The following is a 461,373-nucleotide window of genomic DNA, read 5'->3' as shown; positions in this document are numbered from 1 at the left end:
CTATCGCAAGCAATAAAGCCCTGATGCTGCTGAACGAAGGTTTGTGCCAAAGTCAGACCCAGGCCGCTACCCCCTTCTCTCCCAGAGACCAAGGGAAAGAAAATGCGCTCAATAATTTCTTCTGGAATACCGGGACCGTTATCAATCACATGTAAATCCATCGCCAACTTATAGCGTTGCTTTGCAATCGTGACAGAACGTGCCACCCGGGTTTTTAATTCAATTTGAGCAATACCAGCACTGATCTCTTCAGATAAGGCCTGTGCCGCGTTGTGCACAATATTGAGTGTTGCCTGAATAAGCTGCTCACGATCACCCATCACATCAGGCAGACTAGTATCGTAGTTACGGATAATCTTTAAGCCCTGAGGGAACTCTGCCAACACGAGACTGCGCACCCGTTCAAGCGCTTCATGCACATTGAATGCTTCAATCACATGAGCCTTACGATGCGGTGCCAGCAGTCGATCTACCAGAGTCTGCAAACGATCAGACTCTTTAATAATGACTTGCGTGTACTCCCGCAAACCTTTTTCAGCTAACTCAAACTCTAATAATTGAGCTGCCCCACGTATTCCGCCCAATGGATTTTTTATCTCATGCGCCAAATTACGCATTAATTGCTTATTCGCTTCGACTTGTTGCGTGACGCGCTCATCACGCTCACTGCGTAACTGCTGATCGATGGGAAACCACTCCATCATCAAAAGATCTGGATCCTCTAGAGCGGCAACAACAATGTGCGCCTGAATGAATTCCTGATGAATACTACCTGGCATCGAATGCAAAACCACCTCTTGGCGCTGGGCCACAAAATGACCTAGCTTCACCTCAGAAATCATCTTGTTCAATGCTTCATTGCCGCCAAATAAATCATGCACAGACTGACCCTCAAGTGATTTACGGGAGAGGTCCAGTGCTGACTCTGCAGCTGGATTCACATAAATCAATTGTTGGTTCTCGGCCTCAAATACCACGATGGCATTGGGCATCTGATCAAGCAATGTCGGAAAAAAAGGAGCAGCCGTAGCTGCTCCCTTGAACGAATTGCGCAACAGACCTGCGCTCAAGTTCTCTCCTTCGCTTACAGGGAGTAATACATATCAAATTCGATTGGATGAGTTGTCATACGGAAACGTGTGACATCTTCCATCTTCAAATTGATATAGGCATCAAGCATAGACTCAGTAAATACACCACCACGAGTCAAGAACTCATGATCTTTCTTCAGTGCATCCAATGCCTCTTCCAAGCTTGCGCAAACGGTTGGAATCTTTGCATCTTCTTCTGGCGGCAAGTCATACAAGTTCTTATCAGCAGCTTCGCCCGGATGAATCTTGTTCTGAACGCCATCCAAACCAGCCATCAACAAGGCGGAGAATGCCAAGTATGGGTTAGCCAATGGATCAGGGAAGCGCGTTTCGATACGACGGCCCTTAGGACTTGAAACGTGTGGAATACGGATAGAAGCAGAACGGTTACGTGCTGAGTAAGCCAATTTCACTGGAGCTTCAAAGCCTGGAACCAAACGCTTGTATGAGTTTGTACCTGGGTTTGTAATCGCGTTCAATGCTTTAGCATGCTTGATGATGCCGCCGATGTAGTAGAGAGCAAACTCTGACAAACCAGCATAACCATTGCCAGCAAACAAGTTCTCGCCATTCTTCCAAACAGATTGGTGAACGTGCATACCAGAACCGTTATCACCAACTACTGGCTTAGGCATGAAAGTTGCTGTTTTGCCATAAGCATGGGCAACGTTTTGAACAACATATTTTTGCCAGATAGTCCAGTCAGCGCGTTGTACCAATGTGCTGAACTTGGTACCCAATTCATTTTGACCTTGGCCAGCAACCTCATGGTGATGAACTTCCACTGGAATACCCAAAGATTCAAGAATCAAACACATCTCAGAGCGCATGTCTTGGAATGTATCTACAGGAGCAACTGGGAAGTAACCGCCTTTTTTACCTGGACGGTGACCTGTATTACCACCTTCAACTTCAAGAGCAGAAGACCATGGAGCCTCTTCGGAATCAATCTTCACGAAGCAACCCTGCATGTCGGCACCCCAACGAACGCCATCAAAAATAAAGAACTCTGGCTCCGGACCAAAGTAAGCAGCATCCCCTAAACCGGTGCTCTTCAAGTACGCCTCAGCGCGTTTTGCAATAGAGCGTGGGTCACGGTCGTAACCTTTACCGTCAGCTGGCTCGATCACGTCGCAAGTCAACACCAATGTTGGCTCTTCATAGAATGGGTCGATGTAAGCAGCGGTTGGATCTGGTTTGAGCAACATGTCAGAAGCTTCAATACCCTTCCAGCCAGCAATAGAAGAACCGTCAAATGCATGACCGCTCTCAAATTTATCTTCGTCAAAAGCAGAAATAGGTACAGTCGTGTGTTGTTCTTTACCCTTTGTATCCACAAAGCGGAAATCAACGAAAGTACATTCTTTCTCTTTAACTAACTTCATCACATCAGCGACGGTCTTCGTCATGCAAATCTCCTCTATTAACTAAATTCGGAATTCAAAATCAAGGCATACACCCTTGTTTATTCCAGGCATCAAACATGCCTAATGGATGTATGTAATTTACTGAAGCAAACAAATGGGAACACTTATTATTGCACTAATTAAGTGCTCAATTTCCTATTCAAGAGTGTAAAAACCCCCTAAATGCACTTATTTGGTGCAATTATAAATGGTTGATACTCAACTGATATCGTGGATGTCGTAACCGAGCGCTTGGGTGCCCGTCCTGAGAGCGATCCAGGCGCTTTCTAGCAGATTGGCATTACCTTTAATGCCTAACTCAATGTGGCGCTGGGCATAAACACCGCCCTTGCTAGGGTCTCCAACCGAAGGAAGGCTAAAGACCTTTACCCCCGGGAAATTGGCCTCTATACGCTCCATTAAGGGTGTTAAGGTTGATTCAATGCCCTTAGGAACAATGAAACTCTGCTCTGCCCAGTTCTCTTGATGAAAAAGATCTTTGTAGTGTGAATCCAAACACCACGCCATCATCGGTGCAGCCATCACCGGAAAGCCAGGAACAAAGTGATGCTCTTTAATTCGGAAACCTGGAATCTGGTTATAAGGATTAGGAATGATGTCGCTACCAATCGGAAACTCACCCATTTTGAAACGATGTTGGTTCTCAGGTGTATTTAAATCTGCTTTGATGGGATCGCCTTCTGCCATAGACTGAATACGGCCTGCTATCAACTCTTGTGCAGTGGGATGCAATTGCGTTGTAGTGCCGAGCGCTAATGCAGCGCATTGACGTGTGTGATCATCCGGTGTTGCACCAATACCGCCGGTACTAAACACCACATCGCCACTGGCAAAACTTTCTTTGAGTGTTGCAGTAATTTGCTCAGGATCATCGGCGACATATTTTGCCCATGCCAAGCTTAAGCCGCGCTCATTGAGAAGCTCAATCAAGGTCGCCATATGTTTATCTTGACGACGGCCAGAGAGAATCTCATCACCAATCACAATTAAGCCAAAGCGACGTTGTGCCCCAGTTGGCGCATCTTTTGCTAGATCTATTTCCACTTTTTTCATTTCATCAACCATCTCATTGGCCATGATAGGGAAGTTCCATATCCACTACATGCGCTTGCACTGTTAAGGCTTGATCCAATTCTTCTTGTCGTAACTCTTTTAAGGCATCTAATAAGAAATGGCTGAACCAAAGGCCGGCAAACACAAAGATCAAAGAATAAATCCAAAGAGCAATAAAGCTCACAATTGGGAATAGAACTAAGGCTAATGCAGATGTAGCCCAGAAAAAGGTAGGAACAGCACCAAGCATCCCAGAAACAATACCCATCGTGAGTAATGGCCAACGATATTTTTCCAATAGCTGATCACGTTCTTCAATGCTCGCGTGTTTGGCCAAGACGTCATACGACATGAGACGCATGGTTAACCACCCCCAAAGAAGTGGCGGTAACACTGCTACTAATGGAGGCACCCACCACACCGGCAATGTCAGCATGATTAAAGCAAGGCAAATGAGCGCTGACCACAAGGTGTAAACCATGCCACCAAATAAACCGCCGCCCCGCTTGCACACTAAATCTTGGTAGTGCGCTTGCCTGACTACCATCTTTACGATGGTGGGTACAGTTGAAAATGCAATCAGTACCAATAAGCTAATCGTGATTAGCGGAATAATGAGCATCACAAAAAATAACGGGGCAATCCATGCTCTAGCGTTTTCAAAACCAGCCCAGATCAAACCTTCTTGAATCCAATTCGTAAACAGGGAGTGAGTCAGAAACTCGCTAAGTATGGCTAGCGCTGGAGTCCACGTCAGCCAAATAAGGCAACCCCAGAGAATCGATACGATGAAGAATGGTCGCAAGCTAAGCCACAACGTCCTTGGATGCATCGTCCCCACTAGAGCCAATCCAAATGATTTAAATACTTGCGGCAGTCCAACCATAAAACTCCTATTGCATGCTTCTTCGCATGCCTGACTTCATTGATTTACTTTGGCATGAGCTCTTTAACTGAGCGCGTAAGACCTTGCCATTGCTGGGTCAGAATATTTTGCGATACCTCCAAGTATCTGACCCCTGTAGGATAGACCTCTTTCGGGAAGATAGCAGTTTTAAACAACATATCCCACCAAGGAAACAAAATACCAAAATTACAACCTCCAAGCACACCAGGTTTACCGATCGCTTCATGGCCATAGCCCACTGCATGGTGCATACGATGAAACATCGGCGATATCAAAAGATATTGCGCCTTACCCAAGTGGACTTTGATATTGGCATGCTGCCAACTCTGAATAAATTGACTCAATGCAATCAAGATGATGAATTGTCCTGGGGAAACTCCAAATAGAAGAGCAAATAGTGCCATTACTACAGCACGCATGCTGTCATCTAGTATGTGATTACGATTATCAGACCAAGCAGTCATGACCGTTTGACTGTGGTGCAGCGCATGCAACTGCCACCACCAATTAAACGCATGGGATGCGCGGTGATAGAGATACTCTACGAAGTCGAGCAGCACCAAATAAACCAAGAAACTGACCACGGGTATTGAGGTCACCCCGGGCCACCAAGACTCCACATTAAAACGATCAAAGCGGAAATCGTGCAAGACAGAGTCAATCTCAAAGAAGAATCCTGACAGCGCAATAAAGATCAGGCCATGAAAAATACCAAGACGATGGAACAAGGTATAGACCACATCCGCCCTACTAGCCTTAGCAAAACGCTCTTGCTTCTCGGCGGGCGCAATACGCTCCCAAGTTCTGAGCACAACAATAATCAAGAAAATCTGTATGCAGCCAAATAAAAACCAATCGATACCATCAAATACATCTTCCGCCCAAGACATCAAATCGAATTGGTACAAAAGTGGTCCAACAATATTGGCAAACAAAAACTCCTGGACGCTGCCGTAAGCGCTAGAGATTGCTGAAGTGATTGAACTTAAATCCATGTCTTATTTTGACTGATCTGCCAAATTTTTGTGCGCCTTGGGCAAAGTAGCAAAGCAGAATCCACGAGCTTTGAGGTTGACGATCAATTGCTCCAATACAGCAGGCGCCCAAGGATCCTTTCTGGACCAGATACCCAGGTGAGCCATCGCAATATCGCCGTCTTTAATATCGCGACTAGCCTTTTCTAGAAGTTGGTCATTAGGATGCTTATCGGAGTTGAGTTCATCCCCCAGAAAACCTGCCGGCGCCCAGCCAATGTGTTCATAGCCACACATATCCCCCATCCGAATTAATGTCGGTGAAGTTTTTCCACCCGGGGCACGCCAGATCTTTTGCAAAGGCTGGCTGGTTAATTCCTGGAAGCGCTGATCTACCTTACGAATCTCTTTACACATTGCCGCTTCGTTATACAGAATAGTCTCTCCTGCTTTTGGTCCAAATTGAGGCCTCTCAAAGACCTGCCCTTTGGGTCCATCTTTGACAAAATAAGTATGGTCATAAGTGTGGCTACCGAAGTGATGGCCCTCTTTAAGCCGCTCCTGCCAATAGGCTCTCCATGAATCGTCTAAAGCAAAGTCACCTCGGAAAGTTTTTTCATTAGAAAGGAAAAAGGTAGCTTTGACATTGTGTCGCTTCAGAGTTTCAGCAACTTTTTCAGCGACCGACATATTGCCAGTATCAAACGTGAGGTAAACCGTTTTATTACAACTTGCAGTTTGAGCGTGTGCGCCAAATGCAAAACAGCCGAGTATGAAGGCGGCTGTTAAATAAATCATTTGTTTGCACTTCATGATGAAAACTTATTCCCAGGATGCTCTAGGATAGAAAAATACGCCGTGTGGTGATTTGCCCACCGGAATCACGGTCAATAATTTCATAGAGGGAATATCAATCACACCAACCTTTTTAGAAAAACGAAAGGTGACCCATAAAGTTTTACCATCAGGGGTGATTTCCATATCATCTGGACCAGATGGCAGGCCAGTAATATCACCCACCTTCTCCAAAGTTTGCATATTGATGAGGCTGATAGTGGATGCAATACGGTTGCTCACAAATACCTGCTTTTTATCGCCTAAGGGACGGAAGTTATGGGCGCCCTTACCCGTCAGGATGCGCTTGACCTCCTTGCGATTCTTCCAATCAATTACTTGCACATTATCTTCACCAGTAATACCAACCAATAAATACTGATCTCCAGGGGTCATCCACAGGCCAGCAGGCACCTTACCTGTAGGCATCACCCAAAGAATTTTTTGGGTTTCCAAATCGATTGCTGCAAGCTCGCTGGAATCTTGCAAGGTGATAAATGCAATTTTGCTATCCGAGGTGAATGCAATGTGACTTGGTGTCTTTGCTAACTTCACCGTTCCAGCCAATTTCAGATCAGCGCCATTAGCAGCATAAATATCCACACGGTCTAAGCGATTGCCATTTGCCACAAACCATTTGTGATTTGGTGAATAGCCAATTTGGTAAGGATCAATGATGTTCGGTATTCTGCCTGTTAACTCACCAGTGCTTGGGTTCATTAATACAACATCATTACCGGCTGCATTGGCAACCAATAATGTTTTTTGATCGGGGGTCATCATCAAGTGATGAGGTTCCTTACCAACCGTCATCGTTTTCATCACTTGGCGACTTTGCATATCAATCAAACTGACTGAGGCAGCGCCAGAATTTAAGATGATGGCGACTTTTGGTTCGGTTGATGCTATAGCCTCGGCAAATACAGGATAAGCATGTGAGAGAAGTGCCAATATTGCAGATCCCGCAATATTGCGAAAACCTCTAATCGTGATAAATGTGTACATCCCTCCATTGTAAGCAATCGAGGGCTCACAAATCCCCCTCTCAAGCACATTGGATTTGACCTAGCGCAAACTAGCCAAAACCTTTTCCAGTCTCTTTAGGGACATTGGGGTTGGAGTTTTGAGCTCTTGAGCATACAAAGCGACCCTCAACTCCTCGAGTTGCCACCGAAAATCCTGCAAAGCCTGGTCCTCGGTCATGGCATAAGAAGCTGAACCCCTGCCTCCTTGTAGCAACTTTTGCCAGGGTCTGGCAACCGACTCCCAGTCTTTTTGACATTGGGCATCACGGCTAGGGTTGGTGCGTAACTTATCAATCCTCATGGCAATCGCTTTTAAGTAGCGCGGTAAATGTACCAGTTGCCCATAAGGAATTTCAGCAACAAACCGAGGAAAGATCAATCCTTGCATTTGCGTTTGTATATCTGCATAAGCAGTAGGTGAAGCCGCTTTTGCACTAGCTACCTTCTTCTGCAAATCAGCGTGGGCTTGAAGGGCATTTAAGGCGTGCCGGGAAATTTCTTGGGCGATGAGAGCCAATCGCGGTTTACCGGCTTGTAATTGCATGGCAAATTGCTCAGCATTGACTGGCAGCGTTTCGGAGACAAATGCGCGCTCAAGCGCTACATTCAGAATTTGCTCAATCAATTCTTCTACAAAACCCACATTAATAAATAGCAATCCTAGCTCGCGAATACCTGGCAATTGTTTTTGCAAGGACTTCAGCGTGTCTTTATTGTTAAGCGCGAAGAGACGACGCAATCCTAAGTGATGTTGCTTTCTGGCTTCCAGCAAATCATCAAAGACTTCTAAATCGCAGTAGTCGCCACGATCCACCAAAGCTGGGTAGCCGAATAAAGTTTTATTTCCCTTCTGAATCTCTAGGGTTTCTGGTAGCTCACCAAACTCCCAAGAACGATAGCCCCCCTGCTCTACTGTACGTGCCTTCTCATCAAGTTTGGAGCCAGCCTTAGGCGCCTCTACCCCCAACTCTGCTTGTGCAGCCTCTTGCGCAATCGCCTGAAAAGCGCTGCGGGCAGTTTCTCCATACTCGGAACGTAAGCGAGCAAGATTTCTTTCTACTTCAAGCTGACGACCATGTTCGTCAATCAACCTAAAATTCATCGATGAGTGCAAAGGTAACGCTTCAGGTCTAAAGTCGGTCCGCTTAATTTCAAGGCCGCGTTCTTGACGTATATCGTTAATTAGACTGTCTAAAAAGTCGCCCACCCCAAATTGCTTACCTTCCAAAGTACGCTCTAAGAATGACTTTGCATAGTCGGGAAGTGGCACACAGTGACGCCGCAACTTCTGTGGCAAGGATTTGAGTAGCAGCAGCACCTTCTCTTCACACATACCAGGAACCAACCATTCACATCGACGTCCATCTACTTGATTAAGTTGCGTTAATGGCACAACCAAGGTGACACCGTCTTTTGGACTTCCGGGCTCAAAGTGATATGTGAGATTGAGCTCCGCTCCACCAACCATCATTATCTTAGGATAGCGATCGACCGTAATACCTGCAGCCTCGTGGCGCATCAGGTCGGCCTTCTCGAGTCTCAACTGGCTGTCAAGCCCAGGTTCTTTCTTGAACCATGCTTTGAGACCTTCGCGATTGCAGACTTCTTTCGGAATGCGCGAGTCATAAAAAGCAAAGAGTAGATCATCATCAACTAAAACATCAGGGCGGCGTGAACGATGCTCAAGTGCTTCAATTTCTCTGATCAGGCGACAGTTATGCCAGAAGAAACTAAAAAGACCGGGGTATTTTTTCTTGGCATCAGATTCAGTTTCACGGTAGAGGGCTGGTGTATCCATGCGACCAAACATTTCTTCCTGAACTAAGGCTTGGCGGATAAATAACGCTCTTGCCGCTTCTGGATCATGCGGCTCATAACGAACTCGTCGACCATGATAGATAGGCAAACCATATAAAGTGCCGCGCTCAAACGCCAAGACTTCACCCTGACGGTGATCCCAAAATGGGTCACTCAGAGTCTGAATGAGGCGATGGGCTGCAACCTTCTCCACCCACTGCGGCTCAATCTTGGCAATCGTTCGTGCATACATGCGATTGGTTTCTACTAACTCCCCAGCCAGGATCCAGGCCCCCGCTTTTTTACCAATGGTTGAGCCTGGCCAAATGAATGGTCGAATACCTCGAGCACCAACATAGCCACCCGACTTACTATTACGATCTTGAGACTTTTCGTCTTCTTCTTTTTTGGCAACATAACCGAGTAGGCCTGTGAGAAGCGATAAATGGACTTGCTCATATGTTGCAGCAAGAACATTTTCTTTCCAACCCTTTTCACCCAGCATAGTATGCAATTGACCATGCACATCTCGCCACTCCCGTAAGCGGCGTGGCGATAAGAATTTACTTCTGCATACATTTTCTAATTGGCGATTGCTGTGTTTGTGTTGCAAGGCATCCTGATACCAATTCCAGAGTTTTACGAAACTGAGAAACTCAGAGCGCTCATCAGCAAACTGGAGATGCGCTTGATCAGCAGCAGCACCCTGATCCATGGGTCGCTCACGGGGGTCTTGGGTTGCTAAAGCCGAAGCGATGATAGTGACTTCTTTTAAAGCATTGTGCTCTTTTGCAGCTAGCAGCATTCTGCCAATACGAGGATCCAGCGGCAAGTCTGCTAACTGCTTACCAATCGCCGTGAGCTTAAAGCTATTGTTGATATCTTTTCCATCGGTAGCATCTGATTCATCAAATTCAATTGCACCCAATTCATCAAGAAGCTGCACGCCATCAGCAATCGCTCTGCCTAGTGGTTTATCAATAAAGGGGAAGTGCTGAATCTTTGGCAGGCGCAATGCACTCATGCGCAGTAGCACTGCTGCCAATGAGCTTCGGAGAATTTCTGGGTCGGTAAATTTAGGGCGGTTTTGATAATCAAGCTCGCTATACAAACGAATACAGATGCCGTCTGAGACACGGCCGCAACGCCCGGCCCGTTGATTGGCAGCCGCTTGCGAAATAGGCTCAATCTGTAGTTGCTCTACCTTATTACGATAAGAGTAGCGCTTTACTCTCGCCAAGCCACTATCAATCACATAACGAATATTGGGTACGGTTAAAGAAGTCTCGGCCACATTCGTTGTCAGAATAATGCGACGACCATTACCTGGACCAAAGACTCTTTCTTGTTCGGCTACCGATTGACGAGCGAACAAACTCAGAATTTCTGGATGAAAGCGTTGTTGCAGTACATGATCCTTGCGCAGCGTCTCTGCACAATCCCGAATCTCGCGCTCACCTGGTAAAAAGACCAACACATCTCCAGCACCTGATGTACCCTCGCGCCAAACGTTAGCAATTTCTTCTGCGACAGCATCTGGAATTTCTTTTGCAGCCTTGGATTCCTTTTTTCCATCAGGCTTGGAATCTGGCTCCAGCGGTGAATACCGCTGCTCCACTGGAAAGAGTCGGCCGCTAACTTCAATCACTGGGGCTGCTTTACCGTTGATTGCAAAGTGTTCTGCAAACCTTTGGGCATCTATTGTTGCCGAAGTGATGATAAGTTTGAGATCGGGCCTCTTTGGAAGTAGCTGTCTTAGGTAACCCAAGAGGAAGTCAATATTCAGGCTACGCTCATGTGCTTCGTCGATGATGAGCGTGTCATAAGCTTTGAGCTGAGGGTCGCGCTGAGTCTCTGCCAAGAGGATGCCGTCGGTCATGAGCTTGACCGAGGCCGTTTGACTACTCTTGTCAGCGAAGCGCACTTGATAGCCAACATCTTGACCAATGGGAGAGCCAAGCTCTTGAGCAATTCGCTTGGCAGTCGCTGTAGCTGCTATTCGGCGGGGTTGGGTATGGCCAATCAATTTACCGCCGTTGATGGTGCCTCTACCAAGGTCTAAACAGATCTTGGGTAGCTGAGTAGTCTTACCCGAGCCGGTCTCACCACAGACAATTACCACCTGGTGGCTCTGCAAGGCATCCTTGATGATTTGCCTCTGACCAGAGACCGGCAATTCTTCCGGGAAGCGGATTTCGAGCCTGCGAGTGGTGTTGGAAGCAGGCACAGGCTTTGGCATTGCTTTGGGTTTTTGTTGGTTTATGGGCTCTTGCACCCTATAATTTTCTCACTATGCCAACAAATGTACCGAATCAGGCCTCAAGTGCCGAAGAATCTACCTCCAACTTCCCCTTTGTAGGGTGGTTGCGCGATGTTGCGCCCTACATTCACAGCTTCCGTGAAAAAACCTTTGTAATTGCTTTTGCTGGTGAGCTCGTCCAAGAAATTGGTCTTGAGAATCTCATTGAGGACATTGCCATGTTGCATGCCATGGGGATGCGCATTGTTTTAGTTCACGGCATTCGTCCACAAATTGAAGAGCAACTCATGTTGCGCAAAATCAAGAGTAAGTTTGGCAAAAGCTCTATTCATAGCTACCGTATTACTGATGCTGCCGCACTCGAGTGCGTCAAAGAAGCCGCTGGTGAATTGCGTCTCGATATTGAAGCAGCCTTTAGTCGTGGTTTACCTAACACCCCAATGGCGGGATCACGTATCTCCGTGATCTCTGGTAACTTTATTACTGCGATGCCTGTAGGTGTTGTGGAGGGTATTGATTACATCCATACAGGCTTAGTGCGTAAGGTCGACTCTACTTCTATCAAACTCTCTTTAGATAGCAATAAGATTGTCTTGCTCTCACCTTTGGGCTTCTCGCCAACCGGACAGGCATTCAATCTGGCTTATGAGGATGTGGCCGCCTCTACTGCTGCCTCTCTTAAGGCTGACAAGTTGATTTTCTTAAGCCCTTATGAAGGCTTGCATGATGCAGAAGGCGATCTGATTACAGAGTTATCCCTGCCACAGCTCCAAGACTATATGGCAGGCAACAAGGATTTAGATGTTGGCATGAAGAGTCTACTCAACATTTCCGGCAGAGCGATCAGAGCAGGCGTAAGTCGCGTTCATTTCTTACCTTGCAATCAAGATGGTGCTTTGCTTGAAGAGCTCTTTACCCATGATGGCATCGGCATGATGCTTGCTTCATCTGATATTGAGAACTTGCGTGAAGCCAATCAGGATGATGTGGGCGGTATTTTGCAGTTGACCATGCCTCTAGAAGAAGAAGGTATCCTGGCTGCTCGTGGTCAAGATGTGATTGAGCGTGATATTCAGCGCTTCTCAGTCATTGAGCATGATCGCGTTCTATTCGGCTGTGCTGCCCTCTTTCCATTTCCCAACGGCGTTGGTGAACTCGCATGCCTGGCAGTTGATCCAGACGTTCAAGGTTCAGGTGATGGCGAGCGTCTTCTAAAGCGTGTAGAGATGCGTGCCAAACAAGAAGGTATTAAAAAATTATTTGTGCTCACCACTAGAACAGAGCATTGGTTCTTAAAGCGCGGCTTTAAAAGGGCAAGTGTTGAAGACCTGCCTGAAGAAAGAAAACAAATTTATAACTGGGACCGTAAGTCCATGGTTTTAACTAAAGATCTATAAGAAAGGCATTACAGATGGCACGGATGGTTCAATGTATCAAGCTCAACAAAGAGGCTGAAGGAATGGATTTTGCTCCGCTACCCGGTGAGCTTGGTAAAAAGATTTGGAATCAAGTATCCAAAGAGGCTTGGGCTGCTTGGTTAAAGCAGCAAACTATGTTGATTAACGAAAACCGCCTCAATATGGCTGATCCCCGCGCGCGCCAGTACCTTTTAAAGCAAGTTGAGAAATACTTCTTTGAAGGTGGTGCGGATATGGCGCAAGGCTACGTTCCACCAGCGGAATAAAGCGCTACATCTGCAGTATTGCGGCACAGCATTAGTAAATTAATAAAACTTGTTCCCAGCTGTTGACACTCTATCTATGCAGGCATAGGATGTAATCGTAGTGAGGCAGTGATTGTGCTCCACTACATTGGCGAAAGCCATTCAGAATGAGCGTATCTATATGCTCATAGGCTAAGGAACTAAATCTCTTCCGAGTGCCTGCGCCATGCAAACCATGGCAAACAACCCGATGGGCATACCCCGTCGGGTTTTTTATTATCTAGAGCAGGATTCTTTCTACACCAGAGGCATTACTCACCAGCAGAATGTTTGCTTTTTCTTTAGCAAACAATCCAACCGTAATCACGCCAGCGATCTGATTTAGTTGTGCTTCCATTTGAATAGGGTCAGCAATCTGTAGACCCGCCACATCCAATATCCACCCACCATTATCAGTAACAAAAGGTTCGCTTAGGGTTTGATTTAAATCTGCACGGGTATTTTTTGCCAGACGCAGCGTGACCTTGCCACCGAATTTTTCTAATTCCCTGCTTACGACACCTTTGGCAAGTGGAATGATTTCTACTGGTAACGCAAAGTTACCCAGCACTGGAACTTGTTTAGATGAATCACAGATGCAGATAAATTGCTTGGCCATGGAAGCAATAATTTTTTCTCGGGTTAGCGCACCACCACCACCTTTGATCATGTGGCCCGTTGGATCGATTTCATCAGCACCATCGACATAGGCGGGTAAGCCAGTGACATCATTGGGATCTAAAACCTGGAAGCCATGTTTGAGTAAACGCTCTGTTGTTGCATTTGAACTCGATACCGCCCCTACGAAATGATTTTTGTGTGGAGCTAAGGCATCAATAAAGCAGTTAACAGTTGAGCCTGTACCAACCCCTAAAATTTGCCCTGCTGGCAACTTTAAGACTTCATCACGAGCCGCCTCGCCTACCATTTGTTTGAGTTGATCTTGGTTCATAAGCCTGCTAAATGCCTTTATTGAAACTGAGTCATTAATACATCTATCATATGATATTCATCAAAAACCGACTACTGTAGACCCCTTATTTAGACCAATCTAGCCATGAATAACACTTCTTCAGCCCCAAACCAACTAGAGCAACTTAAAAAGCTCACTACGGTCGTTGCCGATACTGGTGATTTTGAGCGCATGCAAGTATTTCAACCACAGGATGCCACGACTAACCCGTCGCTCATCCTCAAAGCAGCTCAACAAAGCAATTATCAAAGCTTAGTGCAGTCAGTAAAAGATGCCCATCGCGGAATGAGTCCCACTGACTTGGTTGACTATATCTTGGTAGCGTTTGGTTTGGAGATTCTGAAAATTGTTCCAGGGCGCGTTTCTACTGAAGTCGATGCCCGACTCTCTTTTGATACCAAGGCAACGGTTGCTAAGGCCAAGCATATTATTGCTTTATATGAGTCGCATGGGATTGAGCGCAAACGTATTTTGATCAAGCTTGCTGGCACCTGGGAAGGTATTGCTGCTGCAAAAGAATTAGAAGCTGAAGGCATTCATTGCAATATCACTTTACTCTTCTCACTCATTCAGGCGGCTGCTTGTGGCGCCGCAAACGCAAAGCTGATCTCCCCATTTGTGGGCCGCATTACCGATTGGAATAAGTCCAAGTTGGGTAGCAATTGGAGTGATGAAATGAATGGGGGCGCCAATGATCCTGGCGTGACTTCAGTCAAGAAAATATTTACCTATTACAAACACTTTGGCATCTCTACCGAGATCATGGGTGCCAGTTTTCGGAATACTACTCAGATCCTCGAGTTAGCGGGCTGTGATTTGCTAACAATTAGCCCGGAGCTTTTAGCTGAACTGCAAAGTAGCACCTCACCTGTTATTAAAAAGTTGGATGCAGATAGCGCTCATGCGGAAAAAATTACTCCGCTAAAGCTAGATGAGTCTAGCTTCCGTCTGCAACTCAATAATGACCCAATGGCGACCGAGAAATTGGCCGAAGGTATTCGTAATTTCTGTATTGATACAGAAAAACTTGAAGCACTGCTAGCGAAGTAAGTCGCTAGCAGTTTCTACCTATTAATTCTTGGCAGCTTTCGCTAGGCGCTGTCTTAATGCCTCATACAGGCATACGCCACTTGCAACAGAAACATTCAAACTTTCTACTACACCTTGCATGGGTATGCGTACGAGCTCATCACAGGTTTCTTTTGTAAGGCGACGCATGCCCTCGCCTTCAGCTCCCATCACTATTGCAATGGGGCCAGTGAGATCGAGGTCATAGATTGATTTTTCAGCCTCATCGTCTGTGCCAATTAACCAGACGCCTGCTTCCTGCATCTCCTTCATGCTACGCACAAGATTGGTCACAGTAATTACGGGCATGACTTCAGATGCCCCACTCGACACCTTGCTGACGGTCGCATTAATAGAGGCGGAACGATCTTTTGGAATCACTACCGCATCAACACCTGCCCCGTCAGCCACACGCAGGCAAGCACCAAAGTTATGTGGATCAGTAACACCATCTAAAACCAAGAACAATGGTTGCTTCTGAGCGCTCTCTGCATCTTCTACTACTTCAGTAATGGTCCGTGCGATGGTCATTTTTTCAGCCAAAGCAACGACGCCTTGGTGACGATCATGCCCAGTAAGCTTATGTAAACGCTCGGCATCAGCAGCATGCAAACGCTCACCCAATACCTCTTCAGCTTGCTTTAAAAAATCCCCCATGCGCCTATCGCGACGACTGGGATCAAAGTAAACCGCTTTCAAACTATCTGGGTCAACGCGTAAGCGTGCCTGAACCGCATGAAAACCAACTAATATTTGTTTCATCTATTTTGTGCGCTTTTTATTTACGGCGGGTAGCTCTAGTGTTTCGTACTGGTGGTTTTGTGCCAGCAGGTTTACCAGGAGTTCTTCCAGGATTTGATTTACCATTCTTGCGGCTGGCTTTGCTCTTAGATTGGTTGGCACTGAGTGTTCCAGCAGACTTTGCAGCATTCACATTTATGCCGCTAGGCTTTTGTGGGGTTTTGCTTTCTGGCCTACTCTTTTTAGATGCAGCTTTCTTATTTGGCCTACCAGTATCAGCAGCCAATAGCAATTGACGGCGACTAGATGCGCCACTTATCTCTGCACCTATCGATTTGACGAGACTAAATTCAATCTTACGTGCATCTAAATCAACACGACTAACTAAAACATGCAAGCGATCACCTAAACGATAACGAATGCCCGTTCTTTCTCCGCGCAACTCTTGACGAGCCTCGTCATACTGAAAGTAATCACCACCCAATTCAGTAACGTGAACCATACCTTCGACAAACAGGTTCTCGAGCTGAATAAATAATCCAAAGTTAGCAACACTCGTTACGGTGCCGGCATATTCTTGGCCTAAATGATCACGCATGTAGTAACACTTGAGCCATGCCTCAACATCGCGTGAGGCTTCATCGGCGCGACGCTCATTGGATGAGCAATGCACGCCCAATTGACCCCAAATTGGCAAAGCGGCATTAGCACCTTTGGGTGGTCTAGCGCCTTTGGCGGCGACTGCTTTAGCGTCACTATGAGACTTCTTAGCATTTACTGCATTCTCGCGACCTTTGCCTTTGCGTGGTAGCGTCAGATTTAGAGGCACAGTTGCTGGGAGCACGGGAGCGTAAGGCTTCTTCTGCAGTATCGACTTAATCACACGATGTGTAAGTAAGTCTGGATAGCGACGAATCGGACTGGTGAAATGAGAGTACGCTGGATATGCCAAGCCAAAGTGACCTTCATTATCTGGCTGATACATAGCCTGCTGCATAGAGCGCAACACCACTGACTGCAACATATTGGCATCAGGGCGATCTTTGATCTCACGCATCAATTTTGCAAAATCACGAGGTTTTGGTTTCTCACCGCCATCCAAAGAAAGGCCCGAGGTTCTTAACACCTGGCGCAAGGTCACCAACTTCTCTTCAGAAGGCTCGCCATGTACGCGATACAGACTCAAGTGCTTATTCTTGTCGATGAAATCAGCAGCACAAACGTTTGCTGTCAACATGCATTCTTCAATTAAGCGGTGGGCATCATTGCGCAGGCGCGGCTCAATCCGCAAAATCTTACCAAGCTCATTACTAATGATCTGAGTCTCGGTAGTCTCGAACTCGATGGCACCCCGCTTCTCACGCGCAGATAACAAGATCTTGAATAAAGAGTATAGGTTACCAAGCAGTGGGCGGAACTGGGCAAATCGAGCAGCCTCAGGCCCCTTACTATTCGATAGAATCTCCCAAACCGTGTCATAAGTGAAACGTTGCGCAGAATGCATTACCGCAGGGTAGAACTGATAGGCCAAGACAATGCCGTTGTTATCCACCACAGAGTCACAGACCATACACAAACGATCTACTCCAGGATTGAGGGAGCACAGACCATTGGAGATCTTCTCGGGCAACATTGGAATAACGCGCCTTGGAAAATAGACTGAAGTAGCGCGCAACAAACCTTCGTCATCTAATGGATGGCCTGGTTTAACGTAATGCGAGACGTCGGCAATACCTACAATCAAGCGCCAAGCTTTGGTCTTGCCGTACATGATGGGTTCGCAATACACCGCATCGTCGAAGTCTCTAGCATCTGCGCCATCAATGGTAACCAAAGGGATATCGCGCAAATCTACGCGCCCCTCTAAGTCCTCTTGCTGAACTGAGTCTGGGAGTGCTGCAGCCTCTTTCATCGCTGCAGCCGAGAACTCGTGAGGCACACCATACTTACGGACAGCGATTTCGATCTCCATGCCGGGATCATCAATCTCGCCCAAAACCTCAACCACTCGACCAACAGCTTGGCGATAACTATCGGGGTAGTCAATAATCTCGACACTGACCACCTGACCTAATTTAGCCTGTCCTTGCCCCTTCGGCGGAATCAAAATGTCATGACCAATTCGATTATCTTCAGGCGCAACAATGAGAACGCCGTTTTCATTTAACAGGCGACCAATGACAACTTTGTTGGCATGCAGAACCACCTCAACAATCTGCCCTTCTGGCCGACCACGTCGGTCTGTTCCTAACACCCTGACATTGACTCTATCGCCATGCATGACACGAGACATCTCTCGCTCAGAGAGAAAAATATCTTCACCACCATCATCGGGAATGACAAATCCAAATCCATCTCGGTGACCCTGGACTGTTCCTAAACGATCAGCCTCACGCGGCACCAAGTCTTTTGCTTTACGCATTTAATTCCTTCGGCAATACATGCCCTTGCTATATATCTATTGATATCTATTTTTGTTATGAATAAGGCTACTGTATCAAACCATCGAGTCTGTAGGAAAAAAGACAAATTAGCCCAGAAAAGCCCCTGGAATAGCCATCCCTCTATAATAGAGGCATGCCCAGGTGGCGAAATTGGTAGACGCACCAGCTTCAGGTGCTGGCGATCGTAAGGTTGTGGGGGTTCGAGTCCCTTCCTGGGCACCAAACACTCCTACTTGACCTTATATGGGGTCAAATTGGCATATTGCAAGCCACCATCTCACCTACTTACGCGAACCAAAACCGAACAGCTGTATAAACTGCCATTCCTATCACGAGGGTTGGAATCATTTTCTTGCTGAAATAAAAGGCAATCATTGCCGCAATTCCTCCCCAAATATTGGGAAGTCTTAGGTTAAATTCAGCAATGCTGGAGGCGCTGACTGGTAAAAAGATTTCAGGTGCCAAAATTGCAATCAATGCAGCCAAAGGTGCATAACGAATGGTCTCTAGACCCCATTCTGAAATCTTGATCCGATCACCCAGCAGGATAAAGAAACTGCGCGCCAGAAAAGTGACCACAATCATCCCAAAGATAAGATAAGCGACTCTCATACTAGCGTCATCGCTCATGAGATCACCCCTTCTTTTGGAGATTTATCTAAAACCATCCCCACAAATACAGCAGCACCAATGGCTAAAATAATATTGAGTCGAAACGGAATGCCGTAGGTCATGACCGCAACAACCCCGGCAGTGACTGCAGCCCATCTTGCCGAAGCGCGATCCAACATTGGTCCAATAATGACAACCAAAGCAACGGCACCAGCAAACTCCAAGCCCCAGTCCTTTGGAATTTGACTGGCAAGCAAAATTCCAGTGATAGAGCTGACCTGCCAAGCAAGCCAGTTGGCAGCTTGAAAGCCCATCATGGAATACAGGCGCAGGTGCTCTTTATCGGCAGCCAATTCTTCTTTTGTCTCCGGTTTTGGGAAGCGCTTAATGTGCGATAGATATGAAAAGTCCGTAGTGAAATAGCCCAACACAATTCTGCGCCAAGTAGATAGATAGGCAAAATGGGCTTGCAATCCGAGACTGAAAATAACAAAGCGTAAGTTCACCATAAAAGAAGTGAGCAATATCACCCAAATAGGTGCGCCCACCGCAATTAGAGGCAGTGCAGCGAGTTGAGCTGAGCCTGCGTATACCAGCAGACTCATTGCAATGGCTTGCTGAACAGTTAAGGTGGACTTTGCCATAGCAATGCCAGTCACCAAACTCCACGTCAAGATCGTCACAGCAGAATGCGACATCTCCTTAAAGCCATGAATAAATTCCCGCTGTTGTGCCGGCGTCATTTGAGAGGACTAGATGCCCATGGATCGATGCAAAATCTTGGGTTTCATTTCTTCCCAAAGACTTTCAAAATCTTCTAGCTTTGCCTCCGATAGCTTGACCGACTCAAAGAGTTTTCCAAAAACAATTGATGTTTTCTTGACTAGCGCTTTATCAAACTCGGTAAGAGCAATTGGCTTATCGTCCATATCTCGCGTTAACTCTGCAGAGCAAACGATTGCCTCTTCATCATCACGATCCACAATTGCAAACTCGATATATTGCTGGTTCTTTTCAACGATCACTAAGGTGCCACGCGCATAAGAGACAGCATCATGTTCTTTAACGATATATGCCAAAAACTGATCCTCCTCTTCCTTCTCCATGCCCAAATCATCGATGAAGAATAAAAATTGATCCCCCTCACCGTTAACTAAGGTAAATACTTTTGGCGCAACCCCATGTGCTAAGGCGAGATTGCGATAGTAAGCAGCAATTTCTACAGCAAGGTTTTCGGTGAATAAATGCATGATGCAGGCCTTGATAGGTAATTAAGCTAAATTCTTTTTCAAGAATTCTAGGGCTCTATCCCAAGCCAATGTCGCTGCCTCGGCGTTGTATTCTAAAGGTGGCAAGCCACGGACAGCCGACTTTGGATTAGCAAAAGCATGCTTAGTATCGTAGCGATAAAATTCATAGCTAGCGCCAGCTTGTTTTAACTTCTCCTCTAGCTGATCAACGCCTGTAATGGAAAAGAACTCATCATGCAAAGCCCAGTGTGCCAACATCGGCTTCTGAATAGCTGCAGCATCTACATATTCCAAAGGAGGATAGCCGTACCAAACAATCGTGCCATCAAGCTCAGGAACATTACAGGCGGAAAGTACCGTCAGGGCACCGCCCATACAAAATCCAGTAACAGCAACCTTCTGACTACCAGTCGCTTTTAAATATTGAACTGCGCCACGAATATCTTGAGTAGCAGCATCGCCAAAGTTCAAGCCATTCATTAAATGCTCGGCCTCGTTTGCTTCAAGGGCTAACTTACCGCGATAGAGATCGGGGACTAGAGCACGATAGCCGGCTTTTGCCAAACGATCTGCCACTGACTTCACCTCATCATCCAAGCCCCACCACTCCTGAATGACCACAACGCCCGGAGCATTGGCTTTATCTGCAGGCTCTACCAAGTAGCCTTCAACAGAGTTACCGTCGGGTCTTTTAAACTGAATCATGTGGTCTCCTTGTGTGCCATGTGTTTCATCAAGTCTTTTCTAAATGTTTTTTTGCATCTGAGTGAATATATCCTACCAGCCAAAAAGTAAGTAGGCCACATACTGCAGCCCCATAACCAACCAGTTTGTAGTGTTGCATCATGCCATCCGCATTAATCGTCACCACCATACCAGCAACTACCGAAGCAATTCCGGATGCCAACATCTGCACTGAACCAATCAGACTCATAAAGGTTCCACGAATTTTGCTTTCAACCACTTGGCTTACCATTGCCATTGCCGGAATCATTCGTCCAGAAATTAAGATAAAGAATGTGGTGGAATTCAACAGCACAATCCACAATGGCGTCACCGGAAGATTAGTGGTGACAAGCAAAGGAACTAAGCTAATGATGGCAAGCACTCTAAAGACCTTTACCTTCCCATATCGATCAGCTAAATGACCAATCAACCGCGAGCTCATAAGCGTTGCCACCCCACCGCACAAATAGATTAGAGAAATATACGAATTATTAATTCCTACATTTGTAGTGAGATAAACGGCGATATATGGAATGACGGAAAATCCCGTCATCATAATGAGTCCCATAAATATAAAGGCCTTGATATGTTGAGGCGCAATCATAATCTTCAGAATTTGACTCAGTCGACTACCCTCATGCACATGATCTAAGTGCCCCGCAATCTTGGGGATATGCAAGTAGCCTACATAAAAAACCAAGGTTGAGATTGCGCCAATAAAGATAAATGGTGCGCGCCACCCTAAATAAGAGATGTGATGCGCTAGAAACAAGCTGAGGGGCACGCCTGCTACAGTGGACACTGAGAATGCAGCCATGACTGTTCCCAAGGCTTTACCTCGGCGCTCAAATGGAATTGAATCTGCCACAATGGTTTGCACCAGAGAACCAAGAATGCCCCCAAAGGCACCTGCGAATGCTCGTGCAATGAATAAGGTTTCATAATTTTGCGCCAAGCCGCAAGCTACAGTAGCAATGATAAAAAATACGTAAAGACTTAAGAGCAACTGCCTACGCTCAAAGCGGTCCACATAATAGGTAGCAAAAATTCCTGCCGCGGCAGCAGCAAAGGTATAGGAAGAAAGTAAAAGCCCAAACTGATGGGTATTAATATTCAAGACCCGAATGAACTCTGGCCCAAGCGGCATCATGATCATGAAGTCCAAAATGTGGGTGAACTGTATGCCCGCTAAAGAAAACAAGAACAAACATTCTCGTTTTTGGGTTTCTGGACTATGGGTAATATTGTTCAATGCGCGCTTTACTTGAATGGTGCCGTATGACATTATCAACGCTGATGAGAAATTTGATATTTACACAAGCGCCGATAAGATGCCCCCAGTGACCTACCAATTTACCTACTTAGCACTCTTACAAGACATCCTGTTGGGTGTGGCTGGGATAGTTCTGATTTTGATATTCCACGGAATCTCGATTAATACCGTCTTGATGCGCTTCGAAAGAATGACCACAGCCAATCTTGCCAAAAAAGAGTATCACTGGGTCTTTCTCCACTTCTATCTCTCGTTCTGTTTTATTGCCCTCATACATATTGCAGAAGTGCTGATTTGGGCAACCTTCGTTTATCAGGCTCAGTTATTAAATAGCGGCATTGATGCAATCCTCTTTGCAGGTAGCTGCTATACGACCCTTGGATTTATTCAGGACATCTTGCCTGACGGCTGGAAGAGTTTGGCTTTTTTCATCTCCTTTAGCGGGCTTTTTTCACTTGCCTGGACCACTTCCATCATGATTGGTATGACAAGTACCTACCGAGAGACTTGGAAGCTAAAAAACCATCACCATAAGGTCTAAAAAGATTTATTTGCTGCCTCGCACCATTTCTCTGTAGTTTAGGGTATTATTAGGGTATACCCTTAAAGGAGCTCTAAAATGGCACATTCAAACTCAGTACAGTTTCACCAAGCACCACTCTTTAGTTTCAAGCCTTTGTTTGCGATTCGCGACTTTTTTGCCCTCATCGCAGCTGCATGGGCAGAGGCTAAAGTAATGGAGCAAAAAAGCCATAAAAATAGCGCAAATTGGTAATTTTTTACTGGTTTAACGCCAAATTTGACTATTTTCAGTCAATTTTGATAAAGCCCTTGAGCACTGCTCTGGGGCTTTTTTATTGGCTGTTGATGGGTCTATTTTTGAATGTAATAGCCATAAACACAGCGAGTTCCGCCGCGTGATGGATCGTGCGTATCTTGTATAACCCCATCAACTATGGCGGTTAAGTGCTTGGAAACCTTCACAATTAATATGCCATTCGGTAGTTCATCAGACCTCAGGTGAACCTGGCAGCCTGCACCGATCTTCATCGTTGGAACCCACTCAAAATCAAGCCCAAGGATGTAGTCATGAAACACATTTCGATGGTTTCCGTTACGAGGTGATGATCCCTTGCTATTAAGCCGCCTTGCCAAACGATCGCTCCGCAGTTCAGCATAACTCGCGTTAGCTTTTCTGAGATCCTCATAGACCTGAATATAGGGCAGCTTGGCAGCAATCGCGATCGACCTGACTACACAATCTCCAGCGCCGCCCTTAAAGCCCGCTTTTTCCCTGCCACCATCATTTAGCTGGAAAGGAAAAGTCTGCCTAGACTTGGAAAATAGATTTAGAAAGCTGAACATTTGGATGCCCCCAATAAAAAATGGATTTGCTTTGTGGGCAAATCCATCCTTACTGAGGCTTAGCCTAAATTACTTAGCGCCAGCTTTCTTCACTTCCAAACGCCAAGCGTGCAGCAGTGGCTCGGTGTAGCCGTTCGGCTGCTCAAGGCCTTTAAAGATCAAATCACTAGCGGCTTTATAAGCATAGGAATCTTTATAGTTCGGCATCATTGGCTTGTACAAAGCATCGCCAGCATTCTGGCCATCAACTACCTTGGCCATACGTTGCAATGTTTCATTCACTTGATCGGCTGTAACGATACCGTTTAGCAACCAGTTCGCAATATGTTGACTGGAGATACGTAAAGTAGCGCGGTCTTCCATCAGGCCTACATTATGAATATCAGGAACCTTGGAGCAACCAACACCTTGATCAATCCAACGAACTACATAACCCAAGATACCTTGGCAGTTATTTTCTAACTCCTGCTGAATCTCTTCTTTAGACCAATTCGCCTTCTCAACTACCGGAATCGTTAATAAGTCATTGATCAGCGCTTCTGCTTCAGCGGCAGTATCGAGCTTTTCCATTTCTTTTTGGAGATCAGCTACGTTCACCTGGTGATAGTGCAATGCGTGCAAGGTAGCAGCCGTTGGAGAAGGTACCCATGCAGTATTTGCACCCGCTTTAGGATGTACGATCTTCTGCTCAACCATTGCCTTCATCAAGTCTGGCATTGCCCACATACCCTTGCCGATTTGAGCGCGACCACGCAAGCCGCAATCTAAACCCGCAAATACGTTACGACGCTCATAAGCAGACAACCATTTACTGGCTTTCATATCACCTTTGCGCATCATAGGACCTGCATACATTGCTGTGTGCATTTCATCGCCAGTGCGGTCCAGGAAGCCAGTATTAATAAACGCAACACGTGCACCAGCAGCAGCAATTGCTGCTTTGATATTGGCACTCATACGACGCTCTTCGTCCATGATACCGAGCTTGACTGTATCTGCTGGCAAGCCGAGTAATTTTTCAACGCGGCCAAAGAGCTCACCTGCAAAAGCAACTTCTTCAGGACTGTGCATTTTTGGCTTGACGATGTAAACAGAGCCTTTGCGTGTATTACCGATAGCCTGAGTCGCTGGACGATTGATGTCATATAAGGCAATCAATACGGTGACTACTGCATCCAAGATACCCTCGTAGATCTCTTTGCCTTCACCAGTAATAATGGCTGGGTTAGTCATCAAATGACCAACGTTACGAAGGAACAGGAGTGAGCGACCGTGCAAAGTCACTACGCCATCCTTAGCATTCACCGCACCGATACCCGCTGTGTACTTGCGATCTGGATTAAGTGCGCGCGTAATTGTCTTGTCACCTTTTTTTACTTCCTCAACTAAAGTGCCCTTCAAGATACCCAGCCAGTTTTCATAGGCAAGCACCTTATCATCGCCATCCACTGCAGCAATAGAGTCTTCCAAGTCCAAAATGGTAGAAAGTGCAGCCTCTAATACGACATCATTGATGCCAGCAGGATCGCTAGCGCCAATAGTCTTGCTCTTGTTAATTTCGATATCGATATGGATGCCGTTGTTACGTAACAAGATAGCGCTTGGTGCAGTAGCATCGCCTTGGTAGCCCACAAACTGCTTCTCATCAGCTAAGCCAGTCATACTGCCATCTTTGAGCTTAACGGCCAATTGGTTGCCATCAACTGTATAAGCCACTGAATCTTTATGTGAGCCTTTAGCCAATGGAGCAGATTGATCCAAGAAGTTACGTGCATAAGCTACTACCTTTGCACCACGAATCGGGTTATAAGCTCCCGCTTTGGTAGCGCCATCTTCTTCAGAGAGAACGTCTGTACCGTAGAGAGCATCATACAAAGATCCCCAACGCGCATTGGCTGCATTTAATGCATAGCGTGCATTGAGAACTGGAACTACCAACTGTGGGCCAGCTTGCAGCGCCAACTCATCATCGACATTCTGCGTTGTGCCAACTACTTTTCCTGGGACATCATCCAAGTAGCCAATTTCTTTTAAGAATTTGCGATAAGCAGGCATATCTTTAATTGGGCCTGGATTAGCTTGGTGCCATTTATCCAAATCCAATTGAAGACGATCACGCTTGGCAAGTAAGGCTTCATTTTTTGGACTTAAGTCCTTGACGATTTCATCAAAGCCCTTCCAAAAGTCAGCGCTCTTAATACCGGTACCTGGAAGAACCTTGTCTTCGATAAAGCGGTAAAGAGGAGTTGCTACTTGAAGGCTATTGCAAGTGGTACGTGCAGTCATTTTGTAAACCTTTGTCTCTAATGCGTTAGTTAATAAATATAGTTAGTCAATTATTTTCCATCAATCCTGGAAAGGATGCTGCAGCAAGATGGTCTCATCGCGTTCTGGGCCTGTAGAAACCATCGCAATGGGTTTTCCAGCTACTTCCTCGATGCGACGTAGGAAGTTTTGGGCCTCGCTTGGAAGCTTGCCCCACTCCCGAATACCGAAGGTTGTACCCCTCCAGCCCGGAAAATCTTCGTAAATTGGTTCGCAACGAGCAACAGATTCAGCGCCACGTGGTAACACATCGAGTTTTTTACTATCTAAGTTGTAGCCAACACACAAGCGAATCGTCTCTAAACCATCAAGAACATCTAATTTAGTGATACACAATCCAGAAAGTCCATTAATCTGAATAGAGCGCTTCAATGCAGCGGCATCCAACCAACCAGTGCGGCGTGGACGACCCGTTACAGAACCAAACTCTTTGCCGACTTCAGCCAAGCGAATACCAATTGGATCTTGCTTCGCTGGATTGTCATGATCATAGAGTTCACTTGGGAATGGGCCGGCACCAACACGCGTGCAATAGGCTTTGGTGATACCCAGGATGTACTGCAAAGAATCTGGACCAACGCCAGAACCAGCAGCGGCATTACCTGCCACACAGTTGCTGGAAGTGACATAGGGATAGGTGCCATGATCGATATCTAATAGAGTGCCCTGTGCACCTTCAAACAAGAGGTTTTGTCCCGCTTGCTCAGCGGCATAGAGTGCGCTAGAAACATCCACCACCATTGGTTTGATGCGCTCTGCATAAGACATTGCTTCGGCAAGAGTCTTTTCATAATTTACAGGCTCTGCACCGTAGTAATTAGTGAGCATGAAGTTGTGATACTCCAAGTTCTCACGCAATTGCTCGGCAAACTTCTCTGGGTAGAATAAATCTTGTACGCGCAGTGCACGACGCGCCACTTTATCTTCGTATGCTGGTCCAATACCGCGACCAGTTGTACCAATCTTCGCTTCACCACGCTTCTTCTCACGGGCATGATCAATTGCAACGTGATAAGGCAGGATCAATGTAGTAGCTTCAGAAATCTTCAAGCGGGATTGAACATCCAAGCCAGCAGCTTCGAGTTCGCCAATTTCTTTAAAGAGTGCTTCTGGTGATAGAACTACACCGTTGCCGATATAGCAGATCACTTCCTTATGCATGATTCCAGATGGGATCAAGCGCAGAATAGTCTTCTTATCACCAATGATGAGTGTGTGGCCCGCATTGTGACCACCCTGAAAGCGAACTACCGCTTTTGCATGGTCAGTTAACCAGTCGACCACTTTACCCTTGCCCTCATCACCCCACTGGGTGCCAATGACAACTACGTTACGACCTTTAGCTTGCTGCTTTGAAGACATATTGAAATCCAAAAAGATAATTACAAATGGGGTTAATTGCTTACTTTATTTTTTCTTTACTTCCCAGGAACTGCCCTGCTTTACCAGCTCTCGATCACATTCATATTCGGTAGCTTCAACTTTTTCTCCAGCCATCACCTGAATGACCACTTCACCAGAATCTCGTAAAGCTGCAATTGTTTTATTCAAGGCCATATCTTCAAGCCAAGGCGCTACGATTGCCAACTTGCGTACCTTCAATGATGAGAGATTAGCCAGAGTTAACAGATCTAGTGAGAATCCGGTAGCAGGACGTGAACGGCCAAAGGCCTGACCTACATGGTCATAACGTCCACCTCTAGCAATTGGTTGCGGTAACTTTTCTACATAGGCAGCAAACATTACGCCGCTGTGATATTGATAGCCACGCAAGTCTGCTAAATCAATACTCAGTTCTAGGCCACTGGATGCAGTAACTGCGGCAACTAAACGCTCGAGATCTGCTAATGCCAGATCGATGGCAGCATGTTTAGGCAGTACTTTCTTTGCTTTTGCAAGTACTTGCGCACAAGGCCCATTGAGCTCAGTGAGTGCCATCAGCGCTTCGGCTGTTGTGACTGGTAAGCATGCAGCCCACTGACTAAGGCGCGGACGATCTTTAGTCTGCAGCAAGCTATATAAAGTCTCAGTCGTCTCTTTATCCAAGACCTGGTCAGCTAAGATGCCAGTCAAGATCCCGGCGTGCGATAAATCGAGATAGACCTTGTCAAGGCCGGCAATCGAGAGTGTTTTGAGGAGCAGGGTAATTGCCTCAAAATCTGCTTCCCAAGTAGCGCAACCATACATCTCTGCGCCCAGCTGCAAATCTTCACGGGCAGAACTGCCGACGGGCGTGCGGGCGTGCGCAACAGATCCGGCATAACAAAGACGGGTAACGCCGGCACGATTCAGTAAGTGCGCATCGATGCGCGCCACTTGCGGAGTAATGTCGGCACGCAAACCTAGCGTGCGTCCTGACATCTGATCTACCAACTTAAAGGTTTGAAGATTGAGATCTGAACCAGTACCAGTCAATAGGGAGTCTAAGAACTCCAAAATAGGAGGGGCAACTAGCTCATAACCATAAGACTGATAGAGATCCAAGATGGCGCGACGCAAAGTCTCCACCTTACGAGCCTCGGCTGGCAAAACATCTGCAATATCTTCAGGAAGTAACCAACGATTCATGATCTGAATTATTCACCTTCTTATTTTTTATGCAGAAACTTAAAGAACTCACCATTGGGCTCAACAACCATAATGTCCTTCTTATCCTTGAAAGAACTGCGGTAGGCTTCCAAGCTTTGATAGAACTGAGCAAATTGAGGATCGCGTCCAAATGCTTCTGCATAGAGAGCAGTTGCCTTGGCATCTCCCGCACCTTTAATCTTTTGAGCATCTCGATAAGCTTCAGCCAAAATCGTATCGCGCTGACGTTCAGCATTGGCACGAATCTTGTCGGATTCAGCTGCCCCCATTGAGCGCAATTCATTTGCGACACGCTTACGCTCTGCCTCCATACGGCGATAAACTGAGTCGCTGATTTCAGCTAAGAGATCTACGCGCTTTAAGCGTACGTCAACAATTTCAACACCAATATCCGCCGCATCATCAGCCACTTTTTTGCGAATGCCCTGCATGACTTCTTCGCGCTGATCCGAAATCAACTCGCGGACAGTACGCTTTGTAAACTCTTCATTAAGGGCAGAGCGAACTAATTGCGTGAGGCGGTCTTGAGCTAAGCGCTCGTCACCCTTAAAGCTAATAAAAAACTTTCGGGGATCAACAATGCGCCATTTCACATAAGAATCCACCAGGAGATTCTTCTTCTCTGCAGTGATAAAGCGCTCTGCCTCTGGATTGTCAATTGTCAGAATGCGGCGATCAAAGAAACGCACACTTTCAAATGGGGCCGGCAGTTTCACACGCAAGCCAGGCTCTTCAATCACGCGCACGATCTGACCAAAAGAGAAAACAACTGCAAATTTACGTTGATCAACAATAAAAATACTAGATGACAGTACATAGATCACAGCAATGAACGCAATGCCAGCAGCAATCAAACGATTTGCATTCATTATCTAGCCTCCCGATCACGACTTCGAAAGCTATCGCGCTTATCAAGAGTACGATCGTTCGCATTATTCACAGCTGGTGCTGGGTTTGTTGCACCGCTACCTGAAGCTAGACTTGGATTATTTGTTCCGGTTGCGCCACCCACTGTCACACTTCCTGTTGGGGTGGAAGCGCTCGTTTGATTTACTTGAGTGCTAGCGGCCTGAGCACTCTCAGCGCTCACTTGAGCAACAATCTTATCAAGCGGTAAATACAAGAGACTATTACTCTTGGTTGTATCTACTAAGATCTTGGTCACATTGTTATACATCTCGCGCATGCTATCGATGTACATACGATCACGAGTGACCTGCGGCGCCTTGGAATATTCAACCAAAATTTGCTTGAAGCGAGTGGCATCACCTTCTGCGGTAGCCACCACTCTAGCCTTATAACCTTCAGCCTCCTGAATCAAGCGAGCTGCGGTACCCTTAGCGCGCGGAATAATGTCATTGGCATAGGCTTGGCCCTCACTCTTTAAGCGCTCTTGGTCTTGGCCAGCCTTCACTGCATCGTCAAATGCAGCTTGCACTTGCTCGGGCGGCTGTACGTTTTGCACAGTCACACTGGTAACGAAAATGCCACTCTTGTAGCTATCTAAGATCTTCTGAATCGAGTTTGCCAAATCAATACCAATCTTTTCACGTCCCTCGTAGAGAACGGTATCCATCTTGCTACGCGCTACGATTTCGCGAACAGCAGTTTCAGCAGCCTGAACTACTGTAGCGTCTGGATCACGATTATTAAATAAATAATCGGTTGGATCCTTTAAGCGATATTGCACAGCAAAGCGCACGTCGATGATGTTTTCATCCTCGGTAAGCATGGAGGAATCTTTTTGATTGGTTGCCTTAATCAGCACCGGGCGACCCACTTCTACAGAGCGAACACCAGAAAGATTCACTGTTTCATCCGACTGAATTGGCCAAGGCATGCGCCAGTTAATGCCTGGCTTAGCGGTGTAATCGTACTTACCAAAGGTCAGAATGACACCAGCCTGGCCTTCTTGAATGATGAAAAAGCCACTACAAATCCAAATGAAGAATACGGCTCCAGCAGCAATCAGCACGCTGGCCCTAGATCCAAATGGATTGGTGAAATTGAAGTTTGGTGCACCATTGCCGCTTCCGCCTCCACTGCCACCACGCTGTGAAGGCGGAGGGATATCGGTACTGCTAGGTTTATTAGCTGGCTTACTGCTTGCTGCTCCTGGCTTTTTCTTACCGCCAAAGATGCCGGCAATTCTGTCATTAAAGTCGCGCCAGAGTTCATCCAAATCTGGGGGCCCATCCTGCTTCGCAGGCGAATTGACTGGCTGAGTGTCTGTTGGCTTATTAGTATCCGGCTCCACTTTTGGAGCTTGGTCACCTCCCTGCCCATCTTTGACATCTTTAGATCCACCACTGTGGCTGTTGCCCCAACCTGGATCATTGACCGAAAAGAGGTCGAGAAATTTACGCATCATTAGAAAAATAGCTTCGGGTAGGAATCGGATTAAATTCAGAAGTTTCTGGTCGTTCGGGTAAGGGTTCTAAAAACTCGTCCGGGGCCAATTGCTTCTTGGCACGGTTGTGCTCGACCCTTATTCTATCAGTCATTTGAGAGCATTCGGCCAAGGCTAGGCGGAGCAAATCAAGGCCCAAGCCTGTCTTGGCGGAGAGGAAAACCTGGCTCGGCAAACCCTGGCTATCCCGCTCTAAAACCGCCCCACGGTTAAAGGTTTGGGGCATCTGGTCAATTTTGTTCATCACCTCAATTCGAGGGATCTCATTTGCCCCAATTTCCTCCAAAACCGCTTCTACTTCGGCTTTTTGCTCTCTGGCAACGGGGCTGCAGGCATCTATTACATGCAAAATCAGGTCTGCATGAATGGTTTCATCCAAAGTGGCCCTAAAGGCCTCAACTAACTGGTGGGGCAAATCTCGGATAAATCCTACGGTATCAGAGACCACAATAGAGCCCACACCCTCTAAATGCACCTTTCTGGAAGTGGTATCCAAAGTGGCGAAAAGTTGGTCGGCGGCGTAAGTCCCTGCCTTGGTTAGGGCATTAAATAAAGTCGACTTGCCAGCATTGGTATACCCAACCAAAGAAACTGAAAACACACTCTTACGATTGCGTGCCCTTCTCTGGGTTCGTTGTTGGCGCTGAAGCTTCTCAAGCTCGTTTTCTAAACGCTTCGCTTGCGTTGCTAGCATCCGACGGTCCAACTCCATCTGCGTTTCACCAGGACCACCCCTGACACCAATACCGCCGCGCTGACGTTCCAAGTGACTCCAAGCTCGCACCAAGCGAGACATGCGATAGCGTACTTGCGCCAACTCCACTTGCGTCTTACCAATGTGGCTTTGGGCTCTTTGACTAAAGATATCCAGAATCAAGCCAGTGCGATCCATCACATGACGCTCAAGATGACGCTCTAAATTGCGCTGCTGCGTTGGAGAAAGTGGATGATTAAAGATAGCCAGCTCTGCGCCCTGCTCTTCCATCACACGCTTAAGCTCATTCGCTTTACCAGACCCAATAAACAAAGCAGGATCTGTTCTACCCTTGCGGGCAATCACACTAGCTGTGGGTATAGAGCCAGCACTATCAGCCAAGAGACTGAGCTCGGCCATGCTGTCTGCAAAATCTTCGCGCCCCGTATCAACACCAACGAGGACGGCGCGGGCCGCATCTACTCCAGTTTTATACAGGGCTAGCTTCTTCTATGCGGAAATCAATCGCACGAGCTGGAACGATCGTAGAGATTGCGTGTTTGTAAACCATCTGCGTCACCGTGTTGCGCAGCAACACAACGTATTGATCGAAAGATTCAATATTGCCTTGCAACTTAATGCCATTGACGAGATAGATCGAAACAGGAATATGCTCTTTGCGCAAAGCATTCAGAAAAGGATCCTGAAGTAATTGGATTTTGTTGTTATTCATACTGCTCCTTATTGGTTTTGTAATTAGGGAGTCTTGCTTTTTTAATAAAAGCTTTTATAAATTACTGCTACTGAACCTTCTATATTGAGCCCAATTATAAAAAAATCAAGCCCAAAATTACCGCTTTTTACCTTTTTTACCCTTATCTTCGTCCACATAAGGATTTTTAGCAGTATTCATCTGGATTCTTAAAGGTGTTCCACGTAATTTGAATACATCCCTAAAGCGCCCTTCCAAGTATCGCTTATAGCTATCCGTTACACCGCTCAATGATGTTCCATGAATCACCACGATTGGGGGATTCATGCCCCCTTGGTGTGCATAGCGTAATTTTGGACGACCCATACCCACGCGTTTTGGCTGTTGATGCTCAATGGCTTCTTGCAAAATACGAGTCAGGCGTGGCGTTGGCAACTTCGCCATCGCAGCTGCATAGGCGGCGTCTACATCCTTAAACAACTCTTTTAAGCCTGTACCTTTTTTCGCAGAGATCGGATGTACGTTTGCAAAATCCAAGAAGCGCAATTTTTGGGCAATCTCTAAACGAGCACGTTCTTTAACGTAAGAATCAAGTCCGTCCCACTTATTCACCGCAACCACTAATGCACGTCCAGCTTCAACAATAAATCCCGCAATATGTGCATCTTGCTCAGAGATGTCTTGTTGCGCATCAAGCATCAAGATCACCACATTGCAGTCCGCAATTGCTTGCAATGTTTTAACAACTGAGAACTTCTCAATTGCCTCAAATACTTTGCCACGACGACGCAATCCGGCCGTATCAACCAAGATATACGGTTTGCCATTACGCTCAAAAGGAACCTCAATCGCATCACGGGTAGTACCAGGCATGTCAAACGCAATGACCCGCTCCTCACCAATGAGCTTATTGATTAAGGTCGACTTCCCAACATTTGGACGACCCACTACCGCAATCTTCATTGGGCGATTTGGATCACCTGCCAATTCATCTTCGTCGGGCTCTGCAATACCGAGGGAATCCAAGGCGTCATCAATCAGTCCACGAACGCCGTCGCCATGTGCTGAAGAGATGGGGAACGGTTCACCTAAGCCGAGTTCATGAAAGTCGGCAGTAACAACGCCTGCTTGCATGCCTTCTGTTTTATTCACCGCCAAAATAATTGGCCGACCCGTCTTACGCAAGAAATCAGCAATGACCCGATCTTGTGGCGCCATACCCAGGCGACCATCCACCAAGAAAATCACAATGTCAGACTCAGCTACAGCTTGCTTGGTCTGTTTAGCCATCTCAGCAACGATGCCGGTTTTAGCAACGGGCTCAAAGCCACCAGTATCTACGCAAATAAACGCGCGCTCACCAATACGACCTTTGCCGTAGTGACGATCTCTTGTTAAACCAGAAAAATCTGCTACCAAGGCATCGCGTGAACGGGTCAAACGATTAAAGAGTGTCGACTTCCCAACATTGGGGCGGCCGACGATAGTGATGACTGGGTTCATTTGGGACTGTACGCCGCAATTTTTCCACCCTGAGATTGAATCAGGATGAGCCCGCCTACTGCAATTGGAGCAGCGGTGATTGGATTACTATCGTGACGAATACGCGCGATCATCTCGCCATTCGCCTGTGAGAGTGCATGAACATAGCCTTGAGCATCACCCATGAGCAACACTCTGCCAACGGCTAGGGACTCACCTAAATCTCGGTATGTGAGTTGGGTGTTTTCCCAAACCTGCGTACCGTCTTTGGTGGCAAATGCGGTTACATAGGATTTTTCATTGGCTGAGAAAACCAATTCTGCGCTTTGCGCAGTACCCGTATAGCTTGAGTAATCCTTAAACCATAAGAGATTTCCAGTACGAGCTTGTCCGCAGCCAATGCGGCCTTGGTATGAAACTGCGCAAATGATCTCGCCTTCCATGCTAGGTTTAGCAGTCACATCATTTAAGCGCTCAATTTCTGAAAAGCCTTTAGGGAATGACACTGGGGTTTCCCAAACCAAACCACCATTGGCAATGGCAATCATCCCAAAACGTCCACCTGCAAAGCCAGTCACAATGACTTCATTGCCGATAGCCAGCATGCCGTAACCAACGCGCAATGACAAGGCAGACTGTTGGCGCTGATAAGTCCACTTGCGGGCACCTGTTTGTGCATCCAAACCAATAAAACGATTGTCAAGCGCTCGCACAACCACAATGCCACCAGCAACAATTGGCTCACTCAAAACCTCGCTACTAACACTGACTTTCCAGATCTGCTTACCAGTGTCGTCATAGGCATAGACAGTACCGCGAGTACTCACAGCAACCGTAGTGCGGCCGTCAGATCCAGGCCCAATAGATAAGCGCTCCGGAACGGATGCCTCCCAAACTTTATTGCCAGTGGCCAAATCAATCTTTGCCAAATTACCGCGTTGTGAAGCTGCATATACGGCGTCACCTGCGACTACCGGATGAAAGTTAAAGCCTTCAGAAGAGCCAACACTGGTAGACCACACCTGTTGCATATCAAACTGATTGGTGACTGTTGCCAACTCGGAAGGTTTGCGAACACGAGAACTACCAGAACATCCAAGCAGTGCTGTAGTCACCACACTCAATAAAATAGTAGTACTAGCAACCCTTGCTAAGCGTTGTATTGCATCGATTTTTACTGTCATCACTGTGCCACTCCTCCAACTGCATCCAGCTTCACCTTCAAGAGGCGACGCGCCTCTTCAGGGAATTCTTTAACTTCGTCTATTTTTTTCCAGGCATCTTCATAGCTTTTTTTAGCTTCAGCATTTTTCTTTTGCGCTAAATACCAGTCGCCACGACGTTCTAACCACAAAGCTTCAAAGCCAGCAATTGGTCTTTCTTTAAGAACTTGATCAGCCTCAGCAAAATCTTTTTCACCACCCTGCTCAATTAACTGAGTCACCAAGCGTAATTTTGCTAAAGCCAAATAACCATCATTGGAAGCATTTTTAGCAGTCCAACGCAAATAGTCCAGTGCCTTGGCACTATCACCAGCATCCGACGCAATACGCGCAGCAATTAAACTAGACATCGCTGCATAAGGTGTACGAGCAAAATCTTTTTCTAAATCATCCGCAGCACGCAAGGTCAGCTCTTTGTCACCTTTAGCAACAGCGCTGACCATCGTTTCATAGAGTTTAGAGGCTTCCAAAGCTTGAGTATTACGCCACCACCCATAACCACTATATGCAGCATAGGCAAACAAGACAGCCGTCAACACTCCCGTAATTAAATTACGATACTTTTGCCAAAACGCTTTAAGTTGGTCTAACTGTTCTTGTTCTTCTAGATCTAAAGGCATGTGAATCCAAGCTAATTAATAAGGGTTTTATTGCTATTAAATGTAATGAATAGACTCATTCTATTCGGAGCTGCCCACCAAGACATCAATTACAGCCTCAAGCACCCCTTCCAAAGGAACGGCCTTTTGCTCGCCGCTAGAACGTAAGTCTTTGATCTGAGCCTCATTCTTGGCCAATTCATCTGGGCCAATAATGACTGCAAAAGCAGCTCCACTGCTGTCAGCCTTCTTCATTTGGGACTTAAAGCTGGCGGATTGACCATCAGGAGGGCAGAAAAGAATCGTATCGATGCCGGCGCTACGTAAACGCTCAGCAATAATCATGGCAGCAGTCAAAGTCTCACCGCCTTGATGCAATACAAAGATATCGCATTGGGACTGCGCCTCTGGAAGCGAGCCAGAAACTTTCATAAGCTCTAGAACACGCTCCATCCCCATAGCCCAACCACAAGCTGGTGCAGCCTTGCCGCCCATACGTTCAATTAACGGATCATAGCGGCCACCGCCAGCAATGGTGCCCTGCGCGCCCAACTCATCAGTCACCCACTCGAAAACGGTGAGGTTGTAATAATCTAAACCGCGCACCAGGCGAGGATTAATTTTGCAAGGGATGTTATTGGCTTTGATCAAAGCCTGCACTGCATTAAAGTGCGCAAGAGATTCTTCACCCAAGAAATCCAATAACTTTGGAGCATCTTCAATCAATGCCTGCATCTCTGGATTTTTAGAATCCAAAATACGCAAAGGATTGCTGATGAGGCGTCGTTGTGAGTCTTCATCAAGTTGCGATATATTTTTCTCAAAGTACATTACCAAGGCAGCACGATGCTCAGCACGCTCATTGGCCTGCCCTAAAGAATTGATCTCCAGGCGCACGCCTTTTAATCCCAACTCGTCCCAAAGGCGTTGACCCATGAGAATAATCTCTGCATCAATATCAGGGCCAGCGAAGCCTAATGCCTCGATACCAAACTGGTGGAACTGGCGATAACGGCCGCGCTGTGGACGCTCATGACGGAACATAGGTCCGGTGTACCAAAGACGCTTAGGTCCCTCGTACAGTAAATTGTTTTCAATAACAGAACGCACTAATGCAGCAGTACCTTCAGGACGCAAAGTAAGTTGCTCGCCATTTAAACGATCCTCAAAGGAATACATTTCTTTTTCAACAATATCGGTCACCTCGCCAATACCGCGCTGAAACACTGCAGTTGCTTCCACAATTGGTGTGCGCAGAAACTCATAACCATAAGCACGGGTTAAATCACGCAGAACATGCTCAAGGTGGGCCCATTGAGCAGCATCAGCTGGCAGCAAATCATTCATACCGCGTACGCCGTTGATCTTTTGAGTCTTCTGGACTTTAGCTTCTGCTTTTTGGTCTTTGTTCTGATCAGTCATTTTTATTCTTGTTCTACGAATTTGGCTCTGTTACGCTTTTGTTGCGTAATTCTGTTTAACGTACTCATCTACGATGACCTGAAACTCTTCAGCGATTTTCTCACCTCGCAGAGTTTTCACCTTAACGCCATCCACAAACACTGGTGCAGCTGGAGTTTCGCCTGTTCCTGGTAGTGAAATACCAATATTAGCGTGCTTACTCTCGCCTGGGCCATTCACAATACAACCCATCACCGCTACATTCATATTCTCTACACCGGGATGGGTTTTCTTCCACACCGGCATTTGTTGACGCAAATAGGATTGAATATTGGCCGCTAATTCTTGGAAGGTGGTACTAGTTGTTCTGCCGCATCCAGGGCATGCAATCACCATGGGCGTAAAGTTACGCAGACCCATCGTTTGCAAAATTTCTTGGGCAACAATGACCTCGTTCTCACGCGGTGCACCTGGATCAGGAGTTAAAGAAACTCGAATCGTGTCGCCAATACCCTCTTGCAACAAAATACCCATTGCCGCAGTTGAAGACACAATGCCTTTGCTACCCATACCCGCCTCAGTTAATCCTAAGTGCAGCGGATAGTCAGAGCGGCGCGAGAGATCGCGATAGACAGCTACTAAGTCCTGCACATTGCTGACTTTACAAGAAAGTAAAATTTGATCGGGATTCATACCCAGCTCAACTGCTTTTTCTGCAGATTGCAGTGCAGATTGAATCAGAGCCTCGATCATCACTTCTTGAGCAGTTTTTGGAGCCTCTAAAGCAGCATTGCTATCCATAATAGATGCCAAGAGATCTTGATCTAAGCTTCCCCAATTCACACCAATGCGTATTGGCTTATCGTATTTACAGGCTGCTTCAATCATTTGCGCAAACTGTGGATCACGCTTAGCGCCTTTACCCACATTGCCTGGATTAATACGGTACTTGGAGAGTGCTTTGGCGCAATCAGGAAAATCATTTAATAAAGTATGGCCGTTGTAATGGAAGTCGCCAATCAATGGCACCAACACATCCATCTTATCCAACTGCTCTCGAATATAGGGAACGGCTGCCGCAGCTTCAGGCGTATTCACAGTAATGCGCACCATCTCTGAACCAGCACGCGCTAACTCTTTTACTTGAATCGCTGTCCCTACTGCATCTGCAGTATCAGTATTCGTCATTGACTGTACCCGCACTGGTGCATCACCACCCACAGTAATGATGTTGGTTTTCCAAGCAACAGTTGCTTGACGCGTTACACGCTTAGGAGATGGACCTAGCGGTAATGGTGGCAATGAATGATGAGAGCGCATTGTGATCTATTGATTGGGATCTAATGGTTAATTTAATTTTTTCAGCCACTCGATTGGCTGCTCTTGTATCTCTGTGATAATTTCTGCATCGTGTACCGCACGTTCACGCACTCGGGTGCGATCTACAACATCACCGGCAAGCTGACCACAGGCAGCGGCAATATCATCGCCACGGGTCTTGCGCACTGTTGCCACCATGCCCGCATCTAATAGGATGCTAGCAAAGGCATGTACTCTTTGGGCTGGTGAGCGCTTAAGGCCTGACTCCGGGAACGGGTTAAAAGGAATAAGGTTGATCTTGCACTTAATATTCTTGAGTAAGCGCACCAATTCTTTTGCCTGAATGTCGGAATCATTCACGCCATCGAGCATGCAGTATTCAAAGGTCAAAAAATCTCTTGGTGCAAATGGCAAGTAGCGCTCACAAGCATCGAGTAATTCATGTAAGGGGTATTTTTGATTGAGTGGCACCAGTTGATCGCGCAATGCATCATTTGGTGCGTGCAATGAAACCGCTAATGCCACTGGGCAATCTTGCGCCAAACGATCAATCATCGGTACTACGCCCGAAGTGGATACCGTAACCCGACGACGTGACAAGCCATATGCCCTGTCATCCAGCATTAAACGCAAGGCAGTTACAACGTTGTCATAGTTAAGCAGTGGCTCACCCATACCCATCATTACTACATTGGAGATCACACGGCCTGTGTGCTCCCAACCTGGTGTTGGATATTTTTCGATTCTACGTACAGCTTCCGGATCATTACGCAAGAGATGCTCAGCAAACCACAATTGACCAATGATTTCACCGGAAGTGAGATTGCGTGAAAAGCCTTGATGTCCCGTAGAGCAAAAACGGCAATTAACTGCACATCCTGCCTGTGAAGAGATGCACAATGTGCCTCGATCATCTTCTGGAATAAAAACAGACTCCACCGCATTACCAGCGCCCACGTCTAGCAACCACTTGCGGGTACCATCATGCGCGTGCTCATCTTTGATAATGGGAAGAGAAAGTACTTCAGCCTTGTCCAACAAGGTCGCTCTGAAGCTTTTTGCCAAATCACTCATGTCGTTAATGTCGGATACGCCACGTTGGTGTATCCATTGCATGAGCTGCTTTGCCCTAAAGGGCTTTTCATTCAACCCCGCGACATACGCCGCCATTTGGTCAGCGTCAAAATCTAAGAGATTTACGCGCGGGGAGGTCAATGCGTTTACTTATAAATAAATAGCTAATCGATTAATAAGTGATTAACGATTGAAAACATTCATACCAGGGAAGAAGAAAGCAACTTCCACAGCAGCTGTTTCAGGGGCATCCGAACCGTGAACAGCATTTGCATCAATGCTGTCAGCAAAATCAGCACGGATTGTGCCTTTGTCTGCTTTCTTAGGATCGGTAGCACCCATCAAATCACGATTCTTAGCAATAGCGCCTTCGCCTTGCAATACCTGAATCATCACAGGGCCAGAAATCATGAAGTTCACCAAATCTTTGAAGAAAGGACGATCTTTATGAACGCCATAGAATTGCTCAGCCTCAACTTGTGACAGGTGCGCCATTCTGGAAGCAACGATCTTCAAACCAGCGGATTCAAAACGGTCATAGATTTTGCCGATGACGTTTTTAGCGACAGCATCAGGTTTGATAATAGAAAGGGTGCGTTCAATTGCCATGCAATACTCCAATAGTGATTTCAAAGATATTTGTTAGCTAAGGTCAAAAACGGACTAAATAACCCTCCCCAGCTCAACGACCCCCGAATTATACATTGCTTGACAGTATTTACCCCTATAGAAGTAGGGCTAAGCCTTTGAATTTACAGGGCATAAGCCCTTAATTTGTAGGTCTTTTCTTGTGGGGCTTGAAATTGAGGTGTTTTGTCTATACTTACTGGTAACAGCCCTTCGTGGGCTCATGTAACAACTATGAAAAAGGAGTCCCTATGAGTGATCTTAACTCTTACGGCTTTGGCCAAACTGGCTCAGTAAGCACTGTTCAGGTACGCAACCGCGTACTACGCAATACCTATGCCCTCTTAGCACTATCCATGGTTCCGACAGTGATTGGTGCCTGGCTTGGTGTGGCAACGGGGCTTGACCTATTCTCTGGAAGTCCATTTATTGGTTTCATTGTTTTCATGGCGGTTGCCTTTGGCTTCTTTTGGGCAATTGAAAAGAATAAGGAAACTGGCGTAGGTGTTCTGCTCTTGCTAGGCTTCACCTTCTTCATGGGCATCATGATGTCCCGCTTGATCGGTTATACCCTCAATAGCTATAGCAACGGCGCATCCCTGATCATGCTGTCCTTCGGCGGCACAGCGGCCATCTTTGCCGTCATGGCAACGATTGCCACGGTAAGCAAGAGTGATTTTGCTGGCATGGGTAAATGGTTAATGGTTGGTGTACTGCTCTTGATCGTTGCCTCATTGGCAAACATTTGGTTACAGTTGCCAGCTTTGATGTTGACTGTGATGGTTCTTGCAATCGCCATCTTCTCCGCCTTCATCTTGGTTGACGTGCAGCGTGTGATCAATGGTGGTGAGACAAACTACATCATGGCTACTCTGGCTATTTACCTAGATGTGTACAACGTTTTCACCAACCTACTTGCCCTCTTGGGTATTGTTGGCGGCAATCGAGACTAAGAGAGATGAATCCTCACTAATATCCTTAGTGTGTTGTTCCCTAAAGGCGCCTGCGGGCGCTTTTTTTGTCTTAGCTCTTTTGTAGGTGAACTATTAATTCGCTACAAACATGCTGACCGCATAAGACAGCGCAATCAAAATCAAAATGATTGCAAAACTATCTGAGGCTTTCATGACACACTCCCAGTGGTTGATGAAATTGTTAGCAGCCAGACATCGCTGCACAACTTCAATCTACTCTTCTATAAGACTAACCCCTTGGAATATTGCACCGCAATATAGCCTGATGCACTAATTTGAAGCTGAAATTGCTGAAAATGACTCTGAAGCAGGGATTTATAGTGGTTTAGGGCGATCAAAGACCGCCATGGATTCCACGTGGGAAGTATGCGGGAACATATTGACGATCCCCGCGCTACTGAGTGTATAGCCTGCGTGATGACACAAAATCTCTACATCTCTAGCCAATGTTTTGGGATTACAGGAAACATACACAATCCTCTGTGGCAGTAACTCGCTATGCTGAGTATGGAGTTCAGCAAGCGCTTTACAGATTTCCATTGCGCCTTCGCGTGGTGGATCCATCAGCCAACGCTCAGCTTTAGCCCACGATGCAATCGTTTCTGGAGTGACTTCAAATAAGTCGCTTTTCATGAAATTGACTTTATCTGCAAGGCCATTATGTAGCGCATTCTCCTTGGCGCGCGTTGTTAAAGTCTCCAAGCCCTCGATACCTAAGACCTGTTTTGCTTTCCTAGCAAGTGGTAATGTGAAGTTCCCAAGACCGCAAAATAGATCAAGCACACGATCAGTTACTTTAACTTCTAGAAGACGAATTGCTCTACTCACCAGCGCACGGTTCATCATGTGATTCACTTGCGTGAAATCAGTCGGCTTAAAAGGCATCTCGATTTCAAACTCGGGTAGGCGATAGCAAAGCTTGCCAGTCTCAGGGTAAAACGGGGCTACAGTCTCAATTCCTTTGGGCTGCAGCCAGATCCATACTTGATGTTGATCTGCAAATGCACGCAGCAATTGCTCATCAGCATTGGTTAATGGCAGGAGATTACGAAGTACCAATGCGGTCACAGGAATATTTTTCTTCAGATCATTTGAGCTTGGATCCTCGGGCTCCCCTACCGCGATTTCAATCTGTGGCATGCGATCCACGATGGATAAACCCATTACCAACTTGCGCATCTCAGGCAGTAAATTAGAAACGTGTTTGGGTAAAATCTCGCAGGCAAGCATATCAGCTACATAGCCACTCTTACCCTCATGAAAGCCAATGAGCACTGTGCCTTTTTTAATCGAGCGATTCACAGCACTCAAGCGTGCACGGTGACGGTATTCCCAGGTTGGGCCACCCATTGGTCGCAAAATTTCTTGTGGCTTGGTCTTGGCAATATGTTGCAAATCATCTTCAAGCACGCGCTGCTTCATCGCAACCTGTGCCCGAATATCTAAGTGCTGCATCGTACAGCCCCCGCAGACACCAAAGGCTGCACACTTGGGCTCCGCTCTAAATACTGCAGGCCTTAAGATCTCGCGCACTTTGGCTTTGCTAAAACGCGCTTTATCGCTGGTGATGGTGTAAGTTACGAGCTCTGTAGGCAGTGCGCCTTTGATAAATATGACTTTGCCGCTTTGACCTTGGAGAACTTCTTCTTCATTTGGCCTTAAGCGGGCGATACCTTGGGCATCTAGATCGAGGGCTTCAACTCTTATCGGCTCAGTCACTTCGATATTGACTGGCTTATCCCCTCTACGCATCCGCTGCGAAACCTTGGAGATATTCTTTCCACTGGCTACCGTTAGGCTCTTTTGCTTCTTTTGCTAGATAGGCTTTGACAAAATCAATTTCTTCTTTGTATTCATCTAAAGAGAAGCCGCCACGCAGCAACTGAAAGCGGCAGTACATTAAATAGGTGTTGACTACATCAGTCTCGCAATAGCGACGAATGTCATCGATCTTGCCATCCTGATAAGCAGGCCAAACTTGGCTACCATCCATTCCCATCTTGCCCGGGAAGCCACAGAGTTTTGCTAAACCATCCAAGGGCGCATTGGCTCTGCCATTGAACTTTGCCAAAAGGTCCATCATGTCGAGATGACGCATGTGATAGCGACTAATATAGTTATTCCACTTAAAGTCACGGCTATCTGTCTCTTGACTCTCACCCATCTCCCAATAACGTGGTGCCTGAACGTGATTGGCAAGTGCTCGGTAATGCAACACTGGTAAATCAAAACCACTTCCGTTCCAGGAAACCAATTGTGGAGTGTATTTTTCAATTAAATCGAAGAAGGCTTGAATTAATACCTTCTCATCATCTTGTGGCGTACCTAGCGTGCCTACTTTAATTTGAGGAGCGCCTTCTTTAGTACTTCTCCGAATCACACAAGAGATGGCAATAATCTTTTGCAGATACAGCGGCAGAAATTCGCTACCAGTTTTAGTGGCCCTATCGGACATAGCCTTAGCTGCTACTTCAGCATCGCTCATAGGGGCTGGATACTCTTCCAGACGACGCAATCCAGATACATCGGGAATAGTTTCAATATCAAATACGAGTACGGTGGCCATACGCTCTTGCCGAAAACTTACTGGAGGTACGGCGTTGGATTTACAGGCTTACCGTTTACTCGTAATTCGAAATGGAGCTTGGCAGCGGTGGTATCTGTGTCGCCCATTTCAGCAATCTTCTGCCCCTTGCGAACAGCATCACCCTCTTTCACCAAAAGCTTGCTGTTATGTGCATAAGCAGTGAGATAAGTATTGTCATGTTTAACAATTATCAAGTTACCGTAACCACGCAAGCTATTCCCGGCGTAAACAACTTTGCCATCCGAGGCAGCCAATATCGGCTCGCCAACTTTACCGGCGATATCGATCCCTTTATTAGTTTCGTTAAATTCACCAGTAAGCTTACCTTTAGCCGGCCAAGACAAACGAATGCCGGGCTCAGCCACCACTTCTGGCTTGGTAGCTTCTGTGGGCAATGCATCTAATTTATCGCCCTCTGGTTTTTTATCAACTGCTTTAGCAGACTTTAAGCCTGCAGGCGCTTTAATTAACACCAAGTCGCCAACTTCAATTACATTTGGATTAAAGCTTGGATTGACTGAAGCATTCCACTGCGCCACATCACGTGGTGCCTGCCCATGATCCAAGGCAATGCGCGCTAAGGTGTCACCCCTCTTCACGCGATAGTAACCAGCAGGCGCTGGCTCATACGACCCCCCGCTACGATCAGTCACACTGGCAGGCTTGGTCCGCGGCGTAGAGCACCCGACAGTCAACAGCAATGATGCAGAGAGGGCTGCAATCAAGAAGCTTTTGGATAAGCTATTAGGCATATTCGATATTGAATTCTGATTCGATTTCATACTATCCCTGATTGTAAGGGGACAAAAAAGACCTCGTCCAGAACAGTTCTTTCATAACGCTGAGAGCTCATTCTTTCAACCATAATCAGCTGCTGCTCTTTTTCATTTTTAGCTACAGGGGCAACTAAACGCCCTCCGATAGCCAATTGGTCCAATAAGGCATCCGGAATGCCCAAACCTGCGGCCGCCAAAATGATTCCATCAAAAGGGGCGGCTTGCGGCAAACCCAAGATACCGTCACCGTAGATCAGGCGCAAATTATTAATACGAAATGGGCGTAACTTTGCTCTAGCCAGATCATGCAGCGGACGTATGCGCTCTATTGAATACACCTCATCTGCTAATAAGCTTAGAACTGCGGCTTGGTAACCACAACCTGTGCCGATCTCGAGTACTTTTCCAAGTTTATGCCTGGGCTTATGCAATAGCTCGATCATGCGAGCTACTACCGATGGCTTAGAAATAGTTTGCTCTTGACCAATTGGCAGCGCCGTATCTTCATACGCTTGCGCATGTAAACCAGCATCAATGAATGCGTGACGCGGAACTGTAGCAATAGCCTCTAGGGTTTTTCCGTGCTTCACGCCAGCATCATGTACTTTGGCTGCCAGTGCTTGACGATAGGCGGCAAATCTTTCAGTTGGAGCCTTCAACCGCGATCCCAACCGTTAGAACGCATCGCCGCCAAGCGTGCGTGATGACTCAAATCCAATTGCATTGGGGTAATTGAAATACAACCCTCATCAATTGCATGGAAATCAGTGCCTTCAGAATTATCTTTTACATGCCCAGCCGCACCAATCCAATAAATCTTATCGCCACGGGGGCTATCTTGCACAACCACTGGCTGAGAGTGGTGGCGGTTACCCAAACGGGTCACGCGCCAGCGGTATAAATCAGCATAGGGGCGATTGGGAATATTGACGTTGAGCAGTGTCGCCGTGCCCTCAGCTCTAGCAAGAGTCGAAACTAGCATTTGCGCCACAACATCATGCGCAGCTTGAGCGGCATCATCAATACGATTCCAGCCACGATCAATTTGCGAGAAAGCAATGCCAGGAACACCAAACATCACCCCTTCAATTGCTGCTGCAACCGTACCAGAATAAAGCACATCTTCGCCCATATTCTCGCCCTGGTTAATGCCTGAAATTACTAAGTCAGGCTTTTCATCTAAGAAACCAGTCATGGCCACATGCACGCAATCCGTTGGCGTGCCATTGATAAAGAAGTAGCCATCTCGGTCGCCACCCGCTACTCGGTGAATCGATAGCGGTCGAGATAAGGTTAATGAATTTGAGGCTCCACTGTGATTTTGCTCAGGCGCAATCACGGTAATGCGGCCTAGTGGACGTACGGCGTTTACCAAAGCCAATAAGCCAGGAGCGAGGTAGCCATCATCGTTAGAAACCAGAATGTGCGGTAGTCTTGACATCACACCAGCCCAGGAGAATGCTTACCGCGTGATTTCATAGCTGCGTAAATCACCGGCAATACCAAGAGCGTCAAGATGGTGGTGGTGACCATGCCGCCGACAATTACCAAGGCTAATGGGCGCTGCGCTTCAGATCCAATAGCATGAGAGAGAGCTGCAGGTAATAGACCTAGGCCAGCCAACATCGCAGTCATCATGACAGGGCGAACACGTAAGGCAGCGCCATCTACCATGGCATCTTTCATGGCACCATGTTCTTCAGCTACCGTCTTATTGATATAAGAGACTAGAATTACGCCATCCTGAATCGCGATACCGAATAATGAGAGAAAGCCAAATAGTGCGGAGATACTCAAGGTCTCACCACCCAAGTGAAGTGCAATGATTCCCCCAATGGCGGCAAAAGGAACATTAATCAAAACAATGACAGCATCTCGGAAGTTGCCCAGAGCAGCAACTAAGAGCAAGAAAATTGCCACTAAAGTTAATGGAATGATGACCATCAACTTTTGTTGAGCGGCTTTCATTTGATTGAACTGGCCATCCCAAGAAATCATATAGTTGGCTGGCAAACTGACATTCTTTTCAACCAAATACTTAGCGTCTTCGACAGCACTACCCAAATCTCGGCCGCGTACGCTGAAAATCACTGCAATGTAGCGCTTTCCTGATTCACGATAGATAAAGAAAGGTCCATCTGTCAGCCTGACGTTGGCCACCATTCCCAAAGGTACTTTTTGCCCATTTGGTGCATCAACTAACAAGTTGGTGACATCGGGAATATCATTTCGACTAGCCTCGTTCAAGCGCACGGCAATCCCAAATGTTTTTTCATCTTCAAGGAAGTTGGTTACTGGCGCACCACCAATAGCATTGGCAACAACAGTTTGAATGTCTGCGACATTCACACCATAGCGCGCAGACTTCTCACGATCAATTTGAATGTTTAAGGTAGGTTGCCCTAATTCTTTAAGAACGTTCTCATCCTCGATACCGCGCACCTTCTTTAATTGTGCAACTACATCGTGCGCCTTATCTGCCAAGACATCTAGATCTGCCCCATAGATTTTGACTGAATTCTCGCCCTTAACGCCAGATAAAGCCTCATTGACGTTATCTTGAATGTATTGAGAAAAACTAAAGTTAATTCCAGGAATCTTTCCAAGCTCGGCCTGAAGATGCTGAACTAGCAAATGCTTACTTGTTCCCTTTGGCATTTCTTCGGGAGATTTCAAATACAAGCCATATTCTTGATTAAAGACACCCGTAGAGTCAGTGCCATCATCGGGGCGCCCAATCTGGACTGCAACCTTCTCTAACTCAGGCTGCTTTAAGAAAATTTCACGCAACTGATTAGCCACCTTAATAGAGTAATTAAGATCTACTGTATTTGGTAGTGTTACGCGTAACCAGATATTGTTTTCTTCTAAGGTTGGCAAGAACGCTGTTCCCAGTCTGGTAGCGCTCAATAGCGTCACGCCCAAAATGAAAATAGAAACCGTAATGACATGGCGTGGATGATCCATCCATTTCCTTAATAAAGGACGGTAGTGAGCTAACATCCAACCTATAAATTTTGGTGGCGTATGACTAAAATTGTTACCGAAGACGTATGACATCGATGCAGGTAGGAATGTCAGACTGAGAATAATCGAGGCTACCAGAGCAAAACCCATAGTGAAAGCCATTGGCTTAAAGATAATGCCTTCAACGCCGCCCATTAAGAACAATGGTGAATACGCAACAATAATGATGCTTGTGGAATAGACCATCGCGCGCTGGACTTCGCTAGTAGCCAAAATAATACTTTGATTTACACGCTTACCGCCTTCTTCTAGATGGCGCATGACGTTCTCTGTAATGATTACGGCCGCATCCACAATCACACCAAAATCAATTGCACCCAAAGAGATAAGGTTAGCTGGCACATTAAAGAGATACATCATGATGAAGGAGAAACATAGAGCGAGCGGAATCACCGCAGCAACAATTGCAGCAGCGCGCAAATTTCCCAAGAAAACGTAGAGTAAGGCAAGTACCATCGTGATACCAAAGAACATGGTGTGCTTTACAGTACCCACTGTGATGTCTAGGAGTACTTGACGATCATAGAAAGGTTTAATCTGAATGCCAGGGGGCAATATATGACTGTTAATGTTATCGATTCGTTCGCGCACTCTAGCCAATACTTCAGAAGCATTTTCACCGCGACGCAAAAAAACAATTCCTTCTACTGAATCAGGATTGTTGTCAAACTGGAATAGCCCCAAGCGGGGCGCATTACCAATTTCTACCGTAGCTACATCACCAATACGAACAGGAATACCCTTGTTCACAGCAATGACAACCTGTTTGATGTCATCAATATTGCGCAATAGACCAACGCCACGTACTACAAACTGTTGTTCACCGCTTGGCAGAACACCACCGCCAGTATTGTCATTCGCCCTAGAGAGCGCTTCAATTAATTGCGCAACAGTAACCCCTTTGGACTGCAGGCTCTCGGGGCTTACGATGACTTGATACTGTCGGATCTTGCCGCCAAATGAGGAAACGTCTGCAATACCCGGAGTTTGCTTTAACTCTTTATAGATTTCATAGTTTTGCAATGTCTTTAAACGTGTAGGTGAAGCGTAATCAGAAATCACCTGATAGCGCAAGATCTCGCCAGTAGCATCTGAGTCAGGGCTAACGCTGGAGCTAACGCCTGGTGGAAAAGCTACATTACCTAAATTGGTTGAAAAAATTTGGCGGACTTTAAATGGATCCACATTGTCGTTGAACTTTAAGGTTACAACTGACAAGCCAAACAAAGATACGGAGCGAAAAGTTTTTACCCCCGGAATACCGGCCAAGGCATTTTCCACAGGGATCGTAACTTGCTGCTCTACCTCAGTGGTACTCCTGCCAGGCCACTGTGAAATCGCTTGAATTGTCAGCGGAGCAACGCCAGGATATGGCTGAATTGGTAACTGCTTTAAACTAAATGCGCCAAAAATCAATAGCACTACTGCAGCCGCAAGAATAATGACGCGCTTTTCTAAAACTCCCCGAATGAAGGAGGTAACGAAACTCACTTATTCCTCCTGCTTGGCAAAGCGGTCGTTTAATAAGACCGCGCCATCAGTTAAAACTTTCATGCCAGGCTCCAAGCCCTCGGTTACAGCAAACTTTTTACCATCCAGGTCATAACCCTTTACTAGGAATCTCCGATAAGTATCGGGTCCTGTTTTGATAATGGCGTAACGCATTTCACGTACACGCACAATGGCAGATTGAGGCACAACTACTGCCTCAGTTTCGGCGGTCTTTAAGCGTGCACTAACGTACATATCAGGACGCAGAAGTCCGTCGGTATTCTCAACATCACAGCGAATCAGCAAAGCATGCGTTTCTGGATCAATCGCTGGCGCAATGTAATTGGCTGTAGCGATAAACTCTTTGTCTGGATAAGACTCTGATCGAAGAATCATCGTCTGCCCTTTTTGGATCTTGCGAATATCTTGCTCGTATATATTGCCCAAGAACCAAAGTTCTTTTGGATTAGCGAGAGAGACTAATACGTCGCCAGCACTCACAATCGAACCAGGCTCAACAGCACGCTTCACCACAACACCCTGCAGCGGTGAACGCATGATGAGATTAGTCTGGGTCTTGCCAGTTTTTTCAAGCGATTTAATGTCGCCTTCACTTGCACCCAAGTTGCGCATGCGATTCCCTGCAGCTTGTTGCGTGATTTGCGCATCACCCAAAAGATCGCTCATTGTTTTATTAACCTCCAAGATCTTTGCGGTCTTGGATGACAAAAGGTATTCCTGCTGAGCAGACAAAAATTCAGGGCTATAAAGTTCTATCACTGGCGTGCCAACCTCTACAGGAGCCCCATCAAAGGCATAGATCCTCTCAACTCTACCCGGCGCTCTTGCAGAAAGCACTTTTGCTTTTTCAGCATTAAATGCTAAGCGCCCAGGAACCTTAAGCTCTACAGGAACCTTAACCACAGTAGTATCTTGAAAAACATAAATACTGGGATTAAGCTGAATCCCTGGAAGCTTTAATTCCATAGCGCCCGTACCCTCAACGCTCACAGACTTTACTGTTTTATCTAACTTGACGGGGCGATTCACGTTTACAAATAATCCGATGACAATACCAAGCATCAGAATGGATGCGCAAATAATGGCCAAACGAAGTCGAGCACGGGTTTCCAGTGGGAGAGCCCAATAAGAACGATGTATTTCATTCGTATTGGCCTCAATTCGAGCAATAAACTTAGCCTTTAACTTCTTCAACTCCTCAGAAGTTCGGCTCAGAATTTTAATTAACTTGTCCTTCAAAACAACTCCTTAAAAAGGTTCTTTACCTGCAGAGACGAGCAATACCGCCTGAGCCTGCAGTAAATTTGCCTCAGCCAAAGCTAACTGAACTTCCAAGCTACGCAATTGGGTTTGCGCTGTCAACAAATCATTAAAACCTTGGCCATTATTGGAATACTGTATTAATCCTACTTTATAAGCAGCATCCGCTTGGGGCACTTGACGCTCCCTCAAAAATTGGGTTTGGGTCTTAGCCTGCTCGTAAGCAGCATAAGCAGTGTTTACCGCCAGCACAATTTGCTGTCGATTGGAAATGTTACCTGCTTCAGCAGCCGCTTGATTACGCTGCGCCTGCTCTACACCATACTTTTCTTTAGTAAAGAAATATAAGGGAATTATTAGATCTAATTCGAACTGATAGAACATCGCGCCATTGTTAGCAGCAAATGGTCCGCGTGGCGTGTAAGAAGACCCGATTACCTGAAAGTCTGGCAAATATGCCTTCTTTGCAAGTGCAACGCCCTTGCGTGCAGCATCTAATTGCAATGCTGAGCTCTTTAAGGAGGGATGGCTTGATTCTGCGTAGTCCTCTAACTCAACTAGTGTGGGCACACTATTCATAGCGCGGCGCACATCACCGCGCAGCACCAATTTCTCACGTGAGTGGCGACCTACCAAAGTATTGATGTTATTCAGTCCAACTTGTAATTGGCGCTCAACATTGAACTGATCTGCTTGTGCTGCACTTTGTGCGACCTGAGCATTGAGATATTCAACATAAGCCGCAGCATTATTAGCGTAGCGTGCTTTAGCAACATTCTTCACCATCTCCAGGCGCATGACAGACTCTTTCAAAACCTGCAACTGCTTCTGAGCCGCCAGTGCGTTGTAATACAAAGTAGAAAGCTGTGCCCCCAATTGCAAGTAAGTCGACTCAGAGCTGGCTAAGAGTGCCTCTGCATTGGTATCAGCAATGTCTGCCGCAAGACTTTTCTTGCCTGGAAACTGAAAAGGTTGTGCTACAGAAATTGCATTATTACTGCTGATTCCATTGGGATTTGCTGCTGAAGGCGTATTCGCACCACCCAATGCAAATGGTGAATTGACTGGCATACCAGACCACACCAAGCCGACCTGTGGATTTGCTGGTGCTGCAATCTGAGGTACCGTTGCCTTAGCAGAGAGATAAGATTCACGCAATGAAGACAATTGTGGGTTATTGAGTTTGAGCTCACTCCACAGTTGGCGTAAGTCCATCTCCATTGGGCCATTTGAAACAGGCTTCGTATAAATCTTAGGCGTATTGGCTTTGGTTACCGGCGCAAATAATTCTGCCGCCTTTGAACTCTGGTCTTGGGCACTCAGTTGCGCGCCGATCGATGGTGGCGATGCTAAAGAAGAATCGCCTGATTGCACAGTGACGCTAGCAGGGGCGTTATCAGCGGATGTTTGCGCAAATACCGAGAAAGCAAAAGCAGTTATTGCAAAGAGTGCAATACTTTTGAGTAGATTTACTACGCTCGTTTTACGTGTACTGAGAATCAACAAATGCAGCTGCCTCTAAATCAATAAAAATGCTGTTTTTATAGCCCCTGGTACACATTTATGGCTTGCAATGCCTACTAAAGGGGGTTTAAAGGATTATAGGGTACAAAAGGCAAAAGTCGAATTATTGAAAATTGCTATCTTATTGATTCTAAAGATAATAATTAAGCTCATGATCTACAAAACCTTTAAAACTCGGCATGGATCCTGAAAGACACAATATTTACAGGGCCGCGGGCTGAGTTGTAGGCTGGATTACTAATGTGCTGAAAGTTCAATCCCGCCAATACATTTTTGACCACTAGGGCGTTGTAGTACACCTCACCAATTCTTTCTGGGCGATACGAGATCGTTTGTGAAGGACCTGCATAGTCACCAATAAAGTAAGACACGCCACCAGCTTGCAAATAGCCTCTTCTAAAACTCGAGAGGCCGTTTTGCATCATCGAGATTCCGATACTGTCACTCGGCCGTTTCCAACTTGTTCCATTCAGACCCATACCAACTGAAAGCGAGTTATCTGCCTCAGTAAATGACATGGTTTCTGTATGCCCATCGGAGGTAAATGCGCGACCATAGATACCGAGATCTTTGGTCAAGGCTTGTTCACCATTGATACCAATACCTGTTTTGTATTGGTAGTTAGTGCGAACATTATTAATTGCCTGTGTACCTTGCGCATTGTTTGCGTTGACATAGTTGGTCGCATCCTGAAAGCGTGCCAAGATCATTCTGTTGCGATACGCCAGTACGCTGAGCTTTCCAGGCAAGTCAGCAATATTGTGTTGACGCTCAACCTCAACTTGATCGCCATAAGTATTGAAGATTTGCCAGTTCAAATCACGACCATTGGGGTTCTTAGGTGCGAGCATGCGAGAGGCGCGCAAGACCCAATTCTCAAGATACCACTCACCTGCTAAGCCAGTGCTGTAGCCACGTGCATCAGCAGAGTAGTCATACGCAAGGTAGGTCATATTGCCCCAGTTCATAAATTGAACTCGAGGATCTTTAGCATAACGACTATCATCAAAAATATCTAAAGTGGAAAACTGTCCAGCAGTTACTACGATGCGATTGCTGCTTACGGTTTGCGTAATTTGGTTTGCATCATTCTCCAGCAAAACCTTATCACCCTCTTGATTAATAGTGTGACGCAGAAATGCGCGTGCAGAATAAAACTTGGCCTGAGCGCCGCCTGCCTTTGTTGCTTCGCCGTTCGTAAAACCACCTAGACCAACTAAGCCAGAAAAAGGTACGCCAGAAACGACTTCTGGATTGAAATACACATCTGTGTTTGGCGCTAAGCGAGAACCCAAAAACAAAGTACCAGACCAGGTATAGCTCATGGATTTCAGCTCACTCATACTATTTTGGCCAGAGTATGAAGATGTGAAATTGTTGTAACGCTGATTAATATAGGTTGTTTGACCGTGTACGTTTACAGGCAGGCCAAAAATCTCACCTTCTGTTGGCAGCCATGAAATGTCATCCGCAAAACTCGCGATTTGGTCAGCGCCTGACCCTGCTCTTTGCGCAAATGCAGAAGTACACAAAATGCTCAACAGGAGGAGTAAGTAAAACTTGCGGGTCATTCACAACTTCTAATTAGGATGCCGGCTCAATCAAAGCCAAAGTAAATACACCGACAGGGGAAAGCCGGGCAAGCTTGAAATTGAAGACCAAGGATGCTGCAGGCAAATTATCCCCAAAAATAAGCAATTTACCTAGTCTTTATGGCAATGGAATGACAGATTGGTAATTAGAGCTTGGTGCACAGGGGATGGCACCATGCTCTGAAAACAACTTACTGGGTACTCAAGGGATATTTAGCTAGGCTGCCCAAAACGAAATTGACTTAACTTATTGAGATTCATCTCTGCTCTACTTGCCAAAATATCCTGGAGCATATTGACTTGTAGATCAGGATTGCCTTCACATAGATGGTTCTTTTTGCAATACCCGAGGCAGAATTCGCATCATCAATGAATGACTATGACAACTCAATAGAAACCAGCAAATTAGCGGCGATCCATTAAAGCCCTAGCCAGAGTTCCCGCATCAACATACTCGAGTTCGCCGCCTACGGGAATGCCTCTTGCAATACGGGTGACTTTGATACCTTTAGCTTTAAGCACTTCCCCAATGTAATGAGCAGTAGCCTCACCTTCACTCGTGAAATTAGTCGCTAATACTACTTCCCGTATGGGTACGCCAGTATCTGGATTTTCAATACGAGTGAGTAAACGATCAAAATGAATTTCATTAGGCCCCATACCATCGAGTGGCGAGAGACGACCCATGAGAACGAAGTAGTTGCCTTTAAAACTTAAGGTCTGCTCCACCATCACTTGATCAGCAGGCGTCTCCACTATGCAAAGTAAGGATGGATCACGACGCTCATCTGCGCAAGTGCTACAAATCTGCGTTTCAGAAAAAGTATTGCAACGCGCGCAGTGGCCGACAGTCTCTACCGCTTCACCCAATGATTGGGCCAGTACTGCAGCGCCATTGCGATCATGTTGCAAAAGATAAAAGGCCATGCGCTGAGCAGACTTAGGGCCAACACCTGGCAGCACACGCAATGCCTCGATCAAACGACCGAGTGCATCAACAGGTGCCTCTATGCGTGCCATAAGTGAATTAAATCAATGAAATTAGAAAGGTAACTTAAAGCCAGGGGGCATTGGCATACCAGCAGTCGCACCAGACATCATTTGCGCACTAGCCGCCTCTACTTGCTTAAATGCTTCTGTATAAGCAGTAACGATCAAATCTTCTAACATCTCACGATCATCCATCGCACCTGGATCAATTTGCACACGCTTCAGTTCGTATTTGCCAGAGATAGTGACTTTAACTAAGCCGCCCGCAGCTTGGCCAGTCACCTCTAGCGCAGCCAACTCGGCTTGCGCAGTTTTCATTTTCTCTTGCATCTGCTGAGCCTGTTTCATGAGGCCGGCAAGTCCACCTTTCATCATCGCTTTATTCCTTAGTGCTTATGTTGAGTACTTATGAGTTACTGAATTTAAATTACAGGGGCTTCACTGAGCCGCCAACTACCTTAGCCCCAAACTCTTTTTCTAATTGTTGAATAAATGGGTCGGCAGCAATCATTTGCTCAGCATTCATTCTTTTTTCTTGATGAATCTGGGCATCAACCTTAGCAACTGTCTTGCCCTCCACCTCACCTTTTTCAATCACGATCTTCACTGACTTACCAAAATATGCAGTCAGTGCATCAGCCAATCTTGCAACAGAAGCCTCGGAAGCTAGCTGTGGCATTGGTGTAACGATAGTTGCACGCACACCCGCTGCTGAATCATTCCAATCTTGTAACTCTGTCTGAAATGCCAACTGTTGCACCAAGCCTTTAACTGGTAATTGACGCATCAAGCCATGCCAATCAGGGCGCTCTGCTGAATTGCCAACCGGAGCAGCTGCGGCAGCAGGCGCTGGAGTAGGAGCAACAGGCTTGCTAGCAGGGGGTGCCGCTGTTTTAGCTGCAGGGGCTCTAGCCGCTGGAGCTGTTGCAGCAGCCGGACGTACTGTATTTACTGGCGGAGCTGATGGAGTTGGGGCGGAGCTACCTCCACCATTGCCTGGACGAAAAGCCAACATACGCAAGAGCGTCATGGCGAAGCCAGTCTGCTCGTCTGGCGCGAGTGACAAGTCAGGACGGCTAGTAATGGTGATTTGGTAGAAGAGTTGTGCTTCTTCTTTAGTGAGTTGCGTAGCTAAGCGACGAATCTCGCCTGCTTCTGGCCAATCATCCAATACGGATTCTGGGACAACTTGCGCTGCTGCAATTTTTTGCAAGAGGCTTGATAAGTCTTGCAGCGCTAATGAGAAAGACATGCTGCGCTCACCCATCTCGTTAGCAACAGCAAGGAGGCTTGCACCGTCTTTAGCAATTAAGCAATCCAGAATACGAATAAGATAAGCATCATCTAATGTGCCGAGCATGCCACGCACAGACTCTTCGCTTACTTTTCCAGCAGCATAAGCAATTGCCTGGTCAGCAAGTGATAAGGCATCACGCATGGAACCTTGGGCCGCTTTAGCGAGGACTCTTAATGCATTAACTTCATATTCAACTTTTTCTGCGGCGAGTACTTTTTCCAAATGCTCAACGATGAGCGGTACTGGCATTTGCTTGAGATTGAACTGCAAGCAACGAGACAAAATGGTGACTGGGATCTTTTGTGGATCCGTGGTTGCCAGAATAAATTTGACGTGCTCTGGTGGCTCTTCCAGAGTTTTCAGCATGGCATTGAAGGCATGATTGGTGAGCATATGCACCTCGTCAATCATGTATACCTTATAGCGAGCGTTGCTTGGTGCATATGCTGCTTTTTCAAGGAGAGCGGCAATATCGTCAACACCACGATTGCTTGCAGCATCCATCTCGATATAGTCAACAAAACGACCAGCATCAATCTCTAGGCAAGCTGGGCATTTTCCACAAGGCTCTGAAGTCATCTTGCCTGAGCCATCGGCTCCAGTGCAATTGAGTGCTTTAGCCATAATGCGAGCGATTGTGGTCTTACCTACCCCACGAGTGCCCGTAAAGAGCCACGCATGATGTAAGCGCCCTTGATCTAAGGCATGGGTTAAGGCCTTAACCACATGGTCTTGTCCTACCAACTCAGAGAATGTTTTGGGGCGCCACGAACGGGCTAATGCCAATGCTGTCATGTCTTACATTCTAACAAGCTAAAATGGAATTGGATGGGCCTCCCCGCATGGTGGGTTGGATAACCTGGTCAGGTCGGGAACGAAGCAGCCAAACCCATTTTCTGCCAGTGCCGGGGGTTTGGCTCATCCACCCTCCCCCATATTAAAAGCAGATCTTCAGAATCCTGAAAATTCCCCAAATCATCCAAATAATTGCCAAAACTAGGACAGTTCTTGCGTCTAATGAAACTCTGAATAGTTGCAACTGCTTATGAGAACACTCAATAGAAACTCGCAAAACAAGCCCTCCTCCATATTGAAGAGCTCAGCGTAGAAGTTTGAGTAAATAAGTGAAAGAGGTAGGAGATGATTTCGCTACAAGAAAACTCTGATACCGAAGATATTCAGTTGTCGGGAACGAACAATAACAAGGGAATAAGGAATCCGTGATTTCCTTATTCCCCCTCTACCTACCGCCTCTTTTCTGGCTACTACTTTACCGATAAGTACCGTTCAATACTTGCTTCGTTTCACCTGCATGCCGCTTGGTGTTTTTCAATACCGCCCAATATGACAGAACCATGATCACGGCGAGAGAGATTCCATTAAAGTTATTTAGTAAGTCCATTTGCTTCTCCTTTGTGTATTGTTTTTTATTACATTTATCTAGCTACTGGTAACTCATCCCACTTGGTGGTGTAGTTCGGCGATTTATTGCTCGATCTCATTTGCCACTCTTGTTTACTGCTATTTGTTCCTGCAGCCGCAGATCGGATTGCTGCATTACCAAAGCGATTGTTGATCTCATCCATGGCTTTCATGAGATGTGCTGACTTTCCTTTACTTTCGATATCCTCAAATAAGGATTGCTGTACGCTTGGCTTATCGCCAATCAGATTCAGAATGACGCCCGCTTTCTTGTAACGAAAGTGAGGTTGATATATTTTCTTAAGACCTGCCAGCGCTGCGTTGGTTAATGCTAGCGTGTTGTCTGTTGCATCTGCGAGCGGAATAGTGACGCTTTGGTAGTACTGTGGCTCGTTTTGTTTAAACGGGTTAGTCTGAATAAATACTGTGAGCGCGCCCGTAATGCTATTTTGAGTTCTCAATTTTTCGGCTGCTCGTGCTACGTGGGTGGCAACCGCTTCAGCAAGCTCCGCTTGACTGGTAACTGGTTTTCCAAAGCTACGTGAGGCAATAATTTGTTGCTTGGCTGGCGCTACCTCTTCGAGTTGCAGACAAGATGTGCCGCGTAGCTCATAGCAAAGGCGCTCCATCACGATGCCAAATTGCTGACGCATCGCTTGGGGCGAGGCCTGCAAGAGATCGAATACGCTCTGAATATGTTGAGCTTTGAGTTTTTTAGCGATTTGTCTGCCAACACCCCATACTTCACCTACTTCAGTCTCGCTCATCCATTGATAGAGTTCTGGTTTAGCCATGGCATTGACATCGCAGACTCCAGCAAACTGTTTGTGTTTCTTAGCTAAGTGATTAGCCAGCTTCGCTAAGGTCTTGCTCGCACCAATGCCCACGCAGACCGGCAAGCCCGTTGTGTCTTTTACTTGCTGCTTAATCCTTTGACCCAATTCAACTGTGTCCTGGTATTGCTTTAGGACAGTTTCAATTTGCAGAAAACTCTCATCGATACTGTAAACCTCTAAATTTGGCGTAAAGGCTCTGAGCGCTTGCACTACACGGCTACTCATATCGCCGTATAAGGTGTAGTTGGATGAGTAAGCCTTGATACCATGCTTTTTAGCCAGCTCTTGCATCTGAAACCAAGGTGCCCCCATCTTCACGCCCAGTGCTTTGACTTCAGCACTACGTGCTACTGCACAACCATCATTATTCGAGAGCACCACCATTGGCACCTCTTCTAACTTCGGCTGGAACACACGCTCGCAAGAAACATAGAAGTTATTCACATCAACGAGTGCAAAAAGTGGGCTTAGCGAATCTTCAGAACGTGCGCTCATCACTGTGTACCTTTGCTATATCTCGTACTCGCGTTACTGTACTTGCGTACTACCCCAACTACCACTCCCCAAATTTGTAACTCACTACCCTCATTAAAGGTGATGGCTTGATAGTTGGGGTTTTCCGCTTGAAGCTCAATGCGACCACGCAATTGATACAAACGCTTAATGGTGTATTCGCTATCAACCACCGCCACCACGATATCTTTGTGTTTTGGTTTTAGGGCTTTGTCAACCACTACCTTGTCACCATCACAAATCCCAGCACCCAGCATCGAGTCACCCTTCACGGTGAACATAAAGGTGGCTGGCTTGTTTTGGACCAGATAATGGTTCAGATCTAGGCCGTCTTCGGCGTAATCTGCTGCCGGACTAGGGAATCCAGCTGAAATCCGGTGACTCAAGAGCTTGAGCTCATAGACGGCAAAATGCCCCGCCAAGGCTTGTGGTTCTTGGCTAAGACTTACTTTGGCAGGATTCATTTGATGTGTCATAGTCATTAATATACTGTATGTTTATACAGTACATGTAAAAACCGTAAAAATGAGGCTGTTTTTGTTGTTTTGATGCCTTTAGGGGGCAAGGGATTGCATAATGGCTCTAGAGGCTATTACTGAAATAGCCCATATAAAAACAGTAGGAGACACATGAAGACGTACAAGATAGCGTCCATTCCGGGCGACGGAATTGGCAAAGAAGTAATTCCTGAGTGCGAAAAGGTTTTAACCGCCTTAAGCAAAAAACATCCTGAAGTCGCTTTTGAGTTTGAGCACTTTGATTGGGGTGGTGATTACTACCGCAAGCACGGCATTATGATGCCCGACGATGGCCTTGAGCCTTTGCGCTCTAAAGATGCCATCTTGTTTGGCTCGGCTGGTGATCCCAACATTGCGGACCACATTACTTTGTGGGGCTTGCGCCTCAAAATCTGCCAAGGCTTTGATCAGTATGCAAACGTGCGCCCTACTCGCATTCTTCCTGGTATTGAAACACCGCTACGCAACTGCAAGCCCGGCCAACTGGATTGGGTGATCGTGCGCGAGAACTCCGAAGGCGAATACTCTGGCGTAGGTGGTAGAGCACATCAAGGTCATCCGATTGAAGTGGCTTCTGATATGAGCATCATGACCCGCGTTGGCGTGGAACGTGTACAGCGCTTTGCCTTTAAGTTAGCGCAATCACGCCCCCGTAAACATCTCACCGTTATTACTAAATCGAATGCGCAGCGCCATGGCATGGTGATGTGGGATGAAATCGCCAATATCGTTGCTAAAGATTTTCCAGATGTTACTTGGGACAAAGAATTGGTTGATGCGGCAACGGCGCGCATGGTGAATCGCCCAGAATCTTTAGACACCATTGTGGCGACCAACTTGCATGCAGATGTGTTGAGTGATTTGGCTGCAGCACTAGCAGGTAGTTTAGGTATTGCGCCAACTGCCAACCTTGATCCAGAACGCCGCTATCCATCGATGTTTGAACCGATTCACGGTTCTGCATTTGACATCATGGGTAAAGGCCTCGCTAATCCAATTGGCACTTTCTGGTCTGCAGTGATGATGCTCGACTTCTTGGGCGAGAAAGCTCTCGGAGCAAAACTCATGGCCGCGATTGAAAAAGTCACGGCCAATCCGAAGTTGCATACCCGTGATTTAGGCGGCACAGCCATGATGAGTGATGTCACCAACGCAGTGATTGAGGAGATTTCTAAATGAAACTATTTCCATTGCTTCGCGTTTTACTGGGCACCTGTTTGATTTCTTGCGGCTTACTATCGGGAGCAAGTGCCCAGCCCTTCCCTGATAGAACCATTCAGTACATCATTCCTTTTCCTGCTGCCGGTGAATCTGATTTAGTAGCACGCTACCAAGCCGACATCTCTGCCAAGAAATTTAAGCAGCCCATGGTGGTCATGAATCGCGCTGGTGCTGGTGGCGCCTTGGTATGGAGTGCCCTCAATACCTACCCCGCTGATGGCACAACAGTGGTGGGCGTCAATATTCCCCATACGATTTTGCAGCCTCTTCAGGAGGGTATTCAGTACAAAACTGAGGACATTAATGCGATCTACTATTACCACTTCACTCCAGATGCTTTGATGGTTTCTGCGGATAGCCCTTACAAAACCTATCAAGAATTTATTGCTGCAGCGAAGAAAGAGCCGGGTAAGCTATCTTTAGCGGGCTCGGCCCAGTTCTCGGCCAATCATATGGCTGTTGAGCGTCTCAATAAGTTGGCTGGTGTCAAAATCAATTACGTTCCTTTTAAAGGTACGGGTGATTTGATTACTGCTTTGATTGGAATGCACGTGGATGGCGCCATGGGATATCTACCATTAGCCATTCAGCAAAAAGGCAAGGTGCGTACGCTGGCGATTGCGACTGAGAAGCGTAACCCCGCTCTACCGGATGTACCAACGTTCAAAGAGCTGGGTCTGAACTGGGTGGACGGTGCGTATCGTGGTGTAGCGGTTCCTAAAGCCACTCCACTGGTGCTACAACAAAAGATGTCTGACTACTTTGCAAAGCTCAATGCCGATCCTGAAACCAAGAAGAAATTAGAGGATGCTGGCTTTGTAATTGTGGATGTTCCTTTGGCAAAGATGCCAGCATTCATGAAAGAGAAAACAGCTCAAGCGATGGACGATGCCAAGAATGCAGGGATGATTAAGTAAGGTAATTCTTTAGCCCCAAATAAAAAACCACCGATGCGGTGGTTTTTTATTTGGGCGCCTGCTTTCTGTTTTAGCAAAAAGCAAATGCCAGAATTGCCGGATCATCTAGAAAGGCATTGGAGAGATAAACGCTGGCCCGGAAGATCCAAGGCTGCACAGTTTCTACTAGTTCGATAATGATGGGGAAGCGTTCCATGATTCAATAATAGCGCTTTATGCCTTACTTCACCTCAACCATCTCGCCCTTAGATGAAATCAAGTAAGCCTTGTTTGTTTTGTCTTTTCTGATGCGCGTGAGTTCAGCCTGGTAGCCCTGTAACTGCTTGCGATACTTTTCATACTTCTCACCACCTACTTCTGGGATGGTGAGCTTGTAATCGATGATGGCCAAGTGATCATCAAACTCAACCAATCTATCCATGCGGTAGCTCTTGCCTTGTTCACTAGCGATATCCAACTCATTCCAAGCCTGCACCCACTCGCCTGAGGTCAGATAGTATTTTAACTTTGGGGTTGTGAGTACTTTTTGGACGTGTGCAATAAGTTTGTTTGCGCCCCCCTGATCAACACCAAGCCAGTTCATGAGCTCTTGCTCACTTGGCATAGCTGGCTTGTTTTGATTGGCGGAGTCTGGGGTAATGAACTCGAGCAGCTTGTGGAAGTTTGTACCCTCTTCTAAGGTTTCTGGATCCGGCTCTTCTTTTGCTTGCTCCAAAGCTTTCGCCCTCAACTCTTGAGCTAATGCACCACTCTCAATCTTGGCAAGATGCTCTTGATGGGTAGTGATTGCACTACCCCACTCAACTTGAAAGTGATCAATCTTAAATGGCATGCTGCCACGCTCAACTTCAATCTCTTTTGTATCTATTGCAACACTTGGAAGGTTGAGTGCATCAATATCTAATGTAGGTATACCTGCTGCCAAGGCCCTGCCATACCAAGAGCGCTCTTTAATTCCAGATTTTGACTTCGCTGCGACACCGCTAATCCATAAGCCTTGTTTAGATCTGGTCATTGCCACATAGAGCAAATTCCAGTTTTCATTCTGACTGACTTCACCCTCTTTTTTAAATACCACGCTACGTTCGCCTGTTAGAGTTTTAGCGGTATACATAGAAAGATGGGTTGGACTATTCTGCTCTGGTGGCCAATCTAACAACACCCCTCGGTGCGGCGCTTTCCACTCCGTATTATTGGCATCAAGGATGAAAACAAACGGCGCCTCCAATCCCTTTGCACCATGAATTGTCATTAAGCGCACACGTCGATGCCGCTCCTCATCTGACATCTCACTATCTAGATCTACCTCGCCAATATCATCATCAGTATCAGTCTCAGTTTCCGCTTCTACATCTCCCTCATCCGGCGTTTCATCATCATCACCACGCCGCATCGCATTCATTTCATCAATAAAGCGACTCAAACTAGGATAGCGTCCACCATCCTGATTTAAAGCGAGCTCTAAAAAGGCGTCTAAATTAGCTAACACCTGTGCACGAGCTAGATCATGCGCAGAAATGGCGTAACTCACTCGTAAATTACTCTCGTGATAAATCAAATCTAACAAGTCATGCACAGGCAATACCTCGCCCAGACCACGCCAATGTTCTAAATACCGCGCAGCCTTTTGTATTGGTGGATTCTGGCTAGCCTGCAAAGCATCCCACCATGATGAAAATCCGTCAGCCATGCTCTTACGGAGCTCTTGCATTTGCTCTTCAGTAAAACTAAAAATAGGACTACGCAATACTTGCGCTAAAGGCAAATCATGTCTTGGCGAAACTAATACCGTTAACAACGCAATCAGATCATCGATCTCAAGAGTATTTAACAAACCACCTAAGCGCGAACTGTCATAAGCAAGGCCTGCATCACGCAAAGCCTTTTCATATTGGGGTAAAAATTGGCGTCGCTTCACCAATAAAATGAAATCGCTCCCCCTAGCCTCACGCCAGAAGTTTTTTCCATCTTTTTTATCCATCACTTTGCGAGTAGCTATGATGTGATGAATCAAACGAGCAACGACTTCCCCTTCTTCATAGCGTTGCTGAACACTTGTAGTGCTCTCGGCATCCTCAATAGGGCCATCAAACGCCGTACCATTTCGCTCTACTATCGACGGATCTTTGCGCTCTATCAAAGGCAATAGGTAAGCTTCACCAGTTGCAGCGTAGTCGTGCTCTGAAATGCCTTCTAACAAAGGTTTCCAGGCAGTTTCCTGTTTTGTATACCGATAGGTATCAGGCAAAGGCCCTGCCAAGAAAATCTTATTCACTGCTTCATTTATAGCAAGCGCATTACGGCGTGTCGTATTTTTATTTTGGGCTTTAGCCTTAAGCTTAGTCTCTAAAAATATGCGGGCACTCTCAAATAATCTTGGGTCCGCACGGCGGAAGCGATAAATCGATTGCTTTGGATCGCCCACGATAAAAATGCTTGGCATTGAGCCATCATCGCCATATCCCGCTAACCAAGCGCGCAAAATCTGCCACTGTAGTGGATTGGTATCCTGAAACTCATCAATCAGAATATGTTTATATCTAGCATCTAATCTGGCCTGTAGATAGGCAGCATTATCGGGGCTCGCCATTAATTGGCTTACGCCAATTTCTAAATCATCAAAGTCCCGAACGCGCATGGCTTCTTTAGTTTTTTCCATATGAGCAAGCATTGCTTCACTCATAGCAAACCATGCATCATTTAAGATATGCATCAAATGCTCGCCCTGCCACGCAAATAGGGCTTCATAGGCATCTACCCACCCCTGACAAATCGCAGTAAATTCATCAGGATCCCCACCGATACTCTTGATGTACTTAGTCATAGGAACGGAGGGCTTTGCAATAGTAGTTAATGGAGTACGTTTTTGGGTAAAAAAGTATGTCTCCCATTGATCAGCAATATCCATCACGGATCCACCTGCCATATGGTCCTTGATGACCTCCTCAATATAGGGGGTGCTTCCTATTTGGGTTGGAGTTCCGTTGCAAAAACATTTATAGAGAAACTCTAAATTCGTTTTTGTCTGGGGTTGCCTCCAAAGTGCCTCAAGGGGGTTTAAGGTTCCCAAATGCGGCAGTATTCTTTCTAAGCACTCAATCGGTTTAATGTGCTGTTTCTTGCAAGACTCTTGGAAAAATGTCCATGCGCCTCTTTGCTTGAAAAGACTATAGTTACCCATCAAGAATTTTTGAGTCTCTACCGCACCAAACTCTTCCAACAAAACGTCGTAGTGCTTTTGTAGATCATCAGGTAAATCGCCCCACCAATCCGCCATACATTCTTCTTGCAAGCGCTTGGCATCCTCACGCAAGCTAAAGCCTGGCTGAACCTCCGCAGATACAGGCGCAGCCCCCAATAGGCGGCCAAACCAGCGATGGAAAGTGTCTATAACAACTGCCTGCGGGCTTGCTAATACATTTAAGTACAGCGCTCTTGCCTGTGGGAGTAATGCAATGGCATCTTTTCCATCTAAACCTCGCTCTACCAACTCACTGATCAAGGTAGCATCATCGCAGGTAGAAAACTCCTCTAGCAATTTATAAAGGCGATCGCGCATCTCCTGCGCAGCTTTGCGAGTAAATGTCAGTGCCAAGATTTGCTGTGGTTTTGCGCCGGCTAGTAGCAAACGAATCATGCGTGATACCAATAGCCATGTTTTGCCACTTCCAGCGCAAGCGGAAACAATTACCGATTCAGCGGGATTGCAGGCTATGGCGGTTTCTAACTTATCGCTCACCACATTCCCTTTCTGCAAACGCCTCTTGCTTCACAGTATTGACATACGCTATCGGGGGCGAATGCCTTCATGGGTTTGCGCGCCCATAAATCATTCAAGTCATTAACTACCTGTTCGGAAAATTCCGCCATTACTGCAGGCATATCCTCAACTGGATGAACTCGAACAATCTTTTCTGCGTCCTTCACGTCAGCTCTCAGAGTGACCCATTCGGCCTGCTCTACCTCTCGCCCAGGAATGCGAGCTTCAACAGGGTTCTCGGTTGCGCCCCTGGCATAAATCAATAACTGTGGATCATCCAGAATATTCTCTGCACGTTGAGTAATTTTCTTTATCTTCTGGTTTTTATAGTCGATCACCGCAGCTGCACTGGCATCGGACTCATGAATATCAAATCGATCAGCACGCCCGGCAATCCGGATATCTTGCTTGATTCCGTTGGGATCGGTAATCGACAAAGTAAAACCAACAGACAACTCAGCATCATGGTAGCGCCAACCTTCATTCTCACGCTTTAGTTGCCAATCGACAAAACTGGGTATCTGTTTTTGCCAATCCCGTAAAGTTCCCAATATTCTGGCATCACCAGCAATTAGCTTCTCGAATTCTTTGTCAGAAAACTTCATGAGATGCTCAATCATCCATTGACGTCTTGCATCCGAACCGCCATGAATAGTTGAGTGCGATTTTTTTTCTTCCGTTTTAAGTGCCTGAAAAAAGTTTCTCAATAGGGCATGCAAAGTCTGGCCAGCCAAAGAGGCATCAAAGCCCTCTTCGAATTCTTTTACCTTACGCAAACCCAATAAATTACTTACGTAGTAACGATAAGGACAATCTCTCAAAGCCTTATAGGCACTTGGCGAAACCGTAGTTGGGATTCTCAAATCTAGATCTGGAATACTTACCGATTTTTGAATAGGCTGTGATTGTCCTTCAAATGGCTTGAGTTTTACTTCCACCACTTCCCATGGAATTTTCTTTTTGAGCACGACTTGTAAGCGTTGAATCCAAGCAGATGGCCTTAAGGGTTCACCACTTTTACTCTTGCTTTGCCAAATTAAATCTACGCTCTTACAGGTTACTAATAGCTGAGAAAGATCTCGAGCTTGTTGAATGTATTGCGCAGTAATAGTCGATGACTTTAGATAACGATTGAGCGCATCCGAAAAAAACAATGGTGGCTCAGAAAATGCTGGCAATTGTTGCTCATCGCAACCTATGACAACTACAGCATCAAATCCACGTAGGCGTGTTGAACTGAGAGGCAAAATACTCAAAGTAGCCTCTGCTTCTTTGCCGGCCTCCTCATAAGCAGCTTCTTCGATCACCGTTTTGAGAAGACTCAACCACTCTGGTAATCGCATCTTCAGATCTTTGTATGGCCCACCACTCAGATCGAAGCGTTTAAGAACCTCTAAAAGCTGCTTACCGGCAGCATCTTTCTCAAGTCGCTGAGCCATGCCAGCCTCCTCAAGGCTATTTTGAAGCTGGGCATAGGCACTTGAGCATTCAAGAAGCGGTGACTGCCAAGCTAAATGCAGCTTTTTAGCAAACTGGATTAATTTTATGAACTGCTCATTTGGTGAACCGCCATGCGTACTGGCATATCCATTAGCTTTATCAATTGCAGCAATAAATGTTTCCCAGCCAGACTTTGCTTGACTAGCAAGCAAGATATCTTCGAGCTGCGTAATGAGGTCAACACAAACCTGGGGGCTATTTTGCAGGCTGCGCGCTAAATCAAAATAAGGGTTTTGCAAAAACTCGAGTAAGACGTTCGCACTAGGACCTTCCTTAGGCGCACGGATCAACTCCAGCAAACTATCAAATGCTGCTGCCGCTCTTGTAGTTGATAACTTCCAACCCGTTTCATCACGGATACGAAGAGAATTCCCAAGGCGGCTTAGAAGTGCACGTGCACGGCGTGCTGCCAAACGATCTTGCGCTACTAGCGCAATATTTTTCTTCTTATCGACTAAATGCGACTCGATTGATTTTGCCGCTACCCATGCCAACTCCTCAAAACGTCTTGCTGCTAGCAAGCGCCAGCCTTCATGACGACTTGAGTTGATATTGCGCTCAACCTGCTGTTCTTCTGATGTATCTGCAATAACGATTTCGCCCTCGGCGTCTTGCCCGCAAAGCGCCTCTGGCCATAAAGCAACGGTTTGCCAATCAAGACTGACGCGTACTACTGTCGCATATTGAGCGTACTCACGTAGGTAGCTATCGATTAACTCCTGATCTACAGGCTTTGGGTCTGCAGTTTGCACCCAGATAAATGGGCGTGCTGTGCCTGGACTATTTTTTGCATTTTCTTTTGCTGCTTGCAGGTGAGTAGCCATGGCCAAATGCTTACGAATAATAGGATCGCCAATGCTGGTGAGGTAGCGCCAGAATGTTAAGAGGACCGCAGACTCTTCATCTACGATATTACGCGAGAGACCTACGTAAGCTTTTGCAACTGCCTGATCTAGTACAAGCTCCACTTTTTTAAGCCAAGCTTGAGCATCTAGCGAGTGCGCCTCTAATAAGGTATTGAGCTCGTCTTGCAACTGGGGCACCACTAATTCAGACAAGGCATCACATGCATCAATAACTGCTTGAGCCAATCCCCACGCACCCGAATTGCTCTCTGCTTTAAACCAAGCTTTGAGCTTGGGATGTTTGCGCAGATTGATATAGACCGATAACCATCTTTCTAGATCGCTTTGTTTTTTCGGAAACTTCCATGCACCTGGCGCTGCTTCTAACCAATCAGCAAAACTAATGACTTGCGGCAAGAAGGCAATCTTGCTAGGCAGATCTTTTGGTCGGTGTTGTTCTAAGGCTGCTCTTACCCCAATGAGTGGACCAGCAGTACTCAGCAGCACCAAAGGGCGTTGATTGGTTTGCACTGCACAATCCCAAATACCTTTAGCCAGCTCGGTCAGCGCTTGGCTATTGGGCGTAATGCTCCAATCAAGCGGATGCTTTTGCTTTGCAATAGTGGGGAAAGGCTGAGGCATTAATGGAGTAATTTATCTATTTTGAGCAGAACGTTCTGCTTATTGCTAATATAAGCGTTGTAACGCCATAATTAAATAACTCGCTAAATAAGTCTAAATAAGGAATTTTCATGAGTGCCGGCATTAAACATGTAACTGACGCTTCTTTCGAACAAGACGTCCTCAAGTCCGATAAACCTGTTCTGCTCGACTTCTGGGCTGAATGGTGTGGTCCTTGCAAAATGATCGGGCCAATCCTAGAAGAACTCGCTGGCGAATATGGCGAAAAATTACAGATCGCAAAAATGAATGTGGATGAGAACCAAGGTGTTCCAGCCCAATTCAACATTCGCGGTATTCCGACCTTGATCCTATTTAAAAATGGCACTGTAGCTGCTCAAAAAGTAGGCGCTTTGGCCAAATCTCAGCTGTCTGCCTTTATTGATAGTCATCTGTAAATAGTCTCAAACCACAGGTTCACACCCTGAGCCTGTGGTTTTTACATGCATCAAGTACTTGTAAGGCCCGTTTTTTAGTGTAGTATTACATCTAAGAGTAGTTCAGCGCTTTCACAACAGCGTTCATTTCCAGCAATTTATCCCCTCCCCTTTCTTAAGCAAATTCCCAAAATTCTGTTTTTCCACATCTGCGTGATCTAAATCAGCGCGGCTATATCCCAAAACAAATTTCCCTTATTCATTTTTATCTTTATCAACACCTGAGAACCACATGCAATTAACTGAACTTAAAGTCCTCCACGTATCCGCCCTGCTTGAAATGGCAGCCAGCCTGGAGATTGAAAACACCCAACGGATGCGCAAACAAGAATTGATGTTCGCCATTCTCAAAAAACGTGCGAAGGCTGGTGAAACAGTATTTGGTGACGGTACTTTGGAAGTTTTACCCGACGGCTTTGGGTTCTTGCGTTCCCCTGAAGCCTCTTATATGGCTTCTCCTGACGACATTTATATCTCCCCCGCGCAGATTCGCCGCTTTAACTTACATACTGGCGACAGCGTTGAAGGCGAAGTGCGCACCCCTAAAGATGGTGAGCGTTACTTTGCGTTAGTAAAAGTAGACAAGATCAACGGTTTGGCTCCAGAAGCCCTCAAAAACCGCATCATGTTTGAAAACTTAACGCCATTGCATCCAAACCGTGTGATTAGCCTAGAGCGAGATATCAAGGCCGAAGAAAATTTGACTGGCCGCATTATCGATATGATCTCCCCGATTGGTTACGGCCAACGTGGTCTGATCGTGGCATCACCGAAGTCTGGTAAGACTGTAATGATGCAGCACATTGCACACGCAATTGCAGCCAATAATCCTGAAGCCATTTTGATCGTCTTGCTCGTTGATGAGCGCCCTGAAGAAGTTACTGAAATGCAACGCTCCGTTCGCGGTGAAGTTGTGGCCTCCACTTTTGATGAGCCAGCAGTGCGTCACGTTCAAGTTGCTGAGATGGTGATTGAAAAAGCGAAACGTTTAGTAGAAATGGGTAAAGATGTAATCATCTTGCTTGACTCGATTACCCGTCTTGCTCGCGCCTACAACACGGTTGTTCCCTCATCAGGCAAAGTACTCTCTGGCGGTGTGGATGCAAACGCTTTGCAACGTCCAAAACGTTTCTTTGGTGCTGCTCGTAATATTGAAGAAGGCGGCTCATTAACCATCATTGCTACTGCCTTGATTGAAACGGGTAGTCGTATGGATGACCTTATTTACGAGGAATTCAAGGGAACTGGCAATATGGAGGTTCACCTGGAGCGTCGCTTGGCTGAGCGTCGCGTTTACCCATCAATCAACCTTAATAAGTCTGGCACTCGTCGTGAGGAGCTTCTGGTTAAAGCTGAGAACCTCCAGAAGATCTGGGTATTGCGCAAATTGCTGGCTGATATGGACGATATTGAAGCAATGAACTTCATCGTAGATAAGCTCAAATCGACTAAAAACAACGGTGAATTCTTCGATCTAATGCGTCGCGGAGGCTAATTTAGGCGTCCCGGGGGCCATTTAGCCCCTTTTAGACCCCAAAAGTGAGCTTTGTTGTTGATTTCATGGCATAATTTCGCCTTTACTGCTTTTAACTTGGGAAAGTATTTAGGTTGTTTTAACTTAAACGGCTACCCGCTCATAGGACTCAAAATGAAACCTGGCATTCACCCCGAATATCGTGAAATCGTCTTTGTAGACGTTTCAAACAACTTCAGCTTTAAGACTCGCTCCACCATGTCCACTAAAGAGAAAATCAAGTGGGAAGATGGCAATGAATATCCATTGGCAAAGATTGAGACTTCATCTGAGTCACACCCTTTCTACACTGGCACCCAAAAAATCATGGATACGGCCGGTCGTGTTGAGAAATTCCGTCAGAAATTCGGTACTAAGGCTGTTGCTAAAGCTACCGGTGATGGCGCTGCTAAAACAGCTGAGAAAAAAGCTGCTGCTGCAGAAGCTAAAGCTGCTGAAAAGCCAGCTAAGAAGAAGGCTTAAATCACTTCAATTCGCAGGGTATTTGAAATACCTGCTCTGCGAGATAATCAAGGCAGCGTTTGCTGCCTTTTTTATTGCTTGTTTTTACTTAAATAGAGCTCATGGTCAAACTTACTGCCGCCGCTACTAAATCGATTCCGCGCATTATTATTTTTGCGCTGACTTTGGTTTATGGTTTTGTGGGCCTGTTCTTTCGTGATCCCTGGAAGAATGAAGATGCCATCGGCTTTGGCGGTATGTGGACCTTATTTCGTGGCAATTCAATCGACTGGATAGTTCCGCACTTAGCTGGTCGCGATGTTTCGCTGGGCGCACCGCTGCCCTACTGGATTGGCGCCACCTTTATTGATTTGTTTGGCTGGCTCATTGGCGCCGCTAATGCAGCTCGCCTTTACTCTGCCGTTTGCTTTTTCTCTGCTGCCTTAGCGATTTGGTATGCCACCTATCTCTTAGGTCGCCGTCGTGAAGTCCAGCCAATGGCACTTGCTGTTGGTGGGCAGCCTGATTTAAAGAGTTACGGCATGACCTTGGCAGACGGTGCACTCCTCATCTTCCTGGCTTGCGTTGGTTTAGCTCAACGCGCCCACGAAACCACGCCGATGATGGCGCAACTCATGGGCATCAGCATCGTACTCTACGGCACAGTACGCGGTCTCGATAAACCATGGCAAGGCGGTCTCTGGACTGGTCTTGGGATTGCCATTGTTGCGCTCTCTAGCAATCTCACCCTAAGCTTAATCATTGTTAGTTCAACTATCATCGCCGTTTTAGCGAGCAATGCGAAGCTACGTTTTCGTTGGACGTTTACTAGTACTGTGCTGGGTCTTATTGGATTTGCGATTTGGCCCATGATTTGGTACCTGGCAGATCTTCCGGTTTATTGGCGTCACATTGCCGAAGAAGGCTGGCGGAATCTTCCGGAAATGAAAGCTACTCCCTCAATTGAATCATTGGGCTTCTTAAGCATCAACTTCTGGGCCTATGCGTGGCCTGTTTGGCCACTAGCAATCATCTCACTTGCTCACTGGGGCAGAGCGAAGAAGGCTGGCGCATGGCGCGCTCCACATCTTTGTATTCCCCTTAGTTTATTTATTGGTAGCTTCATTTATGTCTTGTTTCGCTCAGAGGCGAATGAGCATGACTTGATGATTTTGATTCCAAGTCTTGCAATCATTGCCGCCTTTAGTCTGCCTGTTTTAAAACGCAGCCTGATTAGCTTTATTGATTGGTTCGCAATGTTCAGCTTCACCATCATTGCTATCGCCATTTGGATTATTTGGCTGGCAAAAGTGACCGGCTACCCAGAATCGACTGCCGCAAACCTGGCTAGACTTTTACCTGGCTTTACATTTCAATTTAATTGGTTTGCTTTTGTGATAGCGCTCATCATTACTGGTTTATGGCTTGCAGTTGTGCGCTGGAGAACCTCTCGGGCCCCTAAAGAAATCTGGCGCTGCCTTATCATCTCGGCATCTGGCACAACTTTGATGTGGGTTTTATTGATGACCCTATGGTTGCCAACCATTAACTATGCCAAAACCTATCGCCAGGTATCGGCTCGTTTAGCTCAGGTAGTTCCAGCTGGGGCTGGCTGCATTAACACCAGCAATATTGGTGATTCCCAGCTTGCCTCTTTTAGCTACTTCACTACACTTTCTCTACGCGATGACTCTGACTGCCCCTGGATGTTGACTCACAACCAATCCGAAGCTAAAGCTTATGCCAAATTGAATAATAAAAAACTGCATTTACTTTGGGAAGATCGTCGCGCTGCTGACCGCGATGAGCGCCTGCGTCTTTACGAAGTTATTCCGGAATAAATAGTGCTGCACTTCAAACTATCGCGCCTGCGCGAGGATATTCCCGCCTTACTCAAGCTTGCCGGCCCCTTACTCATTGGTCAATTGGCAGTCATTACCTTTGGCGTATTAGATACCGCCATGACAGCACGCTACTCTGCCGAGGACCTTGCCGCCCTGGCGATGGCCTCAGCAATATTCATCAGTATTTATGTTGGTCTCACCGGCGTGGTGTCTGCTCTTGCACCAATTGCTGGACAACTCTTTGGCGCTAAACGCTATTCCGAAATCGGCGAAGAGGTCAGACAAGCTACTTGGCTTGCACTTGGCCTGACTATTCTTGGCTGTTTGATTTTGACCAATGCAGATCATGTGCTCGAGATTTCTCACCTGAGCCCGGATATCGAAGACAAGGCAAAGTTGTATCTCAATATCCTGGCAATTGGATTACCTGCCAGCATGGTGATGCGCGTATTAATGGCCTTACACAATGCCGTCTCTCGCCCCGCCATCATTACTATCGCTCAACTCATTGGCCTAGGCCTCAAGCTACCTTTGAACCTACTCTTTATTTATGGCGGGTTTGGGATTGAAGGCATGGGCGGCCCAGGATGCGCAGTAGCTACTGTGATCATTAACTGGACTTGGATGCTCTTAACTCTAGGCTTTGTAATGTTTGATCGCTTCTATAAACCTTTTGCGATCTTTGCACGTTTCAGTCTGCCTGATTGGCATCGAATTTGGATATTGTTAAAACTTGGTGCGCCAATTGGCTTTAGCTACTTAATTGAGGTCACTTCATTTACCTTTATGTCACTCTTCATTGCGCGCTTAGGAACTACTGCGCTTGCAGGGCATCAAATTGTGGCCAACATGGGTACCGTAATTTATATGGTGCCACTCTCCCTTTCGATTGCAACCATGACATTGGTATCGCAATCAATTGGGGCTAACAAGCCAGAGCGCGCCGAAGAAATTGGTTGGTCCTCAGTGGTCTTTACAACCGCTACGTGTATCACGATTGGTATCGCAGTCTGGGTTTTCAGAATGCAGTTATTGGATTTATATGATCCGCCAGCAGAAGTGAGGGCCTTTTCGATTCCACTCTTTTTGTTTATTGCGTTCTACCAAGTCTTTGATGCCCTACAAATCACTGCGGCATTTATTTTGCGTGCCTATCGTATTGCCTTTTGGCCAATGCTCATCTACGCAGGATCATTGTGGGGCGTTGGCCTTGGTGGCGGCTACCTCATGGGCTTCAATGTTTTTGGCAATGTGCCCACCTTCTTACAAGGTGCTAATGGTTTCTGGGCTGGGAACAGCATCAGCCTTGGCTTGGCGGCGTGTCTTTTACTCTACCTCTTTAGAAAAACAGCGGAGCGCTATGAAAAAACGCATCCGCCGCTTGAGGTATAGCAGTCCGCCTACTTGCTGCTTAATTGCTGCTTAATTGCTCCTTACTTATAAACCTTAAGAGTAGAAGCATCGTCGTCTAGACGGCGCTTGAGATTGCGCTCGTAACCAGCAGATCCTGGATTATTGGTAATAAAGTTTTGTGCCGCTAAGTTTTTGCGAACATCTTCCGCCAAATCCAAAGAAGCCAACTTCATCAGTTTTGCCATGCTAGGCTTAAAGCTATTGTCTTTGCCATCAATGCGCACTTCTTTGCCATCACCGGAGGCAATAAATGAAGCAACGATCTGATTGGTTTGGGTGTCAACCACATTAAAGTCGACCACCACTTCTAAGATCACTTGTTGGGCGCTAGATTTAGTGCCCGGGATATCGTCTACGTTATCGGTTATTGATACTTCTGCCAACACACCATAGAGCACATAGTTGGCATCTGTAAAATCACCAGCCTTAATGCGTTTAACGATATCAAAGTACTCATCACCTTGATTGGGCATCGCTACTGTCGGCTTTGCCTGGACTACCTTGTAGCCAGATTGAATTAACAAGCCCCGTATGGGGTTTGCTAAGTAGCGCAACTCGCCATATTCCATCTTGCTCTCATAACCAGACTTCTTAGAAGTTTGGGTTTCAGAATCAGAGCTATTGCTCGATGTTTGAGGATCTGTAGGGGTCACTACTGCAGGAGGAGTAGCCCCTGAGGCAGTTAACTTTGGATCCGCCAAGTTAGTGAACTTCACTGGAAATTGTGCAGAATTGGCTCCACCAGTTAAAGCAGAAGCATCAGCCTTATCTGCATCGACCTCAATTGTCTTAGGGGTGATGGTTGAAGTGACATTGTTATTAGTCTTATGACGAGTCTCTTCAATGAAGACTAAGTTCTTACCTTCTTTTTTAAAGTAAATATCCGTTACTGCAATTGACTTGGATTCCGCCTTTAGAACCTCAGCATCAATCACTGGATTTTTAGGCGGATCAGCCGGAACCCTTCCAACAATCGCCTGCTCTGGAACTGCTACAGGTGGCTTAGAGGCGCAGCCAGTCAATAAGACCAGCCCAAAGCCCGCACAAACTAGAAACGATTTTTTAAGCAATTGCATTAATTGACATCCTTAGTTAGCGAGTTGCAGTCTTACGAATCTCTTTTTCATCAGCCCACTCAAGCAGACCTGATTCATTATTGATGAGATTTAAGTTAAAGACATAGTAAACATCCTTTACGTCTTTAGTATTTTTCACGATAGAAGCAATTGAGCCTTCAATACGGTACTGGGCGCCCTGCATATTGCCAGTTTTAGCAATGGCACTGTTCTTGTACAGGCCCGATTGATTCTGACGTTTTAACTCATCGGTTTGGTTTTGCATTTCGGTAATGCTCACTGCAAAACGTACCTGGCCACTCTTCATCAATTGCGTCCGGATCTTGTCGGTAATCACACGCGTATCTATGTATTCAGAGGTCTTGTTTTTCACGTCGGCCAAAGTCACGATCGGTGCATCCTTACTTCCAGAGATGGCTTTTGATTGAAGGAGCGATCTCGTCATGGCTTCAGCAATCATTTGCAGATCAGTTGAACCGTAATTGGCATTGATAGTCTCAACAGCCTTGGCATCGCCATAGCGCACTTGCGGTCCTGAGCAAGCTGTCAATAAAAGTACAGACATTGCAAATGCGGATAAGTAGATAGTTTTAGTGTGAATTTTCATAATCATTTTTTAATTAATAAGGTTTACTCTGAGGTTTACTTATATTGATTTAACTCGAATCGAAAGTCAGTGGCATCTGGTGTTGGCGCAATACCCATGATAACGGTCGACTGACCTTTAGCAATAGTTACCGGCTTCCAAGCCTCTTCATCGGTCACCGCCATGCCATTTTTTCCAATCCACTTGAAGCGGTAGGAAACTAAGTTGGATGTACTGTCATTCTGAATCGTGACCTGCGCTGTCAGTACACCATTGCGCATCAAACTGCGCATATCAGTAATCTGAATACTGTCTGTGTCACCCATACGTACCGTCATCTCCTTCATGGAAGGCGTTGAGCTGCAGGCAACCAATGCAATTGCTGCCAATAAGATCAATAGGTATTTTTTCATTCTGGGTCTTTCTTAATTAAAAAGCTGCTGAAGGCTGTTGAGAAGGCTGGGTGGCTCATAAGGCTTCAACCCTTCCATATTAACGCTTGCGGGACTAGGCGTGGGGCTTGTAGCTGGGGGTGCGGCTTGGGATACAGCCTCTACCGGCGCAGTTAACTCTTCTGGCTTTGTACCCTCAAACCCAAGTATTTTCTTTAATCCAGTAAAGCTACTCTCTTTAGGCTTGGCCTCTTCAATAGCAGGTGATGCAATTACCTGTGACTTAGGAGGAAGCGCTGCCGGATCATTGGAAATCAAGACCGTTGCTTTATTTCTGAACATACGAATGTAGACTACGTTGTAGCCACCCACTAGATTTACTGTTTGGCTTTGGATAACTCCGTTTGGTAGGGTAAATTTGAGAACGGTGGGCCCAATCGGCAAGCCCATTCTGGCCATATAGGTTTGAGCCGGCAAGGTTGACCAATGACGCACGTCCGTCACATTGATCGCTTGCAGGCCATAGCCAGTGATCATTCCTGCGATAGCACCAATAATGGCGGCGGTATTGTTTTGGTTGTTCTGGTTGTTTTGGTTATTTTGGTTATTTCTTCTGGCCGCTTGTTGCGCAGCTTGATCAGCTGCATATTGTGCTGCTAGTGACACAAGGGCTCTCGAGCTTGCCCTGAGAACATAGCCTGGCATCTCGTCCTTCAAATTCTTCCTTGCCATAGCATCAATATTGCTCACCAATTCTGGGTTAGCGATGCGATCACCAAGTTGCACGAAATAAGGCGTGAAACGATCGCTTGATTTTTCTATAACAGGGAAAGTGAGGGTTACTAATTTTGAATTCCCCCCAAAGGTAATCGACTGACTAATTTGATGGGGGCTAATTTTTGGGATATAGCCTGTATCAATCATGATGAGAGTATCTGCAAGACTTTTTTTGCCTTGGTTGGCAATATTGGAATCTAGCTTTGCAATACTAGTCTTGAAAAAATTCACTGATGGGCGCAGTTCAATTGCAAGGCGGTATCCTGGGGCCGCCAAGCTGGCCTCCCCTTGCGATTCATGAATAAAGCCAGATAAATAATACGCCGCAGGATTTTGATAGGAATTTTTTAGATTACGCGTTTCATCATCGTCCAGTAAATCAACGGGATAGCCATTGATATCTTGGATACGACTAGTGGCGCCTCTGGTGCTTTGATTATTTTGTTGCTCTTGCTCTACTTTAGAGACCGCAGCCACCTTACTTTGTATGAGCTCCTCAATCACCTTTTCTCGTTGAGCCATTTTTTTTGCTTCGACCATAGCATCATTCCAGCGACCTTGCGCCAGATGATTTAATGCAATGGTCTGACTTAAGAGGCTTACCTCATAGGGCTTCGGATCATAATTACCGCTAAATCCCTCTGACAGGATATAAGAACTCATGTCGGTAAATGAGCGCTTGAGCTTATCCCTTGTCGTGACTTCCCATTGCTCCACCAATTGATCTGCTATTAATAAGTTTTGCGTACTATTTGGAATTTGACTAGCGCCCTGCAGTCGCTGAACCTCACCCAACTCCAGGTAATAGAGTGTATTTTTATCTTTAAAAACACTCTGAATGGTTGCTGCAGTGCTCTGCATATCACCATTCTTGAATAGATCCTTAGACTGGTTCATCTTGATTTGTTGATTCTGAGTTGCGCATCCCGCCAAAAGAAGAATGCCAAGAACAGAAATGATCAAGCCGAATTTAGAGAAGTCTAATGCTGAAAATTTAAGCAATTTGGTCGATGAATAGGGTGTAATTTCTTAGGCTTCAATCAAATCTACTGGGGTCGCAACGACTAAGCTGTTTCTTACCCTTATAACGCGCTAAATAGACATAGGCTGACAGGAAAAGAGAATTTAGGGCTCTACTTTGGCGCCAGACTGCTGAATGACTTTACTCCACTTGCGAGACTCTGCTGCAATCAATTTAGAAAGCTCCTGTGGGCTGCCAGGGGATGGATCTAAACCGCCCGCCAAGAGCCTACTTTTCACATCTGGGTTGTAGAGCGCCCTCTTAGTCAATTGATTGAGCCGTCTTTGAATAGCGGTTGGCAAATTTGCTGGGGCCATTAAAGAAAACCAAGAAACAGCTTCAAAACCAGGCAACCCTTGCTCGGCTAATGTGGGAATTTCTGGGGCGGCATGAGAGCGCTTTAAGCTTGTCACTCCTAAGGCTTGCACTTCCCCTGCTTTAATCAAGGGCAATGAAGAGGATAAATTATCAAAGAGCATCGAAATCCGTCCGCTCACTAAATCTGGCAAGGACTGAGCACGGCCCTTGTAGGGAATATGTCGAATCTGAATCCCCGCCATTTCTTTAAAAAGCTCGCCAGACATATGCAAAGAAGTGCCAACCCCCGATGATCCAAAAGTAAGTTGATTTGGCTTGGCTTTTGCAAGCTCAATTAACTCATGAACATTGCTAACACCCAACTGCTTGCTCACAACCAATACATTAGGAGTGCTCGCCAAGAAACTAATGGACGTGAAGTCCTTCACCGGATCAAAAGGCATTTTTTCATAAAGCGCACTATTGATCGCATGAATGCCCACAGTTCCAATCAATAAGGTATAGCCATCAGGATCACTTTTAGCTACGAGATCGGCGCCAATGTTGCCGCCGTAACCGGGACGATTTTCTACAAGTACTGGCACACCAAGATTTTGTTGCCAGTGTTCAGCCAAGACTCGCGCCAAGATATCAGGCGCACCGCCTGGGGGAAAGCTGACAATGATGCGGATAGCTTGCTTGGGCCAAGAGGTATCCGCTTTATTATTGAATTGTGCGTGAGCAGTAGCAAACCACAATAAGCCGAGAACTAAAATGCTCTTGGTTAGCCTTAAAAATAAGGTCATTACCGCCTATTAAAAACCAAATCGATTGCGCAACCAGAGCCAACCCTCATATCGCACTGGATCATCGGCGCAGGGGCCAACACCACACTCGAATAAGGTAGAGATCAAATTTCCTGCCACTAACAAGATAAAGATGATCACTAAGGCATTGGCAAACATCGAGCGAGAGCGAACATCGCGATTCGGCAACATCAATAAAATTGCAAAGCCCATTAAAAGGCCCATGTAACCTACAAAGGCCCAAGTATAAAAATGTAGCTCCAGAAAAGTAGCGCCAAAGCCTTTATCACCGGGCAAAACATGCAACAGCACTTGGCGTAATGAAACCATCATCCCCACTAGGCCGCCAATAATGCCCCAACCATAATGGGCAGCATGTGAACCACAGCGAATATTGAGAACCAAAGCAAAGCCAATGATCACAAATCCGATACGCTGCATTAAACAGAGTGGGCAAGGCAATTCACCGAAGTAGAGCTGATCAATAAAGGCGTACGACAGGACACCAACCACAGCGAGCAATGCTAGTTGATTACCAAGCGCAGCTAGGGAGGGAAAGGAAGTCTTACTCACAGACTGATATTGAGATGAGTAGTTGCATGGGAATGGAACCAGACAACTAATATGCCAACGGTGATGGCCAAGACAAATAAACCTGCAAGACGCTTCTCAAACCAGACCAAAAACAGTCCGATCAGCGCTGTCAGAAAAGGCAGGAACATATACATAGGAGAATTCTAGCGCAGGAGGCTCAAGATTGAACGAAATTAGCCTATTTTGAGCAAGGATTAAGGCGAATCTCAGTCCTTAGAGTTTAGAAACTCCACCACCGTCTTTACGAATAAATCTGGTACTTCGACGTGAGGTACATGACCCACACCATCTATGGGCACCAGTTTTGCGTTGGGTATTGCAGCTTGTGCTTTTTTGCCAAGCTCAGGGAAATTACCCAAAGACTTCACAGCCTCTGGTGGAGCAAAGCGACGACCAAAAACGGTCCTATCTTTTTGGCCAATTACCAACAACACTGGCATCTTTAATAGCGGCAAATCATTGACGACGGGTTTTTCTGCAATCATTTGATAAGTTAGGACAGAGGTCTTAGCGTACGCAGGATAGTCAGACCCTTTTTGCACGCGTACATATACCTCTACAAACTTTTCATAACCCGGCTGCCAATTAGGAAAGTAGCTTTGCAAGAAACGACGATAGCTCGCTTCTGTTTGCGCCATTTCTAGCTTGAGCAGATCGTCATTTTTCTGCGGCGGGATATCTTTGCTGTAATCCTCAAGTCCCAAAGGGTTTTCAAGGACAAGTTTTTGCACAGCATTAGGATACAGGCGGGCAAAACGAACGCCAACCATACCGCCCATCGAATTTGCAATGACTGAAACCTGTTTAATATTTAAAGACTGCAATAAAGCTTTGGTATTGGCAGCTAAATCATCGAAGTGATATGCCACATCTGGCTTAGAAGACTTACCAAAGCCAATTTGATCTGGGGCAATCACGCGATATCCTGCTTGAGTTAAGCCACCTATCGTAAGAGCCCAATAATCGCTAGAGAAGTTCTTGCCATGAAAGAGAAGTACTACGCCCTTTTGCTTACCAATGGCCGACACATCCATGTAAACCATACTGGCAGCTTGGCCTTGCAAACTAGTCTTGAATTCCTTAGTGGGATATGGATAAGGCCAATTGCTTAAGCGCAAATCTAATGGATCTGCGTTGCTATACAAGCTCACGGGAGCTGGAGTACTAACTATTGACTGCTCTGGGCTTGCACAACTAGCCAACAATAGTGCGGCAGTACAAACTACAGCAATGGTTCTAAGTAGCAGCTTCGTTGCAGACATATCAATTACAGAATTTTGGTTTTGAGATTAACTAAGCCCTCAACACTTCCCTCAAGTACATCACCCTTCTTCACTGGGCCAACGCCCGCAGGTGTACCAGAGAAGATGAGATCGCCTGACTCTAATGTAAACAAAGTTGAAAGATAGGCAATAGTGTCAGGCACATTCCAGATCAACTGGTTTAAGTCGCCTTCTTGACGTACTTCACCATTCACTAGAAGTTTGACAAGGCCTTTTGCTGGGTGGCCGCACTGAGTTACCGGAGTTATTTCACCACAGGGAGCTGCTTGATCAAAAGCCTTGCCTGTATCCCAGGGACGCCCCATCTTCTTCGCTTCACCTTGTAAATCACGTCTGGTCATATCCAAACCGATGCCATAGCCATAAACATGATCAAGGGCTTTATCAGCGGGAATATTTGCTCCACCCTTACCGATAGCGACAACCATCTCAATTTCATGATGCACATCTTTTGATAAGTTTGGATAAGGCATATCTTTTCCATCGCTAACGATAGAGTTGGCCGGCTTCATGAAAAAGAATGGTGGTTCACGATCTGGATCATGACCCATCTCACGCGCATGATCTGCATAGTTACGGCCAACGCAGTAAATACGATTGACTGCAAAACGGCGAGTGTCGCCAGTCACTGGTAGAGAAATCACTGCTGGTGGATCAATCACAAATGCTGAACTCATAAAACCCTTTCAATGAAATGCGGAGGATGGGTGTCTATTTCTGATGTTTAGAAGTATGACGCAATTTGAGTAACAAGATACTTAAAGCCAAGGCAAAGGTCAAAGCATTCGCTAGTATCAGGGGCCACTTCTCAATAATGAGGCCGTAAATCAACCAGAGCCCTACTCCAGCAGTAAACAGGGAGTACATGCCCAAGGACACCCCCGATAAATCCCGGGTGCGCCAAGACTGCATTGCCTGGGGCAAAAAGGCGATCGTGGTTAAGAATGCAGCGCAATAACCAATGATCTCGATCTGGTGGGACTCAAGGTTCATTGGTCCATTGTAATTAGTGCAATCAACAATTCCTTGATCTAGCACAGGAATCTTAATTCTGGTGATAATACAAACTCGCATTTTCAATCCATACTAAAAAAACATGAGACAACTAATCCAAAAATCCCTCTTTATTGCACTATGCGCAACTACTGCTTTGAGTAATGCCCATGCCCAAACCAATGCAACAATTAAGAACTATCCAGACAAACAAGTTCGCCTAGTGATTCCCTTTCCTCCTGGTGGCGCAACGGATGTCATTGGTCGCATCATGGCGCAAGAGCTATCCAAATCCTTAGGTCAGCAAGTGGTGCCTGATAACCGATCTGGGGACAGCGGCAATATTGGCGCAGACTTGGTTGCTAAATCACCGGCTGATGGCTACACACTTCTGATGGGCGCACTGACATCGCATGCCATCAATACTGACTTAAACAAAGATGGCATTAAATACAACTTAGAAAAAGATTTCACACCCGTAGGAGTGGTGGGTGTCGTACCTTTAGTGTTCGTGGTGAACCCTTCTGTACCTGTAAAGAATATGAAGGAATTTATTGCTTATGCCAAAGCCAATCCTGGCAAACTCACTTTTGCCTCATCGGGTGCTGGAGCACCACAACGTTTGGCCATGGAAATGTTTCGTGCGCAACTGGGCTTAGATCTTTTGCATGTGCCATACAAAGGTAGCGGCCCCGCAATGACAGACCTGGTTGGCGGCCAAGTGCTCAGTATGTCTGAAACAGTCCCAGCGGCGTTGCAGTTTATTCAGGCGGGTCAATTAAGAGCATTAGCAGTGACTACTGCGAAACGCGTTAGCCAATTACCTGATGTACCCACTGTGACTGAGGCCACAGGCTTACCGAACTTTGATGTTGTGAGTATGTTCGGAATTTTGGCCCCAGCAGGAACGCCAAAGCCGATCATCGACAAACTCAATGCGGACATCAAAGTGATTTTGCAGCGCCCAGATGTACAAGAACGCATGCTGGCTGCTGGTGTCTACGTCAACTACCTTACGCCTGCTGAATCAGCGAAGCGCATCCAAAGAGAATTAAGCATGTGGGGCAAAGTGATTAAGGATGCCAACATCAAAGCAGATTGATTCTTAATTTAGCGGAATAGAAAAAATCGCCTTTAGGGTTAGGGAATCTGTACTATTTGAGAAACCCTTACCCACTCCAGCCTGAAAGGAAACTGGCTTCCCATCGTAGTACATCATCAAGAATCCCAACTGCTGGGTATTTTGATAATTAATCGGCTGACCTAGTTGATTTAAATTAGAGTAGTATTCAACCCCCAAAGCTAAGTCAGGGATAACCTCACGAGATAGACGTGTAGCCGATGAGTAATAAGGCGACTGATGGACATAGGGTTGCGAGAGTGGCATATCAATGATTGGGTTAAATGAAAATAACCACTCATCAAAGTGCTTGCCAACAATAAAACGTATCTCGCCGTTGTATCTTGACTCATCAAATTGCGGCTGTACATTAGACAATTCTAAATTGGCGCCAGCAAAAAAATCATCTCCTTTATCTTCTCGAATGGGCAGCCACTTCATGCGCAATTTTGTCGCAGCATACTGAAACTTATTGTCATAGTTCACGTAAGAGATATACAAGCCAGCCTCTAAATCGTGGCCGAGGCCATAGGCCAATTCTGGCGTGACACGCACACCATTGTTATTCATCACTTCACCCGGATAGCTTGGCGTTTGGACTCCACGAGGGGTGCTGTTGACGTGCAATTCAAGACTAGATTCGCCTTTAGCATTGATCTCATCGTCGTACACCTGAATCTCATCTTGCAAGACAGCCATAGACACGGTCGGCACGACGACGATAAAAATGAATAAAAGCGCACGGCAAATGAATTGCATATTAGTTCTCAAAAAGGGGTCAGCCAAGACCAAGCGAAACTGCAATACTGTACGTAATGAACGAAGCCAAATAGGCTAAGCCAAATAAGTAACTTAGCATGATGATGGGAATCTTCCAGCCCCCCGTTTCCCGCTTCACTGCAGCAATGGTCGATAAACACTGTGGTGCAAATACAAACCAAGCCAATAATGAAAGTGCAGTAGCTAAAGACCACCCTGAGGAGATTAGTGGAATGAGCGCTTCTGCTGCATCGGCACTAGAGCTTGATAAGGCATAGACAGTAGCCAGGGAACTCACCACTACTTCACGCGCCGCCATACCTGGAACTAAAGCAATACTGATCTGCCAATTAAATCCAATGGGCGAGAATACATGCGCTAATGCCTGCCCTATCATGCCGGCAAAGCTATATTGAATGGGCGATCCTGTCGCACCTTCAGGCGAAAGTGGAAAGCTGGATAGAGCCCATAGCGCAACCGTCATGATCAGAATAATGCCGCCCACGCGACGCATGAAAATCTCTGCGCGCTGCCATAAGCTAATAGCTAAATTACCCAGGCGTGGTAAGTGATAGCTAGGTAACTCCATCATCAGGGTATTCATCCGAAACTGCTCGCTGGTGAAGCGCTTCAGAATCCAAGCAACCCCCATTGCGCCCAAAATGCCTGCTAGATACAGTAGGAATAAAACTAAGCCCTGCAAATCAATGCTCGCCCAAAGCTTTCTCTCTGGAATAAAAGCAGAGATCAATAAGGCATACACAGGCAAACGGGCTGAGCAAGTCATCATTGGTGCAATTAAGATCGTTACCAAGCGATCACGAGAATTTGAAATACTTCTGGTCGCCATAATGCCGGGTATGGCACATGCAAAGCTCGATAGCAGAGGAATAAATGAGCGACCAGAGAGTCCGACTGATCCCATCACCCGATCCAGCAAATAGGCAGCTCTGGGCAGATAGCCAGACTCCTCTAGCAAGAGGATAAAAAAGAAGAGGATCAAGATTTGGGGTAAGAAGATGACAACGCCACCCAGTCCAGCCAAAATACCGTTGATCAATAAACTGCGTACCCAATTGTCAGGCAATAGCTCAGTAATTTGAGCACCTAAGAACTCAATCACAGTCTTAATGATCTCCATCGGGAAAGTTGCCCAACTAAATACCGCCTGGAAAATGAAAAACAATAGGCCAAGCAAAATGAGCAGGCCAAAAAAGGGATGGAGCAAGATGCCATCCAAGCGATCGCTTAAGTGATCAGGCATGATTTGATCTAGCTTGAGGTTCTGTAGAATTTTCTGGACCTGAACATTGTCAGATTCTGTATGGGCAATGTGAGAGGCGACATTTTCCAGGGTTGCATCACTCGTGCCCGTTTGTAACGCGCCCAAGTTACGCCAATCCAAATCCGATAAGAAATGTTTAAGATCATCAGCACCATTCGCCTGAATACCAATAGTAGTGACTACTGGCAACCCCAACTCACGCGAGAGTGCAGTGGTATTAATATGCAAGCCTTGACGTTTTGCGAGATCCAACATGTTCAGGACAACTACGCAGGGTAAACCCAAGCGCTTGGCAGCCAAGACTAAGCGCAGATTACGGCGCAAGTTTATGGCACTCAATACACAGACAACTAAATCGGGGCGCTTCTCGCCCTCTGCCCTACCTAATAAAACATTGCAGGTAACACGCTCATCCAATGATCTTGGATAAAGACTATATGCGCCAGGCAAATCCAGAATACGAATATTCTTACCGGACTCCAGTGCAAGACGCCCTTCTTTACGCTCTACCGTGACACCAGAATAATTGGCCACTTTCTGACGGCTACCAGTCAGCAAATTGAATAGAGCAGTTTTACCGCAGTTGGGATTACCGAGCAATGCAACGACGGGTTCGTTGGAGAAAAAATGAACTTTAGATTCAGACATGCGCTACCGATTCAACTTCAATCATGCTTGCCTCAGATTGACGTAAAGCAAAAGTAGAGGCGCCCACGCGAACCATGTATGGCCCCTTACCAAGCAAGCCCTTGCGCAGGACGGTAACCTGCTCACCCGGCAAAAAGCCAATATCTTCCAGCTGCCCTTTTATTTGCGGGGCACCTTTGGGGACGTTTACCTCGCTAACTCGGTAAAGATTGCCCAGTTCGACTTGGTCCAAATTCATTCAATATGATTTTCTAGGTGAATTGTAAGGGAATTATATCCCCAAATGAGAATGAATATCATTCGTGGGGAACCCTCCTCCACCTGGCAATAATGAGCCAATGAGAGCCTTAGCAGCTTGATCCAACGCAAAAAGGATAAGGGTAAAAAGGGGGATTAAGGTGTGCTGTAACCGTACTTCTGGAGAATCGATTTAGCCTGAGCACTTTGCATGAAGCGATAAAAACTCAGGGCCTCTTGGGGGGCGCCTTTCATTAAAACCATTCTCTGCTTAATTGGCTCATAGAGTTTGCTATCAACGAGCATGAAATTGGTCTCCTTAGAGACCTCCGCAGACTTGGCCAAAGAGATGGCGGTGAAACCTAAATCCGCGGCGCCTGTTACCACATACATCGTTGCAATACCAACATTGTCCGCATAGATCAATTTGTCTTTTGCAATATTCCAAAGCCCTTCTGCCTTCAGATACTCAATAGCGGCTTTTCCATAGGGGGCTAAGTCAGGCTTAGCAATGGCGATCTTATTGGCTTTGTTAATTGCCTTAATAAGCTCAGTCTTGCTGTCTGATAGCCGTATGCCAGCAGAATTTTTAGAGATGATTACCAATTGGCCAATAGCGTACACAACACCTTCATCAATCGACTTCCCTTGTCTATACAATTCAATCGGAAAATGTCCATCTGCAGAAATCAATAAGTTAAATGGTGCGCCATTCATAATCTGTGCCGTGAAGTTTCCAGAGGAGCCATATACGACGCGTACATCACGGTTGCCTTCAGACTTAAATGCTGTATTAATCTCGCCAAAAGCATCTTTCATATTGGCAGCAACTGCAACGATAGCCTGTTGAGCAAAAACACTCTGTGATACAAGCAAAAAGAGGGAGAAGATAAATAGGCGCAATGTGATTTCAGGCAAATAACTTAGCTTCAGTTTATATCAAGCCAAGTAGGCTTAAACTAAGCAATAAGTACCCAGAACAGACCTATTTAATATTAAAACAGCCTGAAAGTATTTAATGAGATTGATTTCCATTCGTTTGATTGTGATTGCTCTAGTTAATCTGAGCTTCTTCGCTTTCCCAGCCGCCTCCCAAGAGAAAAGCATTGTGGTTTCATCTACCACTTCCACCGAACAATCCGGGCTATTTGAATTCATTCTCCCAATCTTTCAGATGAAAACGGGGATTACAGTCAAAGTTGTTGCGGTAGGTACTGGTCAGGCTCTCGATATTGGGCGCCGCGGCGATGCCGATGTTGTGTTCGTGCACGATAAGCCGGCTGAAGAAAAGTTTATTGAGGAGGGCTACTCCACTAAAAGATATGAGGTGATGTACAACGACTTTGTGCTGATTGGACCTAAGTCAGACCCCGCAAAAGTCGGTGGTGGCAAAGATATCCAAGCAGCCTTACAGAAAATCTCTATTGCGCAAGCTCCTTTTATCTCTCGTGGCGACAAGAGTGGCACACATGCTGCAGAACTGCGCTACTGGAAAGGTGCTGGCATTACTGTGGCGCCTGGCACCTCTTGGTATAAAGAAACTGGCTCTGGTATGGGCCCCGCTCTGAACACCGCTTCTGCTATGAATGGCTACATCCTGGCAGACAGAGCTACTTGGCTGAGCTTCAAGAATCGCGGTGATTTAACAATCCTCGTGCAAGGTGACCCCAAACTTTTCAACCAATATGGCGTAATGCTTGTGAATCCAACGAAGTTTCCTCACGTGAAAAAAGCTGAGGGGCAAGCATTTATTGATTGGCTCATCTCCAAGAACGGTCAAGATGTGATTGCAAGTTACCAAATTGGTGGTGAGCAACTCTTCTTCCCGAACGCCAAGAAGTAGCGATCAAAGAAAAAGCCCGCAGATGCGGGCTTTCTACTAGCTTCTGGCGCCTAGCCAGAGATGCTTGATTACTTCTTAGGTGTTACGAAGCCAATGGCTGTATCGTCAACAAATTCAACCATGACGTCGTCACCAGCTTTGAATTTCTCAAGACCCAAAACAGCTGGGTCAACCTTAACCTTTTGCTTTTCACCACTTGGAAGTGTAAAAGTAACGATACGGGTTTTTGCATCGATTGTTGAAATCTTTACAGTTGCATAAATGGTATCGGTAGTTTCTTCAAATGGCTTAGCAGAGCCCTTGCCTGCTACTGTTACAGAGCGAACACCAGAAACACCTGGCTTAGCATCTTTAGTAACAGCTGTTAAGCCAACAGCAATCGCTTGTGCATGCTCAACTACAAAAACATCACCTTTTTTAACTTTATCCAAATCATTGATTGATTTAGCAACGTTCATTTGCGCTAAATTACCATTTGCATCTTTGAGCACAACAATGCGCTTCTTTACATCAACAGAATCAACGGTAGCAGTAAGAACAATGACTTCAGCCGCTAATGGCAGCATTTTTGCAGGCGCCTGAGCGAAAGAAGAGCCTGCAAAAGCAAGTCCAACTGCGGCGAATAAACCAGCAAGTAAAGATTTTTTCAAAATAACTCCTAGGCAAGTAAGTAGGTGGGATTGAGTCCGAATTAGAGCTCCAAATCATTGTAACCACGACATATGTAGTTTCCTGAGCTTATTTGGTAAATTAAGCCAATAACCCTACTAAAACTTACTATTAATTAGCAAACCCGTTGAATACCTTAGAAATTTTTATCAAACCTTGGCAGGAGGCATCCCAAGATGCTTACCTCATACGCAGGCAAGTATTCATCGAGGAACAAGGGGTTCCATTGGATATGGAGCTTGATCAATTTGACCCTCTTGCTAAACATGCTCTAGCCTATCAAGGCCCTTTGTGTGTAGGCACTGGGCGTTTAGTCATGGTGGATAGCAATCACGCACAAATTGGGCGTATGGCCGTCTTAAGCGCTTTCCGCAATCAGGGTATTGGCAAAGCAATATTGATCAATTTCATTGGCCAAGCCAAAGCAGAAGAAATTTCTGTTTTGACACTACATGCTCAGGTATCTGCAATTCCTTTTTATGCAAAGCTCGGATTTCTCCCAGAAGGAGCCATCTATGACGAAGCAGGGATTGCCCATCGTAATATGATGCTCTCATTAGTAAATACTATTTAATAACCATTCACTGTTTATGACCACTGCTCACTCCCAATTTCCATACATCCATCGTGTGTGCTACTCCGATACCGATGCTGCTGGCTTTGTTTACCACGGCCGCTACCTTGAAATCTTTGAGCGCAGTCGTGCAGAATGGTTGGCGCAGCGTGACCTGACCCCAACAAAACTCATCAATGAATTTGGGATCCTGCTTCCCGTCCGAGAACTCTCCATGCATTTCTACAAGCCAGGTCGCTTAGATGATCTTTTATATATTGATCAAGTGATTGAACATCGTGGCCGTACACAGGTTGTCGTAAAACAAAATGCACAAAGAAAAATTCAGGGTAATGATACTCAAGAGATGCAAGTCATCGCGAGCGCTACTTTGCATATTGTTTGCGTAGACACTAGCACTCTGAAGCCTAAAGCCTTACCTGATTGGCTCTTTTTGGCTAATGAGGCCTGATGCTTTAAAATAGAGGCTCTTACTGCAAACGCTTTAGCGTGGCAGCTCACCCCATTGACCGGGATAGTCTTTTAATTGAATACGGGTCAATACTTTATTGGCCCTTATGTTATTTACAGACCTCGGTTTATCCGAACCCATTCTTCGCGCTATCGCAGAAGAAGGCTACACCAGCCCCACACCGATTCAAGCGAAGTCGATTCCGGCAGTACTGAAAGGCGGGGATCTTTTAGCCGCCGCACAAACAGGTACCGGTAAAACCGCTGGTTTCACACTCCCGATTTTGCAGCGCCTTAGCAGTTCAAAGGCCAATTCTGGCAAACGCCTCTTACGTGTACTCATTCTGACTCCCACTCGCGAGTTAGCAGCCCAAGTTCAAGAGTCGGTTGTCACGTATGGCAAATACACTGGCTTGAAGTCCACCGTCATCTTTGGTGGTGTCGGTGCCAACCCGCAAATTAAAGCGATTGCTAGCGGCTTAGATATTTTGGTTGCCACACCGGGCCGCTTACTCGATTTGATGTCACAAAAATGCGTCTCACTCAATGATATTGAAATTCTGGTTCTAGATGAAGCTGATCGCATGCTCGATATGGGCTTCTTGCGAGATATCAAAAAGATCCTAGCTGCTCTGCCTAAGCAACGCCAGAATCTTCTATTCTCGGCCACTTTCTCCGCTGAAATTAAAGCACTCGCAGATGGCTTATTAAACTCACCCGCCCTGATTGAAGTTGCGCGTAGCAATAGCACGAATGAAGCCATTGCACAGTTGATTCATCCGGTTGATAGAACCAAGAAGCACCCCCTGTTAGCACACTTGATTAAAACGAATGACTGGAAACAGGTCCTCGTTTTTACTCGCACTAAGCATGGCGCTAACAAACTTGTCACTCAACTAGAAAAAGATGGTATTACTAGCATGGCTATTCATGGCAACAAGAGTCAATCCGCCAGAACAAAAGCATTGGCAGATTTCAAGGCTGGTAAGTTAACCGCTTTAGTTGCCACGGATATTGCTGCTCGCGGCATTGATATCGACCAACTACCTCACGTAGTGAACTATGACTTGCCTAACGTTTCTGAAGATTATGTACATCGCATTGGACGAACCGGACGTGCAGGATCAAATGGTGTTGCAGTTTCTTTGGTTTGCGTTGATGAACACCAAATGCTCAGAGATATCGAAAAACTCATCAAACAAAAACTGCCGCAAGAAGTCATTGCCGGTTTTGAGCCAGATCCCAACGCCGTTGCTCAACCCATTCAGTTGCGCAGCCAACAACATCAGCAATCTAGAAAGCCCAAGGCTGCAGGCTCAAGCAATACCGGTGGGGCTAGCAAAGCTCCAGCTAAGCGCTCAAGCCCGCCCAAAAGAAGCTTTAATAGATAAATCCGCCTCAGATATAAAATATTTTCATGACTCAAGATACGACAGCCACCGAACCCCGCCTCACCTCCCTATCTCATGGTGGTGGTTGCGGTTGCAAAATTGCGCCTGGCGTTCTTTCTGAAATTCTCAAGCAAGTTCCACAACTGCCCTTCCCAAAAGAGTTGCTGATTGGCATTGAGACCTCAGATGATGCTGCTGTTTATCAAATTAGTGAGTCGCAAGCAATTGTTGCAACGACTGATTTCTTCATGCCGATTGTGGATGATCCATTTGACTTCGGAAAAATTGCCGCCACCAATGCCATCAGCGATATCTACGCAATGGGTGCTACACCCCTATTTGCACTTGCCTTGGTAGGCATGCCAATTGAAGTTTTATCCAATAAGACGATCGCCCGAATTTTGGAAGGCGGGGCTGAAGCCTGCCGTAGCGCTGGCATTCCTATTGCCGGCGGTCATACGATAGATTCAGTTGAACCAATTTATGGTTTGGTTGCGATTGGTATCGTTGATCCAAAACACGTGAAAAGTAATGCGAGCGCAAAACCTGGGGACATCTTAATATTGGGTAAGCCACTGGGCGTAGGCATTTTGTCGGCAGCCTTGAAAAAAGATTTACTAGGGCCTGATGGCTATCGCGAAATGATTTCTAACACCACCAAGCTCAATATCGCAGGCCCTGATTTGGCAAAGCTTGCAGGTGTTCATGCACTAACGGATGTCACTGGCTTTGGATTGGCTGGTCATATGCTCGAACTAGCCCGGGGCTCCAATTGCACGGCTCATATTGACTGGAGTCAAGTACCCCTGCTTTCTAATGTGCAAGCCCTAGCTGATGATGGAATTATTACTGGGGCTTCCAATCGAAATTGGCAAAGCTATGGATCTGATGTAAGGCTTCCTAAAGACTTCACTCCAGCGCAACTTGCTTTATTAACTGACCCCCAAACGAGTGGTGGTCTGCTGGTTTCTTGTAGCCCAGATTGCGTTAAGGAAGTTTTAGATATCTTTAATCAACACCATTTTTTAGGTGCTCGGGTTATTGGTCAAATGAGTAAGCGGCAAGACAAACTTTTAGCAGTGTCCTGAAGAAAAATAGATTAATCCAGTAGGTCCATACCTTTCAGCATGAAGCTGTTTGAATTGCTAATCTACAAAAAAAGAAGCCTAGTTTTTTAGACTAGGCTTGCAGATGAATTTGCTTGCGACTTACTTCTTAGCTTCCATCGCCTCTTTTGTAGCAGTAATTTCCTTACGACGCTCTTTGCATGCACCAGCAATTTCTTGCAAAGCTTTACGAGCGCGTGCTGCAGATGCCTTAATACCTTTTTCAATGAATTTTTCGTTTTCAGCTTTATATGCTTCAAAAGCAGCCAACAATGTATCGTGTTGTGACATCTTGTCTCCCATTAATCAAATAAATATTCATACCAACAACGAAGTCAGTATATCCCCATAAAAACAGCAGGAAATGGCCACTTTCATCAGGGATAACGCTTAGAAACAGCACTTCAGCCAAAATGTTTTAATTACAGAAATTAGGCGAGAAATGATCAAAATGCTCAAAAATATCCTGCTTTTGCTTGTAGCTGCTGGGCTCTCCCTGTCTGCTGGTGCCCAATCTAACCCTTGGCCGTCCTCTACTAAGCCAATCACGTTCATTAACCCCTTTCCGCCTGGCGGGGCCGTCGATGCTTTTGGACGCCCATTAGCCAAGCAGCTCTCTGGTCAGCTCAATGACTCTATCCTGGTCGACAACCGCGGGGGTGCAGGCGGCACCGTAGGTGCTGCAGCTGCAGCAAAAATGGCCCCGGACGGCTATACCTGGCTTCTTGGTGCAGTACATCACTCTATTGCACCAAGTATGTATATCAACCTACCTTACGACATCACAAAGGACTTTGAACCAATCGCTATTATTGGCAGCGTTCCCCATGTCATCGTTGTTAATCCAACAAAATTTCCTAAAAATGATTTGAAATCGATCATTGAAGAAATCCGCAAAAACCCAGGAAAATATAACTATGCATCTACCGGTAATGGCACTTCACAGCACTTAACTGGTGAGTTATTCAAGATGCAAAACAAATTATTTATTACCCATATTCCTTATCGTGGAACTGGCCCTGCCCTTCAAGACCTAGTTGCCGGACAAGTGGATATGATGTTTGATACCCTGGCAGGTGCAGCCCCTTTTATCCGGAGTGGTCAGCTCATTGCTGTTGCAGTAGCCAGCAATAAACGTAGCGAAGCATTTCCAAATGTACCCACTGCACAAGAGCTAGGGATCAACAATTTCGTAGTATTTAGCTGGTATGCCTTGTGGGGAATTAAGGGAACATCCAAAGATATTCTCGACAAGATGAGTGCGGAAGTACAAATCGCTCTGGCCTCGCCAGAGATCAAAGAACGTTGGGCTACATTAGGCGCAAGCGTTCCCAAAATGACGCGCCCTGAATTAGTAAACTACATTAACCAAGAGATTGTGCGTTGGAGTGAAGTGGTCAAAAAATCCGGCGCCAAGTTAGACTAAATTTATACCAACGAAACTGAATCAGAAAATATATGGGTATTCCAACTAAAAACTACGCGTTTGTTCGCAATAAACTGTTGAATAAAGAAGAAATTGCTTTTTTAGATGTGCGCGAGGAAGATCCACACGCACAAGAACATCCTTTATTTGCCGCCAATCTACCACTCTCTCGTATTGAGATAGATGCATACGGCAAGCTACCCAGAAAAAATGTTCCTATCGTGACACTTGATGATGGTGAAGGTGATGCTAAGTTAGCGGCGCAGCGATTAATCACTCTTGGCTATGTCGATGTCTCTATCTTCGAGGGTGGGATTCAGGCTTGGAAATCAGCCGGTGGTGAATTATTTCGGGATGTGAACGTACCTAGTAAATCTTTTGGAGAGCTCGTTGAATCTAAACGCCACACCCCCTCTCTGTCTGCCCAAGAAGTGAAAAAACTTCTAGATGATCAAGAAGATATAGTGGTGGTTGATGTGCGTCGCTTTGATGAGTACAACACGATGAGCATTCCCAGCGGCATCAGCGTACCAGGAGCTGAGCTAGTACTACGTGTCCCCGAGCTAGCACCAAACCCAAAAACCAAAATTATTGTGAACTGTGCCGGTAGAACACGCAGCATTATTGGCACCCAATCCTTGATTAATGCAGGCATTCCAAATGAAGTCAATGCGCTGCGTAATGGCACCATTGGCTGGACTCTTGCCGGGCAAGAGTTAGATAAAGGTCAGAGTCGTAGATTTAAAGAAGTGAGTGAGAGCACGGCAAGCGAAGCATCGGGTCGCGCTCGCAGCGTTGCCGATAGAGCAAAAGTTAAACGCACTAGCCTTGCTGAAATTGAGCGATGGAAATCTCAGTCTGAGCGCACGACTTATTTTTTTGATACCCGAACTCCTGAAGAATATGAAGTGGGCCATCTTCCAGGCTTTCGTTCTGCACCAGGCGGCCAACTAGTCCAAGAAACTGAAATGCTTGCACCAGTCCGTGGGGCCCGCATTGTCTTGGTCGACCCCAGCAGCAGCGTCAGAGCCAATATGCCAGCATCTTGGTTAGCGCAGATGGCCTGGGATGTTTATGTAGTGGATGACATTCAGGCATCCGACCTCACTGAACAGGGAATCTGGAAGGCGCCCTTACCTACGCTTCCTCAAGTTCAATTTGTAGATGCTGATACGCTCTCTCGGTGGCTTAAGACTGATAGCAATACGATTGCCGTAGATTTCAGTACCCACGCCAATTATGTGAAGGGACATATTCCTGGTAGCTGGTATGCATTACGCTCACAACTAGAGAACGCGCTCAAGAAAATTCCGCAAGTGGATCGCTATGTACTGACTAGCACACCAACTGAATTAAGTATATTTGTTGCACAAGAGCTGCAATCCCTCAAGAAGGCAGAAGTATTAGTGCTGCAGGGGGGCAATGCGGCTTGGGCTGCCGCCGGTCTTGAGCTTGAAAAAGGGCCTAGTCGCCTTGCCTCGCCACCCTTAGATCGTTACAAGCGCCCCTATGAGGGTACCAGCGCAGATCCTGCGGCCATGCAGGCTTACTTAGACTGGGAATTTGGCTTAGTAGAGCAACTAGGCAAGGATGGAACCCATCACTTCTGGGTTCTCTAATCCCTGCTTTGTAAGGTCAATTGCTTACGCAATCTTGTTGCGGATGATGCCAACACCAGTAATGTCTGTTTCCATGACATCTCCTGGCTTCAGGAACTCTTGAGGAGTTCTTCCGGCACCAACTCCAGAAGGAGTTCCCGTCGCAATAATGTCGCCTGGTAACAATGTAAGGCTGCGAGAGAGCTCGGAAATGATTACTGGGATCTTGAAATACATTTGCTTGTAACTTGCGTTTTGCTTTTCAACGCCGTTTACACGACAAATAATGCGGGTATCTTCTAAATTGACGCCACCAGCAGTCACAATCCATGGCCCCATTGGTCCGTGCCCATCCAAGCTCTTACCTTTAAACCACTGACCTGAGTGACGCTTTTGCTGAACATCGCGTGCAGTCGTATCGTTATAGGCTGAGTAGCCGAAAACATAATCCATAGCATTTTCTTCGGTTATGTTTTTGCCCTTCTTGCCGATCACAACCGCCAACTCCGCCTCCCAGTCGATCATAGTGGAGTAGCTGCCATCATAAGGAATGGGATCAAAAGGACCATTCATCGTTTGCGTACCTTTAGTAAAGAGTACAGGCACTTTTGGGTACTCTTTTACAGAAGTATCAGCGCGGTGCTTTAAACCTTCTTCAAAATGGTCTAAATAGTTCCAGCCCACGCAATAAATATTGCTTTGCGGCTTAGGAATTGGTGATAGAAAAACTACATTGTTCACGCTAACTAAATTCGAGCCACGGTTTTTGAAAATAGTTGCCAACTCTACCAAGCCACGATTACCAGAGGCTGCTAAAGAAATCATGGAGGTTGGATCAAAAGAGAGCTCAATCTTCTGGCGCTTTGCTTCCGTAGCGATATCCACCACGAGACCATCATTTGTCACTAGACCCAATCGCGAGCTTGCGCCCATCTTCGGTAAATAATTAGCAATACGTAGGCCGGCTTTGCCAGTCATTGGCTGAACCACAATAGTTTGATGGTCGCCAGGGGCAGCCATGGCACTTGAAATGAACATACCACTAACAGCTGCGGTAGCGCCCAACTTAAGAGCGTCTCTCCGATTTGTATCCACAAGGTCTCCTTTAAAGATTTTTAATATCTATTTTTATTGGTTGTTTAATTAGTTATTTAATTAAGCAATCTGACGTAAATAGTAATACCAAATCAAAAATCTTGGGGAATTTTGGGGTGCTTTTTACAGTTACATCAGCGGGCCTTTGAAATATTAGCTATCCTAGACCCATGCACCTTCCCCTCAATCGGCTGATCCTCCTGACCATCACCCTCCTCTGCTTATCGGCCTGCGAGCGAGAAACTTATACCAGCTGGACTTGCAACTCAATGACAGAGATGAAAGTTCCCATGGTGCTTAGAAAAGCCCAAATGGAATTTAAGGATCTGAAGCTAAACTATTGCGGTAGTCTTGGCAACCAAAGCTACTTTGATCAACAATGTCCCGGACTCACCCAAGCATCAACTTACACATTCACCCCCTCTACAGGCGTGCTCATCGGCCAAGAGCAAGATTATCAATGCAGTGCACTTTGAAGTCATGAACCAAGTAAGCCCTAAGAAACTTTTGCTGAGCAAATGGACAGCCGTTAAACCAATTGCCAAACAAAAGCATTTTTTAGTGAGTAAGGTAATTCTGCCAGAGCCTCCAAATGAAAAAATTGAATTCGTTGAAATTGAAGCGGTCTATACGAAAAAAGTTTCGCTGATTTCTTGGCGAGATCTGACGAATAGTGAGCTCTAGATACAGGGCTGGCAATAAAAAACCGCCTCAGGATGTGAGGCGGCTCTGGATAGTGCTCAATATTCAAACGCAATACTAATCAGACTTCTTATCCGCTGGTTTTTTGGATCCCGAGGATTTCTTCACCAACTCATCGATATTTTTTTCTGCAGTATCCGCAACCTCATTCACAATACGGCGCCCTTCTTTAAACATGTTCTGACCAGTGGTGGACATTTCATGAACTACCTTGGATAACTTCTCTGCATGCGCTGGCAATTTATTCTCAGCATCTTCAAGCCAAGTAACTAAGGAGGCGCGCACTTTTTCAAGATGCTTCTCGGTTTCATCGGCAGCACTGTCGCCAAGATCTTTCAGCACCGATTTGACCTTCTTCTGATAGGCCGTAGCGCGTTTAGCAGCCTCTTTAGCAGCCTCTTCCTGCAAGTCCTTTAGTTTTGCTAAGTCGTTCTTTGCGGCAGACTTTGCACTATCTAAAGCATTTTTCATGCCCCACTCAACCTCAGCAAGATGGTGCTCGCTCAGTTTCTTGGCGGCTTCTAATAGGGTATGTGAGTAATCAAACAGCTCTTTAGCTTTCTCTCGTTGCCAATTTTGCAATTCTTTTGCATCCATTTTTAAGCTCCTATAAAGAAGGTGTTTATGAAATCTTTATATTAACTCTATACCGAAATTAGCAAACTGCCAATTTCCCCTAATTTAAAGCATTAAAATGCCAATATGACTGATAGGCAGAGCATTTATGAGCTAATAGGCGGCATTGATAAGGTCGATGAGCTCGTAGACCGCTTTTACGATTTAATGGCCCTAGAGCCAGAGTTTTCCGACTTGCGTGCCATGCACCCCCAAGATCTCTCCGGCTCCCGTGAAAAGCTTAAATTCTTTCTGACCGGCTGGATGGGTGGCCCCGATATCTACTCACCAAAATATGGCCACCCTATGCTGAGAGCTAAACATTTACCATTCAAAATTGGACTCAAAGAGCGCAATCAATGGCTTGCCTGCATGTATCAAGCGCTTGAAGACTGCAATATAGAAGGTAATGCCGCTAAGCAACTTGAGGAATCTTTTTTTAATACCGCCGATTGGATGAGAAATCAAGCCAATTAAGGCACAGATGACCTCATCGCTTTTGTGGGCTTAAGCGTCATTATTACCATTTGATTTGACTTAGATAAACTAAGCCCAAGTTCACTCTGAAAATAAAAAATAATGGAAAGTCTCTTGCAACTGATTAGCGACCCTAATGCATGGGTGGCATTTTTAACACTTTCAGCGCTAGAAATTATTCTAGGCATAGACAATATTATTTTTATCAGCGTCATTGCGAATAGGTTGCCCCTAGAGATCCGGGAAAAGGTACGGCGTTTTGGTTTAATTTTTGCTTTAATCACCCGCATTCTGTTATTGCTCAGCTTGTCATGGGTAATGGGCCTTACCAACCCACTCCTTAGCTTTAATGATCATGCAATCAGCGGCAGGGATCTGATTTTATTGCTAGGTGGCTTCTTCTTAATTTGGAAGGCATCCAAGGAGATCTATGTTGAAGTAGAAGTTGGCGAACATGGTGATGATCCTAGTAATCCAAATAGTCAAAACGCCAATAAATCAATGTTTGCTTTATTTGTTGGTTCAGTCCTGCAAATTGGCCTGCTGGATATCATCTTCTCGCTTGATAGCGTGATTACTGCTGTTGGTATGGTTGATGAAATCAGCGTCATGATTGCCGCAGTACTTGCTTCAGTCTTAATAATGCTGATTGCCGCAAAACCAATTGGTGATTTTGTCCATCGCCACCCCTCAATTAAAGTACTTGCCCTATCATTTTTAACCGTCGTTGGTGTAGTGCTGATTGCTGAGGGTATGGGCGTTCATATTCCCAAAGGCTACGTATATGTTGCAATGGGCTTCTCACTCTCCGTTGAGCTGCTCAATATTCGCTCTCGAGAAAAGAAGAAAAAGAACAAAGATTGAGGTGTATTAAAGCGCTTGGGCGCAAGCAAAGCCGCTAGCCCAAGCCCATTGGAAGTTATGGCCACCCAAATGGCCAGTAACATCAACGCACTCACCGATAAAAAATAATCCTGCATGATTGCGTGACATCATGGTCTGCCCATCTAGATCTTTGGTATCAACACCGCCGAGCATTACCTCGGCCTTCTTCCAGCCCAAGGTTCCAGCAGGCTTCACAGCCCAATTGGTAAGCAACTCTTTAAGCGCTTGACGATCTTTTTTAGACACTTCAGTCCATTTACGACCGCCCATGTTTTTCTGTTCAGTAAATGCTTTAGCCAAACGCTGGGGCAAAACAGAAGACAAAATTGTCTCTGTGAGTTTCAAGCGATTATCCTCATCGTTAAAAAGCTCATCACAATTAAATGCTCCAGGTACCTCAACCGCACCGAGCCAGTCAATGTGAATTGGCTCGCCTTCTACCCAATAGCTACTTGCCTGCAAAACTGCTGGGCCTGATAAACCTTTATGCGTCAAGAGTAAATCCTCGTTGAATCGACATGCGCCATAACGCCGACCTTTTGAGCCGGATGCAATTCTGACGGGAACGCTTAAACCAGCGAGATCATTCAGATTGCCGAAGGTGTCAGCAGTAAATGATAGAGGGACCAATGCAGGCCTTGGGTCAATTACATTCAACCCACATTGTTTTGCAATATCCAAAGAATAAGCAGTGGCACCAATTGCAGGCACCGGCAGGCCACCCGTCGCCATGACGACTGCTTTGGTTTTTTCAATACCTGTGTTTGTATGGACTACCCAAGCTGATTCTTGCTGAACGATCGATTCGACCGAAACGGGATTGCGAATAGTGGCCTTACCCTTAGCGCACTCTGACATCAGCATGTCAATAATTTGCTTGGCTGAGTCATCACAAAAAAGCTGCCCTTGATGTTTCTCATGATAGGCAATCTCATAGGAACCCACTAACTTAATAAATTCTTTTGATGGGTATTTAGCAAGCGCACTTTTTACAAAATGGGGATTGAGCGAGAGAAAATTAGCCGGACTGCTGTGTAAGTTAGTGAAGTTACAACGCCCGCCCCCACTAATGCGAATCTTTTCGCCCAATACCGCAGCGTGATCGAGGACTAAAACTTTTTTGCCTAACTGACCAGCAACACCGGCACAAAATAAGCCGGCTGCACCACCGCCAATAATGACGGCATCCCATGTCTTAGTCATGCTCTATTTAAATCGATCAATAATTTCGGAGGCAATATTCAGTTTTTCCATGTGGCGCTTGGTATAGGCCTGGCGAAAATTTTTCGTCATGGAGATCATCACTGAAGCAGTCCAAGCAAAAGCAAACATTCCGGAGAAGGCGATAATTACTGCCAACATTTTCCAGCCGTCAGGCAAGATGTCTTCCATAAACCCCATGGCTGTGTAGGTGCTACCACTAAATAAAATACTTTGACCTAAGTTGGGGAGCAGCTTTAAGGCATAAAGCGCAATACCCCAAAGAATAATTTCAGCGATATGCGTTAGAAATAAACAGAAAACACTAATATAAAAGCATAGCGTAACCTCAGAGTATTTCTTTTCCGCTAAATATAAAAAAGATTTAACTTCATACCGCTTAGCAATTTGCAGCACGATTAGGCCATGGAAGATCATCACCAGCAAAAGCATGATGGTACCCAGAAAGTAGCTGGGGAGATCTAGAGAGGTGGCGATGCTGGCGTCTTGTGGTGTCATGATAGGGCTTTATTTATTTTACAGGCGAAGTAACCAGGCGATGAAAGCTTTCCTTAAGCTAATTGATAGTGATTTTTGATTACTCCCCAGGCTTCTTCTGCCGTCTCTACAAAATGAATGACCTTCATATCCTCTTCATCAATCACACCAAACTCGATCATCTCCTGGAACTTCACCATGCCAGTCCAAAACTCTTTGCCGACTAGAATCACCGGAAAGCGTGTCACCTTTTTGGTCTGCATCAAGGTAAGCACTTCGAAGAGCTCATCAAACGAACCAAAGCCCCCGGGAAACGCAACGATTGCTCTTGCTCGCAACATGAAATGCATCTTGCGTAAGGCAAAGTAGTGAAACCGAAAACTTAAACCAGGGCTAATGTATGGGTTGGGATGCTGCTCTCTTGGCAGGCTAATATTAAACCCGATGGTTAGATCCCCCGCCTCAAAGGCGCCACGATTGGCTGCCTCCATAATGCCAGGACCGCCACCAGTACAAATGTGCAGCTTGTTAGAAGCTTCATCTTGAGTACTGTTGTAGTGAGCAACCACATTGCCAAACTGACGTGCAGATTCATAATAGTGACTATGGAGCAAGGCCCGATTAGCTTTGACCTGCTCATCAACAGTCTGCGCATTCTTTTCCATTTCGAGCGCCTGATCACGGCTAACAAAACGTGTTGATCCGAAGACTGTGATGGTGTGATCTATGCCATGCTCATTCAGTAGAATTTCTGGCTTTAAAAGCTCAAGCTCGAAGCGAATTCCGATGGTCTCTCGGCGAGCCAAAAAGGCTTCGTCATCAAACGCAAGCTTATATGACTCCTCTGAGCTTTCTTCAGAAATTTGATGTGGCTCAAGACTCAAAAAATTCGTAATGGTCTGGGCATCATTAACGGGGAGCTTTGGGCTCATATTCTTCCCTTTGATATCAGTATCAGATGCATATTACCCCTCACGTTTTGCAAACATATGACCGCAACACCTTGCGAAAAACTTAGTGTTAATACCTAAATGAACGCTGCTAAGTCACCCCTAGGGCTAGTTGGGATTTACCCCGGCTTCAACAAGGGTTAATATTGGCTCAATTTCAACCAAACCGAAGGAAAAGCAATGAGTAACCGTTCAATCATCATCATGGTACTGGTATTAGTTGGTGCCACCGCCTATTTACTCCTCAAAGGCGACGGCAATATTGATATGGGCGGCGAAAAGCATGGCGCTGAAGCTACTCATGCTGAAGAAGCAAAGAAAGATGCTCCTGCAGCAGCTCCAGAGGCACCGGCCGCAGCTCCAGCAGCAGATGCGAAGAAATAAGTTTTTCTGCAATTAAATGAAACCGCGGTCCGCCGCGGTTTTTTTATCCCGGCTCTCATATGAAATACTTCCTCTGCTGTGTCTTACTCTCCATTACACAGGTGACATTTAGTCAACCCTATCAAGCCATGAAAACGATTGACCCTAGCACCCTCAAATCATTTACACCAACCGGGACCTTACGCGTTGGAATTAACTTAGGTAATCCTGTTTTAGCCTATGAAGATGTTGCCACTAAAAAACTCAGTGGCATCACTATTGATATCGCTCACGAAATTGGCCAACGCATTAATCTGCCAGTGCAACTAATACCCTTTAAAACCGCTAGCGCAACCGTAGATGGTATCAAAGGTGGTGACATTGATCTTGTGTTTGTGGCGATCGATCCAGTTCGTGGTGCTGATATCAGCTATACCCCGGCCTATATCCAAATTGAAGGCGCCTATATGGTTAAAACCTCCTCCCCTTTCAAGAGCAATGAGGAGGTAGATATGGCTGGTAGTGAAATCGTCGTTGGCAAAGGTAGTGCTTATGACCTCTACCTTACGCGAGAAATACAGCGTGCCACTCTACTACGAGCCGCTAGCTCACAAACCGTAGTAGATGACTTTATGTCTGGCAAGGGTAATGTTGCCGCTGGCGTAAAGCAACAGCTAGAAAGTGATGCGAGACGTTATGAAGGATTGCGTATGTTGCCAGGACGTTTCATGGTCATTGACCAAGCGATTGGTATTCCAAAAGCAAGGCCCAATTTTGAAATCACCATTACCTACTTAAGCGAAGTGATTACCCAGCTAAAGCAATCTGGATTTGTAGCTAATGTCATGCAGCGTCACAATATTCAAGGCGCAAAAGTAGCGGATTAAAAAATCGATCCTCATCAATCCGCCTCTAAGTTCAGGAAATAGGAGCGATACTATTGGGATGATCTCACCACTGGCAACATTCGAGCTAGCCAAGCGTTTAAGGCGCGGGGCTAATGAACATAAAGGCAATGCTGGAAAAACCCTGTTAATCGGTGGCGCACCTGGAATGGCAGGCGCCCTATTACTTGCCGGAAATGCCTGCCTTCATCTCGGTGCAGGCTGGACGATTTTGGAAATACTCGATCCCGCATCTGCGCATGCCTGCATTGATACTCCAGAGCTAATGATTCGATTAGCGCATCAAAAGGCTGATACGGCCTTAATGGATGCTCAGCCCGATGTGATTGCGATTGGTCCAGGACTTGGTAAATCTGAACTTGCGTCTACGTGGCTCAACGCCGTGCTTCACTACCCTAATGCACCCCTCATCATTGATGCAGATGCGCTCAATCTCATTGCAGAATCCAAAGACCTTTTAGCACTATTACAACAGCGGAATCAACAATTTCCTGGGCAAACTGTACTCACACCACATCCAGGTGAAGCAGCCAAAATACTAGGCATCAGCGCAGAGGATGTTCAAGCTGATCGCTTTTCCGCCCTAGAGCAATTGATCGCACTCACACAATCCATTGCTATCTTAAAGGGTCAACATACTTTGATCAGCTCGCCCCAACACTCCACCCTACAGTGCGAGGAGGGCAATCCTGGCATGGGTACTGGAGGCATGGGAGATATTCTGACGGGAAGTATTGCTGCAATTACAGCCCAAGGCATTCGCCACCAACTGAACTTATGGCAATCTACTGGTCTTGCTGTGCAACTCCATGCAGCTGCAGCTGATAGCTTAGTCAGCAAGGGTATTGGTCCCATTGGCTTAACCCCCTCCGAAACCATCCTAGAGATGAGAAGCTTGCTCAATAAGCTGTTATAAAGTCTTATGCAATCAGTAAGCGCAGCGCACCATCAACGTCACTACCTCTATGGCATCTTGATGGCCGGAGTAGGCTCGATGCTCTTTTCCGGAAAAGCCGTCCTCGTTAAACTTGCCTTTGGCTATGGCGCCAATGCAGAAACGCTTTTAGCTTTACGCATGTTGATGGCGCTGCCGATGTTTTGGGCAATCTACTGGTGGGAATCGCGAAGGAAAGCAATGAGCCCACTCACTTGGTCCGATCGGTTCAAATTATTTTTCTTAGGATTTCTAGGATACTTTCTATCGAGCTATTTAGATTTTCTAGGGTTGCAATATATATCCGTTGGCCTTGAGCGAATCGTGCTGTATCTCACCCCAACCATCGTGCTCGTTATCTCATACTTTGTATTGCAGAAGATCATTTCCCGTTTGCAATGGTATGCACTAGTAGTGGGCTACCTTGGTGTATTCATTGTTTTTATTCAAGATGCTAGCTCCACTGGTATTAGCGCATGGCTTGGGATGGCTTTAGTATTTGCTAGCGCCTGCTCCTATGCGACCTATATGATTGGCTCAGGAGAAATGGTTCAGCGCATTGGTAGCGTTCGGCTAGTGGTCTATGCAAGCACCGCCTCTGCGGTCCTTAGCTTCATACAGTCATCCCTCTACAACCCAAGCGCTATCTTCGAGCAAGCCCAAGGGATTTACTGGTTGAGCCTCTTAAACGCAAGCTTGTGCACGGTAATTCCGATGCTACTCATTATGATTGCTATTAATCGCATTGGCTCGCCCTTGGTAGCACAGGCCGGAATATTGGGTCCGGTATCAACGATCTTTTTGGGCTATTTTATTTTGTCAGAACCCGTTACCTGGATTCAAATTTGCGGCATGAGTTTGGTGATCATTGCGATGTGGCTATTAGTGCGTAATGATGGCCCAAGAAAAAAGCCACCGAGCTCAAGTGAACTCAATGACTTTGATGGTGCCGAACCCCTTCATTAAGGGGTGGGTGTGGTGTTACTGAGTGACTACCTTAGCTTTCTTCTTCGATTTCTTTTTCACTTTTTTCTCAGCTTTCTTTTCCTTCTTCACTTTCTTCTCGACCACCTTCTCTTCTGAGCTTGCTGCTGGAGAAGCGGCTGGGGCTGTTGCAGGAACCGGATCAGCAGCCATCACTGAAATAGGAGAAATGCCAATGGCTAAGGAAATAAAGGTGGCCACGCTAAGGTGGGCAAGACGAGAAATCATCAGATTCTCCAAAATGGTTTGTGGATGCTTCAATAATACTTAAATATTGGTCATGAATACTTTATTTTCTCTAGAACAAGGGATTACGCAGGCTGAGCTTCTGCCTCAGTAATTTTTTCTAACGCTGCTTCGAGATGACCTACTGTCCGATCTACGTTGGCCAACTTCTCCAAGCCAAATAAGCCAATACGGAACGTACGGAAGTCCGGCCTTTCATCGCACTGCAAAGGCACGCCCGCAGCAGTTTGCAAGCCAAGAGCAATGAACTTCTTGCCAGATTGGATGTCAGGATCTTTGGTGTAACTAACTACTACACCCGGAGCCTGAAAGCCTTTAGCAGATACAGAGTGATAGCCCTTCGAAACTAATAAGTCACGCACTTTGGCACCCAACTCTACTTGCCTTGCCTTAAGTGCCGCAAAGCCAAGAGATTGGGTTTCTTTCATGACGTTGCGCAAGATCTTCAATGCATCAGTAGGCATAGTCGTGTGGTACACGTGACCACCTTTTTCATAAGCCTCCATAATTTGCAACCATTTTTTGAGATCCATAGAAAAGCTACTGCTTTGTGTTGCATCAATACGTTCACGAGCTCTCTCACCAAGGGCGATCAATGCACAGCATGGTGAACTGCTCCAACCTTTTTGAGGTGCAGTAATCAATACATCCACATTGCAGGCTTTCATATCCACCCACATGGCACCTGAAGCAATGCAATCGAGAACAAACAAGCCGTTCACTGAGCGCACAGCTTCACCAACTGCCTTGAGATAGTCATCCGGCAGGATGATGCCTGCAGAAGTTTCAACATGCGGCGCAAAAACAACTGCTGGCTTTTCTTTTTTGATAAAAGCAACTACCTCTTCAATCGGTGCAGGTGCAAAAACGCCCTGGGTAGAAGCTTCCAACTGACGGCCTTTGATCACTGTAACGTCACTCGTAATATTGGCCAGATCAAAAATTTGTGTCCAGCGATAACTAAACCAGCCATTCCGCAAAACCAAGCATTTTTGATTATTGGCAAATTGACGTGCTACAGCCTCCATACCAAAAGTGCCACTACCAGGAACAATTACTGCAGAACTGGCGTTATAAGCGTCTTTCAGCACCCCTGAAATATCAACCATCACACGCTTGAATTCTTCAGACATGTGATTTAGGGACCGATCGGTATAAACGACCGAGAACTCTAATAAACCATCTGGATCAACGTTGGGGAGTAAGCCTGGCATAGCGATTTCCTAGGGATTCTGTGATTAGCCCTAAATGATACTGATTTAGGCGCTTTTTTGGGCGATCTTGTTAAAACCCCCATGAAGATGCCTTTTTGAGGCTTTTGCTGGGCTTTACAGCTTATTTCTTCTCGAGGAAACCACAATTCCAGTCACGATCAAAGCAAATGCCAAACCATGGAATAACTGGGGCGGCTCACCAAGCATCGCAGCAGAAAGGATTGCAGTGAATAAAGGAATGAAATTGGCAAAAAAGGCTGCAACAGTAGGCCCTGCCCCGTTGACACCAAGACCCCAGCAACGATAAGCAATCAATGAAGGGCCGATGGCAACAAATAAAATCAAGGATGCAGTCCAAAGATTAATCTCTAAATAAGCATGTCCCGCAGCAATCTCAAATCCATCAAAGAATCCTGTCCACAATAGACCAACAAAAACCTGCGCCATTAAAAATTGAGCCCAAGGCCATTGTCGTTCAGTGCTAGAGCCTGGACGACTTAACATCCAACTGTAGAAAGCCCATGTAATCGTAGCTAACATAATTAATAAGTCGCCAAGCACCATTTGCATGGAAAGCAAAGTGGATAAATCACCTCTCGTCAAAACAATCGCAACACCCAGCAGCGAGACAACTGCGCCAACTAACTGCAATAGATCCGGTTTGGTTTGGTAAAAAACTGCGCCAATAAATAGCATCCAAATGGGCATGCTTGCCCCAATCAAGGTGACATTAATCGCCGTTGAAGTCTCTAGTGCAAGATACAAAAGTACGTTATAGCTTCCGACACCAAACAAACCCAACAAGACAAAACGCTTCTTGTTCTGCCATAAGGCGCTATTAGAAGCAAAGACACGCCAACCCAAAGGCAGCAATAACAGTGCTGCTAAACCCCAACGCACCGCACTTAATGTAATGGGTGAAACCGCCCCACTGCCCACTAATACACGCCCTGCAATCGCATTACCAGCCCATAAGGCGGTCGCAATCAGTAAATAAGAGATGGTTGCAAGATTGAGTTGAGGCATTCAGAAGGGATGTCGACAGTAAGCTATTGTGGGGGTCTCAAGGGCGGGATACCCTAGCATTGTAGAAACAAATCCTTGGTATTGCTAAGATAGAGTTTAATTAGATAAATGCCTCACATATAAGGCATTCAATAGAAGGATAGATTGTGGCAATCATTACCAATATCGAAGACCTACGGGTACTCCATAAAAAACGTACCCCCAAGATGTTTTATGACTATGCAGATTCTGGTTCTTGGACTGAATCTACCTATCGCGCCAATGAATCCGACTTTCAGAAAATAAAGTTACGTCAACGCGTGGCTGTTGATATGACGAATCGCACAAGTAAAACCACGATGATTGGTCAAGAAGTGACGATGCCTGTAGCGCTCGCGCCTACTGGACTGACAGGCATGCAACACGCCGATGGTGAGATCTTGGCTGCTAAAGCAGCGGAAAAATTTGGCGTGCCTTTTTGCTTATCTACGATGAGCATCTGCTCCATCGAAGATGTTGCTGAAAGAACTACCAAACCATTTTGGTTTCAGCTCTACGTGATGAAAGATCGCGGCTTTATTGAGCGCTTAATTGAACGCGCCAAAGCTGCGAAGTGCTCAGCCTTAGTGCTGACGCTTGACCTGCAAATTTTGGGACAGCGTCATAAAGACCTAAAGAATGGTCTGAGCGCCCCACCCAAACTCACCATAGCCAATATGATCAACATGGCAACTAAGCCACGCTGGTGCCTTGGAATGGCAATGACACCACGCAGAACCTTCCGCAATATTGTTGGGCACGCCACTGGAGTGGGCAATATGTCCTCCCTCTCCTCCTGGACTGCGGAGCAATTTGATCCAGGACTCAGTTGGGATGATGTGGAATGGATTAAAAAACTCTGGGGCGGAAAGCTCATCATCAAGGGCATTTTGGATGCAGAGGATGCACGCTTCGCTGCAAACTCTGGAGCAGATGCTTTGATAGTTTCAAATCATGGTGGCCGTCAATTAGATGGCGCTATTTCTAGTATTCAAGCTTTACCAGGAATAGTGGAGGCTGTTGGTAAAGATATTGAAGTCTGGATGGATGGCGGCATTCGATCTGGTCAGGATGTTTTAAAAGCATGGGCCCTCGGCGCTCGCGGCACCATGATTGGCCGACCATTTTTATATGGCTTGGGCGCCATGGGTGAAGCTGGGGTTACAAAGTGCCTAGAAATTATTCAGAATGAATTGGACATCACCATGGCGTTTACTGGACATCGTGATATCCAAAATGTCACTAAAGATATTTTGTATCCAGGAACTTTTTAAATTAAATCCATCATCAATAATCCCCTGCTTGTTTTTGGAATTTCATTCCTAGTATTTGCATTTACTGTTTGGTTTGGTAGCGTCATCCTGAGTCGCTACCGCACTAAAGATACTGAAACCTCCGAAGATCTAGGAATTATTCAAACAGCCACGCTCACTCTGCTAGCCCTCATCATTGGATTTACCTTTTCGATGGCAATTGATCGTCATGACCAACGGGAAGCCCTTGAGGAAGCGGAGGCCAATGCGATCGGCACAGAATATCTTCGCGCAGACTTGCTACCTCCTAAAGCAAGCTTGGCCACCAAAGACTTACTCATGCAATACCTAGATCAACGCATTCTGTTTTATTCAAAACAAGATCAAGAAAAGATTCACGATATCCATCTAAAAACGGATCGCCTACAAAACGCTTTATGGCAGGAAATTTTGCCAATTGCACGCAGCAATCAAACGGCAACCATTGCGCTTACTGTCTCTGGCATGAATGATGTTCTCAATTCTCAGGGTTATGTACAGGCATCCTGGTGGAACCGTATTCCTAGCACTGCATGGACTCTCATGACGGCTATTGCGATTTGTGCGAACTTGTTAGTCGGGTTTGGAGCGCGAAACTTTAAAAAGAATATTGCCCTCTTTATGATTTTTCCTTTTGTGATCGCCGTCTCATTTTTCTTGATCGCAGATATCGATAGTCCTAGAGGTGGCATCATCCGCATTGAGCCGCGAAACTTGATTACACTGAAGAAGATCTTAAATACACAGATGAATACCCAAAGCCCATCCTCAGGCAGTCATTCAGCATCACCATAAAGGCGGTACATATGAAACGTGTAGTTGATGTTTATAAGAACCGTGGCCGAGAGCTTGTTTGGACCTATGTGATTGACCTTCAAAATGATGATGAATTTCATCCTGGTCAACTCGACTTTGAGAGTGAAGCACTACGACTTTCGCAGATTGATAAGAGGGGTCCTGCTAACGAGCTAAGCGCTAAAGTCAGGCTAAATTAAGGGAAATTACCCATAAGGTTGTTATTGTTAATGAGATTCATTATCATTTATGATGAATCTTTCTTCATTTCAATAGCACCCTATGTCAACAAACCGTTATCACCCTGCCTCTGTCTTTCTACACTGGCTAGTCTTCTTACTCGTAATAGCAGCATTTATTAGCATCGAATTAAAGGGGCAATTCCCCAAAGGGAGTGAGCCACGTGAGCTTTGCAAAACCATTCACGGCGTCTTTGGTCAGCTCATTTTTATAGCTATGGCCCTTCGCTTGATGGTCCGCTTCGCTTATGGTGTTCCCAGGCCCACAAACCCCAAACCCTTATTCATCTCTTTAGCCAAGGCCATGCATTGGCTCATGTATGCCTTACTACTGATATCCCCCATCTTTGGAATTCTGTATTTTCAATATGGCGGCAAAGAAATCCATTTCTTTGGCTTGGTGTGGCCTCAGCTGCTTACCCCCAATCCAGAGATGAAAAAACTGGTCGAAGGAATTCATGAGTTTTTAGGAAATTCGCTGTACTTCCTAATTGGCATTCACGCTTTGGCTGGCTTGTGGCAACATTACATCCTGAAGGACGATACACTTCGTCGCATGTTAAATAAAGTGAAGGCGCAAGCTTAGAGGCTCAAGATAATGAAACCACTCACCAAAAAAGCCAAGATGGCTATTGCTTGGACAGTATTAATGACGGTGGTAGGTACGGCAATGCTGCATCAGTGGCAATTCTTTGCCATGGGCTGCGCTTCAATTGCCTTGCTGCTAGTAGCCAATCAATATGATCTTCTAAAAGATCCTGAAGACAAAAAATAAACCCCGCTTCTAAGGGCGAGGTTTATTGAGTCAGACTTAAATCAGCCTAGAGTGTTGGATAGTCGGTGTAGCCAGCCTCTTGACCGCCGTAGAAAGTAGCGCGGTTATAAGCATTTAACGGGGCGCTCTGCTGGAAGCGTTCTGCTAAATCGGGATTGGCAATATAGATCCGGCCATAAGCCACCGCATCAGCCAAACCTGCTTCCAGCACTTTTTCGCCTAGAGCCTGATCGTAACCACCCGCAGTAATAAATTTACCCTGATAGGCTGCACGGAAAAGTTCTGAGGTAACGGGCGCCTCTTCATTTACCTGATCACCACCACCTGCGCTAGTTGCGCGTGGCTCAATCATATGGACATAAGCTAATTTGTAGCCATTCAATTTTTTGATTGCCGCAGTGAATAATGCAATTGGATCACTATCAGCAATATCGTTAAAGGTGCCATAAGGAGAAAGGCGAACGCCTACGCGATCGCTTGAGAACACCTTGCTAACAGCCTCAATCACTTCGCCTAAAAGGCGTAAGCGATTTTCTACTGAACCACCATACTGATCGTTACGTTGGTTAGTCTTATCTTGCAAGAATTGGTCTAACAAGTAACCGTTGGCCGAGTGAATCTCAATGCCATCAAAACCTGCCGCTTTAGCGTTTTGTGCTGCAGCCTCAAACTCTTTTAACAAACGCGCGATATCATCAAGACTCATTGCTTTGGGAGTCTCATAATCGTGTAACTTCCAGTCTGCCCCGTAAGTTTGCCCTGCAGCAGCAATAGCAGACGGTGCCTCTGGTACACCCTGGTCTGGATGTAAAGAAGAATGGGAAATGCGGCCCACATGCCACAGTTGGGCAACAATCGATCCACCTTTGGCATGAACTGCCTCAACAATTTCTTTCCAAGCAGCAGTTTGTTCTGGCGAGTAAATACCAGGAGTGGCTGGGTATCCCATGCCTAAGGGGGAAATTTGGGTTGCCTCAGTAATAATCAAACCAGCACTTGCACGTTGTGCGTAATAGGTCTTTGCCAAAGGACTTGGTACATCGCCAGCGATTGCGCGCATCCTCGTTAATGGCGCCATTACCAGACGGTTCTTTAATTGGATTGAACCAAGACTAACTGGGGTGAACATAATTTCTTTACCTGACATCTGAAGCCTTTTGTGAGCGATTATTAAGATCGACCACTGTAACAAGAATTGATGACTTTTGCAGAATTAAGCCAAATGAGCCGCCTTAAGAAAAAAAATCAGATTAAATTTAAAATTGAGGTCTGATATTGAAGGAATCAACATGAAAACTTGGCAATGTATCGTGTGTGGCTTTATTTATGACGAGGCTCAAGGCTTGCCGACAGAGGGTATCGCACCTGGAACCGCATGGGCTGACGTCCCGGATAGTTGGGAATGCCCAGATTGCGGCGTGTCTAAGTCTGATTTTGAAATGGTTCAGGTAAGCTAAGCCTTTTAGCTAGTGCACTTCTGATTGACCCCTACCTACCTGGAGCCCAGCTTTGACTCAAAACACACCCCAATCTTCCAGCATTGTCATTATTGGCAGTGGTCTGGCTGGGTTCACACTAGTTCGCGAAATTCGCAAGCTTGATAAGGCGATATCGATTACCCTGATCACACGCGAGCCTGGTTATTTTTATTCCAAACCCATGCTCTCAACTGCACTTGCTAGCAAGAAGGAATCTGCTCAACTGATTTCTACTACTGCTGAAGGCATGGCAACGCAATTAGCAATCAACATTCTCTCTGAGACTGAAGTCAGCGCCATTGATACCACTGCACAATCACTACAAACAAGCAAGGGCGCAATCTCTTATGCAAAGCTAGTTCTGACCTTAGGTGCCGATCAAATTCGGATACCGCTAGAAGGCAACGCTGCAGACGAAGTACTGACCGTCAATGATTTAGAGGACTACGCCAAGTTTCGAAATGCCATTGCAAGCAAAAAGAAAGTGGCAATTCTGGGAGCAGGTCTCATTGGCTGCGAGTTTGCGAATGATCTTGTCTTGGGCGACTATGAAGTAGATGTAATTGATTTAGCCCCACAAGTCTTAGGTCGCCTATTACCTGAGGCTGCAGCAAAAGAATTGCAAGACAAGCTGAGTGATGCCGGGGTGCGCTGGCACTTCTCCACTACCGCTAAAGCCATTAACCGCAATGGTGATGCTATCCAAATTAGTCTTGCCAATGGTGAAGCGATTTCTTGCGATGTTGTTCTATCTGCTGTTGGCCTAAAACCGAGATTGGATTTGGCAAAGGCAGCTGGCATTAAGACGGGTGTAGGCATTCAGGTGAATCGTGAGCTAGAGACTAGTGAAAAAAATATTTATTCGCTTGGTGATTGCGCAGAAGTTGAGGGCTTGGTCCTACCTTATGTCATGCCCATCATGCAAGCTGCAAGAGCATTAGCCCCAACATTGCTTGGACAAGTAACGGCCTTAAGTTACCCAGCAATGCCTGTGATGATTAAAACCCCCGCACTTCCAACTGTAGTGTCTCCACCGGCCAAGGATTCCGAAGGTCAATGGAAAACCACTGGCATTGACGGTGGCATTGAGGCGCGCTTTGAATCTCCCGATGGCAAGCTGCTGGGATTTGCTTTACTGGGAACCGCTACCGCACAGCGGGCAGCCCTAAGCAAAGAGTTGCCACCATTACTTCAGTAAGGTGGCCTGCTGTGCTGATCAAACAAAAAGGCCCGCATTGCGGGCCTTTTCTTTAATGCTATGGGAGTGATTAAGAAACGATCACAAACCAAGTAGTGTTGTGTGACTGAGCAACCATCAAGAACAACATTGGGATAGATAGCAATGTATTCAAACGGGAAGTCAACATTGCAACGCGTGCAGATTTTGCTTTTACATCAGCTTCTACAGCAACAATACCAAGAGCGCGCTTTTGATTTGGCCAAATGATGAACCAAACGTTGAATGCCATTACCAAAGCGATCCACATGCCTAAACCGATTGCACGGAATGGGGCTTGTAATGTGAATGCTTGATGCAAGTAACCATTTAGGGCAGCAACAATCAAACCCGTGAGAACCGTGAAGAGTGCTGCGTAACGGAACCAGAACAATGCAGCTGGAGCAATTACCTTGCCAATCGCTGGCTTTTGCTCATCAGGGATTTTTGGCATAGAAGGAATTTGCACAAAGTTAAAGTACCAGAGCAAACCAATCCACATCACACCAAACATTACATGCAACCAACGGAATACGAAAGGCAATTCGGCTGAACTAAAGTTACCGCCCAAAGCGAGGATGATGAGAATGAGAAGTACGAAGCCAGCCAAAACAGTACGTCCCAAAGAGGTCAAGATTGATGCCATGAAAGGATCTCCTATGAGTAATAATGGGTCTAACTATAAACGATTCTAGCGATTTTGTTTGATCCTGCAAAAATACAGAAATCTTATTTAAAATAGAGGCTTAGCCCATTTTGGCGCCCAAAATCTGCATATTAATATGACAAGCACCCCATCATCCCCCTACCTAAAAAGAATCTATATCCAAGAAGTGGTCACGCGGGATGGATTTCAGGCGGAAAGTGCATTTGTGCCTACCGAAGAAAAGATTGCCCTGATTAACCGCTTGAGTCGCGCTGGGTATGCCAAGATTGAAGTTACTTCGTTTACCAGCCCTAAAGCCATTCCAATGCTGGCAGATGCTGAAGCTGTCATGAGGGGAATTGATCGAGTGCCCGGTGTTGAATACACTGTTCTTATTCCAAACCTCAAAGGCGCTGAACGAGCATTGAGTGTTGGTGTAGATGAATTCAATCTCGTCATGTCAGTTAGTGAGGCACACAATCTAGCCAATCTAAAAATGAGTTGCGAAGACTCTTTTAAAGGACTGGTATCAGTAATTGATTTGGCGCATGCAAATAGTACCGCCGTGAATATCTCTTTATCTACCAGCTTTGGCTGTCCAATGTCAGGAATCACCTCCTTGGCGGATCTTATGCACTGGATAGATCGCTTTGCTGCTGCTGGTGTTCGCGGCATCACAATTTGCGACACCACAGGTATGGCTAATCCAGCTCAAGTTCAAGCTGTTTGCGAAACAGCACAAGCCAAATACCCTAAGCTGCAATGGACATTACATTTTCACAATACGCGCGGCATGGGTCTCGCTAACGCTCTTGCCGCGGTCAATAGCGGCATCGATCGCTTTGACTCTTCACTAGGCGGCTTGGGTGGTTGCCCTTATGCCCCAGGTGCCACTGGTAATATCTGCACGGAAGAACTTGTTCATATGTTTGACCTAATGGGCTTTGATACCCATATGGAGATCGATGCACTGCTAGCATGCTCAAAAGATTTGCAATCTTTAATGGGACGCACACTACCGAGCCAACTCTTAATGGCCGGCAAAGTAGACCGTGTCTATGAGGCGCCCTGCCAAAGCTAAAACCGCAAAGAAAAAAGGAGATCGAGCTCCTTAAATCTATTTACTGCGCAGCCCAGCCACCATCCATATTCCAAGCAACACCGCGAACTTCAGATGCATCTGGACCACAGAGAAATACCGCTAAAGCAGCCAACTGCTCTGGAGAAACAAATTCTCCAGATGGTTGTTTTTCAGAAACCAAGGCAATCTTAGCGGCATCATTTGTGATGCCCTCACGCTCTGCGCGCGCATCCACCTGCTTTTGAACCAAGGGGGTCAATACCCAGCCTGGGCAAATTGCGTTACAGGTAATGCCAGTATGCGCATTCTCAAGCGCAGTGACTTTAGTCAAACCAATAATGCCATGCTTAGCCGCAACATAAGCTGATTTTTGTGTAGAGGCTACCAAGCCATGAACAGAGGCGATATTAATAATGCGGCCCCAGTTCCGTTTTTTCATGCCTGGCAATGCATGGTGCGTTGTATGAAATGCAGCAGTAAGATTGATAGCAATAATGGCATCCCACTTGTCTGTTGGAAAGTCTTCAATATTTGCCGTGTACTGAATACCTGCGTTATTAATCAAAATATCTAAAGAGCCAAAGCGTTTTTCGGTTTGCTTAATCAGATCTTCAATCTCAGCAGACTTGCTCATATCAGCGCCGTGGTAATCCACCTCTACACCGCACGCTTTGATTTTTGCAATAGCTTCGTCTTTCTCGCCAAAGCCATTAGCCATAATGTTGACGCCTTGCTTAGCTAAAGCAATTGCCATTCCTAAACCAATGCCACTAGTAGAGCCAGTAACTAACGCTGTTTTACCTTTTAAAGAAGACATATCAATATTCTCAACAAGTGAAGGGATAAATAGGGATTAAAAACATAGGATACAACGAATGAACTTAGATCAAATGCAGCCAATGACCCAATTGATGCCAAAAACTATCGGGCACCAAGGTGAGCAACCAAGTCATCGTGAGATAACGTAATAATTTACCAATAAACATATAGATAAGGCATGGGAACCAGGCTAAACGGAGCCAGCCTGCGGCAATGCAAAGTGGATCACCAAAACCAGGCAACCAAGAAAAGAGTAGCATTTTAGGGCCCCACTCTTTGAGCCATTCTCGCAAGCGACCCTGGGTCGTTACCTCGACAGACTTAATTCTTTTACTCGCTATAAGCCCAAGCCACCAATCAAACATACCGCCCATGGTATTACCGATTGTTGCAACGAAGATTGCAAGCCAGTACATATTTGGATTTAATGAAGTGTATCCAAAAAGAATTGGTTCTGAGCCAATAGGGAGCAATGTTGCAGAAACGAAGGCACTGATAAATACAGCCGGCAATCCAACGGATGGCATACCAAACCATCCAAAAAAATGCTGGAGCGCATGGTCCATTAAGCGAGGATCCCAGATTTTTTGAGAATAGTAATTTGTTCTTCAGTAAGGCCAGCGGATTTAAGCACTTCGTCAGTATGCTCTCCTAAGGTGGGAGCGCGATAACGAATGGATCCAGGGTTTTGAGAAAGTTTAGGAATAATTCCGGGAACCTGGACTTTTAGGCCACTCGCAGCCTGAACAGTCTCAATCACGCCACGAGCCTGATAGTGAGGATCCTCTGCAATATCCTTGGCCGTATAAATCTTGCCAGAAGGCACTTCTGCTTCCAACAGACCCTTTAGCACCTGATCCAGAGTTAAGGATTCAGTCCAAGCATTAATTGCTGCATCAATCTCACTGACTCGCTTAGCACGGCCATCGTTATGAGCCAATGCAGGATCTTCACCTAAGTCCACTCTACCAATCAAGGTCATTAAACGCTTGTAGATGGAGTCGCCATTTCCAGCGATCAAAACATACTGCCCGTCGCCACAACGATAGGCGTTGGAGGGGGCGATTCCGGGCAAAGCACCGCCTGCCGGCTGACGAATAGCGCCAAATGCTGAGTACTCCGGCAATAAGCTTTCGGTCAAATTAAATACCGCTTCATACAAAGCCACATCAATCATTTGACCTTGTCCTCCGCGAGCATCTCGCTCGTATAAGGCCAGTAATACACCCAGCGCACCATGCAAACCTGCAATCGTGTCGCCAAGAGATACACCTGCTCTCACTGGAACCTCATTTGGATGGCCTGTGATGTAACGCAAACCGGCCATTGCCTCACCAATTGCTGCAAAACCAGGCTCATCACGTCTGGGTCCATCCTGACCATAGCCAGAGATGCGCAACATGATCAACTTTGGGTTGACTTTATGCAGCTGCTCCCAACCTAAGCCCCACTTCTCTAATGTACCTGGTCGAAAATTTTCAATCACAACATCAGCCTCGAGTGCCAACTTTCGGGCGATCTCCTGACCTTCTTTTACACGCAGATCCAAACAGACCGATTGCTTATTGCGAGATTGGGCTTGCCACCAAACTGATGTGCCCTCGTGAAGCATTCGCCATTTGCGCAAAGGGTCACCCAGACCTGGGGACTCAACCTTAATCACTTCTGCACCAAAATCCGCGAGAGTTTTGGCTGCAAATGGGCCTGCAAGCAGCTGGCCCAACTCAAGAACTTTGACTCCAGAAAGGATTTGTCGGTGATTCTTTTGCATTGGCAGGTCCTTGTCCCTTATTTATCCATTTAGATAGATTTTTTAAATGCTATATCGGCTATTTTCGCCTGATTTTCATCATTTTCCAGGATTTTCAAATCTTGCTTAAACTAACGTTTGAAACACATAAAACCTATAAAACGAGACTTTCATGAATCAAGTCATACCCAAGCCAGACCAATACCAGGAAATGCGCGAGGCCTTACGAGACCTCTGTGGAAATTTCGACTCAGCCTACTGGCAAAAAGTAGATCATGAACGGAGCTACCCTGAGGCTTTTGTGAAAGCCATGACTGAGGCCGGCTGGTTAGCAGCATTAATACCGGAAGAATATGGTGGCTCTGGATTAGGTTTAGCGGAAGCTTCCGTCATTATGGAGGAGATTAACTTTTCGGGCGGCAATGCTGGCTCTTGCCATGGGCAGATGTACAACATGGGCACTTTATTACGCCATGGATCTGAAGCACAGAAAAAAATGTATTTGCCAAAAATTGCTAGTGGTGAACTTCGTCTACAAAGCATGGCTGTGACAGAGCCCACTACCGGCACTGACACCACGAAGTTAAAAACTACTGCCGTGAAAAAAGGGGATCAGTATGTTGTGAATGGTCAGAAGGTTTGGATCTCTCGTATTCAACATTCTGATCTGATGATTTTGCTAGCTCGCACCACCCCAATTAATGAGGTGCAGCGCAAATCTGAAGGCATGTCCATCTTCATCGTCAATCTTGCTGATGCGATTGGGAAAGGAATGGAAGTCAGGCCCATTGCCAATATGGTGAACCATGAAACCAATGAAGTGTTCTTTGATAATTTAGAAATCCCCTTAGAAAATCTCATCGGCACAGAAGGTCAAGGGTTTAAATACATCTTGGATGGCCTAAATGCAGAACGCGTTCTGATTGCAGCCGAATGTATTGGTGATGCTTATTGGTTTATTGATCGCGCAAGACGTTATGCCAATGATCGTGTAGTGTTTGATCGCCCGATTGGCAAAAATCAAGGTATTCAATTTCCGATTGCCGATAGCTATATTGAAACTGAAGCTGCTAACTTGATGCGCTTCAAGGCATGCGATCTTTTTGATAGTCACTCGCCCTGTGGGCCTGAGGCTAATATGGCTAAATATTTGGCAGCGAAGGCGTCCTGGGAAGCGGCCAATGTCTGCTTGCAAACTCATGGCGGCTTTGGCTTTGCCAACGAATATGATGTTGAACGTAAATTTAGGGAAACACGTCTCTATCAAGTGGCGCCAATCTCCACAAACTTGATCTACTCTTACATCGCCGAGCATGTTCTCGGTTTACCTAGATCCTTTTGATAGAAATTTGATATGAGCATTCGTCCGCTAGATGGAATTACGGTTGTCTCACTTGAGCATGCCATCGCCGCACCCTTCTGTACTAGGCAATTAGCTGACTTAGGTGCTCGCGTCATTAAAGTGGAACGTCCTGGTGGTGGTGACTTTGCAAGAATCTATGACACCCAAGTTGATGGTCTTTGCTCGCACTTTGTTTGGGTCAATCGATCTAAGGAAAGTCTCACGCTGGATCTCAAACAGCCATCTGCAAGAGCGGCACTCAAGCAGCTACTGAAAACTGCTGATGTCTTAGTGCAAAACTTAGCACCAGGAGCTGCCGTACGCATGGGCCTGACTGCGGATGTGCTACAGAAAGACAATCCCAGATTAATTTTGTGTGACATTTCTGGATACGGCAATGATGGGCCTTATCGCGATAAAAAAGCCTATGACCTTTTAATCCAAAGTGAGGCCGGCTTCTTATCCGTCACAGGCACCCCAGAGACACCGAGCAAGTCCGGTAACTCCATTGCCGATATCGCTGCAGGTATGTACGCCTACACCAATATCCTCGCCGCACTCTTGCAAAGAGGAAAAACTGGCAAGGGCACTGTCATTGATATCTCGATGCTGGAGTCGCTGAGTGAGTGGATGAGCTTTCCGATGTACTACGCTTATAAAGGCGCAGAACCACCGCCCAGAAATGGCGCATCGCATGCCACCATTTATCCTTATGGTCCATTTAAGGCTGGCGATGGCAAGACTGTCATGCTTGGCCTGCAGAATGAACGTGAATGGGTTCAATTTTGCGAGACCGTATTGGAAAATCCTGCACTTGCTAAAGATGAGCGCTTCGATCGCAACTTCAAGCGCAATGAAAAACGCTCCGAGTTGCTCGAAATTATTAATACCTGCTTTAGCAAGCTGAGCTCAGACCAACTTATTGCGAGATTAGATAAAGCTCAAATTGCCAATGCCCACCTCAACGATATGGGGGGCCTCTGGAAACATGAACAATTGAAAGCCCGCAATCGATTTGCAGAAGTAGGCACGCCCAATGGGCCAATCGCTGCACTACTCCCTCCTGGACTAAATGATAGTTATGACTATCGTATGGACCCCATTCCGGCTGTGGGCGAACATACAGATACCATTCTGAAAGAGCTAGGATTGCCAGAATCCGATATTGCCAGCATGCGCGCTAGCGGAGCAATTTAGAGTAGCGGCGAAGCTAAGTGCGCAGCATTTTCTAAATAATGATTCCAGCGTGGCCGCTTCGCCCATACGAGGGGGTCAATAAAGTCAGATTGACTCAAATAGGATTCAATTAATTGCTCTAGCTTAGCGCAGAATGCTTCGTTGTAAACAATTAAACTAATCTCAAAATTCAAACGCAAGCTGCGCTGATCAAAGTTGACTGATCCAAAGATTGCCATTCTCTTGTCAACCAACAGACTCTTGGTGTGCAACAGACCCCCATCAAATTCAGCAATTTTCACTCCTGAACCCATGAGATCCGTATAGAAGCTTTTGCTACTCCAAGCCACTAAAGTGGAATCGTTGAGCTTAGGCACGATGAGGGTTACCTTTACTCCACGCCTCGCTGATGCCATCAGAGCCTGTAACAATCCATCATCTGGGCCAAAATAAGGCGTAGTAATAGTGAGCTCTTCACGAGCATCGATAATGGCCGATAACATCACTTGATACAAAATATCATCCCGATAGACTGGTCCTGATGCAAGCTCTTGGGCAAGCGCCGCACCCTCATAAGGTGCTGCCGGTGGATTACGATCATTAAAGTGAGTAACGCTCGGGTTATCAACACTCCAATCAAACGAAAAGGTGAGCTCAAACTGAGAGGCAACTGGACCTTGCACCCTCACCATCGCATCAACCCACTCACCCACACCTGAATCTTGTTTGAAGGTACGCGGATCAACCATATTCATACTACCCGTCCAGACAATGGAACCATCTACTACAAATATTTTTCTGTGCAAACGCAAATCGGCTCTTCGAAACTGAAAGCGCCCGACTTGTATTGGCAACGCCTCAGTTACCTGAATGCCAGCATTGCGAAAACGTGCTGGCCACTTAGACTTAAACCAGTCTTTACTGCCCAACGAATCCAGCAAGACGCGACAAGCTACACCGCGCTTAGCTGCTGCAATTAAAGCCTCCCCCACCCGATCGGCATCACCACCAAGTGCCCAGATATAAAACTCTAGGTGAAGACTTTTCTTTGCTTGATTTATTTCATCAATAAAATGCTGCAAAATTTCTAGGGAGTTGGTGAACAACTCAAGCTTATTTCCAGCTATGACCGGTGAGCCGTTATTGGCTTCTGCCAAGAGGCTTAATGCCCTACCCTCAGCAGGCATTCCCTGCCTATCGCCCGCATAGTCTTGACGCATCTTTTCGGTAATCCGCATGTACTCTCGGTTCATACGAGTAATTTTTCGCGTCAATCTTCGACCGACTGGACGCTCACCAATCAATACATACAAACTAATACCAAAAACAGGAAAGGTCATCACAATAAAAATCCAGGCAAATGCAACTCCTACTGGTCTTCTAACGGAAATAATGACGCCAATAAAGTAGGTGACTAAGGCAAAGTGCACAAATAACAGCCAATTAATATTGAGTTCAAAAAAATGTCTTAAAAAAACACTCAGTAGATCGTTCATATCAATTCCAGTTCTGCTGTAATACCCAAATGATCTGACAGCCTCATCCACTCATGCAAAATTTCTGCAGAATGAATTTTTAGACCGCGCACATAAATACGATCCATTGCCAGTAAAGGCTTGATGCTGGGGAAAGTCTTAGCGGGGCTGCCCGTCAAGAACTCAAACACCTCCTCAAAGCCAGCCTTCTTCATCGGCGCTCCCACTCGATTACGCCAGTCATTAAAGTCTCCAGCCACGATAGTGGGGCAATCTTGCGCTAAATCTTCAATATATCCAATAATTTGCTCTAGCTGGCGCTCTCTACCCCGCTCAAATAGAGCCAAGTGCACGCAGAAGCAATGAATAGGTTGATCCACTCCATCCAGTTGGGTCACGCTATGCAATAAGCCCCGTCTTTCAAAGCGATAGGCAGAGATATCGTAATTAAGACCTTTGTGCAATGGCTGCTTAGACAGAATTGCATTGCCGTGATGACCATCGGGATACTCCATATTTTTTCCGTAATGCCAGTCATGCCAAAAGTCTTCCGATAGAAAGTGGGTTAACTCCGTTAGAGGCCACTGCCCATATCGTCTAATACGACCGCGATGCTCCTGCTGCAATTCTTGGAGAAAAAGTAAATCCGGATGATGATTGCGCATTTTTTGCCGCAACTGATAGATAGTCGAATGCCTGTGCAAGGTAGAAACCCCTTTATGCACATTCATACTCATGACGGTAAAGCGAGCGCTTCTATTTTGAGTCATCAAAACTGTCCTGCTGCTCGCTGGCGTTTTATTCGCGCCAAATAAATCTCTCCCTCAACCAACTCCTGACATTGCATGCACTTATTGCAAATGGATGCCTGCTCCCGCAACTCATCAATAGAGTCGATAGGATGGGAGCCGAGATACTCTCGCAAGTCCACATCAAGAACCTCGTTGCAGAGGCAAATTATTTCGGCCATCAGTCAGAAAACAGGGTTTTAGATCTCATTAAGCTCATTTTGCCATTGCCTTGATAGAATCAAGTGCATGTTGATCGCCTTTCAAGACGCCCTCGCTCTCCTTGCCCATCTCAACGGCGGGGTTTTAGGAATCGTCCTAGTCTCACTCCAAGTAAGCCTAACTGCTCTACTCTTTGGCACGCTGTTTGGCCTGCCAATTGGGGCGCTACTAGCAACCGAGGAATTTAGTGGCAAGAAGTGGATCATCGTGGTCTTAAATACCTTAATGGGGGTTCCAACGGTAATTGTTGGGGTCATTATTTACCTCCTGCTATCCCGCACAGGGCCTTTAGGGGCATGGGGATGGCTATTTACAGTCAAGGGTATGATCTTGGCTCAAATCCTCCTTACAACCCCTTTAATTGCTGCCCTAAGCCGTCAAATTTTGGAAGATTCCTGGAGAATTCATCGCGATACCTTTTTGAGCCTCAGATTGCCACCGCTAGCGCGCTTTAAGTGGCTCATTTGGGATTGTCGCTTCTCCCTCACGATTGCCATCCTTGCCGGACTTGCAAGGGCAATTTCTGAGGTTGGCGCCGTCATGATCGTCGGTGGCAATATTGATCACTCCACTAGAACTATGACTACTGCAATCGCACTAGAAACTAGCAAAGGAGACCTCCCGCTTGCGCTTGCACTTGGAATTGTCTTGTTGGGAATCGTACTGTTAGCAAACCTTTTTACATTTGTCATCCGTCAAGTGGCGGAGCGTCGCTATGGTTAATACAACTGAGCAATTTGCGAGATTTATCGAGCTGCGCGATATCAGAGTTAAAAGTCATGGTCGCACCATTCTCAGCATTCCGCATGCCATCATTCCGGCTGACCGCATTAGCGCTTGCATTGGCCCCAATGGTGCAGGCAAAACCACCCTATTAAAACTCTTAGATGGGCTAATCAAACCAGATACTGGAACAGTGAGCTATTCATTTGCCAATAAGACTGCATTGGTTTTACATCACACCCCAATGATTAAGGCTTCAACTAGAGCCAATTTAGCGATGATCCAGGATGCAGACTCTACAGTGACCGATACAGAGGTACAGCAAGTGATCGAACGGGTTGGCTTGGAGAATCTGGCCTCCACTCCTGCTCATAAGTTATCTGCTGGCGAGAGACAAAAGCTTTGTCTTGGGCGGGCAATCTTAAAAAAGCCAAACTTAGTCTTACTGGATGAGCCTACCGCGAACCTTGACCCCAATACCACGGAGCAGGTTGAAGAAATGATTCGTGATTTTGATACGCAAAACACTGATGTCATTTTTTCATCACACCAACTTGCTCAGGTGCAAAGACTTGCGCAATACATCATCTTTATCGATCATGGCGAGATAAAAGAAAAGGGACCCGTAGGCCCCTTCTTTTCCAATCCGCAAACACAGGCCGCCAAACGCTACCTACATCAAGAATTGCTAACGGATTAATTATTTAGTAGCAGGAGCTACCGGAACAGCTGGTGCAGCTGCAGCGGCAACAACAGGTGGAACAAATGGTGGTGGAGCAGTGCAAGCAGCTGGTGCCGGTGCACCAGACACCTTAAATCGATCAGCCACGCGGTTTTGAGCTTGGCAAAGTTGATAAGCACCCACCTTATCTCCATAAGCCGTTTTTGCTTTAGCCAAGTTAGCCGCCTCTTGCGCTTCCGGTGTCAACGGAGGCAATGCAGCGATAACTGATGTGGCTGTAAATACACAGAATGCAAAAGCAATGATTTTTTTCATGGCTTATCCTTATTTGTTAACTTTGTTGTACCAGATCTCATGGTGCTCTTTAGCCCATGTAGCATCAACGTAACCAGTCTTCATGCCATCAATAGAACCTTGCATGCCAATAGAACCTATATAAATATGCCCCATTGCCATCGCAGTCATTAAGATTGCAGCGCTACTATGAATAATATTGGCAATTTGCATCGTTCCACGTATGTACTCAACTTGCATAAACGGCACAATCATGTCCAGCACAAGGCCAGAACCTGAAATCACCAAGCCCAAGAAAGTCATACCAAACCAGAACCAAATCTTTTCTCCAAAATTGAAAAAACCAGCAGGAGGATGTTTGCCACCAAACATTCCGCCAAATGACTTTATCCAAGTGAGATCACCTTCGCCAGGAATATTTCGAGTTGCAAAGAGTAGGAAGAAAATCACTACGCTCAGAGTAAACAAAGGGCCAGAGTAGTTGTGAATATTCTTACAGATATTCAGAAATGCCCCATAGGCAACACCGCCCATTAAGGGCATTGCAAAATACTTGCCGTACAGTATCAGCAAGCCAGTGAAAGCAAGGCCAATAAAGCTAGCTGCCATCACCCAGTGAGTAAAACGCTCAAAGCCATTGAACCGTTTAATTTTTTGTCCCGACAGCGGTGCATGCAATTTGATTGGGCCTTTGACGATAAAAAGCGCCGCAATGCCAAAGAAAGCAACCGCCAGTATCCAGCCTCCGAACACCGTAATCACACCGTTACGAATCAAGCGCCACTCTTGACCAGAGCGCTGAATCAAAACGCTAGCCTCTTTATCAGGAATGCTAACAAAGTTGTATGGATCGCTATTCGCAGAAGTAAAGATAGAAGGGTTTGCTGGTTGTGCCTGAGCCTGAGTTCCGTTAGCTAAGCTGTTGGGGTTAGCTGGTACCGATAAAGGTGGAATATCTACCCCACTCGGGGAAGGCAAAGGCGCCATTGGTGCGCGCTCTGCATAACTCATCCCGCCTGCTAGAGTCAGCGACAAACCAGCAGCCACTACCAAAGTGCGTAGAACTTTAGAGAATGATCGTTTCATACACATGTCCTTAAACGTTTTCGTTTTATTTATAGTTGTTTAGATGATCACTTAACGCGACTGTATTCGTTTTGACCCTGAGTCCGCTTATCAGTAGATTCAGTCCAGCTGGCCTGATTTCCAGGAGTCCAGTTCTTTGTCATGAATCCATTATTAGCGCCCATATATGGCGCAACATCGGGACGCTTGGCAGCTTTTGCTGCAATTTCTGGTGGCTCAGAACATGCGGCCAGCAGAGCTGCTGCTGCAAAACCTAAACCGAGAGTTTTGAAATTGAATTTCATTATTTAGCTCCTGGAATTTTTGCAGCAGGCGTTGGTGTTGGTGCTGGAGTGTCCGGCCCACCATAAGCAGTAGTCCAACCAAAAGCTTTAGAGCCAGGATACTTCCCATTTTTTTCACGAGTAGCAACGCGGTTATTGAAGATCCCAGAAATAATGTCACTGTCGCCACCAATCAATGCTTTGGTAGAACACATTTCAGCACACAAAGGTAACTTACCTTCTGCTAAACGATTGCGGCCATACTTTTCAAACTCGGCAACGCTACCGTTTTCTTCTGGGCCGCCGCTACAGAATGTGCACTTATCCATCTTGCTGCGAGAGCCAAAGGCGCCCTTACTCAGAAATTGTGGTGCGCCAAATGGGCAGGCAAAGGAGCAATAGCCGCAACCAATACAAATGTCTTTGTCATGCAGTACTACACCTTCATCAGTGCGGTAGAAGCAATCTACTGGGCATACGGCCATACAAGGCGCATCAGTACAGTGCATACAAGCGACTGAGATTGATTTTTCCTGACCAATAATGCCATCATTCACCGTTACAACACGACGACGATTAATACCCCAAGGCACTTCGTTATCGTTTTTACAGGCAGTGACACAACCGTTGCATTCGATGCATCGCTCTGTGTCGCAAATAAATTTCATTCTTGCCATTGTGTTCTCCTGACTTTATTTTTTAACTTAGGCAAATTTTTCGATTTGACACATAGTGGTTTTAGTCTCTTGCATCATAGTCACCTGGTCATAACCATAGGTAGTCGCAGTATTGACCGCCTCACCTTGAACTACTGGTGCCGCGCCTTCTGGGTAGTACTTGCGAATGTCTTCGCCTTGCCACCAGCCAGCAAAGTGGAATGGCACGAAAGCAGTTCCCTGGTCAACACGCTCAGTAACCATTGCGCGTACTTTGATCTTGGCACCTGTTGGTGACTTCACCCAAACATAATCCCAGTTCTTAATGCCACGGTCTGCTGCAGCTTTAGGGTTAATTTCTACAAAGTTTTCTTGTTGGAGCTCCGCCAACCATGGATTAGAACGAGTCTCATCACCACCACCCTCGTACTCCACCAAACGACCTGAGGTCAGAATGATTGGGAACTTCTCATAAAGCTTATTGTTCAAGTTTTGATCTTGAACAGTCTTATAGAGGGTTGGCAAGCGCCAGAAATTCTTCTTGTCAGCAGAAGTTGGATATTTACGCATCATCGGCGCATTGGTACTGTAAAGCGCCTCACGGTGGATAGGTACCGGGTCTGGGAAGTTCCAAACAACTGCACGCGCCTTAGCATTACCAAATGGATGACAACCATTCTTCATCACCACACGTTGGATACCGCCCGACAAGTCGGTCTTCCAGTTCTTACCTTCAGCGAGTTTTTTCTCATCATCGGTCAACTGATCCCACCAACCGAGCTTCTTCACAAATACGTGATCGAATTCAGGGTAACCAGTCGTAATTGCAGCGCCCTTGGAATGTGAGCCATCTGCAGCCAACAAACTGACGCCCTCACGCTCAACGCCAAAGTTTGCACGGAAGTTACCACCACCCTCCATCACACTCTTACTAGTGTCATAGAGGTTTGGTGAACCTGGGTGCTTGATGGCTGCTGTGCCATAACATGGCCAAGGCAAACCATAGTAATCACCAGTAGTGTCATAACCAGTTACTGGATCAACACCACCACGGGACTTGAGAGTCTTCGGATCGAAAGTGCCGACCATTCTCATATGTGCTTTGAGGCGCTCTGGAGTTTGACCTGTGTAACCAATAGTCCACACAGAGCGATTAATCTCACGAAGGATAGATTCAATCTCTGGCTCTTTCCACTGCTTACCCGCAAATTTAGAACTTAGCATCTTGTAGTTCTTTGACAATTCTTCGCCAAAGCCTAAGCGATCTGCAAATGCTTGCATGATGACGTGATCAGGCACAGACTCAAAAAGAGGATCGATTACTTTCTCGCGCCATTGCAATGAACGATTAGATGCAGTTGCAGTTCCGCATGTCTCAAACTGGGTCGCGGCTGGAAGCAAATAGACATTACGATTCTTATTAATTGCTTGTCCTTCTGCTGGAGGCATCGCAGCCATCGCAGCAGTTGCACTTGGATATGGATCAACTACTACCAAGAGATCCAACTTATCCATTGCGCGCTTCATATCCAAGCCACGAGTTTGTGAGTTAGGCGCATGACCCCAGAAGAACAAACCTTTGACGTTGGTTTGCTGATCAATCATGTCGTTCTTTTCAAGAACAGCATCCACCCAGCGAGAAACTGTAGTACCAGACTTTTCCATCATGTCTGGTGCGTAGCGACCTTTAATCCATTCGTAGTCAACACCCCAAACGGTTGCAAAGTGTTTCCATGAGCCCGCAGCCAAGCCGTAGTAACCAGGCAAGGAGTCTGGGTTTGGACCTACGTCAGTAGCGCCTTGAACGTTATCGTGACCGCGGAAAATATTGGTGCCGCCGCCTGATTTACCAACGTTACCTAAAGCCAACTGCAAGATGCATGAGGCACGAACCATCGCATTACCAATGGTGTGCTGGGTTTGACCCATACACCAAACCACAGTACTAGGACGATTCTTAGCCATGGTTTCAGCAACTTTATACATTTGCGCCTCTGGCACACCGCAAGCCTCTTCGACTGCAGCAGGAGTCCACTTCTCCATCACTTCTTTGCGGATTTCTTCCATGCCATAAACGCGGTCGTTAATGTACTTTTTATCTTCCCAACCATTTTTGAAGATGTGATACAGCACACCAAACAAGAAAGGAATATCAGTGCCTGAACGAATGCGCACAAACTGATCCGACTTAGCAGCAGTACGGGTATAACGCGGGTCTACCACAATGACTTTGCAACCATTTTCTTTAGCATGCAACAACATCAACATTGAAACTGGATGAGCCTCAGCAGCATTTGAACCAATGTACAAAGCAGCCTTAGCATTCATCATGTCGTTATAGCTATTGGTCATTGCACCATAGCCCCAGGTGTTTGCTACACCAGCAACAGTGGTTGAGTGACAAATACGAGCCTGATGGTCTGTATTGTTTGTGCCAAAGAAAGAAACCCACTTACGGAGTAAGTAGGCTTGTTCATTATTGTGTTTGGATGAACCAATGAAGAACATCGCATCTGGAGAGTACTTCTCTCGAATGCTCTTCATCTGTGCAGTAATTTCAGTTAAGGCCTGATCCCAAGAAATACGCTGATACTTTCCATCAACCAACTTCATTGGGTAGCGTAAACGATAGTCACCGTGGCCGTGCTCACGTAAGGCAGCACCTTTGGCACAGTGGGCACCCATATTAATTGGGGAATCGAATACTGCATCTTGACGCACCCAGACACCATTCTCAACGGTAGCATCCACCGCGCAACCTACTGAACAGTGCGTACAAATAGATCTCTTGACTTCAATCTTTCCCTTACCATCGAGCATTGCTTTGCTTGGTTCTGCAGAAGCTTTTTGCACCAAACTCAGTTGGCTAGCAGCGATACCGGCACCAACGCCTACCCCCGAACGCTTTAAGAATGTTCGGCGATCCATTGTAGGAACCGCTGCTTTTAAGCCGCGGGATAAGCTACCAATCAAACGTGATGTTGGGCGACTGCTTTGTGGGGTATTTGATTTACGAGTCAGACTCATATGTTGTCCCTGTGAAGTTTTTTTATTGATTTAATAACAGTTGATTCAAAGTCTAATAATTGAGCACTTAAAGCATGGTGCTTTCGTAGTACTTACGCATGTGTGCGGTAATTGTTTGGCTTTCGCCTTTACCTTTTACGGTGCTGCCAATTTCTTGAATAACAGCTTTGCCAACGGAGGTTTGGGAAACTACAGCGACAGCACCAACAGCAGCGCCAGCCCCAATAAAGAATTTGCGACGTGTAGTCTTCATTTCTTCGCCAGTGGCAATCTTGGATTTTGTGCTCATCGTAGGTTCCTATCTAACTATTCTTGATATGCATCAAGTGTAATTCGTATTTGCATTTTTGACATATTTCATTCACAAGGGAATGTTAGGACTTTCCCTTTGATGCGGCGCAACATTAAATCATGTCAAAGCCTTGTCCTTCGATCGCTAGGAATTCTCGGGCTAGAGCGGCGATTGGACGATAAAGATGCATCTCAGGAGCGCCCTCTATGACGTCGCAAAACTGGTCATACCAAGGTCGAATATGCTCATTAAAAAAGACCCTTTGATTTGTAAGGTTTGATATCTCAACATCATCCCCAGCAATTAAGTAGCGCATCACTTCGCATAGGGCTGAAATATGGTCCTCGGTCTCAGTGACCTCCTCTGCAGCCTCGAGACCAAATTCTTCCAGCGCCTTACGAATATTGACTAGCGGCTTCTCATTCAGATGCCCTGCCATATAAAAGGAGCCATTAAGAACAACATTCGGCTTACCAACGCTAATGAAATTGAGATCGAACTCATCATGCCAAACTTTGGCTGGATTGTTTTTAGCTACCTCAACCACATCCATCCAAGCTTTCGCCAAAGGGGCTTCATCAGCAGCATCCTGTTGATCAGCGGTGGCCGCTATTTGATCGAGAAGCTCTTGATCTGGTGGTAAGTGAAAAAAGCGAGCAATCAATCCATAAAGATCCGCTCTAGCCAAATCCTCTGGCAAACCGACATCCCCGACTTCGGTCGATTGAGTATCTTTCACTACTTCTCTTTCTATTTCACTCATGTTTCTTTCTTCACCATATCAACCACTCGACAATCACCGCACATCTTGAGTCTATCCATTGCAGCGCCTGCAAAAGCACCATGAGCACCCAGCTTTGTCAGCATTAGATCAACCATCTTTAAAGTTCCAAATGGCTTCCCGCAGCTAATGCAATGAAAAGCCTGAGTCTCATTGAGGACCGCTCTTTGTTTGCGTCGCTCAACCGTCTGTAAACGGGGATTTAAGGTCAGAGCTTGCTCGGGACAAGTCTGCGCACAAATACCGCATTGAACGCACTGCTTTTCAATAAAAGAAAGTATTGGCTCGTCCGGATTGTCCAAAAGCGCGCCCTCAGGACAGCTACTCACGCAAGACATGCATAAAGTGCAAGCATCTTTATTGATATCCAGACCACCCAATAGAGAAGACTTTGGAAGTGCAACGCCCGCTTCTGGCAATGGAGTCTTTGCCTGTTTTTGTAAATGCTCCAGAACAGCCTCGATAGTCTCACGCTTTTGATTGGATAAACCAAAGCTAGCAGGCGTGCAAATTGTATTCAGAGCACCGCGCTGACGCAATGCACCCATTGCTTTAGAAACGGTTTGAAAATCATTAGCTGATTGGGCCATGATTAAACGAATACGCTCATCAAATCCGTACGCTTTCAAGATGGCATTGGCAAGCTCGGCCTGCTCCTCAAGCGTTGCGCGATAAACCGGATCCTCGTCACCACTAAAAAGCAAGACTACTTCTGCAAATCCATAAGTGAGTGCACCAAGCCATAAATCCAAACCTGTAGATGCGATATGTTCAATACCATAGGGAATAACAAATGATGGCAAACCTTCAAATTGTTTAGGTATTACATGAGCAGAGCGGCCTAAACCATCTATCATTTGCGTGCCGGCACTCAAAGTATGCAAAAGCAGACTTGGCGCTGTGGATTGATTTAATTTCTTGGCTTCAGCACTAAAAACGGTAGCAATCGTTTTTAACTCTTTGCCTTGATGGGGCACGCTAGGGTAGTTGTAGCGCATTGCACCCGATGGGCAGGCCGTGGAACATGCTCCACAACCCATGCAAAGATTGGGATTTACCTCAACGCTACCCTGACCACTCTTGAATAAAGAACTAATCGCACCTGTTGAGCATGTGTCAATACAGGAACTGCAACCTACTTTTCCATTACGGCCATGTGCGCAGATTTTTTCGTTATAGACAAAATATTTTGGCTTCTCAAACTCGCCCACCATCTCGAGCAATTGATTGACTGCCAATGCTTGATCCAGTGGATCTTTACCAGGAGCGAAATATCCCTGTGGCGTTTGACTCATGCGCATTTTTGGATCAGCACGTAGATCTAAAATCAAATCAAATTCTGCATTACGCTCGCGCTCTTTGCGATCAAACGAGATTGCGCCAATGCTTGCGCACGCAGTGACGCATGAGCGATGTGATTTACATTTATCTAAATCAATCTGAAAAGAAAGATCAATAGCGTTTTCTGGGCAAGCCTCAACGCAAGCGCCACAGCGCGTGCACATTTCTGGGTCGATAGGATTCTGCAGATCCCAGTTGACGGAGAAATTACCAAGATAGCCATCTAACTTAGTAACTGAACCGGTATATATAGGATAGTTACGCACCAAGGGCAAATCACCGGGCTCAGTACATAAAACCGAAACATCTAACGAAGTGCTTAGCTTCTCCGCCCAAGGCAAAACCACAGAACCTACACCAACAATTAAGAGCCTACCTTCGCTTTCATAATTTACGACCGGGACAGGTTCAGCTTCCGGCATATCTGCCAGTGCAAGCAAAGCGGCAATCTTCGGTCCAGAAGTTTTAGCTTCTTGAGTCCAACCTGCGACTTCACGGATATTGACAAAACGTAGGGGTGCAACCAAAGCCTTCTCTGACTGCTCCGCTAGTTCACCAAATAGAGCGCCCTCTTGAGTACAGGCAATCACCAATGAATCCGATCCATCGAGAGCTTTTAAAAAAGATCCGACCTCTTGCCTGCACAGAGAGTGATGCACTGGGACGCCAAGCGCCTTTGCATCCAAAGGCATGGTGCCATTACAGTTACATACTAGTTTTTGACTCATGCACTATCTTCTTAGGTTTTTTTCTGGGAGGGCTCTATTGGCAATTCATCCAAATGAGGGGATTTTGTCTTCCCCACGGAATCTGTGGATGTTAAATCAGTTTGGCCTTGAGCATCCAAAAGCTTTTCATTCGATTGGGCTGATGCTGCTTGTTCTGCTGGAGAAGCATCAGCAGTCTTGCGGAAAAGATTGAGCATATCGCTCTGCACCATTCGCTCGAGCATGCCGGGCGGCAAAGGATCAGGTTTAGAGTAATCATCTATATAAATGTCCAAGCCATCCATCACATTGAAATGTGGATCAGTAAACATCTTTTTAAGCGCAGCCTGCTGAACGGCCGGATCAACATCGGGCTTCATAAATGCAGAAAAGTCTGGATCAAAACGGTCGATCTTCTCCACATCCTCCAGAGATGCTGGCGGCGGAGCTTGAACTTCTGAAATAACAGGTGAAGGATTCGGTGCAGCCTCTGTTATCTGCTGCACTGGCTCATCCTGATTGCCAGCTTTGCGCTTAGACCAACGACTTAAGAAACCATCCGCCATCATTCCTCCGCTGAGCGCTGAGCGCCTTTGAATGAGGCTGGCTTATGCCGTTTTTTTGGTTCAGGCCGATAGTTTTCATTCACATACTCTTGCAGCCAAGAGGCGTGCTCGTCACTCATAGGAACTGTATCAACTGACTCTCCACCATCAAGCAAGCGAGCGGCCTCGTTATAGCTCACGCAAATTCGGTGCGGCACTGCCATCATAGTTTCTGATTTAGCCAAGGGAAGGGATTGCTCATCGATGTAACGCTCAATATCCTCCTCCAACCTCCACATTACAAACCATGCAGGTGTTGTTGCAGAGACATTGAGATAGTAGCCTTCAGCTTCATCTGGAAAAAGGTTTAATTCAAAGCCAGTAAATAACCAAGACTCTCCATCGGTATCGCGCCCTAAGAATTGGCCCGAGATGGAATTGCTTTCAAGGCTCTGGGGATTGAATTGTCCAAAATCAGGCAGCACTTCCTGGGGAACCCATCGATATGAAACCCATGGGTTGTCTAGATTTTGCTTACGCATTAACACAGCAAAGCGCATAAATCCTCAGAGCCTCAGGTATTTTGCACAACAATAGTTGGAAATTTGCTACTCATGTCTTTTGACAAAGTTGCAACACGAATCGCAACCTGTCTAGCGATGTTTTTATAGATCGCACTAATAGCGCCGTCTGGGTCAGCCGCTACCGTTGGTCGCCCTGCATCCGCCTGCTCACGAATTGATAAATTCAGAGGTAATGAGCCCAAGAAATCTACGCCGTACTCTTTACACATTTTTTCACCGCCACCACTACCAAAGACATGCTCTTCATGGCCACAATTAGTGCAAATATAGGTACTCATGTTTTCAATAATGCCAATGATAGGGACGCCTACCTTCTCAAACATCTTCAAACCTTTGCGGGCATCTAATAATGCAATGTCCTGTGGAGTGGTCACAATTACGGAGCCAGTAACGGGTACCTTCTGCGATAAAGTCAACTGAATATCGCCAGTACCTGGTGGCATATCCACAATTAAGTAATCCAGATCACGCCAACGAGTTTGACGTAAAAGTTGTTCTAAAGCAGAAGTGACCATTGGACCTCGCCATACCATTGGCGCATCCTCTTCAATCAAGAAACCAATAGAGCTAGCTTGCAAGCCATGACCTTCCATTGGTTCGATCGTATTTTCCTCAATGGATTCTGGTCTACCGGTAATACCCAACATCATTGGCTGACTTGGCCCATAGATATCAGCATCCAATATTCCTACTTGCGCACCTTCTGCCGCAAGAGCCAATGCCAAATTCACAGCAGTGGTTGATTTACCAACACCACCTTTTCCACTAGCAACGGCAATAATATTTTTTACACCAGGAAGTAACTTCACGCCACGTTGCACAGCATGCGCAACTATTTGGCTACTGACATTAACACTCACATTCTTAACGCCAGACAATTCGCGCACAGCATTAATAACTGATTTACGTATCGCATCAAATTGGCTTTTAGCGGGATAACCTAAAACGATATCCAGTGCAACATCGCCATTTTCAACACGTAAATTTTTGATATTTTTAGCTGTTACAAAGTCAATCTTTGTATTGGGATCAAGCAAACTCTTGAGAGCCCCTTGTACAGCTTCTACAGTAACTGACACTACTTTCTCCTATAGCTAGTAATTCCAAATGGGCCTTCAGAATTACTTTTGTTAATTTTTAATGAATAGCGGGTAGATTAACCGCACAAGCAAATCTTTGCTGAACGAGTCCCGATGGATTGTCTGACGCTCATTGAACAACAGGAAAGCCCGCGTCCGTAATAATTTGGCTCGCTTGAACAATCGATAAGGAAGTCTCAAGATTAACCATCTGGGAAGCTAAATCAGCTTGTACCTTAGCCTGCGGATCCCGAGCTTGAATTGCCCGAGTTACGGCATTGATACAGCCCCCACAAGTCATACCAGATACTTTTAAACTCAACATATCAGCCCTTTTGCAGTAAATATGGTTGTATGCAGTAGATTATCTTCTATATGAGCGCCCCAAAAGAGATGAGTTCTGAGCTATTTACCCTGGATATTGGTGGCATGACCTGCGCCTCTTGTGTTGGCCGTGTTGAAAAAGCGCTTTATAAGATACCCGGCGTCGAAGCAGCCAGCGTCAATTTAGCAACAGAGCAAGCCAGAATTCGCCTCAATGCATCCTCCATTACCAAAATTGATGAAGTAATTGCAGCGGTCAAAAAGACGGGTTACGAAGCTCGAATAAGCAACCCTCACTCAATTACTGAAGCAAAGTCCTCACAATCATTTTGGGGTAGAGATGGTTTGGGAAGAGTTTTACTAGGCTTTACTCTTTCAGCTACATTATTTTTACCCATGTTTCTCATGCCATTTGGTATCGACTGGGCACTCTCGCCAAAATGGCAACTTCTATTAGCAAGTCCGGTCCAATTTCTGCTTGGGTGGCGATTCTACAGGTCTGGCTTTAAAGCGCTTTTGTCCGGCGTTGGCAACATGGATTTACTCATCGCCATTGGAACAAGTGCTGCTTATGGTTTAAGCGTATATCAAATGTTGACCTCATTTCATGCGGTTCATGAACTCTATTTCGAAGGATCTGCCGTCATTATTTGTATGGTCCTCTTGGGTAAATGGTTGGAGGCTCGTGCAAAGCAACAAACTAGTGAAGCCATTCGCGCATTACAAAAACTGTGGCCTGAGCATGCCAAAGTCATTGACCCCGGCATTGCTATCGCAGAAGGTTCCCCATTAGATCAATTTCGCGATCTGCCACTAGAGCAGGTGTTCCCTAAAGACCGTGTATTGGTTCTACCTGGGGAGCGCATTCCTGTGGATGGCTTAATCCTGCTTGGGGCTAGCCATATAGATGAATCGCTTCTGACTGGAGAAAGCGCTCCAGTTAAAAAATCCATTGGCCTAAAAGTGATTGGGGGATCACTGAATGGCGATGGTGTTTTGGTGATTGAGGCGCAAGCTGTTGGCGTTGAAAGTGTTCTTTCTCAAATCATTTCTTTAGTAGAAGATGCACAGACTCAGAAGGCTCCCATTCAAAAATTGGTAGACCAGGTGAGCGCAATCTTTGTACCAAGCGTCATTGTGATTGCCATAATCACTGGACTAGCTAATTGGTTTTATTTGGACTCTGCTTCAATCGCAATATTGCGTGCAGTGTCCGTATTAGTGATCGCCTGCCCTTGCGCGCTTGGCTTAGCAACCCCAGCGGCAATTATGGCGGGAACTGGAATTGCAGCACGTTTTGGTATTTTGATTAAAGATCCTCAAGTACTTGAGTTGGCACATCGCTTAAATATTGTTGCCTTTGATAAAACTGGGACGCTTACTATTGGCAAACCCAGACTTCTCAATATCATTTCATTTGCCAGTTCACCTGATGAGCATGGCATCTTAGCCAGTGCAGCAGGCTTGCAATTGGGTAGCGAGCACCCTTTAGCTAAGGCTTTACTGGATGCGGCCAAGCAAGAAGGCATTAGCCCAATTTCACCTTTAGAGAGTAGGGCATTGCCAGGAATCGGCATTAGAGGCAAACCCAGTACTGGGGCTTGGATGGGTCTTGATCTCTGTCTGCAAAGTATTGCTTCGCTCGAATCAAACCCACATCAAGAAGACATTATTCGCAAAGCGCAAGTTTGTTTTGACGCAGGGCAGACTGTTTCAGTACTCGTAAATGAATCCACGTCGTCACCAATTGCGATCATTGCCTTTGGCGATGAACTCAAAAGCAATGCAATAGCGGCTATTGCCTCCCTACATCAATTGCAGATACGCACTGTCATGCTCTCTGGTGATAACAGTGCAGCAGCAAATCGCGTGGGTCACACCATTGGTATCGACGAAGTCTTTTCGCAGGTCATGCCAAACAATAAAGCAGATATTATTCGCAAATTGCAATCATCCAATCAGGATGGTGGTCGACATTGGGTTGCGATGGTAGGTGACGGTATCAATGATGCCCCCGCTCTCGCTACAGCAGATGTTGGTATGGCCATGTCTACAGGCACAGATGTTGCCATGCAGGCCGCAGGCATTACTTTGATGCGCGGAGACCCTACCTTAGTTGCAGATGCCATTGATATCTCCAAGAGAACCTGGAGAAAGATTCAACAGAACTTATTTTGGGCCTTCATCTTCAATTCAACTGGGATTCCCCTAGCGGCCCTAGGCTATCTATCACCCATGCTGGCGGGTAGTGCGATGGCACTATCAAGCTTTTGTGTACTCAGCAATGCTCTACTTCTAAAGCGGTGGCGCCCTTCCCATTCCTGAGCATTATTTACTTAGGATTCTTACGAATCAGTTCAATATCACCATAGATGGCGCGTGTTTCTGATTTAGTGTTGTCCGTATCAGTTAACAAGGCGATCCCAATCACCTCACCTGGAACCTCACCATAAGCGCGCTGATAATCAGCAGCAAGATTCCGTTGATGTTTGTGCCAAGCATCTAAATTATCCCAGCCAGAATCAACCACAATCATTTTGACACGCGAGGTGTGCGCATTAGTGATAATCGTATCAACAGGAGACTTGCCTGACCAGATATACATCAGGGTTGCATAAGGCATCTCTTGGCCGCTAATGAGATTGGCCATCTCAAAGTTCATCTTTTCTTTCAATGATAGTTTTGATTTATTGCCATCAAACGCCACCAGTATTCTCAGTGGTGCATCATCGTGATAACGCTCTGCATTATCAGCATCAGGAATAGCGCTCAATGCCTTCCATTCCCACTGTAACCATAAATTGTTTGCTTGTCTTGGGCGTAACTTCACCGCCAAGCCTGAAGCAGATATTTTAGAATTCGCACTAAGGACGGTTCTACCTTGGTAGTTCTCAAGGCGGTAAACCGTATTTTTCTTATAGGGCGCAATGCGATAAAAATTCCAGCCATTAGGCATGCCATCGCGTGCAGTCTCAGCAGAAAATTTCGGCAACTCATCCTGCGCTGGGAGCTTACTAGGATCAAAAGCCTGCCCAGACTCATCTTGGACTGACCCGCCAAAACCAGCGCAGCCAGCTAGTCCAATCAGCGTAATGAGAATCCAGGAGCGTAAAACACATTTCAACATAAGCATGATTGTCCCAAAGAATGACCCGAGTAAGTCTAAAATTGATACATGCGCCATCAATCACCCTCAAGCTGGGCCGCAATCTGCATTTGTATAGCAGCCTTAGTGCATTTTGCCTTGGGTTTTTCAATTGAATTTTCAGTTGATGAAGCGCACTATGCGCTATATGCCCAACACCTGGCTTGGAGCTATTTTGATCATCCACCATTAGTTGGTTGGATTCAGTGGCCCCTCGTTGCACTCACCTCTTCAGAAGGTTTGATTCGTCTAATACCTGAACTACTTTGGGTTATCTCTTGCCTTTTGGTTTACCAAGTGACACTGGAGATTCACCGTTTCATCCAAGGCCGTAACTCGGGATACCTCACCAGCGCATTGCCCTCAACCAATACTTGTGGGCTGATGGCTGTTCTTACCATGATTGCAGCACCAATGCCGCATGTGCTCGCAATTGGATTATTACCAGACACTCTGTTGGCGCCCTTAAGTCTTGGCTTAATGCTCATGGCACTTCGTTGGCTAATCCAAGACCACTTCACGATGGGTGATTGGCTTTTGACTGGACTCCTACTTGGATTGGCGGGCTTGAGTAAATACACTGCAATCTTTACCGCCCTAGCTCTACTGCTTGTCTTTGTAAGTGCTCGTAGAAAACCTTGGATTGGAAAAATGGGTTTCTGGAGCGCAACCCTACTCGCCCTAGTTCTGATTGGACCGGTGCTCTATTGGAATTGGGTGAATGATTGGATTTCCCTTAAATACCAAATTGCCCATGGAGGCGGCGCTGAATGGGTATGGCGTAGGTTAGGCGCATTCCTTGGAATCCAGATTATCGTCTTTGGTCCCCTTCTTGTCATGGGAAGCTATATCTTCCTCAAGGATTGCATGCATGCGACAAAACTTTCTTTATTGTCCTTGCTTGGATTCTTTTTTATTCCGTTCATCATTTTTGCAAGCCTTTCTGGTGGCGGCGGCTTACCTCATTGGACAACACCAGCGTGGTTTTGCTTAGCTCCGTTTGCTGGCATTGGATTAGCAAAGGCTTGGTCTGTTCAAAATCGATCCGTTATACGCGCTTTATTTATCTTTCAAATTGCGCTGTGCATTATTGGCTTTGGATATGTTTTATCTGGTGGCATTTCTTCTGCAACCATTAAATCAAATCCGATTGCTGATCTTTATGGCTGGAAAATTGCAGGGCAAAAAGCTGCTGAGTTAACTCAAGCCACCAAAGCGAATGGGATCGCCGTACAAAACTGGACGCTAGGTAGTCGTGCCGCTTGGTATGCAAAACCAATTCCAGTCTTTGTTCTTGATCAAAGAAAAGATCAATTTGATCTCTGGTTTGGCCAAATTCCTCCAGGGGCAAACATTCTCCTAATGAATTGGTCTGGTATGGCCTTCCCACCCCCTGTTGGTGGCAAGTCAGCCTTTGAGCGCTGCGAGCCCTTGGATACTCTAGAAATCCAGCGTTTTGGCCAAGTATTGTCAAAATTTGACTTTAGCCTTTGCAGTAACTGGCAGGGGCCCACCCAAGCCAAGTAATTGACCTAAATTCAGGACCTTAGGTGCCCAAGGCATTATCCTTACGCCTATGAGTTCAACGCCCCAAGCCACCCCCAAAAACCCTTCCGGGTGGAAATCAATTCTGAAACGCGCATGGCCCACTATTCGTATTTTGCTGTCGATTGCACTGCTATGGAAAGCAACCAGCGGAATCGATTGGCATACGCTCCTAGATTCTGAAATCAAAATGGAGCCAATGTGGTTAATCGCAGCAGCTATCGCAATATGTTGTGCATTTATTTGTGGCGGTTTACGCTGGGGCTTCTTAATGCGAAGTGTTGGCTTTGAAGGTAGCCTCAAAAGCTATATTGCCCTTTATTTTGCAGGCGGCCTCATTAACCAAGGCTTGCCAAGTACATTGGGTGGCGATAGCTATCGCGCCATCACTGCAACCCACTTTACCAATGGGGATAAGCTCAGCGAGACAAAGCAATTAGATGAAGAGCTTCATCACTCAGTAGACCTAGGGCACTCAACCCCAAAACTGCGCTTGAGCTTTGCAATCACTCTAGTAGATCGCCTTCTTGGCCTGGCTGGCAACAATTTATTGGGTGGCATTGGCTTGATCCTGGGCGGAGCAACTCTGGCTGTTTGGGGCCAAGATTTGGGCTACACCGTAATGGCTGTCATGCTACTTGCAGGACTCACTATTGCCTTTGTCTTGGCGTGGGGCCCTAGTCGCCAACTACTTCAAAAACTGTTAGATCGTTTGCATATGAATCATGCGATGCCTGGCGTCAAACTTGCTTTTGCTTGGCCTACCAATATCGCCCAAGCATTATTTGGAATTGGCATACATAGCTGCATCATCTTGGCATTTAGCTTTTGCCTGAGAGCATATGGCGCCGAAGCACCTATCGCAAGTTTAATGATTGGCCTGCCGGCACTTAGCCTACTTCTTATGTTGCCGATTAGTATTTCAGGATGGGGATTACGTGAGGCCACCTTATCTTCTGTATTGGCGCTATGGGGTGTTAATCCTTCTTTAACTGTGTTGGCATCTATCAGCTACGGCGCAATCACTGTGCTATCAGTTTTACCTGGCGCATATTTTTTACTAAAACGAAAATAATTTCTTCAGAGCAAAACTATGACTATTAGCGTCAATTCCATGCGTGCCATTGATCATTGGGTCGGTGTGCCGCTCTGCGCAATCGCCAGCCCATTGGTAGCCCTACTCGATGCAGTAAAGAATATATTTAATCGTGGTCCAGGCAGTCCAAAAAAATTACTCTTTATTGAGCTCTCCGAAATGGGGAGTGCGATTTTGGTTGACCCTGCAATGCGCAATGCGCAGGCTCGTGGCGCCGAACTGTTCTTTCTTATCTTTAAAAGTAATCGCGCCAGTTTGACACTATTAAATACTGTCAAACCAGAAAATGTTTTTACAATTGATTCCTCTAGCTTAAGTGGCTTAATTAAAGATACCTTACGTTTCCTGATCATTGCTCGCCGTCATCGCATTGATACCGTTATTGATCTAGAGCTTTTCTCACGCTTTACAGCCTTACTCACAGGTTTATGCGGTGCTCGACGTCGCGTGGGCTATCACATCTTTCACGGTGAAGGCTTGTGGCGTGGCTTCATGCTGACCCGTAAGGTGCATTACAACCCACACATCCACATTACCAAGAACTTTCTCTCTCTGATTCATGCAGCTTTTGCTCAGAAGATTGAAGTACCATTTAGCAAAATTCAGATTCCAGACTCTGAGGTACGCCTAGAGCAAGCCGTCATTAATCCTGCGGCCCTTGAGAAAGTACGTACTCGTATTGAAAAACTGGCAAAAGAAGCTGGTATTGAATACGTTCATGGCAAAAATCGCCTCATTTTGATTAACCCCAATGCCAGCGATTTATTGCCGCAACGTCGTTGGGCGCAGCAGCGCTTTTCTGAATTAATCCAGGGCGTTCATCAACAATATCCAAGCGATCTCATTCTGATTACTGGCTCCCCTGCTGAAATTGCTTATGTAGAAAAAGTTCGTGCTGTAGCTAATATAAAAAATGCCTTGAACTTTGCTGGTCAAGTCAGTTTTGCAGAACTACCGCCCCTTTACACACTCTCAGACGTCATGGTGACAAATGACTCTGGGCCAGGCCACTTCTCCGCTGTGACCCCATTAAGAACTGTTGTTCTCTTTGGACCAGAGACGCCGGCACTCTATGGCTCCGTAGGAAACTCGATTGCAATCACTGCAAACTTGGCCTGCTCTCCTTGTGTGAGTGCAGCCAATCATCGCAAAACACCGTGTCACGATAATGTTTGTATGCAAGCGATCACCGTTGCTCAGGTCTTAGAAAAAGTCAGCATCCAGCTACAAGATGCAGATAAGACCAAAGGTCGCTAGGCGTAATGAACAAAAAAGTCATTCCGACATTCGCTTGGTTTGTTCCACTGGCCCCGCTAGGGCTCGCACTTGCAATTTATTTTGGAGAACTACAAACGAGTAGTTTTTTATTTATTAATGAACTTACCCATTTATTGCCCAATACACTTTGGGCATGGCTAACGTTTCTAGGTAATGGTTGGGGCACTTTCGCCATAGCATTTCCACTCATCCTACTAGCGCCCCGTGTATTAACAGCCGGAATCATTGCTGGTGCCCTGTCTGCGATTACTAGTCCCATATTAAAAAATTACTTTGACCTACCGAGACCAGCCGGTGTTCTGGCAGAAGGTAGTTTTTATCGTCTTGGTGAGCCCTTACTTCATAAAGCATTTCCATCTGGCCACACCCTAACGGCTTTTGCAATCGCCACTGCCTTGTACTTTTCCTGCGATAAAAAGAAACGTACACCCATGTTGCTTCTCTTTTTTGTTGCAGCCCTGGTAGGTCTCTCACGCAGCGCAGTTGGGGCCCATTGGTTAACTGATGTATTAGGCGGAGCTGGATTTGGCATCTGGTGCGGAATATTGGGGGCTGTATTTGCCAATCGCATTCCAGAGCAATACCTTTTAATTAAGGGTATCTGGCTGCGTCTTGTAGCCATTGGCGGTATAGCTGCAATTTATGCCCATATCACGCAAATCATGGACCATGAATTCAATTTGCCACTACAGTACGCATCAATAGCGATTCTGTTGGTTACCTTAGCTTTATTTATTAAAGCCCAATTGAATATATCACTCTCAAAGTCAGAGTGATTCACCATGTTTAGTTATCGACACGCGTTTCACGCCGGCAGTCATGCCGATATTCTGAAACACCTTACCCTAATTCATCTAGTGGAATATCTACAGGAAAAACCTGGCGCATTAACGATTGTTGATACTCATGCTGGAGCAGGTATTTACAGCCTCAAAGATGGCTTTGCTGCAGTGAGCAAGGAAGCTGAAGGCGGAATAGTTCGTCTCTTGGAGTTTATTAAACAAGGTAAGCCCATCTCAGAGGGCATCCAAAGGTATTTGGAAATCGTTCAGACGGAAAATACTGGTGATCAGCTTGACGCCTATCCTGGCTCCCCTTTTATCTTAGCTCGCCTACTCAGACCACAAGACCGCCTCAAACTCTTTGAGCTCCACCCTAAAGAGATCGATATTCTGCGACACAATATTGGCGAACTAAAACAGGCCAAGCAAATTGATATTTATGCTGAAGACAGCTTTACCAGACTGAAGGGCTTGCTTCCTCCACCCAGCAGACGCGGTCTAGTGTTGATCGATCCCTCTTATGAGGATAAACAAGATTACCGATATCTTGAGGAGGCAATGGAAGAGGCTCTCCAACGCTTTGCTACTGGATGCTATGCGATTTGGTACCCAACACTCTCCAGAAGAGAATCAGCAGCACTTCCAGATCGCATGAAGAAAATCGCCGTAAACCATAAACGCTCATGGTTACACGCAGAGTTACGCGTTGAAAATGCTCCTGGGGAGCGACGCTTACAATCTAGCGGAATGTTTATCATCAATCCGCCATGGACTCTTGAGAAGCATTTAGCAGAAGCCTTACCTATTCTTTCCAAGGCACTAGGTATAGATGGTGGTGCTCAGTTTTTACTGAAAAGTTTTGAGGCTTAAATAATTAAGCTCGAGGGACTTCTAGTCACGAACGTCAATCATGATCTCATTACGGCGCATAAAGGGTAATGTCCAGGGTGGGTTGTAGCGAGCGAATTTTGGTGAGCCAACCGCCTGAAGATTTTTAGTCCTCATCCAATCTTCTAGCTCTAGAGTTCTTTCAGCAACCTTGCTCTCGTTGTAAAAGCCGGAAAAAGTGATGGCTGCTCGTTTCACTGCCGGAATCTGGCGAAGTTGCACTTTCGAATTCAGAGGCTTTGGCAAGCTTTCCATGGCGTACTCAGAAGGCATCACAAATGAAACAGTCCATTTACCAGAATTCGATTCAATATTGACCGGGGCAGTCATTGCAATCTTCGCGCTTTTAGGTAATTGCTCCTCAACAGCTACAGGTGCGGTCATAGCAATCTTTTCGCTCACCTGGTTCTGCCCAAAAATATAAGCAGCAATCAGTCGAAAACCCTGACTTGAGGCCTCGTCTAAGTCGCCCTCAACCTGCACCTCAGCCAAAATCATCGGCGCATAAGATCTCAGCTCAAATGGGGGCGTTTTTTCTAAGATGGAAAATTTAGGTTCTTCGGTTGCCATTAACGTCCCCGCAAAAGTAAGTGCAACAACCCCTATGCTGATTCTTGCAAGAAGTGGTCTTATGCACATCTACCAATTCGCTTTGAGGGTAAAGCCGGAGGCACTGTAATCTAAAGTAGCTTGAGCGCCCACGGGTAAAGTTAGCTTATTGGCTTGATGACCAAAAGGCAGGTCCGTCAAAATGGGAATGCTCTCGGGCAAACGCTTACGAATAGCTTCGATAGCTCGATCCAACGAGTAACCTTTGTCGTGATCATAGAGGCGATAGGCAGAAAATCCGCCTAAGACAATCGCAGCTTGATTCTCGAGCACTCCAGCATCTAGCAATTGCATCAACATACGCTCTATACGATACGGATGCTCATTTACATCCTCTAAAAAGAAGATGCCATTTTTAGTTTGGTGCACAGATGGCAAATAGGGGGTTCCGACTAAGCCCGCTAGGACGGTCAAGTTACCACCCCATAAAATCCCTGTAATTTTATTGCAACTCGCTTTAGCTAAATACGACTGTGGTGCAGATACGCTGCAATCAAGTGTTTGCTCTTGAATGGCGGTCTGAAAATGCCTCCACATAAATTCATCGGGAGGGATTGTTCTACCGCTCTCATCTGCTCTGCCAAAATCATAATTTAGCATTGGCCCAGATAAAGTGATGGCGCCAGTCTTGGCCAATAAACCCAGTTGAAAGGCCGTGAAATCACTGTGACCACAAACTTGCAAACCATTGCTAATGGATTGAGCAATACCAGCCCAATCAATATCGGGAAGCAAACGATGAATGCCATAACCACCCCGCATTGCCATCACAATAGTTTTAGATTTGAGTCTACCCAGGTAATTTAATTCACTTAAGCGTGCCTCATCACTTCCAGCAAAACGCTCATGAACCCGCTGCACACACTCTGCATTCTGAATTGCAATTCCTTGGCTCTTGAGCCAATCGATACCAGCTAAAGGACTTTTATCATCTAAGCTTGCTCCAGAAGGAGCAATCAAGTGAATGGATTTCAACGTCGCTCCTTAAAGAAATCACGCAGCAATTGACCGCACGCTTCGCCCATCATGCCGCCTTCAATAGTGGTTTGATGATTGATTTGTTTTGATGAGAATACATCCAAAACGCTGCCAGCGGCACCTGTTTTTGGATCTGAGGCCCCGAAAACAATACGATCAACTCTGGCATGGAGCATTGCACCCGCACACATTGTGCAAGGCTCTAAAGTGACATACAAAGTAGTCCCGGGCAGTCGGTAATTCTCTTCAGAGAGAGCAGCCTGTCTTAATACCAGCATTTCTGCATGTGCACTAGGATCATGATTGGTAATTGGCTTATTAAACGCTCTAGCAATTACCTCACCATCACGCACGATTACAGCACCAACTGGAACTTCACCAGCAAGAGCAGCTAGTTGAGCTTGCTCTAGAGCCTGCTGCATAAACTGGCGGTCAAGCTCTGCTTGCTTCATTTAGAGGTGATGCACGTCAGCCCAGCAATTGGGTGTCTCGTATAAGCGCAGAGCAGAGAGTTCAAGGCGTCCGCCAAAGACCTTACTGAACACCGGCTGCAAAATAGCAAAGGCAGTGTTAGCTAAGTTTTCCACAGTAGGGACTTGCTCCAAAACAACCGTTTTGTGATTAGGTAGCGTTGCCAAGAAAGCAACGAGACCTTCATCCTCTTTAGCAACTAAAAATGCATGATCCCAAAGATCAACAATATATTCGTTGGTTAAGCGCTTGATATCTCCAAAGTCGAGAACCATGCCATCATCAGCCTTACCTGGATGGTCGGCGACCTCACCAGTCAAAGTAACCTCAATAGCATAGCGATGCCCATGCAAGTGCTTGCATTGCCCATCATGATTGGGAATGCGATGTCCTGAATCAAATTCAAGACGACGGGTAATAGAGATTGCGGGTTGTTTACTTGTCATTCAGATCTAATGAATAGTATTGCTGGGATTAGCCAGATTATCGAATACTTTATCGAATACCTATCAATTTATGGGATTGGAGGCTTAATCGCCAAAGCGGGCGCCTCTGGCAGAGGCTTACAGCTAGTTCAGTATTCATTTTAAGGTTTGCCCCATCCATGGGCTGCAAGAAGCGATTACGGTAATCCATCTTTTCAAAACGCGCCAATAACTTCTCTAATGGATCATGCCCCTCTTGGGGTATTACTAGCTTAAGCTCATTTGCTTGAAGGACAATCAAATCAGAGCCTGCTTTTGGGCTAACGCAAACCCAATCAACACCCTTGGGAACTTTGATGGTGCCATTTGTTTCAATGGCGACCTCGAAACCTTTTTGATGCAATTCGGCAATCAACTCTTCATCCAACTGTAAAAGTGGTTCACCGCCAGTAAAAACAACATAGCGCTGTTGAGGGCCCGCTGAAGTACTTTTCCAGGAGGATTCGATAGCGTTTGCTAAATCTTGAGCAGAGGCAAACTTTCCACCCCCATCGCCATCGCTACCTACAAAGTCGGTATCGCAAAATTTACAAACCGCAGTTGCTCGATCTTCTTCGCGACCACTCCATAAGTTGCAGCCAGCAAAACGGCAGAATACCGCAGCACGTCCAGCATGAGTGCCTTCGCCTTGCAGCGTAGGAAAGAGTTCTTTAACGGTATACATATCAATGCGCCTATTTTAAGCGCTTTGCTTATTTCCAGGAGATAAGCTCCCACTCAAGATTGTCTTCCCAGTAAGCATCACCCCAAAAGACCCCAGGGGTTATGTACCGACCATATCCCCTGCGGATGACCCAACGACCAATTTCCGGGGACAGCCATAATTCTTCTTTCCGGTAATTGGCTACCCTAAAAAGATCGTTGCTCTCAAAATAGGGCGCCTCATATTGATATTTAAAAGTTAAAAACTGCCCTGCCGGAACAGACATCCGCTCCCACTGGACTGCAGTGATATTCAAGCCCCAGTAGTAAGTAGAACTTGGATAGCCTGGCACTTGGTAACGGGTTCGATAAAAGCCAGTCCAATTTGGAATCAATTGCTCGGGCCATAAAGGCATTACCTGTTGAAATAACTGCGGAGGACTCCAACGAGGGTCCTGCAGCACATAGCCCCAGGGGGACTGAATTTCATCAGGCAAACGTCCCGCCTTGATACCAGTGCGCTCTATTAGTATTTCTTTATCAACTGCTACAACCCTTTCAGTAACCGTGTCGACCACAGCCTGATTAAAAACATTGCGAACGATATATACCCACTCCTGCCCTACTTTGGGCGCTCTAACTTTAGGGGTAGTCTCGGGCGAAGGTAAAACAACCCCCATAGGATAGGGTTGGGAAGAAATGCATCCCGTTAGAGCAATCACCAAAAATGCTGGCAATGCAAATAGAAATGACCTACGCATGAGACCTACTTATAAGAAGTAAGTTGCCATTGATAACTTCCTTCTAGAAGAGTAGCCCCGCCCTGACCTTGAATTTGATAGGAGCCCGAGGCTTCGCGAGCGACCCAACGACCGATTTGTGGAGCAAACCAAACTGTTTCTTTGCGAATGCAGTCGACTTTATTTGGATCTGAGTTCTCGTAGTTAATGAGACTTTGAAAGCGCAATGCGATAAAAGTACCTGCAGGAACGGTAATTTTTTCCCAACCCTGAACACTCATATATTCCTGCCAATTCAATCTTGAATCAGGGTAGCCAGCAACACTGTACTTAGTATTAAATTGCCTACTCCAATCTGTGGAGAGTTCTAGAGGCCATAGGGGTAATGAGGGGCTAAAGTTCAGCAAACGAGGCCATTGGGTATCGGTTGCGACCATACCCCAAGAGGTTTGAATTTCACTGGGTAACATTCCACCGTCATCAGCACTGCGTTCAATGACGATATTTGATCCAATCTTGGAAATACGCTCCGTAATTAAGCCAAGTGTTTTTCCATTAAAGATATCTTTTTTAATGTAGGACCACTCTTGACCAAGTTGCGGAGGTCGCACTGTAGGGGTTGGCCTAGGAGCTGCAATCGGAACCCCACGCTCATAAGAAAGTGGTACACCGCAAGCAACAGGAGATAAAGCTGCAGCTGTAATCAATGTTCGACGTGTTAGGTTCATAAATTTCCCAGTTTTATAGTTATGTTCCAAGTAAGCTTAACTCTTCTACGGTAAATCCGGCCTGTCTGCGGGCTTCTAAATTGAATGGCCCTCTTAATACTGGAGCGCGATAAGCTCGAGCTAACTCTTTATACACTTTAGTAGGAGATAAGCCCTCCTTAGTACACAAGAAATTAAACCATTGATTACCAATCAGTACGTGCCCTACTTCGTCTCTCAGAATAACTTCTAATATCTCAACCACCTTAGCATCCTTAATTTGCTTAAAGCGATCCCGAATAGCAGGAACCGCATCTAAGCCCCTGGCTTCCATTGTTCTCGGCACCAGCGCCATTCTGGCAATGACGGCGTCTGAAGTTCTTTCAACCATCTCCCACAAACTATTGTGCGCAGGAAAATCGCCGTAAGCAACTCCAACAGATTGAAGGTGGGTCTCTATTAAACTGAAATGATAAGCCTCCTCTTTAGCAACCTTTAACCAATCTTCATAGTATTGCGCAGGCATATCAGAAAATCGCCAGATTGCATCAAGTGCAAGATTCATGGCATTGAATTCAATATGCGCGAGTGAGTGCAACAAGGAAAGCCTGCCATCAACGGTATCCATTCTTCTTTTGGGAACAGTCAATGGCGGTACCAACTCTGGCTTTTGTGGACGCCCTGGAAGCGCAAGGTCTTTCGAATTTAGAGCGCTTGATACATCTAGAGCAATACTCTGTTGATGATAATCAGAAAATAACTGCTTAACCCGATCAACCTTTGTTTTCGGATCAGTGATTGCCAGTATTTCAAGAGCGGTTTGACGTAGTTCCAGCATCTAATATGCAAACCAAAATGTTATTCCCACTCAATCGTAGCCGGTGGTTTTCCACTGATGTCATAAACCACGCGATTAATCCCGCGTACTTCATTAATAATTCGGTTTGAGACTTTGCCCAATAACTCATGAGGCAAATGTGCCCAATGTGCAGTCATAAAATCTTGTGTTTGCACCGCTCTTAAGGCAACAACATACTCATAGGTTCTGCCATCACCCATCACACCAACGGATTTGACAGGCAAAAAGACTGCGAAGGCCTGACTGGTTAAGTCATACCATGATTTTTGACTTGCCTCATCAATAGTATTGCGCAATTCTTCAATAAAAATAGCATCGGCGCGTTGCAAGAGTTCTGCAAACTCTGCTTTTACCTCTCCCAGAATGCGCACACCTAGACCTGGGCCTGGGAATGGATGGCGATAGACCATCTCTCGTGGCAAACCTAATGCCACGCCAAGCTCACGCACTTCGTCTTTGAACAACTCACGCAAGGGCTCAAGCAACTTCAGGTGCATATCCTCTGGTAAGCCACCAACGTTGTGATGACTCTTAATCGTATGCGCGCCCTTTTTTCCCTTACCAGCAGACTCAATCACATCCGGATAGATGGTTCCTTGTGCAAGCCACTTAGCATTTTGAATCTTGCCAGACTCAGTTTGGAAAATTTCTACAAATTCTTTGCCGATGATCTTGCGCTTTGCCTCTGGATCAGCAACACCAGCCAGCTCACCCATGAACTTCTCTTTAGCATCAACACGAATAACCTTAACACCTAGATTACGCGCAAACATTTCCATGACCATAGCGCCTTCATTCAGGCGAAGCAGACCATGGTCAACAAACACGCAAGTGAGTTGATCGCCAATCGCACGATGAATCAAGGCTGCGGCAACACTAGAGTCAACCCCGCCAGATAAGCCAAGAATGACCTCTTCATCCCCAACTTGCTTACGGATATTTTCAACTGCCTCACTGATGTAATCGCCCATCACCCAATCTGGCTTACATTGGCAAATCTCATGTACAAAGCGCTCAATGATTGCGGTGCCCTGGATGGTATGAGTCACTTCTGGATGAAATTGGAAAGCGTAAAAACGACGCTCTTCATCAGCCATACCAGCAATCGGGCAAGATTCGGTAGAGGCCATTAACTTAAATGACGGGGGCAAGGTCGTTACAGAATCGCCATGACTCATCCATACCTTCAAAATGCCGTAGCCTTCATTAGTAGAAAAATCCTGAATGCCTTTGAGTAAGTTGGTATGGCCATGAGCGCGCACTTCTGAATAGCCAAACTCTCGCGCTTTACCCAATGACTCTGCAGAAGCTACCGCACCACCCAACTGGGTTGCCATAGTTTGCATGCCATAGCAAATGCCAAGAACTGGGACGCCCAATTCAAAAACAATTTGAGGTGCACGAGGACTACCATCTTCAGTAACAGAGCTTGGACCACCAGAGAGAATAATTCCCTTGCCGCCCTGCTCTTGAATAAATTTGCGAATAAATTCTGGATCGCAATCAAAAGGGTGAATCTCTGAATACACCCGTGCATCACGCACACGCCTAGCAATTAATTGAGTAACTTGTGAACCAAAGTCGAGAATCAGTATTTTGTCGTGCACGAAAGAAACAGCCTTAATCAATGTGGTAATTCGGCGCTTCCTTGGTGATCTTCACATCATGAACGTGTGACTCGCGTACACCCGCTGAAGTGATTTCCACAAAATTGGCTTTTTCATGTAACTCGTCAATTGTTTTGCAGCCGAGGTAACCCATCGAGGAACGGATACCTCCGGTGAGTTGATGCAAGATTGCTAGTACGCTGCCCTTGTAAGGTACCTGACCTTCAATACCCTCTGGAACGAGCTTCTCTGCATTTGCAACGATATCGTTCTGGAAATAGCGGTCTGCAGAGCCATCAGCCATCGCGCCCAATGAGCCCATGCCACGGTAACTCTTGTATGAGCGACCTTGATACAAGAACACCTCTCCAGGAGCTTCTTCAGTACCAGCAAAAAGGCCCCCCATCATTACAGCACTGGCACCAGCCGCTAATGCTTTAGCAACGTCGCCAGAATAGCGAACACCGCCATCGGCGATGAGAGGAATACCTGTTCCCTTCAGCGCAGCAGCTACGTTAACAATCGCAGAGATTTGAGGAACACCAACACCCGCAACAATACGGGTTGTACAAATTGATCCAGGACCGATACCAACTTTGACACCATCAGCACCGTGATCAGCCAAAGCTTTAGCAGCATCGCCAGTAGCAATATTGCCGCCAATCACTTGAACATGAGGGAAAGTTTTCTTAACCCATTTAACGCGATCTAAAACACCTTGACTATGACCATGAGCGGTATCCACCACAATCACATCAACGCCTGCGCGAACTAGAAGCTCAATTCGTTCATCATTATCAGGACCCACACCAACCGCTGCGCCCACGCGGAGTTTACCTTCGCCGTCTTTACAGGCGTTGGGGTGTTCAGTAGCTTTCAGAATATCTTTGACAGTAATCAGACCGCGTAATTCAAATTTGTCGTTGACAACCAATACGCGTTCCAAACGATGCTGACTCATTAAGCGTTTTGCTTCCTCTAATGAGCAACCCTCTTTAACGGTAATCAAACGCTCGCGTGGAGTCATCTTGGTTTTTACCGGAGCATCTAAATCCTCTTCAAAACGCAAATCGCGATTGGTGATGATCCCCACAACCTCTTTACCAACCAACACCGGGAATCCAGAGAAGCCATGTTCACGAGAAAGCTGAATGACTTGGCGTAGCGTGACTTCTGGAGCAATGGTGATTGGATCACGCAGAACGCCAGATTCATAACGCTTCACTTTGGCCACTTCGCGGGCTTGCTCGGCTGGCGTTAAGTTTTTATGAATGATTCCAATACCACCCTCGCTGGCCATGGCAATTGCCAAACGACCTTCGGTCACGGTATCCATAGCCGCAGACACCAGTGGTGTGTTGAGAGAAATTTCTCGAGTTAACTTACTTGCCAGATTGGCATCTCGAGGAAGTACCGAAGAATAAGCCGGTACAAGGAGCACATCGTCAAAAGTGAGTGCTTTTTGAATGAGTCGCATGCAAAACCCCTAGTCGCAAAAACAGATTATAGCCTCCTAGCCTTTCTTTTAGCTGCGGCAGCCTGAAATTTGGCATCCTGATTCTGATTGGCCTTCTTACGCCGAATGCTCTTAGGATCAATTAAGAGGGGGGAATAGAGCTCTAAACGATCCCCTGGGTAAATAGGGCTATCCCAGTCTTTGCGCTTCCCAAAGACTCCAAAACAGCCTTTTTGGGCTATGAGCGGATCATCTTGACCGGTGGCAATTCCAGCCCTCACCAAAGCCAAACCCACGGTCGCAAGCTCACCTTCTTTTAACTCTAATGTAAACATACTTAAAACAGGTTCACCCTCTCTGGCATCGCATAGCAATAGATTAAGGCTAGGACTAGACATCAAGCTCCTCCGCCCTTTTCACAAAGCAATCCACAAAGGTACCGGCTATATGACTAAAAACAGGGCCGATGATCTTATCTAGAATGGCACTCTTAAATTCCCAATGGAGCTTAAATTCGACCTTGCAAGCATCCTCACGTAAGGGAATAAAATTCCACTGCCCTGAAAAATGCTTAAAGGGGCCATCCACAAAGACCATATCAATCGTTTCTGGGCGGTGATTGATATTGCGCGTATGAAAGAACTGATTAATACCCTTGAAATGGATATTGATTTTGGCATCCAGAACTGTCTCATTCTGCTCAAAAATTTCAACTCCGCCGCACCAAGGCAAAAACTCGGGATAACGCGCTACGTCAGTTACCAAGCCATACATTCGGTCGGCTGATTGGCCAATTAAAACGGTCTTGTAGACGTCTGCCATAATCGATCTTGGAAGCTAAATAACTATGAGTATCGTCGATAACAAAAAAGCCTTCTTTGATTATTTTATCGAGGAACGCTTTGAAGCAGGGCTTGTTCTGGAGGGCTGGGAGGTCAAAGCCATCCGCGCAGGTCGCGTGCACGTCAAAGAAGCGTATGTTGTCATTCGCCAAGCGGAGCTGTTTCTGATCGGCTGTCATATCACCCCTTTGCTTTCAGCTTCGACGCATATTGTTCCCGACAGCACCCGTACCAGAAAACTCCTACTCAATGCCATTGAGATACGCAAATTGATTGGTAAGGTAGAGCAAAAAGGCTATACCTTGGTTCCACTCAATCTCCATTTCTCCAAAGGGAATGTGAAATGCGAAATTGGGCTTGCCAGGGGTAAAAAGCAACATGACAAACGTGCCGCCACCAAAGAGCGTGAGTGGGAGGTACAAAAAGGACGGATTGCTAGGGGTGACTTAAACGCTTAGTAGCCCAAAAACTGAGCTAAACTGCCCCAATAGGTCAGAACTCAGCTTTTTGCACTTATATGGTGCAATACAGCACCAAGCTGCTTCAAATCACCATAACCAGTTTTCTTAAAGGCATTAGTTTTATAACTATGAAACTGCCTTTTGATGAAATGCTCGACGACGCTGGCAAAGCACGCCCCCACTACCAAATTTTTCATCATTGGTTAAAGCAGCAGAGCGACACCCTCATGGGTCTGAAGCGCGCCGAAGCCGACCTCATCTTTAGACGGGTAGGCATCACTTTCGCCGTCTATGGAGATGACCTCGGATCAGAGAGAACGATTCCATTTGATCAAGTACCCCGCATCTTTACTGCTAAAGAATGGGAGCAGCTTGAGGCAGGGTTGCGTCAACGGGTTAAGGCATTGAATCGCTTTATTTACGACGTGTATCACGACGAAGAAATTATCAAAGCAGGCATCGTTCCTGCAGAGCAAATTTATAACAACGCACAATATCGCCCAGAAATGCGGAATGTGAGTGTGCCACGCGATATTTACGCACAAATTGCTGGTATTGATATTGTGCGTGCAGGTGAAGGTGAGTTCTATGTGCTGGAGGACAACTTGCGTGTTCCATCTGGCGTCTCTTACATGGTTGAAGATCGCAAGATGATGATGCGCCTCTTTCCCGATCTCTTCCAAAAATATCGCATTGCGCCTGTTGAGCACTACCCAGATCTTTTATTGGAATGTCTGAAGTCTGTTAAGCCCGACGATGTCAAGAAGCCAAACGTAGTGGTGTTGACGCCGGGCATGTACAACTCAGCATACTTTGAACACAGCTATCTTGCCCAACAGATGGGTGTTGAGCTCGTAGAAGGTAAAGATTTGTTTGTGAAAAACGAGCAAGTCTTCATGCGAACGACTCAAGGGCCTGAGCGGGTAGATGTAATTTATCGCCGCGTAGATGATGACTTCTTGGATCCATTAGCATTTCGCTCTGACTCCACCTTGGGTGTTGCGGGACTCCTATCGGCGCATCGCGCTGGTAACGTGACTTTAGCCAATGCGATTGGCACTGGCATTGCTGATGACAAATCTATCTATCCCTACGTTCCAGAAATGATTGAGTTTTACCTTGGTGAAAAGCCGATTCTTAATAACGTGCCCACATTCCAATGTCGCAAGACTGATGATTTGGCCTATACCTTAGCGAATTTAGATAAGTTGGTTGTTAAGCTAACTCATGGTGCAGGTGGTTACGGCATGCTGGTTGGACCAGCCTCCACCAAAGCTGAAATCGAAGAATTCAGAAAACATCTCATTGCTAATCCCGATAAATATATTGCCCAACCAACCTTGGCACTATCAACCTGCCCAACATTTGTTGAGTCAGGTGTTGCTCCAAGACATATTGATTTACGACCTTTTGTGCTCTCCGGCAAAACCATCAAGATGGTGCCAGGCGGCCTAACCAGGGTGGCCCTCAAAGAGGGCTCTTTAGTAGTGAACTCCTCCCAAGGCGGTGGAACTAAAGACACCTGGGTCTTAGAAGAGTAAAAGGGATAAAAAATGTTAAGTCGTACCGCTGATTGTCTCTATTGGATGGCCCGCTACACCGAACGCGCAGAGAACACTGCCCGCATGCTCGACGTCAATCATCAAACCTCTCTACTCCCACAGCCTAAAGAGTTTCTTGAGCAAAGCTGGAAGAAGTTGCTTACTATTTCAAAGCTTGAAGATGCCTTTTTGAGCCAATATGATGAAGTGAATCGTGAAAATGTCTTGGATTTCATGATCTATGAGACTAGCAACCCATCGAGTATCGTTTCTTGCTTATACGCTGCGCGTGAAAATGCCCGTGTGATTCGCGGGAAGATCACTTCTGAGGTGTGGGAAACCCAAAATACCACTTGGTTAGAGTTGCAACGCATTCTAGAGGCAAGACATCAAGCTGATCCCAGCAGACTACTCGAGTGGGTGAAACACCGTTGCCATCTCTTTAGGGGGGTATTGCACGGCACGATGTTAAAGAATGAAGCTTTCTACTTTATCAACGTTGGAACTCTTTTAGAGCGAGCAGATAACACCGCTCGTATTCTTGAAACTAAGTATGAAGATCAGGCAGCACTGAAAAGCTTCAGATACAAAGGTTCTGATGAAGGCGCCGATGGCAAGTTCTTTGACTTTTATCACTGGGCTGCACTGCTGCGCTCAGTTTCTGCTTTTGAAATTTATCGTCAAATCTATTCTGATCAAGTCACACCAAAGCAGGTCGCTCAACTGCTGATCTTTAATAAACAAATGCCGCGCTCATTGATCTGCTGCGTGAATGAGCTCATACCTTTGATCTCTGAAGTCAAGAATCAACAATCGAAAGAAATTGAGCGTTTACTCGGTAAACTCAAGGCCAGCTTGGATTACTCCGATATTGATGAAGTTTTTCAGCAAGGTCTGGAAGAGTTTATCGAAGTCTTCCTGGAGCGCATCAATCATATCGCCGATGAGTTTAGTAACGCTTATCTCATACCTTTAGCCACTAACTAAGAGTTAGTAAACAATATGCGCTTAAAAATTCGTCATCGTACCGAATACCGCTATGAAACTCCCGTGCGTTACTCCATCCAGGAGTTGCGCCTCACGCCGCCCTCCCTTATAGGCCAAGAAATTCATAAATGGAAGGTTAGCACTCCTATTAAAGCAACGAGTTCAATCGATACCTTCGGTAACGTTTGCAACGTTTTTGTTCAAGAGAGCCCATACACCTCTATGATGATTGAGGCAGAGGGCGAGGTGTATACACAAGATGCTTTTGAGTTTGAGGATGATGCAAAAGCCATTTCACCCTATTACCTACTTCAGCAAACTCATCTAACCGAACCCAACGAAGAAATGCTGGAGTATTTCGCATATAGCCTTCCAAAGAAAAATTCAGTTGATCAAGTACTGAAATTAACTGAAGCAATTCAAGGCTTGATTGCATACTCACCAGGACAAACTAACTTTGCCACCACTGCAGCCCAATCATTTGCCATGAAATCTGGCGTATGCCAAGATCACGCCCATATCATGCTCGGGCTATGTCGTGCATCCAATATCCCGGCCCGCTATGTGAGCGGTTATTTCTTTGCCGAAGAATCCCCAAATCTTGCAAGTCATGCTTGGATAGACTTTTGTAGTGACATCGACAAGGGGGTCTGGACCAGCGTTGACATTACACATGCCTGCCTCATTGATGCGCGTCATATTCGTTTAGCTATTGGTCGTGACTACTACTCTGCGGCACCTGTTAAAGGGGTGCGCTCAGGGGGTGGTGGCGAGGAGCTAAGTGCAAGCATTTCCATCCAACAACTGCCCTAGCAGCCCATTCTGGATAATTAAGAGATAATTCCAGGAAATGATGAATAGGGGTTAGGGTATGACGTACTGTGTTGGACTTTGTCTCAAAGACGGCCTGGTTTTTCTCTCAGATACCCGCACAAATGCCGGCGTAGATCAAATCGGCACCTTCAGAAAAATGAGTATTTTCCAAAAAGATCATAACCGTTTTTTTGCAGTCATGAGCTCTGGCAATCTTGCTATTACTCAGTCTGTTAAAGAGATCCTGCTTCAAGGGCAACTTTTTAAGGGCAAGAATCTTTGGACGGCCAACAACTCATATGAAGCCTCAGTTGTTGTGGGTGATGCCATCAAACAAGTTTATGAGCGTGATCATTTGGCGCTTGAAAAAGCTGGTCTTGAGTTTAATTGCAATATGATTTTTGGTGGACAGGTCAAGGGTGAGAGCCCACGCCTCTTCAACATTTACTCGGCCGGAAACTTTATTGAAGCCACCCCCGAGACTTGCTACTTCCAGATTGGAGAATCTAAATATGGCAAACCGATTTTGGATCGAGTGCTCAATTTCACGACACCCCTCAATCTAGCCACCAAGTGTGCCTTGATCTCAATGGACTCGACCTTAAAAAGTAATATTTCAGTTGGGCTGCCATTAGACATGCTGGTTTATGAAAAGAACTCTCTCAAGGCTAGCAAGTTAGTGACCTTAGATGATGCAAATCCTTATTTCGCCATGATTCATCAATCATGGGGAGAAAAGCTACGCGAGGCCTTTAACTCGATTGCCGAGCCAAGTTGGAGCGGGGCTCATAAATCTAGCGATATCTCAGTCCCAGCAAAAAAAATGGGGGCCGTACCAATCAACCATCCCCCCTCAAGAGCACAGATGGCTAAATTCAAAACCGCCAGCAAGACAAGTAAGCCGGTGAAGAAGTTAGCAAGCAAAAAAGTGGTCGCCAAGAAAAAATAAAGTGATAGATACAAAAAAGCCTAGAATCAATCTAGGCTTTTTATGTACCGCTTTGTTTACTTAGGCTTTTAAGCTCTTACCCAACATTTCCCAAGTTTCCACTACGCTGTCTGGATTCAATGAGATCGAGGTAATGCCCTTCTCTACCAACCAACGTGCAAAGTCTGGGTGATCTGATGGACCCTGGCCGCAGATGCCAACATACTTGTTCTGCTTGCGGCAGGCATCAATCGAACGTGCAATCATGAACTCAACCGCAGGATCGCGCTCATCAAAGTCAATAGCCAGCAATTCCATGCCGGAGTCACGATCTAAGCCCAGGGTTAGCTGAGTCATATCGTTAGAGCCGATGGAGAAGCCATCAAAATACTCCAGGAATTGATCAGCCAGAATCGCATTGGATGGAATCTCGCACATCATGATGAGACGCAAGCCGTTCACACCACGCTTCAGGCCAAACTTCTCCATCATATCGATCACGCGCTTCGCTTGATTAATGGTGCGCACAAATGGCACCATGATCTCTACGTTATCAAGACCCATATCTTCGCGCACACGCTTCATCGCAGCGCACTCAAGAGCAAAGGCTTCACCAAAGTCCTCAGATACATAACGTGATGCCCCGCGGAAGCCCAACATTGGGTTTTCTTCATCGGGCTCATAGCGTGAGCCGCCAATCAACTTCTTGTACTCATTCGACTTGAAGTCAGATAACCGCACGATCACTGGTTTTGGATAAAAAGCAGCTGCAATCGTTGCTACACCCTCAACCAATTTATCTTCATAGAACTGACGTGGGCTAGCGTAACCACGAGCCACACTCTCTACTGCACGCTTCAGATCAGGATCAACGTTTGGATACTCCAATACTGCACGTGGATGTACGCCGATATAGTTATTGATAATGAACTCGAGACGCGCTAAACCGACGCCAGCATTCGGAATCTGACAGAAGTCAAACGCTAACTGGGGATTGCCGATGTTCATAGTGATCTTCACTGGAATTTCTGGCAATACACCACGAGATACTTCAGTTACTTCTGTCTCGATCAAGCCATCATAGATGTGACCTTCATCGCCCTCTGCACATGAAACCGTTACCATCATGCCATCTTGTAAATGCTCAGTAGCATCACCGCAACCCACTACCGCAGGCACACCTAACTCACGCGCAATAATGGCTGCGTGGCAAGTGCGTCCACCACGGTTAGTGACAATCGCAGAAGCACGCTTCATCACGGGCTCCCAGTTAGGATCAGTCATATCAGCAACCAAGACGTCGCCCGGCTGAACGCGATCCATTTCGCTAGGGTCACGAATAATTCTGACAGGGCCAGCACCAATCTTTTGGCCAATCGCACGACCTTTGGCCAGCACCTTAGAGCTACCCTTCAGCTTGTAGCGCATCTCGACTTGACCGGCAGCTTGGCTCTTTACTGTCTCAGGACGAGCCTGCAGGATGTAGATACGGCCATCTTGACCATCCTTACCCCATTCAATATCCATTGGACGACCGTAGTGCTTTTCAATGATCACTGCGTACTTAGCCAGCTCAGTAATATCAGAGTCCTCTAAAGAAAAACGATTGCGCTTTTCTGGCGTGACATCCACTGTTTGCACCTTGTCAGCAGAACCTTTTGGCGCAAATTGCATCTGAATTAATTTAGAGCCTAAAGAGCGACGAATAATGGCTTTTTTATCTTGAGCCAAGGTTGTTTTAAAAACATAGAACTCATCCGGGTTAACGGCACCCTGCACCACTGTCTCACCCAAACCGTAGCTTGAGGTGATGAAAACGACATCCTCAAAACCTGATTCCGTATCTAAAGTAAACATTACGCCAGCAGCACCTAGGTCAGAGCGCACCATCCGCTGAATACCCGCAGATAAAGCCACTTCGGCATGGGCAAAGCCCTTGTGAACGCGGTAGGAAATAGCACGATCGTTATAGAGGGAGGCGAATACTTCACGGATCTTCTTGAGAACATCGTCAATACCCTCAACATTCAAGAATGTTTCTTGCTGTCCAGCAAAAGAAGCATCCGGCAAGTCTTCTGCAGTGGCGGATGAACGAACAGCAAAAGAACCTTTACCAGAATCGTCTAATACAGCGAATGCTCTACGAATCTCTTCATCAAGCTTTGCTTGAAACGGCGCCGTTTCAATCCAGTGACGAATCTCAGCACCAGCTTCTGCCAATGCGCGCACGTCATCAATATTCAATCCCTCTAATCGCTTTTGAATACGGTCAGTCAGATTATTGTGCGTCAGAAAATCACGAAAAGCTAAGGCAGTAGTCGCAAAACCCGTTGGTACACGAACTCCCGTGGAAGCCAGTTGAGAAATCATTTCTCCCAGTGATGCGTTCTTACCGCCGACTGACTCAACATCAGTCATGCGAAGCTGCTCGAAAGGCAAAACATAGGCATCTGCCATACTGCTATTTTGTTGCTGTTGGTTGGACATAAAATACTCTCTAAGGGTAGGAAAACTGGTCAAGCGGCCCCTCAAAATGGGGCATACTTCAATAAAGCATATTGTAGTGCTGACCCTGACTTTTAGGCCAAATCCATGTCTACCGAAACCCGTATAGTTTTTATTGTTTCTGATGGAACCGGCATCACCGCCGAGAACTTCAGCCAATCAATTTTGGCCCAATTTGAGGCTACTTTTAAGCACATCCGCATCCCTTTCGTGGATAGCGTCGATAAAGCCCATGAGGCCGTTAGCAGCATTAACCAGGCATTCAGTAAATATGGGGTCCAGCCTATTGTGTTCACTACTTTGGTGAATACCGAGCTCAATAACATTGTCGCCAAGGCTAATGGCTTAATTTTGGATATGTTCCAGACCTTTGTGGCACCCCTTGAGGCTGCCTTGGGCATGAAATCCACCCATGCCATGAATCGCCTGCACCACAATGCGGATACCGAGGCCTACAAGAACCGTATTGAGGCTATCAACTACTCCTTGGCTCATGATGACGGGCAATCCAACCAAAATCTTGCCGAAGCCGATGTTATTCTGATTGGCATCTCCCGCGTTGGTAAAACGCCGACCAGCCTTTACTTGGCAATGCAATATGGATTGAAGGCAGCAAACTACCCACTCATTCCCGAAGACTTTGAACGGGGACAGCTACCCAAAGACTTAATGCCTTATCGGCAAAAGATTTTTGGCCTCATGATTGATGCCGAGCGACTTTCAGAGATTCGGAATGAACGGCGCCCAGGCAGCAATTACGCCAAACTGGAAAACTGTCGCTACGAAATTAACGAAGCCACCGCAATGATGAAAAAGCAATCTATTCCCTGGATTTTGACTACGAGTAAATCGATTGAAGAGATTGCGACGACTGTTTTACAAGGAATCAAATCCGATAAAACAATCCTAGGCTAGTGCTCCTTAACTACGTCTGACGCGCATCGTCTCAAATAGGCAAATAGCAGCAGCCGTAGAAACATTCAGGGACTCTACTCTTGGGTCAATCGGAATCGATACTCCTTTAGCCTGAGCTAGAAGATCTTCTGAAACCCCCTGTCCTTCGCTACCCATAATCCAAGCTACGGGATGCAATAACTCCTTACCCAAAGAGAACAGTTCTTGGTCTGCGTCTGCGGTGGCGGCCAGCATTGAGCCTGTCACTGCGCTTAGCACCTGCTGATTAGACCAACCTTCATATAAATCCAATAAGCGGTGTGCCCCCATACCAGCACGCAGTACTTTGCTAGACCACAAATGCGCGCAACCTATTGTCGCAATAACTTGGGTAAAACCTGCGGCAGCCGCAGAGCGTAATATCGAACCCACATTACCCGCATCCTGAATGCAATCCAAGATCACAACATCTCCGTTCAGAGTAGCAATCGATTGTGGCAAAGTTAAACAAGATTTTGGAAGATCGAGTAGTCCTGAGATATGGGGTGCATTCACCAAATCGCTCAGCAAATTCCAGAGCGCACTATCAAGCTGATAAACCTTAGTATCGGGACATATTTCTATGTGCTCGTAGACCGCCCGTGAGATTTCCACATTCTTGAGGCCAAGCTCAGAAGTAAGTAGAATTTTTAGTGCAGGATCGCCAACCCAGGTCTGCACCAGATGAATGCCCTCCAGCAAAGCCCGACCACTCGCTAGCCTCGACTTCTGCCCCTTAGAGCCAGCAGCTTGTAGCAAACGAATTTCTTTAAAAAGTGAATTCTCTTTGGATGTAATGAGGTCAAAGTTCATCGCTAGCCTGCAATGCCTTCTAGCACTTTTCGTACAGGGGAAAAACTTCTACGATGCTCATCACACGCACCAAATTTTTTTAACGCTGCAAAATGCGCTTCGGTTGGATAACCCATGTGCTGCGCAAATCCATACTGTGGATGTCTCTTGTCTAATTCTTGCATCTGGCGATCACGAGTTACCTTGGCGATGATGGATGCCGCTGAAATCGCTGGCTCTGTAGCATCTCCCTTAATGATTGCTTGAGCAGGAATAGGTAGCTCAGGGCAACGATTGCCATCTACAAGCACTTTATCTGGCCATGCACCCAATCTGCCAGTTAAATCTTCAACGGCACGACGCATCGCTAACATAGTAGCTTGCAGAATATTCATATCATCAATTTCTGCAGGGCTGGCTTCACCAACACCCCAGGCCTTGGCTTTTTCTATGATTTGCTCGAACAGAAACTCGCGGCGCGCTGCAGTAAGCTTTTTAGAATCCTTTAAGCCCGCAATAGGATTATTGGGATCAAGCACCACTGCGCCAGCCACTACCGAACCAACCAGTGGGCCACGCCCTGCCTCATCAATGCCGCATACCAAAATCACGCTCACAAATTGACTCTTTTCTGACGACTACTTGCAATCGTTTGTGCAACTGCCTGTGCAACCAAAAGACCAGTTGGACGGCGGAGTGTCTCATGCATTTGAGCAAAGCGCGTCTTTAGTTGAGCGACTTTACCAGGGTTATTGAGCCACTCTTGCAATGCCTTGGCCAACTTATCAGGGGTAGCCTCGTCTTGCAGTAACTCTGGAACCACAAATTCACCACACAGGATATTGGGCAAACCTACATAAGGCAGATAACCTTGACGCTTCATGATTTGCGCAGTCAACCAAGGCACCTTATACGAAATTACCATTGGCTTTTTCCAGAGGGCAGCCTGTAAAGTTGCGGTGCCACTGGCAATCAAGACTACATCAGAAGCTTCCAACACTTCATCGGCCATGCCATCGAGTAAATGAATCTCAACATCGGGATTACCATTGCTAGTTTTAAGTAAAAGTGCCTCAAGCGGTGCGCGCAACTTTGGCGTGGCTACTGGAATCAAAAAACTAAGCTTTTGGCCCTGAAGCTGCTTGGAGAGAAGTTCCATCGTCTCAAAGAACACTGGCGCTATGAGTTCAATTTCTGAACTACGGCTACCTGGCAAAACTGCAATCACAATTCCATCAAGCGAATTCTTGGAAAGCTTTAAAGCTTGAATGATTTTTTCTCGAGCTTGGTTTACATTTGGTTCGAGCGGAATTTCACTTGCCAAAGGGTGGCCCACATAAGTTGAGGCTACACCTGCTCGATCATAGATTTCCGTTTCAAACGGAAAGATGCAGAGCATACGCTCAACTGCTTGGGAAATTTTCTGAATACGCCCTGCCCTCCACGCCCAAATGGATGGAGAAACCAAATGCAAAGTTGGAATGCCTGCTTTGCGTAAATGGAGCTCAACACCTAAATTAAAATCTGGTGCATCTACCCCCAAATAAACATCAGGGCGACCTTCGCCAGTAAGATTTTGGATGAGCTCCTTGCGCACCTTCAGAATGGCGGGAAGCTGTTTAATTGCTTCAACGTAACCCCGAACACTCAAAGTCTCCATAGGCCATTCAGAGCGCATACCTTCAGCCTGCATACGAGGGCCACCGATACCGTAAACCTCTAAGTTAGCCATGTCTGGAATTTGATTTAATGCACTCAACACCGGTGCAGCAAGTAAATCACCAGAAGGTTCACCAGCTACACAAGCTAACTTAGGCAAAGCAAGGCCTTACCGAATAATGCCGCGCGTAGAGGCGGCAATGAAATCATGAAACTGCGTCAGTTTTTCTGCGGTAGCAGCATCAGCTGCATTTGCGCTGATCATATTTTTGAGCTCCACTTTAGCATCCTCAAAGCTCAGGCCATCCTTATAAAGAACCTTATATGCCTGACGTAAAGCAGAAATTGTTTCGCTGGAAAATCCACGGCGCTTCAGACCCTCAACGTTCATTCCGTGAGGAGCAGCTTTGTCACCAGCAGCAATAACAAATGGTGGGACATCCTGCACCAGGATCGAACCACCACCCAACATCGCGTGCTGCCCTACTCGCACAAACTGATGAACACCAGACATGCCACCCATAATGGCCCAGTCATCTACTTGTACATGACCAGCAATTTGGGCATTACTAGAAAAGATAATGTGGTTACCAACCTTGCAATCGTGCGCAATATGCACATAAGACATGATCCAGTTATCACTACCAATTCGGGTAATACCTTCATCCTGCGACGTGCCTGTGTGAATGGTTGTGAACTCACGCACAGTATTGCGATCACCAATAATCAACTGAGTAGGCTCGCCACGGTATTTCATATCCTGTGGGGCTCCACCAACTGAGGCGAAATGCGCAAAACTATTTTCTTTGCCGATGGTCGTGTAGCCTTCAATGACAGTATGTGAGCCCACCTTTGTGCCTGCACCAATCTTCACATTAGGGCCGATAACAGAAAAAGGACCAATCTCAACATCACTCGCAAGCTCAGCCTTGCTATCTACCACGGCGGATGCATGAATCCGAGTCATTACGCGCCTTTCGAACGAACTGCGCAGGTAATATTTGCCTCTGCAGCAATTTCACCATCGACAGTTGCTTGCACTGAAAACTTATAAATACCAGCACGACCACGCTCTAGCTTTGCAGTCATGATTAATTGATCGCCCGGCAGGACTGGCTTTTTAAAGCGTGCCCCATCAATGCCCGCGAAATAGTAGACAGCATCTTCTGGACGCTCTTCAGAGAAGGTCAGCAACGCTGCTGTTTGAGCGAGTGCTTCAATAATCAGAACACCCGGCATCACCGGGAAATCAGGAAAATGCCCTTGAAAGAATGGCTCATTCATCGTCACATTCTTGAGCGCGGTAATACTTTCTTGAGGCGTAATTTCAAGCACTCGATCAACCAACAAAAATGGATAGCGATGCGGCAATAACTTCAGAATCTTATTGATATCGATCGCGTTAGCTTTACTCATAAATTACCTACTGAAAAGTGAATATTAAATTGCCAAAGAGTTTTAAGACTCTGAGCGCTTGCCTTTATCCAGCAAACGCAAGCGTTGGCGTATTTTATCTAGACCACGCAAGATGGCAGCATTTTTCTCCCAAGCACTATGCAGCATCGAGGGATAAACCCCCGTAAAATGCTGTCCTGGCTCAGTAATAGAGCGAATAATAGAAGTGTTGCCAGAAACAGTAGTTCGATCGGCAATGCTGAGGTGGCCGGCAAAATTGGCGGCCCCGCCGATGATGCATAAATTACCAATTTTTGTACTACCTGAGATAGCGGCACATCCCGCAACTACACAGCAGTTACCAATAGTGACGTTATGCGCGATTTGTACTTGATTATCAATTTTAGTACCCGCGCCAATCACTGTATCACTCATAGCACCACGATCGATCGTGGTAGAGGCACCAATTTCAACATCACTAGCAATCACCACACGACCAGTTTGTGGAATCTTGACCCACTCCCCTCCGGTTGCAGAAAAATCTGGTGCAAATCCAAAGCCATCCGCACCTATCACCGCACCACTATGAATAATGCAGCGCTCACCAATGTGGGTGTCATGATAAATAGAAACGGAGGGGTAAAGCAGGGTATCGCTTCCAATCTGACTATTCATCGCAACACTAGTATTGCCTAAAATCGTCACACGCTCGCCCAGCTTTACTCCAGCACCAATTTGCACAAAAGGGCCAATATGGCATGAAGACGGAATATTGGCTGATGAGTCTATTGCGGCACTTGGGTGTATACCTGGGGCATATTTTGGTGCACTTGCTTTTGCAAAGTGCTGAGCCATTTTGGCAAAAGTGGCATAAGGATTTTTGGAGACAAAGTAAACTCGCTTTGATATGCCAACCCCTGGGTTCGCCTGCAAAAACGCTAAGTCAGACTCGCCAACAATCAGTGCCCCTGCAAGACTATCGCTAGCCTGTTGACGATACAGTGGATTCGATAAAAAGGATATTTGGTTGACTTGCGCCCGCTCTAAAGGGGCGAGACCAATTAATACGGAGGAGGCCTCCCCCACCAAGCTTGCTTGAAACTGTTCGGCCAGCTCGATGGCGGTGGGCATAAAACTTACTTAAGACTATTCAAAGCCTTGATGACATCATCAGTCACATCAGCCTTAGGACTAACATAAGCCGCCTCTTGAACAATGACGTCAATTTTTCTTTGCTCAGCAATTTGGCGTAACACTGAATTTGCTTTTTCAGCAATCTTAGCGCGCTCTTCAAATGTACGCTGATTGAGATCTTCCGTGAACTCGCGTTGCTTGCGTTGTAATTCACGATCCTGGTCAGCTAACTCGCGTTGACGACGAATGCGTTCTGCCTCATTCATGACAGCAGCATCACGATCTAATTTTTCAGCGGCAGTCTTAATCTTTTGCGCACTATCGCGCAAATCATTTTGACGTTTAGTAAATTCATTTTGCAGGCGGGTTTGCATTGCTTTAGCCAGGTTGGACTCATTAAATACTTTTTCTGAGTTCACCACTGCTACGCGAGTGCCAGCATCTTGTGCGAATGCCTGAGTTGCAGACATAGTTGTGATTACAGCAACTAAGCCCATCTGAATCCATTTTGAAGATTGATATAACTTCATAAAACTTTCCTTAAACAATTAAAACGCCGTACCCACCTGGAACTGCAAACGTTGGATATTATCGGTCGGCTGCGCCTTATACGGTAGGCCGTAACTGAACTTTAACGGTCCTAACGGTGAGATCCATGATAAACCCAAACCATAGGAGTATTTTAAGACTAGATTAATGTTGGTTCCGTAAGCATTACCGCCGTCCACGAAGGTAAATAGCCGCAGAGTCTTATCAACACCAGATCCTGGTACGGGGAAGGTATATTCCACATTCGTCACAATCTTGGACTGACCACCCGTAGGCTGATAGGTGCCATAAGTACTGTTATAGTACTGGGGGCCCAGGGAGCCTGGTGCATAGCCGCGAACCGAGCCAATGCCGCCCACATAGTAATTTTTAGTGATTGGGAAGGAGTGGGAGCCATACGCCTCGCCATAACCAACCTCGCCGTTAAACGAAAGGATATTTCCTTTTGAGAATGAGTGATATTTTTGATACTGGCCGTAGAGGCGATAAAAAGTCATATTACCCACCGGCGTGCCAACCTCGCCAGATAACTGCTGCAAAGATCCATCCGAAGGAATCAAGGTACTATCGCGACCATCGCGCGCCCAACCAACAGTCAAGGGGACATTATAGGTGCTTAAAGTGGCAGGATAACCTGGGGCGGCAATGTTGTAACTCTGGGCATAAGTTAAATAAGGTTGTGGAGTGTTAATGGTGGTATTAAGCCGGAAAGCCTCGATACCCGAACCAAAGAAGACTCGATCCACCTCGGTGTAAGGCACGCCAAACTTGATGCTTGAACCAACTGATTTTATTTGGTAATCGGGGTCACCAACATAATAGAGCGGTTTAGAAGAGCGGTAATAGACGTCAGTATAGCGACTGATACCATCTTCAGTGAAGTAAGGATCATAGTTAGATAAAGTTAAGTTCTGATTAATCTTGCCCAATGAAAAATTCAGGCCAACTGCTGTACCCGTACCAAATGCATTATCTTGATTAATACCAGCAGACAAAATTAACTTTTCCGTGGAGGAAAAGCCTGCACCAATTGTTACTGCACCCGTTGGCTTTTCGGTGACCTTCACTTTTACATCCACCTGGTCAGGTGAGCCTGGAACATCCTCGGATGTGATGTCAGTCTCGGTAAAGTAACCAAGGCGACCTAAACGCTTTTTAGATAAATCAATTTTGTCACTATCAAACCATGAGCTCTCAAATTGACGCATCTCACGGCGAATCACTATGTCACGGGTTTTTGCATTGCCAGAAATTGCTACCTGACGGACATAAATACGACGCCCTGGATCGATCACAAGGGTTAGGTCTACCTCAGCAAGATCACGGCGCACATCCGGCTGCGGATTAATGATGGCAAAAGCATAGCCATATGAACCCAGTACCTCAGCGATAGCCTTAGTACTTTCAGTCAACTTGGCCGAAGAAAAGGTGTCGCCTGGCTTTAGGGTGATCAACTGCATAAACTCAGACTCTTTACCCAAGGTATCGCCCGCTACACGGACAGCCTTAACGGTGAACTTTTTTCCCTCACTAACACTAATGGTGAGGTAAACACCTTTTTTATCAGGAGTAATCGATACCTGAGTGGACTCAATGACAAACTCAAGATATCCACGATTTAAATAATAAGAGCGAATGGTTTCCAGGTCAGCAGTCAACTTTTGCTTGGAATATAGATTATCTTTGCTATACCAAGATAACCAACCGCCCGTCTTTAGCTGCATCTCACTTTTAAGGGTGCTTTCACTAAAGACTTCATTGCCGATAAAGTTAATTTCTTGAATTTTGGCAACTGGGCCTTCATCAATATTGAAATAGACCGCTACCTGATTGCGCTCCACTGGAGTAACGGTAGCAATCACTTCAGCTGCATACATGCCCTTGCCAACGTACTGACGCTTTAACTCTTGCTCCGCCTTATCAATGAGAGCTCTATCATAAAATCGAGCTTCTGCCACACCCACAGCTTTCAAAGACTTACGCACAATCTCTTGATCAAACTCTTTCATGCCCGTAAATTCGATGCGAGAGATTGTTGGGCGCTCTTCGATGATCACAATGAGAACATCGCCCTGAGCCTGAATTTGCACGTCCCTAAAAAAACCGGTGCTATACAAAGCTTTAATCGCTTCTGCACCCTTTTCTTCTGTAAAGATATCCCCAACTTGCACGGGTAGATAGCTAAATACCGTACCGGGCTCGACGCGCTGCAATCCTTCAACGCGAATGTCCTTGACAACAAAAGATTCGGCCGCATGCGCGTTGAGGCTCAGCGCAACTGCAATCACCAACAAGAGATGAACACTGAGACGGGCAGAAATGCGGAAAGGTGAGATCAGAAAATTCAAGGCGATAAATAGCGTTGTAAATCGTTAAACAAGGCCAGAAGAGACAAGGAAATCAATAAAAGAAAGCCCACTTTCTGGAACTGTTCCTGTATCGAAACCGATATCCGCTTACCGGCGACTAACTCCCATGCATCATACAGTAGCTGACCCCCATCAAGCATGGGAAAAGGCAGCAAATTCAACAGGCCAATGCTAATACTTATAAGTGCTAAAAACGCAAAAAACGGCTGCCAACCTACCTGAGCAGACTTGCCCGCCATATCCGCAATACTCAATGGCCCTCCAAGCTGCTTCAAGGAGGTGTTTCCAGTAAATATTCCAGCCATTAACCGTACGGAGATCTTGGTGATTACCCATACCCTATCTGAGGCAAACCCGATCGCGTCAAGTGGGCCCAATTTCAGCTCAGTCCACTCCGCAAGCGGCACTGGCTTTGGCAGAATGCCGAGGGCTAACATGGGGTCACTTTCGGGGCTTAATTGGGGTAAATCTTTAGACAAAAAGGTCTTAATGTAGCGACTTCCTGAGGGAGTCTGCATTTCCAGGGCGAAGCCAGTCTCAGCAGTAAGCGCATTCAAAAGAGTCCAGCGCAAAGCATTCCAACTTGAAATAGGCTCAAATTCACTAGAAAGGGGCACAGAATTTGAATTCGATAGAGCCTGCCAGCCAATAACCCTATCCCCTTCGAGTACACCTAATTTGGCAGCAACTGAATTTTCAGGCGGCATCTTTAACACAGCAGGCAATTGCGGCGCACCAGAAACATAAATCACAGCGAACAGGAGAACCGCCAGGAAAAAATTAGCAAACGGGCCGGCTGCAACAATCAAAGAGTGTTGCCAGAGCGGTTTGTGATCAAAAGCCTCTGATTCATCCGCCAGGGCAATCGCTTGCTGACGGTCTCGACCGTCTAAGAGCTTTACGTAGCCGCCCAAGGGAATAGAGGCAATAACCCACTCTGTTTTATTGCTCGCTACATGAGTAAATAAGGGCTTGCCAAATCCAATTGCAAATCGGAGTACGCGTACGCCACACAAGCGCGCAGCTAAAAAATGTCCAAACTCATGAAAGCTCACGAGAATACCCAGGGTAGCTAAAAATGAAGCAAGAGTAATAAGTGCCTGCAAATAAATTCCTAATGACTTTTACAAATTAAAGGTTGAGAGTCTGAATATATTGACGCGCCGCTTTTCTAGCTTGAGCATCAACCTCTAAAATATATTCTATTGAGTCCGCTGCGGCAGTTGACATCGCATTTAACACTTTCTCTACCACCAAAGGAATGTGCAAATAAGACATGCCCTCATCCAAGAACGCCGCTACCGCTATTTCATTAGCCGCATTCAGGACTGTAGGTGCAGTGCCCCCAGCTTTTGCGGCAGCGAAAGCCAAAGATAAACAAGGGAAGCGATCCGAATCTGGCTCGCTAAAGCCGAGTGAAGTTAATTGAGTCAAGCTTAAGGGTGCAACACCTGCCTCAATTCGCTCTGGCCAAGCCAAGCCATAAGCAATAGGTGTACGCATATCAGGCTGACCCAATTGCGCAATGACAGAACCATCGCGGTAGCGCACCATCGAATGCACCACGCTTTGCGGATGAATCAATACTCTAATTTTTTCCAGCGGCAAGCCAAATAACCAAAAAGCCTCAATCACTTCAAGTCCCTTGTTCATCATGGTTGCCGAATCAACCGAAATCTTTCTGCCCATCACCCAATTTGGATGGGCGCAAGCTTGCTCAGGCGTAATGCTTTTCAATTGGTCCAAGGGAGTATCTCGGAATGGGCCGCCAGAAGCGGTTAGCCACAGCTCCTCAACGCCCAGACTAGGCATTGGTGCTTTAGTAAATTGACTGGGTAGGCATTGAAAAATTGCATTGTGCTCACTATCAATTGGTAGTAGCTCGCCACCGCCCTGCTTCATAGCTTGCATAAACAAATTGCCAGACATCACTAAAGCCTCTTTATTCGCCAGCAATACTCTCTTACCCGCCTTGGCTGCAGCCAAAGTAGGGACTAAGCCAGCTGCACCTACGATGGCAGCCATGACAGTGTCACAGTCCGAGTCAGTAACAGCAGTTACCAGGGCTTGCGGACCATAGAGCACTTGGGTATAGACTTTTTGGTCTCGTAATAACTGCTCTAGGCGCGCCGCGCCATCAGCATCAGAAACAACTGCGATGGCAGGCTTGAATTCTGCACACTGCTGCGCTAAGCGATCTACTTGTTTTCCGGCTGTCAGCGCAACAACCTTAAATCGCTCTGGATGCGAACGAATAACATCGAGTGTGTTAACTCCGATAGAGCCTGTAGAACCCAGAATGGCAACTTGCTTAATAGCCATTAAACAAATCCAGCCAACAATGCTGCAATTGGCATTGTTGGAATCAATGCATCAACGCGATCAAGCACGCCACCATGACCAGGCAATAAATGACTACTGTCTTTCACTCCAGCCAAACGTTTTAACTGAGACTCGAATAGATCGCCAAAGATACTAAAAGAAGTCAGCACAGTAACCATCAAAAACATTGGCACCCAACCAAAACGAATCGCCCAAGCACCAAAAAGGGTGGACTCAAAAGGCAAATAAATTACGCAGAGCAAGGCGTAGCCGTAGCAAAGCAGAAGGCCACCAATAGCACCCTCAACCGATTTACCGGGACTAATTTGTACTGCCAATTTGCGTTTGCCAAATGCCTTACCAACAAAGTAAGCACCAATATCTGCAACCCAAACCAAAGCCATACTTGTTAACAAAAATACTAAACCGAGTTCGCGCAAGAATACCAAGGAAAACCAAGCTGCCGGCAAGAGAATTAAGCCAAGTACCACATAAAAGGGGCGCAATTTTTGCAAAGAAAGATTCATGCCCTTTGCCAAAATGAATGGCGCCACAAAGAACCAAAAAATAACTGCCAAGAGTAATAATGCAAATTGCCAGGATGTATTTTGCATGCCAAGCAAAAATAGAATGATTGCCAAGCAAAACAATGCATACAGATAAGCCGCGCGCGAAGCATATGGAGCAAGTAAACTACTCCACTCCCATGCAGCTGCCAACAGGGCCACCAAGAAGAATGCGCCTATGTAAACTGGTGGCAATAAAAATAGGATGGGTAAAAGCACTGCCAAAAGAACAAGGGCAGTAATTATTCGGGTTTTGAGCATGTAGTGATGTGTTTAAAGAATCAGACTGCGTCACTCATAGCTTGCGAAGCAAGCTGAGCACTGGTGCGCCCAAAACGGCGCTCGCGCTGACTAAACCAATCAAACGCTTTGTGAAGTTCAGCCTCATCAAAGTCGGGCCATAAAACATCAGTGAAATAGAGCTCCGTATATGCGAGCTGCCACAACAAGAAGTTGCTCACACGCTGCTCACCACCAGTTCGGATAAACAAATCTGGCTCTGGAGCATAAGCCATCGAAAGATGGGGTTGAAGTAACTCCTCGGTAACCTGCTCTGGCTTCAAATTAGGATTTGCCTCTACACAACGGCGCATCGCCTGCAAGATATCCCAACGTCCGCCGTAATTAGCGGCAATCGTAAAAGTAAGCGCCTTACAAGCTGCAGTTTTTTCTTCCGAGAATTGCACCATCTCTTGAATGGCAGAGTCAAAACGACTCAGGTCGCCAATCAAGCGTAATGAAATATCGTTTTCAGCAAGGCGTGAGACCTCACCCTTCAGAGACTTTAGAAACAGCTTCATTAAGAAGCCCACCTCTTCTGGTGGGCGGCGCCAATTCTCAGAACTAAAAGCGAATACCGTTAAGTACTCAACGCCAATGCGACGACACTCTTGAACAATTTTACGTACAGCGCCCAAACCTTCAGAGTGACCAGCTACTCGAGGCATTAAGCGCTTACTAGCCCAACGACCATTGCCATCCATAATGATTGCCACGTGGCGAGGAATAGCGCTTACCTCTGGAATATCCTGGGTTGAGCTAGGGTGTTGGGTCATAAGAAGCAAAAATTCAATCGGGTGTTTAAACCGTCATGATCTCTTTTTCTTTTTCAGAAATAATTTTGTCGATATCTACAACTGCTTTATCAGTCATCTTCTGAATGTCATCTGTCGCACGACGCTCGTCATCTTCAGAAATTTCTTTGTCTTTTGTTAGGCGCTTAAGATGCTCATTCGCATCGCGGCGTAAATTACGAACGGCAATCTTGGCATCTTCACCTTCACTCTTGACAACTTTGCTAAGCTCGCGACGACGCTCTTCAGTCAGAGCAGGCATTGGCACACGAATCACCGTACCTTGAGATGCAGGATTTAAACCCAAATCAGAATCCCGAATCGCTTTTTCAATGACTGCAACCATCGTCTTCTCAAATGGTTGAACATTAATAGTGCGCGCATCCGCCAAACCCAAGCTAGCGACCTGACTCAAGGGGGTTGGATTGCCGTAGTAGTCCACCTGAATATGTTCCAAAATTCCGGGGTTAGCACGTCCAGAACGAATTTTTGCCAAACTGCTCTTCAAAGACTCGAGAGACTTTTGCATCTTTTGATCGGTTGTAGATTTAATTTCTGCTGCAGACATCGGGCCTCCTATTAAACGTGTACCAAAGTACCTTCAGACTCACCCTGTACTACACGCATCAAAGCGCCCGGCTTGAGTATTGAAAATACTTTGATCGGTAATTTACGATCACGGCACAACGCAAAGGCAGTTGCATCCATGACCTGTAAGTTCTTAATAATTGCTTCATCAAAAGTAATGGTCTTGTATAGAGTGGCTGTTGGATCTTTTACTGGATCCGCACTGTAAATACCATCGACCTTGGTTGCCTTGAGCATGACATCAACACCCATCTCAGCCCCGCGGAGAGCGGCTGCTGTATCAGTCGTAAAGAAAGGGTTGCCTGTTCCAGCTGCAAAGATCACCACCTTACCCTCACTCATCGCACGAATCGCACGCGGACGAATATACGGCTCAACTACTTGATCCATTCTCAGTGCGGATTGCACTCGCGCCTCAACACCCTTTTGGCGCAAAGCATCTTGCAATGCGAGTGAGTTCATCATTGTTGCCAACATACCCATGTAGTCTGCGGTAGCTCGATCCATACCGGCAGCGCCACCAGCAACACCGCGGAAAATATTCCCGCCACCAATAACAATAGCAAGCTCAATACCGCTACTGACCACCTGGGCGATTTCCGAAACCATGGAATCAATGGTGACTGGATTAATGCCAAAAGCATCGTCACCCATCAGGGCTTCACCAGAAAGTTTGAGGAGGACGCGTTTGTAGGCTGGCATATTTATATTTTTCCGTAATTGCCAAGTAATTTACTTACTTAGCTTATTGATCTTTAAGCACTTTTTAATATCTTCGCCAAATTATAAAGGGCTTGGGAAAGATCAAACAAAAGGGCATAGAAACTCAGGTTTCTATGCCCTTTTGGGTATTACCAACTATCTGGGGCAAACCCCAAAATCGCTAATTAGGCAGTGGCTTTAGAGGCAGCCGCAACCTGAGCAGCAACTTCAGCTGCAAAGTCGTCTTGACGCTTCTCAATGCCCTCACCTACAACAAACATAGTGAAACCCTTGATTGTTGTATTGGCAGCCTTGAGCATTTGCTCAACAGTTTGCTTGTCGTTCTTCACGAAAGTTTGGTTCAACAAAGAAACCTCTTTAAGGTACTTCTGGATTGAACCCTCGACCATCTTTTCAACGATCTCTGGTGGCTTGCCAGATTCAGCAGCCTTTTGAACAGCAACGCTACGCTCAATCGCAATAGATTCAGCAGGAACATCGGCTGTAGATAAAGCCACAGGCTTCATCGCAGCAATGTGCATTGCAACATCTTTAGCAGCAGTCTCATCACCCTCGAACTCAACCATCACACCAATACGCGTGCCATGGAGGTAAGAAACCAACTTACTGCCATCTGCGAAGCGTTTGAAGCGACGCGGCATGATGTTCTCGCCGATCTTACCGATTAATGCGCTACGAACTTCATCAACAGTTTGACCGTTCATTGGCAATGCCAACAAAGCAGCAACGTCAGCCGGGTTCTTTTCAGCAACCAACTTCACGCATTCGTTTGTGAATGCCAAGAAGTCATCGTTCTTAGAAACGAAATCGGTTTCGCAGTTCACTTCAAGCAAGGCGCCATTAGCCCCATTGATAAAGGAGGCAACAATACCTTCAGCTGTTACACGAGAAGCGGCTTTACCAGCTTTACTACCAAGCTTTACACGCAGAATTTCTTCTGCACGAGCCATATCACCATCAGCCTCAGTCAAGGCTTTTTTGCACTCCATCATCGGAGCATCAGTTTTGGCGCGTAATTCGCCAACCATTGCAGCGGTAATAGCGGCCATTATTCAGCTTTCCCTTCTTCAACGAACTCTTCTTCACCCTCTTTAACCGCTGTCAAGATTTCTTGAACAGAATTTGCTTTGCCTTCGAGGATTGCATCAGCAATACCACGTGCATAGAGGGTTACAGCCTTACTAGAGTCATCGTTACCAGGGATGATGTAATCAACACCCTCTGGTGAGTGGTTGGTATCCACAACAGCGATTACTGGAATGCCCAGCTTGTTCGCTTCAGTAATAGCAATCTTGTGATAGCCAACGTCCACCACAAAAATCGCATCAGGAACGCCATTCAAATCTTGAATACCGCCAAGTGCTTTTTGCAATTTATCGAGATCACGGTCATTAGTCAAAGCTTCCTTCTTAGAAAGCTTTTCCCAGTCGCCAGCTTCTTTAGCAACTGCCATATCTTTCAAACGCTTGAGTGAACCTTTAACCGTTTTGAAATTGGTGAGCGTACCGCCCAACCAACGACTGTCGATGTAAGGCATACCAGCGCGAGCAGCTTCTTCGGCAATAATCTCGCGTGATTGACGCTTAGTACCAACAAACAAAATCGTGCCACGATTAGCAGCAACCTGTTTTGCAAATTTCAGGGCGTCCTGAAACATTGGCAATGTTTTTTCCAAGTTGATGATGTGGATCTTATTGCGATGACCGAAAATAAATGGGGCCATCTTTGGGGACCAGAAGCGTGTTTGGTGCCCAAAATGGCAACCGGCTTCCAGCATTTGACGCATGGTTACTGACATAACTTCTCCTAAGGGTTGGTTCTAAAGTTGAATCCTAGCTGCGCTAAAAAGCGCCACCCTGGAAGGCTCAACTCGCGATTTCAGATCCAAAACAGACCTGAGACCAAAATTATAGCTTAAATATCAATGATCTAACTAGCCCTACCCCCGCTTCAGAAAGGAGGCGCATCTAGAAAAGCGCCCTTGGGGACCCCCTAAACAAGAAGGTTGCCTAATTTTTAGGCAACCAGACCAAGCTAAAACTGTCCAAGTCGTTGATAATCAAGGCATGAATAGTGTATTTACTGCAGAAAAAGACATCCTTGGGATGCGAGAAGCCGGTCGTTTGGCCAGCGAGGTTTTGGATCATGTGGCGCCCCATGTCAAAGTTGGTGTAACCACCGGCGAGCTAGACCGCATTTGTCATGAATACATGCGTGATGTCCAAAAAACCATTCCTGCGCCACTCAACTATCAACCTCCGGGCTACCCACCATTTCCAGCATCAATTTGCACCTCAGTGAATGATGTGATTTGTCATGGTATTCCCGGTGACAAAGTGCTAAAGGCTGGTGATGTTGTTAATTTAGATATCACCGTCATCACTCCTGATGGCTACTATGGCGACACCAGTCGCATGTTTATGGTTGGCGAGGTTTCAGTCATGGCAAAACGTCTTACCCAAATTACTTTCGAATGCATGTGGCTTGGCATTGCCCAAGTTAAACCTGGTGCCTCGCTTGGTGATATTGGTCACGTCATTCAAACCCATGCTGAAAATGCAGGCTACTCTGTTGTGCGTGAGTATTGTGGCCATGGCATTGGTAAAGTGTTTCATCAGGATCCACAAATTCTTCACTATGGTAGACCTGGTACCGGTGAAAAACTGGTAGCAGGCATGACATTCACTATTGAGCCAATGATCAATGCTGGCCGACGTGACATTCGTACGATGCCCGATCAGTGGACCGTAAAAACCAAGGATCGCAGCTTATCCGCGCAGTGGGAACATACACTCCTAGTTACGCAAACGGGAGTTGAAGTCTTAACCTGGTCGGAAGGCAGCAATCCCCCACCTGATTGCGTAAAAGATCTTTCTTATAGACCAGAGCTAGCTCGCATCTAAATCCATGAGTGACTTGCATCAAGCGCCAAATAAGATTACTGATTCAGCAAGCCTGCGTGCTGCACGAGAAATCGCTTACGCTGAGTTTAAAAAAACTCAAGCCGTTAGAAAGTTAACGAAACAACTATGTAAATTAAGCGATCAACTACTCACGCATCTTTGGAATAGCTGCGGCTTAAATAATGAGGCAACTCTAGTTGCGGTAGGCGGATTTGGTAGGGGCGCTTTATTTCCCCATTCAGACATTGATATCTTGATATTGCTGCCAGCAGATGAACAAATAGCGACATCACTTTCCAAAAAAGTAGAGCAGTTTGTAGCCAGTTGTTGGGATACAGGACTGGAGATCGGCTCATCCGTGAGAACGGTTGCTGAGTGTATCTCAGAGTCAGAGCAAGATATTACAGTCCGCACCTCTTTGCTTGAGTCACGTCTCCTATGCGGCAAAAAACAACTTTTTACAGAATTTGCAAAGGCTTTCGAAGCTGCGATGGATCCGAAAGCATTCTTCCAGGCAAAGCAAGCCGAACAAATTCAGCGGCATTACAAATATCAAAATACGCCCTACTCTCTGGAGCCTAACTGCAAGGAAAGTCCCGGTGGATTGCGGGATCTACAAGTCATCTCTTGGGTCAGTAAAGCGGCATTGCTTGGTAACACCTTTAAAGACTTAAATGAAGCGGGCTTGGTCACGCAACGTGAACTCACTGAGCTCAACCGTAATCAACGTTTTTTAGAAACATTAAGGGCTAATTTACATTTGCTGGCTGGGCGCAGGCAAGATGTTTTAGCTTTTGATTTGCAAACTGCTTTAGCAAAAACGATGGGTATTGAAGAAGAATCCTCGCGGCAAGCCAGTGAAGCGATCATGCGTCGCTACTACTGGGCAGCAAAGGCCGTGAACCAACTAAACGATGTCCTTTTGCAGAATATTGAAGCCCTTCTCTTTCCACAGGAGTCAAAAACTACACGCCCAATTTCTGGAGTAGGTAACGAGCATTTTATTGAGCGGCAAGGTGTTTTGGATATTACTGATCCACAGCTCTACCAAAAACATCCTGAGCAGATTTTGCGAACCTTCTTGGTGTTTTCTCAAACAGCGAACGTCAAGAGTCTCTCGGCAACTATTTTTAGAGCCCTGTATAACGCCCGCCAAAAGATGGATAGCAAATGGCGCGCAGATCCTGTTAATAAAGCACTCTTCATGGAGCTTCTAAAGCAACCTGAAGGTGTGAGCCGTGCATTCCACCTAATGAATCGCAGTAGCGTCTTAGGCCGATACCTGCCTGCCTTTAGAAGAATTGTTGGCCAGATGCAGCATGACTTGTTTCATGTTTACACAGTGGATCAACATATCTTAATGGTGTTGCGAAATGTCCGCCGGTTCATGGTGGTCGAGCACACACATGAGTTTCCATTCTGCAGCAGTCTCATTGCCCACTTTGAAAAGCCTTGGCTGCTAGTAATAGCCGCTTTATTTCATGACATTGCCAAAGGGCGCGGTGGCGATCACTCGCAACTTGGCAAAGCAGACATGCGTAAGTTTGCTAAAGACCATGGTTTAGATAAAAAAGATACTGAGTTATTGATTTGGTTAGTTGCTGAGCATCTCAATATGAGCCAGACAGCACAGAAACAAGATATCACTGACCCAGATGTTGTGAGGGCATTTGCCAAAAAAGTAGGTGATGAGCGCCATCTCACTGCGCTCTACTTGTTGACTGTAGCTGATGTACGTGGCACCAGTCCCAAAGTTTGGAATGCCTGGAAAGGCAAATTACTCGAAGACCTTTATCGTGCAACGCTGAGAGTCCTAGGTGGCGCTAAACCCGATGCCTCTTCAGAGTTAGCTCAGCATCAAGAGGAGTCCAAAACTAAATTGCGCCTTTACGGCATTGATGATGAGTCCTATGAAGATCTCTGGAGACAGTTAGATGTTGCATTCTTTTTAAGGCAAGACTCATCTGATATTGCTTGGCTCACACGCCACCTCTATAACAAGGTGAATAGCGATCAACCTATAGTGCGTGCAAGGCTGTCGCCAATTGGTGAGGGCTTACAAGTCGCCGTATACGTTAAAGACCAAGAAGATCTTTTTGCCAGAATTTGTGCCTACTTTGAAAGGCATGGTTTCTCAATATGGGATGCACGCATTCACACTACTCGTCATGGTTACGCTTTAGATACCTTCCAAATCTCTGGAAGTAATTTAGTAGATGAGGGCGGTAGCTATCGCGACATCATTCAACTGGTGGAGTTTGAATTAAGCGCTGCTTTAACAAATGCTGACCCATTGCCCAATCCAAGCATGGGTCGCCTATCGAGACAGTCGCGCACCTTTCCGATTCAGCCACGCGTACATATGGTTCCTGATGAACGCGGTAGATATTACACACTCGCACTATCTGCTAGCGATCGTACCGGACTTCTCTACACCATCTCTAGAGTGCTCGCGAAACATCAAGTATCGATTCATACCGCACGAATTAATACGCTTGGTGAGCGAGTAGAGGATGTGTTGCTGCTGGACGCAGCGAACCTAGGTAAGAATCCAAAACTACAGATCCAGCTAGAAACGGAGTTGCTTGAAGCCTTAGGAGCCTAGCTTAACCAAGGCCCTTCGAATGCGGGCGCTTTTCACTTGTTCAAAAGAAAACCAATCGAAAGCAATATCCTCTGGAGATTTCTCCTCTCCAATGAGCTTTAGGGGATAAAGGAGGTCTATATGTAAATGAGCATCTTCGCCCTTCTGGGGATTGGCAGGGATTTCGTGAATATCGATATCTAACGGATCAAGGCCGCTCCAGTCCAAAAGGCACCTAAAACCAGTTTCCTCATATACCTCGCGAATAGCCGCCTCAAAAGGTGACTCACCTTCATCAATGTGGCCACCAGGTTGAAACCAGGATTTGATATGGGGATGGAAGATGAGTAAAACTTTGTTATCTTTGATAACCAAGCCGCTTGCAGTAATGTGGCCCAACTTATTTGATCTCCTAGCGGGATTTTCATAATTGAGTATCGAAAAAACTCTTTGGCCAAAAAATTTATCTAGATTACTAATGTCTAAGTTTAAGTTGATCATCACATTAATATCTTTGGTAGTTTAAGAAAATAACTGCTATTCCAGTTATTAAAGAAGCAAATAGAATACAGATAAAGTCAATTAGACTAAGTCTCTCCCTAAGAAAAAGATATGCGAATATCGCACCTAAAATACCTGTTGTATTGAGTATTGGCCAAACAATCCATAAATTATTGCTGGTAATAGCGAATACAAACGAAACTTGTGTCACAGCAGCAAGAAATCCTCGTAAATAAAACCCCATAAAAGACAAATACTGCCTAGGAAAAATATAAACATTTGAGATGCGCTGCTCACCAAGTAAAAATAAAATAGAAAAAATCAATCGCCATACCAAAACTGAGAAAGCAATCGACAGCAGACTCCAAAACTCCCTATCAAACGCGGCATTAAACACTGCAAAGTATGCGTAAACCCCTTGCGCAGTTAGCATCGATACTAAGAATATTGAGGATTGGTAAGATTTTTTAAGATTCTCAATTCCAGATGAAAGAATAAATATCAGCAATATCAAGGGCAAAAACAAAAAGAGGCTGAAAGAAACTGAATATGCGCCCGCAATTACCAACATCAGCGGAACTGTAATATCAGCAGATTTTGTGAGAATCGCTATATCAATTACTCTAAGATTTTTAAATGCAAATGAAAATCCATAAGCTACAAATTGGATGAGTAATGACAATAAAAATATTTCGAATGAAAGTAAGTCGCTAAACCAACCTCCTAATGCAGGACTAAAAACAATGAGGGGGCACACTAATAAAACAGGTAGCAAGTTATTCCAGTAAGCAATCGCCAATGGACAAACTCTTTCTTGTCGAAATTGCTTACGATCTACTACATTAAGACCTGCGCGACTAAATGAAGAAATTACAGAAGCCATTATTGGCATGGACTCAAATATCAATTGCCACCCCCACTCATAGGTACTGATGATGAGATATCCATTTTTCAGCAATGAATTTTTTATCCGCATCTGGTAAATATGAGATTGTGTTTCTAGGGGCATCATAAAGACTCCCCATTGAATAAATGATTTCTCCCTGAACTAATTCAATAAATCTATCAACGACTGCGCCATGAACAAAATTAACTGAATTACCTCCATTATGAAAATAAATACCTTTACCGCCCAAAGAGATTTTGCAAGTATGATTTTTTACAGGCGTTGAACTTAAAGCAATCTTATTGCGCAGACAAGCTGATAACTCATCATCGGATGAGGTAGCACAAAATATATGGAGTCCATTTTTAAAATTAACTACGTCGACATATGAGAGGGATTTATTTCCTGTAGCACAAAATAAGATATCTACTGATTTCAAAAATTCAGCCCTTAAAGAAGTATGGAATCCAAGTGATAGAGCTAAAGTAAGAAGAATTGGGTTTGAGTCAAATACATCAACCCTAGCACCCCTTGATAAAAGAGAAAAAGCAATAGATCGTCCAATTTTCCCAAAGCCAATGACCCCAATACGCTTTCCAAGCAGTATTAACCCGTGGGAACGCAAAATTGCCTCAGCAGAGAAGACTATGGCTTGCCCAACTAATGAATCCTCTGGCTCTTTTAACGAACTTCGCGCAACGGAAATAACTGGGAACAAATTTTTAAATGAATGGTTATGACCGATCAAAGTCTCATATTTTTGATGACCATTCTCCGTATCTTCGACGACACCAATTAATCGATCGTTAAATTTTTTTGCTAGATCAAGGGCAACATGTGAAAAATATCCGCCCATATCTATGATTGCAAATCGCTCATTTTGTGTCAGGCCATCTACAGCATCAATAAATTTACCTGGATTTAATAAAATTTTTTCTCGATCAATATCAAGAACAGGGCAGTAGCGTTTTAAGATATTTAGATCTGCGAATTTTTTGGAGCTTGCCTTAGGTATGACTCCGGCTATCCTAATAACACTTCCCAGGGCACCTAAAAAATTATTAAATTCGACATTTGCGTGCATTACTACAAGAACGCTATCAATATTTTCATATCTGACTGGATCAATTATGGAGGGAAAAAACCCAGCAAATTTCTGCATATAAGATCCTTAAACGACAAATCTTAATGAGAGGCCCAAACAATTGCTACCTGATTTCTTAGTAAGAAATTGCTGACAACAGGGAGGTTGCTTAATTGATTTTAGAGTGCAAAATGTTGCAAACCTTACTAAGTTATAAGGTCGTCACAGAAAGGATTTTTTATTAAATCCTGGAGCCTAAAAGGTTAGCTGGAAATGTAGCTGATCAAGCCCTAGGGGCTTGATCTACTTTCTGAGTTTTAAAACTGGCAGTAGCGCTTAAATGAACGCCATCTCTTGATGAGACTGCTCATACTTGCCCATCCAAGCTAGACCTGCAGCAGTGTTTTTGAGAGGCTTGTATTCACAACCAATCCAGCCCTTGTAACCAATCTTATCTAAGAATCCAAATAGGAAGTCATAGTTAATTTCACCAGTACCAGGCTCGTTACGCCCCGGATTGTCTGCTAATTGAATATGTCCAATTCTGGACAAGTATTTTTGCATGGTGTTTGCTAACTCACCCTCCATGCGCTGTGCATGGTAGATGTCGTATTGCAAGTAGAGGTTGTCTGCGCCCACCTCATCCATAATTTCAATTGCTTGCTGAGTTCTTGATAAATAAAACCCAGGGATATCGTAGGTATTAATAGGCTCAATTAAGAGATTCAGGTTGGCTTTTTTTAACTTCTCTGCTGCATACCTTAAATTACCGACAAAAGTATCGCGTAGTATTTGAGCATCAACTCCAGCAGGCGCCTTACCAGCCAAACAATTCAACTGACCAACATTTAAAAAAGTGGCGTATTCAATAGCCTTATCTACCCCAGCACGAAACTCTGCTACGCGATCAGGATGACATGCAATGCCCCTCTCGCCCGCATCCCAATCGCCAGCTGGCAAATTATGCAAAACCAACTTTAGTGCATAAGTATCTAAGCAAGACTTAATTTCTTCTTTAGAAAATGCGTAAGGGAATAAAAACTCGACAGCCTTAAAGCCACCAACCCGAGCAAGCGCAAAGCGGTTTAAAAATGCATCCTCCGTAAAGAGCATGCTGAGGTTAGCTGAGAAACGAGGCATTCAATATTCCCTATTAAGAATCAATTACGACTGCAGTACTGCTACTGGTGCATCTTCGATAGATTTAGCTACAGGCTCAAATTCATTGACGCTATCGATCTCTGTACCCATCGCAATATTAGTAACTCGCTCAAGGATGACCTCAACAACAACTGGCACTCTAAATTCAGCGATCCATGCCTCTGCTTGAGCAATTGCTGGAGCCAATTGGTCTTCGCGCTCTACTCGAATTGCTTTGCAACCAAGGCCTTCAACCACTTTCACGTGATCTACGCCGTAGCCCTTCACAATGCCAGCACTTTCCGGAATATTGACGTTATCAAAGGCTAATTGCACACAGTAATCCATATCAAATCCACGCTGGGCTTGGCGGATCAATCCAAGGTAACTGTTGTTTACCAAGATTTGGATGAAAGGTAATTTAAATTGCGCACCAACGGCGAGCTCTTCAATCATGAACTGGAAGTCATAGTCACCTGAGAGCGCAACAATCTTACGAGTCGGATCAGCAGCGCGCACACCTAATGCAGCTGGCACTGTCCAGCCTAACGGGCCAGCTTGTCCACAGTTAATCCAATGACGTGGCTTAAATACCTTCAAGAACTGAGCGCCAGCAATTTGTGACAAGCCAATCGTGCTCACATAGGTAACATCTTCACCAAATGTTTGAACCATCTCTTGATAGACGCGCTGTGGCTTCATTGGAGATTCATTGAAGTTTGTCTTGCGCTGATAGTCGATTGAATTTTTTCTACCCAAGCACTCAGCTGCCCACTCTGATCTATCTTTAAGCTTGCCAGCTTTTTTCATCTCGGTCGCAACTTCAATGAATAAATCTAATGCTGCTTTCGCATCGGACACAATACCAAAGTCAGGAGTAAAGATTCTGCCAATCTGGGTAGGCTCAATATCAACGTGTATAAATTTGCGACCCTTACAGTAGACCTCAGTTGAACCTGTATGACGATTTGCCCAACGGTTACCAATACCAAGAACAAAATCACTCGCCAACATTGTGGCATTGCCATAGCGATGTGATGTTTGCAAACCAACCATACCAGCCATCAAAGGATGACTATCAGGGATTGAGCCCCAGCCCATCAAGGTTGGGATAACTGGAATACCAGTAATTTCTGCAAACTTAACCAACTGATCTGAAGCGTCAGAGTTAATCACGCCGCCGCCAGAAACAATTAAAGGACGCTCAGATTCATTGAGCATTTCTAAAGCTTTCTCAATCTGCTTACGAGTTGCCTGTGGTTTATAGGCAGGCAATGGCTCATAGGTATCGATATCAAATTCAATCTCTGCCATCTGTACATCAATTGGCAGATCGATCAATACCGGTCCAGGACGGCCTGAACGCATTAAATGAAATGCTTGCTGAAAAACTCTAGGAACCAATGCTGGCTCAAGAACAGTGACAGCCATCTTGGTTAAAGGTTTTGCGATCGAAGCAATATCCACCGCCTGGAAATCTTCCTTATGCAACTTAGCGCGTGGTGCTTGACCAGTAATACATAAAATTGGAATGCTGTCAGCCTGTGCAGAATACAAGCCAGTAATCATGTCTGTGCCGCCTGGGCCTGATGTACCAATACATACGCCGATATTTCCTGGGGCAGCTCTGGTATAGCCCTCTGCCATATGAGAGGCACCCTCAACGTGCCTTGCCAATACGTGCGCAATCGACTGACGCTCACGCATTTGAGCATATAAAGGATTAATTGCAGCTCCTGGTACGCCAAAGGCTTGAGTAACGCCTTCTTTTTCCATCACCAACACTGCTGCCATTGCTGCCTTCATCTTTGCCATGAATCTTCTCCTCGTATAGGTATGAACGAATCATCCTCAAATTCGCCAGAATTGAGAACCTCACCAAATCTATATCTAGTATTCCGCCATGGAATAGTGTAAAAATCATGTATCGCCACCGGAAAACACCCTAATGGATCGCGTACAAGGCATATCCCTCTTTATACGAGTAGTGGAAACGGGCTCTTTTAGCAAAGCTGCTGAAGACCTTGGCATTACTCAACCAACCGCCACGAAGTTTGTTGCATCGATGGAGAAGCGTCTGGGGACATTATTGCTGCATCGCAGCACACGTGGAGTCACCCCTACAGAAATTGGGAAAATTTACTACGAGAAATGCAAGTTGATTGCTCGTGAGATAGAGGAGGCTGATGACCTTGCCTCATTGATGCAATCAAAAGTGCGTGGGAAATTAACGATCAGCTCGTCTGTTGCTTTTGGGCGTCGCGTTCTAACGCCTTCGATTCTCGAATTTATGTCGCAACATCCGGAGCTAGAAGTCAATCTCAATATGGATGATCGATATATCAACCTTGTCGAACAAGGCGTTGATTTGGCAATTCGTATGAGGCGGCTTCCAGACTCTTCCCTGGGCTCTAGATTTTTAGGGACGAATCCTTGGGTGCTGGTAGCCACGCCACAATACTTAAATGAACATTCTGTACCTGCAGTACCAGAAGATGTTCAACAGCACCGAGCACTCATCTACTCCACTGTGCAGGCTGACCATCGCTGGAATTTCACAGATAAATCTGGCAATTCTGAATCTATTGAAGTTAAAGGGCCCTTTACGTCCAATAACCTCTCTTCGATCCTATCTGCAGCAAGAGCGGGAATGGGCTTAGCTGCCCTACCCTCTTATGTAGCTCATCAGTCCATCAAAGATGGAGTGCTGCAACCTATTCTTGAAGATTGGTCATTGCCAAGCCAAGAGATCCATGCGGTGTTTTCCTCCCCCAAGCATGTACCAACCAAAGTGAGTCGGTGTATTGATTGGCTACAAGGTCAATTTAAAGGAGAGTGGTGGAAAGGATTGCCCGCAGGCAAGTCTGAATAAAAAAAATCCCGCCATGAAGACGGGAAAACACAACATAGAACTGCAGGACTTCTTTGGAACTAGTGCTCGAGGGCAAGTTCAGGCAGAGCTAATCTACCTTGTGAAGTTTGAACTTTAGTATTTAACAGCTTGGTCAAAGCAAACACTGTACTCAAACAAGGCATTGAGGTATTAGTGATGTGCCCAAGCTCAATCACAGAGCCAAGCAATGCATCAATCTCCAAGCTATTGCCAGCCTCAAGATCCTGAAGCATCGATGTTTTATGCTTGCCAACCTTTTCTGCCCCCGAAATACGTCTCTCAATATCCACACGAAATACAACACCCAACTTTTCAGCAATGGTCTGAGCCTCTTGCATCATGCAACGCGCCAAATCCTTGGCCAGAGGATTTTTGCAGATACCTTCAAGATGCTCATGGGTGAGTGCACTAATCGGATTAAAAGTCATATTGCCCCAGAGCTTGAGCCAAATTTCTGAGCGAATATCATCCAAGATAGGAGACTTAAAGCCAGCATCGGCCATCATCTGGGAAATTCTTTGAATGCGTTCAGACTGAGACCCATCAAGCTCACCCAATGGAAAACGATTGCCTTCAACGTGACGAATAACCCCTGGAGATTCAGCGTAAGTAGCTGGATACACAACGCAACCGATCACATTGCGTGGATTAATTTTTTTCATAATCTGCCCACCAGTATCTACAGTCTCCACTGGTAAGTCTTCAAATGGGCCTGGTAGATTTTGGAAATACCACCAAGGAATACCATTCTGCATCGGGATGACAATAGTCTCAGGGCCAACGATGCTCGCTAAGTCATCTACGATCGGTTCGATTTGATGGGCTTTAACTGCCAAGATAACGACATCTGGTGTACCAGCATCACGAATTTTTTCTATTGCGGTAACACGAGCAACAATCGGACGTGGCTCATCCTCCATAAAGAGGGTTAGGCCATTTTTTTGGATAGCTTCCAAAGTTTTGCCTCTGGCTACAACCGTTACCTGATTTCCTGCTCTAGCCAACCGAGCGGCTAAATAGCCGCCGATTGCACCACCACCCCCAATGACGCAGATTTTCATACAGCCCCCTCAGAAATAAAAAATTAGATTAGGGGCATCTTCCGCAAAGTCTTCAGTGTTGTGAATACCAGGGATGCAATATGACATATTCCAATCAGGAATATCTGCGCTTTTAATAGCTAGGAATCACTCCATAATTTTCCTGCTGTTGCCCAGTCAGACTTTTTGACATCTTGATAGATGACATCCACTGATGCTGCAGTGCAACCCATAATCTTTACCGCAGCCTCTGTGATGGCCTTGGCATATTCCCGCTTAACGTCATCGCTGCGACCCTCAAATAATTGCACCTGAATTAATGGCATTCTTTTCTCCTCTTAACTAGCTAACAAAATTCTTTGATATGCAGGCCACTCAAGCTGACCCTCATCATCACCATCACTACAAAGCTGTTTATAAGTTAATTCACAAATCTTTTGAGATGGATGGACCAAATTTGCACTCAATCCAGCTAAAACTTGAATCTTGCAAGCTTTATCTAAAACATCCATCAGATAAAACGCTTGCTGTACAGAAGACCCACACACAATGCTGCCGTGATTATGCAAAAGAATTGCTTTTTTATTACCCAAACTATTCACTAAGTGCACTTGCTCATCTGAAGATAGTGCCAGACCTTGATAGTGGTGATAGGCAATATCTTCATAAAAACGTAATGCATGCTGTGAAATTGGCAAAAGGCCTTGTATTTGGGCTGATACAGCTATCACTGAATCTACGTGCAGATGGAATACACAATTCGCATCAGGTCGTGCAGCATGAACTGCACCGTGGATTACAAAGCCTGTCTGATTCACAGGGCCCTCTCCAGTCAATATCTGACAATGAAGATTTACCTTTACTAAATTTTGCGGAGTCACTTCATTAAATCGCAAACCAAATCGATTCAGCAGATAAGCGCCATCTTCGCCTGGGACTGCAGCTGAAATATGCGTATAAATTCCATCATCCCAATTTTTTAAATACGCCAATTGATAAGCAGTTGCTAAATCAATTCGCACTTGCTTCTCTTGATCAGAAATCGGGCTTAAGTCCGCCCATTGTTCTGAATTGAAATGAAATGCTTGCTTAAATGAACTCATATCAAAATACGATCTATTTCAATAAATCAAGCATTGCCGCTTCATCAATGACCGGTACACCCAACTCTTCAGCTTTAGTAAGCTTGCTTCCAGCATCTGCACCCGCTACAACATAGTCAGTTTTCTTGGAAACAGATCCGGCTACCTTGGCTCCCGCCTTCTCTAGGAGATCTTTAGCCTCATCCCTTGTCATCGTTGGAAATGTGCCAGTTAATACAAAGGTCTTGCCTGCTACTGCTGCACTAATCACTTTCTCCTCTACTGCGAGCTGCATTCCTGATGCCAGGAGCTGCTCAATCACTTCGCGGTTATGTGCTTCTTGCATAAAGCTAGTAATGGAATCTGCCACGACTGGGCCAACATCCTTGACTGTAAGCAAATCCTCCATGCTGGCATCCATCAATGCGTGCATAGATTGGTAATGATTGGCTAGATCCTTTGCGGTAGTTTCGCCAACATGACGAATACCCAAGGCAAAGATAAATCTAGCTAGAGTGGTGTTTCTGGATTGGTTGATTGCCTGAATCAGATTATCGGCAGACTTATCGCCCATACGCTCAAGATTAGCTAGAGCCGTAAATCCTAATTTATACAGGTCTGCAGGCGTTCTCACCAGATTTTGGTCGACCAATTGATCAACTATCTTTTCTCCTAGACCTTCGATATCGAGCGCTCTTCTGTGGGCAAAGTGAATTAATGCCTGCTTGCGCTGTGCCCCGCAGAATAATCCACCACTACAACGTGCAACTGCTTCATCTGCTAAACGCTCTATATGAGAATCACAAACTGGACAGTTTGTTGGCATTACAAATTCTGTTGCATTGGCAGGTCTGCGATCTTTGATTACCGAAACCACCTCTGGGATCACGTCACCAGCTCTTCGAACAGAAACGGTATCGCCAATACGTACATCTTTGCGCTTGACTTCGTCTTCATTATGAAGGGTGGCATTAGTAACGGTAACCCCACCTACCTCGACTGGTGAGAGTCTGGCAACTGGAGTAATTGCCCCTGTGCGACCTACTTGCACATCAATACCTAAAACAGTGGTGAGCGCTTCTTGTGCCGGATACTTGTGAGCCAATGCAAATCGGGGTGCTCTTGATACAAAACCGAGCTTAGCCTGCTCTGCAAATGAATTCACCTTGTAGACAACACCATCAATGTCATACGGGAGAGAATCCCGTTTTTCACCAATCTCGTTATAGAAATTGAGAATTTCTTGTACTGAATTCAGCACTCTTCGCTCTGAGCAAACAGGCAAACCCAACTCTACATAGGTATTAAGTAATTCTTCATGGGTTTTGGGTAGCCAGGATTGTGGCTCGAGAGCACCTAAGCCATAAGCAAAGAAAGAAAGGGGTCTTTTTGCTGTGATCTTGGAATCTAATTGACGCAAGCTACCGGCCGCAGCATTTCTTGGGTTGGCAAATTCTTTCTCGCCATTCACTGCAGCTTGTTGATTCATTTTTTGAAAGTCTTTTAGATACATAAAGACTTCACCACGTACTTCTAATACTTTAGGGATATTCTTTCCGGTCAACTTGAGCGGAATAGTACGAATGGTTTTGATATTAGCTGTGACATCCTCACCACTGGCACCATCACCACGAGTTGCTGCCGTGATTAAAGAGCCGTTTTCATAACGCAGTGAGATCGCCAGGCCATCAAACTTCAGCTCGCCGGCATAATTAACATGATCTAAGTGCAAGCCTTCGCGACAACGACGATCAAAGGCGACAAGCTCAGCCTCTTCGAATGCGTTATTCAGGGAAAGCATCGGCACCTCATGAGTAACTGAATCAAACTCTTTTAAAGCGGAGCCCCCCACCCTTTGGGATAAAGACTCTGGAGTAATCCATTCAGGATGGGCCGCCTCAATCTCCAAGAGCTCGCGATAGAGTCGGTCATACTCGATATCAGGAAGAAGTGGGTTGTCAAGAACATAGTAAGCGTGCTCTAGGCGAGCAAGCTCAGATTGCAAGAATGCGTAACGCTCCGCTAAATTTGTCGGACTATTGGACGACAAGATGATTTCCTAGCTAAAGAGTCTATTAGCTGTTGAAGATCCGGCAGGAATACCAGACTTCTCAAGATTGGCATAAAGGACATCGAGATGCTGACGAATACTAACGACAGCGGCTTCACTCAAATTAATACCATTGTCATCAACCAAGCGACCGTGTGAAGCCTGAGCAAGCTCAACACCCTCACCCAGCATCCTTTCAAAAGCGCGCTCTCCTTGAGCAACCAATGGAACCTCAAGTAACAATGTCAATTGCGATACCGGTTTATTGGGATCTAAATCAGCGCTATTAAAAATGAGCGTTCCATTGCTATAGAATTCATATTGCCTGCCGTTGCGAGCCAGTTTGAAACCACGCTGACGCATCAGAGCATCAAAGTTACCCCATGGGCATGACTCATCGAATAAGACATTAATACTCAACTGAATATCGCTATCAGCGGCCATCACATCTAAGTCCTTTGCGCTTTCTAGCATAGTGTTCACGCTAGGCATATCAATTTGAGACCCAAGAGTATCGGCAAGCGCTTGTGCGCGTGAACAGAAATCAGATAACTCCAGTACGCCAATCGCCCCACGGCGACTCGCCAACTGAATCGCTAGCTGTAACTCTGAATAAGTAGACCCCGGCTGAAGTTCTTCCCAATCCTCTGCAGCATCCTGATCTGCATTTAAGCCTTCGCATATCCATCTTGCGGTAGCTTGCACTTGCGAATCCGTCCACTCGCTGATCTCTTCTAAAATCTCTGCTCCAGCAATCGCTTCGTCAAAGCGGAGTGTGATTACACAATCAATGCGGGGATCAATGGAAAATTTTCCTGGGGCAGTGGAGTTTGCGACCGAGGTGACTCTAAAGGTTGGCTCTATACGGCCCGAATCAGAATCGGCAAAACCAGGATCACGACCCAAGCGATCATCTGAAAATTCAAATTGCTCTTTAGCTTTACGACGTGCACGTGCGTATTTAAAATTGAGGATGGCAACTAGCACCAAAATCATTAGCCCAATTACAGCCAATGCGAATTGCAAATCAGACAGGCCCAACATCGTCATGATTTGTTCTACGTACACTTAAGCGGCCTCCACCATCGATACGGCAGATGAGATATCTACAGCCACAATTCTGGATACGCCCTGCTCTTGCATGGTCACACCAATCAATTGATGGGCAATTTCCATAGTGATCTTGTTATGTGAGATAAACAAAAACTGTGTCTTATCCGACATTTTCGCGACTAGCTGAGCATAGCGCAAGGTATTTGCATCATCCAATGGCGCATCCACCTCGTCGAGTAAGCAGAATGGGGCCGGATTCAAAAGGAATAGTGAGAATACAAGGGCAATCGCAGTCAAAGCTTTTTCGCCGCCTGACAAAAGGTAAATAGAGCTATTTTTCTTACCAGGAGGTTGAGCCATCACTTGAACGCCGGCATCTAAAATCTCTTCACCTGTCATTACTAACTCAGCGTGACCACCACCAAACAATTCTGGGAAGAGTTTGCCAAAGTGACCGTTAACTTGATCAAAAGTACCCTGTAATAAATCACGGGTTTCAGCATCAATCTTCGTAATCGCATCAGTCAGAGTCTGCATGGCCTCATTCAAGTCGGCAGATTGCGCATCCAAGAACTGCTTACGCTCTCTTGAGCTGGATAGCTCATCAAGAGCCGCCATGTTCACCGGGCCCAAGGATTGGATTTCAGCATTCAAACGGTTCACTTCGGTTTGAAGCGCGCCCACTTTTAAGTCTGGACTGAAATTTGCCTCGAGTGCAGTCAGGTCTGCCTCTGCATCTGATAACAAAGTTGCAAATTGTTCGAAGTTCAAGCGTGCGGCCTGTTCCCGCAACTGCAAATCAACCACCTTATCGCGCATTGGTTGCAAGCCACGCTCAACCTGCATGCGGGCCTCATCAGCCTCGCGCAGTTGATGCAATAAAGCATCCTGTTCTGTGCGAGCATTTGCTAAAGCAGCTTCACGTGCGCTACGCGCTAGCAGCAAACCTTGCAATTTATCTTGCGCCTCTTCATCGCTTAAGGTTGCTAATTCTTGGGAAGCCAAGTCATGTTTATCCTGAATCTCCATGATCTGAGTACGCGCTGTGCTTTGATCGCGTTGCAAATCAGCAATGCGCTGCTGTAATGAGCGAGTTGCAAATGCCGCTTCCTGCGCAGCCATCTCGGCAGCACGTAGAGATTCACGCAAGCGATCACGCTCTTGAGTAGAAAGCTCTAATTTCTCTTGAGCTGACTGAAGAGACTCTTGAAGCCCCTGTTTTGATTGCTCTGATTGCGCAAACTCTGCAGCAGACTGCTCTTGGTTTGTGCTGAGTTGCTCCATTTGCTGACGCAACTCTGACAGCTCACTCTGAATTTGTGCGGCACGCTGGCTATATTGTTCTTCAGCTTGAGTCAGCTGCATTCTTTCAACTTCAAAACCATGCGCCTCTTGAACAGCATGCTCAGCATGAATACGAGCCTGTTCTGCTGCTTGATGCGCTGCCTGATAATTCGCTACACATTGGTCTAGATCGCCCTGCAACTCGCTTTGCATTAGTTTTTGAGCGCGCAATTGCTTCTCGAGACTTTCCATTTCTTGCGCACGAGCCAACATGCCAGCTTGCTCAGAATCTGCGGCATAAAGCTGAACACTTACACGACTAACCAGATGGCCTTGCTGGGTGACGAAAGCGCCTCCAGCTGGTAATTTCTCACGACGATGCAAAGCATCCTCAAGACTGCTCGCAATGTAAATATTATCTAACCACTCTTGCAGTACTGAAGTCAGGCGTGCTGCACCAGAACTTTGAACACGAGTGAGTAATGGTGTGAAATCTGCAGGAACTACCGTATGAGCAGGCGTAATTTCTTCGGTTAGCAAAATTGCCAAACGACTTGGGGGTGCGTCATTAGCCAAGGCCAATGTTTCTTGAACACTCTTTGCGGTAACTGCAGCTAAACGCTCACGCAATACCGATTCCAAAGCAGCTTCCCAGCCACTTTCAACTTTCAACTCTTGCCAAAGGCGCTTACTCTCTTTTAGACCCTTGCTTTCTAACCAAGGGCCAATCTTGCCTTGGGCTTGTACGCTTGCTTGCAGCGCCGTGAGCGCCGTTAATTTCGCCTCAGTTTGTGCGAGATCCTGATTTGCAGACTGAATCTTTTGTTGAGCGGCATTCCGCGCCTCGTCAGCAGCTGGTACGCGTTGTTGAGTATCGGCTGCACGCTGCTTAGCCTCATCAACCTTGCGCTGAGCCATAGCTTGGCGATCAATTGCCATTTGCAAAGCCTCAGCATCAGGTCTACGCATACCATCTAACTCACTAGTGAGACGAGTCTCGCGCCCTTTTAATTCATCGGATTGTGCAGACATCGCACGAATACGCTCACCCAAACTTGCTAAGCGCTGCTCAATCGACGCCAAACTCTCACGCACATTGTTTAGCTCACGCGCAGATGTTTGATAAACCTCTTCACGGCTTGGCATTTGCTCTTGCAAACCATTTAGATTGGTCAATAAGGATTGTTCTTTTTCTTCTGCCTCACTTAATTCATGCTCGGTAGTACGTTGCGCTTGGGCAGCATCCGTCTCTTGAACGGTCCAACGCTGTAGCTGCGCTTGTAAATCTTGGGTTTGCTGTTGCAAACGCTGGCGCGCTTCTTGCACATAATGAATCTGTGATTCAACTTGACTAACATCAGAGTTAGTTTGATACAAATCACCTTGCGCCTCAGAAACCTTATCTTGCAAGGCGTACTGCTGGGTACGCATAGTCTCTAGTTCGGCTTCAGCATGACGCAGCTTGGCAGTCTGCTCCTCCAAGTTCACTTGGGTATCACGAATACCATTAGCATGACGCTCTTGCTCTTTACCAGCCTCGGTCTGACGAACAAACCAAAGTAACTGCTGTTGCGATTTCATTTGAGTGGAAAGCTCAGCATGACGTTCGGCAACAGTGGCCTGCTTCTCCAAGCGAGTTAATTGCTGATCGAGCTCACGCAAGATGTCTTCAACACGTGTTAAGTTTTCTACAGTGTCTTCTAAACGGGATGCAGTTTCTTTGCGACGCTCTTTATATTTAGAAACACCAGCAGCCTCTTCCAAGAAAACGCGCAATTCTTCTGGTTTTGCTTCCAAGATACGATTGATCGTACCCTGTCCAATAATGGCGTAACCTCTAGGGCCCATGCCAGTACCCAAGAAAATGTCTTGAATATCCTTACGACGCACCACCTGATTGTTGACGTAGTAACTAGAGTTACCATCACGCGTCAGAACCCGTTTCACACCCAACTCAGTAAATGCGCTCCATTGACCCTGAGCTCTTCCGTCTGAATTGTCAAAAAGGAGTTCCACGCTGGCACGACCAGAGGGCTTGCGCAAACCAGAACCATTAAAAATAACGTCCTGCATAGACTCGCCACGCAGTTCACTCGCGCGGGATTCACCCAAAACCCAACGGACGGCGTCAATAATGTTCGACTTTCCGCAACCGTTAGGACCTACAACGCCAATCAATTGGCCAGGCATTTCAAAATGGGTTGGGTCAACAAAAGACTTGAAGCCGGAAAGTTTGATCGATTTCAGTTGCACGGCGTACTTTGCAGGGAAAAAAGGGGTTTAAATAGGGGGTATTAATTAAAGCTGAAGTGGGAAGATGATAGCAAGCTTGGAGCCTCTTAGACGTGTTTTCTCCCCACCGATATAATGATCAATCTACCTCCAGGGGCAAAATCCCTTAACAATCTGATAGTTAACTAAAAAGCATGAGCCAATCACCACAAAGCATCATCGAACAAGCCTGGGAAAACCGCGCAAACCTCTCACCAGATAGAGTGCCGGGCGATGTCCGCGGCGCCGTCAATGCCGTCCTAGAGGGCCTGAATAACGGCACTATTCGCGTAGCTGAACGTCGTAGCGTTGGAAAATGGGAGGTAAATCAGTGGGTTAAGAAGGCTGTTTTGCTCTCCTTCCGACTTGAGGACAACGTCCCTATGGGCGCAGGTGGCTACACCCAGTTTTACGACAAGGTACCCAGCAAGTTCCAGAACTACACCGCGGCTGACTTTGCTGCCGGCGGCTTTCGGGTGGTACCCCCTGCTGTAGCCCGTCGTGGCTCATTTATTGGTAAAAATGCAGTTTTAATGCCTTCTTACGTCAATATTGGCGCTTATGTAGGGGAAGGCACCATGGTTGACACCTGGGCAACCGTAGGCTCTTGCGCACAAATCGGCAAAAACGTTCACCTTTCTGGTGGAGTAGGTATCGGCGGTGTTTTGGAGCCCATCCAGGCTGGTCCAGTAATTATTGAAGATAACTGCTTCATTGGAGCTCGCTCCGAAGTGGTTGAAGGCGTGGTCATAGAAGAGAATGCTGTTCTCTCTATGGGCGTCTATATTGGCCAAAGCACAAAAATTTATGACCGTGAAACTGGTGAAGTGCATTACGGCCGCGTTCCAGCAGGTTCTGTAGTAGTTCCAGGCTCCCTGCCCTCTGCTTGCGGTAAATACAGTTTGTATGCTGCAATCATCGTGAAAAAGGTTGATGCTCAAACAAGAGCGAAGACTGCCATCAACGAACTACTTCGCGACTAAACATTGATGAGCGCCACCCTTGAGCTCACAGAAGCTCTGATTGCCTGTCATTCGGTTACCCCGGCAGACGGCGGCTGCCAAGAATTAATCGCAAAACGCTTACAAGCCCTCGGCTTTCATACTGAGAGCGTTGTGAGTGGTCCCGATCACTTTCAGGTGACCAATCTGTGGGCTATTAAAAAAGGTAAAGCTGGTGACCAGGGCAAAGTACTCATGTTTGCAGGTCACACTGACGTTGTGCCAACTGGGCCATTAGAAAAGTGGACCAGCAACCCATTCTCACCAACAATCCGTGATGGCATGCTTTATGGCCGTGGCGCGGCAGACATGAAAACTTCTCTTGCTGGCTTTGTGGTTGCCGCTGAAGAGTTTGTCACGGCTCACCCAGATCATCAAGGCTCTATTGCCTTCTTAATCACAAGTGATGAAGAAGGCCCTGCGAATGATGGCACGGTCATTATGTGCGAGCGTTTACAAAAACACGGGCAACGTCTGGACTATTGTGTGATTGGCGAACCCACTTCTGTAGATCAAATCGGCGACATGATTAAGAACGGTCGTCGTGGCTCCTTATCTGGAAAGCTAAAAGTGAAAGGTATTCAGGCGCACATCGCCTATCCCCACTTGGGCAAGAACCCTATTCATCTCTCCGCCCCCGCAATTTCCGCGTTAGTAGAAACCGAATGGGATAAGGGCAATGAGTATTTTCAACCCACCAGCTTTCAAATCTCCAATATTCACGCTGGCACTGGTGCCAATAATGTGATTCCTGGTGAGCTGACGATTGACTTCAACTTCCGATTCTCTACCGAGAGTAAGCCAGAGCAATTGCGTGAGCGCCTTGAGAGAATTTTAAGTAACGCCGGTCTTGATTTTGAAATCGATTGGGTATTGGGTGGTAGTCCATTCATTACGAGTGATGGTGACCTAGCAGGCGCTTTACGCAAAGCGATTAAAGCGGAGACCAGTATTGATACAGAGCTATCAACCACTGGCGGCACCAGCGATGGTCGTTTTATTACAAAGATTTGCAAAGAAGTTGTCGAGTTTGGCCCCCTTAATGCTACTAGCCACAAAATCGACGAGTGCGTCATTGTTGATGATGTGGAGCCGCTCAAAAATATTTATCGCAAAACACTTGAGCAACTTATTGCTTAATTGCGAATAGATTCTTTTTAACCAACCCAATTCATTATGGACCCTGAGCCTCAGCAATCTCTTACAGTCAATCAGTGCATTGATCAAATTGCACAAAAACTTGAAGCAGCAAACTTGCATTATGGGCATGGCGCTATTGATGCACAAAGTGAAGCCTTGTGGCTTGTTAGCAAGCAACTGGGGTTAAGTCCAACTGAAACACTGGATCACTTAGAAGACTCCATCACAAACGAGCAACAGCAAAAAGCGATTGCTGTTGCTGACGAAAGAATCTCCACACGCAAACCACTTGCCTACATCTTGGGTGAAGCTTGGCTAATGGGTGTGCCTTTTTTTTGCAGCGAGCAAAGCATTGTTCCCCGATCATGGATTGCAGAACTGATTGTGGATGGCTCTTTGGAGCCTTGGTTACCTGCAGACGGCAAAGCGCTTGATTTATGTACGGGCAATGGCTCACTAGCGGTTCTATTGGCACTCTCTTGCCCCGATATTCATGTGAGTGCATGCGACATCAGCATGCCAGCCTTATCTGTTGCTGCGCGTAATGTAGATCGCCATGGCCTCAGCTCTCAAGTGGAATTAATGGATGGCGATTTATGGAACGCATTGCCTGAGCCCAATGAAGACAATTTGTTCGATCTGATCATTTGCAACCCACCGTATGTAAATGCCAACTCAATGAGTACGCTTCCTACTGAATATCATGCTGAGCCAGTCCTGGCGCTGGCAGGTGGAGATGATGGCATGGATTTAATCAGAAGAATAATTGCGCATGCGCCTGATTATCTATCTGAGCGTGGCGCTATTCTGATTGAGATTGGTAACGAATATGAGAACTTCAAAAAAGCTTTTCCCCAAATTCCAGCGATCTGGATGGAAGTTTCTGCTGGTGAAGAACAAGTCCTATTGATTCAGGCAGAAGACCTGCGTTAGAAAATAATCAGTTCAATTCTGCTGCGGCAGCAATAGCCTGATCAATACGCTCCACCGGAATGAGCTTTAATCCTGGAATCTTAGCCTTAGGCATATTCGCTTTTGGAATAATGGCCACTGTAAAACCCAGCTTGGCTGCTTCTTTTAAACGTTCTTGACCACGCGGACATGGACGAATCTCCCCTGCTAAGCCAACCTCACCAAACACAATCAACTCTTTAGGTAGAGCGCGATTTCGGATCGATGACTGAATAGCTAGCAATACCGCTAAGTCAGCTGCAGGCTCAGAGATTTTGACGCCGCCCACCGCATTCAGGAATACATCTTGATCAAAGCAAGCTATACCCGCATGACGATGCAAGACAGCTAAGAGCATTGCTAAGCGAGCTTGTTCTAAACCAACGGCCAAGCGCCTTGGATTAGGAACGTGAGCGGTATCTACTAGCGCCTGAATTTCTACAAGCAATGGTCTGCTACCTTCTTGCGTCACTAAAACGCATGCTCCTGGAACCATCTGCTCGTGCTGAGAGAGAAAAATTGCAGAAGGGTTGGTGACGCCGCGCAAACCTTTTTCGGTCATTGCAAATACACCCAACTCATTAACGGCACCAAAACGATTCTTAATCGAGCGCACCAGTCGAAACGAAGAATGGGTATCACCCTCAAAGTACAAAACAGTATCCACAATATGTTCTAGGACCCTTGGACCAGCTAGATGACCATCTTTGGTAACGTGACCCACCATCAGCACACAGATACCGCTGGATTTAGCGGCTCTGGTCAATTGCGCAGCACACTCACGCACTTGCGCTACAGATCCAGGGGCAGAGCTGAGCACTTCGGAGTACAAAGTTTGTATAGAATCCACCACCAATACTTGTGGCTTAACGGTATCCATAATCGAAATGAGTTTTTCTAACTGAATTTCTGCTAAGACTTCCAATTGCGGAGCATCTAATGCAATTCGTTTTGCACGCAAGGCAATCTGGGCAGCCGATTCTTCACCACTACTGTAGAGCACATTCATACCGGCAGAACTCATCTCTGCTAAGGCTTGCAATAACAAGGTTGATTTTCCAATACCAGGATCGCCGCCCAAAAGAACCACGCCGCCAGGAACTAAGCCGCCGCCCAAGACGCGATCAAACTCTTCAACGCCGGTACTGAATCTTGGCAAGTCCTCAGCAGTAATAGCAGAAAGTTTTTGCCTAGGCAAAGATTGCGCCAACCCCTGAAAACGAGAATTAGATGTTGTTTCAGGCAAGCCCTCTTCCATCGTGTTCCACGCCTGGCAAGATGGGCATTGTCCTTGCCACTTTGCAGAAGTGCCGCCACAAGACTGGCAGATATAAACCGTTTTGACTTTAGCCAAGAGTTGCCTAGTAATTAAATTGAAAGGTAATGAATCAGAAATTAATCGAGCTGTGTACCAGCTTTATTTTCTTGTGCACGCTTAGGTGCATCTTTACGACGTTGCTCTAAATCCGCCGCCCTTTGAGCTGCATCTTGTTGCTTCTCGGTAAACTCACGCTGATTATCTGCTCGCTCAGCCGCCTTCTCAGGAGAGGCACGCTCAGCAGCACGCTTAATGTCTTCTTGATCTTTTAAGTTCTTACGTAATTTTCTTTGCACTTCATGCAATGCAACTTCTTGCTGGGTAATGGGATCGATCTCTTTGCGATATTGAGTTCTAGCACTACCTAAGCAATAGTTGACCCAGTAGTTTTGATAGCACTCAGCGGATGCCTTACCCCAGCGGTACTTAGCCCACTCACGCTGCAATTCCAGTTCTTGCTCAATTTTGTCCAGCTGCTCAAGCTCTGCCTCTTCAGCCGGGGTCGCCAAGACTAAGCCACTGAAAGAGCAGACTATTAGAAAAATTCCGAGGAATATTTTTGAGCGCAGAACAAGACTTCTCAAATTTCCACCTTCGCGCCCAATTCAACCAAGCGATTCGCAGGAATCTTAAAGAAGTCTGATTGACGACCCGCATTTTGATACATCCAACAAAACAAACGCTCACGCCACATCGCCATACCTGGAATTTCTGTTGAAACAATAGTGTCACGAGACAAGAAGAATGAGGTACTCATTAAGTCAAACTTCAGACTGGAAGATTTTTCAATCAACCCGATAATCTGACCCATGTCTGGCGTTTCATTAAAACCATAAACTGCGCGCACTACATAGATGCCATTTCCAAGATCGCGCAAGGTAATGCGCTCCTCATCTTTTACGTATGGCACATCCCAAATGCTTACCTTCAAGAAGAAGACTCTTTCATGAAGTACATGGTTGTGCTTCAGGTTATGCATGAAGGAAACTGGGACGTAATCAACGTGCGCCGTTAGAAAAATTGCTGTACCCTCCACACGATGCGGTGGATGCATCATCAGGGCGTCAATAAAGCCTTTGAGTTCAATGCCATTGCTCATTGCATTCTGACGCAATATTTTGCGACCCTGATACCAAGTCATCAAGAACATAAAGCAAACGGCGCCTAAGAGTAATGGGAACCATCCACCCTCCATAATCTTCAGCAGATTTGCAGTCAAGAAAGCAAAGTCAACCACCAAGAAAGCGCTGATGACGAAAGTAACCAGGAAAGTATTCCAACGCCACACTACACGCATCACAATCGCAGCTAAGAAGGTAGTAATGATCATTGTGGTGGTCACAGCAATGCCATAAGCGGCCGCCAAGTTCTCGGATTTCTTGAATGCCAAAACGACAACAATCACCAAGACCAACAAGGCCCAGTTAACCAAGGGCATGTAAATCTGACCGATTTCTCGATCCGAAGTGTGACGCACTTTCATTCGCGGCACAAAGCCAAGCAAAATAGCTTGACTAGTCATTGAAAAAGCGCCTGAGATAACGGCTTGAGAGGCAATGACTGTTGCCAAGGTAGCCAAAATAACCAGTGGGAAAACAAATGCCTCTGGAACCATCAAGAAGAAGGGGTTGCCAATCGTTTCTGGATTACTCAAAAACATAGCGCCTTGGCCAAAGTAATTTAAGAGCAAACTCGGCATGACAATAAAGAACCAACCCATGCGAATGGGCTTCAGCCCAAAGTGACCCATGTCGGCATATAAGGCCTCAGCACCTGTCAATACTAGAAATACAGCACCCAAAACAATGAAGCCTTGCAATGAATGCTCAATCAAAAATCGAATAGCATAAATTGGGTTAACCGCAGCAAAAATAGCGGGATTCTCAATAATTTGATACGCACCCATTAGCCCGATAGTCAGAAACCAGACCATCATGATCGGGCCAAACAGTTTACCCACAACATCGGTGCCTGTTTTCTGAATCACAAAGAGTGCTACCAGAATAAAAATGGTGATTGGCATGACATAGCGGGCCAGATCGGGGGATATCACTTCCAAACCTTCAACTGCAGAAAGCACTGAGATGGCTGGGGTAATGATGGCGTCACCATAAAACATGCAGGCACCAAAGACACCCGCCATAACAATTAGATAAGAGCGCTTTGATCCAGAGGGCGCTGTTCGCAATGCAAGCGCCATCAGCGCCAAGATTCCGCCCTCACCATGATTATTTGCACGCATCACAAACAAAACATATTTTAAGGAAACCACAACGGCAAAAGCCCAGAAGACCATTGAAATAACGCCGTAAACAGCATCAGTGGAAAATGGAATGCCATGCTCCGCACTAAAGCATTCTTTAAGCGCATACAAAGGGCTGGTGCCGATATCGCCAAAGACCACACCAATCGCAGCAAACATCAAGGCTACTGAAGCGCCTTTTTTATGAGGGTGATCACCGCGAGAGATCTCAACGGGCCTTAGCAGGGATGATTCGGAAAACTCAGGATTACTAACCGACATTAATAGACCTTATTGCAATGTTGTGTCGCAATATGTTACTCCTTATGAACCCCTCTTAAATGACGAACTACATCCTCAAAAACCGCTTTTTTATATTCCTTTTGCAGGAATACCTCGACAGAGACCCCCAAAAAATGCTAGAATCTAAGACTCAGACGCGGGGTGGAGCAGTCTGGCAGCTCGTCGGGCTCATAACCCGAAGGTCGTAGGTTCAAATCCTGCCCCCGCAACCAGTAATTCAGTACTAAGCCCTTAATTTTTAAGGGCTTTTTGCTTTTTAGCAGTGCTTATTAGTTCTTAGGGCCGTCAACAGCCTGCAAATAACCCTTGATGTACTGGGCTGGTACAAATAAATCACTACTCACACCAGTTTTTGAAGAGATCGTGACCTGGAATCCCTTATCCAGGTGCTCGCGTAAGAAAATATCGGTCACTTGAATGGCCATCAACTCCTTATAAACACATCCCTGCTGCTCACAAACACCAGCCTCTCGGGACACCACTTTAAAAGTGCTCGCAGGTTTATTGAGCAAATTCGCCGATTCGTAATAACGCCATGGGGAGAAGTAAGTCAATAAAACCAATAGTTCGTATGTTTTTGCGCCCTGCTTAGTTTGCTCAGCTCTGAGACTAAACATTTCATAGGTATTAGCGGCATCCATTGTATTAATCGGAGGGCCTTGATAGATCTTTCCACCATCACTCGGATTAGTGCTAATGATGGTTGAGCGGTAAACATCATTCACTTCCCAAGCACCAACAACTTTGTCGTTGCCCCTACATGCTTGTAAACCAAAACTCACAACGAGTAAAAAAATGATTCTGTACATATCTAAATCCCCTTAAGTCTGGAAATCATACTATCGACCGACTAAAGAGGGATCTAATGTCGCTAGAAAGCCTGCGATAAGCATCTCCATTTTTAGCTTTACTCTATATTAAAGGTTTAATTTAAAACCTTATAACCCCTGCCTCCTAAACAGCGCTTAACAACCGCTTCTTGCGCTTGGTTACCAGTAAATGCCCCACCTGCACCACCAATCACTGCGCCAGCACCAGCAGCCTGAACGATGCCAGTCTTATTGCCGCCTGTAACCAGCCCTAATAAGCCACCAATAACCGCTCCCGCACCTGCGCCTTTTGCAGCAGTCTCACCCATTCCTGACTGCTCTTTGGCATACGTCTGACACTCTTGCAAATCCTTTTCATAAGCAGCTTCATTGACGCCCTTCATATCCACGATTGGACGAACATCAGCGCCCGCACAGCCGACTGCTGCAATAGCAACTAAAGAACATAATGCCAATAGCTTATTCATATTCATCACCTTTCTACTGAATTAACCAGGGGTTTAAGGATCACTCTCTAAACCCCTATGCCATAAACGATTTATATCATGTCGCCAAAATTGAGTTGAAAAATTAGACTTATTTTTAAACGTCCAAATTTGCGCCCCCGTTATAGGGGTTTGATAAAAAGGGATTCTTAAATCGCGATATCTTGCGCTAACCGTGGGATGTGGATGGCCATAGCGATTACGATATCCATTCTGTGCAAACGCTTGATCAGGCTCTAAATTGCTGAGTAAGTCGAGTGACGAAGAGGTTTTGCTTCCATGGTGTGGTGCCATCAAAATTAATTGCTTATCACCAAGCTCTCTCAGTCTTGTCTGATTTAGACGCTCCACTATCTCAGCCTCACCCTGCTTTTCTACATCGCCAGTTAACCAGAAAGAGGAGTTCTGGTTACGCACCTCAAGGACACAACTCATTTCATTTGGTTTTCTAGAATATTGCTTCTCAAAAAGCGTTTCTTCATGTGGATGCCACACCATGAACTCAACGCCATCCCAAATCCAATGCTGCCTAAACCGACAAGGAATGCTGGGAACTTTTCTATCTTGGAGATTTTGTAGTAAAGGATTGTTACGGGGTAATGAGCCCATCATTGAATCAAACTGAATATGCTTTATGAGCGAAGCAGCCCCACCAATATGGTCGCTATCGCTATGACTAATCACCATTCGATCAATTTGATCAATGCCCCTGCCCCGTAAATAAGGCAAGATCACGCGCTGGCCTGCATCATCCTTTTTTCCCTGTATAGGCCCAGTGTCATAGAGTAATTTTCTATTTGCTGTCTCAAGCAACACTGCGGTACCTTGACCAATATCTAAAACAGTTGCCCTGAATTCACCAAAAGCTAAAGAGTGCTTGTGAGCAAAACCAAATTGCGGTACAAATAAAAGAGTCGACAAGGACAACGCTAAAGTGCGTAAGCCCCAGTCGTGAACCACACTTCCGGGACGAATGGCGTAAATAATGCCAACACTAGATAACAGCACGATCCACCACTCGGGTTGCCGCGCCCAAACTACTGACCAGTTCCAGCTAGCCATCCAGCCCAAGGCAATCGCCAAATATTCCATTGCCAAATGAGCGGGCAATAACAGCCACCTACCAATAAATTCTGGTAACAATGCCCCCGCAATTGCTAGAGGAGTAACAACATAACTAACCAAGGGAATAGCAAAAGCATTGGCCAATGGCGAAACTACCGATACTTGATAAAACCAATATAAAGTAAATGGTAGCAAGGCAATAGTAACAACCGCCTGAACTCGGCAAGCTTCACGAAGGGCTTGTATTAAACGATGAGTCCAATGAACCTCGAACTCTTTGCCAGTGGGGATGCCTAACAAACCAGCTGAATCCCCCATGGCGTACAAGATTGCGGCGACTGCGCCAAACGATAACCAAAATCCTGGGGTGTATGGCGCCATTGGATCAACCAGCAAAATAAATGCTAAAGCCCACCACCATATATCGAATGATCTGGGATTTCTGCCAGACCACAGTGCAAATGCAACAACACCAACCATATACATCGTTCTTTGTGCTGGAATCTGAAAACCCGCCAACCAAGCGTAGATAAATGCAGTCACAAATCCAATGCTAGCAGCAACCTTACCAACTGGAATCAATAATGGCAAAGAACGACGCCTCCAAATGAATGCAGCTAAGGATGCCCCAACCCCGGCCAACATGGTGACGTGCAGTCCTGAGATTGAAATCAAATGACCAATACCCGTTGCATTAAATATTCGCCAGTCATCTTGATCAATCGCATTTTGATCACCCATTACCAAGGCAACAATTACCCCAGCATAGCGAGCATCTGTTGGCAACATTACTTGAATCTTGTTGCGTAGATGCCAGCGGGCAAGCTCCATGCGTAACTCAAATTCTGCTAATCCAATATCTTGAGACAGCAAAAGTTCGCCTGACCGCACTGAGCCGCTAGCACCAAAGTCTTGATGAAAGGACCATCGCTCAAAGTCAAATGTATAAGGATTAAGGGATCCGTAAGGTCGTTTGAGCTTTACCTTTAGCCTCCAACGTTGTCCTGGAAAGATCTCAGGGATTTCCTGTGGATCTCTCCAGGCAGGTTGCCAACTTAAATAAATTCGGCGAGGAAGCTGTGCTGCAGAATCATCCACTTCAAATGCAAACTTAGCGCCAAGAAAATTCCCTTGGGGTAATGCTGCTATACGGCCCTCTATGGTTAAGTCTTTACCTTCCATTTCTGACGGAAGGATATTTCCCAATCGATTCTCGGCATAACGTGCATTCCAGGCAAATCCAAGCGTGAGCATCAAAATGATGATTGCTAATTGACGAATTCGGCTCGATGGCAGACTGATATAAATAATGCAAGAGCAGATTGTGCCAAGAAAAAAACTTCCCAACATCCAGTGAGGCGGAATGTTTGGTAAAAAGAAAAGAAGTGACCCCCCGGCGATGAACGCCGTAATTGCAAAGCGCAAGGGTTTAAGAGGCTAGCTTAGAGTGAGGGAAGCCAGCGCAGAGTGCTGACCAACGCGGCAATGCTTGCATGGCATTGCGCCAAACTGCTGAAGCAAACTCAAGCTCATTTATCCCCCGAATAGATGCCAGCTCCCTCGCAATACGAGGCAAAAAAGCAGGTTCATTGAAGGCAATATGCTCTTCTCTCAACCATGCTGGAGGTATATCGGGCGCATCAGTTTCTGTAATGATGCTATCAAGCGGTAATTCAGCCAAGAGCCTTCGTATTTGCAAAGCCCGCCCATAAGTAGCGGCGCCACCAAATCCCAACTTAAAACCTAGCTCAATAAATTGCTCGGCCTGCTGAAAGCTGCCATTAAATGCATGCGCAATCCCACCCGGTATTTTACGACGACGCAGTGCTTTCAAAATAGCATCTTGCGAACGGCGCACATGCAGAATCACTGGTAGTTGAAACTGTTGCGCTAAATCCAATTGCGCATTCAAAAAATATTCTTGCTTATGGGGATCCAAGCCCTCTACAAAATAATCAAGGCCAATCTCACCAACACCAACAAAGCGAGGATCAGAAAGAGATCGGGTAATTGCTTGTTCAAGAATGGCGATATCGCTCTCTTGAGCCTGATTGGTATACAGGGGATGAATACCAAGCGTATAGGCCAACCCCGGAATTTGCTGGCCATATTGATTTGCAAGCTCACGCACTTGCTGGCAATCACCCGCTTTGACTGCAGGCAATAGGATTGCCTGCACATTTTTATCGACAGCAGCCTGAATGACTTCAGTCAAAGTCTTGGCAAACTCAGGCGCATCTAGATGGCAATGGGTGTCAATCCACATGGGATGCGTTACTCCCATGATCATTGCGAAAAAGTCTTTAGTACTCCGCGCTCTAAATGCAAAATACGATCGCAACGTTTAGCGCGCACCGGGTCATGCGTCACGATAACAAAGGCGGTACCCTGATCGCGCGCGATATCTAACATCAAGTCAAATACACCATCAGCAGTTTCAGTATCAAGATTACCCGTTGGCTCATCTGCTAAAACACATGCGGGGTTACCGACCAAAGCTCTGGCTACTGCCACGCGTTGGCGTTCGCCGCCAGACAATTCACCTGGTGTGTGCAACTCACGCGCAGTCAAACCAACCGCCTTCAATATTTTGCTGGCACGATCCATGGATTCATCATTACCCAAACCACGAATACGTAGGGGCAAGGCTACATTCTCAACAGCACTAAATTCATCCAAGAGATGATGGAACTGATAAATAAAACCAAGACTTTGATTACGCAGTTGATCTAACTTTTTGACAGATAACTGCTTTAAATTCGATCCGGCAAGGACTACTGAGCCAGCACTTGGGGTGTCTAAACCACCCAGCAAATGTAGCAAGGTGCTTTTGCCTGAGCCAGATGAGCCCACAATAGCTACCTTCTCTGAAGGTGCGACATCCAAGTCAATTGCCTTAAGAACTTCTACTGCGGTAAGGCCTTGACCATAGGTCTTAGCCAAATCTCTAGCCATGAGAACTACATTACTTTGATTCTTCATAAGCTCATTCATAGCGTAAGGCCTCCGCAGGTTGCACTTTGGCAGCACGACGACTTGGGTAGAGGGTGGCTAGTACGGATAAACCAAAAGCCATGAAGCCCACAGTTAACACGTCATTCAATCTGACATCCGAAGGCAGTTCACTAATAAAGTACACCTCACGCGGCAGAAAGCGCACGCGAAAGACTGCCTCAATGGCAGGGACGATGACATCAATATTCAGCGCGATCAATAAACCCAAGACAACACCAGCTAAAGAACCGAGTATGCCGATTGCCAGACCTTGAATTAAGAATATTCTCTGAATTAATCCGGGGCTCGCGCCCATTGTTCTCAAAATTGCAATATCCGCTTGCTTCTCATTCACAGTCATCACTAATGTAGAGACTAGATTGAATGCCGCCACTGCAATAATCAGAGTCAGAATGATGAACATCATCTTCTTTTCAGTTTGAACCGCAGCAAACCAATTGCGATTAGAGCGTGACCAGTCAGTGACCCATAAGGCTTGAGGTACTACAGCGGCTAGTTGGTTAGCGATCTCAGGTGCGCGCTGCATATCATCTACCTTAACGCGCAAGCCAGATGGATCGCGTAAGCGTAGTAAGGCAGCAGCATCTTTCCAATGCATAATCGCTAGGGAGCTGTCATATTCATAATGCCCGCTATCAACGATACCGACCACCTGTAGCGTGCGCATCCGCGGCATTGCACCAGCCGGCGTTAAGTCACTCTCGGGAACAATTAAATTAATACGGTCACCTACGTGAGCACCAACCAGCGCTGCAAGTTGAGCGCCTAAGGCAACACCAAATCCGCCTGGCTGGAGATCGTTAATACTGCCAGCAACAAATTGTTTTGGTAGATCAGAAACTTTTCCTTCTTCGCTAGGCAGGATGCCTCGAATAGCCACGCCACGCATCACGTTCTCGCGACTGAGTAAACCTTGAGAGCTCACCATTGGCGCAACACCAACGACATGCGACTGCGTAGCAACTTTAAGAGCAAGCGGCTCCCAATTGGCCAACCCTTCTGGCGCAGTAATTTCCACATGAGAGAGGACAGACAGCATACGGTCACGAACCTCCTTCTGGAAACCATTCATGACGGAGAGCACCACGATCAGAGAAGCAACCCCTAGAGCAATGCCGGCGGTTGAGATTCCGGAGATAAAGGATAGAAAACCATCGCGCTTACCCACCGTCTTGCGACGCTTGGATCGGGTGTAGCGCAGGCCAATTTCTAGCTCTATAGGAAGTCTCAACATAGCCACAGTTTAGTGAATTACCAAGGCAAACTGATGGAATACTGAAATGCCACCTAAAATCAGGGGAATGTCTGCAAATCCCACCTCCCCTCAAGGCGCCCAGAGAACCTTACGGCGCTTTACCCTGATGCTATCAGGCGAGGATGCCCTTGACTCCGAGGAAGAGCAGGCAATGGGTGATTGTCCAGTTAAGGGACTCCCGCATGAACGCTATTTATTAGGAAATCTAGTGCCACTGGCACCAGTCTTGCTGTTAGGCCAAACATCCCAAGTGGTAAATCCCTCTGAAGTCATCGCCTGCTTACAGCCCATTCATCTCCATGCTACGCGCGATCACCTTATTTTGATGGGGCAAAACCAGATCGATCTGACGCAAACTGAATCTGCCGAACTTCTAAAAACTGCTCTGCCATATATCGAAGAGGATTTTCAAAATCCGATCCTGTTTCAAGGACAGCACTACTGGTTCATTTCAGCAGGCCCATTTGCAAGTCTGGCAAGCTATAGCGTTGATCAAGCACATGGTCGTAATATTGATTGGTGGATGCCGCGTGATAGCAGCGAGGAGGGTATCGCAAAACGTTGGCGTAAATTACAGAATGAAATTCAGATGCTCTGGCATATCGGCTCTGTTAATGAAGAGCGCCAACAACGCGGCATGCCAAGCATTAACTCCTTGTGGATCAGTGGCATTGGTAAATTGAGTGATGCGCAAGTACCACTGGCAGTTCAACAGTCGCAGCACCTCTATGGATCACACCACCTGCTGGTTGGGTTGGCAAAACTACTCCATACCCCCCATTCAAAAGAATTCAACACCCCCGTAGCAGGATCTTTTGCTTGGTTAGACAACCCTGAGGTGGTATGGCCCACATTGAGTGCCGCACTGATGAAGAAAGAGTTAGATGAAGTCATGATCATTGACTTTCCCAAAGGGAAAACTCGTGAGCGCATCTTCAGAGCCAAACATTTACATAAAAAATCCTGGATGCTCTGGAAAAAAGCAGAGCCCCTCACCTGGAAAGAAATCATTTCCACATGAGTCTATTTTCTCAGCGCCCTTTTTCCGAACGCACTGCCACCTGGTTACAGCAAAGTGGCCTCCATCCGTTGCTTGCAAGACTATATGCAGCACGTGGTCTTCAGACACCCGATGAACTCTCACTCGATTTAAAGCAATTACTCTCGCCAACAGAGCTAAAAAATTGCATCAGCACGGCATCTTTATTAGCAGACATTCTTGAGCGTAAAGAGCCTATGCTCATCGTTGCAGACTATGACTGCGACGGCGCTACCGCTTGTGCTGTTGGATTGCGGGGCTTACGTATGCTGGGTGGCCCTGAGACACCCATTCAGTTTCTGGTTCCCAATCGATTCACTATGGGGTACGGCCTTACCCCTGAAGTGGTGGAGCTTGCTGCTCAACAAAACCCTAAACCCAAATATCTCATTACGGTTGATAACGGCATTGCGAGTGAGGCTGGTGTAGATCGCGCCCGTGAGCTTGGCATGGAAGTGATTGTTACAGATCACCATCTCCCTGGCGACCGAGTTCCCAAGGCAACTGCTATAGTCAATCCCAATCAAGCTGGCTGCAGCTTTCCTAGCAAAGCGCTTGCTGGTGTTGGTGTGATGTTCTACCTACTCGTTGCACTTCGGGCAGAGTTGCGCCAGCGTGGCAAGTTTACAAATGAGACCCAACCTAAAGTAGAAAACTTATTAGACCTCGTTGCTTTAGGAACTGTTGCAGACGTGGCGCAGTTGGATCGCAATAATCGCGTGCTTGTTTCGAATGGCTTAAAACGTATTCGAGCTGGAATTTCTCAGTCCGGTATACAGGCCTTATTTCAAGCGGCAGCACGAGATCCTCGTAAAGCAAACACTTTTGATTTAGGCTTTGCTATTGGCCCGCGCCTCAATGCTGCTGGGCGCCTGGCTGATATGACGCTCGGCATTCGTTTGCTATTAACTGATAGTACAGATGAGGCGATGACGCTTGCTCAAGAGCTCGACCGCATTAATCGTGAACGTCGCGTGATTGAAACAGGTATGCAAGAAGCAGCCCTTGCTCACCTGGCTGAAGATCAGCTGGCAGGAACAATGGCGCAGCGTACGAGCATCTGCCTCTGGAATCCAGAATGGCATCAAGGTGTCGTCGGAATTGTGGCATCTCGCCTGAAAGAACGTTTTAATCGCCCCGCCATTGTTTTTGCTCCTGACGGCAACACTGGCGAAGAGTTGCGCGGCTCCGGCAGATCATTGACGGGCTTTCATTTAAGAGATGCCTTAGATTTAGTTTCTAAGCGTGAGCCAGGACTCATCCTCAAATTTGGCGGCCACGCTATGGCAGCTGGCCTAACGATTCGTAAAAGTGATTTTGAAAAGTTTGATGCCTGCTTTCAGGAGGTCGCTAATAGTCTATTGACGGATGAATTATTGGAGCGTCGTCATACTCACGATGGCACTCTTGAAGTCTCTGAGCTCACCCCTGAAATTGGCGACCTACTTGCAGAAGAAATCTGGGGTCAAGGCTTTCCACAGCCAGTCTTTTATGGGGAATTTGAGATTGCCCAGCAAAGCCTTATGAAAGAAAAGCACTTGCGACTGATGCTCCTTCCGGTTGGGGCAGCCGCTGGTAATAAGCCTATCACTGGCGTTTGGTTCAATCGCACCCAAAGCCTGCCCGCCAAAGCCAAATTGGCTTATCGCCTAGTGACAGATCGCTATCAAGGGCAAGCTCGCGTCCAACTGATGATTGAGGCCCATGACGAGAGTGCCGAGACCTCAAGGTAAAGAGCAATAACCCCCTTATAATCAGGGGATGGAAGCTGAACAACTAAACACTATTTCTAATACCTTGTCCGATCTGCTCACCCGCGAGCAAGCTCTTCGGGGGTATCTTTGACTTCGAAGTAAAGTCGCGTCGCCTTACTGAAGTTAACTCAATCCTTGAGGATCCCACCATTTGGGATGATCAAAAGAAAGCGCAAGCGCTGGGCAAAGAGAAAAAATTGCTCGACGGCGTAGTTGCCACTCTCACAGATTTAAATACCAATATCACCAGTGCTCTTGAGCTATTCGATATGGCTAAAGAAGAAAGTGATTTTGAAACCATTTCTGCCATCGAACAAGACGTGGAAAGTTATAGCAAGGTCATCGGCGATCTAGAGTTCCGTCGCATGTTCCACAATGAGATGGATTCTTGCAATTGCTTTATCGATATTCAAGCAGGTGCCGGTGGTACCGAGGCTTGCGATTGGGCAAGCATGCTTTATCGTCAGTATCTCAAATACTGTGAACGAAAAGGCTATAAAACAGAAATCCTCGAAGAATCTGACGGTGATGTTGCTGGCATTAAGAGTGCAACTATCAAGGTCGACGGTGAGTATGCCTACGGACACCTTCGCTCTGAGACTGGTGTACATCGCTTAGTGCGCAAGTCACCTTTTGACTCCTCCAATGGTCGCCACACTTCGTTTGCATCTATTTATGTATACCCAGAGATTGATGACTCCATTGAGATTGATGTCAATCCTGCTGATATTCGGACAGACACCTACCGCGCCTCTGGTGCCGGCGGTCAGCATATTAATAAGACTGACTCTGCGGTTCGTTTAACCCACCTACCCACAGGTATTGTGGTCCAGTGCCAAAATGACCGTAGTCAACACCGCAACCGTGCGGAAGCCATGACCATGCTCAAGTCACGCCTCTACGAACATGAGATGCAAAAGCGTCGCGCAGAACAAGATAAATTAGAGGCGAGCAAAACGGATGTGGGCTGGGGTCATCAAATCCGTTCTTATGTTTTAGATCAAAGCCGCATTAAAGATTTACGTACTAACGTTGAGATCTCTAATACTCAAAAAGTATTAGACGGAGATCTTGATGCCTTTATTGAAGCCAGCCTGAAGCAAGGCGTTTAATTACTCACGAATATGAACGATAAAACCAACTCAGGCAATACGCCAGTGCCAGCCACCGAAGCGGTTGATGAAAACCACATTATTGCGGAGCGCCGCGAAAAACTCGCTAAGCTGCGCGAAGGCGGCATTGCTTTTCCAAATGACTTTGTTCCAACCCATTTAGCTGCTGATCTTCACGCCCACTTCGATAGCCTCACCAAAGAAGAGCTCGCCGCCAAGAAGGTACATGTCAAGGTTGCGGGCCGAATGGTTCTGAAACGCGTGATGGGTAAAGCGAGCTTTGCAACCATTCAGGATCGTAGCGGTCAGATTCAGTTCTACATTAGCGATGAACTCAGTGGTACTGATACCCATGGCGCCTTTAAGCACTGGGACATGGGCGACTTTATCTCTGCCGAGGGCAATCTGTTCAAGACCAACAAAGGTGAGCTCTCAGTAGAGAGTAGCAACTTACGTCTATTGAGCAAGTCTTTACGTCCTTTACCAGATAAGTTCCATGGCCTCTCAGATCTTGAGACTAAATATCGTCAGCGCTATGTAGACCTCATTGTTAACCCAGAAAGTCGCAATACTTTCAAAGCACGTAGCAATGCAATCGCCTCCTTGCGTCGTCACATGCTCGATGCTGACTTCATGGAGGTTGAAACACCAATGCTCCACCCGATTCCTGGTGGCGCAGCAGCTAAACCCTTTATTACCCATCACAACGCACTCGATATGCAGATGTTCTTGCGTATTGCGCCTGAGCTCTATCTCAAGCGCCTAGTAGTTGGTGGCTTTGAACGCGTCTTCGAAATTAACCGTAACTTCCGTAACGAAGGTGTCAGTCCACGCCACAATCCAGAATTTACGATGATGGAGTTTTATGCGGCCTATACGGATTACCGTTGGCTAATGGACTTCACTGAAGGCTTGATTCGTGCAGCAGCAATGGATGCGCAAGGCACGGCAGTATTGACTCATCAAGGTCGTGAATTGGATTTGAGCAAACCATTCCAACGCCTCACGATTACTGAAGCCATTCTGAAGTATTGTGGCCAATCCGGGAAAAACTATGAAGCAACACAATTAGACGATATCAATTTCATCCGCGCCGAATTGAAAAAAGGTGGCGAAAATCCAGATGCCCCAACACTCAAGAATGCTGGTATCGGTGCTTTGCAATTAGCTTTATTTGAATTGGTTGCTGAAGAACACCTCTGGGAGCCAACTTACATCATTGATTACCCAATCGAAGTAAGTCCACTCGCTAGAGAGTCTGATTCCCGCCCAGGCATTACTGAGCGCTTTGAACTTTTTATTACTGGTCGAGAGATCGCCAACGGTTTCTCAGAGCTCAATGATGCTGAAGACCAAGCTAATCGTTTCCGCAAACAAGTAGAGCAAAAAGAAGCTGGCGACGAAGAAGCAATGTACTTCGATCATGACTTTATCCGCGCACTCGAGTATGGTATGCCTCCAACCGGTGGTTGCGGTATTGGCATCGACCGTTTAGTGATGCTGCTCACAGATGCGCCAAACATTCGTGATGTGATCCTCTTTCCTCATTTGCGTCGAGAAGAAGAGCAATCATTTCCGAAATAAACAAAAGGCACCCTAGGGTGCCTTTTTTATTCGCCAAGATCAAGTGGGATCACTGTTGTTTTTTAAAGAAGGTAACAGTCAGAAGAAGAAATAAAACAGTAAACCAGAATAAAGACCACTCAGGTACTTGTAGCCCCAAAATTGCAGGTAACTTTGCTGAGCAAAGACCGTCTGCTTTAAATAACCAAGGCAATCCTTGCGCTAATTGAAATTGATTAATCCAAGTCTCTAGTGGGTCGATGCCGCAGGATGTTTCCGGGTGAGATAAAAGCCAAACCTGATGGGCAGCCACAGATACGCCATATGCCGCAGACAATGCTGCTAGACCATGAAACAACTTTCTTGAAGGGGCAATGCCAACCGCTAAAAAGCAGGAGATGGCAACTCCAAGATAGCCGACTCTTTGTAAAATACATAAAGGGCATGGCAAGAAACTGACTTCCTGGTACCCCACCTGCTGGAGGATCACTGCGAAAATAACCAGTCCAAGACTGAATAGGGAAATAAATAAGTAGCGTACTGAGCTCATAGGACATCATAGCCTTTTCAATAAACCTGAATTTAGAACGGTACTTATTACCAAAAATTTGATGCATATCACTACTTAGTCCTATTTATGAGGGATTTGCCCAGAAATTGGCCTCCAGGAATGGGATAATCAACGATTCCTTAAAACTGAGTTTTTTCATTACAAGCATTTATGGCCGCATACAACACCGAAACCGTTCTCACCGTTCACCACTGGAACGACACTCTCTTTAGCTTTACCACCACTCGCAATAAGGGTCTGCGCTTTCGTAGCGGTCACTTCTTGATGATTGGTCTTGAGGTTGAAGGCAAGCCTTTAGTCAGAGCGTACAGCGTTGCCAGCCCAAATTATGAAGAACATTTGGAATTCTTGAGTATTAAGGTTCAAGACGGTCCATTGACATCGCGCTTACAAAAAATTCAGGTTGGCGATCCCATTCTTGTCAGCGAGAAGTCTGTTGGCACCCTGGTCATCGACGACTTAAATCCTGGCAAACATCTTTACTTATTTAGCACTGGCACAGGCTTAGCGCCATTCATGAGCATCATTCGTGACCCAGATACTTATGAGAAGTTTGAGAAAGTGGTCTTGATTCATGGCGTACGTTTGGTGAGCGAACTCGCTTATGGTGATTACATTAAAGATGAACTCACTCAAGATGAATATATCGGCGAAATCATTCGTGAAAAACTCATCTACTACCCAACCGTAACGCGTGAGGCATTCAAACATACTGGCCGCCTTACGACTGCTATTGAATCTGGACAACTCTTCAAAGATATAGGCTTACCTCCATTAGATCCAGCTGTAGATAGAGCAATGATCTGCGGGAGCCCCTCTATGCTGAAAGAGACCGCTGAGATGCTGGATGCCAAGGGCTTCAAAGTATCTCCAAGTCTTGGCCAATTAGGCGACTACGTCTTCGAACGTGCTTTTGTTGAGAAATAAGTAGACAATCTCTTTATACCTAAAAGTAATTTAGATATCGCTATATATTCCTTGTAGATATATAGACCCCTTGGTACATTCTCTTTTAACGAGATATTTACCAAGGAAATTCGATGTCCCCCGTCCGCGAGCATTTCAACCCTGTTATCACTCAGCTATTGCGGGAACATGATCGCCTGCCACATGACAAGGTCGCAGAGCGCAAAAGTTTCCAACGTCAAATTCTTTTCCTCATGAACGCCATCAAGCTTGAAGAGTTTGAGCAATCCTTTGCTTAAACCAACCGGAGATAAGTAATGCTGCAATTTTTTCTAGATTCATCTCAATTCATTATTTCTGGAGCACTTGTTGGTCTCTTAGTTGGTATGACTGGTGTTGGTGGCGGCTCTCTGATGACGCCATTGCTCACCATTATTTTTGGTGTGGCTCCAACTACTGCAGTGGGTACTGATTTAGCATTTGCTGCCATTACCAAAGGCTTTGGTACTGTCGCTCATAGGCTCCATGGCAATGTTCGCTGGGATATTGTTCGTCTACTTTGCATTGGAAGTCTAACAACTGCAATTCTCTCCATCCTCACCTTGAAATATGTTGGCCCAGTTTCCAAAAATTTCAATCATTTAATTAGCGTTTCAATCGGGATCTCCGTGTTATTAACTGCCGCATCTTTACTCTTTAGAGTGAAGATTTTGAAGTGGGTACAAGAAAATCCAAACTTCTTACCCAGTGGGACAAATTTGAAGGCCGCAACCATTATTGTTGGAGCCATTATTGGCGTCTTAGTCACCGTATCCTCAATTGGTGCCGGCGCAATTGGTGCAACCTTGATATTAGTGCTCTACCCTCATCTCAAACCCGCGCAAGTTGCTGGCACTGATATTGCTTATGCAGTCCCACTTACAGCACTGGCTGGATTAGGTCATTGGTGGCTAGGCAATGTCCACTTTGACTTACTCTTTGGCTTATTGCTTGGCTCAGTACCAGCAATATGGTTGGGGGCAAAACTCTCAAGCACCCTTTCAGAAAAAGCTACTCGAACCACACTTGCTGGCACTCTATTTCTAGTTGGCATCAAATTAGTTTCATCATGATTGCTCAAGAATTGTGGTCCATCCCACCAAGCTCGCTCACACCAGTAGAGCTTGCTGCAAAGTCCAGCATTCTGAGGCAGCGTTTAGTCGACATCTCTAATCGTTTCTCTGATGTGCGCTTTGCAACTAGCTTGGCTGCAGAAGATATGGTGATCACTGATGCCATTTCTAAAGCCAAGGCGAATATCAAATTATTTACTTTAGCTACTGGCCGTCTTCACCAAGAAACTATTGATATGGTCAGGATTACGGAAGATCATTACGGTGTAGCGATTGAAAAGATCCATCCACAGGATTCCGATGTACAGGCTTTTGTAAGTCAATATGGCATGAATGGATTTTACGACGGCGAAGAGTCTAAGAAGGCTTGTTGTGGCGCCCGCAAGATCAAACCGCTCAATGCAGCATTAGTTGGCGCTGATGCCTGGATTACTGGTCAACGGCGTGAGCAATCAACTACGCGCACTGAACTTAATTTAGAAGAATTAGATGATGCGAGAGGTATTGCCAAGTTCAATCCTTTGTTTGATTGGAGTGAAGCAGATATCTGGGCTTACATTAAACAAGAAAACCTTCCGATTCATCCACTTCATCTCAAGGGCTACCCTAGTATTGGCTGCGAACCGTGTACCCGTCAGGTAAAGAAGGGTGAAGACATCCGCGCAGGTCGCTGGTGGTGGTTACAAAGCGATAGCAAAGAATGTGGCTTACACGTTAATCAATAATCAAATTCATCATTAAAACTTGGTAGAAATAACTTACAGAATGTCAGAACAAAAATTGCTTGATGATCACTTGGATTGGCTTGAGGCTGAATCGATCTACATCATTCGTGAAGTGGTAGCTCAGTGCGCCAACCCAGCCATGCTGTTCTCCGGTGGTAAAGACTCGATTGTGATGTTTCACTTAGCTCGCAAGGCTTTTCAATTTGGCAATCGCCCCGTGAAGCTGCCCTTCCCCATTTTGCATATCGATACTGGTCATAACTATCCTGAAGTCATTAGCTACCGTGACTCTGTAGTTGAAAAAACGGGTGTGAAATTGATTGTTGGGCATGTGGAAGACTCGATCAAAAAGGGTACCGTGCGTTTGCGTAAAGAAACCGACTCACGCAATGCCGCCCAAGCCGTGACTCTGCTAGAAACCATTGCCGAATATGAATTCGATGCCTTGATGGGTGGAGCACGCCGTGATGAAGAGAAGGCTCGCGCTAAAGAGCGCATCTTCTCTTTCAGAGACGAATTTGGCCAATGGGACCCAAAGGCTCAACGCCCAGAACTATGGAATCTATATAACGCCCGCATCGCTAAAGGCGAAAATATGCGCGTATTCCCAATCTCAAATTGGACAGAGCTTGATATCTGGCAATACATTGCTCGTGAAAACCTGGCTTTACCAAGTATTTACTACACACATCAACGCGAAGTAGTGAAGAAAAATAATTTACTAGTGCCTGTCACTAATGTGACACCTAAGGCAGCTAGTGATATTAGCGAGATTCTCAGCGTGCGTTTTCGTACCGTTGGCGATATTAGTTGTACCTGCCCCGTTCTGAGTACTGCCGCCACTCCTCTCGAAATCATTGCAGAAACTGCGATTACTGAAATCACTGAGCGTGGGGCTACCCGTATGGATGATCAAACCAATGAGGCCTCGATGGAGCGCCGCAAGAAAGAAGGTTACTTTTAATGTCATCTACTCATCAAAATGTTGTTCGCTTCATCACCGCAGGTAGCGTTGATGATGGCAAGAGCACCTTGATTGGTCGCCTGCTATATGACACCAAATCGATTTTGGTGGATCAACTCGAATCTTTATCTAAAACTAAGCATGCCCGCGTCACTTCTTCTGATGCTGGTGTTGATTTAGCCCTGCTAACTGATGGCTTAGAGGCTGAGCGTGAGCAAGGTATCACGATTGATGTGGCCTATCGTTATTTCTCGACCCCTCAGCGTAAGTTCATCGTAGCTGACGCGCCAGGCCACGAGCAATACACCCGTAACTTGGTTACTGGCGCATCCCAATCAGATGTAGCAGTGATCTTAGTGGATGCCACCCGCGTTGATCTCGATACAAGCCCGGCTACCTTGCTGGCACAAACCAAACGTCATGCAGCCATCGTACATTTATTGGGTTTACGTCATGTGGTGTTTGCGATTAACAAGCTGGACTTATTTGAGTTTGATGAAAAGATTTTCAACACCATCAAAGAATCTATTGAAGACTTAACCCAAAAGATCGGCTTACCTAAACCAACATCGATTCCAATCTCCGCCTTGCTTGGTGCTAACGTGGTTACCGCCAGTAAACATACGCCTTGGTACAAAGGCCCAACCCTACTGGAGTGGTTGGAGAGTTTGGACACCAGCCCCGAGTCTGAAAAACTCGCCCTACGCTTCCCCGTGCAATACGTAGCACGTCAGGATGGTAGCGTCTCTGATGACTTCCGTGGCTATCTCGGCCAAATTGAGTCTGGCAGTATTCGAAAGGGTCAAAAGATTCGAGTCTTACCAGGTAATGTTGAGGCGACAGTTGCTGAGATCTATTTAAGTAATCGATCTAAGGCAGGTAGCAATAATGCTGTTGAGTCTGCACAGACCGGGGAAGCTGTTGCTATTCAGTTAGCAGAAGACATTGATGTATCTCGTGGATCATTATTCGTTGGCGCCGATAATCTTGCTGTACCAACACTTAGCAAGCAAATTTCTGCTGATCTTTGCTGGTTAGATAGCGAGCCTCTCTCCCTAAGTCGTAAATATGCATTGCGTCATACTAGCAATACTGTTGGGGCTAAAGTAAAAGTGATTCAAACAGTGCTAGATGTTGAAACCCTCTCGCATGCCAGCCATGCTCATGCACTGACCGCCAATGAAATCGGTCGCGTGGATTTTGTGTTGCAAAAACCAATTGCAGCCGATCTGTTTAATCAATCCCAGCCTACTGGTGCATTCATCCTCATTGATGAAGCCACGAATCACACTGTTGCTGCTGGAATGATTCGCGAGGCAACAGCCCAATAAAGAAAAAGCCATCCCGAAGGATGGCTTAAAAGAGATTTTTGGAGGTACTGCTTAAAGAACAAACTACAGCTTCATATTAGCCCTCTCAAAATCTCACTTTTGTGGGGATTGCCTCTTTAAGAGCCATAATGCTCAACTTTGGTGCATTAATGATTCTCTTTGGCGTGGTTAATAGAATATTTGGGTATTTCAATCACCAAATCTTGTTTGGCAACAATGGCTTGGCAAGATAACCGGGATTGAGGATTGAGTCCCCAAGCGCGATCCAGCATATCTTCTTCATTCTCATCGGGGGGGTTTAGGCTCTGAAAACCCTCTTTCACGATCACGTGACAAGTAGTGCAAGCGCAAACCATATCGCAGGCATGTTCAATCGGAATGTCATTTTCTAGCAGCGCTTCGCAAATCGATGTGCCTGGCGTCACTTCAACCACTGCGCCTTCGGGGCAATACTCACTATGCGGTAGGACAACGATTTGAGTCATGATTCTTTTCTATTGGTTTGATATTGATTATTTTAGATCTCTGCAACATTTTTACCAGACAATGCTTTCTGAATACTGGCATTCATGCGCATTTGTGCAAAGTCATCGGTAGCCTTCGCAGCATGATCAACTGCTTTGCGAACTATGTCGCTATCGACTTCTTCATTCAAAATCTTTTGTAGATCTGCCATCTCTTGGTCAATTGCAGCTTGCTCTTTCGCATCCAGGAGATTGCGATCACTTGCTAGAGCAGTTTGCACAGCATCTAATAAACGCCGTGCATTGACTTGTTCTTCGCGCAATGATCTCGAGAGCAAATCCTCTTTGGCAGAAGCAAAACCATCTTGCAACATGCGAGTAATTTCAGCATCCGTTAAACCATAAGAAGGCTTGATATCAATTGAGGCTTGGACACCAGAGCCCTGCTCCATAGCGCTTACAGACAATAGGCCATCTGCATCTACCTGGAAAGTGACCCGAATTCGTGCAGCACCTGCAGCCATTGCTGGGATACCGCGTAACTCAAACTTCCCTAAAGAGCGACAGTCTTGGGCAAGTTCACGCTCACCTTGCACCACTTGAATTGCCAATGCAGTTTGACCATCTTTAAAGGTGGTGAAGTCTTGCGCTCTTGCTACCGGAATCGGCGTATTGCGCGGAATAATCTTTTCAACCAGGCCGCCCATGGTTTCAATACCAAGCGAAAGTGGAATGACGTCTAACAAGAGCCACTCATCATCTTTACTTTGATTGCCAGCCAGCAAATCGGCTTGCATAGCAGCACCCAGAGCAACCACTTGGTCTGGATTTAAATTATTGAGTGGTTGTGTTCCAAATAGCTCACCGACGGCACGCTGAACATTTGGCATACGGGTAGAGCCGCCCACCATCACTACGCCTTTAATATCTTCGGCTTTTAAACCTGCATCGCGCAAAGCTTTTTTGCAGGCGGCGAGAGTCTTGGCAACCAAGTTCTGAGTAATCTCAAAGAATTGCGCCTGACTAACCCCAACATTGACTACGGTACCGTCTGCCAGAGTCTCGTGAACTCTAGCTAAAGGGTTATGGCTAAGCAATTCTTTTGCATGTTTGCAAGCTTGTAAAAGCGTGCGATGGTCATGAATAGAGAGTGGAGGTAATTTAGCCTGTTCAATGACCCAGCAATATAAACGGTGGTCAAAGTCATCGCCACCCAAAGCAGAATCACCGCCAGTAGAGAGCACTTCAAATACACCTCTACTCATTCGGAGAATAGAGATATCGAAAGTGCCGCCGCCTAGGTCATAAACTGCATAAACACCTTCGGAAGCATTATCCAAACCATAAGCAATCGCTGCAGCAGTAGGCTCATTGAGCAATCTCAGCACTTCAATGCCCGCTAACTTAGCCGCATCTTTAGTCGCTTGACGTTGAGCATCATCAAAATAAGCGGGTACTGTAATGACGGCACCTACAATCTCATCAGATACAGAGTCTTCTGCTAGCTGACGCAAACGCGCCAAGATTTCAGCAGAAACCTCAATCGGACTCTTGTCGCCAGCAACTGTTCTGAGTTTGAGCATCCCAGGCTGATCAACAAAATCATAAGGAGCGCTCTCAATATGCTCCACATCCTGAATTCCGCGGCCCATGAAACGCTTCACAGAAACAATCGTGTTCTTTGGGTCAATGACTATGCTCTCAAGTGCTTCAAAACCAGCTTGCGTTCTACCATTTGCTAAGTAGCGCACTACCGAAGGAAGCAGCTCTCTACCTTGAGCATCAGGCAACACTTTTGGCAAAGCATCGCGCACGATAGCAACGAGTGAGTTTGTGGTTCCCAAATCAATGCCAACAGCAATCCTGCGCTGATGGGGCGCTAGTGATTTACCGGGTTCGGAGATTTGTAATAAAGCCATAAGAGTTAGAGTTTAATTCGACGCAGACTAGACCAAGGCCGCGATAGCATCATCAAGCTCAATAGCGAACTTATCAATAAAAAGGAGGCCCCTGAGAAGTTCAGCGGCACGTTGATAATTATTGGCGCCATCGATTGCTTGAACAATTTCAGAAAGGGTATCTTGCTTAGAGGATTGCACCTCATCCATCAGCTCTTCCAAGGCCAGCAGATCTTCAGCCTGCTCATCGAGATTTTCACGCCATTCCATTTGCTTCATCAAAAAAGCAGCTGGCATTGCAGTATTAGTTTCTAGCTTGGCATCTACACCGTGAAGTTGACAAATATATAAACCTCGTTGCACGGGGTTCTTCAGTGTCTGAAAAGCAGTATTAGCCAATGTAGCCATCTGCATCGCAAGGCGCCGCTCAGAATCGCTACCACGCGCATGTCGGTCGGGATGCACTTCTTTTTGAATTGCAAGGTAAGCCTGATCTAAGGCAGGCAAATCGATCTTGAATTGCTGATTTAAACCAAAAAAGCGAAAGTAATCGTCAGACGCGGAAGGATTCGCCACAACCACACTCATCTTTTACGTTTGGATTTTGAAACTTAAACCCTTCGTTCAAACCCTCACGTACAAAGTCTAGCTCTGTTCCATCCAAATACGCCAAGCTCTTCGGATCAATAAATACTTTTACGCCATTAGATTCAAATACCTGATCTTCAGCGGCAGGCTCATCAACATATTCAAGCTGATACGCCAAGCCAGAACAACCTGTGGTACGAACGCCCAAACGCAAACCACACCCCTTGCCGCGCTTTTCTAAATTGCGGTTAACGTGTGCAGCTGCTTTGTCGGTTAAGGTAATGGCCATAGTTTTACTTTGTTTATTTGGCTAGATGCTTTTCTTTGTAATCAGCAACTGCTGCCTTAATAGCGTCTTCAGCCAAGATAGAGCAGTGAATCTTTACTGGCGGCAAAGCCAACTCTTCAGCGATCAGAGAGTTCTTGATCTCCAAAGCTTGATCTAAAGTCTTGCCTTTAACCCACTCAGTTACTAATGAGGAAGACGCAATTGCTGAGCCACAGCCATATGTCTTGAACTTAGCATCTTCAATCACACCTTGATCGTTTACACGAATCTGTAACTTCATTACGTCGCCGCAAGCTGGCGCACCAACCATGCCGGTACCTACGCTTTCGTCGCCCTTCTCAAAAGAACCTACGTTACGCGGGTTCTCATAATGGTCGATTACTTTTTCACTATATGCCATGATATTTCCTCTTTAATCCTTCAGATTCTTAATGTGCAGCCCACTGAATCGTACTTAAGTCGATTCCGTCTTTAAACATTTCCCACAATGGTGAAAGCTCACGCAATTTTGCGATCTTTTCTTTCACTAACTTAATTGTGAAATCCACTTCTTCTTCTGTCGTAAAGCGACCCAGAGTAAAACGAATCGAGCTATGAGCCAATTCATCATTGCGACCCAAGGCACGCAACACATAAGAAGGTTCTAGTGATGCTGATGTACAAGCAGAACCTGATGAGATAGCCAAATCCTTAAGGGCCATCAACATCGATTCGCCTTCAACGTAGTTAAAGCTGATGTTCAGGTTATGCGGCACACGATGCTCCATGTCGCCGTTGACATAAACCTCTTCAATGTCTTTTAAGCCATTGAGTAAGCGGTCACGCAATCCACGAATACGCTTATTTCCCTCGACCATCTCAATACGAGCGATGCGAAATGCCTCGCCCATTCCCACAATTTGGTGAACTGCTAAGGTACCTGAGCGCATACCGCGCTCATGGCCGCCACCATGAATTTGGGCTTCAATACGAATACGAGGCTTACGACGCACAAACAATGCGCCAATCCCTTTTGGACCATAAGTCTTGTGAGCAGAAAAACTCATCAAGTCGACCTTGATCTTTTCCAAATCAATCTCTACCTTGCCAGTAGCTTGCGCAGCATCGACATGAAAAATGACGCCACGGGAACGACACAGCTCGCCAATCGCGGGGATATCTTGTACAACACCGATTTCATTGTTGACATACATCACCGACGCCAAAATCGTGCCTGGCTTCATGGCAGCCTCTAACTGCTTAAAGTCAATCAAGCCACTGGGCAAAACATCCAAGTAAGTCACTTCAAAACCTTCACGCTCTAGCTCACGACAAGTGTCTAAAGTTGCTTTGTGCTCAGTTTTGACGGTAATGATGTGATTACCGCGATCTTTATAAAAATGCGCGGCACCCTTTAGTGCCAAATTAATACTTTCAGTAGCGCCGCTAGTAAACACAATCTCTCGTGGATCTGCATGTACCAGTTGCGCAACTTCTGAACGCGCCCACTCAACCGCCTCTTCGGCAGCCCAGCCATAGGCATGACTCCGCGATGCGGCATTACCAAATTGCTCGCGCAGGTAAGGCAGCATTTTGTCGACCACACGCGGATCAATTGGCGTGGTGGCCGAGTAGTCCATATATACCGGAAAGTGCTTAGGACTAAACATCGGAACCGGCTGCGTTGGAAGGTCTTGTGGTGCGTTCATGATTTACTTATTTTTGGATTACTTCAATTAACTTTGCCGCGCCAAATTAAAAACAGAATTTACTAATGGGGCTTTAGGGGCAACTTCTTTTTTCGCCGCAAGCGCTAGGGCTGGTTTTTCAACCTTAGTGCTTTCAACTTTAATTTTCTTTTGACGCATGTCTTGAATCACAACACCACGTCCTTCTTGCTGCTGCACCAAGTTACGCAAGCTTACTGAGCTGAGGTACTCAACCATTTTGAGATTAAGATTGCTCCACAGATCATGCGTCATACAATGACCATGCTCATCTTCGTCGCTATGACAGTTACCTTTACCGCCACATTGAGTTGCATCCAATGGCTCATCCACTGCGACGATGATGTCAGCAACACTAATTTCATCAGCCTTGCGTGCGAGGGTATATCCGCCTCCGGGTCCACGAGTGCTCTCAACAATATTGAAGCGGCGTAATTTGCCGAACAATTGCTCTAAATAAGAAAGGGAGATCTTTTGTCTTTGGCTAATTCCAGCCAAAGTTACAGGGCCATGCGCTTCGCGCAGGGCTAAATCAATCATTGCGGTTACTGCAAAACGGCCTTTAGTGGTAAGTCTCATATGTCACCTTGGTAATGGATTGTTATGGACAGCTAATGATCAGGCGGGTAATACCCGACCATTCCACTCAACTTTACCATATGACCCAGCAATCTGCTCGGGAATTATCCCAAAAAACCCTTTGGCAAGCCTGCCTATCTAGCCAATAGAGTCTCTAGAGCTGGCTCCAAAAGCCATTTCTTTGACCTTGGTAAGACGGTCCCGAGTGCCAGCAGCCTTCTCAAACTCCAAATTCTTGGCTTCGGCATTCATTTGCTTCTCTAGGAGTTTGATTTCGCTTGCCAGGTCTTTCTCGCTCATATCTTCATAGCGAGCCCGCTCCTGCTCCACCTGCATCTCCTGGCGCTTCTCCTTGACATCATAGACACCATCAATGATGTCCTTGATCCGCTTTTGAACACCCTTAGGCTCAATGCCATGGAGCTTATTAAAGGCAACTTGCTTGGTGCGACGTCTTTCGGTCTCCCCCATGGCGCGCTTCATTGAATCGGTCACCCTATCGGCGTACAGAATCGCCTTGCCTCGGACGTTGCGGGCTGCCCGGCCGATAGTCTGAATCAAACTTCTCTCAGAACGTAAGAAGCCTTCTTTATCCGCATCCAAAATTGCCACTAATGACACTTCAGGAATGTCCAAACCTTCGCGTAGCAAATTGATACCCACCAAGACGTCGAAGACGCCTAAGCGAAGATCACGCAAAATTTCGACACGCTCTACCGTATCAATATCAGAGTGCACATAACGCACCTTCACACCATTATCGGAAAGGTAATCAGTGAGTTGCTCCGCCATGCGTTTAGTTAGCACCGTTACTAAAACACGTTCACCCACTTTGACGCGTTCATGAATCTGATCAAGCAAGTTATCAACTTGAGTACTGGCTGGCAATACTTCGATTTCTGGGTCAACCAATCCAGTAGGTCTAGCTACCTGCTCAACCACTTTCCCCTGATGCGTGTTTTCATAATCGGCCGGGGTTGCAGAAACAAAAATGGTTTGACGCATCTTGGTTTCAAACTCAGTAAATTTGAGCGGGCGATTATCCATTGCAGAGGGTAAGCGAAAGCCAAACTCAACTAAGGTATGTTTGCGCGATTTATCGCCGTTATACATCGCATTGAGCTGCCCAATTAGGACGTGGCTTTCGTCTAAGAACATGAGTGCATCATTCGGCAGGTAGTCCACCAGGGTAGGAGGCGCCTCCCCTGGGGCCGCGCCCGATAGGTGGCGGGAGTAGTTCTCAATACCCTTACAAAATCCTAGCTCGTTCAGCATCTCTAGATCGAAACGGGTACGCTGCTCTAGGCGTTGTGCCTCAACGAGTTTTCCATCTTTTACAAATTCATCTAAACGAGTGCGTAACTCGATTTTGATGGTTTCAATTGCTTTAAGAACAGTTTCGCGCGGGGTCACATAGTGTGAACTTGGGTATACCGTAAAACGCGGAATCTTTTGACGAATCTTGCCTGTCAGTGGATCAAAGAATTGCAAACTCTCTACCACATCATCAAACAATTCAACGCGTACTGCCAACTCATTATGTTCAGCTGGGAAAATATCAATCGTGTCGCCGCGCACTCGAAATACACCGCGCTTAAAATCCGTTTCGTTGCGATCGTATTGCATGGCAATCAGTCGCATTAAGATATCGCGCTGACTCATCTTATCGCCAGGACGTAGCGTCATCACCATGCTGTGATAATCGCCAGGATTACCAATTCCATAAATTGCAGAAACAGTCGCTACGATGATGACATCGCGGCGCTCTAACAAGCTCTTCGTTGCAGATAAGCGCATCTGCTCGATGTGCTCATTAATCGAGGAGTCTTTTTCAATAAAGAGGTCACGCTGAGGAACATAAGCCTCAGGCTGGTAATAGTCGTAGTAACTGACAAAATACTCAACAGCATTTTTTGGGAAAAACTCCCTAAATTCACTATAGAGCTGAGCAGCCAAGGTCTTATTAGGGGCAAAAATGATTGCTGGACGCCCTGTTCTAGCAATCACATTAGCCATGGTGAAGGTTTTTCCAGATCCCGTAACCCCCAACAAGGTCTGAAAGCTCAATCCGTCCTCAATACCCTCAACCAAGGCCTCAATAGCCTGTGGCTGGTCCCCAGCCGGGGCAAATGGCTGATATAGCTCATATGGGGAGTCTGGAAAGCGAACAAATTTAGCTGGATCTAGATCGTGGCCAGCCTCACCTAATGGATCGGCAACAGGCTTTTTGATATCTTCTTTAGCTGCAGAATTGGAACCAGTTTTGGGGGGCTTAGGGGGCATCTCGGCTATCATTTCATCTGTGAGTTTTCTTCACAGCGAATTTTGTACAAACAATGATTTTGCCGTTTTTATTTAGAAATAGTTGGTTCTGGCTTCAAAAACCGACAATTAAACTCAATTTAACGTCAATGCAAAGTAAAACCATCCTTAAACCACCATTCTCGACCTCAAATGACCCTGTTTGCCTCAGTCCAGCTAGCCCCTAAAGATCCTATTTTTGGCCTCACAGAAGCCTATGTTGCAGATCAACGTTCTGACAAAGTAAACCTTGGTGTTGGCGTGTATTACACAGACGAAGGCAAGGTACCCCTCTTAAAAGCAGTGATCAAAGCAGAAGAGGCCATTGTTGCAAAGCACTCTCCACGCAGCTACATTCCAATCGAAGGCCCAAACCCATACAACAGCGCTGTGCAAAATTTATTATTCGGGGCTGACTCTGCACTCATTAAAGATGGCCGTGTTGTCACTGCCGAGTGCTTAGGTGGCACTGGTGCATTGCGTGTGGGCGCTGACTTTATTAAGCGTCTGAATTTAGATGCGCCTTGCGCTATTAGCAACCCAACCTGGGAAAACCATCGCGGTATTTTTGAATCTGCAGGTTTCGAAGTGGTTGAATACACCTACTTCGATGGCATGACACGTGGTGTTGATTTTGATGGCATGGTGAAGTCCTTGGAGTCTTTTCCAAAGAACACAACCGTTCTCTTGCACGCTTGCTGCCATAACCCAACAGGTGCAGACATCACCGAAGCCCAGTGGCATCAGGTGATTGAGATCTGCAAGAACAAGAGTTTGATTCCTTTCTTGGACATGGCCTATCAAGGCTTTGCGGCTGGCATTGAGCAGGATGGTATTGCAGTTCGCCTCTTCGCACAATCCGGTATGTCATTCTTTGTATCCAGCTCATTTTCTAAATCATTCTCGCTGTATGGTGAGCGTGTTGGCGCATTGTCGATCGTGACACAGAGCAAAGATGAGTCTACTCGTGTGCTCTCACAGCTCAAACGTGTAATTCGTACTAATTACTCAAATCCTCCTACTCACGGCGCTGCAATTGCTGCTGCTGTTTTGAACTCTCCAGAATTGCGTCAGCTCTGGGAGGATGAGTTGGCTGAAATGCGTGATCGCATTAAAGCAATGCGTCATAGTCTTGTTGAAAAACTCGCTGCTGCTGGCGTGAAGCAAGACTTTGCTTTTATCGAACAGCAACGTGGAATGTTTTCTTACTCAGGTTTAACAGCTGAGCAAGTTGAGCGCTTACAGAAAAAAGACGGCATTTATGCCCTTTCTACTGGACGCATTTGTGTGGCGGCTCTCAATACCAAAAATATTGATAAAGTAGCCAAAGCAATTGCCCGCGTATTGGCCTAAAAAGCACAATCAGCGGATTAACTGAATTACAGGGGGTAGCATGCTATATCAGTTACACGAATTTCAAAAAGCCTTACTTCAACCAATGAGCTCTTGGGCACGTGCAGCTTCGGAGGCATTTATTAATGCGTCTAACCCTGCATCAATGGTTCCAGGCTCTGAGCGTTTAGCTGCCAGCTACGAACTCCTTCACCGTTTAGGTAAAAACTATAAAAAACCAGAGTTTGGTATTCGCTCTGTTGTAGCGCATGGTCATGAGGTTGCTATTCATGAGATCACTAAAGTTTCTAAGCCATTTTGCAATTTAGTTCGCTTTAAGCGCTTTTCGGATGATGTAGAAACCATCAAGAAGCTTAAAGAAGATCCTGTTGTTTTGGTGGTGGCTCCTATGTCTGGGCACCATGCTACTTTGCTGCGTGACACTGTTCGCACCTTATTGCAAGATCACAAGGTTTACATTACCGACTGGATCGATGCGCGCAATGTCCCGTTGGAAGATGGTAACTTTGGTCTTGATGACTACGTTCACTACATTCAAGAATTCATCCGCGCAATTGGGGCAGAAGATTTGCATGTCATCTCTGTTTGCCAGCCTACCGTTCCGACTTTAGGTGCAATCTCACTCATGGCCTCGGCCGGTGAAGCGACTCCATCTTCCATGATCATGATGGGTGGCCCAATTGATGCGCGTAAGTCACCTACCGCTGTTAATAATTTGGCTGAGCAAAAGTCATTTGATTGGTTTGAAAGTCATGTGATTTATAAAGTGCCACCAACCTATCCCGGCGCTGGTCGTAAGGTTTATCCAGGCTTTTTGCAACACGCTGGATTTATGGCCATGAACCCACAAAATCATTTGCAATCTCATTGGGATTATTTCCAGAACCTGGTACGTGGTGATGAACAAGATACCGATGCACACATTCGCTTCTATGATGAGTACAACGCTGTTCTAGATTTAGACGCAAAGTTCTATCTAGATACTATTAAGACAGTTTTCCAAGACTACGCCCTACCGAATGGCACTTGGACAGTAGCCGGCGATCTGGTGAAACCACAAGATATTAAAGAAACTGCACTTCTTACGGTTGAAGGTGAGTTAGATGATATTTCTGGAAGCGGTCAAACCCGCTCAGCGCATGGTTTATGTGCAGGAATCCCTAAGGAAAATAAAGATCACTACGAAGTGACTGGTGCAGGTCACTATGGTATTTTTTCTGGTCGCCGTTGGCGCGACAAGGTCTATCCAAAGATCAAAAACTTCATTCGTGAACATCAAGGTGTACATAAAAGAAGTAAAGCAAGGCCCCCTAAATTAGAAGGCTCTAACTAGACATCAACGAGTGAGGGCTGAGGCCCTCACCTTTTTATGTAAGTACTTAGCAATGAACATTACACAAGCGAACGAACTGACTGATCGCTTGGAGGATTTACTTCCTCAAACCCAATGTACAAAATGTGGCTACCCTGATTGCCGAGGGTATGCAGAGTCGATGGCGAGTGGTGAGGCATTACCTAATCGTTGCCCGCCAGGCGGCATTGAAGGCATTGAACGGCTCAGCAAAATTCTCGCGCCGATTTACCCCCAAGATGCTTTCGAACTTCATAGCACCATTGATCCTGAATGTGGCATAGAGCGCCCTAGACCAGTGGCCTTCATCGATCCACAAAAATGTATTGGCTGTACGCTCTGCATTCAGGCATGCCCTGTAGATGCTATTGTGGGGGCATCAAAGCAAATGCACGTGGTTTTACCTGAGTGGTGTACCGGTTGCGATCTTTGCATTCCTCCCTGCCCTGTCGATTGCATCAGCATGATTGATGTGACTGAAGCCGAAACAGGCTGGAATGCCTGGTCGCCAGAACTGGCCAATATCTCACGTCAGCGCTATCACAATCGAGGACAACGCCTTGATAGAGAACAAAAAGATAATGATGAACGCTTGGCTCAAAAAGCCGCAGCCAAGTTAATAGCGGTTAATGCGGATAACCCGACATCAGATGAGCAGAAGAAAGAGCAAGAACGCAAACGCGCTATTATTGCTGCTGCGATTGCGCGCGCTCAGCAAAAGCAATGATGAACCCTGAAAAGCGGCGCGCTTTCTTTGAGCAACTCAAAGCTAATAACCCAAAACCGACAACTGAACTAGAGTACAACTCACCATTTGAGTTGCTCATTGCGGTACTATTATCGGCACAAGCAACTGATGTGTCAGTCAACAAAGGCACCCGTAATCTTTTTAAGATAGCCAATACCCCTCAAGCCTTATTAGATCTTGGTGAAGAAGGGGTTAGGCCATTCATTCAGCATATTGGTTTATTTAACTCTAAAGGTAGGCACGTACAGGAAACCTGTCGTTTGTTACTAGACAAACATGGTGGCATAGTTCCCCAAACACGCGAGGAATTAGAGGCCTTACCAGGCGTTGGCAGAAAAACCGCTAACGTGATTCTCAATACTGCTTTTGGGCAACCCACTATTGCTGTTGACACACATATCTTTAGAGTATCGAATCGCACTGGCTTAGCGCCTGGCAAGGATGTACTTAAGGTTGAAGAGCAACTACTCAAGCGCGTTCCCAAAGAGTATTTACTAGACGCGCATCATTGGCTTATATTGCACGGTAGATATACTTGTAAGGCGCGTAACCCAGAGTGCGCCCAATGCATTGTTGAGCCTTTGTGCGGCTTTAAACAGAAAACTGGCAAAGGAAAAGTTCGTGGCGATATTTAATCCAACCCGTGAAGAAGTGCGTCGCTTTTTCTGTGACGCCTGGAAGAAGAAAACTGAAGGTCATATCTTAGATTCCATGGAAATCCTTGCAGGTGATTGGATGGCAGAACATCCCGAGTACCACACGCTATTGGCAGACCCCGAAGGAGCGCTAGCCCAAGATTACACACCAGAGCGCGGAGAAACCAACCCCTTTCTTCATCTCTCAATGCATCTATCAATTAGCGAGCAGATCTCAATCAATCAGCCACCCGGCATTAAAGAAGTCGCTGAAAAACTAAGTCAGAAAATGGGTTCAGAGCACGAAGCTCAACACCTGATGATGGAATGCTTAGGACAAGTGATGTGGGAGGCGCAACGTGAAGGCGGCCAACTTAGCCCCGAAAAATATCTCGAGGCATTAAAAAAACTAGTTTAGTTTTGCAACGCGCATTACCTTGCGGTCAATGGTGAGTTTTTCAGCTTCTGGACAAATCAGTCCATCTTTATAGGGCAATGGGACATACTCAAATTGAGTACCGGCCAGAACCTTCCAGCGTGAACCATCGTATAAAGTGATTACATCTCCTGGATTGCCATAAAACGTCAATGGTTCTTTAATGACAATCTGGTAGCAGGCAACAGATTTTTCTTTGTTTGCTTGAGCATCAACTACCGGGCAATAGGTAAGCACCAATGAGATAGCAAATGTAGTCCTGAGGAGAGTAGAGAGATTCATTTCTTAGCGGCTGAACACAGTAAATCAGCAGAGTCTTGCAGCCATTCAAGGGCTAACTTTGTTGGAACGACATACTTTCGTCTGCGGTCCTCTTTTGATACTTCAGACTTAATCAACTTTTTTGTAATGAGGTGATTCATGACCGAATGCAAAGTAGCCTGAGATGCAATCTCATTAAGTAGGATTAAGTCCAGTACTGAGAAGTCCACCTTTTCAGAATGGGCCGCCAGGACGGCCTCTAAGACCATTACCTCTTTCTGGTCGGCAAGTTTGTAGCGCTTATTAATGCGCCGTCTAGAGGTGGAAAACTGTAGAAATTTGAAGCAAGATGGAGACATCTCGCGACTGTATTCGCCTCAGGGCTAATAAGCGAATACTTTCAAAAATAACTTTTATATCGAAAAAATATATTTATTTCAAAAAATAAACATTTATTTAAATGTGATTATTTGCCTTGGCTACGCCAGCCCTGCGATTGCAGCTTTAATGGCACTCGATAACTCAGTCATTTTTTGCTTGCGGAACACTAATACGGCTTCAGGGGTTTCTTGAGTTCTCTTAGACCAAGCAGTTCCTGGGAAAAAAGCATCATCCTTATACCTCGGAATAATATGCCAGTGAATGTGGGAAACCATGTTGCCTAAAGAAGCTACATTGATTTTGTCGGGATGCATAACGTGACGCATGGTTTCTTCGACAGCAAATACGAGAGTCATCAGGTGCTCACGCTCACTGTAAGTCAAATCAGTCATTTCGACGACATGCTGATTCCAAATGACTCTGCAAAAACCAGGTAGGTCAGAATCATTTACAAGCATGATTCTGCAGTCGTCTCCACGCCAAATTAACTGGCCCTCTTCGGGCTTAATATCGTCTTTACAAAGTGTGCAATTTGCCATGGGAACAATGTATACGAAAACGGCATCTAAGTCACCCTTGTGAGGTAATTTAGATGCCGTGGCAGCAATGAAAGCTACTGCTACTACGCACTACTTAGGGATCTACCAAAAATTAGTGGAACTGCTCTTCTTCAGTTGAACCAGTCAATGCGGTTACAGAAGACTTTCCACCTTGAATTACCGTAGTAACGTCATCGAAGTAACCAGTACCAACTTCTTGCTGATGTGAAACAAAAGTGTAGCCACGATCACGCGCAGCAAACTCTGGCTCTTGAACTTTCTCAACATATGCAGTCATGCCACGCTGAGAGTAGTCTTGCGCCAAGTCGAACATGTTGTACCACATAGAGTGAATACCAGCGAGGGTAATAAATTGATATTTGTAACCCATCGCACCCAATTCACGCTGGAACTTCGCAATCGTTGCATCATCCAAGTTTTTCTTCCAGTTGAAAGATGGTGAGCAGTTGTAAGCCAACATCTTGCCAGGGAATTTCGCACGAATTGCTTCAGCAAATTTACGAGCAAAGTCGAGATCAGGCGTACCTGTTTCGCACCAAACCATATCAGCGTAAGCTGCGTATGCCAAGCCACGCGAAATTGCCTGATCCAAGCCCTTACGGGTTTTGTAAAAGCCTTCTGGAGTTCGCTCGCCTGTCAAGAATGGCTTGTCATTTTCATCGTAGTCAGAAGTCAATAAGTCAGCAGCTTCAGCATCGGTACGAGCCAAGATGATGGTTGGAACGCCCATGACGTCAGCAGCTAAACGTGCAGAGATTAATTTTTGCACAGACTCAGTAGTCGGCAACAATACCTTGCCACCCAAGTGACCACACTTCTTCACTGAAGACAGCTGGTCTTCGAAGTGAACGCCTGCAGCACCCTGCTTAATCAATGCTTTACTTAATTCGAATGCGTTCAATACGCCACCGAAACCAGCTTCAGCATCAGCAACGATTGGAGCGAAGTATTCGATGTAACCCGCGTCACCCTTGTTAATACCCTTAGCAGTCTGAATTTCATCAGCGCGCTGGAAGGAGTTGTTGATACGCTCAACCATTTTTGGAACTGAATCCACAGGGTACAAAGATTGATCTGGATACATAGCTGCGTAAGAGTTGCCGTCTGCCGCCACTTGCCATCCAGACAAGTAGATTGCCTGAATGCCAGCCTTCACTTGCTGCATTGCCTGACCGCCGGTCAAGGCACCCAAGCAATTAACGTAAGCTTCATTGTTTACCAATTCCCAGAGACGCTCCGCACCATGCTTCGCTAGAGTGTGCTCAATCTTTAATGAGCCGCGCAAACGGACAACATCTTCTGCCGTGTATCCACGCGCAATACCTTTCCAACGTGGATTGCTATCCCAATCTTTTTGTAGTGCTGCGATTTCTGCTTTGCGGTCTGCCATGTTTTTCTCCCTAAGTTAAACAAGTACTTCAAATTTTTAGACTCTTAAGACTCGTAAAGTCTTATGTCTTATATAAGAGTGTAGACAATTAGGGAATGCAAGCAAGGCCAATTACAGGAATTTATAAAAATAATTATTCATTCAAAAACAATGACTTAAGTAATAATTTTTATAATGTGAAATATTGAATCATTAAATGGAATGAGGTCGAGCGAAGGGTACTGCACTGCATTTTACGCAGTGTAATGACTTTTCATATTATGAAAAGAATGTAGTTAATCTAACTTAATATTTGCGGTCTTAATCACTTCGCGCCAACGGACCACTTCCTGATTAACAAATTTTGCAAACTCAGCCCTAGACATACGAGGAGCTGTCGCAGCAAGAGAGTACCACTTCTCCTTTAATTCATCAGAAGTTAATGCCTTATCGACTTCAGCAGCCATTTTATTCAGCACCTCATTCGGCGTCCCCTTAACGCCCCAGAGGCCATACCAGCTTGACACCACATAGTTAGGCAAACCTGCTTCAGCAGCAGTGGGAACATCTGGAAAACTATCGACACGTTTATTAGAAGCAACCGCGATGGCGACTAACTGTCCACTCTTCACAAAGGGGCCTGAAGCTGCAAATGTATCAAACATAATATCAATTTGACCTGCAACCAAATCCTGCAAAGCAGGTCCAACACCTCGATAAGGCACGTGGGTGATTTGTGTTTTGGTTAGTTGCTTAAATAACTCCCCAGATAGATGCTGCGAAGTCCCACTACCAGCAGAACCATAGTTATAAGCACCAGGATTCTTTTTAATAATCGCAATAATCGTTTTAAGATCCGTGCTGCCAAACTTATTTGGATTCACTACGATAACCTGTGGAGTACTCCCCAAAATTGCAATTGGCTCAAAATCTTTTGTAATGTCATAACTTAAATTTGGGTAGAGTGATTGTGCAATCGTGTGATGAACTGCACCAGCAAACCAACCATAACCATCTGCAGGCATTTTCGCTGCATATGCAGCGCCAAGCGTGCCACCCGCACCGCTTTTGTTATCAACGATCACGGGAACACCCAATTGGGTGGTTAAGTTCTTGGCAACTGGTCTGCTAAAAGCATCAGAGGCACCACCAGGAGCAAATGGATTAATGAATACAATACTCCTGTTACTTGCAGGCCAAGGCTCAGCAGCAATTGATGGCAAAGACAAACTAACTATTGGGCAGATACAAGCGAATAATTTTGCGATAAAACGCATAGATACTCCTGCTAAATTTTTACAGCAAAAAATGGGGAATTTAGACGTACTCGGCTACTTCAACTAAGTTTCCGTCTGGGTCACGCAAATACACTGAACGTATTGGACCAAGCGCACCACGACGTGGCACCGGACCAACGTCAATTGGAATTTTATTTTTCTTAAGATGCTCAATAAATTCATCCAAAGGAACTGAAGCAATTAAACAAAAATCGCCAGATCCAATCGTTGGAACCCTTGCTTTGGTTGGGGTCTCTGTATCGCGATCTTGTAAATTAATCTTCAGTTGGCCAAAACGTAAGGCATAGCGTGGCTGCCCCTCGGGGCCTTTGAAAAATTCTCTTTCAAACCCAAATGCTTTCTCGTAGTACTGAGTTGTTACCTCAATATCAGTCACCGTTAAAACAATATGATCAATTCGATCGATTAACTGCCTCATGTACTATCTCCATTATTTTTTTATATATAAAACTAGAGACAGCCTAAAGGATTTTGAATCAATTATCCCTAGTGCAAACCCTAGGTTAATTTAAATTAAATGTCGATCTTTTCTGAGTCAGAGGAGACCTTAAATGCAGTCACAATAATCATGAGCTGCAGCATAGCAACGCCCACAAATAAAAGTTTTGGCAAGCCGATATCTAAGAAGATACCAAACACTAAAGGGCTCAGGGCGGCACCTAAATCAATACCTGAATACACAATGCCGTAGACCCTTCCTGATGAGCCTGAAGGAGTTGCAGTGCGAATCATCAAATCGCGTGATGGTGCGGCAATCCCCAAGCCCAATCCAATCACAATAAAGGCCAGCACAATAATCTCGACTGGCACTAAGCCCGTTGCCAAGAGAAGCCCCATCACAATATTGACGGTAAAGCAGATGGTAATGATGCGCTCCGGCACCTTCAGGCGCGTAGCAAGATAACCCCCGAGCAACATCCCGCCTGCTCCACCCATAGACATTAAAGTTAAATAGTAGTTACCTGAACTCACAGCAAGGTCATAAATTTTGAAGAGTGCAGTCGGTGCAAATGACTGCAACCCAGTAGTTGCCGCCATGCTGAAGAAAAAGAAAATCCAGCAAAGCCAAACTGCTGGTAATTTCATAAACCCAAAAGTACTCATCGGTGTGCCGCTTGGATTGTTGGCAGCATGATGGGTTTCTGTCTCTTCTCGTCTTGCTTGAACGTCATCCACCAAGCGTGCTCGACCAATCCAAAGCGTCAAGAGAATGAGGGCTTCGAGTATTGCTGCAGCCAAGAAAGCAATTCGCCAATTAAATAAGGTGGTGATGGCAACCATAAAGGCTGGCGCTGCTGCCCAACCTAAATAGCCTGTTACCCCATGAATGGAATAGGCATAAGGCAAATTAGCTGGAGAAATTTTGTGATTAATGAGCGTGTAATCTACTGGATGAAAAACTCCGTTGCCGCAACCGGCAATCATGGCACCCAAAACTAGCATGGCATACCCATTACTTTGAGAATAGGTCAGAGCTGCCAAGGCAAGCAAACCAACTCCAGCAAACAAAACAGGGCGAGCACCAATCCGATCAACCAAAAATCCAGAGCCTGCCTGCACAAGGCAAGAGACCACAAAGAAGATGGTCATGAGTAAACCGAGCTCAGCGTAATTAAAGCCAAACTCCGCCTTTAACCATGGAAACATGGGTGGCAGAATTAAGTGAAAGAAGTGGGAGCTACCGTGAGCTAGGCTAATGAGACCAATAACCCGGACATCACTGGCACGCCTACTAGTGAGCGCAACAGTCATGTTCCGAGTTTACTGGTGCAGGAATATTCCTGCTGAACTACCTTTTATTACTACTTAGTTGCTAACTAGTGAACCTGACGTGTGAAACTAAAGTCACCTTTTTTATCCACGTCAACAGGCACTACATCCTTAGGTCCGAACTTACCCTCCAAAATCATCTTGGAGACTGGGTTCTCGATGTGCTGCTGGATAGCGCGCTTGAGCGGCCTTGCCCCAAAAACAGGATCAAAGCCAACTTCAGCAATCTTACTCAAGGCTGCATCGCTTACCTCAAGCTGCATATCCACTTTTGCCAAACGATCGGAGAGGTTTTTCAGCAAGATCTTCGCAATATTGGCGATATTGCCTTTATCTAAGCCATGAAATACCACAATCTCATCGATACGATTTAAGAACTCTGGACGGAAGTGATTCTTCAACTCTTCAAATACAGCGTCTTTGATTTCAGACTGCTTCTTATCGGTCATCGACTGAATCAAATGCGAGCCAATATTACTAGTCATCACAATCACGGTGTTTTTAAAGTCCACAGTTCGACCTTGACCATCGGTTAAGCGACCATCATCCAACACTTGCAAGAGGACGTTAAAGACATCAGGGTGCGCCTTTTCGATTTCGTCAAAGAGAATCACGCTGTAAGGGTGGCGACGAACTTGCTCGGTTAAGTAACCGCCCTCTTCATAACCCACATAACCCGGAGGCGCACCAATCAAACGCGCAACGCTATGCTTTTCCATGAACTCACTCATATCAATGCGAATCAGATGGTCTTCACTATCAAACAAGAAACCAGCCAATGCTTTGCACAGCTCAGTTTTACCGACACCTGTAGGCCCCAGGAATAAGAAGGATCCATAAGGACGATTCTCTTCAGCCAAACCAGCACGGGAGCGACGGATGGCATCTGATACTGCACGAATAGCCTCTTCCTGACCAACCACACGCTTATGCAACAACTCTTCCATCTTGAGAAGTTTGTCGCGTTCGCCCTGCATCATCTTCGATACCGGAATACCAGTAGCGCGAGATACCACTTCAGCGATTTCCTCTGCGCCAACTTGGGTACGTAAAAGCTTATTCTTTACAACGCCATCTTTATTGCCTTTAGCTTCAGCTGCAGCAGCAGATTTGAGCTTAGCTTCAAGTTCTGGCAATTTTCCATACTGCAATTCAGCAACTTTCTCCAACTTACCCTCGCGTTGCAGCTTAGCGATATCAGCACGAACTTTTTCAATCTCTTCTTTCAGATTGGCAGCACCCAATACGGCACCCTTCTCAGCCTTCCAGATTTCCTCTAAGTCAGCATATTCGGCACCTAGACGCTTGATCTCATCTTCAATGAGGCCAAGCCGTTTTTGAGAAGCCTCGTCTTTTTCTTTCTTCACTGCTTCACGCTCAATCTTGAGCTGGATGAGGCGACGCTCTAATTTATCCATTACCTCTGGCTTGGAATCAATCTCCATCCGGATACGTGAACCAGCCTCGTCAATTAAGTCGATTGCCTTGTCTGGCAAGAAGCGGTCAGTAATGTAACGGTGTGATAGCTCCGCCGCAGCCACAATCGCTGGATCGGTAATCTCAATACCATGGTGAAGCTCATAGCGCTCTTGCAAACCGCGCAAGATAGCAATTGTTGCTTCAACGCTTGGCTCTTCGACCATCACTTTTTGGAAGCGGCGCTCTAGTGCAGCATCTTTTTCAATGTACTTGCGATATTCATCTAGAGTGGTTGCGCCGATACAATGCAATTCTCCGCGAGCCAAGGCTGGCTTTAGCATATTGCCAGCATCCATCGCGCCATCACCTTTGCCAGCACCCACCATAGTATGAATTTCATCGATAAAGATGATGGTTTGACCTTCATCTTTAGCAACATCACTCAGAACAGCTTTCAAGCGCTCTTCAAACTCGCCGCGATACTTGGCGCCAGCCAATAGCAATGCCATATCCAAGACCAGGACACGCTTGTTCTTGAGAGTCTCAGGGACTTCACCATTCACAATGCGCTGAGCTAAACCTTCAACAATAGCGGTCTTGCCGACGCCTGGCTCACCAATCAAGACAGGGTTATTCTTGCCGCGACGCTGCAAGATCTGAATGGTGCGACGAATCTCATCGTCACGACCAATCACCGGATCTAGCTTACCCATACGAGCGCGCTCAGTTAAATCGATGGTGTATTTCTTAAGGGCTTCACGTTGACCCTCGGCATCTGCAGTATTCACTGATTCCCCTCCGCGCACTAAATCAATAGCCGCTTCTAACGATTTACGATTTAAACCATTTTCACGAGCTAGCTTCCCAAGCTCGCCTTTGTCATCAGCCACCACCAGCAGAAATAACTCGCCAGCGATAAATTGATCGTTACGTTTGTTGGCTTCTTTTTCACATAGGTTAAGCCAGTTACTGAGATCACGGCCAACCTGAACCTCACCACTCGTGCCCTGCACTTCAGGAAAATTACCAATGATCTTCTCAAGACCTTTTTCGAGGCCCAAGACATTCACGCCGGCGCGGGTTAATAAACTCTTAGCAGCGCCGTCAGAATCACGCAACATCGCCAGCAATACATGGGCCGGCTCAATATACTGATTGTCTTTGGCTAAAGCGATACTTTGGGCCTCACTTAAGGCCTCTTGAAATTTAGTTGTTAACTTATCTATTCTCATTTTTGCACTCCATATATCTATCTATAGAATATAAGGGCAATATGACAGATTTCAAGGCTTTTACACCCTCTTTTTAAGCGAATTTACCCCCACTTTGTCCTGGCTTGTTTACCTCCTCGAATGCGCTGATGGCACTTACTATGCCGGCATTACTAACCGACTAGAACATCGCCTAGAAGCCCATAATTCAGGGCAAGGTGCTCGCTATACGAGATCTCGAAGACCAGTTGTCCTTTTAGCAAGCCAAGAGCACCCAGATCGATCAGAGGCATCCAAAGCAGAAGCAAAATTAAAGCAGCTACCCAGATCTGCGAAGTTGGGATTTTTTAAAAGTAGTTAAATTTACTTCTTTGCCCAACGCGCCATTGCAGCATCGTCAGTCACGCGGGCATCAACCCAGCGAGCGCCATCAGAGGTGTTTTCTTTTTTCCAGAATGGGGCTGCAGTTTTGAGATAGTCCATGATGAACTCACACGCTGCGAATGCTTCGCCTCTATGAGCGCTGGTTACCACCACTAAAACAATTTGATCTTCAGGCAGCAATGGGCCAACTCTATGAATCACCAAAGTCTGGTAGATATCCCAACGAGCCTTTGCTTGATCTAGGATTTCTTGCAAAGCTTTCTCAGTCATGCCGGGATAATGCTCGAGAGTCATCTCCTTTACATGACTACCGTCATTCATATCACGCACGGCGCCCAAAAAAGTTACCACTGCACCAACTCTTGGATCGCCTTTACGTAGCGCTGCTATTTCAGCGCTAACATCAAAATCTGCCTCTTGAATTCGGATTGGCATATTAGCCCCCAGTCACTGGCGGAAAGAACGCAACTTCTGCATTGTCTATGAGAGGCGTGCTTGCATCAACCATAACCTGATTCAGAGCACAGCGTAATACTTTGCTCTGTGCTAATACTTCAGCCCAAGGATTGCCACGCTCTATTAAGTGAACCCTGAGATCGGCAATCGTTTTGACGCTATCAGGCGTGACAATACTCTCTTGAGAAACTCCAAGAGCTTCACGCAAAGAGGCAAAGAATCGTAATTCGAGTTTCATGAGGCAATCGTAAACCGATTATTTAAGCAAAGCATCAAAAGGAATATATTTCACCTGATCGCCAGCTTTGATTGAATGGTTTGGCGGACAATCTACAAGACCATCACCCCAAGATGCACTTGTAAGCACCCCGGAACTTTGATTGGGGAATAAATCCAAGCCGCCATTACTATTGAGTTTGACGCGCAAGAATTCATTGCGTCGATCAGCTTTTAACCAATCAAAATCAGCGCGCATCGAATAAGACTGTGGTGGGCTACTACTTCTTCCCTGAAGCTTGAGAATGAATGGTCTTACAAATAACAGGAAAGTTACAAAGCTGGATACTGGATTGCCCGGCAAACCAATAAACCAGGCCTCACCATCTTCAGGCTTATCTGATTTGCGAACCGCACCAAATGCCAGTGGCTTTCCAGGCTTAATAGCAATCTGCCATAAATCCAATCGTCCTTCAGCGGTTACTGCTGGCTTGATGTGATCCTCTTCGCCAACCGATACACCACCGGACGTAATAATCAGATCATGATCTTTGCTGGCCTTACGTAATGCTGCTTTAGTTGCCTCAAGTCGATCCGGCACAATACCTAAATCAGTGGCATCACAACCCAGTGATTTAAGACAGGCTAATAGGGTGTCACGGTTGGAGTTATAAATTCCACCCGGCTTAAGTGGCTCGCCAGGAAGAGATAGCTCATCACCAGTAAAGAATGCTGCCACCTTAACGCGACGCTTAACACTTAAGTGAGTCAAGCCAGCAGATGCTGCAACGCCTAACTCTTGAGGGCGCAAGAAGGTTCCTGCAGTTAACGCCGTTTTACCTGCCGTTAAATCTTCACCTCTACGGCGAATCCATTGGCCTAACACTGGCGCAATATTGACTTGTACATGATCTGCCGAGCCTTCGGGAATAGCGCAATCCTCTTGCATCACCACTGCATCTGCCCCCAAGGGAACTGGTGCACCTGTAAAAATTCTGGCTGCGGTACCGGGTTCGAGTGTGGTTCCAACAGAGCCCGCTGGAATGCGTTGTGCAATTTTTAGAATGCTTCCAGGATTCTGGATGTCTGCTGCGCGGACTGCATAACCATCCATTGAGGTGTTATCCAGTGGGGGCACGTCGACTAGGCTGTTTACGTTCTCAGCAAGAACGCGACCTAAGGTGGCCTGCATTGGAATGCTCTCAGTCTCGGCAACTGGCTTGGCATGAGAAAGCAAGTGATCCAAGGCCTGCTGTGCAGTCAACATTGGAGGCTTATTCATGGTGATTAGCTTATGTTTTAACTAAGATGCGTTGTAATGAATGCTTTGACCTGATGGACATCAGCATCAATATTCTCTACACGCTGGGGCTTAGATTTAATGTCTTTGAATGCAGACGGGCACTCAGCAGGTCGCCCCAAAGCTTCTTGAATCGTTTCTTCAAACTTAATGGGAAGCGCAGTCTCGAGCACGAGCATTGGAATGCCAGCCTGCAAATGCTCACGCGCTACTTTGATGCCATCAGCAGTATGGGTATCGACCATGACACCATAACGTTTGTCGATATCGCGAATTGTTTCTAGGCGATTTTCATGAGTGCTGCGGCCAGACTGGAAGCCATACTGACCAAGCTCTTTGAAGACAGTGTCCTTAGAAATATCAAAGCCACCAGTCGTATCCACTTGCTTAAACATGGCGGCAGTAGCGTTGCCATCTTGACCCATGAAGTCAAATACAAAACGCTCAAAGTTACTTGCCTTGGAAATATCCATCGATGGGCTTGAGGTATGCAATGTCTCAGCAGATTTGCGCGCACGATATACACCAGTGCGGAAAAACTCATCGAGTACATCGTTTTCATTGGTTGCCACAACCAAGTGTGCAATTGGCAGGCCCATCATGCGGGCGATATGACCAGCACAGACGTTACCGAAATTACCAGATGGCACAGTAAATGACACCCTCTCATTGCTTGACTTGGTGGCCAAGAGATAGCCCTGAAAGTAATACACTACTTGTGCAACTACCCGACCCCAGTTAATGGAGTTCACAGTACCAATTTGGCTCTTAGCCTTAAAGGCATGATCATTGCTGACTGCTTTAACAATATCTTGACAATCATCAAACACACCAGCTACTGCTAAGTTGAAAATGTTGGGGTCTTGCAAGGAATACATCTGCGCAGACTGAAAGGAGCTCATCTTGCCACGCGGCGAAAGCATAAATACTTTTACGCCCTCTTTGCCACGCATCGCATATTCAGCAGCACTGCCCGTATCACCTGATGTGGCGCCCAAAATATTAAGCTGCTGACCTTTCTTCTTAAGAGCATACTCAAAAAGATTGCCCAGCAACTGCATTGCCATATCCTTGAAAGCCAAGGTTGGACCATTTGATAAGCTCAAGAGCCCAATGCGAGTACCCTGCTCTTCGCCTAACCAGTGTAAAGGTGTAATGTCTTTGGCATTGTCTTGAGGGCGGCCGTTGCAGTAAACCTGCTCGGTATATGTCTTGCGCAACAGCGCACGTAAATCAGCCTCAGGAACGTCATCGCAATACAGACTTAGAACCTCATAAGCCAGATCAGCATAAGACAAGCCACGCCATGAATCCAATTGTGCTGAGGTGACCAGTGGATACTGAGTCGGCAAATATAAACCGCCATCCGGCGCTAAACCGCCCAAGAGAATTTCTAAGAAGGATTGTTGCGGGCTATTGCCGCGAGTGGATTGGTAACGCATTGTTTTGCTTAAGACAGATTTTCTAAACGAATCTTCACCACTTCACCAGCGACGGTTTTGAGATTCTGGATCTCTGTGATTGCCGCAAGCATGTTCTTCTCTTTAGTTTCGTGCGTTAAGGCAACCAAATCAGTTTGACTTTCACCTTCGTCTGCCTCTTTTTGCAAGAGTGCATCAATCGAAACGCCGTGCGCGGCCAAGATCTTAGTAATGTCAGCCAACACACCAGCTTGGTCAGCTACACGCAAACGCAAGTAGTAACTAGTCGTAATCTCGCCAATCGGCAATACAGGGGTATTTTGCACAGCATCTGGCTGAAAGGCCAAGTAAGGAACGCGATGCTCAGGATCAGCGCTCAGCAAACGAGTGATATCTACCAAATCAGCAATCACAGCTGAGGCAGTTGGTTCAGATCCCGCACCTTTTCCGTAATACAAGGTAGTACCTACTGCATCACCAAATACCTGCACAGCATTCATAGCGCCCTCAACGTTTGCAATTAAACGTTTAGCAGGAATTAGGGTTGGATGTACGCGCAACTCAACACCCGTTGGCGTTTTCTTGGCAATACCTAGCAACTTGATGCGATAGCCCAATTGCTCTGCATATTTAATATCAATAGCATCCAATTTGGTGATGCCTTCGATGTGCGCTTTATCAAACTGCATTGGAATACCAAATGCAATCGCGCTCATGATGGTCGCCTTATGCGCAGCATCAACACCTTCAATATCAAACGTTGGATCTGCTTCTGCGTAACCTAAGCGTTGCGCCTCTTTGAGAACCGTTGCAAAGTCTAGGCCTTTATCACGCATCTCAGAGAGAATGAAATTGGTGGTCCCATTGATGATGCCGGCGATCCACTCAATGCGGTTAGCAGTTAAGCCCTCACGCAGAGCTTTAATAATAGGGATGCCGCCAGCAACTGCCGCTTCAAATACGACCATCACGCCCTTAGCGTGAGCTGCTTTAAAAATCTCGTTCCCATGTACGGCGATCAAGGCCTTATTTGCAGTCACCACATGCTTGCCGGCAGCAATTGCCTCTAAAACCAAGTCTTTAGCAATGCCATATCCACCAATGAGCTCAACCACGATGTCGATTTCGGGATTATTGATCACAGCACGAGCATCATTCACAATCTGTGCACGATCTTGAACAACTTCTTTAGCACGCTCTACATTAAGATCGGCAACGGTATTAATACGAATGCCGCGACCAGCACGACGGGTAATTTCATCTTGGTTGCGCTCGAGAACTGTGAATACGCCACCACCAACAGTGCCAATACCTAATAGACCTACTTGAATCGGTTTCATGATGCCTTTGCTGCGGTTGTAGAAGCCTTGCGGCTATGCTTATTACGATATCGCTCCAGAAAACGTGCAAGGCGGCCAATTGCTTCCTTGAGCACATCTTCATGAGGTAAGAACACGACACGGAAATGATCAGGCTTACCCCAGTTAAAACCAGAACCTTGGACCAACAATACTTTTTCCTCTTTTAAGAGATCAGCAACAAACTGTTGATCATCTTCAATTGGATAAACCTCGGGATCTAACTTTGGAAATAAATACAAGGCAGATTTTGGTTTAACGCAAGTGACACCAGGAATATCGGTAATCAGTTTCCAGGCGAGATCACGTTGCTTTGCTAAGCGGCCACCCTCAGCCACTAAGTCGTTAATACTTTGGTAACCACCAAGTGCAGTTTGAATTGCATATTGACCTGGCACGTTTGCGCACAAGCGCATCGAGGCCAACATATTCAGGCCCTCGATATAGTCACGCACCATCTCTTTATCCCCTGAAACCACCATCCAGCCAGCGCGGTAGCCGCATGAGCGGTAGTTCTTGGATAAGCCATTAAAAGTGATTGTGACTACATCAGTAGATAAAGATGCAAGAGAAATATGCTTCTCAGCGTCGTATAACATCTTGTCGTAAATCTCATCAGCAAACAAAATCAAACCATGCTCACGAGCAATTTTCACCATCTCGAGCAATACTTCTTGGGAATAAATTGCACCAGTTGGATTGTTAGGATTAATCACCACAATTGCTTTAGTACGTGGTGTGATTTTTTTGCGCAGATCATTTAAGTCTGGTGCCCAATCTTTAGACTCATCACATAAATAATGAACTGGGGTACCGCTCGACAAACTCACCGCAGCAGTCCACAGTGGATAGTCAGGCGCTGGAACCAATACTTCATCGCCATCATTGAGCAATGCATTCATTGAAAGTACGATCAGTTCAGAAACGCCGTTGCCGGTATAAACATCATCCAGCGTGACCCCTTGTATACCTTTTTCTTGGCAATACTGCATGATGGCTTTGCGAGCAGCAAAGATGCCCTTGGAATCAGAATAGGCAGAAGCATTACTCAAATTGCGGATCATGTCCAACTGAATCTCTTCAGGAGGATCAAAACCGAAAACCCCTACGTTTCCGATGTTTAATTTGATGATTTTGTGACCCTCTTCCTCCATGCGCTGAGCGAGCTCAAGCACTGGCCCACGAATGTCATAACAGACGTGATTGAGTTTTTGGGACTTTAGGATGGGTTTCACAATAAATTAAAGGGTAAGTTCTTGAAATCTTGGAAAAAACAGCTAGCTATAATCCACATAATTATGACAGAGAGTCCACTTGAAGCTTCAATCTGACCCCCATTCCGGAGCCAACACGATCACCGGCTATGGAGATGGCTACGTCGAGATCAACCAGACCCCATATGCCTATGCTGTCTTATTGAGCTCTGATGGGGCAATCTCTGAATGGCCAGTTAAATCATTCGACGGCCTAGATTCATCCCATTTTCTCCAAATGGTCGATCTCAAGCCTGAATTAATTCTGATTGGCACAGGCGCTAAACAGCGCTTTCCCAAGCCAGAGCTCCTCAAATCCCTCATTTTGGCAAAAATTGGCTTTGAAATCATGGATTCTCAAGCCGCCTGTCGCACCTACAACATTTTGGTAGGAGAGGGACGTCAAGTTCTTCTAGCGTTAATTGTGGAGCCAAGCTAATGCAATTTGGAAAAATTCGGCAATCCTCTGCGCTTCATCCCGGCAAAATTTTATTGCTTGCCATTATTTATAGCTTGATCTGGTTTGGCACGCTGAACTATCGCCATCTCATCCCATCTGATGAGGGACGTTATGCAGAAATAGCAAGGGAGATGTTGGTCACAGGCGATTGGGTTACGCCACGTTACAACGGCTACAAGTATTTTGAGAAACCACCATTACAAGCTTGGGCAACTGCTGCTGCATTTCAAGTTTTCGGTATCGGTGATTGGCAAGCACGTCTGTGGACTGGGCTTACTGGCTTTCTCACTATTTTACTCATTGGCTTTACTGGTGCTCGCATTTTCAGCGCTAGAGCGGGATGGTTAGCTGCTGTCGTACTCGCATCAAGTCCGATGTGGGTCATTAGCGGCCATTTCAATTCTTTAGACATGGGGCTGTCATCTTTTTTAGTGGCGGCGTTGTGTAGCCTATTGCTAGCCCAAACTTCGCGCAACAAAATCCCCTGCCGAAATTGGATGTGGGCTTGCTGGATCTTCATGGCGCTTGCAACACTTTCCAAAGGAGTGATTGGCGCTGCCATTCCAGCAATGGTCTTTGTTGCTTACTCCATCACTTCTTGGGATTGGAAAATCTGGACACGTTTACGCTTATTCAGCGGCACGATTTTATTTCTAGCAATTACAGCGCCATGGTTTTTCTTGGTTGCACAGCGTAATCCTGAGTTCTTGGAATTCTTCTTTATTCATGAGCATTTGCAACGCTTTACTCAAGATGCCCACAGCAGAACAGGTCCAATCTATTACTTCGTACCCTTGCTATTCATTGGCTTATTGCCCTGGGTGCTACAAATTCCTGGTTCGATTGTGCAAGCATGGGGCGAGCGTCGTCGGGATTTCTCAAGCGGCTGGTTATTAGTGTGCTGGTTCGCAGTAATCTTTATTTTCTTTAGCGTTTCGCGCTCCAAACTTCCGGGCTACATCATCCCTATTTTTCCTGCGCTCGCATTATTAATCGGTAATCGCCTGGACCAACTGTTAGCGCACACTAATTCGATGGAGCTTTCTTGGAAACTACAAACTATTGGATTTGCAGTCTTGGGATGCATTGGATTTTTCTTCTTATCCGACATTGGCAAACAAGCAAGGCCAGATGAGATCGCAGCCTACGCTCAATACACTTATTGGATTGTTGCCGCATTAATTGCACTTATCACCTTTAGCCTATTTGCAGCATGGCAAAGTAAACGAAACGGTATTCAAAGTATTGTGAGCTTTGCTGGCGGATTTTTTCTCTGCGCCATCATTGCCGGTACAGGCCATGAGACATTGGGTCGGGCCGTTTCTGGTATTGATCTTGTCAACCGAGTCAAAGTATCCATCCCAGAAAAAGTGAACTTCTACTCCATTCGACTCTTAGATCACACTGTGCCGTTTTATCTTGGCAGAACCATGATCATGGTTGAGTCTCCCGATGAACTAGAGTTTGGCGTTCATCAAGAACCTGAGCTCTGGATGCCCACTCTTGATGCCTTCATTGCTCGCTGGCAAGAGGATCAAGCCGCTTATGCCCTAATGGTTCCAGAGCAGTTCAGTGCGCTCCGAGAGCAAAAGCTACCAATGCAGGAAGTAGATCGCGACTCCCGTAGAGTGATTGTGAAGCATCCTGATACACCAAACGCGGCACGGTAAGGCAGTAAAGTAATATAAGACATCATGTCAAATAATCCTTCATTTATACCCTTCACGCGCCCAAGCTTTAATCAAGAAACCATTGATGCTGTTGCAGATGTCTTGCGTTCTGGTTGGGTGACCTCAGGACCGAAGTTGGCAGAGTTTGAAGCAACTCTCAGCGAATACTTTGGTGGTCGTCCTGTCCGTTGTTTTGCCAATGGCACAGCAACGATGAAGATTGCATTACAAGTTGCTGGTATTGGCCCAGGTGATGAAGTCATCACCACGCCGATTTCTTGGGTGGCAACATCCAATGTGATTTTGGGAGTTGGCGCTAAACCTGTCTTTGTGGATATTGATCCCGTTACACGCAATATAGATCTTCATAAAGTCACTGCTGCAATCACATCCAAGACTCGCGCCATCATGCCGGTCTATTTGGCTGGCTTACCCGTAGATATGGATCGACTCTATGCAATCGCGAAGCAACATCATCTGCGAGTGATTGAAGATGCAGCTCAAGCCTTCGGCTCTCAGTGGAAGGGTCAGAAGATTGGAAGCTTCGGCGACCTCGTAAGCTTTAGCTTTCAAGCCAATAAGAATCTCACGACTGTAGAGGGTGGCTGCCTAGTTTTAAATGATGACTCCGAAGCCAAACTTGCTGAAAAATTTCGCCTTCAAGGATTAACTCGCCAAGGCATGGATGGAATGGATGTTGATGTACTCGGTGGCAAAGATAATTTGACCGATGTGAATGCGGTCATTGGCTTGCAACAGCTAAAACAATTGCCTGCATATCAAACACGTCGCGCAGTACTCGCTCGTCAATATTTTGATGCCATTCGTGCGGAACTCAAATCTGCCGAATTGGAGGCGCTCAAATTAGAACTGCCGGTTGAAAACTTCACTGATAGCAATTGGCATATGTTTCAGGTAGTGCTGCCACTGGAGCAATTGGCTTGTGATCGCGCTCTAGTGATGACCGAATTAAAAGATCTTGGCATTGGTACAGGAGTGCACTACCCTGCTATTACCGGCTTTAGTCTTTACAAAAATCAAGGCTACAAAATAAGTGATACCCCAATTGCTGCGCGTATTGGTCGCTCTATTTTGACCCTCCCACTCTTCCCCAGCATGGCAGACGAAGATATTGGCCGCATAGCCAGTGGATTGGTCGGAATCCTCAAGAAACACTCCAAAAACTAGCCTTCTTGGGCTAAACCCCAAGAATCAGGCAAAATTGCAGCATGACTGCAAATTTAGTTGCCAACCCAAAGCTCAGCATTGTTATTCCCGTCTATAACGAGGAAGACGGTCTTCAAGCCCTCTTTGATCGCCTCTATCCATCCTTAGATGGGCTGGCGGCTAAACGCAATATTTCCTATGAAGTCGTTTTTGTAAATGACGGCAGCAAAGATCGTTCTGCTGGTATTTTGGCTAAACAAGTTGAGCAACGTCCTGACGTGACGCGCGCCGTTTTATTTCACAGCAACTTTGGTCAACATATGGCCATCATGGCTGGATTTGAATACGCCAAGGGTGAATTTGTTATTACTTTGGATGCAGATTTACAAAATCCCCCCGAAGAGATTGATGCCCTGACGGAGCAGTTATTAAAGGGCCATGATTACGTTGGCACCATTCGTGCGGATCGTCGTGACAGCTTCTTCAGAAAATTTGCTTCACGCGCTATGAACGGTTTACGCGAAAACATTACTCGAATCACGATGACTGATCAAGGTTGCATGTTACGGGGCTATAACCGCCGCATCGTTGACTTAGTACGCCAATGCGATGAGAACAACACCTTTATTCCCGCGCTGGCTTATACCTTTGCTGCCAACCCCATTGAAATCACCGTCAAACACGAAGAGCGTTTTGCTGGCGAGTCTAAATATAGCCTCTATCAACTGATTCGCTTGAACTTTGATTTAGTGACTGGATTCTCCATCATGCCTTTACAGATCTTCTCGATTCTAGGTATGTTGCTATCGCTCGCTGCAGGCAGTCTATTCATCTACTTACTGGTACGCCGCTTTGTACTGGGCGCCGAGGTTGAGGGAGTATTCACCCTCTTTGCGCTGACTTTCTTCCTGATTGGCGTTATGCTCTTTGGCCTTGGTCTCCTCGGTGAATACATCGGCCGCATCTATCAACAAATCCGCAATCGCCCACGTTACGTTGTGCAAACTGTTTTAGAGAAAAAATAATTGCACGCAGTCGTCTTCGCTTATCACGATGTTGGTGTCAATTGCCTTAAAGCCTTATTAGCTGCAGGCATCCAAGTTGATCTAGTTGTTACCCATCAAGATGATCCTCATGAGAATGTTTGGTTTGCTAGTGTTGCCAAACTGTGTGCTGATCAACATATTCCATACATTACGCCTAGTGCGAATGATTTAGACGCCCTGATTCCAAAATTACAAGCACTGGCCCCGGATTACATTTTTTCTTTTTACTATCGCCATATGATCCCCGCGCAAATTTTGGCTTGCGCGAAGATTACTGCGCTAAATATGCACGGCTCACTTCTACCAAAGTACCGTGGCCGCGCGCCAGTAAACTGGGCAATCTTGCATGGAGAAACTGAAACAGGCGCCACCTTGCACATCATGGAAACCAAACCAGATGCCGGCGATATTGTTGGGCAAGCTTCAGTTAGCATTGGCCCGGATGAGACGGCTACTGATGTATTTGGCAAGGTAAGTCAAGCAGCAGTAAAAGTCATCACCGAAGCGCTGCCGAAGCTCATTCAGGGCAAAGTACCCCGCAAGCCCAATGAGCTCCAAAAAGGCAGTTATTTTGGTGGCAGGAAGCCCTCTGACGGGCAAATTCATTGGCATCAGAAGGCAATTCAGGTCCACAATCTAGTGAGAGCCGTTGCACCCCCTTATCCAGGCGCCTTTACGTATCACCAGGGGCAGACAATGATTGTGGCCCGCACAAGCCTGAAGGGGCTATTCCCAAGCAATCTGGATCTTGGCGTTCAGGGCATCCAAGTGGTTGATAATCGGGTATTCGGCATTTGCGGTGACGGCCAGGCAGTTGAAATCCTGGAATGGTTCCCAGCCAACAAATAAGCACTGTATTTAGTATTCCCAAATTAGATTAAAACGAGGCAGTAAAGATGAAAAAAGTACTCATTCTTGGTGTTAACGGTTTTATTGGCCACCACCTTTCCAAGCGCATTCTTGAGACAACCGATTGGGATGTCTATGGCATGGATATGCAAAATGATCGCTTAGGTGATCTCATCAACCATCCACGTATGCACTTTTTTGAAGGTGATATCACCATCAATAAAGAATGGGTTGAATATCACATTCGTAAATGCGACGTTATCTTGCCTTTGGTTGCGATTGCCACTCCAGCAACTTATGTTCAGCAGCCATTAAAAGTATTTGAACTCGACTTTGAGGCTAATCTTCCCATCGTTCGCTCTGCCGTTAAATACAAAAAACATTTAGTATTCCCATCCACCTCTGAAGTCTATGGCATGTGTGAGGATGCTGAATTCGATCCTGCTAAATCAAATATGGTTTACGGTCCGATCAATAAGCCGCGTTGGATCTATGCCTGCTCTAAACAGCTTATGGATCGTGTGATCTGGGGTTATGGCATGGAAGGCTTGCGCTTCACCCTCTTCCGCCCGTTTAACTGGATCGGCCCTGGTCTTGACAGTATCTACACACCCAAAGAGGGCTCATCCCGCGTGGTAACCCAGTTCTTAGGCCACATTGTTCGTGGCGAACCAATCAATTTAGTCGATGGTGGCGCGCAGAAACGCGCCTTCACTTACGTAGATGATGGTATTGATGCATTGATGTGCATCATCGATAACAAAGATGGTGTTGCTAACGGCAAGATTTATAACATTGGTAACCCGAAAAACAATCACTCCGTTCGTGAACTAGCGAATCAAATGCTCGAGATTGCCCGTAGCATTCCTGAATATGCCAAGACTGCAAACGAAGTCAAGATTGTTGAAACTACTTCTGGCGCGTACTACGGAGAAGGCTACCAAGACGTACAAAACCGCGTGCCTGCAATCGATAACACTATGAGTGAATTAGATTGGAAACCAACGACTACGATGACTGATGCTCTCAAGAATATTTTCGAAGCCTATCGCCAGGATGTAGAAAAAGCACGCTCTTTAGTTGATAAAGAATAAGTTAACGGGCGCAGGGGTTCATGGCTAAGATCGCTCTCAAGGTAGATGTTGACACCCTACGCGGCACTAAAGAAGGCGTACCCAATCTCGCTCGCACCCTTGGGCGCTTTGGACTTCAGGCAACCTTCTTATTTAGCCTAGGCCCTGACCATACCGGCTGGGCTTTAAAGCGAGTTTTTCGTCCAGGCTTTCTAAAAAAAGTTAGTCGTACTTCTGTCGTAGAACACTACGGTATCAAAACTTTGCTCTATGGTGTACTCATCCCCGGACCAGACATTGGCAAAAAAGCTGCTGCAGAAATGCGTGCGATTGAGAAAGCCGGTCATGAAACCGGCATCCACACTTGGGACCATGTTGCGTGGCAAGACGCAGTTCGCACTCAAGACTCTAAATGGACTAAAGCGATGATGCAAAAAAGCTGGGATCGCTTTGTAGAAATCTTTGGTCATGCACCCGTGACTTATGGCGCAGCTGGTTGGCAAATGAATGAAGCTGCTTTTGAGCAACTCGATCAATGGGGCATTACCCATTCTTCCGATGGCAGAGCCAAACCTAATCTGATGCCTTATCGATTGGCCTTACCCAATGGCAAAGCAAAGCATGTGCAATACCCAACCACGCTGCCAACCTTTGATGAGCTCATTGGCATTGATGGCGCAGATGAGTTTGGCGCAGTCAAAAAACTCTTAGAAATCACCCAGAGCAATCCCAATGATCAAGTCTTCACTTTGCATGCCGAGCTTGAGGGTCAAAAGCTACTGCCTGCATTTGAACAACTATTGGCTGGATGGCTAAATCAAGGGCACGACCTTGTCACTATGGGTGAGTTACACCAATCCTGGAAAGCCACCAATCAACTCGATAAAATAGCTGTGTTGCCGCTGACCTGGGGCGAAATACCCAATCGTAGTGGCGAACTGATTATTCAGAATAATTAACACTAAGAGACATTAATAACAAAGGATCATCATGACAGTAGCAATCGGTCAAACTATGCCAGAGTGCGCCATCCCAGCAACATCGGGACTGACTTTTTCTCCAGCTTCGGCCAAAGGTAAAAAACTGGTTCTTTACTTTTATCCAAAAGATATGACTCCTGGCTGCACAGCAGAGTCTGGTGAATTTCGCGACAACATTGACGCCTTCACCAAAACCAACACGCTAGTAGTTGGAGTTTCCCGAGACAGCCTCAAGTCTCACGATAACTTTCGCAGTAAATTGGGCCTACCCTTTGAGCTTGTTGCTGATACCGAAGAAAAACTCTGCCAAATCTTTGGTGTCATGAAAATGAAGAATATGTACGGCAAGCAGGTCCGCGGCGTTGAGCGGAGCACCTTCCTCTTTGACTCCTCTGGCAAGCTGGTAAAAGAGTGGCGCGGCCTTAAGGTTCCAGGCCATGTGACAGAGGTATTACAAGCAGCCCAAGCTACTGAATAATTTTTACAATAATTTTCTCTGGGGCGCTTGCAAACCCCAAAATTTGGGGTAAAGTAAAGTCATATGCACCGTACACGGCGGGAAAGTCTGACAATCCGTTTGAATCAGAAACCTGAATATTTCAAAACAGGTTCGGGGAGCAACCCCCTCCGTTTTCTAGATCTTAATGCAACTAGTTTCGTAATAAACCGTCAACGCACATTGCTTGGCGGTTTTTTCTTTTAGGAGAGTCCATGCCACTGCCACCCATCCCAACTCAAATTGCTGATCAAGTGAGACTTAGTCGTAAAGACACTCCAGACTTAAAGAAACGTCCTGCGCCAGCAAAACCAGTAGTGATGGAAACCTCAGACTGGATCAATGATGCAGAGGAAGATTTATCTGCAGCAGAAGTCGCTCTCGAGAAAATTAAAGCAGACCGCACACCTACTCGCAATGAGAATAAGGTAACGACGCCTGCCAAACCGAAACGCGTTGTTCGTACAGGGCCTCCAAGCCTATTCGTTTTAGACACTAACGTCTTAATGCATGACCCTAGCTCATTGTTCCGCTTCTCAGAGCACGACCTATTCTTGCCTATGACCACTCTCGAAGAGTTGGATAACCATAAAAAAGGCATGACCGAAGTAGCCCGAAACGCTCGTACCGTCAGCCGCTCCCTAGATCAACTGGTTGCCGGCACCAGCGGCACATTGGACGAAGGGATTCCACTGAATAAGCTTGGCAACCAAGATGTTTCAGGTCGTCTCTTCTTCCAAACAAAACTATCTACTCAAGCATTGCCTGAAGGACTTCCTGAAGGCAAAGGCGACAACATGATCTTGGCGGTAGTGAGTGAGTTGCAAAAGACTCGTAATGGCCAAGAAGTGGTGCTGGTGTCCAAAGACATCAACATGCGCATTAAAGCGCGTGCACTTGGTCTACCTGCCGAAGATTATTTCAATGACCAGGTATTAGAAGATCGTGACTTGATGTACTCCGGAGTCATGGCTCTATCAGCAGACTTCTGGCCAAAGCATGGCAAAGATATGGAAAGTTGGTCAGACTCCAAGTCTGGCACGATGTTCTATAGGGTGACTGGTCCTGCTGTACCAAGTATGCTGGTAAATCAATTTGTGTACCAAGAGAATCCCGATGGCTCCACACCTTTCTATGCACACGTCAGGGAAATCAATGGCAAAACTGCCCTCTTGCAAACTCTCAGAGACTTCTCGCACCAGAAAAACAATGTCTGGGGGGTGACCGCTCGAAACCGCGAGCAAAACTTTGCAATGAACTTGCTCATGAATCCAGACGTAGATTTTGTGACCTTATTAGGTCAAGCGGGTACAGGAAAAACCTTGCTGGCATTGGCTGCAGGCCTTGAGCAGGTATTGGATAGTAAGCGCTATAACGAGATCATCATTACTCGCGCTACCGTTCCCGTTGGCGAAGACATTGGCTTCCTACCGGGAACCGAAGAAGAAAAAATGCAGCCATGGATGGGTGCATTTGACGACAATTTAGAAGTTCTCCAACGCAACGATGATGCCGGCGAATGGGGTCGGGCTGCAACTCAAGAATTGATCCGCTCACGCATCAAGGTAAAGAGCATGAACTTCATGCGCGGCAGAACCTTCGTTAGCAAGTTTGTCATCATTGATGAAGCGCAGAACTTAACGCCCAAGCAAATGAAAACCCTAGTCACCCGCGCGGGCCCAGGAACCAAGATTATTTGTCTAGGCAATATTGCGCAGATTGATACGCCCTACTTAACTGAAGGCTCATCCGGCCTAACCTATGTAGTCGATCGCTTTAAGGGTTGGCGTCATGGTGGCCATGTCACCCTTGCGCGCGGTGAGCGCTCACGTTTAGCGGATCATGCTGCAGACGCACTCTAAGCAAACTCTCTCGTGCCGCACTCTGATAGGGTGCGGCATTTTTATTTGCGTCCTCGCAATCAGTGGGTGCAGCACCTTTGGCCCCAAAGTAAGCTCCTCTAAGGTTTCGCAATTCAAGGAAGATACGAGCGTTGGCACAGAAGATATTTCAATTGCGGCAGTTGGCTTGGTAGACGTGCCCTATCGCTATGGTGGCAATACCCCCAAAGGTGGCTTTGATTGCAGCGGACTGATTGTCTACGTTTATAACAAAGCTGCTGGTATTAAGTTGCCTCGCACCATTCAGTTAATGAGCACTAAAGGTCAAAGCATTGAGGGTCAGCCACCCGCTCCAGGTGACCTAGTTTTCTTTAATACCACTGGCGAAAAGTATTCACACGCAGGAATCTATGTGGGGCAAGGTCGATTTGTACATGCGCCCAGCGCAGGTGGGACCGTACGCTTGGATAACATTACCTCCCCTTATTGGGCCGCTAAATTTACTGAAGCGCGTCGCGTCGCGCCCTGATGCCACTTGCCCCTTGGGCGCATAGCATTTGCCCTATATTCACAAATAAACTATTTTTTATTACAGTGTTTTATAAGCAGCCAATTTAATTCCGTGTTTTATGAAAAAAGGGGCAATATGAACAAAATCATCATCGCTTTAAGTGTTGTATTAAGTTTTGCACTTCCTAGTTTTGCATTCGCTGATCAAGCAGCCTGTGAAGCAAAAGCCATTAGCAAAGATGGTAAGCCGCTATATGGTGCAGCAAAGGATGCTTCAATCAAAAAGTGTATGGGTGATGCAAAACCGAACGATTGCGAAGCTAAAGCGGTTAGCAAGGACGGCAAACCTTTGTATGGTGCAGCTAAAGCTGCCTCTATCAAAAAGTGTGAGGGTGGAAAATAAATTTTTGAAGACATTGTTTGAGTAAAAAAGCCTCGCAATGCGAGGCTTTTTATTTATGCATCATCAATGATGTTATTTGAGCTGCCTTTAAAATGGCTCATAACCACCAGAAGAATATCCAACTGATCCCATCGCTAAGTTATCAAACTTAGTATACGGGCCCTGCCAGCTCAATCTGACTGTACCAATTGGCCCGTTACGCTGCTTGCCAATAATGATCTCGGCCATACCTTTATCGGTCGTAGTATCAGGGTGATACACCTCATCACGATAAATAAACATAATCAAGTCAGCATCTTGCTCGATCGCACCTGACTCACGCAGGTCAGACATGATTGGGCGCTTGTTAGGACGTTGCTCCAAACCACGATTTAACTGTGAGAGCGCCACTACTGGGCACTGCAATTCTTTTGCAAGCGATTTAAGGGAGCGTGAGATTTCTGAGATCTCAGTTGCGCGGTTCTCTGAACCTGAGCCACTCATCAACTGCAAGTAGTCAATCACCACTAAACCAAGAGTGCCACCAAAGTTTCTGGCAATTCGGCGCGCGCGCGTGCGCAACTCTAGACTTGATAAGGAGCCTGTCTCATCAATCAAAATTTGGGTATTACTTAACCGGGCAATCGCATCGGTAACACGTGGCCACTCATCATCTTGCAGCTTACCGGTACGCATACGACCTTGATCAACACGCCCTACTGAACCAAGGAGGCGTGATGCCAATTGTTCGCCTGACATCTCCATCGAGAACACGACAACAGGTAAACCTTCTGCGAGAGCAACGTTCTCAGCAATATTCAATGCAAAAGCCGTCTTGCCCATCGAAGGCCTTCCGGCAACAATGACTAAGTCCCCTTTTTGTAAACCACTAGTTTGCTTATCCAAATCAATAAAGCCTGTGGCAATACCAGTGATATCGCTACCACCTTGGCGGTTGTATAACTCGTCAATACGTGCCACAACCGAGCGTAAGAGTGGTTCGATCTCGAGGTAGTCTGCCTTGCGACTACCTTCTTCACCGATTTGCAAAATACGAGCCTCTGCCTCATCCAACAGCGTCCTCACTGGACGGCCCTCTGTAACAAAAGCAGAGTTCACAATACTGTCCGAAACTTCAATTAAGCGACGCAGAATGCTGCGGTCACGAACGATGTCGCCGTAACCTTTGATATTTGCAGCACTAGGGGTGTTTTGTGCCAGAGAGTTGAGGTAATCAACACTGACTAAATCGCCACCTTGCTCAGATTTAATTGCATCATGAACGGTAATCACGTCAGCGGGATGATTGTCACCTACCAAACGCGCAATGACTTTGTAGATCAAGGCATGTTCAGGACGGTAGAAATCTTTATCAGTTAACACTCCACCTAGGCGATCCCAGGCAGTGTTATCGATCAGTAGACCGCCGAGCAATGATTGCTCGGCTTCTACAGAATGCGGCGGAACTTTTAAGGCCTGCACGACTGCATCCCCAGAACCCATCATGCTGGGATTCAGCGTCACGGAACGTGAACGGGATTCAGCCATGAGGCTAGCGAAGCTCCTAGAACCTAAGGTTTAAAACTTAAGCTTGCTCACCAACTACACGAATAGTGATGTCAGCCACCACATCGGTATGAACGGCAACCGCTACAGGGTGATCACCAACCATTTTCAATGGGCCAGTAGGCATACGAATCGAAGCCTTCTCGATCGTAAATCCTTTAGCTTTCAAAGCATCAGCGATATCGTGGTTGGTTACAGAACCAAACAAACGACCGTCAACACCCGCTTTTTGACCGATTTCGAGAACCAAGTCTTTCAGCTTTGTGCCCACCGCTTCAGCTGCAGCCAATTTCTCAGCAGCCAATTTTTCCAACTCAGCACGACGAACTGCAAAGTCAGCAATTGCTGCTTCAGTCGCACGACGCGCTTTACGTTGTGGAATTAAGAAATTACGAGCGAAACCGTCTTTAACGCGAACTACGTCGCCGAGATTGCCCAAGTTTGTTACTTTTTCTAAAAGAATAATTTGCATTGAGGGCTCCCAATTATTTCTTATGTTGATCGGAGAATGGCAATAAAGCCAAGAAACGAGCACGCTTAATAGCAGTGTCTAACTGACGCTGATATTTAGCTTTTGTGCCTGTCAAACGAGCAGGAGTGATCTTGGCGTTCTCGCCAATGAAGTCCTTCAATGTATCTACATCTTTGTAGTCGATTTGCTCAACGCCACCAACTGTAAAACGGCAATAACGTTTACGCTTGAACAATGGGTTCTGAGCTGGTTTCTTTTTGAAATCGGGTTTCTTTCCAAACGCCATGATGATTTCCTCTTTAATTTTTCAATTGAATATGGTTAATATGGAAAACAAGTCTTTGATTACGTAGAGTCTTGGGTGCTAAGAATCCCTCAAACACTGCCTCAGTTCCTAAATCCATTTGCTCTAGATCCTGTTGTATCGGACCAATTGCTATAGCTTCAACACTCATCTGAATTTTCCTAGCCACTCCTACCTCGTTTGCTTGGCCACTATGTTCTAGCTGGCAATGCATCACCGGTATTCCTGCTGGTGTAAATCGAATCGCGTCTTTAGATACCAAGATTGCAGTGAGGGTGAAATGATTCAACGCCACTCCGCTTCTCTCATACGTTTTCTAGTCTGTGTATTCCTCTTCAAATTTCAAACTTAGGCTAGCGCTACAGGAGCGTCAGCTTGGGCTGATTTGCGGGCTTCTTCACGTTGCACTTCTTTCATCATGATGGAAGGCTCTGTTTCAGCTTTCTTGGTCTTGATGATGAGGTGACGCAAAACAGCATCGTTAAATTTGAACGCATGCTCAAGCTCTTCCAGGGTTTTCTGGTCGCACTCAATGTTCATGCAAACGTAATGGGCTTTAGCAAGCTTGTCGATCATGTAAGCCATCTGACGACGACCCCAGTCTTCCATGCGATGGATTTTGCCGCCCGCAGCTGCTAATGTAGCTTTGTAGCGATCGATCATCGCAGGCACTTGCTCGCTTTGGTCCGGATGGACGATAAAAACGATTTCATAATGACGCATCTAACACTCCTTAAGGATAAAGTCACCTGGGCGTCTTGCTAACTTCCGATGGTTTTTGAAGTTAGCGCCAGTGTGACAAGGTAGTAACAAATTGTAAGTACTGCTACAACACTTTTAAATCACCTACCCAATTAAGGGCAAGACCGCTATTCTAGCAAAAAAATCCTGCCAAGTCAGGGATTTACCAACTAAGTTTGCCTGTTTTGCGGCATTTATTGCCAGCTGAAGCGCAATCCTAGCCCTAGGAGCAGAAAGCGAGCCAGAAGCCATGCATCCAGCAAGATCCTTTTCGGGAATATCAGGATAAGTTAGGCCGCCACCCGTCCTACTGGTCCTTACTAAGGCAATACCTTGTTTAGCTGCCTCACCCAAAGGGGTTAACCAGGCGTCATGAAAACCCCCAATACCAGAACCCGCTAATACTAGGCCCTCTACCCCACCCCCAAACCACCGAGCAATTGTTTCTGGGCGACTTCCCGCATGACTAGTCAAAATCTCAACCCAAGGCCACTCTTCCCCTTTCGGAATAGGTAAATCTTCGCTCCAAGCACCCTGAACCGCTTTCACGCCGAATAGCCAGGATGGATTAATTAAGCCGGCTGAACTACTGGGTGAGGCTTGCAATGGGGCATTGAGCGCAGTGGCATGACGCTTGGATAAATCCATTGCCAGGCAAGCTCTTCCTGCCATCACTCCATAGACACCTCCCGGGCAATTATCTAAGGGGGTAGAGGCCCATCGAATGGCATCCAATAAATTCGATGGACCATCAGCTTCTGGGGCATTGGCTGGCAGCATGGCGCCAGTGATGATGATTCTTTTGCCTAAATTTTGAGCATATTTTCCACAGGTCAACTGTAAAAACACACCTGTTTCTTCCATCGTATCGGTTCCGTGAGTAATCACTATCCCCCTCACCATGGTATTAGCTAGGGACTCCATGACAGTCTGACCCAATAAGCTCAATAAGGGCTCGGTTAAATTGCGGCTATTAATATTGGCAACTTGACGGGAGACGAGCTTTAATTCGCCTGGAATATCCTCTTGGATCTTCTCCAAAAGGGCCTCAATACCCAATTCGCCGGCCTTGTAAGAAAGTGGATCTTTCCCAGGATTTGAGGCTAAACCGGCAATAGTGCCACCCATTCCCAGAACCAAGATATGGGATGTTTTTTCAGGGGGCATTGGATTTGGGCTCATCTCCCCATTATCCCCCTTGCAAAAGTGCTTGAAATATCAAATAGTGCTGTATACAATCCCAGTATGGACATAAATACAGTCGATTTTCCAGAGGAGCTGACTGCCCTCCCCAAACTCACTTCCCGCCAGAATGAGATTTTGGAATTAATTACTAAGGCCATCGATGAGAGTGGCTCCCCGCCCACTCGCGCGGAAATCGCTACCCAACTAGGATTTGCATCTGCCAATGCTGCTGAAGAACATCTTCGCGCACTAGCAAAAAAAGGGTATATCGAATTAACGCCTGGCACTTCGCGCGGCATTCGCATTCCACAACGTTTCAATCAAATGCAGCACACCAATCAATATCGCCAGATGTCATTGCCATCCGGCGCATTACAACAACTCACTCTGCCATTAATCGGACGTGTTGCCGCTGGCTCACCAATCATGGCTGTAGAGCATATTGAAAAACACGTTCCAATTGATCCAAGCTTATTTAGCAAAGGTGCAGACTACCTTCTAAAAGTGGTTGGCATGAGTATGCGTGATGCTGGAATTTTGGATGGCGACTATTTAGCCGTGAGAAAAACTACCGAAGTTCGCAATGGAGATATTGTGGTTGCACGTCTTGATGATGAGGTGACTGTAAAACGCTGGCAACAAAAGAAAACAGCCAACGGCATGGTGATTGAATTACAAGCAGAAAACCCTGACTTCAAAAATATATTAGTAGATGGTCGTCAACCCAACTTTGCAATTGAGGGCCAAGCTGTTGGCCTGATTAGGGCTGAAGGTCTATAAGCCAATCACTCCAAAGCAAAAGGCCTCCAACGGAGGCCTTTTTTATTCATTAATCCGAATTACTTACGGCTTGGCGCGATTACGTTTGCATTCTTTGGTGACGAGGTAATAGTGATCATCGTTTTAGGTCCAGCTAAAGAACCCTCATTGAGCTCAACCGTAGCAGTGCGATCACCTTTAGTGAAAACCAAAATGCTTGTTTTTGATTTCACCGCACTAATGGTTGTCCAACCCGCTCTCGGATACTCAGACTGGAAGAACGCATAAATATCTGTTGGTGTTTGCACACCAGACAACACAACACGACCAACCCAACTATCGCCACGGCCAATAATCAAGGAATCTGAGCCAATAATTTTTGAGGCGGCTGGCAACGGCATATCGCCAAGAAGTTGAGTTTGCACCTCCTGGACCTCACTAGGAGTGCCAGTAGCTGAGTCTCCAGAAGAGGCGCAGCCACCCACTAAGGCAGACATAAACAATGCAAGCGCACTGATTTTAAGAGTATGGGTTTTGATCATTTTTCGCTCTAGGTAATGAAGGCTTCTTTACTTACATTGCACAAAAGTATTTTAGGGGATACCCCCATTTCGTCAAGCGAAATTACTGGAGGCGCGTGAGGGAATCGAACCCCCGTACGAAGCTTTGCAGGCTCCTGCCTAACCACTCGGCCAACGCGCCAAATACCGAAATCAAAAATGGGAAGCTTTTGAGGGCTTCCCATCGAACTTGGAGCGGGAAAGGAGGTTCGAACTCCCGACCTATACCTTGGCAAGGTATCGCTCTACCAGCTGAGCTATTCCCGCATAACAGGGCGATAGTTTAACAAACAATCAAAGAGAAAGCATTATTCCCATAGAAAGCTAAAAATTACCCGAATAAAAAAAGCCTTTGAACCCTATCTAGCTGGGGTTTATAAGATTTAATCGATTTTGCCAACCAACTGTGGCAACGCCTTTTTCATGTAATAGAACATGGACCAGAGCGTTAAAAATGAAGCTGCCCAAATTAACCAGGTGCCCACTCTGGCGCAATCTAACCATCCAAATAAAGTGTCATTCAGCAACAAAAACGGAATTGCCACCAATTGCACCGTTGTCTTTAGTTTTCCGACCATATGCACGGCCACACTTTTACCAGCCCCTAGCAAAGCCATCCACTCTCGTAAAGCAGAGATAGTAATTTCGCGACCAATAATGATGAGAGCGACCCACACTTGAACGCGATCCATATTCAGTAAAACCAATAATGCTGCAGCCACAATTAATTTATCTGCAACAGGATCTAAAAACTGTCCAAAGGCGGACTCTTGCTTCATCCGTCTCGCCAAAAATCCATCCAACCAATCTGTGAGCGCAGCAAATACAAAGATGATAGTTGCGATGACATTCTTTTCAAAAGGACTCAACCAAGCGCCAGGGAGATAAAAGATTGCTACCAGCAACGGAATTGCTGCGACACGCAACCAGGTTAGAGCAATGGGGAGATTAAATGGCATGCATTAAGCATAAACCAATTGAATGAATAATCTACTAGTGGAGCTGGCGATAAATTTGCTCGGCAAGAGTGAGTGAGACCCCCTCTACGCTGGCAATCTCTTCAATACTGGCATTGGCAACCCCTTTTAAACCACCAAAACGGGCCAATAGCTTTTGGCGTCTTTTAGCGCCAATACCCTCGATTTCTTCCAAACGGGAGACCGTTCTCGCCTTAGCTCGCTTGGCACGCATGCCAGTGATTGCAAAGCGGTGGGCCTCATCACGGATCTGAGCTACCAATAACAAAGCCGCACTATCAATACCAAGCTCTAAGGCCGGGCGTCCATCAGCAAAAATTAATGTTTCTAAGCCGACCTTACGCCCCTCCCCTTTGGCCACCCCAACAATCAAACCAACATCCATACCAAATTCAGAAAAGACTTGCCTTGCCATCTCAACCTGACCTTTACCGCCATCAATCAAAATGACTTGCGGGATTTTGTCTACTGGAAGTTCTTGAAAATTTGCGTAGCGCCTTTGGAGCACCTGACGCATAGCAGCGTAGTCGTCACCCGGGGTAATGTCAGCGATATTAAAACGGCGATATTCACTTGATTGCATCGCGTTCTTTGCATAAACCACACAAGAGGCTTGAGTTGCCTCACCAGAGGTGTGGCTAACATCAAAACACTCAATACGTAATTGCTCAAGACTCTCTAAATCCAGCGCCAGAATATCCGCCAACGCACGCGCCCTAGCTAATTGGCCGCCAGTCTCAACCAAGCGCTTAGTCAAAGCAATTTTGGCATTCCCTTCAGCCATTGCAAGCCAGTGACGTCTTTGTCCTTGTGGTTGATGCAAGAAGGTAATCTTTCTGCCAGCCTGTGCATTTAATAGCTCATGCAAATCTTCGGGAGGTATATCGCTGAGCTTGGATACATCATCACTAATAGATTGCAAAGCGTGATTCAAAACCAATACCGGCGGAATTAAATTGGTCGTTGCTCCCGAAGCCACCCCATCAATATTCTCCTCCAAATAATGTTGCGCAATGAAAGCTTCCAGAATTTCTGAGGGAGATGGCAACTCGCCAGAAGTCGTTCGCAAACCTTTGGGGAAATAAGCCCTATCACCGAGGTGACGACCGCCACGGACCATTGCCAAGTTCACACAAACCATTCCTTCCATTTGCGCAACAGCAATCACGTCCACATCACCCTCGCCTTCGGCGACAGTATCCATCGACTGTTGCTGCAGCACACTTGAAAGGTCGGCAATGCGATCACGCAATACTGCAGCCATTTCAAATTCCATAGCTTCGCTATGCGCATGCATTTCTTTTTCAAGCTCTGACAACACTCGACTGTGATCACCCTCCAGAAAGCGAGTTGCTTGGGCCACATCCTGACCATACTGTTCAACGCTCAATCTACCAACACAAGGAGCACTACAACGATGAATTTGATGAAGTAAACAAGGGCGGCTACGGTTCTTAAATACAGAGTCTTCACAGGTTCTCAGGCGAAATACTTTTTGCAATATCTGCACGCTATTACGTACCGCCCAAGAATTTGGGAATGGTCCAAAGTAGTGGTTACGCTTGTCGATCTTGCCACGATACGATGCCAATCTTGGAAACTGGTGACCCGTCAACATCACATAGGGATAAGACTTATCATCTCTAAATAGAATATTGAATGGTGGCGCCAACTCTTTGATGAGGTTGTTCTCTAGAATGAGGGCTTCAGTTTCGGTCCGTGTTACTGTTGTTTCGTAGCGGGAAATTTTGCCCACCATCAGCGCTATGCGCGGTGACAGTTGTTTACTTTGAAAATAACTAGAAACGCGTTTTTTAAGGTTGCGAGCTTTGCCCACATATAAAATCTGCCCCGCTTCATCAAAGAAGCGGTATACCCCCGGCAATCCGGGTAGCCGTTTAACGTCCTGCTGAAGGTTTTCAAAAGAAGAATTGCTCATGCGTTGGGATATTTTCTGCCAAATCGTAGATAACTATGGTGATGCCGGTATTTGCTGGCGTCTAGCCCGCAGCTTATCAAGTATTCATGGTCAGGAAGTACGCATATTCTGCGATGACCTGCCAACCCTTAATTTACTCGCTTCTGGAAGTGATGAAGCTTTGACCCATCAAATTGATATCCAACCATGGGAAGCCAGCCATAGCAACGCACGCCATACCGTACAAACCCCAGATGTGGTGATTGAAGCCTTTGGCTGTCATTTGCCAGAACGCTATCTTGCGGGACTCTTCATCGCTCCCGCAAAGCCAATCATCATCAATTTAGAGTATCTCAGTGCTGAACCATGGATTGCTGAATTTCATAGGAAGGCATCGCCACAATCTCACGGTATTCCGAAGTATTTTTTCTTCCCAGGGTTTCAAGATGATGTTGGCGGCCTACTTCTCGACCCTATCCCCACAGAAGGGGAGCAAGTTAGCCATCTCACTCCTATCAGGTTGAAATCCATTTGGTTAAAACTTCGACCTGGAGCAAAACGCATCAGTATTTTTTGCTACCCCGGAGCGCCCTTGCGCAAATGGCTTGAAGACTTGGCCACCCATGGAGAGAACATCGATGTACTGCTAACCTCTGGTCATGCCGAGCTGTTAAATCACTATGGTGGCAAAGCAATTGCTTTGCCTGAAAATATACAGCTACTATCAATGCCATTCGTATCGCAAGATGAATATGACTGGGTGCTTTCACAATGTGACTTCAACATTGTTCGGGGCGAGGATTCATTCATCCGTGCTCAATTGGCTGGCAAGCCATTTATTTGGCACATCTACCCTCAAGAAGATCGCGCTCATGAGGTGAAATTAGCCGCCTTCTTAGACTTGTACCTAGAAAATGCCAGTCAAGAACTAAGATTAGCCGCCATTGCTGCGATGACCTGGGCCATGCCCAGTGAGTGGCTTAAATCCTTAGACGCCTGGAGCGCCCACTCTAAAGCCTGGCGCACCCACTTACTCGAAAAGCAAGGGGATGGCGGTCTAGCAGCACGCCTAGTGCGCTTTATAGCCTAGGCCTGCAATAAAGACTTGCGGGCGGTTACAATCTTGTTTTTGATAAAAACCGCAGAAAATTAGCTCTGCACCCAGGAATAGCAAGATGAAAACAGCACAAGAACTCCGCGTTGGTAACGTAGTTATGATTGGCACTGATGCCCAGGTCGTTTTAAAGGCCGAATATAGCCGCTCCGGTCGCAACTCCTCAGTTGTGAAAATGAAATTTAAGAATTTATTAACTGGTGCACCAAATGAAGGTGTTTACAAAGCCGATGATAAGTTTGATGTTGTAATCCTCGACAAGAAAGAGTGCACTTACTCTTATTTCGCAGATCCAATGTATGTCTTTATGGACAGTGATTACAACCAATATGAAGTTGAAGCCGAATTCATGGGTGATGCATTGAACTACCTCGAAGAAAGCATGCCATGTGAAGTAGTGTTCTACGAAGGTAAGGCACTCTCCGTAGCAATGCCTAACTCACTTGTTCGCGAAATCATCTACACCGAGCCAGCTGTTAAAGGCGACACTAGTTCAGGCAAAGTATTGAAGAATGCAAAATTGGCTACTGGCTATGAATTGCAAGTACCTTTGTTCTGCAATACTGGTGACAAGATTGAGATCGATACTCGTACTGGTGAATACCGTAGCCGCGCTAACTAAGTAAAAAAAGTAGCAAACTACCGTTGTTCAAAAGCCCGGCTTGCCGGGCTTTTTCTTACCTCCAAAGTCAGTGAAGCCTTAAACAATCAACTTCATTTGCTTTAGCAAACCTTTAGCATGCTGATACTCCGCTTCTTTTTGCAACTCATCCCAGGATAAGGTAGTAGTTTTTGGCATAAGGCGATTAAGGCGAGTAGCAGATTCAGACTGCTTGGCTTTCTTGACTTTCAACTTTGCAAGCAATTGGTCAGCTAGGTCTGGTCGATTGCAGATTAAGACTGCATCACAACCTGCATCTAGCGCCATTTCAGCACCGTGCACCACCGAACCCGCAACACTCGCACCCTCCATTGATAGATCATCACTGAAGATCACTCCTTCAAAGCCTAATTCTTGACGCAAGATAGAGTGCAACCAAATCTTAGAAAATCCTGCTGGATGTTTATCAACTTTAGGATAAATCACATGCGCTGGCATTACTGCTGCCAAGCTTAGATCTAACCATTCGTAGGGCTTTGCATCGTCATTCAAAATCTCTGGCAAGGAACGCTCATCCACTGGAATAGCTACATGCGAATCCGCCTCTGCCCAACCATGCCCCGGAAAATGTTTGCCGCAGTTCGCCATGCCGCCTAAACGCAACCCTTCATTGAGGCTCTTTGCCAAGGCAAACACAATTTGTGGATCACGACTAAAGGAACGGTCCCCGATCACACCACTTCGACCAAAATCTAAATCCAGAACAGGTGTAAAGCTGAAGTCCACACCGCAAGCGCGTAACTCAGCAGCTAAAACATAGCCGCAAGCAGTAGCTGCTGCCATAGCAAGCACCGCTGACTCGGCAGTGTGGCTTGATTTACTTTGCGCGCCCCAAAGCTCACCAAGTTTCCGCATTGCTGGAAGATGGGTAAAACCATCCGTTTTGCAGCGCTGCACTCTGCCACCTTCGTGATCAATTGAAATTAATGCATCGGGGCGCAACTTTTTAATTTCGGAGGTGAGTTTAGTGAGCTGCTGACGGTTGGCAAAATTTCTACCAAATAAAATCACTCCACCGGTCAAGGGATGCAAGATACGGCGGCGGTCTTCGGCATTTAATTCCTGACCAACTACGTCTAAGGTCACTGGACCTGGGTTCATAGTGAATACACTCATCTCTTCCTCTTCCTATTTTTACTTCTGCGTAACAATGACATGGGCAATCGCCATATCTTGCTCATCACTCACAGTCACATGAGCTTCCCAATTCTTTTCTTCCATAAATTTAGCTAGCGCACCTAGATACGAAGTGACCGGCTTTCCGCTAGGCTCATTTAAGGTTTGTAATGAGCGCCATGTCATGGGCATTCGCATACCTAAACCAATGGCTTTAGAGAATGCTTCTTTAGCAGCAAAGCGAGTCGCCAAGAAGGCAATCCCTCGCTTGTGATTTCTAGCAAGGCGGTGCTTGAAGACCAACATCTCATCAGGACCCAAAATTCTCTCTGCCAAACGACCATTGGTGCGATCGTAAGCTGCTTGTAAGCGCTCGATCTGAAGGATGTCAGTGCCGATGCCGATGACCATTTGAATTACTTTTTTCTACCTTGAAGCATCAAGACCTTCATATCTTTGATCGCTTTTTGCCAACCTTTAAATAATGCTTCAGCCACAATCGCATGGCCAATATTGAGCTCGGAAAGCTCTGCAATGGCGGCTATCGATACGACATTGCCTTCATGGAGACCATGGCCAGCATTAACTCTCAAACCAATGCTTTTACCAAACTGTGCTGCTTTGCGAATACGCTCCAATTCCGTCGCTTGCCCTACACCTGATAAATCTGCGTAACGACCAGTATGCAATTCCACTACGGTGGCACCAAGATCTTTAGCGGCCTGGATTTGCCTTTCTTCTGGATCAATAAACAATGACACCCGAATACCTGCATCTTGTAATTGCTTGGTCGCTGCTTTCACTGATTCGAAATGGCCGAGAACATCTAAACCGCCTTCAGTCGTCACCTCTTCACGCTTCTCAGGCACTAAGCACACATCGTGTGGCTTTACTTTACAAGCAATGCTCAGCATTTCAGGGGTCACCGCACATTCAAGGTTCATACGCGTCTTGATGAGTGGGCGCAATGCCAGCAAATCAGCATCCTTAATGTGACGTCGATCTTCCCGTAAATGCAGGGTAATTAAATCTGCGCCAGCCTCTTCAGCCAGTTGCGCAGCCTGAATAGGGTCCGGATAAACTGTCCCTCGAGCATTACGTAGCGTAGCTACGTGATCGATATTGATGCCGAGTTCTAAGGCTTGAGTTGTCATGACTGTAGATTACTAGATTTTCTTTAAATCAATCAAAATCTGGCGAGTAGTCAATACCTGATCCTGTAGGTGCAAGCCAAGCAAGAAACGCATCAGCTGCTTACTTTCAGACAGAGTTTCTGGATCAGAGAAATCCCCAACTGCAATTGCCAGCAAGGACTTGCCAGTCAATACCGGCCAATGTCCAGGATCATCACCTTGAACTGGACGAACACCGCGCTCCGGCTGATAGACATACTGGGTCTTGGCATCTGGTAAGTCATTGGTTTCTACGCAGCGATCTAAGGCTGCTGCATAACCAGTCTCTTGCAAGAGTGACAACTCAAATGGGCGCAGAATTTCTTCTAGACCCTTAGACTCAAACTCGAGATTAGATAAAGCGTTAATGGTTTCTGTATAGCGATCGTAGAGTTTTTCATAGTCGTCTTCACGGGCCAAGAACTTGACGAGCAGCTCATTGAGATAGAAGCCGCAAAGCAGAGCATCACCGACCAATGAGGGCGTACCGCCCACCCACTCAGACTTGGTTAGGGTTCGAAGCTCCGACTTACCGCTCCAAGATACGAGTAGCGGTTGAAAGCGTTGCAATACAGGACGCAGCGTGGAGTGAGGACGCTTTGCCCCTTTGGCAATCAAAGCCATTCGGCCATACTGTCTTGTAAAGACATCAAGAATTAAGCTGGTTTCTTTATAGGGAATGCTATGCAATACAAAAGCAGGCTCGTCAGCAACGCGAATCGAGGCCATGTGGACTTATTCCAGGCCCTGTGCCCGTAATTCAGCGCGATCATCAGCCCAACCACGTTTCACTTTGACCCAAGTCTCCAAAAAAACCTTGCCATCAAAAAGTTTTTCCATATCGATGCGTGCGTCAGTTGAGATCTTTTTCAAACGTTCGCCCTTTTGCCCAATGATCATGGCTTTATGGCTATCGCGATCGACCAAAATGGTAGCAGCAATGCGACGCATCTTGCCATCCATCTTGAATTGATCGATCACTACTGTAGAGGTGTACGGCAACTCTTCGCCCGTAAAACGGAAGACTTTCTCACGCAGAATTTCAGCAGCTAGGAAGCGTTCGCTACGATCAGTAATGGTGTCGCCATCGTATACAGCTTCAGCCTCTGGAAGGTATCCCTCCAACACGTCTAAGAGTCTCTCAATATCACCGGGACTTTTAGCACTCATCGGCACAATTTCTGAAAACTCACACTTTTGATCTTCGTGACCACCCAATTCAGACCAAGGCTTAGACATCTCTTTCATAAAGTTCAACAAAGCTTGATCGCGTTCAGAAGGCGTCTGAAAACGACTATTGAAAAGATCAAGCTTATTCAGAACTAACACTACCGGCAAATCCTCCGGCAGAAGCTTTAAAACTTTCTTGTCATCTTCGCCAAAGTAACCCGCCTCAACTACAAAACAAGCAACGTTCACATCTTGCAGAGCAGTTGTTACGGTGCGGTTCAATGCCTTGTTGAGGGTATTCATCAGACGCGTCTGAAAGCCTGGTGTATCAATAAAGATAAACTGCGCCTCTTCTCTATTTTGAATGCCCAAAATACGATGACGCGTCGTTTGAGCCTTGCGCGAGGTAATACTGATCTTTTGACCAACCAATGCATTTAGGAGTGTTGATTTGCCCATATTGGGACGCCCAACAATGGCGATAGTGCCGCATCTAAACACGATTAGCCCTTCAGCTTAAGATTTAACTGCTCTTCGGCCACTTCTTTTTTGGCTGCTTTTTTCTTAGCCGACCGAGTTTTCTTGGGTTTTCGAGATTCCTGTGGCAATGCTTTGAGAACTGCTAACAACGCAGTCTTAGCGGCTGACTGTTCAGCGGCTCGGCGTGAAGCTCCATCACCTTTTACTGCTACCTTCAGGCTCGGAATTAAACATTCCACTTCAAATTGTTGGTTATGAGCAGCGCCAGTAGTGCCAGTCACGTTGTAGGCTGGTAACGGTAATTGATAGCTTTGTAAGCATTCTTGCAAAAGAGTTTTGTCATCCTTACCCAAGGTCTTAGGGTCCACCTGAGCCAGGATCACAGAATACAGTTTACGCAAGCACCCTTTAGCAGCATCAAAGCCGCCATCCAAGAAGATTGCGCCAGTAACCGCCTCTAAAGTATCGGCCAAAATTGAGGGACGACGAAATCCACCGCTCTTCAGCTCACCCTCACCCAAACGAAGATAGTCGGATAGGGATAAAGTTTGTGCAATCTCATACAAAGCCTGTTGCTTCACTAAATTCGCGCGTACACGTGAGAGATCGCCCTCATCCAAGTCTGAATAACGCTCATAAAGCAAATCGGCGACCACACAATTGAGAATAGAGTCACCTAAGAACTCTAAGCGCTCATTATTTTTCTTGCTATGACTGCGGTGAGTTAAAGCTTGATTTAAGAGCTCAGGCTTCTTAAAGACATAGCCAAGACGCTCTTGTAAGGGTCCAGTTTCGATAACAGCGCGCGCGTTCATGATCTATTACTCAAAGCCGCCAATGCGACCTAAATTACCCAGGTTTAGCCATACAAAGAAGGCTTTACCTACAATATTTTTATCGGGCACAAAGCCCCAATAACGAGAATCGGCACTGTTATCCCGGTTATCACCCATCGCAAAATAATGACCGGGTGGGACTTTACAGGTCAAGCCAGATTGCTGATATTGGCAAAATTCTGCCCCTGGGAAGCGCTCCGTTGGGAACATCGTTGCAGGACGATCCGGGTCGTTCAAGATCTCGTGGCGATTACCACCTAGGTCTGCAGGAAAGGTTTCAGCGTAGCGCTTGGCATAGCGCATATTTTCAGGATCAAGATAAGACTCGCCACCACTGTATTGCAACGGTTGGCCATTAATCGTCAGACGCTTATCTTGATAAGAAATAACATCACCAGGCAAGGCGACTATGCGCTTGATGTAATCAACCGACTCATCACGCGGATAACGAAACACCACTACATCCCCACGCTTTGGAGAGTTAAGATCAATTACTTTTTGATTGATCACTGGCAAACGAATTCCGTAGGTAAATTTATTTACCAAAATGAAATCACCGATTTGTAAGGTTGGGATCATGGAGCCAGAAGGAATCTTGAAGGGCTCAACAATGAAAGAACGCAAAACAAATACTGCGCAAATCACCGGGAAAAAGCCGGCAGTGTATTCCAGCCACAAAGGCATACGATCGCTACCAGCTAAACGCCTTTGGGGTGCAAAGTAAATCTTGTCAGCAACCCAGGCAATGCCTGTAAGAACCACCAAGATCAAAAGAATGAAAGCGAAGTTCATTAATCCTCCACCTGCAAAATGGCCAAGAAAGCTTCCTGTGGAATTTCCACATTCCCCACTTGTTTCATGCGTTTCTTACCTTCTTTTTGCTTTTCTAAAAGTTTACGCTTACGAGAGATATCACCGCCGTAACATTTAGCCAATACGTTTTTACGTAAAGCTTTGACGTTTTCACGCGCAACGATATTGCTACCGATTGCAGCCTGAATAGCTACATCAAACATTTGACGCGGAATAATCCCACGCATCTTAGAGACCACCTCACGGCCACGATGCTGACTATTACTTCTGTGGACAATAACCGACAGGGCATCAACCCGATCACCGTTGATCAAGATGTCTACTTTAACGACGTCTGCTGGGCGATATTCCTTAAATTCATAATCCATGGAGGCGTATCCACGAGAGATGGATTTCAGTCTGTCAAAGAAATCCAACACAATTTCAGCCATCGGCAATTCATAGGTGAGCTGTACTTGGCGACCCAAATAGTTCATCCCCGTCTGAATACCTCTCTTACCAACACATAATGTAATCACTGAGCCCACATACTCTTGCGGCATATAGAGATTGACCGTCACAATTGGCTCCATGATGGTATCGACCTTACTGGTCTCCGGCATCTTGGATGGGTTATCTACCATTAAGATCGTGCCATCTGATTGTTGCACTTGATACACTACTGTTGGAGCGGTGGTAATAAGATTCATGCCGTACTGGCGCTCTAAACGTTCCTGCACGATCTCCATATGGAGCAAGCCTAGGAAGCCACAGCGAAATCCAAAACCTAAAGCTTGAGATACCTCTGGCTCATATAATAGAGATGCGTCATTGAGCTTTAACTTCTCAAGTGACTCACGCAATTGATCGTACTCACTCGCTTCAACTGGATATAAACCAGCAAACACTTGAGGTTTCACCTCTTTAAAACCAGGCAAAGGTTCAGCAGCGGGAACTCGACCTTGCTGCCCTGGAGAATGCGTAACGGTATCTCCAACCTTGGCAGCTTTTAATTCTTTAATGCCGGCAATCACAAAACCCACCTGACCGGCAGATAACTCTGGGCGGTCTACTGACTTTGGACTAAAAACACCTACGTGCTCGACCAAATGGCTTGATCCATTGGCCATTAAGGTAATTTTTTCTTTTGGTTTTAAGGTGCCGTTCACAACACGCACCAACATGACAACACCTACGTAGTTATCAAACCAGGAATCAATAATCAAGGCCTGCAATGGATCTGCTGCGCTTCCTTTTGGCGAAGGTACCCTGGCAATCATTTCCTCGATGACATCCGCAACACCTAAGCCCGTTTTAGCTGAGCATGTGACAGCGTCGGAGGCATCAATGCCAATGACGTCTTCAATTTCTTTTTTGGCACGCTCAGGATCGGCTTGGGGTAAATCAATCTTATTGAGTACTGGTACAACTTCAACGCCCAACTCAAGAGCCATGTAACAGTTAGCAACCGTTTGAGCCTCAACCCCTTGGCTTGCATCCACCACCAACAATGCACCCTCACAAGCGGATAAAGAGCGACTGACCTCATAAGAGAAATCCACATGCCCCGGGGTATCGATCAGGTTAAGGTTATAAATCTTCCCATCTTTGGCTTTGTAATTGAGTGCAGCAGTTTGGGCTTTAATAGTGATGCCGCGCTCACGTTCGATATCCATCGAATCGAGAACTTGGGCTTCCATTTCGCGATCAGAAAGACCACCACACAGCTGAATAATGCGATCCGCGAGCGTGGATTTGCCGTGATCAATGTGGGCGATGATAGAAAAATTGCGGATTAAATCCATAGCGTCTTAATAGGTCATTCAAAAAACGCCTTGTCAGAACGCACCACAATGATGCGCTGCAAAAAGTCGTCTTAAGGGGATTGTAATGGGTGGCGCCTAAAAGGCAGCAAACCCCATTTTCTAGCCTAAAAAGGGCTTATTTTGGCCTTACGGGGATAACCAAAGTGCTATCAGAACGGCGAATAAAGACCGGAACAGCCTTATTGACATCAAGGCTTTTAAGCAAGACTTCAAACTGTTTCACTCCGCTAACATCAGCATCAGCAATCCGAATAATCACATCGCCAGGGCGTACCCCCGCCCTTGCCAAGGGGCCATCACCTAGGCCGGTAACTTCAACCCCACCCTTGATATTCAAATCCTTCTTTTTGGCATCTGACAGATCTGTCACCGCCACTCCGAATGCATTCACGCTATTGCCATTGCTAGCGGGAGTATCCGGCTTTTTAGTAGCCGTTTGCGCAGAATCAGTATCCGCAACGGTGACACTTAAATCACGAGCGCTACCCTTACGCCAAACTTGCACAGTAGCTGAAGTTCCCGGCTTAGCTTCGCCAACGACGCGCGGCAAATCTGTCGACTTATTAATCTCACGTCCATTAAAAGTCAGGATCACATCCCCCGCTTCAATGCCACCCGCTGCTGCAGGGCCGTTAGGCTCTACATTACGAACATAAGCACCCCGAGGTTTACCCAAACCTAAACTCTCAGCCACTTCTTTTGTCATCTCACCCAAGGCAACACCAATGCGACCACGAGTCATCTTGCCATTAGTGCGCAATTGATCTGCTACACGCATCGCTTCATCAATTGGAATCGCAAATGAAATGCCCATGTAGCCGCCAGAGCGACTAAAGATTTGGGAGTTAATGCCGATGACCTGGCCAGCAGTGTTTAACAGTGGGCCGCCAGAGTTACCGGGGTTGACTGCAACATCAGTCTGAATAAAAGGTAAGTAGTCCCCAGTATCGCGGCTCTTTGCTGAAACGATACCCGCCGTGACCGTATTCTCAAGCCCAAAGGGTGAGCCAATCGCCAGAACCCACTCGCCCACTCTCACCTTTGAGGAATCCCCTAGTGGCAATCTCGGTAAGTCACGTGCTTCGATTTTCACAACCGCGACATCAGTACGTTTATCCATCCCTAATAACTTGGCTTTGAACTCACGTTTGTCAGTTAAGGTCACATAAATCGTTGTTGCGCCCTCAACAACATGCGCATTAGTCAAAATCAAACCATTAGATTCAATAATGAAACCTGAGCCAACTCCACGATCCGCTTCTTGAGGTTTGCTTGGATTTGGTTGCGCTTGTTTTGATCCATTCGGAATACCAGGAATAGGGACACCAAAGAAACGACGAAAGAACTCTGCCTGATCTTCTGGCATACCAGGAATGCCACCTGGAGTTTGCTGAGCTAGCACTTTTTCTGTGGTCCGAATATTCACAACTGCTGGACTTGCGCGCTCAACTAAATCTGCAAAATCCGGGATCGCTACTCGAGGGTTTTCTGCAGAGGCAATCGGAATGAATGCAGTTTGCCCAAGACTCAAAAAAGCCAAGAACGCAATTAAATACTTTTTCATAATGCTATGGACCTACTTGGTAAAAACCAAAAATGGAGATAAAAGGAATATTAGGTCAGCTTACCAAAAATCAAGGTGCCGTTAGTACCACCAAAGCCAAAGTTGTTTTTAACTGCGTGCTCAATCTTCACATCCCTGGCGGTATTAGCGCAGTAGTCCAAGTCGCACTCAGGGTCTTGATTAAAGATATTGATGGTGGGAGGGGATTTCTGGTGATGCAGCGCCAGAATGGTGAAAACAGACTCCAAACCACCTGCGCCGCCCAAAAGGTGGCCAGTCATCGATTTGGTTGAATTAATTAAAGTCTTTTTAGCGTGGTCGCCCAACGCGGCTTTGATTGCCTCAGTTTCATTCTTATCACCCAGCGGCGTAGAAGTACCGTGCGCATTAAGATACTGAATTTGATCCGGATTGAGTTTTGCATCACGCATGGCGTTCACCATACAACGACGTGGACCATCCATATTTGGCGCAGTCATGTGATATGCATCGCCACTCATACCAAAGCCAAGTAGTTCACAATAGATTTTGGCGCCGCGTGCTTTTGCATGCTCATATTCTTCCAGCACTATCACGCCAGCCCCTTCGCCAAGAACAAAACCATCACGGTCTTTATCCCAAGGACGTGAAGCAGTTGCTGGATCATCGTTGCGTGTTGAAAGCGCCCTTGCTGAAGCAAAGCCACCTACACCTAATGCAGAAATAGTGGACTCAGCACCACCGGCTACCATCACATCGGCATCACCATACTGAATTAAACGTGTAGCCAAACCGATACTGTGCAAACCAGTAGTACATGCAGTCACCGCAGCAACGTTTGGACCTTTGAGGCCAAACAAAATACTGAGGTGGCCAGAAATCATATTAATGATTGAGCCAGGAACAAAGAATGGTGAGATGCGACGAGGGCCGCGGGCTAACAACTCAGCCCCAGTTTCCTCAATCATTGGCAAACCACCAATACCCGAGCCCACCATGACGCCTACGCGCTCGGCGTTTTGCTCATTAATCTCTAGGCCGCTGTCGCGAATCGCTTGCGTACCCGCAGCAATGCCGTAATGGATAAAGGTATCCATGTGGCGCGCTTCTTTAGCGGAAACATATTCTTCGACATTAAAATCTTTTACCTCTCCAGCGAAATGAACACTAAGTGGAGCGTGGTCAAATTTGGTGATGGTAGCGATGCCTGATTTGCCCGCAAGCAAATTAGGCCAAGCTACATCAACTGAATTACCAACAGGTGAGATGAGGCCAAGGCCGGTAACTACTACCCGGCGTCGGCCATTTGATGCTGACACAGTAATACCTAGGCTCGGGAATTAACCCTGAGCTTTTGATTTAGCGAAGTCGATCGCGAGCTGAACTGTGGTGATTTTTTCGGCTTCCTCATCAGGAATTTCGATACCAAATTCATCTTCCAAAGCCATTACCAGCTCAACAGTGTCAAGAGAGTCAGCGCCCAGGTCATTCACAAAAGAAGATTCATTTTTGATGTCTCCTTCAGCGACGCCCAATTGCTCAGCGACGATTTTCTTAACGCGTTGTTCGATGTTGTCCATTAATTTCCCCAGGGGTTGTAAAAAACGATGAAAAGGATTTTATCAGTTTGGCGGACCGAATTAGCAAATTCGCCCAAAAATGACTAAATCCTTGATTTGCCCTTAGGCTAGATATAGGCCGCCATTGACGTGTAGGGTATTACCCGTAATGTACCCAGCCGCTGGAGAGGCTAAAAATGCCACTGCCTGAGCCACATCCTCGGGGCTACCTAAACGGGCCAAAGGAATGTTCACTTTTAGGGCATTTTGTTGTTCTTCGCTCAGGGCCCGGGTCATATCGGTATCGATAAATCCAGGGGCGACGCAATTGACAGTGATATTTCGACTGCCAATTTCACGGGCCAGGGCACGAGTCATACCAGAAACCCCTGCTTTTGCAGCGGCGTAATTTGCCTGGCCTGCATTACCCATGTGACCAACGATAGAGGTTATGTTAATAATGCGACCACCGCGCGCTTTCATCATCGGACGCAAAACGGCCTGAGATAAACGAAATACCGAACTTAAATTGGTATCGATCACATCAGTCCATTCCTCAGATTTCATACGCATTGCTAGGTTATCGCGTGTGATCCCAGCGTTATTCACCAAAATATTGATGCCCCCATGATCCTTGACAATTTGATCAATCATTTCTTCGCAGGCATTGGGTGCGGTGACATTCAATACCAAACCGCAACCGCCTGAGGGCTTTAAGCGCGCATCAATTGCTTTGGCGCCATCGCTCGATGTAGCGGTACCAATGACTTTAGCGCCACACCTAGCTAGCTCTTCTGCAATCGCTTGACCAATGCCACGCGATGCACCAGTTACTAAGGCAATTTGTCCACTGAGATCGAGATTCATATATGTCTTCCGCTATATTTTTTAATTTATCTATTGGCGTTTATTTTAGAGTGGCTAGCACTTCATTCAAGCTAGCTTCATCAAATACTGGCACACCAGTAAGCTGATCGTTAATTCGCTTGCTTAAACCTGCCAATACCTTGCCAGGACCACACTCCACTACTTGAGTAATTCCTTGTCCAGCCATTGCTTGGATAGTTTCCGCCCAACGAACTGGCTTAGCAGCTTGGCGCACTAGGGCATCTTTGATTGCTGCTGGATCACTCAGGATTTCAACATCGACGTTATTAATTACAGCAATTGTTGGCGCCTTGAATTCAATATTCGCAAGATAAGCTTTGAGCTTTTCAGAAGCAGGTTGTAATAAAGAAGAATGAAAGGGGGCAGAGACAGGCAAAGGTAATGCCCGTTTAGCGCCAGCGGCTTTTAATAACTCGCAAGCTTTAGTGACAGCATCACTTGCACCCGCGATGACTACTTGACCAGGCGCATTGAAATTGACGGCCTCAACTACACCCCCAGCTGCAGCACTTGCTTCAGCGCACACTTTAATTACGCTAGCATCGTCGAGACCAAGAATGGCAGCCATCCCACCCGTGCCAACTGGCACTGCAGTTTGCATAGCTTCTGCACGAAAGCGCACTAAGGGCACTGCATCCTTAAAGGAAATTACACCGGCAGCTACTAAAGCTGAATATTCGCCCAGACTATGACCAGCCATCACTCTAGGCACAGCCCCGCCAGCAGCTTGCCATGCGCTATAAAAAGCCACACCAGCAGTCAACATCACCGGTTGAGTATTGGTGGTTAAGGACAGGGCCTCCGCAGGGCCTTCAGCAATTAACTTTGCAATGTCTTCGCCCAAAGCTTCTGAAGCTTCTTGCAATATTGCCCGCACTTCAGGACGCTCAGAAATTGAATTTAGCATCCCAACTGATTGGGAGCCTTGGCCAGGGAATACAAATGCAAATGTCATTAGCTTAATTTATAAAATAATGAAAAGAGAGTGAATACGGATTAACGCGCATGAACATTGAATCACAGTGAATTAATACTTCAGGGCGACAGCGCCCCAAGCAAAACCACCCCCAACACCCTCTAACAAAAGATATTGGCCTCGTTGAATTTGACCAGAGCGCACACCACTATCTAATGCCAAAGGAATTGATGCAGCAGAAGTATTGCCGTGCTCATGCACGGTCACAATCACTTTATCCATGGACATACCCATCTTCTTAGCGGTACCCTCCATGATGCGGATATTGGCTTGGTGCGGCACTAGCCAGTCGATTTGTTCTGGTTTAAGGTTGGCTTTCTCAAGAGCCTCATGAGCAACTTGCTCCAAAACCTTCACTGCCAATTTAAATACTGCTGGACCATCCATCGTCATAAATGGAGAGCCCTGCACCTCGCCATTACCAGATCGGCCCGGCACACACAAAATATCGCGTTGGCTACCGTCAGCATGCAAAGCTGTTGAGAGAATGCCAGGCTCTTTGGAAGCCTCTAGCACAACTGCACCAGCGCCATCCCCAAACAAGACGCAAGTACCACGATCTTGGAAATTCAGAATACGAGAAAAAGTTTCAGCACCAATCACCAATACTTTCTTGTATGAACCAGAACGAATAAAGGCATCTGCAATTGCTAGGGCGTAAGTAAAGCCAGCACAGACAGCTTGTACATCAAAAGCAGCACAGGCTGTATGAGCGCCTAATTTATCTTGCACTACGCAAGCTGTACTTGGGAAACCTCCCAGATGATCCGGCGTTGAGGTAGCCAAGATGATGAGGTCCAAATCTTCTGAAGTCATGCCAGCACTTATTAATGCAGCTTGAGCAGCCTTTACTGCTAGGTCACTCGTTAACTCATTTTCAGCAGCAAAGTGGCGTGCAGAAATTCCGCTACGAGTCCTAATCCACTCATCACTAGTCTCTAGGCCCGTCTTTGCCAAGCGCTCCACCAAATCCTGATTGGTTAAACGTTGCTCAGGAAGGTAGCTTCCAGTTCCAGCCACTCTTGCAAAAATACTCATTCTTTTGTCTCCACTACAAAGGCAGCGGCAATGCGCTCAACCATGCGATTCTTGGCAGCTTCATAAGCGCGATCTAATGCAAAACCAAATGCAAAACGATCTGCCGAGCCATGACTCTTAATCACACAACCGCGCAAACCCAACAATACCGCACCGTTATAACGACGATGATCAACACGCTTACGTACACGAAGTAATGGCACCATGGCACAAAACGCCATTAACCTAGTCATGAGTGAGCGCTTAAATTCTTCACGAATCATGCCGCTCATCATTTTTGCTAAACCTTCGCTAGCCTTCAAAACCACATTACCCACAAATCCATCGCACACCACGATATCGGTAGTGCCTTTAAAAATGTCATTGCCTTCAACGTTCCCGTAAAAATTCAAATTGGTCTGACGTAGTAACTCACTGGTTTGCTTAACCACATCATTCCCTTTAATAACTTCCTCGCCAATATTTAGCAGGCCAACCGATGGGTTTTGCTTACCATCTACAACCTGAACCATGACGTTTGCCATTTGCGCGAACTGGACAAGATGCATAGGCTCACAGTCAGCATTTGCACCCAGATCAAGCATGGTTGTGCCGCCTCCTAGCTCATTAGGAATGGCAGTTGCAATAGCTGGGCGGTCAACGCCCTCAAGGGTTTTTAAAATATAGCGAGAAATCGCCATGAGTGCGCCAGTATTACCGGAAGAAATCACAGCATCCGCAGCACCTTCTTTTACCTGCTCGATGGCTACACGCATGGAGGAATCTTTTTTACGACGCAAAGCAACTTCGATAGGGTCATCCATCAATACCACTTCGCTTGCAGCAATAATTTGAATACGCTCCATCGGAACGTTTGGCGACCTACTCAGGACTTGTTTGATTAAATCAGGATCACCCACGAGGGTAATCTTCACATCAGCGTGTTTTTCTAGGAAATCGCAGGCGGCAGGAACCGTAACGACGACCCCATGATCTCCGCCCATGGCATCAATAGCTAGAGTAACGCTCATAAACTCATTGATTGCTGCAAGTGATTTATCTAAGAAAAAAGCGGCTTTTTAGGGAGCCGCTTCGATCTATTTAGACTAAAAAAAATTAGTCGTTTTTAGTTTTAACAACTTTACGGCCACGATAGTAGCCATTTGGTGAAATGTGGTGGCGCAAATGAGCCTCACCAGTTGTGGCTTCAACAGCCGTAGCAGGTGCGGTCAAAAAGTCGTGCGCACGGTGCATGCCACGTTTGGAAGGTGATTTTTTGTTTTGTTGAACGGCCATATTGAACTCCTAAGCAAGGCGACATTCTAGCATGGAAAAGCGTCTAAATGCTTGATTTATCAATAGAGACTACTGAAAACAACAGGGGGGCGTAAAAGCCCATTTATCAGTTTTTCTTGATATTTTTCAATATGTTAAAGGGATTTTCAAGCTCATCAACCCCCTCATCGCCCTCCTCCAGCCCAAAAACTGAGCTGTGGGGCTCACAAAAACCCTCTGGATGCTTTGGAATCAAGGGCAAAGATAGTAAAACCTCATCCTCAATTGTCTCCAAGAGGTTGAAATGCTGACTTGCCACTAAAGGGTCCTGCTCCTCGTCTTCCATGGGGTACTCATCAGCCTCAGCCTCCGATGCCAGGAGAACGAAGCGCCTTTTTTCATCCAAATCCAAGGCGCAGTCTTGCAAACAACGCTGGCAAATCAGGTGTAGACGGCCTTTTAAGGCTAATTCCAGGATTTGGCGGGGCTCACTACCCGGCGAATCTTCGAAGTGGGTCTTCATTTGCCATTCAAAGCCATCGCCGGGATTAATGCTTGAAGCCTCCTCAGCAAGCCTGGGCATATCAGAAATAGCCAAAAAACCAGCGCCCTGATAGGACTGAGGTGCACAAAAATCGACCCTTTTTAAGGCATGAGGTTCGGCCGATAACTGGACTTGAGGTAAAACTTGATTACGATTCATGGCATCAGTCTAAATCAAGGCATCCTCGAAAGTCAGCAGCAATGAGCAACTTAAGCAATCCACCCCTCATCTTGGCATCCACCTCGACCTATCGCCGCGAGCTTTTAGAACGCTTGCGCATTCCTTTTAAAGTTGTTTCTCCTGAAGTCGATGAAACACCGCTCACTGGCGAGAGCACTCTCGAATTGGCATTACGTCTTGCAGCTGCAAAAGCAGCGGCGGTTGCTAAAGAGCATCCCAATGCATGGGTGATTGGCTCTGATCAAGTGGCCGATTTATGTGGCGCCGCAATTGGCAAGCCTGGTAATTTTGAAAGGGCCTTAGCCCAACTCCAAGTCATGCGCGGCCAGACAGTGACTTTTCATACAGCACTTTGTTTAATGAATGGCAATAACCAAACGACATTAAACGTGCCGACTGAAGTTACTTTTCGTAAACTCTCTGATGATGTTTTAGAAAGCTATCTACTTGCAGAAGAGCCTTATGACTGCGCTGGTAGCGCCAAGTCTGAAGGCCTTGGCATTAGCCTTCTCGATTCCATTAGGAGCGACGACCCGACCGCCCTCATTGGTTTGCCACTGATTGCTCTAACGGGTTTATTGCGTGATGCTGGATTTAGCATTCCAACGAAAAATGAATCATGGCAAAGCTAGGCACACTCTTTTTAACCCCTAATACATTAGGCGATGATGCACGCACTGAGCAATTGCCATGGGTGCTCCCCAGTGAAACACTTTTGCAAACTGCCAAACTAAAGCATTGGATTGTTGAGGATGCCAAAACAGCACGCGCCTTATTAAAAGCAGTCGATAGCATTTCTCCATTGGCTTGCACTATTCAAGAAATGCACATGAGCGAATGGCGAGGCGCAGCTCGTAACGCCAAGTATGGTGATGCTGTGAAGCCTGCAGATTTACTCAAACCACTAGTTGCCGGCAATGATATGGGCTTAATGTCTGAAGCCGGCGTGCCAGGTGTTGCCGATCCTGGTGCCGAGCTGGTCTTAGCGGCACACCAACTCGGAGCACAAGTGAAGCCATTAGTCGGTCCTAGCTCAATCTTGCTAGGATTAATGGCCAGCGGTCTCAATGGCCAGCGTTTTGCCTTTCAGGGATACCTGCCTCACGATACGCATGAGCGTAGTGCCAAACTCAAGCTGTTGGAGGCGGAGTCTCGCAAATTACAGCAAACTCAGATTTGGATTGAGACACCCTATCGCAATACAGCGATGCTCATGGCTTGCTTAAGTTCTTTAGCCCCACAATCTTTACTTTGCTTGGGCGTAGATCTCAGCCTCACAACAGAAATGATTGCAACACTATCGATTGCAGATTGGCGCAAACGCTACCCAAATGAAGCTGCATGCGCTTCACTACAAAATAGGCCAACAGTATTTCTACTATTGGCCTGATCTTGAGAGCTTTGTTTTGCTGATTTGTTTTTATTTCAAGTCTGGCGTCTTCACCAAAACCTTGCCAGCAGCTGCGCCAGCCTCTGCACCAAAACGTTTCGCCACACGCTCCGCAAAATTTTCTTTCATGGTGTAGTCCAAAATATCCGGGGCTTTAAAGATGTCGCGTGCCACCGACTCTACTGTGCCGTAACCATCTACTAAACCAATCTTGACGGCCTGCTCACCATTCCAGATGCGTCCAGAAAATAAATCTGGTGCGTCTTTTAAACGCGTGCCACGACCTTCTTTCACCACTGCAATAAATTGCTGATGAATCTCATCGATCATGGTTTTCACCATTTCCACTTGCTTAGGGTTTTCTTTGCTGAATGGATCAAGCATGCCTTTATTGGATCCAGAGGTAATCATGCGACGAGTAACGCCTAACTTATCCATCAAACCGGTAAAGCCAAAACCTTCCATGATCACGCCGATTGAACCAACCAAGCTGGCCTTATCCACCAAGATCTGATCACCAGCAACTGCAACATAGTAACCACCGGAGGCGCAGATATCTTCGACTACAACGTAAAAGGGTTTGTTGGGATAAAGCTTACGCAAACGATGAATCTCATCATTAATCATCCCCGCTTGCACCGGTGAACCGCCAGGACTATTGATGCGCAGAACAACGCCAGCACTGTGCTCATTCTCAAAAGCAGAAACCAATGAAGAGTTAATGTCCAGAGCATTTGCCATGGAGCTTGATGAGATTTCACCTTCTAATGTAACCATAGCGGTGTGCTTTTCTACACCCATGCCGCGCCCTGGTAGATGAAAATCAAACACCGAAAGAATCACTCCAATCATTGCCACTAAAGTCAGTACGCGCAGTACAGCTTTCCAGCGACGGGCTTTACGACTCTCTTTCAAGTTCTCCAGGAGCAAATGCTCAAGAGCTTGACGTTCCCAGTTTGGGCTTGGATTATTTTCCATCTTAATTCCTTAGTATTGCGTATTTACAGATTATCTTTGAGCCATTGTGACAGTTGTGCCACATCATCTACATGCGCCAATGATGGGGATGTTTTTAGGGTATCGAGAGGATGCGCGCCATACGTCACTGCCACCGCATCTACTCCAGCATTCGCTGCCATATCCAAATCATGTGTAGTGTCACCGATCATCAACATCCGACGGGTGGGCACTTGGGTTACATCGGATAACTCAAGCAACATCCCTGGGTGCGGCTTTGAAAAAGATTCGTCGGCAGTCCGTGTTTCATGAAAGAGATGAGCAATTTGGTGGTGTTTTAAAGAGCGATCCAAGCCTACCCTGGATTTACCGGTGGCCACACCCAATAGATATTGATCGGCTCGAAGTTTTTCCAAGAGCTGACGAATGCCCACGAATAAATCGAGCTCATGATCTTTTGCTAAATAGTGATACCGAAAACGATCCGTCAATTTTGGAAAGTGCACCGGCTCAATCCAAGGAACTGCTCTGCGTAATGAATCCTGAATTCCCAAACCAATGACTGAGCTCGCTAATGCATCATCGGGCTCTTTAAAACCCAAGTCACGACAGGCCTGCTGAATGCAATGCACGATGGTTGGCGTTGAATCCATAATGGTTCCATCCCAATCCCACACAATCAGGTCATAGCGGCGATTGGATTTATCCACTTGTTATGACTCTTCTGTTTGTTGAAAATTCTTCATCATCGCCGCAAACTCTGCTGGCAACGGGGATTCAATCCGCATCTTCTCGCCAGTACGCGGATGTGTAAACCCAGCTAGGTGAGCATGCAAATAAAGACGCTTCGATTTAATGAATTTATCTTGATCTTCAAAGCCGTACTTGTCATCACCCAAGATCGCATGACCGAGCTTCAATAAATGCACACGGATCTGATGGGTTCGGCCTGTTTTCAATTGAGCTTCGGCCAGGGTAATAGCAGCATCTTCACGTTTCATTACCTTAGTAACGCGCAAAGCTGTATGACTTGGTAGTCCCTCGGGGTCTACTCGAACTCTGCGCTCACCATTGGCTAAAAGATATTTATGGAGCGGGTATTTGAGTTGCATCACTTGAGCACCCTGCTCAATTGCTCCATGGGCAAGCAAGTAGTAACGCTTATCCGTCTGACCTTCACGAATTTGGCGATGCAACTCCACTAAAGCACTGCGCTTTTTGGCAAGCAGCAATACGCCGGAGGTATCTCGGTCTAAACGGTGAACTAACTCCAGAAATTTCAATTCAGGGCGGGTGATGCGCAAAGTCTCAATCACCCCCAAAGCAATTCCAGATCCGCCATGCACTGCCAAACCGGGAGGCTTATCTACTATTAAGAGAGCCTCATCTTCAAACAGGATTGGCATTTTGTCTGAGTAACCGTGGGCCCGAGATTTAGTTTGAGCGCTATTGACTGCAGCCATTTGGGCGGGCTCAGCAATTCTGACGGGTGGCACTCGTACGATATCCCCTTCGACCAGGCGTGTAGTTGGTTCGGCCCGCTTCTTATTTACCCGCACTTCCCCCGAGCGAATAATCCGGTAGACATGGCTTTTGGGGACCCCTTTGGCCCAGCGGAGCAAATAGTTATCCAAGCGCTGTCCAGCCTCCTCCGGACCGATAGTCTGTAGATGCACTGTCGCTGGGGCTGAAGCTACTTTTGGCTTAAATATAGGGTCGAATTTCATGATTTATCTCTCTTGCGACCTCGGTAGAGGATGACAAGGGACTCAACAATACCCCATTGTCATTCAACTTGTGCCGTATAATCAACGCTCTAGCCAATTTATTGGCTTGATCCCAACCTGAAGTCAGGTTTGAATCGTGGAGCTTGGAGTCGCCCTTTAAATGACTCCCGGGGTTGCCCCTCCCCCGTTGTAATGAGGCGCAGGGTTGGTGTGCCGTATGCCGCGACCCGCGATTAGAAGACAGTTTTTAGGCGCGCGCCTGCATTGATGACCTAAAGGAGGTCTCTGCGGCGATCGTCAAGTGTGGCACCGAATTGACCAACAGTTAACTTGGTGAACTAGGCAAAAAGCGCCTAGATTTGCATGATCCACACTTAAATACCGCCATCGGCTTAGTCCTTTGCGGCATCAAACTTGTCCCCCTAACGCAGCGCGCAACGACATCCTCCCCCATAGGAGAGTGTTATGAAACGCATGTTATTTAATGCAACTCAACAAGAAGAGTTGCGAGTTGCCATCGTTGATGGTCAAAAACTCATTGATATTGATATTGAAGCTGCCGGTCGCGAACAACGCAAAGGCAATATTTATAAAGGTGTGATTACCCGCATTGAGCCTTCGCTAGAGGCTTGTTTTGTCAACTATGGTGAAGAGCGTCATGGCTTTTTACCCTTCAAGGAAGTTGCCAGAACTTATTTCAAAGAGGGTATAGACGTTCGCAATGCCTCCATTAAGGATGCCTTGCGCGAAGGTCAAGAAATCATTGTTCAAGTAGAAAAAGAGGAGCGTGGCCAAAAAGGCGCCGCTTTAACTTCCTTTATCTCCTTGGCTGGCCGTTATTTGGTATTAATGCCAAATAACCCACGCGGAGGTGGCGTTTCTCGTCGCATTGAGGGTGAAGACCGTCAAGAACTGCGTGAAGCAATGGCTCAACTAGAAGTACCTGATGGCATGAGCATCATTGCTCGTACCGCTGGCATTGGTCGTGACGCTACAGAACTGCAATGGGACTTAAGTTACCTCATGCAGTTATGGAAAGCGATTGATGAGGCCGCTAAAGGCAATTCAGCACCCCTACTGATTTATCTCGAATCCAGCTTAGTGATCCGCGCAATCCGCGATTACTTCCAGCCCGATATCGGCGAGATCCTCATTGATACCGATGACATCTATGAACAAGCTGCTGCATTTATGTCAGTAGTGATGCCAGACAATTTGCCACGAGTAAAGCGCTATCAAGATGATGTGCCTTTGTTCTCTCGTTTCCAAATTGAACACCAGATTGAAACTGCCTACTCACGAACCGTGCCATTACCATCTGGTGGCGCCATTGTGATCGACCACACGGAAGCTCTGGTTTCTGTGGACGTCAACTCTGCACGTGCAACCCGTGGTTCGGATATTGAAGAAACCGCTACTCGCACCAACCTGGAAGCTGCCGATGAAATCGCTCGTCAAGCACGTTTACGTGACTTGGGTGGTTTGATCGTGATTGACTTCATTGATATGGAATCGAGCAAGGCTCAAAAAGATGTTGAGAATCGCCTCCGCGATGCCCTGCGTCATGATCGCGCCCGCGTACAAATGGGCAAAATCTCTAAGTTTGGCTTGATGGAAATGTCACGCCAACGCTTGCGCCCTGCCCTTTCTGAAGGTAGCCATGTAACCTGCCCGCGTTGTAACGGCACAGGTCACATCCGCGATACCGAATCTTCTGCATTGCAAGTTCTGCGCATCATCCAAGAAGAAGCAATGAAAGAGAACACGGCAGCGATTCATACTCAGGTGCCAGTCGAAGTGGCTGCATTCCTCTTGAATGAAAAGCGTGCTGAAGTGATCAAGATTGAGACTCGCTTCAAAGTAAACGTCTTAATGGTTCCGAACAAGCATTTAGAAACCCCACATTACAAGCTAGAGCGTTTACGTCATGATGATCCACGTCTGGATGATCAAAAAGCTAGCTATGTGATGGCTGAAGAAGCTGCTCGCGAACTCGAAACTGACACTACAGTAAGTCGCAAAGACGCTGATGTGAAAGCTCGTCCTGAAGCAGCCGTTAAGGGCATCACCCCAACACAACCTGCGCCGATCAGCCAACCACGTCCTGCACGTACCGAGCAAGTACAAGCTGAAAGCTCTGGTGGTTTATTTGGATTTATCAAGAAGCTATTCTCCTCCTCGCCTGCAGTAGAAGAAAAACCAGCCCCAAGCAATGCCCGTGGTCGCAATCAAGGGCGCAATGGCAACAGTAATGGTGGCGATCGCAATCGTGGTCGCAACCGTCGTGGCGAACGCAATGGTGAGCGCGCAGAGCGTCCTACAGCGACTGCAGCCGAAGGCGCTTCTGAAAGCAATAACAACCGCAACGGCAACCGCAATAACCGTAACGGCAACCGTAACCAGAATGGTCCAAAGCCAGAGCGTCAAGCAAACCCAGCTGCAGTAACTCCTGCCACAGAAGCTACACCAGGTTCAGAAGCAGCACCGAGCACTGATGGTGAAGAGCGTCGTGGCCGTGGTCGTAATCGTCGTGGCCGTGGTCGTAACAGAAATGATCGTGGCGAGCGCGCAGAAAATGGTGATGCAAGTACTTTAGAAGTGGCAACTTCATCAGTGATTCCGTTTTCTGGTCCTCCAGTCGGCATGGCTGGTGCATCCGCATCTATGCCGATGCAGAATCTTTCTAATAGCTTTGGTAATGCAAAACCTGCTGCCGAAAAACAAGAAAGGGCCGAAAGAGCACCACGCCCTCCTCGTCAATCAAATCGTTCGGCGCAAGCTACTCTGAGCACCCCTCCTGTAACCCCAGTTGCAGTAGCAGCAGTTTCTACTGTTGAAGTTATTGCCAAGCCTGCGCCGGAGCTTCCTAAGGTTGCCTTTCAGGCGCTTGAAGAAACTCCATTGCACAGCGTGGTGGAATCTGCTGGCATGATCTGGGTCGCTACTGATGCCTCGAAACATGCAGAAGCACAAAGCCAGATTCAGCCTGAGGCAAGTAGCTTAGGTAGGGCGCCAAAACCTGCAGCAAGTCTGCCAGAAGGTCCAATGGTTCTAGTTGAAACCGGCGGACAAGAAAAAACGGTTTAACGCGTACTCCAGTTTTTCTCCAGACCGTCATTTATCCCATAAGGATATTTGGCGGTTTGGCAGAAACACCGTTTCACGGCCATAATTGTGCATATGGTTGAAAAAGTCATCCCCAAAGTGATCCCCATCCGTATCGATGAAGGCAAAGGTCTCGACCCGTCTATTGGGGCGCAACTCATTACGCCTCACGGCAACACCCAAGATACTCGTGGACGCATTTTGCGTGACTTACGTATTTCAGTCACCGATCGTTGTAACTTCCGCTGCACCTATTGCATGCCCAAGGAAGTCTTTGATCAGAGCTACCCCTACCTATCTCACAAAGAACTATTGAGCTTTGAGGAGATTGCTCGCTTAACTTCAATCTTTTCCACCTTGGGTGTCGAGAAGATTCGCTTAACTGGTGGCGAACCATTACTGCGCAAGAACTTAGAACTACTGATAGAAATGTTGGCGGAGGTGCGCACGCCAGAAGGAAGGCCACTCGATCTCACTCTAACTACAAATGGCAGCATCCTTCGCAAAAAAGCTGCTGCATTAAAAGCTGCCGGTTTACAAAGACTGACGATTAGCTTAGATGGTCTTGATGATGCCACCTTTAGAAAAATGAATGATGTGGACTTCCCGGTATCAGATGTTTTAGATGGCATTGCTGCCGCTAAGGAAGTTGGCTTTGGGAATATCAAAGTGAATATGGTAGTTAAAAAAGGTACGAATGATCACGAGATCGTATCTATGGCAAAACACTTTAAAGGCAGTGGCGTCATTCTGCGCTTTATCGAATTTATGGATGTAGGCAGTTCCAATGGTTGGAATATGGCAGAGGTACTGCCGTCTAAAGAAGTTATTGCCAGCATCAATGAAGTCTATCCCTTAGAGGCAATTGAAGCTAATTACACCGGTGAGGTTGCCCAGCGCTGGCGCTATGTCGATGGCTCGGGTGAAGTCGGTGTGATCTCCAGCGTTACCCAAACCTTCTGCCATGAATGCACTCGTGCTCGCATCTCCACAGATGGCCAGATGTATCTCTGCCTCTTTGCAAATGAAGGGTTTGATTTCAAGACTCTATTGCGCTCAGGAAAAAGCGATCTAGAGATTGCAAATGCGATTATGAATACTTGGGCAACACGCGATGATCATTACTCTGAGATTCGTGGTTCGAATACCATCAATCAATCGACCAGCAATCGCAAGGTCGAAATGTCTTATATCGGCGGCTAATGATTTCCCCTGAGCAAATTACTGGTCTCATCTTGGCTGGTGGTCGTGCCCAACGCATGGGGGGCGTTGATAAGGGGTTAATTTCTTTTCACAATAAACCACTGATTGAATCGACCATTGCACAACTCAAGAACCAGGTTGGTCCAATCCTCATTAATGCCAATCGCAACATTACAAAATACGCTGGCTATGGTCACCCCGTCATCATGGATGAAACTCCAGATTTTTCAGGGCCATTGGCAGGGTTCTCTGCAGGCCTCAAAGTCTGCAAAACTACCTACCTACTGACCACCCCTTGTGATTCACCTTTATTGCCAATAGATCTAGGTACAAAACTAGCTGCCGAAATGAACCGCGGTGACTTTCAGCTGGTATATGCCTCTAGTAGTGAGTCGGATGGCAAGGTTTGGGCGCAACCCGTTTTTTGTTTAATGCGTAGCAATCTTCAAGAGTCACTGAAAACTTTTCTACAAAAGGGTGATCTCAAAATCGATCGATGGTTTAAAGAAATTCGCAGTAGTACTGTGGTGTTTAATGATGCGCAAGCGTTTGCCAACGTCAATACTCCTGAAGAATTAAAAGCATTAGAAGAGGCCTCTGTATGAAGCACTCACCCAATAGTCCAATTCTGCTCACTTCATCGCTGCACGTGGATGAGGCTCGTAAAGCCATTTCTCAGTTAGTCAACGAACTCATTGAAGAGTCTAGGGCGCTTCATGATCCGAAAGATATCGAAACAGTTTCTCTAGATCAAGCCATCAACCGCATTCTTACTCAAGACTTACTTTCGCCAATTGATGTTCCTGCGGCCGATAACTCTGCAATGGATGGTTATGCCTTCAATGGCAAATGCCTAGGTACAGGCGATAACAATATCTCTCTGGAAATAGTAGGTACTGCTTTTGCAGGTAAGCCTTATAAAGGTAAGATCAATCAGGGTGAGTGTTTAAAGATCATGACTGGTGCTGTGATGCCGGCTGACTGCGACACAGTCATTCCGCAGGAATTAACCATTACACAAACTGAAACACAGATTGAGTTTAAGCAGAATCAATTAAAGCCTGGCGAGAATCGTCGCTTGCGTGGTGAGGATTTAAAACAAAGCAAACCTGCGATTCAGGCCGGTCGTTTATTGCGCCCCTCTGATTTAGGTTTAGCTGCATCATTGGGAATCTCCACGCTTCAAGTAAAGCGCAAACTGAAGGTAGCAATTCTGTCCTCCGGCGACGAGCTGCGATCACTAGAACAAACATTAGATGCTGGCAGCATCTATGACAGCAATCGCTATAGCCTCACTGGTTTACTCAATCGCCTCAATCTCGAAATCATTGACTGCGGTATCGTGCGTGATGATCCCGCAGCACTTAAGCAAGCATTTATTGATGCAGCCACAAAGTCGGATGTCTTAATTTCCTCTGGGGGAGTTTCTGTTGGAGAAGCTGACTTCACCAAGCAGATCATGCAAGAGTTAGGTGATGTTGGCTTTTGGAAAATTGCGATGCGTCCTGGACGCCCGATGGCCTTTGGCATCCTCAAAGCTACTGCAGGAGCCTCTGAACGCAAAACATTGTTCTTTGGCTTACCCGGCAACCCAGTAGCCGTAATGGTGACTTTCTACCAATTTGTTCGAGCTGCACTCCTGCAACTGAACGGCTCTAACCAGACTGAGCCCCCAATGACTCAAGCGATTTCTGAGGCCCCCATTCGAAAGAAACCTGGTCGTACAGAGTTTCAACGCGCCATCTTGGGGCGTAATGCCGAAGGACGTCCGACCGTGAGACTCACCGGCAGCCAGGGTGCTGGGATTTTGCGCTCAATGAGCGAAGCAAATTGCTTTGTCATCCTCGCTCACGACCAAGGAAATATTGCTGCTGGTGACTGGGTAGATGTGGCGCTTTTTGAAGGACTGCTTTAAGATTGCATCATTATGAAACTTAGCAAAAAAGAACTCGTCTTCCTAGACCCAATGCACACCGCCAAAACACTCGTTTTGGTTTATTTATGTTTTTCTGTTCCGATCGTCTTGTTGGCCTTATTTGTTGCCTTTGTTCGTGACGGTGCCATTCCAGGATTTACCGTGCTGTCTGCCCTCATTCTGAATGCCCTCCTTGGCTTTGGTTTACTGTGGATTGCTTGCAAGGTGTATAACTGGGTCGCTGGCAAATTTGGTGGAATTGAATTAGCCTTACGCGAGCTACCTGAAGAGATTGAAGCTGAGTAATTCGCAAGACATCAATAAAACCTAAGAAGATATAAAACAATAAAGCCGAGCATTGCTCGGCTTTATTGTTTCTTGCAATCAGCTTTAGCCTTTAAATACTTCTGTATTAATCAAGCTTTGCGGCTTCTTACCGGCAATTGCAGCACGTAAATTTTCTACCGCTAAATCAATCATTGCTCTACGAGTCTTTTCGGTTGCGCTAGCAATATGCGGAGCCAACACCACATTACTGAGTTTCAGTAATTCAGGATTGACTTTGGGCTCACCCTCAAATACATCTAAGCCTGCAGCAAAAATCTTTTTCTCTTTAAGTGCTTGCGCCAAAGCAGCATCATCCACAATGCCACCACGGGCAATATTTACCAGGGTCGCAGTAGGCTTCATGAGCGCAATTTCTTTGGCGCCAATAGTGTGATGATTTTCTGCTGTGTATGGCAATACCAAGACTACGTGATCAGCGGTGCGAAGTAATTCTTCTTTAGAGACATACTTTGCGCCGCAAGCTTTTTCATCAGCCTCAGGCAGACGACTGCGATTGTGATAAATCACATTCATTCCAAAGCCCAGGGCACGCTTTGCAATGCCTTGCCCAATACGGCCCATACCAATAATGCCCAAAGTACTGTGATGTAAATCCATGCCCAATGGGTTTGTCACAATGGACCATTTATCCCAGTGACCTTCTCTAATCCAGCGCTCAGACTCGGTAATGCGCCTTGCCGTGGCCATTAATAATGCGAAGCCAAAATCAGCTGTGGTATCTGTCAATACATCTGGCGTATTGCTCGCCATAACACCGGCTGCAGTGATTGAAGGCACATCGAAATTGTTGTAGCCCACTGAAATATTCGCTACGATTTTTAAGTTCTTGGCATTAGCCAAAGCAGTTGCGTCAATACGTTCGCTACCAGTGACCAATGCACCTGCCACGCCTGACAACTCCTTTTGTAATTCCTCGGGGGTAAAGACTTGATCAGCCTGATTAGAGCGGACCTCAAACGACTCCTCTAATTTGGCAAGCAGATCAGGGAATATTGCTCTAGCCACTAAAACTTTCGGTTTATTACTCATATCTGTCCTTGTGTTTATCTAATCACCTGCTCTTTGGCAATCCCGTATATTAAATTGATCTTGAAAATAATGAGGGCAATATATTGATGCAATGCACAATAAAAATACGCCCTGATCGAGGGGAAACCCTCAATCCCATTTGCCCCATTTTGGAATAACCTCTAGAAAGGATTTATTTCATCCAGTAGTGAACTTATAAAAAAACGATCATAGGAGATTTAGATGTCTGAGACCAAGAACACCAGCCCACGCCGTAAGTTTCTAAAGAATGCTGCTGCTGGCACTGCCGGCGCCGCTGCAATGGGCTTCCCAATGATTTCAAATGCGCAAACGATTAATTTGCGCTTCCAATCAACATGGCCAGCTAAAGATATTTTCCATGAGTACGCCAATGACTACGCAACAAAAGTAAATGCGATGTCTGGTGGTCGACTCAAGATTGAAGTGCTACCAGCTGGATCAGTTGTAAAAGCCTTTGATATGTTAGACGCTGTATCTAGCGGAACATTGGATGGCGGCCATGGCGTTTTAGCTTATTGGTACGGCAAGAGCCCTGCACTAGCGCTCTGGGGATCAGGTCCTGCTTTTGGTATGGATGCGAATACCCTCCTATCTTGGAACCAATATGGCGGTGGTCAACAGCTATTGAATGAGATATACAGCGATCTTAAGCTTGACGTGGTTTCATTCCCTTATGGCCCAATGCCAACCCAGCCACTGGGCTGGTTTAAAAAACCAATCGCTAAAGTCGATGACTTGAAGGGCTTAAAGTACCGTACGGTTGGTCTCTCTATTGAGATCTTCACAGATATGGGCGCATCAGTTCAAGCATTGCCTGGTGGCGAAATCATCCCAGCAATGGACCGTGGCGTTCTAGATGCTGCTGAGTTTAATAATGCAACTTCAGACCGCATCTTGGGCTTCCCAGACGTATCTAAAGTCAACATGCTCCAAAGCTTCCATCAACCTTCAGAGCAATTTGAAATTATCTTCAACAAGAAGAAATTCAACTCCTTGCCAGCAGACCTCCAAGCCATTCTTTCATACGGAACCCAGGCAGCATCTGCAGATATGTCATGGAAAGCAATTGATCGCTACTCTAAGGACTTTGCTGAGCTCCAAACAAAAGACAAGGTTAAGTTCTACGCCACTCCAAAATCTATCTTGGTAGCCCAATTAAATGCTTGGGACAAGATTATTGCGAAGAAGGCTTCCGAGCTCCCAATGTTTAAGAAAGTGCTTGATTCACAAAAGGCCTTTGCCCAACGTGCAGTTCGCTGGGACTTGCTAGTCAATGTTGACATGAAGATCGCTTACGACCATTACTTTAAAGGCTAAGCAGCTTCTTTAGTGATGGCTTGCATCATGACCGGACGGTAACCCCGTCCGGTTTTTCATAGTTAGATTGAGAAATACATAGTTGTTTTAGGAGAGTAGTTCATGGATAAATTCATGCTGAGAGTAGATGAAATCAGCACCTTCGTTGGCAAGGCTGCTGCTTGGCTTGTTGTTCTATTGATGCTGATGGTCTTTACAGATGTCGTGAGACGCTATGCATTTAATTCCCCATCGGCCTGGATTGGTGAGTTATCTGTGATGGCATATGGCACCCTGTTTATGATGTGTGGTGCATATACTTTGGCGCAAAACGGTCACGTTCGCGGTGACTTCCTTTATGGATCAATGAAGCCGCGCACACAGGCAACCCTGGATTTAATTTTGTACATCACCTTTTTCTTACCAGGAATCGCTGCTTTGGTTTATGCCGGCTATACCTATGCCGGAGAATCTTGGCGTATTGGTGAACACACCACCCAGATTGCTAATGGACCGCCGCTATATCCCTTCAAAACCATTATTCCAATTGCAGGAGCATTTGTGCTGTTGCAGGGTTTTGTAGAAATCTTGCGTTGCATTGTTTGCCTCAAAACAGGTGAATGGCCTGAACGCTTAAAAGATGCCGAAGAAATCGATGTAATTGAACAGCAATTAGCTTCCTCAGTTCACGTCGATGATGAAGCTCGTCAACTCGCCATCAAAAATGCCAAAACAATCGATGAAGCAGCGCATCATCGTATTGGCCAAACTAAAGAGATAAATCATGAGTGATCCAATTCTTGGCTTAGCCATGCTCGGCTTGATTATTGTTGTAATCATGCTGGGCTTCCCAACAGCCTTTACCCTCATGGGTTTAGGCATGATGTTTGGTTTTGCAGCCTTCTACGATCCATCGCAAAGCTGGGCTGCAAATAAAGTCTTTACCCTCATGGTGCAAAGAACTTTTGGCGGCATGACGAACGATGTCCTACTATCAATCCCCCTATTCGTATTAATGGGATATGTGATGGAACGAGGGGCGCTAGTAGATAAGATGTTCTACAGCATCCAACTGGCTTTCCGTCGTGTACCAGCTTCCTTAGCGGTAGCTACTCTGATTGTTTGTACCTTCTGGGGTATTGCAAGCGGCCTCGTTGGCGCTGTGGTTGTACTCATGGGCGTGATTGCCATGAAGCCGATGCTTAACGCAGGCTATGACACACGCCTTGCTGCTGGCGTCATTACCGCTGGTGGCACCCTGGGTATTTTGATTCCACCTTCAGTCATGATCATTGTGTACGCAGCTGTTGCAGGCCAATCAGTAGTGAAGCTTTATGCCGCTGCGATGGTGCCAGGATTCTTTCTCGCATTCTTGTATTTGGTCTACATCATTGGCTGGGCTTTAATTAATCCTAAGGTTGCGCCAAAGCTTCCAGCCGACCAATTGATCGTGCCAGTTCCTGCATCGATTCGCTTTTTAGGAGAGCACTATTCAAAGAATATGTTGCTAGCCTCATTCAAGGCTTTGTTCGCTCCAGCCAAATTACTGAAGGCGCCAACTGAAGCAAAACTCTCTTTCAAGAATATTGTTAAGAATGTATTGGCAGCATTAACCCCATTTATTTTGGTTGCAGTCACTATGTGGGGTGCGTGGTGGTATGTCATGATTCATCAGCAATCTGAAAAAGACGCACAGAATATTCCAGTAGCCGCCCAAGTTGCTAAACCAACGGCAACTAGCACTGCTGCGCCAGCAGATGATGCACTCGTAGCGATTGACGCCACATCGAACAATAACAAGTCTAAAGAAGTTGAAGAAGATGCGCCTCTGGTTGCCCTCGATGCTGCGTCTGGAGATGACCCAATTGAAGCTGGGGCTGTTGCAGAAGCTGATAATGGGCCGCCAGAAAACTTCGAGTTGTATTTTGGCTTGACTTGCGTACTCTTCGGCCTGCTATTGGTTTACTACTACCTCAAACTAGATGAGGAGCAGTTTGAAATTCTCAAACTATTAATTGAGTCGGTGATGCCTTTGGGTGTTCTCACCATCTTAGTGCTAGCTGTGATCCTCCTGGGCATCACTACTGCTACTGAGTCTGCAGCAGTGGGCGCACTGGGCGCTTTTATTCTGGCACTTCAAGCTGGAACCTTAGACTTTGAACGCACCAAGCAGGCGGTGTTCTTGACTGCAAAAACAACCTCAATGGTGTGCTGGTTGTTTGTGGGCTCAGCGCTCTTCTCGGCTGTGTTTACTATTTTGGGCGGTCAATCGATCATCGAAAAATGGGTGCTTATGCTAGACCTAACACCAATTCAGTTCATGCTGCTCTCTCAAGCGATCATCTTCTTCCTAGGATGGCCTTTAGAGTGGACTGAAATTATTGTTATTTTCGTCCCAATCTTCCTGCCTATTTTGGCTCACTTCAATATCGACCCACTCTTGTGGGGCACCTTGGTGTTTGTCAATCTGCAAGCGGCATTCTTGTCACCACCAGTTGCAATGTCTGCCTTCTATCTTAAGGGCGTATCACCACCAGGCGTCACGCTCAACCAGATTTTTGCAGGCATGATGCCTTACATGTTCATCGTGATCGCTTGTATGGTTTTCATGTATATTTGGCCAGGTATGACATTGTGGCTACCAAGATTCCTCTACGGAGGTTAATTTAGGTAACTCTAGTAAAAGAAAAAGCGCTCTCAACGGAGCGCTTTTTTTATACCTACTAATGAGATGAACTAAGCAGCCTGCTGAAGTAGCTCGCTATTTGTTTTCCCCAAGGCAACGGTAAATAAACCTTGCCAGTAGTTGAATGCCGCCAACTCATCTTCATCTAACTCCATCTCAATAAAGGCTGGATGACGAATCAAGGAAAGCCAGATACGGCAAAACATCTTGTCCTCAAGGCCAGAGGGCTTACTCACAAAAGGAATTTCTTCAAGATTAGGAATCATCTCGTAAACACCCTCTTTGTCATCCATTTCCTGCTTATCACGGCTCAAGCGCATCATTTCGAGCATGACCCTGCCCAGTTGATCGTAATGTCCCTGCCAGCAAATAGGGGTGGCTGCGATCTCCTTGGTGACCTCTAAATACTTACGCGCAAATTCACTCCATGCATGCGCTAAATCAAATTCTGTCTTGACCTTCGCGTTTTGTAAACTGGTAGGCAAGTTGGTGGATTTCATTAACTCAAGATTTCGATCGCCCCCAAAGGTGTAATCAATAATCAATAATGGTTTCGCTGTTTTATCGATCTGCAGCCGATACTCTTCCATGGTCCACTCTTTCGTAGTTGGGTTTATTGCTTTCAATTCTTAAAGTGTAATCAATTGGGATTTGACTTTAGAAAAGGAGTGCCCTAGGGAAAGCCCTTGTTAAGCGCTATTTTTACTCTCTACCGCCATATGGGTATAGGCGATTTGTAGCAACGGGCAATCGATCGACCCAGGGCTTGCAAAGCCAATCAAATCGCCCAAGATATGCTGATGCTCATTCCTTTTGCCTGCGAGCAAGTCCCTCAGCATTGAGGCGGTAAAGGGCGACCCTTCCTTGGTAAGAATTTCTTGAGAACTTACTTGGGTGCTCTGCGCTATTGCATACCCACAGCTTGCAGCGATAGCGCAGCATTCAGCAAACATGCGCTTACTGAGGTCTTTTCCATAAGGTGTAGCTGCAATCTCTCCAATCGAGCCGCGGCAGATTGTGGTCATACCTGCCAAGGTTGCCAAGAATACCCATTTATCCCACAGTGCTTGCTCGATATTGTCTTTATAAAAGGCATCGAAATCCGTCTTTTTACACAAGGTAAAAAGTTCCTGGCTCAACGCCTCCTGCCCTGGAGTGCGTGGACCCACCGTCAATGTACCCAATTCGGTTAGCTGCTTTACAGAGCCTGACTCGGAGATGGTTGCCGCAATATGCGCCACGCCACCCATCACACGCTCTTTGCCAAATTGACGATCTAAGGTATTGAGGTGGGTGAGCCCATTTAAAAATGGAAGAATGATGCCTTTTGAGCTTGCTTTGGCAATAGATTTTAGTGAGCCATCTAAATCAAAGGCTTTGCACGTCAGAATGATCAGGTCATACACGGGCTCCAGCTGATCAGCCAAGAGTGTCTTTGGGTGGATTGTGAAGTTACCTTTAGGGGTCTCCACTGTCAGACCTTGGTCTTGAATAAGCTGTTGGCGCTTCTCACGCAACAGATAGGTAATATCAGCCCCAGCCTGATGAAGTTTGGCCCCAAAGAAGCCCCCAATGCCACCCGCCCCAACAATCAGTATTTTCATAGTAGATGCTCTTTTTCCTTCATTTATAACCATGAGAATAGCTCTCATTTTACAAAGTCACCAAAAGGGTCTTTAAGCTTGGAAATCAGGCGCTTACCTGAAAAATTGGCTATTTCGGCTAAAATTGAGCTTTTATAACTTAGCAGACCCAGTTTTGGGGCTCTTTAGATTAAACACCATGACTTACGTTGTTACCGAATCCTGCATCCGCTGCAAATACACAGACTGCGTTGATGTTTGCCCAGTTGACTGCTTTCGTGAAGGTCCTAATTTTTTAGTGATCGATCCAGATGAGTGCATCGACTGCGCTGTCTGCGTTCCTGAGTGCCCTGTTAATGCGATTTATGCAGAAGATGATGTCCCCGGTGATCAACAGGCATTCATCAAACTGAATGCTGATCTATCTCCCTCTTGGACTTCTATTACGAAATCTAAAGCCGCCCTTCCTGATGCGGATGAGTGGAAAGACGTTAAAAATAAACTCGAGCAGTTGGTAAAGTAATTTCCTAACTCCCTTTTCGAGAATTTGTGTTGCACTCCCCCATACAAACCGACGCTGTCATTATTGGCGCCGGCCCTGTGGGTCTCTTTCAAGTCTTTGAACTTGGTCTTCTAGAAATTAAAGCACATGTGATTGACTCTCTGCCAGAGGCTGGAGGTCAATGCATTGAGCTTTATCCAGATAAACCGATTTACGATATCCCCGCGATCCCTGTTTGTACTGGACGTGAGTTAACCAACAATTTACTGAAACAAATCGAGCCATTTGATGCCCAGTTTCATTTGGAGCAAGAGGTTACTCAGCTTGAGAAACAAGCCGATGGGCGCTTTCTGATTGGCACCTCCCAGGGTAAACATTTTTTAAGTAAAACTGTTTTTATTGCTGCCGGCGTGGGCGCCTTTCAGCCCCGCACCCTTAAGCTTGATGGCATAGAGGCTTTTGAAGGTCAGCAGGTTTTCTATAGCGTTAAAAATCCGGAACAATTTACTGGCAAAAAGATTGTGATTTGCGGTGGCGGTGATGCCGCATTGGATTGGACATTACATTTCGTAGATAAAGCTGCGAGCGTAACCCTAATTCATCGACGCGATGACTTTAAAGCAGCACCAGCATCGGTTGCCAAAATACGCGAGCTTTGTAAAAACAAACAAATGCAATTCTTGATTGGGCAAATTAGCAGCTACGAAGTGGAGCGTGATCAGATCTCCAAAATAGTAGTGACTGAGATTGATGGTAAGGATCAAGAGATCGCAGTCGATGATCTCCTCATCTTTTTTGGTCTCTCACCTAAATTAGGCCCAATTGCTGATTGGGGTTTAGATATTGATCGTAAGCAAGTGAGTGTTGATACCGAAAAATTTCAGACTAGCATCCCCGGGATTTATGCCGTGGGAGATATCAATATTTATCCGGGCAAGAAAAAGCTTATTCTGTCGGGCTTTCATGAAGCCGCTCTGGCCGCATTTGCAGCGGCAGCCTATTTAAACCCTGAGAAACAAGTTCAACTCCAGTACACCACCACCTCACCCAAGCTCCATAGAGTTCTTGGGGTGAGTCCTCCCGTATTCGAGTAAGCTAACCCCACATAACCCATTTTTACCAAAATTTATATGCGCCAATATCACGATCTCATGAAAGAAGTGCTTGCTAAGGGAGTCCAAAAGTCCGATAGGACTGGTACAGGCACTATCTCGGTATTTGGGCACCAAATGCGCTTCAACTTGGCCGATGGCTTTCCGATGGTGACCACCAAGAAGCTTCACCTCAAATCCATCATCTATGAACTACTCTGGTTCCTCAAGGGCAGTACCAATAACAACTGGTTGAAAGAGCGCGGTGTATCCATTTGGAATGAGTGGGCAGCTCCAGATGGTGAGCTCGGCCCCATCTATGGTTACCAGTGGCGCTCTTGGCCGGCGCCGAATGGCAAGCACATTGATCAGATCTCTGAAGTAGTCGAAACCATCAAAAAGAATCCAGATTCGCGCCGCATTATTGTTTCCGCATGGAACGTAGCAGACATCCCGCGCATGGCTTTAGCACCCTGCCATGCCTTCTTTCAATTCTATGTTGCTGATGGCAAGTTATCCTGCCAGCTCTATCAACGGAGCGCTGATATTTTCTTAGGTGTACCATTCAACATTGCTAGCTATGCCCTACTCACGCACATGATGGCGCAACAATGCAATTTAGAAGTTGGTGACTTTATCTGGACTGGTGGTGATTGCCATTTATATAGCAATCACTTAGAGCAAGTTGAGCTTCAGTTATCGAGGGATTTCTTCCCATTGCCAAAACTCAATATTCTGCGTAAACCTGATTCTATTTTTGATTACGAGTTCGAAGACTTTGAAATTCTGGGTTACGAATCGCATCCCCATATAAAAGCTCCAGTAGCAATCTAAGAACAAGAAGGTAATTGATGACACAGCCTGCTATTTCCATGATTGTTGCGCGCTCGCGCAATCATGTCATCGGTCGCGATAACCAGATGCCCTGGAAGATCTCGGCTGATTTGCAATTCTTTAAGCGCGTTACCATGGGTCACCCAGTCATCATGGGGCGCAAGACTTGGGAATCGATTGGTCGCCCACTACCTGGCCGTCGCAATATCGTAGTGAGCCGCAATCCACAATTCCAAATTGAGGGGGCGGAGCTTGCAGGCTCATTAGACGAAGCTCTCGAACGCCTAAGCGATACGCCACGTGTATTTGTGATTGGTGGAGAGCAACTTTTTAAACAGGCCTTTGCTAAAGCGGATCGTCTGTTCATCACTGAAATTGATATCGATATCAATGATGGCGATACCTTCTTTGAGGTTCCAGATCTAGACTCTTGGCGGGAAGTGGAGCGTACTGCAGGAGCGGAAGGCGATATTACATTTAATTTTGTGACGCTTGAGCGCAAATAGGAATCAATTGGATGAATCAAAAAGAGCTCCGTGGAGCTCTTTTTTTATAGCTACAAAATCATTTACTGAATCACAATCTTCGATTCTTTGGCGATCTGAGATAAAAACTCAAATTGCTTTCTTTGTGCTATGCCGTTCCGAATCGAGGCTTTAGCTTGCTCAAATGTGGGCGGCTTACTAGTTCTTTTATCCTCGAGTTTTACCAAATACCAGCCTTGTTGCATTTGAATCGGGGCTTGAAATACCTGACCCTTGCCGAGATTTACCAATACCGCTGAGATCTGCGGTGCAACCTGCCCAGCTTGCACCCAGCCAACTGCACCGCCCTGCACTCTATTGGGCGCAAGAGAAACACTCTTAGCCACTTTATCAAATGACTCCCCTTTTTTAATGCGCCCAAGTGCCGCTTGCGCATCTGCTTCAGTAGCAATCGCAATATCACTCACCTTGTACTCAACCAGCATGCCTTGTGGGCCAAGTGAGGCAATTTCTCTGCTGTACTCAGCCTGAACATCGGCGTCAGTAATTGGGTTTTGCGCCATAAAGGTAGACAACTCAAGATCTGCCAAATAATTTTGACGGATCAATGTAAGTTGAGTATTTGCTTTTTCAGAGTTTGCTAACCCATCTTTTTCAGCACGTTGCGAAAGAAGTAATACCTCAATGTATTTCTGCACAACTGCTTGACGTAACTCAGGACTATCTTTCTGACCTTGTGAGGTCGCCATCCGAATGCCCTGCTCCACCATATCATTAGTAATGATGGCTCCATTCACAGAAGCGGCAGCATTGATCGGCAGGCCACTTTGTTGAGAATGTACGCTACCAATAAATGCGAGCGATAAAAATGCGGCTGCCAATAGAGGGCTTCGCACTGATATAAACAAACGGGTGAATGAATTCATTGGGCTTGATCTTTCTAAAAATTAGCCTTAATGGTAACAGCTGCTTATGGCTAGAACCGATAAACGGGGGTGCTTGGCGTATAGGGATCGGACGATTGGGTTTCAATAGCCTCAGCCTCTTCCTCACCCTCTGGCTGACTAAAATACTTCGAGTTTCCAGGCGGCTTTTTGGTCAGACTCTTTGTGGGGGGTGGTGTAGCCACAGGCCCAAAAGGCCCTTCACTGAGAGCGACGGGTTGATTATTAAATTCTCTTAATTGCTCTGGTGTATAGACAGGAGAAGTCTGCGACCCCTTGGGTGGCGGAGTTTGAGGTGTTACTGAGCAACTCACCAATATAAGACAGAGAGCAATGCTTAGGTAGGTATTCATCGAGCCATTGTATGGGAGAGACGGCTCCTTAGCCAAGGTAGGCGGCATAGCAGCAATAGCAAGACTACAGATCCGTAGATAGAAACAGTCTGCAAGTCATTCTTACCCGCTTTATGCCACCAATAATGAATGATTGCTGTGCAGGCAATGACATAAACCAACTTGTGAATTAAGCTCCAGCGCCTCCCTAAGGTACGCACAGCCCAGTTATTGGATGACACAGCTAAAGGGATTAGCAATGCAAAGCTTGTAAAGCCCATTGTGATGAAGGGGCGCTTCAGTACATCAGCCCACATTGCCTGAAAATCTAAATTTTGATCCAGCCAAAACCAAATCGAGAAATGAATGCAGGCATAGAAGAAGCAAAAGAGGCCAAACATTCGACGCCACCTAATCCATGTGACCCAACCAGTGAGAATGCGCAGTGGTGACATTGCTAAAGTGATGCATAAAAATACGAGCGCCCAGGTACCAGTAGAGCGAGTTGCAAACTCAATTGGGTTAGCGCCTAAATCATCAGAAAAGCCAAGCCATATCAAGCGCCCTAATGGCAATAGAGAAATAAAAAATAGCACGCTCTTGAGATAGCTCATAAGCGCATATTAAACGACCCACCATTTAAAGGATGGATCGTTTCATCATAAACTACACTAGCACCACTACTCTAGGCCAAGCTCAAGCCTTCTTTACTAAGGGGGAAGTTTCGAACTGGCCTGCCAATTGCTGCAGAAATAGCATTTGCAACTGCCGGACCAACGACGCAGATGGTTGGCTCACCTACACCACCCCAAAAGTCATAGCTGGGTACAAGAACACTTTCGATTCTGGGGGTTGAGGCTAGCTTCAGTAATGGATAAGTATCGAGGTTTTGTTGTTTGATGCGGCCATTCTCAACAGTGATCTCTGGATTAAAAATAGCGCCCAATGCCATAGCTACAGAGCCTTCAATCTGTTCACGTGTCAAATAAGGATTGACAACATGACCGCAATTTAATGCAAAGACGAGACGGCTAATGTTGACAATATTATTTTTTACCGAGACCTCGGCGACGCAAGCAGAATAACTAGCGTAGCCCATGAACTGCGCAACGCCACGATAGGTGCCTGCAGGCAGAGGCTTATCCCAATTGGCTTTTTTGGCAGCTGCATTTAAAACGCCTAAATGTTTTGGATGGCTTTGCATCAGCGCTTGCCTAAATTGCACCGGATCTTTACCGGCAGCCTTAGCGCACTCATCCATAAAGCATTCCATGAAGATACCGTTTTGATTGGTATTCACGCCACGCCATGGGCCCACAGGAACATGTGTGTTCTTCATCACATACTCTGTTAGCAAAGTTGGGAAGGTATAACCCAACTGTGCATCGGGACCCTTCTCATAAAATCCCTGCAACTGACGTTCATCTTTACCGTTCTTAATGGCAGCTGGCGCAAGAGTGGCGTTAATTGACTGACCGGATACTTTGATATGCATGCCCGTCAGATTGCCAGTATTATCCAAACCAGCGGTCATCTTCGCCATCGCAATCGGATGGTAATAATCGTGAGTCAAGTCCTCTTCACGACTCCAAACCGCTTTCACTGGGATGCCTGGATATTGTTGCGCTACCTTAGCAGCAAAGGTAGTGAAATCTTGCGTAGAGCCACGACGGCCCAAGCCGCATCCAGAATCTAGTTTATAGACTTCACAATTAGCCAGCGGTATACCTGTTGCTTCCGATAGGGCGGCATGCGATCCTTCACCATTTTGCGTTGGAACCCAAGCCTCTGCACGATTGCCCGTAATTTTTACAGTGGCATTCATGGGCTCCATCGTGACATGCGCCCTAAAGGGAGTGTAATAAATTGCCTCTACCTTTTTACTGGCGCTACTGATGGCCGCAGGTGCATCACCCTCCTTGCGCTGCCAAAAGTCTCCTTGTTCATCTAAGCCATCACGCAGCATCTTTTCAATGCCAGCCTGCGAAGTATTGGCGCCCTTACCCTCATCCCAAACAATTGGCAAAGCATTGAGCGCTGTATTGGCACGCCACCAGGTGTCTGCAACTACGGCAAGTGTACTGTCGTCAATTTTAACGACCCCCTTCACGCCACGCATGCCTTTGATTTTGGCTTCGTCATAACTTACTAACTTGCCACCAAAGACGGGGCAAGCTTTAATCGAGGCACACAGCATATTGGGTAACTGTAAATCAATACCGTATACCTTTGTGCCATTGACTTTGTTGACAGTATCGATACGGGCATAGGGCTGTCCAGCCACTTTCCACTCCCTAGGATCACGCAAAGTAATCGATTTAGGATCCGGCGGAGTCAAAGTAGATGCTAATTGGGCAACCTTGCCATAAGTTGTTTTGCGCCCTGTTGGAATATGGGTAATGACACCCTTATCCACTTTGAGCTGACCTACTGGAACATTCCATTGCTTCGCTGCAGCCTCGAGCAGCATAATGCGAGCCGCTGCCGCACCACGACGCACATAGTCTTCTGAAATTCGGATGCCACGACTACCACCGGTACCATGCTCTCCCCAGACGCGCTTGCGAGCTAGGCTCTGGCCAGGTGTGGCGGATTGCGTTTTTACTTTTTTCCAGTTGCACTCCAGCTCTTCGGTCACGAGTTGGGCCAAACCAGTACGAGTACCCTGCCCCATTTCTGAACGGGCAACTCTGATGTAAACAGTTTCATCAGGAGTAATGCTGACCCACGCATTCACTTCAGCATCACCATACATGGTTGGCGTGTTTGGATCATATTGAACGCCGGCAGCATAAGCCAAATCCGGGATAGCGCCGACTCCCAGCATCAAGCCGCCGCCAAGAAGCGTACCTTTGATAATGAAATCCCGCCGCGCAAGGTTTTCTAATGCAATATTTTTATTGTTAGATGTCATCTTGATCTCCTTAACCACGCGTTGCAGGGGTAGCATCATATTGCGCCAAAACATCTACTAATTTCTTCTGGCCAGAAGCAACATGAATACCATCGCGGATCTTTTGATAAGTACCACAACGACAAACATTAGCCATGGCACTATCAATATCTGCATCGCTCGGTTTCGGAATTCTTTTTAATAAAGCAGCGGCAGCCATCACCTGTCCAGATTGGCAATAGCCGCACTGTGGAACGTCTAGCGCAATCCAGGCTTTTTGAACTGGGTGTGAATTGTCTTTAGAAAGGGCTTCAATCGTCGTGATCTTGGCAGCGTCAACTGCAGAAACCGGTATTGAACAGGAGCGCACTGGCTCACCATTGAGGTAGACAGTGCAGGCACCACACTGGGCAACACCACATCCGTACTTGGTGCCAGTCAGGCCAACGGCTTCACGAATCGCCCATAACAAGGGCATATTGGGTTCGACATCAATATTATGAATTTGACCATTCACATTAAGCTGCATGCTGCCTCCTATTTTTTCATTCTGAAATCACTATAAATGATTATTTACTTGCTGCAGTCGCACAAGAATTTCACTAAATGAAAAGCTATAACACCTTAAGAGCCATGCTCAGCAGGGGGCCATCACCGGATCCACCAAAAACCACCGAATTTAACCTGAATTTGCTATCCTTAAAGCTCAATTAAGGATAACTATGACTGACAACGCTCAAACTGAAAATGATGAAGATTTTGACTATGGCTGCGAATGCGCAATGACTTTGCTCAATGAGCCAACGGAAGATTGTTTGAATGACTTAATTGACGAACTCGATGAAGATGGCATGATTTCCACCGAAGTAGTTTACGGCCTGCTCGCCACAATCTTAATGAGTATTAACGAAGAAGACCACGAAGGTGACGAACATTAATTAGCAGCGCTTGACTTAGACTTGTAGTGCAAATTGATCCATAGCTTGAGCCATCTGAATATCCAAGTCGGTCAGCCCTTTGCTCGAATGGGTAGTCAAGGCTACCGCTACCGTATTCCAGGAGTTTGACCAGTCTGGGTGATGATCGATCTGATCGGCATACTGTGCGCACAAGGTCATAAACGCAAATGCTTGCTTGAAGTCGATGAATCTAAATTCGCGATAGATAGTATTTTTAGATTCATCGAGTACCCACAATGGGATGCTTTTCTGATAGTCAAAGTCACTAGGCAATAAAGTCTGTTTCATAATGTGTGCTTCATTTAAGAATGAACGCTTTGCGAAAGTTTTTTTAAGTCATCCGGATACAACCAGAGCCATTCGCCCTCTGCAAGATCTACAGGCATTGTATAGGCACCGATTTCGACTCGATGTAGTTTAGTAACATGATTACCCACTGCAGCCATCATGCGTTTAACCTGGTGATAACGCCCCTCAACGATAGTCATGGCAAGTACATTTTCTGAAAGCTGCTTACATGCGGTTGCAAAACAAGGCTTTGGATCATCATCCAAGACAACGCCCTTTAAGAGGCGCTCTATTTGAGCCGATGTAATGGGATCAGGTGTAGTAATTTCATAGACCTTACCAATATTCTTTTTAGGCGTAGTCATTTTATGAATGAACTGACCATCATCCGAGATCAATAAGAGGCCGGTAGTATCAAAGTCTAGGCGACCGACACATTGCAAGCCACGCTCCACAAATGGGGAGGGTAGCAAACTATATATACTAGGATGATGCGTTGTTTTATGGGAGCACTCGTAATTGGGTGGCTTATTAAATGCAATATAAGCCTTTTCGTGATACTCCCAGTCTTGACCCTCGACATTTAGAACTAGTCCTTCGGTAGTAATGCGCTCTTCGGGATCCTCAGCCAAAACACCATTGATTTTCACTAGCTCGGCGTACACCAGATCACTACAGTAGCGACGCGTTCCGAAGCCTTGGCTAAAGAGGATTTTTTCTAAAGAGATGGGTTTTGCCATATGCCGTACAGAATACTATAGAGGGCCTTTATTTTAGTAGTCTCACCGCCTTCAGCCTCAATTGATTATGATTGAGCATCCCCACCGATCACACACTACTCCCATGCTTTCAGACCCAAAACCACGCTCACCACTCCATCAACGCGAAGTCACATTCTATGGCTATGCGAGAGAGGATGGTCTATGGGACATCGAGGGTCACTTGAAAGACACAAAGTCCCATCCCTTTGTGACGGGCTCAAGAACTTGGTCGCCCGGAGAAGCAATTCACGATATGTGGGTACGAGTTACATTAGACAACCATCTCACCATCAAAGCGATTGAAGTGGTAATGGACGGTCATCCTCACCCAGAATGTACTTTGGTCATCCCGCCTATGGATGCATTAATTGGAGAGCGCATTGGCAAAGGTTGGCGTAAAACGATTGAGATGCACCTAGGCGGAATTAAAGGCTGCACGCACTTACGCGAGCTACTAAACAATATTGCTACTGCAGCCTATCAATCCATTCCTGGTGCACTGTTTGACCCCGATGAAAACAAGCCGCCTTTATATTTGGGGGCTTGCAAGTCTTGGGATTTCGACGGCCCAGTGGTAATGCGCGTCTATCCCAAGTTTTATCAGTGGAAAAAGTAAGTTTAGAACTCTCCACGATGTACGTTGAAAGCATTAAAGCATTGCTGTACAGGCATCACCTCTAGAACATTGATGTTCATGTGACTAGGCAAATTTGCTGACCAGTAAATGGCTTCAGCAACATCATCTGCACTTAATGCCTTGACACCGGTGTAAACCTGTTCAGCTTTATTGTCATCGCCCTTAAAGCGCACATTTGAAAACTCTGTGCCAGCACACATACCCGGCTCAATACAAGAAACACGCACTGGAGTGCCAAATAAATCAGCCCTGAGATTTAAGCTAAATTGTTTTACAAATGCTTTAGTACCGCCATACACATTGCCACCTGGGTAAGGATAGTTGGCAGCAACAGACCCCAGATTAATGACATGCCCCACTTTGCGCTCTACCATACCAGGTAAAAAAGCACGACTCATATGCACCAAGCCTTTGATGTTGGTATCAATCATACGATCCCAGTCTTCGAGGAAGGCTTTATGCGCCGGTTCAAGACCTAATGCAAGCCCTGCGTTATTCACGAGAACGGTGACCTTGGCAAACTCTGCAGGCAAAGATGCTGCCAGAGAATCCACTTTGGCGCTATCACATACATCTACTGCCATCGTATGAAGCTTCTTCTGTTGATCTGCAGGTAGCGATGCCTTGAGGGCATCTAAGCGCTCCACTCGTCTACCCACAGCAATAACCTTGTGACCATGCGCTAAAAAGCGCCTCGCAGTTGCTTCACCAAATCCGGCAGTAGCGCCAGTTACTAAAACGGTATGTTCCATACTTCCTCTACGAATTTCAAATAAATGGGATTAGTCATTTAATATTAATGCTTATATGGCATTCTTGCGCACACTCACTTTTTTTCTATTGCTCATCCAGGGATACTGGGTCTGTGCCAATGAAACGTCCAGCGCCCTACCCTTTGGTCTTGTAAATATCTCACAAGAACGCTCCAAAGACCGTGTCCTAGAATTCTGGGGATATCACGACTACCAGGGCTCGCAAAACTATAGCGACACCCTCAAGCTGCGCTACTACAGCCCACTCAATATTGGTGACTGGCATGGAACAGCCAGGCTAGACACATCGTATCTTGCTAACTACGGTCCACAGCAGACCAATCAATCGACTGGAGCCTACACTCCTAACACCGCCATGCTCACCGTTTGGGGAGGCCTGCCGACTTGGTTTGGCAATGCAGGTGCGCGTGTAATTGCGCCGCTACAAAATCAAGGTCAATGGGCTGCTGGTCCGCAATTAAGCACTTCGTTTAGACCCAGCTATACGGAGACAAATATATTTTCTGATTTCTCACCTTTGACGCGTTACCTCTATGGCTTTAGTCCTAGAACCGCTCCCGGCTCAACAACGCCGGCTTTAATACGGCGCTTAGAGCTTTACCCCACACTGGGATTCAATCTTAGCGCCAATACTCAAATTCGGTTTTGGGATGAGAACAGCATTAATTACAACACAGCGGGCGGAGGTTGGTTTGTACCAATCGATGCTATGGTGACACATCGCGTCAATCCACATTTCTTATTTGCCATAGGCGCAGCTAAACAAGTAGTGCAAACCTATCAACAATATGATTGGTCGGTTTACAGCAAACTCTCTTTTACCTTCTAGAGCTTAGAGCCCTATTAAGCAACATCGACTAAAGAGTTCGCCTCTAACTTAGCAGCACCAGATTTGACTAAAGCATTCGGCAACCACTGCAGAAACTCTGGCATATCCATATTAAGCTGTTTCGCAGCGCTTCTTAGTGCTGGCGTATTCTCAATCCAATCAGCCACCAAATCAATATCTTTTGCTCGCCACTCGATGAGCTTGTATTTCAATAGAACTTTTGCGCCATGGCGGGCATTTCGCTCTGGACCAGAGGCTAAGTAATCTAATCTAGATCGCGCTATCGCAATAGATCCAGCCACATCGGTAAATGGCTTGCCATGCCCTGGTATCACCAGACTCACTGGTAGACTCTCAATCAAATCTAAGGTCTGTGCGACCTCTTCAAAACCAGGCTCACCCCAAAGCTCTGGAAAAATCACACCAAATCCCTCTTTCCAAAGTGCATCGGCTGAAATCAGAAGACGATGCTCTGCTTGGTAAAGCATCACGGAATGAGGATCATGACCAGGAGCTGCCAAGACCTGCCACAGAAAGCGTCCCAACAGAATTTCCTGCCCAGGAACTAGCAAACCGTGATGCGCAAAACGCGGGCACTCTTGCCCCAGATTTTGATAGCTCAATAAATCTTCATCCCAATCTATCACTGCTTGATCTTCAGAAGCTGGAATGAGGATTTCACAATCAAATGCTTTGACTAGAGCAGCATTGCCGCCACAGTGATCTGAATGCAGATGCGTGTTAACGACTGTATTTAAACCGGGCAGTGAATGCTTCACCAGGGCGTTGCGCACCAGCTCGAGAGTAAGCCCTTCATGCGCGCAATAGCCACTATCAACCAGGGAAACATTCTCATCGCCAAAATGAAAAATATTATTTGCAGATAGCCAGCCCCTTTCAAAGACTTCAATTCCTGGAGGCAATAAACGGATGGGCACTTTAATTCTTGGGGCTGGATTGCGCAGTCACTTCTAACTTCCGAATATCAAACTGCTGCATTTGCAATTTCTGCAAGAGATCTTCATAAACTTTTTTATCTAACTGCGGCGCTCTAGAAAGAATCCAGAGATACTCCCGCCGAGGATCACTGACTATGGCTAGCTGGTACTGGGGGTCTAGATCAATCACCCAATAATCTCCCCATACCATTGGCAAAAAGGAAAGCCATGCTGGAGCAAAGCGTACCTCTAGCCTCGGTGAATCTTTTCCGCCCACTTGTCGCGCTTCACCCTCGGCCTCAGAAATATCGCCATCAGCAGTTTTGCAGCTATTGAGAACTTTTAAATTACCGTCGGACCTCAGTGAATAGACCGCCTTAGTATTGCCAATGCATTTTTTCTGAAACCAGTTTGGGAATTTCGCAATCTCATACCAAGTACCTAAATACTTTGGAACATCTAAAGAGGCAATCGTTCTTACTGGGGTATCACTTTGACCATCAGCAGGCAAGCAAACCGCGAGTAGCAGGCTCACTAAAGCAACTTGTATTTTCATCATGACTAATAGTACTTCTTCAAATCCATACCAGCATACATACTGGCAACTTGCTCGCCATAGCCATTAAACATCTGGGTCTTTATTTTGGGTGCAAACACACCTTTTGCATCACCAATGCGACGCTCAGTTGACTGACTCCAGCGTGGATGATCTACCAGGGGATTCACATTGGAATAGAAGCCGTACTCGCGGGCATCAAACTGACTCCAGCTCGTCTTGGGCATTTCTTCTGTAAACCGAATCTTCACAATCGACTTGGCACTTTTAAATCCATACTTCCAAGGAACCACGATGCGCACCGGCGCCCCATTCTGCTTGGGTAACACTTCGCCATATAAACCAAAAGTCAGTAGCGTTAATGGATTCATGGCCTCATCCATTCTCAGGCCTTCGCGATAGGGCCAATCGATAATATTGCTTTTCACTCCTGGCATCTGTTTACGATCAGCCAGAGAGATAAATTCCACATACTTTGCAGAACCTAATGGCTCTACTTTATTAATGAGCTTGGATAAGGAGTAGCCATCCCATGGAATCACCATCGACCAACCCTCAACACAACGCATACGATAAATACGCTCTTCCATTGGTGCAAGCTTTAACAAAGCATCAATATCCAAACTCATTGGCCTTTTAACCAAGCCTTCAATGGCAATGGTCCATGGGCGAGTTTGCAAAGTATTCGCATACTCAGCTGGATCAGCCTTATCGGTGCCAAACTCATAAAAGTTGTTATAGCTGGTGACGTACTTATAGGGCGTGAGGTCATCCTTGGATGCATAAGCCTGATTGAGCAATGCACTCAGCTTTTCTGGGTTAGCCGCCAATGCCTCTCTTGAAAACCAAGGGGCCAATGCCATTCCGAAACTACCTGCGGCTGCAGCCTTTATCAGATTGCGCCGATTTTCAAAAACGGCTTGAGGGGTAATATCGCTAGGAAGGATAGTCTGATCGATAAACCGCATGGCGTACCCCAATCAATGTAATTATCTTATTTTGCTACTGATGAGAATTTATTGCTTGCCGCTCTTTATTGGCACCCACAAGCAAAAGGCAAACCCAAAGGTTTGCCTTTTTATTATCTAACCTCATCAATGCTGATTTAGCCATTAAGCATGAGCCGCTTTCAGGGTTGCATTGAAAGTAGCGCTAGGGCGCATCACTGCCTCACACTTCTCCTGGTCAGCCATAAAGTAACCACCAATATCGGCTGGCTTGCCTTGAACTGCTTTGAGCTCATTCACAATCTTCTGCTCATTTTCCTGCAAGGATTTAGCCAAAGGTGCGAAATACGCTTGCAGCTCTTTATCTTCAGTCTGAGCTGCTAAAGCTTCCGCCCAATACATCGCCAAATAAAACTGGCTGCCGCGATTATCCAACTCGCCGGTACGCGGAGATGGTGACTTATTGTTATCCAACAATTTACCCGTTGCCTCATCCAGAGTGCGAGCCAAAATCTTCACCTTAGAATTCTTTGTCTTATCGCTAATGTCTTCTAGTGAGACTGCTAAAGCCAAGAACTCACCCAGTGAATCCCAGCGCAAGTGATTCTCTTCAACTAACTGTTGTACGTGCTTAGGAGCAGAACCACCAGCGCCCGTTTCAAAGAGGCCGCCACCTGCCATCAAGGGCACAATAGACAACATCTTCGCGCTGGTACCCAATTCCATAATAGGGAACAAGTCGGTGAGGTAATCACGCAAAATATTGCCCGTTACAGAGATGGTATCTTTGCCACGAATCACACGCTCTAAGGTGTAACGCATTGCACGAGTCTGGGACATGATCTGAATATCTACACCTTTGAGATCATAGTCTTTGAGGTAGGTATTGACCTTCTTAATCAACTCGGCTTCGTGTGGGCGGTACTCATCTAGCCAAAATACTGCTGGCGTATTAGAGAGGCGGGCACGGTTTACCGCCAATTTCACCCAATCCCGAATTGGGGCATCTTTCGCTTGGCACATACGCCAAATGTCACCCTCTTCCACATTCTGCTCGAGCAATACAGTGCCGTCGTCAGCAACAATCCGGGCTACGCCAGCTTCTGGAATCTCAAAAGTCTTGTCATGTGAGCCATACTCTTCGGCCTGTTGCGCCATCAAGCCGACGTTAGGTACTGTACCCATTGTGGTTGGATCAAAGTTACCGTGCGTCTTACAGAAATTAATGATTTCTTGATAGATCCGGGCAAAGGTACTTTCTGGAATCACTGCTTTAGTGTCATGCAAACGGCCATCAGCACCCCACATCTTGCCGCCAACGCGAATCATGGCAGGCATAGAAGCATCCACGATCACATCACTTGGGGAATGTAAGTTAGTGATACCTTTGGCAGAGTCCACCATTGCCAATGCAGGGCGGTGCTCATGGCAGGCATGTAAATCCTGAATGATTTCTTCGCGCTTAGATTCAGGCAAAGTCTTGATCTTATCGTAGAGACTACTCATCCCGTTATTGGCATTCACACCCAACTCTTCAAACAACTTGGCATGCTTAGCAAAAGCATCTTTATAGAAAATCTTCACAGCATGCCCAAAGACGATCGGATGAGAGATCTTCATCATGGTTGCCTTCACATGCAAGGACAACATCATGCCAGTCTTGTAAGCATCTTCAATTTCTTTTTCGTAGAATTCGCAAAGCGCTTTTTTGCTCATGTACATGCTGTCGATAATCTCGCCAGCCAACAAAGAGACTTTTGGCTTAAGAACAATTGTCTTGCCACTTTGGGTCACTAAATCCATCTTCACATCACAGGCTTTAGTCATCGTCATTGACTTTTCACCGGCATAGAAGTCGCCACCATGCATATGCGATACGTGGGTCCGGGAAGCCTGACTCCATTCACCCATAGAGTGAGGATGTTTACGAGCAAACTGTTTCACCGCATTGGGTGCGCGACGATCTGAGTTACCTTCGCGCAAGACCGGGTTTACTGCACTACCCAAACATTTGGAGTAGCGTGCACGAATCGCTTTTTCTTCATCATTCTTAGGATCATCTGGAAAATGAGGGATTTTGTAACCCTTAGCCTGCAATTCTTTAATTGCTGCCAGCAACTGAGGTACAGAAGCGCTGATATTAGGCAACTTAATAATATTGGTATCAGGCATCAAAGTCATCTTGCCAAGTTCGGCTAAGTTATCAGGTACTTTTTGCTCAGCTGTTAGGCAATCAGAAAACTCAGCCAAAATACGGGCAGCAACAGAAATGTCACTAGTCACGATCTCTACACCAGCAGGCGCTGTAAAAGTACGAATGATCGGCAGAAATGCACAAGTCGCCAAGAATGGCGCTTCATCTGTCAGCGTGTAAATAATCTTTGATTTCTCTGAAGCCATTAACGTTTCCTCAATATTGAAAAATTTACAGGGTCAGGTTTTAACCCGCCGGTCTCACAGCTGCATTTTGCAAGCCGCTTTTAGCGCACCCATTGCCAATGCAGAGAGTCTTTCATTTTAAATCATTGGGCTTGGCAAAATTGGCACATTTGTGATCTAAAGGCCTTGAGGATGCCCAATTTAAGGGAATCCACCAAGTACCCTCAGCCGATTATTTGTTAGATCCCACTGCCGATGAATCAGCACATCTATATATAAAGCTTAAGAGGCTTTTGCGAGTGGCAAATTAAACAAGAGATTTTGGGGTTTTAGCTTTAGCTCTTGCTGTGCATTCATGGCAATTGCCATGTAGACCGGCTTACCAGTCTGAGCTTTAGCTACTGCTGCCTCATCCATAAAGTCTAGACGGAACAGGCAAATCACCTTTTCTAACTCATCAGCCTCAACGGATTCCTTGTTATAAAGCTTATTCAACACCTCTGTCGCTGCTGCATCCAAGCCAACATGCCAAGACCACTTGGGATCACTAATTTGTTGCATGGGGGTAATACGCACCCTTGCGCCCAAGAAATGCTCTATCCACTTCTCTAAGACACGGCAAAAGTGGTTGATAGGCTCATGCCCAAAGTTCAGCTGTACCGCGAAATCAAAGTCCTCATTTCGCGCCCAGTACTCGGCAGCATTTTCTTCATACAAGACATCTAAATCAGCTGACCTCATCGTCATCGATTTACCCTTGAGCAAATCCATGATGTTTCCGGTATCGCCGGCTTGGGCATTGCGAACAACGACTTCTTCATCCGCCCCCATCACAACCGCATCTTCAAGCACGGTAATCTTCTGAGTTCTAAAGAACAACTCACCCATTCGCGCCTCTAAGGGATGAGGCTGATCTCCCAATAGGTGTCTCACAAAGATCTGCGCTAGTTGGGCAACAAATAAGGGTGGCACATCAACGCCCTCACCATTAAACAGGCTCATATAAAAACTTTCTAAAGAGCTTGCAGCCAATAGGCGCTTTCGGTAGCGCAGCCAAACTCGGTAGTTTTCCTGAATATCCTCATCCGTCATGGCAGCAATTTCAGGTTCAGCGATTTCGGCACGGGGGTTTTCAAGCAAACGCTGATGCAAGGATTGTTCAATCGCACAGGACTCTGGCACCAAGCTGAGCTCAGGCCTTTGCAAATATGTACGCAAAAAGTCGTCTGTGACCAATAGCTGTCGGTCTGGGCTAACTAAAAGGGTGTTGTATGCGGAATTGGGCCAGTAATTTATCATGTCATCGAGCCAAATTAGGCTCACCATTTGAATCTGTAAGGCTCAGAATATACTAGCCAATCAATTTTCGTGAAATAGGAAAACATCATGAGTGAACTCAAAAAAATCGATACCGTCGTAGGCGACGGCAAAGAAGCGGTGGCTGGTAATCACGTTGACGTGCATTACACCGGCTGGCTATATGACGAAAAAGCGGCTGACCATAAAGGTCAGAAGTTTGATAGCTCATTAGATCGCGGCCAATTGTTCAGCTTCCCTTTGGGTGCTGGCCACGTGATTAAGGGCTGGGATGAAGGCGTTGCGGGCATGAAAATCGGTGGCAAACGCACTCTTATTATTCCCTCTGATATGGGCTACGGTCCTCGTGGTGCAGGCGGCGTTATTCCACCCAATGCAACCCTGGTATTCGAGGTAGAACTGCACGGGGTCAATTAATCCCCAGCAGTCCTATTCACTAGGCAGGATGCAAAAGGCCACCCTAGGGTGGCCTTTATTTCTTCTATGATCCAGGCGCTACTCAATTAAGAACGCAAATCCTTGCCATTTAGCGTCAAGCGATTAGTAGAGCGGGTTTGACAAAGGCTGATGAGGCGATTTCTTTCAGCCATCACCTTATCCGTATAACCACCATCATCTTCTGCATTAGCAGCACCCACGTAAAACTTCAAGCCGTTGCGCAATGAACCAGCGGTGGCGATGAGATACTTCAATATATAAGCACCGACGCGAATATTTACTTCAGGCTTAACAGCCTGCGTGGTACCGCCATACAACGCGTATTTATCTTTATGCACTGAAGTCATTACCTGCATCAAGCCTTCAGCACCAGCCTCACTCCGGGTGGTTGGATTGAAGTTTGATTCAACTGAAATCACGGCCAATAAAAGCACTGGATCAATCTTGACTTCTTTTGCAACCAAAATTGTGTTTGAGACGTATTCTTCGATCTTAGCGCGATCTAGCTTGTATTTCTTCTCGAAGAAATCAGCAACGGCACGTTGATTTTGAATCGAGCCCATTAAATTGCTATCAAGCGCTTGCGGGTCAATCTTCGATGTTGGGATGCGATCAGCCAAATGAGAAATCGACTTCACTTGCACCTGCGCTACAGAAGGCATCAGCAATGCAACTGTCTGCTGCTTAGGACCACCCAAGCCCGTTGAGATCGGGTTGGATTTGTTGTAGATCACCGCAGCAATTTCTGAATCGGCTGTCTGGGCGGCACTGTCATTTGAAGCCTTATATTGCTCCAGCATGCCAAAGCCATTACTCCAAACCATATTGCGAGCCTCGTCCGGCACTAAGATGCGGGCCAAGTCAAAGGCACCAGCATTCGTACCGTTACCCGAAAGCCAAAGGCTGACAACCACAAATACAGCCATCACGAGCACGCCATTGATGACTCGGTAGACTGGAGCCATGGCCTGTGACAGCAGATCTTTTGCAGCCAGAATCGCTGGTTGCCGATCTTGCGTATCATCTAAATTGTAGGTAATCCATTTATTCATCTAATTTTTTGCGCACCCCGAAAATCTGCATCACAGATTTTTGTTGCACTGCAATATTTATAAAACATGGGTCATCCTAAGAAGGTTCTTATATCAAGTCAAGCATAAAGAAAGTCATTTCCATAACTTTCCAGTCTCGAAATACCGGATCTCTCACATGCGTCTTCTGTTATTGATAATTTATTCATTTAAATCAATCAGTTATACAAGTTAGGAAATACTAATTTCATACTGTAAAAAAATGGTCAAAATCAGACTTTTTTACGATTTCATCAAAAAAAATTACCCCAAAAACCATACATCTAGTGTTTTGTGTAACCCAAATTTCTACCGGTAGTAGCACTTCCATAATTGCTGCAAGGCATTATTTTTAAAGTATTTTCGGATGAAATGAAGCGTTGACTTTCAAGCAAGCCACTTGGTGGGCTGAATTTCTGATTCGCTCTGCAGCTAGTTTGGATTAAAAAATGGGCAATGGCTTACGCCTCCCCCTACACTGAGATCCTATGAACATTCTTCGTCAGATTCTTGTCCTGGCATTAAGCCTATGCCTACTCAACCCCATTAGCGCCTTCGCCATATTCGAGGAATGCCAAGACCTTTTCCCGCAGCAGAAAGCCCCCAGCACCCAACAAACAGGACGAGATTTGTGCTTCGATAGCTATGCCATCTACTACTCGCCTATAGAGAAGAAGCCTATCTATACAGTCGAGAAGCTCAGTCGAGAACGCCTATCGACCCCTCACCCCAAAAGAAGCAATCGGTTTTATGAGGAAGCGAGGTTGCCATTTGCAGAGCGGGCCCTACTCTCAGACTACCGCGGAAGTGGGTATGACCGAGGCCACAACGCCCCAGCCGGGGATATGAGTAATGAAAGGTCAATGGCCCAGTCCTTTTCATTGGCAAACATGATGCCCCAGGCGAGACAAAATAATCAGGGTATTTGGGCTAAGAATGTAGAGGAGCCGACAAGACTCTATGTCAAAAGAGCTGCTGGTGAGGTTTATGTGTTTACTGGATCCACTGGTAATAGCGGCAGTATTGGCAGCAGCCGAGTCACTATTCCTACCCATCTATTTAAATTGGTTTATGACCCCAGTAAAAATTTGGCATGGGCCTATTGGATTGAAAATACCAATGAAGCCAATATGACTCCGCCAATCTCTTACCAAGACTTGGTTAAAAAAACTGGCATTGATTTTCATTTGCCGCTGAATGCTATGGCCACCACCCCTAAAGCAGCATCCTCAGAGCCCAAGGACGGCAGGATCATCGGTGGCTGGTATCCCATATTTTTTGATCATTACTCTCAGACTAAGCTTGATCAACTTATTCAAAACATCAAAGAAGGTCGGGTAGCCAGCATTCAGATTCAGTATGACCAAAATGGTGATCTAGCCAAGAAAATTGGAGGTCAGCTTGAAACTCAGACCTCATTCATTCCCACTCTTATTCAAAGTAGCCCTCCGAATACTGCAATAGTGACTTATGAGCGCAGTCGGGTTATTGCAATCGTTCGCACAAAATAAAGTTAGCGCTCTTCTTGACCATGCGCTCTTTGGATGGGCGCCAAAAGTCCACGTAATCCATTGTGGTCAAGCGTGTGCATCAACTCTAGCAACTGGCCCAGCTCTCCCTTAGGAAATCCCTCGCGCGCAAACCAAGCCAAGTAATTTCCTGGCAGGTCTGCCAATGCACGCCCAGCATGTTTACCAAAGGGCATTTTCATTAAGACCAGTTTTTCGAGGGCTTCTGCATTCATGTGAGAGAAATCTTACAAGCAAAAACGATAAGCCTCATAAATTCCACCATTTATTAGAAAGTGGTCATTTTTCTATTTGAGAATGATTCTCATTTGATGCTATATTGAGAACCATTCTTATTTAGATTTTTTAACCACCAACCTAATATGACTATGAAATTGACCATCAAAAGACTGATCGCCTTTAGTTTTATTCTTGCAACCGCCCTTCATTTCTCTTTTGCCCATGCAGGCGAAGGAGTGTTTGGTTGGATCTATACGCTTGATCTTCAACCTAAAGGCAAGTTGGAATTTGAACAACGCCTGCAGTTAAATCAACAGCAGGCAGCGGGCACATATGAAGCATGGACTGCTAGATCCGAATTGGAATATGGCCTTACGAATGATTTGCAAATTGCGGGCTATATCAATTCGTATTACACCAATGCCAATCAGAACTACACCAACCCTGAGGCATGCGGAGAAGAGCCCACTTGTACCGGTGGCTATGCGGTACCCTCCTCGCATGATCCTGCCACCCCATACCGAAAGAGTGGCATTGAAGGTGGCTCACTCGAAGCCATTTATCGACTCACCAATCCAGTGACATCTCCTGTTGGAGTTGGTTTCTATCTCGAACCTACCTGGGGCAGAAATAAAGATGAGCTTGAAGCAAGACTTTTATTGCAATCCAATTTCATTGACGATCGCTTAGTGCTTGCTGGCAACGTCGTAGTGGCAAATGAACGCTTGAAATTTATTGAGAATGGCAATGTCCCTGAGTCTATGCTCGATTTTTTAGTGGGCGCTAGTTATCGCTTTGCTCCAAAATGGTCTGCAGGAGTAGAGGCTCGCTTTCACAACGATTATTCAGAATTAAATCTACACAACCAAGTACAACGCGCCACCTTTGTTGGTCCCAATATGCACTATGCCGCTAAGGACTGGTGGGTAACTGGGGCCTGGCGCTATCAATTAGCAGGTGGCAACTGCATGGGTGGCGGTGAAGCTGAATGTTCGAACGCTCGTGTTTGGGATAGTCATACCATCAATGAATTCATTGTCAAAGTTGGCTTTCCACTGAACTAAGGAGCAAGAAATTAAATGAACTGGAAACCTAATCCCTTTGCGATTGTTGGGCTGGCAATGGTGAGTTCACCCATCATTGCTCACGCAAAAATATATGCTACTGCCGAGCAATCACAGAAAATTCTCTTTCCTAATAAGCAGCTCACAAGAGCACCCATCATCATTACTGACGATTTACAAGAAAAAATGCGGGCGGCATCTAGCATTCGTCACCCTTTTCAAGGAGACCGCATCTGGAAGACTACCGATGGTGGCTGGCTTGTCATCGATGAGGTAGTCGGCAAACACGAAATGATTACCTATGCTGTCGGGATTGCACCCAATGGCAGCATTTTAGGTATTGAGATTTTGGAATATGTCGAGTCTTATGGCTATGAAGTAGAAGACGCGCAGTGGCGTAAACAGTTTGTTGGCAAGACTGCAAAGGACCCCATCAAACTGAATCAAGATATTCAGAACATTGGTGGCGCCACGCTTTCTTGCAAGCACATTACTGATGGCGTGAAAAGAGTGGCAGTCTTATATGATTTAGCACTTAAAACAAAATGACGACGCGCTGCAAAGCTCTTCTGGGAACATTTATTGAAATCTCAATTGATCAAGATGATGACCGGGCGATAGATAGTGCATTTAGTACAGTAAAACAGGTTCAGAATCTGATGAGCTTTCACAACCCTTTAAGTGAGCTCACTCAAATGAATCGATGGGCGCATCTAGTGGCTATGGAAGTTCATCCCTGGACTGCGCAAATCCTCCAAATTGCCATCAATGTTTATGAGCAATCGAATGGTTTATTTAATTGCGGCATTGGCAATCGACTAGTGGCTGCTGGATTATTGCCCATTCATATTGACCTATCTCAATATGAGTTTGGTGGCATTCAAGACATCCAATTTCTGGAGCCACAGGTCATCACCTCCACTAAACCCATCTGCTTAGACCTTGGCGGAATTGCTAAAGGCTTCGCGGTGGATAAAGCGGTGGAAAGCTTAATGGTCAGCGGAGTCCAATCTGGCTGCGTAAATGCGGGAGGCGATCTTCGAGTATTTGGCGATAACCCCCGATCAGTCCAAATTCGGAATCCAAATAAACCCAGACAATTAATTGATATCGGCTCATTACAAAACGGGGCTATCGCGACAAGTGGCTTGTACTTTGCCAATAGAGATCAGCATCTCAGTCACATCATTAATCCTTTGGCGCAAGATGCCTCTGAAGCGCATGTGAATGTCCCGGACTCTTATTCCATTCTGGCCCATGAATGCGTCTACGCAGATGCTCTTACTAAGGTACTTGCGCTCTCAGGCAGGCATGATCACCCATGCTTTCGCCACTTCTCAGCACAAGCCATTCGGATTGCTGCATGAGTCGTTTGGGAAAGATGCCTAGCTGGCAAAAATTATTCGTACTTAGCGGCATGCTTGCTTGCTCCATTAGCGGGAGCTTGTATCTGCTTGGCCATGAGTTTCATATTCAACGAACAACCTTGGGAACTCATTCTATTTTGGCTGCTCACGGAGTTGCAGCAATCTTGGCCACTTTAGCCCTAGGGTCAATACTACCCTTTCATTTAAAAGCAGGTATTAAATCCAAAAAGAAATGGATTAGCGGGTTTAGCCAACTGAGCTTTCTAGCGATCTTATTAATTTCAGGAGCCCTACTGTATTACGGTCCAGAAGAAATGCGAGATCGTGTTGTGAGCACTCATTGGATGGTTGGACTGATATTCTTTGCAATCTTTTTATTACACGGACTAAGAAAAATAGAATATTCGAGCCCATGAGTTAGCCGAGGGGTACACTGACTGAATTCGGTACTTGCCCCATAAAATGGCTCCATGGACTACTCAATATTAATCAGCCCCTCCTTGGGGATTCTTGTTGGAATCCTCATGGGCTTAACTGGTGCCGGTGGCGGAATTCTATCTGTCCCCCTGTTAATTTTTGTGATGCACTTTAGTGTGGCCGAGGCAGCACCTATTTCACTCTTGGCGATTGCAATCGCCTCTTCAGTCGGAGCTATCTTAGGCTTAAAGAATAAAATTCTGCGCTACAAAGCATCTGGCTTTATGGCAATTTTTGGTTTGTTACTTTCACCCGTTGGACTCTGGCTAGCTCAACGAATCCCCAATGCACCGTTATTAATTCTCTTTAGCTGCACTCTGTTTTATGTCTCAATCACTCTGTTTATTCGAGCCAGAAGAGAAATCCTTGGAATGCCGTCAGTCGAAAGAAAGCCGCCGCCTTGCCTCATCAATCCAGATAAAGGCAAGTTAGACTGGAATATCCCCTGCGCAAGAGCATTGATGTTTTCAGGGGGCTTAGCAGGCTTTTTATCTGGGCTTCTAGGGGTTGGTGGTGGCTTTGTGATTGTGCCCTTTCTAAAGCGCTATACCGATCTATCCGCACAGTCGATCGTGGCAACCTCTCTAGGAGTACTTGCAATAATTGCTAGTGGGGGCGCCCTATTCTCAATTGCCTCAGGCAATATGAATGTATTGGTTGCTGCACCTTACTCTCTGGGAGCCTTAGTTGGCCTGCTTATTGGTAGGGAGTTTGGCAAGAAGCTCAGTGGGCCCAGATTGCAGCAGATTTTCTCTGTACTCGTATTTGTCGTCGCTATTGGCCTGATTATCAAAGGTCTGAGTACCATATGAAAAAAGCCCTTACTGCTAAGGGCTTTTTCTTTTTGCAGCAAGCTTGATAGTTAGTGCCCACCAGCACCGCCCAAGTAAGCAGCCTTCACGGCTGGATCATCTTTAAGCTTTGCAGCTGGTCCATGAGTAGCAATCTTGCCGTTCTCAAGCACGTAGCCATAGTCAGCGACATTCAAAGCTGCGGCTGCGAACTGCTCCACCAATAACATCGTGACGCCCTGTGACTTGAGATTGGAAATAATCTTAAAGACTTCTTCAACCAAGATCGGGGCCAAGCCCATTGATGGCTCATCTAAAAGAATGATTTCTGGATTTAACATCACTGCACGAGCCATTGCCAACATTTGCTGTTCGCCACCAGATAAAGTACCCGCCAATTGATTGCGGCGCTCTTTAAGGCGCGGGAACATTTCTAAAGACTTTTCAAGATCGCTCTTGATATCGCCCTTAGGGCGGCTACCTGTAAAACGAGGGAATGCGCCAAGCAATAAATTGTCAGTCACAGACATAGTCGTAAAAACGCGACGACCCTCGGGGCTGTGGGCCAAGCCAAGGCGGGCGATCTTATGAGAATCGTAGCCATCAATTTTTTCACCACCAAGCGTCACTTCACCAGCAGTTGGCTTAATCATGCCAGTGATAGCGCGCATCGTGGTCGTTTTACCTGCACCGTTAGAGCCAATCAAGGTGATCACTTGCCCTTTAGGAACATCAATATTGATGCCATGAAGGACTTTAACTTTGCCGTAACCGGCTTCAAGATTTTTAATAGATAACATGGTATTTACCGATTCAATATGTTCTAGTGATTAAGTACCCAAGTAGGCATGAATCACCTTCTCGTCTGCCTGAACTTCAGCCGGCTTACCTTCTGCAATCTTCTGACCAAAGTCCAATACAGAGACGGTATCGCAAACTGACATCACCACATCCATGTGATGCTCAATGAGAATGAAGGTAATGCCACTATCGCGGATCTTACGAATAATGCGCAAGAGTTCTTTAATATCAGGAGCTGTTAAACCCGCTGCCGGCTCATCCAACAAGAGCAACTCAGGGTCCAGCGCCAAGGCACGGGCGATTTCCAGGAGACGCTGCTTACCGTATGGCAAGTTACGCGCCTCTTCATTTGCTAAGTCATCCAAGCCAACAAATTTGAGAAGCGCCAAGGCACGAGCATGCGCTTCAGCCTCTTCCTTTTTGTAGCGCGGCAGATGCAAGGCAATCTCAACCATATTGGATTTAAAGGTGTGATGCAAACCAACCAAAATATTCTGGATGGCAGTCATCTCACCAAAAAGTTGCACGTTTTGGAATGTTCGCGCAATGCCTGACAAAGCAATGTCGGATGAAGTCTTGCCAACTACGCTCTCACCAGCATATAAAACATTACCAGCGGTAGGCACATAAATACCGGTTAACACGTTCATCATGGTGCTCTTACCGGAACCATTAGGACCAATCAAGCCATGAATGGTGCCGCGCTTGATGCTCAGATCAACATTGTTCAACGCTTTTAAGCCACCAAACTGCATCAATACAGAGTCAACTTTCAAAAGCTCAGTACCAGCATTTTGGTTGGCAACAGTGCTAATAAAGCTAATCGAGTCATCCACTACTTCAGCTTCTTCACCGCGAGTGGTTTTTGCTTTGCCAGCTATCGATTGATAAAAGCTCTTAGCAAATCCAACGATACCGTTTTGTAAGTAGTACACCACTAGCAAAATCATGAAGCCAAAAATACTCAAGCGCCAGTCAGAAATACTATCAAGCCAGAATGAGAACGCCGCTAAGCCCACTACACCAGCAACAGGAATAGCTACACGTTTTGGAGTAGTTACTTGCTTGGACAAAGCCAAGCCTGCACCCACCACCACTACGATGGCAATCAATGAAGCTACGATACGGAATAAATGAATATCGTCCAATAGTTTAGGCAACAACACAATAATTGCTGCACCAATCACAGCACCCAAGCGCGACTTGCGTCCACCCATAATGATGCCGAGCAAAAATAGAACCGCTAATTCGTTGTTATACGTGTTTGGTGAAATGTATTGCTCTGAATAAGCGTATAGGGCACCAGCTAAACCAGCAAAGCCTGCACTAATGACAAATGCGATCACCTTAAAGCGATACACAGAAACACCCATACAGTCACAAGCCACCGGGCTATCACGCAAAGCCTCAAAAGCACGACCCATTTGGGATTTAACAAAGCGGTCTACAACAATCAGGGCAAGGATAGTTATTGCAGAAACTAACCAGAAATACTCAGCCTTAGTCATTGGCACACCCATGAGTTCTGGGCGAGTTAACTTAATTCCCAATGGGCCTTCAGTTAACCAAGTCATTTCATTAATCAGAATCTGTGCAATGGTTCCAAACGCCAAGGTCACCATCGCCAAATATGGTCCGATCACTTTTAAAGCCGGCAAGGCCAAAATGCCGCCGAAAATTGCTGTCACCACAATAGCAGCTGGAATCGTTACCCAAATTGGCAAGCCGAGGTGGAAAAATAAAATACCTGCGGTGTAAGAGCCAATACCAAATAAAGCAGCATGACCCAAAGATACCTGTCCTACATAGCCAACTACGATATCCAAACCAAACAACAAGATGGTGTAGATCAGAATTGTTTCAGCTAAGTGAATGTAATAAGGGTTATGGATAAATAGGGGTAAACAAAATAACCCTAGGATTGCAATTAATAGAGGTAATAGAGACTTCAATTTCATCATTAAACTTTCTTAATTGCAGATTTGCCGAAGAGACCAGATGGCTTGTATGCCAATACCAGCAATAACAAGATCAGACCGGGGACATCTTTATATCCTGTAGAGATATAGAAACCCGTTGCTGTTTCTACGATGCCAAGGATCAAGCCGCCAACAATAATTCCGAGACCGCTCGATAAGCCGCCAATAATGGCCACCGCGAAAGCCTTCAAGCCTAAAGCGCCGCCCATCGTTGCGCCAGTTAATGTGAGAGGCGCAATCAATACACCAGCAAATGCAGCAGTCAATGATGACAAAGCATAAGAGAAGGTAATGACTACGCTGGTATTGATGCCCATTAAGCCAGCCGCGTCGCGATCGTTTGCAGTCGCTACAACTGCTTTACCGTAAATAGTTTTACGGTTAAAGAACTCCACTAACAACATCATGACAAGTGCGCCAACGACCACCAAGATTTCCATTGGCAGAATATTGGCACCTAAGAAGCTCATTGGCTCCATCGGCAAAGGGGATGGGAATGGTAATGCATCACGACCCCAGATATTTTCGGCAACGTTCTTAAAAATAATTCCAAGAGCGATAGTGGACATAATCCAACCAAACTCAGATTTGATTTTGATTGCTGGGCGCACACCGATGAGCTCAACGAAGCTACCTTGGATCATGCCAAAAATACAGACCACTGGAATCATCATCCAGTAGTTCATACCAAAGGTATCTACGCAGGTCAATCCGACGAGAGCGCCCAACATGAGGGCCTCGCCCTGACCAAAGTTTAGAGTGCCAGAAGTGGCAAAAGTAAGCTGAAATCCAAAGGCGATAACAGCATAGATCATCCCCACTGCTATACCGCTCGAGAGGATTTGTGCAAGCATTTCCATTGTGTTGACCTAAATATACTTAAAACTGTTTAATTGACGAATCCGCCATTGTAAGCAAAACGCCGCTTTGGGGGCGGCGTTTTGGGGATACCAATGTTGCAGTGCGGGATAATTCTAGAGCCCGCCCACCATTGAGGTAAATTACTTCTTCTTCGGAGTTGCATCCTCAGCGTTCAAGAACTGAACACGGCCACCCTCAACCACACCCATGACAACGTCTTTTGCTTTAACTGCCTCATGGTCAGTTGCTGTGTATGGCTTGTTATAAGTCATTACAACGCCATCTACTGGAGTTTTGAGGTCTTGCAATGCAGCCAAAATCTTTGGGCCATCAGTGCTATTTGCTTGCTTGAGCGCCGCAGCCAATAGGTACACAGAATCGTAGCCTTGAGCAGCAGAAACCGGGGAAGCGATGTTGTTATTTTTTGGCTTGAACTCTTTTAGGTAAGCTTCTTGGAAAGCCTTGCGCTTAGCAGTTGTAGATGGAGATTGAATATAAGTTTCAGGCATTGTTGCGCCATCACCGTTCTTGCCGGCGGTATCAATAAAGCTAGCCATAGACAATGTCCAGCTACCAATCATTGGCTTCTTCCAACCCAATTTACCCATGCCGTTAGCAATCTGCGCCAACTCTGGTCCGATGGCATAAGTCAAAATTACTTCAGCACCAGCATTCTTTGCTTTAAGCAATTGTGAAGTCATATCAACGTCGCCGAGATTGAACTTCTCAACCGCTACAGGGGTTACGCCATAAGACTTCAGAGCCTTTTCCAAGTCTTCGCGACCCAATTGACCGTAGTTTGTTGAGTCAGCCAAAATAGCCACTTTTTTCAAACCACGTTTTTCAACTGCCTCTTTAGCAATCATCGGGGCTTGAATATTGTCAGCAGCAGCAGTACGGAAAACATAGTTTTCTGCTGCATTTGGGAATTGATGAGTAATCAATGAACCGGTAGCAACGTTATTAATGACTGGAATCTTAGCTTCTTGATAGAAACGCTGTGAAGCCAATGCAACACCAGTGTTGATGTAACCGAGAGTAGCAACGACTTTCTCATTATTAATAAATTCTTGCGCAATTTGTACGCCGCGCTCGTTTTTAGCTTCATCATCACGCTCAATCAATACGAGCTTATTGCCATTAACACCGCCAGCAGCATTAATTTCTTTTGCAGCAAGACGCACGCCATCACGCATGCTGACACCCATTGAGGATGAGCCACCTGTGAATGGGCCAATAACGCCCACTTTAATATCGGCAGCGTAAGCACCGGTTGTAAGCATTGCAGCGGCAGCTACTGCAAAAATATGACGACGAATATTCATAAAGTCTCCATGACTAAAAATTACTAATGAAATAAATACTTTTTATAGGCACTACAGATAACGAAGCGTAATCTTACTATGATTGCAGTAGCAAAAAACACGCTCTCCTTAGGGTTTACATTAGCCCCTAGGCTAGCTTGTGAGACTAAAAAATGCTTATCCGCTTCCCCTTCTGAGCCACTTTTCTAGACTTGGCCAGAATAGGTTGACGATTAGACCGGCAATCACGAGGCCTGCTGCCAGAACTTTCCACAAAGGTAAAGACTCACTCAAGAAATAAGCCGAGGCCCCCATGCCAAAGATTGGGACTAATAATGGTGCAGGCGCTACAGCCGCAGCGGGATGCTTAGATAGCAACCAGGCCCAGGCGGCATAACCAAATAGTGTATTGCCCCAAGATTGCCAAAGCACTCCTGCCCACGCACCGAGAGGGGCGGAACTAAGAGAAGCACTGATATGCTCCCAGCCGCCTTCAAAAATCCAAGAAATTAGAAAGAGGGGTGGAAGTGAAAATACACTTGCCCAAACAACGTATGACAACATATTGATTGAGCCAGCGCGCCGGCTAACAGTGTTCGCCACACCCCATGACAGACCTGCAAAGACTACTAAAGCCAACCCCAAAAATGAGGTGTTTGCATCGGTATGGAGCGCAATGATTGCTAGACCAGTCATCGCTACTGAAACCGCAACCGCTTGGTAAAGTCTTAAGCGCTCTTTAGCAAAGAACATTGCAAAGCCGATTGTGAAGAAAACTTGCGTCTGAATGACTAAGGAAGCCAAACCCGGAGAGATGCGGCCATCAATAGCGAAATACAAGATGCCGAATTGCCCAACTCCAATTGCTACACCATAGGTGCAAAGATTGCTCCAGGGGACTTTAGGTCTTGGGATGAAAAATACCAAAGGTAAAAATGCAAAGGTGTAACGAAGTGCTGCAAATAAAAATGGTGGAAACGAAGCCAAACAAAGCTTGATCACCACAAAGTTGGTGCCCCACACCGCCACAATCGCTAAGGCCAGCAGAAGATGACTTGCAGGCAGTTGATTGCTTTTGTGGGGACTATGCACTAGTGATTAACTCCGCAACGCGCTCTGCAATCATCATCGTAGGCGCGGCAGTATTGCCTGAGGTGATCGCGGGCATAGCTGAAGCATCCACTACGCGCAAATAATGAATACCTCTCACCCGTAATTGTGAATCTAGCACTGCCATTGGATCATCAGCACGCCCCATCTTGCAGGTACCCACCGGATGAAAGATGGTTGTACCAATATCGCCTGCAGCTTTCACTAAGTCTTCCTCAGTTTGATACTGCGCGCCCGGTTTATATTCCTCGGGGGAATACGGCGCAAGCGCTGGGCTTTGCACAATCTGGCGCGTTAGTTTTAATGACTCGATGGCAATCTTGCGATCTTGCGCGGTCGATAAATAATTTGGGTGAATAACTGGTGGCGCTTCAGGATCGATAGAATGGATATGGATGCTGCCACGCGATGTTGGGCGGAGATTACAAACACTTGCAGTGAAGGCATTAAAAGAATGCAAGTCTTCGCCAAACTTTTCTAATGAAAGCGGTTGCACGTGATATTCCACATTCGCACTTTTCTGCTCTGGTGAGCTATAAGCAAATGCCCCCAACTGAGAAGGCGCCATGGACATAGGGCCGGAGCGCTTAAAGAGATACTCGAGGCCAATCATCATCTTGCCAAACCAAGAATTCGCTTTGGTATTTAGAGTCTTAATACCATTGACTTTATAGACCATCCGTAACTGTAGGTGGTCTTGGAGATTCTCACCAACGCCAGGTAAGTCAGCCATCACGGGAATACCTAATCGATTGAGATGGGCGGCAGCACCAATACCAGATCGCTCCAAAATTTGTACGCTACCAATAGCGCCGGCACAAAGTAAAACTTCGCCGCCTTGATCATGTGCACATAAAGCTTCATTAGCAAGGCCGTCTTTTAAATACTCCACCCCGTAGCAATTTTTGGTCGCAGGATCAATATTGAGTTTTGTCACTACTGCCTCAGTAATCACCGTGAGATTACTGCGCTTGACTGCATCTCTTAAAAATGCCTTAGAAGTATTTAATCTCCAACCGGCACGCTGACTGACATCAAAGTAGCCTACGCCAAAGTTATCGCCACGATTAAAGTCATCTGATGCCGGAATCCCTGCCTGCACAGCAGCCTCTCTAAACTTATCCATGATGGGCCAGCGTAAGCGTTGCCGAGAGACAGTCCACTCACCGCCTTTGCCATGCCATTCATTGGCGGGCCCGTGATAATCCTCAAACTTTTTGTAGCGAGCTAGGGCATTTTCCCAAGACCATGCATCGTCACCAGTTGCCTGCACCCAGGACTCATAATCTCCCGCTTGACCACGCATATAGATCATGCCGTTAATCGAAGAACAGCCACCCAAAACACGGCCGCGCGGATAAAGCAAAGAACGGCCATTCAGGCCTTTTTCTGCAACAGTCTTAAAACGCCAATCCGCCCTAGGGTTATCAATGCAGTACAGGTAACCCACCGGAATGTGAATCCAGATGTAGTGATCACTCTTACCAGCCTCGATTAGCAACACCTTTTTTGCAGGATTTTCTGTCAAACGCTTGGCCAACATACAACCGGCGCTGCCTGCCCCAATAATGATGTAGTCGTAGGTGTTTGCTTGTGTCATGTTTTTTGCTTCAGATAAGGCGGTATTCACCTGATTGTCTATTATTTACTAAAGCTAGAAAATCGGCATCTACTCAGAATAGCCTAATACCCGTCTAAAATGAGGACATGCACATTAATGAGAAGAATCGCACTCCTAAGCTAGTCGAGGTTGATGAAGGCCCCAGCAAGTCTGAGCTTAAGCGCCAAATGACAGAACGCCAGAAATTGGCAGAAGTCTTAGCAGCGTTGAGCAGCGATGCCCTCAAAACCATCCCTCTAGATGAAGCCATCAAAGTAGCGATTGCAGAAACCAACAAGATCAAAAGTTTTGAAGCAATTCGGCGCCATAAACAATATCTTGGCAAACTCATGCGCTTTTTAGATGAAGAAGAACTTGATGCCATTCAAAAGCGTTTAGATGCCATTCAGGGGGTAAGCAAAGCTGAAACAGCTAAGCTGCATTTTTTAGAAAGTTATCGCGATAGGCTAGTGAACAATGATGAGGCCTTCACCAAGATGATTGAACAATATCCTGATATGGATATTCAGAATATGCGCACCCTCATTCGCAATGCGCGTAGAGAGAAAGAGCAAAATAAACCACCGAAGGCTTATCGCGAGATCTTCCGTGTGTTAAAGGATATGGGGCTTTAAAGCTTTATTCTTCTAGAGGGCACTTCAACCCAGCGATACAGGTAGTTGGCAGCGCCCCAACTCGCAACAAAGGCCATCAACATAAGTGCTAGCGCCAGAGCGCCATCATGCAAGTGACTCATACCCCAGCCAACATAAAGACTGTTAGCCAACAAGATGCAAGAAAAATGCAATAAGAAGGCGCAATAAGATCTTCTACTGCTCCACAAAATAGCATTGACAAGTTTATGTGGCTGGATATGTTTGTGCACCCGTACCTGATCTTTATATGCCAAATCGCCAAAAAAGATGAGTGTGACAGCAACTACATAAGCCAAGAGATTGCGTGGCCAGAATTGATGAAAACTAGCAACAGCGATGGCTAGGCCAGCTAGTACGATACATATCACGGCAATACGATTTACCGATTGCTCTGGGTAATTTTTACAAAGCTGGGCAAGTGCGCCCAGGCCATATGCGCCAATAAAATAAATAAAATAATTTTCGTAAGCAGTCAGTCGATTGAAATACAGCAAAGATGCCACAGACAATATCGTCAATATCCAGACTAAGGATCTAAAGCCTGGAAACATGCCGAGTAATAAAGCCAAGATAGCGTACAACTGCCAATCAATAGCAACGTACCAAACTCCTGCAGAAATCGCATCCAAGCCCAAAAAGCCCTGGAAGAAAAACAGATGCGCCAAGAACTGACTCAGTGTTTCTGATTCACCCACAAATTCATCTTGGATCCAAAAGCGTGCTACCCAAGCGCATGCAATGGTTACTAGTAGCGCAACGACATAGGGAGCAAAAAGTCTTAAGTAGCGGTTAATAATTGTCTTTAGGACATCTCTGGAATTTTTTAGCTTTTCAGAGCGAGTCAAAGATTGGGCAGCTAAATATCCACCCATCACCAAAAAGATTTGCACAGCGTAGCGGCCATACTCAAACAAGAAATCCATGATGCCTGGTAGAAGTTGCCGAGCATCCTCAGCAATCTGACCATAATTTGATAGATGATGCAGAATGATCGCTACAGCAGCAAAGGTTTTTAAGAAATCGACAAGAAGAAAATGGTTTTTTGACTGCAAAGAGGCAACTTAATTAAAAATCAATTGAGGGATGCGGCATAAGCAGCTAAAGCTTCAATATCTTGATCGCTCAATCCACGTGCCGCACTCCCCATTGTGCCATCCATATCAATACGGGCGCCGGACCGGATATTTTTTAATTGAGTAATGATGTATTCAGGTGACTGTCCAGACAACCGAGCGATATGCTTTTGGCCCTGTAACTGCGATCCATGACAAGAATTGCAATATTGAGTGCTGGCAATTTGCTGCCCTTTGGCGATCTTATCTACATCACCTGGTTTAGCTGGTGGTGCAGGGAGCGCAGAGTAATAAGCAGCTATGTCACGCATGTCTTGATCGCTCAGAGAAGCTGCTAGAGCCTCCATCGCCCCACCCTTACGTTGTTGCCCTCTAAATTGAATTAATTGATAGGTGATGGATAGCGGTGGCTGAGCAGCTAAATTCGGAATATCCGATGAAATGGAAATACCATTTTCTCCATGACAAGCAAAGCAGGTTTGTGCTTTTAGTTTGCCAGCGGTAGCGTCAGGAGGTGCGGCGCTTACCAAGATCGGTGAAGTAAGGGCGGTAAAAAAGGCCACCCAAAGGATGGCCTTCGTATTGATGACTAATTTCATTTAATGTATGAAACGCGGAAGATGGCACCAGCCTCATCATCTGAGACTAGCATTGAGCCATCTTTTAACATTTGTACATCAACAGGGCGGCCCCAGAACTTATCGCCTTCTAACCAACCAGTTACAAATGGTTCAGCCTTCACTACTTTGTTATTGGAACCCACTACTACGCGCACTACTTGATAGCCAACGCGTTGTGTTTTATTCCAGGAGCCATGTTCAGCAATGAAGATATTGCCTTTGTATTCAGCTGGAAATTGTTTGCCATTATAAAAACGCATACCCAAGGCCGCCACGTGAGCGCCTAAGTTATATACGGGCTTATCAAACTCATCACATGAGCGACCTTTACCAAACTCAGGATCTAAGAAGTCGCCCTGGTGGCAATGAGGATAGCCAAAGTTCATCCCTTTGGGACGCACTAAGCGGTTCAGGGTATCCCCTGGTTTGTCTTCAGCCACCCAGTCACGTCCATTGTTGGTGAACCATAGCTCTTTGCTACCCGGCTGAAAGTCCATGCCAACGCTGTTACGTACACCTGTAGCAACAGTCTCCAAGATATTGGTCTTGAGATTGAGGCGGACGATAGTTGCATGTGTAGATGGTGGCACTACGATATTCGCTGGAGTACCAATCTGGAAATATAAATACTGTCCATCAGGACTGAGTTTCATAAATTTCCAACCATGCGGCTCATCTTTTGGAAGCGCATCAAATACAACTACTGGTGCTGGCGGGTTATCTAGGTTTTGCTCAATATTGTCGTAACGAATAATGCGTGAGAGTTCTGCAACGTACAGTGAGCCATTAGTAAATGCCACACCGTTGGGACGATGCAAGCCTTTAGCAATCGTTTTGACTTCACGTTTGCCATCTTTAGTTACAACCGCATAAACATTGCCAGTAAAACGTGTACCAACGTATATGGTCCCACTAGGAGATTCAGTCATTGAACGGCCATTAGGCATACCAGATGCCCACAACTCGATTTTAAATCCCGCTGGAACTTTTAACTTACTCACTGGAATCTCATCTGCAGGCAGCGCAGAAATTCCTGGGGGATTTGGAGACAAGGAAGGATTCATACCATCCGGTGTTCTACCCTGAGCCCAGGTAGGAGGAATGCCAGTTGCCGGTACGGGGGCTGCAGCAGGCGCTTGCGCACTTGCTAGTGTCACCATAGTCATTCCGGCGGTCAGTAGCAGAGCATGAATCGTTTTGGTCTTCATTGTTATTCTCCTATGTTTTTCTAATTTTCTATTAACTACTTCAGTCATTGCTGAGCTAATGCAATTGCATTTTTCGCATTCCATTTTATATGGATGAAAGTACTGCAGTGCACCAAATTAAATACTTAAAAGATAATGCGGGTTCCCACGGAAATAGCCTGTGGCATACCCGCCTGATAGGAGGATGCCTGAGATGCGATATTGAAGGTGACATACTGTCGATTCAATAAGTTCACAACAGAGGCAAATACTGAAGCCTGGGGTGTAACCTGATAATTCGCCTTAAGTCCCACCACTGCATAAGCTGGTACAGGTAATGTGCCCGTTGCCATCCAGGAGTTACCCACATAACGCACTGTGGTTGTCAGGCTTGCCTCAGGAACTGGGTAATAGGTGATGCCAGCATTCGCCATATTCATTGGAACCCCACCAACCTGTGAATTAATAGAATCAGTAGTTGCAGTCCATGTCAGCACTGTACGAGTGTATGAGTAGCCGCCATCTAAAGCCCAATGCGCATTCACATCATGGTGGTATTGCAATTCAATACCGCGACTGAGCAGATTTTGTTGATTGGTGTAATAACTTACATTAGTGTAACCAGAGCTTGAGCTAGTCGCAGAGCAACCCGAGAGTCCAGAAGAGCTGCAAAGGCTATTTGCATAAGCCCAATTTGCAGTCGTAATTTTATAACTGGCGATTGCATTCTGAATGTAATTATTAAAAGCGGTCAATTGTGCAAAACCACTTTTCCAGCGGTAATCCGTTCCCACTTCATAGCCCGTCATTGTCTCTGGGGTTAAATTCGGATTTGCCAAAGAATAGCCACTCACCGAGTTACCGTAACTTCGTAATGTGTTATTCATGCTGGGCGCATGAAAAGCTTGATACGCAGCACTACGTAAATCCCAATTTTGACTTGCTTTATATAACAAACCTAGGGTTGGGCTCAGCTGAGTCTTGCTCTGATTTGGAATGGCTTGATACACAGGATTTGAGCCGTTATTCCCAGCGTTATACGAAGTCGGCGTTTGGCTATTCCATGCATCAACTCGAGCACCCAAAGTAGCCTCCAACGGAATGGTGCTTGCACTAGATTTAAGTTGACCCAGCAGACCATAAAAATTTTGCTGACCCTGCGCATAACTAACCGAGCTAACAGCGCCAGCACTACTCAGATTATTAGTTTGATTTGACGCAGTGATGTTTCTAGCATCAACCCCAATGATGTACTGATCAATGCCTGCGACATTCAAATCGTGGGTGTATTGGGCTGATGCCCCGAGAGTTGAATAAGGGTCGGTGTAATTAGCATTGATATAGGGACTATACGGCGAAGATGAAAGGTTATTAGCGGTTTGCTTATAAAAGTTTGTGTTTTGATAGTAGACGTTCACCTGCATTTTTTTGTTTAGATCTAGACTTGTGGTTGAGCCACCCGCCAAATCAGCCGTCTGAATCAGATTAGGCGCTAAAGCGTAATTATTGCTGAGATCTGTCATCGTGCTATAGCCCAGCCTAAGAAATGCATTGGTGTCTGGAGTGGGCTTGAAATAATTTTGCAAACGAACATTGGAATTTTTCACCCCATCAGTACCCATGCCGTTTTTGATATTGCCGGGAGACCCGGGAGAAATGGTGGCGTAGTTCTGAAAACCATCACTAGAAAAATAATCCGCAGAAAAGCGCATTTGCATGGCATCAGACACAATCAGGTCTTTTGAGGCGGCGACATTGCCAGTGGCATAAGAGCCGTAGCTTGCAGAGACTTCTTGAGAACTATTTTTTGGTGTTTTGGTATTGATATTAATTACACCGCCCATGCCATAGTTTCCATACAAACTGGAAACACCGCCGCGCACAAACTCAACGGATTCGATTGAAGACATGGGAACCAGATTCCACTGCACCGTTCCATAGAAGGCGTCATTTGCAGGTAATCCGTCAATTAGCACTAAGGTGCGGCCATAACCCAGTCCGCGAACATTGATACTTTGACCGGTAGGATCCTTTTGGTAATACGGCACATCATTTAAAAATACGCCCGGTACATTCTTTAGCACTTGATCAATCGTTTGATCAGGGGAGGCCTCTAGCACCTCTTTGGTCAGAATAGTTGTATTCAGCGACATTTGATCTAAAGGGGTGCCTGAGCGAGTGGCATTAATTACTACGTCACCCAGTTTTTGATCGTAATCAGGAGGAGGCGCAATTTGAGCAATGACCATTGACCCCTGAAACAGCAGGCTCACTGATAGCACACAGGATGCAGGTAGACCCAATCTAAAATGCATCCCCATATCTATTAAGACAACTACTTCGCTTTTTTCTTACCCATTAAAGAAGCCAATAAAGGGTTTGCCTCTGCCAACTCTTTTTTAGATTTAGCCTTATCAGCTGCCGTTAACTTTGGGGTTTTGGTAGCATTTTTCATCCGTTGCGCAGTAGCCAAGGCTAAGTTTTTGTAGAGGTCGGTTTTTTTCATTGTCATCAGAAGAGCTTTCCGCGCTGAGTGCCTATGCGGCTGTTTACTTAGTTAGCGAACGTGCTGCTAAACCCAAGAAGAGCAAAGACCAACCCTGTAAGAGCAGTTCAATCGCAATCAATAAACCTGGTAACCACAAACTAGACTCTGGATAGCCATTCAGTATGAGGGCGCCCATTAAAATGGAGAGCGCAGAAGAAAGTACCATCCAAATCCACTCACTGAAATGACGATGCTGGAATGCAGAAATTAAACGCAATACACCAGTGACAAAAAAGATTGCTGCGAGCCATAAAGTAATTGCCTCAAGCGCTGGAATAGGGAATGCCCAAACATAAAGTGCTGCTGCTATGTACAAAATAGCAAAAACAATCTGAACGGCAAGGCTTTTCCAGCCGCTCGATTGAAATGCATGAACTCCTTGGAGTACACCACCAGCAAATAGAAAAATACCGAGTACATTTACTGAGACAAAAGAAAATAGTGTCTGGCCTGCAATGCCAATCATCCCCAATATGATCAATAAAATACCCAAACCAATGAGGGCGCCAGGAACTTTAGCTGCAGCCCCCAATACCTTGCTACGAATTTCATTGATTTGTGCGGCATCGAGTTCAGTCATATTGGGGCTCTCTAGAGGGTGAATTTGCTTAGAAGCCTCTACTGTATCAATAAACCCCCTATCAATGGCCGAATCCGGGTTTTAACAGACAAATCAGCCTTCATAGAAACTGCCAATGGGGATTACTAGAAAAAAGGGTATTCTTTATCCTTCACAAATGTGCAAATACACCAATAGCATTGGGTATTGAATTTAGAAAGCCATCCCTCATGGATAACACGCTTACCGTCATTCTTGGCATTGTTGCCATACTCCTACCCGTTGTTGTGGGTCGACTTGTCTGGAAACGCTTTGACCAATACTTTGGCAGGGGAGATGAAGCCTATATGGATACCCTTGAATACTTTCTCAAGAAAATTGGCATGACCATCCTAGTTGCTTTTGTGCTCCTGTGGATTGGGATGAGCTTAGTGTTTAATGGCAGCACTTCTTAATTAAGCCAAATGAGTAATATGAACGATCAACTCAAAGAAATCTTTGTTCAGGCAAAGTTCAACTTTGCCATTCTGACTGCCATTTTGCTCATTGCCATCTTAGGTAAGTTCACTAATCCAGAATTTACCAATACCGTTTTCGTTACAGCCGATCAACTCGTCTCAGATCTTTATATCGTCTTTATTGCAATTACCTTAGGTGCTTTCATTCCAAACTTTAAGCTAGTCGTATTTGGCTCTATTGCTACATTTATAGGGGCAGCAATCCTCATTCAATTGGGGGTCTTTACTTATCTGACGATCGATTACGTCTTTGCTATTCTAATTGTTGCCCTGGGCTTTGCCTCAATTGCCAATCTGTATAGGCACTATCGGGAATTTAGGCTTTAATCCACCCGTCACAAGCAGCTAAATGCAGAGCAATAGCAAGATGAAATTCTTTCTAAAGCAATTTATCCCTTATTTCATTATTGCTGGAGTACTAGCAACACTGTTTTACAGCACAGGATATCAGCGCAACTGGTCTTTCTGGGCCGATCAAGAATTAACCTTGGGCTATAACGGCCTGTTAGTTAATTCTGGGCTCAATCAAGAATATATCGATCATCCTGGCTTTTTCTCGATTCAACTGAGCGCCCTCCTGCTGAAGGTAGGAGGTTATCTAGGTTTGGGCGACATTCACAATATTACCCAATTCAATCAAGCGCCATCGATGTTTGATGCGATGCGTTACCTAGTCATTACTGCAAGACAAGTAGCGCTAGTGACCACTATTGCACTCATTTCTGGGATCTACTATGTCAGCAAAAAAATATTTAAGAGCTCCAGCGTTGCATTGCTAGTTGCATTTTTAGCTTTTGCAAGTAATGGTCTTTTTTATCACTTCACTGCCACACGCACTGAAGCAATAGCATTCTTATTTTTACTCTTATCGATTTATTACTTTATTGCCAGCTATCAAAATAGCTCATATAAGGCCTATTTATTCATTCAGTTGTGCCTGATAGCGTTTTTCTGCGGAGCGCTGAACAAGGCTCAAATCATTGCACTTGCCCCCTTCTATTTTTGCTGGGCCGCATTCTTTGTTTCCAATAAACCCATCAACTCCGATAAAAGAGCTCATCAACCCATCCTGCTCTTGGCTGGCATCTTGAGCTATATCGTCTTGCTCTATTTTTACTCAACTCAGTCAGCTGGAATTGGCCTTCTCTTTAATGTACTTTTAGTGAGCTTTTTCAATATCCTCATCGTAGGATTAGCCATTAAGACTAGATGCAATAGTTATAAATCATTGCTCATCTTTAACGCCTCTTATTTGCTAGCTTACCTTTTGGTGGACTATTCCAGCACTCTCATCAATCAAGGGGTGTCCATTTTCGGCAATATTGCCGATCCTACAAGCATGTCCAGATTTTTAAAGGCAGATCCTGCTCAAATCCTGCACCCTGAAAATGAGTTTGCAGTCAGCACATCATTTTCAGAAAAAGCACGCAGTGTGCTCACTTTTGCTGCCAGCCCACTAGTAGAGACCTTTGGGAAAGTGTCCTCTTCTACTGTACTAATCTTATTTAGCCTCATCTGGGTGGTGAAGCGCAAGAGTATGGCCAAGAGAGAATGGTGGCTTGGTGGCTTTAGTCTCATGAGTTTTTACATTGTCAATCTGGTTAACAAAGTGCGTTATCTAGATGCGCCACAATACCGACTCTTCTCAGAATTTTTCCTCTTCACATTTGCGCTCTTATTAATCTACAAAATGCCGCCGCGTGCCCAAAAAAGAACCTTGGGTATTTTGATCTTCTTGGTTGCGCTCGCTAATCTTGTTCCTTACACTCATTACTACAATTGGTTGATCCGTAAAGGCTCGCACCCCTTCTGTAAGTCGGGGCTGATTCCCGTTCACCCTCAAATGGATATCAAACGAATTGAGCTGGAATGCACATTGCCTTCTGCTGAACGCTAAAAGTTTGCTTTAGCAGCGGTAAAAGCTTAGATAAATTTAATACGGCGGGCAGCAAATGCCACCATCTTAAGCAATAGCCAGCCATGACTCCAGCGAGAGATATTGGTCTCACCATAACGTCTTGCGCGATACCGAATCGGCACTTCGACAATCTTGAGATTTAAGCGAGCAGCGCCAAAGAGCAAGTCAAAGTCGCCAAAGGGATCGAAGTCACCAAAGTATTTACGATTATGCGCAATCCGCTCGTAATCTTTTTTCCAAAGAACCTTGGTGCCACATAAAGTATCCCGAATCGGCTGACCAATCAGCCAGCTAAAGGCCCAGGAAAAAAACTTATTCCCTAGTAAATTTAAGAAGCGCATTGCCTCATCTTGCATGGGATAAACCAAACGCACGCCATTAACAAATTCTCCAAGACCGCCAGCAATAATGTTGTAGCAGCGGGTTAAATCTTCAGGCGGAACGGTGATATCAGCATCCAGAATCATCAAGATATCGCCAGTAGCCGCATCAAAACCATTGCGTACTGCATTACCCTTGCCTTTGCCGGTTTGCTTGAGCAGTTTGCAATTGCAATCAGGGCGCTTGGCGATTTCGCTAGCGATCATGTCATAGGTATCATCGGTAGAGTTCCCCTCTACAAAAATAATCTCGGTACCATAGCCCATTTGAGGAACCCGCTCAAAGAGTTCGGTAATATGACCAGACTCATTGCGCGCAGCAATAATGACCGAGACGCTAGGATTTTTCTTTTCTTGTAATCCTACTGGTCTTGCAATCATGAAATTGGTAATTGCTAATAATTCAAACGGCCAAATCTTGGCTAGGTAGCGATTGCAAAAATTTGAGATGAACGGAATATTGATCGGTGCAATAATTTCGCGCCACTGGCGTAAATTCTCATACTGAGAAATTTCCAATAGATTATTCATGTCATGGCGAGTAAGCCAGTTCTGCGGCAAATTTGGTGTTGCTAAACCAAAGGCGCGGGCAGCGCGCAAAGGCAAATGCCAGGTATGACTAAAAAAATTGAATACGATGCGGGTCTCAGCATGGCAATAAGGGCGGATGCTATCTAGCATTGTTTGTACATCCCATAAGTCATTCACTAAATCAGAGATCACGATGTAGTCAAAAACGTGATCACCGAGATTGAGCTCATGAGCATCGGCATGAATAAACTGTAAATGAGGGTAATGCTTGCGCGCTTTTACTAAGGCCTGCTCACTAAAATCAACACCCACTCCTAAGGAAGGCGTGAGTGCGTGCAATAATGCACCGCCACGACATCCTAGCTCCAAGACCTTACAGTCGCTCGGTACGATGTTTTGGTAAATGTGCGATAACTTCTTTTGGTAGTAAGCGCCCCAAGAGTGGGTTGAGGAGCCATTAATTTGGTCCCAAAATTGGCCTCGCACCTTCTGATAATCGGAAAACTCTAATTCGTAGGGGTTGGTATTGGGGCTCATATTCATAGTCAGAATATAACCTAGCTATGCAAAGCTCATAGGAACCTATATATCTAAATCAATATATAGAATCGACTTTTAAGTATTTGTAGCAATATCGATATCCCCTGATAATCAGTTGCTATGTACAAATATGATCACATTGACCAAACCCTAGTGGATGAACGGGTTGCCCAATTTAGGGACCAAGTTGCTAGGCGCCTCAATGGCACCCTGGCAGAAGAGGAGTTCCGCCCCCTCCGTCTTCAAAATGGTCTATACCACCAGCGCCATGCTTATATGCTGCGAGTTGCCATTCCTTATGGCCTATTAAGCGCAAACCAACTCAGAACGCTAGCAAATATCTCTGACAAATATGACCGTGGCTACGGGCACTTTACAACCCGTCAAAATATTCAATTTAACTGGATCACATTAGAAGACACTCCCAATATTTTGGCTGAGCTTGCCAAAGTAGAAATGCATGCTATTCAAACATCAGGCAACTGTATTCGCAATATTACGAGCGATGCTTTTGCTGGTGTAGCAGCAGATGAATATGTGGACTCTCGCCCAATTTGTGAACTCTTACGTCAGTGGTCAACACTTCATCCTGAATTTGCCCATTTGCCGCGTAAGTTTAAATTTGCAGTCAATGGTGCAAAAGAAGATCGCACTGTATTACTTTGTCATGATGTGGGTATTGAGCTTAAGAAAAATGCCGCAGGAGAATTAACTGCTGACATCTATGCAGGTGGTGGCATGGGACGTACACCTATTTTAGGCTCACTCATCAAACAAGACCTTCCTTGGAATGTATTGCCAAGCTATCTAACTGCCTTATTGCGTGTATACAACCGCTTTGGAAGAAGAGACAATCTTTATAAGGCTCGTATCAAGATTTTGGTAAAAGCTTTGGGTCCAGAAGAATTTGCTCGCCAGGTTGAAGGTGAATGGGTTCATATTAAACATGGTGATGACAACTTCACTCAAGCAGAGTGGGATCGCGTTGCTCAGCATTTCACGAAGCCGGCATATAAAACATTAGCAGCTTTAACAAATGAGCAGTTAATCAATACGGCTACTGAAGTAGAAAAGACTGCATTTGCACGTTGGTTAGAGCGTAACGTCAAACCACACCAGGTTCCTGGTTATGCGAGTGTGATTTTGTCACTCAAGCCCCACGGCACCGTTGCCCCTGGTGATGCCACTACAGCTCAAATGCTGGCCATTGCGGATTTAGCTGATCAATATAGTTTTGGCGAGCTGCGTGCCACCCACGAACAAAACTTGGTTCTGGCGGATGTTGAGCAAGCTAAGCTATATGCACTCTGGCAAGAAGCGAAAAAGCAAAAAGTAGCATTACCAAACATTGGATTGCTCACTGACATCATTGCTTGTCCTGGTGGTGATTTCTGCTCACTTGCCAATGCTAAATCTCTACCGATTGCTAAGGCAATTCAGGAGCGGTTTGATGATTTAGATTATTTATTTGATTTAGGTAACATTAGTCTTAATATCTCTGGCTGCATTAACTCTTGCGGCCACCACCACGTAGGCAATATCGGTGTACTTGGCGTGGATAAAGACGGTGAAGAGTGGTATCAGATTACTTTAGGTGGCGAGCAAGGAAACCATGCTGCCATTGGTAAAGTGATTGGCCCCTCCTTCTATGCTGATGAGATTCCGAATGTCATTACGAATGTGATCAATACGTATGTAGAGCAGCGCAACGACGATGAACTATTCATCGAAACTTATCGCCGCCTAGGCGTTAGCCTATTTAAAGAAGCGGCTTACAAAGATAAAAATGGAAATGACAAGAAAAGAGAGAAAATAGCTGAAGGAGACGTAGCATGAGTCAAATCAATCTCGCCTCCCATCAAGAAATTTTGCATTTTCCTAAAGGCGGAGAACCTGTACTAACTCCAAATGAATGGCAAGTTTGGAGTGATAGCCAAGATGAAGGTGCGAATTTTGAGTCCCCAGATCTTGATCATGACGCCCATAAGGTATTGGTTCCATTTGCATGGTGGATTACCCATCATCATGAAGCAGATATTCAGAGTAAAGCCAAGGCCGGTCAAATTGGGGTCTGGTTTGCAGCTGATGACGATATTCTCAAGCACGCTGATGTTATTGAGGCTGGTAAAAAAGTATGGCCATTAGTAGCTGCTCACTTTCCCATCTTTAGAGATGGTCGTAGCTTTAGCACGGCAGCGCTATTAAGAGATCGCTTCCAATGGCAGGGAGAAATTCGCGCTATTGGTGATGTGTTAATTGACCAACTTCTGCAAGGTGCTCGTGTAGGTTTTGATAGCTTTGCTCTGCGTCCTGATCAAAAACTCGATGTTGCCCTCAAACAGTTCGATTTATACAGCGTGACTACACAAAATAGCTGGCGCGATCAGCGCGCAACTCTTTGCATTTAAACGACTGCCCTCAACGTTGCCAGAAAACATCATGATCCAGTTAACTAAAGAACAACCAAATACACCAGGTAAGGTGTATTTGGTTGGCGCTGGTCCTGGTGCAGTTGACCTCATTACTGTTCGAGGTGCCAAGCTTTTAGAAAAAGCCGATATTGTTTTCTTTGACGCCTTGGTTGATCCAGCCATGTTAGAGCTCTGCCCACAAGCGATTCAGGTGGCTGTTGGTAAACGTTGCGGCAAAATTTCTTCTGCACAGCAATTTATTAATAAGCGTTTAGTCGATGCGGCTCAAAAATATCAAGTGATTGTGCGCCTTAAAGGCGGGGATCCAATGCTCTTTGGTCGCGCTGATGAAGAAATTCAGGCGCTTAAGGCAGCAGGTATTGAAGTTGCAGTAGTTCCCGGCATAACCGCTGCACTGGCGGGTGCGGCTAGCATTCAGCAATCCCTAACCCTCAGAGGTGTATCGAGAAGTGTTGCTTTTGTAACGCTGGCGCAAGGCACTGAAAATGTACCGGATGCAAACCCAATATCTCTAATGACTAATCCCAGTGCAGATACTTTGGTGTACTACATGGGCCGTAAGGATGCTGCACGAATTGCCAAGCAATTGATTGAGCAAAGTACTCAGGGCTTAAGCAAACATCATGCAGCAACACCAGTACAAATATTAGAAGCGGTCAGCACGCTCCGTGAGCGTCAATGGACCAGCACTTTAGCGGGATTGGCAGAAGGTAAGGCAGATGATTGGTTTGATAGTAGCTCACCTGCACTCATCATGATTGGTGAGGCCTTAAGAAATGCAAGTCTGCGAAACGAAAGCTTGCGAAGCGAAAACTTAGAGGGCTCTAGCCCCGAAATCGATAATGGCTTGCAAGACCGCCAAATCCTCACCAACAGCAGGCGTCGCGCTTAAAGTAATTTTAGGAAACTTGCCACGACATTCTTCCAGTAAAACGGGAAAGTCGTTTCTGAGGTGTCCGCCCTGACCAAAGAAGACTGGCACTATGGTCAAATCAGAGACTCCTCTAGCGCTAAGGGCCGCAACTGCGTCCTCTAGAGAAGGCTGCATCATTTCCAAAAAGGCGAGCTCCACAGGAGTTTGGGGATATTGTTCATGCCACAAACTTGCTAAACGATCAAATGGCTCACGCCAACGACTGTCTCGTGCTCCGTGCCCAAATAAGATAATGGCTTTCATGGATGGCTATAAACTCTCAGTAATGAATTGTTTTAGAGTGCATTAACTCACTAGCTTAACCTTATTTTCTAGATTGCATCCATGAGTGCCTTATTAAGCCAAACTTGGTTCATCGCTCTAATGAGCATCACCCTCATCGGTGCGGTTCTTTCTGCTGTCCACCACGCAGAGGTGATTGCCCATAAAACAGGCGAGCCCTATGGCACCTTGGTGCTATCTATTAGCGTAACTATCATCGAAGTGTCACTGATTATTTCCATGATGCTCACTGGCCATGAAGGCTCAGAATTTATCGCTAGAGATGCAGTATTTGCCACCGTCATGATTGTGATTAACGGTGTTATTGGCTTATGTATTTTTACAGGTGGCCTGACTCATCATGAAATGACCTTTCGTAATGAGGGAACTAATTCAGCGTTGGCAGTATTGACAGCGCTCGCTACCTTCATTTTGGTGATGCCAACCGTGACGATTAGCACACCTGGTCCAGACTTCACTAAGAGTCAACTCGCATTTGCGGGAATTGCCTCCTTTGCGCTTTACATTACTTTCTTATTCTTCCAAACAGTCAGTCATCGGGACTATTACCTCCCTAAGACAGAGGATAAAAAAACAGATATTAACTTTCATGCGCTTAAACCCACTAATGCCAAAACAGCAACTAGTGCAGTGCTATTAATACTCTCACTCATCACTGTGGTGGGTCTTGCTGAGTTATTAAGCCCAGCAATCGAAAGAGGCGTTGCTGCAGCTGGAGCTCCTAAAACGATTGTGGGTATTGCCATTGCCCTTTTGGTACTCCTTCCAGAGGGTTTTGCAGCCGTTAGAGCCGCGAGGGCCAATCGCTTGCAAAGTAGTTTGAACCTAGCGCTAGGCTCAGCCTTAGCCAGTATTGGCTTAACTATTCCGACGGTGGCAGCTATTGCCATCTTCTTTAACTTGCCTTTAAGTTTAGGAATTAGCGATCTCAATATGACACTGATGTATTTATCATTCTTTATTGGGGCGCTCACACTAGCAATTGGAAGAACCACCCTCCTACAAGGCATGGTTCATATCATCATCTTTTTGGAATACCTATTTTTAAGCCTGGTGCCTTAAAAAGTAATCAAGCAGAGGAGCGCTAATTACTTAGGGCTTGCCTAGCGCTACGCCATCCCTGACCACATAGCGCAAGTGGGAGCGGTAGATTTACATTCCGATCCTGCCTTGGCGATGGTTTAGGTTTTCCTCATAAAATTGCCCCACTTTACAAAGGACGGAAGCTAGGCATTAAGCCCAATAAAACCAAAGACAGTAGCAACAGTAAAAAGCGGCAAGGCCAATACTGATAATAAACAAAGTTAATTAAGATGAGCGGCACACGTTCATTTACTAAAATTGATGGGACCGGGCATACTATTCGCACACAAATAGATACTTCATTACAGCACTTTTTATACTCTCCATCTTGTATGGCCAAGCCAATGGAAGCGAATTAAATGATTTATTACAACTCATAGACCTCAAAGCCAAAAGCGAACTATAGATAAACCCAAGCATGGTGTCTTATCATTTTCAGCAGGATAAGAATTTCAATAACAGCAATTAGGATGACGATTTAGCGCATTGAATTAACGCTACTGCATATTTAATAATTAGTCATATTTATACCAGTGATCGCAATTATTTAAACTATAAAGGGGTTTATTACCCGTCTAAAGCAATTTGGTAAATGAAAGTCATCGCGGTCATTTTTAACCTTAATGGCAACCCCTCTACCAACAATAGCGGATGGTTTGTGGCAACACTACCGTCCATACCCAGGGAAGGTGATTGGGTTAGGGTCAATACCCTTTTGACTCCAATAATTTGGAATCGGGTTCGCGGGGCAATATCGCCCCAACTGAGACTAAAAGTTTTAGAGTAGAGCGAACAAAAATAAAACCCCAAGCTAGCAACTGAGCGCTTTATTTAAGCTGTTACTTTATATTGCTAGACACAAATTTATAATCGCTACTTAAATTTTGTTATTGATTTTTGTGCAGTTCAAGTCAAATAGCTGGCCGCATCGATAGCACCACAAACATTAACTTAGTTAGGTGCATCAGCAATCGATTGGTTGGGTTAAAAAGACTGGGGTTAATTTGCCAATTTATTCAATCCCGAGGCAAGCTTTTCAGCCTCACACTTCCACGATGTATTCTTGCAAAAATTTAGGCCATTAGACTTAATCCGGTCTGACAACTTTTTATCATTTAGAACAGATAACACCGCCCCAGCAAGAGCCTCAACGTTTGGCTCGGCCAACACTGAATTATCCTCATTTAATAACCATTCAGTATATGGAGCTTTGTTACTAACCACGGGAACCCCGCATGCCATCAACTCAAGAGGCAATAAAGAAAGATTTGAAAAGGATAACACTAACGCAACATCGCAGCTCCTATACAAGTTGCCAAGTTTATCCAACTCAACTAGCCCAGAATTCTCATATCTAAAAGGTATTTTATAGCCTCGCAAATCCCATCCAGCAAGAACAATAGTAATATTTGGTTTTTGCCTCTGTACTTCACGAAGAACAAGCACACCCAATTCAAATGCACGTCGAGCTGTCGGAGGACGGGCATAAAAAAATACACGCTGCGCTAGCCTCTCCCCCTCGGAATCTGGCTCGTTTACGGCTAAAGAGTACAGGTCACGATCATAAGAAAATCCAAGGGAGGCGGCATTCATTCCATAATCCCGAGTCAACTTATCCGCCAACCATGAGCCAGCAGTAAAACCATAAAATCCAAAGCGATAGGTATTTTCAGCAAGGATATAATTTGTTCCTGTCGGATAAAAATATGGTTCAAAATCCTGAACAAAATAGCATTTACAAACACAACTTAAATATCGCTTAACAAAGTATGCGGTACGCCATTCCGTTGCTATTGCAAAAAAAGCAGCAGGAATTTGAGACTCATTTCCAATATACACTTTTGCCTCAAGCGGGAAAAACCAATCATGAATATTTTTTCTGGCAATATCAACTGACTTAGGCTGCGGATTTCCAACAATCACGATATGATTCTCATACCCCAACTCTTCAAGATTACGTATAAAGCGAAAAATGTTTAGGTGTCCACCGGAACCCCTGGAAATTGGCGGAATAAACCAGTTTATTGTTTTTTTATCAACATTAATTGCGCTGACGCGTTCACCAAAATCAGGCCGAAGCAGGTCCTCATAATGATCAATTTGAGAAAGATTTGCATGCGGTGAAGCCAAAAGATGAAGCATTGAAACCCGAAGCATGGGTAAAAACCCATTTTCTTTATAGTATCGAAATGCTTTAGATAGTTTATTTAGCAAGGTGACCTTAGTTTCTTCTTAATCAGTTTTAGGCATTCATCAATTTTTTATCTCTCGATAAATAAATTCTTATTTTTATTGGAATTTTATTACCATGAGTCCCTAGGTATGCACCTAGCATTCTCATTAAATTATCTATTGGCATATGCATTAGACTTATCCAATCGGTCCTAGATCGCCTATTTGCTTTAATAAATAGCAATAAATCTCTGCGCGTAATTGCAACAAAACCTCTTAAAGCACCAATGAAGCTCGACACGCCACCGTAACCAAAAAGTCTTTGCAATGCATATGTTTCATCAAAACTACGCTGAAGTCGCTCAATATATCCATAATTATGGGAGTGGGCTACAACAGCCTTATGCGCGTAGGCCTTATGAAATCCTGCCTCTACAATTAAACGAGCCCAAGCTTGATCTTCCGCAAAATCAACCTCTGGATAGGGGATCTTATTCCATACAGACCGACGAATTAACGCATTATTATCAGAAAAAAAGTAAAGGTACTGCCTGTAGCCCTCATCAGCTAGATAACGCTTTGAGTCGTCCAATTTAACTATGGGCATTTTCAAAAAACTTAAAAAATGTTGATCCAGCTCATTTGCACAAAAAATTGAAGCGTCTGAATGCGCAATATGTCTGCCGAATACACCAGCTATATTGAGGTCCTGATCAGCAGCAGAAACCATCTCTGCAAGCCAGTCCCTATTAATTGGCAGCGCATCTTGCGTAATCATGACTATAAATTCACCAGTTGAGTTTTCTATAGCAAAATTTCGAGTCTTACCATGTCCAAATTCAGATGGTGCTATTTCAATTAAACGAACGGAAGGATTCTCCCTAACAACTGAGATCGTACTGTCAGACGAACCAGAATCAACCACTAAAACCTCAAAAGGCCATTTAGTTTTTTGCAGCAGAACTTGCTTCAATACAGCCTCAAAAAGGAGGCCTGCATTTTTGGTTGGTATTACTACCGATACTTTGCAATTACTCATTCATCATTTTGTTAGGTTACTAGACATCCAGGCAGCAGTTTTTTTTATTCCGTCATAAAAATTAGTTTTTGGAGTCCAGCCTAACTCCTTTAAAGCAAGTGAATTATTCAAAACGCTAACAGCAACATCAAACACTCTAGCTGGCTTATGGTTAACGGCAATATGAATGCCAAGAACACTTTCAAGAGCGCTAATTACCTCATTTAAACTTTTACCTATACCTGAACCGATATTAAACACAGAGTAAGGGCCAGAATAATCAATCGCCTTAGAAAAGGCATCGGCAACATCTTCAACATACACATAGTCCCTAATGACGCCTCCATCACCCCAAATCTCAATAGGCTCACCACAGAGCACTTTTCCCATAAAAACACCAATAGCGCCCTGAGCCGTCTCTATTCTTTGGCGCTCTCCATATGGATTTGCAACTCTTAAAATGGTAGCCTTTATACCGTACAACCCCTGAAACAAGTGAAGGTATTTTTCAATTGCTAACTTAGTGATTCCATAAGAAACAGTTGGATTGGTAGGATGGTTTTCATCCAAAGGAATATAGATAGGGTTGCCATAAACAGTTCCACCAGAGGAGATAAAAATAATTCTTTTAACCCCCTCTCTTACCATTGCATTCAATAGCTGCAAAGTTGATATGACATTTGTCTGAACATCAAAAATTACATCGTCATTGGACCCTCTTGGCAGTGTGCTGGAAACCAAATGAATGACAACATCCACCCCCTCGATGAATGCTTTAATATCGTGAGCGCTAGAGAAATCCCCAGTCACCCAGTCAACTGTCTCATCACCATTAAAAAATCTATACGGACTTATTCTTGGACGCTCAAAAACTTTGATTTGATGACCATCATTTAGCAGTCGATCGCAAATTGAAGACCCCAGAAATCCGCCTCCACCAAAAATTCCAATAATCATTCGATCTTAACCTCACCGGCATCTATAAACATAAAATTAAAAAATAGTTGTTAAATCTTTAATATTCATTTTGTAAAATTTTTATTTCTTTAGACATTTTTTCCCAAGTAGAAAAATTACGTCTTTCATAATAAAGATTACCTTCATGAGGTCTCTGATGAATTCGTACATCAGATATTTTTTGCAACTTCTGCTTTCCTGAAAATACGTAATTAAATAGCATGAAAGGGAAAAGCCCAATCCAAGTTTTTAACTGGGATGGGTACCAAAAGATATATCGCAAGAATCTCAGTCGATTTACGAAACTAATGCTTTGATTAACAACCTCTCCATTTAACTGAAGAGGTGAAAGAACACGAAAAAATGGGTTGGGACACTTATATGCGTTATACAGGGGATACTGCCAAATGAAATGCATAATTCCCAGTTTTTTTGCTACAACCACACCAATCGCATGAAGTGAATCATGATCATGATGCCCTCCCTCCCATGCTGGCAAATATATATTCACATCCTCATAAGTTTCAAGCCAAGAGAAAAGCCAATCCCTTCCTTTAATTAAATTGTCAATTAATCGACCATCAGGTATTGTCAGCATCTCGCCGACAAAAATAATATTTTCAAGACGCACCCCAAGGTCAGAGAGAACTCTTACAGATTCAAGGTTTCTTCTCTCGGCCACATCGCCCTCATATGCACCAGTAGTAAAGTAAGCACAATATACATTTCGCCCCTTTGCAATTTCATCAATAATTTTCTGAAATACGCCGAACTCGTCGTCCTGATGTGCAAATAAAAATAATGTGTATTGATTAATTATCTTTTGCATATTAAATTCAAATTAATATTAAACGAAGTCGTGATCAAACCAATTAATAAACCAATCACTAAATCTATCTTTAGACAAATTTATAGTGCCTTTTGGAGTATGCGTTACGAGCGTAAATTTCTCTGGACTCTTAATGAAACCAAGGCGCATAAATAATTTAGCAAAGGGGTGATGTGGGGGCATTGCAGTTGCAACAACATCAACTTTTATTTTTTTAGAAAAATTAAGGCACTCATTTATTAAAGCAGAAGCAGTTTCCTTGTCGCCATTCAACGCAAGTAAGTCAACTAAAGCAACGGCATAAAATTGCTTCATTTGCATAACTCTTAGAACCATATATCCAGTTATTTCACCATTTTTTTTGGCAGAGAATATTTGATATTGGCGGCTTTTGAAGGCGCAATATCTCCAATTCAATATTTCTACAGTTCTAAGCGATGAAATCTTTTGACTGCCATTCCATGTATCTAAAAATCGTGAAAAAGAATCGTCAAATGTAACAATTTTTTGTACCAAAACACTTCCACTATCGACTCTTGTGAGCAGATTAAATAATTTACCTGCCAATAAGGCAGGAATTTTGGCAAGAATTTGCAGTGCTTTATTTTTTATAAATTTATTAAACAACTGCACAAACTTTATTGGACGAACATAGATGGAGATATCACCAACCCTCTTCCAACCCATTCGCATATGTGGCTCTAAAACACCTTGACGAGTAATAACTCCATACGCAAATGAGTATCCATTAGCTTGATACTCCTTTGTAAATCGACTTTGCAAGGGAATGAAAGGGGATTTTTTCCGTGCATGCTTACTAATTACTAAGTTGGATGCTAAAACACCTAAAAATATTGAATTATCCATCTTTAGTTGGATGGGAACACCGCCATAATGAGCAACTAATTCCCCTTGATCCTCGCAAACAATTTGCAAGCGCTTACCAATAGGAGGCATTACATAAAGCCAACTCATCATTTTTTGGAATTCTACTGCACCGAGACCCTCCAAAAGAAGTTCATTATCTTTGGCGAGACAAGCAATACCATCAAAATCCTCGTCAATAGCTGACCTAAAGTTCACGCGAGAAACCTTCTAGATGAATGCTATTGATCACAACTACTTATCCAGGCCAATACGAATTTTTTTAAATCGATCGCTACGCTGATCTTCATTATTAACTATAGAAAATTTTACAGGAATCTTATATTTAGCCAGCTTTGAAGAGCAGTGTAGACGCATGCGCTCCGTAAATTCTGCAACGGGCTCATCTGTATAAAGAGAGATATTTGCTTGAACCACATGACCCATCAACTGATGCTTAACCCCAAATACCGTTGCCTCTTTTACATTTACATCCTCCAGCAAAACAGTCTCAACCTCTGCTGGGAATACCTTCTGCCCCCCAACATTAATCATTTCTGATTTTCTACCTAAAATACGCATGTACTCCCCATTAACTTCTACCTCATCGCCGGTACACATCCACCCGTCTCCATCAAAAGGCGATGGTGCATTTAGATATCCCACCATGTTAGCCTCGGAACGAACCCAAAGCAGGCCATCGGCAACCTTCACTTCAAAACCATTGCCTCCAATCTTGACCCATAATGAGGCGTCATTTTCAGATTTTGATCTCAAAACGCCCACCTCAGACAATCCATAGGTCTGCTTCAATACTGCATTCGGAAATATACTAGCGACTTTTTTTAGTGTTTCTTCAGGCATAACTTCTGTACCATAAGTTATTAGCCTAATGGAACTCAGATTAAACGAGTGATAGACACGTGAAGCTATCAATAAATTAATGAAAGTGGGTGTTGTAGGAAGTAGTGTTGCCCCGGATGACTCTATTGCTTTACAAATCTCTGCTGGCTGACGATTATTAACGCATACCGCCATTCCGCCATAAGCAAACGCACCCAAAAAGGTATTAAATCCACCGAAGTGATCCATTAATAAAAATAATACTGAACGCCAACCTTCTCTCTCGGCCGTAAATTTCCTCATCACCCTTTCGCAGTCATGAAGAATACCTTTTGGCCTTCCAGTAGATCCCGATGAAAATACCACTAGTCCAGGGGTGTGCTTCTCTCGAAAATCTCTGATAAGGGGATTGATTTCCTTTGGAATCTCTTTAAGTACTGTAAAAGTATCATCCTCATTAAACTCTATATAGATCTCAACACCAGCAATTTCTTTAAATACCTCTATTTCATGCTTTATTGATTTTGTGAAGGGCACTATGATTGCGCCTCGTTTCATCAACGCAAAAAATAACGCGCACGTTTGAGGTGAAAACTCCCCCATAACTGCGCACACGGTTCCAGAATGAATCTCTAGGTCGGTAAGCTTTTCCGACCAGCCATCAAGCAAGCCAACAAATTCATCATATGAAAACTCCTTGCCATTCCAATAAATCGCCGACCTATCTCCATAAGAATAAATTCTCTGAAGTACAACCTCGATAGCATTCAAAATTTATTTACCTCAATGTAATTCATATATCAAAACTAACACCATGCTCAGCTAAAACTAGCTTAATTAGCGGATAGCTAATAATCTCCATAGTCTGCTCTTCGGTAAAAGTAATGGAGAAAGCATCTTCAAGGGCAAGCACAAGATTTAGATGCTTTACAGAGTCCCATGTACTAATTGTATCCATTGAGGAATCATCATCCAATGCGTCCGACCCTACCCCAAGAACATTAGAAAGAGTCTTTTTAAGTAAAATTTCATTTTGATTCATATTATTTTTCCTCTACGATTCGAATCCACTTAGGAGCTTCTATTTCATTCTTACTTAGATCAATAAACCAATAACTCTCTTGATCTGATTTGTCAATTATAGAAAATTGGTTTTTTTCATAAAAATCCATTACTTGGGAATTTTTTTCTGTTGCAATGTATTTCCCTTTTATTTTTTTACATGATGACTTTTTGCAGCCTTTTCTGCAATATGGGAAAGAAGTGCAGTCTCAACGCCACGACCTATCGCCCTACAGCTTAATAAAAAAGAGTCGATCTCCGCCTCATCTTTTTCATACCTCACAATTGCCACTCCTACCAAACCCATGTCGGCAATTTTATCCTTCACCCTAACGCAATAAACGTCCGAATCGTTACTTAAAGAGAACTCTTTAATTTGCCCTTCGCTATAACGTCTAGTAGTCAAATTAAATTGATTTGTTTTTTGCGTTAATTGTGAGCACCTAGGAATATCAATTAAATTTGGGTTGCCGACTTTTACCTCGATTCCTAATTTTTCAAGGTATTCTTCGATTGAACTAGATGATGACTCAAGTTGCTTACGAACCCTAGTTTCACCATACATTGCATTTTTACGGCGATCTTCAGCCGTAAAAGTTAAAGCATCAAAATACCCACCCCTAGATAAAACAGATCTATATTCAGAAGTATTCCCTTTGAGATGGAGCGTTGTGACCTGTGGGATCTGTTCGCGAATCAGATTAACCTCAAAATCACTATCATCTACAAATACAAAACTATCAAGCCCAATATTCAATTCTTCAGCTATTCTTCTAATATTAGTAGCCTTATCATCCCAATTTATTTGCCATGTTGCCAAGTGAGATTCCTTAATAAGCATCTCAGGATGCTCGCGCAATACCTTAAGTACATCAGCTTCATTATTTTTACTGCATAACGCTAAAATTACGCCCCTATCGTGAAGATTAAGGATCTCCTCTTGTAAGGCCAGGAAACCAGATCCGGGAAAGGTGGAGCCAATTTTTATCCCCTCAATCCCATCTTCTCCAACTATGCCACCCCACAATGTGTTGTCGCAGTCTAAAACCAGGCACTTCTTAGCTTTGCCGCGCAACGCCTTAAAAATTTTGGATATTTCCAGGCCAATATTTAATAGGGCCTTTTGAGTCAAGGGAGCTCGAGCCATATGCCAATGCCTTGAATCAATGCTGTTGTAAACGCCAATTGCAGAAAAAATTCTTGCAAAGTCTATTAAATAAACATCTGACGTTTCCTTAGAATCAACTATCAACTGCTGGTTCAAATGAATAATTGTGCTCGAATGTTGATCGGGTAGCTGACTATCCAAAACTCCTAAGGTCGTTTCAACAGGCGGTGGAAAATTATTCATCAAAACTGGTGCAGATGAATATTTTCGAATATTTTTACAAATATCTTGCAAGTATTGCCTAACCCTATCAACCTCATCTAATGCCACATCTTTAGTTTGCGACAAAAATCTAGTTGTCAAAATTGGACTAATTGTTTCAAGCCAATTCAGAACAATAATGAAATCCGGATTAAATTTATAGAGATTACTCTCGGGGTTTAAAGTCTCCGGAACTATGGAGTCAAAATCACAAATTAATATTTCAGGCAAAAATCCCATTGCATTGATTTCACACTCCAAGACGGACATCAATGGCTCAACTGTAAAATTACGCAGTATTGCGATTTTCAAAATTGGTTTTTTTGTAGTCTCAATGGGTAAATTTTTTAACGCGTTAGCAGCATTCACATAATCGCCATAACTGCGTTCGCCAGGCAACAATTCCATCAGATTTTTTAATTCAATATTTTCCATGCAACTACTCCTTACATTACAATGCCGCCGCACACGCGTATTGACTCACCTGTTATATGAGAACCTTTTGGTCCAATCAAGAATTCAGCGACGCCTGCAATATCTGCAGGCATTGCCAATTTTCTCAAGGGTGTATTCATTTTAGTTAACATTTTTGTCTTGTCAGGAATGCTAGAAATCATGTCTGTTTGCGTCATACCCGGCGCTATAACATTAGATCGCACACCTTTGGGTCCGTACTCAACAGCCAAGGATCTTGAAAAGGCCGTAAGGGCTGCTTTAGTGCTTACATAGTGTGATTGATGTATGGGGGGCACTCCGTCAGCAAAGATTGAGCCAATAAAGATTAAAGATCCATCTCTACTTTCGACCATTTTTGGAATGAAAATTTTTGCGCAATTAAATGCACCCTTTAGTTGAACATCTATTTGTGCTTGATAGTCGCCCCAAGTCAGGCTATCAAAAGGCATTGGTATTGGAGTTGGTGCGGCGCAGTGAATTACATCATTTACGCTAGCGCCAAATTGCTCCTCAATATATGTCTGTAGGATTCTCATATCCGATTCATCCGCAACATTTGCACACTTTTCAATCGCTTGAAATCCCTGATTATTTAAACTCATAACAAGCTCTTTAGCAGAAGGATTTGTTGAGCTATAGCTAATGGCTACCTTATGTCCAGCCTGCGCAAGATTAGTAGCAATCGCGGCACCAATTCCGCGACTAGCCCCTGTAACCAAAATTACTCGAGATTTATTTGAATTCATATCTAGACTCTCACCTTTAATTTCTAATGCTTTTACGGTAGATCTACCCGAAACAAGTACTTGATTATGCTGATTAACTACTTCAGTCCCTAAAACCAACATTCGAGTTGCTGTTGATTTTTGCAACACAACTGATTTAACTGTAATGGTATCGCCCACATATGTCGGAAGCAGAAAATCCAATGTTTGTGACGTCCAAAGCGCACCACAACCTGGCATTAATGTTCCTATCATTGTAGAAATAAAAGATGCGGAAAGCATTCCATGGACTACAGGTTTTCGAAATAAGGTTTTTTTGGCGAAATCCTCATCAACATGCAGCGGATTGAAATCTCCGGTTAAGGCTGCAAAAATATTGACATCGTCCTGCGTAATAACATGGACTATTTCTGCATAGTCTCCAACTTTAATTTTCTCAAAATCGAGAACGGAGACTTTTACTTCAGATCGCTTATATGTCATGGGCTCCACCACCGCATTACCGAAGCCCCAAAAGTAAATCCGGCGCCTACCCCAGATATCACTACTACATCACCATGTTTTATTTTCTTTAATTGCACAGCTTCACATAACGCTATTGCCATCGAAGCTTCTGCAGTATTACCAATCTCGGATACATTGGCATGAGTCTTCTCCATTGGCAATCTCATTTTTCCCATTAGATACTGAATTAAATTCATATTTGCCTGATGAAAGATAAAAAAATCCACATCGCTTACCGATAAGCCCGCCTTAGCTAGAGCATTCTTTATTACCAGCGGTTGATACTGCACAACTTGCTTCCAAACTTCCATACCGTTAATCTCATAGTAATTCGGAGAATCATTGATATTTTCAGGGCGCATAGGCATACTAGAGCCACCCCCTCGAATTCGGACTGACTCATATACTGAAGAGTTTGAAAAAATGTCATGCGCAAGAAATCCATAGCCAGAGGGCACATCACCCAAAACTGCAGCCCCAAAACCATCTCCAAAATACATACATGACTCTGGATCAGTCCAATTCACAAAGCGCGACTGCAAAGCCGCCCCTAAAACCAATCCATGGGACTGGGTAGCATCACAAGTTAACCTATCGGACATCACATTTAAACCAACCTGAAACCCCGTGCAATTGGCCATCAAATCGAAAGCTGCTGCATTTTTTGTACCGATAAGCTGGTGAACCTTGCATGCAAGAGCTGGCATTACATAATCGGCAGTAAAAGTACACGCCAAAAGACTTCCAATCTGCTCTGGCTTTACTTTTGCACTCTCTAATGCCTCGCGGCAGGCAATTGCCGATAATTCAGAGGCAGTTTCATCTTTTTGTGCAATATAACGTGCCTTTACACCCGTTTTCAGCTCAATCGTACCGGGGGCAAGACCACAACCACTCTCCACCTCATCATTGGATAGCAGCTTTGATGGAACATACTTTCCCACCCCTAAAATACCAATTGACCTTTTTTGACTCAACACGACTTTTCTCCGAATAGATAAAACTGAGGATGGTCATCCATTGTTGCTGCCCACCATTCACGAGCCTCCCTAATACTCCAAGACTTACCATGGCCAGGAAAAATTAAACAACTCTCCGGAAGTACATTAAGAATTAAGTTTACAGACGCCTCTATATGCTCCAAATTACTCTCGGGATAATTGGTTGGCCCTAAATAAGAATGGAATAGGGTGTCGCCTGTAAAAACGGCTTTGTCATTAAAAACGTAGGCTCGACCCCCAGATGTATGCCCTGGAGTTATCAGAGATCGTATTACGCCCCCACTCCAATAAAAATCTTCAGAATCGTCTACATAAGTCAAGCAAGAAGGTGGGAGCATCTTTTCTCGATTAAAGCGGTAAGCATAAATACCTGCTTGCCGAATCAAGCGTTTTTCTATCACACTCACTTCGCATATAACTCCATATTCTTTAACCAAGGTATCAACAGCACCCACGTGATCAAAATGTCCATGGGTCAAAAGAATCTTGATTACTTTAAGGTTTAATTTATTAATGGAAGCAATTAAAAAACTACCTTCAGAACCGGGATCAACAACAATGCATTCGTGAGTTTTATTAGACTCAATCAAATAACAGTTTTCTTTATGCGAACCATTACAAAGTGTATGAATCGTTAGGCGATCCATAGCCAACGGCGAGCGAGAAACCCCCATGTACCTAGTCCACCAAACAGGTATGTAAAACCTGACCAGTAACAATTGAGCTTTCGGGCGCAATAAAAAATTCAATCAAAGGACACAATTCTTCCGCTTCGATTGGTCTTTTAATTGTTTGCATATTTAGCATAGCCTCCCTCCAATCATTACCAAATACTTCGGTTGAATCAGTATTTACTAATGATGGCGACACTACATTACAGGTAACACCGTAAGCAACAACTTCTCTCGCCAATACCTTAGTAAATTCAACCACAGCCTTCTTAGCAGGAGCGTAGGCGCAAGTGCCTGGAGCATGGAGCTCAGACATAATCGAGGTAATATTTACTATTCGCCCAAATTTTTGGAGCACCATCAACTTGGAAAACTCTTTACACACCAAAAAAGTGCTAACTAAAATAGCGTCTACAAATGAGCGAAACATATCAAGCGAAGTCGCTCCGGTGACAGCGCCCAGTTTTACCAACCCCACATTACAAATTAATATATCTATTTTTCCAAAATCACTCTTTACTTTTCGCGCCCAAGCCCTTACCCCATGCTCATCACAAACATCAACTGAGTAATGTTTATAGTTGGGATGCTCGAAAGTATTTTCGCCACGACTACATCCAGCGACTAAAAATCCTTTTTCTAAAAAATAACCGGCAATCTTCCTGCCTATTCCTCGGCTAGATCCAGTAATAACAATAACCTGAGCAACCTGTGCGTTATTCACAAGAATTAATTAATTTGTAATGCTAACTAGATAACTGCCAAACATTGAGGCAGTTAAGACAGGTGCATTTGGATACATCTCTTCAATATCGGAGAGAACGATAAAAATATCTTTTTTAGATAAATCAATAATCCGCTCCTCTATATCGGTAATAAAGGTTACAAATCCCATAGAATCTAATTGGGAGCCTTCACCAAATAAAGGCATATCTGGTTTAACGATAATTTGAGCATCAATCATTCCGGACTTTTGAAGCCCATCCAAGCACTGTTGCATTAATGACAAAGACATCTCTTCTGTAAACATATTTATTCCAAATAAAAGGATTTACAGGCCACGCAAGCACTCATGCACTTCAATAGCCCAATCTTTCAATACTATGCGCTATTTTACAGGTATTTTTTTGGCATTCAGTGGGTAATTGGAACCATTAGAGAAGCGATACATACACCCCAAGGATAATTAAAGATGCGCCGGCAAAAGTAGTCCACTCGAGCGATTCGCCTAGAAATATTGCTGCAAAAGTAGGCACAATAAAAAAAGCTAAAGCTGTAAATGGATAGGCTGTCTTTAAAGGAACCGTCTTTAAAACCAGCATCCATAAGACTGTTGTAAAAGCATAAACAATTAATGCCACGATAAATGCAGGATTAAATAATAGTCCAAATAGAAATCCATTATTAGTAATATCAATTCGCCCTGATGCATACTTAAACAATACCTGTCCAGCAGATAGGAGAAATACGGTTAGTAGGGTCAATAGAATCTGGATAAAAGTCATATTAAAGATATTTTCGCATTAATAATGCCTAGCGGTCTTTTTTATATATTGAGAACTTTGGCACAGTAGAAATATCATACGCCAAAAAAGCCAACAATAACTGAAGCCCCATTAGAGTTGGCAAAGCAGATAACATTATTGTGCCAACGGGGGCCGATACCCCAAAATGAACGGAAAGCACCCAATTCCAACATCCAAATATCACGCCAAATGAAAATAAAATAATCCCTAAAGGTAGCTCTAATGAGGCAACTGACATATCGCGAAGATAATAATTATAAAAAATACGCTTGAAGAAATTTCGCATATGCTTAACTAAAAACTCACCCAAAATTTTTGAAATTTTTAGATTGCTAATTTCCTCCGAATACTTAGCATCCATAGGAACATCTACTACAACAGCCCTAAGCGTATTAAGTCTGAATAGCATATCTGTCTCAAAAAAATATCGATTGCTAATTTTTTTTAAAGGCAGCAACTTGGCAACGCTTGAGTGGATGGCAGTGTAACCATTGGTTGGATCAAATAAATCCCAATAGCCAGAGGAAAATTTTGTCATGAATGAAAGAATAGCATTACCAAATAATCTAATTTTTGGCATTGCCTGAATTTCTTCTAGATTGAAAAAACGATTACCTTTAGTGTAATCGGCGTGACCATCCAGAATGGGGCCTATAAAATCAGGGATTAAAGCAGGGTCCATTTGCCCATCACCATCAATCTTTACAATTACATCCATCTCATCATCTAACGCGGCCCTATAACCCGTCATAACGGCACCACCAACTCCCATATTTTGTTTGTGGAAGATCACCGAAACCCTTTTATCAACACAATTCGTCCTGACAAGCTCCCCACTCTTATCCGGGCAAGAATCATCCACCACATAGATTTTTGAAACCTCAGGGCCAATTAATGCTATCAACTCAAGGATATGTTGAGTAACCCGATAGCATGGAATGACAACTGCTATGGATGAACTAACGGAGTCTAAATTCTTCACAAAAAACCTTTTATGACGTTAATAGCGCATGGAAATCAAGTTTATTTCCATCACATCTTCGGTGTGGCTCGTTCCATAGATTACAGCCTTTTTGGCTCCTCTTGGGGCAATCACAATCATCTCATGCCTCCCCCATGCTGGGGTGGCCTCAAAGACTTGTATATTTGTGCCTATGATTTTTGATGAAGAATCCAGCCAGTTAATTTGCACTCTACCAAGACATTTGTCTACTATACATTTTGCAACCAACTGATTTTTATATTTCGCCCCACTAATTACATCGACAGTTTGATGCATTGGAGAAGAAACTCTAACTATCGCTGAACGAGTAACGGGGTTATATTTTGCATCTCCCTCGAAAACCCACCCCTCCAAACCTGAAAGATGTGTATTCAAAATAAGTTCTTTTTGATAGCGAAATGAATCGTCAAGGGTTCGCACCTCAACAGAGCCGTATTGCGCTATAAATTTTGTTGCTTCTTTTACATACCCCAATGGAACGTCAAAATCTTTTAGAGAGGAATCTATTATCACAAAATTTACATTTTTTAAGATGAGTAACTCGGCAGCGGAAGATGCTGAACTAATTTTACGAACTTCCGGGCCCCATGTAGGGTTATACCAATTAACATAAAGCGCATCAGAACTAATTCCTGCCGCTTGAGGCGTAGCAAATATTGCAACTGGTGTTTTATCAATATTTAACTCATTAATCAAACTCACGGCTCTTCTTAGGGGCAGCCTATTCAATAAATAACTCTCCTTATTGCCGCCCCCAACAATAGTTTGCAAAGGAAAATCTTCGTAAACACTGAGCCCAGCTGGAAAAAATAACGCGTTCAATAAAAGTGTTGCAAGACCAATAAAAGTAATGGTTAATCGCTGCCATCCACCCATGCTGGATATGAAATGAATTCCGACACCACAAATTCCACAAAGAAGTGCAAAAGCAGGAAAGATATATCTCAAATAAGCTGTAGAGTAAAAACAAATTCCGATAGAAACTAATGCAATAACAACGATATAAATAGCTCTTCTATTTTTAATGAAAAATACTGCTACTAGAGACGGCAAAAAAATTGACAGCCATTGAAACCCGGCCACCCCAGGCATTGCCTCTAAATAGTCTCCAGATCTAAATATCACCCTATATAACAAATCCCAAGAAAGCCCCTTATTCCAACGAGAGTCAATAAAATTTTCAGGGGGGTATAGCGGGGAGTTAAATACTTTATTATAAAAAGGGAAGACAGGATTTCCAGTTACATACCAAGCGTAAATATAGGCTGAGCAAGAGACCGCAACTAAAATCAAAACCGCCAATAAGAATAACTTAATATCTTTTATAGAATGAATCCAATTTTTATAACTTAATAAAAGAATAATAAATAGAATTGGGAAAAAAATTAAAGTTAAGACCTTGGTTGCTAAGGCTGTACCAAAAAATATTGCTCCAATAATTAGATATTGACTTTTGCTTTCCAGTGTTGGATGTGAAGGAATTACAGTTTTTGAAACAGCAAGTAGTCCAGCCAGAATATATGCCGACCAGATGGAGTCAATAAATAGGCTATTGCCTTCTGCAAAAACAAGTGGGGATGAAATAAAAAGAAGTGAGCCCCACTGAGCCCCTCTCTGTCCAGGAGTCCCAATCCAGCGTATAAATGCCTGTATCAGATACGTTATTAGAAATATGTACCAAACATTTATTAATCTTGCTGAACTCTCGCCGCCTAGTAAATACAAAATTGAATAAATCCAATCTCCAAAGGCTGGAATTACGGCCCATACATATGTAGTGACATCAAAGCCCCACTGCTGGCGATGAAGAAGGTGAGCGGGAATAAAAAGATGTGCTACCAAGGCATCATGCCCCACCTCAGGCATAAATGCTACAACTACGTAAACTAACCCAAATCCTGCAATCAGGACATTTATCCAATCCATGCCATTTTTGGTTTTGGACGTTAAAGGCCCCCAAAACAGATGACTAAACCATGCTTTCAAAAAACTCCATCTCAAAAGAATAGGCATAACCAGCATGAGTCCATAGAAACCAGGATAATTTATTGGGAAATGTGCAAAAATTCCAACAGCAAAACCATAAACAGCGGCACCGACTAAAAAATCAATCGCCCAAGAGTGATTCTCAATTTTGCCTTTTGTTAAGACCAAATTGCCAAGCAAACTTGAGGAGATTAAGAACCAAATCACTACGGCAAATGACCAGACCGCTCCTGAAATTAAACTGATAAAAAATGTCAATAAAACTGAAACAAAAAAAACAGTTTTATTGAAAAGTTTACCCAGAAAGGTAAGGAGAAAAATAGCACTAAGTAAAAAAAAGGTGAATTTATAGAGGCCATTTAATTGCCAAGGGATAGACTTAGGCCAGTCAAATCCATAGAGGCCAACTCCAGTAATGGAGATGCCCCCAAGAATGGCAAGCATGCAAGAAGATCCAGCAAACCAATTACCTTCAATGACTTCTCTTTTATAGTTCACTTATTTATCACCTCTTTAGCTAAACCCTGATATGAGCCTACAGACACCTCAATAAACTCCAAAAAAACATATCGAGTGTCTTTGGGTAACTCATTCACTAACTGGGGGATAGATACAGAATTCCAGTGTGCTCGATATACCTTTTGAAAATAAATGGGTAGACCCGCGCGTACCATGCCATCAAAAAAACTATCCCCCAAAACCACGATAGGTTGCAATAGATTTGCGTTGGTAGGCCTCTGCTCGTATACCCACTGAAATGGCTTAATATTTTCAGAATATATAGATGGGGGCTCTTGCCAAGTCTTGCGAACCATTAGAGATTTTTCTTTTGGCGGAAAAAAGAGTGGCATAAACATTGCCTCGCCCCCACTGGTCTCTAGAAGATCTATCGAAACATTTTGACTCCACAATAAATTCTTTTTTTCAAACTTAGATAGTTGATTAACTAGACTCTTAGCAACCTCATACGCAGCAGGATCATTCCAATGAAAATCAGTCTTATGGAATACTTGGCGCCGACTTGAAACGTCATTCAATATTCCCACACTATCAATAAATATAATGTTCTTCATACCCCTCAAGCCATCTTCTAGCTTAACAACCTGGCGATTCAAATCTAATGGTCTAACTATATTTGGAGTCTGATCTCCATAAAAGACATTTTTCATTGGCCCAATAGTAACGACTAACTGAATATGCCTTTTATTCAGCTCTTGAGCCAATATATTTAATCCATTAAGTACAGCTTTGGAATTTTCCTGTAGATAAGACTCAACTGCAGGCTGCTCCCTATCGATAACGCTTTTATAAAAAAGCCAGCCATTTTTACCAACATGCACTCTTTTTGATGTATTGAAAATGGAATAATCAAGCTGGTTTTTTGTCTTGATTAAGATATTTCTCAGACCGTAATTATCATTAAACCATTTAACTCCATCCCGAGCATATAAATCGATACCGCTAAATTCGGCAAAAATTGGAGCTGTAGCTAATACTCTATTTTCCTGAATCTGATTGCCAACATTAAAACTGAAAACCATTTGTAACAATGGTAGCCATATGATTAGACCAAAGATTCCAATAAATATTTTCATAAATCAGAATCGGAAATATATAAATGGATTAAATCCATTATCTGCAATCAAGAGAAGGCAGAATACAAAGAGAGGAAGGGCTATTAAAATTTTAACAATGACTTCGCTATGTTGATTTTTGTAACTAAATTTTTCAAATAATTCCATCGGAATTAGCGAAGCTGCCAAAGCTGCCAAGAAATAAACTGCTACATCAAATGTAAATAGATTAATTATCGGAGCCAAGGAGTTTGAGGCTGAGTCCATGCCAAACATAACGCCAATAAAATGAAGGGCCAAAGGTAGCGATGTTGCTCTAAATATCACCCATCCAATAATAACCAAAATTAAGGTGATGATTTGTCCCAATGCACCGCTTGGACTAAAATTGAAGTTGGCCTTAAGAATACGCTCAATAATCAGCAGTAAGCCATGGTAAAAGCCCCATGCGATAAATGTATAAGATGCACCATGCCAAAGACCACAAAGAAAAAAAACTATTAAAAGATTAGTGAGCGTGCGAGATTGGCCATTTTTATTACCTCCAAGCGGGATATATACATAGTCTCTAAACCACCTTGAAAGAGTCATGTGCCATCTACGCCAAAACTCTGTAATACTTTTCGATCTATATGGTTGATTAAAATTTTCAGGGAAATTAAAACCCATGATTTTTCCCAATCCTATTGCCATATCAGAATATCCAGAAAAATCGAAATAAATTTGCAGTGAATAAGCAATTGCCCCTACCCAAGCCATGGCTGTTGATAGGCTAGATGAAGACTCGTCAAATATACGATCAGCAATATTCCCGGCTGAGTCGGCAAATATTACCTTCTTGGATAGTCCAATAATAAATATAAATATCCCAAGAAATATATCCCTCTTATTTGGAAGTCTGTTATTAACCTGGCTAGCAATTTCAGAATATCGAACAATTGGTCCGGCAATCAACTGAGGAAAGTTGGTCATATACATTCCAAAATTGATGCAAGATGGCTCCGGTCTTACTTTTTCGTTGCTAACATCAATAATGTATGAAATCGCATGGAACGTAAAAAAGGAGACCCCTGAAAGAAGGACTATCTCAGGTATGACCACATGAATATCAGCCCCGATCACAGAGGCTGCATCATTAAATGACTGTAAGAAAAACATCCAATATTTATAAAAAAATAAAGGTACTAAATTAAGGGTAACCGCAAAAGCAACGATGAGAGTCTTTCGTAAACCATGCATTCTTGAAATGCCAATTGCGAGCCAGAAATTTATAAAGACTGATGCGAGTAGAATGCTTGTAAAAAAACCGCCATCAATAAAATAAAAACCAATACTAAATAGAAAAATTAATGCATTTCTATACTTTTCTTTAGTTAAAAAATATGTAACAAGAAAAATTGGCAAAAAACAAAAGAGAAAGGCTGGTGAACTAAAAAGCAATTTTTTCCTAGCGAATATAAAGGGGATATTTTCTTTTTTCTACTTCAAAACCCAGCTCACCCATCATGATTGATAACTGATTGTAGATTGCAGATGGCCCCCAAGAACTTTCAGAGAAATTAACTCCATTTGAACGCAATTTTTGCCACAAATCCTTATCACTATAAACACGAATGAGATCGGCAACATACTGCTCATCACTTTTAACAACCATACAATTTTCTAGATTAGTAATTCCCATCCCCTCAACAGCAATATCCGTAGCAACTACCGGCACTCCTGCACACATGGAGCTTACGATTTTTCCCTTAACGCCCGCACCATATCGTAAAGGGGCAATTGATACACGAATATCATTGAGAAGAGCTCCAAGATCATCCACAAAACCCATTATCTCAATAAAGTTAAATTCTTTCTCCAAATTAAGCACCTCTTCAGGAGCATTACTTCCTACAATACGCAACCTTACATTAGGCAGCAATGATGCAATTTTTGGCATCACATTTCTTGAGAAATGCACAATAGCATCTACATTTGGCTGATGATTAAACCCGCCAACAAATAAGATGTCTTTACGTTCTTCATATTCTTTCTCACCTACTGCAGACTTTCCAATCAATGGAATAAGACTTAGTTTTTGATGCTCAAAGTCTTTGATTAAAGTCTCATATTCAGCTGAGCTAACAACAATGGTTTTATCGACTGATTTAATAATTGCATACTCGATATTCTTCATCTTTTGAATCGAAGAGTCAGATTGATTCATGCCTTGAATTTCTTGAGCCCTCTTCATTCGAAGAAAATGAAGATCTATGGTGTGATAAATAAGTTTGGCTTTGGGGCAATGCTTTCTAATATGCCATAGCAAATCATCTGCTGTTTCGGGCCGTATTAGCATTACAGAGTCATATCGATCACCGTAATTCTCAATATGAACTTTCGAATTTTTAACATAGGGGTAATACAAAACCTCAACTCCTGCGGCTTGAAGATCGGCGCCATAATTGAAGTCATTGAGCATGTTGCTATGAGGAATGAACGTTATCTGAAAATTCATTTCACGCAACAACATCATAAGATTAAATACTAATAATGATCCAGCATCTCTGTCATGCGTTGGTAGGCATTGATCTATAACCAGCATCCTATATTTTGCGCTTCGATCTTTTGCACCATCAACATCTTCACCATTTCTTTGGTAAGTTGATAGCAGTGGCTTCCATCGATCAAACATTTTCTGCATATTAATTACTTGATATGCCTTGGCTCCCTGAGAGGTATCAGTCCCAGAGGTACCGCCTTCATGATGAATAACGACGGATAAGGGCTGATAAATCACTCGATAGCCCATCTGCCTAATTTTTAAAGCCAAGTCACAATCTTCGCAATATGCAGGCCTGTAATAATCATCAAAGCCGCCCGCCTCTTCAAATAGGTTTTTAGGGACCATGATAGATGCGCCCGAACAGTAGTCGACCTCTCTCGCATAGTTATATATTGGCTCCCACTGATCTTGGTTTTTTCCAAAATTCCAAGCGCTACCATCGGACCAGACAATTCCGCCAGCCTCCTGTAATACCCCATCTGGATAGATTAATTTTGAGCCGACTAAACCGGACCCGGGCATTTCTGCAAAAGTTTTTACCAATCTATCAAGGAAGCCTGTTGTCACCTCAGTATCATTATTTAAAAAATATAGATACTTCCCTCTCGCAACGCTTGCACCACGATTAGAGCTACCTATAAAGCCCATATTCATTTGATTCTTATGGTAATGAATTCCAGGGACGTGTGAGAATATATCTCCAGAATTATCAGGAGAGCAGTCATCTATTACGATTACTTCATAAGAACTTTTTTCAATTGACTCATATAAGGAAATTAAACAATTTCTTGTTAAGTCAGGCTTGCCATAGATCGGAATAATGATTGAGATTAATGGCGAATTTTCATGTTTAAATGAAATTTCTTCGAAACTAGTTTTTATAGCAGTCTTATTAACTAGATGTGAGTATTTATTGAGATAAAGTTTTAGCGATTCTGAGATATTTGGCAGATCTCTGCCTTCCTTATATCCATTTTTCAAGTAATGTAGAAGGGGGTTTACTCTTGCTTTTGCAATATCTGGGTTAGCCGCAAGATAAGCTCGGCTATCAAATAAACTACAAGGATTTCTGCCCTCGACTCCTCCAAATCTGAGAAAATGTAGCAGAGCATTTTTACCTAAATCTTTTACATCAGGATTGTGATTTAGATAATAATCTGAGTCAAATAAGAAAAAGGGACTCCTCCCCTCTTTAAATCCATGCAACAAAAAATGTAACAATGGATTGGCTTTTGAGTTAGCTATATCTTTATACTTATTTTTATAAAATACTACATCAAAAAGAAAAATTGTTAATATTAAATTTTTTAGATATTGATACATATAATCAATTGTAATAATTTCGATATTTATCGTTACTTACTATATATTTAGAAATCTCATAATCCCATTCATCATCTATATCTAAACTTTCGACTTTAGATTCTATAATTATAGACGAGTTAACTGCCCCAACGAATCCGCCACATCTTCTTAGAGCATCTGGAGTAATCAGATATAAATTTCCATTTGGTGTAAATGCACTATCTAAATCTTGTGACCTGACATTTAATCCATTCTTCTCAAAATAGGGGATAAATTTATTGTCTAATTCTTTTAAAGCCCAATCAGGATGAGTTATGGCTGGAGAAACTGTCAACAAAGGAAACTCAGGGCTAGACTGAAAAAGTTTAATTGCCTCACTCAGAGTTCTTGAACTCCTAAATGGCGAGGTTGGCTGGAGCAATAAAATGGCGTCAATCTTTCCGTTATTTTTCTCATACCACTCAATAGCGTGCTGTGCGACATCGAATGAACTCGCACAATCTGATGCCAATTCTATTGGGCGGAGCCAAGGGACTAAAGCCCCAGCATCTCTTGAAATTTGAGCAATTTCTTCACTATCTGTTGATACTAATATGTCGCAGAATAAATCTTGTTTTTTTGCAAACTCAATTGACCAAGAGATTAATGGCCGACCCCCCAACTCCCTTAAATTTTTACTCACAAGTCTCTTAGAGCCACCACGAGCCGGTATTAACGCGAGAATTTTCATAAACTAATTATCTTATTAAAATGATAATTACGACAAATTCCAATAAAAGATCAATTCAACTCCTCTTTTAAGCGCCAAATGCCGTTAGGTTTATGCCAGATATCTAGATTTCGCCATTTCTCTTGAATGGAAAAATATTGATCTCTACTTATATCGTGATATTCACAGAATTCATCTAGATATTCAATAGGAAACTCGTACTGCTTTTCCTTTACCAAGCCAACAGCTTCTGCTCGCGTCATCCTACCATTCCAAATTTGATAGCATGCCTCATCGGTTGGCCTCCAAAATCCAAGCTTAAGAAATTTAAGCCAATTATGAATCTCGCATAACTTCTCATCTATATTGTCATAGTTAATGATATTGCCTGATAGTGGTCCAGCCTTTCTCCCAGAAAAGCCATATTTCTTTGCAATTTCATAATTTTTATAGCCATCCCACCAGAGAAAAAACCCCAGATAAATACTCTTAACTCTATTTTTTTCTACCTCAGCCTTTTCAGGGTGATGATAGAAAAAAAGTTCATTTTCAGGAATTAAATTTTTGACGAAGTCATCAAAATCAGCTTCACGGAAAAGATCATTATTGATTAAATCTTCTGCCGATCCAGTCAAGCTAGATCCAGCAACCGTTCCCCCAAACTCCGTTCCAATATCCTCGCCCCACACCACAAGAGGGGCCCCATAGAAAATGGCCGCACGAGCAACAGCAGCAAAAACAACGCGATGCTCTGCGTAATTAGGATTTCCAATAGAAATTAGCGCTTTCTTGCGAATTTTTTGCAATGTACTGGGGCGAGGCGAAATCTTGATTAGATCAACGCCCAAATTTTCCACTAGTGCATTTAGGTTTTCAATTCCTTCAACAGTTTGAAGGTGGGGAACCACGATAACAGCCAATGTTTTTAATTTATAAACCTGGCTCATCATATAAACTTGAAACATACTATCTTTTCCGCCGCTGACTGGCACAATGCAGTCATAGCCACTGCCATTTTTACCGCGAACTTCATCGCATATCTCTTTAAGCTTACTGGCACGAGCATTCCAGTCAATCGTATGCTTTAACTCTACTGATCGGCAAGCACTACAAACCCCCTCAGCATCAAACCTAACGCCGGGCTTAGTATCAGGAAGTATGCAACATTTACAGTACTTCATAGCCTGGCCCAAGATCTATTTCTTCCTTCTTCCATTCCCGAGGGAGTAAGTTGCCACCCATCGGTATAGTTTCTATAGCTCCAAAATTATATTTATCGACATACCCACGCCCCATTAATATATATTTAGAGTCCTTTAATTCTGGCTCTTGAGACCCGGTATAAATAAAATCATGATCGCCACTTACGTCCAGTCGAGCCTTTTCTACTAAAGAATCACTTACACTATTTGCAATTGAGTCAAGCATTATCCATCCACTGGTGGTATTACTCCAAATACTTGGATCACGCCACTGATCGGCATGGCTCCAAAATTGCGCCTCATCCATTTCAAGCCATTCAAGAAAAATATTAATATCATCGGGATAGATATCTTGATAACGCTTTACAAGATCAATACCTTGCTCTCTCGAAATTCGTTTTAAGCGTATCTCGCGAGTGGCATGATCATGCACTTTGGAGTACCCATACCTTAAATACTTTAAATAGTCATGCAATCCGGCGGAGTGTGCACAGTGTACGTCTTCATAATTATTAAATGTTCTCTGTTGCAAAGCAGTTTCATACCCATAAAGCTTGATCATTAACTCGTGTTGCGTCTTAGAATCCCAGCGTAAATAGTTGTTTAGATAAATTCCGCGTACACCTACATGCTCAATTTCATGATCACTGGGATAAACCCAGTGCTGTAGGTCCCTATGAGTAAGGTCAGACTTAAGATCTAATAAATCTTCGGCTGAATACCCCATTAATGCATGCTCTTTTCGACACCTCTCAGTCATTTCAACCTCATCTAAATGAGAAAACATGCCTGTCTGCTCAGACCAACCATGCACCCCCCAAATAATGAGTGGAATTTTGAACTTAACTGCCATTTGGACTGGAAAAGTACTATTGCCAGCCAATACCTGCCAATACATACTTCCAAATTTCTTTAAAGTTTGACGGGTTACCTTTTTCATCAGAACTGGTGAGATCGTGGAGGTAACTTGATCGCAATCAAATACTGTATGTAGATTAGCTAAATTTCGAATGCCGACGTCAGTATTAAAATGCGAGTTGTAATGCACGACGAGCGGATTCATCCCAAGAATATTTTTGACTACATGCAACGTGAAATAACTATCTCCGCCTCCGGTAACTGGAACTATACAATCAAATCCTTTGCCCCCCATTCTTTGGGTATTTCTATGTATGATTTCCTTTAGCTTTTCAAAACGTGTATGCCAATTTAAGCTATCTTTTTCTTCGTGAATACGACACCCCATACATACACCATGGTCATCAAATACCATGCCATATGGATGATTTGATGGATAGAGACATCTTCTGCAATAAATCATAAAACTTTCCTAGATACCGAATCTAGCCCATCCAAAACAAAAGAATCATGCATTAAAAGTCGCCCACAATCATCAAAAGCTCGATTTTCATAATTTACTTTACTATCCATTCTTACATCAACACCATCTCGAAGGAGGTGAGCTTTTGCCAGAATGGTGCTGTGCTCTACATGATGGAAAATATTAGATGCAGCAACCGCATCTGCTCCTCCCTCCAAGATTCCGGGAGTAAAGTGCGTAAATGACCCAACTCCTCCGCAAGCTATTACTGGGATATTCACTGCCGAAGTTATAGACTTTATCAACTCAATGTCGTAGCCAACTCTAGAGCCATCTCGATCAATTGAGTTGACAAGAATTTCGCCGGCGCCCTCCTGCTGAGAACGAGCCGCCCACTCGATAGCTTCAATGCCCGATTCATAACGGCCAGAATCGCCATAAACCCAGTAACGCCCATCTAGTCCTCGACGGCAATCCATGGATACGACTACGCATTGACTACCAAACTCCGCAGCAACTTCAGAAATAATTTGCGGCCTTTTAAGCGCATATGTATTGATACTTACTTTATCCGCCCCAGCCCTAATCAACTTACGAACATCAGCAACGGATTCAATACCTCCACCAACTGTAAGCGGTACAAAACAAAAGTGTGAAAGTAGTTTAATTATTTCAGAATTAGGGCCAGAGCCATTTTTACGTGCACTTATATCTAGAAGAATTATTTCATCTACATCCCACTTAACTACAAACTCAATCGGAAATCTTGGGTGCCCAATTGGCAAATATTGACTAAAGCCCAAACTTTGCACCATCAGGCCGTCCCTCATTAAGAGACTTGCGATTAATCTCTTTTTAACCATTATTTAGCACGCAATTACTTTCAACATATTTCTTAAAATTACTGAGCAATTTCAACCCATTCGTTTGACTCTTTTCTGGATGAAATTGGGTTGCAAAAATATTCTTATATTGTATGGAGGCCGTTATCTCTGAACCATGGTGGGTAACGCCAGATATATATTTTGGGTCACAACCAAGGGCAAAAGAATGCACAAAGTAAAAACAATCTGCATTCTCAATGCCTTCAAATAAAACATTATTCTCAAGGGCAGTGAGTTTCACTTCATTCCAACCAATATGCGGCACCCGGTAACCGGCATTCTCGGGAATACGAGAAACGTTGCCGGGCATCAAACCTAAACCCTCATGATAGCCAAACTCCTCTGATGACTCAGCCAATAGCTGAAGGCCTAAGCATATGCCGAGTAATGGCACCCCAGATTCAACACTTTTCTGGATCTGACTGACCAAATTTTGCTTTGATAAATTTTCCATTGCCTGATTAAAAGCCCCAACCCCAGGCAAAATTATTCCATCAGACTCTGCAATTTGACCAGCGGTAGTTACCACCCCAACATCAGCACCAATACGCTGAAAGGCATTAACAACCGACTGTATATTTCCCATTCCATAATCGATAATCCCAATCATGATCAAAACCCTTCATTAAATCATTTGAAACGCATCCCTGCAAAGGGGGTATATGAAGCTATTGTGGAAAATCATTTGTATCAAAACGGCTTAGTTCTAAAAATTTAGAACGCTCAAGACTAGCAAAATCAACATTTGTAGTTAATCCCACTGCGCAATGATTAGCCACTAACAGATCTAAAGTATCCACATTATAAGATCCATATGGATAGCACATTATCCAATCCTCCGTTGGAGAACCAATTTTTTCTAGAAATTTTAGTGAATTAGATATTTCCAATGCTTGCACGGATTTATCTACCTTTCCAAGCCATAAGTGCTTACAGCCATGGCTACCGACATACATGCCACTGTCAACTAGCCCCTTGACATCGGAAAGGGACATATAAAGCTCATCCGCAAAATCCGCCTGATGCGCTCCAACATATTTTTTGAATAATTTGGAGATTATTTCCTTCCGCACCTCTTTTGGCAGTGCATGCTGCAACATACTCTTTAGGTATGCAACCTCAGCACCATCATATCTAGCTTTAACTGCCCATTTTTTTTTAAAATCCATCAAATCAGAGTCTGTATAACCAGCATCCTTGCACGCATTATTTAATTCAGAAAATAATCCAGATGAATCAACAGACGAAGATAAGATGAAGTGAATAGCATTAACATCCAACATCTCCCGATTTTCAACGGCATCAACCGGCGCGAAAAATGAACCCTGGATTCCCCGAGTAAGCAGCTCTGGAAGTACAAATTCGATATGATCCTTGTAGCCATCATCAAAGGTCAAGTAACAAGCATTACTCGGCAGATCACCCGAACCACTTGCATAGGATATCAATTGCTCCGCTGTAATTAGCGTATATTTTTCTGAAAGAAAATCGAGCTGACGCTTAAATCCCTCAAGCTCAAGCCCCTTTATTCTAGGGTGCCTAGACCCCCTGATTGGCCTAACATAGTGATACATAACTATTGAAAACTTATTCATCAACCGCCCCTAGAGATTTAGGGGAATAAAAACTAGCTCTATCTTGGTCGCCGTCAGCCTTAAATACTCTCAAATTTTCGTAATCAATGGTATGGGCGCAGTAATGAATTTGAATATTCTCCTTAACAAAAGGCTCAAAGTAATTGGGGACTATAAGCCCATCAAAATCCCTAACCTTAGCAAATCCAGCATCATCAATTAATTCTTCCTTAAGCCCGGCACATAACATATCAATATATTCATAACCAGAAGATTCCATAATTTTGGAAAGATAACTTGTAAAAAGCGGCAGAAATAATTCTTCTCCATAAAAATCCACAATCCTAATGCATTTTCTACCATCATGAAAAACAACTTTACAAACTAAGATTGACAATAATTTATCATCTGCATAAACCCCATAGATATCATACGTATAGATAGGGTTGTCGTAAAACCTCTTTTTAAAATAATTAGAATCCTTGCTCGGAACCCTGGATGCTTGTTTATTGAAATCAAATAGTAGATTTAAATCTATCCAAGGCACCTTTCTGATGGAAAATTTGCCCCCCGATATAGAATCCTGAGCTCTAAAATTAACTTTAAATTTATTAGAAAGTTGGGATGGAATGGTCGCAATTTTGTAATCGCATAAATTCAAATTAGGTATAAAGTAATGCCCCAACAAACCAATTTTGAAGTTAAGGTTTTTAGAAATATCAATAGTGTTTTGATTGATCCCAGAGCACAAAATTGATCTAAATCCCTGCTTTCTTAAAAAGTTTAGTAATTTAAGTCCTAGTAACGGAGTTTTACTGGACTTAACCACCTTCCAAAGAGCCAGCCACACGTCTAAATGTTGATCTGATGAGGGTCTAATAAAGCCTAAAATTCCATCAATCTTATTATTACTTTTTGAGATGACAAAGTTTAGTCCTTCACCACTACCGTACTCGTACAAAAAATAATCCTTATGGATACCAAGAATGTGCCCATTAGCCCAGTTATGGTTAATGAAATCCATTATTTCGTCAGCATCCTCCATCTTGGCAAGTGAAATGCCATCGCTTAAACGGTAATTGTCAATTGACATATTTTATAGAGCAACCCAAGGAGTGATTCCAAATCAAGTAAAGATCTAGTCTAACTAATATTTTTTTAATGATTAGAAATTAGTCTATTTACCTATATTAATCAAATCTAAATTAAAAAATTCAGAAACTAAATATTCAGATCCATCTGCATTTAAGTGCCCATAATCATAGCTTAAGGGTGTAATTTTTTTACCAGGGATTGAAATTAAACAGCCAGTGGGGTCGCAAAGAATATCCAATGGACTAATGTAACTGACCCCCCCATTAGCGGCAATTTTTTTTATAAGTACATCACTTATTTTTGCAGATGATTTGAAATTTTTATAAGTTCTGTTGTTAATGGGGTCCCAAAAAAAGTTTCTCTTCAACATCTCTACTTGATTCACCGCAAAAACCGGCAGCTGACCAATTAAAATTATTTGCTTTAGCTCAAGAGCTTTTAGCCTCTTTAATGTTTCCAAAAGCTTAGATTGCTCAATATCTTCCCACTTATAATTTTCCCACTTATGATCCTCGCTACCACTATACATTTCCCAATTTGCTGCCATAACTAATACATCAGGCCTAATTCTTTTGATCTCAGAAAAAACCTTATTGTTTAAGTTTTCACATTCTTTTCTGTTCTTTATATAAAAATCAAGGACTGGAGGGCACCCGCTTGTTGTAAATTGTAAGACCGAGTACTTTTCAATACTTCCATATTTCTCAAAGCCTGCATATAAACTAGCAGCATGTGAGTCACCCCATATCATTACGGTTTTAGAGTGTCTATTTTGACCCACACTACACGATGCTGAGAAGTTTGAATTTTTATCATTTGAATTATTGATAAAGCACTCGCCGTATCTAAAACCATTTTTCCAGTCATATTGCAAAGCCTCATTAGCTGTCTCATTAGTTTTATTAAACGCCCTAAAACCCAATCCATTTCGCTCATAGGTGTTGTAACCAATATACCCAACAATGGCCATCAATAGAATGAGTGTGATAGTTTTTACTTTGGAGTGTTTACCAAAGCGTAGCGGGCGCTCTACCAATATATAAGTAAGCCATGCCAGCACTATAGCCAACATCACTGCAGCAATACGAATATTACGGCTAGGAAGCTCGCCTTCAATAATTCTCGCAAAAGATATTAGTGGCCAATGCCATAAATACAAGGGATAGCTAATAAGTCCAATCCAAACAGTAACTTTATTGGCAAGTATGTTCCGATTTATCCATGCATTAGGACCAGCCAAAAGGATAAGCACTGCCCCCAATACTGGCACTAACGCCCACTTACCCGGGAAGCTAAGCTCGCGATTAATTCTCCAAAATCCATAAACCAAAGCTATCAAGCCAATCCAAGAAAGTGCATTTAACAAAGTGCTGCCATCCGCAGCTTTCTTAGGGCTATAGATAATAGATGTTAACAGTGCATCTAATTTCGTTGTAATGCCCGCAAACAGACTTTTTTTGTATAGAGTAAGCCAAGCTAAAGTGCTGCCGCACAGTAACTCCCAAAAACGGGTTTGCGGTAAATAAAAGGTAGCAACAGCATCTTCCTTAATTCCTCTCATATTGAGAGCAAATGAGATAAGGGCAAGTAATATGGTTATCGTAAGGAGATTAAGCTTGCGCTTGTAAAAAACCCAAAGCAATAAAGGCCACGCAATATAAAATTGTTCTTCAATTCCCAGGCTCCATAAATGGAGTAGTGGTTTAGTATCGGCTGCTGCATCAAAGTATCCAGCCTCATTCCACAAAACAAGATTTGACACAAATCCTGCTCCAGCTGCAATATGTTTCCCAAGTTGCTTATATTCCTCGGCAAGGAGGGTAAACCATCCCAGTGTGAAACAAAAACTCAATACTAAAATAAGTGCCGGGAATATGCGACGAATACGGCGTGCGTAAAATTGGGTAAAGCTAAATGTCTCTTGATCTAGGTTCGCAAAAATAATCGTAGATATCAAATACCCCGAAATTACAAAGAAGATATCAACCCCAATAAAGCCACCTCGAACCCAGCTTGGGAATGCATGAAAAGCAACAACCGCCAAAACGGCTAGCGCTCTTAGGCCATCAATATCAGGGCGGTACTTGGGGTGATTAAAAGAGATAGGGCCAGGGGACATGTGGAGCTATTTTCTGCGCAAAACCAAATGCCATCGACCAGACCAGCCCCCATTTAATGCATTTTCAATGCAGTGCATTTCCAAAGAAACAAAGTCAAAATTATTTGAAAACAAATTATCAATCTTATTTTTATCAAAATAAGATTGAACTGTACCTTTCTCATGCTGAGTATTGACAATTTTTTCTCCACCAAAAAAGTCTCCGGCAGAATTTTTTTCGGCAATAAGATTGCAATAAAAGAGGCCTCCTGGCTTTAATACACGCACTACTTCTGAAATTCCATCGCTGGCAATATCAATGTTCATGCTATCTAAAACACTATCACTTAAAACATGATCAAAAAAATTATCCCTCCATGGCAACTCTTGGACGCTACCCAAATAAATCTTGTCTTCTTTTTTGCCCACTCCAAGACTACTCAGCCACTGACGAGCAACCTTCACAGCAGCAGCGGATAATTCAACTCCATACATATCCAAGCCCATAGTCTCGCCGAAATACAGATGACGGCCAATGCCGCATCCCAAATCAAGGACTTTACTCATTGCTGCTTCAGACTGCATGTCGATCACATCACTTAATCCAACTCTTTTACGCAAATATCTTGATATAAATCTCACAACCTCATCCGATGGAGAAAATACAAAATTTTCCCTTCGCTCGTAAGACTCCTCCCATTGATTTGTTTTTAAAGCTTGATTCATACTTTTGCCATCCATGTCATCTGTTTTTTTAGTTGCTTAATTTTCTTGATATGTCTGCTGGCATCAAGAATCTAAATCTACGAAATATTTTTGTTTTGCCATCGACCAAATCTCATCTCCAGATACGATCTCATAAAACCTTAATGCAGAGTCTCCATCCCCAAAAAAAGATTCGGGAATCCTGGGTATAGCCTCAATACGCATAATGGAGTCAAGCATTTCACGTTCATCAAAATCTGCATTTATAACCAAGTTGGTTTTAACTCGATTATGTTGTCTAGTTCCTATATTTATGGCAGGAACACCATAATGTGGCGCCTCGCGCACTCCGGCGCTTGAATTTCCGATTACAAAATCTGCATTTTTGAGTAAAACTAAAAAGTACTCAAAACGCATTGATGGAAATAACTTGAATTGACTAAGCCCATCAAGCCTACTGTACTCATTGAGTATGATTTCCGATCCAGTGTCATTGTTTGGATAAATAACAACATAACTTTTTCCAGAATTAATTAAGCAATCTACAAATAGACTGACCTGTTTTTTTAAGAGCTTGATCTCTGTAGTTACAGGATGAAACATTGCAATCGAGTATTTTTCATATGCAATTTGATATCGCTCACGCACCATATCAATTGATGGTAAAGAAGCGGAATTCATAACATCAATATCTGGTGATCCAATCATATGAATGGAATTATTAGACTCGCCCAACTGCATCAATCTTGTTCTGGCCGATGAATTTGCCACAAAATGAACATGAGATAACTTAGTGACTGCATGCCTGATTAATTCATCAACCGTACCAGACACCTCACCACCCTCTATGTGTCCAGTGAGAATATTATTTAAAGAGCCAACGGTTGCACCAGCAAGAGCTTCAACACGGTCTCCATGAATAATAATAAGATCTGGTTGTATTTCCTGAACATAGTCTGATAGGCCCGCTATCGTTTTCGAGAGCACCTGATCCATACGATCTGTAGAGCTTTGATTTATAAATTTATAAATTTTTTTAAAGCCGTTCCTCTCTACCTCTTCACAGGTATATCCATATTTAGCAAGCATATGCATGCCTGTTATAAAAATATGGGTATCAAACTTTCCACCCTCGGAGAGCCTCAACATCAATGGCTTTAACTTACCAAAGTCTGCTCGAGTACCCGTGACGAATAATATCTTACGAAGATTTGTCATGTTTTTCTTCATTAATATGTGACAGGGACAGGCGCTCACCCTTAGATATTTTTTTAATTAATTTCTTACCAAGAAGATTGTCAAAATCAGTGGCGCCGTAATCTCCGCCACCAGGTCGGCGTAACCAAAGGTTTTCTTCCGAAAGAATATCGCCCACTTTTAGATCGGAAGTCACAACAACAGATGCAAAAGCAAAGGCAATCGTTGGTGCCTCTTCGGCTACGGGAAACTTCCCTTCCCCAAGTGCCTCATATATATTCTTTGCCCCCGCTATTAATTCCTTCGTTGCTAAAGGATCCATTGAGCAGACAATGTCCGGGCCAATGCGTTTCATGTTATCAGTAAAGTGACGTTCAAGAATGCTGGCGCCCAAAGCTACAGCGCCAAAACATGCATGATTAGTAACGGTATGATCAGATAAACCAATAACGGCATCGGGAAATGCATCTCTAAGACTGTTAATCGCTCCCAAGCGAACAAGATTTAATGGGGTTGGGTATACATTTGTGCAATGAAGCAGTGCAAATGGAATTTTTGCTTTTCTTAAAATATCTACTGAAGGACGAATAGTTTCTATGGAGTTCATTCCTGTACTCAAAATTACAGGCTTTTTCGCTCGAGCCACTAACTTAATCAGCGGATAGTTGTTGCACTCTCCCGATCCAATTTTGTATGCCGGCACATCAAACTGAATTAAGCGCTCCAATGCAGCTCTTGAAAAGGGCGTACTAATAAATATTCCACCCTTTGATTGAATGTACTGCATCAACAATCTTTCGTCTATTTCAGATAAGGCGCAACGCTCCATAATTGTGTAAATTGATTCGTCAGCATTTCCAGGAATTACTGAACGCGCCTCATCAGACATTTCATCTTCAACTATGTGGGTTTGATGCTTAATTATCTCTGCCCCTGCATTTATTGCTGAATCTGCCATGGCAATAGCAACATCAATAGAGCCGCCATGATTAATACCGATCTCAGCAATAACAACAGGGGGGAATTCATCCCCTATATCTCTTCCACAAATCCTAAAGCTAGGCATTTTTATCTCTATCTAATTTAACAGTTGGAATAATTTTTTTGAAACCACGCACTTTAAACTTAATCTGCAATTAAATTTAAGACTTACGTACAAATGCTGGGATATAGTTCAGGCCTACCTTTTCTATCCGCAATCCTTTGCTAGCCAAAAACTCATCTACGGCTTCCGTCTCACCCGCTACCGTGTTGTAATCATCAAACACTATCAATCCGCCAGGTACCACCCTATCAAACAATAAATCCAATGCAAAGGAAGTGGGCTCTTTAACGTCCATATCCAAATGAAGAATAGCTATTCTTGTGGCAGGAAACCGCTTTAAATATGCCGGCAGAGTTTCAAAAACATTCCCTGATTCAAGAAAAATATTTTGAAATGACTTTTTTGTAAAAATCTCTTTCACTTCTTCTAGACTAAGACCCTCCCCCGCTTCAGCCTCAAAATCATCAATAAAATCAATATCCTCTTGCTGCCCAATGTTCTCCCTGGGGAAAACTCCAAAAGTATCAAACCCGGTTATTTTTCGAGAAAATTCACTCTCTAAACAAGCTCGAAATGTAGCGAACCTAATTAATGAAGTGGCCTTAAAAACCCCAAGCTCGATGACATCCCCAGGAATATTTAATATGCTTTTGTATAAGTCAAAATGCGCCAATAACTTGGCCATTCGAGTGGGATGCCTAAACCAATAAAATGCATTTTCATAATTCCATATATCGGCTTGACTAAGCCCCCGCAAACTAAAGTGTGGATTATTCACTTCTATATTTCCCATTATATAAAGACTGTTTATGAAAAAAATTCATATTTTTTAACTTTATTTTCTGTACAAAACACTAAAGTCGCCTATTTTTTTTCTTAAAGTGCCGCTACCACTACGCAATGAGATTTCATAAATACCAGCATTAGAAAATACTTCTGATGGAAAAGTTGCCGATATGAATCCGCCCTGCACTTCAGTTCGACCTGCCCTAATATCCCCCATAAAGAGATGTGCAGCAATAGGTTTTTGAGGGCCAGAGAACCTCACCCAAAATGCACCATGACCATTAGGCTGAATATTTGGAACATTTCCCGCCTCTATACATCTAGATCCCCAATCCTCAATTTTCAAATCAGATACTTTTATAGATTGCTCAACCTGATTAAGGAATAATTTTTTATGGATTAATAACTTTAAAATCCATAGATTTCTCATCGAAACAACTCCGATAAGGCAAAAAAGAATGAAGGGGGATAGCATATTTTTACCACCCAAAAATTCAAAGGCATATTTTCTTTGAATGTCAAAAGGGGGGTTTCGATTAAACACTCTATATACCTCATCTTCAATAGGCTTATCTGCAAACCAAAGATCTTTATCAAGAACCATTTGAGGTGCAATAAATTGCACCTGATGACTTTCGTCTAGAATAACTTTAAGGCCGGCAGTAGCGCCATAAAAGATATGTGAACCGATTATGCTGGTGAAGAGGTATTCGTGTTTACTAAAAATTTTATATAGTCGATCTGAGAAATTATCATCATTCATATGGCCAGCAGAAGAAACAGGGAAGCCATTGTTAATATAAATATGGTGTCTCCCAAGCTGTATATCTTTCCAATAAAGACATATACTTATTGGATGCATCTCAGGAGGCAGCTTTTTTAAAGCTTCAATAAATTCTAGCTCTTTTTCAAACTTGCAATCTATATCAGATGTTGAGTGAGGGGGGAAAACAATTGTTCCAGCTTTACAAGTATTTGCAATATTTTTGTTTTTTATAAAATAAAGCCAAGGTGAACACCCATTAATTACCCAAAATTTATTGCGCCTCTCAAAAACGGATCTTCTAAAACTTTGATAGCAATATACCGCAGGTAATTCTGCCGCCATTTCAGTCTCACAAACATTGTTGGTACCTAAATCAACACCATGAGGAACAACAAAAGGCAATGGAAATGGCCATTTAGAATAATCTTTTATTGCTTTTGCAAATCCGTACCAAGAGTTTGGAATAAAAATTTCATTCGTGTTTGGGACCCTATCCTCCGCGAGTAATAAGAGATCCTCGCTAGAATAATGGTGATCTCGGCCTTGACTATGATTCAATTTCATAAAAATTTATAAGTTTTATAAACTCCAAAATCCTGGACTATAGTTTTTCGTGTATTAATTTCTATCACCAATAACTCTTCTGATGTATCTCAGCGGTTTAGTTATTCTCCATGAAAGAGAGTTATAAACATCACTTAATGTATTTGCCTTAGATGTTAAGTCCAAATTTAATGTATTTACCTTAGTTGTTAAGTCTAAATTTTCAAGATAAAAGTTATGGCACTTAGCTTCAAGGCCGACCACCTTATCCTCGTAATTAAATATTCGCTCACGAAGAGAGGATATTTCTTGGTTCTGACGAACTACCTCATCAGCAGAAATTCTTTCATTCAGTTTAGCGGTTAGAGCCTCAACTAAAACATTGCCCAACCCAGAAAAATAGCTGCTAAGCACTGCCCTATTAACATCACTTTCAGGAATTGGATTTTCCAGTAGATTGCCTTCGTACTTGCCAGGCATCCTCAGTACACCCAACCCATGGGAATGGCTAAACTCCATATGGTCTGAATATTGCTCAATCAATTCTGACCAAAATTTCCACACCCCAAAATTACGATCTTTAACTTGAGTGTCGTGAAACAATACGGCGGCACCAGGAGCGAGCTTAGGCAGCCACGTTTCAAAATCGTGCTTTACAGCCTCATAGGTATGAAGCCCATCAATATGTAAAAGATCTACTGATTGCTCTTCAAAAAGACTAGTTGCATCATCAAAAGGCATTCTTAGTAATTTTGAAAAGCCACTGTAATTTTCTTGATTATGTTGATTAACAGCTATAAAAACATCATCCGCATATTGCCCTGCATGCTCATCACCTGCCCACGTATCTACTGCATAACACTTTGTCTTTAGATGATTAATCTCAACGGATTGACAGCATGCAAAATATGAGTTGCCTGTATGCGTTCCAAGCTCAACAAAAATCCGGGGGCCAAGGGAATGCATTAGCCATGCTGCATAGGGGACATGGCCGGCCCATGCGAATGGGGGCTGAAGAGATTTAGCAACAAATCCAGAAATATCTAGCAAACGTTCTTGATTCATATAGGTCCAATATTCAAACTAATTAAAGTAAGCGCTAATAATTTCTTCAGGCGATCCATCCATCTTCACCCCACCATGCTCCAGCCAAATAACTCTATTACAAACATCAAGTATTAGCTCTTTTGAATGACTAGCAAGAACCAAGATATTAGTTGACTCAACCATCTCCTTCATGCGTACCTCGGCTTTTAATCTAAAATTTTCATCGCCTACTGATAGCCACTCATCCAAAAGAAGAATTTGAGGTCTGACAATAGTAGACACCGAAAAAGCGAGTCTGAGATGCATGCCAGAGGAGTACGTCCTTACAGGCATATCGATGAAATCTCCAAGCTCAGAAAAATCTATTATTTCTTCCAACTTTTTAGCAATAGTTGATTTATCAATTCCTAATAACGCCGCTCGAATAAATATGTTTTGCCTTCCAGTAGCTTCAGAATCAATCCCCAGAGACAAATCAATCAAAGAGGCAACAGAACCATCAACCCTTAATTTCCCTTTAGTGGGCTCATAGACACCATTTAGCACACGAAGAAGCGTACTTTTACCCGAACCATTATGACCAATAAGGCCAACCCTATCTCCATCACTTAATTTAAAGGTTAAATTATTAAGCGACCTCACTATTGTTCGACCATTTGAATCTGACGATAGCTGCCCACCTGTAGCAACCTTCATTAATGTATTTTTTAACGAGCGGCTGCCTGCACTAAATATGGGAAACTCAACACTCAATTTATCTAAAGCGATAATGGCCACCAAAGCCTCCTGTATTTATAACCAATAGGCAATACGGGCTCGGTAGCGCGTAAAAACCAAAATTGCAAGCAGCCAGCCAATTATCGCCATTGCGATTACTACTTGCCAGCTTACTAAGCTAGATGCCCCCCCAAGAAGCGGAGAGCGCACAACATCCATTAAATGAAACATGGGGTTTAAGTCCAAAAAATAAGCTGATGCCCTGCCCTTCATAAGATTTGGAAGCCACACTATTGGTGTAATATAAAAAAGTACTTGCAAAATGCTGTTAATGATTTGCGGCAAATCTCTGTACCTTGTACATAAAATTCCTAATATCAAAGAAATCCATAATAGATTTAAGATGAGAATAATAAACCCAGGAAAAAATAAAAAGGTAGATTTTGTTATAAAAATATTAGGAGTAAAAATCAGAATAACTAAAAAGATAATCATGTTATGAAAAAATATAGCGATATTTCTCCAAATCATTCTTAATACATGCATAAAAATTGGTAAAGGTAATTGCTTTATTAAACTATCCGCAGAAATAAATACGGTACATCCCTCGGAAATTACGGTAGATATAAAAGTCCAAAGAATAAGACCAACAGCTAAAAATGGGAAATATTCAGAAATAGGGGCATTCAAAATATTACCAAATACTAACCCCATGGTTCCAATCATTACACCCATACTCAGCGTAAGCCATAATGGACCTAAAACAGATCTTCTATAGCGCTGAAGAATATCTTGCCAGCCTAACATCATATAAAGTTTATAAGATTTATTTGACTCAATAATATCTTTGAGGGCTCGTTGGTTGATGTATTTATTTTTTTTCATTTATAATTTTTCTATAATCTAATAAAATTATTTTCAATTCCAATGCAATTGAAATATCTTATTGGTGATTTTTAAAAAATATTAACCCGCATATTTTATTTAAATACCTTTGGCTTCGGTTAGCAGTAATTTAATCAATTGCTGAAAATTTATTTTTGCCTTCCACCCCAATATTTCCTCTGCTTTTCTGGGATTAGCCAAAATTTGTATCCCCTCATTTGGCCTAAAAAGTGTCTTATCAATTAGTACATACTCCTTCCAGTCTAAACCTAACTGTGAAAAGGTTATGTTAATAAACTCTTCTAGAGTGTGCCCCACTCCAGTAGCAATTACAAAATCAAGAGGGGCCTTGTTTTGCAACATCAGCCACATCGCCTCAACATAATCTGGGGACCAACCCCAGTCTCGCTCGATAGCCAAATTACCAAGGCTTAATTTTTTAGAAGAACCACCCGAGATATCAATGGCTGTACTAATGATTTTCTGCGTAACAAATCGACTGGGTCGTAGAGGTGACTCGTGGTTAAATAAAATACCGGTGCATGCGAATAATTGGCAAGAATCTCGGTATTTTTTTACTAAATTAAATGCCGCCACCTTTGACTCTGCATAAGGACTCTTAGGATTGAATGCCGTAAGCTCATTGGCTGGCACCCCTTCAGTCTCGCCAAAACACTCGCCTGAGCCTGCAGAAAATAACTTTGCAGCAGGGTAATAATTTCTAACCTCCTCCAAGAGATTAAAAGTTGCGTCCACAATACTTTGTCTTGTTTCCTCGGGTTTTTCAAAAGATAGGCCTACAGAACTCTGGCCGGATAAGTTATAAATCTCATCCGGCAAGCTCAAACTAAAAGCATTATGAATGCTCGCTGGATCACTAAGATCTATCTTCAATAGAATCACCTTGTCAAGAATTTTTAATTTGACAAGGTTTCTAAAATCAGTTTTCACTAGATCCCGAGAGCCTCCAAATACTTGATAGCCTTTTGAGAGAAGTAGCTGCGCCAAATAAGCACCATCTTGGCCAGATACCCCACAGATTAAAGCTCGCTTCATCATCATAGGCGCTCAAGAATCAAGAAATTCAAAGCAATCTCACCATTAGCGAATAGGGTGACCTAGGACTCTTTGCCCTTTTGAACTGCATGGCCATGCCTAGTGAGTAAGTCATACTGCTTTGCCTCATCTAAGTCATTAGCCACCATTTCTTCGATCATTTGATCAAGAGTGATTTCAGGGACCCAACCTAATTTTTTCTTGGCATTACTTGGGTCTCCCAATAAAGTCTCGACTTCAGCAGGTCTGTAGTACCTGGGGTCAATCCTGACAATAACATCACCAATGTTCACGGCAGGAGCTTTATCACCAGATATCGCAGCCACAACAGCCTTCTCAGAAATGCCCGATCCTTCAAAACTTAAAGCAATTCCTAATTGATTAGCACTGCGAGTAATAAATTCTCGCACAGAGTATTGAATACCAGTAGCTATAACAAAATCCTCTGGTTTCTCTTGTTGAAGCATCATCCATTGCATACGCACATAATCCTTGGCATGTCCCCAATCTCTTAGGGCATCTAAGTTACCCATGTGAAGACAATTATCAATACCTATAGCAATATGAGCAAGACCACGCGTGATTTTACGAGTTACAAAAGTCTCTCCTCGACGCTCAGACTCGTGGTTAAAAAGAATGCCATTACATGCATAAATTCCATAGGCCTCACGATAATTAACGGTGATCCAATAGGCATACAACTTAGCCACCCCATAAGGACTTCTCGGATAAAAAGGGGTTGATTCTTTTTGCGGGATCTCTTGCACTAGACCGTACAACTCAGACGTAGATGCCTGGTAAAAACGTGTCTTTTTTTCTAAGCCCAGGATGCGTATCGCCTCTAGAATACGCAACGGCCCGATCGCATCAACATCAGCAGTATATTCTGGGACCTCAAATGAAACTGCAACATGACTTTGGGCACCTAGGTTATAAATTTCATCCGGTTGAGTCTGTTGGATTATTCGCGTTAAATTACTAGAATCTGTTAAATCTCCATAATGCAAGACAAAGTTACGATTATGAAGATGCTGGTCTTGATATAAGTGATCAACACGCTCAGTATTAAACAAAGAAGATCTTCGCCTGATTCCATGAACTATGTAGCCTTTTTCCAGCAAAAATTCAGCAAGATAGGAGCCATCTTGACCGGTTATACCTGTAATCAAGGCTACTTTTTGTGATTTACTCATTTTTAACAGTTTTCAAATATAAGAATATCATTCGTTAATACTTTTAAATCTTAAAGGTTCTTTCATTTTACACTTAAAAAAATCAATATCTTAATAGTTATCTCTACTTTTTAATATGTATAAATCTACCGTTTAATCCATGTCAAATTCAAACTTAGTGACTGCGGTTGTAATTACATTTTATCCAACCCATAAAACTTTAACTCGACTCTTAGATAACCTGATTGCTCAAGTTGGAAAAGTAATCGTTGTGAATAACTCACCAAGCGTTGAGCTAAATTATCTAAATAATGAGTTCAAGTATGCCAATCAAATTGAACTCTTAACCCTAGAAAAGAACTTTGGGATTGCCTACGCTCAAAATATTGGTATGCAAGCAGCAATCGAGAGTGGCGCAAATTATGTTTTACTCATGGATCAAGATAGCATCCCTGAAGACGGTATGGTTCCAAAGCTCCTGTCCGTATTTCAGGAAGAGGGCAATTCAAACATAATTGCCACTGGACCATCTTATGTTGATCCCAGGACAAATGTGCGGTCTTATTTCATTGTCAGCAGATTTGGATTGCCTCATCGCTACAAGCCAGACAAAGAAGTCAATCCGCTAAGCATTGTCCAGGCAGCTTTTCTAATTAGTTCAGGAACACTTATTTCAATTCCTAAATTACTCAAAGTTGGCGGAATGCGCAGTAACTACTTCATCGATCACGTTGATACCGAATGGTGCTTAAGAGCTAGAAATCAAGGCTATACCCTCATTGGGGCTCACTCAGCTAGCATGGAGCACTCTCTAGGAGATAAAGTAAAACGTGTATGGCTGTTCTATCTTAGATCTGTAGCTCATCATTCACCATTACGTGATTACTATATGTATCGCAATACCGTTCTGATGCTACGTGACGTCAAAATACCGTTCCTATGGAAGTGTTTTGTAGCATTTCGTTTAATTCCATTTGCAACTTATTTCATTCTTTTTACAAAAGAGCGTGCCTTGAGAATCAAGTGTATGTCGCTCGGTCTGAAACATGGCTTTGCTAGTATAGATGGTGAAGTCAATTTAGAAACGGGTCTTTGCACCCCCATCCCAAAAACTTCTTTAGACCCTACCTAAAGAAGAGAATTAGATGAGCTCAGTCAAAAAGAATATTGTCTGGAGTCTATCCTCCAACATTCTTCCACTGCTTGTTGGTCTAATTTTATTCCCCAAAATTATTGCGGCCTATGGCCTAGAGCAGTTTGGTATTTTGACTTTAGTCTGGGCCCTCATTGGCTACTTTAGTCTTTTTGATCTAGGGCTGTCACGGGCACTGACACAGCAAGTATCTAACTACATTGCCAAAGACAAATCTAATTCTGACATCGCTCAACTCATTCGGACGGGCTTTATCTCCATGTGGTTATTGGGGATTGTTGGGGGTTTAGCGCTATGGCTATGCTCCCCCAGTATCATTCATACCTTCTTAAAAATTCCCGAATCACTACAAGATGATAGTTTGCAAGCTTTTGCCCTGCTTTCTCTTTCCATACCTTTAGTTGTACATACCGCCGCATTACGTGCAGTTCTAGAAGCGCTTCACCTGTTTAAATCAGCTAGCATCATTAGAACAATATTGGGTATTGGCTCATTTTTAGCGCCTTATCTAGCAGGCCTTTTATCCCCCACGCTAACCAATGCTGTGATTTCACTCATCGCGACCCGGGCCTTTGTGTGGGCGCTACATCTCTATGCAGTGCATCATTCCAAAATTTTGTCTGCAAAAACTAGCCTATTCAATCTAGGGCAATTAAAACCAATGCTTCATTTTGGCAGCTGGATGACAATTAGCAACATCATCAGTCCACTCATGGTCTACATGGATCGCTTTGTAGTAGCCGGCCTATTGGGTGTCGCAGCCACTAGTTACTATGTTGCCCCCTATGAAGTGATTACCAAGCTTTTAGTGATTCCGGCTGCATTTTCAGGGGTGCTCTTTCCTATTTTTTCTAAGCAGTGGCAAAAGGATCCCGTTCATTCAGCCCACTTACTAAAACAAGGCTTTTCATATACCTTACTTTTGCTGTTTCCAATATCAGTATTAGCTGTCTTCTTTTCCAAAGAATGGCTTAGCATTTGGCTGAACCCTGAATTTGCACTGCAAGCTAGACTGGTAGTTTCATGGCTAACAATTGGCGTTTTAATTAACAGTACTGCCCAAATTATTTTTGCAAAGGTCCAAGGTGCGGGACGCTCAGACTGGACTGCTAAGCTACATTTAGCGGAAGTTTTGCCATACCTGGCATTTCTATATATCAGTCTGTATTTTTTTGGTATTGCGGGAGCTGCATTTGCTTGGTGCCTTCGGGTCACAATTGATCTTGTGGGACTGCTGATCTTTTCGAAGAAAATTAATCCAGCAAGTCTGCGTACCTTACGTCCCACTTTATGGACCTTAATGATTGCAGTATGTTTTCTGCTACCTTCAATTTTTGATGCATCGCTCACGATACGTATTATTGAGGTTATTCTTATCTTATTAGCTTACTCATGGGTGCTACACAGAGAACTTCGGTCAAGTGGCCTATTAGATAAAATTAAGCATGCGATGCAATCCCAAATAAGGAAGCACACATGAAAATGCCACCCCCTCCCTTAAAGGCGATTGCCAACCCTTCTGTTGCCGTTTTACTAGCCGCATTTAATGGTTCGCTCTGGCTCAAAGAGCAGATCGATAGCATTCTACTTCAGCAAGATATTGATATAACCCTGTATATAAGCGTAGATAAATCAAGTGATGGTACTGAGGCCTTGGTAGATAGGATGTCATCTGACGATAAACGCATTCAGGCACTACCTCATGGCGAGTATTTTGGTGGCGCGGGAGCGAATTTCTTTCGCCTACTCAAGTCAATCGATTTAGCTCAATATGATTTTGTCGCGCTATCCGACCAAGATGATATTTGGAGCCTCAATAAAGTTACTAATGCCGTCGCAGCTTTAAAAGCCAATCACGCTGAAGGATATTCAAGCAATATCACTGCGCTTTGGCCAAACGGAAAAAATCTTTTAATTAATAAAGCGCAGAAGCAAGTTAAGTGGGACTTTTTGTTCGAAGCGGCGGGCCCTGGCTGCACATATGTGCTTACGAAAAAATTTGCGATTGAGTTGCAAAAATTTATCGCTACTAATTGGGATGCTGTTAACCGCATCAGCCTTCATGATTGGCTGATTTATGCTTATGCTCGAGCTAATGGCTATCGCTGGTTTATTGACCCTTACTCGAGCTTGTTATATCGCCAGCATGCAAATAACCAGGTGGGCGCAAACGTAGGCTTATCTGCATTTCTGGTGCGAGCCAAAAAAGTCTTAAATGGTTGGGGGCTAAATCAATCTCTTCTTATTGCAAATGCTGTTGGCTTAGGAACTAGTCCATTTGTGTCAAGCTGGTCCAAAGGTAATCGCCTCGGCTACCTCTCTCTAACAAGCCATTTCTGGCAATGTCGCAGAAGGCTAAAAGATAAATTTCTCTTTTTAATGGCCTGCATTAGCCTTGCTTTAGTCCCACCCCAAAAGAAAGACAATAAAGTGCTTAAAAGTTGATCTGCCTAGAATAAAATATTGTTATGTACGCCTTAATTAGCGCATTTTTGTGCTCTCTCATCACTTCGCTGTTCATTATTCGCTATCAAAGCGTTCATCAACATATCACTGGGGATATCGATCTTTCGGGTCCACAAAAATTTCACCTGTCTAGCGTACCCCGTATTGGTGGGCTGAGTATCTATCTAGCACTATGGGCGGCCAGTTTCGTACGGTACATTCAAGATGTTGAAAGTGGATTCTTATTAATGTCCATTACTGCCTGTGGCAGCTTCGCCTTTTTAATCGGTTTTGCTGAGGATTTAAGTAAGCGCATTGGAGTACTTACCAGATTAATTGGCACTACAATTTCAGGCGGCCTAGTAGGCTACTTTTTAAATGCCTGGATCTCCCATATCTCTTTATGGGGTGTTGATGCACTGCTTGCCATCCCCGTGATTTCTATTCTATTTACCTGCATAGCCATTGCTGGACTGTCTAATGCCTACAACATCATTGATGGTTTTAATGGCCTAGCCAGCATGGTTGGCATCATTACCTTATTGGCCATTGCATCGGTTGCCTTTAGGGTTGGAGATATTGCGATATTAATTGCGGCCCTCATGATGGTTGGTGCCATTGGTGGCTTCTTTGTTTGGAACTATCCAAGAGGCCTCATCTTCCTTGGGGATGGTGGCGCCTACCTCATTGGGTTTTGGATTGGCGTACTTTCGATATTGATTGTTTCGCGCAATGAACAAGTATCCCCATGGTTTGCCTTATTAGTAAATGCATACCCCATCTTTGAAACACTATTCTCAATCTGGCGTAGAAAAGTGCATCAAGGTAAAAATCCTGGAATGCCTGATGGCGCCCATTTTCATACCTTGATCTACAGAAGAATCATGCGCTGGGCGCTAGCGAGAAATGCGGAGGCTGAGTCAAATACTCAAAGTGTTGTTAGCGAAAATGCTAACGCTAAAACATCCCCTTACCTTTGGGTGCTATCGAGTTTTGCTGTTTTGCCATCAGTACTTTTTTGGCAGCAGACAATTGTTTTGCAAAGCTTTGCTTTATTGTTTTGCATTACCTACGTATGGATCTATCGATCAATCGTTAAATTCCAAACGCCACGCTGGCTCAAGTAAAAAAATCAGCCCTACTACTTTTTAGCAGGCCAAATTAAGATAAGCATCAATGCTCCTAAGAACCATAGTGCGGACACAGGGTAAGATACCCAATTCAATCGCGAGATGGCATCCTCAATAAAATCTACATTTATCAATCCAAACCACTGCATGCCCTTATTCTCTGATTTGATGATAAAACCGCTATAGATTAAAGTATTAGTAACAAATGTCCCCATGGTGATTACCAACCCAATACTTCGGATAATTTGTAGGGTAAATCTTTGCATCACATCGACAGATAGGCTGATAGCTAAAAGCAGCCAAGGGCTTAAAACATAGAAATACCAACCGCCACTAGTACCTAAACCCGAGAGCGCCATACTAATGATGACATGTAAGGCCAAACCCAGATACAAAAAAAAGAATAAAGCGAGAGGCATCAACTTCGAAGATTTATGCTGCGCCAGAATGACTACCCTTACATACATCCCTCCTATATAGATATAGATAGTAGCTAACAAGAAATATAGGACGTCTGGGGCTCTAACAAGAGACCAAGAACCTGCATAGATGAAGGTGGCTAGAGGAACCAATAGACCACGCAATAGTTTTAAAATATTAAAGTTTTGCGACAGGCCTTGAACTAAACCTTCAGAATGAGTTAAATCCTGCACCTCAGATCCAATTCCTAGATCTCCAAAATAGATGTAGACAAAAACATACCATGTCAACCCCAAACTAATTGGTAGTAAAAAACTTTGAAAAAAGTCTTTTACCCATTTTTTGACAACTAGATCATCTCCTCGAGACCACATGATCGCTGGACACGCTTTCCCAATATCATTAGATCTACTAGCCCATAAACAATATCCTACATAAAATGCGAAGACCGGTATTAAAGGCAATACGATAGCTTTAGTCAACAGTGCTAACGCTAAAAAGAACATCATGGCTTGTAAAGGTTTTTGGGGGGCCGTAGCTTGATAAGCTTTCGCTGAATAATAAAAGACAAAGCTTAAAAAAAGAAAGGCCAAAGCATCATTACCTATGCGAGCAAATTCAAAATAGAACATGGGAAAGCACAGAGCAAAAATACCAAAAACTACTGGCAAGTTTTCTGCATTAATAAAAGACTTTTTACCAAAAGCTAACATGCCCTTAAAGGTTATCAAAAGGCCTAAGCAAACTAGACTTACCGAAAATAGTCGAAGTACCACTACATTAAGCACCATGCGCTCACTCGGTAGCAATTGATTTATTACGCCAGCGATAAGGTAATACAAGGGTGGATGTTGGTATTGCCAATTGAGCTTGGAATTTACAGCATCACCGGACTTAAGTTTTGGTTTTACCGTTGGCTGAGCCGAAGATCTAACTGGGTATTGCTTAATAGCACTTAAAGCTTCCAGAGGTTGCAAATAGAATCGATCATAGGTATTGCTATTACTAAAAGGAGGTTCGCCAGAACCATATGCCTGTGGGCCAGGATAATTTAATACATCCTCTCGCATTAAAGCATGTCCGCGAAATTGACTTGACATATCTTGAGTGGCATCCAATATCCGAGAATAATGGGCATTTTCGTCAAACCCTTCAAAGGGCGGCTCAAGCAAAGCATAAGCTACTAATAGTAGACTCATGAATACCAGCCATTTAGGTAATGGCTTTATTTTTGCTAAGCGCACAGCGTCCTCAATCGATCAAAGATATCTATCTCACTATCCTCAAAATCCATGCAAAAGGCGCGATCACTGCATGGGGTTGTAAAGTATTTATGCACGCATGGTGAGCACATAGGGGCCTGACTGATCGGATAGATATTCTTATCGTAATTTACGCCATAGGGAGAGCTAGGGCCAAAGAAAGCGATGACTGGGATATTAAACTGAGTTGCAATATGCAAGGTTTGCGAATCAATACACACCACTAAATCAGTATTTTTAACTTGCTCTAGATACTCTGAATAATTACCAATTTGAACTGTTATAGACTTACAACCCCTGAGGAGCGATGTAAGTTCACGATATTGCCAGTCACAATCATTCGGGAAGATCAGTTGAATGGAAGCATTGGGAAAGTTACTTAAAATACGCTCTACAATCTTTTCCCACACTGATGCATTAAGTCTTCTTAAGGTATTGGTATCGCTACCGCTAGGTGCCAATAAGATCGTGGATATCCCATTGGGAAATCTGACGCTGTCTAAAAAGAGTTTCTGACTGGATTGTATCACCCCTAATATGTGGGGATTTGACATTAGTTGAAAATTGCTTAAGAGCTTGATCGAATCGGGCTTACTGACCATTACTGGATTTACCAAATAACGATCATAAGTAATTTGATCAAGAAAAGACTTGTTGATATTAGTAATGCCGAGCGTAAGATCAGACCTTGCAATACAGACTAATAATTTTGAAAAGTTTGATTCTGTTTCTAAATTGATTGCCTCGTGATAGCCGCCCTTCAAGGTAAAAAGGAGTGCACGAAAAGAAGTGAATGCCAAGGCAACTAGATTAGAGTCATCGATATAAAAAACCTTTTTTGGATGCAAAAATGTCTCTATGGTGACTTTATTGCTTAAAACAGAAATGAGTGCCGTGTTGGCATCGATCACATCAGCCATTGCGACATAATTACCGGCACCCAAAAACTTAATAATGAGGCGCCCCTGCCTTGCTGACTCATTGAATCTAGGCATGCAATATTTAAGCAGTTTTACCAAAAGAATTAACGGGGAAATTATTAGCCCAGCAATCCAATCTATGATGACTAAGGTGTTATTCCTCATTTGCGATCTTTTTCAAAGCATCTGACAAAATATCATTAGAAATGGGTCCAGGGGTCTTTTGGTCTACAAAAGCCATGCCTAGGCCAATGATACTAGGGGAGATATTTTTTAGAAATTGATTAGCATCAAGTCCATTGATTCTGAGATTACAATAGTGTACTGAATCACCAAATTGAGAAATAACATCCTGTTTGCCAACTGAAGTACTCAAGGCTCCTTCATCGACGAAGAAAGAGCGACTCACCTTTTCATTCCAAAAAATTTGATCAAGGGCAAATGGTATCAATCGATCACACCAGGAAAAAAAATTTGGATAATGCTGAATTCCGAAAAAATGTAAGAGTCCACGTAATATATTAACTCTGATGACAATAGCATTTTCCTGCATCTTCGCACCCTTAAAAGTGGGCCTTAACTGATATCGATACTCGCTCAATTCTAGAGCGTCACCGTTACTCAAATAGCCAGATCGATATAGCAAATCAATTAGCTGAACAACTCCGACAGCCAAGACCAAAGACTCGCAAGCTTGCTCTTGAATATGAGGAGATTTTAAGCCTCTCCATTGCAGCAACACTTGCCCATCCGGCAAAACTTGAATTGTTTGTAAATAGGCTTCTTGTATCTGGGTAATAAGATCGGCGGGATTCAAGACCCTACCCAGCGGAAGCTGAAGTTGGTAAATCTGAGTCTTTGAATCAATAGAACCAGTTTGATGATATCGAAGAGGAATTAAATATATTCCAGCACTTTTGAGCAGTGCACGCGCAGTATCTGAAATCGCGGAGGCATTCACAAACCCCCCCCAAATGCTACCATTACCACCAGCAATCAAACGATCATGTAGCTGCATTTTCTGCAGATGGTTTTTTAACACAGTTGATGAATTTGCTTTAGCGCCAAGCAGCTTGTTAAGCAAGAATTGTCGGTGAGCGCCCTGAATCTCTATAGTATTCGTAGCTCCAAATACAGTTGCGCCGTCACCTAAAATCAGATGGGCGAGCATACCAGAAAATCCAGTCCCGACAATAATATTTTTAGCCAATGATTAACCTCAATAATCTATCTATCATTAATGACCTTGGGATTTCTAAAAAACGTGGGCTAGGTAAAGATGGTTGCCGCTTCAGAGCATCAAACAGCGATCTATTCTCAGACTGACTATTATTAATCATTACTGTTGATAAAAAACCAAAAAACCGTAGCACTCTAAAAGCTAATACTGACAACATGCCGCCTGAAATCGAAGGCTGCCCAGAATCACAATCTTCTATCGTTGGAAACTCTAATAAATCTACATTAGGAAAAGTTGTAACTAGCTTTAGTCCAAGCAGCATCTTGGCATAGAGATACCTTGAATAAGTAGCCTGCTTTTTAGGGCTCAGTGTATTAATGTAAATTACCCTTGAATCTTGAGAAATGCTTGATTGAACAATGTCCATTACTCGATCCACATTTTTAGCAAGATATTGCTCATATCGATAGCCAGCGCTCGCATAATCGTAGCCTGCGATTAATATGATGTCCCAGCGAACTTCATGTACAGCCTTTGTTTGACAAGAATCTATTGGTAATGAGCGCCAAGCTATGATTTGAGTACGCTCAACAGGAAAGATAGATTGAACAAACTGAATCAATTTCGGAGAGTTACCAATAGCAAGTAAATTCATAGCGTTACTAGTTACTATGTACTGGTTTTCTGATGGAGGTCGCCAGAAACCCTAGACCTATTGCGAAACCGATGAAGAAAATCAACTCCTCTAAAAAGACTTTTTGGCTAATTTCAGTGGTACACCAAATAAGTAAAAAACCAATTAAAGAGCAAATAGACATGCTAATCCACACTGCGATACCGCTAAGCTCACTCACTTTTATTGAGATCAGAGTCCTTAAGCTAAATATAAATGTACCGGCTAACAACAACATGCCAGGAAGACCAATGCCCAGCGCAAGATCTAACCAACCGCTATGACTCTGGCTTAGACATGATCCAGGCCAGAGCACATTACCCCTTTGTCGGAAAGATCTTTCAACCAATCCGTATCCTAGCGGGTATTGCGCTACTAATTTAGCTGCGTTAAGAGCCCAAGCGATACGCTCATAATTTGTGGCAGAAACGACTTTTCCCAAATCGTTGTTGGGATATCCCAAACGGGGTCCGCACTGCCAATTAGGATAGCGTTCAGTTTGTACTGCAATTCTTGCATCAGCAAAGAGTGTTTTCCAAGAAGGATTTTCTTGAATGTTTTTAAATACAAATGCACTAGCAATCGTTGCTAGCAATAAAATTAATATGCAATTTTTCAGCGGAGCCACTTTAAAACTTTTTAGGGCAACTAAAATTACAAAGAGCAAAATAAAAATTAGGGAATAAAGAATGCCATTTTTAACATTCTCTACGTAGAAAACAAATAAGATGGCTGGGATCGTGGCCAAATACACCAAATTAGCTAAATTCAACCAGCGCCCGGTTTGCAATTGTCGATATAACTGTCCCAAGGCAATCGCTACTACAGGCGCACAAAAACCCATATAGGCCGTTTTTGCAACATAAAATGGGGTTGGAGATCCCACCGCATAAATACGCCAATACTCAGAAACCTCAGTTCCTGTCTTGCGTCCATAAATGAGCAAAGCAAACTTTACTAAATAAATAATAGTGGGCGCCATGAGCCCCAAGTAAAAAATTATCCATGCATAATGCCGTGATTTGGTGGATAGATTGATTAATCCCAACCCAAAACCTATGCCAAAAAGGGCTGCCAAAAAACTGCGTTTCCAAACACTAAAAAACTCTTCTTGCTGAATAATGTAATTGTTACTTAGAAACAATAGATGAAAAATAATCCATAAAAATAAGCCGCCAAGCAATAAAAGGGATATCGAGCGTGAAAGCTGAATTTGGGATCGATAAATATAAATTTCATAAACTCCAATACAAGCCCCCAAGCTAAGGCATAGATTTCTTATCAAAATCGTATTGGGCAAAATCCATATTGCAAAAAGAACACTAAAGAGAACGACCTGAAATAGAACCAATAGACTCTTGGTTTGATTATTAGAAAATATCATTCGAAAAGATAATATATTGGGTTTCAATTAAAGATCCAACGATATTTAGAGATAGTATTTTTTTGACAGATTGCGGAGCTTACGAGAGAACCGATAGCCCTCAATCGCCAGCTTATCTATTGCACCAATGCTTTTGGGGTCAAAATTTGCCCCTTCAATAAAAATTTCTTTAAATTTTGGCATGACAACCTGGGGAGAAAAGTCTTTACTATAAGCATCCCAATCTTTCTCATACTGGAGTTTGCGATCAAATTCCAGTATGAGCGCTTCTAGATCGGCTCCTCCCCTATAGAGCAAGGCCTTATCTCCCAGTATTTCAATATGACTTCTCTGTGGAGACATCGCATAAGTCATGACCGGCTTATTCTTAATCGAAAACTCGCCGCAAGCCAAGCCAAAGCTTTCACCAATACCCCGCGCATGAATCATGCCATCGGCAGTATTGATAAATTGCATCTTGTAGTTGATATCAGAATTACCAGGTAAGAAAATCAGGCGCTCATGCTGAGCAAAAGGGAGAAAGTTCATAAAGATAAAATATAGGTCTTTACGTTTATTCAAAACTTTGAGAATCGTTTCATGCACAAACGGCAGATTAAAACTGTCTTGACCACCATAACTGGCCAACACTGTCGCATTGGCAGGGATACTTAGTTCAACCCTAAGATCTCCCTCAACGATTGGCAAATCAATCATATGCGGCACAAATGGTATTTTTCCATTGGAATACTCTTTAGCTAGCCACTGAGAGACAAAAGCGAGTTTGTCACCATGAAACTGCTCTACCTTGGTTGGAAATACCGCATGGACTGCGCAAGGCACATTAGCAATGAGGTCTCCATCACGCTCGCCTGATTTAATGAAGTACAGCAAATCGAGTTTTTCTTGTTCGGCCAGGCGCGCTAGATGCTGGGTATCTTGGTAAGCAAAGATTTTGAAGTGTTTCTCAAACTTGCTAACGACTGTTGGCTCGCTCGGCAATTTACTTTTATAAAAAATAAGGGATTCATTTTGCAAAAGCGATTGGTTATGCAAGGCGTAGTCAAATACCGCAATCTCAGCACCCCGAAAGGAAAGATTATTGGTATGAAAGCCAATTCTCAAGATGCAGATCCCGCTTTGTTAGCTAAGTTAACTGCGTTAGCTGCGGTCTTTAAAAAATCGTCGTATGCCTGCTTAAGACCATTCTTAAGATCCACCTTCGCCTGCCAACCTAGGCGGTTTAAGCGCGAAGAATCCATCCACTTTCTTGGGGTGCCATCGGGCTTAGTCGAATCAAAATCAATGCGCCCCTGATAGCCAACTGCAGCACCCACTGCTTTTGCTAATTCTGCAATAGTGACATCACTACCGAATCCAACATTAATATGGCTTTGCATTGGTGACGTATGTTGGTCATAAATCTCTTTCGCCAAATCCATCACAAAGACCGATGCAGCTGCCATGTCATCTACATACAGAAACTCCCGCTTAGGAGTGCCTGTACCCCAGATTAATACTTCTGGTGCATTAGCAACTTTTGCCTCATGAAATCTTCTAATCAGCGCCGGAATCACATGACTATTCTCAGGATGATAGTTATCACCTGGACCATACAAATTAGTAGGCATTACAGAGCGGTAGTCAATTCCATGGCTCTGACCGTACTGACGGTTATAACTTTCACACAGCTTAATGCCAGCAATTTTCGCAATCGCATATGGCTCGTTGGTTGCCTCTAACTTCCCCATAAGCAAGGCATCTTCACTCATAGGCTGAGGTGCTAATTTTGGGTAAATACAACTTGACCCAAGAAACAATAGTTTTTTTACACCACTTTTGAACGCCTGATGGATAACATTATTTTGAACCATCAGGTTTTCATAAATAAACTCTGCTGGAAATGTATTGTTTGCATGAATACCGCCTACCTTTGCTGCCGCTAAATACACCTGATCAGGTTTTTCTTGCTCAAAGAATGCTTTCACTGCTGCTTGATTACATAAATCTAACTCAGCATGAGTTCTCGTAACAATATTGGTGTATCCCTGCGCCACTAAATTTCTAACGATGGCAGAGCCCACCATGCCGCGGTGACCGGCAACATAAATCTTTTGATTTAAATTATTCGACACTCTATTGGCTCTATTCTAAAAATTGGGGATTAATTCTCTTTACCTACCGACACGCTATGGCCATGCTTTAGCAATAAAGCATGCTGCTTAGCTTGATCCAAGTCATTTGCCACCATTTCTACAATCATTTGATCCAGAGTAATTTCTGGAACCCAGCCTAATTTAGCTTTAGCTTTAGATGGATCACCCAAGAGAGTCTCTACTTCAGTAGGACGGTAGTAGCGTGGATCAATTTGCACAATCACATCACCTACTTTTAAGGCTGGAGCTTTATCACCTTCAATTGCAGCAACAATTGCTTTTTCATTTTCAGAGGTACCTTCAAATTTGAGAGTAATGCCCAACTGTTTTGCGCTGCGGATAATAAATTCACGGACAGTGAACTGAACGCCTGTTGCAATCACAAAATCATCCGGCACTTCTTGTTGCAACATCAACCATTGCATGCGCACATAGTCTTTGGCATGGCCCCAGTCACGCAGAGCATCAATATTACCCATGTATAAACACTTCTCTAAGCCTTGAGCAATATTTGCCAAACCACGGGTTACCTTGCGCGTAACAAAGGTTTCGCCACGGCGCTTGGACTCATGATTAAAGAGAATGCCGTTACAAGCATAAATACCATAAGCCTCACGGTAGTTCACAGTAATCCAGTAGGCATACATCTTGGCTACTGCATATGGGCTTCTTGGATAAAACGGCGTCGTCTCTTTTTGAGGGATTTCTTGCACTAAGCCATAGAGTTCAGAGGTAGAGGCCTGATAGAAACGGGTTTTCTTCTCCAAACCCAAAATACGGATGGCCTCTAACATGCGTAGTGGGCCCATGGCATCGACATCTGCTGTGTATTCAGGAGATTCAAAAGATACGGCCACATGGGACTGTGCGCCCAAGTTATAAATCTCATCTGGCTGACATTCTTGAATAATCCGTACCAAATTACTCGTATCCGTTAAGTCGCCATAATGCAAAATCAGATCTTGATGATCGATGTGCGGATCTTGATAAATATGATCAATACGATCAGTATTAAAAGAGGATGCGCGGCGCTTAATACCGTGCACAACATAGCCTTTTTCTAATAAAAATTCAGCCAAGTAAGAGCCGTCTTGGCCAGTAATACCGGTAATGAGGGCTACTTTTTGCGTGTTCGTTTTTGTATTCGTCATATTGTTAGTTATCTTTTAATTTCTTCCGTATGTATCTTCAAAACGCACGATGTCATCCTCGCCCAAATAACTGCCTGACTGCACTTCAATAATCTCTAATGGTTCGCTACCGCGATTAGCTAAGCGATGGGTTTGTCCTTGGGGAATATAAGTACTTTGATTTTCTTTTAGGGTAATCACTTGATCGCCATTGGTAATTTCTGCAACGCCTTTGACCACAATCCAATGCTCTGCACGATGATGATGCATTTGCAATGACAGGCTTGCGCCAGGCTTCACTTGAATGCGCTTCACTTTAAAGCGCTCGCCTTCATCCACACTGTCGTACCAGCCCCATGGCCTTGCAACTTTGCGATGCAGGTTCTTTTCTTCACGCCCTTGCGCTTCTAACTGCGTGACAATATTCTTAACATCTTGGCTATTGGAGCGATCTGCTACAAGGACTGCATCAGCGGTTTCTATGATGACCAAATTCTCAACACCAACTGCGCTGACTAAGCGACTGCTTGCATGCACCAAGGAATTCTTAGAATTGGTGAGCAGCGCATCGCCACTAATGACGTTGCCATCTTGATCCTGTCTACCAACTTGCCATACTGCATCCCAAGCACCTAAGTCATTCCAACCGGCATCTAGTTCCACCATTTTGATGGGGAATTTAGAGCCAGGGCACTTCTCAATCACCGCATAGTCAATCGACTCGCTAGGAATGGATTTAAATTCTTCTTTGCCAGGACGTACAAAACTGACGCCATCTGCACTATCTTCAGATTTAATCAGCCACGCTTTTTGAGAAGCCTCAAAAATATCAGCCCTAAATTCTTTGAGGGCACTCAGCCAAGTGCTTGCCCTTAAAACAAACATGCCACTATTCCAGAGATAGCTTCCGCTTGCCAAATACTCTTGGGCTTTTTTAAGATCTGGCTTTTCAACAAAGCTATCGACGATATAGGCATTGTTTTGATCTTGCCTACCCGAGCGCGCAATATAGCCGTAGCCTGTTTCCGGGGCTCTAGGCGTGATCCCCAAAATACAAATAGCTTGATCACCCGCTTCAACTGTTGCAATACAGTCTTGCAATGCTTTGGTAAAGGCTGCTTGATTTTGAATCGTTTGATCTGCTGGAGTAATCACTAGGATTGGATCTTGGTCATCGCCAGACAACTGCTGTGCGCAAAATGCCGCCATACTCAACGCAGGGGCAGTATTGCGACCTGCAGGCTCAAGCAATAAAGTGGCATGAACCGATTTGATTTCACGCAATTGATCTAGAACTAAAAAGCGATGGTCTTCATTGGTGACAACTAAGGTATTACCTAAGGTAATTGTAGAATTTGCTACTGAATTAATTCTAGTAACTGCTTGCTGAAAAAGACTTTGCGATGAACCATCGCCAGATAGCACCAAAAATTGCTTTGGAAAGCCCGAACGAGACAAAGGCCAAAGCCTGGTACCCGAGCCGCCGCAGAGAATAACTGGAATTACTAAAGCCATAAAGGATTTAAAGCAATTAATCTGCTTTTTAGTAAGAAAACCTGATTTTATAGGTTTTCTAACCGCTCTTTAAAAAACTTGCAGAATTTATTAAGATCCTCTCAGATGCACTAAGAGCGCACAATAGCGCTAGGTTAAAACCGAAAAACTAAAACGATTTTCAAGGAGCTTCTAAATGAGCAATATTCCCCTAATCAAGCTACGCAACTCATTAACCGAATGCGGTCAATCCATTCGCAAAGAAAATACTGGTAAGTACCAAAACTACACCATTAAGGACTGCATTGCTTCTATTGCAGCGAGCAAGATCAAATAAGCCTAGATTGATAAGCAAAATGGCAGGGCAAATAAAAAGCCACCCTGAGGTGGCTTTTTATTGATTTCAGATCAGTTACTTCATTACGCCTTCTTAGCGTAAGCAGAACACCAGCCTTTAGCAGCCACTTGCTTGCCAGCAAACAAAGCGCAACCACCGGCAGCAGAGCCTGCCTTGCCTTGGTATAAAGCACAGTTATCGCATTCTTGACCAGCCCCGTATTTAGGGTACTTTGCTTTATCTACCTTGGAAGCGTCGGCTTTGTAACCCAATGCCGAAGCCTGTGGGTCTGTTTCAGCAACCATTGCTTGGGCTTGAACTTTACCGTTCAATGCCAAGGTGCAAGCACCAGCAGCGGACAAAATCATAAATTGGCGACGACTATTTTTCATGGATTCTCCAAAGAATAAAACTGTAAAAGGCGTGCAATGGATATGCACCTCTAAATCTAGGGGTGATCATAGTGGAGAAGGTTTATAGCTGCCACTCGCATTGCAAGCCCATGATTTATATAGCTTATTTGTTGAGAACAATTCTCAAGAAAATATTCTGAATCTTGGGGGACAAAAAGACTTACTCCCAACCCTTGAGTTTCAGACAGGCAATCCGCTGCTTGAGATAAACCCCATCAGGCGTTTCAGGATATGCCAGCTTGCAATCCTGTAGATCCACCTTATAAGTAGCTGCATTATTTTTAGCAGCATTGGGATGAGTCGATGGAAACCCACCACAAGCGACAAGGCCAAAAGTGAGCACTGCTAAAAGATATTTTCCAGGAGATGCCAGCATTAGACTAGCGCTTTTCTAGCAATGATAAAAATTCGCGACGCAAATTGGGGTCTTTTAAGAATGCGCCGCGCATCACACTATTTACCATTTTTGAGTCACGATCTTTTACGCCCCGCCACTGCATACAAAAATGATCGGCATCCATCACAATAGCCACTCCTACAGGCTTAATTTTTCTCTCCAGCATATCTGCCAACTCCACCACTGCCTCTTCCTGAATCTGTGGTCTACACATCACCCACTCGGTAAGTCTGGAATATTTAGATAATCCAATTAAAGCGGATTCTTTGCTCGGTAGAACACCAATCCAAATACGGCCCATGATGGGGCAAAGGTGATGAGAGCAAGCACTGCGTACGGTGATAGGCCCAATGATCATGAGCTCATTTAAACGACTTACATTGGGAAACTTGGTTAAGGTCGGCTGCTCTACATAGCGGCCATTAAAGACTTCTTGAACAAACATCTTGGCAACACGCCGGCTAGTATTTTTGGTGTTGTGGTCACTTTGCGTGTCAATCACCAAACTCTCAAGCACAGCCTGCATCTTCTCTGCGACCTCATCAACCAAACCCTCAAGATCGCCAGGTCGAATGAATGCAGCAATATTATCGTTCGCATGAAAGCGCGCTTTTTGCGCTTCGATGCGACGACGTATAACTACTGATAAAGGTAGGCCAGCACTCTCTCTCTTTACTGCAATTTTTTTAGTCGGCGGCTTCTTTCTAGTCGCGCTGTTCAGGGCTACTTTCTTGACAGGTACTTTTTTTGTTGGTGTGGATGGCATCTTGTCTCGGTGTTTTATTGGTTATTTTTAAATTCAAATCTGGAAGAAAATGGTTACTACACAAGCCAACCCAGCCAACCAAACAATCGATCGGGTCGTTGGCCAATTGGCAATGTAGCAAACCAGATAGACAATACGAGCCATTACAAAAACTATCGCCAAAAGATCAATTCTGGCTTGAGGTGCATCGTTCATGCTGGCAATAATTACTGCAGCAAAAAAGAGTGGTAGTGATTCAAAAAGGTTGGCTTGCGCTGCATTAGCTCTGGCTCTAAATCCCGTTTGCTTGGCAAGCCACTGTCTCGGCATGCTGTTGTCGTAATGGTCAAAACCTTTTTTTGCAATGCCCGCAGCAACGTACGGAAATAATCCCATAAAGAGTACACAGGCATAAGCAATAGTCATATTTTTACTGCGCTTTCTGTAAGTCTTTTTTAGAGCCAATACGACTCTCGGTACCATTCATTAAATTACGAATATTGCTGCGGTGGCGCCAAATGAGTAAAAGGCACACCAGTGTGAGTGCAATACCCATCGGCTGAAAACCAAACAAAAAAACAAAATAAATGGGGCCGAAGATGGCTGCGGCTAAAGCCGCCAAAGAGGAGTAACGCAAAAACACAGCAACAATGATCCAAGTGCTCAGTGTTGCGACTCCTAAAATAGCATTAACGCCAAATAAAATTCCGCAGGCTGTTGCCACACCCTTGCCACCCTTAAAACCATGAAAAATCGGAAAGAGGTGCCCTAAAAATACGGCGAGCACAACGCCGCATAGAACCCAAGAGCTCAAAGTGGAAGTTAAGGATTGCTCCCCAAGAAGCACTCTCGCCAGCATCACAGCCAGGTAACCCTTAAGCGCATCACCAATGAAGGTAAGTGCTGCAGCTAATTTATTGCCAGTACGCAAGACATTGGTTGCGCCAGGATTACCAGATCCATAAGTATGGGGATCTGGTAGTTGCATACATTTACTGACCACCACTGCAAACGAGATTGAGCCGATCAAATAAGCAATGGGGATCAGCAAGATATCTGAATCAAAAGTCATATCGCTATCTTAATCATTTATTGAGTTACTGATTTGTGTTTCTAATTTGCGCTTGTTGCGCACTTTAACTGCCACGCGGATGATGCTGCTGATGGATTGATTTAAGGCGCTCTCTAGCGACGTGGGTATAGATCTGGGTAGTGGAGATATCGGCATGCCCCAAAAGTAGCTGTACTACCCGCAAATCTGCCCCATGATTGAGTAAATGGGTCGCAAAAGCATGGCGCAAAGTGTGGGGTGATAAAGCGACCGGGATATTGGCCAGCGTAGCGTAACGCTTGATCAAGGCCCAAAAAGCTTGTCTCGTTAAGCCCGTGCCAGTATGACGCCCTACAAATACCGCATCTGTCGTTTTTCCTTCAAGCAAGGGCGTTCTTGCATCCGCGAGATATCTACGTAACCACTGCCCTGCCTCACCACCAAAGGGTACAAGACGCTCCTTGCCGCCTTTGCCGTTCACTACACGTACTACACCCTCATTTAATCCTAATGCTACGGTTTTAAGGGAAACTATTTCTGAAACGCGTAGTCCACTGGCATACATCAACTCCAACATGGTGCGATCACGCAGTCCCAGCGGCGTCTCAATATCAGGGGCATTTAGAAGTGCGTTGACTTGATCTTCACTTAAAGTTTTTGGAAAGCGCAGTGCTTGCTTAGCAGCACGCAAGCCAATACACGGATCATTTTTGACTAAATTGATTCGGAGAGCATGCCGATAAAAACGCTTGAAGACTGTTAAGCGTCGATTAGCAGTAGTGGCTTTATCAGATCTTCGATGAGCAATGTAAGCTGTGAGATCTTTTTCTGTCACAGCATATAAATCAGATTGGTGATTTTTGAAGAGCCACTGCGCTAGCAGCAATAAGTCCCTACGGTATGCGGCCAGGCTATTTTGCGCCAGGCCATCCTCCAACCAGCAAGCATCACAAAAACGTTCAATAGCCTCCTGGCTTACTGGGGCTATTGGAAATTCGGCGCCTTTAAAAGCAGACATAGTGAGCTAGAGGCCTAGGTATTCCCCAACTTACTTGGTAACCTCTTCTAACTTTTCGGCCAGCCAAATTTTCATCAATGATTGATAAGGGACATCTAACTTATTAGCCTGCAACTTAATATTCTCCAAGAAACTCTGTGAGAGACGCAGGGAAATAGAGGCAGTTGTCGGCTTAAGATTTGGCATTGTGACGCGTACCGCCTTTGATAGGTCAAAGTAATCGGCAGCATCATTCTTATCCCAAAAGGAACGCTCTTCCTTTTCATCCTTAAACTTTGGAATCACTTTAGTAGGCTTTTTCATAAAATGCCCTTTCTTTTCTACTCATTGGTCTTGCAGAAACCACTTGAATAAGAGTCGCTTGCTTGCGCAAAGTAAACACCACAGACAAGAGTCTGCCAAGCGATGTAATACCTAGCGCGAGGTAACGCCTCTCTTCCAGGCTATGCTTTTCATCCCCAGCAATTAATAAAGGTTGATTAAAAAAAATCTCTTCAGCCTCCCCTTGAGATACGGCATGCTTTTCATTACTTTTATAAGCATTGCCTGTGTCCCACTGAAATCCAACAATGCAATCAAAGTCTATCATTCATGTATATTATCATAATATACATGAACCTAGGGCGCAAGTGGTTATTGCAACCCTCGCTAGAACATTAGTCACGGAAGTTGTTAAAGCCCAATGGCGCTTCAGTGACTTCTTTTTTCAACAGGGCCATGGTTTCTTGTAAATCATCGCGCTTGCCACCAGTCACACGCACGGCATCACCCTGAATACTCGCCTGCACTTTGATCTTGCTGTCTTTGATAATGCGTACGACTTTTTTAGAGAGCTCTGAAGTAATACCTTTTTGTATCTTCATGGTTTGCTTACGCTTATCACTACCGATAGTCTCTTTTTTATCGTCTTTGAGGTAACGCACGTCCACGTTACGCTTAGCCATCTTGCCAAAAAGTACATCGCGCACTTGACCCAATTTAAAGTCATCGTCACCGTACAAAATGAGTGCTTCATCTTTTTGCTCTACACGGCTATCAGAGCCCTTAAAGTCAAAACGATTACTGATTTCTTTATTGGACTGCTCAATTGCATTTTTGAGCTCAACCATATCGGGTTCGCAAACTACGTCAAATGAGGGCATTTCTTACTCCTTCTCTATTTCTTTGAGTGATCTCATTAGTATTACGCCAATTATCTGCGGATTTGGCAGACATTCGAATAAGATTGTGTCATGAACTCCGCCCCATATGCGCCTGGACCAACCAAATCGACGCCCCATTTGGGCTTAAAGGACCGAAATACCTTTGGCCTGGATGCTACGGCCGATATTGCTTATGAAATTACTGCCCCAGGGGACATTGCGGGAGTCATGACAGAGGTTAATACGCAGAATTTGCCATGGCGAGTATTGGGCGGTGGCAGTAATGTGATTTTGCCCAAGGTTTTGCCAGGCGCTACCTTGCTTATGAATATCACTGGCCAAGAAATTCTTCCTTCTGACCAAAATGCGACTTTGATTGCGGTTGGGGGCGGGGTCAACTGGCATGAGTTTGTTGCCTGGACCCTAGAAAATAATTTACCTGGCTTAGAAAATTTGGCGCTCATTCCTGGCACCGTTGGCGCTGCGCCCATCCAGAACATTGGCGCTTATGGCATTGAGATCGCCGATTACATTGATAGCATCGAAGCGTTTGATGTCAAGATCCACGCCTTTGTCACTCTGAGTAAAGATGATTGTCAGTTTGCTTATCGTAATAGCTACTTCAAACAACATCCCCAGCGCTTTATCGTGGCAAAGGTCGTCTTTAAAATACCCAAAGTTTGGCAGGCCAAGATTCATTACGCCGATCTAGCAAAACAGTTTGAGGAAAATCCCAATCCAACTGCAGAAGAAATCTTTTTAGCGGTGTGTAAAATTCGGACTCATAAATTACCCGACCCTAAAGTAATTGGTAATGCGGGTAGCTTTTTCCATAACCCAGTCATTCCGAATGAACAATACGAAACACTGCTCAAAAAATATGTCGACTTGGCGTCTTATCCAGATGCTCCTGGAAAACGAAAACTGGCTGCAGGCTGGCTGATTGACCAATGTGGCTTTAAAGGTCAGCGGATGGGTGAAGTAGGTGTTTATGAAAACCAAGCCCTAGTTCTAGTGAATTATGGCAATGGTACTGCGCAAGATATTCTGGGCCTTGCTAAATGCATTCAAGACAAAGTGCGCAACGAGTTTGGTGTGAGCTTAGAGATTGAACCTAACATTCTCTAAATAACTTTTTGCATTAGCAAGGAGATTGCCGAAAATTACTCGAGGCCATGAGTCCAGCCGACAACACTGATGTAATAGCGCAAAGCCTTACCGTGCCCCACCGAAAACAACATCTTACTTTTCAGTAGATCCGATAAATCCCTTGAAGCCGTTGCTTTTGAGCTTCCAGTAATTTTCATATACTTTTCCGCATTTAATCCACCCAAAAATCCACCATCGCCATCATCTAACAGCCTCTGAATAATTTTCTTTTGTCTATTATTTAATTGCACATGAAGGTGCTGAGCCCAAAAATTTGACTTTTTAATGGCGCTTTTCATCACCTCGCACGAAGCCTCGCAAGCAAGCTCACAACTATTTGCAAACCATATTACCCATTCGGAAACATCTAGATTCCCATGCTGTGCAGCATTCAGAGCATCGTAATAACTTGAACGATTAGCCATCATCTGCTCAGAGAGGCTGTATAGCTTTTCTCCAGATCGCGCATCTTGAGCCATTGCCATCTCTACTATCGCTCTGCCCAACCTTCCATTTCCATCTTCAAATGGATGAATTGTTTCAAACCATAAATGAGCTATAGCTGCCCGCGTAAGGCCATCCATTTGAGTCTCGAAAATTTTCGAATTTGTAGCCGCTTGAATATTAGGTCGAGTTTTGTTGAACCAATCTAAAAATTCCTTGATTTCGGCCTCAACCCTTGATGAAGGTGGTGCAGTGAAATGAACAGTTTCTTTGCCCTGTCTTCCGCTAATAATTTGCATAGGATCTTCATGATCCCGAAAACTGCCAACTCTGATGCGCGCCAAGGAGTTGATTGCTCCAGGAAATAATGCTTGATGCCATTGAAAAAGTTTTTCCTTGTCTAAGTCGTTCTCACGGCTCTCGAGTGCATCCTGTAATATATTTACAAGTCCATCAACTTTCTTATCTAACGGCGAAATATCGTCCACCAAGAAAAGCCCCAATTTGCGAAACACTGAAGACCTTACTGAATCCAGATTTAACTTTTCTCCTTCAATCGCAGAAGTCGCAATAACTTCTTGAATGTATCTACTCTGAATTAACTCCTGAGCACCCTTGAGCCCCAATGCATTTGCCTGACCAATTACCTCCCCTTGCTTCTTTCTGGCACGCAAAAGGGCGCCTTGGACCCCAAGGCTATCCGCCTTGAAATTAGGCCAATGAAGCTGCTGCCAGATAGCTTTTAAGGTAGGTTTTTGGTTAAATTTAGTGCTCATGAGCCGTATTTTATCATATACGACTCAAATACTGAGCCGTATTTTAGAAATTACGGCTCATGCAATACTTTTAAAAACTGCACTTCCGCCTGACCTTCAGCCAGCCTTACCTGAAAACCTTGCTCTGTATTAAGCTCTCTAGGATTGCGCACCGCATGCAATTGATCTTTATTTTTACTTAAGATAACTGCATAACCCCGCTCAAGTGTTCTTTGGGGATTAAGTATCTCTAGCTGGGATTGGTAATGTGATTGGTTACGCTTCATGTTTTCTATGCGCACTGACCAGGCTTGATTTAAGCGTAGCTGCCAACTCATGATTTGCTCGCGCATCCGATCTGGGTTTGGCAATGCATGACTTAATCGCAAAGCCAATTGATCCAGGGTTTGCGCTTCACGTTCTATACGCTGATCCACGCGCTGCAATAATGCTTGCTTCATGGCATCTAGCTCTTGCAGGAGCTGATCTTTGCGCGGGGCTGCTAATTCGGCTGCGCCCGTTGGAGTTGGTGCTCTCAGATCCGCTACAAAATCAGCGATCGTGAAATCGGTCTCATGTCCTACGCCACTCACCACCGGAATATTTGAACTGGCAATCGCATAAGCAAGTTGCTCGTCATTAAATGCCCATAAATCTTCAATGCTGCCACCACCGCGTACTAACAAAATGATGTCGACTGTATTTTCTTTTTCAGCAGCTTTGAGCGCTGCAATAATTCCGGCAGGAGCATCAGGCCCTTGCACTAGGGTTGGATAAATCACAATCGGAATATGAGGCGCTCGTCTTGCTAAAGTAGAAAGAACATCTTTTAGAGCGGCTGCTTGAGGCGAAGTGATAATGCCAATCGATCTAGGGTGCGTCGGTATTTCTCGTTTGCGTTCTTCATCAAACAAACCTTCTTTAGCCAATTTAGCTTTGAGCTTTAAAAAGGCCTCGTATAAACCACCCATGCCTGCCCGGCGTAAAGTTTGAATGGTCAGCTGGATGTCGCCCCTAGGAACATACATCCCCAAGCTGGCACTCACCTCTACCAAGTCACCTGACTGGGGCATAAACCCAACTTGGCCATTACGACCCCGAAACATCACACAGCGAATCTGACCTTCCTCATCCTTTAATGAGAAGTACCAATGTCCGCTGTCATAAGCCTTAAAGTTGGAAATCTCCCCGCAAACCCAAACGGTATCGAAACGATCCTCTAAAGAGGCTGCAATGGCACGGTTTAGATCGCCAACACTCAGAATTTCCCTTGATATTTCCGACATTTTTTCTCTTTATCCACAAGGCCATCTGACTTAGACGGCAATAAATATCCACAGAAGCTCATTCACCCTTGGCCTACGGGCAAAAGTAAGTAATTACTGACCCAAAACGTCTCATAAATCCAATAGATAAATATTAAGTCATTGATTTATATAGTTAATTTTTCAATTTAATCATAGAACATTTAGGTCAATTCCTACCGGCTTTACCACCAATCAAGGACTTAGCGCACAATCCCGAAAAAGTTTTGCACAGAGTTATCCACAGGCTAGCTTTTCAAAACAGGTTTCTTAATTCAGCTAAAGTACTGAGCTTATGTACTCAATCTTACTATCCGCTGGCTGGCCAATTTGGCCTTTATTGATCATTTCCGTCATTGGCTTGGCTATTGTCCTGGAGCGTAGCTGGTATCTACGCCAAACCCACATCTTTCCAAAAAATTGTCTAGAAACTGCTTTTAGCCTTTGTAGCCAAATACTAAAAAAAAATCAGCCTGCAGATGCGCAAATTAGCGCCTTAGCGCAGATCTCTCCAGCCTGCCCTCTGCTCGCTTGCGTTTTAAAAGAAAAGCTTAATGGCAGCAGTTCTGAAGCGGCACTAGAAGAGCTCCAAGCGGCAGCACAAACGACTTGGATCAAATTGGATCGCTACCTTGGCGTTTTGGCAACAATCGCCACCATTGCCCCCTTGTTAGGTTTATTTGGCACTGTGGTGGGGATGATTGAAATTTTTGGTAGCCAAGGCGCCATTAATGGTGCTGGTAGTCCACAACAATTGGCCCATGGAATTTCGGTTGCGCTTTACAACACGGCTTTCGGCTTGATGATCGCTATTCCAGCGCTCGGAGCATGGCGAGGACTAAAAGCGATTGCCACCCAACGTCAGCGTGAGTGCGAAGAATTCACACGCCAGTTATTCAAAAAACTGTACCCCACTAATTTTTGATGAGCTGGCTCAGTCTGCACTCACCCTCTAAGAGAGGCTTTTCTCTTGGGACCGCTCCCGTTTCTGTTGAACCAGAAATTAATCTCATTCCCTTTATTGATGTCTTGTTGGTTGTGTTGATCTTTTTAATGATCTCCACCACCTTTACCCGTTATCAAGAATTAGCCATCACGCTGCCAACCGCTAACGGCAGCGAGAGTCAGGCGGACAATAAACAAGTACACATTGCTGTGAGTCGTGATGGACGCTTTGCAATCAACGGTAAGGTAACGGATCGGACCCAGCTGAGTAGTGCACTCATTCAGCTTAGCAATCAAGGTAGCAGCACAAAAGAGGGTGTGAGCAATTTACAAGTAAATATTGATGCCGACGCGAAAGCGCCGCATCAGGCGGTCATGAGTGCTCTAGAAGCCGCACGGGATGCGAATCTTTCCAATATTGTATTTAGTAGCCAAACCAAAAAGTAAACCTAGAGAACAACACTTTCATCATGGCGATCTCTTTGTTCCGTAAAGCACCTCAGTTTTGGGAAAGGCGCGGGCCTACTGCTCTCTTGCTATGGCCTCTATCTTGGCTATATGGCTTAGTTCTGCGTGCCCGCAAATTTATGCAGGATTTAGGCCTGATCAACCGCCAAGCCTCACCGATTCCGACGATCATCGTAGGTAATATTCGGGTGGGTGGGACGGGCAAAACTCCGATTGTGATTGCGTTAGCGCAACGCCTATCCCAACTAGGATGGAAGCCGGGCATCATCAGTAGAGGGTACGGATCTACGCCCATCTCACCCATTCAAGTGCACGGCAACTCTGATCCAATGCAAGTAGGAGATGAACCAGTCTTGATTGCCCAGCGTACGCATGATCAATTTCCGATTTGGGTTTTTCCAAAGCGACAGAAAAGTATCAAAGCACTTTTAAAGAACTCCCCCGAAGTGAATGTCATCATTAGTGATGATGGTTTACAACATAGCGGCCTAGCACGTTGGCCTGCACGTGAAGGTGGCCGCGATATTGAGTTTGTAGTGCGCGATGGCCGGGGTGAGGGCAATCGCTTTTTGTTACCCGCTGGGCCACTTCGTGAGCCAGCAAGTCGCGGACGAGATGCCACTTTACTAACAGAGTCTACTGGCGGCAATAAAAGCGGCTCGCCCGAAGAGTACTTTGAAGGTCGCCGCGCATTTACTTTGTTGGGAACTATGGGCTGCCCATACCAACTCTTCAATCACAGCAACACCAAAACGCTAACTCAGATTGCTGAGCAACTACTACCAAGCAAAATTACTGCCGTTGCCGCGCTTGGCAACCCACAGCGTTTTTTTAACGCCCTTCGAAAACAGGGTATCGCCGGCAATTGCATCGCAATGCCAGATCATGCTACCTACACCCCAGAGTTTTTTAGTGCAATTCAGGCTGATTGCATTCTCATTACTGAAAAAGATGCAGTTAAATGCGCTGCGATTACAGATGAGCGAATCTGGGTGGTGCCATTGAGCCTAAATCTGCCTGATAACTTGGTAGACTGGATGCAATCGATTTTGCAAAGACCAGATCCCTATTGTTATAACTTATAAATCTACTCTTAAGGCGCTAAACTTAACTCATCATGGATAAACGTTTGCTAGAAATTTTAGTTTGCCCCTTATGCAAAAGCGCTTTGCATTTAGATGCTGCCAAAGATGAGCTTATTTGTAAAGCCGATCGTCTGGCATACCCCATTCGCGATGACGTACCAGTGATGCTGGTAGATGAAGCGCGCAATTTAAGTGCCGATGAAATTCTCTAAGCTATCTAACCTCTTCTTGTATGAGTGAGAAAATAACCCCGGATTTCTTCGTGGTAATACCAGCAAGACTGGGTTCAACCCGCTTACCACGCAAACCGCTCGCGGATATTGCCGGCAAGCCGATGGTGATTCGAGTGGCTGAACGCGCCAAGCAATCACTTGCACACAGTGTTGTTGTTGCAACAGACTCTCCAGAAATCGAGGCAGCCTGCAATGAGTACCGCATTGAATGTTTATTAACCAGCCCCGATCACCCAACTGGTACTGATCGCTTAGCTGAAGTTGCACAATTGCTAAAGCTGCCAGCCGATGCTTTAGTCGTCAATGTTCAAGGTGATGAGCCACTCATTCCACCAGAACTCATTAATCAAGTGGCGCAAACTTTGGCAGAAAATACGCAATGCGCGATCTCGACCGTTGCAGTGCCCATCGCCGATCATGCGGAAATTGATAACCCCAATGTTGTCAAAGTAGTACTCAATCGTGCCGGTGAAGCTCTGTATTTTTCAAGAGCGCCGATTCCATTTGTGCGCGATACCCAGAGCGTCCATAAAACAGAACATCTGCGCCATTTAGGCATATATGCATACAGAGCAGACTTTTTACAGGCCTACAGCAGGCTAGAGCCTGCACCGCCAGAGCAGGCAGAGGCACTAGAGCAACTGCGCGCCCTGTGGAATGGCTACCGAATTGCCGTTCACATTGCGTCAGAAACACCGCCGGCAGGTATCGATACCCCTGAAGACCTGGAACGGGTCAGACGCCTACTTGAAGTCAAGTAAGGCAACTAAGGCTCAATTGCTAGCCTCCTAGGGTTTCTCGGGGATAATCCTAGTCATTAGATACAAAGGATCCCGAAAAAATACGGGACAATTAAAGCTCTTCTAAGGGGAAAACAATGCGGTTAATTCTGCTCGGTGCACCAGGTGCTGGAAAAGGCACACAAGCTCAGTTTATTTGCGAAAAATTTGCTATTCCACAAATCTCCACTGGCGATATGTTGCGCGCCGCCGTAAAAGCAGGAACTGAACTGGGTATTGCAGCCAAAAAAATTATGGATTCCGGCGGCCTAGTGTCTGACGACATCATCATTGGCCTTGTGAAAGATCGCTTAACTCAACCTGATTGCAGTAAAGGTTATTTATTTGACGGCTTTCCAAGAACCATTCCGCAGGCACAAGCAATGAAAGATGCTGGCGTGCCCATCGATTATGTTTTAGAAATCGATGTTCCATTTGATGCCATCATTGATCGCATGAGCGGTCGACGCGTTCACCCGGCATCGGGCCGCACTTATCACGTGAAGTTCAATCCACCAAAGGTGGCAGGCAAGGATGATGTGACTGGCGATGATTTGATACAGCGCGATGACGATAAAGAAGAAACTGTTCGCAAGCGCTTGCAAGTGTATGACGATCAAACTCGCCCACTGATTCACTACTACTCATCATGGGCAGCGCAAGCTAATCCCGCTGATAAAGTAAAGGCTCCCGCTTATCGCAAAGTAAGCGGTACCGGCAGCGTTGATGACATCACCGCTTCCATCTTTGCTGAATTGAAGTAAATCCTCAAACTTTACTTTTAAAGGGGCTGCAATTTGCAGCCCCTTTTACATTATCAAGATATCAGGTAATATATGTCTATACCACTAAGTGGTATAGTTTTTGCATGGCCAAAAAACGTGTTCTAAAGACCAAAACCTTTACAAAATGGATGAACAAGAATGATCTGCAAGACAATTATTTATTACGTGCAGTAAGAGAAATGGAAGATGGCTTAATAGATGCCGACCTTGGAAATCACGTGTATAAGAAAAGAATTGCTCTTACAGGCGGAGGAAAAAGATCAGGTGCCAGAGTCATGGTTGCAAGCAGGCTTTTAAGGCGCTGGTTTTTTATTTTTGGCTATGCAAAAAATGAAAAGTCAAACATTAGTAATGATGAATTACTGTATTTACAAGAGGCAGCAAAAAGACTACTCAATTTGGCTGATCGTGAAATAGATATAGCAATTAGCGATGGAGAATTAAAGGAGTTGAAGCTTTATGATCAATAAACAAAAGAGTCGAATTATTCAGGAAATGCAGCAGACCGTGTTTGGCCTGCATAAATCGGGGCTAATTACCAAAAAGAGCTTGGAGGAATTTGAGGCACTGCGCAATCTTGATGTAAAGCCAATGACGGCAAGCCGTATCAAAAGGTTGCGCGTCAAAACAAGGCTTAGTCAAGCCGTCTTTGCAGTAGCGATCAACACCAGCCTATCAACCATTCAGAAGTGGGAAGCGGGAGACAAAAAGCCTAGTGGACCCTCTTTAAAACTGCTCTCGTTAATCGAGAGGAAGGGCCTAGAAATTGTTTTGTAAGAGCGCCGTCTATTTCAGTTCTTTGAGAGCGCTCTCAAAAGACTCAATATCGGCAAAGCTTCTGTAGACAGAGGCAAAGCGGATGTAGGCTACTTTATCTAAGCGTTTCAGTTCACGCATCACCAATTCGCCAACGCGTTCGCTAGGGATTTCTTTTTCACCTAGGCTCAGAAGCTTCTCCTCAATACGTGCAATCGATTCGTCTACAGAATCTGAAGATACGGGACGCTTCCTGAGGGCTAGCTTAATTGAACTTACAAGCTTGTCATGGCTGTACTCTACCCGGCTGCCATTCTTCTTGACGATTGCCGGTAAGGCCAGCTCCACCCGCTCATAAGTCGTAAAGCGCTTGTCGCATTTAGCACAACGCCGCCGCCGCCGAATGGTATCGCCTTCATCCGATACCCGGGTATCTAGAACCTGGGTATCGTCGTTATGGCAAAAAGGGCAGCGCAATGTGGGCTCTTTTCTTAAGTGTTTTAGGTTTAACCGTAAACCGGGAAACGTTTGGTGAGCTCAGCTACTTGCGCGCGCACTTTAGCAATATTTTGTTCATCATTGGGGTTGTCCAATACATCCGCAATAAAATTACCCACTTGCCTTGCTTCTGCTTCTTTAAAACCACGGGTTGTCATAGCAGGCGAACCCAAACGAATACCGCTGGTGACCATTGGTTTTTCTGGATCATTCGGAATGCCATTCTTATTGCAAGTAATATGCGCTTCGCCTAATACGCGCTCAGCCTCTTTACCAGTCATTTTCTTGGCACGCAAATCCACCAACATCACATGTGAATCTGTACCACCAGAAACAATGCGTAGGCCTCGAGAGATTAATGTCTCTGCTAATGATTTGGCATTAGCAATCACCTGCTTTTGGTAATCTTTAAAACCAGGTTCCTGCGCTTCTTTGAAGGCCACTGCTTTTGCAGCGATCACATGCATCAAAGGGCCGCCCTGCAGGCCTGGAAATACTGCAGAGTTAATCGCCTTCTCATGCTCAGCCTTCATCAAGATGATGCCGCCACGTGGGCCACGCAAGCTCTTATGGGTAGTAGATGTGACGATGTCCGCATGCGGTACTGGATTTGGATAAACACCAGCAGCCACCAAGCCTGCATAGTGCGCCATATCAACCATAAAAATCGCGCCCACTTCTTTGGCTAATTTACCAATGCGCTCAAAATCAATTTTCCTAGAGTAAGCAGATGCACCAGCAATAATCAATTTTGGTTTGTGCTCACGAGCTAAATGCTCCATTTGCTCGTAATCGATTTCTTCATTTTTATCGAGGCCATAAGCGATTGGGTTGAACCACTTACCACTCATGTTGAGTGCCATGCCGTGAGTCAAGTGGCCACCTTCAGCCAGACTCATACCCATGAATGTGTCACCTGGTTTTAAGAAAGCCAAGAACACCGCTTGGTTTGCAGAAGCGCCACAATGTGGCTGCACATTTGCTGCTTCAGACCCAAACAAAGCTTTGACGCGATCAATCGCCAATTGCTCAGCAACGTCCACAAATTCACAGCCGCCGTAATACCTTTTACCCGGATAGCCTTCAGCGTACTTATTAGTTAACTGAGAGCCTTGGGCTGCCATCACTGCTGGTGAGGTGTAGTTCTCAGAGGCAATGAGCTCAATATGGTCTTCTTGACGCTTATTTTCGTTCTGAATGGCTGCCCATAACTCTGGGTCAACTTTTGCAAGGGTGTTCTGACGGTCAAACATGGTAATAATCCTGAAGAAGTTGGATTACTAAGTGAATTAACTTAGTAAAATCAACCTACATCATACAAAATCCACCATGACCACTACACAAGACCTCTCCTTTCTCTCTCTAGTCCTCAATGCCAGCCTATTAGTCCAGTTGGTAATGTTGTTATTACTAGGGATGTCTATTGCCTCTTGGACCATTATTTTCAAGAAAACGGCTGTTTTACGAGGGGTTAGACGTGACACCGAGCGGTTTGAGCGTGATTTTTGGTCTGGCGGAGACTTGGCTACCCTTTTAGCGTCCGCTCAACGCAACACCCGCAGTGATGCTGTCTTGGAGCACATCTTTGAAGCTGGCATGCAAGAGTTCAAGAAGGTTCGTGAAATCGACGCTGCTCGCCGAGCCATGAAGGCAACTTATCAGCGCGAAATGGATATTCTGGAAGCTAACTTACCCTTCTTGGCTTCTGTGGGCTCAGTATCACCTTACATCGGTCTCTTTGGCACGGTATGGGGAATCATGCATGCCTTCCGCGGCTTAGCCAACGTGCAAAATGCAACACTTTCTGCTGTAGCTCCCGGTATTGCAGAGGCTTTGGTCGCAACGGCAATTGGCTTGTTCGCAGCCATCCCTGCAGTGGTTGCTTATAACCGCGCCGCTACCGATGTCGATCGCCTAGCAATTCGCTTTGAAACATTCATTGAAGAGTTCACCAACATTTTGCAGCGTCAAACTGCGGGACGTTAAGCGAAAAAGTGATGGCTGGATCTTCTTTGCGTAAATCAAAACGTCGGGCCATGTCCGACATCAACGTCGTTCCGTATATCGATGTGATGTTGGTATTGCTCGTGATTTTTATGGTCACCGCACCCATGGTGAATCCAGGGGTCGTGAACTTACCAACTGTTGGTGGCGCTAAGGTACAAGCCCTGCCACCAGTCTTTCTGACCATTGATGCCAATGAGAATGTCATTGTCCGAAAAGATGGTGAACCAGTTCAAACTCTCAATCAATTTGAGTTAGGTGCATTTGCAAGATCCCAGGCAGAAAAATCTGCTGATCAACCTATAGTGCTAGCTGCGGATAAGTCCATCAAATATGAAACTGTCATGAACGTCATGTCTAAACTCAAAGAGAATGGTGTCAAACGCGTTGGCTTAGCAGTCAAGAGCCAATAAGGTCTAGCTCAGGCGACTTTATCCATGAACGGCTCACAAACCTTTCAATTCAATCACGCGCCATTTAAGCGGGCACGTCTAACAAAAAAAGAGAGTACTAAACGCGCTTTTGGTTTTTCTTTAATTGCGCACTTAGGTCTACTGGCTTTTTTAATGATTGGCATTAGCTGGAATAACAGTACTCCTTCTGGGGTCGAGGTAGAGTTGTGGGATTCGGTGCCACAAGTACAAACCTCGCCAGAACCAGAAATGAAAACCGTGGTTAAAGAAGAGGCTGCTGAGATTGCAGTTCAGAAAAAGCAAGTTGAAAAAGAGCCTCCTAAAAAAGAAGTGGTGAAGGAGTCTCCGAAGACAGTCAAACCGCCTCCAGCAAAGGAGAAAGAAAAGGAGCCACCAAAAAAAGTGGAGACTCTGAAAGCGCTATCTCCTGCTGAAACTAAAGCCAATGCAGCAGCTGAAAAGGTGCGCGCCGATCAATTGGCTCGCCTTCGTGCAGCCGCAGGGGCTGAGGGCGGCAGTGGCGGCACGGTAGGTAGCGGTGTTGGTGGCGGTGGCAATGCCCCTCCTGGCTGGACTGACAAAGTCATCAAGAAGGTAAAACCTCTCATTGTGTTTAATGCGGAATCTGTTAGTGGCAACCCCGCAGCAGTCATCCAGGTCAACCTGGCTCCAGATGGCGGCATCTTGAGTACGAGTGTTTTAAGCTCAAGCGGCAATCCCAGCTGGGATCGCGCAGTCTTACTAGCACTTTCTCGTGCAGAAAGTTTGCCAAAAGATGACAATGGCAAAATTCCACAACGTGAAGTAAAGCTGACCTTTAAACCTAAGGACTAATGCATGTTGCAGTTGATGAAAAGAATCGTTTTGAAATTGCAGTTACTCAGCACAGTAGTTATTGCGCTATTCATTGGCACAACAACCCCCGCATTCGCTCAAATGAATATCGAAATCACAGGCGTTGGTCAATCGCTCTACCCGATTGCCGTGATGCGCTTTAAAGATGAAAATAAATTGCCGACTAGCGTTACTGAAATCATTCGCCAGGACTTAGCGCGTAGCGGTTACTTTAAAAATACTGAGAATGGCAATGCCGCTGAAAGCGATGAGGGCACACCAAACTACAAATCGTGGTCTGCACGTGGCGCCGATGCTTTAGTGGTCGGCTCCGTCATTCAAACAGGCAATGCTCAGTTTGAGATTCATTACAAGCTCTTTGATGTTCGAAAATCCCAAAGCCTAGGCGGCCTAAAGCTTGACTCTAGTGCGGATAATCTCCGCGCAGCAGCCCATAAAATTGCTGATGACATCATCTTCAAATTACTCGGTGAGCGCGGTGTCTTCTCCACCCGCCTGTCGTATGTCATCAAGGATGGCAAGCGCTATCGTCTGGTGATTTCGGATGCGGATGGTCAGAATATTCGTAATGCCATGAATAGTGGCGAGCCCATTATTTCTCCATCATGGTCGCCCGATGGCAAGAAAGTGGCCTACGTTTCATTCGAAGATCGTAAACCCGTGATTTATGTTCATGAGCTAGCAACTGGTCGTCGCATTTCTCTTTCTAATCAAAAGGGAAACAACAGTGCACCGGCATGGTCACCTGATGGCAAAAGATTAGCAATCTCTCTTTCTAAAGATGGCAACACTCAGATCTATGGCATTAATGCTGATGGCACAGGTTTGCATCGCTTAACTCGCGGCTACACCATTGATACTGAGCCCCAATACTCCGCTGATGGTCGTTATATTTATTTCACGAGCGATCGTGGTGGCAACCCACAAATCTATCGCATGAGTGCCGAAGGCGAGCAAGCTGAGGGCGTGAAAAGGGTAAGCTACAAACAAGGCTTCGTCACTTCACCCCGAATTTCTCCGGATGGAAAATATTTGGCATACATTGCCAATGTTGGCGGGGCTTATCGACTCTATATTCTGAATTTGGCAACTGGCGATGCACAAGCTTTAACGGATGGCACTAGCGATGAGTCGCCTTCTTTTGCTGCTAATGGCCGCTATGTGCTCTACTCCACCAAAGTCAATGGTAAGCGGGTATTGGCCGCCGTTTCTGTAGATGGCAACTCAAAACAGATTTTGAGCATTCCAGGCTCTGACGTGCGTCAGCCATCCTGGGGCCCATTTATGGATTAAGGCTGACTAAGTCTTCATCCATAAACCCTTTCCGCCACACCCTCTTTTAAGGCGAAATCGCTTCTTATTATAGTCTTAGAGGCATAATGTTGGCTATAAGCTCAGATATTTACTGAGTTAGTTTGTAAGAAAAAGGAAAGACCATGAAGATTTCTCTCGCACGCCGTGCCGCCACATTTACCCTGATCGGAGCAACTGCATTTTTGCTAGCCGCCTGTTCGAGCGTGAAATTAGACGATGTTGACGGTACGAATGGTAGCGGAAGCGGTAGTGGCAAATTTGGCTCACAGCCATGGAATGACCCTAGTAGCCCATTGTTTGAGAAGAGTGTTTATTTTGGTTTTGACGAATACACTGTGCAAACTAAATACCAAAAAATGCTATCTGCCCACGCAAGTTATTTAAAAGCCAATCCAAAACAGAAGATCATCATTCAAGGCAATACCGATGAGCGCGGCACTGCTGAATACAACTTGGCACTTGGTCAACGTCGTTCGGACGCAGTTCGCAAATCATTGAGCTTGATGGGCGTATCCGATGATCAGATGGAAGCCGTCAGCTTTGGTAAAGAAAAACCCAAAGCAGAGGGTGATACTGAAGCAGCTTGGGCTGAGAACCGCCGTGCTGACATTGTTTACATCACAAACTAAGTGAAGATGCTGTTAACTTCTGCAAAACAAACGCTCTCACGAGCGTTTTGTTTAGGTGCCACCTTGATTTGCTTGGGCACCCCTAACAGTGCCTGGGCCCTCTTCTCAGATGATGAAGCGCGCAAAGCGATTCTTGACTTACGCAAAACTTTAGCAACTACCCAGCTTGAATTACAGGGTGAGATTGAAAAACTCAAAGCAGATAATGCTGAGTTGCGCGGCAAGATTGAAAATCTAGAAAAACAAGGCGAAGATATTTCATCTAGTCAAAAGACGTATTACCAAGATCTAGATACTCGCTTAGGTAATTTTGAGCCGCGTAGTGTGACGATCGAGGGCGTTAGCGGAACGGTGCAGCCTGGCGAAAAAAAGGCTTATGACGATGCACTAAAAGCCTTCCAGACAGGCAGTCTTAAGAAGGCAGACGAAGGATTTTCTGCATTCGCAGCCAAATACCCAAAAAGCCCTTACTTGCCTCTCACACTGTACTGGGGTGGCAACAGTAAATACGCCAACAAGGCTTATGCTGGCGCAATAAGTCAACTGCAAAGCCTCATTAAAAATTATCCAGCTCACCCACGCGTCCCAGCTGCAATGGTCACCCTAGGGAACTCACAGTTAGAGAGCGGCAATAAGGTGGCTGCTAAAAAGACTTTTAGCGAGATCGTTGCTAAGTATCCCGATACTGAGGCAGCTAAAGATGCGCAGCAGCTTCTGGCCGCCACCAAGTAATTCATGTCCAAACTGTCTGCCGCGTTTCAGAATCTGGCGCCACGTAAGCCTGGCGCTCCTGCGGTCATTTTATTTTCTGGCGGTCTAGACTCAACAACAGTTCTCGCTTTAGCCAAAGACTTAGGCTATTCACCCTATGCACTCTCAGTAGGCTATGGACAACGTCACTCCTCTGAACTAGCTGCAGCCAAACATATTGCCAAGCAAGTTGGCGTCATTCGTCATGAGGTGGTCAATTTAGACCTTACTCGTTTTGGTGGTTCAGCTTTAACAGACTCTTCCATTGCAGTCCCAACCACCCCCGGTAAAGATCAAGAAATTCCGGTTACTTATGTACCGGCACGCAACACAATTTTGCTATCCCTTGCCTTGGGTTGGGCCGAATCATTGGGTGGCTTAGATGTTTTCTATGGCGCTAATGCGGTCGATTATTCTGGCTACCCTGATTGCCGGCCTGAATATGTAGCCTCTTTTGAACATATGGCTAATTTGGCCACTAAAGCAGGCGTAGAGGCACTCAATGATGAGAATCGCTTTCGAGTTCATGCACCGATTATCAATTTAACGAAGGCAGAAATCATTCAGCTTGGCAGCACAATGGGCGTAGATTACTCACAGACCGTATCTTGCTACCAAGCCAATGATTTAGGTGAAGCCTGTGGAGAATGTGAATCTTGCCGCTTGCGTCAAGCAGGCTTTAAACAAGGTAATGTGAGCGATCCAACTCGCTACCGCAAAAACATATAAGTAATTTATTGAGATTTGAAAATTATTTTGCTTGAGTTTCAAGCATACGCGCCACATAACGCGCAATCAAATCCACTTCAAGATTGACAGCATCACCCTGTTGCAAATTGCCTAGGGTAGTACTTTGCAGAGTATGCGGAATCAGATTAATGTCAACTACACAAGCATTTGAACTATCTTCTGTTTTATTGACTGTGAGCGAAACGCCGTTCACCACAATCGACCCCTTATAAGCCAAGTATGGAGCTAAGTCTTTGGGAGCCTCAATGCGTAACAGCCAAGAACCATAGGCATCGTTTGCCACTTGCGAGAAGTGCGCTACCTTACCAGCACCATCTACGTGCCCACTGACCAAGTGGCCACCCAAACGATCATTGAGGCGCATTGCCTTCTCAAGATTCACAGGACCGACCCTATCAAGGCCAACTGTTTTATTCAGTGACTCACGAGAAATATCCAGAGAGAATGTATTACCCTGAAGTTGCGTTGCAGTCATGCAAGCCCCCTGAATCGCAATACTGTCACCTAAGGCAACATCGTCCAAGTAGCCAGCCGGCACCTCAACCAGCAAATGCAAACCATCGCCTTTAACTTGAGCGCTTGTAATTTGACCAACAGCAGTAATGATTCCAGTAAACATGATGAGATTTTAGTGCTTAATTAACCTGAGCCTTAAATCAGATTCAAAGAGACTTTGATCAATTACCTTCCATCTCTTTGGCGCATCTAATGTGGCTAAACCCGGTATATTTGCCATGCCAATTCCTTCGCCCATGAAAAATGGTGCGTAATAGAGCAACAACTCATCTACGCAGTTTTCTCGGAGCATTGATCCATTGAGCTTAAAACCGGCCTCAACATGAATCTCATTCATCTCACGCTCTTTGGCTAGATAAGAAAAGAGTTTTGGTAGATCTACCTTACCAGAGGCGCTGGCCATAACAACTACCTCAATGCCACGCTCTGTAAAGGTCCTTGCTTTCTCACGTCTTTCTGGAGAGTCGAGGTCAGCACAGATAATCAGTACTGGTGACCGATCAAGATGTTTGAGTATCTTAGCGCTTGATGGCATCTCCAGCCTGGAGTCAATAATGATTCTGCAAGGTTGGCGTTGCGTTACGACATCTCTTACATTGAGAGAGGGGTCATCTTCTTTAACAGTACCAACACCTGTCACGATTGCGCAAGCTTGTGCACGCCAGTGGTGGCCGTCTGCCCTGGCAAGAGGGCCAGTAATCCACTGACTCTTGCCATCTGGCAGTGCAGTATTTCCATCTAAGCTGGCAGCGATTTTCATCCGCACCCAAGGAAGACCTTTTGCCATTCTCGAAATGAATCCACGATTCAGCGCTTGGGCTTCTGCCTCCAACAAACCACACTGCACATCAATACCTGCTACTTTTATTCTTTCTAAACCCTTGCCGCCAACCAATGGGTTGGGGTCACTCATAGCAACAATGACTTTGGCTGGCTTTGCAGCAATCAAAGCATCAACGCACGGAGGTGTTTTACCGGTGTGATTGCAAGGCTCTAGTGTGACGTAGACAGTGGAGCCTATTGGATCCTTGCCCTTCAATTGAGCGTCGGCCAATGCTTGTACTTCCGCATGTGCTTCACCTACCTTTTGAGTAAAGCCGCGCCCAATGACTTTCCCACCCTTTACGATGACACAGCCTACCCGCGGGTTTGGGTTCGACAAATAGATTGCTTTTTGAGCCTCGGCCAAAGCTTCGCTCATAAACTGGTGGTCAACTGCGCTATACATACATCTATTAAACCATTCAATGACAGCGCTTGGCATCCCTAGTTGGGTCACAGATTCTCCAGCGGCCTCCACTACCCAAAATAAGCTGCCGTTCAAGACCTGGGGCTCTATCGTGACCCAAGATCAGCCGATTAGCCACAAAACCTCCTTGTCCGGTCCTAGCAGCCCCAGCCGCATTGAACAAAATGCCTCTTTTGCCCGAATGGGGGTCTACAAATTGCTTGCCACCCCCCTTAAAATAAATGGGATCTATAGCTCCCTGAGAAAACCAATACTTTGGTACGCAATTCGATTGAGTCGCTTTAACAAGGCAGCCGCTCTGAACCACCCAGCCATCATCCCAGCCAATCTCAGTAATGGGCTTCAGTAATACCTGCTCACCTAAATGCAATGCTTGCTGCCGAGTAAAAAGAGCATGCGTAATAAATCGCCTTGCAACGGAATCTATTTCTCGAGCAGCGATTTGGTTTTGTAAAAGCGGCATGGTGATCATCGCCATGATCGCAACGATCAACATCACCACCATTAACTCGAGCAAGCTAACACCTTGAGAGGGGTGATATTTATTCAAATACTTGTCGCCAATTGATGCGTGTAGCTTTACCAGACTTTTCATCGAAGGCAATGTGAACCTGAATCGCTGGTTTTTGTTTACTAGTGATTAACCAGATAGTTTTCGAAATTGGCTGAATAAAACAGGGGTTATCACTTAATAAAGAAAGTGTAGTGAAATGATTCTCACAATCTGATACTGCTTTTTCTGCTGCAATAAAGTTTTGTTGCGTTATTTCAAGTGTTTTGAACTCAACTATTCTTAGTGCAGTCAAGCGCTCGAGATGCACGACTAAAGAGGCACAGAGCAACAATAATGAAATCACCCAAGCAAGAATCATGGTAGATTTCTTGTGCTAAAGGTACGTTCCAAGTCTATATTTAATAGGGCTCCGTCGGTCATCTGCAGACTTACTTTAAATAGTTTTTGTGCTTGTGCTTTTTCTGAAGCGGCAAGCTCTTCAATCCATAAGTGGTTCACACTATTCATCAATGTCGTATTTTGCAAACGGCCCTGGCGATCGAGCGATTGACAAATCAAGGATCCGCCATTTACCTTGATGCCTTTAGCAATCCCAGCCTGCCTATCTACTAAAAATCCTTGGCGAGCAAACCCATTCTTAGTCCGCTCTTTATTTAGTACATTACCAATGCAATCAAAGTCGATCCCAGTAGATAACTCATGTTGCACCATTAAAGAGTCAGACCCTTGATAACCTGAGCTTTTGTGGACTTGAATGAATTGATCTACTTGTTTGTAATTTTGAGTTGTATTGATATTGCGATAGCCCGCCGCTCGAATCGCGCGGCCAATGAGCTCGAAGGCACGCTCTGCTTCAGAAGTCAGCGCTTGTCTTTTTTCATACTCGATTTGCTTAGCCACTAAATCAGCGCTTGTTTTTAACAGTGGATTGAGAAGTAGCATGCTTAGTGCGATTGCGACTAGACACTCGAGAAGATTCATGAATTAGGCCTTTACTATTTGCTTTGGCATTTGCCCTAGCCCGCTCACTTGTCTCAACCTTATCGAACTCCACTCTAAGCTGAGCTCTTTTACTTTCGGTTTGGGTGGTTCGTAAGGCTAAGTTTTGATAAGTTCCGACGAGAGCCATCCAAACACCCAAAATAAGACTCATCGCTAGCAATACCTCCAATAAGACAAAGCCTTTAAATGAGTCAATTCGAGGATCCTTTGGATCTTTTTGGGCAACTTGGCATGACTTGTACATAGAAGCATTTTCAGGGGGTCTATAAGCCCTTAAAAGATCTCACTGATGCTCTTGCTGTCAGAAAGTCAGCATATTCCTGTAAGACCTCACGGTAATTGCCTCCTCAGCTTAAAATAGAGGGCTATGCCAAATATGCTTGCATCCACAGAAGAAATCATTGCCGAACTACGCGCCGGCAAGATGGTCGTGCTCGTTGACGAAGAAGATCGTGAAAACGAGGGAGATCTTGTTCTGGCGGCTGATCACGTCACTGCTGAAGCGGTGAACTTCATGGCAAAGCATGGTCGCGGCCTTATCTGCCTCACCCTGACCCGCGAGCGCTGTCAGCAATTAAACCTTCCTTTGATGGTCCGTGATAACGGCACCTCAATGGGAACGAATTTCACAGTCTCGATTGAAGCTGCCACTGGAGTGACTACTGGCATCTCCGCTGCAGACCGCGCCTTAACGATTAAAACTGCTGTCGCCCTTAATGCCAAACCAAGCGACTTAGTCCAACCAGGTCACATCTTCCCGCTCATGGCTCAGCCAGGTGGCGTGCTCATTCGCTCAGGCCACACTGAAGCAGGTTGCGACCTTGCTGCAATGGCGGGCTGCTCACCGACGTCAGTCATCTGTGAAATTATGAAAGATGATGGCAGCATGGCACGTCTGCCAGATCTCCTGGAGTTTGCTAAAGAGCATCAATTGAAGATTGGCAGCATTGCTGATTTGATTAAATATCGTAGCCAACACGAAAGCATCGTGGTCCGCGAAGGTGAGCGTGAATTTATTACCCCTTGGGGGAAGTTCAAAGGCATCATTTATCGCGATACTCCAAGCTCATGCATACACATTGCCTTAGTGCATGGCAAACCTGCTGAGACCCAAGAAACATTAGTGCGCGTACACGAACCAGTAACCGCATTGGATTTCCTAGACTCACAGGTCAGTAATCACTCCTGGCCACTCGCACAAGCTTTACAGCAGATTGCTACTGCCCCAGCAGGCGTTGCAGTACTTCTGAATGCTTCAGGCATTGCAGCACCAAATGATCAAGATTGGTTAGCGGAATTTCAGAAGCTTAACCAATCAAAAGATGAGGTCAAAAAACCATTAGCACGCAAAACGGATTTCAGAAGCTATGGTATTGGCGCCCAGATCTTAAAAGACATTGGTGTTGGCAAAATGCGCTTGCTTGCGAACCCAAGCCCGGTACCAAGCCTATCTGGTTATAAGCTTGAAGTGACAGCTTACCAACCTTACAAACCCGCTACACCGTAAGCTCTTCTGAACTCATCTAGAAAATTTTAATCATGACTAGCTCCAACAATGACTTTGTAGGTGTACTAGAAGCAGACCTGAATGGTCAAGATCTTCGCATTGGCATTGTGCAAGCCCGCTTCAATGAAGAACATTGCCTTGCGCTCACGAATGCCTGCATTAAAGAATTAATTTCTTTAGGTGTTGCACAATCTGATATCAAACTCGTTACCGTTCCTGGCGCCCTTGAAATTCCGTTTGCTCTACAAAAGCTCGCTGAGACTGGTGAGTTCGATGGTTTAGTAGCATTAGGCGCCGTGATCCGTGGTGAAACTTACCACTTTGAACTTGTCTCAAATGAATCAGCCGCTGGCATTACTCGCATCTCGATCGAATCAGGACTGCCAATCGCAAATGGTGTATTGACTTGCGATACTGATGAGCAAGCGCAAGTACGGGTAGAGGTCAAAGGCGCAGATTGTGCCAGAGCCGCAGTAGAAATGGCCAATCTTGCCCTGGCACTCACTCCCGATATTGATATCGAAATCAACTCAAGCGAAGAATAATTATTCTCATGCCTAAATCTAGCCTTAACTCTTCCGCCCCTGCAACAACAAAAGACGTGAAGTCAGCCGCCCCCAAGCGCTCCCTGACTCCACGTCGACGTGCCCGCGAATACGCTCTTCAGGGTGTATATCAAAGCCTAGTAGTGCGACGTGCAGGCAGCCTACCAAATAGCGGTGCCATCGCAAAACAACTGGCTGAAGACCCAGCATTTCGCCGCTGTCAATTAGAGCTATTTCAGGGTATCTTTGAAGGCGTCCTAGATCGGGCAGATGAATTAGAGGCTCTCATCACTCCGGCATTGGATCGTCCGATTAATGAACTTTCTCCCGTTGAACACGCTGCGCTACTAATCGGTACCTACGAGTTAGCAGCAGATCTTTCTGTGCCGTACAAAGTAGCCATCAATGAAGCAGTTGAGCTTGCTAAGACTTTTGGTGGAACTGACGGCCATAAATATGTGAATGGCGTTCTGGACTTGCTGGCTCAAACATTACGTAGCGCTGAGACGCAAGCAGGTTAACCCTCGCTGCGCAATTTACTCCCAGCGCATTACTTTTTCTTGTAAACCAAATCCCAAACGCCATGACCTAGTTTGATGCCACGGGTTTCGAACTTCGTGATCGGTCGATAAGATGGTCTTTCAACGTAGCCCAGATGCTCAGAATTAAGTTGCTCTAAGGTAGGTTGAAATTCATTAGAGATTTCATCCGACTTAGCAGCATCTTGGTTGGTAAATGTTTCTACTTTCACCAAATCGGTCGAGGTATTTTGCAAATCAGGTTCAGCGTTCAAGACCAAGAGCATTTGCTCAGCATAGTTATGCCAATCCGTTGCCAGGTGAAGATAAGCGCGTGATTTGAGTTTTGAGACTAATAAACGCACAAACTCAGCTTGAATGAGGCGACGTTTGTGATGACGTTTCTTGTGCCAAGGGTCGGCAAAATAAATGTGGATGCCATCCAAAGAATGAGGGGCAATCATTTGCTCAAGTACCTCAACAGCATCATGGCGAATGATCCGTAAATTAGTAAGATTATTTTCGCCAATTAGCTTCAGCAGAGCCCCGACTCCAGGCGTATGAACTTCAATCGCCAAAAAATCATCTTGATTTCGAGTGGCGGCAATCTTGGCAGTGGTCTCACCCATGCCAAAGCCAATTTCTAAAATCTTAGGCTTAGTTGAGCCTACAAAGGTAGTATTGAGATCAAGCAGCTTGTCTTGAAAGGGCAATAGATACTTGGGGCCCAACTCATCTATGGCTCGCTGCTGGCCAGCGGTAGTTCTACCGGCCCTCAATACAAAAGAGCGAATACGCTCAAAGTGCTTTTTTGATGATTGTGAGTCTTGCTGCGTCAACTTATGCTACAACTTTCCTAAAGTAAGCAATCGTCTCTTTTAGCCCGTCTTCTAAATTCACTTTTGGCTGCCAGCCAAGCTTCGCTTTCGCTAGGTCGATATTCGGTTGGCGCTGCTTAGGATCATCTGATGGTAAGGCTTGATGAATGATCTTGGATTTGCTGCCGGAGAGCTTAAGCACTGTCTCAGCCAATTGCAACATGGTGAACTCACCAGGATTACCAATATTGACTGGTCCAGTAAAACCCTCTTCGGAGTTCATCATTTTGACCATGGCATCGATCAAATCATCCACATAGCAAAAGCTTCTGGTTTGCTGGCCATCACCATAAATGGTAATGTCTTTACCTTGCAATGCCTGGACAATGAAGTTACTCACTACACGGCCATCATTGGGGTGCATACGCGGGCCATAGGTATTAAAGATACGCACTACTTTGATATCTAAGCCATGCTGACGGTTGTAATCGAAAAAGAGGGTTTCAGCGCAGCGCTTGCCTTCGTCATAACAAGAACGAATACCGATGGGATTGACCTTGCCCCAATACTCCTCCGGCTGAGGGTGCACCTCTGGGTCTCCATAGACCTCGCTAGTAGAAGCCTGCAAAATACGAGCTCTCGTTCTTTTAGCAAGGCCAAGCATATTGATGGCACCATGCACACTTGTTTTAGTGGTCTGCACGGGATCGTATTGATAGTGGACTGGTGAAGCTGGGCAAGCCAAGTTATAAATCTGGTCCGTTTCTACATATAGTGGAAAGGTCACATCATGACGCATCAGCTCTAATTTAGGATTAGGCAACAAGTGAGCTAAGTTTTCTTTGGTACCCGTAAAGTAGTTATCTACTACCAGAACATCGTTGCCCTCTTTAAGAAGTTTCTCGGTCAGGTGTGAACCCAAAAAGCCTGCGCCACCGGTAATGAGGATTTTGTTCATAACTTTTTTTATCTTTAAAAGAATATTCTAATTTAACGGCGGTATAGATGCCAGCCAGCAGACCAGTAGGCATAGATAACCTCCCCCAGAACAATCGATAAGGAGGTCATAAATGACATTAGGCCAAGTACAAAAGTCCAGATAACATAATCTGTTTTAAAAGAACGTGCCGCGCCTGCCTGAAAAAAGAAAAGCTCAAGGACGGTGAGAGAAATAAATACTCCGCTTAAGACAACAAAAAAGATTGCCAACGTGCACAAGCGCCCTCGAACCTTAGCTTCATTCGCTTCAATTCGCATATGACTGAGTATGTTCTCATCAGTTACCAAGCCATCCTGAATTTTTTGCTGAATCGCTCGCATACGATCAACCGTTCTAGCGAGACGTGCAGAAATAGCGTTGATCAGAGTAGCTACTGCAGTCAATAAGAAAACCGGTGCCAGTGCCAATTGAATATTATTCGTGATCGCGTCTATTGATGCATCCATCTTCAGTTCCGTATTCTTTTAATTATAAATATTGTTAGTGAGACCAAGCAATCAAACCGCTGTAAGCGGTAATGAATACCAAAAGCCCGAAAGCAATGCGGTACCAAGCGAATGGGATGAAATTATGGTGCGCCACATAATGAATTAACCAGCGCACACAAATAAATGCAGAAATAAAAGCGGCAATAAAACCGATGACTGTTGCGAGTGCAAATTCTCCAGAAAATGCAACTGGAGACTTCCAAAGCTTTAATAATTCATAAGCGGTTGCGCCACCGATCACTGGAATCGCCAAGAAAAAAGAAAATTCTGTTGCTACAGCACGTGGCAAACCAAACAACATGCCGCCAATAATCGTTGCTCCAGAACGTGAGGTCCCCGGTATTAAAGCAGCACATTGGGCCAAACCAACCTTGAGTGCGTCTAAGGGAGATAGATCATCTACCGATTGAATTTGACGCTTCGCTGTGGTGATTTTTTCTTGACGGCGCTCCGCCCAAAAGATAACGAAGGCGCCAATAATGAAGGCGCTAGCTACTGGTATAGGCGCAAAGAGAATAGCTTTAATGTATTTTCCAAACAAGAACGCCAAGCCCATGGCAGGAATGGATGCGATGAGTAAATTTAGAACAAAGCGGCGAGAGTGAGCGCTACTGGTCATTGAGAGTACAACTTTGAGAAGTTTTTCGCGAAACTCCCAGCAGACCGCCAAAATTGCACCGAACTGAATAATGACCTCAAAGGCCTTGCCACGGTCATCATTGAAATCGAGCAAATCACCGACCAAAATAAGATGCCCAGTACTAGAGATCGGCAAAAACTCCGTGAAGCCCTCTACCACTCCCAAAATGACTGCTTTTAGTAACAAAATTAGATCCATGAGCAAATTTTATAGGCTTACAAGAATTCAGAGAGAATTTGGCAAAATAGTTGCTAAATAGGCACTTTGAATGAATTAGCCTTAAACTTCATGGCACATTGAAAAGTATCCGAATGAGATGACCCAAGCCCGTTTTCGTCGCTCCCAGTTAAGCACTATTGGTTTAATCCTGAGCCAGGCGTTTGGCCTTCATTTCTTACCATTGAATGCTTTTGCCCAAAGCCCAAATGATGCGGCGAGGCCGGCCTTACCAACCCCTATGAGCGCCTCGACGCTGATAGGTCTGGAGCGGCCCCCGCAGTTCGTGGTGCCGGCAAAAGCTGCACTCCCTTCTGCTGCGGCGCCCTCAAATGTAACAGGCAACAAATCAGGCAATTCTCAAGGTCAATTGTTTGATTTGATACAGCTATACCAAGAGGCCGCTTTTAGTGACCCCGTATTAAACGCAGCTCGCTTTAATTATGTAGCTAGCAAAGAGTTATATTGGCAAGGTCTATCCCTCTTATTGCCCCAGGCAAATGCAACGCCCACTGGCACACGCTACTACCAGCATGGAGCAAATAGCACCGTAGTTTCCAGTGCTCCAGGTAATTCAAGGGTGTTTGACCAAAAAAGCTATACCGTTACCTTAACGCAACCAGTATTCAACGTTGCTGCATTAGAAGCATTCAAACAAGGTGACCTTAATACCAAGATTGCAGATATGCGTTTTTATCTGGCGCAACAAGATCTGATTATTCGCGTGTCACAGGCTTACTTTGATGCGCTCACCAGTCAAGATAACGTTGAACTCTTTCGCAATAAAAAAGCTTTGATCAAACAGCAACTCGATATTGCTCAAGCTAAATTTGATGCTGGTCTTGCCACCATTGTCGATGTCAATACAGCGCAAGCTGCACTTGATTTAGCCAACTCACAAGAAATTGCAGCACAAGCTGATCTCATTGTTAAGCGTGGAGTATTGGAACAATTGGTTGGGCATGCCGTTGGGCCTCTTAAGCCCTTAGTGAAGGAGGCAAAAATAGATGGAGTTTTGAAGGACCCACGCTCCAAGAGCAAAGACAGTAAAGGTAACCCAATTGCCGAGTCAGTGAATCCTCAACTGCCGCCAGGGCAAACAATGGATGATTGGATCAACCAAGCTGAAGCAGCAAACTTTAATGTCTTAGCGAATCAACTCTCGGTCAGTCTTGCTGAAAGTACCTATCGATCTGCGCAAGCCCTAAATTATCCTTCAGTGAACTTTGTAGGCACCACCGGCTATAACACTTCCAATGGGACGCCCAATAGCTACACGCCATCGAATACCAACGTCTATAACAATACGATTGCCCTGCAGATGACAATCCCCTTGGTATCAGGAGGATTTAATAGTTCTGTGATTCGTCAAAATGCTGCATTAGTAGATCAAGCTAAAGCAAACTATGACAACGCACGTCGCACTGCTGCACAAAGCACTAGAACAGCATTCACAGGTTTTTATGGTGGATTGGCAAGCGTTAAAGCTTTCGAAGCTGCTGAACGCTCATCAAACTCTGCCCTGGAATCAAGCAAACTCGGGTTTCAAGTAGGGACCTTAATCAACATTGATGTGTTAATTGCTCTCGATACTTTAATTACCACTCGCTCACAGCTTCAACAAGCACGCTATAACACCATCCTCAATGCAATCAAATTAAAGGCACATGCTGCCGCATTAACAGATGAGGATTTAATTTCTATCAATACCTTACTTCGCTAATTTAAGGCAGCAAACTCAGAGAGGCGTTAATTACCTCTGGAGTGCTTGGAGGACTACCAATATCTCCAACGTTGCAAATATTCTTTGCCCAATAGCCCTCGGTCTTCCAGCGCGGCGAATCACAATAAATTTCGACGGTAGGTTTGCCCAATACGGCAGCTAAATGCGTGAGGCCAGTATCAACACCTATAGTTAGCGCAGCTCCAGAGATGACTGCGAAAGCATCTTCAATAGAAAACGCCGGGGGTACAAGCGAGCCAGGCACTTGCCTGGCAATCTCATCGCTAATGACCTTCTCAGCAAGATTGCCCCAAGGAAAAACCACTTGATAGCCGCGACTTGCGAGCTCTTGCCCCAATGCAACCCAGCCTTGATTGGACCAACGCTTAGCCTCTCTAGCGGTTGAATGAAAACACAATACATAAGGCTTTTTGATGTCTGCTATTTTCTTTTTAACAAGCGCTTGGGAAAAAGATTCTGAATAGAACAAAGGTGTATTTGAGCGCTCTATTAAAGGCCAATCTAGCGCAGAGCACATCACCCAGCGAGAACGATCGACTGCGTGGCAGTCGACTGGCACATGAACGCACTGGTTGTAAAACAGTCTTGCAATCGGTTCATATCCAGAAAATTGGGTCGCATTAGCAAGCCCAGCCACCACCGCATGATTTGATTTATTAGCAAGAGCACAAACTAATGCCGACTTTAAGAGGCCTTGAGTTTCAATCAGGTAGTCATATTGAGTCTCTTGTAATTGTTTCTTAAAAGCAAAAAATTGCTGCCAAGTAGCAAGCTTAAAAAGATTCTTTTTCCAGCGACGTAATCCAAACGGAATGATGTGATCAATTCCCTTAAATCCGTCTTTACTTAAGAGTGGCTCAAGAAGATGTACATAGCCCTCCTCGACTACCCAATCAATTTGTGCGTCTGGCAAACGCGCACGTAAATCCCAAACGATCGGCAAGTTATGCAACACATCTCCGAGCGAGGAGAGCTTCACCAATAAAATTTTTGGGACGGAGGTAGGATTGCTAGCAGCCAGATTGCTCATAGAAGCTTAAAACTTGGGTGCGGCATCCCAAAGCAAGCCAGCGGCATCCTTGGCATTCATATTCGGCAACATTCCTGCTGGTAAGGGCCACTGAATATCTATCATTGGATCATTCCAAGCCAAGCATGCTTCACTTTGAGGGTGATAGTAGTCAGTTGTCTTGTAGAGAAACTCGGCAGTTTCTGACAGCACCAAAAACCCATGGGCTAATTTTGGAGGAATCCATAACTGTTTATGGTTTTGGGCGCTAAGCTCAACCCCCACCCACTTGCCATAACTTGGCGAATCCTTGCGAATGTCTACTACGACATCAAATACGCTACCAGCAACGACGCGAACTAATTTACCTTGCGTTTGTTCTAGCTGATAGTGCAGACCACGCAAAGTCCATTGACGGGAAAAAGAGTGGTTGTCCTGCACAAACTCAAGCTCTAAGCCGGTTGCATTTGTAAAATCAATGGCATTAAAGGACTCCGTAAACCAGCCACGCTCATCACCAAATACTTTTGGCTCAATGACTAATACATCATGAATTGCAGTCGGGGTAACCTGCACCTTAGAGGGCGCGCTCATTTACCAACCTTTTTTGCAGATAATGAAATCGACTGAGCTGAACTATTGAGTTCCTTCAAAATCTTATGAAGGTATTGACCATAGCTATTTTTGCTAAGCTGAGCGGCAACCTTTTGGACTGCATCTGCACTAATCCAACCCTGACGATAGGCTATCTCCTCTGGGCAAGCCACCATTAAGCCTTGGCGCTTTTGTAAGGTAGCGATAAAGCCTGCAGCATCTAACAAGGAGTCGTGGGTACCAGTATCTAACCAAGCAAAGCCACGGCCCATAATTTCAACACTAAGTTCATTGTTATCAAGATACACACGATTTACATCAGTAATCTCTAACTCGCCACGAGCGCTGGGCTTGATAGAGGCGGCGATATCGCAAACTTGATTGTCATAAAAATAGAGGCCTGTTACGGCATAGTTACTTTTGGGGCTTTCAGGCTTCTCTTCGATTGAAAGTGCCTTATAGTCTTTATCAAAATCCACAACACCGTAACGCTCAGGATCGTTCACGTGATATGCAAACACAGTAGCTCCAACAGCTCTATCGTCTGCACTAGTCAGCTGATCAACTAATTCATGGCCATAAAATATATTGTCTCCAAGAACTAAAGCACTTGGATCATTGCTAACAAAGTTTTTGCCAAGAGTAAATGCTTGAGCAAGCCCATCTGGAGATGGCTGCACGCAATACTGAATATTAAGTCCCCACTGCGAACCATCGCCGAGAAGTTCAGAAAAGCGTGGTGTGTCATGCGGAGTGGAGATCAATAAGATGTCACGAATACCAGCCAACATTAAAGTGCTCAATGGGTAGTACACCATTGGCTTATCGTAGACCGGCATTAACTGCTTAGAAACTGCCTGAGTAACCGGGTACAAGCGCGTTCCAGATCCACCAGCCAAAATGATACCTTTACGATTCACCGCCATACTTTTAACCTTTAAATGAGTCCGTCTTGGGCAAGCTGCGCAACATAAGCCTGAACCTCATCACCCCAAAGACGCTTACAGTGCTCTAATTTTGACATATCGCCGATGCTTTCTATGGCTTTGCGCAATTTAGCCGTATCCATCCGCGAATTTGTGGGTCTAGGGGCTGGAAGTGGATATTCGACTGCGGGTATGGGTCTGATCGCCTCAGACCCTGCCATGAGAGCTATGCCTGCATCAATCGCAGCTTGAGCGGCCAGCCTCGCTAAACCATGCCAGGTAGTTTCACCAGCAGGTACCGCATGATAAATACCGGAAGAAAATTTTCTAAGATTAAAGTGCTGATCTAAGGCTAAATTAAAACTGACTTGCGCTAACCATTCTGCGTTGGTTGGCACTCCATATTGATCAGCAATGACCTTCAACTCTTCGCGCTCTTTTGCCAAGCGCAAAATGGTTCGTATAAAGTTGCTACCATCGCCGTAGACCCAGCTTGTACGTAAAATCGCATACTGTCCTTGGTTAGGGATAGAAAATACTTTTTCTATCGCCTCTTCTCCAGCAGCCTTAGTCTTGCCGTAAATACCCAATGGATTGCGCGGATCAGCCTCAACATAAAACCCCTCTTTATTGCCATCAAAAACATAATCTGTTGAGTAATGCAATAGAGTGGCGCCATGCTCCGCCGCATAAAGAGCCATGAGTTCGGGCGCTTTAGCGTTAATAGCAAAGGCCACCCCTACTTCTGTCTCAGCCTTATCTACCGCCGTATAGGCAGCGGCATTAATGATGAGATCTGGTTTGGATTGCCGCAGAAAATCCAATAGGACAGCAGAATGACTCAAATCACATTGTTCGCGACCTACATATTGAATATGCACTTCTGTTAAGTGCATTGAGTCAAATAGTTTTTGAAATGCTTTTCCTAATTGGCCATCCTTACCAAATACGAGGATATTCATTTACGCTTACTTTAATTAGTTATATTGCTTTAGCAACCAGTCGCGATAAGAGCCACTAACAACGCCCTCTATCCACACAGGATTGTCCAAATACCACTGCACTGTTTTACGAATGCCCGTATCAAAAGTCTCAGCTGGACGCCAGCCAAGTTCACGCTCAACCTTACTAGCATCTATTGCATAGCGGCGATCGTGGCCAGGGCGATCCTTTACAAAAGTGATTTGCTCGGCATATGACTTCCCATCATCGCGAGGCTTCAATTCATCCAAGATGCGACAAATCGTTTTTACGACGTCAATATTGGCTTTTTCATTCCAGCCGCCAATGTTATAGGTCTCGCCTAATTTGCCACTTGCCAATACTTCACGAATGGCAGAGCAATGATCGCCAACATAAAGCCAATCCCTCACCTGCTGACCATCGCCATAGATTGGTAGGGACTTACTATTAAGGGCATTCAAAATCACTAAGGGAATTAACTTCTCAGGAAAATGGTACGGGCCATAGTTATTTGAACAATTGGTTGTCACTACCGGGAATCCATAGGTATGAAACCAGGCGCGCACCAAATGGTCAGACGCAGCCTTGGAAGCCGAGTAAGGACTATTAGGCTCATAAGGGTTGGCTTCTGTGAAAGCGGGATCAGTTGCCGACAATGAGCCATAAACCTCATCTGTAGATACATGATGGAAACGAAATGCATTCTTGGCGGCTTCATCCAAGCCGCTCCAATATTCTCTGGCGCACTCCAATAAATTAAAGGTGCCTACGATATTGGTTTGTACAAACTCTGCAGGACCATGAATTGAACGATCTACATGGCTTTCAGCTGCAAAGTTAACGATAGCGCGTGGCGCAAACTCATTTAACAATTTAGCAACCAATTCTTTATCGCTAATGTCACCATGAATGAATATATGGCGAGAATCCACTTTCAAAGGATCAAGGGTGGCCAAATTACCTGCGTAAGTAAGCTTATCGAGATTAATGACACCCTCGGCACTGGGATTGGATAGCCAATCCAATACAAAATTAGCGCCGATAAAGCCAGCCCCACCGGTTACCAAGATCATTGTCTGTAGCCCAATTTATTAAGGTTTATCATGTAATTATGCCTGAAATTCCTATGCAAATTTCTGAAATTATCTCCGTTTGCTGCCTTAAGGATATTGAGGCTTGGAAGATTACCTCTAGTTTCATGGTTCGCAATATTGCATCAAAAGAATATCGAGTCATTGTCCCAGATGGAGAAATAGAAGCGTTTATAAAAGAATCCCCCCCGCAGTTCAAGGTAGTGGGAGAATCCCGCTACACAGAGCAATTCAAAGGTCAACTTTTACAGCTCTTGCCTCAAGATAAGAAAAGTCAATATGGCTGGTATCTTCAACAATTTATTAAGTTACTGGCCATTAATGACAATGAAGAGAACGCAATCGTTTTAATTTGGGATGCAGATACCGCTCCAATTAACAAGCTAAGCTTCATAAGCCCCGATGGCAAATTAATTTATTACAAGGGCACAGAAAATCATGCCCCCTATTTTGAAACTATTCAAAAGCTTACTGGGTTGAAAAAGATTGTCTCCTTTTCATTCATTGCCCAATGCTTTCCGGTAAAAGTCTCTTGGCTTAATGAATTATGCAAAGGGATTGAAGGCAAATTCAAAATGCCATGGGTAGAAGCTGTTTTAAGCCAAATCGATTTTGCTGCCCCGAATAGCTTCAGCGAATATGAAACCCTAGGCACCTTTATCTCGCATCATCATGCCAACGAAGTTACCTATAGCGATAGGCCTTGGTGGCGTCTTGGCAATACATTGCTAAACCATGTAGCATTCTTAAATCAAAAGAAAGCTGCGGAGCTTTCAAAACAATATGACTTTATTAGCTTCGAGAAGTGGGAGAGGGCAAAACCTTACTTTATTAAGGTCAGCATTCCATACTTCTTTAAAATATACCTTCCTTCTCTATTTAATAAAACGCCAAATAGACATGTTTAATGCATTCCACCAATCGAACTTTAAACGCGCCATAAAGCATTTATTCACTAGGCGCAATAAGAATGTTGTCCTAATCGAAGCTCACTTTGGATTAGGAGATAACCTCATCTGCTTGGGTCTAATACGCACTCTTGCTGAGAACAATCCAGATGTACGATATCACCTCGCTTGCTTACCACAGTACTTTCATTCAATTGCATGGATGCTCCAAAGCTCAAAAAATGTTTTTCCTACCGTAGTCATCAGCGGTCGAGAGGCAAGGCAATTAGCCAATTTTTTGAATGCGACTTATCAGACGATCGGCATCCATAATATTGACATTAAACGTTTTGATGAATCCTTTTACGATGAATATGGGATTTCATTTGACTATCGCTGGAGTAAGGCATCAGTTCCACCGGGACCTCAATCTGAAGAGCTTTACAAGCAACTTAACCCACAAAATCAGCCCTTCATGCTGGTTTGTCGCACTGAATCCGGAAACAACACTTACCCGTTGCAGATTGAAAATTCATCCAATCTCAAAGTCATTGAAATTTATCCTGCAACGCATAATATCTACGATTGGAGCAAACTAGTTGAGAGTGCCGCAGAAATTCACTCTATAGATACCTCTTTTTTGCATTTTGTAGAAAATGTTCTGCATGGGAAATCTAGCGGTAAGCTCTATTACCATCTTGCCAAAAAGAAACTCAAAAGTGCATTCACTCGAAGACTGCCATGGGTCCTGGTGGAATATGATGATTAAGCTCACAATATTTACTCAACAACCCACATGAACTTTATCAAGATAGCCACTGAAGGTGTGCCACATGATTATCGGTCTAGTCTCCTACCTATCGTTATCCAAAGTATGGGCTATCGGATTGACTGGGTAAATTCTGATGAGGCTGACTTACTCATTCTTGGGCCTTTTTATAAGAAAAACCAAAAGCCCTATAGATGGTGCCCAAAGCCTCTAAGACCAATACTAAGTAATTCAATAGAAACTCTTAGCGGGAAAAGAAAACAAGCTCCTGTAACCCTTTTCCATACCCAGGAAAATGCGCGGCATGATTATGTAGATGCTGACTATTCGATTTCATTTGATCTTGGCGTGCAATCAGAGAGGCACTTTAGATTTCCCTATTGGATGGAAATGCTTGATTGGTCACATGAGGGTTTAGTAGGCAATATCAACCCAAGATATGGTGAGCTATTAAACATATCTACCTTAATGACCCCTCTTGGCAGTCAATATCTCAATAGAGGTGGGTCCTGTGCACTACTCTCTTCGCACCTAAGAGAGCCCAGAGGATCGCTATTCAAGGCGCTAGAAAAGGTAGTTTCCACCCAAGGGTTTGGCGCCTTTTTCAACAAAAAAATTAAGGATCACCATTCCAGCGGATTTCTCAAGAAAGACATATTAAAAGATTTTTCTTACAACCTATGTCCTGAGAATGGACTTTATCCCGGCTACTACACAGAGAAAATCCCGGAGGCGTTCTATTCTGGCTGCCTACCCATTACTTGGGCTGATGAAAATATCTCTGTTGATTTCAATCCAAGTTCACTCATAAATCTTCAGCCATTATTCAAAAATGACTTCCGCGAGCTGGCTGAGATCTTGCTAAGCAAAAAAAGGCTTGAAACTTATCAATCTGAACCCTTAATATTCGTCAGGCCGTCGCTTGAGCCACTGAAACAATTCCTATCGAAGCTATTAAGAGTCTCCACGAGCAATTGACATTGCATTATTAAATGCAAGCCAATCAAACCCTGGGGCAAGCGCAGTATCTACATGAGTTGTTAAACCCGGCACTGGAGTCCAGAGGCGGATCTTTTTCTTATAAAGCTTTCTAAACAGCATCCGATCATGCAACATAAACTTTTTAGCTAATGGCTCTACTTTCTGTCGCATTGATTCACTTATTGCAAAGGTACAGGTAGTGGATTCAGCTGTGCGCCAATGGCGATTGCTAGGCTTATCAAAAATAATGAGTTCTTTGCCATAGCTCAAATCATCATCCCTAACATAACGATCTTCATGATCGTAACCAGTTACCAATCCAAGGCTAGGTAATGCAAGGGCTATTAATTTAATCGATTCTGGTAAGTGCAGATAATCATCCTCTACAAAATAAATATCTCCAGAAATCTCATTGGCAGCGTCGTAAGTTGCAATGAGGCTACCCTCATTACTGCAGGCACTTACCTTAATCACTTTAAAATGCGCAGGTATGGCCTTTAGGAGGTCTCCCTCTGGACCATCATGAATAAAGGTTACACTCGCTATATAGTTTTTAGAAAACTCAACTGAATCCAGAAATGACTTCAAACAATTCAATTTGGAGAACCAAGGTAAGCGCTTAGACCTAAATGGTGGGGCCATTTCAGCTTCGCACAGTCTATAGACGATATTAATCATTTGCGTTTATCCGGATACTGTTCAGAATAGTGACATTCTACATTCCATGCCTTAGTTGACTAGAATATGCCATCCCCATACCAAATATTAAAAAATCTCCATCGCAAGTTCAGAATAGGTCTAAGGGAGCGGTTTAGGCCAGAGATTTCACAAAGAAGGGTTAGATCTTTTATTAAAAGTAAGAATGGGATAGAAAAGCCAAAATTTTTATCAAGAGGCAATCCTTCTATAGCAATCGTTATTCCCTGCTATGGCCATGCTCCGTTCTTGCAAGAAATGTTTGAGAGCATTCGCCAGCAAACCATAGCTCCAAATCAGGTCATCTTTGTGGTCGACCGATCACCAGACAACACCCTTGAAATTCTGCAGGGTCTGATTTCAAAATATCAACCTGCAACGACGTGTGAATTCATTCTCCTGCAAAATGAATCAAACTTAGGTCAAGCAGCCAGCCTAAACAAAGGTATTGAGTACTCAAATGCTGAAATCATCATGATTCTCAATGACGACGACTATCTCATGCATGACAGCATTGAGGTTACCTATAAGATCCTCAAAAAGTATCCTGATGCAGCACTACTTGGTGGACATTCCTTACATTTTGGAGCAAATGAACTAAAACACACCGCCAAGCTGATCGAGTCGATTTGTCCGGCCGAAAGTATTGACATTGATTTACGAAATCCCGGTCAGACTCTAAGCTACCGCAAATACAACGATATCAATATGACTCACTCTGGTAGTAGCTTTTACAAATCTGCGTGGAAATGTATTGGCGGCTACTACCCCGATAAATCACAAAGACTAGTCCACTTTTCAGATAGGGATTTTCAATTAAGAATGAATGCTCTATTCCCAGTAGCTCTGAGCAATATCACGCCTCTGAGCTGCTGGAGAAATGACAGCAGTGTTGACCAAGGGATTAACTCATAAAGATCTATTTAGGAAACCAAGGGCGTTTACTAAACGCTCGATCTAGGGCTCTAGCAACAGAGCGAAACCGTTTTCTAATACCCTTTACCGGGGCTCGCTCCTGCCTATCATCAATCGTCGACTTAGCGCGAGTGATATCAACTGGATAAGGACGTACAGCCAAAAATTCCATGCCATGCTTTTTTTGATGCTCTAAAAAATGATCCACTGGTTCATAAATATCAGATGATTCATTAATTAAAGTGCGGGCTATCTCAGGCTTTAATAGATATGCTGTTGCCCCAACCGCATCACCAATATTTTTTACTAAATGAACGCCATCAATTAATGAGAGCTCCTGATAAGGAACCTCATAAAGCCCTTGCAAGCGGACAAAATTCCAATCGTTCGGTCTATTTATTAGAGACAAAATAGTTTGTTCAAATTCTGGAGCTAAAACAAAGTCATCCTCAAAGATTAATGTGGGAATATTTTTCTCAACGCAGCGCTTCCACGCTTCCTTATGCGAAAGATAGCAACCAATTTCATTGGGCGTTAGCTCGTATCCTTGGAGGCACTTCACTTTTAAGGGTTTATATTCATCGGGGGAATTTTTTAGCGCAGAGCCATCAACCGCATCTAAAAAAGACCATGGCAGCAAAACTGTATGCAACTCACTTTCAGCCTTAGCCCTGCGATCAAGCGATCTCTGCAAGGAAATGACCAGGACTTGGAAAGGCAACGCTCTAGCTGTCATAAATTCAATTAGCCTAAAGGTAGCTTTGCAAGTAGCGAAGAAATCTTTTAAATCTTCTATTTGTTCTTGAAATAAATGATTTCTGAGGGGCTCCAAGATCCAAATCTAAATCCCAGTTCGATTGATAAATCACCCCTAGATAATTTTTGCTAAGCTTATTCACAGACTCCCCCAATCTTCGGAGCAAATAAAACTGCCAATCGTAGTAATAAATCCGGAATAACTGCTCAACTGGATGCAGGGGTATGGCCTGAAACTTTAATAGCGCCTCTAAATACAAGAGTGTCTCAGGATGCTCTGGAGCCGAAAGGTCCCAGAAGGTCAACCCCCGAGGAATCAGAAATTGCTCATCCAATGAACGCCAAACTTTAGCGGACCAAATAAAGGGTGGGCAGGGGCAATAATAATTAGGCCCTTCTCTATCAAATAAAGCCTTAACTCGATCACCCTCAAGACGCAGGTTTTCTTCAACCTTAGGATTTTTTCGGTCAATTGCTAGCTGAAAAAATTCTTTATTTTGGTAAATAACAGTATAAGGATTGCCGTCCGAAGCAATAAAGTCCGTATGACTAAACTCCTTCAGAAAGATGCAATCAGAATCGAGGCAAACATAATTTTCTGAAATACCTAATCGCCAGAATTCAGACTTGATTGCCTGCTGTGCTAATGAGCCAGATCTCGTTTTTTCTATTCCCGGCGTTGTCCTTGGATTGGCTGCAACGATTGACTCATCAGAAACCCACAGATATCCTTCGCTTGAGCCAAGAATATTCTTTAATTCTTCAAATTGATCTTCAGGAGTGGAAATATAAAACGGAATTTGATTAACGTTATATTTCTGAATTGATTCTAATAAACGCTTTAGCCGCAGGAAATCCCTGTGGTAGGACTTACAGTAAAGAACAAGATCTTTCAATTGACTTCCCATTAATTCCAATGAATTTCTCTAAGAATTTGCTGAACAGCTTGATCAACCCCCATGGGCAACCATTTTGGCTCAATCAGCCTGCGTTGCTGCCAGTCTAACCAAATTCTCTCCAAGGCCATAGCAATTCCAGCCTTATCGCCCTCTAAGCTAAGGTAAGCGCCGCGCTCTTGCAGCATCTGATCGAGCTGTGGATTGCGATGTGTAACCCCCCAAATTGGGCGGCCAGTCCATAGATATTCGTAAAACTTGGAGGGAATATATTCAGCACACCACTCATCATTCCCATGAAGCAATATCAATACATCTGCCCCTTGCATCTTCTCCACTACGCGCTCACGTCCAGACTTACCCGTGACTAGATCTTTTTCAAGTCGCCCATGAGCCAACAACACATCGTCCAAACCTAAACTCTGAATAGCGGCAACAGTTAAGGAGTCTAAGGGGGCGCCGTAAGCATGTACTCGGATCAAATCTCTTGCCTCTGGATACTTTTGAGTCAAAGGAACTAAGGCATTCAAAATAGTAGATAGAGAACGATCATTAGCCAAAGAACCAAAATGGCAAAGATTTAACTTATCTGAGTAAGTATGTGTTTTTGCAGCAGATAGTCCACCTGGTGGCTCAGCGCCCGGCAACACCATAAATCCGTGAGCATTATTTGGCGTATTTAAGTTGGCGTTACGTACTTTTGCATAATGCAGTGCGCCATCAGTAAACCACCAAATATGATCTGCATATTTTGCTAATTGACTTTCTAAGTAATGCCTAAACCGCGCATCGCGATTTTTAGGCCTCTCAAAGCCTTGATCATTGGGGTCTTTGCGGATCACCAGGGGATCATGAATCTCAGCAATCCAAGTTGCACCAGTCACCTTCTTTAACCAAAGACCAGCCAAGTGGGCAGACCAAGCACCCCCAGTACTAAAAACTAAATCCACTTTGCCTGACTTGACTAGGCGCAGACCATGCATAAATGCAGGCATGGCCCAAGACCATTGACTCGAAAAGCCTAAGCAGAGTTTTTCGAGTCCAATAAAGGGAGCCAGTAATACTGAAACTGTTCTAGTCAACAACTTATAAATGAAACCGCGACCATATTGATTGGCAATCCAGTGACGGAAATCAAATCGAAATGCTGCAGGACCCCAAGCCAAATACTGATGATGAGGAAAGCGTTGATCCTTGATGCCGGTAATCGCACTAAAAACAATCGGCCGAATCCCTGCATCTAAAAGATAGGGGATTTTGTCAGTAATGGTCTGGCTGGCAGCCCGGCCATCCATATTAAAACCATGCGACAAAATCAACCAAGATTTTTTCGCAGGCATAGCACTCAGATCCACCGTATTATTTGTCACGCGCTAACTTAATTAGCCGCAACAATTGACATCACAGCCATGCGTACAGCAATGCCAAAAGTCACCTGATTTAAGATGACGGATTGAGGGCCATCCGCCACAACAGTATCAATTTCAACACCACGATTCATTGGTCCAGGATGCATCACGATGGCGTCTGATTTTGCTAAGGCTAGGCGCCCAGGATTTAAGCCGTATTGTTTAAAAAATGCATCACCCTCCGGAACCTGGCCAGCTTCCATGCGTTCTTTCTGAATACGCAGAGTCATCACGACATCTACATCCTTAAGCCCTTCTTCCATACTATGAAAGACCTTGACTCCCAGCATATCTATATCGCTTGGCAATAGACTCTCCGGACCAATCGCACGGATATCCTCGCAACCAAGCGTAGTTAATGCATGAATATTGGATTTAGCAACACGGCTATGAACGATGTCACCAACTATAGCAACCTTCAAGCCTTTAAAGTTCTGCTTAAAGTGACGCATCGTATACATATCTAATAAGCCTTGGGTTGGATGCTGATTGCCGCCATCGCCCGCGTTGACAACGTGCACATGCGGCGGCACATGGTTTGCAATTTCAATTGGCGCCTTAGAAACGCTGTGTCGCACTACAAAGATATCTGCCTGCATCGCTACCAAGTTATCAATCGTATCTAAAAGACTCTCACCCTTAGTGGTTGAAGAGGTCGAGATATCTAAATTAATAACATCAGCAGACAAGCGCTTTGCAGCAATCTCAAAAGTAGTTCGGGTGCGGGTTGAATTTTCAAAAAAGAGATTGAATACACTCTTGCCGCGCAATAAAGGAACCTTCCTCACCTCTCTCGCTGGATCGGTAACGCTGACAAACTGTTTGGCAGTATCCAAAATATGCAGAATTTGCTCTTTGGGTAGACCCTCTAGGGTCAGAAGATGGGTTAATTCACCATCCGAATTAAATTGATTCACTAAGTTCACTATTCGCGCTCCTCAAGCAGAAAGCTGAACTTGCCAGCCGCATCTTTTTCCAAAACTAAGATTTTTTGATCGGGCACTTCAATCATTTCACCTATAAAATTTGCGGAGATTGGTAATTCACGCTTACCTCGATCAGCCAAGACCATTAACTCCACTTGTGCAGGGCGGCCAAAATCAAATAACTCATTGAGGGCCGCCCGTACAGTTCTGCCAGTGAGCAGAACATCATCAATCAAGATAATATTTGCGCCATTCACCTCAAAAGGTAGCCGAGTAGGCATAGTGCTCGACGTCCTCAAAGCTGTCATACCCTTTTCTGCATAATCATCTCGGTGAAAGGCTACATTAATTACACCGAAGTGAGGCAGATCTAAATCTTGCGCTAAACGCTCGGCAATCCATGCACCCCCCATAGCTAGACCGGCAAGCTCAACAGGACCACGCCCCAACCTGCTACGCAAGTTTTCGAGTAATTTTTGATATATGAATTCAGCGTTCATTCTTTAGTTCCGGTGCTTATTTATATTCTGCAAAATATTGATCCAAAATGAGTGCAGCAGAATGTGCATCTAGATTGTCGCGCATCTGAAGATCAGTTTCCAAAACTGCAGATGTATAGCGCTCATCTACCCAACTCACTGGCAAATTGAAGCGCCCGTGCAGTTGATTGCCAAAACGCTTTGCTTTAGCTGTCATTTCATGGTCAGCGCCGTCTGGGTGGGTTGGGAGCCCCACTACTATTTGATCTGGCTGCCACTCTTTTAGAAGGTTTTCTACCTCCCAAAACAACCCGTCTGCATTCGCAGCAGCAATAGTCTTTAACGCCTGACTTGCCCTCGTCTCTGTATTGCCTACTGCCACACCAACCCGACGCGTTCCATAATCAAAAGCCAGTATTGTCATCGGCTTCTTGATTGGATCACGCATGCCCTGCCTCCCCGGACAAATGCGCAGGATCAAAACCCAAGTGACTCATTGCCTTTTCATAACGCTGACTCGAAGGGGTATCAAAAATAATATCAACCATTTGCTGGCGTGAAAGAGGTACGTTCATCCAACCATTTAATGTAATCTCTTCCTCAAGCTGGCCAGCACTCCAGCCGGCATAACCTAAAGTCATCAGAAACTTGCGGGGACCGTTACCAATAGCTACAGCTTCCAAAACATCTTTAGAGGTCGTCATGGTTAAGCCGCCAGGAATAATTAACGAGGAGCTATAGGATGGACTGGGAATGGGTTCATGCAAAACAAACCCTCGCTCCACCTGCACTGGACCACCAAAATACACTGGCTGCTCTAACAAAGGTGAAATTTCTAATTTAAGTTCAATCCTGTCAAACAGGGTTCCTAGATCTAATTCGGTTGGACGATTGACAACCAAGCCCATTGCACCTCTATCGGTATGCTCAAAGAGGTAGATAACAGACCCTGCAAAGTTTGGATCGACCATGCCAGGCATGGCCACTAGAAATTGATTTGCTAAATGATTGGCCGAAAAAGAAATTGAAGCCTCTGGCACAGACGCTGGTTCTGAAGCAGGAGGCGCTTTTTTAGCCGAAGTCATATAAGCCTATTTTACAGAATATCTAGATTTTTCCCGTAACCCAATAAGCAAAAAGTCCAATTATTTCGTGAACCAGTCTATTCCAGTTTTGAGCCCCTTCAACCAAATCAAATGCAGTCCACTGAAGGCGATTGGCGGTTTGGTAATCCACCGGCAAAGGGATGACTTCCATGCTCTGCTTTTGGAAAATCTTCACCGATCGATACATATGACTTGCTGAGGTAATTAAAAGCCATGGTTTTTCAGGTTTACCTTTTTCAATCTCTGCGATCATGGGCTTTATAAAGACTACATTCTCATAGGTATTGCGCGACTGATTTTCATAGTACCCAGCCCTATCTGCTAAACCCTGTTCTTGAATGAGCTGTTTAAATGCGTCTGCTTCAGATACCCCTTTTGGAGCAATTCGCCCAGAAAACCCACTAAAGATGAACGGTAAATCAGGATACTTCCTAATAAACTCGAAGGCCTTCGTCACTCGCTCAGCGGATGAGTAGATAGAGATCTCACCGCGGTCTATTGCAATTTCCCCGCCCTCAATTGCGCTACCCAAAATAATGATCCCGCCAAAGTTCTCTTTGGACAATTTTCCAATTTCTATTTTTGGAACCGAATCCTCAAGGACCCTCAGAAAAACCTCAGATGCAGGCAACCACCCAACGATTAACAAATCTAGAAGGGCAAAAACTAAAAATCGTTTAGAAAGATGGGGTTTTCTCAAGCTCAAAAAGAGCAATCCCAGCACAATGAAAATCATCACCCAATTCAGGGGTTCAATGCAAAATTGCACTACCTTCGAGAGAATAAAAAAGATCGTATCCATTATTGTTATAGATATTAACCTCCCCAGAAGTCATGTCTCCTGCACTCCCCCTAAATTAGCCCTAATATAGGGGCTATGCAAAAAGCTCTGGTTTGGCTCCGTCGCGATCTTCGTCTTTATGACAATGCTGCCCTATCCCACGCCCTTAAGGAGGCTAAGCAGGTTTGGTTAAGCTTTATTTTTGATGAAGGCATTCTGAAGCCCCTCATCCAAGGTGAGCTAAATGCCCAAGGTTTAAAACACGAGCGCCGTGTTGATTTTATTTGGCAAGGTCTAAAGCAAATAGATGAGGAGTTGCGCGCTTTAGGCGGGGGCCTGATTGTTCGATTTGGCAAGCCGATTGAATGCATCCCTCAGATTGCCAAAGAGCTTGGGGTTGATAGCGTGTTTGCCAATCATGACTATGAGCCATCTGCTATCGCTAGAGATAATGCTGTTAAGACTGCATTAGAAAAACTTAGTATTCAGTTTGAAGACTTTAAAGATCAAGTGATTTTTGAGAAGAAAGAAATTCTTACCAACTCGAATACGGTCTTTTCCATCTTCACGCCTTATAAAAATAATTGGCTCAAAACGCTGCAAGAAAAAGATTTGGCCGCACATGAATGTAAACCTAAGCCAAGTCAATTTGCCGCTATCCCCAAAAATCTAGACACCCCATTCCCCCCCTTAGAATCTATGGGATTTTGCGCTACTGGCATTGAAGCCTATTTACCACCGGGCTCTGAAGGTGGTCAAGTATTTCTGGAAGACTTTCTTTCCCGCATTGATCAATACCAAATCGGCAGAGACTTCCCTGCCATTAAAGGCGTCAGTTATTTATCAACGCATTTACGCTTTGGTATGCTCTCCATTAGAGGCCTGGTGCGCGAAGCCCATAGGCGTATGCTTGCTGGCAGTATGGGTGCGACGATTTGGTTAAGCGAGCTTATTTGGCGTGACTTTTATTTCATGATTTTGGCCAATCATCCGAGGCTAGCTGAAGGCGACTCTTTCAAACCAGACTACAACAACATCGCTTGGGAGAGCGGTGCTCATGCCAAAAAACTCTTTACAGCTTGGTGCGAAGGCAAGACAGGCTACCCACTAGTCGATGCAGCGATGCACCAACTCAATCAGAGCGGTTACATGCACAATCGCTTACGCATGGTAGTAGCCAGCTTTCTGACCAAAGATCTTGGCATTGACTGGCGCTGGGGTGAGGCCTACTTTGCTGAACATCTCAATGACTTTGAACTCTCTTCTAATAATGGCGGCTGGCAGTGGGCGTCTTCATCAGGCTGCGATGCCCAGCCCTATTTCCGGATCTTTAATCCCATTACTCAATCAGAGAAATTTGATTCTGAGGGCAAATTTATTAAGCGCTATTTACCGCAACTCGAAAAACTCTCTAAGAAATCGATTCACGCTCCTTGGCAAGCTGGGCATATTGAACTCGAGGCTGCCGGCTTAGTGCTGGGCAGAGACTACCCCCTTCCTGTGGTTGATCACGATGAGGCACGCAAAAAAACTTTGCTGCGCTATAGCGTAGTCAAGAAAGTGAGTCAGTAAGGTCTAAAGCTTGCTTTTCCGCTAAGATAGTGTATGAGCAAAATCTATGCTGTCGGCGACATTCAAGGATGTGCGCCCTCACTGAAAGCCCTAGTAAAGAAGCTTCCTAAAAAATCAAATATGATTTTTTTGGGGGATTTAGTGAATCGCGGTCCAAACTCCCTTGCGGCACTGCGACAACTTAAATCTCTGCAAGAATCAGGTCGTGCAGAGTGCATTTTAGGAAACCATGATCTTCATCTACTCGCTATTGATGCTGGTGTGCGCAAGACTAAGGGTTTAGATACCGTTGACACCATCCTAAAGGCCCCAGATCGCAAAGAACTGATTGACTGGGTACGCAATAGGCCTATGGCGCTTAGTAATGGCAGGGTACTTACAGTTCACGCTGGAGTACTTCCACAATGGGACTTACAGCAAACACTTGAATGCGCTCAAGAGGTTGAGAGGGCTTTGCGCGGCAAATCCTATAAACAATTTCTAGCAAATATGTATGGCAATACCCCCAATAAATGGAGTAACTCATTAAAAGGTTATGAGCGTTTACGCGTTATCACTAATGCACTTACTCGTATGCGCTTTTGCACACCCAGCGGACAAATGGAATTCGAAAGTAAAGAGGGTTTGGGAAATGGCCCTAAGGGTTATATCCCCTGGTTTAAGGCACCCAAACGTAAAACTGCCAACACTCTTATTTACTTTGGCCACTGGTCCACACTGGGTCTGCTAAGACGTAATAATGTCATTGGCCTAGACACTGGCTGTGTATGGGGTGGCAAATTGACCGCACTGGAAATTGCCAACTCCAACAAGGATTCAAAAAGTCTTGAGATCATCCAAGTAGACGGCTACGATCATCCACTCAAAATGTAATTACTACATTTCCTAGAGCTTTCTAAATGCACTCTCAGCGGCAGTAATAATGGCATTGACTACTTCATTGTCATGCGCAATCGAAGTAAATCCAGCCTCATAAGCTGATGGCGCAAGATAAACTCCCTCATCTAGCATGAGATGAAAGAATTTCTTGAACGCTTCAATATCAGACTTTGTAACTGCTTCATAAGACGTAGGGACCTGGCTAGCAAAGTAAAAACCAAACATGCCCCCAACGCTATCGACTGCAAACGGAATACTTGCTTTATCAGCTGCTTGCTTTAAGCCAGCCATCAACTTTTCAGTTTGAAGAGTAAGGCATTCATAAAAACCTTCTCGAGCAATAATCTCCAAAGTCTTGAGGCCTGCCGCTACTGCCACCGGATTACCAGACAGCGTGCCCGCTTGGTAGACATTACCTAAAGGAGCAAGCTTCGACATGATTTCTTTTTTTCCACCAAAGGCTGCCATCGGCATACCACCGCCCATGACTTTACCTAAGCAAGTGAGGTCTGGGGTAATGCCTTGCAGGGATTGAGCACCACCTAAAGCAACCCTAAATCCCGTCATCACTTCATCGTAAATCAGAACGCTGCCATGCTTGCTGGTGAGATTACGAATTGCTGATAAAAATTCTTTTGAGGGCTGAATCAAATTCATATTGCCTGCAATTGGCTCTAGAATGACAGCCGCAATCTGATTACCTTGTTTTTTGAAAACCTCTTCAATTGCAGCCACATCGTTATATGGCAGCACTAGAGTGTGTTTCACTAAATCCTGAGGAACCCCGCCAGAAGAGGGTGCATTGTGAGTGGAGTCCGCAAAGGTCAATAAACCAGAGCCAGCCTTCACCAAAAGGCTGTCTGCATGACCGTGATAGCAACCCTCAAACTTAATAATTAAGTCACGACCGGTATAGCCACGCGCAAGTCGTAAAGCGCTCATCGTCGCTTCGGTGCCACTGGATACCATACGTACTTGCTCAATGCTAGGCATCAATCCACAGATACGTTCAGCCAGCTCGATCTCGCCCTCAGTTGGCGCGCCGTAGCTAAAACTGGTTTCTGCCGCTTTTTGTACCGCCTCAACTACTTCTGGGTTTGCATGACCCACAATCATGGGACCCCAAGACATAATCAAATCGATATAACGCTTATTTTCCGCATCCCAAAAGTAAGGCCCTTTGGCTTTAGTAACAAAACGAGGTGTACCACCTACCTGACGAAACGCCCGCACAGGAGAATTCACGCCACCGGGAATAGTTTTTTGTGCGCGCTCGAATAAAGCCTCGTTCCGATCTACTTTTGCCACAGTCAATTCCTCGTCGTGCTTTCCCAACTAAATTGCCATCATTTCAAAGTCTTCTTTACGAGCACCACATTCTGGACAGGTCCAATTCATTGGCACGTCTTTCCAGAGGGTGCCTGGAGCAATACCTTCGTCAGGCAAACCTACCGCTTCATCGTAGACCCAACCACAGATCAGACACATATACGTTTTAAATTCCATTTGCTTACTCTCCGCTTTATTTCTTTGGTATTGAATCAGTGATAACTTTATTTTAAGTGCTTAGCCTTCACTTGAAGAGGAGCGCTTGGCATGCATCTCAAACTTAAATAAACGGCACTCCAAAGGACCATTAAATAATGGGGTACGCTTTGATTCCTTAATGCGAAGCTGTCCTGGCAAGGCCATATCAGCAGTCAATACAAAGACATTCCAGCCACCAAAAGCATCTTTTAAGTGCTGACCAAATTGGCGCAAAAACTCCACAAACTTGGGATCTTGCTCGTCCTGAGCTTGCAGTTTCTTCAAAGACTCACGGCTGGAGCGTTTGGCGCTCTGACGACCAGTTTCTAAATTCATCTCAAAGCGATTTTCTGGCTCAACATCATACTCAGTATTACCCTCACCTCGGGAGTCGTGGTCCTGCGCGACTCCGCCTCTACCGCCCTTAATGGCAAGACGCTCGCCATACGGTGGATTTAATAACATCACACCGTCTTTCGAATTCACTGGGGGCTTGCTAGCGAGAGCATCGACTTGGCGCACAAGCGGTTGATCAGGTAACTGCGCTCTCTGCCAATTGCCTTTATACATAGAGACTAATTTTTCATTAATATCACCACCACTGATTTTTAATGAATCCGCATTCGGATATTGCTTACGCTTTTCTAGCATTTGTGTAAGGACGGCTTCTTTTAAAGTACCCCAACGCTTTTGCTCTGCTGCCTCATTAAATGGCTTGAGTCTCTGAAAGCCAAAGCCTTCCGCAGAGCTAACTAAGGAACGATAGGCCAATCTGCTAGGCTTCGCATCGTCACCATATATCCCTGCCCGAATTGCCCCAGGCGGAATAGACAGCGTTATCTGAGCGGCCTCGATCAAAAAGGTTCCGCTACCACACATCGGGTCAAACAACGACTGTCCAGGTTTCCAGCCAGTAATTGACAAAATCCCTGCAGCTAAATTCTCTTTCAAAGGAGCATCGCCTTTTTCATCACGCCAACCTCGCTTGAAAAGAGCCTCACCAGAGGTATCCAAGTAAATCGTAATTTGGGTTGCAGTTAAATGCGCCTGCACTCGTACATCCGGAAACGCAGTATCAATACTGGGGCGATCGCCCGTGACGTCACGCAAGCGATCTACGATGGCATCTTTAATCTTGAGGGTTGCAAAGTTCAAACTTTTTAATGGAGATCGATGCGCAGTCACATCAACGCGCAATGTTTGTTTAGAGGTAAACCAATCTTCCCAAGCTAAGCCACTTGCTAACTTATAGAGATCTTCTTCTTGCCGATAAGGCGCTTGCGCCATCTGTAACAACACGCGACTAGCAATTCTGGAATGTAAATTCAAAGCCATCGCCGCAGAAATCGGTGCGGCAAGACCAATGCCACCAGTTGGGCTAGTTGGAATTGGATCGATCACCCAAGCCCCCAGGGCCTTGGAATCAGGGCGCTGCGCAATCTCTGCAAGCTCCTGAGCAAGCGGTGCTTCTAAACCGCCTGGACAAACAACAAAAAATCTCATGGGGCTAACAGTCTAAAAAGAGTGAAAAAATGGGGCGCTGATACTGGACTGAACTCAAGGCTTAAAAAGAACCAGAGCAACAATGACAACCAGCAGAATGACTGGTACTTCATTAAACCAGCGATACCAAACACCAGACTTAGTATTCGCACCCGCACGAAACTTTTTTAATAAGCTATAACAGGCGTGGTGGTAGCCAATCACTAAGAGAACAAAAAATAACTTGGCGTGCATCCAGATATCACCCGCACCAATACCAAAGTAAAGCCAAAGTATTAGGCCCAGCAAGATAGCCGGTACTGCCAAGATAGTCATAAATCGGAAGAGGCGATCGGCCATCCCTAGCAGGCGGGTATAGGAATCTGAATTTTTTTCTTCAGCTAAGTTCACAAAAATTCGGGGAAGATAAAACAGCCCCGCAAACCAGGAAGTAATAAAAACAATATGGAAAGTTTTAACCCAAAGGTAAGAGTTCGTCATATTTTTAAGCGCGAATCTCGCCATGACCCATGACGATATATTTCAGCGAGGTTAAGCCATCTAGACCAACCGGACCTCGGGCATGTAGTTTGTCATTAGAAATGCCAATCTCTGCGCCTAAGCCATATTCGAAGCCATCTGCAAAGCGTGTACTGGCATTTACCATCACGCTTGCACTATCTACTTCGCGCAAGAAACGATCCGCCTGGGCCTCATTATTAGTAATAATCGCATCGGTATGCTTGCTCCCATAACGCTCAATATGATTCATAGCTTCATCAATGTCAGCCACAGTCTTAATGGAAAGAATGGGGGCTAAATATTCTGTATGCCAATCCTCTTCTGTCGCATCCACTAAACCTTTAAAGCCATTTGCCTCAAGCGTATTGCGAGTCAAGCTATCAACCCGCAACTCCACACCTTTGTCTTGATAAATCTTACAAAGCGTAGGCAGTACTTTTTGCGCAACCCCTTTATTTACCAATAGGGTCTCCATCGCATTGCATGGCGCATAACGCTGCGTTTTAGCGTTATCGCAAACCTTTACCGCCATCGCGATATCTGCATCCGCATCAATATAGGTATGGCAGATACCATCCAAATGCTTAATCATTGGCACACGTGCTTCGGCCATCAGGCGAGCAATCAAGCTCTTGCCGCCCCGTGGCACGATCACATCAATATATTGAGTCATCGTAATCATTTCGCCAACAGCGCTACGGTCTGTTGTAGTGACAACCTGCACAGCATCCTCAGGAAGATTTGCTGCAGCCAATCCTTTTTGAATAATTTGAGCCAACAAAGTATTGGAATCGATTGCCTCTGAACCACCCCGCAAAATCACAGCATTGCCTGATTTCAGACAAAGTGCTGCCGCATCAATCGTGACATTAGGGCGTGACTCGTAAATGATTCCAATGACGCCCAGTGGAACACGCATTTGAGCAATTTCAATACCAGATGCCTGCTTTTGAAAGGAGGAAATTTTTCCAATCGGGTCATCCAAGGAAACGATTTGCTCAAGACCTAGGGCCATTGTTTCGATTGTCTTTGGAGTCATTGTTAAGCGGTCTATAAAAGCAGCATCTTGGCCATTCCCTTTTGCGCGCTCAACATCTTGTAAATTGACTTTCTGAATTTCATCTACTTTTTGACGTACAAGCTTAGCAATATGCAAGAGCGCTTGATTCTTTTGCTCAGCAGATGCCCGAGCCATTGCACGCGATGCGCCACGGGCCCGCTTACCAATGTCTTGCATCATCTCTTGAATACTTGAACTCATCTTCCTAACTTTCTAAACCATTACCGCAATAAATTTCCAACTAAACGTAAACCATCCCATGGATCTGCCGGCAGCTCTACCGCATGCAATCCTTTAGACTGCCGGTCCAAACCTGCAGCAAGCTGCATTGCTTTGCGTAGCTTGATGGGTTGGACCCTTCTAATAGCAGCTGGGTATAAACGCTCTTTATTACCCCAAATCCGATTGACCCGCATGAGCTGTTGAACAGATTCACCAGCATCGCTTGCAGCCTTTAATTTAGATAGTAGCCGAAGCTCTTCGGTTACGCTCCACAAAATTAATACCAAAGGCTCACCCTCGCCTTTTAAACCATCTAACATGCGATTTAGCCTAGGTAAATCACCAGCAAGCATGGCCTCAGTTAGTTCAAAAACGTTATAGCGCGCTACCTTCAGGATTGAAGAACGAATTTGCTCTTCACTTACCTTACCCTCAGGGTATAGCAAACCCAATTTCAATATTTCTTGATGGGCGGCAATTAAATTACCCTCCACCTGATCAGCAATAAATTCCAAAGCGCGCTGACCCTCAGGCCCAGCCTCGACTTCTTGACCTTGCTTTTTAAGCCGGCCAGCAATCCATTGTGGCAAAAGACCACGGTCCAAGGTGTCCACCTGAATAGCCATACCAACATCATCTAAAGCGCTAAACCAAGCGGATGTCTTGGTCTTTCCATCCAATCTTGGTAGCACAATACAAACAACTGTATCAGGCCCATTTGCGCCATCTTGCTGAGAGGCTATTTGTGTAGCAAATTGCTTTAAGGCATCAGCCCCATCACGACCGGGCTTTCCAGTTGGTATGCGTAGCTCGACCCAGCGCTTATCACCAAACAAAGACATGGTTTGACCTGCATTCATCAAAGCACTCCAATCAAAGCCGCGCTCTTGCACCATGACTTCACGATCGGTAAAACCTAACTTCTTCGCAGTTGATCGCAGTTGATCCATCGCTTCCATCATTAAAAGAGGCTCATCACCACTAAAAACATAAAGCGGCAGCATGGCAACACCAGAGCTCAGCGATTTGAGATGTGCCTGCAAGACATCAACTTTAACCATGCAAGTTCTCTATCCGCCCCTAGAAAGATCTTGCTTGAGGATTTTTTGCAGCAGCAGCAGCAATGCGACGCAAAATTTGCACAGCCAAGTCTTTACGCATTAATGTTAAGAATTGCATCTGCTGACTATCGGTTGCTAAAACAGTACTATTCGAGAAATCCATATCCCTTGTGATGTAAATTTCACTATCGGGAATGATCTCTGCTCCAGCTAAGTCATATGCTCTAAACGTTACGCGAATGGTTAAGCGATAAGCAGAAACTTGACCCGTTGAGCTATAAGCCAAAATTTCTCGACCATTGATTTCGTTGCTGATATCTAAAATTAAATCGGCATCCTTAGGATTGATGGCCACCTTAACATCGGTACCAGTCAAAATGGCAGCCTGCAAATCATTACGCAATGGGGGTGATGGGCTGCCTGTAATCGCAATCGCTTTGAAAGGCAAATCAACCATGCCACGCATGCGATAACCACAAGCGATTAAGCCGCCGATGGGCGCAGTGGCAATTAAACCCAACAAGGTCCGTCGAATGTGATTTGCGCTCATATGTCCAGCTTCCTTTAGGCCACGATATTGACTAAGCGGCCCGGAACAACAATCACCTTCTTTGGCGCGCCACCATTAAGAGCCTTGGTTGCAGACTCGCTTTGCAATGCTAAAGCTTCGATTTGCTCCTTGTCGGCATCTGCTGGTACGCGAATATCCCCGCGTAACTTGCCATTAATCTGCAACATGAGGGTAATTTCAGTTTGAACCAAAGCAGCTTCGTCTACCGCCGGCCAAGGAGCATCTAAGATTAGACCAAAGGTCTTCGTATAGCCCATATCTTTCCAAAGCACATGGGTTAAGTGAGGAACTACGGGATACAGGATGCGCAACAAAATACTTAAACACTCCCGCAGCACTGGGGCACTAATCGCAGTGTTTTGATCTAACTTAACGGGTTCAAGTACATTCAGCATCTTCATTGCTGCAGAAACTACCGTGTTGTATTGACGACGTTGATAGTCAAAATTTGCTTGCTTCAAGATGGTATGCACTTCACGGCGCAATTCTTTTTCGGCATCACTCAAGTTGCTTGGCACAGAATCTTGCGCATCACGAATGCTGCTAGCCTGACTACTCGAATACATCCAAACACGACGCAAGAAGCGTGAGGCGCCATCAACACCAGCACCAGACCATTCCAGCTGTTGTTCTGGTGGAGCTGCAAACATCACAAATAAACGGGCAGTATCAGCGCCATACTCATCAATCAGAGCCTGGGGATCAACCCCGTTATTCTTACTCTTGGACATCTTCTCAACGCCGCCAACAATCACAGGTGCGTTTGATGCATCACCTTTTAGCTTGGCGCCTTTAGGCCGACCTTTGTCATCGAGAGCTAATTCAACATCTAAAGGGTTGAGCCAAGTCTTCTTACCAGACACATCTTCAGAGTAATACGTCTCGTTGAGCACCATGCCTTGAGTTAATAAATTCTGAAATGGCTCATCAAAAGTAATGAGGTTGAGGTCACGCATGACCTTAGTCCAAAAGCGCGCATAGAGTAAATGCAAAATGGCATGCTCGATACCGCCAATGTATTGATCCATTGGCATCCAGTACTCATTGCGCTCATCGACCATGCTGTATGCATTGGGGCCGGTGTAGCGCATGAAATACCAGGAAGAGTCCACAAAGGTATCCATGGTGTCGGTCTCACGTCTAGCGGGCTTGCCGCACTGAGGGCACTTCACATTCAGAAAATCTGCGCGCTTATTCAATGGATTACCACTACCATCTGGAACGCAATCCTCTGGCAAGATCACTGGTAAATCAGACTCAGGAACGGGCACGGCACCGCAACCTGGATTTGCATCATCCCCACAATGAATAATCGGAATTGGAGTACCCCAATAGCGCTGACGAGAAATGCCCCAATCACGCAAACGATAGGTAGTCTTGATTTCACCAATTCCCATTTGCGACAACTCTTTTGCTACAGCGCTGACAGCCTCTTCATGAGATAAACCATCGAACTGATCGCTGTTAAAGCAAACTACGCCCTCTTTTTGGGCATACCAATCTTCCCAGCGACTTGCATTAAATATTGGCGACTCGCTCTTCAGAGCAATGACTTGTTTGATCGGTAAATCGTATTTGAGTGCAAAAGCAAAATCACGCTCATCATGTGCGGGCACACCCATCACTGCGCCATCGCCATAAGACATCAGTACATAATTACCAACCCAAACTGGAATAGGCTCTTTAGTCAAAGGATGGGTGACATACAAACCAGTAAACATCCCTTCTTTTTCTTGAGTCGCTAAGTCCGCCTCAATCACACTACCCGTTTTGCACTTCTCGATAAAGGCAGCGAGGGCTGGATTATTGGCAGCAGCTTTAGTTGCCAGAGGATGCTCTGCGGCAACAGCGCAAAAGGTAACACCCATAATGGTGTCAGCGCGCGTTGTGAAAACATACAAGAGACCATCTTGAATGAAGTTTCCATGATCATCAGCAATCTCATGCTTGAAAGCAAAACGCACGCCACGACTTTTGCCAATCCAATTCTGCTGCATGGTCTTAACGCGCTCAGGCCAACCCAAACCATCTAAACTAGAAAGTAATTGCTCTGCATAGGCAGTGATATTAAAGTAGTAACCAGGGATCTCACGCTTTTCAACTAAAGCTCCAGAACGCCAACCTCGCCCATCAATTACTTGCTCATTTGCCAGAACTGTTTGATCGATAGGATCCCAATTCACGACTTGGGTTTTGCGATAAGCAATACCCTTTTCGAGCATCTTTAAAAAAAGCCATTGATTCCAACGATAGTAATCAGGACTACAGGTAGCAACCTCACGAGACCAATCAATCGCCAAGCCCATCGCAGCCATTTGCTTTTTCATATAAGCAATATTCTCGTAGGTCCATTTTGCTGGCGGCACTTTATTCTGAATCGCAGCATTTTCTGCGGGCATCCCGAAAGCATCCCAGCCCATCGGCATTAAAAC

465 protein-coding genes, 4 tRNA genes, 1 other RNA gene and 2 pseudogenes (2 of these 472 running past the window's edge) are annotated in these 461,373 nt (G+C 45.1%); 154 read left to right on the top strand and 318 right to left on the bottom strand.

Features of this window, described 5'->3' with window-relative positions; translation table 11 throughout:
- The 8 genes from glnL to hrpA form a co-directional block, all read right to left on the bottom strand.
- Positions 1-1,058, bottom strand: partial view of a nitrogen regulation protein NR(II) gene (gene glnL / locus AOC07_RS03565; RefSeq protein WP_371816730.1) — the 5' portion only. 64 nt of this gene lie to the left of the window's left edge; the window shows 1,058 of its 1,122 coding nt (coding positions 1-1,058); it begins with the start codon at positions 1,056-1,058; its stop codon lies off the left edge, out of view.
- A 26-nt stretch (positions 1,059-1,084) separates the two neighbouring features.
- The gene (gene glnA, locus AOC07_RS03560) at positions 1,085-2,500 is read right to left on the bottom strand and encodes a type I glutamate--ammonia ligase (protein ID WP_215294016.1); all 1,416 of its coding nucleotides are present in this window, start codon (positions 2,498-2,500) and stop codon (positions 1,085-1,087) included.
- Between the two features lie 216 nt (positions 2,501-2,716).
- Entirely contained in the window at positions 2,717-3,571 is an 855-nt protein-coding gene (locus AOC07_RS03555) for a molybdopterin-binding protein (protein WP_215358447.1), read from the bottom strand.
- Positions 3,572-3,584: 13 nt separating this feature from the next.
- Positions 3,585-4,457, bottom strand: a complete 873-nt coding sequence (locus AOC07_RS03550) for an EI24 domain-containing protein (protein WP_215358171.1) — start codon at positions 4,455-4,457, stop codon at positions 3,585-3,587.
- A gap of 44 nt (positions 4,458-4,501) precedes the next feature.
- The gene (locus AOC07_RS03545) at positions 4,502-5,473 is read right to left on the bottom strand and encodes a sterol desaturase family protein (protein ID WP_215358170.1); all 972 of its coding nucleotides are present in this window, start codon (positions 5,471-5,473) and stop codon (positions 4,502-4,504) included.
- Positions 5,474-5,476: 3 nt separating this feature from the next.
- The gene (locus AOC07_RS03540; protein WP_215294013.1) at positions 5,477-6,265 is read right to left on the bottom strand and encodes a polysaccharide deacetylase family protein; all 789 of its coding nucleotides are present in this window, start codon (positions 6,263-6,265) and stop codon (positions 5,477-5,479) included.
- 9 nt (positions 6,266-6,274) lie between these two features.
- Positions 6,275-7,291, bottom strand: coding sequence for a cytochrome D1 domain-containing protein (locus tag AOC07_RS03535; protein WP_215294012.1), 1,017 nt, complete (start codon positions 7,289-7,291; stop codon positions 6,275-6,277).
- A gap of 60 nt (positions 7,292-7,351) precedes the next feature.
- Positions 7,352-11,347: an ATP-dependent RNA helicase HrpA gene (hrpA, locus tag AOC07_RS03530; RefSeq protein ID WP_251371721.1), complete on the bottom strand. Its 3,996-nt coding sequence runs from the start codon at positions 11,345-11,347 to the stop codon at positions 7,352-7,354.
- Positions 11,348-11,400: 53 nt separating this feature from the next.
- On the opposite strand from hrpA, the gene argA reads away from it, so the two are divergent.
- Together argA and AOC07_RS03520 are read left to right on the top strand one after the other, a co-directional pair.
- Positions 11,401-12,765, top strand: coding sequence for an amino-acid N-acetyltransferase (gene argA, locus AOC07_RS03525; protein ID WP_215358168.1), 1,365 nt, complete (start codon positions 11,401-11,403; stop codon positions 12,763-12,765).
- A 14-nt stretch (positions 12,766-12,779) separates the two neighbouring features.
- Positions 12,780-13,052, top strand: a complete 273-nt coding sequence (locus AOC07_RS03520) for an oxidative damage protection protein (RefSeq protein ID WP_062308940.1) — start codon at positions 12,780-12,782, stop codon at positions 13,050-13,052.
- Between the two features lie 259 nt (positions 13,053-13,311).
- Here the strand turns inward: AOC07_RS03520 and rpiA are convergent, their stop codons facing one another.
- Positions 13,312-14,022, bottom strand: coding sequence for a ribose-5-phosphate isomerase RpiA (gene rpiA, locus AOC07_RS03515; RefSeq protein ID WP_215294010.1), 711 nt, complete (start codon positions 14,020-14,022; stop codon positions 13,312-13,314).
- Positions 14,023-14,127: 105 nt separating this feature from the next.
- On the opposite strand from rpiA, the gene tal reads away from it, so the two are divergent.
- Entirely contained in the window at positions 14,128-15,093 is a 966-nt protein-coding gene (gene tal / locus AOC07_RS03510) for a transaldolase (protein ID WP_215294009.1), read from the top strand.
- Positions 15,094-15,114: 21 nt separating this feature from the next.
- On the opposite strand, the gene rlmB is transcribed toward tal, so the two are convergent.
- Both rlmB and rnr read right to left on the bottom strand, forming a co-directional pair.
- The gene (gene rlmB / locus AOC07_RS03505) at positions 15,115-15,873 is read right to left on the bottom strand and encodes a 23S rRNA (guanosine(2251)-2'-O)-methyltransferase RlmB (protein WP_215294008.1); all 759 of its coding nucleotides are present in this window, start codon (positions 15,871-15,873) and stop codon (positions 15,115-15,117) included.
- A gap of 16 nt (positions 15,874-15,889) precedes the next feature.
- Entirely contained in the window at positions 15,890-18,274 is a 2,385-nt protein-coding gene (rnr, locus tag AOC07_RS03500; RefSeq protein ID WP_215358166.1) for a ribonuclease R, read from the bottom strand.
- A 157-nt stretch (positions 18,275-18,431) separates the two neighbouring features.
- Between rnr and AOC07_RS03495 the strand changes: the two genes are divergently transcribed.
- A tRNA-Leu gene (locus tag AOC07_RS03495) sits at positions 18,432-18,518 on the top strand.
- 63 nt (positions 18,519-18,581) lie between these two features.
- Here AOC07_RS03495 and AOC07_RS03490 read toward each other — a convergent pair.
- Genes AOC07_RS03490 through AOC07_RS03470 form a run of 5 tightly spaced genes read right to left on the bottom strand, consistent with a single transcriptional unit; the run spans position 18,582 to position 22,169 of the window.
- The gene (locus AOC07_RS03490) at positions 18,582-18,926 is read right to left on the bottom strand and encodes an AzlD domain-containing protein (RefSeq protein ID WP_215358164.1); all 345 of its coding nucleotides are present in this window, start codon (positions 18,924-18,926) and stop codon (positions 18,582-18,584) included.
- Positions 18,923-19,651, bottom strand: a complete 729-nt coding sequence (locus tag AOC07_RS03485; protein WP_215358163.1) for an AzlC family ABC transporter permease — start codon at positions 19,649-19,651, stop codon at positions 18,923-18,925. Before AOC07_RS03485 ends, AOC07_RS03490 begins: the two co-directional genes overlap by 4 nt.
- A gap of 9 nt (positions 19,652-19,660) precedes the next feature.
- A complete protein-coding gene (locus tag AOC07_RS03480) occupies positions 19,661-20,158 on the bottom strand; it encodes a hypothetical protein (RefSeq protein ID WP_215358162.1) in 498 nt (165 codons plus the stop codon).
- 21 nt (positions 20,159-20,179) lie between these two features.
- Positions 20,180-20,863 (bottom strand): dienelactone hydrolase family protein, encoded by a 684-nt coding sequence (locus tag AOC07_RS03475; protein ID WP_215358161.1) that lies wholly within the window; start codon positions 20,861-20,863, stop codon positions 20,180-20,182.
- Positions 20,864-20,891: 28 nt separating this feature from the next.
- A complete protein-coding gene (locus tag AOC07_RS03470; RefSeq protein WP_215358160.1) occupies positions 20,892-22,169 on the bottom strand; it encodes an MFS transporter in 1,278 nt (425 codons plus the stop codon).
- Here AOC07_RS03470 and AOC07_RS03465 point away from each other — a divergent pair.
- Both AOC07_RS03465 and AOC07_RS03460 read left to right on the top strand, forming a co-directional pair.
- Positions 22,153-22,698 carry a hypothetical protein gene (locus tag AOC07_RS03465; RefSeq protein ID WP_251369686.1) on the top strand — a complete coding sequence of 182 codons (546 nt, stop codon included), beginning with the start codon at positions 22,153-22,155 and terminating at the stop codon, positions 22,696-22,698. The two genes, AOC07_RS03470 and AOC07_RS03465, sit on opposite strands and share 17 nt — an antisense overlap.
- 78 nt (positions 22,699-22,776) lie before the next feature.
- Positions 22,777-22,932 (top strand): hypothetical protein, encoded by a 156-nt coding sequence (locus tag AOC07_RS03460; protein ID WP_215294001.1) that lies wholly within the window; start codon positions 22,777-22,779, stop codon positions 22,930-22,932.
- Positions 22,933-23,030: 98 nt separating this feature from the next.
- Here AOC07_RS03460 and AOC07_RS03455 read toward each other — a convergent pair whose 3' ends face one another.
- The 15 genes from AOC07_RS03455 to ndk form a co-directional block, all read right to left on the bottom strand.
- On the bottom strand, positions 23,031-23,522 hold the full coding sequence (locus AOC07_RS03455; RefSeq protein WP_215358159.1) for a hypothetical protein: 492 nt from the start codon (positions 23,520-23,522) through the stop codon (positions 23,031-23,033).
- 69 nt (positions 23,523-23,591) lie between these two features.
- On the bottom strand, positions 23,592-25,808 hold the full coding sequence (locus tag AOC07_RS03450; protein WP_215293999.1) for a malate synthase G: 2,217 nt from the start codon (positions 25,806-25,808) through the stop codon (positions 23,592-23,594).
- A gap of 60 nt (positions 25,809-25,868) precedes the next feature.
- A complete protein-coding gene (locus tag AOC07_RS03445; protein ID WP_215293998.1) occupies positions 25,869-27,209 on the bottom strand; it encodes an adenylosuccinate synthase in 1,341 nt (446 codons plus the stop codon).
- A 45-nt stretch (positions 27,210-27,254) separates the two neighbouring features.
- Complete coding sequence (locus AOC07_RS03440; protein WP_215358158.1) at positions 27,255-28,415, bottom strand: ATP phosphoribosyltransferase regulatory subunit; 1,161 nt, start codon at positions 28,413-28,415, stop codon at positions 27,255-27,257.
- Positions 28,416-28,435: 20 nt separating this feature from the next.
- Positions 28,436-29,305, bottom strand: a complete 870-nt coding sequence (gene hflC, locus AOC07_RS03435) for a protease modulator HflC (protein WP_215293996.1) — start codon at positions 29,303-29,305, stop codon at positions 28,436-28,438.
- A complete protein-coding gene (hflK, locus tag AOC07_RS03430) occupies positions 29,305-30,807 on the bottom strand; it encodes an FtsH protease activity modulator HflK (protein ID WP_215358156.1) in 1,503 nt (500 codons plus the stop codon). Before hflK ends, hflC begins: the two co-directional genes overlap by 1 nt.
- Positions 30,797-32,038 (bottom strand): GTPase HflX, encoded by a 1,242-nt coding sequence (gene hflX, locus AOC07_RS03425; RefSeq protein WP_215294292.1) that lies wholly within the window; start codon positions 32,036-32,038, stop codon positions 30,797-30,799. The genes hflK and hflX overlap by 11 nt, the downstream gene beginning before the upstream one ends.
- A complete protein-coding gene (gene hfq, locus AOC07_RS03420; RefSeq protein ID WP_215293994.1) occupies positions 32,031-32,273 on the bottom strand; it encodes an RNA chaperone Hfq in 243 nt (80 codons plus the stop codon). Before hfq ends, hflX begins: the two co-directional genes overlap by 8 nt.
- Before the next feature lie 117 nt (positions 32,274-32,390).
- Positions 32,391-33,755: a ribosome biogenesis GTPase Der gene (gene der, locus AOC07_RS03415; RefSeq protein ID WP_215293993.1), complete on the bottom strand. Its 1,365-nt coding sequence runs from the start codon at positions 33,753-33,755 to the stop codon at positions 32,391-32,393.
- Complete coding sequence (bamB, locus tag AOC07_RS03410) at positions 33,752-34,918, bottom strand: outer membrane protein assembly factor BamB (RefSeq protein WP_215293992.1); 1,167 nt, start codon at positions 34,916-34,918, stop codon at positions 33,752-33,754. Before bamB ends, der begins: the two co-directional genes overlap by 4 nt.
- Complete coding sequence (locus tag AOC07_RS03405) at positions 34,918-35,577, bottom strand: tetratricopeptide repeat protein (protein WP_215358154.1); 660 nt, start codon at positions 35,575-35,577, stop codon at positions 34,918-34,920. Before AOC07_RS03405 ends, bamB begins: the two co-directional genes overlap by 1 nt.
- A 60-nt stretch (positions 35,578-35,637) precedes the next feature.
- Positions 35,638-36,978 carry a histidine--tRNA ligase gene (hisS, locus tag AOC07_RS03400; protein WP_215293990.1) on the bottom strand — a complete coding sequence of 447 codons (1,341 nt, stop codon included), beginning with the start codon at positions 36,976-36,978 and terminating at the stop codon, positions 35,638-35,640.
- A gap of 30 nt (positions 36,979-37,008) precedes the next feature.
- On the bottom strand, positions 37,009-38,277 hold the full coding sequence (ispG, locus tag AOC07_RS03395) for a flavodoxin-dependent (E)-4-hydroxy-3-methylbut-2-enyl-diphosphate synthase (RefSeq protein WP_215358153.1): 1,269 nt from the start codon (positions 38,275-38,277) through the stop codon (positions 37,009-37,011).
- Between the two features lie 27 nt (positions 38,278-38,304).
- Positions 38,305-39,447 carry a 23S rRNA (adenine(2503)-C(2))-methyltransferase RlmN gene (gene rlmN, locus AOC07_RS03390; protein ID WP_251369710.1) on the bottom strand — a complete coding sequence of 381 codons (1,143 nt, stop codon included), beginning with the start codon at positions 39,445-39,447 and terminating at the stop codon, positions 38,305-38,307.
- An 87-nt stretch (positions 39,448-39,534) separates the two neighbouring features.
- Positions 39,535-39,960, bottom strand: a complete 426-nt coding sequence (gene ndk / locus AOC07_RS03385) for a nucleoside-diphosphate kinase (protein ID WP_215293987.1) — start codon at positions 39,958-39,960, stop codon at positions 39,535-39,537.
- A 269-nt stretch (positions 39,961-40,229) separates the two neighbouring features.
- Between ndk and AOC07_RS03380 the strand changes: the two genes are divergently transcribed.
- A complete protein-coding gene (locus tag AOC07_RS03380; RefSeq protein WP_215293986.1) occupies positions 40,230-40,931 on the top strand; it encodes a Bax inhibitor-1 family protein in 702 nt (233 codons plus the stop codon).
- A 336-nt stretch (positions 40,932-41,267) separates the two neighbouring features.
- Here the strand turns inward: AOC07_RS03380 and rlmD are convergent, their stop codons facing one another.
- The 12 genes and pseudogenes from rlmD to dnaX form a co-directional block, all read right to left on the bottom strand.
- Positions 41,268-42,704 carry a 23S rRNA (uracil(1939)-C(5))-methyltransferase RlmD gene (gene rlmD / locus AOC07_RS03375; protein ID WP_215358152.1) on the bottom strand — a complete coding sequence of 479 codons (1,437 nt, stop codon included), beginning with the start codon at positions 42,702-42,704 and terminating at the stop codon, positions 41,268-41,270.
- Positions 42,697-43,518, bottom strand: a complete 822-nt coding sequence (locus AOC07_RS03370; protein WP_215293984.1) for a 3'-5' exonuclease — start codon at positions 43,516-43,518, stop codon at positions 42,697-42,699. The genes rlmD and AOC07_RS03370 overlap by 8 nt, the downstream gene beginning before the upstream one ends.
- Before the next feature lie 17 nt (positions 43,519-43,535).
- Positions 43,536-44,291: a peptidoglycan DD-metalloendopeptidase family protein gene (locus AOC07_RS03365; RefSeq protein ID WP_251371720.1), complete on the bottom strand. Its 756-nt coding sequence runs from the start codon at positions 44,289-44,291 to the stop codon at positions 43,536-43,538.
- A 26-nt stretch (positions 44,292-44,317) separates the two neighbouring features.
- Positions 44,318-44,941 (bottom strand): annotated as a pseudogene (locus tag AOC07_RS03360) (protein-L-isoaspartate(D-aspartate) O-methyltransferase); the annotation flags it as partial.
- A gap of 29 nt (positions 44,942-44,970) precedes the next feature.
- Complete coding sequence (gene surE / locus AOC07_RS03355; protein WP_215358149.1) at positions 44,971-45,756, bottom strand: 5'/3'-nucleotidase SurE; 786 nt, start codon at positions 45,754-45,756, stop codon at positions 44,971-44,973.
- A complete protein-coding gene (locus AOC07_RS03350) occupies positions 45,756-48,833 on the bottom strand; it encodes an efflux RND transporter permease subunit (protein WP_215293980.1) in 3,078 nt (1,025 codons plus the stop codon). The genes surE and AOC07_RS03350 overlap by 1 nt, the downstream gene beginning before the upstream one ends.
- Positions 48,834-50,093 (bottom strand): efflux RND transporter periplasmic adaptor subunit, encoded by a 1,260-nt coding sequence (locus tag AOC07_RS03345; protein WP_215358148.1) that lies wholly within the window; start codon positions 50,091-50,093, stop codon positions 48,834-48,836.
- A gap of 9 nt (positions 50,094-50,102) precedes the next feature.
- The gene (locus tag AOC07_RS03340) at positions 50,103-51,620 is read right to left on the bottom strand and encodes a TolC family protein (protein ID WP_215358147.1); all 1,518 of its coding nucleotides are present in this window, start codon (positions 51,618-51,620) and stop codon (positions 50,103-50,105) included.
- Between the two features lie 185 nt (positions 51,621-51,805).
- Positions 51,806-53,209, bottom strand: a complete 1,404-nt coding sequence (locus AOC07_RS03335) for a carbohydrate porin (protein WP_215358146.1) — start codon at positions 53,207-53,209, stop codon at positions 51,806-51,808.
- Between the two features lie 426 nt (positions 53,210-53,635).
- On the bottom strand, positions 53,636-54,250 hold the full coding sequence (recR, locus tag AOC07_RS03330) for a recombination mediator RecR (RefSeq protein WP_215293976.1): 615 nt from the start codon (positions 54,248-54,250) through the stop codon (positions 53,636-53,638).
- A 21-nt stretch (positions 54,251-54,271) separates the two neighbouring features.
- Positions 54,272-54,595, bottom strand: a complete 324-nt coding sequence (locus AOC07_RS03325) for a YbaB/EbfC family nucleoid-associated protein (RefSeq protein WP_072582156.1) — start codon at positions 54,593-54,595, stop codon at positions 54,272-54,274.
- Positions 54,596-54,647: 52 nt separating this feature from the next.
- Positions 54,648-56,312 (bottom strand): DNA polymerase III subunit gamma/tau, encoded by a 1,665-nt coding sequence (gene dnaX / locus AOC07_RS03320; RefSeq protein ID WP_215358145.1) that lies wholly within the window; start codon positions 56,310-56,312, stop codon positions 54,648-54,650.
- Between the two features lie 32 nt (positions 56,313-56,344).
- Here dnaX and ffs point away from each other — a divergent pair.
- Positions 56,345-56,443: signal recognition particle sRNA small type (gene ffs, locus AOC07_RS03315), an RNA gene on the top strand.
- A gap of 344 nt (positions 56,444-56,787) precedes the next feature.
- Here the strand turns inward: ffs and AOC07_RS09435 are convergent.
- The 3 genes from AOC07_RS09435 to AOC07_RS03305 are packed head-to-tail and all read right to left on the bottom strand — an operon-like array spanning position 56,788 to position 58,770.
- Positions 56,788-56,919 carry a hypothetical protein gene (locus tag AOC07_RS09435; protein ID WP_256437853.1) on the bottom strand — a complete coding sequence of 44 codons (132 nt, stop codon included), beginning with the start codon at positions 56,917-56,919 and terminating at the stop codon, positions 56,788-56,790.
- Between the two features lie 34 nt (positions 56,920-56,953).
- On the bottom strand, positions 56,954-58,270 hold the full coding sequence (locus AOC07_RS03310; protein WP_215358144.1) for a Y-family DNA polymerase: 1,317 nt from the start codon (positions 58,268-58,270) through the stop codon (positions 56,954-56,956).
- Positions 58,270-58,770 carry a LexA family transcriptional regulator gene (locus AOC07_RS03305; RefSeq protein ID WP_215293973.1) on the bottom strand — a complete coding sequence of 167 codons (501 nt, stop codon included), beginning with the start codon at positions 58,768-58,770 and terminating at the stop codon, positions 58,270-58,272. Before AOC07_RS03305 ends, AOC07_RS03310 begins: the two co-directional genes overlap by 1 nt.
- Before the next feature lie 147 nt (positions 58,771-58,917).
- Here AOC07_RS03305 and AOC07_RS03300 point away from each other — a divergent pair, with 147 nt between their 5' ends.
- Both AOC07_RS03300 and AOC07_RS03295 read left to right on the top strand, forming a co-directional pair.
- Positions 58,918-59,985 carry a tartrate dehydrogenase gene (locus AOC07_RS03300; protein WP_215293972.1) on the top strand — a complete coding sequence of 356 codons (1,068 nt, stop codon included), beginning with the start codon at positions 58,918-58,920 and terminating at the stop codon, positions 59,983-59,985.
- Complete coding sequence (locus tag AOC07_RS03295; RefSeq protein WP_215293971.1) at positions 59,982-60,944, top strand: tripartite tricarboxylate transporter substrate binding protein; 963 nt, start codon at positions 59,982-59,984, stop codon at positions 60,942-60,944. The genes AOC07_RS03300 and AOC07_RS03295 overlap by 4 nt, the downstream gene beginning before the upstream one ends.
- A gap of 70 nt (positions 60,945-61,014) precedes the next feature.
- On the opposite strand, the gene AOC07_RS09430 is transcribed toward AOC07_RS03295, so the two are convergent.
- The 3 genes from AOC07_RS09430 to AOC07_RS03285 are packed head-to-tail and all read right to left on the bottom strand — an operon-like array spanning position 61,015 to position 67,691.
- Positions 61,015-61,140 (bottom strand): hypothetical protein, encoded by a 126-nt coding sequence (locus tag AOC07_RS09430; RefSeq protein ID WP_256437852.1) that lies wholly within the window; start codon positions 61,138-61,140, stop codon positions 61,015-61,017.
- Positions 61,141-61,164: 24 nt separating this feature from the next.
- Complete coding sequence (locus AOC07_RS03290; protein ID WP_251371719.1) at positions 61,165-64,683, bottom strand: exodeoxyribonuclease V subunit beta; 3,519 nt, start codon at positions 64,681-64,683, stop codon at positions 61,165-61,167.
- The gene (locus AOC07_RS03285) at positions 64,680-67,691 is read right to left on the bottom strand and encodes a PD-(D/E)XK nuclease family protein (RefSeq protein ID WP_215358143.1); all 3,012 of its coding nucleotides are present in this window, start codon (positions 67,689-67,691) and stop codon (positions 64,680-64,682) included. Before AOC07_RS03285 ends, AOC07_RS03290 begins: the two co-directional genes overlap by 4 nt.
- 110 nt (positions 67,692-67,801) lie before the next feature.
- On the opposite strand from AOC07_RS03285, the gene trxA reads away from it, so the two are divergent.
- The 5 genes from trxA to AOC07_RS03260 all read left to right on the top strand — a co-directional run bounded on the left by trxA (position 67,802) and on the right by AOC07_RS03260 (position 73,378).
- Entirely contained in the window at positions 67,802-68,128 is a 327-nt protein-coding gene (gene trxA, locus AOC07_RS03280; RefSeq protein WP_215293969.1) for a thioredoxin TrxA, read from the top strand.
- A gap of 271 nt (positions 68,129-68,399) precedes the next feature.
- Positions 68,400-69,662 (top strand): transcription termination factor Rho, encoded by a 1,263-nt coding sequence (rho, locus tag AOC07_RS03275; RefSeq protein WP_011903147.1) that lies wholly within the window; start codon positions 68,400-68,402, stop codon positions 69,660-69,662.
- Between the two features lie 153 nt (positions 69,663-69,815).
- Positions 69,816-70,163: a type B 50S ribosomal protein L31 gene (locus AOC07_RS03270; protein ID WP_215293968.1), complete on the top strand. Its 348-nt coding sequence runs from the start codon at positions 69,816-69,818 to the stop codon at positions 70,161-70,163.
- Between the two features lie 101 nt (positions 70,164-70,264).
- Positions 70,265-71,983, top strand: coding sequence for a glycosyltransferase family 39 protein (locus AOC07_RS03265; protein WP_215293967.1), 1,719 nt, complete (start codon positions 70,265-70,267; stop codon positions 71,981-71,983).
- 3 nt (positions 71,984-71,986) lie between these two features.
- Positions 71,987-73,378, top strand: a complete 1,392-nt coding sequence (locus AOC07_RS03260) for an MATE family efflux transporter (protein WP_215358142.1) — start codon at positions 71,987-71,989, stop codon at positions 73,376-73,378.
- A gap of 41 nt (positions 73,379-73,419) precedes the next feature.
- On the opposite strand, the gene AOC07_RS03255 is transcribed toward AOC07_RS03260, so the two are convergent.
- From AOC07_RS03255 to AOC07_RS03210, 10 genes are all read right to left on the bottom strand, one after another.
- On the bottom strand, positions 73,420-74,475 hold the full coding sequence (locus AOC07_RS03255; RefSeq protein WP_215293965.1) for a hypothetical protein: 1,056 nt from the start codon (positions 74,473-74,475) through the stop codon (positions 73,420-73,422).
- Positions 74,476-74,491: 16 nt separating this feature from the next.
- Positions 74,492-75,082: a penicillin-binding protein activator LpoB gene (lpoB, locus tag AOC07_RS03250; RefSeq protein WP_215358141.1), complete on the bottom strand. Its 591-nt coding sequence runs from the start codon at positions 75,080-75,082 to the stop codon at positions 74,492-74,494.
- Positions 75,083-75,117: 35 nt separating this feature from the next.
- Positions 75,118-75,474, bottom strand: a complete 357-nt coding sequence (locus AOC07_RS03245) for a YcfL family protein (protein ID WP_215293964.1) — start codon at positions 75,472-75,474, stop codon at positions 75,118-75,120.
- Positions 75,475-75,486: 12 nt separating this feature from the next.
- Positions 75,487-77,127 (bottom strand): hypothetical protein, encoded by a 1,641-nt coding sequence (locus AOC07_RS03240; RefSeq protein WP_251371718.1) that lies wholly within the window; start codon positions 77,125-77,127, stop codon positions 75,487-75,489.
- Between the two features lie 228 nt (positions 77,128-77,355).
- On the bottom strand, positions 77,356-78,354 hold the full coding sequence (locus AOC07_RS03235; protein WP_215358140.1) for a tripartite tricarboxylate transporter substrate binding protein: 999 nt from the start codon (positions 78,352-78,354) through the stop codon (positions 77,356-77,358).
- A gap of 9 nt (positions 78,355-78,363) precedes the next feature.
- The gene (locus AOC07_RS03230) at positions 78,364-78,927 is read right to left on the bottom strand and encodes a disulfide bond formation protein B (RefSeq protein WP_215293962.1); all 564 of its coding nucleotides are present in this window, start codon (positions 78,925-78,927) and stop codon (positions 78,364-78,366) included.
- The gene (locus tag AOC07_RS03225; RefSeq protein WP_215358139.1) at positions 78,924-79,076 is read right to left on the bottom strand and encodes a DUF5993 family protein; all 153 of its coding nucleotides are present in this window, start codon (positions 79,074-79,076) and stop codon (positions 78,924-78,926) included. Before AOC07_RS03225 ends, AOC07_RS03230 begins: the two co-directional genes overlap by 4 nt.
- A gap of 78 nt (positions 79,077-79,154) precedes the next feature.
- A complete protein-coding gene (locus AOC07_RS03220) occupies positions 79,155-80,210 on the bottom strand; it encodes an alpha/beta fold hydrolase (protein WP_215358138.1) in 1,056 nt (351 codons plus the stop codon).
- Between the two features lie 5 nt (positions 80,211-80,215).
- Positions 80,216-80,908, bottom strand: a complete 693-nt coding sequence (locus AOC07_RS03215) for a fumarylacetoacetate hydrolase family protein (protein ID WP_215358137.1) — start codon at positions 80,906-80,908, stop codon at positions 80,216-80,218.
- 34 nt (positions 80,909-80,942) lie between these two features.
- A complete protein-coding gene (locus tag AOC07_RS03210; protein ID WP_215358136.1) occupies positions 80,943-81,224 on the bottom strand; it encodes a SemiSWEET transporter in 282 nt (93 codons plus the stop codon).
- A 103-nt stretch (positions 81,225-81,327) separates the two neighbouring features.
- Between AOC07_RS03210 and AOC07_RS03205 the strand changes: the two genes are divergently transcribed.
- A complete protein-coding gene (locus AOC07_RS03205) occupies positions 81,328-82,326 on the top strand; it encodes a tripartite tricarboxylate transporter substrate binding protein (protein ID WP_215358135.1) in 999 nt (332 codons plus the stop codon).
- A 3-nt stretch (positions 82,327-82,329) separates the two neighbouring features.
- On the opposite strand, the gene AOC07_RS03200 is transcribed toward AOC07_RS03205, so the two are convergent.
- The 4 genes from AOC07_RS03200 to modA all read right to left on the bottom strand — a co-directional run bounded on the left by AOC07_RS03200 (position 82,330) and on the right by modA (position 86,191).
- Positions 82,330-83,103: a hypothetical protein gene (locus tag AOC07_RS03200; protein ID WP_215358134.1), complete on the bottom strand. Its 774-nt coding sequence runs from the start codon at positions 83,101-83,103 to the stop codon at positions 82,330-82,332.
- Positions 83,104-83,122: 19 nt separating this feature from the next.
- Positions 83,123-85,036, bottom strand: a complete 1,914-nt coding sequence (locus AOC07_RS03195) for a ferrous iron transporter B (protein WP_215358133.1) — start codon at positions 85,034-85,036, stop codon at positions 83,123-83,125.
- Positions 85,029-85,274 (bottom strand): FeoA family protein, encoded by a 246-nt coding sequence (locus AOC07_RS03190; RefSeq protein ID WP_215358132.1) that lies wholly within the window; start codon positions 85,272-85,274, stop codon positions 85,029-85,031. Before AOC07_RS03190 ends, AOC07_RS03195 begins: the two co-directional genes overlap by 8 nt.
- Positions 85,275-85,429: 155 nt before the next feature.
- Entirely contained in the window at positions 85,430-86,191 is a 762-nt protein-coding gene (modA, locus tag AOC07_RS03185; RefSeq protein ID WP_251371717.1) for a molybdate ABC transporter substrate-binding protein, read from the bottom strand.
- Between the two features lie 100 nt (positions 86,192-86,291).
- On the opposite strand from modA, the gene AOC07_RS03180 reads away from it, so the two are divergent.
- On the top strand, positions 86,292-87,116 hold the full coding sequence (locus AOC07_RS03180) for a substrate-binding domain-containing protein (RefSeq protein WP_215358131.1): 825 nt from the start codon (positions 86,292-86,294) through the stop codon (positions 87,114-87,116).
- Between the two features lie 68 nt (positions 87,117-87,184).
- Here the strand turns inward: AOC07_RS03180 and AOC07_RS03175 are convergent, their stop codons facing one another.
- Positions 87,185-87,766, bottom strand: a complete 582-nt coding sequence (locus AOC07_RS03175) for a hypothetical protein (protein ID WP_251369679.1) — start codon at positions 87,764-87,766, stop codon at positions 87,185-87,187.
- 146 nt (positions 87,767-87,912) lie between these two features.
- Between AOC07_RS03175 and AOC07_RS03170 the strand changes: the two genes are divergently transcribed.
- The 4 genes from AOC07_RS03170 to selD all read left to right on the top strand — a co-directional run bounded on the left by AOC07_RS03170 (position 87,913) and on the right by selD (position 91,288).
- A complete protein-coding gene (locus AOC07_RS03170; RefSeq protein WP_215358130.1) occupies positions 87,913-88,359 on the top strand; it encodes a GNAT family N-acetyltransferase in 447 nt (148 codons plus the stop codon).
- 16 nt (positions 88,360-88,375) lie between these two features.
- Positions 88,376-88,810, top strand: coding sequence for a YbgC/FadM family acyl-CoA thioesterase (locus AOC07_RS03165; RefSeq protein WP_215358129.1), 435 nt, complete (start codon positions 88,376-88,378; stop codon positions 88,808-88,810).
- A 106-nt stretch (positions 88,811-88,916) separates the two neighbouring features.
- Complete coding sequence (locus AOC07_RS03160) at positions 88,917-90,200, top strand: DEAD/DEAH box helicase (RefSeq protein ID WP_215294287.1); 1,284 nt, start codon at positions 88,917-88,919, stop codon at positions 90,198-90,200.
- 26 nt (positions 90,201-90,226) lie between these two features.
- Complete coding sequence (selD, locus tag AOC07_RS03155) at positions 90,227-91,288, top strand: selenide, water dikinase SelD (protein ID WP_215358128.1); 1,062 nt, start codon at positions 90,227-90,229, stop codon at positions 91,286-91,288.
- A 120-nt stretch (positions 91,289-91,408) separates the two neighbouring features.
- On the opposite strand, the gene AOC07_RS03150 is transcribed toward selD, so the two are convergent.
- The gene (locus AOC07_RS03150) at positions 91,409-91,597 is read right to left on the bottom strand and encodes a hypothetical protein (RefSeq protein WP_011903187.1); all 189 of its coding nucleotides are present in this window, start codon (positions 91,595-91,597) and stop codon (positions 91,409-91,411) included.
- 151 nt (positions 91,598-91,748) lie between these two features.
- Between AOC07_RS03150 and AOC07_RS03145 the strand changes: the two genes are divergently transcribed.
- Together AOC07_RS03145 and AOC07_RS03140 are read left to right on the top strand one after the other, a co-directional pair.
- Positions 91,749-92,732 (top strand): Bug family tripartite tricarboxylate transporter substrate binding protein, encoded by a 984-nt coding sequence (locus AOC07_RS03145; protein ID WP_371816726.1) that lies wholly within the window; start codon positions 91,749-91,751, stop codon positions 92,730-92,732.
- A 32-nt stretch (positions 92,733-92,764) separates the two neighbouring features.
- A complete protein-coding gene (locus tag AOC07_RS03140) occupies positions 92,765-94,351 on the top strand; it encodes a rhodanese-like domain-containing protein (RefSeq protein ID WP_215358127.1) in 1,587 nt (528 codons plus the stop codon).
- Positions 94,352-94,375: 24 nt separating this feature from the next.
- Here the strand turns inward: AOC07_RS03140 and AOC07_RS03135 are convergent, their stop codons facing one another.
- Positions 94,376-95,425, bottom strand: coding sequence for a fumarylacetoacetate hydrolase family protein (locus AOC07_RS03135; protein WP_215293946.1), 1,050 nt, complete (start codon positions 95,423-95,425; stop codon positions 94,376-94,378).
- A gap of 480 nt (positions 95,426-95,905) precedes the next feature.
- On the opposite strand from AOC07_RS03135, the gene AOC07_RS03130 reads away from it, so the two are divergent.
- Positions 95,906-96,109 (top strand): TIGR02450 family Trp-rich protein, encoded by a 204-nt coding sequence (locus tag AOC07_RS03130; RefSeq protein ID WP_215358126.1) that lies wholly within the window; start codon positions 95,906-95,908, stop codon positions 96,107-96,109.
- Between the two features lie 75 nt (positions 96,110-96,184).
- On the opposite strand, the gene AOC07_RS03125 is transcribed toward AOC07_RS03130, so the two are convergent.
- Positions 96,185-96,724 (bottom strand): phasin family protein, encoded by a 540-nt coding sequence (locus AOC07_RS03125; RefSeq protein WP_215293936.1) that lies wholly within the window; start codon positions 96,722-96,724, stop codon positions 96,185-96,187.
- Between the two features lie 105 nt (positions 96,725-96,829).
- Here AOC07_RS03125 and AOC07_RS03120 point away from each other — a divergent pair, with 105 nt between their 5' ends.
- Both AOC07_RS03120 and AOC07_RS03115 read left to right on the top strand, forming a co-directional pair.
- Positions 96,830-97,219, top strand: a complete 390-nt coding sequence (locus AOC07_RS03120; protein WP_215293935.1) for a group II truncated hemoglobin — start codon at positions 96,830-96,832, stop codon at positions 97,217-97,219.
- 102 nt (positions 97,220-97,321) lie between these two features.
- Positions 97,322-98,083: a TerC family protein gene (locus AOC07_RS03115; protein WP_215293934.1), complete on the top strand. Its 762-nt coding sequence runs from the start codon at positions 97,322-97,324 to the stop codon at positions 98,081-98,083.
- Positions 98,084-98,089: 6 nt separating this feature from the next.
- On the opposite strand, the gene AOC07_RS03110 is transcribed toward AOC07_RS03115, so the two are convergent.
- From AOC07_RS03110 to AOC07_RS03100, 3 genes are read right to left on the bottom strand one after another with little or no spacing between them, the layout of a single operon-like run.
- Positions 98,090-99,307 carry an aminoacetone oxidase family FAD-binding enzyme gene (locus tag AOC07_RS03110; protein ID WP_215358125.1) on the bottom strand — a complete coding sequence of 406 codons (1,218 nt, stop codon included), beginning with the start codon at positions 99,305-99,307 and terminating at the stop codon, positions 98,090-98,092.
- Between the two features lie 3 nt (positions 99,308-99,310).
- On the bottom strand, positions 99,311-99,823 hold the full coding sequence (locus AOC07_RS03105; RefSeq protein ID WP_215293932.1) for an ion channel: 513 nt from the start codon (positions 99,821-99,823) through the stop codon (positions 99,311-99,313).
- 53 nt (positions 99,824-99,876) lie between these two features.
- Positions 99,877-100,734, bottom strand: coding sequence for an LOG family protein (locus AOC07_RS03100; protein ID WP_215358124.1), 858 nt, complete (start codon positions 100,732-100,734; stop codon positions 99,877-99,879).
- 198 nt (positions 100,735-100,932) lie between these two features.
- On the opposite strand from AOC07_RS03100, the gene AOC07_RS03095 reads away from it, so the two are divergent.
- The 4 genes from AOC07_RS03095 (at position 100,933) to AOC07_RS03080 (ending at position 103,920) form a co-directional block, all read left to right on the top strand.
- Positions 100,933-101,136, top strand: a complete 204-nt coding sequence (locus tag AOC07_RS03095; protein WP_215293930.1) for a hypothetical protein — start codon at positions 100,933-100,935, stop codon at positions 101,134-101,136.
- A 128-nt stretch (positions 101,137-101,264) separates the two neighbouring features.
- Positions 101,265-102,002: an ABC transporter substrate-binding protein gene (locus AOC07_RS03090; protein WP_215358437.1), complete on the top strand. Its 738-nt coding sequence runs from the start codon at positions 101,265-101,267 to the stop codon at positions 102,000-102,002.
- 58 nt (positions 102,003-102,060) lie between these two features.
- A complete protein-coding gene (locus tag AOC07_RS03085) occupies positions 102,061-102,936 on the top strand; it encodes an NAD(P)H-hydrate dehydratase (protein ID WP_215358123.1) in 876 nt (291 codons plus the stop codon).
- Positions 102,937-102,942: 6 nt separating this feature from the next.
- Positions 102,943-103,920 carry a DMT family transporter gene (locus AOC07_RS03080; protein WP_215358122.1) on the top strand — a complete coding sequence of 326 codons (978 nt, stop codon included), beginning with the start codon at positions 102,943-102,945 and terminating at the stop codon, positions 103,918-103,920.
- 15 nt (positions 103,921-103,935) lie between these two features.
- Here AOC07_RS03080 and AOC07_RS03075 read toward each other — a convergent pair whose 3' ends face one another.
- From AOC07_RS03075 to AOC07_RS03065, 3 genes are all read right to left on the bottom strand, one after another.
- Positions 103,936-104,166 (bottom strand): protein tyrosine phosphatase, encoded by a 231-nt coding sequence (locus tag AOC07_RS03075; protein WP_215293927.1) that lies wholly within the window; start codon positions 104,164-104,166, stop codon positions 103,936-103,938.
- Between the two features lie 83 nt (positions 104,167-104,249).
- Entirely contained in the window at positions 104,250-105,398 is a 1,149-nt protein-coding gene (locus AOC07_RS03070) for an aminotransferase class V-fold PLP-dependent enzyme (protein WP_215358121.1), read from the bottom strand.
- A gap of 114 nt (positions 105,399-105,512) precedes the next feature.
- Positions 105,513-106,424, bottom strand: a complete 912-nt coding sequence (locus AOC07_RS03065; RefSeq protein ID WP_215358120.1) for a DMT family transporter — start codon at positions 106,422-106,424, stop codon at positions 105,513-105,515.
- Between the two features lie 146 nt (positions 106,425-106,570).
- On the opposite strand from AOC07_RS03065, the gene AOC07_RS03060 reads away from it, so the two are divergent.
- From AOC07_RS03060 to AOC07_RS03040, 5 genes are all read left to right on the top strand, one after another.
- On the top strand, positions 106,571-107,716 hold the full coding sequence (locus AOC07_RS03060) for an alpha-hydroxy acid oxidase (RefSeq protein ID WP_215293924.1): 1,146 nt from the start codon (positions 106,571-106,573) through the stop codon (positions 107,714-107,716).
- Between the two features lie 192 nt (positions 107,717-107,908).
- Entirely contained in the window at positions 107,909-108,529 is a 621-nt protein-coding gene (locus tag AOC07_RS03055) for a hypothetical protein (RefSeq protein WP_251371716.1), read from the top strand.
- An 11-nt stretch (positions 108,530-108,540) separates the two neighbouring features.
- Positions 108,541-108,729 carry a hypothetical protein gene (locus tag AOC07_RS03050; protein WP_215293923.1) on the top strand — a complete coding sequence of 63 codons (189 nt, stop codon included), beginning with the start codon at positions 108,541-108,543 and terminating at the stop codon, positions 108,727-108,729.
- An 82-nt stretch (positions 108,730-108,811) separates the two neighbouring features.
- Positions 108,812-109,354 (top strand): cytochrome b, encoded by a 543-nt coding sequence (locus AOC07_RS03045; protein WP_215293922.1) that lies wholly within the window; start codon positions 108,812-108,814, stop codon positions 109,352-109,354.
- Between the two features lie 12 nt (positions 109,355-109,366).
- The gene (locus tag AOC07_RS03040) at positions 109,367-109,543 is read left to right on the top strand and encodes a hypothetical protein (RefSeq protein ID WP_215293921.1); all 177 of its coding nucleotides are present in this window, start codon (positions 109,367-109,369) and stop codon (positions 109,541-109,543) included.
- Between the two features lie 46 nt (positions 109,544-109,589).
- Here the strand turns inward: AOC07_RS03040 and AOC07_RS03035 are convergent, their stop codons facing one another.
- A complete protein-coding gene (locus AOC07_RS03035; protein ID WP_215293920.1) occupies positions 109,590-110,690 on the bottom strand; it encodes an alkene reductase in 1,101 nt (366 codons plus the stop codon).
- 142 nt (positions 110,691-110,832) lie between these two features.
- Between AOC07_RS03035 and AOC07_RS03030 the strand changes: the two genes are divergently transcribed.
- Entirely contained in the window at positions 110,833-111,000 is a 168-nt protein-coding gene (locus AOC07_RS03030) for a rubredoxin (protein WP_215358119.1), read from the top strand.
- A 52-nt stretch (positions 111,001-111,052) separates the two neighbouring features.
- Entirely contained in the window at positions 111,053-112,219 is a 1,167-nt protein-coding gene (locus AOC07_RS03025; protein WP_215358118.1) for an NAD(P)/FAD-dependent oxidoreductase, read from the top strand.
- Positions 112,220-112,289: 70 nt separating this feature from the next.
- On the opposite strand, the gene AOC07_RS03020 is transcribed toward AOC07_RS03025, so the two are convergent.
- Positions 112,290-112,883, bottom strand: coding sequence for a urate hydroxylase PuuD (locus AOC07_RS03020; protein WP_215293917.1), 594 nt, complete (start codon positions 112,881-112,883; stop codon positions 112,290-112,292).
- 136 nt (positions 112,884-113,019) lie between these two features.
- Here AOC07_RS03020 and AOC07_RS03015 point away from each other — a divergent pair, with 136 nt between their 5' ends.
- Positions 113,020-113,964 carry a hydroxymethylglutaryl-CoA lyase gene (locus AOC07_RS03015; RefSeq protein WP_215358117.1) on the top strand — a complete coding sequence of 315 codons (945 nt, stop codon included), beginning with the start codon at positions 113,020-113,022 and terminating at the stop codon, positions 113,962-113,964.
- Positions 113,965-114,004: 40 nt separating this feature from the next.
- On the opposite strand, the gene AOC07_RS03010 is transcribed toward AOC07_RS03015, so the two are convergent.
- The 3 genes from AOC07_RS03010 to AOC07_RS03000 form a co-directional block, all read right to left on the bottom strand.
- On the bottom strand, positions 114,005-114,781 hold the full coding sequence (locus AOC07_RS03010) for a 3-hydroxybutyrate dehydrogenase (protein ID WP_215358116.1): 777 nt from the start codon (positions 114,779-114,781) through the stop codon (positions 114,005-114,007).
- Positions 114,782-114,845: 64 nt separating this feature from the next.
- Positions 114,846-115,349: a YqaA family protein gene (locus AOC07_RS03005; protein WP_215358115.1), complete on the bottom strand. Its 504-nt coding sequence runs from the start codon at positions 115,347-115,349 to the stop codon at positions 114,846-114,848.
- Positions 115,349-116,554: a CaiB/BaiF CoA-transferase family protein gene (locus AOC07_RS03000; protein ID WP_215358114.1), complete on the bottom strand. Its 1,206-nt coding sequence runs from the start codon at positions 116,552-116,554 to the stop codon at positions 115,349-115,351. The genes AOC07_RS03005 and AOC07_RS03000 overlap by 1 nt, the downstream gene beginning before the upstream one ends.
- A 151-nt stretch (positions 116,555-116,705) precedes the next feature.
- Here AOC07_RS03000 and AOC07_RS02995 point away from each other — a divergent pair, with 151 nt between their 5' ends.
- A complete protein-coding gene (locus AOC07_RS02995; protein WP_215358113.1) occupies positions 116,706-117,875 on the top strand; it encodes an acyl-CoA dehydrogenase family protein in 1,170 nt (389 codons plus the stop codon).
- Between the two features lie 12 nt (positions 117,876-117,887).
- Complete coding sequence (locus tag AOC07_RS02990; protein ID WP_215358112.1) at positions 117,888-119,072, top strand: CaiB/BaiF CoA-transferase family protein; 1,185 nt, start codon at positions 117,888-117,890, stop codon at positions 119,070-119,072.
- Here AOC07_RS02990 and cls read toward each other — a convergent pair.
- Both cls and AOC07_RS02980 read right to left on the bottom strand, forming a co-directional pair.
- Positions 119,069-120,547: a cardiolipin synthase gene (gene cls, locus AOC07_RS02985; protein WP_215358111.1), complete on the bottom strand. Its 1,479-nt coding sequence runs from the start codon at positions 120,545-120,547 to the stop codon at positions 119,069-119,071. The genes AOC07_RS02990 and cls overlap by 4 nt on opposite strands.
- Positions 120,544-121,257 (bottom strand): endonuclease/exonuclease/phosphatase family protein, encoded by a 714-nt coding sequence (locus tag AOC07_RS02980; RefSeq protein WP_256437856.1) that lies wholly within the window; start codon positions 121,255-121,257, stop codon positions 120,544-120,546. Before AOC07_RS02980 ends, cls begins: the two co-directional genes overlap by 4 nt.
- A 306-nt stretch (positions 121,258-121,563) precedes the next feature.
- Between AOC07_RS02980 and AOC07_RS02975 the strand changes: the two genes are divergently transcribed.
- On the top strand, positions 121,564-122,259 hold the full coding sequence (locus tag AOC07_RS02975) for an ABC transporter permease (protein ID WP_215293908.1): 696 nt from the start codon (positions 121,564-121,566) through the stop codon (positions 122,257-122,259).
- Positions 122,252-122,959, top strand: a complete 708-nt coding sequence (locus tag AOC07_RS02970) for an ATP-binding cassette domain-containing protein (RefSeq protein ID WP_215358109.1) — start codon at positions 122,252-122,254, stop codon at positions 122,957-122,959. Before AOC07_RS02975 ends, AOC07_RS02970 begins: the two co-directional genes overlap by 8 nt.
- On the opposite strand, the gene AOC07_RS02965 is transcribed toward AOC07_RS02970, so the two are convergent.
- The 12 genes from AOC07_RS02965 to AOC07_RS02910 form a co-directional block, all read right to left on the bottom strand.
- A complete protein-coding gene (locus AOC07_RS02965; protein ID WP_215358108.1) occupies positions 122,960-123,256 on the bottom strand; it encodes a hypothetical protein in 297 nt (98 codons plus the stop codon). It abuts the gene before it with no gap.
- A 9-nt stretch (positions 123,257-123,265) separates the two neighbouring features.
- A complete protein-coding gene (locus tag AOC07_RS02960) occupies positions 123,266-124,321 on the bottom strand; it encodes a formate dehydrogenase subunit gamma (protein ID WP_215358107.1) in 1,056 nt (351 codons plus the stop codon).
- Between the two features lie 47 nt (positions 124,322-124,368).
- Complete coding sequence (locus tag AOC07_RS02955) at positions 124,369-124,605, bottom strand: hypothetical protein (protein ID WP_215293904.1); 237 nt, start codon at positions 124,603-124,605, stop codon at positions 124,369-124,371.
- Complete coding sequence (gene fdh3B, locus AOC07_RS02950) at positions 124,605-125,261, bottom strand: formate dehydrogenase FDH3 subunit beta (RefSeq protein WP_215293903.1); 657 nt, start codon at positions 125,259-125,261, stop codon at positions 124,605-124,607. Before fdh3B ends, AOC07_RS02955 begins: the two co-directional genes overlap by 1 nt.
- 27 nt (positions 125,262-125,288) lie before the next feature.
- On the bottom strand, positions 125,289-128,267 hold the full coding sequence (locus AOC07_RS02945) for a formate dehydrogenase subunit alpha (protein WP_215293902.1): 2,979 nt from the start codon (positions 128,265-128,267) through the stop codon (positions 125,289-125,291).
- A 67-nt stretch (positions 128,268-128,334) separates the two neighbouring features.
- The gene (locus tag AOC07_RS02940) at positions 128,335-128,556 is read right to left on the bottom strand and encodes a hypothetical protein (RefSeq protein ID WP_215293901.1); all 222 of its coding nucleotides are present in this window, start codon (positions 128,554-128,556) and stop codon (positions 128,335-128,337) included.
- Between the two features lie 115 nt (positions 128,557-128,671).
- Positions 128,672-129,322 (bottom strand): molecular chaperone, encoded by a 651-nt coding sequence (locus AOC07_RS02935; protein WP_215293900.1) that lies wholly within the window; start codon positions 129,320-129,322, stop codon positions 128,672-128,674.
- Positions 129,319-131,409: a 4Fe-4S binding protein gene (locus AOC07_RS02930; protein WP_215358106.1), complete on the bottom strand. Its 2,091-nt coding sequence runs from the start codon at positions 131,407-131,409 to the stop codon at positions 129,319-129,321. The genes AOC07_RS02935 and AOC07_RS02930 overlap by 4 nt, the downstream gene beginning before the upstream one ends.
- A gap of 11 nt (positions 131,410-131,420) precedes the next feature.
- Positions 131,421-131,957: a DUF3306 domain-containing protein gene (locus AOC07_RS02925; RefSeq protein WP_251371714.1), complete on the bottom strand. Its 537-nt coding sequence runs from the start codon at positions 131,955-131,957 to the stop codon at positions 131,421-131,423.
- A complete protein-coding gene (locus AOC07_RS02920; protein WP_215358105.1) occupies positions 131,954-132,493 on the bottom strand; it encodes a DUF3305 domain-containing protein in 540 nt (179 codons plus the stop codon). Before AOC07_RS02920 ends, AOC07_RS02925 begins: the two co-directional genes overlap by 4 nt.
- A gap of 14 nt (positions 132,494-132,507) precedes the next feature.
- Positions 132,508-133,596 (bottom strand): iron-sulfur cluster carrier protein ApbC, encoded by a 1,089-nt coding sequence (apbC, locus tag AOC07_RS02915; RefSeq protein WP_215293897.1) that lies wholly within the window; start codon positions 133,594-133,596, stop codon positions 132,508-132,510.
- Positions 133,597-133,726: 130 nt separating this feature from the next.
- Complete coding sequence (locus AOC07_RS02910; RefSeq protein WP_215293896.1) at positions 133,727-133,921, bottom strand: heavy-metal-associated domain-containing protein; 195 nt, start codon at positions 133,919-133,921, stop codon at positions 133,727-133,729.
- Positions 133,922-133,971: 50 nt separating this feature from the next.
- Here AOC07_RS02910 and AOC07_RS02905 point away from each other — a divergent pair, with 50 nt between their 5' ends.
- Positions 133,972-136,245, top strand: a complete 2,274-nt coding sequence (locus AOC07_RS02905) for a cation-translocating P-type ATPase (RefSeq protein WP_215358104.1) — start codon at positions 133,972-133,974, stop codon at positions 136,243-136,245.
- Between the two features lie 7 nt (positions 136,246-136,252).
- Here the strand turns inward: AOC07_RS02905 and AOC07_RS02900 are convergent, their stop codons facing one another.
- On the bottom strand, positions 136,253-137,047 hold the full coding sequence (locus tag AOC07_RS02900) for a DUF3047 domain-containing protein (protein WP_215358103.1): 795 nt from the start codon (positions 137,045-137,047) through the stop codon (positions 136,253-136,255).
- Positions 137,048-137,095: 48 nt separating this feature from the next.
- Between AOC07_RS02900 and AOC07_RS02895 the strand changes: the two genes are divergently transcribed.
- Genes AOC07_RS02895 through AOC07_RS02875 form a run of 5 tightly spaced genes read left to right on the top strand, consistent with a single transcriptional unit; the run spans position 137,096 to position 142,636 of the window.
- Positions 137,096-138,592 (top strand): glycosyltransferase family 39 protein, encoded by a 1,497-nt coding sequence (locus tag AOC07_RS02895; protein ID WP_215358102.1) that lies wholly within the window; start codon positions 137,096-137,098, stop codon positions 138,590-138,592.
- 49 nt (positions 138,593-138,641) lie between these two features.
- A complete protein-coding gene (locus tag AOC07_RS02890) occupies positions 138,642-139,685 on the top strand; it encodes a lysylphosphatidylglycerol synthase transmembrane domain-containing protein (protein WP_215358101.1) in 1,044 nt (347 codons plus the stop codon).
- Positions 139,686-139,703: 18 nt separating this feature from the next.
- Positions 139,704-140,963 (top strand): glycosyltransferase family 9 protein, encoded by a 1,260-nt coding sequence (locus tag AOC07_RS02885; protein WP_215293891.1) that lies wholly within the window; start codon positions 139,704-139,706, stop codon positions 140,961-140,963.
- Positions 140,964-140,968: 5 nt separating this feature from the next.
- Positions 140,969-141,760: a phosphatase PAP2 family protein gene (locus AOC07_RS02880; protein WP_215358100.1), complete on the top strand. Its 792-nt coding sequence runs from the start codon at positions 140,969-140,971 to the stop codon at positions 141,758-141,760.
- A 6-nt stretch (positions 141,761-141,766) separates the two neighbouring features.
- A complete protein-coding gene (locus AOC07_RS02875; protein WP_215358099.1) occupies positions 141,767-142,636 on the top strand; it encodes a 23S rRNA (adenine(2030)-N(6))-methyltransferase RlmJ in 870 nt (289 codons plus the stop codon).
- 21 nt (positions 142,637-142,657) lie between these two features.
- On the opposite strand, the gene AOC07_RS02870 is transcribed toward AOC07_RS02875, so the two are convergent.
- The 12 genes from AOC07_RS02870 to AOC07_RS02815 all read right to left on the bottom strand — a co-directional run bounded on the left by AOC07_RS02870 (position 142,658) and on the right by AOC07_RS02815 (position 152,030).
- Complete coding sequence (locus AOC07_RS02870; RefSeq protein ID WP_215293888.1) at positions 142,658-143,224, bottom strand: heme-binding protein; 567 nt, start codon at positions 143,222-143,224, stop codon at positions 142,658-142,660.
- Positions 143,225-143,293: 69 nt separating this feature from the next.
- On the bottom strand, positions 143,294-144,238 hold the full coding sequence (locus AOC07_RS02865; protein WP_215358098.1) for an LD-carboxypeptidase: 945 nt from the start codon (positions 144,236-144,238) through the stop codon (positions 143,294-143,296).
- On the bottom strand, positions 144,235-144,693 hold the full coding sequence (gene tadA / locus AOC07_RS02860; protein WP_215293886.1) for a tRNA adenosine(34) deaminase TadA: 459 nt from the start codon (positions 144,691-144,693) through the stop codon (positions 144,235-144,237). Before tadA ends, AOC07_RS02865 begins: the two co-directional genes overlap by 4 nt.
- Positions 144,694-145,158, bottom strand: a complete 465-nt coding sequence (gene queD / locus AOC07_RS02855; RefSeq protein WP_215358097.1) for a 6-carboxytetrahydropterin synthase QueD — start codon at positions 145,156-145,158, stop codon at positions 144,694-144,696.
- Positions 145,159-145,207: 49 nt separating this feature from the next.
- A complete protein-coding gene (gene queE / locus AOC07_RS02850) occupies positions 145,208-145,861 on the bottom strand; it encodes a 7-carboxy-7-deazaguanine synthase (RefSeq protein ID WP_215358096.1) in 654 nt (217 codons plus the stop codon).
- Between the two features lie 28 nt (positions 145,862-145,889).
- Entirely contained in the window at positions 145,890-146,600 is a 711-nt protein-coding gene (locus AOC07_RS02845) for a hypothetical protein (protein ID WP_215358095.1), read from the bottom strand.
- Between the two features lie 5 nt (positions 146,601-146,605).
- Positions 146,606-147,307, bottom strand: a complete 702-nt coding sequence (locus AOC07_RS02840; protein WP_215358094.1) for a hypothetical protein — start codon at positions 147,305-147,307, stop codon at positions 146,606-146,608.
- Between the two features lie 19 nt (positions 147,308-147,326).
- On the bottom strand, positions 147,327-148,124 hold the full coding sequence (locus tag AOC07_RS02835; protein ID WP_215358093.1) for a ferritin-like domain-containing protein: 798 nt from the start codon (positions 148,122-148,124) through the stop codon (positions 147,327-147,329).
- A gap of 20 nt (positions 148,125-148,144) precedes the next feature.
- The gene (gene guaA / locus AOC07_RS02830) at positions 148,145-149,752 is read right to left on the bottom strand and encodes a glutamine-hydrolyzing GMP synthase (RefSeq protein ID WP_215358092.1); all 1,608 of its coding nucleotides are present in this window, start codon (positions 149,750-149,752) and stop codon (positions 148,145-148,147) included.
- Positions 149,753-149,765: 13 nt separating this feature from the next.
- On the bottom strand, positions 149,766-151,229 hold the full coding sequence (gene guaB, locus AOC07_RS02825) for an IMP dehydrogenase (protein ID WP_215293880.1): 1,464 nt from the start codon (positions 151,227-151,229) through the stop codon (positions 149,766-149,768).
- 26 nt (positions 151,230-151,255) lie between these two features.
- On the bottom strand, positions 151,256-151,606 hold the full coding sequence (locus AOC07_RS02820; protein ID WP_215358091.1) for an RnfH family protein: 351 nt from the start codon (positions 151,604-151,606) through the stop codon (positions 151,256-151,258).
- Positions 151,599-152,030 (bottom strand): type II toxin-antitoxin system RatA family toxin, encoded by a 432-nt coding sequence (locus tag AOC07_RS02815; RefSeq protein WP_215293878.1) that lies wholly within the window; start codon positions 152,028-152,030, stop codon positions 151,599-151,601. Before AOC07_RS02815 ends, AOC07_RS02820 begins: the two co-directional genes overlap by 8 nt.
- A gap of 25 nt (positions 152,031-152,055) precedes the next feature.
- Here AOC07_RS02815 and smpB point away from each other — a divergent pair, with 25 nt between their 5' ends.
- The 5 genes from smpB to AOC07_RS02790 all read left to right on the top strand — a co-directional run bounded on the left by smpB (position 152,056) and on the right by AOC07_RS02790 (position 156,801).
- On the top strand, positions 152,056-152,508 hold the full coding sequence (smpB, locus tag AOC07_RS02810) for an SsrA-binding protein SmpB (protein ID WP_215358090.1): 453 nt from the start codon (positions 152,056-152,058) through the stop codon (positions 152,506-152,508).
- A gap of 131 nt (positions 152,509-152,639) precedes the next feature.
- A complete protein-coding gene (locus AOC07_RS02805) occupies positions 152,640-154,052 on the top strand; it encodes a circularly permuted type 2 ATP-grasp protein (RefSeq protein ID WP_215293876.1) in 1,413 nt (470 codons plus the stop codon).
- A 12-nt stretch (positions 154,053-154,064) separates the two neighbouring features.
- The gene (locus AOC07_RS02800; RefSeq protein ID WP_215358089.1) at positions 154,065-155,039 is read left to right on the top strand and encodes an alpha-E domain-containing protein; all 975 of its coding nucleotides are present in this window, start codon (positions 154,065-154,067) and stop codon (positions 155,037-155,039) included.
- A gap of 15 nt (positions 155,040-155,054) precedes the next feature.
- Positions 155,055-155,852, top strand: coding sequence for a transglutaminase family protein (locus AOC07_RS02795; protein WP_215358088.1), 798 nt, complete (start codon positions 155,055-155,057; stop codon positions 155,850-155,852).
- Between the two features lie 58 nt (positions 155,853-155,910).
- Positions 155,911-156,801 (top strand): peptidase, encoded by an 891-nt coding sequence (locus tag AOC07_RS02790; protein WP_215358087.1) that lies wholly within the window; start codon positions 155,911-155,913, stop codon positions 156,799-156,801.
- A 60-nt stretch (positions 156,802-156,861) separates the two neighbouring features.
- Here AOC07_RS02790 and ppsA read toward each other — a convergent pair whose 3' ends face one another.
- Positions 156,862-159,267, bottom strand: coding sequence for a phosphoenolpyruvate synthase (gene ppsA / locus AOC07_RS02785; RefSeq protein ID WP_215358086.1), 2,406 nt, complete (start codon positions 159,265-159,267; stop codon positions 156,862-156,864).
- Positions 159,268-159,372: 105 nt separating this feature from the next.
- Between ppsA and AOC07_RS02780 the strand changes: the two genes are divergently transcribed.
- Positions 159,373-160,200: a pyruvate, water dikinase regulatory protein gene (locus AOC07_RS02780; RefSeq protein ID WP_215293871.1), complete on the top strand. Its 828-nt coding sequence runs from the start codon at positions 159,373-159,375 to the stop codon at positions 160,198-160,200.
- Between the two features lie 6 nt (positions 160,201-160,206).
- Here AOC07_RS02780 and AOC07_RS02775 read toward each other — a convergent pair whose 3' ends face one another.
- The 16 genes from AOC07_RS02775 to rpsB all read right to left on the bottom strand — a co-directional run bounded on the left by AOC07_RS02775 (position 160,207) and on the right by rpsB (position 175,186).
- Positions 160,207-161,031 carry an RNA methyltransferase gene (locus AOC07_RS02775; RefSeq protein ID WP_215358085.1) on the bottom strand — a complete coding sequence of 275 codons (825 nt, stop codon included), beginning with the start codon at positions 161,029-161,031 and terminating at the stop codon, positions 160,207-160,209.
- Positions 161,032-161,033: 2 nt separating this feature from the next.
- Complete coding sequence (gene rnhB / locus AOC07_RS02770; protein WP_215358084.1) at positions 161,034-161,627, bottom strand: ribonuclease HII; 594 nt, start codon at positions 161,625-161,627, stop codon at positions 161,034-161,036.
- Positions 161,624-162,829 carry a lipid-A-disaccharide synthase gene (lpxB, locus tag AOC07_RS02765; RefSeq protein ID WP_215358083.1) on the bottom strand — a complete coding sequence of 402 codons (1,206 nt, stop codon included), beginning with the start codon at positions 162,827-162,829 and terminating at the stop codon, positions 161,624-161,626. The genes rnhB and lpxB overlap by 4 nt, the downstream gene beginning before the upstream one ends.
- A gap of 9 nt (positions 162,830-162,838) precedes the next feature.
- Positions 162,839-163,636 (bottom strand): acyl-ACP--UDP-N-acetylglucosamine O-acyltransferase, encoded by a 798-nt coding sequence (gene lpxA, locus AOC07_RS02760; RefSeq protein WP_215358082.1) that lies wholly within the window; start codon positions 163,634-163,636, stop codon positions 162,839-162,841.
- Positions 163,636-164,085: a 3-hydroxyacyl-ACP dehydratase FabZ gene (gene fabZ / locus AOC07_RS02755; RefSeq protein ID WP_215293866.1), complete on the bottom strand. Its 450-nt coding sequence runs from the start codon at positions 164,083-164,085 to the stop codon at positions 163,636-163,638. The genes lpxA and fabZ overlap by 1 nt, the downstream gene beginning before the upstream one ends.
- Positions 164,086-164,127: 42 nt before the next feature.
- Complete coding sequence (lpxD, locus tag AOC07_RS02750) at positions 164,128-165,195, bottom strand: UDP-3-O-(3-hydroxymyristoyl)glucosamine N-acyltransferase (RefSeq protein WP_215358081.1); 1,068 nt, start codon at positions 165,193-165,195, stop codon at positions 164,128-164,130.
- A gap of 5 nt (positions 165,196-165,200) precedes the next feature.
- A complete protein-coding gene (locus AOC07_RS02745; protein ID WP_215358080.1) occupies positions 165,201-165,728 on the bottom strand; it encodes an OmpH family outer membrane protein in 528 nt (175 codons plus the stop codon).
- An 18-nt stretch (positions 165,729-165,746) separates the two neighbouring features.
- Entirely contained in the window at positions 165,747-168,095 is a 2,349-nt protein-coding gene (gene bamA / locus AOC07_RS02740; protein ID WP_215358079.1) for an outer membrane protein assembly factor BamA, read from the bottom strand.
- The gene (locus AOC07_RS02735; RefSeq protein WP_215358078.1) at positions 168,092-169,222 is read right to left on the bottom strand and encodes an RIP metalloprotease; all 1,131 of its coding nucleotides are present in this window, start codon (positions 169,220-169,222) and stop codon (positions 168,092-168,094) included. The genes bamA and AOC07_RS02735 overlap by 4 nt, the downstream gene beginning before the upstream one ends.
- A gap of 25 nt (positions 169,223-169,247) precedes the next feature.
- A complete protein-coding gene (gene ispC / locus AOC07_RS02730) occupies positions 169,248-170,432 on the bottom strand; it encodes a 1-deoxy-D-xylulose-5-phosphate reductoisomerase (RefSeq protein ID WP_215358433.1) in 1,185 nt (394 codons plus the stop codon).
- 5 nt (positions 170,433-170,437) lie between these two features.
- Positions 170,438-171,265, bottom strand: coding sequence for a phosphatidate cytidylyltransferase (locus AOC07_RS02725; RefSeq protein WP_215358077.1), 828 nt, complete (start codon positions 171,263-171,265; stop codon positions 170,438-170,440).
- Between the two features lie 20 nt (positions 171,266-171,285).
- Positions 171,286-172,059: a polyprenyl diphosphate synthase gene (gene uppS, locus AOC07_RS02720; RefSeq protein WP_215293861.1), complete on the bottom strand. Its 774-nt coding sequence runs from the start codon at positions 172,057-172,059 to the stop codon at positions 171,286-171,288.
- 25 nt (positions 172,060-172,084) lie between these two features.
- Positions 172,085-172,645 (bottom strand): ribosome recycling factor, encoded by a 561-nt coding sequence (frr, locus tag AOC07_RS02715; RefSeq protein ID WP_215293860.1) that lies wholly within the window; start codon positions 172,643-172,645, stop codon positions 172,085-172,087.
- A gap of 11 nt (positions 172,646-172,656) precedes the next feature.
- Entirely contained in the window at positions 172,657-173,367 is a 711-nt protein-coding gene (gene pyrH, locus AOC07_RS02710) for a UMP kinase (protein ID WP_215293859.1), read from the bottom strand.
- A 185-nt stretch (positions 173,368-173,552) separates the two neighbouring features.
- A complete protein-coding gene (gene tsf, locus AOC07_RS02705) occupies positions 173,553-174,437 on the bottom strand; it encodes a translation elongation factor Ts (protein ID WP_215358076.1) in 885 nt (294 codons plus the stop codon).
- Positions 174,437-175,186 (bottom strand): 30S ribosomal protein S2, encoded by a 750-nt coding sequence (gene rpsB, locus AOC07_RS02700; protein WP_215293857.1) that lies wholly within the window; start codon positions 175,184-175,186, stop codon positions 174,437-174,439. Before rpsB ends, tsf begins: the two co-directional genes overlap by 1 nt.
- A gap of 268 nt (positions 175,187-175,454) precedes the next feature.
- Here rpsB and map point away from each other — a divergent pair, with 268 nt between their 5' ends.
- Both map and AOC07_RS02690 read left to right on the top strand, forming a co-directional pair.
- A complete protein-coding gene (gene map, locus AOC07_RS02695) occupies positions 175,455-176,291 on the top strand; it encodes a type I methionyl aminopeptidase (protein WP_215293856.1) in 837 nt (278 codons plus the stop codon).
- Between the two features lie 4 nt (positions 176,292-176,295).
- A complete protein-coding gene (locus AOC07_RS02690; protein WP_215358074.1) occupies positions 176,296-178,896 on the top strand; it encodes a [protein-PII] uridylyltransferase in 2,601 nt (866 codons plus the stop codon).
- Here the strand turns inward: AOC07_RS02690 and AOC07_RS02685 are convergent.
- The 5 genes from AOC07_RS02685 to gcl all read right to left on the bottom strand — a co-directional run bounded on the left by AOC07_RS02685 (position 178,885) and on the right by gcl (position 184,301).
- The gene (locus AOC07_RS02685) at positions 178,885-179,274 is read right to left on the bottom strand and encodes an NUDIX hydrolase (protein ID WP_251371713.1); all 390 of its coding nucleotides are present in this window, start codon (positions 179,272-179,274) and stop codon (positions 178,885-178,887) included. The genes AOC07_RS02690 and AOC07_RS02685 overlap by 12 nt on opposite strands.
- 106 nt (positions 179,275-179,380) lie before the next feature.
- The gene (locus tag AOC07_RS02680; RefSeq protein ID WP_215358071.1) at positions 179,381-180,259 is read right to left on the bottom strand and encodes a hypothetical protein; all 879 of its coding nucleotides are present in this window, start codon (positions 180,257-180,259) and stop codon (positions 179,381-179,383) included.
- 37 nt (positions 180,260-180,296) lie between these two features.
- On the bottom strand, positions 180,297-181,424 hold the full coding sequence (locus AOC07_RS02675) for an adenosylhomocysteinase (protein ID WP_215358069.1): 1,128 nt from the start codon (positions 181,422-181,424) through the stop codon (positions 180,297-180,299).
- 258 nt (positions 181,425-181,682) lie between these two features.
- Entirely contained in the window at positions 181,683-182,486 is an 804-nt protein-coding gene (gene hyi / locus AOC07_RS02670; protein ID WP_215358067.1) for a hydroxypyruvate isomerase, read from the bottom strand.
- A 24-nt stretch (positions 182,487-182,510) separates the two neighbouring features.
- A complete protein-coding gene (gene gcl / locus AOC07_RS02665) occupies positions 182,511-184,301 on the bottom strand; it encodes a glyoxylate carboligase (protein WP_215358065.1) in 1,791 nt (596 codons plus the stop codon).
- Positions 184,302-184,434: 133 nt separating this feature from the next.
- Here gcl and AOC07_RS02660 point away from each other — a divergent pair, with 133 nt between their 5' ends.
- Positions 184,435-185,358, top strand: coding sequence for a LysR family transcriptional regulator (locus AOC07_RS02660; protein ID WP_215358063.1), 924 nt, complete (start codon positions 184,435-184,437; stop codon positions 185,356-185,358).
- Positions 185,359-185,417: 59 nt separating this feature from the next.
- On the opposite strand, the gene AOC07_RS02655 is transcribed toward AOC07_RS02660, so the two are convergent.
- The 6 genes from AOC07_RS02655 to smc form a co-directional block, all read right to left on the bottom strand.
- On the bottom strand, positions 185,418-186,440 hold the full coding sequence (locus tag AOC07_RS02655; RefSeq protein WP_215358061.1) for a 2-dehydropantoate 2-reductase: 1,023 nt from the start codon (positions 186,438-186,440) through the stop codon (positions 185,418-185,420).
- A gap of 119 nt (positions 186,441-186,559) precedes the next feature.
- Complete coding sequence (locus AOC07_RS02650) at positions 186,560-186,745, bottom strand: 4-oxalocrotonate tautomerase (RefSeq protein WP_215296516.1); 186 nt, start codon at positions 186,743-186,745, stop codon at positions 186,560-186,562.
- A 12-nt stretch (positions 186,746-186,757) separates the two neighbouring features.
- Entirely contained in the window at positions 186,758-187,522 is a 765-nt protein-coding gene (locus AOC07_RS02645) for a class II aldolase/adducin family protein (protein ID WP_215358059.1), read from the bottom strand.
- A gap of 13 nt (positions 187,523-187,535) precedes the next feature.
- On the bottom strand, positions 187,536-189,551 hold the full coding sequence (gene ligA / locus AOC07_RS02640; RefSeq protein ID WP_215358057.1) for an NAD-dependent DNA ligase LigA: 2,016 nt from the start codon (positions 189,549-189,551) through the stop codon (positions 187,536-187,538).
- A 9-nt stretch (positions 189,552-189,560) separates the two neighbouring features.
- Positions 189,561-190,619 carry a cell division protein ZipA C-terminal FtsZ-binding domain-containing protein gene (locus AOC07_RS02635; RefSeq protein ID WP_251371712.1) on the bottom strand — a complete coding sequence of 353 codons (1,059 nt, stop codon included), beginning with the start codon at positions 190,617-190,619 and terminating at the stop codon, positions 189,561-189,563.
- Positions 190,620-194,141, bottom strand: coding sequence for a chromosome segregation protein SMC (gene smc, locus AOC07_RS02630; RefSeq protein ID WP_215358055.1), 3,522 nt, complete (start codon positions 194,139-194,141; stop codon positions 190,620-190,622).
- Positions 194,142-194,314: 173 nt separating this feature from the next.
- Between smc and dapD the strand changes: the two genes are divergently transcribed.
- From dapD to prmB, 3 genes are read left to right on the top strand one after another with little or no spacing between them, the layout of a single operon-like run.
- Positions 194,315-195,142, top strand: a complete 828-nt coding sequence (gene dapD / locus AOC07_RS02625; protein ID WP_215293852.1) for a 2,3,4,5-tetrahydropyridine-2,6-dicarboxylate N-succinyltransferase — start codon at positions 194,315-194,317, stop codon at positions 195,140-195,142.
- Between the two features lie 6 nt (positions 195,143-195,148).
- A complete protein-coding gene (dapE, locus tag AOC07_RS02620) occupies positions 195,149-196,300 on the top strand; it encodes a succinyl-diaminopimelate desuccinylase (RefSeq protein WP_215358054.1) in 1,152 nt (383 codons plus the stop codon).
- Between the two features lie 36 nt (positions 196,301-196,336).
- The gene (gene prmB / locus AOC07_RS02615; RefSeq protein ID WP_215358053.1) at positions 196,337-197,233 is read left to right on the top strand and encodes a 50S ribosomal protein L3 N(5)-glutamine methyltransferase; all 897 of its coding nucleotides are present in this window, start codon (positions 196,337-196,339) and stop codon (positions 197,231-197,233) included.
- Positions 197,234-197,240: 7 nt separating this feature from the next.
- Here prmB and radA read toward each other — a convergent pair whose 3' ends face one another.
- From radA to AOC07_RS02600, 3 genes are read right to left on the bottom strand one after another with little or no spacing between them, the layout of a single operon-like run.
- A complete protein-coding gene (radA, locus tag AOC07_RS02610) occupies positions 197,241-198,605 on the bottom strand; it encodes a DNA repair protein RadA (protein ID WP_215293849.1) in 1,365 nt (454 codons plus the stop codon).
- 41 nt (positions 198,606-198,646) lie between these two features.
- Positions 198,647-199,153, bottom strand: a complete 507-nt coding sequence (locus AOC07_RS02605; protein WP_215293848.1) for a hypothetical protein — start codon at positions 199,151-199,153, stop codon at positions 198,647-198,649.
- Positions 199,150-201,093, bottom strand: a complete 1,944-nt coding sequence (locus AOC07_RS02600) for a potassium transporter Kup (RefSeq protein ID WP_215293847.1) — start codon at positions 201,091-201,093, stop codon at positions 199,150-199,152. Before AOC07_RS02600 ends, AOC07_RS02605 begins: the two co-directional genes overlap by 4 nt.
- A 156-nt stretch (positions 201,094-201,249) precedes the next feature.
- On the opposite strand from AOC07_RS02600, the gene AOC07_RS02595 reads away from it, so the two are divergent.
- Positions 201,250-201,326 (top strand) — tRNA-Met (locus AOC07_RS02595).
- 57 nt (positions 201,327-201,383) lie between these two features.
- Here AOC07_RS02595 and AOC07_RS02590 read toward each other — a convergent pair.
- From AOC07_RS02590 to AOC07_RS02565, 6 genes are all read right to left on the bottom strand, one after another.
- Entirely contained in the window at positions 201,384-201,923 is a 540-nt protein-coding gene (locus tag AOC07_RS02590; RefSeq protein ID WP_215358052.1) for a hypothetical protein, read from the bottom strand.
- A gap of 116 nt (positions 201,924-202,039) precedes the next feature.
- On the bottom strand, positions 202,040-202,411 hold the full coding sequence (locus AOC07_RS02585; RefSeq protein ID WP_215294279.1) for a glycine zipper family protein: 372 nt from the start codon (positions 202,409-202,411) through the stop codon (positions 202,040-202,042).
- Between the two features lie 33 nt (positions 202,412-202,444).
- A complete protein-coding gene (locus AOC07_RS02580; protein WP_251371711.1) occupies positions 202,445-204,919 on the bottom strand; it encodes a DNA internalization-related competence protein ComEC/Rec2 in 2,475 nt (824 codons plus the stop codon).
- A gap of 4 nt (positions 204,920-204,923) precedes the next feature.
- Positions 204,924-205,760: a TatD family hydrolase gene (locus tag AOC07_RS02575; RefSeq protein WP_215358051.1), complete on the bottom strand. Its 837-nt coding sequence runs from the start codon at positions 205,758-205,760 to the stop codon at positions 204,924-204,926.
- Positions 205,761-205,780: 20 nt separating this feature from the next.
- A complete protein-coding gene (locus AOC07_RS02570) occupies positions 205,781-206,476 on the bottom strand; it encodes an ABC transporter ATP-binding protein (RefSeq protein WP_371816725.1) in 696 nt (231 codons plus the stop codon).
- Positions 206,477-206,480: 4 nt separating this feature from the next.
- Positions 206,481-207,743: a lipoprotein-releasing ABC transporter permease subunit gene (locus tag AOC07_RS02565; RefSeq protein ID WP_215358050.1), complete on the bottom strand. Its 1,263-nt coding sequence runs from the start codon at positions 207,741-207,743 to the stop codon at positions 206,481-206,483.
- Between the two features lie 67 nt (positions 207,744-207,810).
- On the opposite strand from AOC07_RS02565, the gene AOC07_RS02560 reads away from it, so the two are divergent.
- From AOC07_RS02560 to lysS, 4 genes are all read left to right on the top strand, one after another.
- Positions 207,811-208,785, top strand: coding sequence for a hypothetical protein (locus tag AOC07_RS02560; protein WP_251371710.1), 975 nt, complete (start codon positions 207,811-207,813; stop codon positions 208,783-208,785).
- Entirely contained in the window at positions 208,782-210,536 is a 1,755-nt protein-coding gene (recJ, locus tag AOC07_RS02555; RefSeq protein WP_215358048.1) for a single-stranded-DNA-specific exonuclease RecJ, read from the top strand. Before AOC07_RS02560 ends, recJ begins: the two co-directional genes overlap by 4 nt.
- A gap of 28 nt (positions 210,537-210,564) precedes the next feature.
- Positions 210,565-211,669, top strand: a protein-coding gene (prfB, locus tag AOC07_RS02550; protein WP_215293841.1) for a peptide chain release factor 2 whose coding sequence is annotated in 2 segments (ribosomal slippage) — positions 210,565-210,636 and positions 210,638-211,669 — 1,104 coding nt in all. Because the reading frame shifts where the segments join, the coding sequence is not laid out codon by codon here.
- A 12-nt stretch (positions 211,670-211,681) separates the two neighbouring features.
- Positions 211,682-213,253, top strand: a complete 1,572-nt coding sequence (lysS, locus tag AOC07_RS02545) for a lysine--tRNA ligase (RefSeq protein ID WP_215358047.1) — start codon at positions 211,682-211,684, stop codon at positions 213,251-213,253.
- A 49-nt stretch (positions 213,254-213,302) separates the two neighbouring features.
- Here lysS and AOC07_RS02540 read toward each other — a convergent pair whose 3' ends face one another.
- Positions 213,303-213,782, bottom strand: a complete 480-nt coding sequence (locus AOC07_RS02540) for a disulfide bond formation protein B (RefSeq protein ID WP_215358046.1) — start codon at positions 213,780-213,782, stop codon at positions 213,303-213,305.
- A gap of 171 nt (positions 213,783-213,953) precedes the next feature.
- Here AOC07_RS02540 and AOC07_RS02535 point away from each other — a divergent pair, with 171 nt between their 5' ends.
- The 6 genes from AOC07_RS02535 to AOC07_RS02510 all read left to right on the top strand — a co-directional run bounded on the left by AOC07_RS02535 (position 213,954) and on the right by AOC07_RS02510 (position 218,841).
- Positions 213,954-214,730: a ferredoxin--NADP reductase gene (locus AOC07_RS02535; protein WP_215293838.1), complete on the top strand. Its 777-nt coding sequence runs from the start codon at positions 213,954-213,956 to the stop codon at positions 214,728-214,730.
- A 113-nt stretch (positions 214,731-214,843) separates the two neighbouring features.
- Complete coding sequence (locus AOC07_RS02530) at positions 214,844-215,008, top strand: hypothetical protein (protein ID WP_215294385.1); 165 nt, start codon at positions 214,844-214,846, stop codon at positions 215,006-215,008.
- A gap of 18 nt (positions 215,009-215,026) precedes the next feature.
- Positions 215,027-215,821 (top strand): sulfite exporter TauE/SafE family protein, encoded by a 795-nt coding sequence (locus tag AOC07_RS02525; protein WP_215358045.1) that lies wholly within the window; start codon positions 215,027-215,029, stop codon positions 215,819-215,821.
- Positions 215,818-216,546 carry a phosphoadenylyl-sulfate reductase gene (locus tag AOC07_RS02520; RefSeq protein ID WP_215358044.1) on the top strand — a complete coding sequence of 243 codons (729 nt, stop codon included), beginning with the start codon at positions 215,818-215,820 and terminating at the stop codon, positions 216,544-216,546. The genes AOC07_RS02525 and AOC07_RS02520 overlap by 4 nt, the downstream gene beginning before the upstream one ends.
- Positions 216,547-216,586: 40 nt before the next feature.
- Positions 216,587-217,510, top strand: a complete 924-nt coding sequence (gene cysD, locus AOC07_RS02515; protein ID WP_215358043.1) for a sulfate adenylyltransferase subunit CysD — start codon at positions 216,587-216,589, stop codon at positions 217,508-217,510.
- Positions 217,510-218,841, top strand: a complete 1,332-nt coding sequence (locus AOC07_RS02510; RefSeq protein WP_215358042.1) for a sulfate adenylyltransferase subunit 1 — start codon at positions 217,510-217,512, stop codon at positions 218,839-218,841. The genes cysD and AOC07_RS02510 overlap by 1 nt, the downstream gene beginning before the upstream one ends.
- A 146-nt stretch (positions 218,842-218,987) precedes the next feature.
- Here the strand turns inward: AOC07_RS02510 and fdx are convergent, their stop codons facing one another.
- The 8 genes from fdx to uvrB form a co-directional block, all read right to left on the bottom strand.
- Positions 218,988-219,326: an ISC system 2Fe-2S type ferredoxin gene (gene fdx / locus AOC07_RS02505; protein WP_215293833.1), complete on the bottom strand. Its 339-nt coding sequence runs from the start codon at positions 219,324-219,326 to the stop codon at positions 218,988-218,990.
- Positions 219,327-219,358: 32 nt separating this feature from the next.
- Entirely contained in the window at positions 219,359-221,224 is a 1,866-nt protein-coding gene (hscA, locus tag AOC07_RS02500) for a Fe-S protein assembly chaperone HscA (protein ID WP_215358041.1), read from the bottom strand.
- A 27-nt stretch (positions 221,225-221,251) separates the two neighbouring features.
- Positions 221,252-221,779 (bottom strand): Fe-S protein assembly co-chaperone HscB, encoded by a 528-nt coding sequence (gene hscB, locus AOC07_RS02495; RefSeq protein WP_371816724.1) that lies wholly within the window; start codon positions 221,777-221,779, stop codon positions 221,252-221,254.
- Positions 221,757-222,080, bottom strand: a complete 324-nt coding sequence (gene iscA, locus AOC07_RS02490; RefSeq protein ID WP_072583082.1) for an iron-sulfur cluster assembly protein IscA — start codon at positions 222,078-222,080, stop codon at positions 221,757-221,759. Before iscA ends, hscB begins: the two co-directional genes overlap by 23 nt.
- Positions 222,081-222,093: 13 nt before the next feature.
- Positions 222,094-222,480 carry a Fe-S cluster assembly scaffold IscU gene (gene iscU / locus AOC07_RS02485; protein WP_215293830.1) on the bottom strand — a complete coding sequence of 129 codons (387 nt, stop codon included), beginning with the start codon at positions 222,478-222,480 and terminating at the stop codon, positions 222,094-222,096.
- A gap of 28 nt (positions 222,481-222,508) precedes the next feature.
- Positions 222,509-223,768 carry an IscS subfamily cysteine desulfurase gene (locus tag AOC07_RS02480; RefSeq protein WP_371816723.1) on the bottom strand — a complete coding sequence of 420 codons (1,260 nt, stop codon included), beginning with the start codon at positions 223,766-223,768 and terminating at the stop codon, positions 222,509-222,511.
- A gap of 27 nt (positions 223,769-223,795) precedes the next feature.
- On the bottom strand, positions 223,796-224,365 hold the full coding sequence (locus tag AOC07_RS02475; protein WP_215293829.1) for a Fe-S cluster assembly transcription factor: 570 nt from the start codon (positions 224,363-224,365) through the stop codon (positions 223,796-223,798).
- A gap of 138 nt (positions 224,366-224,503) precedes the next feature.
- On the bottom strand, positions 224,504-226,660 hold the full coding sequence (gene uvrB / locus AOC07_RS02470; RefSeq protein WP_251369672.1) for an excinuclease ABC subunit UvrB: 2,157 nt from the start codon (positions 226,658-226,660) through the stop codon (positions 224,504-224,506).
- A gap of 159 nt (positions 226,661-226,819) precedes the next feature.
- Between uvrB and AOC07_RS02465 the strand changes: the two genes are divergently transcribed.
- From AOC07_RS02465 to AOC07_RS02445, 5 genes are read left to right on the top strand one after another with little or no spacing between them, the layout of a single operon-like run.
- Positions 226,820-228,019 carry an amino acid aminotransferase gene (locus AOC07_RS02465; protein ID WP_215358038.1) on the top strand — a complete coding sequence of 400 codons (1,200 nt, stop codon included), beginning with the start codon at positions 226,820-226,822 and terminating at the stop codon, positions 228,017-228,019.
- Positions 228,020-228,059: 40 nt separating this feature from the next.
- Positions 228,060-229,352: a polyhydroxyalkanoate depolymerase gene (locus AOC07_RS02460; RefSeq protein WP_215358037.1), complete on the top strand. Its 1,293-nt coding sequence runs from the start codon at positions 228,060-228,062 to the stop codon at positions 229,350-229,352.
- 52 nt (positions 229,353-229,404) lie between these two features.
- The gene (rsxB, locus tag AOC07_RS02455) at positions 229,405-230,097 is read left to right on the top strand and encodes an electron transport complex subunit RsxB (protein WP_215358036.1); all 693 of its coding nucleotides are present in this window, start codon (positions 229,405-229,407) and stop codon (positions 230,095-230,097) included.
- Positions 230,097-230,753 (top strand): endonuclease III, encoded by a 657-nt coding sequence (gene nth / locus AOC07_RS02450; RefSeq protein WP_215358427.1) that lies wholly within the window; start codon positions 230,097-230,099, stop codon positions 230,751-230,753. The genes rsxB and nth overlap by 1 nt, the downstream gene beginning before the upstream one ends.
- Entirely contained in the window at positions 230,746-231,171 is a 426-nt protein-coding gene (locus AOC07_RS02445) for a DUF1841 family protein (protein WP_215358428.1), read from the top strand. The genes nth and AOC07_RS02445 overlap by 8 nt, the downstream gene beginning before the upstream one ends.
- On the opposite strand, the gene AOC07_RS02440 is transcribed toward AOC07_RS02445, so the two are convergent.
- The 8 genes from AOC07_RS02440 to clpB all read right to left on the bottom strand — a co-directional run bounded on the left by AOC07_RS02440 (position 231,163) and on the right by clpB (position 239,479).
- On the bottom strand, positions 231,163-231,471 hold the full coding sequence (locus AOC07_RS02440; protein WP_215358035.1) for a hypothetical protein: 309 nt from the start codon (positions 231,469-231,471) through the stop codon (positions 231,163-231,165). The genes AOC07_RS02445 and AOC07_RS02440 overlap by 9 nt on opposite strands.
- A complete protein-coding gene (locus AOC07_RS02435) occupies positions 231,468-231,809 on the bottom strand; it encodes a hypothetical protein (protein ID WP_215293824.1) in 342 nt (113 codons plus the stop codon). The genes AOC07_RS02440 and AOC07_RS02435 overlap by 4 nt, the downstream gene beginning before the upstream one ends.
- Before the next feature lie 120 nt (positions 231,810-231,929).
- On the bottom strand, positions 231,930-232,370 hold the full coding sequence (locus tag AOC07_RS02430; protein ID WP_215358034.1) for an HIT family protein: 441 nt from the start codon (positions 232,368-232,370) through the stop codon (positions 231,930-231,932).
- A gap of 112 nt (positions 232,371-232,482) precedes the next feature.
- Positions 232,483-233,781: an isocitrate lyase gene (gene aceA, locus AOC07_RS02425; protein WP_215358033.1), complete on the bottom strand. Its 1,299-nt coding sequence runs from the start codon at positions 233,779-233,781 to the stop codon at positions 232,483-232,485.
- 275 nt (positions 233,782-234,056) lie between these two features.
- Positions 234,057-235,037, bottom strand: coding sequence for a tripartite tricarboxylate transporter substrate binding protein (locus tag AOC07_RS02420; protein WP_215358031.1), 981 nt, complete (start codon positions 235,035-235,037; stop codon positions 234,057-234,059).
- 40 nt (positions 235,038-235,077) lie between these two features.
- Complete coding sequence (locus AOC07_RS02415; RefSeq protein WP_215358029.1) at positions 235,078-235,476, bottom strand: VOC family protein; 399 nt, start codon at positions 235,474-235,476, stop codon at positions 235,078-235,080.
- Between the two features lie 95 nt (positions 235,477-235,571).
- Positions 235,572-236,810, bottom strand: coding sequence for an MFS transporter (locus AOC07_RS02410; protein ID WP_215358027.1), 1,239 nt, complete (start codon positions 236,808-236,810; stop codon positions 235,572-235,574).
- Positions 236,811-236,875: 65 nt separating this feature from the next.
- Positions 236,876-239,479 (bottom strand): ATP-dependent chaperone ClpB, encoded by a 2,604-nt coding sequence (gene clpB, locus AOC07_RS02405; RefSeq protein ID WP_215358026.1) that lies wholly within the window; start codon positions 239,477-239,479, stop codon positions 236,876-236,878.
- Between the two features lie 94 nt (positions 239,480-239,573).
- On the opposite strand from clpB, the gene AOC07_RS02400 reads away from it, so the two are divergent.
- Positions 239,574-239,819, top strand: a complete 246-nt coding sequence (locus AOC07_RS02400; RefSeq protein ID WP_215293819.1) for a GIY-YIG nuclease family protein — start codon at positions 239,574-239,576, stop codon at positions 239,817-239,819.
- A 2-nt stretch (positions 239,820-239,821) separates the two neighbouring features.
- Here AOC07_RS02400 and moaE read toward each other — a convergent pair whose 3' ends face one another.
- The 6 genes from moaE to AOC07_RS02370 are packed head-to-tail and all read right to left on the bottom strand — an operon-like array spanning position 239,822 to position 245,828.
- The gene (moaE, locus tag AOC07_RS02395; RefSeq protein ID WP_215293818.1) at positions 239,822-240,277 is read right to left on the bottom strand and encodes a molybdopterin synthase catalytic subunit MoaE; all 456 of its coding nucleotides are present in this window, start codon (positions 240,275-240,277) and stop codon (positions 239,822-239,824) included.
- Position 240,278: 1 nt separating this feature from the next.
- Entirely contained in the window at positions 240,279-240,536 is a 258-nt protein-coding gene (gene moaD / locus AOC07_RS02390) for a molybdopterin converting factor subunit 1 (protein ID WP_215293817.1), read from the bottom strand.
- A gap of 18 nt (positions 240,537-240,554) precedes the next feature.
- A complete protein-coding gene (glp, locus tag AOC07_RS02385; RefSeq protein ID WP_215294272.1) occupies positions 240,555-241,781 on the bottom strand; it encodes a gephyrin-like molybdotransferase Glp in 1,227 nt (408 codons plus the stop codon).
- Positions 241,782-241,813: 32 nt separating this feature from the next.
- A complete protein-coding gene (thrC, locus tag AOC07_RS02380) occupies positions 241,814-243,256 on the bottom strand; it encodes a threonine synthase (protein ID WP_215358025.1) in 1,443 nt (480 codons plus the stop codon).
- An 8-nt stretch (positions 243,257-243,264) separates the two neighbouring features.
- Positions 243,265-244,575, bottom strand: a complete 1,311-nt coding sequence (locus AOC07_RS02375; RefSeq protein WP_215293815.1) for a homoserine dehydrogenase — start codon at positions 244,573-244,575, stop codon at positions 243,265-243,267.
- Positions 244,572-245,828, bottom strand: a complete 1,257-nt coding sequence (locus AOC07_RS02370; protein WP_215358024.1) for a pyridoxal phosphate-dependent aminotransferase — start codon at positions 245,826-245,828, stop codon at positions 244,572-244,574. The genes AOC07_RS02375 and AOC07_RS02370 overlap by 4 nt, the downstream gene beginning before the upstream one ends.
- A gap of 79 nt (positions 245,829-245,907) precedes the next feature.
- Here AOC07_RS02370 and AOC07_RS02365 point away from each other — a divergent pair, with 79 nt between their 5' ends.
- From AOC07_RS02365 to AOC07_RS02315, 11 genes and pseudogenes are all read left to right on the top strand, one after another.
- Positions 245,908-246,285 carry an Mth938-like domain-containing protein gene (locus AOC07_RS02365; protein ID WP_215293813.1) on the top strand — a complete coding sequence of 126 codons (378 nt, stop codon included), beginning with the start codon at positions 245,908-245,910 and terminating at the stop codon, positions 246,283-246,285.
- Entirely contained in the window at positions 246,285-247,976 is a 1,692-nt protein-coding gene (locus AOC07_RS02360; RefSeq protein ID WP_215358023.1) for a glycosyltransferase family 39 protein, read from the top strand. The genes AOC07_RS02365 and AOC07_RS02360 overlap by 1 nt, the downstream gene beginning before the upstream one ends.
- Before the next feature lie 24 nt (positions 247,977-248,000).
- Positions 248,001-249,164: a DegT/DnrJ/EryC1/StrS aminotransferase family protein gene (locus AOC07_RS02355; protein WP_215358022.1), complete on the top strand. Its 1,164-nt coding sequence runs from the start codon at positions 248,001-248,003 to the stop codon at positions 249,162-249,164.
- Positions 249,165-249,205: 41 nt separating this feature from the next.
- A complete protein-coding gene (locus AOC07_RS02350; RefSeq protein WP_215293810.1) occupies positions 249,206-250,168 on the top strand; it encodes a glycosyltransferase in 963 nt (320 codons plus the stop codon).
- On the top strand, positions 250,169-251,038 hold the full coding sequence (locus tag AOC07_RS02345; protein ID WP_215293809.1) for a formyltransferase: 870 nt from the start codon (positions 250,169-250,171) through the stop codon (positions 251,036-251,038).
- Positions 251,039-251,085: 47 nt separating this feature from the next.
- Positions 251,086-252,132 (top strand): bifunctional UDP-4-keto-pentose/UDP-xylose synthase, encoded by a 1,047-nt coding sequence (locus tag AOC07_RS02340; protein WP_215293808.1) that lies wholly within the window; start codon positions 251,086-251,088, stop codon positions 252,130-252,132.
- 20 nt (positions 252,133-252,152) lie between these two features.
- Positions 252,153-253,070 (top strand): polysaccharide deacetylase family protein, encoded by a 918-nt coding sequence (locus AOC07_RS02335; RefSeq protein WP_215358021.1) that lies wholly within the window; start codon positions 252,153-252,155, stop codon positions 253,068-253,070.
- 31 nt (positions 253,071-253,101) lie between these two features.
- The gene (locus tag AOC07_RS02330; RefSeq protein WP_215293806.1) at positions 253,102-253,569 is read left to right on the top strand and encodes a peroxiredoxin; all 468 of its coding nucleotides are present in this window, start codon (positions 253,102-253,104) and stop codon (positions 253,567-253,569) included.
- A 233-nt stretch (positions 253,570-253,802) separates the two neighbouring features.
- Entirely contained in the window at positions 253,803-255,449 is a 1,647-nt protein-coding gene (locus AOC07_RS02325) for a PhoH family protein (protein ID WP_215293805.1), read from the top strand.
- A 121-nt stretch (positions 255,450-255,570) separates the two neighbouring features.
- Positions 255,571-255,954, top strand: a pseudogene (locus AOC07_RS02320) (C40 family peptidase); the annotation flags it as partial.
- 120 nt (positions 255,955-256,074) lie between these two features.
- A complete protein-coding gene (locus AOC07_RS02315; RefSeq protein ID WP_215293803.1) occupies positions 256,075-256,341 on the top strand; it encodes a hypothetical protein in 267 nt (88 codons plus the stop codon).
- 87 nt (positions 256,342-256,428) lie between these two features.
- Here AOC07_RS02315 and dnaB read toward each other — a convergent pair whose 3' ends face one another.
- From dnaB to AOC07_RS02285, 6 genes are all read right to left on the bottom strand, one after another.
- Positions 256,429-257,868 carry a replicative DNA helicase gene (gene dnaB, locus AOC07_RS02310; RefSeq protein ID WP_371816722.1) on the bottom strand — a complete coding sequence of 480 codons (1,440 nt, stop codon included), beginning with the start codon at positions 257,866-257,868 and terminating at the stop codon, positions 256,429-256,431.
- 37 nt (positions 257,869-257,905) lie between these two features.
- Entirely contained in the window at positions 257,906-258,358 is a 453-nt protein-coding gene (gene rplI, locus AOC07_RS02305; RefSeq protein ID WP_215293802.1) for a 50S ribosomal protein L9, read from the bottom strand.
- A 13-nt stretch (positions 258,359-258,371) separates the two neighbouring features.
- Positions 258,372-258,644: a 30S ribosomal protein S18 gene (gene rpsR / locus AOC07_RS02300; RefSeq protein ID WP_028819198.1), complete on the bottom strand. Its 273-nt coding sequence runs from the start codon at positions 258,642-258,644 to the stop codon at positions 258,372-258,374.
- 13 nt (positions 258,645-258,657) lie between these two features.
- The gene (priB, locus tag AOC07_RS02295; protein WP_251371709.1) at positions 258,658-258,957 is read right to left on the bottom strand and encodes a primosomal replication protein N; all 300 of its coding nucleotides are present in this window, start codon (positions 258,955-258,957) and stop codon (positions 258,658-258,660) included.
- Positions 258,958-259,010: 53 nt separating this feature from the next.
- The gene (rpsF, locus tag AOC07_RS02290) at positions 259,011-259,385 is read right to left on the bottom strand and encodes a 30S ribosomal protein S6 (RefSeq protein ID WP_215293801.1); all 375 of its coding nucleotides are present in this window, start codon (positions 259,383-259,385) and stop codon (positions 259,011-259,013) included.
- 123 nt (positions 259,386-259,508) lie between these two features.
- Positions 259,509-260,585 (bottom strand): asparaginase, encoded by a 1,077-nt coding sequence (locus AOC07_RS02285; protein ID WP_215358016.1) that lies wholly within the window; start codon positions 260,583-260,585, stop codon positions 259,509-259,511.
- Positions 260,586-260,648: 63 nt separating this feature from the next.
- Here AOC07_RS02285 and lexA point away from each other — a divergent pair, with 63 nt between their 5' ends.
- Positions 260,649-261,368, top strand: coding sequence for a transcriptional repressor LexA (lexA, locus tag AOC07_RS02280; protein ID WP_215293799.1), 720 nt, complete (start codon positions 260,649-260,651; stop codon positions 261,366-261,368).
- A gap of 59 nt (positions 261,369-261,427) precedes the next feature.
- On the opposite strand, the gene AOC07_RS02275 is transcribed toward lexA, so the two are convergent.
- The 5 genes from AOC07_RS02275 to uvrC all read right to left on the bottom strand — a co-directional run bounded on the left by AOC07_RS02275 (position 261,428) and on the right by uvrC (position 264,823).
- Complete coding sequence (locus tag AOC07_RS02275; protein WP_251371708.1) at positions 261,428-261,844, bottom strand: hypothetical protein; 417 nt, start codon at positions 261,842-261,844, stop codon at positions 261,428-261,430.
- A gap of 131 nt (positions 261,845-261,975) precedes the next feature.
- A tRNA-Cys gene (locus AOC07_RS02270) sits at positions 261,976-262,049 on the bottom strand.
- 49 nt (positions 262,050-262,098) lie between these two features.
- Positions 262,099-262,174 (bottom strand) — tRNA-Gly (locus tag AOC07_RS02265).
- Positions 262,175-262,290: 116 nt separating this feature from the next.
- Positions 262,291-262,866, bottom strand: coding sequence for a CDP-diacylglycerol--glycerol-3-phosphate 3-phosphatidyltransferase (pgsA, locus tag AOC07_RS02260; RefSeq protein WP_215293797.1), 576 nt, complete (start codon positions 262,864-262,866; stop codon positions 262,291-262,293).
- Between the two features lie 34 nt (positions 262,867-262,900).
- Positions 262,901-264,823: an excinuclease ABC subunit UvrC gene (gene uvrC / locus AOC07_RS02255; RefSeq protein WP_215358014.1), complete on the bottom strand. Its 1,923-nt coding sequence runs from the start codon at positions 264,821-264,823 to the stop codon at positions 262,901-262,903.
- Between uvrC and earP the strand changes: the two genes are divergently transcribed.
- A complete protein-coding gene (gene earP, locus AOC07_RS02250) occupies positions 264,822-265,892 on the top strand; it encodes an elongation factor P maturation arginine rhamnosyltransferase EarP (RefSeq protein WP_215358013.1) in 1,071 nt (356 codons plus the stop codon). The two genes, uvrC and earP, sit on opposite strands and share 2 nt — an antisense overlap.
- An 85-nt stretch (positions 265,893-265,977) precedes the next feature.
- On the top strand, positions 265,978-266,538 hold the full coding sequence (gene efp / locus AOC07_RS02245; RefSeq protein WP_215293794.1) for an elongation factor P: 561 nt from the start codon (positions 265,978-265,980) through the stop codon (positions 266,536-266,538).
- A 78-nt stretch (positions 266,539-266,616) separates the two neighbouring features.
- Here the strand turns inward: efp and nagZ are convergent, their stop codons facing one another.
- From nagZ to AOC07_RS02160, 17 genes are all read right to left on the bottom strand, one after another.
- Positions 266,617-267,693, bottom strand: coding sequence for a beta-N-acetylhexosaminidase (nagZ, locus tag AOC07_RS02240; RefSeq protein ID WP_215358012.1), 1,077 nt, complete (start codon positions 267,691-267,693; stop codon positions 266,617-266,619).
- Between the two features lie 18 nt (positions 267,694-267,711).
- On the bottom strand, positions 267,712-268,104 hold the full coding sequence (acpS, locus tag AOC07_RS02235; RefSeq protein WP_215293792.1) for a holo-ACP synthase: 393 nt from the start codon (positions 268,102-268,104) through the stop codon (positions 267,712-267,714).
- 5 nt (positions 268,105-268,109) lie between these two features.
- The gene (gene pdxJ / locus AOC07_RS02230; RefSeq protein ID WP_215293791.1) at positions 268,110-268,847 is read right to left on the bottom strand and encodes a pyridoxine 5'-phosphate synthase; all 738 of its coding nucleotides are present in this window, start codon (positions 268,845-268,847) and stop codon (positions 268,110-268,112) included.
- A 12-nt stretch (positions 268,848-268,859) separates the two neighbouring features.
- Positions 268,860-269,594, bottom strand: a complete 735-nt coding sequence (gene recO / locus AOC07_RS02225; protein WP_215293790.1) for a DNA repair protein RecO — start codon at positions 269,592-269,594, stop codon at positions 268,860-268,862.
- A gap of 6 nt (positions 269,595-269,600) precedes the next feature.
- Entirely contained in the window at positions 269,601-270,494 is an 894-nt protein-coding gene (gene era / locus AOC07_RS02220; RefSeq protein WP_251369708.1) for a GTPase Era, read from the bottom strand.
- Positions 270,495-270,538: 44 nt separating this feature from the next.
- Positions 270,539-271,330 carry a ribonuclease III gene (gene rnc / locus AOC07_RS02215; protein WP_215293788.1) on the bottom strand — a complete coding sequence of 264 codons (792 nt, stop codon included), beginning with the start codon at positions 271,328-271,330 and terminating at the stop codon, positions 270,539-270,541.
- A 6-nt stretch (positions 271,331-271,336) separates the two neighbouring features.
- A complete protein-coding gene (gene lepB, locus AOC07_RS02210; protein WP_215293787.1) occupies positions 271,337-272,143 on the bottom strand; it encodes a signal peptidase I in 807 nt (268 codons plus the stop codon).
- Entirely contained in the window at positions 272,143-273,948 is a 1,806-nt protein-coding gene (gene lepA / locus AOC07_RS02205) for a translation elongation factor 4 (protein WP_215358011.1), read from the bottom strand. Before lepA ends, lepB begins: the two co-directional genes overlap by 1 nt.
- A gap of 136 nt (positions 273,949-274,084) precedes the next feature.
- Positions 274,085-275,533 (bottom strand): DegQ family serine endoprotease, encoded by a 1,449-nt coding sequence (locus AOC07_RS02200; RefSeq protein ID WP_215358010.1) that lies wholly within the window; start codon positions 275,531-275,533, stop codon positions 274,085-274,087.
- A 50-nt stretch (positions 275,534-275,583) separates the two neighbouring features.
- Entirely contained in the window at positions 275,584-276,831 is a 1,248-nt protein-coding gene (gene fabF / locus AOC07_RS02195; RefSeq protein ID WP_215293784.1) for a beta-ketoacyl-ACP synthase II, read from the bottom strand.
- 21 nt (positions 276,832-276,852) lie between these two features.
- The gene (gene acpP / locus AOC07_RS02190) at positions 276,853-277,092 is read right to left on the bottom strand and encodes an acyl carrier protein (RefSeq protein ID WP_028819177.1); all 240 of its coding nucleotides are present in this window, start codon (positions 277,090-277,092) and stop codon (positions 276,853-276,855) included.
- Positions 277,093-277,194: 102 nt separating this feature from the next.
- Complete coding sequence (fabG, locus tag AOC07_RS02185; protein ID WP_215293783.1) at positions 277,195-277,938, bottom strand: 3-oxoacyl-ACP reductase FabG; 744 nt, start codon at positions 277,936-277,938, stop codon at positions 277,195-277,197.
- Between the two features lie 40 nt (positions 277,939-277,978).
- The gene (fabD, locus tag AOC07_RS02180; RefSeq protein ID WP_215358009.1) at positions 277,979-278,914 is read right to left on the bottom strand and encodes an ACP S-malonyltransferase; all 936 of its coding nucleotides are present in this window, start codon (positions 278,912-278,914) and stop codon (positions 277,979-277,981) included.
- A 72-nt stretch (positions 278,915-278,986) separates the two neighbouring features.
- A complete protein-coding gene (locus AOC07_RS02175) occupies positions 278,987-279,973 on the bottom strand; it encodes a beta-ketoacyl-ACP synthase III (RefSeq protein ID WP_215293781.1) in 987 nt (328 codons plus the stop codon).
- Positions 279,970-280,983 (bottom strand): phosphate acyltransferase PlsX, encoded by a 1,014-nt coding sequence (gene plsX / locus AOC07_RS02170; RefSeq protein ID WP_215358008.1) that lies wholly within the window; start codon positions 280,981-280,983, stop codon positions 279,970-279,972. The genes AOC07_RS02175 and plsX overlap by 4 nt, the downstream gene beginning before the upstream one ends.
- Before the next feature lie 85 nt (positions 280,984-281,068).
- Positions 281,069-281,248 carry a 50S ribosomal protein L32 gene (rpmF, locus tag AOC07_RS02165; RefSeq protein ID WP_011902241.1) on the bottom strand — a complete coding sequence of 60 codons (180 nt, stop codon included), beginning with the start codon at positions 281,246-281,248 and terminating at the stop codon, positions 281,069-281,071.
- Positions 281,249-281,354: 106 nt separating this feature from the next.
- Complete coding sequence (locus AOC07_RS02160) at positions 281,355-281,930, bottom strand: DUF177 domain-containing protein (protein WP_215358007.1); 576 nt, start codon at positions 281,928-281,930, stop codon at positions 281,355-281,357.
- A 41-nt stretch (positions 281,931-281,971) separates the two neighbouring features.
- Between AOC07_RS02160 and AOC07_RS02155 the strand changes: the two genes are divergently transcribed.
- Complete coding sequence (locus AOC07_RS02155) at positions 281,972-282,583, top strand: Maf family nucleotide pyrophosphatase (RefSeq protein ID WP_215293778.1); 612 nt, start codon at positions 281,972-281,974, stop codon at positions 282,581-282,583.
- Positions 282,571-283,341 (top strand): SAM-dependent methyltransferase, encoded by a 771-nt coding sequence (locus AOC07_RS02150; protein WP_215358006.1) that lies wholly within the window; start codon positions 282,571-282,573, stop codon positions 283,339-283,341. The genes AOC07_RS02155 and AOC07_RS02150 overlap by 13 nt, the downstream gene beginning before the upstream one ends.
- A gap of 30 nt (positions 283,342-283,371) precedes the next feature.
- On the opposite strand, the gene sppA is transcribed toward AOC07_RS02150, so the two are convergent.
- Genes sppA through AOC07_RS02135 form a run of 3 tightly spaced genes read right to left on the bottom strand, consistent with a single transcriptional unit; the run spans position 283,372 to position 286,025 of the window.
- A complete protein-coding gene (gene sppA, locus AOC07_RS02145) occupies positions 283,372-284,319 on the bottom strand; it encodes a signal peptide peptidase SppA (protein ID WP_215358005.1) in 948 nt (315 codons plus the stop codon).
- 23 nt (positions 284,320-284,342) lie between these two features.
- A complete protein-coding gene (locus AOC07_RS02140; RefSeq protein WP_215358004.1) occupies positions 284,343-285,008 on the bottom strand; it encodes an HAD-IA family hydrolase in 666 nt (221 codons plus the stop codon).
- Positions 285,009-285,011: 3 nt separating this feature from the next.
- On the bottom strand, positions 285,012-286,025 hold the full coding sequence (locus tag AOC07_RS02135) for an RluA family pseudouridine synthase (protein ID WP_215358003.1): 1,014 nt from the start codon (positions 286,023-286,025) through the stop codon (positions 285,012-285,014).
- Positions 286,026-286,490: 465 nt separating this feature from the next.
- On the opposite strand from AOC07_RS02135, the gene AOC07_RS02130 reads away from it, so the two are divergent.
- The 5 genes from AOC07_RS02130 (at position 286,491) to AOC07_RS02110 (ending at position 292,554) form a co-directional block, all read left to right on the top strand.
- Positions 286,491-289,112, top strand: a complete 2,622-nt coding sequence (locus AOC07_RS02130) for an Rne/Rng family ribonuclease (RefSeq protein WP_215358001.1) — start codon at positions 286,491-286,493, stop codon at positions 289,110-289,112.
- Positions 289,113-289,205: 93 nt separating this feature from the next.
- Positions 289,206-290,333, top strand: coding sequence for a GTP 3',8-cyclase MoaA (gene moaA, locus AOC07_RS02125; RefSeq protein ID WP_215293772.1), 1,128 nt, complete (start codon positions 289,206-289,208; stop codon positions 290,331-290,333).
- Positions 290,333-290,938, top strand: coding sequence for a molybdenum cofactor guanylyltransferase MobA (mobA, locus tag AOC07_RS02120; protein ID WP_215293771.1), 606 nt, complete (start codon positions 290,333-290,335; stop codon positions 290,936-290,938). Before moaA ends, mobA begins: the two co-directional genes overlap by 1 nt.
- Positions 290,935-292,248: a gephyrin-like molybdotransferase Glp gene (gene glp, locus AOC07_RS02115; protein ID WP_215357999.1), complete on the top strand. Its 1,314-nt coding sequence runs from the start codon at positions 290,935-290,937 to the stop codon at positions 292,246-292,248. Before mobA ends, glp (AOC07_RS02115) begins: the two co-directional genes overlap by 4 nt.
- Positions 292,249-292,260: 12 nt before the next feature.
- The gene (locus tag AOC07_RS02110) at positions 292,261-292,554 is read left to right on the top strand and encodes a hypothetical protein (RefSeq protein ID WP_215293769.1); all 294 of its coding nucleotides are present in this window, start codon (positions 292,261-292,263) and stop codon (positions 292,552-292,554) included.
- An 84-nt stretch (positions 292,555-292,638) separates the two neighbouring features.
- On the opposite strand, the gene AOC07_RS02105 is transcribed toward AOC07_RS02110, so the two are convergent.
- Positions 292,639-293,625, bottom strand: coding sequence for a D-glycerate dehydrogenase (locus AOC07_RS02105; RefSeq protein ID WP_215357997.1), 987 nt, complete (start codon positions 293,623-293,625; stop codon positions 292,639-292,641).
- Positions 293,626-293,847: 222 nt separating this feature from the next.
- On the opposite strand from AOC07_RS02105, the gene AOC07_RS02100 reads away from it, so the two are divergent.
- The 3 genes from AOC07_RS02100 (at position 293,848) to AOC07_RS02090 (ending at position 297,607) form a co-directional block, all read left to right on the top strand.
- Complete coding sequence (locus tag AOC07_RS02100) at positions 293,848-294,963, top strand: TRAP transporter substrate-binding protein (protein WP_215293767.1); 1,116 nt, start codon at positions 293,848-293,850, stop codon at positions 294,961-294,963.
- Between the two features lie 102 nt (positions 294,964-295,065).
- On the top strand, positions 295,066-295,734 hold the full coding sequence (locus tag AOC07_RS02095) for a TRAP transporter small permease subunit (RefSeq protein ID WP_215293766.1): 669 nt from the start codon (positions 295,066-295,068) through the stop codon (positions 295,732-295,734).
- A complete protein-coding gene (locus AOC07_RS02090) occupies positions 295,727-297,607 on the top strand; it encodes a TRAP transporter large permease subunit (RefSeq protein ID WP_215357995.1) in 1,881 nt (626 codons plus the stop codon). Before AOC07_RS02095 ends, AOC07_RS02090 begins: the two co-directional genes overlap by 8 nt.
- A gap of 71 nt (positions 297,608-297,678) precedes the next feature.
- On the opposite strand, the gene AOC07_RS02085 is transcribed toward AOC07_RS02090, so the two are convergent.
- The gene (locus AOC07_RS02085; protein WP_215357993.1) at positions 297,679-298,218 is read right to left on the bottom strand and encodes a hypothetical protein; all 540 of its coding nucleotides are present in this window, start codon (positions 298,216-298,218) and stop codon (positions 297,679-297,681) included.
- Between the two features lie 99 nt (positions 298,219-298,317).
- Positions 298,318-299,232, bottom strand: coding sequence for a 2-dehydropantoate 2-reductase (locus AOC07_RS02080; protein WP_215357991.1), 915 nt, complete (start codon positions 299,230-299,232; stop codon positions 298,318-298,320).
- A gap of 178 nt (positions 299,233-299,410) precedes the next feature.
- Between AOC07_RS02080 and fdxA the strand changes: the two genes are divergently transcribed.
- Genes fdxA through AOC07_RS02060 form a run of 4 tightly spaced genes read left to right on the top strand, consistent with a single transcriptional unit; the run spans position 299,411 to position 302,144 of the window.
- Entirely contained in the window at positions 299,411-299,734 is a 324-nt protein-coding gene (fdxA, locus tag AOC07_RS02075) for a ferredoxin FdxA (protein WP_215293762.1), read from the top strand.
- Positions 299,735-299,760: 26 nt separating this feature from the next.
- Positions 299,761-300,807: an NAD(P)/FAD-dependent oxidoreductase gene (locus tag AOC07_RS02070; RefSeq protein WP_215357990.1), complete on the top strand. Its 1,047-nt coding sequence runs from the start codon at positions 299,761-299,763 to the stop codon at positions 300,805-300,807.
- A 36-nt stretch (positions 300,808-300,843) separates the two neighbouring features.
- Positions 300,844-301,638 carry a thymidylate synthase gene (locus AOC07_RS02065; RefSeq protein ID WP_215357989.1) on the top strand — a complete coding sequence of 265 codons (795 nt, stop codon included), beginning with the start codon at positions 300,844-300,846 and terminating at the stop codon, positions 301,636-301,638.
- Between the two features lie 17 nt (positions 301,639-301,655).
- Positions 301,656-302,144, top strand: coding sequence for a dihydrofolate reductase (locus AOC07_RS02060; RefSeq protein WP_215357988.1), 489 nt, complete (start codon positions 301,656-301,658; stop codon positions 302,142-302,144).
- Positions 302,145-302,206: 62 nt separating this feature from the next.
- On the opposite strand, the gene AOC07_RS02055 is transcribed toward AOC07_RS02060, so the two are convergent.
- From AOC07_RS02055 to AOC07_RS02040, 4 genes are all read right to left on the bottom strand, one after another.
- Entirely contained in the window at positions 302,207-303,049 is an 843-nt protein-coding gene (locus tag AOC07_RS02055; protein WP_215357987.1) for a peptidylprolyl isomerase, read from the bottom strand.
- A 367-nt stretch (positions 303,050-303,416) separates the two neighbouring features.
- Positions 303,417-304,013 (bottom strand): protein-methionine-sulfoxide reductase heme-binding subunit MsrQ, encoded by a 597-nt coding sequence (gene msrQ, locus AOC07_RS02050; RefSeq protein ID WP_215357986.1) that lies wholly within the window; start codon positions 304,011-304,013, stop codon positions 303,417-303,419.
- Positions 304,014-304,084: 71 nt separating this feature from the next.
- The gene (locus AOC07_RS02045; protein WP_251371707.1) at positions 304,085-306,313 is read right to left on the bottom strand and encodes a xanthine dehydrogenase family protein molybdopterin-binding subunit; all 2,229 of its coding nucleotides are present in this window, start codon (positions 306,311-306,313) and stop codon (positions 304,085-304,087) included.
- Between the two features lie 10 nt (positions 306,314-306,323).
- A complete protein-coding gene (locus tag AOC07_RS02040) occupies positions 306,324-306,821 on the bottom strand; it encodes a (2Fe-2S)-binding protein (protein ID WP_215357985.1) in 498 nt (165 codons plus the stop codon).
- Between the two features lie 193 nt (positions 306,822-307,014).
- Between AOC07_RS02040 and AOC07_RS02035 the strand changes: the two genes are divergently transcribed.
- The gene (locus AOC07_RS02035) at positions 307,015-307,230 is read left to right on the top strand and encodes a hypothetical protein (RefSeq protein ID WP_215293754.1); all 216 of its coding nucleotides are present in this window, start codon (positions 307,015-307,017) and stop codon (positions 307,228-307,230) included.
- 15 nt (positions 307,231-307,245) lie between these two features.
- Here AOC07_RS02035 and AOC07_RS02030 read toward each other — a convergent pair whose 3' ends face one another.
- Positions 307,246-307,539, bottom strand: a complete 294-nt coding sequence (locus AOC07_RS02030) for a 4a-hydroxytetrahydrobiopterin dehydratase (RefSeq protein ID WP_215357983.1) — start codon at positions 307,537-307,539, stop codon at positions 307,246-307,248.
- A 14-nt stretch (positions 307,540-307,553) separates the two neighbouring features.
- Positions 307,554-308,279 carry a pseudouridine synthase gene (locus AOC07_RS02025; protein WP_215357982.1) on the bottom strand — a complete coding sequence of 242 codons (726 nt, stop codon included), beginning with the start codon at positions 308,277-308,279 and terminating at the stop codon, positions 307,554-307,556.
- Positions 308,280-308,382: 103 nt separating this feature from the next.
- Between AOC07_RS02025 and AOC07_RS02020 the strand changes: the two genes are divergently transcribed.
- A complete protein-coding gene (locus AOC07_RS02020; RefSeq protein WP_215293751.1) occupies positions 308,383-308,916 on the top strand; it encodes a DUF2889 domain-containing protein in 534 nt (177 codons plus the stop codon).
- Between the two features lie 2 nt (positions 308,917-308,918).
- Here the strand turns inward: AOC07_RS02020 and AOC07_RS02015 are convergent, their stop codons facing one another.
- Positions 308,919-309,689 (bottom strand): SDR family NAD(P)-dependent oxidoreductase, encoded by a 771-nt coding sequence (locus AOC07_RS02015; protein WP_215357981.1) that lies wholly within the window; start codon positions 309,687-309,689, stop codon positions 308,919-308,921.
- A gap of 55 nt (positions 309,690-309,744) precedes the next feature.
- Between AOC07_RS02015 and AOC07_RS02010 the strand changes: the two genes are divergently transcribed.
- On the top strand, positions 309,745-310,539 hold the full coding sequence (locus tag AOC07_RS02010; RefSeq protein WP_251371704.1) for a hypothetical protein: 795 nt from the start codon (positions 309,745-309,747) through the stop codon (positions 310,537-310,539).
- Between the two features lie 14 nt (positions 310,540-310,553).
- On the opposite strand, the gene AOC07_RS02005 is transcribed toward AOC07_RS02010, so the two are convergent.
- The 5 genes from AOC07_RS02005 to AOC07_RS01985 form a co-directional block, all read right to left on the bottom strand.
- A complete protein-coding gene (locus AOC07_RS02005; protein ID WP_251371702.1) occupies positions 310,554-311,477 on the bottom strand; it encodes an MBL fold metallo-hydrolase in 924 nt (307 codons plus the stop codon).
- A gap of 1 nt (position 311,478) precedes the next feature.
- Positions 311,479-312,036 (bottom strand): lipocalin family protein, encoded by a 558-nt coding sequence (locus AOC07_RS02000; protein ID WP_215357980.1) that lies wholly within the window; start codon positions 312,034-312,036, stop codon positions 311,479-311,481.
- 2 nt (positions 312,037-312,038) lie between these two features.
- Positions 312,039-313,001, bottom strand: a complete 963-nt coding sequence (msrP, locus tag AOC07_RS01995) for a protein-methionine-sulfoxide reductase catalytic subunit MsrP (RefSeq protein ID WP_215357979.1) — start codon at positions 312,999-313,001, stop codon at positions 312,039-312,041.
- Positions 313,002-313,145: 144 nt separating this feature from the next.
- The gene (locus AOC07_RS01990; protein ID WP_215357978.1) at positions 313,146-315,380 is read right to left on the bottom strand and encodes an NADP-dependent isocitrate dehydrogenase; all 2,235 of its coding nucleotides are present in this window, start codon (positions 315,378-315,380) and stop codon (positions 313,146-313,148) included.
- Positions 315,381-315,641: 261 nt separating this feature from the next.
- Positions 315,642-316,685 (bottom strand): DUF6352 family protein, encoded by a 1,044-nt coding sequence (locus AOC07_RS01985; RefSeq protein ID WP_251371701.1) that lies wholly within the window; start codon positions 316,683-316,685, stop codon positions 315,642-315,644.
- Between the two features lie 60 nt (positions 316,686-316,745).
- On the opposite strand from AOC07_RS01985, the gene AOC07_RS01980 reads away from it, so the two are divergent.
- Positions 316,746-317,093 carry an FKBP-type peptidyl-prolyl cis-trans isomerase gene (locus tag AOC07_RS01980; RefSeq protein ID WP_215293745.1) on the top strand — a complete coding sequence of 116 codons (348 nt, stop codon included), beginning with the start codon at positions 316,746-316,748 and terminating at the stop codon, positions 317,091-317,093.
- Positions 317,094-317,179: 86 nt separating this feature from the next.
- Here AOC07_RS01980 and AOC07_RS01975 read toward each other — a convergent pair whose 3' ends face one another.
- Complete coding sequence (locus AOC07_RS01975; protein ID WP_215293744.1) at positions 317,180-318,166, bottom strand: transglycosylase SLT domain-containing protein; 987 nt, start codon at positions 318,164-318,166, stop codon at positions 317,180-317,182.
- A 506-nt stretch (positions 318,167-318,672) separates the two neighbouring features.
- Between AOC07_RS01975 and AOC07_RS01970 the strand changes: the two genes are divergently transcribed.
- A complete protein-coding gene (locus tag AOC07_RS01970; RefSeq protein WP_215357977.1) occupies positions 318,673-319,695 on the top strand; it encodes a DNA/RNA non-specific endonuclease in 1,023 nt (340 codons plus the stop codon).
- A 2-nt stretch (positions 319,696-319,697) separates the two neighbouring features.
- Here AOC07_RS01970 and AOC07_RS01965 read toward each other — a convergent pair whose 3' ends face one another.
- Complete coding sequence (locus AOC07_RS01965; protein ID WP_215357975.1) at positions 319,698-319,928, bottom strand: DUF3820 family protein; 231 nt, start codon at positions 319,926-319,928, stop codon at positions 319,698-319,700.
- Positions 319,929-320,081: 153 nt separating this feature from the next.
- Between AOC07_RS01965 and AOC07_RS01960 the strand changes: the two genes are divergently transcribed.
- From AOC07_RS01960 to AOC07_RS01940, 5 genes are read left to right on the top strand one after another with little or no spacing between them, the layout of a single operon-like run.
- Entirely contained in the window at positions 320,082-320,996 is a 915-nt protein-coding gene (locus AOC07_RS01960; RefSeq protein ID WP_215357973.1) for a DUF6662 family protein, read from the top strand.
- 15 nt (positions 320,997-321,011) lie between these two features.
- Positions 321,012-321,545, top strand: coding sequence for an FMN-binding protein (locus AOC07_RS01955; protein WP_215357971.1), 534 nt, complete (start codon positions 321,012-321,014; stop codon positions 321,543-321,545).
- Positions 321,542-322,363 carry an FAD:protein FMN transferase gene (locus AOC07_RS01950; RefSeq protein WP_215357970.1) on the top strand — a complete coding sequence of 274 codons (822 nt, stop codon included), beginning with the start codon at positions 321,542-321,544 and terminating at the stop codon, positions 322,361-322,363. The genes AOC07_RS01955 and AOC07_RS01950 overlap by 4 nt, the downstream gene beginning before the upstream one ends.
- A complete protein-coding gene (locus AOC07_RS01945) occupies positions 322,360-322,779 on the top strand; it encodes a hypothetical protein (protein WP_215357969.1) in 420 nt (139 codons plus the stop codon). The genes AOC07_RS01950 and AOC07_RS01945 overlap by 4 nt, the downstream gene beginning before the upstream one ends.
- A gap of 54 nt (positions 322,780-322,833) precedes the next feature.
- The gene (locus tag AOC07_RS01940) at positions 322,834-323,652 is read left to right on the top strand and encodes a sulfite exporter TauE/SafE family protein (RefSeq protein WP_215357968.1); all 819 of its coding nucleotides are present in this window, start codon (positions 322,834-322,836) and stop codon (positions 323,650-323,652) included.
- Between the two features lie 50 nt (positions 323,653-323,702).
- Here AOC07_RS01940 and AOC07_RS01935 read toward each other — a convergent pair whose 3' ends face one another.
- The 6 genes from AOC07_RS01935 to AOC07_RS01910 form a co-directional block, all read right to left on the bottom strand.
- Positions 323,703-324,431, bottom strand: coding sequence for an ABC transporter ATP-binding protein (locus AOC07_RS01935; RefSeq protein ID WP_215293729.1), 729 nt, complete (start codon positions 324,429-324,431; stop codon positions 323,703-323,705).
- Positions 324,432-324,461: 30 nt separating this feature from the next.
- Positions 324,462-326,390, bottom strand: a complete 1,929-nt coding sequence (locus tag AOC07_RS01930) for an ATP-binding cassette domain-containing protein (protein WP_215294267.1) — start codon at positions 326,388-326,390, stop codon at positions 324,462-324,464.
- A 2-nt stretch (positions 326,391-326,392) separates the two neighbouring features.
- On the bottom strand, positions 326,393-327,271 hold the full coding sequence (locus AOC07_RS01925; protein ID WP_215293728.1) for a branched-chain amino acid ABC transporter permease: 879 nt from the start codon (positions 327,269-327,271) through the stop codon (positions 326,393-326,395).
- Positions 327,272-327,412: 141 nt separating this feature from the next.
- Positions 327,413-328,597, bottom strand: coding sequence for an ABC transporter substrate-binding protein (locus AOC07_RS01920; protein ID WP_215293727.1), 1,185 nt, complete (start codon positions 328,595-328,597; stop codon positions 327,413-327,415).
- Positions 328,598-328,753: 156 nt separating this feature from the next.
- Entirely contained in the window at positions 328,754-329,641 is an 888-nt protein-coding gene (locus AOC07_RS01915; protein ID WP_215358415.1) for an EamA family transporter, read from the bottom strand.
- Between the two features lie 19 nt (positions 329,642-329,660).
- On the bottom strand, positions 329,661-331,286 hold the full coding sequence (locus AOC07_RS01910) for a GMC family oxidoreductase (RefSeq protein WP_215357967.1): 1,626 nt from the start codon (positions 331,284-331,286) through the stop codon (positions 329,661-329,663).
- Positions 331,287-331,393: 107 nt separating this feature from the next.
- Here AOC07_RS01910 and yjgA point away from each other — a divergent pair, with 107 nt between their 5' ends.
- Positions 331,394-331,921, top strand: coding sequence for a ribosome biogenesis factor YjgA (gene yjgA, locus AOC07_RS01905; protein ID WP_215293725.1), 528 nt, complete (start codon positions 331,394-331,396; stop codon positions 331,919-331,921).
- Here yjgA and AOC07_RS01900 read toward each other — a convergent pair.
- The 6 genes from AOC07_RS01900 to AOC07_RS01875 form a co-directional block, all read right to left on the bottom strand.
- Entirely contained in the window at positions 331,918-332,994 is a 1,077-nt protein-coding gene (locus tag AOC07_RS01900) for an acyltransferase (protein WP_215357966.1), read from the bottom strand. The genes yjgA and AOC07_RS01900 overlap by 4 nt on opposite strands.
- Positions 332,995-333,014: 20 nt before the next feature.
- Positions 333,015-333,614, bottom strand: a complete 600-nt coding sequence (locus tag AOC07_RS01895; protein ID WP_215357964.1) for a cytochrome c — start codon at positions 333,612-333,614, stop codon at positions 333,015-333,017.
- Complete coding sequence (locus AOC07_RS01890; RefSeq protein ID WP_251371700.1) at positions 333,611-334,843, bottom strand: sorbosone dehydrogenase family protein; 1,233 nt, start codon at positions 334,841-334,843, stop codon at positions 333,611-333,613. Before AOC07_RS01890 ends, AOC07_RS01895 begins: the two co-directional genes overlap by 4 nt.
- Positions 334,844-334,968: 125 nt before the next feature.
- Entirely contained in the window at positions 334,969-337,071 is a 2,103-nt protein-coding gene (locus AOC07_RS01885; protein WP_215357962.1) for a TonB-dependent receptor, read from the bottom strand.
- Positions 337,072-337,157: 86 nt separating this feature from the next.
- Positions 337,158-337,334 (bottom strand): hypothetical protein, encoded by a 177-nt coding sequence (locus AOC07_RS01880; protein WP_215293723.1) that lies wholly within the window; start codon positions 337,332-337,334, stop codon positions 337,158-337,160.
- 37 nt (positions 337,335-337,371) lie between these two features.
- The gene (locus tag AOC07_RS01875; protein WP_215293722.1) at positions 337,372-337,950 is read right to left on the bottom strand and encodes an HdeD family acid-resistance protein; all 579 of its coding nucleotides are present in this window, start codon (positions 337,948-337,950) and stop codon (positions 337,372-337,374) included.
- A 209-nt stretch (positions 337,951-338,159) separates the two neighbouring features.
- On the opposite strand from AOC07_RS01875, the gene AOC07_RS01870 reads away from it, so the two are divergent.
- From AOC07_RS01870 to AOC07_RS01860, 3 genes are read left to right on the top strand one after another with little or no spacing between them, the layout of a single operon-like run.
- On the top strand, positions 338,160-338,384 hold the full coding sequence (locus AOC07_RS01870; protein ID WP_215357960.1) for a hypothetical protein: 225 nt from the start codon (positions 338,160-338,162) through the stop codon (positions 338,382-338,384).
- Between the two features lie 9 nt (positions 338,385-338,393).
- The gene (locus AOC07_RS01865; protein WP_251371699.1) at positions 338,394-338,774 is read left to right on the top strand and encodes a hypothetical protein; all 381 of its coding nucleotides are present in this window, start codon (positions 338,394-338,396) and stop codon (positions 338,772-338,774) included.
- 40 nt (positions 338,775-338,814) lie between these two features.
- Positions 338,815-340,344 carry a hypothetical protein gene (locus AOC07_RS01860; protein ID WP_215357958.1) on the top strand — a complete coding sequence of 510 codons (1,530 nt, stop codon included), beginning with the start codon at positions 338,815-338,817 and terminating at the stop codon, positions 340,342-340,344.
- A 26-nt stretch (positions 340,345-340,370) separates the two neighbouring features.
- Here the strand turns inward: AOC07_RS01860 and AOC07_RS01855 are convergent, their stop codons facing one another.
- Positions 340,371-341,819, bottom strand: a complete 1,449-nt coding sequence (locus AOC07_RS01855; protein ID WP_251371698.1) for a bifunctional class I SAM-dependent methyltransferase/glycosyltransferase family 2 protein — start codon at positions 341,817-341,819, stop codon at positions 340,371-340,373.
- 117 nt (positions 341,820-341,936) lie between these two features.
- Here AOC07_RS01855 and AOC07_RS01850 point away from each other — a divergent pair, with 117 nt between their 5' ends.
- Genes AOC07_RS01850 through cobA form a run of 3 tightly spaced genes read left to right on the top strand, consistent with a single transcriptional unit; the run spans position 341,937 to position 345,140 of the window.
- Positions 341,937-343,652, top strand: a complete 1,716-nt coding sequence (locus tag AOC07_RS01850; protein ID WP_215357956.1) for a nitrite/sulfite reductase — start codon at positions 341,937-341,939, stop codon at positions 343,650-343,652.
- Entirely contained in the window at positions 343,649-344,224 is a 576-nt protein-coding gene (locus AOC07_RS01845) for a DUF934 domain-containing protein (RefSeq protein WP_215357955.1), read from the top strand. The genes AOC07_RS01850 and AOC07_RS01845 overlap by 4 nt, the downstream gene beginning before the upstream one ends.
- 31 nt (positions 344,225-344,255) lie before the next feature.
- Positions 344,256-345,140 carry a uroporphyrinogen-III C-methyltransferase gene (gene cobA, locus AOC07_RS01840; RefSeq protein WP_215357954.1) on the top strand — a complete coding sequence of 295 codons (885 nt, stop codon included), beginning with the start codon at positions 344,256-344,258 and terminating at the stop codon, positions 345,138-345,140.
- On the opposite strand, the gene AOC07_RS01835 is transcribed toward cobA, so the two are convergent.
- Positions 345,063-345,425: a sirohydrochlorin chelatase gene (locus tag AOC07_RS01835; RefSeq protein WP_215357953.1), complete on the bottom strand. Its 363-nt coding sequence runs from the start codon at positions 345,423-345,425 to the stop codon at positions 345,063-345,065. The two genes, cobA and AOC07_RS01835, sit on opposite strands and share 78 nt — an antisense overlap.
- A gap of 81 nt (positions 345,426-345,506) precedes the next feature.
- Here AOC07_RS01835 and AOC07_RS01830 point away from each other — a divergent pair, with 81 nt between their 5' ends.
- Positions 345,507-346,526 (top strand): calcium:proton antiporter, encoded by a 1,020-nt coding sequence (locus tag AOC07_RS01830; protein WP_251371696.1) that lies wholly within the window; start codon positions 345,507-345,509, stop codon positions 346,524-346,526.
- A 1,020-nt stretch (positions 346,527-347,546) separates the two neighbouring features.
- Here AOC07_RS01830 and AOC07_RS01825 read toward each other — a convergent pair.
- The 37 genes from AOC07_RS01825 to gmd (AOC07_RS01645) form a co-directional block, all read right to left on the bottom strand.
- Positions 347,547-348,761 (bottom strand): glycosyltransferase, encoded by a 1,215-nt coding sequence (locus AOC07_RS01825; RefSeq protein WP_215357952.1) that lies wholly within the window; start codon positions 348,759-348,761, stop codon positions 347,547-347,549.
- A 28-nt stretch (positions 348,762-348,789) separates the two neighbouring features.
- Positions 348,790-349,758 (bottom strand): glycosyltransferase family A protein, encoded by a 969-nt coding sequence (locus AOC07_RS01820; RefSeq protein WP_215357951.1) that lies wholly within the window; start codon positions 349,756-349,758, stop codon positions 348,790-348,792.
- 3 nt (positions 349,759-349,761) lie between these two features.
- On the bottom strand, positions 349,762-350,694 hold the full coding sequence (locus AOC07_RS01815) for an NAD-dependent epimerase/dehydratase family protein (protein WP_215357949.1): 933 nt from the start codon (positions 350,692-350,694) through the stop codon (positions 349,762-349,764).
- Between the two features lie 58 nt (positions 350,695-350,752).
- Positions 350,753-351,523, bottom strand: coding sequence for a PIG-L deacetylase family protein (locus AOC07_RS01810; RefSeq protein ID WP_215357947.1), 771 nt, complete (start codon positions 351,521-351,523; stop codon positions 350,753-350,755).
- An 18-nt stretch (positions 351,524-351,541) separates the two neighbouring features.
- Positions 351,542-352,606, bottom strand: coding sequence for a hypothetical protein (locus AOC07_RS01805; protein WP_215357945.1), 1,065 nt, complete (start codon positions 352,604-352,606; stop codon positions 351,542-351,544).
- A gap of 36 nt (positions 352,607-352,642) precedes the next feature.
- Positions 352,643-354,001, bottom strand: a complete 1,359-nt coding sequence (locus AOC07_RS01800) for a long-chain fatty acid--CoA ligase (protein ID WP_215357944.1) — start codon at positions 353,999-354,001, stop codon at positions 352,643-352,645.
- Positions 354,002-354,023: 22 nt separating this feature from the next.
- Positions 354,024-354,272, bottom strand: coding sequence for an acyl carrier protein (locus AOC07_RS01795; protein WP_215357943.1), 249 nt, complete (start codon positions 354,270-354,272; stop codon positions 354,024-354,026).
- Between the two features lie 168 nt (positions 354,273-354,440).
- A complete protein-coding gene (locus AOC07_RS01790; protein ID WP_215357942.1) occupies positions 354,441-356,096 on the bottom strand; it encodes an HAD family hydrolase in 1,656 nt (551 codons plus the stop codon).
- Positions 356,097-356,107: 11 nt separating this feature from the next.
- Positions 356,108-357,325 (bottom strand): SDR family oxidoreductase, encoded by a 1,218-nt coding sequence (locus AOC07_RS01785; RefSeq protein ID WP_215357941.1) that lies wholly within the window; start codon positions 357,323-357,325, stop codon positions 356,108-356,110.
- Positions 357,322-358,326 (bottom strand): 3-oxoacyl-ACP synthase III family protein, encoded by a 1,005-nt coding sequence (locus AOC07_RS01780; protein WP_215357940.1) that lies wholly within the window; start codon positions 358,324-358,326, stop codon positions 357,322-357,324. Before AOC07_RS01780 ends, AOC07_RS01785 begins: the two co-directional genes overlap by 4 nt.
- Positions 358,320-359,021, bottom strand: a complete 702-nt coding sequence (locus tag AOC07_RS01775; RefSeq protein WP_215357939.1) for an MBL fold metallo-hydrolase — start codon at positions 359,019-359,021, stop codon at positions 358,320-358,322. Before AOC07_RS01775 ends, AOC07_RS01780 begins: the two co-directional genes overlap by 7 nt.
- Positions 359,022-359,025: 4 nt before the next feature.
- A complete protein-coding gene (locus AOC07_RS01770) occupies positions 359,026-359,742 on the bottom strand; it encodes an SDR family NAD(P)-dependent oxidoreductase (RefSeq protein WP_215357937.1) in 717 nt (238 codons plus the stop codon).
- A gap of 9 nt (positions 359,743-359,751) precedes the next feature.
- A complete protein-coding gene (locus AOC07_RS01765; protein WP_215357935.1) occupies positions 359,752-360,048 on the bottom strand; it encodes a hypothetical protein in 297 nt (98 codons plus the stop codon).
- Between the two features lie 124 nt (positions 360,049-360,172).
- Positions 360,173-360,523 carry an EamA family transporter gene (locus AOC07_RS01760; protein WP_215357933.1) on the bottom strand — a complete coding sequence of 117 codons (351 nt, stop codon included), beginning with the start codon at positions 360,521-360,523 and terminating at the stop codon, positions 360,173-360,175.
- A 28-nt stretch (positions 360,524-360,551) separates the two neighbouring features.
- A complete protein-coding gene (locus AOC07_RS01755; RefSeq protein ID WP_215357931.1) occupies positions 360,552-361,526 on the bottom strand; it encodes a glycosyltransferase family 2 protein in 975 nt (324 codons plus the stop codon).
- 18 nt (positions 361,527-361,544) lie between these two features.
- Positions 361,545-364,031, bottom strand: a complete 2,487-nt coding sequence (locus AOC07_RS01750; protein ID WP_215357930.1) for a hypothetical protein — start codon at positions 364,029-364,031, stop codon at positions 361,545-361,547.
- Positions 364,028-365,128, bottom strand: a complete 1,101-nt coding sequence (locus AOC07_RS01745) for a hypothetical protein (RefSeq protein WP_215357929.1) — start codon at positions 365,126-365,128, stop codon at positions 364,028-364,030. Before AOC07_RS01745 ends, AOC07_RS01750 begins: the two co-directional genes overlap by 4 nt.
- Before the next feature lie 3 nt (positions 365,129-365,131).
- Positions 365,132-366,547, bottom strand: a complete 1,416-nt coding sequence (locus AOC07_RS01740) for an MBOAT family protein (protein ID WP_215357928.1) — start codon at positions 366,545-366,547, stop codon at positions 365,132-365,134.
- A gap of 7 nt (positions 366,548-366,554) precedes the next feature.
- Positions 366,555-368,975: a glycosyltransferase gene (locus AOC07_RS01735; protein WP_215357927.1), complete on the bottom strand. Its 2,421-nt coding sequence runs from the start codon at positions 368,973-368,975 to the stop codon at positions 366,555-366,557.
- Positions 368,976-368,979: 4 nt separating this feature from the next.
- Positions 368,980-369,687 (bottom strand): cytidylyltransferase domain-containing protein, encoded by a 708-nt coding sequence (locus tag AOC07_RS01730; protein ID WP_215357926.1) that lies wholly within the window; start codon positions 369,685-369,687, stop codon positions 368,980-368,982.
- A 50-nt stretch (positions 369,688-369,737) separates the two neighbouring features.
- A complete protein-coding gene (locus AOC07_RS01725) occupies positions 369,738-370,847 on the bottom strand; it encodes an N-acetyl sugar amidotransferase (RefSeq protein ID WP_215357924.1) in 1,110 nt (369 codons plus the stop codon).
- A complete protein-coding gene (locus AOC07_RS01720; protein WP_251371695.1) occupies positions 370,834-372,141 on the bottom strand; it encodes an N-acetyl sugar amidotransferase in 1,308 nt (435 codons plus the stop codon). The genes AOC07_RS01725 and AOC07_RS01720 overlap by 14 nt, the downstream gene beginning before the upstream one ends.
- A 44-nt stretch (positions 372,142-372,185) precedes the next feature.
- Positions 372,186-373,052 carry an imidazole glycerol phosphate synthase subunit HisF gene (gene hisF, locus AOC07_RS01715; RefSeq protein WP_256437850.1) on the bottom strand — a complete coding sequence of 289 codons (867 nt, stop codon included), beginning with the start codon at positions 373,050-373,052 and terminating at the stop codon, positions 372,186-372,188.
- A complete protein-coding gene (gene hisH, locus AOC07_RS01710) occupies positions 373,045-373,683 on the bottom strand; it encodes an imidazole glycerol phosphate synthase subunit HisH (RefSeq protein WP_215357918.1) in 639 nt (212 codons plus the stop codon). The genes hisF and hisH overlap by 8 nt, the downstream gene beginning before the upstream one ends.
- Before the next feature lie 58 nt (positions 373,684-373,741).
- Positions 373,742-374,668 carry a polysaccharide deacetylase family protein gene (locus AOC07_RS01705; protein ID WP_215357916.1) on the bottom strand — a complete coding sequence of 309 codons (927 nt, stop codon included), beginning with the start codon at positions 374,666-374,668 and terminating at the stop codon, positions 373,742-373,744.
- Positions 374,661-375,740, bottom strand: coding sequence for a hypothetical protein (locus AOC07_RS01700; protein WP_215357914.1), 1,080 nt, complete (start codon positions 375,738-375,740; stop codon positions 374,661-374,663). The genes AOC07_RS01705 and AOC07_RS01700 overlap by 8 nt, the downstream gene beginning before the upstream one ends.
- Before the next feature lie 84 nt (positions 375,741-375,824).
- Complete coding sequence (locus AOC07_RS01695) at positions 375,825-377,861, bottom strand: acyltransferase family protein (RefSeq protein WP_215357912.1); 2,037 nt, start codon at positions 377,859-377,861, stop codon at positions 375,825-375,827.
- 6 nt (positions 377,862-377,867) lie between these two features.
- Positions 377,868-378,566, bottom strand: a complete 699-nt coding sequence (locus AOC07_RS01690) for a class I SAM-dependent methyltransferase (RefSeq protein ID WP_215357910.1) — start codon at positions 378,564-378,566, stop codon at positions 377,868-377,870.
- A 63-nt stretch (positions 378,567-378,629) separates the two neighbouring features.
- Entirely contained in the window at positions 378,630-379,763 is a 1,134-nt protein-coding gene (gene neuC / locus AOC07_RS01685) for a UDP-N-acetylglucosamine 2-epimerase (RefSeq protein WP_215357908.1), read from the bottom strand.
- Complete coding sequence (locus tag AOC07_RS01680; RefSeq protein ID WP_215357906.1) at positions 379,747-380,808, bottom strand: N-acetylneuraminate synthase family protein; 1,062 nt, start codon at positions 380,806-380,808, stop codon at positions 379,747-379,749. The genes neuC and AOC07_RS01680 overlap by 17 nt, the downstream gene beginning before the upstream one ends.
- A 76-nt stretch (positions 380,809-380,884) precedes the next feature.
- Positions 380,885-381,565 carry a TylF/MycF family methyltransferase gene (locus AOC07_RS01675; protein ID WP_215357904.1) on the bottom strand — a complete coding sequence of 227 codons (681 nt, stop codon included), beginning with the start codon at positions 381,563-381,565 and terminating at the stop codon, positions 380,885-380,887.
- Positions 381,566-381,622: 57 nt separating this feature from the next.
- On the bottom strand, positions 381,623-382,903 hold the full coding sequence (locus AOC07_RS01670) for a hypothetical protein (RefSeq protein WP_215357903.1): 1,281 nt from the start codon (positions 382,901-382,903) through the stop codon (positions 381,623-381,625).
- 54 nt (positions 382,904-382,957) lie between these two features.
- Positions 382,958-383,947, bottom strand: coding sequence for a class I SAM-dependent methyltransferase (locus AOC07_RS01665; RefSeq protein ID WP_215357902.1), 990 nt, complete (start codon positions 383,945-383,947; stop codon positions 382,958-382,960).
- Positions 383,948-383,965: 18 nt separating this feature from the next.
- Entirely contained in the window at positions 383,966-384,706 is a 741-nt protein-coding gene (locus AOC07_RS01660; protein ID WP_215357901.1) for an ABC transporter ATP-binding protein, read from the bottom strand.
- A 15-nt stretch (positions 384,707-384,721) separates the two neighbouring features.
- Positions 384,722-385,531 carry an ABC transporter permease gene (locus tag AOC07_RS01655; protein ID WP_251371694.1) on the bottom strand — a complete coding sequence of 270 codons (810 nt, stop codon included), beginning with the start codon at positions 385,529-385,531 and terminating at the stop codon, positions 384,722-384,724.
- Between the two features lie 99 nt (positions 385,532-385,630).
- Positions 385,631-386,587, bottom strand: coding sequence for a GDP-mannose 4,6-dehydratase (locus AOC07_RS01650; protein ID WP_251371736.1), 957 nt, complete (start codon positions 386,585-386,587; stop codon positions 385,631-385,633).
- Between the two features lie 62 nt (positions 386,588-386,649).
- Complete coding sequence (gene gmd / locus AOC07_RS01645) at positions 386,650-387,780, bottom strand: GDP-mannose 4,6-dehydratase (protein WP_215357899.1); 1,131 nt, start codon at positions 387,778-387,780, stop codon at positions 386,650-386,652.
- Positions 387,781-387,919: 139 nt separating this feature from the next.
- On the opposite strand from gmd (AOC07_RS01645), the gene AOC07_RS01640 reads away from it, so the two are divergent.
- From AOC07_RS01640 to AOC07_RS01625, 4 genes are read left to right on the top strand one after another with little or no spacing between them, the layout of a single operon-like run.
- Positions 387,920-388,891: a glycosyltransferase family 2 protein gene (locus AOC07_RS01640; protein WP_215357898.1), complete on the top strand. Its 972-nt coding sequence runs from the start codon at positions 387,920-387,922 to the stop codon at positions 388,889-388,891.
- Between the two features lie 13 nt (positions 388,892-388,904).
- Entirely contained in the window at positions 388,905-390,392 is a 1,488-nt protein-coding gene (locus tag AOC07_RS01635) for a flippase (protein WP_215357896.1), read from the top strand.
- Positions 390,389-391,357, top strand: a complete 969-nt coding sequence (locus AOC07_RS01630; protein ID WP_215357894.1) for a glycosyltransferase — start codon at positions 390,389-390,391, stop codon at positions 391,355-391,357. The genes AOC07_RS01635 and AOC07_RS01630 overlap by 4 nt, the downstream gene beginning before the upstream one ends.
- A 23-nt stretch (positions 391,358-391,380) precedes the next feature.
- Positions 391,381-392,484, top strand: a complete 1,104-nt coding sequence (locus AOC07_RS01625) for a glycosyltransferase (RefSeq protein WP_215357893.1) — start codon at positions 391,381-391,383, stop codon at positions 392,482-392,484.
- 14 nt (positions 392,485-392,498) lie between these two features.
- Here AOC07_RS01625 and AOC07_RS01620 read toward each other — a convergent pair whose 3' ends face one another.
- The 9 genes from AOC07_RS01620 to AOC07_RS01580 all read right to left on the bottom strand — a co-directional run bounded on the left by AOC07_RS01620 (position 392,499) and on the right by AOC07_RS01580 (position 403,106).
- Positions 392,499-394,151: a hypothetical protein gene (locus AOC07_RS01620; RefSeq protein WP_215357892.1), complete on the bottom strand. Its 1,653-nt coding sequence runs from the start codon at positions 394,149-394,151 to the stop codon at positions 392,499-392,501.
- A complete protein-coding gene (locus AOC07_RS01615; protein ID WP_215357891.1) occupies positions 394,142-395,164 on the bottom strand; it encodes a glycosyltransferase family 9 protein in 1,023 nt (340 codons plus the stop codon). Before AOC07_RS01615 ends, AOC07_RS01620 begins: the two co-directional genes overlap by 10 nt.
- A gap of 79 nt (positions 395,165-395,243) precedes the next feature.
- A complete protein-coding gene (locus AOC07_RS01610; protein ID WP_215357890.1) occupies positions 395,244-396,299 on the bottom strand; it encodes a hypothetical protein in 1,056 nt (351 codons plus the stop codon).
- Positions 396,292-396,924 (bottom strand): hypothetical protein, encoded by a 633-nt coding sequence (locus AOC07_RS01605; protein WP_215357888.1) that lies wholly within the window; start codon positions 396,922-396,924, stop codon positions 396,292-396,294. Before AOC07_RS01605 ends, AOC07_RS01610 begins: the two co-directional genes overlap by 8 nt.
- Before the next feature lie 7 nt (positions 396,925-396,931).
- On the bottom strand, positions 396,932-398,125 hold the full coding sequence (locus AOC07_RS01600; protein ID WP_215357886.1) for an O-antigen ligase family protein: 1,194 nt from the start codon (positions 398,123-398,125) through the stop codon (positions 396,932-396,934).
- 246 nt (positions 398,126-398,371) lie between these two features.
- Positions 398,372-399,430, bottom strand: coding sequence for a hypothetical protein (locus tag AOC07_RS01595; RefSeq protein WP_215357885.1), 1,059 nt, complete (start codon positions 399,428-399,430; stop codon positions 398,372-398,374).
- On the bottom strand, positions 399,427-400,440 hold the full coding sequence (locus AOC07_RS01590) for a GDP-L-fucose synthase (protein WP_215357884.1): 1,014 nt from the start codon (positions 400,438-400,440) through the stop codon (positions 399,427-399,429). The genes AOC07_RS01595 and AOC07_RS01590 overlap by 4 nt, the downstream gene beginning before the upstream one ends.
- 29 nt (positions 400,441-400,469) lie before the next feature.
- Entirely contained in the window at positions 400,470-401,612 is a 1,143-nt protein-coding gene (gene gmd, locus AOC07_RS01585; protein WP_215357883.1) for a GDP-mannose 4,6-dehydratase, read from the bottom strand.
- Between the two features lie 15 nt (positions 401,613-401,627).
- On the bottom strand, positions 401,628-403,106 hold the full coding sequence (locus tag AOC07_RS01580) for a mannose-1-phosphate guanylyltransferase/mannose-6-phosphate isomerase (protein ID WP_215357882.1): 1,479 nt from the start codon (positions 403,104-403,106) through the stop codon (positions 401,628-401,630).
- A gap of 175 nt (positions 403,107-403,281) precedes the next feature.
- On the opposite strand from AOC07_RS01580, the gene AOC07_RS01575 reads away from it, so the two are divergent.
- Positions 403,282-403,422 carry a hypothetical protein gene (locus AOC07_RS01575; RefSeq protein ID WP_215293652.1) on the top strand — a complete coding sequence of 47 codons (141 nt, stop codon included), beginning with the start codon at positions 403,282-403,284 and terminating at the stop codon, positions 403,420-403,422.
- Positions 403,423-403,505: 83 nt separating this feature from the next.
- Here AOC07_RS01575 and AOC07_RS01570 read toward each other — a convergent pair whose 3' ends face one another.
- From AOC07_RS01570 to AOC07_RS01530, 9 genes are all read right to left on the bottom strand, one after another.
- Positions 403,506-403,814: a high-potential iron-sulfur protein gene (locus tag AOC07_RS01570; protein ID WP_215357881.1), complete on the bottom strand. Its 309-nt coding sequence runs from the start codon at positions 403,812-403,814 to the stop codon at positions 403,506-403,508.
- Positions 403,815-403,995: 181 nt separating this feature from the next.
- A complete protein-coding gene (locus tag AOC07_RS01565) occupies positions 403,996-404,211 on the bottom strand; it encodes a hypothetical protein (RefSeq protein WP_215293650.1) in 216 nt (71 codons plus the stop codon).
- A gap of 4 nt (positions 404,212-404,215) precedes the next feature.
- Positions 404,216-404,998, bottom strand: coding sequence for a GTP cyclohydrolase I (gene folE, locus AOC07_RS01560; RefSeq protein ID WP_251371693.1), 783 nt, complete (start codon positions 404,996-404,998; stop codon positions 404,216-404,218).
- Between the two features lie 33 nt (positions 404,999-405,031).
- On the bottom strand, positions 405,032-405,403 hold the full coding sequence (locus AOC07_RS01555) for an MAPEG family protein (protein WP_215357880.1): 372 nt from the start codon (positions 405,401-405,403) through the stop codon (positions 405,032-405,034).
- A 4-nt stretch (positions 405,404-405,407) separates the two neighbouring features.
- Entirely contained in the window at positions 405,408-406,049 is a 642-nt protein-coding gene (gene plsY, locus AOC07_RS01550; protein WP_215293647.1) for a glycerol-3-phosphate 1-O-acyltransferase PlsY, read from the bottom strand.
- 64 nt (positions 406,050-406,113) lie between these two features.
- Positions 406,114-407,046: a site-specific tyrosine recombinase XerD gene (gene xerD, locus AOC07_RS01545; protein ID WP_215293646.1), complete on the bottom strand. Its 933-nt coding sequence runs from the start codon at positions 407,044-407,046 to the stop codon at positions 406,114-406,116.
- Between the two features lie 30 nt (positions 407,047-407,076).
- Positions 407,077-407,349, bottom strand: a complete 273-nt coding sequence (locus tag AOC07_RS01540) for a BrnA antitoxin family protein (protein ID WP_215357878.1) — start codon at positions 407,347-407,349, stop codon at positions 407,077-407,079.
- Positions 407,333-407,635 carry a BrnT family toxin gene (locus AOC07_RS01535; protein ID WP_215357876.1) on the bottom strand — a complete coding sequence of 101 codons (303 nt, stop codon included), beginning with the start codon at positions 407,633-407,635 and terminating at the stop codon, positions 407,333-407,335. The genes AOC07_RS01540 and AOC07_RS01535 overlap by 17 nt, the downstream gene beginning before the upstream one ends.
- Before the next feature lie 67 nt (positions 407,636-407,702).
- Positions 407,703-408,188: a YajQ family cyclic di-GMP-binding protein gene (locus AOC07_RS01530; protein ID WP_215293643.1), complete on the bottom strand. Its 486-nt coding sequence runs from the start codon at positions 408,186-408,188 to the stop codon at positions 407,703-407,705.
- Between the two features lie 90 nt (positions 408,189-408,278).
- On the opposite strand from AOC07_RS01530, the gene murB reads away from it, so the two are divergent.
- Complete coding sequence (gene murB / locus AOC07_RS01525) at positions 408,279-409,316, top strand: UDP-N-acetylmuramate dehydrogenase (protein WP_215357874.1); 1,038 nt, start codon at positions 408,279-408,281, stop codon at positions 409,314-409,316.
- A 35-nt stretch (positions 409,317-409,351) separates the two neighbouring features.
- On the opposite strand, the gene AOC07_RS01520 is transcribed toward murB, so the two are convergent.
- Positions 409,352-410,557: a Fic family protein gene (locus AOC07_RS01520; protein ID WP_215357872.1), complete on the bottom strand. Its 1,206-nt coding sequence runs from the start codon at positions 410,555-410,557 to the stop codon at positions 409,352-409,354.
- 50 nt (positions 410,558-410,607) lie between these two features.
- Positions 410,608-411,822: an exodeoxyribonuclease VII large subunit gene (gene xseA / locus AOC07_RS01515; protein WP_215357870.1), complete on the bottom strand. Its 1,215-nt coding sequence runs from the start codon at positions 411,820-411,822 to the stop codon at positions 410,608-410,610.
- Positions 411,823-412,135: 313 nt separating this feature from the next.
- Here xseA and AOC07_RS01510 point away from each other — a divergent pair, with 313 nt between their 5' ends.
- The 8 genes from AOC07_RS01510 (at position 412,136) to AOC07_RS01475 (ending at position 416,912) form a co-directional block, all read left to right on the top strand.
- A complete protein-coding gene (locus AOC07_RS01510; protein WP_215293640.1) occupies positions 412,136-412,765 on the top strand; it encodes a MotA/TolQ/ExbB proton channel family protein in 630 nt (209 codons plus the stop codon).
- Entirely contained in the window at positions 412,765-413,232 is a 468-nt protein-coding gene (locus tag AOC07_RS01505) for a biopolymer transporter ExbD (protein WP_215293639.1), read from the top strand. Before AOC07_RS01510 ends, AOC07_RS01505 begins: the two co-directional genes overlap by 1 nt.
- Before the next feature lie 23 nt (positions 413,233-413,255).
- Complete coding sequence (lpxK, locus tag AOC07_RS01500; RefSeq protein WP_215357868.1) at positions 413,256-414,338, top strand: tetraacyldisaccharide 4'-kinase; 1,083 nt, start codon at positions 413,256-413,258, stop codon at positions 414,336-414,338.
- Between the two features lie 32 nt (positions 414,339-414,370).
- Entirely contained in the window at positions 414,371-414,550 is a 180-nt protein-coding gene (locus AOC07_RS01495) for a Trm112 family protein (protein WP_215293637.1), read from the top strand.
- A gap of 20 nt (positions 414,551-414,570) precedes the next feature.
- The gene (kdsB, locus tag AOC07_RS01490) at positions 414,571-415,332 is read left to right on the top strand and encodes a 3-deoxy-manno-octulosonate cytidylyltransferase (RefSeq protein ID WP_215357866.1); all 762 of its coding nucleotides are present in this window, start codon (positions 414,571-414,573) and stop codon (positions 415,330-415,332) included.
- 116 nt (positions 415,333-415,448) lie between these two features.
- Positions 415,449-416,114 (top strand): adenylate kinase, encoded by a 666-nt coding sequence (gene adk, locus AOC07_RS01485; protein WP_215357865.1) that lies wholly within the window; start codon positions 415,449-415,451, stop codon positions 416,112-416,114.
- A 104-nt stretch (positions 416,115-416,218) separates the two neighbouring features.
- On the top strand, positions 416,219-416,605 hold the full coding sequence (locus AOC07_RS01480; RefSeq protein WP_215357864.1) for a type II toxin-antitoxin system RelE/ParE family toxin: 387 nt from the start codon (positions 416,219-416,221) through the stop codon (positions 416,603-416,605).
- The gene (locus AOC07_RS01475; RefSeq protein WP_215357863.1) at positions 416,595-416,912 is read left to right on the top strand and encodes a DNA-binding transcriptional regulator; all 318 of its coding nucleotides are present in this window, start codon (positions 416,595-416,597) and stop codon (positions 416,910-416,912) included. Before AOC07_RS01480 ends, AOC07_RS01475 begins: the two co-directional genes overlap by 11 nt.
- 9 nt (positions 416,913-416,921) lie before the next feature.
- On the opposite strand, the gene nrdR is transcribed toward AOC07_RS01475, so the two are convergent.
- Entirely contained in the window at positions 416,922-417,368 is a 447-nt protein-coding gene (gene nrdR / locus AOC07_RS01470; protein WP_215293634.1) for a transcriptional regulator NrdR, read from the bottom strand.
- A 29-nt stretch (positions 417,369-417,397) separates the two neighbouring features.
- On the bottom strand, positions 417,398-418,642 hold the full coding sequence (gene glyA / locus AOC07_RS01465; protein WP_215357862.1) for a serine hydroxymethyltransferase: 1,245 nt from the start codon (positions 418,640-418,642) through the stop codon (positions 417,398-417,400).
- Between the two features lie 76 nt (positions 418,643-418,718).
- Between glyA and tolQ the strand changes: the two genes are divergently transcribed.
- The 7 genes from tolQ (at position 418,719) to queC (ending at position 424,083) form a co-directional block, all read left to right on the top strand.
- Entirely contained in the window at positions 418,719-419,375 is a 657-nt protein-coding gene (gene tolQ / locus AOC07_RS01460; protein WP_215293632.1) for a protein TolQ, read from the top strand.
- Positions 419,376-419,386: 11 nt separating this feature from the next.
- Positions 419,387-419,806, top strand: coding sequence for a protein TolR (gene tolR, locus AOC07_RS01455; protein ID WP_215357861.1), 420 nt, complete (start codon positions 419,387-419,389; stop codon positions 419,804-419,806).
- 24 nt (positions 419,807-419,830) lie between these two features.
- Complete coding sequence (locus AOC07_RS01450) at positions 419,831-420,640, top strand: cell envelope integrity protein TolA (RefSeq protein WP_215357860.1); 810 nt, start codon at positions 419,831-419,833, stop codon at positions 420,638-420,640.
- Between the two features lie 3 nt (positions 420,641-420,643).
- On the top strand, positions 420,644-421,954 hold the full coding sequence (gene tolB, locus AOC07_RS01445; protein WP_215357859.1) for a Tol-Pal system beta propeller repeat protein TolB: 1,311 nt from the start codon (positions 420,644-420,646) through the stop codon (positions 421,952-421,954).
- Between the two features lie 143 nt (positions 421,955-422,097).
- Positions 422,098-422,604: a peptidoglycan-associated lipoprotein Pal gene (gene pal / locus AOC07_RS01440; RefSeq protein ID WP_215357858.1), complete on the top strand. Its 507-nt coding sequence runs from the start codon at positions 422,098-422,100 to the stop codon at positions 422,602-422,604.
- Between the two features lie 6 nt (positions 422,605-422,610).
- A complete protein-coding gene (gene ybgF / locus AOC07_RS01435) occupies positions 422,611-423,336 on the top strand; it encodes a tol-pal system protein YbgF (RefSeq protein WP_215358400.1) in 726 nt (241 codons plus the stop codon).
- A 3-nt stretch (positions 423,337-423,339) separates the two neighbouring features.
- A complete protein-coding gene (gene queC, locus AOC07_RS01430) occupies positions 423,340-424,083 on the top strand; it encodes a 7-cyano-7-deazaguanine synthase QueC (protein WP_215357857.1) in 744 nt (247 codons plus the stop codon).
- Positions 424,084-424,105: 22 nt separating this feature from the next.
- On the opposite strand, the gene AOC07_RS01425 is transcribed toward queC, so the two are convergent.
- Genes AOC07_RS01425 through AOC07_RS01400 form a run of 6 tightly spaced genes read right to left on the bottom strand, consistent with a single transcriptional unit; the run spans position 424,106 to position 427,629 of the window.
- On the bottom strand, positions 424,106-424,723 hold the full coding sequence (locus AOC07_RS01425; protein WP_215357856.1) for a riboflavin synthase: 618 nt from the start codon (positions 424,721-424,723) through the stop codon (positions 424,106-424,108).
- Between the two features lie 9 nt (positions 424,724-424,732).
- Entirely contained in the window at positions 424,733-425,848 is a 1,116-nt protein-coding gene (ribD, locus tag AOC07_RS01420) for a bifunctional diaminohydroxyphosphoribosylaminopyrimidine deaminase/5-amino-6-(5-phosphoribosylamino)uracil reductase RibD (protein ID WP_215358398.1), read from the bottom strand.
- Between the two features lie 16 nt (positions 425,849-425,864).
- On the bottom strand, positions 425,865-426,419 hold the full coding sequence (locus tag AOC07_RS01415; protein WP_251371689.1) for a Tfp pilus assembly protein FimT/FimU: 555 nt from the start codon (positions 426,417-426,419) through the stop codon (positions 425,865-425,867).
- Positions 426,412-426,741 (bottom strand): hypothetical protein, encoded by a 330-nt coding sequence (locus tag AOC07_RS01410; RefSeq protein ID WP_215357854.1) that lies wholly within the window; start codon positions 426,739-426,741, stop codon positions 426,412-426,414. Before AOC07_RS01410 ends, AOC07_RS01415 begins: the two co-directional genes overlap by 8 nt.
- A complete protein-coding gene (locus AOC07_RS01405) occupies positions 426,738-427,364 on the bottom strand; it encodes a hypothetical protein (RefSeq protein ID WP_215357853.1) in 627 nt (208 codons plus the stop codon). Before AOC07_RS01405 ends, AOC07_RS01410 begins: the two co-directional genes overlap by 4 nt.
- Positions 427,288-427,629, bottom strand: a complete 342-nt coding sequence (locus tag AOC07_RS01400) for a hypothetical protein (protein WP_215357852.1) — start codon at positions 427,627-427,629, stop codon at positions 427,288-427,290. The genes AOC07_RS01405 and AOC07_RS01400 overlap by 77 nt, the downstream gene beginning before the upstream one ends.
- Positions 427,630-427,752: 123 nt before the next feature.
- Between AOC07_RS01400 and ribBA the strand changes: the two genes are divergently transcribed.
- From ribBA to nusB, 3 genes are read left to right on the top strand one after another with little or no spacing between them, the layout of a single operon-like run.
- Positions 427,753-428,892 (top strand): bifunctional 3,4-dihydroxy-2-butanone-4-phosphate synthase/GTP cyclohydrolase II, encoded by a 1,140-nt coding sequence (gene ribBA / locus AOC07_RS01395; RefSeq protein WP_215357850.1) that lies wholly within the window; start codon positions 427,753-427,755, stop codon positions 428,890-428,892.
- A gap of 32 nt (positions 428,893-428,924) precedes the next feature.
- On the top strand, positions 428,925-429,437 hold the full coding sequence (ribH, locus tag AOC07_RS01390) for a 6,7-dimethyl-8-ribityllumazine synthase (RefSeq protein ID WP_215293621.1): 513 nt from the start codon (positions 428,925-428,927) through the stop codon (positions 429,435-429,437).
- Between the two features lie 8 nt (positions 429,438-429,445).
- On the top strand, positions 429,446-429,958 hold the full coding sequence (gene nusB, locus AOC07_RS01385; protein ID WP_251369660.1) for a transcription antitermination factor NusB: 513 nt from the start codon (positions 429,446-429,448) through the stop codon (positions 429,956-429,958).
- A gap of 29 nt (positions 429,959-429,987) precedes the next feature.
- Here nusB and trmB read toward each other — a convergent pair whose 3' ends face one another.
- Genes trmB through AOC07_RS01365 form a run of 4 tightly spaced genes read right to left on the bottom strand, consistent with a single transcriptional unit; the run spans position 429,988 to position 433,099 of the window.
- A complete protein-coding gene (trmB, locus tag AOC07_RS01380) occupies positions 429,988-430,794 on the bottom strand; it encodes a tRNA (guanosine(46)-N7)-methyltransferase TrmB (protein ID WP_215357848.1) in 807 nt (268 codons plus the stop codon).
- Position 430,795: 1 nt separating this feature from the next.
- Positions 430,796-431,731 carry a UDP-glucuronic acid decarboxylase family protein gene (locus tag AOC07_RS01375; protein WP_215357846.1) on the bottom strand — a complete coding sequence of 312 codons (936 nt, stop codon included), beginning with the start codon at positions 431,729-431,731 and terminating at the stop codon, positions 430,796-430,798.
- Positions 431,732-431,763: 32 nt separating this feature from the next.
- Entirely contained in the window at positions 431,764-432,219 is a 456-nt protein-coding gene (locus AOC07_RS01370) for a DUF2721 domain-containing protein (protein ID WP_215357844.1), read from the bottom strand.
- A gap of 34 nt (positions 432,220-432,253) precedes the next feature.
- Positions 432,254-433,099, bottom strand: coding sequence for an undecaprenyl-diphosphate phosphatase (locus tag AOC07_RS01365; protein WP_215357842.1), 846 nt, complete (start codon positions 433,097-433,099; stop codon positions 432,254-432,256).
- Between the two features lie 118 nt (positions 433,100-433,217).
- Here AOC07_RS01365 and AOC07_RS01360 point away from each other — a divergent pair, with 118 nt between their 5' ends.
- On the top strand, positions 433,218-434,840 hold the full coding sequence (locus AOC07_RS01360) for a TolC family protein (protein ID WP_215357840.1): 1,623 nt from the start codon (positions 433,218-433,220) through the stop codon (positions 434,838-434,840).
- A gap of 1 nt (position 434,841) precedes the next feature.
- Here AOC07_RS01360 and waaC read toward each other — a convergent pair whose 3' ends face one another.
- From waaC to rfbB, 5 genes are read right to left on the bottom strand one after another with little or no spacing between them, the layout of a single operon-like run.
- Positions 434,842-435,891 (bottom strand): lipopolysaccharide heptosyltransferase I, encoded by a 1,050-nt coding sequence (waaC, locus tag AOC07_RS01355; protein ID WP_215357838.1) that lies wholly within the window; start codon positions 435,889-435,891, stop codon positions 434,842-434,844.
- 6 nt (positions 435,892-435,897) lie between these two features.
- The gene (gene rfbC, locus AOC07_RS01350) at positions 435,898-436,464 is read right to left on the bottom strand and encodes a dTDP-4-dehydrorhamnose 3,5-epimerase (RefSeq protein WP_251371687.1); all 567 of its coding nucleotides are present in this window, start codon (positions 436,462-436,464) and stop codon (positions 435,898-435,900) included.
- The gene (gene rfbA / locus AOC07_RS01345) at positions 436,461-437,384 is read right to left on the bottom strand and encodes a glucose-1-phosphate thymidylyltransferase RfbA (RefSeq protein ID WP_215358393.1); all 924 of its coding nucleotides are present in this window, start codon (positions 437,382-437,384) and stop codon (positions 436,461-436,463) included. Before rfbA ends, rfbC begins: the two co-directional genes overlap by 4 nt.
- A 17-nt stretch (positions 437,385-437,401) precedes the next feature.
- Positions 437,402-438,352: a dTDP-4-dehydrorhamnose reductase gene (rfbD, locus tag AOC07_RS01340; RefSeq protein ID WP_215357837.1), complete on the bottom strand. Its 951-nt coding sequence runs from the start codon at positions 438,350-438,352 to the stop codon at positions 437,402-437,404.
- Positions 438,353-438,367: 15 nt separating this feature from the next.
- On the bottom strand, positions 438,368-439,426 hold the full coding sequence (gene rfbB, locus AOC07_RS01335) for a dTDP-glucose 4,6-dehydratase (protein ID WP_215357836.1): 1,059 nt from the start codon (positions 439,424-439,426) through the stop codon (positions 438,368-438,370).
- A gap of 38 nt (positions 439,427-439,464) precedes the next feature.
- Here rfbB and AOC07_RS01330 point away from each other — a divergent pair, with 38 nt between their 5' ends.
- The 3 genes from AOC07_RS01330 (at position 439,465) to AOC07_RS01320 (ending at position 442,078) form a co-directional block, all read left to right on the top strand.
- The gene (locus AOC07_RS01330; RefSeq protein WP_215357835.1) at positions 439,465-440,352 is read left to right on the top strand and encodes a DUF6492 family protein; all 888 of its coding nucleotides are present in this window, start codon (positions 439,465-439,467) and stop codon (positions 440,350-440,352) included.
- A gap of 202 nt (positions 440,353-440,554) precedes the next feature.
- Complete coding sequence (locus AOC07_RS01325) at positions 440,555-441,100, top strand: hypothetical protein (protein ID WP_215357834.1); 546 nt, start codon at positions 440,555-440,557, stop codon at positions 441,098-441,100.
- A gap of 27 nt (positions 441,101-441,127) precedes the next feature.
- Complete coding sequence (locus AOC07_RS01320) at positions 441,128-442,078, top strand: glycosyltransferase family 10 domain-containing protein (protein WP_215357833.1); 951 nt, start codon at positions 441,128-441,130, stop codon at positions 442,076-442,078.
- Here the strand turns inward: AOC07_RS01320 and AOC07_RS01315 are convergent.
- Positions 442,055-442,759, bottom strand: a complete 705-nt coding sequence (locus tag AOC07_RS01315) for a hypothetical protein (protein ID WP_215357832.1) — start codon at positions 442,757-442,759, stop codon at positions 442,055-442,057. The genes AOC07_RS01320 and AOC07_RS01315 overlap by 24 nt on opposite strands.
- A gap of 66 nt (positions 442,760-442,825) precedes the next feature.
- On the opposite strand from AOC07_RS01315, the gene AOC07_RS01310 reads away from it, so the two are divergent.
- The gene (locus tag AOC07_RS01310; protein WP_256437848.1) at positions 442,826-443,692 is read left to right on the top strand and encodes a glycosyltransferase family A protein; all 867 of its coding nucleotides are present in this window, start codon (positions 442,826-442,828) and stop codon (positions 443,690-443,692) included.
- A gap of 4 nt (positions 443,693-443,696) precedes the next feature.
- Here AOC07_RS01310 and AOC07_RS01305 read toward each other — a convergent pair whose 3' ends face one another.
- From AOC07_RS01305 to AOC07_RS01270, 8 genes are all read right to left on the bottom strand, one after another.
- Entirely contained in the window at positions 443,697-444,428 is a 732-nt protein-coding gene (locus tag AOC07_RS01305; RefSeq protein WP_215357828.1) for a glycosyltransferase family 25 protein, read from the bottom strand.
- Positions 444,429-444,441: 13 nt separating this feature from the next.
- Positions 444,442-445,344 (bottom strand): DUF6492 family protein, encoded by a 903-nt coding sequence (locus AOC07_RS01300; RefSeq protein WP_251371685.1) that lies wholly within the window; start codon positions 445,342-445,344, stop codon positions 444,442-444,444.
- 11 nt (positions 445,345-445,355) lie between these two features.
- Positions 445,356-446,684, bottom strand: coding sequence for a hypothetical protein (locus tag AOC07_RS01295; RefSeq protein WP_215357824.1), 1,329 nt, complete (start codon positions 446,682-446,684; stop codon positions 445,356-445,358).
- 38 nt (positions 446,685-446,722) lie between these two features.
- The gene (locus AOC07_RS01290; protein WP_251371684.1) at positions 446,723-447,679 is read right to left on the bottom strand and encodes an aspartate carbamoyltransferase catalytic subunit; all 957 of its coding nucleotides are present in this window, start codon (positions 447,677-447,679) and stop codon (positions 446,723-446,725) included.
- Positions 447,679-448,179, bottom strand: a complete 501-nt coding sequence (gene pyrR / locus AOC07_RS01285; RefSeq protein ID WP_215293605.1) for a bifunctional pyr operon transcriptional regulator/uracil phosphoribosyltransferase PyrR — start codon at positions 448,177-448,179, stop codon at positions 447,679-447,681. The genes AOC07_RS01290 and pyrR overlap by 1 nt, the downstream gene beginning before the upstream one ends.
- A gap of 16 nt (positions 448,180-448,195) precedes the next feature.
- Positions 448,196-448,606: a Holliday junction resolvase RuvX gene (ruvX, locus tag AOC07_RS01280; protein WP_215357823.1), complete on the bottom strand. Its 411-nt coding sequence runs from the start codon at positions 448,604-448,606 to the stop codon at positions 448,196-448,198.
- Positions 448,599-449,138 (bottom strand): YqgE/AlgH family protein, encoded by a 540-nt coding sequence (locus tag AOC07_RS01275; RefSeq protein WP_251369707.1) that lies wholly within the window; start codon positions 449,136-449,138, stop codon positions 448,599-448,601. Before AOC07_RS01275 ends, ruvX begins: the two co-directional genes overlap by 8 nt.
- A gap of 127 nt (positions 449,139-449,265) precedes the next feature.
- Positions 449,266-450,066, bottom strand: a complete 801-nt coding sequence (locus tag AOC07_RS01270) for a YdcF family protein (protein WP_215357822.1) — start codon at positions 450,064-450,066, stop codon at positions 449,266-449,268.
- A gap of 75 nt (positions 450,067-450,141) precedes the next feature.
- Between AOC07_RS01270 and AOC07_RS01265 the strand changes: the two genes are divergently transcribed.
- Positions 450,142-451,617, top strand: coding sequence for a deoxyribodipyrimidine photo-lyase (locus AOC07_RS01265; RefSeq protein ID WP_215357821.1), 1,476 nt, complete (start codon positions 450,142-450,144; stop codon positions 451,615-451,617).
- Between the two features lie 33 nt (positions 451,618-451,650).
- Positions 451,651-452,490: a symmetrical bis(5'-nucleosyl)-tetraphosphatase gene (locus tag AOC07_RS01260; protein ID WP_215357820.1), complete on the top strand. Its 840-nt coding sequence runs from the start codon at positions 451,651-451,653 to the stop codon at positions 452,488-452,490.
- 12 nt (positions 452,491-452,502) lie between these two features.
- Here AOC07_RS01260 and hemL read toward each other — a convergent pair whose 3' ends face one another.
- The 8 genes in view from hemL to leuS are tightly spaced (at most 60 nt apart) and all read right to left on the bottom strand, a layout consistent with a single transcriptional unit that may run on beyond the window.
- Complete coding sequence (gene hemL, locus AOC07_RS01255) at positions 452,503-453,804, bottom strand: glutamate-1-semialdehyde 2,1-aminomutase (RefSeq protein WP_215357819.1); 1,302 nt, start codon at positions 453,802-453,804, stop codon at positions 452,503-452,505.
- A 27-nt stretch (positions 453,805-453,831) separates the two neighbouring features.
- Complete coding sequence (locus AOC07_RS01250; RefSeq protein ID WP_215293598.1) at positions 453,832-454,002, bottom strand: rubredoxin; 171 nt, start codon at positions 454,000-454,002, stop codon at positions 453,832-453,834.
- A gap of 60 nt (positions 454,003-454,062) precedes the next feature.
- Positions 454,063-455,526, bottom strand: a complete 1,464-nt coding sequence (locus tag AOC07_RS01245) for a class I SAM-dependent RNA methyltransferase (protein ID WP_215357817.1) — start codon at positions 455,524-455,526, stop codon at positions 454,063-454,065.
- A gap of 54 nt (positions 455,527-455,580) precedes the next feature.
- Positions 455,581-456,006, bottom strand: coding sequence for a CopD family protein (locus AOC07_RS01240; RefSeq protein ID WP_215293596.1), 426 nt, complete (start codon positions 456,004-456,006; stop codon positions 455,581-455,583).
- Positions 456,007-456,010: 4 nt separating this feature from the next.
- Entirely contained in the window at positions 456,011-457,288 is a 1,278-nt protein-coding gene (locus AOC07_RS01235) for a glutamate-5-semialdehyde dehydrogenase (protein WP_215357816.1), read from the bottom strand.
- A 20-nt stretch (positions 457,289-457,308) separates the two neighbouring features.
- Positions 457,309-458,370, bottom strand: coding sequence for a DNA polymerase III subunit delta (holA, locus tag AOC07_RS01230; RefSeq protein ID WP_215293594.1), 1,062 nt, complete (start codon positions 458,368-458,370; stop codon positions 457,309-457,311).
- A 19-nt stretch (positions 458,371-458,389) separates the two neighbouring features.
- Positions 458,390-458,920, bottom strand: coding sequence for an LPS assembly lipoprotein LptE (gene lptE / locus AOC07_RS01225; RefSeq protein WP_215357815.1), 531 nt, complete (start codon positions 458,918-458,920; stop codon positions 458,390-458,392).
- Between the two features lie 14 nt (positions 458,921-458,934).
- Positions 458,935-461,373, bottom strand: the 3' portion of a protein-coding gene (gene leuS / locus AOC07_RS01220) for a leucine--tRNA ligase (protein WP_215357814.1). Its footprint extends 234 nt past the window's final position; 2,439 of the gene's 2,673 nt are visible here — the last part of the coding sequence; its start codon lies beyond the right edge, outside the window; it ends in the stop codon at positions 458,935-458,937.

Origin of the sequence: Polynucleobacter sp. UB-Raua-W9 (assembly GCF_018687435.1) — a bacterium.
Taxonomy (GTDB): domain Bacteria; phylum Pseudomonadota; class Gammaproteobacteria; order Burkholderiales; family Burkholderiaceae; genus Polynucleobacter.
This window is presented reverse-complemented; position numbering and strand designations above follow the sequence as displayed.

Excerpts from the sequence above, each read along its gene's own strand:
- glnA (WP_215294016.1), bottom strand. The coding sequence starts at position 2,500 with ATGACGAAGACCGTCGCTGATGTGATGAAGTTAGTTAAAGAGAAAGAA.
- AOC07_RS03555 (WP_215358447.1), bottom strand. The coding sequence starts at position 3,571 with ATGAAAAAAGTGGAAATAGATCTAGCAAAAGATGCGCCAACTGGGGCA.
- AOC07_RS03550 (WP_215358171.1), bottom strand. The coding sequence starts at position 4,457 with ATGGTTGGACTGCCGCAAGTATTTAAATCATTTGGATTGGCTCTAGTG.
- AOC07_RS03545 (WP_215358170.1), bottom strand. The coding sequence starts at position 5,473 with ATGGATTTAAGTTCAATCACTTCAGCAATCTCTAGCGCTTACGGCAGC.
- AOC07_RS03540 (WP_215294013.1), bottom strand. The coding sequence starts at position 6,265 with ATGAAGTGCAAACAAATGATTTATTTAACAGCCGCCTTCATACTCGGC.
- AOC07_RS03535 (WP_215294012.1), bottom strand. The coding sequence starts at position 7,291 with ATGTACACATTTATCACGATTAGAGGTTTTCGCAATATTGCGGGATCT.
- hrpA (WP_251371721.1), bottom strand. The coding sequence starts at position 11,347 with ATGCCAAAGCCTGTGCCTGCTTCCAACACCACTCGCAGGCTCGAAATC.
- argA (WP_215358168.1), top strand. The coding sequence starts at position 11,401 with ATGCCAACAAATGTACCGAATCAGGCCTCAAGTGCCGAAGAATCTACC.
- AOC07_RS03520 (WP_062308940.1), top strand. The coding sequence starts at position 12,780 with ATGGCACGGATGGTTCAATGTATCAAGCTCAACAAAGAGGCTGAAGGA.
- rpiA (WP_215294010.1), bottom strand. The coding sequence starts at position 14,022 with ATGAACCAAGATCAACTCAAACAAATGGTAGGCGAGGCGGCTCGTGAT.
- tal (WP_215294009.1), top strand. The coding sequence starts at position 14,128 with ATGAATAACACTTCTTCAGCCCCAAACCAACTAGAGCAACTTAAAAAG.
- rlmB (WP_215294008.1), bottom strand. The coding sequence starts at position 15,873 with ATGAAACAAATATTAGTTGGTTTTCATGCGGTTCAGGCACGCTTACGC.
- rnr (WP_215358166.1), bottom strand. The coding sequence starts at position 18,274 with ATGCGTAAAGCAAAAGACTTGGTGCCGCGTGAGGCTGATCGTTTAGGA.
- AOC07_RS03490 (WP_215358164.1), bottom strand. The coding sequence starts at position 18,926 with ATGAGCGATGACGCTAGTATGAGAGTCGCTTATCTTATCTTTGGGATG.
- AOC07_RS03485 (WP_215358163.1), bottom strand. The coding sequence starts at position 19,651 with ATGACGCCGGCACAACAGCGGGAATTTATTCATGGCTTTAAGGAGATG.
- AOC07_RS03480 (WP_215358162.1), bottom strand. The coding sequence starts at position 20,158 with ATGCATTTATTCACCGAAAACCTTGCTGTAGAAATTGCTGCTTACTAT.
- AOC07_RS03475 (WP_215358161.1), bottom strand. The coding sequence starts at position 20,863 with ATGATTCAGTTTAAAAGACCCGACGGTAACTCTGTTGAAGGCTACTTG.
- AOC07_RS03465 (WP_251369686.1), top strand. The coding sequence starts at position 22,153 with ATGGTGCCGTATGACATTATCAACGCTGATGAGAAATTTGATATTTAC.
- AOC07_RS03470 (WP_215358160.1), bottom strand. The coding sequence starts at position 22,169 with ATGTCATACGGCACCATTCAAGTAAAGCGCGCATTGAACAATATTACC.
- AOC07_RS03460 (WP_215294001.1), top strand. The coding sequence starts at position 22,777 with ATGGCACATTCAAACTCAGTACAGTTTCACCAAGCACCACTCTTTAGT.
- AOC07_RS03455 (WP_215358159.1), bottom strand. The coding sequence starts at position 23,522 with ATGTTCAGCTTTCTAAATCTATTTTCCAAGTCTAGGCAGACTTTTCCT.
- AOC07_RS03450 (WP_215293999.1), bottom strand. The coding sequence starts at position 25,808 with ATGACTGCACGTACCACTTGCAATAGCCTTCAAGTAGCAACTCCTCTT.
- AOC07_RS03445 (WP_215293998.1), bottom strand. The coding sequence starts at position 27,209 with ATGTCTTCAAAGCAGCAAGCTAAAGGTCGTAACGTAGTTGTCATTGGC.
- AOC07_RS03440 (WP_215358158.1), bottom strand. The coding sequence starts at position 28,415 with ATGAATCGTTGGTTACTTCCTGAAGATATTGCAGATGTTTTGCCAGCC.
- hflC (WP_215293996.1), bottom strand. The coding sequence starts at position 29,305 with ATGAATGCAAATCGTTTGATTGCTGCTGGCATTGCGTTCATTGCTGTG.
- hflK (WP_215358156.1), bottom strand. The coding sequence starts at position 30,807 with ATGATGCGTAAATTTCTCGACCTCTTTTCGGTCAATGATCCAGGTTGG.
- hfq (WP_215293994.1), bottom strand. The coding sequence starts at position 32,273 with ATGAATAACAACAAAATCCAATTACTTCAGGATCCTTTTCTGAATGCT.
- der (WP_215293993.1), bottom strand. The coding sequence starts at position 33,755 with ATGAACCCAGTCATCACTATCGTCGGCCGCCCCAATGTTGGGAAGTCG.
- bamB (WP_215293992.1), bottom strand. The coding sequence starts at position 34,918 with ATGACAGTAAAAATCGATGCAATACAACGCTTAGCAAGGGTTGCTAGT.
- AOC07_RS03405 (WP_215358154.1), bottom strand. The coding sequence starts at position 35,577 with ATGCCTTTAGATCTAGAAGAACAAGAACAGTTAGACCAACTTAAAGCG.
- hisS (WP_215293990.1), bottom strand. The coding sequence starts at position 36,978 with ATGACTGATCAGAACAAAGACCAAAAAGCAGAAGCTAAAGTCCAGAAG.
- ispG (WP_215358153.1), bottom strand. The coding sequence starts at position 38,277 with ATGCGCTCTCATCATTCATTGCCACCATTACCGCTAGGTCCATCTCCT.
- rlmN (WP_251369710.1), bottom strand. The coding sequence starts at position 39,447 with ATGGCGGCGTATGTCGCGGGGTTGAATGAAAAGCCCTTTAGGGCAAAG.
- ndk (WP_215293987.1), bottom strand. The coding sequence starts at position 39,960 with ATGGCAATTGAACGCACCCTTTCTATTATCAAACCTGATGCTGTCGCT.
- AOC07_RS03380 (WP_215293986.1), top strand. The coding sequence starts at position 40,230 with ATGAGTGATCTTAACTCTTACGGCTTTGGCCAAACTGGCTCAGTAAGC.
- rlmD (WP_215358152.1), bottom strand. The coding sequence starts at position 42,704 with ATGCGTAGAGGGGATAAGCCAGTCAATATCGAAGTGACTGAGCCGATA.
- AOC07_RS03370 (WP_215293984.1), bottom strand. The coding sequence starts at position 43,518 with ATGGCCACCGTACTCGTATTTGATATTGAAACTATTCCCGATGTATCT.
- AOC07_RS03365 (WP_251371720.1), bottom strand. The coding sequence starts at position 44,291 with ATGCCTAATAGCTTATCCAAAAGCTTCTTGATTGCAGCCCTCTCTGCA.
- surE (WP_215358149.1), bottom strand. The coding sequence starts at position 45,756 with ATGTCAAGACTACCGCACATTCTGGTTTCTAACGATGATGGCTACCTC.
- AOC07_RS03335 (WP_215358146.1), bottom strand. The coding sequence starts at position 53,209 with ATGACCCGCAAGTTTTACTTACTCCTCCTGTTGAGCATTTTGTGTACT.
- recR (WP_215293976.1), bottom strand. The coding sequence starts at position 54,250 with ATGGCACGCATAGAGGCACCTGTTGATGCACTCGGTCGTTTGATCGAG.
- AOC07_RS03325 (WP_072582156.1), bottom strand. The coding sequence starts at position 54,595 with ATGATGAAAGGTGGACTTGCCGGCCTCATGAAACAGGCTCAGCAGATG.
- dnaX (WP_215358145.1), bottom strand. The coding sequence starts at position 56,312 with ATGACAGCATTGGCATTAGCCCGTTCGTGGCGCCCCAAAACATTCTCT.
- AOC07_RS09435 (WP_256437853.1), bottom strand. The coding sequence starts at position 56,919 with ATGGACTTACTAAATAACTTTAATGGAATCTCTCTCGCCGTGATCATG.
- AOC07_RS03310 (WP_215358144.1), bottom strand. The coding sequence starts at position 58,270 with ATGAGCGCACGTTCTGAAGATTCGCTAAGCCCACTTTTTGCACTCGTT.
- AOC07_RS03305 (WP_215293973.1), bottom strand. The coding sequence starts at position 58,770 with ATGACTATGACACATCAAATGAATCCTGCCAAAGTAAGTCTTAGCCAA.
- AOC07_RS03300 (WP_215293972.1), top strand. The coding sequence starts at position 58,918 with ATGAAGACGTACAAGATAGCGTCCATTCCGGGCGACGGAATTGGCAAA.
- AOC07_RS03295 (WP_215293971.1), top strand. The coding sequence starts at position 59,982 with ATGAAACTATTTCCATTGCTTCGCGTTTTACTGGGCACCTGTTTGATT.
- AOC07_RS09430 (WP_256437852.1), bottom strand. The coding sequence starts at position 61,140 with ATGGAACGCTTCCCCATCATTATCGAACTAGTAGAAACTGTGCAGCCT.
- AOC07_RS03285 (WP_215358143.1), bottom strand. The coding sequence starts at position 67,691 with ATGCCTCAGCCTTTCCCCACTATTGCAAAGCAAAAGCATCCGCTTGAT.
- trxA (WP_215293969.1), top strand. The coding sequence starts at position 67,802 with ATGAGTGCCGGCATTAAACATGTAACTGACGCTTCTTTCGAACAAGAC.
- rho (WP_011903147.1), top strand. The coding sequence starts at position 68,400 with ATGCAATTAACTGAACTTAAAGTCCTCCACGTATCCGCCCTGCTTGAA.
- AOC07_RS03270 (WP_215293968.1), top strand. The coding sequence starts at position 69,816 with ATGAAACCTGGCATTCACCCCGAATATCGTGAAATCGTCTTTGTAGAC.
- AOC07_RS03265 (WP_215293967.1), top strand. The coding sequence starts at position 70,265 with ATGGTCAAACTTACTGCCGCCGCTACTAAATCGATTCCGCGCATTATT.
- AOC07_RS03255 (WP_215293965.1), bottom strand. The coding sequence starts at position 74,475 with ATGCAATTGCTTAAAAAATCGTTTCTAGTTTGTGCGGGCTTTGGGCTG.
- lpoB (WP_215358141.1), bottom strand. The coding sequence starts at position 75,082 with ATGAAAATTCACACTAAAACTATCTACTTATCCGCATTTGCAATGTCT.
- AOC07_RS03245 (WP_215293964.1), bottom strand. The coding sequence starts at position 75,474 with ATGAAAAAATACCTATTGATCTTATTGGCAGCAATTGCATTGGTTGCC.
- AOC07_RS03240 (WP_251371718.1), bottom strand. The coding sequence starts at position 77,127 with ATGAACCAGTCTAAGGATCTATTCAAGAATGGTGATATGCAGAGCACT.
- AOC07_RS03235 (WP_215358140.1), bottom strand. The coding sequence starts at position 78,354 with ATGACCTTATTTTTAAGGCTAACCAAGAGCATTTTAGTTCTCGGCTTA.
- AOC07_RS03225 (WP_215358139.1), bottom strand. The coding sequence starts at position 79,076 with ATGTTCCTGCCTTTTCTGACAGCGCTGATCGGACTGTTTTTGGTCTGG.
- AOC07_RS03220 (WP_215358138.1), bottom strand. The coding sequence starts at position 80,210 with ATGTCTGCAACGAAGCTGCTACTTAGAACCATTGCTGTAGTTTGTACT.
- AOC07_RS03215 (WP_215358137.1), bottom strand. The coding sequence starts at position 80,908 with ATGAGTTCAGCATTTGTGATTGATCCACCAGCAGTGATTTCTCTACCA.
- AOC07_RS03210 (WP_215358136.1), bottom strand. The coding sequence starts at position 81,224 with ATGAACCTTGAGTCCCACCAGATCGAGATCATTGGTTATTGCGCTGCA.
- AOC07_RS03205 (WP_215358135.1), top strand. The coding sequence starts at position 81,328 with ATGAGACAACTAATCCAAAAATCCCTCTTTATTGCACTATGCGCAACT.
- AOC07_RS03200 (WP_215358134.1), bottom strand. The coding sequence starts at position 83,103 with ATGCAATTCATTTGCCGTGCGCTTTTATTCATTTTTATCGTCGTCGTG.
- AOC07_RS03195 (WP_215358133.1), bottom strand. The coding sequence starts at position 85,036 with ATGTCTGAATCTAAAGTTCATTTTTTCTCCAACGAACCCGTCGTTGCA.
- AOC07_RS03190 (WP_215358132.1), bottom strand. The coding sequence starts at position 85,274 with ATGAATTTGGACCAAGTCGAACTGGGCAATCTTTACCGAGTTAGCGAG.
- AOC07_RS03180 (WP_215358131.1), top strand. The coding sequence starts at position 86,292 with ATGAGATTGATTTCCATTCGTTTGATTGTGATTGCTCTAGTTAATCTG.
- AOC07_RS03165 (WP_215358129.1), top strand. The coding sequence starts at position 88,376 with ATGACCACTGCTCACTCCCAATTTCCATACATCCATCGTGTGTGCTAC.
- AOC07_RS03160 (WP_215294287.1), top strand. The coding sequence starts at position 88,917 with ATGTTATTTACAGACCTCGGTTTATCCGAACCCATTCTTCGCGCTATC.
- selD (WP_215358128.1), top strand. The coding sequence starts at position 90,227 with ATGACTCAAGATACGACAGCCACCGAACCCCGCCTCACCTCCCTATCT.
- AOC07_RS03150 (WP_011903187.1), bottom strand. The coding sequence starts at position 91,597 with ATGTCACAACACGATACATTGTTGGCTGCTTTTGAAGCATATAAAGCT.
- AOC07_RS03145 (WP_371816726.1), top strand. The coding sequence starts at position 91,749 with ATGATCAAAATGCTCAAAAATATCCTGCTTTTGCTTGTAGCTGCTGGG.
- AOC07_RS03140 (WP_215358127.1), top strand. The coding sequence starts at position 92,765 with ATGGGTATTCCAACTAAAAACTACGCGTTTGTTCGCAATAAACTGTTG.
- AOC07_RS03130 (WP_215358126.1), top strand. The coding sequence starts at position 95,906 with ATGAACCAAGTAAGCCCTAAGAAACTTTTGCTGAGCAAATGGACAGCC.
- AOC07_RS03125 (WP_215293936.1), bottom strand. The coding sequence starts at position 96,724 with ATGGATGCAAAAGAATTGCAAAATTGGCAACGAGAGAAAGCTAAAGAG.
- AOC07_RS03120 (WP_215293935.1), top strand. The coding sequence starts at position 96,830 with ATGACTGATAGGCAGAGCATTTATGAGCTAATAGGCGGCATTGATAAG.
- AOC07_RS03115 (WP_215293934.1), top strand. The coding sequence starts at position 97,322 with ATGGAAAGTCTCTTGCAACTGATTAGCGACCCTAATGCATGGGTGGCA.
- AOC07_RS03110 (WP_215358125.1), bottom strand. The coding sequence starts at position 99,307 with ATGACTAAGACATGGGATGCCGTCATTATTGGCGGTGGTGCAGCCGGC.
- AOC07_RS03105 (WP_215293932.1), bottom strand. The coding sequence starts at position 99,823 with ATGACACCACAAGACGCCAGCATCGCCACCTCTCTAGATCTCCCCAGC.
- AOC07_RS03100 (WP_215358124.1), bottom strand. The coding sequence starts at position 100,734 with ATGAGCCCAAAGCTCCCCGTTAATGATGCCCAGACCATTACGAATTTT.
- AOC07_RS03095 (WP_215293930.1), top strand. The coding sequence starts at position 100,933 with ATGAGTAACCGTTCAATCATCATCATGGTACTGGTATTAGTTGGTGCC.
- AOC07_RS03090 (WP_215358437.1), top strand. The coding sequence starts at position 101,265 with ATGAAAACGATTGACCCTAGCACCCTCAAATCATTTACACCAACCGGG.
- AOC07_RS03085 (WP_215358123.1), top strand. The coding sequence starts at position 102,061 with ATGATCTCACCACTGGCAACATTCGAGCTAGCCAAGCGTTTAAGGCGC.
- AOC07_RS03080 (WP_215358122.1), top strand. The coding sequence starts at position 102,943 with ATGCAATCAGTAAGCGCAGCGCACCATCAACGTCACTACCTCTATGGC.
- AOC07_RS03075 (WP_215293927.1), bottom strand. The coding sequence starts at position 104,166 with ATGATTTCTCGTCTTGCCCACCTTAGCGTGGCCACCTTTATTTCCTTA.
- AOC07_RS03070 (WP_215358121.1), bottom strand. The coding sequence starts at position 105,398 with ATGCCAGGCTTACTCCCCAACGTTGATCCAGATGGTTTATTAGAGTTC.
- AOC07_RS03065 (WP_215358120.1), bottom strand. The coding sequence starts at position 106,424 with ATGCCTCAACTCAATCTTGCAACCATCTCTTATTTACTGATTGCGACC.
- AOC07_RS03055 (WP_251371716.1), top strand. The coding sequence starts at position 107,909 with ATGGCAATTGATCGTCATGACCAACGGGAAGCCCTTGAGGAAGCGGAG.
- AOC07_RS03050 (WP_215293923.1), top strand. The coding sequence starts at position 108,541 with ATGAAACGTGTAGTTGATGTTTATAAGAACCGTGGCCGAGAGCTTGTT.
- AOC07_RS03045 (WP_215293922.1), top strand. The coding sequence starts at position 108,812 with ATGTCAACAAACCGTTATCACCCTGCCTCTGTCTTTCTACACTGGCTA.
- AOC07_RS03040 (WP_215293921.1), top strand. The coding sequence starts at position 109,367 with ATGAAACCACTCACCAAAAAAGCCAAGATGGCTATTGCTTGGACAGTA.
- AOC07_RS03035 (WP_215293920.1), bottom strand. The coding sequence starts at position 110,690 with ATGTCAGGTAAAGAAATTATGTTCACCCCAGTTAGTCTTGGTTCAATC.
- AOC07_RS03030 (WP_215358119.1), top strand. The coding sequence starts at position 110,833 with ATGAAAACTTGGCAATGTATCGTGTGTGGCTTTATTTATGACGAGGCT.
- AOC07_RS03020 (WP_215293917.1), bottom strand. The coding sequence starts at position 112,883 with ATGGCATCAATCTTGACCTCTTTGGGACGTACTGTTTTGGCTGGCTTC.
- AOC07_RS03015 (WP_215358117.1), top strand. The coding sequence starts at position 113,020 with ATGACAAGCACCCCATCATCCCCCTACCTAAAAAGAATCTATATCCAA.
- AOC07_RS03010 (WP_215358116.1), bottom strand. The coding sequence starts at position 114,781 with ATGTCTTCTTTAAAAGGTAAAACAGCGTTAGTTACTGGCTCTACTAGT.
- AOC07_RS03005 (WP_215358115.1), bottom strand. The coding sequence starts at position 115,349 with ATGGACCATGCGCTCCAGCATTTTTTTGGATGGTTTGGTATGCCATCC.
- AOC07_RS03000 (WP_215358114.1), bottom strand. The coding sequence starts at position 116,554 with ATGCAAAAGAATCACCGACAAATCCTTTCTGGAGTCAAAGTTCTTGAG.
- AOC07_RS02995 (WP_215358113.1), top strand. The coding sequence starts at position 116,706 with ATGAATCAAGTCATACCCAAGCCAGACCAATACCAGGAAATGCGCGAG.
- AOC07_RS02990 (WP_215358112.1), top strand. The coding sequence starts at position 117,888 with ATGAGCATTCGTCCGCTAGATGGAATTACGGTTGTCTCACTTGAGCAT.
- cls (WP_215358111.1), bottom strand. The coding sequence starts at position 120,547 with ATGAACGATCTACTGAGTGTTTTTTTAAGACATTTTTTTGAACTCAAT.
- AOC07_RS02980 (WP_256437856.1), bottom strand. The coding sequence starts at position 121,257 with ATGAATGTGCATAAAGGGGTTTCTACCTTGCACAGGCATTCGACTATC.
- AOC07_RS02975 (WP_215293908.1), top strand. The coding sequence starts at position 121,564 with ATGTTGATCGCCTTTCAAGACGCCCTCGCTCTCCTTGCCCATCTCAAC.
- AOC07_RS02970 (WP_215358109.1), top strand. The coding sequence starts at position 122,252 with ATGGTTAATACAACTGAGCAATTTGCGAGATTTATCGAGCTGCGCGAT.
- AOC07_RS02965 (WP_215358108.1), bottom strand. The coding sequence starts at position 123,256 with ATGAAAAAAATCATTGCTTTTGCATTCTGTGTATTTACAGCCACATCA.
- AOC07_RS02960 (WP_215358107.1), bottom strand. The coding sequence starts at position 124,321 with ATGAAACGATCATTCTCTAAAGTTCTACGCACTTTGGTAGTGGCTGCT.
- AOC07_RS02955 (WP_215293904.1), bottom strand. The coding sequence starts at position 124,605 with ATGAAATTCAATTTCAAAACTCTCGGTTTAGGTTTTGCAGCAGCAGCT.
- fdh3B (WP_215293903.1), bottom strand. The coding sequence starts at position 125,261 with ATGGCAAGAATGAAATTTATTTGCGACACAGAGCGATGCATCGAATGC.
- AOC07_RS02945 (WP_215293902.1), bottom strand. The coding sequence starts at position 128,267 with ATGAGTCTGACTCGTAAATCAAATACCCCACAAAGCAGTCGCCCAACA.
- AOC07_RS02940 (WP_215293901.1), bottom strand. The coding sequence starts at position 128,556 with ATGAGCACAAAATCCAAGATTGCCACTGGCGAAGAAATGAAGACTACA.
- AOC07_RS02935 (WP_215293900.1), bottom strand. The coding sequence starts at position 129,322 with ATGAGTGAAATAGAAAGAGAAGTAGTGAAAGATACTCAATCGACCGAA.
- AOC07_RS02930 (WP_215358106.1), bottom strand. The coding sequence starts at position 131,409 with ATGAGTCAAAAACTAGTATGTAACTGTAATGGCACCATGCCTTTGGAT.
- AOC07_RS02925 (WP_251371714.1), bottom strand. The coding sequence starts at position 131,957 with ATGATGGCGGATGGTTTCTTAAGTCGTTGGTCTAAGCGCAAAGCTGGC.
- AOC07_RS02920 (WP_215358105.1), bottom strand. The coding sequence starts at position 132,493 with ATGCGCTTTGCTGTGTTAATGCGTAAGCAAAATCTAGACAACCCATGG.
- AOC07_RS02910 (WP_215293896.1), bottom strand. The coding sequence starts at position 133,921 with ATGTTGAGTTTAAAAGTATCTGGTATGACTTGTGGGGGCTGTATCAAT.
- AOC07_RS02905 (WP_215358104.1), top strand. The coding sequence starts at position 133,972 with ATGAGCGCCCCAAAAGAGATGAGTTCTGAGCTATTTACCCTGGATATT.
- AOC07_RS02900 (WP_215358103.1), bottom strand. The coding sequence starts at position 137,047 with ATGTTGAAATGTGTTTTACGCTCCTGGATTCTCATTACGCTGATTGGA.
- AOC07_RS02895 (WP_215358102.1), top strand. The coding sequence starts at position 137,096 with ATGCGCCATCAATCACCCTCAAGCTGGGCCGCAATCTGCATTTGTATA.
- AOC07_RS02890 (WP_215358101.1), top strand. The coding sequence starts at position 138,642 with ATGAGTTCAACGCCCCAAGCCACCCCCAAAAACCCTTCCGGGTGGAAA.
- AOC07_RS02885 (WP_215293891.1), top strand. The coding sequence starts at position 139,704 with ATGACTATTAGCGTCAATTCCATGCGTGCCATTGATCATTGGGTCGGT.
- AOC07_RS02880 (WP_215358100.1), top strand. The coding sequence starts at position 140,969 with ATGAACAAAAAAGTCATTCCGACATTCGCTTGGTTTGTTCCACTGGCC.
- AOC07_RS02875 (WP_215358099.1), top strand. The coding sequence starts at position 141,767 with ATGTTTAGTTATCGACACGCGTTTCACGCCGGCAGTCATGCCGATATT.
- AOC07_RS02870 (WP_215293888.1), bottom strand. The coding sequence starts at position 143,224 with ATGGCAACCGAAGAACCTAAATTTTCCATCTTAGAAAAAACGCCCCCA.
- tadA (WP_215293886.1), bottom strand. The coding sequence starts at position 144,693 with ATGAAGCAAGCAGAGCTTGACCGCCAGTTTATGCAGCAGGCTCTAGAG.
- queD (WP_215358097.1), bottom strand. The coding sequence starts at position 145,158 with ATGACAAGTAAACAACCCGCAATCTCTATTACCCGTCGTCTTGAATTT.
- queE (WP_215358096.1), bottom strand. The coding sequence starts at position 145,861 with ATGTATACCGTTAAAGAACTCTTTCCTACGCTGCAAGGCGAAGGCACT.
- AOC07_RS02845 (WP_215358095.1), bottom strand. The coding sequence starts at position 146,600 with ATGCGTAGGTCATTTCTATTTGCATTGCCAGCATTTTTGGTGATTGCT.
- AOC07_RS02840 (WP_215358094.1), bottom strand. The coding sequence starts at position 147,307 with ATGAACCTAACACGTCGAACATTGATTACAGCTGCAGCTTTATCTCCT.
- AOC07_RS02835 (WP_215358093.1), bottom strand. The coding sequence starts at position 148,124 with ATGCTGGAACTACGTCAAACCGCTCTTGAAATACTGGCAATCACTGAT.
- guaB (WP_215293880.1), bottom strand. The coding sequence starts at position 151,229 with ATGCGACTCATTCAAAAAGCACTCACTTTTGACGATGTGCTCCTTGTA.
- AOC07_RS02820 (WP_215358091.1), bottom strand. The coding sequence starts at position 151,606 with ATGTCTAGTCCTAGCCTTAATCTATTGCTATGCGATGCCAGAGAGGGT.
- AOC07_RS02815 (WP_215293878.1), bottom strand. The coding sequence starts at position 152,030 with ATGGCAGACGTCTACAAGACCGTTTTAATTGGCCAATCAGCCGACCGA.
- smpB (WP_215358090.1), top strand. The coding sequence starts at position 152,056 with ATGAGTATCGTCGATAACAAAAAAGCCTTCTTTGATTATTTTATCGAG.
- AOC07_RS02805 (WP_215293876.1), top strand. The coding sequence starts at position 152,640 with ATGAAACTGCCTTTTGATGAAATGCTCGACGACGCTGGCAAAGCACGC.
- AOC07_RS02800 (WP_215358089.1), top strand. The coding sequence starts at position 154,065 with ATGTTAAGTCGTACCGCTGATTGTCTCTATTGGATGGCCCGCTACACC.
- AOC07_RS02795 (WP_215358088.1), top strand. The coding sequence starts at position 155,055 with ATGCGCTTAAAAATTCGTCATCGTACCGAATACCGCTATGAAACTCCC.
- AOC07_RS02790 (WP_215358087.1), top strand. The coding sequence starts at position 155,911 with ATGACGTACTGTGTTGGACTTTGTCTCAAAGACGGCCTGGTTTTTCTC.
- ppsA (WP_215358086.1), bottom strand. The coding sequence starts at position 159,267 with ATGTCCAACCAACAGCAACAAAATAGCAGTATGGCAGATGCCTATGTT.
- AOC07_RS02780 (WP_215293871.1), top strand. The coding sequence starts at position 159,373 with ATGTCTACCGAAACCCGTATAGTTTTTATTGTTTCTGATGGAACCGGC.
- AOC07_RS02775 (WP_215358085.1), bottom strand. The coding sequence starts at position 161,031 with ATGAACTTTGACCTCATTACATCCAAAGAGAATTCACTTTTTAAAGAA.
- lpxA (WP_215358082.1), bottom strand. The coding sequence starts at position 163,636 with ATGACTCGGATTCATGCATCCGCCGTGGTAGATAGCAAGGCTGAGCTT.
- fabZ (WP_215293866.1), bottom strand. The coding sequence starts at position 164,085 with ATGAGTAAAGCTAACGCGATCGATATCAATAAGATTCTGAAGTTATTG.
- lpxD (WP_215358081.1), bottom strand. The coding sequence starts at position 165,195 with ATGCCCACCGCCATCGAGCTGGCCGAACAGTTTCAAGCAAGCTTGGTG.
- AOC07_RS02745 (WP_215358080.1), bottom strand. The coding sequence starts at position 165,728 with ATGAAGTTATATCAATCTTCAAAATGGATTCAGATGGGCTTAGTTGCT.
- AOC07_RS02725 (WP_215358077.1), bottom strand. The coding sequence starts at position 171,265 with ATGCTCAAAACCCGAATAATTACTGCCCTTGTTCTTTTGGCAGTGCTT.
- uppS (WP_215293861.1), bottom strand. The coding sequence starts at position 172,059 with ATGACCCAACACCCTAGCTCAACCCAGGATATTCCAGAGGTAAGCGCT.
- frr (WP_215293860.1), bottom strand. The coding sequence starts at position 172,645 with ATGTCTGCAGCAGAAATTAAATCTACAACCGATCAAAAGATGCAAAAG.
- pyrH (WP_215293859.1), bottom strand. The coding sequence starts at position 173,367 with ATGCCAGCCTACAAACGCGTCCTCCTCAAACTTTCTGGTGAAGCCCTG.
- tsf (WP_215358076.1), bottom strand. The coding sequence starts at position 174,437 with ATGGCCGCTATTACCGCTGCAATGGTTGGCGAATTACGCGCCAAAACT.
- rpsB (WP_215293857.1), bottom strand. The coding sequence starts at position 175,186 with ATGTCAGTAACCATGCGTCAAATGCTGGAAGCCGGTTGCCATTTTGGG.
- map (WP_215293856.1), top strand. The coding sequence starts at position 175,455 with ATGAATAGTGTATTTACTGCAGAAAAAGACATCCTTGGGATGCGAGAA.
- AOC07_RS02690 (WP_215358074.1), top strand. The coding sequence starts at position 176,296 with ATGAGTGACTTGCATCAAGCGCCAAATAAGATTACTGATTCAGCAAGC.
- AOC07_RS02680 (WP_215358071.1), bottom strand. The coding sequence starts at position 180,259 with ATGGCTTCTGTAATTTCTTCATTTAGTCGCGCAGGTCTTAATGTAGTA.
- AOC07_RS02675 (WP_215358069.1), bottom strand. The coding sequence starts at position 181,424 with ATGCAGAAATTTGCTGGGTTTTTTCCCTCCATAATTGATCCAGTCAGA.
- hyi (WP_215358067.1), bottom strand. The coding sequence starts at position 182,486 with ATGCCTCGTTTCTCAGCTAACCTCAGCATGCTCTTTACGGAGGATGCA.
- gcl (WP_215358065.1), bottom strand. The coding sequence starts at position 184,301 with ATGGCAAAGATGAAGGCAGCAATGGCAGCAGTGTTGGTGATGGAAAAA.
- AOC07_RS02660 (WP_215358063.1), top strand. The coding sequence starts at position 184,435 with ATGGATCGCGTACAAGGCATATCCCTCTTTATACGAGTAGTGGAAACG.
- AOC07_RS02655 (WP_215358061.1), bottom strand. The coding sequence starts at position 186,440 with ATGAAAATCTGCGTCATTGGGGGTGGTGGTGCAATCGGCGGCTATTTA.
- AOC07_RS02650 (WP_215296516.1), bottom strand. The coding sequence starts at position 186,745 with ATGCCATTAATTCAGGTGCAATTATTTGAGGGTCGCAGCGATGACGTT.
- AOC07_RS02645 (WP_215358059.1), bottom strand. The coding sequence starts at position 187,522 with ATGAGTTCATTTAAGCAAGCATTTCATTTCAATTCAGAACAATGGGCG.
- dapD (WP_215293852.1), top strand. The coding sequence starts at position 194,315 with ATGAGCCAATCACCACAAAGCATCATCGAACAAGCCTGGGAAAACCGC.
- dapE (WP_215358054.1), top strand. The coding sequence starts at position 195,149 with ATGAGCGCCACCCTTGAGCTCACAGAAGCTCTGATTGCCTGTCATTCG.
- prmB (WP_215358053.1), top strand. The coding sequence starts at position 196,337 with ATGGACCCTGAGCCTCAGCAATCTCTTACAGTCAATCAGTGCATTGAT.
- AOC07_RS02600 (WP_215293847.1), bottom strand. The coding sequence starts at position 201,093 with ATGTCGGTTAGTAATCCTGAGTTTTCCGAATCATCCCTGCTAAGGCCC.
- AOC07_RS02590 (WP_215358052.1), bottom strand. The coding sequence starts at position 201,923 with ATGTACAGAATCATTTTTTTACTCGTTGTGAGTTTTGGTTTACAAGCA.
- AOC07_RS02585 (WP_215294279.1), bottom strand. The coding sequence starts at position 202,411 with ATGAATAAGCTATTGGCATTATGTTCTTTAGTTGCTATTGCAGCAGTC.
- AOC07_RS02575 (WP_215358051.1), bottom strand. The coding sequence starts at position 205,760 with ATGTGGATTGACACCCATTGCCATCTAGATGCGCCTGAGTTTGCCAAG.
- AOC07_RS02570 (WP_371816725.1), bottom strand. The coding sequence starts at position 206,476 with ATGAAGAATCAAAGTAATGTAGTTCTCATGGCTAGAGATTTGGCTAAG.
- AOC07_RS02565 (WP_215358050.1), bottom strand. The coding sequence starts at position 207,743 with ATGTTGAGACTTCCTATAGAGCTAGAAATTGGCCTGCGCTACACCCGA.
- AOC07_RS02560 (WP_251371710.1), top strand. The coding sequence starts at position 207,811 with ATGTCTGCAAATCCCACCTCCCCTCAAGGCGCCCAGAGAACCTTACGG.
- recJ (WP_215358048.1), top strand. The coding sequence starts at position 208,782 with ATGAGTCTATTTTCTCAGCGCCCTTTTTCCGAACGCACTGCCACCTGG.
- lysS (WP_215358047.1), top strand. The coding sequence starts at position 211,682 with ATGAACGATAAAACCAACTCAGGCAATACGCCAGTGCCAGCCACCGAA.
- AOC07_RS02540 (WP_215358046.1), bottom strand. The coding sequence starts at position 213,782 with ATGAGCTCAGTACGCTACTTATTTATTTCCCTATTCAGTCTTGGACTG.
- AOC07_RS02535 (WP_215293838.1), top strand. The coding sequence starts at position 213,954 with ATGGCCGCATACAACACCGAAACCGTTCTCACCGTTCACCACTGGAAC.
- AOC07_RS02530 (WP_215294385.1), top strand. The coding sequence starts at position 214,844 with ATGTCCCCCGTCCGCGAGCATTTCAACCCTGTTATCACTCAGCTATTG.
- AOC07_RS02525 (WP_215358045.1), top strand. The coding sequence starts at position 215,027 with ATGCTGCAATTTTTTCTAGATTCATCTCAATTCATTATTTCTGGAGCA.
- AOC07_RS02520 (WP_215358044.1), top strand. The coding sequence starts at position 215,818 with ATGATTGCTCAAGAATTGTGGTCCATCCCACCAAGCTCGCTCACACCA.
- cysD (WP_215358043.1), top strand. The coding sequence starts at position 216,587 with ATGTCAGAACAAAAATTGCTTGATGATCACTTGGATTGGCTTGAGGCT.
- AOC07_RS02510 (WP_215358042.1), top strand. The coding sequence starts at position 217,510 with ATGTCATCTACTCATCAAAATGTTGTTCGCTTCATCACCGCAGGTAGC.
- fdx (WP_215293833.1), bottom strand. The coding sequence starts at position 219,326 with ATGACTCAAATCGTTGTCCTACCGCATAGTGAGTATTGCCCCGAAGGC.
- hscA (WP_215358041.1), bottom strand. The coding sequence starts at position 221,224 with ATGGCTTTATTACAAATCTCCGAACCCGGTAAATCACTAGCGCCCCAT.
- iscA (WP_072583082.1), bottom strand. The coding sequence starts at position 222,080 with ATGGCCATTACCTTAACCGACAAAGCAGCTGCACACGTTAACCGCAAT.
- iscU (WP_215293830.1), bottom strand. The coding sequence starts at position 222,480 with ATGGCATATAGTGAAAAAGTAATCGACCATTATGAGAACCCGCGTAAC.
- AOC07_RS02480 (WP_371816723.1), bottom strand. The coding sequence starts at position 223,768 with ATGAACGCACCACAAGACCTTCCAACGCAGCCGGTTCCGATGTTTAGT.
- AOC07_RS02475 (WP_215293829.1), bottom strand. The coding sequence starts at position 224,365 with ATGAGACTTACCACTAAAGGCCGTTTTGCAGTAACCGCAATGATTGAT.
- uvrB (WP_251369672.1), bottom strand. The coding sequence starts at position 226,660 with ATGATAGCCGAGATGCCCCCTAAGCCCCCCAAAACTGGTTCCAATTCT.
- AOC07_RS02465 (WP_215358038.1), top strand. The coding sequence starts at position 226,820 with ATGACCCTGTTTGCCTCAGTCCAGCTAGCCCCTAAAGATCCTATTTTT.
- AOC07_RS02460 (WP_215358037.1), top strand. The coding sequence starts at position 228,060 with ATGCTATATCAGTTACACGAATTTCAAAAAGCCTTACTTCAACCAATG.
- rsxB (WP_215358036.1), top strand. The coding sequence starts at position 229,405 with ATGAACATTACACAAGCGAACGAACTGACTGATCGCTTGGAGGATTTA.
- nth (WP_215358427.1), top strand. The coding sequence starts at position 230,097 with ATGAACCCTGAAAAGCGGCGCGCTTTCTTTGAGCAACTCAAAGCTAAT.
- AOC07_RS02440 (WP_215358035.1), bottom strand. The coding sequence starts at position 231,471 with ATGAATCTCTCTACTCTCCTCAGGACTACATTTGCTATCTCATTGGTG.
- AOC07_RS02435 (WP_215293824.1), bottom strand. The coding sequence starts at position 231,809 with ATGTCTCCATCTTGCTTCAAATTTCTACAGTTTTCCACCTCTAGACGG.
- AOC07_RS02430 (WP_215358034.1), bottom strand. The coding sequence starts at position 232,370 with ATGGCAAATTGCACACTTTGTAAAGACGATATTAAGCCCGAAGAGGGC.
- aceA (WP_215358033.1), bottom strand. The coding sequence starts at position 233,781 with ATGGCAGACCGCAAAGCAGAAATCGCAGCACTACAAAAAGATTGGGAT.
- AOC07_RS02420 (WP_215358031.1), bottom strand. The coding sequence starts at position 235,037 with ATGCGTTTTATCGCAAAATTATTCGCTTGTATCTGCCCAATAGTTAGT.
- AOC07_RS02415 (WP_215358029.1), bottom strand. The coding sequence starts at position 235,476 with ATGAGGCAGTTAATCGATCGAATTGATCATATTGTTTTAACGGTGACT.
- AOC07_RS02410 (WP_215358027.1), bottom strand. The coding sequence starts at position 236,810 with ATGACTGTTGCGCTCACTAGTAGGCGTGCCAGTGATGTCCGGGTTATT.
- clpB (WP_215358026.1), bottom strand. The coding sequence starts at position 239,479 with ATGAGAATAGATAAGTTAACAACTAAATTTCAAGAGGCCTTAAGTGAG.
- moaE (WP_215293818.1), bottom strand. The coding sequence starts at position 240,277 with ATGCCAATCCGAATTCAAGAGGCAGATTTTGATGTTAGCGCTGAAATA.
- moaD (WP_215293817.1), bottom strand. The coding sequence starts at position 240,536 with ATGAAACTCGAATTACGATTCTTTGCCTCTTTGCGTGAAGCTCTTGGA.
- glp (WP_215294272.1), bottom strand. The coding sequence starts at position 241,781 with ATGTTGACTGCACAGCAGGCCTTGGATCACTTGCTTTCTCATGCCAAG.
- thrC (WP_215358025.1), bottom strand. The coding sequence starts at position 243,256 with ATGCGTTACCAATCCACTCGCGGCAATAGCCCGCAACAATCCTTCTTA.
- AOC07_RS02375 (WP_215293815.1), bottom strand. The coding sequence starts at position 244,575 with ATGAAACCGATTCAAGTAGGTCTATTAGGTATTGGCACTGTTGGTGGT.
- AOC07_RS02360 (WP_215358023.1), top strand. The coding sequence starts at position 246,285 with ATGCAATTTGGAAAAATTCGGCAATCCTCTGCGCTTCATCCCGGCAAA.
- AOC07_RS02355 (WP_215358022.1), top strand. The coding sequence starts at position 248,001 with ATGTCAAATAATCCTTCATTTATACCCTTCACGCGCCCAAGCTTTAAT.
- AOC07_RS02350 (WP_215293810.1), top strand. The coding sequence starts at position 249,206 with ATGACTGCAAATTTAGTTGCCAACCCAAAGCTCAGCATTGTTATTCCC.
- AOC07_RS02340 (WP_215293808.1), top strand. The coding sequence starts at position 251,086 with ATGAAAAAAGTACTCATTCTTGGTGTTAACGGTTTTATTGGCCACCAC.
- AOC07_RS02335 (WP_215358021.1), top strand. The coding sequence starts at position 252,153 with ATGGCTAAGATCGCTCTCAAGGTAGATGTTGACACCCTACGCGGCACT.
- AOC07_RS02330 (WP_215293806.1), top strand. The coding sequence starts at position 253,102 with ATGACAGTAGCAATCGGTCAAACTATGCCAGAGTGCGCCATCCCAGCA.
- AOC07_RS02325 (WP_215293805.1), top strand. The coding sequence starts at position 253,803 with ATGCCACTGCCACCCATCCCAACTCAAATTGCTGATCAAGTGAGACTT.
- AOC07_RS02315 (WP_215293803.1), top strand. The coding sequence starts at position 256,075 with ATGAACAAAATCATCATCGCTTTAAGTGTTGTATTAAGTTTTGCACTT.
- dnaB (WP_371816722.1), bottom strand. The coding sequence starts at position 257,868 with ATGGCTGAATCCCGTTCACGTTCCGTGACGCTGAATCCCAGCATGATG.
- rplI (WP_215293802.1), bottom strand. The coding sequence starts at position 258,358 with ATGCAAATTATTCTTTTAGAAAAAGTAACAAACTTGGGCAATCTCGGC.
- rpsR (WP_028819198.1), bottom strand. The coding sequence starts at position 258,644 with ATGGCGTTTGGAAAGAAACCCGATTTCAAAAAGAAACCAGCTCAGAAC.
- rpsF (WP_215293801.1), bottom strand. The coding sequence starts at position 259,385 with ATGCGTCATTATGAAATCGTTTTTATCGTCCATCCGGACCAAAGCGAG.
- AOC07_RS02285 (WP_215358016.1), bottom strand. The coding sequence starts at position 260,585 with ATGAGCCCAAATCCAATGCCCCCTGAAAAAACATCCCATATCTTGGTT.
- lexA (WP_215293799.1), top strand. The coding sequence starts at position 260,649 with ATGGACATAAATACAGTCGATTTTCCAGAGGAGCTGACTGCCCTCCCC.
- AOC07_RS02275 (WP_251371708.1), bottom strand. The coding sequence starts at position 261,844 with ATGTCTGCCTTAGTGGGTGGCTGCGCCTCTTCTGGAGACTCAGCTACT.
- pgsA (WP_215293797.1), bottom strand. The coding sequence starts at position 262,866 with ATGCCATTTAATCTCCCCATTGCTCTAACCTGGTTGCGTGTCGCAGCA.
- earP (WP_215358013.1), top strand. The coding sequence starts at position 264,822 with ATGCGTTGGGATATTTTCTGCCAAATCGTAGATAACTATGGTGATGCC.
- uvrC (WP_215358014.1), bottom strand. The coding sequence starts at position 264,823 with ATGAGCAATTCTTCTTTTGAAAACCTTCAGCAGGACGTTAAACGGCTA.
- efp (WP_215293794.1), top strand. The coding sequence starts at position 265,978 with ATGAAAACAGCACAAGAACTCCGCGTTGGTAACGTAGTTATGATTGGC.
- nagZ (WP_215358012.1), bottom strand. The coding sequence starts at position 267,693 with ATGAGTGTATTCACTATGAACCCAGGTCCAGTGACCTTAGACGTAGTT.
- acpS (WP_215293792.1), bottom strand. The coding sequence starts at position 268,104 with ATGGTCATCGGCATCGGCACTGACATCCTTCAGATCGAGCGCTTACAA.
- pdxJ (WP_215293791.1), bottom strand. The coding sequence starts at position 268,847 with ATGACAACTCAAGCCTTAGAACTCGGCATCAATATCGATCACGTAGCT.
- recO (WP_215293790.1), bottom strand. The coding sequence starts at position 269,594 with ATGGCCTCGATTCGCGTTGCTGACGAGCCTGCTTTTGTATTGCATAGC.
- era (WP_251369708.1), bottom strand. The coding sequence starts at position 270,494 with ATGGGCAAATCAACACTCCTAAATGCATTGGTTGGTCAAAAGATCAGT.
- rnc (WP_215293788.1), bottom strand. The coding sequence starts at position 271,330 with ATGAACGCGCGCGCTGTTATCGAAACTGGACCCTTACAAGAGCGTCTT.
- lepB (WP_215293787.1), bottom strand. The coding sequence starts at position 272,143 with ATGAACTTCGCTTTCATTCTTTTGATCTTGGTGGTTCTTACAGGCATT.
- lepA (WP_215358011.1), bottom strand. The coding sequence starts at position 273,948 with ATGGATTTAATCCGCAATTTTTCTATCATCGCCCACATTGATCACGGC.
- AOC07_RS02200 (WP_215358010.1), bottom strand. The coding sequence starts at position 275,533 with ATGAAAAAGTATTTAATTGCGTTCTTGGCTTTTTTGAGTCTTGGGCAA.
- acpP (WP_028819177.1), bottom strand. The coding sequence starts at position 277,092 with ATGGACAACATCGAACAACGCGTTAAGAAAATCGTCGCTGAGCAATTG.
- fabG (WP_215293783.1), bottom strand. The coding sequence starts at position 277,938 with ATGAATCTCGATCTCAGTGGACAAATTGCCTTAGTAACTGGTGCATCG.
- fabD (WP_215358009.1), bottom strand. The coding sequence starts at position 278,914 with ATGACATTTGCATTTGTATTCCCTGGCCAAGGCTCCCAATCAGTTGGG.
- AOC07_RS02175 (WP_215293781.1), bottom strand. The coding sequence starts at position 279,973 with ATGAGTATTTTTGCAAGAGTGGCTGGAACTGGAAGCTACCTTCCTGAG.
- plsX (WP_215358008.1), bottom strand. The coding sequence starts at position 280,983 with ATGAGCGTTACTCTAGCTATTGATGCCATGGGCGGAGATCATGGGGTC.
- rpmF (WP_011902241.1), bottom strand. The coding sequence starts at position 281,248 with ATGGCCGTTCAACAAAACAAAAAATCACCTTCCAAACGTGGCATGCAC.
- AOC07_RS02160 (WP_215358007.1), bottom strand. The coding sequence starts at position 281,930 with ATGAATCGTAATCAAGTTTTACCTCAAGTCCAGTTATCGGCCGAACCT.
- AOC07_RS02155 (WP_215293778.1), top strand. The coding sequence starts at position 281,972 with ATGAGCAACTTAAGCAATCCACCCCTCATCTTGGCATCCACCTCGACC.
- AOC07_RS02150 (WP_215358006.1), top strand. The coding sequence starts at position 282,571 with ATGGCAAAGCTAGGCACACTCTTTTTAACCCCTAATACATTAGGCGAT.
- sppA (WP_215358005.1), bottom strand. The coding sequence starts at position 284,319 with ATGGAAAATAATCCAAGCCCAAACTGGGAACGTCAAGCTCTTGAGCAT.
- AOC07_RS02135 (WP_215358003.1), bottom strand. The coding sequence starts at position 286,025 with ATGAAATTCGACCCTATATTTAAGCCAAAAGTAGCTTCAGCCCCAGCG.
- AOC07_RS02130 (WP_215358001.1), top strand. The coding sequence starts at position 286,491 with ATGAAACGCATGTTATTTAATGCAACTCAACAAGAAGAGTTGCGAGTT.
- moaA (WP_215293772.1), top strand. The coding sequence starts at position 289,206 with ATGGTTGAAAAAGTCATCCCCAAAGTGATCCCCATCCGTATCGATGAA.
- mobA (WP_215293771.1), top strand. The coding sequence starts at position 290,333 with ATGATTTCCCCTGAGCAAATTACTGGTCTCATCTTGGCTGGTGGTCGT.
- glp (WP_215357999.1), top strand. The coding sequence starts at position 290,935 with ATGAAGCACTCACCCAATAGTCCAATTCTGCTCACTTCATCGCTGCAC.
- AOC07_RS02110 (WP_215293769.1), top strand. The coding sequence starts at position 292,261 with ATGAAACTTAGCAAAAAAGAACTCGTCTTCCTAGACCCAATGCACACC.
- AOC07_RS02105 (WP_215357997.1), bottom strand. The coding sequence starts at position 293,625 with ATGAGTAATAAACCGAAAGTTTTAGTGGCTAGAGCAATATTCCCTGAT.
- AOC07_RS02100 (WP_215293767.1), top strand. The coding sequence starts at position 293,848 with ATGTCTGAGACCAAGAACACCAGCCCACGCCGTAAGTTTCTAAAGAAT.
- AOC07_RS02095 (WP_215293766.1), top strand. The coding sequence starts at position 295,066 with ATGGATAAATTCATGCTGAGAGTAGATGAAATCAGCACCTTCGTTGGC.
- AOC07_RS02090 (WP_215357995.1), top strand. The coding sequence starts at position 295,727 with ATGAGTGATCCAATTCTTGGCTTAGCCATGCTCGGCTTGATTATTGTT.
- AOC07_RS02085 (WP_215357993.1), bottom strand. The coding sequence starts at position 298,218 with ATGGAAGAGTATCGGCTGCAGATCGATAAAACAGCGAAACCATTATTG.
- AOC07_RS02080 (WP_215357991.1), bottom strand. The coding sequence starts at position 299,232 with ATGAAAATACTGATTGTTGGGGCGGGTGGCATTGGGGGCTTCTTTGGG.
- fdxA (WP_215293762.1), top strand. The coding sequence starts at position 299,411 with ATGACTTACGTTGTTACCGAATCCTGCATCCGCTGCAAATACACAGAC.
- AOC07_RS02065 (WP_215357989.1), top strand. The coding sequence starts at position 300,844 with ATGCGCCAATATCACGATCTCATGAAAGAAGTGCTTGCTAAGGGAGTC.
- AOC07_RS02060 (WP_215357988.1), top strand. The coding sequence starts at position 301,656 with ATGACACAGCCTGCTATTTCCATGATTGTTGCGCGCTCGCGCAATCAT.
- AOC07_RS02055 (WP_215357987.1), bottom strand. The coding sequence starts at position 303,049 with ATGAATTCATTCACCCGTTTGTTTATATCAGTGCGAAGCCCTCTATTG.
- msrQ (WP_215357986.1), bottom strand. The coding sequence starts at position 304,013 with ATGAGCTATCTCAAGAGCGTGCTATTTTTTATTTCTCTATTGCCATTA.
- AOC07_RS02045 (WP_251371707.1), bottom strand. The coding sequence starts at position 306,313 with ATGACATCTAACAATAAAAATATTGCATTAGAAAACCTTGCGCGGCGG.
- AOC07_RS02040 (WP_215357985.1), bottom strand. The coding sequence starts at position 306,821 with ATGCAGCTTAATGTGAATGGTCAAATTCATAATATTGATGTCGAACCC.
- AOC07_RS02035 (WP_215293754.1), top strand. The coding sequence starts at position 307,015 with ATGACTGACAACGCTCAAACTGAAAATGATGAAGATTTTGACTATGGC.
- AOC07_RS02030 (WP_215357983.1), bottom strand. The coding sequence starts at position 307,539 with ATGAAACAGACTTTATTGCCTAGTGACTTTGACTATCAGAAAAGCATC.
- AOC07_RS02025 (WP_215357982.1), bottom strand. The coding sequence starts at position 308,279 with ATGGCAAAACCCATCTCTTTAGAAAAAATCCTCTTTAGCCAAGGCTTC.
- AOC07_RS02020 (WP_215293751.1), top strand. The coding sequence starts at position 308,383 with ATGCTTTCAGACCCAAAACCACGCTCACCACTCCATCAACGCGAAGTC.
- AOC07_RS02015 (WP_215357981.1), bottom strand. The coding sequence starts at position 309,689 with ATGGAACATACCGTTTTAGTAACTGGCGCTACTGCCGGATTTGGTGAA.
- AOC07_RS02010 (WP_251371704.1), top strand. The coding sequence starts at position 309,745 with ATGGCATTCTTGCGCACACTCACTTTTTTTCTATTGCTCATCCAGGGA.
- AOC07_RS02000 (WP_215357980.1), bottom strand. The coding sequence starts at position 312,036 with ATGATGAAAATACAAGTTGCTTTAGTGAGCCTGCTACTCGCGGTTTGC.
- msrP (WP_215357979.1), bottom strand. The coding sequence starts at position 313,001 with ATGCGGTTTATCGATCAGACTATCCTTCCTAGCGATATTACCCCTCAA.
- AOC07_RS01990 (WP_215357978.1), bottom strand. The coding sequence starts at position 315,380 with ATGGCTTCAGAGAAATCAAAGATTATTTACACGCTGACAGATGAAGCG.
- AOC07_RS01985 (WP_251371701.1), bottom strand. The coding sequence starts at position 316,685 with ATGGTGAGCCTAATTTGGCTCGATGACATGATAAATTACTGGCCCAAT.
- AOC07_RS01980 (WP_215293745.1), top strand. The coding sequence starts at position 316,746 with ATGAGTGAACTCAAAAAAATCGATACCGTCGTAGGCGACGGCAAAGAA.
- AOC07_RS01975 (WP_215293744.1), bottom strand. The coding sequence starts at position 318,166 with ATGAATAAATGGATTACCTACAATTTAGATGATACGCAAGATCGGCAA.
- AOC07_RS01970 (WP_215357977.1), top strand. The coding sequence starts at position 318,673 with ATGAACATTCTTCGTCAGATTCTTGTCCTGGCATTAAGCCTATGCCTA.
- AOC07_RS01965 (WP_215357975.1), bottom strand. The coding sequence starts at position 319,928 with ATGAATGCAGAAGCCCTCGAAAAACTGGTCTTAATGAAAATGCCCTTT.
- AOC07_RS01960 (WP_215357973.1), top strand. The coding sequence starts at position 320,082 with ATGAAATTGACCATCAAAAGACTGATCGCCTTTAGTTTTATTCTTGCA.
- AOC07_RS01955 (WP_215357971.1), top strand. The coding sequence starts at position 321,012 with ATGAACTGGAAACCTAATCCCTTTGCGATTGTTGGGCTGGCAATGGTG.
- AOC07_RS01950 (WP_215357970.1), top strand. The coding sequence starts at position 321,542 with ATGACGACGCGCTGCAAAGCTCTTCTGGGAACATTTATTGAAATCTCA.
- AOC07_RS01945 (WP_215357969.1), top strand. The coding sequence starts at position 322,360 with ATGAGTCGTTTGGGAAAGATGCCTAGCTGGCAAAAATTATTCGTACTT.
- AOC07_RS01940 (WP_215357968.1), top strand. The coding sequence starts at position 322,834 with ATGGACTACTCAATATTAATCAGCCCCTCCTTGGGGATTCTTGTTGGA.
- AOC07_RS01935 (WP_215293729.1), bottom strand. The coding sequence starts at position 324,431 with ATGTTATCTATTAAAAATCTTGAAGCCGGTTACGGCAAAGTTAAAGTC.
- AOC07_RS01930 (WP_215294267.1), bottom strand. The coding sequence starts at position 326,390 with ATGAAATTGAAGTCTCTATTACCTCTATTAATTGCAATCCTAGGGTTA.
- AOC07_RS01925 (WP_215293728.1), bottom strand. The coding sequence starts at position 327,271 with ATGGAAATGCTTGCACAAATCCTCTCGAGCGGTATAGCAGTGGGGATG.
- AOC07_RS01920 (WP_215293727.1), bottom strand. The coding sequence starts at position 328,597 with ATGAATATTCGTCGTCATATTTTTGCAGTAGCTGCCGCTGCAATGCTT.
- AOC07_RS01910 (WP_215357967.1), bottom strand. The coding sequence starts at position 331,286 with ATGACACAAGCAAACACCTACGACTACATCATTATTGGGGCAGGCAGC.
- yjgA (WP_215293725.1), top strand. The coding sequence starts at position 331,394 with ATGCACATTAATGAGAAGAATCGCACTCCTAAGCTAGTCGAGGTTGAT.
- AOC07_RS01895 (WP_215357964.1), bottom strand. The coding sequence starts at position 333,614 with ATGAAATTAGTCATCAATACGAAGGCCATCCTTTGGGTGGCCTTTTTT.
- AOC07_RS01890 (WP_251371700.1), bottom strand. The coding sequence starts at position 334,843 with ATGAAGACCAAAACGATTCATGCTCTGCTACTGACCGCCGGAATGACT.
- AOC07_RS01885 (WP_215357962.1), bottom strand. The coding sequence starts at position 337,071 with ATGGTCATTGCTCAAATTGCGCCTCCTCCTGATTACGATCAAAAACTG.
- AOC07_RS01880 (WP_215293723.1), bottom strand. The coding sequence starts at position 337,334 with ATGACAATGAAAAAAACCGACCTCTACAAAAACTTAGCCTTGGCTACT.
- AOC07_RS01875 (WP_215293722.1), bottom strand. The coding sequence starts at position 337,950 with ATGACTGAACTCGATGCCGCACAAATCAATGAAATTCGTAGCAAGGTA.
- AOC07_RS01870 (WP_215357960.1), top strand. The coding sequence starts at position 338,160 with ATGGATAACACGCTTACCGTCATTCTTGGCATTGTTGCCATACTCCTA.
- AOC07_RS01865 (WP_251371699.1), top strand. The coding sequence starts at position 338,394 with ATGAGTAATATGAACGATCAACTCAAAGAAATCTTTGTTCAGGCAAAG.
- AOC07_RS01860 (WP_215357958.1), top strand. The coding sequence starts at position 338,815 with ATGAAATTCTTTCTAAAGCAATTTATCCCTTATTTCATTATTGCTGGA.
- AOC07_RS01855 (WP_251371698.1), bottom strand. The coding sequence starts at position 341,819 with ATGAATATGAGCCCCAATACCAACCCCTACGAATTAGAGTTTTCCGAT.
- AOC07_RS01850 (WP_215357956.1), top strand. The coding sequence starts at position 341,937 with ATGTACAAATATGATCACATTGACCAAACCCTAGTGGATGAACGGGTT.
- AOC07_RS01845 (WP_215357955.1), top strand. The coding sequence starts at position 343,649 with ATGAGTCAAATCAATCTCGCCTCCCATCAAGAAATTTTGCATTTTCCT.
- cobA (WP_215357954.1), top strand. The coding sequence starts at position 344,256 with ATGATCCAGTTAACTAAAGAACAACCAAATACACCAGGTAAGGTGTAT.
- AOC07_RS01835 (WP_215357953.1), bottom strand. The coding sequence starts at position 345,425 with ATGAAAGCCATTATCTTATTTGGGCACGGAGCACGAGACAGTCGTTGG.
- AOC07_RS01830 (WP_251371696.1), top strand. The coding sequence starts at position 345,507 with ATGAGTGCCTTATTAAGCCAAACTTGGTTCATCGCTCTAATGAGCATC.
- AOC07_RS01820 (WP_215357951.1), bottom strand. The coding sequence starts at position 349,758 with ATGAGTAATTGCAAAGTATCGGTAGTAATACCAACCAAAAATGCAGGC.
- AOC07_RS01815 (WP_215357949.1), bottom strand. The coding sequence starts at position 350,694 with ATGATTATTGGAATTTTTGGTGGAGGCGGATTTCTGGGGTCTTCAATT.
- AOC07_RS01810 (WP_215357947.1), bottom strand. The coding sequence starts at position 351,523 with ATGCAAAAGATAATTAATCAATACACATTATTTTTATTTGCACATCAG.
- AOC07_RS01795 (WP_215357943.1), bottom strand. The coding sequence starts at position 354,272 with ATGAATCAAAATGAAATTTTACTTAAAAAGACTCTTTCTAATGTTCTT.
- AOC07_RS01790 (WP_215357942.1), bottom strand. The coding sequence starts at position 356,096 with ATGGAAAATATTGAATTAAAAAATCTGATGGAATTGTTGCCTGGCGAA.
- AOC07_RS01785 (WP_215357941.1), bottom strand. The coding sequence starts at position 357,325 with ATGACATATAAGCGATCTGAAGTAAAAGTCTCCGTTCTCGATTTTGAG.
- AOC07_RS01775 (WP_215357939.1), bottom strand. The coding sequence starts at position 359,021 with ATGGGGGTTTCTCGCTCGCCGTTGGCTATGGATCGCCTAACGATTCAT.
- AOC07_RS01765 (WP_215357935.1), bottom strand. The coding sequence starts at position 360,048 with ATGTTTACAGAAGAGATGTCTTTGTCATTAATGCAACAGTGCTTGGAT.
- AOC07_RS01760 (WP_215357933.1), bottom strand. The coding sequence starts at position 360,523 with ATGACTTTTATCCAGATTCTATTGACCCTACTAACCGTATTTCTCCTA.
- AOC07_RS01745 (WP_215357929.1), bottom strand. The coding sequence starts at position 365,128 with ATGAAAATATTTATTGGAATCTTTGGTCTAATCATATGGCTACCATTG.
- AOC07_RS01735 (WP_215357927.1), bottom strand. The coding sequence starts at position 368,975 with ATGTATCAATATCTAAAAAATTTAATATTAACAATTTTTCTTTTTGAT.
- AOC07_RS01730 (WP_215357926.1), bottom strand. The coding sequence starts at position 369,687 with ATGAAAATTCTCGCGTTAATACCGGCTCGTGGTGGCTCTAAGAGACTT.
- AOC07_RS01725 (WP_215357924.1), bottom strand. The coding sequence starts at position 370,847 with ATGAAGTACTGTAAATGTTGCATACTTCCTGATACTAAGCCCGGCGTT.
- AOC07_RS01720 (WP_251371695.1), bottom strand. The coding sequence starts at position 372,141 with ATGGTATTTGATGACCATGGTGTATGTATGGGGTGTCGTATTCACGAA.
- hisF (WP_256437850.1), bottom strand. The coding sequence starts at position 373,052 with ATGGTTAAAAAGAGATTAATCGCAAGTCTCTTAATGAGGGACGGCCTG.
- hisH (WP_215357918.1), bottom strand. The coding sequence starts at position 373,683 with ATGATTGGGATTATCGATTATGGAATGGGAAATATACAGTCGGTTGTT.
- AOC07_RS01705 (WP_215357916.1), bottom strand. The coding sequence starts at position 374,668 with ATGAATAAGTTTTCAATAGTTATGTATCACTATGTTAGGCCAATCAGG.
- AOC07_RS01700 (WP_215357914.1), bottom strand. The coding sequence starts at position 375,740 with ATGTCAATTGACAATTACCGTTTAAGCGATGGCATTTCACTTGCCAAG.
- AOC07_RS01695 (WP_215357912.1), bottom strand. The coding sequence starts at position 377,861 with ATGTCCCCTGGCCCTATCTCTTTTAATCACCCCAAGTACCGCCCTGAT.
- AOC07_RS01690 (WP_215357910.1), bottom strand. The coding sequence starts at position 378,566 with ATGAATCAAGCTTTAAAAACAAATCAATGGGAGGAGTCTTACGAGCGA.
- neuC (WP_215357908.1), bottom strand. The coding sequence starts at position 379,763 with ATGACAAATCTTCGTAAGATATTATTCGTCACGGGTACTCGAGCAGAC.
- AOC07_RS01680 (WP_215357906.1), bottom strand. The coding sequence starts at position 380,808 with ATGCCTAGCTTTAGGATTTGTGGAAGAGATATAGGGGATGAATTCCCC.
- AOC07_RS01670 (WP_215357903.1), bottom strand. The coding sequence starts at position 382,903 with ATGAAATTGAATCATAGTCAAGGCCGAGATCACCATTATTCTAGCGAG.
- AOC07_RS01665 (WP_215357902.1), bottom strand. The coding sequence starts at position 383,947 with ATGAATCAAGAACGTTTGCTAGATATTTCTGGATTTGTTGCTAAATCT.
- AOC07_RS01655 (WP_251371694.1), bottom strand. The coding sequence starts at position 385,531 with ATGAAAAAAAATAAATACATCAACCAACGAGCCCTCAAAGATATTATT.
- AOC07_RS01650 (WP_251371736.1), bottom strand. The coding sequence starts at position 386,587 with ATGAAGCGAGCTTTAATCTGTGGGGTATCTGGCCAAGATGGTGCTTAT.
- gmd (WP_215357899.1), bottom strand. The coding sequence starts at position 387,780 with ATGAGTAAATCACAAAAAGTAGCCTTGATTACAGGTATAACCGGTCAA.
- AOC07_RS01640 (WP_215357898.1), top strand. The coding sequence starts at position 387,920 with ATGTCAAATTCAAACTTAGTGACTGCGGTTGTAATTACATTTTATCCA.
- AOC07_RS01635 (WP_215357896.1), top strand. The coding sequence starts at position 388,905 with ATGAGCTCAGTCAAAAAGAATATTGTCTGGAGTCTATCCTCCAACATT.
- AOC07_RS01630 (WP_215357894.1), top strand. The coding sequence starts at position 390,389 with ATGAAAATGCCACCCCCTCCCTTAAAGGCGATTGCCAACCCTTCTGTT.
- AOC07_RS01625 (WP_215357893.1), top strand. The coding sequence starts at position 391,381 with ATGTACGCCTTAATTAGCGCATTTTTGTGCTCTCTCATCACTTCGCTG.
- AOC07_RS01615 (WP_215357891.1), bottom strand. The coding sequence starts at position 395,164 with ATGCCTAGATTCAATGAGTCAGCAAGGCAGGGGCGCCTCATTATTAAG.
- AOC07_RS01605 (WP_215357888.1), bottom strand. The coding sequence starts at position 396,924 with ATGAATTTACTTGCTATTGGTAACTCTCCGAAATTGATTCAGTTTGTT.
- gmd (WP_215357883.1), bottom strand. The coding sequence starts at position 401,612 with ATGACGAATACAAAAACGAACACGCAAAAAGTAGCCCTCATTACCGGT.
- AOC07_RS01580 (WP_215357882.1), bottom strand. The coding sequence starts at position 403,106 with ATGGCTTTAGTAATTCCAGTTATTCTCTGCGGCGGCTCGGGTACCAGG.
- AOC07_RS01575 (WP_215293652.1), top strand. The coding sequence starts at position 403,282 with ATGAGCAATATTCCCCTAATCAAGCTACGCAACTCATTAACCGAATGC.
- AOC07_RS01570 (WP_215357881.1), bottom strand. The coding sequence starts at position 403,814 with ATGAAAAATAGTCGTCGCCAATTTATGATTTTGTCCGCTGCTGGTGCT.
- AOC07_RS01565 (WP_215293650.1), bottom strand. The coding sequence starts at position 404,211 with ATGCTGGCATCTCCTGGAAAATATCTTTTAGCAGTGCTCACTTTTGGC.
- folE (WP_251371693.1), bottom strand. The coding sequence starts at position 404,998 with ATGCCATCCACACCAACAAAAAAAGTACCTGTCAAGAAAGTAGCCCTG.
- AOC07_RS01555 (WP_215357880.1), bottom strand. The coding sequence starts at position 405,403 with ATGACTATTGCTTATGCCTGTGTACTCTTTATGGGATTATTTCCGTAC.
- plsY (WP_215293647.1), bottom strand. The coding sequence starts at position 406,049 with ATGACTTTTGATTCAGATATCTTGCTGATCCCCATTGCTTATTTGATC.
- xerD (WP_215293646.1), bottom strand. The coding sequence starts at position 407,046 with ATGTCTGCTTTTAAAGGCGCCGAATTTCCAATAGCCCCAGTAAGCCAG.
- AOC07_RS01540 (WP_215357878.1), bottom strand. The coding sequence starts at position 407,349 with ATGAAAAAGCCTACTAAAGTGATTCCAAAGTTTAAGGATGAAAAGGAA.
- AOC07_RS01535 (WP_215357876.1), bottom strand. The coding sequence starts at position 407,635 with ATGATAGACTTTGATTGCATTGTTGGATTTCAGTGGGACACAGGCAAT.
- AOC07_RS01530 (WP_215293643.1), bottom strand. The coding sequence starts at position 408,188 with ATGCCCTCATTTGACGTAGTTTGCGAACCCGATATGGTTGAGCTCAAA.
- murB (WP_215357874.1), top strand. The coding sequence starts at position 408,279 with ATGAACTCCGCCCCATATGCGCCTGGACCAACCAAATCGACGCCCCAT.
- AOC07_RS01520 (WP_215357872.1), bottom strand. The coding sequence starts at position 410,557 with ATGAGCACTAAATTTAACCAAAAACCTACCTTAAAAGCTATCTGGCAG.
- xseA (WP_215357870.1), bottom strand. The coding sequence starts at position 411,822 with ATGTCGGAAATATCAAGGGAAATTCTGAGTGTTGGCGATCTAAACCGT.
- AOC07_RS01510 (WP_215293640.1), top strand. The coding sequence starts at position 412,136 with ATGTACTCAATCTTACTATCCGCTGGCTGGCCAATTTGGCCTTTATTG.
- AOC07_RS01505 (WP_215293639.1), top strand. The coding sequence starts at position 412,765 with ATGAGCTGGCTCAGTCTGCACTCACCCTCTAAGAGAGGCTTTTCTCTT.
- lpxK (WP_215357868.1), top strand. The coding sequence starts at position 413,256 with ATGGCGATCTCTTTGTTCCGTAAAGCACCTCAGTTTTGGGAAAGGCGC.
- AOC07_RS01495 (WP_215293637.1), top strand. The coding sequence starts at position 414,371 with ATGGATAAACGTTTGCTAGAAATTTTAGTTTGCCCCTTATGCAAAAGC.
- kdsB (WP_215357866.1), top strand. The coding sequence starts at position 414,571 with ATGAGTGAGAAAATAACCCCGGATTTCTTCGTGGTAATACCAGCAAGA.
- adk (WP_215357865.1), top strand. The coding sequence starts at position 415,449 with ATGCGGTTAATTCTGCTCGGTGCACCAGGTGCTGGAAAAGGCACACAA.
- AOC07_RS01480 (WP_215357864.1), top strand. The coding sequence starts at position 416,219 with ATGGCCAAAAAACGTGTTCTAAAGACCAAAACCTTTACAAAATGGATG.
- AOC07_RS01475 (WP_215357863.1), top strand. The coding sequence starts at position 416,595 with ATGATCAATAAACAAAAGAGTCGAATTATTCAGGAAATGCAGCAGACC.
- glyA (WP_215357862.1), bottom strand. The coding sequence starts at position 418,642 with ATGTTTGACCGTCAGAACACCCTTGCAAAAGTTGACCCAGAGTTATGG.
- tolQ (WP_215293632.1), top strand. The coding sequence starts at position 418,719 with ATGACCACTACACAAGACCTCTCCTTTCTCTCTCTAGTCCTCAATGCC.
- tolR (WP_215357861.1), top strand. The coding sequence starts at position 419,387 with ATGGCTGGATCTTCTTTGCGTAAATCAAAACGTCGGGCCATGTCCGAC.
- AOC07_RS01450 (WP_215357860.1), top strand. The coding sequence starts at position 419,831 with ATGAACGGCTCACAAACCTTTCAATTCAATCACGCGCCATTTAAGCGG.
- tolB (WP_215357859.1), top strand. The coding sequence starts at position 420,644 with ATGTTGCAGTTGATGAAAAGAATCGTTTTGAAATTGCAGTTACTCAGC.
- pal (WP_215357858.1), top strand. The coding sequence starts at position 422,098 with ATGAAGATTTCTCTCGCACGCCGTGCCGCCACATTTACCCTGATCGGA.
- ybgF (WP_215358400.1), top strand. The coding sequence starts at position 422,611 with ATGCTGTTAACTTCTGCAAAACAAACGCTCTCACGAGCGTTTTGTTTA.
- queC (WP_215357857.1), top strand. The coding sequence starts at position 423,340 with ATGTCCAAACTGTCTGCCGCGTTTCAGAATCTGGCGCCACGTAAGCCT.
- AOC07_RS01425 (WP_215357856.1), bottom strand. The coding sequence starts at position 424,723 with ATGTTTACTGGAATCATTACTGCTGTTGGTCAAATTACAAGCGCTCAA.
- ribD (WP_215358398.1), bottom strand. The coding sequence starts at position 425,848 with ATGTATAGCGCAGTTGACCACCAGTTTATGAGCGAAGCTTTGGCCGAG.
- AOC07_RS01410 (WP_215357854.1), bottom strand. The coding sequence starts at position 426,741 with ATGATTCTTGCTTGGGTGATTTCATTATTGTTGCTCTGTGCCTCTTTA.
- AOC07_RS01405 (WP_215357853.1), bottom strand. The coding sequence starts at position 427,364 with ATGAATCTTCTCGAGTGTCTAGTCGCAATCGCACTAAGCATGCTACTT.
- AOC07_RS01400 (WP_215357852.1), bottom strand. The coding sequence starts at position 427,629 with ATGTACAAGTCATGCCAAGTTGCCCAAAAAGATCCAAAGGATCCTCGA.
- ribBA (WP_215357850.1), top strand. The coding sequence starts at position 427,753 with ATGCCAAATATGCTTGCATCCACAGAAGAAATCATTGCCGAACTACGC.
- ribH (WP_215293621.1), top strand. The coding sequence starts at position 428,925 with ATGACTAGCTCCAACAATGACTTTGTAGGTGTACTAGAAGCAGACCTG.
- nusB (WP_251369660.1), top strand. The coding sequence starts at position 429,446 with ATGCCTAAATCTAGCCTTAACTCTTCCGCCCCTGCAACAACAAAAGAC.
- AOC07_RS01375 (WP_215357846.1), bottom strand. The coding sequence starts at position 431,731 with ATGAACAAAATCCTCATTACCGGTGGCGCAGGCTTTTTGGGTTCACAC.
- AOC07_RS01370 (WP_215357844.1), bottom strand. The coding sequence starts at position 432,219 with ATGGATGCATCAATAGACGCGATCACGAATAATATTCAATTGGCACTG.
- AOC07_RS01365 (WP_215357842.1), bottom strand. The coding sequence starts at position 433,099 with ATGGATCTAATTTTGTTACTAAAAGCAGTCATTTTGGGAGTGGTAGAG.
- AOC07_RS01360 (WP_215357840.1), top strand. The coding sequence starts at position 433,218 with ATGACCCAAGCCCGTTTTCGTCGCTCCCAGTTAAGCACTATTGGTTTA.
- waaC (WP_215357838.1), bottom strand. The coding sequence starts at position 435,891 with ATGAGCAATCTGGCTGCTAGCAATCCTACCTCCGTCCCAAAAATTTTA.
- rfbC (WP_251371687.1), bottom strand. The coding sequence starts at position 436,464 with ATGAGCGCGCCCTCTAAGGTGCAGGTTACCCCGACTGCAATTCATGAT.
- rfbD (WP_215357837.1), bottom strand. The coding sequence starts at position 438,352 with ATGAATATCCTCGTATTTGGTAAGGATGGCCAATTAGGAAAAGCATTT.
- rfbB (WP_215357836.1), bottom strand. The coding sequence starts at position 439,426 with ATGATCTTGGTAACCGGTGGGGCTGGCTTTATCGGCGCTAATTTTGTA.
- AOC07_RS01330 (WP_215357835.1), top strand. The coding sequence starts at position 439,465 with ATGCCTGAAATTCCTATGCAAATTTCTGAAATTATCTCCGTTTGCTGC.
- AOC07_RS01325 (WP_215357834.1), top strand. The coding sequence starts at position 440,555 with ATGCTCCAAAGCTCAAAAAATGTTTTTCCTACCGTAGTCATCAGCGGT.
- AOC07_RS01320 (WP_215357833.1), top strand. The coding sequence starts at position 441,128 with ATGAACTTTATCAAGATAGCCACTGAAGGTGTGCCACATGATTATCGG.
- AOC07_RS01315 (WP_215357832.1), bottom strand. The coding sequence starts at position 442,759 with ATGATTAATATCGTCTATAGACTGTGCGAAGCTGAAATGGCCCCACCA.
- AOC07_RS01310 (WP_256437848.1), top strand. The coding sequence starts at position 442,826 with ATGCCATCCCCATACCAAATATTAAAAAATCTCCATCGCAAGTTCAGA.
- AOC07_RS01305 (WP_215357828.1), bottom strand. The coding sequence starts at position 444,428 with ATGACAGCTAGAGCGTTGCCTTTCCAAGTCCTGGTCATTTCCTTGCAG.
- AOC07_RS01295 (WP_215357824.1), bottom strand. The coding sequence starts at position 446,684 with ATGCCTGCGAAAAAATCTTGGTTGATTTTGTCGCATGGTTTTAATATG.
- pyrR (WP_215293605.1), bottom strand. The coding sequence starts at position 448,179 with ATGAACGCTGAATTCATATATCAAAAATTACTCGAAAACTTGCGTAGC.
- ruvX (WP_215357823.1), bottom strand. The coding sequence starts at position 448,606 with ATGCGTGATCCAATCAAGAAGCCGATGACAATACTGGCTTTTGATTAT.
- AOC07_RS01275 (WP_251369707.1), bottom strand. The coding sequence starts at position 449,138 with ATGCCTGGCATGGTCGATCCAAACTTTGCAGGGTCTGTTATCTACCTC.
- AOC07_RS01270 (WP_215357822.1), bottom strand. The coding sequence starts at position 450,066 with ATGGATACGATCTTTTTTATTCTCTCGAAGGTAGTGCAATTTTGCATT.
- AOC07_RS01265 (WP_215357821.1), top strand. The coding sequence starts at position 450,142 with ATGCAAAAAGCTCTGGTTTGGCTCCGTCGCGATCTTCGTCTTTATGAC.
- AOC07_RS01260 (WP_215357820.1), top strand. The coding sequence starts at position 451,651 with ATGAGCAAAATCTATGCTGTCGGCGACATTCAAGGATGTGCGCCCTCA.
- AOC07_RS01250 (WP_215293598.1), bottom strand. The coding sequence starts at position 454,002 with ATGGAATTTAAAACGTATATGTGTCTGATCTGTGGTTGGGTCTACGAT.
- AOC07_RS01245 (WP_215357817.1), bottom strand. The coding sequence starts at position 455,526 with ATGAGATTTTTTGTTGTTTGTCCAGGCGGTTTAGAAGCACCGCTTGCT.
- AOC07_RS01240 (WP_215293596.1), bottom strand. The coding sequence starts at position 456,006 with ATGACGAACTCTTACCTTTGGGTTAAAACTTTCCATATTGTTTTTATT.
- AOC07_RS01235 (WP_215357816.1), bottom strand. The coding sequence starts at position 457,288 with ATGAGTTCAAGTATTCAAGAGATGATGCAAGACATTGGTAAGCGGGCC.
- holA (WP_215293594.1), bottom strand. The coding sequence starts at position 458,370 with ATGGTTAAAGTTGATGTCTTGCAGGCACATCTCAAATCGCTGAGCTCT.
- lptE (WP_215357815.1), bottom strand. The coding sequence starts at position 458,920 with ATGAGCGCAAATCACATTCGACGGACCTTGTTGGGTTTAATTGCCACT.